We start from the raw sequence: 461,373 nt of genomic DNA, 5'->3' as shown, positions 1-461,373 counted from the left end.
CTGTGGGTCAGGTCAAACCAGAGGAAAGCTCCGCAGCGCAAGTATTCGTCGGCAACGGTCAACCAGTTCCCGACTTACAGGTAGTAATTGTTCATCCGGAGACCCTCACACCTTGCGAACCCAATCAAGTGGGTGAGATTTGGGTGTCTGGCTCAAGTGTTACCCAAGGCTATTGGCAACGACCTATAGAGACAGAAGAGACTTTTCATACTTATTTGGAAGATCGAGCCGCAGGACCTTTCCTTCGCACTGGTGATCTGGGTTTCTTGCATGACGGTGAGTTATTCTTTACCGGAAGATTTAAAGACTTAATCATCATTCGGGGACGTAACTACTATCCTCAGGATATTGAGTTAACAGTAGAAAATAGTCATCATGCGGTTCGCCCCAATTGTAGTGCAGCCTTTTCAATTGAAATCGATGAAACAGAGCAATTGGTGATTGTGGCAGAAGTGGATCGCCATAATAACAATCACTCAGAAGTTATTGCAGCCATTCGTACTGAGGTGACCAATCAGCATGAACTGTCTGTATATGCGGTCATTTTGCTGAAAACTGCTAGTATTCCCAAAACTTCTAGCGGCAAGATTCAGCGTCATGCTTGTCGCCATCAGTTTTTAGAGAAAAAATTGTTGGTCATTGCTGACTCTTACCTCAAGATGCCAGCAGTATCTCAGGAAACGTCACAATCTCTGGATAATCTCATTGCTGTGGGTGATGCCCATTCAATTCAGTACTGGATTGAGCGATGGTTAATCGTCGAGCTAAAGCTGCCTCCCACAATGATTGTTACAAATAAAACATTTGCAGAATACGGCTTGGACTCAGTTTCCGCAGCAGAGTTAGTAGTAGCCTTGGAAGCTAAGTTGAATTATCCTCTTAAACTAGAACCTCATGTATTTTGGGAATACCCAGAGGTTACTGACTTCAGCCAGCATCTGAGTAAATTGATTCGCCAAGAGCCATCTGATTTGGTGAGGTCAGATTTAGTTTTAAATAATTTTCCAGCCAATGTTCAAGCCCCCACTGAACTTTCTTCAGTCGCTTCTATTGAGGAGGAGTCTGAATCATTGTCTGGGCGGAATTTTCTGGCTCCTTCCTGCCTTCTGCCTTCTTCCTGCCTTCTGCCTTCTCAAGCCTTTGAGGAAATTCCCCAGATTCTGAAACGAGTTACAAAACAACAAAACCGTCGGGTTTTCATCGATGAACGCTGGATTTGCGACTTTGCTTCTTGTAACTATTTGGGATTAGATTTGCATCCGCAAGTACAGAAAGCTATTGCTCCGGCCATTAGTAAATGGGGAACTCATCCGAGTTGGACGAGAGCCGTAGCTTCTCCCGACCTCTATCGCATATTGGAGAAGGCATTATCCGATTTGATCAAAGCACCAGATGTTCTGGTATTTCCGGCCTTGACCCTACTGCATATGGGAGTGATTCCGATGTTGGCAGGAAAAGAGGGTGTAATTTTCATTGACAATGCAGCTCACCGCTCTGTTTCTGAAGCCTGTCGTCTGGCTCAACAAGATGGCGCAAAGGTCATCAATTACAAGCACAATGATTTAGATGATTTGGCTAACAAATTAAAGCGTTATGCCGATGCACCAGTCAAGCTAATTGCGATCGACGGCGTTTATTCAATGTCAGCTAATTATCCCGACTTACCATCCTACGTAAAGTTAGCCAAGCAATACGATGCGACAATTTATGTCGATGATGCTCATGGTTTTGGCCTGGTCGGTGAAAATCCCACCCCAGAAATGCCCTATGGTCAGTTTGGCAACGGTATTGTCAATCATTTTGGATTGCGATACGCGGAGGATCGCATTGTCTACTGTGCAGGACTCTCGAAAGCGTTTTCTTCCTTTGGTGCTTTTGTCACCTGTACTGATGCCGAAATGAAGAGAATATTGTCAACTGCTTGGACAGCGATATTTTCTGGTCCTTCGCCAGTGGCCAGCTTGGCCAGTGCGATCGCGGGACTGGAGGTCAATCTACAAGAAGGACAAATGTTACGACAACATATCTATCGCCTGACGCAAAAGCTAGTGATCTCAGCGAGAGAAATCGGGTTTGAAGTCGATAACCAAGGCTACTTCCCCATCGTTAGTGTCGTGGTGGGATCAGTTGAATCGGCCATCACTGCCTGTAAAATACTATGGAAGCATGGAATACTGATTACCCCGGGTATTTTTCCGGCTGTTCCCTACAATCGCAGCATCTTGCGGTTTTCGATTACTGCGGCCAATACCGATATTGAAATAGATCAAGTACTGGTTGCCTTAAGAGATATTCACACTGAACTCTCAACAGCCTCAATCTTGAATTAATCACCACAAAAAACTAGCTAATTTAATAGGAACCCTATCATGACACAATCAATCGATAAAACCACCATAACTTCTAGCACATGCGTCGTTAATTCTTACAACGAATGGGACACATTGGAAGAGGTGATTGTTGGCATTGTTGACGATGCCATGTTTCCATCTTGGAACACTATTAATCAATGGACTGTTCCCCCAGGTGCGTGGGAAACATTTGAAGAGATTGTTGGGGAAGGGGGTGTAGCCTACCCTGCAGAGTTTGTGACTGCTGCAAAAAAATGCCTAAAGGAATTCGTACATATCCTGGAGGCAGAGGGTGTGATAGTCCGAAGACCTGATCCTATGGACTTTGCCGCTCCCTATTCCACCCCAGCTTGGCAGATCGATAATGGGTTTTGTGCAGCAAACCCCCGCGACGTTTTTATCGTTGTTGGCAATCAAATCATCGAAGCACCAATGGCTGATCGAGGACGCTATTTTGAAACCTGGCCTTATAGATCGCTACTCAAAGAGTATTTTAAGCAGGGAGCGCAATGGGTGGCGGCTCCTAAGCCCCAGTTACTAGATGATCAGTTTGACCCAAATTACGAAGTGGCTAAAGATGGCGAACCCATGCGGTTTGTAACCACCGAATTTGAGCCAACCTTTGATGCAGCAGACTTTGTGCGGTGTGGTCGGGATTTGTTTGCTCAAAAGAGTCATGTCACAAATAGCTTGGGGATTGAATGGTTGCAACGTCATCTGGGAGAAGAATACCGCATTCATCTGTTGGAGTCTCGCTGTCCCCAAGCTATGCATATTGACACGACCTTTATGCCCCTAGCTCCAGGCAAAGTTCTGGTCAATCCAGAATTTTTGGACATCTCAGCCCTACCCAAGATTCTCAATAGTTGGGACATATTAGTAGCTCCGTACCCCATGTATACATCCACAAACAAATTAGGTGTCATTAGCGGCTGGGCAAATATGAATATGTTGATGCTAGATCACGAACGGGTGATTGTGGAAAAATCTCAGGAGCCGATGATTCAAGCACTCAAAGATTGGGGCTTTATACCAATTAAGTGCTCATTTGAGAACTACTATCCCTTTGCGGGGTCGTTTCACTGTGCCACCTTAGATATTCGTCGCAGTGGCGGTTTGCAATCCTACTTTTAACGTAAGTTGCTAGTTATATGAGGTAGGGTGCGTCAGAAACCGAAAATTAGTTATCTTCGTTGAAAATTAACCTGTCTGACGCACCCTACAGACTATAAAATTCACCAAAATTAATAACTAGCAACTTGGGTTTTTAGGATATAGATTTATGCATTTTCCAGCATCTGGAGTCAAGTCCGCCATTTTTATTACTGCTGCCTCCAGTGGTATCGGAGCCGCCTGTGCCAAAACATTTGCGAATCTTGGGTTTTGGGTATTTGCAGGAGTCAGGGATCTCGACAAAGGAGCAGCATTACAACAAGAAGCCGGAGACAATATTACTCCGGTGCTGCTCGATGTTACCGATTTAGCTACGATTGAAACAGCAGTAGCTCAGATCAGTGCGGCGCTATGTCAACGGGATGTATTACTGAGCGGTTTATTAAATAATTCCGCTCACGAATATATGGGGCCTTTTGAGCTTTTGCCATTGGAGTGGGTGCGTCACGAAATGGACGTTGGTTATTTTGGCTATCTATCCATGATTAAGGCTTGCTTGCCCCTCCTGAGGCGATCACAGGGACGAATTGTGAATATTAGTTCGATCAATGGTCGATGTGTATTTCCAATTGTGGGCAGTGGCTGTGCAACTAAATATGCGATTGAAGCATTGTCTGATGCCCTGCGATTGGAGCTGTCTCCTTGGAACATTAAAGTAGCACTGATTGAACCAGCAGTTGTGGTCACCCCCTTATGGGAGAAGTCCCAAGCAACCTTTGAGAAGTTGCCTAGTTTAGTCACAAAAGAACAGCTAGATCTTTACTACCCCTCTTGGTCAGAAGCAGTAGAGAAAACAGCTCTAGACACTCAACGATATTACGCGACGGGAACACCCGTTGAACAGGCTGTGAACATGGTTGCCCACGCCTTGTTTAGCAAAAAACCAAAAATTCGGTATTTACTTGGCTGGAATGCCAAATTAATTGCTGTAGCCCGTTGGCTTCTCCCCGATTGGCTGTTTGATCGCTTGGCAATTTCTGTGTTTCATTAGTTTTAAATTCACGAAAAAAGTATCAAATATGGAGCAGCGCACTGCCCAAAGCATGGGTGTTTTTATTGTCGTCTGGTTGGGGCAATTGCTCTCATTGCTCGGCTCAGGCCTAACCAGCTTTGTTCTCGGTATTTGGGTTTACCAACAGACTGGCTCTATCACTCAATTTGCGCTTATCTCTATGTTTGCCCAGCTGCCGAGTGTTCTACTTTTCCCCCTCGCTGGTGTCCTTGTGGATCGTTGGAACCGACGATGGGTGATGCTTGTTTGTGATACAGGATCGGGGTTAACCATGTTGGTGATTGCCTATCTTGTTCTTAACGAACATTTGGCAGTTTGGCATATATACGTAGCCGTTGCCATCAACTCTATCTTTAGCTCCTGTCATTGGCCAGCATATACGGCAGCAGCTACTTTACTGCTACCAAAAAAATACTTGAGTTGGGGGACTGGCATGATGCAGATGGGAGAGTCCAGTCGTCTAGTGGCTCCCCTGTTGGGAGGAGTATTACTAGATACTATCCATCTGCAGGGTGTCATTCTAGTTGACAGCATCACTTTTTTGTTCGCTTTTGTGACCTTGGTGTTGGTGCGATTCCCGCAGGTTAAAGCAGTATCTCCATTGACCAAAAGTTCAGTGCTGAAAGAAGCAGCCTATGGCTGGAATTATATTCGCAAGCGTGTGGGGTTATTGGCACTAGTCTTCTTTATGTCCGCTGCTAACTTTTTGCTAGGGGTGGTGGAAATTCTAGCTACTCCTATGGCCCTGTCATTTACTTCTCCAGCAACTTTGGGTAAGATTTTGTCCATTGGCAGCATGGGAATATTAGCTGGCAGTTTGTTGGTTAGTCATTGGAATATTCGGATAAGGCTGGTTTATGGTGTTTTGGGTTCTCAAGTGATCAATGGGCTATCAGTTCTTATGGTAGGGTTCCATCCTACCGTTGTGACTTTGACTATTGCTATATTTGTCTCGTTTTGTGGTTTGGCGACGACTAATGGCTGTAGTCAACTGATCCTTAGAAAAAAGGTGGCGATCGAGGTTCAAGGCCGGGTGTTTGCCTTTAGTCGCACACTTTCGGATGCTACTATCCCTGTAGCCTTTGGGGTTGCAGGTTTTTTAGCCGATCAGATTTTTGAACCATTGATGGCAGACAATGGTTTACTAGCCCCAACTGTCGGACAAGTAATCGGTGTTGGATCTGGACAGGGAATACGCCTTTTATTGATGATCATAGGATGCTTGATAGTGTTTATGAGCATTTACGCTTGGCAATGTCGGCACTTAACGTCTGTTGAAAAAGAATTACCCGACACCATAGATTTTGGCGTTTAGATCCTGGTTTTTTGATAGCGAAGATGAGGCACGGCTGATTGCTCTCGCCTGTGGAACGCTACCTTCCGGTGGTGTTCCCTGGACGTTGCATCTCTTGGCCGACCGCTTTGTTGAGATTAACATTGTGCCCCATTGGAGTGCTAACATGATCCACCCGCATTTATGCGTGGGGTATTCCTGTCGCTGGCGAAATATTTAGAGAACCGGTGACGCTACAATTTCCACTATTGTCGTGTTATATATATTAAAAATCGGGATTAACGTTTTCTGCAAATATACTGCGCTAGAAACAGACGCTGACGTAACTTCATGACGAACCCCCGTCAATTAGCTTTTCACGCCCTGGGAGATGTTCACAAGGGGGCTTATGCTGATTTTGCCCTAGACCGTGTGCTGCAACGGGCAAATTTGCCTAATCATGATCGCCGTTTGGTGACAGAATTAGTATATGGCAGTGTCCGCAGGCAGCGCACTCTGGATGCTCTGATTGACCAATTGGCTAAAAAGAAAGCCCATCAACAACCTCCAGACCTCCGCGCTATCCTCCATCTGGGCTTGTACCAACTGCGCTATCAAGAACGTATACCTGCTTCAGCGGCTGTCAATACTACTGTCCAATTGGCTAAAGAAAATGGCTTTTCGGGACTGACGGGTTTTGTTAATGGTCTATTACGTCAATATCTCCGCCTTGTGGTAGAGCGGGGGGAAGATGATCCTTTAGAATTGTCGGACAATCCGGTGGAACGTTTGGGGATTTTACACAGTTTTCCTGACTGGATTATACAAGTTTGGTTAGAACAATTGGGTGTGGTGGAAACGGAAAAATTATGTCTGTGGATGAACCAATCTCCCACCATTGACTTGCGAATTAATCCCCTTCGCACTTCCATTGAAGCTGTTGAAGCGGCGTTACAATCGGTTAATGTGCTAGTCAGGCGCGTTCCCCATTTACCCCAAGCTTTACGAATTATTGGTAACAGTGGTCCGATTCAAGAACTTCCAGGTTTTAGCGAGGGTTGGTGGATTGTACAAGATAGTAGCGCCCAGTTGGTGAGTCATTTGCTTGACCCCCAACCTGGTGAGGTGATTATTGATGCCTGTGCTGCACCGGGGGGGAAAACAACTCATATTGCGGAATTAATGAGGGATGAGGGGAAGATTTGGGCTAGCGATCGCACTGCTTCTCGTCTGCGTAAACTACAGGAAAATGCTCGTCGGTTGAATTTGCAATCAATTGAAATTTGCACTGGGGATACTCGCCATTTTTCCCAGTTTAAAAATACTGCAGACCGTGTATTACTTGATGCACCATGTTCCGGTTTGGGCACCTTGCACCGTCATGCAGATGCGCGTTGGCGACAGACACCAGAGACTGTCTTTGAACTTTCGCGGCTGCAAACAGAATTGTTATCACACACGTCAACTTTTGTTAAAGATGGGGGTGTATTGGTATACGCCACCTGTACCCTGCATCCTGTGGAAAATGAAGGCGTCATTACTGCCTTTTTAGCACAGAACCCTGATTGGAAAATCGCACCTTTGCAAGTTGATTCACCTTTTGCTGATTATACCACATCACAGGGCTGGCTGCAAGTCTGGCCTCATCAACAGGATATGGATGGCTTTTTTATGGTGCGCTTAAGAAAAACCGATAATTCCGAGTGAGTACTGTTTCGGGCTGTAGGATTTGATGGAGGTTTGAATCTCCCAGAGGATGCAGCATGGTTACTAACGCCAATGTGAAAAATTTAGTTAAAATCCTGATAGGAGCAGCTTGGATTGATGGTAGAATTCAGCCGGAAGAACGGCAGTATCTGCGCGAAATAGCGCAAGCAAAAGGTTTGGCTACCGATCCAGAGATTAAGCCTTGGTTGTACGAATTAGTTCCTGTGCAACCAAAACAGTGCTATAACTGGGTGGAGGAATATCTAGGCGATCGCCCCAGCGTTGAAGATTGCGAAAATCTGATTGAAGCCATCAGTGGTTTAATTTATAGCGATGGTGAAGTGGCGATGGAGGAAGCAAGACTCCTGACAAAATTACAGGAGTTAGCCAAGATAAACGAGTCAAACCAACCAGCCCATACTACGCTGCTCAAGCAAATTCAAAAACTTTACCGTCGTTGGGTTGAAGTTCAAAACTAATCATCGTGCTAAGTGATGACTGTTGAATGATGACGGTTGATAGTTCATGGTTGACTATCAACCGTCAAACCTCAACTTTTACCCGGACTTTCTTCTTTATCAACCTTGGGGACAAAATCAGGACGGTCTTTATTTTCCCAACCAGGTGGACGTTTAGAGTTGTACCAAGCAATTGAACCAATGGTTACAGCTGCAATAAAACCAACCACATACACCAAGGTGAAAGCTAAAGGAAAATGGGAACCAGCAACTTCTGGTGCTGCTGTTTGCATGAATAAATACATGAGTATATTGTCCTGTTGTTGGTAACACTTCTTAACAAAGTATAAACCGAGCGTATCACCTATACACCACTCATACATCTCCCGCTAGTTTGACCGACTGGAGACAGAGGGAGCGGGAGAGGAGGAGATTGGGGGATAACTTCAGTTAACAGTTAACAGTTAACTGTTAACTGTTAACTGGTTTAAGCCCCGCACCCGTACTTCGTCCCGCTACGCTAATGTGGTCGCGGTCAATCCAAAAGACGCTCCTAAGTCGCTTTACGCTACGCTATGCCGTAGGCTTTACACTGCGAAGCACGCAAATCTAAAATCCAAAATTGGCTGACCCTTGACCCCTAATACCATTTCACCAAAACTCTGATACATATAGATTTCCCGTAAGGGCACGGCAATGCCGTGCCCCTACCAACGTATTTGTATCATATTTAAAGTGAAACGGTATAACTCCTAACTCCTAACTCCTAACTCCTAACTCCTCACTCCTCACTCCTCACTCATTACTCATTACTCATTACTCATTACTCATTACTCATTACTCATTACTCATTACTCATTACTCATTACTCCTCACTCATTACTCCTTACTCATTACTCATTACTCATTACTCATTACTCATTACTCACTCCTCACTCCTCATTGTGAGGAAGATTCACTCGGTCTGAGTCTTTCGCGCCAAGAAGGCTGTGACGGTGAAGAATCGGAAGAACCGGAACCGGAGGAATTATTGCTTTCGGGGGAGGAAGACCGTTGAGACCTTGAAGGTGAAGGGGAATCGGATTCTACTCGTCGCGATCGCCGTCGTGGACGATATGAATTAGAGGAAGAGTCACTGGAACCAGATTCTTCGCTGCGATATCGGCGTCGCCTTGTAGGTGTTGGTGTGTCATCGTTTTGCTGCTGATAATAACGCCTTCTGCGTCTGGGAGTCTCATCTGATTGTTGCTGGTCTTGTTGAGAATAGCTTCTCCTACTTCTGCGTCTTCTCGATGGGCGTTCATCATTGTTAGAGTTATCTCTATTTGAGTTATCTCTATTTGAGTTATATCTATTTGAGTTGTCCCCATCTGATTGGTTATCATCAGAAGATATAGGCTTCTTGACGATTCGTTTCCCCTTGATGGGTTCGGCCTTGATGGTGCCTTTACGTCCTTTTAGCTTTGGTCGTTCGGGAAACTTTTCTACCGCCATTCCCTTGACTGCTTTTTCCATAAATTCGTGCCAGGTATAGGCGGCGCTACCACTGCTACCATTAGTGGGGCGATTGTCATCGTTACCGAGCCAAACCCCAGCGACGACTTGGGGAATATAGCCAATAAACCACAAGTCCCGGGCTTCATCGGATGTACCTGTCTTACCTGCTACGGGTCTGTTATCTAACTGAGCAGGAGTACCCGTACCCTCTTCCACAACATTGCGTAGCATCCAGGTCATAATTGCGGCACTTTGAGCGTCAAGGGCCCGTTTGGGCTGGAAATCTGCTGACCAGACTACCTCGCGCCGACGGTTGAGAACGCGGCGAATCCCGTGAACTTCGCTGTGCAATCCAATAGTAGCAAAGCTGCCATAAGCGCTGGTTAATTCCAGCAGATTCACTTCATTCGAGCCAAGGGCTAAGGAATAACTAGGCTTGAGTTGCGATTTAATCCCCATTTGATGGGCTAGTTTAATGGTAGGATTAAACCCGACATCGATCAACAACTTCACCGCAATAATATTTATAGAACGGGTGAGAGCATCTCGCAGAGTCATTGTGCCGTAAAACTTTTCACTGTAGTTTTTTGGTTCATAGCCACCCACCTCAAAAGGTTCATCCAGGTAACTGTCATTGGGACTCTTGCCGGTAGCGATCGCTGTAGCATAGACAAAGCCCTTAAATGTCGATCCTGGTTGACGCTGGGCTTGGGTAACACGATTAAACTGGTTCTTACCAAAGTCTTTACCACCAACCATTGCTTGTATTTCACCATTGCGGGGGTCAATGGCTACTAAAGCCCCTTGCTTAAAGTTTTCCCAGCTACCTTGATTTCGTAGCGTTTTTGCTACAGCCTCTTCTGCGGCTTTTTGCCAAGTCGGGTTGAGGGTGGTTTCCACCACTAAGCCTCCCCCTGCCAATATATCGGGGGAAACGTACTTGGGCAATTCTTTTTGGATATAGGTAGTAAAATAGGGAGATTCTACTTGCAGTCGCTTGGGGAAACGGCTTTTGATGGTTAATGGTTCCTGAATGGCTGCTTGCTTTTGGGCTACTGTAATTAATCCGTCTTCTTGCATCCTTTGCAGGACCATATTCCGGCGCTGTGTGGCTACTTGGGGATTTTTGTCTGGGGCGTAGACGCTGGGTGCTGGTGCCAAGCCGGCGATAGTTGCCATTTCTGGTAAGGTGAGTTGATCTACCGTTTTACTGAAGTATACCCAGGCAGCATCACCTACACCATAAGCCCCAGAACCCAAATATACCAAATTGAGATAGCGCTCAAGAATCTGGTCTTTGGTCAATTCTTGCTCCATTTTCTGAGCCAGACGGACTTCTTTGAGCTTACGCCAAAATGTCTTTTCTTGCTTGAGGAAAAGAATCCGGGCTAGCTGTTGGGTGATGGTACTACCACCTTCCACTACGTCCTGCGATCGCAAATTATTCCAAACCGCTCTGACAATCCCCTGGGGATCTACACCATTGTGTTGCTGAAATCTCCTATCTTCGGAGGCTACGAAAGCTTTCTTGAGTGTATCTGGTATTTGTTCTAGGTTTAGCTGTTCTCTGCCTATTTCTCCTTGCTGTTGTAATATAGTACCATCTGCAGCCTTGATCGTTAGCGTTTGCTCTCGGACAACGGCGTTTAACTCAGCTTTATTCGGTAAAGTGCGATCTATTTCCCCAATCCCGTAGTTGACAGCGATCATCCCACCACCTACACTCAAGCCAGCCCAAAACCAAAGGCGACGATAAAACGGTTTATCGCTGCTGGAAAATTTGGCAATTATCCCAGATGATATGTTTTGCATCTGGGCCAATAACTGCTTGCTTTTCACCAGCATTGTTGGTGGTGTGTTGTCATTTGCGGATTCCTCGCTTTCGTGATAATTACCAGAAGGCAATCGCGGTTTCTCCTTGTCAGGTTCACTTAAATCAGTTGATCGTAGCTTGAACCAGGAGGTCAGCTTCCCCACATTAGTTCCTCCCTCAAAGTAGTTGCCACCTAACCACCAATCAAAAATTTTGGGGTTAGCGCACCACATTCGTGCTAGTATAATATCCCATAAATAATTAACTAGATTCTGTGTAAAAGAATGATTTTTGAGAATTAGTTAATTTAGTTCTGTAACTGTTAATACATTTTCTTAAGTAATTGTTCAGAGAAAAAAAACTGTTAATAGCAGAGGGCAACAATACCGCCGAGCCTAGGTATAGACGCCCAGACAAAGGCTTATTTCCAGCTTGCGCCATTGCTCTCGGTAGTAATATGGGCGATTCCCAGGCAATTTTAGAAGCATCTATACAGAGTTTAGCTGATACACCGGGTATTTTTATCACTGCCAGATCCAGTTGGTATATCACCAAAGCCGTAGGACCACCACAGCCAGATTACTTAAACGGCTGCGTCATACTACAAACAGATATGCAACCCCAAATATTGTTAGAAAATTTATTAAAAATTGAACAAAAATTTGGGCGTGTTCGTCGACAACGTTGGGGACCACGCACCCTTGATCTGGATTTGTTGTTATATGATGACATAATTTTGCAGACACCAACCCTAGAAATTCCCCATCCCCGAATGCGGGAGCGAGCTTTTGTCTTGCTACCACTGACAGAAATCGCCTCAGATTGGGTAGAACCAGTTTCTGGGTCTGTTATTAAAGATTTGGTTAAAGAGGTAAACTGTTCTGATGTACAGTTATTTATGGGAAATTAAAATTACCAACCATAAACGCAGATAGCTGCTGATTTGTTAATCCTCATCAGTATTTTCTTGTGTATTTACAGACAAATAATTATTACTATGCCATTAGGTAGAGAATTACCACAGCTGCTGAAACAACGCTTATTCTATAAAGGTCGCAAGTTTAATTTTGAAGTTAATCGCTTGCGTTTACCTAATCAAGCGGAAGGAGAATGGGAATGTATTCGTCACCCAGGAGGCGCTCTAGCTGTGCCTGTAACAGCAGATGGTAAACTGATACTGGTGCGCCAGTATCGGTTTGCAGTTCAGGGAAGGATATTAGAATTTCCCGCCGGTACTTTGGAACCCAATGAAGAACCCCTCACAACAGTGCAGCGTGAAATTGAAGAGGAAACTGGCTATCGTGCCCATAAATGGGATAAACTAGGAGAGTTTTTCCTCGCTCCTGGCTATTCAGATGAGATTATCTATGCTTTTCTCGCTCGCGACTTGGAAAAGCTGGATACACCACCAAGCCAAGATCACGACGAGGATATTGAAACTGTATTTTACACTCCGCAAGAACTAGAAAAAGCGATTCTAGAGGGTGAAGCAATAGATGCGAAATCGATTTCTAGCTTTTTATTAGCTCGTTCGTTTTTAGTTTGAGCTGCTTGGCGTGGTCAATTGTCAGTGGTCAGTTGTTTTTGGATGTGGTTTAATACAGCAGATTGCAGGTAAATGAGGTACAGATATTACAATGATTTTCAGGTAAATAGACCACGCTTTTGGGGCGCAAGGCCTTGCGCCCCTACAAGGATCTGTGGTTAAAAGAAATGAAAGTTGCTGTATCTTGCTTGTAAGCTGTTATTACTTGTTTTACCACTGACTACTGACCACTGACCAAAAATTCCACTTTTGTAACAAGTCTAATGAACGCCTTCTCGTATTAATTCCTGGTATAAAACCGGGGTGTTAGCAATGTTTCCTGAACAGGCGCTTTAATCCCTGGTTTCAGTAACTCAGGTTCTGGCGTTTCCACAGATTTAACCATGAGAATTCTGGAATATTTTTTCCTTTTACAGTTATATAACCATAAATGGGTACCGCGATACAATATAGCGTTTCTCGCCCTAGTGAGGTACATCGGTAAGGGCACGGCAGTGCCGTGCCCCTACATCGCGTGATACAATTTTGTACCTCATCTGAATAGGAAGTGCTATAGCTCAATTTCAGAATTGAGAAAATATTGTATAGCTTGGGTTGATCAGGCTGGTAATCCTGATATAACAACAAGTTTTCTGGCCGTAGTGAGAACGACAACAATATAAAGAAATTTTAATATCTTTATAGTTATAAAAAGATTAATAGTTAAAGTGAGTGCTAAGTTGGGAGTCAAGAATCAAGAGTTATCCCCCCGCTCCCCCTTTTCCCATCTCGCGACAAAACCGACAGGATAGCGTGATTACCTCGGAGGATTTAATGGTTTTTCTATTACCTGGTGTGAAGTTTGATCTAGATATGATCAAAAAGTATGATAAATCCGCACCGAGATACACTAGTTACCCACCGGCGACTGAATTAAGCGAAGCATTTACTACCAGCGATTTTCACGCTGCGATCGCCGCCTCAAATCAAAGAAAAACCCCCCTTTCTTTGTATTTCCACATACCATTTTGTCAGAGTGCTTGCTATTTCTGCGGCTGTAATACGGTAATTTCTAATAACAAGAATATTGCCAAGCCTTACTTAGATAAATTGGTTCGAGAAATTCAGCACACTTCAACTTTAATCGATCCAAATCGCCAAGTGCTGCAGATTCACTGGGGTGGTGGTACTCCTAATTACTTGGAACTTGAGCAGGTAGAATTCTTGTGGAAAAATATCACCAAACACTTCACTATCGATCCACAAGCAGAAATTTCGATAGAGATTAATCCCCGCTATGTCGATAGAAACTACATTTTATTTCTCAGACAGATTGGGTTTAACCGGATTAGTTTTGGTATCCAGGATTTTAATCGCGAAGTACAAGTAGCGGTGAATCGTGTCCAGCCAGAAGAAATGCTGTTTGATGTCATGAGTTGGATTAAAGAAGCCCAGTTTGAAAGTGTGAATGTAGACTTAATTTATGGTCTACCGCATCAAACACTCCAGACATTTAGGGAAACAGTTAAAAAGACTGTTGCTTTAGATCCTAACAGAATTGTGGTCTTTAACTTTGCTTATATTCCGTGGATAAAACCCGCACAAAAAAATATTCCAGAAGATGCACTACCAAGTCCACAAGCAAAGCTAGAAATTCTGAAAATGACCATTGAAGAACTGACGAATAATCAGTATCTATTTATTGGGATGGATCATTTTGCTAAAGCAGATGATGAATTAGCGATCGCCCAACGCAATGGCACCCTCAAACGCAACTTCCAAGGCTACACCACCCACGCTGAAACGGAATTGTTTGGTTTTGGTGCGACATCCATTAGTATGTTAGAAGATGCCTATGCTCAAAACCACAAGCAATTAAAAGATTATTATCAGGCAATTGATACGGGTGTGTTACCAACTAGTAAAGGCATCAAACTGAATCAGGATGATATTATCAGACGTGATGTAATTATGTCTATTATGTCGCACTTTCAACTGCATAAGCCAGACATTGAAGACAAATATCACATCAAGTTTGATGAATATTTCGTCGAGGAACTAGAGGTATTGAAGCTTCTAGAAGCAGATGGACTGATAAATTTATCAACAAATCACATCCAAATCACAGATATTGGTAGATTGTTGGTGAGAAACATTGCTGTGATGTTTGACAACCATACAAAAACGCGAGAGAAACATTTCTCTCGTGCAATTTGAGGAACTAAAAACGCTGTAGCAATTTCCGCCTCCGGGGAAGTTACTACAGCGTTGAAGTTGTTAATATCTTAATAATTCTTTCATTACTCATTACTCATTACTCATTACTCATTACTCATTACTCATTACTCATTACTCATTACTCATTACTCATTACTCATTACTCATTACTCATTACTCATTACTCATTACTCATTACTCATTACTCATTACTCATTACTCATTACTCATTTGTCATTACTCATTACTCATTACTCATTTGTCATTACTCATTACTCATTACTCATTACTCATTACTCATTACTCATTACTCATTACTCATTACTCATTACTCATTACTCATTACTCATTACTCATTACTCATTACTCATTACTCATTACTCATTACTCATTACTCATTACTCATTACTCATTACTCATTACTCATTACTCATTACTCATTTGTCATTACTCATTACTCATTACTCATTACTCATTACTCATTACTCATTACTCATTACTCATTTGTCATTACTCATTTGTCATTACTCATTTGTCATTACTCATTACTCATTACTCATTACTCATTACTCATTACTCATTACTCATTACTCATTACTCATTACTCATTACTCATTACTCATTACTCATTACTCATTTGTCATTACTCATTACTCATTACTCATTACTCATTACTCATTACTCATTACTCATTACTCATTACTCATTACTCATTACTCATTACTCATTACTCATTACTCATTACTCATTACTCATTACTCATTACTCATTACTCATTACTCATTACTCATTTGTCATTACTCATTACTCATTACTCATTACTCATTACTCATTACTCATTACTCATTACTCATTACTCATTACTCATTACTCATTACTCATTACTCATTACTCATTACTCATTACTCATTACTCATTACTCATTACTCATTACTCATTACTCATTACTCATTACTCATTACTCATTACTCATTACTCATTACTCATTACTCATTACTCATTACTCATTGTGGGTGGAGTTTTTCATTGGCAGTTTCTAAAACTCTCGTTGTGAGAAAATCAGAATAGCGATCGCTAACAGTATGACACTGTATAGCAAGCCATAACCAGCATTAGTTATTAATGCAGTTGTATCAGGTAAGGCTTGGAGACCATAAACGGCATGATTTTTTAAATTTAATCGCGAGAAATCTGGCAAAATCAGATACAAACCTTGGGTGAGGCGTTCGATGTTAGAGTTGCGGGTGAGATGACCAAATTTTAATAAATCTTGAGTTATATTACCCATTAAATACACCGCAAATGTTAAAGCTATTGCTAATAGTGAATTCGTAAAAACACCGAAAGTAATAGCTACAGCAGTGATTAATGTCATCTGCAAGAATAAGAAAATTACCGCAATTAAAATGCTCACCGTGGGATGAGGAATAGCACCAAATTGCAAAAATCCGAGATAAATTGCTGTCATGATGCTGACGAGTACAGCTAGCACCGCTGATAATCCCAAGTATTTACCAGTGATAAATTCACTGCGACTAACAGGTTTAGCAATTAACACCAAAATAGTACGTTTTTCAATTTCTTTATTAACCAGTCCTGTACCTACAAAAATAGCAACAATTAAGCTAATTATATTCATCGCCACTATACCAAAGTCTAAAAACATTTTGTCTTCGGTATTGGCGGAAAATTCAGGAAGTAGCCGAAAAGCAGCCGCCAGTATCAGCGCATAAAAGCCGATAATATAAAGGATGCGATCGCGTATCACTTCCTGAAATACATTCCTTGCTAGGACAAAAATTCTGCCAAAATTCATTGCAATTTAGTCAGTTGTCAGTTGTCAGTTGTCAGTTGTCACTTCTTCAGCGTTGTGGTGGAGGTGGTCCGATCATAGGTTTACTGATGCGACCACACTCAATTTCTGCAATGATGGGTATCTCATCTGGCTTGTTGGTGCTGAAAGTTTTTGTCCTGTCTGCTATTGGTCGAATCTGACAAGACTTTTTGAGATAATACCCGCGTGGGTTAGAACTAGGCCCAGTCCAAATACTGAATATGTCTAGTGTGTACTCATCTTTTTTCTGAGGATTAGGAGTTGATATACGCCGTTCAATCCGCCATAATTCCTTTTCGTCATAGTTCTTCAGGCGGTTATCTAACATTACTATCTGGTTGAGATTATCAAGATTTTTCTTGGAATTTTGTAGCCATTTCTCCACCTGTGACCAAGGTTGTTTAGATACTCTTTGTTCTACTAGTTGTTCAATTCTGTCGAGAATCACAGCACCGTTACCCACGTTTTTGTTTGGCGGCTCAACTCTAATTACCAATGTGCTGCGTTGAAAATTATCTGACAGCGAAGTGGGATATTCTTTAGCCCAATTATTCGTCACGAAGTATAAGTTAATCCAGCAACTTAGCAGCATACAACTGCCCACTAAGACTAACAGTTTTTGGCGGGCTTCTGGTTTCGGAATCTGAGCTTTGGAATCAGTACCAGTCCCTTCAAAAAATTCGGGAATTGCGGTAATTAATGCTGAGAATGTCGGCCAAAGCACGATTGTTCCTGGTGTAACTCCAGTTTGCTCATTTCCTAAAGCAAAAACACTGAGTAAGAATCCTGTGATTACTGCTCCTACCGGCATAAAAGTACCAGGAACCCTTAACGGATCATCAGTGGTATACCAAGCTGTACCGGCAATTAAAAATAACCAACCGCAAAATGCAATCATATCATTTATAGGAGCAGTGGCAAAAAATGAGAGTGCCCAAGAAAAAACACTCAAATAAATAAGCATCTGCCACGAATATGCTTTTTTCGGCCATAATTTTTCTTGGATTCCCTTGAAAAAGTCTTGAACGAATTTGAATATACCTAATACATCTTTAAACAAGGCGTCCATACTTTAACCTCTCCTGTTACTATGTCCATCACAATGAATCATATCTAGCGACTAGCGCCAATCAACAAAATAATAGTGATAGCACTATAGCTCAGTGAATTGGCGATTAACGTAGCAGTCACTAAATTTGTATTCTGAATTTTAAACTTGATCAACCGACGGCGTTGTCTTCGTTGAGTTTCTGTAGTTTCTTCTTCGTTTTTCGCTTTTCCTGCTTCTGGGTCTAAGACGAGCAAGAGAACTTTTAAGATAAAGAATTTAACCAGGAAAGTTGCAAAGAAAATTATAAAGGCTGTGACAATAACTAAACTTTGGGTGCTTGGTTTAAAATTATTGAAAAATACATACTTAATTAACTCAGATTTTAACTGTACTGGCAAAATTGGCTCTAGGAGAAAGAATACAATCCAACCAATCACGCTGGAAAAGAGATTAGCCGATATAGCATAAAAAATGCTCGTCTTTTTGTCAAATAGCAGCCGGGTATTCAAAACATACGCTTCTACCGGGATGGCAATCAGCACAAATAAAAAGTCAAACAAAACTGCACCGAGGGGTACAATACTGGGAACTGTCCAATTTTCAAACATAAACCTTCAACGGTAAGGGTTAACTTTAGAGAGTATAACTGGGATAGTGGGGGTGATGGGGGCAATTATCTCATTGTTCTTGCCCTTTGCCATGTTGGTGTGCCACTATTCTGCTATTTAGATTATTAATACATTGCGCTCTCTAGTGTACCTAGGTGCTGGGTGAGCTTATCTGGCTGATAGTACAACAGGTTCGGTAAGATAAAAGACTGCCATATAAGAGCTTTTCGAGAGATGACAAGGAACGGTATCGGTATTCGCACGGCGCAAGTGCGTCCTGAACGCCTCACTGGTCAAATTCACGTCTACGATGGTGCGGGGAAAGGAAAGTCCCAAGCGGCTTTAGGGGTGGTTTTGCGCTCGATTGGCTTGGGGATAAATGCACCCAGCAATTCCAATCGCGTCTTATTATTGCGATTTCTCAAAGGACCAGAACGTGATTATGATGAAGATGGGGCAATTACTGCTTTACAGCGGGGGTTTCCACATTTAATTGACCAGGTTCGCACTGGGAGAGCAGAATTTTTTGGCGCAGAGGAAGTTACCCCCTTTGACTGTGCGGAAGCTTCGCGGGGTTGGGATGTAGCTAAAGGTGCGATCGCCTCTGGGTTATATTCAGTTGTGGTTATGGATGAAATTAACCCCGTCCTCGATTTGGGTTTACTCCCAGTCGATGAGGTCGTACAAACACTCAAATCTAAACCCCAGGAGTTGGAAATTATTGCTACTGGACGTGCGGCGCCGCAAAAGTTGCTGGATATTGCGGATTTGCATTCAGAAATGAAACCCCAGGACCACCCAACGGCTAAAGCATTGTTGATTGAGGGAATCGAAATTTACACTGGTGCTGGTAAAGGTAAATCTACCAGCGCTTTGGGTAAGGCGCTCAAAGCCATAGGTCGGGGAATTAATCACCCAGGATCTACCAGGGTATTGATTATGCAATGGCTCAAAGGTGGTAGTGGCTACACAGAAGATGCTGCGATCGCCGCTTTGCAACAATCATATCCCGAAGTCGTCGATCATCAACGCTGTGGTCGAGACGCTATTGTCTGGCGCAATTCCCGCCAAGAATTGGACTACGTAGAAGCTGAGAGGGGTTGGGAAATCGCCAAAACAGCGATCGCCTCTGGATTGTATAAAACTATCATCCTTGATGAACTCAATCCCACTGTTGACCTGGAATTACTCCCCGTTGAACCCATTGTTCAAGCTTTACTTCGCAAACCCCGCGATACAGAAGTTATTATCACTGGTCGCTGTCAACATCAACCCGCATATTTTGACTTAGCTAGTGTTCACTCCGAGGTTTACTGTCATAAACACTATGCTAATCACGGTGTAGAACTCAAACGTGGAGTTGATTTTTAAATTTATCAAGGGTCAGGGGTCAAGGGTCAAATGACAAATGATCAATGACCCTGAACTCTTAGTTATCATGAATCGCGGATTACTGAAACCAGAAAGCAATTAGGGATTCTGAGAAAGCATAGCGGTGTAAAAAATCCTTTATAATACGAAATCATGCCAGCCAGAGATATCTTTCACAACGCAGTCAAACGGGGTCTAGAAAAAGATGGGTGGAAAATCACCCATGATCCCTTACCCGTCAGTTTTGAATTAGGAGATATGTATATCGACTTGGGAGCAGAAAAAATCTTAGCAGCAGAAAGAGAGGGTGAAAAAATTGCTGTAGAAGTTAAGAGTTTTTTTAAAACATCTGCAATCTCTGAATTTCACACAGCTTTAGGACAGTTTATTAACTATCGACTAGCATTATCAGAACAAGAACCAGACCGTACTCTTTATTTAGCAGTTCCCATCGATACATACACTTCATTCTTCACCATCAGACTTGTACAGAATATTATTAAAACATATCAGCTTAAATTGATTACTTATCAGCCTGTAACGGAGAATATTGTCGAATGGATAAAATAACACAATACCAACAAATAATTGAGCAACTTCTTCAAGAGTATGCTGGAATTGCTAATTCAGACACCGAAATTGAGACACAATTAATTTTTGATACAGAACGTCACCATTACCAACTTGTAAATGTAGGTTGGAAAAATCAGCGCCGTGTTTATGGTTGTTTTTTGCATATAGACATCAAAGATGGCAAAGTTTGGTTACAACACAACGGTACAGAAAATGAAGTAGGAGAAGATTTGGCAAATTTAGGTATCCCCAAGCAGGATATAGTCATCGGCTTTCATTCACCGTTCAAGCGCCAATTTACAGATTATGCTGTAGGTTAAATATCAACTACTCAGGTAAAAAGTCTTCAAGCCAATTTCTAAAAGCTTGAATTGCTTGGCTGCTACCAACAACTTGACTTTGCTGGACATATTGATTTACTAACTCAATTATCGGCATATCTGGAAAAGTAGGACTAAAATTTGACTCTACATATTTTCCACCTTGCAAGACGTTAATTTGTAAGCCTTGTTTTCCATATCGCCAAAGTTCTGGTACTCCCAAAATTTGGTAATTATCCAATTGCGTGCGAGAAGTTAAATCAATTTCTATGGCTAAGTCTGGGGGTGGGTCTACACTTAAATTTATGCGATTTTTACCAATAACCGCCGCTTGATTTTGAATGTAAAAACAAGTATCCGGTTCTACTCCCTGACTCATTTTTTCACTTTTTAAGGTGGTTGAACCTAAAGCATCATAATTGATACTTAGTTCATTCAGTAAAATTTTGACTATATCGCCAATAATTTCTTTGGCTTTTTCATGTTCGGGTAAGGGAACCATAATTTCTAAAGAACCATGACTATAAGAAATTCTGGCGGCGCGATGTTGTCCCAATTCCGCTAAAATATTTTCAAATTGCTGCCAGCTAACGTCCTCAAGTAACAGTTGCTGTCCCGGTTGAATCCTCAATTGTCTTAACTCTAAAAGCATAAAGATTCATCCAACTCTTTTACTACAATATATCTCTTGTTCTTAAAGCAATTCAATCGACTTTAATTAATAATTAAACACGCTACACACGCCAGAGCCAACTTTAGAAGATCCAATTTATAGCTTGTAGCAGCGCTACCCTTTAGCGCTATAGCGTTTCCCGTCCTAGTGCGGTACACCCGTAGGGAACATTGCCGTGCCCCTACACCTAGCGATATAATCTTGTACCTCATCTGAATGAGAAGCGCTATACTACATACATTAACCATCAACCATCAACAGTTTTAACTGTTTCTTGCTTGCCTTTATTTTGCAATGAAGCATACAATCTATTCAGTGCATTTACGTAAGCTTGCGCCGATGCCACAATGATATCTGTGTTGGCGGCGTGACCAGAAAACACCCTAGATTCATGGCGCAGACGGATGGTTACTTCCCCAATGGCATCAATACCAGCTGTTACCGACTGTACGGAGAACTCAATTAACTGGTTGGGGACGTTTACCACGCGGTTAATTGCCTTATAAACCGCATCTACTGGACCAGTACCAATCGCCGCATCTGTTAATTCATCGCCCTCTGGAGTCCGCAGGGTGACGGTAGCCGTAGGTTTGGCGTTGCTACCACAGGAAACTTGCACCAACTCTACACGGAACAAATCCGGTGCTTGTTGGATTTCGTCATTCACAATGGCTTCCAAGTCCCAATCAGAAATTTCTTTCTTTTTGTCGGCTACTTCTTTAAATTTGACGAAGGCTTTATTTAATTCGGTGTCCGACAGTTCAAAGCCCAATTCTCGCAAGCGGGTACCGAAGGCGTTTCTTCCCGAATGTTTACCCAAAACGATTTGATTGTCTGCCAAACCAATCAATTGGGCATCCATAATTTCATAGGTGAGCTTATTTTTCAACACCCCATCTTGGTGTATACCAGATTCATGGGCAAAGGCATTCGCCCCGACAATTGCTTTATTTGGTTGCACTAGCATTCCCGTCAAATTGGAAACTAGGCGTGAAGTTTTGTAAATTTGCCTGGTGTCGATATTCGTCAGCGGTTGTTCCGATTCGGCTGGGCGTCCAAAGAAGGGATTAAAATATTGTCTGCGGACGTGCAATGCCATGACTAATTCTTCTAAAGCAGCATTTCCTGCCCGTTCGCCAATACCGTTGATGGTACATTCCAATTGTCTGGCACCATTTTTCACCGCTTCCAAGAAGTTAGCAACTGCCAAGCCTAAATCATTATGTCCATGTACAGAAATAATTGCTTTGTCGATGTTGGGGACATTTTCGACAATCCCCTTAATTATACCTCCAAATTCGCTGGGGGTTGTATATCCTACCGTATCAGGAATATTAACTGTTGTTGCACCGGCGGCGATTACTCGCTCTAACACTTGGTAAAGAAATTCCGGATCAGATCTGCCTGCATCTTCGGGAGAAAATTCTACATCATCTGTGAAAGTTTTCGCATAAGCCACCATTTCTTCAGCGATCGCCAATACTTCTGATTTCGTCTTTTTCAGCTTGTATTGCAGGTGAATATTAGATGTAGCCAGAAATGTATGAATTCTCCCACGAGCCGCTGGTTTTATGGCTTCGGCGGCCGCTTTGATATCATCATGTCTAGCTCTGGCCAAACTACAAATCACAGGTCCTTCTTGGGTGCCGACAATTTGCGCGATTTTGTTGACTGCTTCAAAATCTCCAGGACTGGCAAAGGCAAAACCTGCCTCAATTATATCCACACCCAGACGCGCCAGTTGCTTGGCAATCACTAGCTTTTCGTCTATATTCAGGGTCGCTCCTGGACATTGCTCTCCATCCCGCAGTGTCGTATCAAAAATGATGATCCGCTCTGGCTTGCTTGTCATTTTCTTCTGCTCCTTACCTTTTTGACATACTCCCCGCCCTAAAAGGGCGGAGATTCTGGAGTCAAACAGCAATTGCTGGCATGGCCAGTCTAACATCACCTAACCCAATGGTTGATGCCCCAACCATTTGAATATTTCTCGCGGCGTTTTCATCACGTCCATTAATTGATTGACAAGATGGACAACGCCACTGTCTTATGGATAAATCTAGATTCTCTAAAATATGCCCACAATGAGAACACGTTTTACTAGATGGATACCATTGATCTATATAAACAAGTTGTTTGTTTTTCTTTTTAGTTACCCATGACAATATTTGGATAAATTCTCCAAAAGCTACATCTGATATTTTTCTACCCCAAAGACGTTGCATACCTTTGAGGTTTAGGGTTTCAAAACATAAAACATCAAACTTGTCTGTCAATTCATGAGCTAATTTCCAGAACCAATCACGTCTGCGGTTACAAACATTTTCATGTTGACGAACTAAATTTTTTCTAGCTCTTTCACGATTATTTGACCGTTTTACCTTTTTGGAGTGGTTCTTACTAGCTTTCCTAATAGCATTCAGAGATTGCTTAAGAAATTGTGGAGAATCAATTAAAGTTCCATCAGAGCAAGTTAGAAATGTCTTCAATCCGAAATCAAACCCCGCTATTTTACCAGTCGTTGATTTAATTTCTGGTTTTAATTCATTATTAACTACAATCACCATAAATAACTCACCTAGTGCAGTGCGTTTAATGGTTAATGTTTTGATTTTGCCCTCTACCTCTCTTGATTTCCAAAATTGATAAACTCGATTGGCAATTTTAATTCTATTCCCATTTAAGAGTTTATAACCTGCTTGTTTAAGCGTGAATGATTTGTATTTCTTAACCTTTTTAAAATTCGGTGGTCTGACTCCTTTCTTATTATGTTTAAAAAATAATTGGTAGGCTTTCTCTATGCGTTGACAGATATCTTGCACTGTTTGAGAACCTATTGATTGCCAAAATTGATGACGTTTTCTTAATTTGGCAATATGAGACTGGAGTTTTGCACAGTTTAAGTGTTTGCTCCACATGCTTTCGTACCGTTTATGTAGAGCAATACAATGGTTATAGATCACCCCTGCGGCGTTGATCATCCGTTTCAGGTGTCTATTCCTTTTGTGTTCGTACAGCTTAAACTTTCGTGTAATCATGGCAATATTATATCAAAATCGCCCTAGAAGGGCGAGGCTTTAAACCCATTTCTTTGGTAAATAATTGTTAAGGGTACTAACCTTCTGTTTTTTCTATGGAGTCTCGTATATCATTTAAGTCAATATATCTATCCGTTGCATTACGTAATTCTCTGGCTATCATCCCCTCTGTTGATACTACGGTAATATGCGTATTCTTGGAACGTAATAATTCAATTGCTCTTTCAAAATCTCCATCGCCACTAAATAAAACTACTCTATCGTATTGATCTACTGTATTAAACATATCTACAACAATTTCAATATCTAAATTAGCTTTTTGGGAGTAGCGACCCGATGAGTCATCATAATATTCCTTGAGGATCTTAGTTCGGACTGTATATCCCAGACTGATTAAAGCATCCCTAAAACCTCGTTGATCTTGTGGGTCTTTTAAGCCAGTATACCAAAAGGCATTAATTAAGGTTGTTTCTGATTGCTCGTTTTTGAAGTATTCTAAGACTCGCCTTGGGTCAAAAAACCAGCCATTTTTTTGTTGAGCATAGAACATATTGTTTCCGTCTACAAAAATAGACAGACGATTCATTGGAGAACCCATAGAAAAATACACCTAAATAATAGAAAAAATTTAAGAGGGAACACTAGATTATAGCAATTCTCAAATGACAAATTTGCTAATATCTATAAAGTATATATTCATGTATAGCTTTTATCTTACCTCTTTCATTGGATAAAATTAGTTGAAAAAATGGAGTAAATATGCTGGGTGGTGAACATTTTTCATTTCAGACGCGCACAAATTGTACCCCATGATCAAAATCTACCAATAAAATTGACTAAATAACAGCATTCTTGGCTAGATAACAGTTAAGTTTACCCCTAAAGATGTATAGCATAAGTCCTAGACTAGGATGTAGGCTGATACCCATCTATAGGTTGGTTGTACCATCAACAACAGGACACGCTTTTTGATGGGCAACAATATTGCACCATAGGCAGAAGCTAACCAAAACACGGGTTCTGAAGACCTACTCTGTGGGCACATATATTTTCCGCTATGGTGGTCAAGGGTTAAGGGTCAAAGGTCAAGGGTTAAGGGTCAAGGGTCAAGGGTTAAGGGTCAAGGGTCAAGGGTTAAGGGTCAAGGGTCAAGGGTTAAGGGTCAAAGGTCAAGGGTCAAGGGTCAAGGGTCAAGGGTCAAGGGTCAAAGGTCAAGATTTTTTGGACTTTGGACTTTGGACTTTGGACTTTGGACTTTGGACTTTGGACTTTGGACTTTGGACTTTGGACTTTGGACTTTGGACTTTGGACTTTGGACTTTGGACTTTGGACTTTGGACTTTGGACTTTGGACTTTGGACTTTGGACTTTGGACTTTGGACTTTGGACTTTGGACTTTGGACTCTTGACCACCCTTGACAGAGCTTAGTTCAAGTGGAGAACCACAGGAGCGTACCTGTACCTGTGAAGTAAGGTAGAATCTGGCTATCAGCAAGTGCTAAGGTCGAGCATCTCAGGCTCAAATCCTGGGAACCATGAGTGCTTCTGACTCCCAGAACTAAATTAGGCTGTGTTTATATGAAAAATTTCGGTCAAAACCGGTTTGACAACGCAAGTTAGCTGAGAAATCAAGGACAATTTACAAATGTATAAGATTTTCATTTAAGTCTAATTGAAGTCTGATTCCACTAAAACGGGGTCTGAATAAATAAAAGCATTGTACTTAAATCAATCATTAAATCATGATATGGCAGAAGAACCTATATCTACATTAACCACAAATTATGTCTCTGCTGCCAATAGAAGGTCAATAAAACCAACAAAAGCAACTTCCACAGCATCGGCACACCATTCTCGGCTAATGACTGGCTTGGGTCATCTGCTGACTGGTGGGGTGGTAATCGGAGCAGCACTACTGACAGCTTCAGGGGTAGGCTTGGTTCACTTGCTAGAAAATCAGGCAATTTGCAGTTTTTTTCTACTGCGTGGACCAGTTGCGCCTCCCGAAGAAATCGTGATTTTGGCAATTGACAATCAGTCAATTTCACTCCCCGAACAGTACTATAAAGCAAATCCACAACAGTATGCTTACCTGGAATCACTGAAATCTTTCCCGTTTAAACGTGCTGCATACGCCCAGGTTATCGAAAAGTTGATGCAGGCTGGTGCCCGTTCTGTCGCCTTGGATGTGGTTTTTGATAGTGAAAGTAGTTACGGTACTGCCGACGATCGCCAATTACAACGCACATTACAACAGTATGGTAGCAAAGTTACCTTAGCGGCAGTTTATGAAGATTCCCTGACACACCAAGGCATTTTCACCCAACTCAAGCAACCACAACCAATGTTTCGCACCGAGTCGGTGTCCATAGGTACGGTGAATTTTCCTTTAGAGGTTGACGGGAAAATTCACCGATTAGCGAGCGAATATAACAAATTATTAGCCCAAAATGATACCTTCATCGATAAAATTCCCGCCTTTGAAGAAGCAGTGCTAAATGGCGCCCAAATAAAATATCCTCGACCCAAGGGCGATCGCATTTATTTTTTCGGACCAGCCCAAACATTTAAAATCATTCCCTTGTGGTACGTACTCGACCCACCAAACTGGAACAACTATTTACAACAGGGAAAGGTGTTCCAAGATAAAATCGTGCTGATAGGCGCCACAGCCAAGTTAGGCAATGATTATTATGCCGTAGCCACTGTCAACGACTGGTTGTATCCTGAACCCATGTCAGGCGTAGAAATTCACGCCAATGCGATCGCCACTTTGATGACAGGTAAAACACTTGGACAAGGAATTACCAGTTTACCCTGGCGCGGTTTGTTTGTACTTGTCCTCGTCGGCGGTAAAGTCCTAATCTTGACCAGAACCAAGTCCGGGATAAGTAGATTGATATCTAGCATCGCCCTTGCCAGTATTTGGGCAGGCATTAGCTATATCTTATTTTTATCAGCTGAGTTAATTTTCCCCACAACTGTGCCCATCGCAGCGATCATTCTCGGCGGATTTGCTTATTTGGGAACCGACTTCGCCAAGGAAAGCATCAAAAAACGCCAATTAGTCGATATTTTTCAGAAATATAAATCTTCCCCCATTGTCCAAGAGATTATCAGCCAACAACATGACCTCCACAACCTACTCCAGCAACGAGATTTAGCAGTCGCGGGAAACATCCTCAGCGGACGCTACAAAATTCTCCAGGTTCTCGGTTCCGGTGGATTCAGCGAAACCTACATTGCTGAAGATACCCAACGTCCAGGAAACCCCCTATGTGTGGTCAAACAGCTAAAACCAGCTAACACCAAATCTAGAGACCTCGAACTCGCCAGACGTTTATTTAACTCAGAAGCCCAAACCCTGGAAAAATTGGGCATATATCACCAAATACCTCAGCTTTTAGCTTATTTTGAAGAAGACACAGAGTTTTATTTAATTCAAGAATATATAGTTGGACATCCTCTGAGTCAGGAACTCCCATCAGGTAAAACCCTTGATGAAACTTCAGTGATCGAAATTTTGCGGGACTTATTGCAAACCTTAGCATTTGTCCATCAAAACGGCGTCATTCACCGAGATATTAAACCTAGCAATATCATCCGCCGTCAGTCAGACTCAAAGTTGGTACTTATTGACTTTGGCGCCGTCAAAGAAGTCACCACCCCGCAAATAGAAAATTCTGAAGACACCCCCTTTACCATCGGGATTGGAACTAAAGGTTATGCACCAAACGAGCAATGTTTTGGACGTCCCCAATACAATAGTGACATCTATGCACTCGGTATGATTGCAATTAAAGCCTTAACCGGTATATCTCCTCACGAGTTTAATCGAGATGCAAATGAAGAATTGAAATGGAGAAATCAAGCATTAGTCAGCCACCCCCTAGCAGAAATTATCAGTAAAATGGTGCGGGAAGACTATAAAAAGCGCTATCAGTCTGTATCAGAAGTCATAGACGCACTCGATGAGTTAGTCAGTTTTCAACACAGAAAAGCTCTGTTAAAAACCGACTCACCAATCAATACTTTATCTTTAAACGATTCAGACACCCCCACCACACCTTGGGAAAAAGCATCTTAGTTGAACAGGGACTGGGGACTGGGAACCGTCCAAGAGGTTTTCATGTTTTGTTGTGGGATTTTACCAAAGAAATGGGTTTAAAGCCTCGCCCTTCTAGGGCGACTTTGATATAATATTGCCATGATTACACGAAAGTTTAAGTTGTACGAACACAAAAGGAATAGACACCTGAAACGGATGATCAACGCCGCAGGGGTGATTTATAACCATTGTATTGCCCTACATAAACGGTACTATCGCATGTGGGGCAAACACTTAAACTGTGCAAAACTCCAGTCTCATATTGCCAAATTAAGAAAACGTCATCAATTTTGGCAATCAATAGGTTATAAAGCAGTGCAAGATATCTGTCAACGCATAGAGAAAGCCTACCAATTATTTTTTAAACATAATAAGAAAGGAGTCAGACCACCGAATTTTAAAAAGGTTAAGAAATACAAATCATTCACGCTTAAACAAGCAGGTTATAAACTCTTAAATGGGAATAGAATTAAAATTGCCAATCGAGTTTATCAATTTTGGAAATCAAGAGAGGTAGAGGGCAAAATCAAAACATTAACCATTAAACGCACTGCACTAGGTGAGTTATTTATGGTGATTGTAGTTAATAATGAATTAAAACCAGAAATTAAATCAACGACTGGTAAAATAGCGGGGTTTGATTTCGGATTGAAGACATTTCTAACTTGCTCTGATGGAACTTTAATTGATTCTCCACAATTTCTTAAGCAATCTCTGAATGCTATTAGGAAAGCTAGTAAGAACCACTCCAAAAAGGTAAAACGGTCAAATAATCGTGAAAGAGCTAGAAAAAATTTAGTTCGTCAACATGAAAATGTTTGTAACCGCAGACGTGATTGGTTCTGGAAATTAGCTCATGAATTGACAGACAAGTTTGATGTTTTATGTTTTGAAACCCTAAACCTCAAAGGTATGCAACGTCTTTGGGGTAGAAAAATATCAGATGTAGCTTTTGGAGAATTTATCCAAATATTGTCATGGGTAACTAAAAAGAAAAACAAACAACTTGTTTATATAGATCAATGGTATCCATCTAGTAAAACGTGTTCTCATTGTGGGCATATTTTAGAGAATCTAGATTTATCCATAAGACAGTGGCGTTGTCCATCTTGTCAATCAATTAATGGACGTGATGAAAACGCCGCGAGAAATATTCAAATGGTTGGGGCATCAACCATTGGGTTAGGTGATGTTAGACTGGCCATGCCAGCAATTGCTGTTTGACTCCAGAATCTCCGCCCTTTTAGGGCGGGGAGTATGTCAACATGATTAGCCGACCTGAAAATAATACTTCGACCAATATCGATGTAGAATACAGATGCCCCATGCCCATTTTCATCTGTCCTGGTGTACGCCGGGAATGAAGGCTACTTAGTAATTAATTAACTTGCCGCGATCCCTTCTGTACGGGCTGCTTGTTGTACAGCTGCAGCTACAGAGGTAGCCACGCGCTCATCAAACACAGAAGGAATAATATGTTCCCGATTCAGGTCTGAAGGCTTGACTAAACAGGCGATCGCATTTGCGGCTTCCAGACACATTGTGGTAGTAATCGTCTTTGCCCGACAATCTAAAGCACCACGAAATACCCCAGGAAAAGCCAAGACGTTATTGATTTGATTTGGGTAGTCGCTGCGACCTGTAGCAATCACAGCCACATCTTTGGTGATTAATTCTGGCTGAATTTCGGGAATTGGATTTGCCATTGCAAACACAATTGCGTCTTTCGCCATCGATTGTACCATTTCTGGTGTCAAAACTCCCGGTGCGCTCACACCGATAAATACATCTGCTCCTTGGGTCGCACCCGCCAGAGTACCCTGAGCTTTGACTGCAAATTCCCGCTTTTGTGCTGTCAAGTCGGTGCGACTGCTCGAGAGAATTCCTTTAGAGTCGCAAATCCAGATTTTTTCAGCCCCAGCTTTACGCAATAAGCGGGCGATCGCTATCCCTGCAGCCCCAGCACCGTTGATAACGATGCGGATGTCTGCTAGTGACTTATTTACTAGCTTCAGGGCGTTAAACAACGCTGCTAAGGTAACAATCGCTGTACCATGCTGGTCATCATGAAAAACGGGGATATCTAATTCTTCTCGCAGTCTCTGTTCAATTTCAAAGCAGCGCGGAGCTGCAATATCCTCTAAATTTACACCACCAAAAACCGGTGCGAGATTTTTCACTGTACGGACGATTTCATCGGTATCTTGAGTTGCCAAGCAGATAGGGAAGGCATCAATACCAGCAAATTCTTTAAATAACATTGCTTTACCTTCCATGACAGGAAGAGCGGCTGCTGCACCCAAATTTCCCAATCCTAAAACGGCACTACCATCAGTAACAATCGCCACAGTGTTTTTCTTGATAGTTAAGTTATAAACCTCTTCTGGATTTTGGGCGATCGCATGACAAATTCTGCCGACTCCGGGAGTATAAGCCATTGCCAAATCGGACACAGTTTTGAGGGTAATTCTGCTGACAATGCTGATTTTACCACCGCGATGCAAATTAAAGGTGCGGTCATAGACATTTATCACCTTAATATCTGGTAATGCTTTGACGGATTGCACAATGGTTTCAGCATGTTCGGTGCTAGCAGCATCAACACTAATATCGCGGGTGGACTCATTGCGAGTTTGCTCGATTAAATCGATTTGACCAAGATTACCACCATGAGCGGCGATCGCCTGCGTTACCGACGCCAACATCCCCACACGGTTGGGAATCTCCAAACGGAGTGTCACGCTAAAACTGGAATTAGGAGTTAGGTTTGCCATTTTGATTTGGGATTTTAAATTCTAGATTTTATATTGAATTGATTAGTGAACTACCCAACACCGACCCTACCGGGTACGGTGTGGGCTTCTGATTTCAATGACTGTTGCCCCTTACTCTTGCGAGCAGGTGGTCTTACACAGCCTCCATCAGCAAGAACGGGGTTCCCTCCGTCCATAGATAATATCCGAATTCCTTCATTTCTGATGTTCAGTGCTGCATTACCATCACGGTCATGATGAGTGCCGCAACTAGGACAATCCCATTCACGAATGTCTTGCGTCAACTCTTCTAGGACATGACCACAGCATGAACAGGTTTTGGAGCTAGGAAAAAACCTTCCAATCTCTACAAGTTGTCCTTCTTTATGTTTCAACTTGTAGTCACAGAAGTTAACAAACATTCCCCATCCCACGTCAGATATTGATTTTGATAACTTGCGATTCCGAACCATTCCCAAAACATTGAGATTTTCTACAATGATGACTTGGCTTTCGTCTATCAGCTTCCTGCTCAGTTTGTGCAAAAAGTCTTGACGGGAATTTGATACTCTCTCATGAACCTTGGCTACTAGTTTTTTATATTTGTTTCTGGAATTACTCCCTTTAACTTTACGAGCAAATTTTTTCTGCTTCCTAGCTAGATTCTTTTCATGGCGTTTCAGGTGTTTTGGATTTGAATACTTGGTGACTTCATTACCATCGTGAACAATAGCAAAGTCTTTCAACCCAAGGTCAATACCTAGTATTTTGTTACCACTTGATTGACTTACATCACCGTCAACTTCACACAATATTGAAGCCAAGTATTTATCTGTAGGAGTCTTGCTGATAGTGACAGTCTTAAGTTTCCCTTCAATTGGTCTATGAAAAACTGCTTTCACGACACCAATCTTGGGAATCTCCAAACTTTTCCCCACTACTTTAACGTTTTGAGGATATTGGACTGATTGTTTGTGATGCTTTGATTTAAAAGAGGGAAACTTAGCTCGACCCTCAAAGAAGTTCGTGTAAGCCTTGTTCAAATTGATTGCTACGCACTGTAAAACAGCAGAATAACAATCCTCTTTTAACCAAGGATGCTCTACCTTTAGCTGTGGAAGATAAGCCTTATAGACACTTAATTTTAATGATTTTCCTGTTTCTTCATAGTGTTGAATGCAAGCATTTAAGGCATAGTTCCAATACCATCTAGCACAACCAAACGATTTGGCTAGCGCTTCCTGTTGTTCGATTGTTGGGTAAAGTCTAACCTTAACCGCTTTCAACACTTTAATCACCTCCTTGTTACAACTATGTTAGCATATTTGTAGTGACAATGTTGTGACAGCCATGAAAAATAAATATTTGCAAATACGTATTAGTGAGCGCAGATTAAACAAATTTCGTTTATATTCGGCTTGGAAAGATAAAACTATGACTCAAATACTTGAAGACTTCATTGACTCGTTACCAATCCCAGAGACAGGCGATTCCGCACTTCGTGCCGCTTCTCTACGAGCGCCGAAGGCTACGCTAACATCGACTAACATTGCTCCTTGAGCGTTGCTCAAGTTTGCTCGTTGGTCAATTCGTCATCGCCCGGAATTCATCCCAACACTGAACGGAGTACCGTTACAGTGTGGGGCTTCTTCCGCTTTAAGCTAAAAATCTGCTTTCTATCTAAAAATTTGAAATTTTGTTTTTGTGAGGACTCCGTACTGGGGACTCAGTACCAGGGAAAGTTGATGTTTATGGGTGATTGTGGGATTTTACCGTGATTAGTTGACTACAAAAAGTTGTCAGTGTTTTTGGCGTAGCCCATGTTGCGCTTTAGTGCTAATGTAAAACCCTTAGCGCTATTTACCCCAACTACAAACCTCAACCCTAAGTAAGTTGGTCAGAATAAAGCCAACTATATTACAAAACGTAAATATGCCTGAAATCCTTACCAATGACGCCACTTGCTTTAAACCTCTTAACCCTAGTCGAGCAGGGTTGCACCAAGGACTCATTACAACCGAAGCCTGTATGGTTCAATAGCCGACCTACTTACCAATTTATGAAAATTTGTACTTAGCTACAAGTCTTGTATAAACAGAGTGTTTATCTGTGGGTCTAAGTCCTCAATCAGCATTTTTCTGTGTAGTCTATAAACCGTTTATATTTTTCAGGCTGTCTTAATATATTTTATTTGTATAATTTGTCAATTTAATTTGAATTTTGGTACAAAATCCAGCCAACTCTCTCCCTACTTCCATATCGCACTAGATATATAATTTGTCAGTTTAACAGCTTATTTATCAAGGCATTTCATGATTTCTCCAGGGGGTGTATTCTTTAAGTATACCTATTTGTAGGGTTCTTAGCTTCCTAGTAGAGCATTTATGTTTTTTATAAAAACAATCTTATTAGTCATAAAAAATACTTAGTTTTTGTCAGATTGTACTTCACTATAGTTTCACTAAACATTAGCATATATACCGTGGTCATACTGAAGCTGGTGAATAAGATTGCCGAATAAGATAATATTGATTTAATGTCGTCTTTTATGAGTATTATTGATGTTGATAGTAGCTCTGTTTAGGCAAATGATCGAACTAGGTTTAGAGAAACATGTTCTGGGAAATATTAAAATTTGGCAACATCGAACAGATGTGGAGACAATTTATATAAAGGCTTCAACAAATTATAGATAGTCAAAACGAGGCTAGCAGACATTTGACAGAATTAAAACCGAGAAGTCCCAGGAATAAACGTTACAAAATATTCCTGTTACCTCCTCCAAAAATTTGTTTTAAAAGCCATGTTTGCTACCTGTGATATCTTGAACTTCCGTAAATACACGTCATTTAGCCCACGATAAGACCAAAAACCGTAGTGGCGTCTATTCCAGTCCGGGAGACTTTCAAAAGTTATTTACCCCCCCTTTGACAAAGGGGGGGGGAAATCTACTTGACAACGATCCGCCGATAATTTCCAGTGCAAAATTTGCTTCAAGAGAAAAAATTATGCTACGTGATGATAAAGGTGTTTCTATTCATCAACTTGTGGAATTCCAAGTATCACAAACCCCTGATGCTATAGCAGTCATTTTTCAAGATCAACAACTGACTTACCGTGAACTTAACCAAAAAGCCAATCAACTGGCACACCATCTAAAAAGCCTAGGCGTGAAACCAGAGACCTTGGTAGGGGTTTGTGTAGAGCGATCGCTGGAAATGTTGATTGCGCTATTAGGTATATTGAAAGCGGGTGGAGCTTATATACCGCTTGATCCTGGCTATCCCCAAGAACGCTTGGAATTCATGCTTTTAGATTCCCATCTGCCAATTTTGCTGACTCAACAGCATCTCCTGGAGCGATTTCCCCGGCTGGAAAATGTACAGGTTGTGTGTGTAGATACAGACTGGCAAAACATTATTGCTCACAGCACAGAAAATATTGATAGTGGGGTATCTAGTGAAAATCTAGCTTATACAATCTATACCTCAGGTTCTACAGGTAAACCCAAGGGTGTGCAGATTAAACACCGCTCTGTTGTCAACCTACTACTTTCTATGCAGCGAGAACCAGGACTCACTGCGGAAGATACGCTGCTAGCAATCACGACAATATCCTTTGATATTGCGGTTTTAGAACTCTTCTTACCACTGATTGTCGGTGCCCGCATCATCTTAGCTAGCCATGAAGTAGTTGCCGATGGTAAAGAATTATCAAAAATTCTCACCGAATCTGGTACTACAGTCATCCAAGCTACTCCAGCAACCTGGCGACTCTTACTGGCTACAGGATGGCAAGGAAATAAGCACCTGAAAATGCTGTGTGGTGGAGAAGCGATGACTCAAACACTTGCCAATCAACTGTTGGATAAGGGTGGCTCTTTGTGGAACATGTACGGACCGACGGAAACCACTGTCTGGTCAATGGTTTATAAAGTAGAGCGTGATACTAACACCGTATTTCTTGGTAGTCCCATTGCAAACACACAAATTTACCTGCTAGAAGAGCCAATACAAAACCAGAATGACTCACCCAAACTTGCCCCTGTTGGTGTACCAGGAGAGGTATATATTGCTGGTGATGGAGTCGCACGGGGCTACCTCAACCGTGCGGAGTTAAACGGTGAAAGGTTCATTCACAACCCCTTTAGTCATGAACCCGGATCTCGCCTTTACAAGACTGGGGATTCCGCTCGTTATCTTCCGGATGGTAATCTAGAATTCATTGGTCGGATTGATCATCAAGTCAAAATCCGTGGCTTCCGGGTGGAATTAGGAGATATTGAGGCAGTCCTTAGCCAGCATCCATCCATAAGAGAAGTGGCTGTGATTGCTAAAGAAGATAGGTCTTTTAATCAGCGCTTACTGGCATATGTTGTACCTAAAACTCACACAGATGAGTTGGAATCAACAAAACTGATTGAGCAGTCCCATACTGAACAGCTTCAGGAGTGGAAGAGGGTGTGGAATGCCAACTACAATCAATCCTTTGAAGATTCTGATCCCACTTTCAATATTGGCGGCTGGAATGATAGTACGACCAATCTCCCTATTCCATCGGATGAGATGCATGAATGGTTAAAGTTTACTGTAGAGCGCATTCTCGCCTTACGTCCTCAACGTATATTAGATATTGGATGTGGGATGGGAATACTTCTGTTTCGCCTTGCCCCTCACTGTACCCACTACTTGGGTTTAGACATGTCCTCAGAAGCTATTGACCACATTCAGCAGCAATTGAAGGATTTTCAGCAGGATTGGTCACATGTCCAGGTATCCCAGAGATCTGCCCATGAGCTGGACGAATTAGAACCAGAAAGCTTTGACACGGTGATCATCAACTCGGTCATTCAATACTTCCCCAGCGTTAATTATTTAGTACAGGTTATAGAGAAGATTGTCAAGTTATTCAAACCAGGGGGGCAGATTTTCATCGGTGACGTTCGCAGCTTACCGTTACTAGAAGTTTTTCATACCGCCATCCAACTCAATCAGGCGGTTGCGTCTCTTTCGAGTCATCAACTCCAGCAGCGGATCTGCCAAAAAATTATCCATGAAAGAGAACTAGTCCTTCACCCAGACTTTTTCCAAGCTTTGAAGCGTTATATACCTAAAATTAACCATGTTCAAACCCTACTCAAGCGGGGTAACTCTCAAAACGAACTGATTCGGTTTCGTTTGGATGTCATTTTACATGTAGAAACAGAGGTTTGTCAAGATATTGATCTTTTATGCTGGGATTGGGAGCAAGAGAATCTATCGGTCCTAGGAATTTGCCAATTCCTGCAACAGCACCAGCCAAAAACTGTAAAAATTAGCAATGTGTTTGATGCCAGGGTGTTTCCAGAACTCAAGGCTACCGAATTGTTAGCAAGTCCCAACAAACCGGAAACTGTAGGAGAGTTAAAAGCAGCTCTATTGCAAATGACGGAAAAAACTGCGGTGCATCCTGAGCAGTTCTGGAGTATCACCCAATATTTACCCTACAAGGTTTACATTACTTCCTCTCAAATCAAGACGCCTGGTAAGTATGATGTAGTGCTGCGACGCCAATTGTTGATGTCAGACAAACCAGATCTTTTTGTTCTTCCTGAGAAAGAATTGGAATTTAAGCATTGGAATGCCTACGCCAATAATCCCTTAAAAGTTAACGAGAAAATTAACTTAGTGCCCCAGCTACGGTCATTCCTGAAAGAAAAGTTACCCGACTATATGCTGCCATCAACATTTGTGTTAATGGAAAAGCTACCCTTGACACCAAATGGGAAGATTGATCGGCGATCGCTTCCAGAACCCAAGAAAGAACGACCCATTTTAACAGAGGCATATGTTGCACCCTCAACGATACTAGAACAGCAATTGGCTGATATTTGGTCAGAGGTTTTAGGAGTCGAACAAATCGGAATTTACGACAACTTCTTTGAATTAGGAGGACATTCTCTATTGACCGCTCAACTGCTTGCTCAAATAGAACAGGCAATACAATTAGAGATTCCCCTGTTCTACCTTCTGAAGCAGCCAACAATAGCTGGATTAATCAAAGCCATTGATATTGTTCCCAGCTTGGATGCCACTGCTCCTATTGAGGAAACTACTCGCCTAGACTTGGAGTATGAAGCTATTTTAGACCCAACAATTTGCCCGCAAGTACCATTTCTGGAAGCTAAAAATCAGCCAGAGCAGATCTTTTTAACCGGAACCACTGGTTTCCTAGGTGCATTTCTCTTGCATCAACTTTTGCACAAAACTCCAGCAGATATTTATTGCCTAGTTCGAGCCTCTCATGCAGAAGATGCTAGGCAAAAAATTCAAGCCAATCTACAACGTTATCTGCTTTCGAGTGGAGCGTTAAGTTCTAGAGTGATTCCGATCATCGGGGATTTATCACAGCCTTTATTAGGATTAACTGACGAAAAGTTTAAAGAGTTGTCTGACAAACTGGACATGATTTATCACTCAGGGGCATTTGTTAACCTCATGTATCCCTACAACGCCTTACGATCTGCCAATGTGTTAGGAACCCAGGAGATTCTCAGATTAGCCAGTCAGGGGAAACTCACCCCTGTTCATTTCATTTCTACATTGGATGTATTTCAATCTCCCACTTATTTCGAGATGCAGGTGATCCGAGAAGATACGCTGCTTGACTATTCTCAATTCCTTGACAATGGCTATGCCCAAACTAAATGGGTTGCTGAAAAACTAGTGATGTCCGCCCAGTCGAGAGGAATTCCTGCTTCTATCTACAGACTAGGAATGATATCAGGTCATAGTCAAACAGGCGTTTCTCAAACCAACGACCTGATGTGCAGAATCATCAAAGGTATGATTCAAATCAAATCAGCACCAGATCTGGATCAATGGGTCAATTTGACTCCCATAGACTACGCCAGTCAAGCGATTTTCCATCTATCACAGCAGCCAGAATCCATAGGGAAAGTCTTCCATATTGTCAACCCTGACCCATTGCCCTGGAGCCAGCTTGTGAGCAATATCCGCAGTTTTGGCTACCCCATTCAACTACTGCCACATCAGGACTGGCAAACACAGTTACTGAAGCTGGATAATTCCTCAGGCAATGCTTTAAATCCAATTTTATCCCTGTTTACCGAAACGAATTCTCCAAGCCAGATGACCTATCTAGAAAAGTTTTTAGTTAGCGCCCAAGCGTTTGACTGTCAAAACACCCTCAATGGGCTGGCAAGTACTTCTATCGTCTGCCCCAGCCTCAACGCAAAGCTGATGAATGTTTATTTTTATTATTTGATGGAAAGTGGTTTTCTCAAACCTCCTGTGCTACCAAGGCAAATATTCAATGACAAGTTAGACCCAATACCGCTCGGTTAAGTCCTTTTTGATCAGGATAAACAACGACATTTCTAGGTTTGCAGCCATTCTGATTTGTAAAACCTTCGCAACGCAGTGCAGTATTGAAGTTAGAACTTGCTTATGCCGTTATTAAAGGCTTTTAATGGTATGTATCGTTTACAGTAGCCGACTGCCTTGGTTGAAGTAAGAATTATCTAACTATATCCGAAGATGTGTAATAAATAAAGAGCAGTTGAACTATGGTAATACCTTTGACGCCTGTGAACAATATTATACGTAAATCTATTGGCTCAAGATTATTTCTTTATGTATTAGGTGGCGCTCTCGTAGGCTTAGGTAGCATGTCCTACTTCTTCTATCAAGCGCTGGAACAGCGAGCTCAAAATGAAATGCGAAATAATCTCAGCACACAAGTCAAGTTGATTGAGGGAGAACTGGGCAAAGTACAGCAGTCTATGCTGGATTTGTCTTCTGTGGTCAAATCAATGCACAATCAGGGGATTCAAGATTCAGAAGCTTATAAGCAATTGGTGTTTGAACTCTTCCAGAAAAGATCATCCCTCACAATGGCACTTGGCTTTGGTCAGAATCCCTACCAAATTGTGTCAGACCGCGAATGGTATTGGCCTTATTACTTTGTAGATCAACACATCTCTGGTCAGACTGGGAAGCAATTACCACCCCCATACAACCATCTTCGCTATGCGGATTTGTATGTGGATGACAACTATCCTCAACGAGACTACTATAAATTACCTGTGACAGTCAAAGAAAACTTTTGGCTGGAACCATATCAGTGGTACGGATTGACTTTAACTACTTATAATGGTCCGATCTTGGATAATCATAACCAGATGATTGGCATTGCTGCATTAGATATTAACGTTACGGCTTTGGGGGAAAAAGTCAAAGCACCAGTCACTTGGGGAGGAGGTTACTTTACAATTATCAGTGCCAAAGGCAATCTGCTAGCATATCCCCCTGACCCAAAAAAAGCTAAGTCACTGGCAACCTACAAGGACATACCAGAGTTCAGGAATATCTGGTCCAAGATTGAAAACCATCAGGACGGATTTGTGCAAGCAAATGGCAAATACTGGGTATTTCAGCGCATTGAAGGAACTAGCTGGTTGTTGCTGGCAGTAGTACCACAGTCAGTTGTGTTAGTTCCAGCATTATCCATTACGGTCGGAGGTGCATTGGGTGCTGGCATGGTGCTAGCATTGGTAGTGATTTTGTTTGTGCGCCAACTCAATTCTCGGTTGAAACCAATTCTCGATGAATGCCATAAGCTAGCAGAAGCAGATGCCGAAAGGTCAATTCGTTTGAGCCAAAATGCCCAGGGAGTTACCAATAGAAATCAAAAGCAACAGTTGAAAACAAAAGATGCAGATGAACTGGATGTTCTGTCCGAGTCTTTTCACCAGATGACATTCCAATTAAAGCAGTCCTTTGAGCAGTTAGAACTGAGAGTTGAAGAACGCACAGCCGAGCTTCAGTTAGCCAAAGAAGCAGCTGATAGTGCCAACAACGCCAAAAGCGAATTCCTCGCCAATATGAGTCATGAACTCCGCACGCCCCTAAATGGGATTTTAGGTTATGCCCAAATCCTCCAAGGCTCAAAAAACTTGAACGATAAACAGCAAAAAGGTATCAACATTATTCACCAATGTGGCTCACACCTACTGACCTTAATTAACGATATTCTTGATCTTTCCAAAATCGAAGTTCGGAAAATGGAACTGTATCCGACAAATTTTCATTTTCCTTCCTTTCTCCAGGGCGTTGCGGAAATGTGTCGCATTAAGGCTGAACAAAAGGGCATCGACTTTGTTTATCAACCTGATGATCGACTCCCAGTTGGTATCCAAATGGATGAAAAAAGGTTACGGCAGGTTTTGATTAATTTGCTGGGTAATGCTATCAAGTTTACTGACAAGGGTGAAGTCACGTTTACAGTTAAAGCTCAGAATATCAAAAGCAGTTATCAGCACCAACCCTCAATTTACCAAATTTGCTTCCAAGTTAAAGATACTGGTGTAGGCATGACCAGTGAGGAGTTAGAGAAGATATTTGCACCGTTTGAGCAAGTTGGCAACATTCAAAAGCATTCAGAAGGAACTGGATTGGGCTTGGCCATCAGTCAGAAAATTGTTGCCATGATGGAGTCCCAGATAGAAGTGCAAAGCCAACTGGGAAATGGTAGTCTCTTTTCTTTTGATGTAGAGATTCCTGAATCAACAGAATGGGCAGAAAAATCCAAAGTTTTCCCAGAAGGAGTTATCATTGGTTTCCAGGGTGAAAAACGAAAAATCCTGGTGGTAGACGACCGTTGGGAAAATCGCTCCGTACTCATTAATCTACTCGAAACCATTGGCTTTGAGCTAGTAGAGGCAGAGGATGGTCAAGACGGTTTAGCAAAGGCTGCCAAATTTAGACCTGACCTCATTATTACTGATATTGCTATGCCGGTAATGAATGGATTGGAGATGATACGGCTTCTACGACAATCGTCAGATTTCAACGATCTGAAGATCATTGTCTCATCAGCAAGTGTGTTCGAGATTGACAAGCACAAGAGTCTAGATGCAGGGGGTGACGACTTCCTTGACAAGCCTGTACAAGCCCATGACCTATTAGAACAGTTACAGAAGCATCTAGATTTGAAATGGACTTATGACAAAAAGTCCTCAATATTGCTAATTGCAAAAGAAATTGTGCCTCCTCCGGTAGAGGAACTAGCTCAATTATACGAATTGGCTTTAAAAGGACGTATCAAAACCCTGCAAAAGCAAGCAGCGAAATTACAAGAAATGGATGAAAAATTTATTCCATTTGCTCAAGAGCTTGACATATTATCGCAAGGGTTTCAATTAGAAAAAATTCAAAGTTTTATTGAGAAGTATTTGAATTAGTATAAAGTTTAAATTTATAATTGTTAACTTCTAGCTATTTACCGCAATCAGTATCCAGAAATTATAATGTACACATCAGAAACTAATGTAATATTGATCGTGGATGATACTCCTACAAACTTAGATGTACTTTCAGAAGCCTTGACGGAGGCTAACTTTGAAGTTGCTGTGGCAACCAGTGGAGAAAATGCCATCAGACAGATCGAATACGATCCGCCAGATCTAATCTTGTTGGATGTGATGATGCCGGGAATTAATGGATTTGAAACCTGTCGCCGACTGAAAACAAATCCGACAACCAGAGATATACCGATAGTTTTTATGACTGCCCTGAATGATACGGTGGATAAGGTCAAAGGTCTGTCTCTTGGTGCTGTAGATTACATTACCAAGCCATTTCAGCAAGCGGAGGTTCTAGCCCGTATCCAGATTCATTTGCAGCTGCGAAACATGAGAGTAGCTTTGGAGAAGCAGAATTTACTTCTCAAACAAGAAATCGCCGAACGCATTGCGGCACAAGCAGCATTGCAAAAGCTGACACAGGAGTTAGAGGTAAGGGTCGCAGAACGAACTAAAGAACTCTCCCAAGCTCTCCATGCGGTGGAACAGGCTCAAGTTAAACTTGTGCATGGAGAAAAATTAGCAACACTGGGTCAGTTAGTAGCGGGTGTGGCTCATGAAATTAACAATCCAGTCAATTTTATATATGCCAATATTCCTCATGCCAGTAACTATATTCAGGAATTGCTAGAATTCATGCAACTCTATCAGACTCAGTTTCCCTATTCTACGCCAGCAATTGAAGAAAAATCAAGGGAAATTGACCTGGAGTTCCTGAGTGAAGATTTGCCCAGAGTTCTCTCGTCAATGGAAGTTGGATGTAAACGAATTAGCGAAATAGTTCAGTCCCTCCGCAACTTTTCTCGCTATGACGAAGCTGAACTTAAATTCGTAGACATTCACGAGGGTATTGAGAGTACGCTGACGATTCTCGGTCATCGCCTGAAAACAAAACTCAAGCATCCGCCCATTGAGATTATCAAGGAATATGGTAACTTGCCTCCAGTTGAGTGCTATGCAGGAAAAATAAACCAGGTGTTTATGAATATCCTCACTAATGCAATTGATGCTTTGGAAGAGGCAATGGAAGTTTATCATCTATCTCCGACAATTTTATATCCGAAAATTTGGATTTACACCGAACTGATGGGATCTGAACGGGTCGCTATTCGCATTGCGGACAATGGACTGGGAATATCAGAGGAAGTTCAAAAACGATTGTTTGATCCTTTCTTCACAACTAAACCTGCGGGAAAAGGGACAGGGTTGGGTATGTCTATTAGCTATCAAATTGTCACTGAACAACACGGTGGTTTATTATGGTGTATTTCTAGCCCAGGAAAGGGAGCAGAGTTTCTCATAGAGATTCCAATTAAACGTCCAGTTTTACCTGATAACAACTGGCAAAATTCTCCAGATTTAACTTCAACACATAGTCAACCACTTTCTGTTGAGGGCAATATATAATAATGAGGAGTAATCAAAATTTTCGCAAGACAAAAAAGCGCCTCCACAAAATGGGGACGCTTTTTTGTCTTCAAAAGACCCGGTTCGTCGTAGAACTGCCTCACCAACGCAGGGCGGCACCAATGACAAATGACGACCCTAACGAGTACGGTTTATTTACCACGCCTACCTGACTTAAAAATAAGACCCCTAACCCCTAAGCACAAGCGAGGAGCGAAATAAGAACTTTTTTCATATGTCCTAGTCTACGCAGTTCATGATGGCTACTTAATGGTTAATTCTTGTCAATTCATCTTACTATCGTCATCTACCTACAGTAAACATGAGCCAGACCTGTGAGAATAATTTAATCTTAATCGTTGATGATACCCCCACTAATTTAGAGGTACTCTCAGAAGCCCTTACGGATTCTGGATTTGAAGTTGCAGTGGCTACCAGTGGGGAAAATGCTATCAAGCAAATCGAATACGATCCACCAGATCTAATCTTGTTGGATGTGATGATGCCGGGAATTAACGGATTTGAAACCTGCCGCCGACTGCAGGTAAATCCCAAAACCAGAGATATCCCGGTGATTTTTATGACTGCTCTGAACGACACAGTAGATAAGATCAAGGGATTATCTCTTGGTGCTGTGGATTACATTACCAAGCCATTTCAGCAAGCAGAGGTTCTAGCCCGTATCCAAATCCACATGAAGTTGCGAACCATGAGTGTAGCTCTGGAGAAGCAGAATATACTTCTACAAAAGGAAATCGCTGAACGCACGGCTGCACAAGCAGCGTTGCACAAACTGACGGAGGAGTTGGAAATACGGGTAGCAGAACGAACAAAAGAACTTTCCCAAGCCCTGCATGAGGTGGAACAGACTCAACTTAAACTTGTGCAGGGAGAAAAATTAGCTACACTGGGTCAGTTGGTAGCAGGTGTGGCTCACGAAATTAACAATCCAGTCAATTTTATATACGCCAATATTCATCATGCTAGTAATTATATTCAAGAATTGCTAGAATTAATACAACTCTATCAGACTCAGGTTCCTGATTCTAAGCCAGAAATTCAACAAAAATCAAGGGAAATTGACCTGGAGTTTCTGCGTCAAGATCTGCCTAAAGTCCTATCTTCAATGGAAGTCGGGTGTGAACGGATTAGTGAAATCGTCAAGTCTCTCCGCAACTTTTCTCGCTATGACGAAGCTGAAGTTAAATTCGTAGACATCCATGAGGGTATTGACAGCACGCTCATGATTATCGATCATCGCCTGAAAAAAAAATACAATTATCCGCCTATTGAGATTATCAAGGAATATGGTAAATTGCCTCTAGTTGAGTGCTATGCAGGAAAGATGAACCAAGTGTTTATGAATATCCTCAGTAATGCTATCGACGCTTTGGAAGAGGCAATGGAAGCTTCTGTTCTATCCCCGACAATTCTGCATCCTAAAATTTGGATTTACACGGAGGTTCTAGGATCTGAGCGGGTTGCAATTCGCATTGCTGACAATGGACTGGGAATACCAGAAGAAGTTCAAAAACGGTTGTTTGATCCTTTCTTCACAACTAAACCTGCGGGTAAAGGGACAGGTTTGGGTATGTCGATTAGCTATCAGATTGTGATTGAAAAACACGGCGGTTTGTTATGGTGTGTCTCTAGCCCAGGTAAGGGAGCAGAATTTATCATTGAGATTCCAATTAAGCGTCCAGCTTTACCTGATAACAACTGGCAAAAATCTCCGTATTTAATCTCAACACATCTATTTAGCTGATATTTAGCTGTATCGACTCGCAATGCGATTGTATCGACTCGCAATGCGATTGTATCGACTCGCAATGCGATTGTATCGACTCACAATGCGATTGTATCGACTCGCAAAAATTAATAACGTAAGTTGCTAGTTAGATGAAGTGGATGAAGTAGCAATACTGCTCGGTTAAGGAAAATCGTAGGTTGGGTTGAGGCCTCTGCGTACTCCTTCGGAGAACCCGCAGGGTAACCCAACAAAGCCCCGTCCATGTTGGGTTAGCCTACGGCTAGCTTGCTACGTTCCTCAACCCAACCTACGAATTTTAAGTTTTTTGAGCTTAACCATTGAGAAGCGCGTTATTTCAACCTATCGTACCCTTGTGTTGAGCATTTACAGCCATTTTCAGGTAAATAGACCACGCTTTTGGGGCGCAAGGCCTAGATCCCCTACGAAGATCTGTGGTTATTGCGTGAAAATTGCTGTAAATTACTGTGAGTTGAGCTTTTTTAGCGAAAGATACAGAAAATAAATCTGATGTTTGGAATACTGTTGTTTGGTAGGATATTAAACTATTTAGCAAAAGCGCATGGCTATTCTACTAAATCGCAATTTCAATTGTAAATATTGCTTTTTTCCAGAGCCGTCCCAATGAAGACACTTCCTATTGGTAGATACAGATTTTTTCAGAAACTACATCCTCTATCGCTGTTAAAAAAAATCACTCATAAATCTGTCACTGGTTGTTTGCAGGTATTTAGCACTACAGGTTCTTGGTCAATATATGTAGTTGAGGGTAAATTAATTTACGCCTGTTACTCTGAGCAAATGTTTGAACCGCTATACAGACATTTACAACGGTTAAGTCAACAAGTTTCTACTATCCCTAGGGGAATTAATGAGCAGTTACGGGCGATATTTGAAACGGCGATTGAAAATGAGGCTATACCGAATCCCGATTATTTAGCTATTTGTTGGTTAGTCAAACAAAAATATATTAGTCGCTCGCAAGCTGCGATATTAATAGAGCAATTGGCGTTAGAAGTGCTAGACTCTTTTCTGAGTTTAGAAGTAGGGAGTTATGAATTTATTCCCGAAAGCTTTCTGGATGATATGCCGAAGTTTTGTTATCTTAATTTGCGCTTATTAGTAGAACGGTGTCAAAAGCGATCACAAAGAGACAGTGTTCAGTCACCAGGTGCGAGGGGGGAAGGGACAAAATTTACCCGCCAAACTCAGCCACCGTCGTCAAAATCTCACGGTAATCAGGCTCAGGAATCGCCTAAACATTCCCCTAACAATGCTGAACATGAACATCATAAGTTTGTGCGAATTTCTCCGCCATCATCCGAGAGAAAAATCTACACTATATTCTGTATTGACGACAGTCCCAGCGTCTTGAATGCTATTAGAAGTTTTTTAGATGAGCAAATATTTTCTGTTGTCGGAGTCACCGATCCATTGAAAGCTTTAATGGAAATTATTCGCACGAAGCCAGACATAATTTTACTTGATGTTTCCATGCCTAATTTAGATGGATATGAATTATGTTCCTTGTTGCGGAAACATTCACATTTTAAAAATATCCCCGTGATTATGGTGACAGGAAAAACGGGATTAATCGATAGAGCGAAAGCTAAGATGGTGAGAGCTTCAGGCTATTTAACCAAGCCTTTTAACCAAGGCGATTTACTTAAAACCATCTTTCAACATATTGTTTAATTGTCATTTGTCATTTGTCATTTGTCATTACTCATTACTCATTACTCATTACTCATTACTCATTACTCATTACTCATTACTCATTACTCATTACTCATTACTCTTTGTCATTTGTCATTTGTCATTCCCCCCAATCCCCAATCCCCAATCCCCAATCCCTAAACTGGACGACAACCAGATAAAATACTGTGCATATGTACCACAGAGCCAATAACTGCGATCGCGGGGGCGCCAAATTCGGTTTGCTCGACTTGCTCAACTATTGTCCCCAATTTACCGATCAATTCTTCTTGTTCGGGTCGTGTACCCCAACGCACTAAAGCAATTGGTGTTTCTAAATTCAAGCCTGCGGTGGTTAATTGTTCGACAATATAAGGTAAATTGTGAATTCCCATATAAATCACAACGGTTTCGGAACCGTGGGCGATCGCACTCCAATTTACTGTGGGTTTATACTTACCTGACGCTTCGTGTCCCGTCACAAAAGTAACTGAAGAGCTATACAAACGATGGGTTAAGGGTATGCCTGCATAGGCTGGGGCGGCAATTCCCGATGTAATACCCGGCACAACTTCCGCAGAAATTCCGGCTTGGACTAATTCTGCCATTTCCTCGCCACCGCGACCGAAAATAAACGGATCGCCGCCTTTGAGTCGTACTACTATAGCATGATCATGGGCTTTTTCAATCAGCAGTTGGGTGGTTTCGTCTTGTAACAAAGAATGTCGCCCCCGACGTTTACCGGCGTTGATTTGCTCGGCGTGGGGGTTAATCATCGCCAGAATAGCTGGACTCACCAAGGCATCATAGATCACAACATCGGCACACTCTAATAAACTCTTGCCTTTGAGGGTCATTAGTCCTGGATCTCCTGGTCCCGCACCGACTAAATAAACCTTACCCAAAATTTCCAATTGTTCCTGTTGTTCTGTGCGGTTCATTGATCTATTAAATCCCAAATTATGGCTGCTATTTCTGGAGTGGCTCCTAAAGGCTGGGCGAGATGGAAATTCACGACCGGAAGTTGTAATTTTAGCGCTTCGACGGATTGTGCGATCGCATCGGTTATACCACCGGCGAATAAAAAGTATGGTATAATTACAATTTCTCGCTTACCTCCAGCAATCAACTGTTTGACTCGTGATTCTAAACTAGGAGGTACAGCCCAATAAGCTGCGACTGCGCCCAAACTCGCCGCTATAGCTTCCACAGGCGCAAGAGAATCAGGACGACGGCTACCATGAGCTAACAGAATCCCAGCGGCGCTATGATGAGCAACCATGTGCTTGGCGAGCAGATACCCTAAATCAGGGTGAGTACCTAAATATGGTTGGAGATTAATGATTATATCTTGACCGAGAGCCTGTTGAGCCAGTGCTACTTCCGCCGGAATATCTTGCATCACATGCACACCCGACAGCAGAAATAGGGGTACAATTTTCAGGCGATCGCACCCAACAATCAAAGCCTGCTGGGCAAATTGTTTAATCTGCTCATGCAAAGGCTGAGGATTCAATTCCAAGTATGCTGTACCGACGAGCTGATTTTGGTAGCTTTGCAGTTTCTCGCGTACCAATTCTGCCAGTTGCTGCATAGCAATTTCTGGACGCGGATCACGACTTCCGTGGGATACCAGCAGATATGCAGATGACATGGGCAAGGATTTAACTCTCGGTGACTATATCCATTTTACTGAAAGTTTGGGTCTAAAACCCCGTTCTTCTAGGACGGCCAGAATCAAAAATCTCTTGAGCATCACCAATTTCTCAAAATCTGACGCGCCCTACACGATACCGTCAACCGTCAACCGTCATGGGCTTTACCCTATTGCTGCTCGGCAGAGTAGGTATAAAAGTTATTAAATGCCCCCACGGTTTCAAATCGATAAGAAGGTATCAAATCACTCAATTTTAAATCTGTACGGTAAATACTAAAAAACAGTAAATTTTGCTGCTGCGTAGTTTGAGAGATGATTGGCCGGATTTGTGGACTAGCGGAATCTACAGCCTTTTCGCAATTGAAATGTATTAAATTTTCTATAATATTTTGTGTCTTTTTACAAACATCAGTCTTCAAGTAGTCCGTCAGCCGTTGCACTGCATAATTTTCATATTCAGCTTGACTGGGATTAGTCTTCGCCATTGTTACCCCCAAAGCAGCTAGTCCGGCTGCTGCTACATACGTTATAATAGTTAAGGCTTTCATATTTACCCAAAGTGGTTCATTGTAGTCTTCAGACTTCAAAGACTCGAAATTAAGTGAGTCCGTTCCTTTAACAAAAATTCTTTGGACAAAATCACCAAAGACGTGTTATACTCAAGAAGTAAATGGCGAGCGTAGCCAAGTGGTTAAGGCAGTGGTTTGTGGTACCACCATCCGTGGGTTCAAGTCCCATCGTTCGCCCTGGTTTTAAATAAAATAAATCCTGAAAGCTGGGAGATAGATTAGATTGCGGTTCTGATATCTCATAGTTTTCGCTCATTAATCGACCGATAAGGCACAAATGTAACCCTATGATACTAGCGTAGGTGATATTGATTGTGATGTATATAATTGACATCCTCCCACCACTAATTCGGAGTACCGAATATAGTGGGGGATTCCAAAGATCGCTCTTTGGGTTTCCTCTTTCCACGAGTTGACTTGCTTAAAGGAGTTTCCTCACTCAAGTATTGGTCAGTCTCTCCAGAGGCGTTAGTTCCGACGTGACCCGCCGTACTCAATCCTTTTGCTAAAATGTTCCGCGCTGCGTTCCAATCCCTATCTTGCGTATGCCCACAATGAGGACAAACATGAGTTCTGGTGCTAAGAGTCTTTTTGACAACCTCTCCACAATTAGAGCAATTCTGTGAGGTGTAATGTGGTGGAACGGCAACCGTGACAACACCAAACACCTTACCAAAATACTCAACCCATTCACGAAACAGCGACCATGAAGCGTCACTAATCGACTTAGCCAATCGGTGATTTTTCACCATATTTCGCACCATCAAATCCTCATACGCCACGAGGTCGTTAGACCTCACCACGCACCTTGCTGTCTTAACAGCAAAGTCTTTACGCTGGCGACTTACTTTGAGGTGTTTACGAGCAAGTTTATTTCTCAACTTAATTCTATTTTGAGAACCTTTTCTAGTCTTAGACATCCGCCGTTGCAAACGTCTCAAGGACTTTTCACTTTTACGAAGATGTCTAGGGTTGGCGACTGTTTCTCCGTTACTATCTGTATAGAAGTGGTTTAACCCCAGGTCAATACCAATAGTTTTACCAGTTGGTTCTCGCTTTTCTACTCGTTCATGGTCAATGCAAAACTGGCAATAATAGCCATCTGCACGACGGACAACCCGCACCCTTTTAAACTGTTTCCTGTGGTAGAAATGCAGGTCACGAGTTCCCCAGAGTTTAAAGGTTCCTGCTTGAAACCCATCGGAGAAAGTGATATACCTGCGGTCTTCAGAAAGCTTCCATCCACAGGTTTTGTATTCAACAGAGCCATGCGTTTGTTCTTTCTTGAACTTTGGAAATCCTTTTTTTCCTGGCTTATTTTTCTTGCAGTTATCAAGGAACCGAGCAATTGCAGACCACGCTCTTTCGGCACTGGCTTGACGAGCCATCGAATTAAGCTTGGTAGCATAAGGAAAATCTGGATTAGCAGCAAGCACAGCGCAATATGCGCTCAACTCGTATTTACCAATGCCCTTATTATCCATCCAGTATCGAACACAACTGTTGCGAACAAAACGAGCAGTACGGATAGCTTCATCCAGCTTTCGGTACTGCTCGTTCGTTCCTTCCAGTTTGGCTTCAAATACCAGCATTTTTACACTCAACTTAATAGTGTAATCATAATATGGATTTGCGAAAAACTCAACTGTTCCCTCTCCCACGCTTGCTTGAAAGCAAGTAATGGTCGTAGAACGTTTCGTTTTTCGCCCTCGATTCATCTCGCCGCCAAATCACAGATTATGGCGGGAGCCTTCTCTCCGAATAAGGTAAAATTACCTCATAAGCCTAACACTACACTTTGTAGGGTGCTAGGGTCAACCAATTTTGGATTTTGGATTTGCGTGCTTCGTAGCGTAAAGCCTACGGCATAGCTGCGCTTAGAGCGACGTAGGAGCGTCTTTTAGATTTTTACAGACACATGGGGTCTGCAAGGTACCCCAAAAATCTAAAATCCAAAACTTGTACTGAGCGTTCGCGCAGCGTCCCGCAGGGAAGTCGAAGTATCCAAAATCTAAAATTCGGAGGGTCAAGCAGACCCTAGTGTCAAGACTCTACCAGCGTTTCAGGTGAAGCTCCATTAATTTCACCAGATGTCTAGTAGTCTGTCAATTTTGTTTTGAGGGATTTTTGGTAGTGTGAGCGTCTCGCTCACGCGGGCAAGATGCCCGCACTACAGTCCATCATTTTTATCTTGACACAGTAGTGTGAGCGTCTCGCTCACGCGGGCAAGATGCCCGCACTACAGTCCATCATTTTTATCTTGACACAGTAGTGTGAGCGTCTCGCTCACGCGGGCAAGATGCCCGCACTACAGTCCATCATTTTTATCTTGACACAGTAGTGTGAGCGTCTCGCTCACGCGGGCAAGATGCCCGCACTACAGTCCATCATTTTTATCTTGACACAGTAGTGTGAGCGTCTCGCTCACGCGGGCAAGATGCCCGCACTACAGTCCATCATTTTTATCTTGACACAGTAGTGTGAGCGTCTCGCTCACGCGGGCAAGATGCCCGCACTACAGTCCATCATTTTTATCTTGACACAGTACTAGTAGTCTTCGTAAGATTATTTGCAACAATGCTATATTACATTTTGAAGTGCGGGATGTGGGTTTCAAGCCTCCCAGAAGTTTCGGAGCTTTTCAGAGGATTGGTTCCGCGATGAATTGAAGAAAATACTGGGATGAGGTGCTTGACAACTCAAACTAAGAATGTATTATGATAAATATACTGAGATATATCAAGGATTAAAAATGTATTAAAAATGTAATACTAGTTATAACTGCAGCAGTAGTAAGCGTTAAATTTGTTACTGGAGTTTAGACTAAAGTTGATTTGTAACCCTACAACCATTGTCACATAAAGGTTCTAGATTTAGGATTTCAAACAATCCCCAAAAGCATCAAAGCCTTATTCAGAGAGGCTTTCGTATTTTAATAGGTTGAAGTAGTCTAAACTCCAGCTTGTTAACTTACAGCTTTTTGCTGCGCGTCAACATCAAAAAAATTCTCAAAACTTTGAGGATTGCTGTAGTCGTTTGGCGTAAAAGAGACGATATATTCTTACCCACTGGCTTAATTTAACTAACCAATTTTATCTTGTCAACGAAAAACTACAGGGAGCTTGAGATTATATGAAACCGAATTTAGATGTTCAGGAATTTGCCATTGCTATTGCAGCAAAACGGCACAATCCGACAATTTTGACGCCAGATTTTCTCAAATACAGCGGTATTGTTCCTAGTGATTGGGAACTGGCTCGACAACCGATTTTGACGAATACTGCGGCGCAGGTAGTTTTTCAAAATGGTGTCAATATAATTGCGGAAGTAAATCGGGTTGTTTTCACTGAGTCTATTAGCACTAAAGAACCGCAAGATGTGGAAATTGCCACAATAGCGAATAAGTATTTGGCAACATTAGCGCAGGTGGAGTATCAGGGAATTGGGATTAATTTTCGCGGTCATGTTTTGTTGGAGGGAGAACAAAATACAGCGCGGAACTATATTTTGAAAACGTTGTTGAATCCTGGACCTTGGCAAGAGTTTGGGGAAGCGACTGTGCAAGCTGCTACGCGGTTTGTGTACACTTTTGAAGGGGTGCAGCTTAATTTAGATATTAATGAAGCTGGGTTACAATTGCCAGACCAAACAGTATTGCCAATTGTGCTATTTACGGCTAATTTTGGTCATGCAATATCTGGTGATGAGCCGAGTCAAAGGTTGGCTGGTTTAAGTCAAGTGATTGGTAATTGGGAGGGTGATTTAGAGATTTATAAAGAAGTTGTGAATACCAAGTTTTTTAATTCAGTTAGTTATCAATTAAATCCTGCAGCCGATGAATTAGTTATCCCCATAGCGCCAAATAACTAAGGTGTCGATGAGAATGAATAGGTAAATAGAACTTAGAGGTTGTTTGAAAAGTCTAATTTACTACTCACATTGGCGATTATAAACCGTGTCTACACAGACAAAACCCAAGATGTTTGTGTTAGTCCCACTAACCGAGGACAATACTTGTGTAGTTGTCACCTTTATTCGCCGAAAACTTTTTAAACAATCTCTAAAAGTGAATTTGCGATTAGGTAAGCCCACAACCTAAATAAGCTGGAAATAGAACCTGCATTAATAATTTATTAAAAAAGAAAAAACATCTTATGGCTACTCGTACTTGGAAAGCTGCTATTGACGGTTTTTGGGATATTGCTAATAACTGGACAGAAAACCAACTGCCCCTGAGTGGAGACGATGTTGTTATCAATTTTATTAATAACAATATTACGACTACTTATCGCAACAGTAATACTATACTCAATCTTTTTTCTTCGGAAGAAGCTTTTGTAATTTCTGGTGGATTACTAACTGTCAATAATATTCAAGTTAATAATATAGTTACCCTTAGTGGCGGGACTCTAGGATTCAACGGTACAACCGCCAGCGAAGTCAATAATTTTACCCTCAGTGGTGGCACCCTCACAGGCACCGGTGATTTAACCATTGAAACAGGTGGCACCTTCAACTGGACTGGGGGATATCAAACAGGTGCAGGTAAAACCATCATCCAAGGAACAGCTACACTCAGCGGTAACAATAAATTCCTTGGTAGTCGCACCATTGAAAACCAAGGTACAACAACTTGGACTGGTGGAGATATTTATCTCTATGACAGTGCTGTTTGGAATAACACCGACACGGGAGTCTTTGACATTCAAAGCGATCGCTATTTTTATCATTGGCAAGGTAATCAACCAAAACTGAATAATGCCGGCACACTGAAGAAAACCAACAGCACTGGTACGACTTATATCTCGACCCAGTTTAATAATACGGGGACTGTGCAGGTATCTAGTGGTACACTCAATTTACAAAGTGGTGGTACTAGTAGTGGCATATTTAAGGCAGATACTGGAGGCACATTACTCTTTAGCGGTGGTAATTATAACTTCACAGGTGGTTCACTCACGGGAAGTGGTGTAATTTCAATCAGTGGGGGAACGGTTTCTGTCAATGAGGCAACCGCCAGCGAAGTCAATAATTTTACCCTCAGTGGTGGCACCCTCACAGGCACCGGTGATTTAACCATTGAAACAGGTGGCACCTTCAACTGGACTGGGGGATATCAAACAGGTGCAGGTAAAACCATCATCCAAGGAACAGCTACACTCAGCGGTAACAATAAATTCCTTGGTAGTCGCACCATTGAAAACCAAGGTACAACAACTTGGACTGGTGGAGATATTTATCTCTATGACAGTGCTGTTTGGAATAACACCGACACTGGAGTCTTTGACATTCAAAGCGATCGCTATTTTTATCATTGGTATGGTAATCAACCAAAACTGAATAATGCCGGTATCCTGAAGAAAACCAACAGCACTGGTACGACTTATATCTCGACTCAGTTCAATAATACGGGGACTGTGCAGGTATCTAGTGGTACACTCAATTTACAGGGCGGTGGTACTAGTAGTGGCATATTTAAGGCAGATACTGGAGGCACATTACTCTTTAGCGGTGGTAATTACAACTTCACAGGTGGTTCACTCACGGGACAGGGAACCATCTCTGTCACAGGTGGTAACATCTCTGTCAATGAGGCAATTGTCAGCGAAGTCAACAACCTTACCCTTAGTGGCGGGACTCTAGGACTCAACGGTACAACTGCCAGCGAAGTCAATAATTTTACCCTCAGTGGTGGAAACCTCACAGGCACCGGTGATTTAACCATTGAAACAGGTGGCACCTTCAACTGGACTGGGGGATATCAAACAGGTGCAGGTAAAACCATCATCCAAGGAACAGCTACACTCAGCGGTAGCACTAAATACCTTGGTAGTCGCACCATTGAAAACCAAGGTACAACAACTTGGACTGGTGGAGATATTTATCTGTATAACAGTGCTGTTTGGAATAACACCGACACGGGAGTCTTTGACATTCAAAGCGATCGCTATTTTTATCATTGGTATGGTAATCAACCAAAACTGAATAATGCCGGCACACTGAAGAAAACCGCAGGAACAGGTACGACTTATATCTCGACTCAGTTCAATAATACGGGGACTGTGCAGGTATCTAGTGGTACACTCAATTTACAGGGCGGTGGTACTAGTAGTGGCATATTTAAGGCAGATACTGGAGGCACATTACTCTTTAGCGGTGGTAATTACAACTTCACAGGTGGTTCACTTACGGGAAGTGGTGTAATTTCAATCAGTGGGGGAACGGTTTCTGTCAATGAGGCAACCGCCAGCGAAGTCAATAATTTTACCCTCAGTGGTGGCACCCTCACAGGCACCGGTGATTTAACCATTGAAACAGGTGGCACCTTCAACTGGACTGGGGGATATCAAACAGGTGCAGGTAAAACCATCATCCAAGGAACAGCTACACTCAGCGGTAACAATAAATTCCTTGGTAGTCGCACCATTGAAAACCAAGGTACAACAACTTGGACTGATGGACATATTTATTTGTATGACGGTGCTGTTTGGAATAACACCGACACTGGAGTCTTTGACATTCAAAGCGATCGCTCTTTTGTTTATTATTATGGCAATCAATCAAAACTGAATAATGCCGGTATCCTGAAGAAAACCGCAGGAACAGGTACGACTTATATCTCGACTCAGTTCAATAATACGGGGACTGTGCAGGTATCTAGTGGTACACTCAATTTACAAAGTGGTGGTACTAGTAGTGGCATATTTAAGGCAGATACTGGAGGCACATTACTCTTTAGCGGTGGTAATTACAACTTCACAGGTGGTTCACTCACGGGACAGGGAACCATCTCTGTCACAGGTGGTAATATCTCTGTCAATGAGGCAATTGTCAGCGAAGTCAATAACCTTACCCTTAGTGGCGGGACTCTAGGATTCAACGGTACAACCGCCAGCGAAGTCAATAATTTTACCCTCAGTGGTGGCACCCTCACAGGCACCGGTGATTTAACCATTGAAACAGGTGGCACCTTCAACTGGACTGGGGGATATCAAACAGGTGCAGGTAAAACCATCATCCAAGGAACAGCTACACTCAGCGGTAACAATAAATTCCTTGGTAGTCGCACCATTGAAAACCAAGGTACAACAACTTGGACTGATGGACATATTTATTTGTATGACGGTGCTGTTTGGAATAACACCGACACTGGAGTCTTTGACATTCAAAGCGATCGCTCTTTTGTTTATTATTATGGTAATCAACCAAAACTGAATAATGCCGGCACACTGAAGAAAACCGCAGGAACAGGTACGACTTATATCTCGACTCAGTTCAATAATACGGGGACTGTGCAGGTATCTAGTGGTACACTCAATTTACAGGGCGGTGGTACTAGTAGTGGCATATTTAAGGCAGATACTGGAGGCACATTACTCTTTAGCGGTGGTAATTACAACTTCACAGGTGGTTCACTTACGGGAAGTGGTGTAATTTCAATCAGTGGGGGAACGGTTTCTGTCAATGAGGCAACCGCCAGCGAAGTCAATAATTTTACCCTCAGTGGTGGCACCCTCACAGGCACCGGTGATTTAACCATTGAAACAGGTGGCACCTTCAACTGGACTGGGGGATATCAAACAGGTGCAGGTAAAACCATCATCCAAGGAACAGCTACACTCAGCGGTAACAATAAATTCCTTGGTAGTCGCACCATTGAAAACCAAGGTACAACAACTTGGACTGATGGACATATTTATTTGTATGACGGTGCTGTTTGGAATAACACCGACACTGGAGTCTTTGACATTCAAAGCGATCGCTCTTTTGTTTATTATTATGGCAATCAATCAAAACTGAATAATGCCGGTATCCTGAAGAAAACCGCAGGAACAGGTACGACTTATATCTCGACTCAGTTCAATAATACGGGGACTGTGCAGGTATCTAGTGGTACACTCAATTTACAAAGTGGTGGTACTAGTAGTGGGAATTGGGCAGTTAACAATGGAGCGATTCTGCAATTTTCAAGTAATTATACCTTACAGGGAGGAACATTAGCCGGAAGTGGCACAATTATTGGTAATGTATCTAACCTCACGCAAATTAACCCCGGTGACGGCATTGGCACACTGAAAATTACAGGCAATTATACTCAAAGCACCAGCAGCAATCTCAATATTGAATTAGGAGGAGCTACTAATTATGATCGCCTCAATATTACAGGTAATGCCAGCCTAAACGGGAATTTAAATATTAGCTTAGTAAATGGATTTACTCCTATTCTTGGAGATCGCTATACTATCCTCGACTTTGGTGGCAATTTTAGTGGTGGCTTTACCAATATTACTGGCTTCAACCTCGGCAATGGATTACTTCTGCAATCATTAGTTGTCAATAAATCTTTAGTTTTAGATGTTGTTCAAGATGTCAACTATAAACCAGGCATCTTTTCTTTCAATGCGAATAATTTCAGTGTCAATGAAAATGGTACGCCTGTCAGTGCTGTTACCATCAATCGTACAGGTGGAACTGATGGTATCGCCAGTGTTACTTTAAACCCCACCGATGGCACAGCAAATGCACCAGCAGATTATAATAATGCTCCCATCGTTGTCAATTTTGCTAATGGTGAAGCTAGTAAAACGGTTACAATTCCTATTGTTAATGACACCATTTATGAAGGTGATGAAACACTAAATCTCACCCTGAGTAATCCAACAGGAGGAGCAACTCTAGGGACTCAAAAAACTTCTGCGCTAACGATTGTTGATAATGATTTACCAACTATTTCTATTGCGGTTGCTCCCACCAGCGTAGTAGAAGACGGCACAAATAACCTGATTTACACCTTTAACCGCAGTGGTAACACTTCCAATCCTTTAACTGTTAACTTTAACGTCGGCGGAAGCGCAAGTTTTAACAGTGACTATACCCAAAATGGGGCAGCAAGTTTTAATGGTACAAGTGGAACAATTACTTTTCTTGCAGGTTCTGATACAGCTACCTTAACGATAGATCCTACAGCAGATAATACCTTTGAATCTGATGAAACAGTTAGTTTAACTCTTGGTTCTAGTTCCAACTATACAATAGGAACTTTTGGGGCAATTACTGCCACAATTACGAATGATGATATAAATCCCGCTATTCTTTCCTTTAGTGCTAGTCAATTTAGTGTTAAGGAAGATGGGACACCAATTAGTACAGTTACTATCAATCGTGCTGGTAATAGTGTGGGTTCAGTTGGTGCAACCCTACAACTAAGTAATGGCACAGCTACTGCACCCACTGACTACAGCAATACCCCAATTACGATTAATTTTGCAGATGGCGAAACCAGTAAAACTCTTAATATTCCGATTGTTAACGACACTCAATTTGAACCAGATGAAACCATTAATTTAACCCTAACTAATCCCACAGGCGGTGCAACATTAGGAACTCAAAACACTGCTGTTCTCCAAATTATGGATAATGATGCCTCTAAATATGCCATTAAATTTAATGGCATTAATCAGCAGGCAGATTTGGGGACATGGTTCAACTATCAAAATTTTACTTTAGAAATGTGGGTGAAGGCAGGAGAAACACAGGTTCGATATGCCGACATCATTGATAACAACCATAGATCTAATCGTAGTTGGGTGGTGCAACAAAATGACTATGCAACAAATAATTATTATTTTGCTGTTAGTAGTTCTACGGGCGTAGGTACAGGTGTTTCCTTTGCTCTAACTCCAAATACATGGCAGCATTTGGCTTTCGTAAAAGACGTAAACTCTGTTTCCGTTTATATAGATGGAGTCCTTGTTAATTCTGCTTCTTACAGTGGTTCAATCAATTATGACGGAAGTCAATTTTTGCGCCTCGCAAATTGGGGAGTTGGAGGACGGAATTGGAATGGAAGCATGGATGAAGTGCGTATATGGAATACTGCTCGCACGGCTTCTGAAATAGTTAATAATTTTAATCAGTCTGTTGCACCAAATTCTACGGGCTTGGTGGCTTATTACCAGTTTAACGAACGCACAGGTAGCATATCAGCAGATGCAACCATTAATGGACGCACCGCAAGTTTAATCAATAATCCAGTATGGGTAGCCGAAAATCCTGTTGGGATATTATACTTCAGTCAAGCTAATTTTAGTGTCAATGAAGATGGGACTCCTGTTACTACTGTGACTGTGAATCGTACAGGAATTAGTACAGGTTCAGTCAGTGCCACAGTTAACCTGACAAATGGCACCGCTACTGCACCATCTGACTACAATAATGCGCTAATTACGGTTAACTTCGCCAATGGGGAAACGAGTAAAACTGTCAATATTCCCATTGTTGATGACACTCTAATTGATGGAAACGAAACAGTTAGTTTGAGCCTCGCTAATCCCAGCAATGGCGCAACACTAGGAACACAAAATACAGCAACTCTAATGATCGTAGATAACGATCTACCGAATACGGGTAATTGGACAAAGGTGACAAATGGGGGATTTGAAACAGGAGACTTAAGTGGTTGGTCTCTTTTATCCACTTATGGGAGAAATAATTCATGGACGATAACAAACGAACGTTCTGTTTCTGGTAACTTCAGTGCAAAAGCAAACACGAATACGGGTTTCAATGGTGCTGGATATGCTCTAAAAAGAGCGGTTACAGGATTGACAGCAGGAGCGAGATATGTATTAAGTGGTTTTATTTACACAGGGGACTTAACAAGCGGAAGTACTTATCTCGATCTCGATGATATTGCTAACGATCCACAACCTGGCGTTGATGCAGATTCTCGCGCTTTAAATGGTATTAATCAATGGCAATTTGTCTGGAAAGAATTTGTTGCTCCCTCTAATCAGGTTACAGTCAGATTGGTACGAGATGGAGAAGTAAAAGCTGGAGAATCTGTCTACATCGATGAAGTAGCGATTACTCCTATCAGCCAATTTGTTTCTCCTGTTTCATCAGGAATTCTAGCCTTTAGTCAAGCTGGTTACAGTGTCAATGAAGATGGCACACCTATTGCTGCTGTCACGGTAACTCGCACAGGTGGTAGTTTTGGCACAGTCAGCGCCACAATTAACCTCACAAATGGCACTAGTACCGCAGAATCTGACTACAATAATGCGCCAATTACGGTTAACTTTGCAGATGGAGAAACCAGTAAAACTGTCACCATTCCCATCATTGATGACAGTCAATTTGAACCAGATGAAACCATTAACTTAACTTTGAATAACCCTACCAATGGCGCACAACTTGGTACACAGAACACTGCCACACTGACTATTATTAATAATGACGCACCTGTTGTTGTCCGTCCTATCAGTTATGATATGCTGAACGGGAATACAGGTTCTTATAATTACTGGGACGAAAGTTATACAGGAACAGGTAATAAATTTCAAAATCTGGCTTCTCTTAGTGGGGGACTAGGCGATTTAACTGATGGAATCATTCCCACGGAAAACTGGCAAGTTTTAGAAGCACCACAAGGAGCAGGTCCCTATGTCGGTTGGACAATCAATCCAAGTATTACCTTCAACTTTGCTAAGATAGTTAATATAGATACGGTTACAGTTTATGTCGATGACTCCAATGGTTATGGGGGAGTTAGTGTTCCTCAAAGCATAAATTTGAGCATGGGAGGAGCGTCCTATAACTCTGGCACACTTATTGACCCGCCGACCTCAAATCCAACCTTTTATACATTTTCTGGATTAGGATTTCAAGGATCTGCTTTAACATTAACCCTCAATCGCCGCAATTCTTGGGTATTTTTAAGTGAAGTCAGTTTTTTAGGATTTGAAGAGAATGCTTCTGCTGGCATCTTAGCATTTAGTCAACCTACTTTTAGCGTTAATGAAAATGGGACACCGATTCAGCAGATTACTATTAATCGTACAGGTCAAAGTAATGGGAATGTTAGCGCGACCCTAAACCTAACAAATGGCACCGCTACCGCACCATCTGACTACAACAACACCCCAATAACCGTCAACTTCGCCAACGGAGAAACCAGTAAAACCGTCACCATACCCATCGTCAACGACACGAAATTTGAACCAAACGAAACCATTAACTTAACCCTCACCAACCCCCTAGGCGGAGCAACATTAGGAACTCAAACGACAGCACAGCTAACCATCATTAATGATGATGCACCCCAACCAGGAACAGTTAGCTTCAACACAGCAAACTACACCGTCAACGAAAATGGCACAGCGAATATTAATCTAATTCGTAGCGGGGGAAGTGACGGCGAAATTAGTGTTACTGTAACACCCACAGATGGCACAGCTACAGCCGTCAGTGATTATAATAATTCACCAATTACAGTCACTTTCGCCGAGGGAGAAACCAGCAAGACGGTAACAATTCCCCTCACTGATGACAGCATTTACGAACCAAATGAAACCGTTAATTTAACCCTAAATAATCCCACAGGTGGCGCGAACCTAGGAACACAAAGCACAGCCATCCTCAACATCATTGATAACGATGCAGTACCAGGAGTAATTCAATTTAGCAACGCCACCTATTCCATCAATGAAAATGGCACACCTGTCACCGCAGTCACCCTAACTCGGAATAACGGAAGTGATGGAAATGTCAGCGCCAGAATTAACTTGAGTAATGGCACCGCCACCGCACCATCTGACTACAACAACACCCCAATAACCGTCAACTTCGCCAACGGAGAAACCAGCAAAACCGTCACCATTCCCATCGTCAACGACACACAATTTGAACCAAACGAAACCATCAACTTAACCCTCACCAACCCCCAAGGCGGAGCAACATTAGGAACTCAAACCACAGCACAGCTAACCATCATTAATGATGATGCACCCCAACCAGGAACAGTTAGCTTCAACACAGCAAACTACACCGTCAACGAAAATGGCACAGCAAATATTAATCTAATTCGTAGCGGGGGAAGTGATGGCGAAATTAGTGTTACTGTAACTCCTGTAGATGGCACAGCTACAGCAGTCAGTGATTATAATAATTCACCAATTACAGTCACTTTCGCCAACGGAGAAACCAGCAAAACAGTAACAATTCCCCTCACTGATGACACAATTTACGAACCCACAGAAACCGTCAATTTAACTTTAACTAATCCCACAGGTGGCGCCACCCTAGGAACACAAAATACAGCCATCCTCAACATCATTGATAATGATGCAGTACCAGGAGTAATTGAATTTAGTGCGGCTGAGTATACTGTCAATGAAGATGGTACACCAGTGACGGCTGTTACCCTGACTCGCACTAATGGTAGTGATGGTGCAGTTAGTGTCAGAGTTAATTTGAGTAATGGTACAGCAACTGCACCCAGCGATTATCTTAGTAACCCAATTACCGTTAACTTCACCAATGGGGAAACGAGTAAAATTGTCAATATCCCCATTGTTGATGATACGATTTTTGACCCTAATCAAACCTTTAATATCACCCTCTCGAATCCTACTAATGGTGCAACTATCGGGAGTCAAAATAATGCTACTGTCACAATCATTGATAATGACAGTCCAAGTCTCTCAGTTGTTTTCAACGTAGAAAATGTTAACGAAACAGAGACAGCTACAGGAACAATTACGCGCAATACAGAAGATACATCAACTGAGTTAATTGTCACCTTAGAATCCAGCGACACTACAGAAGCAACTGTTCCGCAAACTGTCACTATACCTGTAAATCAATCTTCAGTCACCTTTACAGTGACAGCAGTAGGCGATGAAATTTTTGATGCTAATCAAGCGATAACAATTACTGCTTCGGCGACTGGGTTCAATAGTGGAACAGATAATATTACTATCAACAATATTGATTTAGCAGATTTAGTTGTTAGTAATATTGTTGCTCCTATTGAAGCATTTTCAGGACAGTCCATTGAACTTGTCTGGACACTGACAAACCAAGGGAATGCGGAAGCTAGCGGAACTTGGACAGATAATTTGTTCCTCTCCCAAGATGCGGTAGTAGGTAACGATCAACTCTTGGGTAGCTTTAGCTTTACTGGTAGCATTGCTCCAGGAGCTTCTATTGAACGTCGTCAGCTAGTCACTTTACCTTTGACTATTAGTGGCGATCGCACTTTAATCTTACAAACTGATGCCAACAATCAACTCAAAGAGCGTCCAGGAACTGAAGGCAATAATACCACAATAGACGATCGCTCCATCCAAATTCGCCTCGCTCCCATTCCCAACCTCCAAGTCTCCAGCGTCACTGCTCCCCCCACAGCCTTCTCCAGTCAAGAAACCGTCGTACAATGGACAGTCACCAATAACGGCACCGGCGCCACCAGCGCCCCCTTCTGGTATGATAATGTCTGGCTCTCCCTCGATAACACCTTAGATAATACTGATACCTACTTAGGTCAAGCAAGCAATGTCAGTTACCTCAACGTCGGCGAAAGTTACACCAACAGCCTCACAGCTAAGTTACCCAGAGGTATCGATAGTAACTATTACTTCTTGGTGAAGACAGACGCCAATAATAACGTCTTTGAATTTGACAACGAAAATGACAATTTCGGTGTTGGTGGACCGACAGACGTTGATTTAACACCACCGCCAGATTTCCAAGTTACCGCAGTCAACGCCCCGGCTCAAGGTTTTTCAGGACAACCGCTGAATTTAACTTGGACAGTCACAAATCAGGGGACGGGTAAGAATTTAGAGACATCCTGGTATGATGAAGTTTTCATGTCAGCCGATGATGTCTTGGATGGGGTAGATCGCTCTTTGGGCAAATTCTACCGCAGTGGTACACTCAACGCAGGCACTGGTTACAACGTCAGCCAGACAGTTACTCTCCCAATTGGTGTTAGCGGCGATTTCTTCTTCTTTGTGCGGACTGATGCGGGAAATCAGGTTTACGAAAATGTCTTTGAAAGCAACAACACTGGTTACGATACCACAGCCACGAAAATCAATCTTACACCACCGCCAGATTTAGAAGTTGAATTTGTTGATGCACCCGCAACAGCATCAGCAAGTCGTCCCCTCACTATTAATTACCGCGTTACTAACTTTGGCGCAACGGCTACACCTAATTCTTCTTGGACTGACACATTTTATCTGTCAACAGATACCCAGTTAGACCCGAACACAGATTTAAAACTGGGTGAACGCAGTCGCTTTGGCACCTTGGATATTGGCGCTAGTTACGATAACTCTGCTACCTTCACCCTACCTAATGGTTTCAGCGGTACATACTACGCCTTTGTTGTTACCGATAGCACCAATACTGTCTTTGAATTGAATAACGACAATAATGTTGTCTTCGATACCACTGCAATTAATATTGCTTCCCTCCCCGGAGATTTAGTAGTCACTGATGTCACCACCCCAAGTACAGTAGAAGCAGGTAAAGCACTCACGGTTAATTGGACTGTCACTAACCAAGGAACTGGTGATACAGTTGTGAGCAGTTGGGTTGACCGAGTTTATGTTTCCACTGACGCGGTGATTGGTAATGGCGATGACGTTTTACTCAGTACATTTACTCGCAACGGCTTACTGAATGTCGGCGGGTCTTATTCTCGCAGTGAGTTGGTAGGAATTCCCTTTAATTTAGTGGGGAATTACCAGCTTTTTGTCGTCACAGATAGCAATAACAACGTTTATGAAGTTGCGGGTGAAACTAACAATAGTTCTACACCGAAACAGATTGCAATCACCCGACAAACCCCCGATTTGCAGGTTGTTGAAGTCAGCGGTAACTCACAAACTGGTTTAGCCGCTGAACCTGTGACTGTTAACTGGACAGTGAAAAATTTCGGCAGTGGTCAGACCAACGTTAGCTTCTGGTATGATGCCATATATTTGTCTAGTGACCAAAATTTAGGGGACAGCAACGATATTTATTTGGGAAGAGTCCGTCGTAGTAATAGTTTGGCGGTGGGTGACGAGTATGAAGCTTCAGCTACATTTACCGCACCCTTAAACGCCGTGGGTAACTTCTATACGATTGTGCGGACTGATAGCGACAACCAAGTTTTAGAAGACCCCCTAGAGAATAATAATAATGGTGTGTCTGTTGGTACAATTAGCATTGCTGCCAATACCAATCCTAACCCCAATCCTAATCCCACTCCTAACCAACCACCGACAAACTTACCGCCAGAATTTTCTCCTGATTTGGTGGTGACTGGGGTGAATGCGCCGGAAACGGGAATTAGCGGTCAGTCTTTTGCGGTTAGCTGGACTGTCCAGAATAATCGATACAGCACCGGAAATCGTTCTTGGTATGATGCGGTTTATCTCTCCCGTGACCAAGTATTTGACCGCAGTACGGATATTTATTTAGGGATTAAGTATCAAAGTAATTTAGCAACGGGAGAATCTTATACAGCCACTCAGTCATTTACCATTCCCAGAGGATTGTCGGGACCATTTTATGTATTTGCAGTGACTGACGGTGGTAATAATATCAACGAGAGCGATCGCGAGTTAAATAATATTGGCTACGATGGCAATTCTACAGAAATTAGTCTGTCACAACCTGCAGATTTGGTCGTCGGGACAATTACCATCCCTGCTAATGGCGTACCAGGGCAAAATGCTACCATCAGCTACACGGTAAATAATCAAGGACAAAATCCGGCTTTGGGTAGTTGGTCTGATTCAATTTACATCTCAGCGGATAATCAATGGGATGTAAATGATGCTTTGTTTGGTAAATTGCAACACTTTGGTGATGTGGCTAGCGGTGGTAGTTATAGTCAGACTTTGACTGCTCCGTTACCTGGATTATTGCCTGGGAATTATTATGCGATCGTTCGCAGTGATATTCGCAATCAAATTTCTGAGTCGAATGAAAGTAATAATATCACTGCTTCGTTGAACCAGTTTGCGGCTGATGCGGAACGATTGGATTTGGGAACTGCGGATACTGGTAGTTTAGGACAAGGACAAGCTGCTTACTACAAAGTTGATGTCGCTGCGGGTGAGACGTTGCGGGTGAAGTTTGATAGTGCTTCGACTACGGCGGCGAATGAGTTGTATATTCGTTATGGTGATGTACCGAGTCGCGCCCAGTTTGATTTTGGATTTACGCAAGCATTATCACCAGATCAAGAGGTGGTCATTCCCACAACAAAAGCAGGTACTTATTATGTCTTAGCGTATGGGCAAACAGTTCCTGAATTTCAACCTAGTTTCACGGTTGAAGCTAAACTTCTGGATTTTGAAATTCGCTCTTTATCAACGAATACTGGAGGGAATGCAGGTAAGGTAACAGTAGAAATTTCCGGGGCAAAATTTGATACGGGGACTACCTTTACTCTTACAGATGAAAGTTTAGGTGTTGAGATAACTGCTAGTCGTTTGGATTTGATTGATTCTACTAAGGTATTTGCTACTTTTGACTTAAAAGGAAGCAAGGCTGGTCTTTATGATTTAGTTGCGAAGAATAGCAAAAATCAAACTGCTAAGTTACAGGATAGTTTCACCGTTGTTGAAGGGGGTAAAGCCAATCTTGTTACTGATATTGTTGCGCCATCAGCTGTCAGACCCGGTGTTGTCGTTCCCATCACCATTCAATTTGCCAACAACGGAAATATTGATCTTGATAGTCCTTTAGTTCTATTGGCTAGCGAAACAAAAGCTCCTATTTCTCTCACAAGACAAGAACTGCGTAATCAAACAAATTTAGAGTTTGTTTTACAAGCAGAAAATAGTCCTTTTGGTGTTTTGGCTCCAGGAGCGACTGGTTCAATCACCTTTTATGCCAAAGCACTCGACTCCCTCGGTTCCCTTGATTTTTCTCTAAATGTTCTTGATAATCCTACTACATCTTTAAATTGGAATTCCTATATCAAGACAATAGAAAGCCAATCTCCTGAATTATTTAGCGATCCAACGTTTACTACGAATTTCTGGAATATTTTCCGAACCTCGGTTGGTCAAACGGTTGGTGAATTGCAAGCTAATTTGGCCGAAACTCAACAACTATTATTATCTAGCCAGCAAAATGAGTCACAAAGTCTAGGAACAACGCTTTCAAAAGAGGACTATCCCACTGTCTCTCTAGAAGATTTCTATAACATTGCTCTTTTAAACGCTAGTTACTTAGCAGATGAACCTATTGCCAATCAAGGGATTAGCAGTCTAATAGCAACATTTTCAGATAACGAAGCTACTCCAGTCTCTTTTGTCGGAGGTAATGCAGTACGTCAATCAAAACAACGCGGAGATTTAGATCCGATAAATATTTATTTCAATGTTTGGCGTAATAACAGTCGAGATGAGACTGGATATATTGATCTCAGTAAAAAAACATACGTTATCACCCACGGCTATCGGAGCACAGGAGGGAATCCCGATAATCAATTCCAACCAACAGATTGGAGCAGAGCCATGGCTAATGCTATTCAAACTAAGGATGCAGGGGCTAATGTGATCATCGTCGATTGGCAAGAAGGTGCTAAAATTCGCTGGTTCGATAGCATCTATGAGAAAGCTAGTCAATATGTGCAAGTGGTTGGCGATGAAATTGCCGAATATTTAATTAACACTGGTTACAATCCCAGTAATGTAACGCTAATTGGGCATAGTTTGGGAGCGCAAGCATCAGGTGATGCTGGCGAATGGTATCTATTAAAAACTAGGCAAAAACTAGGTGAAATTATCGCTCTAGATGCGGCTGGTCCTTTATTTGAACGCCGTGGACGACAATTTATTGTTGATTCCTCCGATGCAAACAATGTTATCGGCATTCATACATCTGATTGGTTGGGCTACGATGATCCTTTTGGTCATAAAGATCTGTACATCAATCCACTCAGGAATCGAGATTTATTTGCTGATGTATCATATCGTCATCCAGGAATAATCACTTTCGTAGGCGATCATAGCTATGCCTATGAAATACTGACTCGACTGTTGAATAAGGGAGAGGAAGGAATTACTGATCCTAATTCTAAGAAAAACCTCAATTTAACATTGCCCCAAGCTGGTAATGTTTTGGGTAGTATTAACAATCCCAATCAATATGATGATGGTCCAGGCATTGACAAAATCTGGGATTTTCATGAAACAGAGTTCGAAGTTCAGTTAGATGCTAATACAATTCAAGAAAATAGCCCCAATGGAAGTCTTATTGGGAAATTGAGTGCTAAAGGATTCCGTCTTCAAGATAATTTTACTTTTGAGCTTGTTGATAATGCCGATGGTAGATTCCGCATAAATAATAGAAATGAGCTAGTTGTTGCCGATGGCTCAAAATTGGATTACGAAAGCAAAACTAATCACAACATAGATGTTAAAACTTCTTATTTAATTGGCGGACGAATATACGATATTTTATCTGTTTTTAAGATACAACTTATTGATGTAGATGAAACCAAATTACCCGAAGAACCAAAGATAAAAATACCCATCGTCGCCCCCATTGACCCCAACGACATCCTCGGACCCGCCGGCTTTGGCGAAGAAAAATGGCTCACCGCCTCCTCAACCCTCCCCTACACCATCCGCTTTGAAAACCTAGCCAGCGCCACCGCACCCGCCCAACAAGTCGTCATCACCCAACAACTCGACCCCGACCTCGACTTCCGCACCTACCGCGTCGGCGACTTCGGCTGGGGCGACCTCTTCTTCGACGTACCCGACAACCGCGCCTTCTACAACCAACGCCTAGACCTCACCGCCACCAAGGGCTACTATGTAGATGTCAGCGCAGGTATCGATGTCACCACTGGCGAAGCCTTCTGGACAATTACCACTATCGACCCCAACACCGGCGAAATCCCAGAAGATGCTCTAGCAGGTTTCCTCCCCCCCAACAATGAAGATGGTGTGGGCGATGGCTTCGTCAACTACAGCATCCGCGCCAAACGAAACGTGCAAACAGGCGCAGTAATTGACGCCGAAGCGCGAATTGTCTTCGACACAGAAGAACCCATCGACACCCCGCCCATCTTCAACACTATCGACGCAGGCACCCCCAACAGTACAGTCAACGTCCTACCCGCCACATCCCAACCAGGAGAATTCCTCGTAACTTGGTCAGGTAGCGATGACAGCAACGGTTCAGCCTTAGCCAACTACACCATCTACGTTTCCGACAACGGTGCAGACTTCACCCCCTGGTTAGAAAACACCACCCTCACCGAAGCCAATTACATCGGTGAAGCCGGTCACACTTACGCCTTCTACAGTGTCGCCCGTGACAACGCCGGCAACACAGAAGCCGCACCCAGCACCGCCGACGCCCAAACTACTATACCAGGCTCCACCATCCTCGGATTCGGTGCCGCCACCTACAGTATTAATGAAGATGGCACACCAGTAACAGCCGTCACCATCAACCGAGATGGTAGCAATGGCACCCTCAGCGCCACCCTCACCTTGGCGAATGGGACTGCAACAGCACCCGCTGACTACGACAATACCCCAATTACCGTCAACTTTGCCGATGGCGAAACCAGCAAAACCGTCACCATCCCCATTGTTAATGATGCAGTAGCCGAAGGGAACGAAACCTTCACCCTCAACCTGGGAACTAGCAGCGACTATCAATTGGGTGATATCTCCACCACCACCGTCACCATCACCGACAACGACACCGCAGGCGTCACCATCACCCAATCTGGCGGTACCACCAACGTCACCGAAGGCGGCGCAACGGATACGTACACCGTCGCCCTCACCAGCCAACCGACAGCGGATGTCAACATTGCCCTGTCGAATACACAAACTGCGACCAATGTCAACACACTAACCTTCACCGCCGCTAACTGGAATATCGCCCAAACGGTGACGGTGACAGCAATTGATGATGCAGCAATTGAAGGTAATCACAGTGGTATTATTACTCATACTGCCACCAGCAGCGATACCAATTACAACGCCATTAACATTGGTGCAGTCAACGTCAACATTACTGACAACGACTTTAATGTTATCACCGGCAATATCAGCAATCCCCGCGACCCGTTAACAGGTACTGCAGCCAATGACCGCATCGTTGGCGGTGCTGGTGCGAAAACCATCACAGGCGGTATGGGGAATGATGAGTTTGTTTATACCAATCTCCGGGACGTGGGTCAGCGCATCGCTGATTTTACGGTGGGTGAAGATAAAATTGTGATTACACAGCTACTCAGTAGTATTGGTTATCAGGGTACGAATCCGATTAATGATGGGTATGTGCAGTTTATTCAAGGTAGTACAGCTAACAGCACGGTACTGCAAATTGACCGGGATGGTCCAACTGGTTCGGCGATTTTCCGCAATTTCCTGCAGTTGGATAATGTGACGCCAACTCAGATTAACAACACCAACAACTTCGTGTTTTAGCCTAGCGAGGTTTATGTAAAAAAAGAGAAGGATTCGGTGGTATGTTATGAATAATTTTTCACTACTCCCTCATCTCCGTCATTCCCCTTACAGCATCTTAGAGTAAATAGACCACATTTGTCGTAGGGGCACAGCACTGCTGTGCCCTGAGAGTGTGGTTATTGTGTGAAAACTGCTGTAACAAGCGTGCCGGCTTCTCTACGAACGCTCTGCGTGTCACAGACAGAGGCTACGCCAACAGCCCTCAAAAAGAGAAAAATTCACATCAAGCACAAGACGCATAAACTATGAATCAACAAAAAGCATGTGATGTATTTGACGTGATTGAGTCGAGTTTTCAGTCCTCTTATAGAGGACTTAAGCTATGAGACAGGGACTTGGAGTCCCTGGCGGCTCTGTTCACACAGCGAAACCCTAGAAATACTTAGTAATTAAACTTGTCCCTGAAGACTGCTGCAAGATATGAGAGGACTAAACTCCTCACTACAGATTTTTTCTCGAAAAACCACATTAATAGGTATAATTTCATGTTACTAGGAATCAAAAAATCATTGTTCACCGCCGGCGCTACCAGCTTATTAAGTCTTGGTACTCTCGCCATTGCTAACCCAAGTTACGCAGCTAGTATTGACCTGAGTAATTGGGGTACAATTGGTGATACCATCGTTAATAATAGCCAAGCTGCTATCAACTCAGGTACTGTGAACACCGCTTTGACTGGCGGTGGGACTGGTTCTATTGAAGATTTTTTGGGTATTACTGCTGGTAGTCTAGATCCAGTGGGTTCTACCTTTGGCGCTACACAAGGTTCGGCAATTAAGAAAACCTTTACGAGTATCAACGCTGGCGATGTTTTCCGCTTTAACTGGAATTTCGCTACCAGTGACACTGACAGCGCTTTTATCACAATTAATAATTCTGTTATCCCGTTGACAGGAAGTACACCTTTCAGCTACAGCTTTGCCACTGCGGGGAATTACAATATCGGTATTGGTGTTGTGGATGTTGAGGATAGTATTGGTAATTCGACTTTAACAGTGAGTGACGCCGATTTGCAAGCTGTTCCTGAACCGATGACTATCCTGGGTTCTGCGGTGGCGCTCTTGTTTGGTACACTTATGAGGCGGCGGTTGACGTGAAGTCGAGATACGTGTGAAAACCTGCAAGATAGTCTGAAAAGTCTTGCAGTAATAAAATATTCTGTAGAGACGTTACATGTAACGTCTCTACATTGCGGGTATTATGGGTAAGCTCCCGGACATGATATAACTCGCTCATCCGCATCAGTGCGTATATACATGTCATCTTTGTCAAGAGTGTTTATTGTTTTTCAGCAGTTCTGATTTCAGTTTGCAAGAATCAAACATGTCTCAATCTTTGTAGGGAAAGGCTTACAGGGAATTTATCTATCTAGAGTACCAAAAATTATCTACTTTTAGTCAGATTTTAAAATACTGAGTCATAGGTATTTTAAATCAATATGCAGACTTATTAAAATCTCGCTTCCGGGCGGTGTGTTGGTAATTGCTGCAACAAAAATACACAATTATTTTGTGGAATTACTATGTCTGAATTATTGCAAACACTTTTAGATAGCGAAGAAAAGATTGATTTGCGGTCATTTATTAGTGAGTTACGCCAGCAAGAGAAGAAGTACTTACTGCGAAATGATATAGTTAATGTATATAGTGAATATTGCTCTAAACAGAAGAAATCAGAAAAATTTTACACTAGTTCCTATTTAGGCAACTTGATTTACTATACACAAGAAATTATTCAAGATGAATCAAACCTATATTTCGTGATTCGTCCGAAGATTGCTAGTCAAGAAGTTTATCGAGTGACGCCAGATTTGAGTATTGAACCGATTCCAGTCCAGGAACTGTTAGATCTGCGCGATCGCTTGGTAAATCGATTTCATCCCCATGAAGGCGACTTGCTAGAAATTGATTTTGGCCCCTTTTATGACTACTCCCCGATCATGCGTGATCCAAAAAATATTGGTAAGGGAGTACAATTTCTCAACCGTTATCTATCCAGCAAGTTATTTCAAGATGCTAAACAATGGCTAGAAAGCTTATTTATTTTCCTGCGCCTGCACCAATATAATGGTATTCATCTGCTAATAAATGATCGCATTCAATCACAAAAGCAACTTTCTGAGCAAGTCAAAAAAGCTCTAGCTTTTGTCAGCGTACGTTCTAGGGATGAACCCTATGAACAATTCCGCTTCCAATTACAAGCAATGGGTTTTGAACCGGGTTGGGGTAACACGGCTTTCCGCGTCCAAGAAACCCTGAACATTCTGGATGAATTGATAGATTCTCCCGACCCCCAAACCCTAGAAGCCTTCATTTCTCGCATCCCGATGATTTTTAAAATCGTCCTGGTTTCACCCCACGGTTGGTTTGGTCAAGAGGGGGTTTTGGGGCGTCCTGATACCGGGGGTCAGGTGGTTTATGTGTTAGATCAGGCAAAAATTCTCGAAAAGCGACTGCAAGAAGATGTTATTTTAGCTGGGTTAGAAGGACTCAATGTCCAGCCAAAGGTAATTATTCTCACCCGCTTAATTCCTAATAGTGATGGCACCCTTTGTAACCAAAGACTAGAAAAAGTTCACGGTACAGAAAACGCCTGGATTTTGCGCGTACCTTTACGGGAATTCAATCCCAACATAACACAAAACTGGATTTCTCGGTTTGAGTTTTGGCCTTATCTAGAAACCTACGCCATTGATGCGGAAAAAGAACTGTTGGCAGAATTTCAAGGTAGACCTGATTTAATTGTTGGTAACTATTCTGATGGTAATTTGGTAGCATTTTTGTTGGCACGGCGGATGAAAGTTACTCAATGTAATGTTGCCCATGCTTTAGAAAAATCTAAATACTTGTTTAGTAATCTATATTGGCAAGATTTGGACGATAAATATCATTTTTCATTGCAATTTACTGCTGATTTACTGGCAATGAATGCTGCTAATTTCGTCATTAGTAGCACCTACCAAGAAATTGCCGGAACACCAGATAGTGTAGGACAATATGAGTCTTACAAATGCTTCACAATGCCGGATTTGTACCATGTGGTCAATGGGATAGAATTATTTAGTCCCAAGTTTAATGTTGTACCACCGGGAGTGAATGAGAATTACTATTTTCCCTACTTGCAAAATCAAGACCGAGTAGAGAGCGATCGCCAGCGGATTACAGAAATGCTCTTTACCCTAGACGACCCTACGCAAATCTTTGGTAAACTCGACGATCCTAGCAAACGCCCTATCTTCTCAATGGCGCGTCTCGACCGAATTAAAAACCTCACAGGTCTAGCAGAATGCTTTGGTAAAAGTCAAGAATTGCAAGCACATTGCAACTTAATTTTAGTAGCGGGTAAGTTGCATGTTGAAGAATCAGACGACAACGAAGAACGAGACGAAATTGTTAGACTCTATCACATCATTGACGAGTACAATCTCCACGGAAAAATTCGCTGGCTGGCTGTGCGTCTATCTAAAACTGATTCTGGCGAAATTTATCGAGTCATCGCCGACCACCAAGGAATATTTGTTCAACCAGCGTTATTTGAAGCGTTTGGTTTAACAATTTTGGAAGCGATGATTTCTGGATTACCCACTTTTGCAACACAATTTGGTGGTCCATTAGAAATTATTCAGGATCAAGTGAATGGCTTTTACATTAATCCCACAAATTTAGAAGAAATCGCCACCAAAATTCTACATTTTGTCACCACTTGCGAACATAATCCTCAATATTGGCAGGAAATTTCCCAAGAAGCTATTGACAGAGTTTACAGCACCTATACCTGGAAAATTCACACAACAAAATTGCTATCATTAGCACGAATTTATGGCTTCTGGAACTTTACATCTCAAGAAAATCGAGAAGACTTGTTGCGCTATATCGAGGCTTTGTTCTATTTAATTTACAAGCCCAGGGCACAACAATTGTTAGAACAGCATAAAAATCGATAATTAGCAAGAGTCAAGAGTCAAGGGTCAAGGGTCAAGGGTCAAGAGTCAAGAGTCAAGGGTCAAGGGTCAAAACTTTGGACTCTGGACTTTTGACAAATGACTAATTTGTCAACTCCTCCCAAGTTCTTTGATCAACTATTCCATCCGCTATTAATTTACGCCGATTTTGAAATGCTTTGATAGCAGTTTCTGTCAGCGGACCAAAAATTCCATCAACTTGCATCATATAGCCGTTAATAATTAATAGCTTTTGTAATAGTCTGACAGCAGTACCTGAACTACCAAAACGCAAAATTGGTAAAGGTTGGCTATGAGACTTTGGTAATTCTGACGCAACTGCAGCACTGTCGGCTACGAGTGCTGGGGAGTCATTGGAATTAGGTAAGCTAGAGGCGTCTAGAGACGGAAGCTTTTTTGTGATTTTGTGAAGGATATTTTCATTTTTCAGGGTGAGCGCTGACGCTGTAGTTTGGGAAATCCCATCTGTTTCGATGAATTCTGGTGGTGCAATTTGAGCAGTGGAAACTAACACAGATGACTCACCCTGTAGAGACTCCTGCACGCTATTTTCTAGCTGCATTGGTCGCTCCACCGCCCCATTGGGCGGAGATGGTTGTCCTGTTGTTAACATGCCCGTCATCGGCAGGCCAATTTCACTCATTATAGTTGATTTTACTAAAACCTATATTTCTCTTGAAAAATAAAATTCCTGCTATTCTGGAATATTTATTACTGACCAATGAAAAAATATGTAATAACTTTCCAGAGAGAAATTTTGACAATAAGATTTGCTTTCCTCCTTAGTATCTATAATCTACTTCCTATTATTTATCTTGGTGAAATTTTAATCTATAACCACACTATTTATTTGTAAAATATAGCACTTAATCCAAGGATTAATGCAGCAATGTATTGTATAAAATCCTGGATATAACATCTAGCAGATATACCTAGAGAGGTATTGTTTGAAATTCCATAAATAAAGCTGTTTAATTTAGCAGTTCAGTATTTTATCGTCATACTGAATATGCGGACAATAAACTTTTTTGGTAAAAAAATACCAGGTTAATTCAAAAATAAGATAATAATTCTATATGTAGGACAATACGCTTGGTGTTAAGGAGAATCCTAGGTTTAGTTGAGGAACGTAGAGCCAACCTAAGCGCTAATACCAAGCGTATTGATTGATAAGTAACACCAATTTTAAAAAAGAATGGGACAGATAGGGTAGGGGCGCAAGGCCTTGCGCCCCTACAGATTATCGATGTGTTGTAAAGATTTTTTGAATTGGTATAAGTCTATGACAATAAACCGAATGATATTATGATTTAAAAATCCCACAGCTATCAGCTGTGGGAGCGTCAACTAACCGATGCTATCGATCACTGGATGGAAATAGAAAGCAAAGCCCAAAACGGTATAAGCAGCTAATAGTAACGTGCCTTCTAGCCAATTGGACTTACCATCAGAACTAATGCTATTGGCAATCAACACTGAGACAGCTACGGCGACTAATTCAAAGGGTTTAAAATCCAAATCCATTGGCTGACCAATTACCCAGCCTACTATGACTAAAACGGGAGCGACAAATAGAGCAATCTGCATACTCGATCCCACAGCCACGGACAAAGAAAGATCCATTTTATCTTTCATGGCGACGGTGACAGCTGTGGCGTGTTCAGCGGCGTTACCAACAATCGGTACCAGAATTACCCCGGTAAACAACGAAGTTAAACCTAATTGAGATGTCGCTACTTCCAAAGAATCAACGAGAAATTCTGACTCTAATGCTACTAAAAGAGTACATACTAGCAGCACACCACTCCATAACCAAATATTTGGTTGATTATGAGGTATTTCCTCTACTTCTGTCTCTGCTATACCCACGTCATACAAATAGGAGTGGGTTTTCATCGAAAAAAGTAGGGTTAATGCATAAACCAAAATTAATACTACAGCAACGGCGATGGAAAGATTTTGCAGGATTTGTGGGCTAATTCCTTTAGCAGAAAAGTTCATCGCTGTGGGTAGCAAAATGGCTATCACCGCCAAATTCATCGAAGCAGCATTCACCCGCGCTACAATCGGTTGAAATTTCTGTTCTTTGTACCGCAGTCCACCCAAAAGCATCGAAAGACCCATCACCAGTAGTAAGTTACCGATAATTGATCCCGTAATACTGGCTTTGACTACATCTACTAACCCAGCGTTTAAAGCCACTAAAGCGATGATTAGTTCTGTAGCATTACCAAAGGTAGCATTTAATAACCCTCCCAAGGAAGGGCCAACGACTACAGCAATTTCTTCTGTGGCTGTACCCATCCAAGCGGCTAAGGGTAAAATCGCTAATGCGGCCGTGATGAAAACTATCAAGTCTCCCCATTCGAGAAAGTTGGCGGCTAAGGAAACTGGGATAAACAGCAACAGCACGAGAAAAACAAGATTTTTGACTGACATTTGTCACCTGGAGTTGAGGGGATCATTCACGAAAGCCTGTGATGAATCGAATATATTAACGTATCGGGATTGGGGATTGGGGAATGAAAGACTTCCAAATTCCCAATTCCCAAGACTTAAGCCGCCTAAGTAACAAATTCGGTTATTAGAATACTGCACTCAGACTCTAGGATACTTTCAACCTTCCAATAGAGCAGTGGAGAAATTATACGGTTTCGATTTTTGAGCCGGATATGTAAAGTAAGATTGCGATTTACGTAGGTTTAGCAATCTTTTGTTGCAAAAGTATGAATTGCGTCGAGGACTTTAACCCAAAAATGCGGTTTAATATATTAAAAGACAATTAAATTTATTGGACTGGTAAAGAAAAAACTTCCTATCTGGGGCGTTGTTCAACGGCTAATGATTTGATGCCTTCTGGTAAAAGGCTGTACGATAACGCAGATTTCCCGCTATACTGAAACCGCCTTCTCGCAACGCCTGCTTGTATACCATAGTTTTCGTCTATACCGGATTTTGTGTTGAAGCCGCTGTAGAAAGGTTTATGGGCAGTCATTTTGGCGCAACTGCAAGTTTTTTTAATTTTGGATAAAAATACATGACATCTGCTGCTGAACTGCCAGCTAGCTCTGGCTCTACATTTACGTCACACCATGAGGACAAACACACCATCGAGACCGATCCCCTGAGAACGGCGAAGGGTGTATACGTAACGGTACATGGTCATTTTTACCAGCCACCAAGGGAAAACCCTTATTTGGACGCGATAGAACGTCAAGCGAGTGCTGCACCTTTCCATGATTGGAATGAGCGGATTCATTGGGAATGCTATCGCCCAAATGCCTTTGCCAGGGTGTTGAATGACCGGGGCGAAGTGGTGGGGATCGTGAATAATTACGAGTATATGAGCTTTAACATCGGTCCGACGCTGATGTCGTGGCTAGAACGCCACGATGTGGAGGTTTATCAGCGGATTTTGGAGGCAGATGTCAAGAGTTCCCAACGTTTGCAAGGTCATGGAAATGCGATCGCCCAAGTATACAATCACATCATCATGCCCCTGGCGAACGAACGGGACAAATACACCCAAATTCGCTGGGGTGTAGAAGATTTCCGTTCCCGCTTTGGTCGTGATCCCGAAGGTATGTGGCTAGCAGAAACCGCTGTAGACTATGCCACTCTCGAAGCCCTGGTTGCAGAAGGGATTCGCTTTATTGTCCTGGCACCATCTCAAGCACAGCGTTGTCGTCCCCTACCCAGCAAGCATCATCCCCATCCCGAATGGCATGAAGTCGGCGGTAGTCAGATTGATCCCACCCGCCCCTATCGTTGTTATTTGAAGGATAGTCATTCGTCAAATGACCAACCCTACATTGATATCTTTTTCTACGATGGTCCGATCTCGCGGGATATGGGTTTTAGTGATGTTGTGTATAATTCCCATCACTTCGCAGGACGCATCGGTGCAGCAGTCCGTGGGGATCATCGTCCCGCGCAATTGATTTCTGTGGCGACCGATGGGGAAACCTTTGGACACCATAAGAAAGGTACTGAGAAAACTTTAGCCTACGCCTTTATCGGTGAGTTTCCGCATCACGGTTGGACAGTAACAAACTTTGCCCACTACCTCAGTTTAAATACCCCCACGTGGGAAGTTCAATTGAAGCCCATCACCGCCTGGAGTTGCGCCCACGGTGTAGACAGATGGCAAGATGACTGTGGTTGTGGTGGTGAAGGCGGTGTTTGGCATCAGAAATGGCGCCGCCCCCTGCGGAATGCCTTAAATTGGCTGCGAGATCAACTGATAGATGTATATGAGCAACATGGTAAGCAGTTGTTCCGCGATCCCTGGCTAGCACGGGATGAATATATTCAGGTAATTCGCGATCGCTCTTCTGCCAATGTTAGCCGTTTTCTCGGACGCCATCAAACCCACAAGCTGACAGCCGCTGAACAAGTAGACGCTTTGCGCCTGTTGGAAATGCAGCGTCATGCTTTGCTGATGTTCACCAGTTGCGGTTGGTTTTTTGAGGAACTATCCCGCCCTGAAGGAACGCAGATCATGCGTTACGCCGCCCGTGCATTGGAATTGGCGGGAGATGTGGCGGGTGTGCAGTTGGAAAAAGGTTTCCTCAAGCGCCTGGCTTTAGCCCCCAGTAATATCGATTACTTTAAGCATGGTGCTGAAGTTTACCGTCAACAGGTGCTGACTGCCCAAGTTGGTTTTAAACAAGTAGCCGCCCATTACGCCATTACTTCCCTCTTTAGCAATCACCACTCAGCACTCACAACTGGAGAAAAGCGTGTTTATTGCTATTCTACTAATGAGTTGGATTACCAGTTACAACGCTTGGGATCATTGACGCTGGCGGTAGGTAATGTGAAGCTAGTGTCAGAAATTACCTGGGAAAGCGAAAATTTGGTATTTGCTGTTCTCCATTTAGGCGGTTGGGATTTCCACTGCTGTATTCAACAATTTACTGGGCGACGTGACTACAGCCAATTGAAAGAAAAGCTGTTTGGCTCTCTTAAACAGGCTAGTGCGGCTCAAACTATTTTGGCGATGACCCAGTTATTTGGGGAAGAGGCTTTCAGCTTGCAGAATCTATTTGCTGAGGAACGCCACCGGATTATGCGGCTACTAAGTCAGGAAACATTGACACGTTTAGACCAGTTATATACCCAAGCATATCGGGAAAATTACGGCGTCCTTATGGCGTTCCATCGGGATGAACTCACTGTACCGCCAGAATTACAGGTAGCAGCGGAGATTGCTTTAGGCTATCGCTGTCAAACAACATTGCGATCGCTGGAGCAAGATATCACAGAACCCCAAATTACTCTTAATCACATAGTAGAATTGGAGGCGATCGCCACTGAAGCCCAGCATCTGCATTGTCAGCTGAATATTCCCGAAGGCAAACAGATTTTAGAACAGTTGATTGTGCGATTGCTCTGGCAATTGTTACATGATCCCAATGGCACCTTAGATGCAGATATCCAACGTTTAGAACGTTTAATCGATGTGGGATATCAGCTCAATCTTGGACTCTCCTTGTATCGATCCCAAGAACTGTACTTCAGCTGTTTGCACAATCAAATAGTACCTTTGTGTGTCGCCGCTGTTACTAACAATCAAGATCCTCATGAATATCGTCAATTGCTCAAGCTGGGGCAAAAATTAGCTGTTGATGTCAGCGGGATTTTGAAACTGTTCAGTTGACGGTAACATTAGACGCCAAAAAGCCTGATTGAGAAGGTGCAAGATTTGAGGTGGGTTTATCTAAACCTTATTGGAAGCAATCCCAGTAGAGTTGTTTTCCAGGTTCGTTAAAATAAAACCACCTCCTGTCACCAAAATGAATTTATGACTTATAGCCCACTCAAACTGCTCACTTTCGAGCAATTTTTAGTCGAGTATGGGGACAACTCACGTTACGAACTCATTGACGGAGAACTACGTGATATGGAACCAACAGGTCCACATGAAGAGGTTTCTGGAAATATTGCTGGGAGAATTTATGCTGAAATTCTTCGTTCTAATTTCAACTGGCTGATTCCAAAAACTTGTTTGATTAAACCACCTGCTGCTGAAGCAACAGCACTGCGTCCAGACGTAATTGTTCTAGACAAAATAAAACTCAGCAACGAACCACTTTGGCAAAAAGAACCTATTATCTGTAATGGCAATACTATTCAGTTAGTTGCTGAAGTTGTAAGTACCAATTGGCAGGATGATTATGCCAGAAAAGTTGAAGAATATGTTTTTATTAAAATACCAGAATATTGGATTGTAGATTTTCGCGCTTTGGGTGGCTTGCAATTTATCGGTAATCCTAAACAGTCTACCTTGACAATCTGTCACCTAGTTAATGGCGTATATCAGCAGCAACAATATCGCTTGGGAGATGCTATTTTTTCTTCTCTATTTCCCAACTTAAAACTCAAACTCGACGATATTATGCCATAGGCATTCCCAAAAAACTCATCCAAAACAAAAAAACCTCAGAGTCTAACTGAGGTTGATGGGAGAATTTTTAATTAGGACTTACCGCAAGTGTCATATTGTTTTCGTAGCGGTTATCAAAAGTCAAGAGTCCAAAAACCCAGACTTTTGACCCTTGACTCTTGACCGTGCCAAATTAGTAAGTCATTTAGGATTGGTATATACCTGCTCGCAAAGGAAAATTGCCAAGGAAAATTTTAGTTAATTGCACAAGCCAATAACACCAAAGCGCTGACGAATATAGCAGCAACTGCACCTTGGAAAGCATAGCGACGTTGCTGTTCATCTGAAGGGTACGCAGCATAGTAAATTTCGGGTTCACTTGCGTAGTTGTTGAGGATGCCGTTTTCGTTGATGGTGGTATACATGGTTTGCTTGCCCCGTTTGGTTAACTTATGTAAATTACTTTAACAACATTATTACAAATAGTCAACAGGCATTGACAAAAAAAAGCTTATGTGAGATATAAATGAGGCTTATCAGAGATAGGGAGAAGTACCTACTCTCCGGGCAGATGCGTACGGAGAGTAGGATTTGAGTGGTAATCCTACTCTCGGCTACAAGATATGTTGAGTGAGTAATAAGTAATGAGTAATGAGTAATGAGTAATGAAATAATTATAGGACTTACGCACTGTACAAATTTGGCATGGTATGCATTTACCAAAATACGTTGTTTCAGGCTTTGATTAATTATTACTTTGATGGTAAACAGACCCGCGTTGTAGGGGTTTAGCAATGCGCTTTACCCCTACTACTCTGTCAAGATAAAAATGATGGACTGTAGTGCGGGCATCTTGCCCGCGTGAGCGAGACGCTCACACTACCAAAAATCCCTCAAAACAAAATTGACAGACTATTACGACATCTCCGGTTTTTGCAGCCCATATTTTGTGTTTTTTGTCAATGCGTAAGTCCTAAATTATTAAGATATTAACAACTTCAATCAACAAGTTGAAAGAAAAATAAAAAATAATCCACTCATTACTCACTACTCATTACTCACTACTCATTACTCATTACTCATTACTCATTACTCACTACTCATTACTCATTACTCATTACTCATTACTCATTACTCATTACTCACTACTCATTACTCATTACTCACTACTCATTACTCACTACTCATTACTCATTACTCATTACTCATTACTCATTACTCATTACTCATTACTCATTACTCACTACTCATTACTCATTACTCATTACTCATTACTCATTACTCATTACTCACTACTCATTACTCATTACTCATTACTCATTACTCATTACTCATTACTCATTACTCATTACTCATTACTCATTACTCATTACTCATTACTCATTTAATTTTGTATGCAAACATTAATTATTGATAACTATGACTCTTATACCTTCAATCTTTACCAGATGATTGCCGAGGTAAATGGTGATCTACCTCTGGTAATTCGGAATGATCAACTAAACTGGAATGAATTGAGAGAAATAGCATTTGAAAATATTGTGATTTCTCCAGGGCCAGGTCGTCCAGAAAGGTCAACAGATTTTGGAGTCTCCCGACAGATAATTGAAAATGTGGATGTACCTTTGCTGGGAGTGTGTCTAGGACATCAAGGACTTGGCTATCTACATGGTGGAAAGGTGATTCATGCACCAGAAGTTCGACATGGTAGACTCAGTAAAATTTATCATAATGATTCAGAATTATTCCAAGGCATTCCCAGTCAGTTTTCTGTAGTGCGCTATCACTCTTTATTAGTTGCTGATGAACTACCTGAATGTCTAGAAAAAATTGCTTGGACAGAAGAAGGACTGGTGATGGGATTACGTCATAGACATCTACCTTTTTGGGGTGTGCAGTTTCACCCAGAGTCTATTTGTACAGAATATGGACGAAGATTATTAGAAAACTTTAGAGATATGACGCTGCAATTTACCGAGAAATCGTCAAGAAGTTCAGTAAAGCAGTATTGGACAGGATATGGATCTCTTAGTCCTTCCATAGATGAACCCAACCAAGAACAGTCCGAAAAGTTTGAACTTCACACACGCAAACTAAATATTTGCCCGGATACAGAACAAATATTTGTCAATTTGTTTGAGCAAGCAACAAATGGCTTTTGGTTAGACAGTAATCGTGTGGAACCTGGTCTGTCGCGCTTCTCTTTTATGGGTGATGGAAATGGAGCAAACAGCCTATTGGTACGTTACCATACCAAAACGCAAGAACTCATGATCACAGAGTCAGATAGCGTGACCCGTCGCAGCGAAAGTATTTTCGAGTTTCTCAAACGAGAAATTCACAGCCGAAGTTGTCAAGCTGATGAGTTACCATTTGATTTTAACTGTGGTTTTGTTGGCTATTTTGGCTATGAACTTAAAGCAGAGTGTGGAGCGCAATTAGTCCATTCCTCACCTTTACCCGATGCTATTTTCTTACTTGCAGATCGCATGATTATCATCGATCACCAAGAACAGTGTATTTATTTGCTACAATTAATCAAAAAAGGACAAACAGAACAGGTAGAAACTTGGTTTGATACTATCCAACAACAACTAGAAAATCTAGGTTCTGTTTCTTCCCTAGCACCCCAGGAAAATTCTCAACCAGTTAAGTTCCGGTTAAGTCGTACTTACCAAAATTACATCCAAGATATTCACCAGTGCTTGGACGAAATTCACGAAGGGGAAACCTATCAAGTTTGCTTGACGAATCAGCTTCACAGCGATGTTACCCCTGACCCATTGACGTTCTATCGCACATTACGTAAAATCAATCCCGCTCCTTACTCGGCATTTTTGCGCTTTGGTGATCTGGCGATCGCCTGCTCATCTCCAGAACGATTTCTACGGATTGATCGCCAAGGATGGGTAGAAACTAAGCCCATAAAAGGAACCCTACCGCGAGGAAAAACCCCCGAAGAAGATTTTGTCCTACGGGAAAAGCTACGCAACAGCGAAAAAGACCGGGCTGAAAATCTGATGATTGTCGATCTGTTACGCAATGATTTAGGACGAGTCTGTGAAGTTGGTAGTGTTCACGTACCACAATTAATGAATGTAGAAACCTATACAACAGTACATCAGCTGGTGACAACGGTACGGGGGCGATTGCGAAAAGACCTACAAGCCGTGGATTGCGTGCGGGCGTCATTTCCAGGGGGATCGATGACCGGTGCGCCCAAAATCCGCACCATGCAAATTATCGACCGACTAGAACAAGAGGCGCGGGGAGTGTATTCTGGGGCGATCGGCTTTTTAGGCTTGAATGGTTCAGCCGATTTGAATATTGTCATTCGGACTGCTGTTTTGACTGCTGATCAAACCTCGATTGGTATCGGTGGCGGAATTATCGCCCTTTCTGAGCCGGAAATGGAGTTTCAAGAAACCCTGCTTAAAGCCAAAGCCTTAATCGACGCTCTAGTTTTGACGATGCACGGAACATTTGAACCAGATCTCTATCACATTTTGGGATGTTGACACTCCCCCGACTGAACAAGTTTCGCATTGTCTAAGAGGATGTTTGAAAAGTTTTGGGCGAATGAAGGTGACAACTACACAAGCAAAGTCCACCTCCGTGGACTAACACAATATTTTCTCTACGAGCGCCGAAGGCTACGCGTAGCGTCTGTCTTCGACGCCGAAGGCTACGTAGAGAAGGTTTTTCCAACCTGCGGAGGTGGTCACTGAGCTTGTCGTTCGCGTAGCGTCTGTCTGCGACACGCTGCGCGAACGCAGAGAAGTGCAGGTTTTGTCTGTGTAGCCGCGATTTCTAATCGCCAGGACACATGAAACCGGACTTTTCAAACATCCTCTAACGACACACTGAGAACGCCAGTAACTCTGGGAACGCTGCGTAGTCTAAAAGCTGCATAGCGTAAGAATCCCCATCTATAATCTCCGATTTAGATGGGGTGCGTTCAAAACCTAAAACTAACAAAGCCGCGCATGTCCCAACCAAGGAAACCGGGATCGCCACGGTGGGAATAATTGTCGTGCGCCAGTCTTGCAAAAACACAAAAATGACTAAGACGACGAGAATTATCGCCTCAACCAAGGTGTGTAGTACCTCTTCTAAGGAAATTTCCACAAAGGGAGTGGTATCAAAAGCCAACTCGGCTTTGATTCCGGGTGGAAAAGCCTTCGCTAACTCTGTTACCCGTTCTTCGACAGCATGGGCTACATCCAGCGCATTACTACGTTGCTCATTTTAGGCATGATGTTATTGGCGGGCTTGGGTTTCTTTATTATTATGCATGTCGGTGCTACCAAGTCAGACAAACCTGGTAAAGATGGCGGTAGGGGGAAGCAAGCAACACCAGTAACGGTGGCGATCGCCACCCAAAAAACCGTGCCGGTGCAATTGCAGGCGATTGGTAATGTACAATCGGGGTCTACGGTAGCAATTACGCCTCAAGCCAGTGGACGAATCATAGGCGTTCATTTCCAAAAAGGTCAAGAGTTGACATACTCCCCGGCGTGAACGCACGGGGATTCTAATTCATGGTTCACAGAAATCCGCTTGCTATATTAAGTTTCCCATCAATAGTATTGGCGGTCTTCTCCCCATGCTTTTCATCTGGCGATGCAGATTCCCAATGCCCTTGGGTACTGTTGTTTTGCCACTCAACTCCTAATATCTTCATTCCTTTTTTGAGGATATTAATTGCCGCGTTCGTATCACGGCATATTTCAACCCCACAGTTATAACATGAATGAGTTCGGGTGCTGAGTGACTTTTTCACCCTATGTCCACAATTAGAGCAATCTTGGGAGGTGTAAGCGGGCGTTACTGCTACCACTACCTTATCCCAGATTTTTCCGTAGTAGTCTAGCCATTGAGTGAACTGATACCAACTAGCGTCAGAAATCGATTTAGCCAAATGATGATTTTTGACCATGTTCGCAATCTTCAAATCTAGCCTTCGGCAACGGCTTCGCCGAACATATACGACGACATCGTTAGATGTCACTACGCATCGAGCTTGCTTTATAGCCCAATCTTTACGCTGTCTTTGGATTTTTAGATGAACTTTACCTAATCGTTTCCGCGACTTGTGATAATTAATTGACTGAGGTTTTTTACCTTTAACAAACTTTTTGCTCAACCGTTTCTGAGCCTTGGCTAGTCTACGCTCAGACTTTCTCAAGAATTGGGGATAAATTACAACATTATCATTTTGGTCTTTAGTGAAATATTTTAACCCTAAATCTAACCCAACGACATTGCCAGTGAATTCCCCAACTTCTTTACGGTCAGCGTCAAAACAGAATTGGGCATAATACCCATCCGCCCTTCTGATTACCCGGACACGATTAATTTTAAGTCTATGAAGGTCTTCTCGCGTGGCTGAATTGCAGAATACAGATAAAGACCCAACTTTAAAGCCATCCGTGAAAGTAATAATCTTGCAATCATCAGATAGTTTCCAGCCTGATACTTTATATTCTACAGAGCGACAATGCTTTTTAAACTTGGGATAACCTTTCTTCTTCTCCTGCTTTTTACAACGTTTATAGAAACTTGAGATAGCAGCCCAAGCTCTTTCGGCACTGGCTTGACGCGCTGCGGAATTTAACTTTAAAGCAAAGTCAAATTCAAGTGCTAAGTCCTTGCACAGCTTATATAAGTCAGCCTTACCAACCCCTTGGTTATCCATCCAGTAGCGAACCGCTTTATTTCTAATGAATTGGGCAGCGCGAATGGCATCATCAAGAGCTTGGTATTGCTCCAGGGTTCCGTTTAGTAGCTTGGTTTCTCTTACTATCATCAGAGTATTTTATCACGGAATGTTGCAGATAAAACAATATTAGAAAATATAAAGCCGTCCTAGAAGGACGGGGCTTTTACCCATTTTTTCGGTAAAAAAAGGACAGCTTTTATTTACCCTGGATGATCGCACGCAAAATGCTGCGATCGCACAAGCTCAAGGGGTACTAGCAAAAGACCAAGCACAAATCGAACAAGCCAGGGCTACCTTAGCCAAAGACCAAGGACAGGTAGAACAAGCCAGAGCCACCTTAGCCAAAGACCAAGGACAGGTAGAACAAGCCAAAGCCACCTTAGCCAAAGACCAGGGATTAGTACGACAAGCTCAGGCAACTTTAGCCAAGGATACAGCCCAAGCAAAATACATCCAGGCACAAAGCAGGCGTTACAGTCAGTTATACAAGGATGGTGCTATCAGCCAGGATCAAGCTCAACAATACTCTACCAATGATCAAGCCTCTGCGGCAACACTACAGTCAGACCGAGAAGCGATCGCCAATGCTCAAGCTGTGGTACAAGGAGATAAAATCGCTATCCAAAATGCACTGCAGGTAGTTAAGGGCGATATAGTGGCGATCGCCAATGCTCAAGCTGTGGTTAAGGGCGATTTAGCAGCCATCCAGAATGCCGAAGCGGTGAAGCGTACCGACCAAGCAACCTTGGATAATGTGAAAGTGCAATCATCCTATACCAAAATTTACGCGCCTATCGATGGTCGCGCCGGCAATATTCTGGTGAATGTGGGCAATGTAGTCCAGGCCAATAGCTCAAATCCCCTGGTAACAATTACCAAAATTCACCCAATTCAAGTTTCCTTTTCCATCCCAGAAGGAAATCTGCCCCAGCTGCAACAGTATAGCTCAAACGGCAAGCTCAAGGTTGATGTCACCTTCGGCGGTAAAAATAATCCCATACCTGGTACTTTAACTTTTGTCAATAATACAGTTGATAATTCTACGGGGACGATTCAACTGATTGGTGATTTTGACAATACTCAGGGACGCTTATTTCCTGGTCAATTTGTCAACACAACACTAACCCTAACCCAGAAACCAAATGCTACCGTCGTTCCCGCCCAAGCGGTACAGAATGGACCTGATGGACAGTTTGTGTTTGTCGTCAAGCCAGATATGACGGTGGAAAATTCCCCAGTCACAGTCAGCAGCACTATTGATGGCCTAGATGTGATTGAGAAAGGAGTACAACCAGGGGATAAAGTTGTCACCGATGGTCAAGGGAATCTCGTTACTGGTAGCAAAATCCGCATCAAAACACCTGGTAATGTAGATAGCGGCAATGATACGGGAAATAACTCCCCACAACCAAAAAGACATCGCCGTCATCAGCCAGCAGGGGGTGACTCGTGAAGACTTCCCTCAGTCCAAGCATTTCCGAACTATTTGTCCGCCGTCCCATTATGACCACTTTGGTGATGGCAGGTATTTTGATTTTTGGTTTGATGAGTTATCGCTCATTGCCCATTAGCTATTTGCCCAGTGTTGATTATCCCACAATTCAGGTCAGCGCAGCTAGACCAGGGGCTAATCCCGAAACAATGGCTGCATCGGTAGCCCGTCCCTTAGAAAAACAATTTTCTAGCATTGCGGGACTCGATTCTCTCAACTCTACCAGCACTTTGGGCAGAACCCAAATTACCTTACAATTTGAATTGAGTCGGAGTATTGACGATGCTGCTCAAGATGTAGAAGCTGCAATCTCAGCAGTTTCCGGTCAAATTCCCAACGATTTACCCAATCCCCCCAGCTACAGCAAGGTTAATCCCGCCGATCAACCAATTCTCTACCTTTACCTCAAGTCTCCTACCTTACCCCTGTCCCAGGTAGATAACTATGCCCAAACTTATTTAGCACAAAAGCTATCTACAATTAATGGTGTAGCCCAGGTGCAGGTTTACGGTTCCCAAAAGTATGCAGCTCGCATTCAACTTGATCCCCAAGCCTTGGCGGTGCGACAAATTGGCTTAGAACAGGTACAAACAGCAATTCAACAGGGAAACGTCAACTTACCCACCGGTAGTCTTTCCGGAGAGCATAAAAACTTTACAATCCAGACTAACGGACAACTCCAGGATGCGGCTGCTTATCGCCAACTGATTGTGGCTTATAAAAATGGCGCACCCATCTATCTGGAGCAATTGGGGCGGGTAATTGACAGTGTAGAAGATGACAAAGTAGCCAGTTGGTATAATGATACCCGCGCCATTATTCTCAGCATTCAAAGGCAACCTGGAACCAATACAGTGCAGGTTGTCGATACGATTAAAAAATTGCTTCCTAGTTTACAGAGCCAAATTCCTGCTTCCGTGGAAGTTGGTATTTTATTCGATGCGGCTCAGTCTATTAGAGACTCAGTAGACGATGTGCAATTTACGCTGATTTTGACAATTTGTTTAGTGGTATTGGTGATTTTTCTCTTCTTGCGGAACCTTTGGGCAACGGTAATTCCTAGTTTAGCCTTACCGGTTTCGCTGATTGGCACCTTTGCTGTGATGCACCAGCTCAACTACTCCCTCGATAATCTATCACTGATGGCGTTAACCCTCTCTGTCGGGTTTGTGGTGGATGATGCGATCGTGATGCTGGAAAATATTGTCCGTCACCTCGAAATGGGTGAAAATCCCCTAGAAGCTGCCTTAAACGGCTCAAGAGAAATTGGCTTTACAATTCTCTCCATGACGCTTTCGTTAGTGGCAGTATTCATCCCCATGTTATTCATGGGCGATTTATTAGGACGATTATTCCATGAGTTTGCAGTTACTATTGCCGTTTCTATTTTGGTATCCGGCTTTGTTTCCTTGAGTCTGACACCAATGTTGTGCAGTCGTTTTCTGCGTCCTGTAGACCACAAACGTCAAAGCCGATTGTATCAGGCAAGTGAAGCTGTATTTGATCAAGTCCTCAGTTTGTACGATTGGAGTTTGAAAAAAGCTTTAAAATTTCACCGCACTACGATGATTTTATCAGCTGCCATGCTGATAGTCACCATTGGACTGTTTGCGGTAGTGCCTAAGGGTTTTATTCCCAGCGAAGATACTGGACGCCTTACGGGAATTACGCAAGCTGCCCAGGATGCTTCCTTTGAAAACTTGGTGAATCACCAGGAGCAGGTAGCTAATTTAATCAGTCAAAACCCGGATGTGCATGCAGTCAACTCGAATATCGGCGCTGGTTCTAGTGCTACTGGTAGCGGCTCGGCGGTAGCGAGTAATTCGGGAAGTTTGTTTATTCGCTTGAAACCACGAAATCAACGCTCCGCTAGCGCTACAGAAGTTTTGCAGAATCTGCGATCGCAACTTGCTAAAGTTCCTGGTATTCAAGTATTTTTACAAAATCCCCCAGCAATTCCCATTAGATATCTCCAAAATAGAAACATTCTGTGGTAGAAGGGTATACAATTAAGTTTTTTACCACAAGAACATGAGTGACGTATTAGGTTACATTAAAAATAACTCCCAGGAAACCCAGCGATTAGTTGGTCTAAAGTATGAGCAACTAGAACAACTAATAAACCAGGCGATAGCCTTACATACCCAAAAGCAACAGGACATCGAAGCGAAGAAAGTTAGAATCATAAATAAAGGGGGCGGTCGTAAGGTAAAGCTATCAACAGAAGAGCAAATTCTTTTAACTTTGATATATTTACGACATTTAACAACATTTCAATTGTTAGGTATCCAGTTTGGAGTGAGTGAATCAACCGCAAACGATACATTTAACTACTGGTTCCCAATCCTACAACAAATCCTGCCATCAAGTTTACTTCAACAGGTAAAAAAAAACATCAGTGATTACGAGGTAGTGCAAGAAATCCTAACCGACTATGAACTAATAGTAGATACTTCGGAACAGGCTAGAGAGCGACCAGGCGACTATAAAGAGCAGTCCAAGTATTACTCAGGCAAGAAAAAGCACCATACCTTTAAAAACCAAATTACTGTTTTACCAGATGGCAAAGATATTGTTGATGTAATCGCGGGAGAACCAGGACCAAAAAGTGATATAAATTTGTTTCGCTCAGGGCAGAATGCATTTAATCCTCATCAAAAGTTTAAAGGAGATAAAGGTTATGAAGGAGAAGCATCGATTAAAACTCCGACAAAAAAGCCAAAAAAAGGAGAATTAACTCGGTCAGAAAAAGAGAAAAATAAAGTAATTGCATCTGAACGAATATTTGTTGAACATTTGATTCGTGTAATTAAGATATTTAGAGTGGCATCTGAAAGATTCAGATTAAATACAAGTAAATACGAACAAATAATTATGACAATATGTGGGCTTGTAAGATTGCGAATAGGAGCCTTGGTTTTATAAATATAAAATGGGACGATTTTTCTTTCATGAAAATAGGCGTTTATAAATACTCAGTTATACCTGATTATCAACACAAACTGTCTCAAACCCTTATTTTGGCGTTGAGAGTTGCTGATATTTACCATTGGCGATGGCTACGCCCGCCGCAGGCATCGCCTGTTAAAAGCCAGTCATAGAAGGGTATTAGCATTTTTCGGAGATGTCTATTGGTACTCAGCAAAGCACCGGACTCTATCAACTGGCGCTCTCTAGTACCGATGTCCAACCTTTGCAGGAATATGTACCGCAACTCGTTGAGCAGCTAAAAGCGCTCCCAGAACTCCAGGATGTCAACAGCGATTTACAGATGACCTCCCAGGTGAAAATCAATATTAACCGCGACAAAGCTGCAATACATAATGTCACGGTGCAGCAAATTGAAAATACCTTGAGAAATGCCTACGGTGGTTATCAGGTGTCCACCATCTACGCTGCTAGTAATGAATATCAGGTAATTCTGGAATTAGCACCCCAATATCAAGAAGACATTAATGCCCTATTAAGTTTATATATTAATTCCAGTAATGGGCAGGCAGTTCCTTTAAAAACCTTAGCCACTATTAAACAAGGTGTGGCTCCCTTAATGGTCAATCATGCAGGGCGGATGAATGCTGCAACAATTTCCTATAACCTTGCTCCAGGTATGGCATTAGGTACAGCAAATGAGAAAATCACCAAACTAATTAAGACAGTAATTCCTGACAGCATCACCACGAGTTTTCAGGGTGCAAGTCAGGTGTTTCAAAGTTCATTACCCAATTTATTACTATTACTATTAATTGCTATTTTAGTAATATATCTAATTCTGGGTATTCTCTACGAAGATTTTATTCATCCCATCACAATTCTTTCTGGTTTACCTTCCGCCGGATTTGGGGCGTTACTGACGTTAATGCTATTTCATGTCGAACTCAATGTTTATTCCTTTATTGGGATTATGTTGTTGGTCGGGATTGTCAAGAAAAACGGCATTATGATGGTCGATTTTGCCATTGTTGCTCAACGGGAAAAACTTTTGGCTCTTCCGTACTTAGCGTGCTGAATTTGTGAAAAAATAAGTTTAAAACCCTTGACTGGCTCAGATAAAAGCCATTATTTTTTGTATTTGAGCTAGTGTTACTAAAAATTAAATTATAAACGCCCGTAAGCCTTATTGTTAAAGCAATTTAATCGACTTTAATTAATAATTAAGCACGCTACGCACGCAAGAGCCGCTTATTCTCGGCTTTTAGAATTGTAAATTTATTTCCTTTTAAACTTTCAAATACTTTTTTTCTTTCCGGGGCATTTAACTCAGATGCTATTTTATTTTCTGCTATCCTAGCTCGATTTAATTCTTCATGTACTAATTTAGTAACATGGAACCTATCTACCGTTACAAGGGCCTTTGGACAAATCTTCTCAATTAAAGATTTATAATTGCCTGTCATATCAATACTTACTTCTTCTATTTGTGACAAAACTTTTTCTCCCCACATTCTCATGGTTTTTTTGATTTCAATTTGTTTTCTTTCTTTTACTAAACCTATCAATTTACCTGAATCTATATCTACTAGCACGACAATAAATTTTCCTTGTCCTTTGACCAAACTAATTTCATCTATTCCTAATCTTCTTAAATCTTTGACATCTATTGGCATCACATTTTTAGCTACATCTTCAAGCATTGATATGACTTATTCATTAGTTAGTCCATTATTTCTTGCCACATTACTTACATTACTATTAATCACTTGTTTGATAATATATTCCGCATATCGGTATGTATACCTCTTTCTTGCTCCTAGAAAATCTAGCTTTTCATTAAATGTTTTTCGGCATTTTTTACACTTGAATCTTCGTCTATTGACATTCAGTATTACTTCAAAATCCCCCATCGGTAAATCTTTCACTAAACATTTTTGATTTTGATGTAAATGTCTTGAGTTTTGACCACAGTGTGGGCACGATGCACTTTTCGCTTTTTTACCTACTGATAGAATTAGGACTTGACCCTCTTGTAGGCTTGATTCTACTAATACTTCAGGCAAATTTAGGAGTTGAGTCATTATTCGTTTCATAATTTATTTTATTAAACATTATTAAAAAATATCTTAACATTTTAGCACGCTAAGTACCCAAGAACCGGAGATTCTTGTTGTATTGTCTGATGGGAATCAGTTACTGCAGAATGTTCTGCTTCTAAGGTAATGGGGGATTCAGGGAACTCAGAATGGGACATCTTCGTTTTCTCACCTTTAGACTTAGACTTAGACTTAGACTTTGGCAACCTATTTGTTTATTTGCTTGTTTGTTTTATAACTTTATAATGCCCCAAGCTACAGCCTTTTGCAGGTAAATAGACTACGCGTTCGTGGCACAGCATTGCTCCTACTCCCGAACCGCTGGAAGATTACCGAAATAATTTTTAGCTCACGCATTCGCGAAGCGTCCCGTAGGGAAGGCGCATTCGCGGAGCGTCTGTCTTCGACACGCTACGCGAACGCAGAGAAGGCGCATTCGCGGAGCGTCTGTCTTCGACACGCTACGCGAACGCAGAGAAGAAGGAAAATTATAGGTAATCTTAGACCGGGAAGGGAGTAGGTGTCAACTTAACGCGAAACCCCACCCCAGTTTTGTCTAAAGCCAAAAGATCCACAGACCGCTTGCGCTTAGGGTATCAAGGCGTGGGGTACAAAATATGTCGGGTAAGCGTTTGATCTTAAGTTTACACCAATAAGCAATGCTGTGCCCCTACAAATACCATGTGCAATCAACCGGATTTGATTGCATCGCCCTGCAATTGAATTGCATCGCCTGACAATTGAATTGCATCGCCTGACAATTGAATTGCATCGCCTGACAATTGAATTGCATCGCCTGACAATTGAATTGCATCGCCTTGCATTTTGAATTTTAGACAAGTAGGCTGAAAATAGCATATAAGGCACAGGGAATCAATGCCCAATGCCCAATGCCCAATCCCTGGTCACTGAGCGGAGCCGAAGTGCAATCCCCAATCATGCTAACCTTAACCCAAATTCAACCGCCTAACCCTGATGCTGTAGTCACGTTCACACTGGCGTTGACTGCAGAAGAACGCACCCGCAGTCGCCATCGGTTTGAAACAGAAGATGGCAAAGTTATATTTTTCCGTTTATCTAGAGGTACAGTGCTACGAGATGGTGATATTCTGCAAGATGAAACCCAGACTAGTTTAATTAGAATTATTGCTAAACCAGAACCAGTTTTGACCGTTTCAGCTGCTACACCAATCTTATTACTACGGGCGGCATACCATTTAGGTAATCGCCATGTACCCGTAGAAATGACAACTACCTATTTACGCCTGTCTCCTGATTCAGTTTTACGCACAATGTTAGAACAACTTGGGCTACAAATTCAAGAAGAAATTTTACCGTTTCAACCAGAAACGGGTGCTTATGGACACCATCACCCTCACTCATAGCCATTTTCTGTCTATTTTGCAGCTAGCTAGCCCAGCTTTACCTGTGGGAGCATATAGCTATTCCGAAGGCTTGGAAACTTTGGTAGAAAATGGGGCGATCGCAAATCAGGAAAACCTGAAACAATGGTTACAGGCGCAACTGCGTTATGGTGCCATTCGGGTAGAAGCGGCGGTAATGGTTAGAGCATATCAATCTGTGAACACAGGTGATTTACAAGCCCTCACTCGTTGGAATTTGTGGTTATCCGCTGCTAGGGAAACAGAAGAATTACGCGCTGCTAGCTGGCAAATGGGGCGATCGCTCATCCAATTATTTGGTAAACTCATACCACAAATATTGCCAATCGTCAATAGTGTAGGTAATCCTTGCAATTATGCGATCGCCTTTGCTATTGCTTGTGCCCATTGGCAAATTAATATCCAAGCTGCAATACTTGGATATCTGCATAGTTGGGCTAGTAATTTAATTACAGCCGGCGTCAAACTGATACCTTTAGGACAAACAGCAGGACAGGAATTATTACTAAATTTACAACCATTGCTAAATACTGCAGCAATGGAAATTCTAGCTTTAGAAGATGATGACCTCGCCTGTTGTAGCTGGGGTTTATCATTGGCAAGTATGCAGCATCAAACCCAGTATACAAGGTTGTTTCGCAGTTAGATGGATGATGGGGTGATGGGGTAAATAACTCTTAACTCTTAACTCTTAACTCTTAACTCTTGACTCTTAACTCTTGACTCTTGACTATGAATACTTTTCGCGTTGGGGTTGCTGGCCCTGTGGGTTCGGGAAAGACTGCTTTGGTAGATGCTTTGTGTAAAGCGTTACGTGAGCAGTATCATCTGGCGGTAGTGACGAATGATATTTATACTCAGGAGGATGCTCAGTTTTTGGTGCGTTCTCAGGCCTTAGCAAGCGATCGCATTTTGGGTGTAGAAACTGGGGGTTGTCCCCATACTGCTATCCGCGAAGATGCTTCGATGAATTTGGCTGCTATTGAACAGTTAGAACAACGATTTTCTAATTTAGATTTAGTATTTTTGGAAAGTGGTGGCGATAATTTAGCTGCTACCTTTAGTCCAGAATTGGTAGATTTAACAATTTACGTCATCGATGTAGCGGCTGGTGATAAAATTCCCCGCAAAGGTGGACCAGGTATCACTAAATCAGATTTATTGGTGATTAATAAAATTGACCTGGCGCCTTATGTGGGTGCTGATTTAGGTGTGATGGAACGGGATGCAAAAAAAATGCGGGGTGATAAACCTTTTATTTTTACGAATTTGAAAACCAAAGAAGGACTAGCTGACGTTATCAAGTTTGTGACCACACACATTTGCTAGTATGGTATACCAAGTTAACCGCGCCGGGATAGCCCCTAAATTTTATTTATGGGGGCTAGTCCCGCGATTTCAAAGTCTTATACAATACCACTAAAACGCTGACACATGTGGATTTCGCGTAGGGGCACGGCAATGCCGTGCCCCTACAGCTGGTATCATATCGTGTGGATTTAGGGGTATCTAAAAATTTATCCGGTTAAACAAATAGTTTGAAAACACGCCCTAGGCGCGGGCGAGGCCTTGTTCGAACCGAAACAATCTAAAATCTAAAATCTAAAATCTAAAATCTAAAATTGGCTTGGTCAAGGCCTTACGCCCCTATGAAGATATGTTCAACATTCATCAAGTTGAGTAGGGGCGCAAGGCTTTGCGCCCCCGCAAGGCTTTGCGCCCCCGCAAGGCTATTGCAACGTCGTCACCAGTTCCTTCAAGCGATCGCGCCCATCCCGAAAAATAGCACTAAGTTATGTGGAATTAAGGAAACAAATCCCGGTAATTATATCGGGATAGTAGGCTTATAAATTCCCCGTAAAAACCCTATTGACTGTTTACAAAGAAAGGACTAATGTAAGAAGTAGTCCGACAAAGGACACTTGCAAAACATCAACCAAAACATCAACAAATCAGGAGTACTTCCTATGATGATGATGATGAGAGAATCCATGACAACCGAAATGCAAACCTGCATGGATGCTTGCATGGAATGCCATAAAATGTGTATGGAAACCATGACTTACTGTATGTCTAAAGGCGGTAAGTACATGGATATGGGCATGATGAGCATGATGCGTGACTGCTCGGAAATGTGTATGATGTGCATGAACATGATGATGGGCGGTTCTGAGTTCATGGGACGCACTTGTATGCTCTGTGCAGAAATGTGCGAGCGCTGTGCAATGGCTTGTGAAAAAATGAGTGATGACCCCAAAATGATGGCATGTGCCGCTGCTTGCCGTAAATGTGCAGAATGTTGCAAATCTATGCAAATGATGCCTGCTTCAGTCTAATACCTCGCAGAAGTTTCTCTGCAACCTAATATTTAAGCGCCCAGGCTCAAAAAGTCTGGGCGCTTGAAGTTTTTATTGTTCGAGCGCCCAACCCCTTGATTTTTCTCACGAGTGCGTAAGTCCTAAAATTATCTAGAATTGCAATATCAAGCATCAATAGACAGATTTTTGCTACACTTTTGTAGAGATGTCATCTACAAAAGTACATAACTTGCACTGATAAAACCCAGGCTGATATGAAATACTGATCCTGCTGATATCTTATGGCTATGGGCAGATGAAACAGCTAAAATCGCGTTCTCAAGATTTGCGGAGTTTGTTTGAGAATAATATCACGATTGAATATGTGGCTGAACCGCTCAAAGCTGTCTCAGCGGAAGCGGAGGTGGTAGAGGTGCTGGGTTGGATGCTAGCACAGGATTTTGATGTTGTAGGTATTGAGTCGGGCGATATTATCAGCGGCTATGTAGAACGTGCTAGTTTGATCAAAGCTCAATCTGGCAAGTGTAGCGACTATCAGCGGGTATTTCATCCCAAAGAACTCATCGCCATTTCTACCCCACTGATGAAATTATTGCCCATTTTACAACAAACTCCGCGATTGTTTGTCTTAGACTGCAATCAGGTAACTGGAATTGTTACCTGTGGTGACTTGCAGAAAGCACCTGCGCGAATGCTATTGTTTGGCTTGGTGACACTGCTAGAAATGAATCTACTGCGACTGGTGCGGCTTTATTATCCCCACAATTCTTGGCAAAAAGTCCTCAAACCTGAACGCTTAGAAGTTGCTCAACGGCTATGGCGAGAAAGTCAAGAACGAAACGAAGCCACAGATTTGTTAGACTATTTACAATTTTGCGATAAGCGCGAGTTAGTTTTAAATCAACCAGAACTACTGGAGCAACTTGGACTGAAGTCAAAGCGTTTTGGTGAACGTTTCCTCAAGTCGGCTGAACAGTTGCGAAATCGCTTGGCTCATGCTCAAAATTTAGTCAGTGGTTCTTCTTGGACAGAGTTGATTTCTTTAGCAGAGGCGATGGAAACCCTGTTAATCCGCTGTGAGGAATTTCCAGTCATGGACGACGCTGAACTTACCGAGTCAAATAAAAATCCGCGTTACAAGACGCAACTAGAGAAATGATTCTTGCTTATCTTAAAAGGCAATAATTCAATACAGTTCAGTTAGGCTCGAATGATATACACTGTAGGGGCACGGCATCCAAAATTTTTTCTTCTAATGACAATTTTATTCGTGCCGTGCCCCTACGACAATTTTCCTTAACTGAACTGTATTGGGCAATAATTTACTACTAGTCTAAATGCTGGGATCAAATGTAATATCATGTTCGCCTCATGGGGAGATGAGGGACAACTCCTAACTCCCCCAACTTACTGTGGTGTTGATTCTTCTGTCAATAAATCTGGTAAATCTTCAGCCGCAGCAGTGTTAGAATCTGATAGATCAACAAAACCATCGATAGCATCTTTGATAAAACCAGCCACAGGGACTGCAATTAGTAAACCCAGCAACCCGCCGATATAGGTTCCTACCAGCAAAGCAATTATCACCCAGATTGGTCTAATTCCGGTAAATTTGCCCAACAGACGCGGTGCGATCGCCTGGTCAATTAATTGATCAATCACAATAGCCGCTGCTAATATTTTCACTGCTAGCCAAAAGTTGTGTAAGGCGATAATTAAAGTGATGACCATCAGACCAACAACATCACCAAAGGGAATTAAGCTCAACAACCCAATTCCTAAACCAAAGAGTAACCCAAATTGCACTTGGAAACACAAAAACATCACTGTTTGTGCAACTCCCATCAGCAAAGCCAAACTTACCTGACCAATCAAGTAATTTTGGAAATTAAGCTGAAGAGACTTACTTATCTGCTGACCAAAACTCCAGGGGATTATTTTAGATATCGTCTCCCAAAGTTTCTCACCGTCAAATAACAGGTAAAAAGTCAGGACTATTGTAATTAAAGCTTCCGAAATACTATCAATTGTGTCTATAATTATGCTAAATAGTCTATCTGATAAATGCTCTAATTCATCAGGTAAGCGGTTGATTATTTGCGTTAATATCTGACCGAAATTAATTGTTATTTTTTGGCTGAACACCACATCATTCAAGCTTTGAATTTTTTCTTCACTAGAATCAATCCATTGAGGAAGCAGTTTCACCATTTCATTAAACTGGTCTAAAACAATAGGTAGCAACGTGATACCTAAAGCCAGTAAAATTATAAAGGTTAATATAAAAACTAATCCCGCTGCATAGTTTCGCCTAATTCCCCTTTGCTGGAGAACCGAAACGGGATAGTTTAAAATAAATGCCAGTAAAATTGCCAAGACCAGAATAGTCACTAATGGTTGAAAATATTGAAAAAAGCGAAACACTAGCCAACCATTGAGAAAAACTAAAGGAAACAGCAATGTCCAAATTAGCCATTTAAGTAATCGAGTGAGTGAAATATTCATCAGCCATGCGATAATTAAGTTTAACTCCCAACTCCCAACTCCCAACTCCCAACTCCCAACTCCCAACTCCCAACTCCCAACTCATTACTCCTAACTCATTACTCATTACTCCTAACTCATTACTCCTAACTCATTACTCATTACTCCTAACTCATTACTCCTAACTCATTACTCATTACTCCTAACTCATTACTCATTACTCCTAACTCATTACTCCTAACTCATTACTCATTACTCATTACTCATTACTCATTACTCATTACTCATTACTCATTACTCATCACTCATTACTCCTAACTTTCTATAGTCCTGCAAACCATTCGTAACCCTGATCTTCCCAGTAACCCTTAAAAAGGGATAAGTTACTCAGCAGTGTAATTCGAGTTACCCATTTACTTTGCTTGTAACCAAGTTTAATTGGTGAAGCTAAACGCAAAGGCGCACCGTTATCAACTGGCAAAGGTTGACCATTTTTCTGATAAGCTAATAAAGTTTGAGGATGTAAAGCCGAAGCTATATCCCAACTTTCATAATAGCCATCAGCAGAATTAAAGAAAGCATACTGGACATTAGCTTTAGGTTGAGCCAGCGCAACAATTTCCCGTAGAGGTACACCACCCCATTGTACAATTGCAGCCCACCCTTCCACACAAACATGGCGAATAATCATAGAAGTTAAAGGTAAAGCTTGAATTTCTGCCATGCTGAGATTCAAAGGATTGTTTACCTCTCCATCAACAATTAAACGATACTTGTCTACGTCAATCAGTGGCGTATCTCTAAAGGTATTAACTATCAAAGCTTCTGGTTGAATTTCCCTCTGTGAAAATTCTGGTACAGGCTTTTGTGGGTTAAAGATTAACGCTTCAACCTTCTGATTCAATGGTTCGGAAAGTTTACCCACTAAATCTTCAAAAGTTGGTGTACCGCAGCCACTAAGCAAAAAACTTATACCAGAAAATCCAGATATTTGTAAAAAATGACGGCGTGTTAATTGACGAGGATTGTTATTTGTCATTTGTCATTTGTCATTTGTTATTTGTCATTTGTCATTTGTCATTTGTTATTTGTCATTTTTCATTACTCATTACTCATTACTCATTACTCATTACTCATTACTCATTGGTCATTACTCATTACTCATTACTCATTACTCATTACTCATTACTCATTACTCATTACTCATTACTCATTACTCATTACTCATTACTCATTACTCATTACTCATTACTCATTACTCATTGGTCATTACTCATTACTCATTACTCATTACTCATTACTCATTACTCATTACTCATTACTCATTACTCATTGGTCATTACTCATTACTCATTACTCATTACTCATTACTCATTACTCATTACTCATTACTCATTACTCATTACTCATTACTCATTACTCATTACTCATTACTCATTACTCATTACTCATTACTCATTACTCATTACTCATTACTCATTACTCATTACTCATTGGTCATTACTCATTACTCATTACTCATTACTCATTGGTCATTACTCATTACTCATTACTCATTACTCATTACTCATTTGTCATTTGTCATTTGTCATTTGTCATTTGTCATTTATCAAAATAATTTTCTTCAGATTTTATTTTACCAAAACATTGATTCTGTTAGCTCAATACCTCCGGCTTTACGCCCTAACAAAGAGTGAATTACCACAAATATAATCACCAGTGGCACCGAAGAGAAGTGGACTATTCTTAATGCTTGCCAACTACCAAATAAATCCACAATCCAGGGGAATTGAGCAGGTTTATACATGCCTATTCCTGTAAATAAAGCCAGGATTAAAATCGGAAATATTGCTGTATAAACAAGGCGATGCCAAGCATAAATTAGACGTTGGGGATTATGACTTTTTTGTAATGCATTAATATCATTAACACCCAAAAACCGATGTCGCCAGCGTCGGGTAATTAAAATATAAATCCCATACCACAACAGATTCAGCGAAAATAACCACATTGCCAAAAAATGCCAGTGTCTACCTCCTGCGAGCCAACCTCCTAGGGTAAATATCGGCGGAATGTGAAAACCTGCACGTCCACCAAAAACCGGGTTGGCGTTATAAATTTGTAGTCCGCTGGTGAGCATGATAAACAAGCTAATGATATTACCTGAGTGGAAAATCTTGGCTCCTATTGCTTGGGTTGGTAATTTTCGAGGTTTAGAGGAAATGGTTGAAGTCATAGTCGCCCTGATTATGCGATTTAATAGTACATTAGCTGATGTAATTCATAATTTCAAAGCCATTATGAATTAGTTAATTATTCTCTAAAAGCTAGCCATGTTTCTGCTATTTGCATAGCGTTTTACTCTTGTATTCATCTCAATAATAAACTCCGTTCCTTGACCTATTTTTGAGTTACACTTGAGTTTGCCTTTATGTTTTTCAACAATAATTTTATGACTAATTGATAGTCCTATTCCTTTGGCTTTATCTACTGTTTTGGTAGTAAAAAATGGCTCAAATATATGTCTTTTAACATGGGGAAGCATACCTTTTCCATTGTCGGAGATATGAATTATTATTTTGCAATTCTCGTTCAAGCCTTTACCAATATTTATGATTTCATCACTACTGACTAATGATAAATGATTACGGACAATTTTTGTAAAAATCCGAATTTTAGGAATGAAGGATTCATCATATTGCATTCTTTCTTCTAGGGCATCAATGGCATTATTTAAGATATTCATAAATACGTGATTTAGCTCACCAGGATAACACTCGACTAAGGGTAATTCCCCGAAGTCTTTAATTACTTCAATCCCAAATCTATTAGGCTGTGGTTTTAGACGATGTTGTAAAATTACCAGTACACTATTAATTCCTTGATGGAGGTTAGCTTTTTTCATTTTACCTTCATCCAAGCTCGAAAAATTCTGCAAGGCGAAAACGATTTCTTTGAGGCGATCAGATCCAGATCGCATCGACCACATTAATTTTAGCAAGTCTGTCTTGAGAAAACCGAGGTCGAGTTTTTGCAGATGTGAGGCTATGACGGCGGTCGGTGTGGGATAGTAGTATTGGTAAAGTTCAATTACCTTGATTAAGTCTTCAGCGTATTGACTAGCGGGCTGGAGATTGGCATATATAAAGTTGATGGGGTTGTTAATTTCTTTAGCCATATCTGCCACTATTTGACCGACATTAGCCATTTTCTCATTCTGCAATAATTGCTTTTGGGTAGATTGGAGCGCTTCTAAGGTAATATTTAATTGTTGTGATGTTTGCTGTGCTTGGATTTCGTCCAACTGGCGTTGCTCCCTTTGTTGTTGGACTTGTTGGGAGAGTTGGGATTGTTGAATGGCGATCGCAATTTCTAGACTTATTTGTTCTAGAGACTCTATTTCCCATCTCTCCCACTGACGCGAATGACGACAGTCATGGACAATCAACAGTCCCCACAATTGATTTTCTGTGTTCAACAGAATCGGAACTGCTAAATTGGCTGTGATCTGTAAGGGATTCGGGATTGGGGAAAAGAGATTTTTACTTGTCGTTATGAGGGTTTCTCGTGGACGTGTATTTTCAATATCCAAATCTGTCAAGGGTTTCAATGGTTTTCCCACTGAGTCAAAAGCTATCTGGCCACCGCTTGGGTGAAAGCGATAAATTATGATCCAGTCAGTTTGCAATAACTGCTGCACTTGTGGTAATACAAATTGCAGCAATGCTTCTAGTTGATCACAAGAGTGCATCCGTTTTCGCAGGAGGTTAAACAGATGCTCTCGTTTTTGATACCGCACTAAAACTTCTTGTAAGGTTACTGATGAGTCTTGGTAACTCTCTAAGTCTTCTGGGGCTTTAGGTAGCCACTCTTGATCTGGGGAAGTTTGGAAGCCTTGTACTGAAAGTTGAACTTCCATCTGGAGGGTAGCGGGTTCTTCGTTATACATAGCTGCTGGTACGATGAGGAAGATATCCTATAGCTCTCTCTCTACGCTGTCTTAGCACCATAAAGATCAAGGTATATAAAATGCTGATATGTTAACAAATTGTTAAATTGGTTAACAGAACTGTCATCAAACCAAACCTAATATCAGTTACTATTCTTGATCCTGAATTCAAGATAGAAAAGATAACCATAAAAATGTAACTTTTGTTGTACTATTCAATGTCATCTTCTAAAAAAACTAGCTACATTATGCTCATCTACCCTTTAAAAATATTTAAATTGCAGTATCTAATACTACTTATGCATTGCATTTATATCCGTAAATTTTTGGTTTAAAAAATAATACAATCAAGTTGTGTGGAATGTTTCATGCTTTTTGGTAATTGTCAAGATTCGTTTGTAGCTTTTTTGAAAAAAGACCTGCTGTTATCCCCAAAACAGAGGCTACATTGATATCTCTCGTCATTACTTAAACTCTGAGCAAGAAAAATTATTTGGGGAAATTTTACATATAAATATAAGTAGAGCCGATAACTAATGACTATAGATGAAGTGGTAATACTACTAAAAGCAAGCCAGTCCAACGGTTTAACGACGCTTCAAGAGACCGTGTTGCGCTCGTCTTGGGAAGGAAAAACTTATACCAGTATAGCTTTGTCAGCTCACTATGGTGAAGAGCGTGTCAGGAAAGTTGCTTCTCATTTATGGCAATTGTTAAGCGATTTTTGGGGAGAATCTATCAATAAATCCAACTTCCGCTCAAGTCTGGAATCTCGGTGTTTGACGAAAGTGCATCAACAATTAATTAAGGAATTTAACCGCACGGCTACTGCTGTATCCCTAGAATTTCCTACAGGACCGGTATCCCTTAACTCTAGATTTTACATTTCCCGCCCGCCCATTGAGGAACAAGCTTACAGAGAAATAGCTGAACCAGGAAGTGTGATCTGCATTAGAGCTAGCAAGAAGATGGGTAAAACCTCCTTGATTCTGAGGATTCTGGCACATGCTACCAATCAAGGCTTTCGCACTGTGAGTTTAGACTTTCAGCAAGCAGATAATGCGGTATTTGTCAATCTCGATAGATTTTTGCGTTGGTTCTGTGCTAACATCAGTCGGGAGTTAGAACTTGAGCCAAAACTCAATGATTATTGGGATGAGGAGATGGGTAGCAAAATCAGCTGCTCTATCTATTTTCAAAGACATTTGCTATCTCGCCTGCAAAGTCCTTTGGTTCTGGTGTTAAACGAAGTAGATTGGGTGTTTTCATATCCAGAAATTGCAGGGGACTTTCTCCCATTGCTACGATCTTGGTACGAACAAGCCAAACGGATAGAGGTTTGGCAAAAACTCCGCCTGGTCTTGGTTTACTCTACAGAAATTTTTGTCCCCTTAAAACTGACTCAATCCCCATTTAATATTGGCTTACCGATTAAGTTACCAAACTTTACAAAACAGCAAGTGCAGGAATTAGCACAAAAACACGGACTCGATTGGACAGATGATAAAAATGCTAATCGGTTGATGGCTATGGTGGGGGGACATCCTTATTTAGTCAGACTAGCTTTGTATAACCTTGTGGGTAAGGGGGGTTTAGAAGGGAATTTACAACAGCTGTTGCAACAAGCACCCACAGACGCGGGAATTTATCATGAGTATTTAAGACAGTATATATTAGCCTTGCAAGAACAGCCAGAACTAGGCGCCGCTTTCTATGAAGTGGTAAATGCTACAGGAGATGTGAAATTAGAGCGCGTAACAGGATATAAATTACAGAGTATGGGGCTGATTAACCTAGTAGGCGATCGCGCTACTCCAGCCTGTGAGTTATATCGTCTGTATTTTCGCCAGCAACTCAACAGCAGTGAGGATTTGAGCGATGATGATGATCTGGTTGAACAATTGGCAAAAGAAAATCAACAGCTGCGAGTCATTTCTAACTTAGATGAACTAACTCACTTAGCTAATCGCCGCTATTTTGACAACTACCTGGAAATTGAATGGCGAACAGCAGCCCAAGAACGTACCGCTTTATCATTGATTTTATGTGACATTGACTATTTCAAAATCTACAATAAAACCTATGGCAATAATTTAGGAGATAATTGTTTACAACAAATAGCTCAAGCTATTGATAATTGCGTCAAACATCCGCTGAATAATAGCAGTCTTTTATATCTCAGTAGTAGTCTTGATTACCCCACTTTTGGTACTTTAGAAAATTCCCGAACCATAAATACTCACCATGAACAGAGTTTAGTTTTAGTGGCTCGTTACGGTGGTGAAGAATTTGCCATTCTCACTCACACAGATGCTAATACTGCTGTATATATTGCCGAACAAATTCGACAACAAGTCAAAGCCTTAGCCATTAAATGTGAGTATCCGGGGATCGGCGGACTACCGGCGGCTGTTTTAACTGTGAGTTTAGGCGTTGTTAGTATGATTCCTGAAGGAGAAACCGAGCCTGCTACTCTAGTAAATGCTGCCGAGCGAGCGCTCAATCAAGCAAAAAGACAAGGGCGCGATCGCGTTGTCCTCGGCTAATATCAATCCACCCATCTGAGGGGGAGATGGGGGGGACAAATGACCAATGAAAACAGTCAACTGACAACTGTCAATTGTCGTTGTGCCGCTAAGGCGATCGCTTGTGGTAAAATCCGGTGTTCCTGAATTTGAATCCGCGCATGGAGTGTTTCTGCTGTGTCATCTGACAAAATAGGCACCGCTGCTTGAATTAATATCGGTCCACTGTCCACTTCTAAACAAGCTAGATGCGCTGTACAGCCAGTAATTTTCACTCCGGCGGCTAAAGCTTGTTCTATGGCGTGAATTCCCTTGAAACTGGGCAACAAACTAGGATGGATATTAATAATTTTGTCAGCAAAAGCATCAATTAATACTCCTGTTAACAGTCGCATCCAACCTGCCATAATCACCCATTCTACATCGTACTGCTGCAACTTCTGGACAATTTGCTCATCAAACTTTTCGCGGCTTTTGTAGTCACGGTGATTTAACAAAACATCTGCTACACCGCGATTAGCCGCCCTTACTGCCGCTTTAGCACCAGGGTTATTGTAAATCAAAACTTGAATTTGGGCGTTTAATTGCCCATTTTCAATAGCTTGGGCAACTGCTTCAAAATTACTCCCATTTCCCGAAGCCATAATTCCCAATTTCAAGGGAGTATTTTGTCTAAATTGGTTGCTAGAGATATTGGGAGAAATTAAACTAGTTGCAGCATTGATTGTGAAATCATTACTCATAATCAAGGTTTACTATTAGGGTCAACAAGTTTAACATTCTCAGGTAATTTGCGGGAGTCTGAATTTCTTTTGAATAGCGTCGCTGCTGCAGAAAACGTTTTAGGTCTGGATTTTCCTGGATCGGTATTTTCTATTTGCAGTCGTAGTTTACCATCAGGGGTAATTTCAAAAATTGTCAGCACTTTTTCTTTTACATTGGGGAGCGTTATATCTATCTGCATGGGTTGTTGTGTCGCGTCGATGCTGTAGTTCAATTCCACAGCCAGACGCTTTTCAGATTCAGATGGGGGCGAAAGGATAAATAATTTGCCTTCTGGTGCGAAAATGAAGGTGAGTGTGTCCTGGGATGAAGGGTTGGTAGTTTGCCATTCCCCTAACAATTGTTCGGCAATAGGCTTTTGGGTCTGCGCTGGAGGAGATGGATTTGGTATTGGTGCTGGTGTCGGTTCAGCCAGCACAGTTGTATTGACTGTCATCAATAATGCTATAAATACGCTAGTAGAGGTAATTATTTTGCTAGCGATTGGGAATTTACCACAGTACGGGAAGATTTTAGGCATTTGCTTGAGAGCCACTATATTTACAGGATCTTAGCAGTACCTATGCATATAATCACACGTTGCCGATATTAAATAGCCAAGATTGCCATGAAAACATCCCGCTTTTCTCGTATGCATGTGCTTGATAATGATACAGTAGCCGCCTGGATTTTCCTGGCACCAGCACTGATTTTGCTGAGTGTCTTTATGGTTTGGCCGATTGCTTATTTATTTTATCTCAGTTTCACATCTGGTAGTTTCACCTCAAAAGGAACTTATCTAGTCGGCTTAAAAAATTATTGGCGCTTGTTATTAAATCCAGATTTTTGGCAAGTTATTGTTAACACTATTTATTTTACCCTTGCTACCGTCGTTCCCAGCTTAGTTATCCCCTTGGGACTGGCAGTACTATTAAATCTCTCCCTTGCTTGGCGGGGAATTCTGCGAAGCGCCTATTTTCTCCCTTCGATTATTTCTCTGGTAGCAGCTGGTTTAGGATTTCGCTGGCTATTTCAAACCACTGGGCCTGTGAACGGACTTTTAAATTTTTTTGGTATTCCACCCATTTCCTGGCTAGGAGATACATTTTGGGCAATGCCAGTCATAATTTTATTGAGTATTTGGAAACAATTAGGTTTCAATATGGTGGTATTTTTAGCAGGGTTGCAAGCAATTCCCTCCAGTCGTTATGAAGCAGCAGAACTCGATGGAGCAAATGCTTGGCAACAATTTTGGCATATTACCCTACCTGGACTGCGACCTACTATCATATTTGTAATTGTTACCACTGCCATTTTTACATTGCGGGGTTTTGAGCCAGTTTATGTGATGACTGGTGGTGGTCCATTAAATTCTACCAATTTGCTGGTTTATTATATTTATCAAGAGGCTTTTGGTCAATTTGATTTTGGCTATGCAGCCGCAGCCGCGACCGTGTTGTTAGCAGTAACTCTAATACTAGTATATTTGCAGTTAAGAACCTGGGGGGAAGAACGTTAGTGTATCTTGTACCGGGAAGGGAAGCGGGTTTGTGGAGAGGAATGGAAGCGAAGTTTTCCAGATACCGTGAAAAGTCAGCACTTTCGGGAACCCTAGTAATAGGTGTACATGGATATCAATTAAATCAGTTATCAGTTATCAGTCCTGACGGCGTATGGTGGGGGATTTAGACCCGCCACCAACGCCTTCCACCTTCTTTGTGTGGTGTTTCGCCAGGGATTTAACTGATAACTGTTTACTGATAACTGTTCACTGTTAATGCTCGTTCTTCCCTGTGGAACCCTGATACAGTAGGCAATTCGGCGGGGGGTATTCAGGTGGTGGGAAGGGATATCCGCTTAGACCAATCGCAAATTGCCACAGCAGTATCAGCCAAGCAACAGGGTGGAAATATTAATATTACCGCAGGGCGATCGCTCTGGTTGGGTGGGTTAAATGCCAATGCTCAAGCTCCCAGCGCTTGGATTGTAAATATGGTAACACGGGGTACAACGGGAAACGGCGGTACAGTGACTGTGCAAGCACCCCAACTCACCTTACAAGATGGAGCCGCCATCCAAACCCTGAGTCTAGGGTCAGGAGCGGCGGGTGCCGTGCAAGTGACGGCGGATACCATTAAAGCTAGCGGTAATGTTGCTCTCAGTTCTCCCTTTGCGCCCACAGGTAGTAGCAGTAGCCGCATTATCAGTGAAAACTATGCATCGGGAGCGGGGGGAGATTTGGGCGTGGTGGCTCGACAAATCAACCTTGACGGGGGTGGTCAAATTGGTACATTTGTCTTCCCTGGAGCCACTGGACATGGGGGAAATATCACTTTAAATGTGGCAGATACACTGTCAGCAACGGGGATTAGTCCTACTACTCTCAACCCTAGCGGGATTGGCGCCTTCACTTTTGGTATTGGTAATGGGGGGAATATCAACATTTCCACAGGGACGTTGAACTTAATAGGCGGTGGGTTGGTCAACGCATTTGTCACGCGCCTAGCTGGGGTACCGAATACTGGTAAGGGCAATGCGGGAGATGTTACCATCACTGCAGATAAATCCATCAGCGTAGTAGGCACTAACCCTTACGCACCCACCCTCAGCAGTTTTCTGGGGAGCATCACAACTGGTTCAGGAAATGCAGGTAATGTTTCTATCACTACGCCGAATCTTTCAGTGCAAGCCGGCGGTGCCTTGAATTCTAGCACGGTACCGATATTAGGAACTGTTTTTGGCGATCGCCAACAGTCGAATAATTTGGGAAATGGCGGCAATCTGACGCTGAATGTTGCGGATAAAATCGAAGTTATGGGCGTGAATCAATTCACACGTCTTGCTAGTGGTTTGGGAACAGTCACATTTAGTAATGGCTATGCGGGGAATACGGTAATTAAAACGAATCAATTGGTCGTCAAAGATGGCGGGGCAATTATTGCTGTCACCGTAGCTACAGGCAATGCTGGAGAATTGGATATTCAGGCAAATGATATCCTGGTATCAGGTGAGAATGGTCGCCGTTCAATTATTGGTGCCAACGCAGCTAAGATGTCCTTTCTACAAGCAACCGAGCCAATCGGTTTTAAAGATAGTCCGAACTAGGGAAGTATTCGGAAGTTTGTACCAAGCTGAGTCTCAAAGGGCTATTCACTTCTTACGTTGGAATAATTGGCTATTCAAATCCCCGTTCTTTGAGGACGGGGTTAGTGAACCTTCTCAAAAGTCAACTGTCAAGTGTCAAAAGTCTGAGTTTTTTGGACTCTTGGCTTTCGACTCTTGACCAAGCCAATTTTATTTATTTTAGGGTACATTATTTAACAATACAATAGTAATTGTCCTCTGGAAAAAATTTAATTATGACTCAAAATGAAAATAATCCTTCGTCCAATAGCGAGCAATATTCTTCACATTCCGGTACACGATACTGGGGTAACGTGGAGGTTGTAGAAGAAGGGGAAAGCTATAGAATTAGTCGGATCGAAATCAAACCTAAGCACAGCATTAAACCACAAATCCATTATCACCGTAATGAACATTGGGTTGTGGTTGCTGGTGTAGCCAAGGTGACTTGTGGAGAACAGGAAATATTACTAAATCGCAACGAGTCTACCTATGTTCCCGCTGCTACTTTGCATAAAGTAGAAAATCCCGGATTGATTCCGCTGGTAATTTTAGAAATTCAAAATGGCGAGTATTTGGGTGAAGATGATACAGAGCGTCCTTATGACCTCAATGTGGTCAAGCCGATTTAAGTGCTGAGTGAATCAATTTTGGATTTTGGATACTTCGACTTCGCTCAGTACAAGTTTTGGATTTTAGATTGACCCCATGCACGCCACTTGCTTTAAGCCGGGAAACCCGTCCACCGCAGTGGCTTATGAATGCAGGGGCTTCCCTACGGGACGCTGCGCGAACAATTAAAATTTTTTGATACTTCTCTACGAGAGGCTACGCCAACGACTTCCCTGCGGGACGCTGCGCGAACGCTCAGTACAAGTTTTGGATTTTAGATTTATTAAGCGAATAAATTCGGGGGCTTGGGACCAGTTTAGATTTTAAATTTTGAATCTTCAATTCCAAAATTTAAAATCTAAAATCTAAAATTCGGTGAGGTATGAGGTATGCGGTGTGTCCGATCCAAAAAAGCTAACAAATGCTAACAGATGATTTGGCGTCGGAGCATAAGTGATTAATTGGTAGTAATTGTTAGCTTTTCTGTTACTGTTGATTAACCCCCATGCCCCATTCCCCATTCCCCATTCCCCTTACGTCTGATCAAAACCAGCCTTCTTGTTCTAGGGTTTCAATTAACTGTAGTCCACGGGGGTCGCCTACGCCTAATAGTGATGCCTTGGCATCTTCCCGCACTCCTAAATCTTGGTCTTCAGCAAAAGCTTGAATTAAAGCATCAATTGCTGTGGCATAAACCACGTTAGAAGGTAATTCCCGGCAAAGTTGTCCAATCGCCCAGGCGCAGTTACTCCGCACCGCTGCTACGGGGTCTTGGACTAAGGCTTCAATTAATGGTGGTATTGCCCCGATAACTGCTTCATAACCGACTTCTGCCATTTGCACTAAGGCACTAGCAGCCCACAAACGCACGGCGGAAATATCGGTTTTTAAGGCGTCGGCTAGGGGTGCTAAAGAACGGCGATCGCGACAGTTTCCTAAAGCCCAGACCACACCTTTACGCACGTAGCCATTCCAGTCCCGGTTGAGTTGGATAATTAACGGATCTACTGCAAGGGGGCTGGGATTGCGTCCTATACCATAGGCTGCACTCACCCGCACTAAAGGGCAACTATCAGTTAACAGGTGAATCAAATAGGGTATAGCGCGGGCATCTTCAATGTCACAAAAAGCACGCGCAGCTAGCATCCGTTGCTGGGGTTGCTGATTTTCTAACAGGGCTAGCATTACGTCTGGATCGGGTTTTGCCACTTCTGTTACAGCAGTTAGCGGCTCTATGTGATCTAGGGGGCTGTCTAGCTCTACCTCGATATCGAGTAGGCTAAGGTCATCTTCGTCATACATAATTTTATTTCAATCCCAATTGGGATTAACACATAACCGCTTTGCGGAATTCAAAATTTTGCATTTTTAAGTTTCTTTCTGGAGTGATTTTACCATCCATAGGGATTGGGTTTGATACCCAAGTTGGTGATAAAGATGCAAGGCGGTTTGGTTGGATTGAAATACTTGTAAGCCAATTTGGCGATCGCCTCTTTGTGTTGCCCAATTTTCTACATATCGCATCAAAGCTGTACCAATTCCCCGGCGTCGGTGTTCTGGGACAACATAAAGCAGAAAAATGTGAGGATGGCGAATCCCCCCTACTTGGTCGATAGCATTTCCCACCCAGAGACAGGCGATAGGGGGATAGCTTGTCCCCTCTTCTTCCTGGACCCACCACAAGGGCGTATCCTTGGAGAAGTATTGCTCAACTGTTCCCGCTAGGTGGGAAAAGTCCTGCTGTGGAAAACTATCTTGGTAGCTTCGCTGCATGTACTTAACTAGCAAAGCCCGATCCAAAGTGGAGCCTAGGTAGATATTATACCCCGGTAATAAGGAATTCAAAATTCAACAATAGTAGTGAGTAATGAGTAGTGAGTAGTGAGTAGTGAGTAATGAGTAATGAGTAATGAGTAATGAGTAATGAGTAATGAGTAGTGAGTAGTGAGTAGTGAGTAATGAGTAATGAGTAGTGAGTAATGAGTAGTGAGTAATGAGTAGTGAGTAATGAGTAATGAGTAATGAGTAGTGAGTAATGAGTAATGAGTAATGAGTAATGAGTAATGAGTAGTGAGTAATGAGTAGTGAGTAATGAGTAGTGAGTAATGAGTAGTGAGTAATGAGTAGTGAGTAATGAGTAGTGAGTAATGAGTTGGGATAATCCCCAATCCCCAATCCCCAATCCCCAATCCCCAATCCCCAATCCCCAATCCCCAATCCCCAATCCCCCTATCCCTTCATCTCAATGGGTGCAGGTGCGGCCATGTCCGAGGGTAAAAAGATGCGGGCGCTGACTGCTACTAGGGCAAAGATAAATACCAGCACTACAAGTAAAGGGGCAATGTATTGACGAAATATAGCCATATGTTTATTCCTAGGAGCTAGAAACTTGGTTGAGTAACTAGTTTGCTTGATTTATTTTAGCTTAAACCGCAAGAAGACTCTCACCTCCCTTCGGGTAGGTGATGAGATGAATGGCGGGGCGGCGACGAGTTGACCCCCGACCTTTATCAACCGTCAGGTTGATCAGGGAGTGGGGTCGGGGAGGAGTCGCCATTTTTAACTTTGAGCGAGTCTATAAAGTCTTCAACTACATGAGTCATAGTTTTATCGTTTTGACTTGCATATAACCGTAGCTTATTTAATCTACGTTCTGATATTCTTAAATTTAATGCTTTATTTTTCATAATTGCCTACACATTGTCTTGACGTTTATGTTATCCTATGTGTAGGTCGAAAACAAAGGAAAAAATGAAGACATCATACCAGTACAAAATCAAGCCAACTAAAGAGCAATCAGCGAAAATAGATAAAACATTAGAAATGCTGCGTTGTCAGTATAATTATTTGTTGGCTCAAAGGTTTGACTGGTATGAAATGAATCGCTGCCCTATTGATAGATGTCCATTAATTTGTCACATACCAGAATTAAAAGAACAACCATTATACTACAAGCAAAAAGCGTCTTTGGTTCAACTGAAAGTTGATAGACCTTGGTACAAAGAAATTCACTCTCAAGTGTTACAGGAAGTTCCTAAAAGAGTTGAATTAGCTTTTGACAGATGGTTAAAGGGTGACGTTAATGGCAAAAAGTCTGGTAGACCTAGATTCAAGGGTAAAGGTCAATATAAGACTTTTACTTACGCACAATTTAAGCAACGTAATTTTGTTAACAACAAAATTACGTTGTCAAAGATAGGGGACGTGAAAGTTATTGTTCATCGACCTATCCCAGATGGCTTGAAAATCAAAACCGCTTCTGTAACTAAAAAAGCTGATGGTTATTATGTGTCCCTCAGCTTGGAAGATAGTACAGTTCCTACAATTAAACCTGACTTTAACCCAGAATCTATAACTGGTATTGACATGGGATTAAAAGAGTTTTTGACGACTGCTGATGGTGAAACAGTAGCTATTCCTCAACACTATCGCAAAGCGCAAAAACGTTTGAGAGTTATCCAAAAGCGTGTTTCCCGACGTAAAAAAGGTAGTAATCGTAGACAAAAAGCTGTTAAAAAATTGGGTAGACAGCATAAAAAAGTTGCTGACAAGCGCAAAGACTTCCATTTTAAAACTGCTAACAACTTACTGAAAAAATATGACGTAATTGCACATGAAGATTTAAACATCAAAGGAATTTCAAGGTCTAGACTTTCTAAATCTGTACATGATGCTGGTTGGGGCAACTTTTTATCAATACTAACAAACAAAGCCATTCGCGTAGCGTGCCGAAGGCATAAATGCTGGTTTGTTGGTAATACCTGTTAATCCCAAGAACACATCCCAAGATTGCTCTAATTGTGGCGCAAAAGTACCTAAAAAGCTACACGAAAGATGGCACAACTGCCCACATTGCGGATGCAGTCTTGACCGTGACCATAATGCTGCAATCAATATAAAAAATAGGGCGGTAGGGCATTCCGTTCTTAAAGCCAAGAGCCTCCTAAGCGATAGCCGGATTGTCTTGGAAGCCTACACTGTATGCGTTGCATCAGTGTAGGAGATGTCACCGGCGATCGCGTTCTAAATCATCCAGCACTCTCTCAAAATACCAATTCTCTGTCATCCCCGGATAATTCTGCTTTGCTTGGTCAATTAGGCGTTCAGCTGTGGCTGTATCACCGTCTAACCTCACAATCAGTCGCTGTTTTATATCACTATCAGATATATGTTCTTCTGGTATATATTCTTCTAGCTGATTTTCTGGCTGGCTGAATCTTCGGTTATTGAATGACTGGGATTGTTCTCTTCGCAGTTGCCAAAATAAAACGTAATAAAGTGTACCAAAAATTAAAATTAGGCTGAGTGTCCCGAAAAAAGTTAGGAGGTTAAATCCCAAAGATCCCAGAACTAACTGTGAGAGAACATAGCCCAGTAACAGGCCAGTCAGCACCAGAATAAATGTACCAACAAAAATAACTACTTGGTTCCCCATACATCCTCTTCCTCGTCTTCAATTCCTGGTCGGGGTACATCCACTAGTTGAGGAGTCCACGGGGCGAAAAATGGCAATAGCAGTAGACCTGGCACAGCGGCGATAATACTAATGATGAAAAATAATGGCCAACCTGTACGTTTTGCTAAAAAGCCAGCTGGGACGACTAGAATTATGCTACTAACAGCCATGAAGCTGGAGAGCAAAGCATACTGGGTAGCAGAAAAACGCTGGTTACACATACTCATCAAAAAGGCGACAAAGGCGGCTGTTCCTAACCCAGCACAAAAGTTTTCCACGTTGATTGTCAGCACTAGCACCTGGTAGTTTTTACCAACTTGGGCAAGTAAGAAGTAAGCTAAGTTACTCAGAGCTTGCAGGGCACCGAACAACCAAAGTGATCGATTCAGACCAATTTTACTCAAAACTGCACCACCTGCAAGGGTGCCAACAATAGTCGCAATTAATCCCATACCCCCTTGTATGGCACCAATATCGGTTTGGGTGAACCCTGTTTGCAGCAAAAAGGGTGTGGACATATTGTTAACAAAAGCATCGCCCAATTTATAAAGGACGATGAACAGCAGCATTAACACAGCTTGGAGTATACCGTGGCGCCCTAAAAATTCCCCAAAGGGCAAAATTACTGCATCGGCTAAAGATTCTGGTGGAGTAATTTCCTTGGGTTCTGGTGCGAATAATGTACCAATAATCCCAATTGCCATACCAACTGCCATCAACAGGTAAACTGATGACCAAGGTATGGTATCAGCAAGTATTAATGCTAAAGAACCAGTAAACAACAGGGCGACGCGATAACCTAAGACGAAAACTGCTGCACCTGCGCCCCTTTCTAATTCTCCCAGAACATCGGTGCGGTAGGCATCAGCGACAATATCTTGGGTGGCGCTAAAAAAGGCGATCGCCACGGCGTTGATGGCTAAAAGCTGTAACCCTTGTTTGGGTTGTTGGAAACCCATAAAGGCGATCGCTACTAATAACCCAATTTGCAGTGTAATTAACCAACCCCGCCGTCGTCCTAAAAATGGCAGTGTAAACCAGTCTAATAAAGGCGACCACAGAAATTTTAACGAGTAGGGTAAACCTACAAGGCTCAACAACCCAATGGCGGTTAAATCCACCTCTTCTACGGTCATCCAAGCTTGTAAGGTCTTACTAGTTAAGAATAAGGGCAAACCGGACGAGAAACCAAGAAATAATAAAGCAGCCATTTTCCGGCTACCAAACACTCCCAGCAGCGATCGCAATGGATTCATACGTTGAACATTCCTACTCACCTGAGCGAATTGCAGTTGTTAGTGACCGCTGGCGCGAAATACTATATCATAGTCCTGATACTTGACTACTGTTCAGTATTAACTGATTTAATTTCATGTCCCCTGATTTCTACCCCGTAGGTGGCGAGGCATTTTTCCCAGCCTTCACGGGTGCCAATCTCACTTTTTTGTTTCAGCAACCCTAATTTCTCTTCTTGCTGAGTGAGTTTAGCAAATTCTTCGTAGAGTGGGTAGTTAGATGTGACAAAAGTTTCTTTACGGTGCAGAATCGGCGGATTTGCCCGTTTGTGGTAGTCTCGGTGAGTAATTTTCAAAGTATTAAAGTCAATTATGATACTGGCTTTTAACGCCGGATGGGCGTCTGTGTCGAAATCTGGATAAAATAGGTAGCAGATTTGCGGTTTGTCAGTGCAAAATTTAATCAAGGTAGCGCCATCTACACGGCCAATGGTGCGGCTAGCACAGCCTTCGTAAATTCGCAGTAAGGGGTCTAATTCTGTCAGTGCAGAAACATGAATGTAAAGGGCGCCACGGGTATGTTTACCAATTTTGCTTTTTTCGCAAGCAGTTTGTACTACCCTGGGATTACCTAAGCTAAATAGCTTTTGGTCGGCGACTTCACATGCTTCGGTGTAAGTACCAAAAAAGGCTTTGATATCGTGGCGGATGTCTGGGGCAAGTTTATACCATGCTGGACGTTGATCAAAGTGGGTGAGGGCGAGATAAACTTGGATGTCTAGGGAACGACGATAGGCGATCGCATCCCATTCGGCTTCGTCGGTAGCTTGTAATATTACCGCAAAGGCGCGGCGGAAGTTGCCAAATTCTCTCAGTAATTCTTGTTCATTGTCTAATTCACCTTTCACAGGCAGTCTGCCACGATTGGTAAAAAATTCCATCAGTGGTAGTAGCTGTTGTTGGTAGTCTTCAAACCGTTTGGTGGGGATGCAGACTCTCGGTGTCAAGGAGCGAGAAAAGAAGCGAATGGCTTTGTAACTTTCTTTTTCCCCATCATCTCGGAAGACAAAGTAGACGCCTAAAGCTACAGGGACTGCATCCACATTTAGGGCTTCATCAATGTATCTTTTGAGTTCCTCTTGTTCGTAATATTTCTGAAAAGTATTGCGCTGGGTAACAATACCATCACTGTAGGCTAATTGGGTTTTACTGGGTGCGTTAATTAGGACTTGGGCGGACACAATTAACACTTTGCGCGTCAGTTCCCAGGCTTTAATCAGGCTTTCGCGGCGTTCCTCTGGGTCTTCGATCACGTTGAGGACGTAACCCAAATTGACTACATCGGCGGCGATAATTGGGGACTGGGGGTGGTAGTAAGGGTCCCAACCCGCACTGGTGTAGCCTAAGTTGGCTACTCGATCCACGTCACCGCCATATCCACAACCGTAGTCGAAAAAGGTGGTATCCTGGTGGAGGATTTCCCATTCTATGGCTAATTTTACTGGGCGGGATAGGTCATGGCGAGCGATCGCAGCTCGATGGCGCTCGATTTCTAGGTAGCTCTCCGACATAATAGGCGTCATGGCTATATCAACCACATTTTTTTATCTCACGCAAAGGCGCATTCGCATAGCGTTCTCGAAGAGTAGGCGCAAAGGTGGAAAGAAAAAGAAAGGTATTTGTGCTGTTTGATATTTTGATTCAGAAACGCCTATATTCACGTCTTTTTCACTGCCAATTCGATTAAATCTTCAATTTTCTTGATATTTGGATCGCCGGCTAAGTAACCAATCCCCCGATGCAAATGTAGGCGAAATTGGGTAACGAGGGTTTCTTTGTCAAGGGAGTAACCGTCATTATGACAGCGTTGTTTGAGGGCGAGAAGCAGGATATCACACATTTCGCCGCCAAAGACACGCCATGTGATTTCTACGTTGCTATCTTGGGGTATTGGTACGGGTGAAGGTGGTGTTGGTTCTGCTAGGGAACGACAAAACGCCCAACGACAAAGAATGTTCCATTGGTCAATTCTTGTGCTGCGTCTGAGTTTTAGTAGTTGGTCTTTGGCTGTTTGCGACAGTTTAATTCTTTCAATTGGTGATTCCATCGGTTGGGGATTGGGTATTGGGGATTGGGGATTGGGTATTGGGGATTGGGTATTGGGGATTGGATAATCACCAATGACAAATGACAAAGAGTAATGAGTAATGAGTAATGAGTAATGAGTAATGAGTAATGAGTAATGAGTAATGAGTAATGAGTAATGAGTAATGAGTAATGAGTAATGAGTAATGAGTAATGAGTAATGAGTAATGAGTAATGAGTAATGAGTAATGAGTAATGAGTAATGACAAATGACCAATGACCAATGACAAATGACAAATGACAAATGACCAATGACAAATGACCAATGACAAATTACCAATGACAAATTACCAATGACAAATGACAAATGACCAATGACAAATGACCAATGACAAATTACCAATGACAAATTACCAGAAATATCCTGGTTGTATGGTTGTCTGGCGGGTGGTGGAGTTGTAATTTAGAAGGTATTCGTGGGCGATCGCTTCGTTTTGGCGTAGTGTTTCAATTTCTTTTTTGCCAATTTCGGTGTCGGTGGATAATAAAATTACTTGATGGCTGGCGGATGGAAAGTAACGTTCTACTAAGTTATGGCGATGGGAGGAGTCTAATCTGCCTAGTGGTGTGTCGATTGCTACTGGTAATCTGTGACCGGAGACTTTAGCTAGTCCCCAGAGAAAGGCGATCGCTAGTAGTTGTTTTTCGCCAGCAGAAAGGCGATGTTTGGGAACTGGTTTACCGTTAAAATCATAAAGAGATAGGCTGAAGCTATTCGTATCAATGGCGATGCGATGCACTAAATCTGATTTGTGTAAGAGATAAAGGAAGCTGTTTTTAACTTCTTCTTCTAATTTATTCAGTTTTCTCAAAGTTAAGCGTTCGCGGAAAAGTTTGAGTGTCTCTTGAACTTTGGCGGCGGAAGTCATAATATGTTCGTTGTTTTTATATTTGAAGTTTTGGGTGGTGTATTCATTTAATTCTTTTTTAGTTTTTTCTATTGATGCTTCTAATTCTCCTAAACGGTGACGGGTTATTTCATAATTAGCTTTGGCTGACGCAACTTGATTTTGTGCATCTTCCATAGCATCATGCAGTTTTTGATATTCTTCTGGTGCTGCGGCTGTTTGCACTTGTCTTTCGAGGGTGATAATTTCTTCTTCTTTATTTTGGAGGATTTCTAGTTGCTGTTGTGCTGTTTTTTTGGCACTGTGCAAGTAGTATATTAAATTATCTAGTTGACTTAATGCTTCATCATCTGCTAATAACCACAGTTCTTCTGACAGAGAATTTGCATATAGAGTTTCTATATCTTGGTTGAGAAATGATTTTATTGTCTCAACTTTGTCTTGTTTAAGATTTAACCCAGTCAGCCAAGTTAATAAGCGTTGATCTCGCTCAATTAACACATCTTTTGCTAATTGTACCTGTTGATGGCGAAATTCTTTCTCTCCCTGTGTTTGCACCTGGGTGAGTAAATTAGGAATCAACGCTAAGGGTAAAACCTCAGCCGCTAATTCACACATTGATTGACGCAGTTGTTCGGCTTCTGTAGATTTTTCTTTTTGTTGTCTTTCTAGTTGATTGCGTTCGGCTGCTATTTTACCACCTTCGGATATGAATTTATCAAAAGCTGTTTGCTGCTGTTTTTCTAATTCTTCTAGCTGATTTTTCAGAGATTCTAATTCCTGTGTGGTTGCTTGGTAATCTTCTTGTTGTTGCGTCAAGCGACTTTCAATTTCTTCTATATTTACCAAATCTTGAGCATCAGCACTCTCTTTGCGTTTCCGGTTGACTAATATTTCTAAATCAACTGCTAAACGTTCTGCGAGTTCTAAACCTAAAAGTCCGCGAATTGCATCTACTACAATTGGTGGTGGTGTTTCTTGTTCGGCGAGTTCCTTAACTTGTTCACCATCAAAGAGAAATAAATTAGAAATTCCTAAAGGTAGGAGATTTTCTATATACTCATCCCAGATATTAACTAAACCCGTATCCAGCCATTCATTAGCATCTAAAATTCCTAAATTGTCTTTACCCTCTTTCGGATTTTTTTCCCAAGTTCGCACGACACGGTATTTTACTGGCTGGTCGTTTTCAATATGTTCAAAAACCAATTCAATGCGGGTTTTATCCACTGGATTCGCATGACTGTTAACACATTGGTTGAGAAAATCGCTATAACTCAGATTACCACGGGTAGAACATTGGGCGCGATGTCCATAAAGCGCCAGACGAATCGCATCCATTAAAGTAGTTTTTCCCCCACCATTCATCCCACCTAATAGGATAATTGGGCGGGAGTTTTCAGCATCAATATTGGGGTCAAGATTGATTACTTGTTTTCCCGCATATGGTCCAAAGTTTTGTAATACTAGTTCAATAAATTTCATTGATTTTTGAGGTGATAAAATTCCAGTTCATAAATACGGGGCGAATCTAATTCGTGGCTACACTGGCGAAGTCCGCACTTCTCTGCGTTCGCGTTGGCGGAGACAGACGCTACGGGAACGACCGCCCTCAGTGACCACCTGCGCGGACTAAATGCACTATTTTTGGTTACTTGAGGGTCAGTTCCCAGGTGGGAATGATTGATTTTTGCGAATTCGATTCACCGGGTATTTTATTCGTCAACGCTTTCCGAATTTCCGCCTTTAAATTTCAAATTACCCCAAGTTAAAGTTTCATCACTTTTATTTTCATCGACAACATCTCCTAAAGTTAGTTGCTTCACCTTTTCCACATCGCCTTGATCGATTGCTGCTTTCAAATCGCGTCGCAAGTGAGCATTTTTTACAGCTTCTTCTTTAGATCGCGAACTTGTATTAAAGCATTTTTCTAGGGTTTCATATATACCGACGCGCCGCGCCATTTTGCGAAATTGGCGTTCTGTGTCTAACAGTTTCGCCATGAGTTCTAAATGCATTTCGTCGCCTTCACAAATCTCTTCTAATACCGCCCATTCATCGCTTCCTAGTAGACTATTACCAGCACCAGGACGGGGGTCTTTAAATTCTTCACCGGTCACTTCTTCATAAATGCGGGGTAAGCTATCATCAAATTCGTGTCTTTCTTCTAGCCAAATCCGGCGAATTTCACTCATTTCTTCTAGGGTGATTAGGGTGATGTCTCGCATATTTTCTGGCGCGGTTTGTCGAATTTGTTTTTCCACTGTTAGCAGTTTTCTGAGCCAATCTTCCCGCGCTGCTTTTACAAATGGTCCAGGAATCGGTTCAACGGATATCTCGCCTTCTAAGTTGCGCTCATACAGTTGAACATCTCCATTTCTACGCCGAAAATCTCGCCGATTTCGGTTTTCTTCAACATCTAATTCCTTACGTAAATCAAGTATAGGCTGCATCCATTCTTTTTCTTCATCATTCTGAATCATCGCTGCTAGGGATTTATCTTCACTAACCAATGTACAAACCCAGCAACCAAAACGAGAGCTACCACAACTAGGGGTAGATGTATCAACAACTAAAGGACATTCGTTATCAGCAGAAGCACCTCTATACATGGTGAATAAGTCTTTATTACTGTAATTCCAAGGGTTTTGCCATTGCATGAGATAAATCCAAACCTCATCATTTTGCCAGTCTTCTATCGGGCTGTAAACTAGAGAGTTTGGTAAATTCATGTTCGGACTGAGGCGATCGCGCACCCGCATAGCTTCTAATTTTTTCATTCTGTTAGCACGTTTTGTGCTTTCAGCTTTGCGAGTTCCTAAAACGACAATCGCTTCTCCACTGGATCGGATCACATCACGAATAAAGCGGTTAGACGGATTAATTTTTAGGCGTTCTGTACACCAGCGAAATTTTCCTCTGGGCGCTGGATAGCCTTTACCAATTAAACCCACCCAGAATGTTTCTTTAAATTCTGGCTGTAATAAATGCGGTTCAAATGGTAGTTGTTGTTCTTGCGCTTGGGATTTCATTTGTTTGATAGAATTGCGAACCCAAGCAGCAACTATAGGATTCTCTACCAGCGTATCAGTGGTGATCACATATATTTTTTTAGTTCGCTTGGAGGCTGGAAGTTCGCTAATCGCATTCCAGATCAGCTGTAAAGTTGCGGTGCTATCTTTTCCACCAGAGTAGCCGACAACCCAAGGTATTTCGTCTAAACAATACAATTCTTGAATTTCTGTGGTCAGAGCTTGGATATCTTCCACTAAATCTGCTACAGTACGCGATCGCTGTTGTTTATTTTCTTGTTGTCCTGCTGTAGCCATTTTTCCATCCCTGCTCAAATACTGGTTTTTTACAAAATCTCTCTCTCACAAACAAAGTCCGCACCGGCGGACTTTATTGAAGCGGATTTGATTTGTTAATAGCGTTTCCCGGTCTACTGAGGTATATCGTAGCCCCCTCCATCTCGTGGTGGAGGGGGTTGGGGGTGGGGTTCTTATACCTCACTCAACTGAGAACCGCTGTGTTGTCATTAAGATAACATCAAACGATACCATATTTTAAGAGTTTTTAAAAAGCTTAATAATATAAGCACATTTTTTAGCTTAAACCGCAAGAAGCCTCTCACCGAAGCGAAGGGAGGTGATGAGATGAATGGCGGGGCGGCGACGAGTTGACCCCCGACCTTTATCAACCGTCAGGTTGATCAGGGAGTGGGGTCGGGGAGGAGTCGCCATTTTTAACTTTGAGCGAGTCTATAAAGTCTTCAACTACATGAGTCATAGTTTTATCGTTTTGACTTGCATATAACCGTAGCTTATTCAATCTACGTTCTGATATTCTTAAATTTAATGCTTTGTTTTTCATACTTGCCTATACATTGTCTTTACGTTTATGTTATCCTATGTGTAGGTCGAAAACAAAGGAAAAAAATGAAGACATCATACCAGTACAAAATCAAGCCAACTAAAGAGCAATCAGCGAAAATAGATAAAACATTAGAAATGCTGCGTTGTCAGTACAATTATTTGTTGGCTCAAAGGTTTGACTGGTATGAAATGAATCGCTGCCCTATTGATAGATGTCCATTAATTTGTCACATACCAGAATTAAAAGAACAACCATTATACTACAATCAAAAAGCGTCTTTGGTTCAACTTAAAATAGATAGACATTGGTACAAAGAGATTCACTCTCAAGTATTACAGGAAGTACCTAAAAAAGTTGAATTAGCTTTTGATAGATGGTTAAAATGTGACGTTAGCGGGAAGAAGTCTGGTAGACCTAGATTCAAGGGAAAAGGGCAATATAAAACTTTTACTTATACTCAATTCAAACAGCATCACTTTGTTAAAAACAAAATCACTCTGTCAAAGATTGGGGATGTTAAAGTAATTGTTCATCGACCAATACCCGATGGATTTGATATTAAAACCGTATCTGTTACCAAAAAAGCAGATGGCTATTATGTAACCTTGAGCCTTGATGACAAGACGGTTCCCACAATTAAGTCCGATTTCAATCCTGATAATATTGTTGGAATTGATGTAGGTTTGATTGATTTTTATGTAGCTGATGACGGTTCTAGAATTGCTGCACCAAAACATCTACGCAAAGCTGAACGTAAATTAAAATCAGCACAGCGTAAGGTATCAAGACGTAAAAAAGGTTCATTACGTCGTAAAAAAGCTATTCAAAAATTGGGCAAACAACATAAAAAAGTTGCCGATACTCGCAGAGACTTTCACTTTAAAATAGCCAAGTCACTGCTTGACAAATATGATGTTGTTGCTGTTGAAAAGTTGAATATCAAAGGACTCGTTAAAACTAGACTGGCTAAAAGTATTAATGATGCTGGTTGGAGTCAGTTTGTAAGAATACTTTCTTTCAAAGCCGAAAATGCTGGTTTAAAAGTAATAGCTGTAAATCCAAATGGCACAAGCCAAGAATGTTCTAACTGTGGTAACAAAGTTAAAAAAGCGTTATCCCATTCGCGAAGCGTGTCGTAGACAAGAATGCACAATTGTCCTGTTTGTCATACAAGTTTGTGCAGGGATTTGAATGCGGCTATAAACATAAAGAGCCGTGGGGCACACGGTCTTAAAGCTCAATTAATGTCCTCGTAGAGGAGTCGTTGAGAAGCCTACACTTACTGCGAAGCAGAAGTGTAGGAGATGTCACAAAATGTAAGCTGTCCTATACCTGCCATTTTTCAAAAATAACATGAAAGACAACATATCTAACCCAAGTGACATCGCTAGAGAGTACCTGGAACGAGACAACAAGGACAAACAGGTACTAGCTTTACTTTTGGAGAAGTTCCTGGGGAGAAAAGATCAGATTCTCGTTCAGAAAACCGAGATGGGTGGAACTGAGGCTTATATTGGTTCTGTCACTCTAGAATGGTTTGCGGGTCGTGTTCACTTCGCCTCTGGCTTACCATTGTTTCAGAAAAAGTACAATCCTGACACTGATAATATCGAGATTGACGCCGATAGCATTGATGAAATTCAGCAGCGTCCCCTTGATTGGTCACGACAAGCACCCCTGGTACAATATTTAGCAGCTCGTAAAAATCACAAGTTTCCGCCAGTATTGGTAGTAATTAATCAACCTTGGGTGGATAATCCTCAAGCTGCTGAGTGGGATAGTCAGGGAATAGCGAGAAAATCTACCACCGATTTCACACCTCTAGATCAAGATGGTAAAGTAGGTTTACTCAATATTTCTGAGGATAATGTCACTATTTACGCCCTCGATGGTCAACACCGACTCATGGGGGTACAGGGACTAATGGAGTTAATTAAAACTAGCAAACTCCAGCGTTATAAAAAGGATAAGACGGCTGACGACAATTTTATTACTGTGTCTGATTTAATAGAACAATATCAAGTAGACCCAGCTTACCTGCAAAGCTTACCTAAAGAAAAAATTGGCATTGAATTTATCTGTGCGGTTGCGCCAGGAGAAACCCGCATCCAAGCCAGACGAAGAGTGAGATCTATTTTTGTCCATGTTAACTTAATGGCTGCACCTTTAACTAAAGGTCAATTAGCACAACTAAATGAGGATGATGGTTTTGCAATTGTGTCCAGAAAAATAGCCACTACTCATCCACTTTTAGCACAACAACAAAATCGCAACCCGCGTGTAAATTGGAATAGTGCAACCGTCGCAGCTAATTCTACAGTTTTGACCACATTGCAAGCTTTGCAAGATATGTCTGAGCGATATTTAGGGCAAAAATTCCCTCATTGGAAACCCTTGGAAAAAGGTCTAATTCCCATGCGTCCAGAAAATGAAGAATTGGAGGAGGGAATTAAAGATTTTAGTCAGTTATTCGATGCTTTAGCAAGTCTTTCTAGTTATAAATTATTGGAAGGAGAAGATACACCACCTTTGCGAAGATTCAGTTTTGAAAAGGATGGGGGTGAAGGAAATATGCTTTTCCGTCCTGTGGGTCAAGTAGCAGTAGTTCAAGCTTTAGGAATTTTGGTGTTTAAAAAAGGTTTTTCACTAGCAGAAATTTCCAAGAAACTGCGGAAGTTTGACCACCAAGGCGGCTTTAGCGGGATGGAATATCCACAATCTTTATGGTACGGCGTTTTGTATGACCCTAATAAAAAACGAGTCCAAGTTGTCGGAAGAGATTTAGCAGCGAAGTTACTAATTTATATCCTTGGTGGAGTTCAAGATCAGATGGAACGTGCTGAACTTCGCAAAGCTTTAGCTGATGCTAGAACTGTCGAAAATAAAACCATAGGCTTTGATGGTAAATTTGTTGAACCCAAGCAAGTAGGACTTCCACCAATTTTATAATCGCCAGAGTTAGCAAGGTGTTGTTAGTGTGGCTTTTACGGAGGTATAGGTATAATTTAAGCGCATATAATCTTAGCTACCCCTTTCTAACTTCTACTAGTATTTATATGACTCAAACAAACCAGGATAGCAACAATAGTGTTTCGTCAGCGGTCAAAGCTGAGTTTAGCGGCTTTATTGAGCCATTTTTCTCACAATATCACCGTGATCGCTGCTATCCGGGGCTGATTTTTCAGCAGGGAAAGCGGAAAATGCTGCAAATTAATATCCCTGCTGGAGATTTTCCCGCGCTTTTAGTAGTAAAACCTGCTAAAGAAAATGATCCTGATTCAGGTAAACAACGCCCAGAAGTCCCTGGTCATGCTGAGGACATCAAAAATTATATTATAGAGCAAGCAGACAAAGGAAAACCCTGGATTCTGGGGACGCTGACGGCAAATGTACCCTTAGAGAAAATAACAGTTATCGAATTAGGTAGGGGTATTTGTATAGTTGTCATTCCTCGTGGAGTCAAGTTAGATATTACAGATGGTCAACATCGTAAGACCGCTATTCAAAAATTGATTGAAGGTGATGAAAGTCACTTAATTAGTGAGGATGATTTTCCAATTACGCTCGTTTTAGAAGAAGACCTTGACCAGTGTAAAAAAGATTTTAGAGATATGGCTCAAACTAGAAAACTAGATAAAGCGTTACTATTATCATTTGGTGTATTTGAAGGTCGTGTTGGTATTACTAAAAAACTGGTAGAAAAAGTACACATATTCTATGAAAAGACTGACAAAATTCACGATTCTCCGCGTATTAAATATAGATACATTTACACAAATAACTTCATATCTAGGGCTGTAAGTTGTGCTTTTACAAATAGCCCAGATTCTCAACTTGAAGACTATGATGTAGAGATTTCATCTCAGGCTCTAACTAATTGTCTCAATAAGTTTTTCTCTGAGTGCAATAATACAAAATATATTTCTGAGACAAACGCGAAGGATTTGACTCTTGCTGAAGTGAGGAAATTTAAGGATGAATGTCTACTAGGTGTGAGTGTTGGTCTAGAAGTTCTAGGTCGATTGCTACACTTCACTTATAATAAAAACAGCAGTTATTTTGATGAAGAAAAAATTTCCCAACTTGCACAGATAGATTGGAGGAGAACTAATCCGATTTGGAAGAATAATTTAATTAGGATAGATCCTAATGCGAAGAATCCAGATAAGTCTTATAAACTATATACTGGTGCAACTGCAGTAAGTGATGCAGTCAAGACGCTCAAGAATGAACTAGGATGGAGCGAAAACCCTTCCTATTGAAGACACCCTCATTTAAGACAGGAATTTGCTGAGATCAAATTCCTCATCTTGTTCTGATTTATTCAGGCGTTCATAACTGAGAAATAATAAAATTCGCTCAGAATAATCAACTGCTCCACGCAACTCAATTTCGAGTATTTCTAACCCTCCATTAGCGTACTCTTCAAAAATATGATTACGTTCCCTTTCATATTCTTCTTCGTTCACAGATAACACTTTAATATCTTTACTTTCATTAATAGCTAATAATTTGATTAAAATATCATTTCCCATAGAAGCAAAATACTCTATCCTGATGGGCGAAGGTTCCCGTTTAGAAATCTCCCCCAAAGGTACCCGTTTCTTATGCTTCGCACCCAAAGCAGCAGCAAACACAATCACATCAGCAAAAGTTTGAAAAGGCCCAGTTCCACCATCAGCAGAAGTTAACGCCTTCACCAAATCAGCTTTATCCTTAGCAACCCTGATTCTGCCAGTTTCCGCCATGATATTGATAATTACTTTGTTACCATATTAACTGAAATATAGGCGCAAAAGTACCCTTTTATACTTAAACTTGAGAGCGATCGCCTTCTCTTCTCTCCGCGCCTTTGCGCCTTTGCGTGAAAAAATCACCCCTCAGTTCGCACCGTCAAAACTTGCGGCGGTGTAGAATCAGGAGGATACAAAAAATCCACCTGTACTTCCCGCTTCTCGTTTCCCAACATCTTCAACCTCACCAAAGGTTCACCCAATTCTCCCCGACGCTGTACCAAATGCACATAGCGCGTGATTTCTCCACCATTATCATCCCGGTAACGCACCCGCACCGTACCCCGAAAGAAAATTTGTTCCACCCGTGGCTTTAAAAACAGCAGTCTATCAGTTCCCCCTTCATCCTTCACCGGAGTCTGTATTGATACACTCACATGGCGAATTTCATTACTAGTATTCTCTAAAGGTAAAGTTAGATTATATTCCACACCATAATTACTGTGGGCAAAGTAAGCCGTATCAGCATAGCGTTTCAGCATGGGGGCACTCTGTATTTGTCCGGTGCTAAGAGTAATTAAATGCACAGTACCCAAAGGATAAGAAAACGCCTTTCCTGGCTGCGGTATCCTCAAGGCAGATGTATTGACATTATCTGTAATTTGTGCATTCCATTGCGTCCCTTGGGAGACACCAGCGACACGACTAAAAACCGTGGGTTCTCTGGGAGGGTCGAGGGGCGTGGGTATAGGGTCGCGAATTCCTGCTAAACTGCCTGTATTTAGGAGATTTTGCCACTCGGCTAAGGTAGGAGGGCGTTCGCTATTTTTGGCTAAATTGGCTAAATACACTGGGCGATCGCTTGACAGGCGCATCATCGTCGTGCGACCATTAGATGAGGAAATTGGTAAGCTCGCCAGTATCTGAGTTTCGCCTGGTTCAATCACCACCTTTTCGGGAAAAATCCCTTGCCTAACTCCGCGTAAGACATCATTCATTGTCCGACTACCAGGGCCAGAGTAAACTGTACCTTGGGGATTTTCCAGGATATTTGGCAAAGGAATAAACGGTGCTTCCTGGGAGAGATAACTCGCTGCGTGCAATATTTGCAAAGTCGCAGGTTCATTCCCCGAATTATAGACGATGATACCTTGGTAAAGCCTGGGACTTTGGGATGGTCTAGCGGCGCGAAAGATATGATGGGAAAATAAATCAAATCTCCCTTGAAACGGATAATTTAAATGTGCTTCCTGTACCAGTTTTCCATCTGGGGGGAAGGTTGAGAGTAAAATTCCTGGGGTTGTTACCAGTTCGGGACTATTGCTGTTAAAAGTGGGGATAGTATCGAGTTTTCCAGGTAAAGCGCGTACCTCTTGCGGAAAGACTTCCACACCGGCTATATATTGTGGGGGAACCGTGTAGATATTTAACGCTCGACATATCAAGGCTGCTACTTCTCCTCTCGTAGCTCTTTGCTGGGGTTTTAGCTGTTTGATTTGGGGATAGTTGACGACGATATTGTTGATCGTAGCTTGAGCGATCGCATTTTGCGCGTAATTCGGAATTTGTCCCGCATCGTCAAAATATTGTTGTAATGTCTGCTGTGGGTTGGATACAATACTATAATTTTTCGCCCCAGCTACCACACCAATAATTTGGGCGCGAGGAATTGGCTCTTTAGGTTGGAACAGTCCACCCGGATAACCAGAAAAAAACCCCTTTTGGGAAGCAGTGGAAATTGCTTTCGCTGCCCAATAATTAGCAGGTACATCCTTATATATAGTAGCATCCCGTTTGACTGGTGCATCAGGGAAAGCATTTAGCATCAGCACCGCAGCTTCAGCCCTTGTCACCGTTGCTTCTGGGCGAAAACTACCGTCTGGGTAGCCTGTAATTAGTTTACGTTCTCCTAGTTGCTGGACACAATTTTTTGCCCAGTAAGTTTGGGTGTCAGAAAAGGCTAAGGCGTTGGAGTTTGATAGAGTTAGGAGAAAGGCGAGTGCTACGGAACTTTTTTTGAGAAACATTAACCTAGGCGTGAAAAAATCACCCATCTCGTTCAACCTCCATAATTTCAGTATACTCAAACTCATTAGGACTTTGCCGAATCAATGGATATCTTTCCTTACCCAACTGAATATAATCCTGTTCGCAATCAGGTTTGGAAGAATAATAAGTAAGTACATATTCCCTACCAATTCTCTCAGCCATTTCTTCTGCTACTTCACCGCGCCATTGCGTTTTAGTAACTAACACAATCAACTGATTCGCTAATTTGGGAATGGTTCTCGCAATGCGTCGCCGAGAAATTTCATCCAAACTACCAAAGGGCGAATCCATGACTATTGGGAAGGTGCTACTATCAGGAATCATCAGCATTTTTCGGTTTTCACTCCATTCGCGCACTCTGTCAATAATGCTAGCAATAAATGATAAACTGAGAATTTGATTCTCACCTGTAGAAGCTGCAACCGACGCTTCGATACCCGCTGTATTTTCTACTAGTGTTAGTTCATATTTATCGCTGATTTTGGGAATGTAGGGTGTAAAAGAAATCTGGGAAAATATTTCCTGTACCCGCTTTTCGAGTTGCATACGAAATTGTTTTTCTTGGCGATTACGGACTTCGGTTAACCGTTCAATTGCATCTTGGGTGGCGTAAATGCGGCGCTGTGCTAATCCTTGTCTTTCTTCGTTTACCCGCTGTTTAGCAATTTGTTTACCTAAGACATCAATTTCCGCTTTCCATTGCGAAATTTTCTGCTGATTTGCACCCTGTTCTCTATTTAATTCATCGATTTTAGTTTCAATCTGGTCTAACCGTTTCTGTAAACTGCTAATTTCTTCATTAGCATCTTTGCGTAACCGTTCTTGAAGATTATCTAATTCACCTTCAATTTGCGATATGGTTTGGCGTAACTGATTAATTCTAGCTTGTTCTTTGTCAACTTCTTGCCAAAATGCTGTTGCTTGGTTGTCAATTTCATCTACTTGAGCGCTCATCCGAATCGCCGTTTCTTCCACCGCTGAAGAACCTGCTCTATTTAACCAGATTTTTACATGTTCATGGGTATGACTCCCCGCATGTAATTCTGCACCGCAAATACAGCGTTGAGACTTAAGTAAATCGTTGACAAATTCCCGCGAAATTCCAGAGGTTAACTCACCACGCTGCTTCAAATCATTGATGATTTCGCGAAACTGTGTTGTAGTTTGGGAGAGTAAGACTGTATAACCCCGTCCAGAAATTAGTTTTTTTAGCGCTTCTCTGGTTTGTCGCAGGCTTTCTTGGTTCGCTGCTTTCTGGTTATCTAAATCTTGTCTTCTTTCTTGCAGTTCCTTGGCTGCGCTGAGTTCGCGTAGGCGGATACTCGTCTCTTTTTTAAAGGTTTTTTGGTATTCTAATTCCTGTTTGATCTCAGTTTGGCGTTTGGTGATGCGTTCAATTTCCTTTTCTATTTTTTCTTGTTCGCGCAGCAGTTTTTTAATTTCGGAATCGCCAATCGCTTTTAACTCATTTTCTAGATTTTTTTTCGCTTCTCCCAAATGTCTGATGGAACGGTTGATGACTTCCACCCCTAAAAAAATCTTTGTGGCTTCTGCAATTTCCGCTTTTTTATCAGAACGGACTATTTCTTCAATCCGTTCGCCGTCAAAGAAGAAATATTGATGTAAACTAGCAGGTAAGATTTGTCCGATAATTTCCTCTGGTTGCTGGAGGGGAAAATACCACCTTCCATCATCCCCAGCTACCTGCATCAATAATTCTGTTTTACCAATATCAAAGTCCGTTTGATTTTTATAACCCCGACACTGGCGTTTGACATTATAGCGTTTACCTTCATGTTCCCAGTTAATCTCTACCCAACATTCTACAGCTTGTCCCACTTTAGCTTCGGCGATTGCTCGCTTATTCACTAGCTGTTCAACTGAGGCAAATGCTGCACTAAATTTCTCATATAATACCCACGTAAAGGCATTCAGTAAACTGGTTTTTCCCGAACCATTATTCCCATGAAGAATCGTGGTATTGTGAACATCTCCCCCAGCTAGGTTTATCTCTGGTGTTTTACCATAAAATGACCGAAAGTTGCACAGTTTAATTGAAGTCAGCTTCATTTCACCGCTTCCTTCACAATTGCCAAAATATCATCATTAATATGACTGTTGATTTTTTTATCCAGTCGGCTTTTTTCTAAATACCATACCCGCTCAATAATCTGCTTTACTTCCGCTGGTGCGCTGTTAATTGGTTCGGTGACATCATCTATATTCGCTTCTGCTGACATCTCGGTTCTTAAATCTGTTTTTTCTTTATTTTACCCGGATTTCATCTGTCTATCCCATCGTTCAAGTCACTATTGTCCTAATCTTTAAACTTTTGCGATATGTCGCTGTGAATTTTCAAAATTTTTTTGAAGAGAAGGGGTTGTTTTCGCCGCGATTTCCTGCTATTCTAATGGAAAGCTTGATAATGGGGATACGCTAAAATTTTTAACGCGAGCTACATCCCATTATGATCAACTTCAAATATTCTCCCACATAATCCGACCAAATAATCCATTTATCAAAAATTTTTTTGTGGAGAAAAAATAATCAGAGAAGGAAGCGGTTGTCTGGCGTCTTCCCAAAAATCGAGAACTATGGAAATTTTAACAGTTCTGATAAGAGCGATCGCATCCTTCAAGTCACATTCCTCTGATCTTGAAATTCCTGGGATATGTCGCTGTGAATTTTCAAAATTTTTTGAAGAGAAGGGGTTGTTTTCGCCGCGATTTCCTGATATTCTAATGGAAAGCTTAATAATGGGGATATGCTAAAATTTTTAACGCGAGGTACATCCCATTATGATCAATTTCAAATATTCTCCCACATAATGCGACCAAATCATCCATTTATCAAAAATTTTTTTGTAAAAAAATCAAAAAAATTTCAAAAAATTCAAAGCCTCTATCCTTGTGCTGGAAATGTAGGGTTAGCCGAGGGTATCTTACTACGTTCCTTAAACCAACCTAGGAATTTTAACTTTTTTGGGCAAAACCTACGCAGTATTGAAATCCGCAGTAGGTTAAAGCAGAGGTATTTCATTTACGCCAATTGCCTAAAAAAGTAACATCTTCATAAACATCGACTAGAGGACAAGAAAAATTCAAGCTGGTTAATTGTAATTCTTGATTGTCTCTATAACTATAAAGAACCCATCTTCCTTCATAATTGCGTCGGAAACAATCAACACGTTGACGATTTTGATTAACTAAAACGTATTCTTGTAACGTGTCTAATTCTTGATAGTCACTAAATTTATCACCTCGGTCTACAGCTTCTGTAGAGGGTGATAAAACTTCAATAATTAAGCTGGGATAGCGTTTGAAATATTCAAAATTTGTATCCCTTTGGTCACAACTAACCATAATATCAGGATAGTAAAAAATATCCAGAGATTGAATACTAATTTTCATGTCAGCGACGTAAAGACGACATCCTGAACCGCGAATGTGATTTCTCAGTAGGGTGACTAAATTAGCAGTAATTGTCACATGGCTATCACTAGCCCCTGCCATTGCATAAATTTGTCCTTGGATATATTCATGTTTAATGGGGCTGGTTTTTTCAGCTTCTAGGTATGCTTCTGGGGAAATATAGGGGTGAGATTGGCTAATAGTCATAAGTAGGTCGGCGCAAATAAACATTACTGGCTTTCGCGTAGCGTCTGGGACAGGAGAGGGTCGTCATTGGTCATTTCTCATGGGTAAGGATTTTAGGCATATTTATGTTTCGTAATAGGGATGTAGCGCCTATCGGGTTACTTCTATAAATTCAAATATCCAATAAACCATAACGCTTTTGTAAGTTGAGTAACTTCATCCTCGCTTCGCCTGAATTATCAGCTAAATCAGCAAACTCGACAAAACGGCGTAACTCCTTTTTTAACAAATTCCGCTCAACTTCTAAAGTTTCTCGATCTAACTCTGGCGGTAATACAATCATGTCAAAGATGGTAGCGCGTTCCTTACCAGGGTGAGGGCGTAAAACTCGCCCGCGACGCTGGATAAATTGGCGGGGGTTTCCCGAACTTGACAAAATTACCGCAGTTTGAATTGCGGGAATATCAACGCCTTCATCTAAACAGCGAATAGCGACTAAACCCTGCAATTCACCACTTTCAAATTGATGGCGTAAAATTTCTCTTTCTTGTAAAGAAGTTTGCGCGGTGTAGGTGCTGACTTTATAACCTAATTCACCACCGAGAATTTTCGCGACGGCTTTAAGTTGGCGCAGGGATGAACGTTGTCCTGTTTCTTGGGAACCATCGCTACAATAAAAAAGTGTATGCGTTGTTTCGCGTCGAGTAGTCATTAACTCTTGCAAAGCGGTTAATTTATTTTCAGCAGTACCGATTAACCGCGCTCGTTGCATTAACAATGGCTTTAAATCTTCATGGTCTTCAAAATCCCCCACTCCTACATTTTCGCGTTCGCGGTACAAGAGCGATCGCCCAATCCTTTTGGTAAGTTTTAAATAAGCAATGCTTTCTGCCTCAGTTAATTCCACCAAAATGGGATTATATTGATAATGCACCAAAGCACCACAAGCGATCGCATCTTGCAAGGTGAACTCAGGCTCCAGAACAGGACCGAAATAATCAAACAACGATTGAGTACCAAAATCATCAAAATACCTTTCCGGTGTGGCAGACAAAGCTAATCGTAACCCCACGCGCCGTGGTAGACTTTCCTCTAACTTGGGTGCGCCTAGATTATGTGCTTCATCGCCAATAATTAAAGTCTTATCGGGAAAATACTTGAGTTGCGACTGCAAACCATCTCCAATTAATGTGGAGTTGGTGGTAATGACCGTGACAAATCGAACCGAACCAGAACGCAGATTATAAAGTTGGGTGGAAAGTTGACTTTGCCAACTGCGTAAATTCTCGAAAGCTAAAATGGGCTGCAGGTTAAATTTGTCACATTCTCGCGCCCATTGGGTGACAAGATGACGATAGGGACACACCACCAACAAGACTTGTAAGCCTATCTGTTGGTACAATTCGCAAGCGATCGCCAGTGCTGTGATTGTCTTACCACTACCAGTAGCCATTTTTAGCGTACCCCTGCCATGATTCGCAAACCAGTTAGTAATAGCTTGTCGCTGATAAGGCCGCAACTGCACAGATAAAGGTATTTTAGGACATCCTGGTAATGGTTGCTGAGTCTGATAAGTGCCCTTATTTTCCGCTACCAATGGTAGTTTTAATCGAAAAGAGGGCAGTTGTTGCACTGAATTTCGCGTCAGGTACATAAAGTGTCACTCATATTACTGGTGATGAACCCTGGGAATTAGTCAAGAGTCAAGAGTCAAGAGTCCCTAATTGTAATCACGCCATACAGCAATCAAGGAACCTTGTACTTGGACTTGCATGGCGTGGACTTCGATGGGATGATAATTGCGATTTGCGGGTTTGAGGGTAACGCGATTGTCCTGGCGATAAAAGCGCTTTAATGTGGTACCATGTCCCTCAACTCTAGCGGCGACGATGGTACCATTTTTGAGATGTTCTGGTTCTGGTACTGGACGCAAAAAGACTAAATCGCCATCAGCAATTAAGTCTTCAATCATACTGTCACCAGCTACGCGCAAAGCGTAGGTTTGGGGAGGTAAGGACAAATGAGAAACATCTAGATGATCGACCGCATCGCTAAAGGGTTCAATTAAACCCCCAGCAGCGATAGTTCCCAAAATCGGTACACCTTGTGTTGTTGTTTGTAACACTCGAATTGTTCGCGCCTTACCTTCAGTCCATTCAATGTATCCCTTGGTGCGTAAATGTTCCAAGCGGCTTTGAATCGGTGCTGGTGACTTGAGATTCATTGCGTGCATCATTTGGCGAATTGAAGGAGAATGCTGGTGGGTGCGGATATATTCACCCAGCCATTCATAAAGTTCTTGTTGAGCTTCTGTTAAACGTTCCATAATTTAGTCGGGAAGTAAATACAAATGTCTCTAGAACATTAGTACTATAAAAAACTCCCGATCACAAGATCTAACTAAAAAGATTAAAGGCAAAATCAAGATAATTTTCTTTTTTTTGCCGACATATTTTGGAGATTTTACCTTTTACTCTGCCCCTAAAATACTTGCAAGTAAAGCTTTTTGGGCGTGTAAGCGATTTTCGGCCTGATCCCAAACTCGTGATTGGGAACCTTCAATTACTGCTTCGGTAATTTCTTCACCGCGATGGGCTGGTAAGCAGTGTAAAACAATTGCCTCTGGGTCTGCAAGACTCAATAGCTGCTCGGAGATTTGGTAAGGTTGGAAAATGGGGAAGCGATCGCCTGCTTGTGATTCTTGTCCCATACTTGCCCAAACATCTGTATAGAGTACAGAAGATCCTTTAGCTGCTATTTCCGGGTCGTTGGTTAGCAGGACTTCAGTTTGATTATTGGCGATCGCCCGTGCTTGTTCTACAATTGCCCCATCTGGTTCATAGCCAGGAGGGAAAGCAACTCTGACATTCATTCCGACTAAAGCACAGCCCAACATCAACGAATTAGCCACATTATTACCATCACCGACATAAGTCAATGTTAACCCAGCCAGGGTGCCAAAGCATTCTTGAATTGTTAATAAATCAGCTAATATCTGACAAGGATGCTCTAAATCAGTCAGTGCATTAATTACAGGAATTTTGGCATACTCAGCAAAAGTTTCTAACTCCAGCTGTGCAAAAGTGCGAATTGCCAAAATATCCAGATATCGATCTAACACCCGGGCTGTATCCTGCACAGGTTCTCCACGACTCACCTGAGTGACATTGGGATTGAGATCAATTACCTGTCCACCCAGTTGGTACATCGCTACGGTAAAACTTACTCGCGTACGAGTTGACGCTTTCGAGAACAACAACCCCAACACCTTATTACATCGCAATTTTAGCTGTTGTGATTTGAGTTGGGTTGCCAATTGCAGGATTTCTTGAAGTTCCGTGGGACTGAGGTCCGCCAGACTTAATAAATCTCTTCCGATCAACGCTGCCATGCTTGTGATCTGTAAAGAACAATTCTGTTTTTCCGTTCCTTGACCCAGCTTTGTCAAAAAAATATGGCATTAAAACTTTACCAGATATTTTTCTGTCCAGTCTAGGAGTACAGTTAGCTTTCGCTATAAATTTTAATTTACCAACTTTCGCAGTGAGCAAAATCACCAATTTTTTTGTGGTTCATCACACTCCCCATAATCACTAAACCATTTAGAGGCGCAAAAATCAACGATTTAGCAAAAATATCTGATATTTTCACCTGACGCTGAAAAATTATCCGCTCAGTGGTAGACAAATCACTTGCGTGTGTTATACTTGGAAATGGCGTGGTGGTTAAAAACAACAAACTAGCCCGCCAGCATAGCACAGTGGTAGTGCATCCGACTTGTAATCGGAAGGTCGTCGGTTCAAATCCGACTGCTGGCTTTTTCGCTTGAGGTTCAAAACAGATGGCAGCGTCTCAACCAATAACCTCGATCAATTCCAATCTTTACGATCAAGATTTTTATCTGTGGATAGAGACGACGGCTCAACAATTAAAAGCCGGTAATTTTGCTGAGGTTGATTTAGTTAATCTGATTGAAGAAATCGAATGCATGGGGAGAAGTGAAAAAAGAGCATTAAAAAGTAATTTAGTAGTTATTTTAATGCACTTACTAAAATATAAACCAGAGAAACGCACTAATAGTTGGCTATCTAGTATATTTGAGCATCAACGGAGACTCAAAGAAGGTTTGGCGGAGAGTCCAAGTTTAAAAAACTATTTTTTGTCAGCATTTAGGGAATGTTATCAAGATGCAAGAAAGCAAGCAGCTATAGAAACTGGTTTGTCCCTTGATACTTTTCCGGTTGAGTCGCCTTTTACTGCAGATGAATGTTTGAATGAAGACTTTTTACCTGAATCATTCTAGTTATTTGTCATAAATAATGGTGAATTTGTCGGAGTTTTACAAATTAAATGATGATACCTCAATCAACCGTGGTTACTAATTCCAATCTTTACGACCAAGATTTTTATTGGAAGTCGGCGGGAAACCGTGCGTAACACCAAAGTATTGACAAAAAAGCCAATTAACCAATTAGTTTCTGCTTGGTTGCGACCAGCGATCGCAGAACCGACAATAATATCTGATTGCTCAGAATAGCGAAACAGCAATGTCTCAAACGCGGCCAGCAATGTCATAAACAGGGTGACGCCTTCTTGTTGACTTAGAGCTTTGAGCGCTTGGGTGAGGTCTTTTGATCCCACATTCCGCAGGTGCGATCGCAAAATGTTGTATTTTTGAGGGATGAGTATTTCAACCCACATTCCGCACTTCATTTTGTAATACATGCACTGATATTAAATTAAAAATGTTCACTTGGTACGCCCTTAGGCCATTTCATAAACTTTTTGGCGGATGGGAATTTGAATGACGAACTCTGTTCCCTGGTTGGGGGTGGAGAAACACTCTAGCTTACCACCATGTTTTTCGGTGATGATTTGATAGCTGATGGACATACCCATACCTGTACCTTTACCTACGGGTTTGGTGGTAAAAAATGGATCGAAGATGCGCTGTTGAATAAGTTGGGGAATCCCAGTTCCATTGTCGGCGATCGCAATTTGTACCCAGTCGGAATCAATAACGGATGTGCGAATGGTAATTCGATGGGGATTGTGTTGAATCTCCTCATAGGATCGGTTGCTATTCACCTCTTCCAAAGCATCGATAGCGTTGGTGAGAATATTCATAAACACCTGATTCATATTGCCTGCAAAGCATTCCACCCGTGGTAGGTTAGCGTAATCTTTGATGACTGCGATCGCCGGACGATTAGGGGTGGCTTTCAATCGATGTTGCAAAATCAGTAAGGTGCTGTCAATACCTGCATGAATATCCACTCTCTTACATTCTGCTTCATCCATGCGTGAGAAATTGCGTAATGATAGCACAATTTGACGAATACGATCCGTACCCATTTTCATCGAATCAAGGATCTTAATCAAGTCTTCTTGCAAAAACCCCAGGTCGATCTCGTTCTCTTCGAGTTGAATTTCTGATATAGGCTTAGGGTAATACTTCTTATAAAGTCTGATTAAGGTGAGAAGATTCTGGGAATAATCCTGAATATGCGATAGGTTGGCATGAATAAAATTTACAGGATTATTGACTTCGTGAGCAACACCTGCTACTAGTTGCCCTAAACTTGACATTTTTTCACTTTGCACCAATTGTAATTGAGTTTTCTGGAGATTCTCCAGAGTCAGCTCTAACTGCTGTTTTTGCTGCTGTAACAGCACCTGTGCTAGCCTTAGCTCTACAATTGACTTCTTTTGAGACTCGACATCTGATTTCATCTTTGTGGCTAACTGATGCCCATAGAACGTTACACCACTGATCATGAGCAGAACCGCTGCCGTGATTGTAAACTCATATAGCCTAAACATATTAGCAGATGCTTTTTGCTCCTCCAAAAATTCTTGCTGAATTTGGTTAATACCTCGACGAAATTGAGCCAGTGCATTAGTAGCTTGATAATATCTTCGATCCATTTTTGCCATATGTCTTCCAGCTATTTCAGGCTGGTTCTGGCTAAAGTAGAAAAAAATCAGTTTGGCTTCAGCTACCATTTTTAACATTGTTGCTTCCACCTCATCCAAATCCTTGAGCAACTCTGTTGATTGTGCTGGCGCCACTTTATTTTTTAGCTCATCTTGAATGAGGTTAATAACCTGCTGACAAGCCTCTTGATCTGCTGCTAGTTTTTTTGACTCAGCAACGACATCACCAGAATCGAAAACATTATTCCCTGGAGTATTGAGTGTTGTTAGCATTTGACTGAGTTCAGAAGAAATTTGTAGGCGATTAGCCCACTGATGATTGACCTCAACGCCATGTGCATAGATGTTCATAATCTGATGGTTGAGGTATAAGCTGACCAAAACCGTTAGGATGTCAAACGCTGCGAGTGCGTAGTAAATATAGTGCGATTTAGCTACCGATAACCATGTAGTGAAACTTGTAAATGTTTTTTTAACAGATATGATTGATGGTTTAATGTTAATTCTTGGCATTTTATAATTTTTAGCAGGTTAGGCATCGACATATAGCAATCCTTGTAGGAGCTAGTAACTTCCATAGAGGCTGTTGACGGTTGACTGTCAACGGTTAACCATCAACATCCAACACTAATATTTTTCACAACCTATTTAGGATCGCTATACTGTATTATTCCCTCCTGCTAAAAAAAAACAACATTTCACCTTTTGGTTGACCAATGATCAATGTGAAATCAAGAAAATATCTACTCTTGTGTACGTAGTTGATAATCAGTAATTACTGAGAGATATGTACCCAAGAAATGTAAAAATATCATATAGCTGGTAAATATGAACCAGGGACTGCTAACTGGGAAATAATCCCAGGGATTTTACTGTAATTGATTGTCTGTGAAATCTTGATGTTTTAATTATCATATTGATAAAAATACTGAACCATTAGCTAGAAATAAGAAAGTAAATTAAAAATTAATTATTCCCATCTATTACAGGTCATGAATCACCAAACTACAATATCTTGTAACGAAATTCGTGCCGCATTGAAAAAGAACTGGGGTTACGAAAATTTCCGTCCACCACAGGGAGAAATTGTCAGCAGTCTATTAGCACGAAAAGACGCACTAATTATTATGCCTACAGGCGGGGGAAAATCGATTTGTTTTCAACTTCCGGCACTGCTACAAACGGGATTAACTTTAGTAGTTTCACCCTTAGTTGCGCTAATGGAAAATCAAGTACAGGAACTACGTCAACGCCACTTGAGTGCAGCGCTTTTACATAGTGAATTACCTACATCTCAACGTCGTGCAACACTCCAAGCATTAGCCAAACAACAGTTAAGATTGCTGTATTTATCGCCAGAAACTTTACTGAGTGCGCCTGTTTGGGAAAGATTGTGTCATCCTCAGTTAGAAATTAATGGCTTAATTTTGGATGAAGCACATTGTTTGGTACAATGGGGAGATACATTTCGCCCAGCTTATCGTAGATTAGGGGCGGTGCGACCTGGATTGTTAAAATCAAAACCACCAGGAACAAAAATCAGCATTGCAGCTTTTACCGCTACGGCTGATCCTTTAGCGCAAAACATCATTGCCACAGTTTTACAATTACAACAACCGGATATTTTCCGTCTCAATCCCTACCGTCCTAATTTACATCCCAGTGTCCGCATAGTTTGGACACCAAGAATTAGGAAGCAATTATTATTAAAATTTATTCAAGATAGACCAAAACAAGCAGGATTAGTGTATGTTCGTACTAGGAGAGATAGCGAAAATTTAGCTGCATGGTTAGCAGAGATGGGTTATGCCACAGCTAGTTATCATGCGGGACTAGGTGCAGAAGAACGCCGCGCTGTGGAAGCGAGCTGGTTATGTGGTAAAATTCCTTTTGTGGTTTGTACCTGTGCCTTTGGGATGGGGATAAATAAACCGGATGTGCGTTGGGTAGTTCATTTCCATGCACCCCACTTGCTTTCTGAATATGTACAGGAAATTGGCCGTGCTGGAAGGGATGGGAAACCAGCCGAGGCTTTGACATTGGTCAGTGAACCTACAGGGTGGTTAGATTCAGAGGATAAGCAAAGACAAAAGTTTTTTCAAGACAAAGTGCGATTGCAACAGCAAATAGCCCAACAACTAGTGAAAAAACTACCAAAACAGGGAGAAGTGAATGCAGTGGCGCGACAATTTCCCGATGGTGCAATGGCGCTGTCTTTACTGCACAGCAACGGTCAACTAAATTGGCTCGATCCTTTTCATTACACTATTGAAACAGGGATGGGTAAACAGTTAACAACACAATTACAAGCAGCTAAACAAATGAATCAATATCTGACTACTAAACAGTGCCGCTGGCAGTTTTTGTTAAGCGCTTTTGGTTTTGATGAAGAAGCGGCTAACTGGCGTTGCGGTCATTGTGATCATTGCGTCCACTAGTATTTTACCACATAAGTTTTGATCTGTTGTTTGTAGTTGCGCTACCCTAGGGGAAAGCTATGCTAATAGCGCTGTTGATGAAACTACAAACAACTCGGTCAAATTTCCCATTTAGGCTCAGACAAAGAATGGGGTTGCCAAAAAATACATTTTCTTTGTTGTTTGGTCAGAGTATTTGCTAGCAAGAATAAAGTATCTGGTGGTAGGGAAAATGAACCGTAAAATGGCTGTTGTACTCGTCTAGAAGTGTAATCAAAGAAAATACTGAACCTATCTGCTGCTATAGGTAACATTCCTCTATGGAAGGTGTTGGCGACGGCTGCAAAAATTACTGTGCCAGCAGGACCTGTGCATTTTCGCCAATTTGATGGAGATACAATTTTTTGTATCGTTGTATCTGCAATATAGCCATGATGATAGTTAAGAGATTGCCCTACTCTTGATGCAAAAGATTTGGGAATATATTGAAACGGTCCACCATCTTCATTAACATCATTTAAATAAAGGATAATTTTCACAACCTTGCGGTCGTCATTATCTAGATGCCAAAGCCTCGTTTTTTGCTGTATTTTATTCGCAAAATCTCTCCGAAAATATGCGCCATGATAGGCTACTGGCAACCCAATATAATTCTCGGCAATATTTAGTAACCGTTGTTCTATCCCCCACAATTGAATCTCTAGATTCTTCATCATTTGCTGAGAATCAGCATGAATTACAAATTCATTTTTATCACCATTAATCTGGTTGGGAAGTTTAGGTATTAGATTTTTTGCTGCTTGGAACATCGCAGGACTTGAGTCAATTCCCAAAGCATCTAGGGAAGTTATGGCAACACCTTCATACTTTAATTTTTCGACTATATTCATGTCATTAGTCGAAATTTTAGGTAAATTAGCAGCATGTTTTTTTAATGCTTCTTGATATGCAAGATTAGCTTGTTCTTGCAAAAAAGGTATTTTATAGATAACTCTTACAAATTTATTCTTTGTTCTCGTAAGAAGATTAACCATATTACCTATAACCAATGATTTAGTAGTTTTACAATCAGCACAGATAAACCACAGACCCTACCAGAGAGTGTTGTGGTTTCTAAGAGGATGTTTGAAAAGTGATTAGCTGTGATTTTAAGCACTGCTCGATCCCCCCCAGCCCCCCTTAAAAAGGGGGGAAAACTTCTCAAAGTCCCCCTTTTTAAGGGGGATTTAGGGGGATCTAAAACGTTTTGCTACCAACGACAGGACTTTTAAAACATCCTCTAAGCTGTGATTTATTCGTGTTGGCTATTATACGTATAAAGCCTACCGTATCATTCTCTCGTAATATTTTTGAGAAATCAAATACAAATATTATATAGGTTAATTATTGAATTTTTGCCAATTTTGCAAGGTTTAAGCCTTGTATAGCAAAGCCTAAAGGCTGATCAGACTTGCAAAAAAATCAATCAGATTATTATATACAAGCATATATAAGCAAGACTTAGTAAACCAGTTATCGGTGATCAAATTATCGGTGTTTGGTAACTGCTAATTCGGGCGATGACCGCAGCGGGCTACGCCTATGCCCATGAACAGGTAAAAATATAAATACTGCTTTTATCTGTGTCCCAAATAAAACATTTATTAAGTATTTTTTCTGAAAAAATTTTCCAATAAATTATGAAAATTTCAGCAATAACCCGTAATATACTTCTGTTTATTCCCACCGACTTACTTAAGGGAAGTCCAAGCAATAAACATGACGATTAAGAAGGATTGCCAAACATTGACAGTTGACGCACTCAGATGTGCGTAAAACATAAAACCACTTTTTCAACAAATAAATTTTCGGGGTTTAGTAGTTGGTTGATGACCCCAGGCGACATCAGGATAGTTTGTGATCAAGGCGAATACTCCGTGTTGACATGATTGATGAGAAAATTTAAGTGATAAACAGCTATACTAGCTCTCAAAACAGTATATAAAATACATGATTCGGTTGATTTCCACAGTAATTCTACTCTTACTATTAACAGCTTGTGGCACTATTGGACTACTACCAACGAGCGAGTTAGTGCAAAAAGCGATCGCAGTCCAGCTAGAACAAACCCAAAAGCAACTCAACCAAAAGCTGGATCTAGATTTTGGCAGTTTTGAAATCAAAAAACTGACAATTATTCAAGAAAAACCTTTGACGATTCAAAATTTACCAGCTTTCCGGGTTCAGGGAAACTATGACTTGATTGTCAAGCTACCAAAAAGACAGTTGACGCAACCGCAACAACCCTTTGATATTTATCTGCAAATTCAGCGAGAAGGTAAAACATGGCGATTGTTACTTCCTGACAGGGATAACAAAGATACTCAACCAACTTGGCGTAGCTATCTTATTCTTTGACTGTTATGTGCAACTAGAAAAACTATCACAACTGTTACCGTATAACTTACAGGCCTTAGCATGATCGAAGTAATAGTTACATTGGAGACAGAGTAAGATGTATTTTAATTTTTTCATCAGTTCCATTCTGGGAATTGTGATTACCGTACTACTGGCTTTTGGCTTACTGCAATGGTTCCACATACCTTCTGGTAACTTTCTTGACTGGGTAATTGGCGGAGCAAGTTTTTGGTGGCTATTAGTAATAGTTACCGTACCGTGGAATGTGCATTTTCAGGCTAAACAAGTCTTAGCAGAAGCAGCACAGTCAGCCCAGAGAGGGATTCCGGTAGATGAAAAACCACTGAAGTATGTCAGAATTTTAGCCAAGCGATCGCTCTGGGTTGCCATTGCTTTACATTTATTATCAGCCATTGGACTTTATACCCTCGCAGCCACAGGCATTAGTGCTGTAGGATACATCAGTTCCGGTGCTGCTTTGTTATTAACCGTCCTCCGTCCAGCTATCCGCGCCTACGAGTATTTATATGCACGGTTAGCGATGATTAGCCAAGAATTTACCTATCCCCGCGAAGATATTGTAGAACTTCGGAATCGCTTCTTAGAATTTGAACAAAAAGTGCAACGCTTAGAAGAACAACTTGATGTAGAACAGCCTTATTCAATTGCAGCAAATCAACAACGTTTTAGTGAAGAAACACGCCGAGACTTAGCAAGAATAGCCGCTAATTTAGAAGAATTACGCGCTACCAATCAAACAGAACATGAACGTTTAGCCAGAGAAGCCAGAAATGCGATCGCGCAACTTTCTACTGACGGACAATTCCTCGATCATGTGCGGGAAATTATTAGGTTTTTCAAAACAGCGTAAACATCATTTGTCATTTGTATTTAACTCCTAACTCCCAACTCCTAACTCACAATAATCCTGCAGATTCATACAAACGTTTAAGCATGGCTGTAATCTTGGTACCATAGTCCAAATCTGCAGACCAACGCCCTGATAACTGATCGATTAGTGGCGCAATACCACGGGTCACAAACCGAAATCTGGGATCGACAACTTCATTTACTAACGGTTCTAAACTGGCATAAGCCTTTAAATGTTGAATATGCGCCCTGACACCAATTCTAGCACTTTCAAAAGACGCTGCCTCTGAACTACCACCAATATTTCCTAAGCCGGCAAAGTTATTTTGTTCAGGTTTAATATCTCCACCAAAGCGTAGAAATCCAGTTTCTACACACATTTGGCAAAAAGCAATATCATAGTTTACGCCTTCTGTACTAGCTTCTTCTCGATATAATTTGGGTATGTCAGGAAACTGCACTAGGGAATTTTCATTATTATTTCTGAGGAATAGTTGTAACTGTACTTCTGATGTATTACCATTCGAGACAATTTTGTCAAATTGACCAGGGCAAATTATCGAAATTGACCGCAATTTTAGAGTGCGAGTTGCAGCTTCCCAGTTTACAGATATATGAAAAACTCGCAATTCTATTGCTTTAACATACACTACTTTTCGATAGGTAACGCGCCGAACTTCAGGTGATTTAGCTAAGTCAATTTGTAAGCGATCTACTAAATCAATTGGAATGTAAGCGTTACCATTAATTAATATCCCTTGTTCTCGATAATTTTGGCCATTAATATTAATATTAATGGCTGGATAATTTGGGTCTGCAGGAGTTCCAGGATTAGGGTCAATCACACGACTCCAAGAAACCAGTCCATCTGCTATTCCTAAAGCAAAATCACGGCGACGATTTTGTAGTAAAGCGCGATCCTCTGGACTGGTGAGAAAACCGACTTGTAATGACAAAGAAGGTGGTGCTGTCTGACGACAGAAAATTAAACTACCCAAGCCACTATCTGTATCTGGCTTGACTCCCCGATTAGGTAATTGAGGTACCCGGCGCAAAAGTCCCACTAGCATTAGTTCGCCATTGCTTTTGCGCTGATTATTGTTGGCTATATAAAAAACGCTAGCCCCCCGCACAGTAGGACTGTTAGCAGCATCACACTGAATTTCTAGGGCTATATCACCCTGACGATCGCGAGAATTGATCCAGTTAATAGTTTGGGCAGCACTTAGGTCATCGGGAACTGATAAAATTTCAAAATTACGCGCCCGCATTTCGGTTACAATCAAATCTCGCAGCAGAATCATTTCTTTCGCCTCGGTTGTACCACCCGCGATCGCACCTGGATCTATTCTTCCAGCTTCTTTGCCTCCGTGAGCGGCTGAAATAAAAATACGTCCCATTTTAAGTATTTCCTCTGATGAATTGAAGCTGAAGTAATTCTATATATCATTCTGATTTTGGCAACAAGAATATAATAGCCATCAGAAGTCCTTTACTGGGGATTGCACTTCTCTGCGAGACGCTACGCGAACGGCTCCGCTCAGTGACCAGGGATTGGGGATTGGGGAGCGGACAAATGACAAAGAGTAATGAGTAATGAGTAATGAGTAATGACTAATGACAACTGACAAATGACAAATGACAAATGACAAATGACAAATGACCAATGACCAATGACCAATGACCAATGACAACTGAAAAATCCCGCGCAAAGTGCTTTGATTAACATGCAAATTCCCCGCTTGCACCCTGATACAATTGAGGAAATTAAACAACGTGCTGATATCGTGGATGTCATATCAGAATACGTTGTTTTACGTAGACGAGGCAAGGATTTTGTGGGTTCTTGTCCTTTCCACGATGAAAAAACTCCTAGCTTTACCGTCAGTCAGACTAAGCAAATGTATTATTGCTTCGGGTGTCAGGCTGGGGGAAATGCGATAAAATTTTTGATGGACTTGGGGAAGCGCTCCTTTGCGGAAGTGGTGCTGGATTTAGCAAGACGTTACCAAGTACCTGTGCAAACCCTGGAACCTGAACAAAGGCAAGAATTACAGCGTCAACTGTCTTTACGTGAACAATTATATGAAGTTTTGGCAACAACGGCAAACTTTTATCAACATGCTTTGAGACAATCTCAAGGACAGAAGGCTTTACAGTATCTTGGTAGCGATCGCCTACTCAAAGAGGAAACAATACAGCAATTTGGCTTAGGTTATGCACCCGCAAGTTGGGAAACCCTTTCGCGCTATCTGGTAGAAACTAAACACTATCCAGCGCAATTGGTCGAAAAAGCGGGATTGATTAAACCACGCAAGGAAGGGGGCGGTTATTATGATGTGTTTCGCGATCGCCTGATGATTCCCATTCGTGATGTCCAAGGGCGTGTCATTGCTTTTGGTGGTAGAACTCTGACTGATGAGCAACCCAAGTATCTAAATTCACCGGAAACGGAACTATTTAGTAAGGGTAAAACATTATTTGCTCTGGATCAAGCCAAAGCCGGAATTTCCCAACTTGATCAAGCTGTGGTGGTCGAGGGATATTTTGATGCGATCGCCCTCCATGCTGCTGGTATCAATAATGCCGTTGCTTCCCTGGGTACTGCTTTAAGTTTGGAACAAGTCAAGCTAGTATTACGTTATAGTGAATCTAAACAATTAGTCCTCAACTTTGACGCTGATAAAGCTGGGACAAATGCTGCAGAACGGGCGATTGGAGAAATTGCCGAACTAGCATATAAGGGCGAAGTGCAGCTAAAAATTCTCAACATTCCCGATGGTAAAGATGCTGATGAGTACTTGCATACTCACACAACAGAAGACTATCGGCAACTTTTAGCAAATGCGCCACTGTGGCTAAATTGGCAGATTGAGCAAATTATTCAAGATCGTGATTTAAAACAGGCTACCGAATTTCAGCAAGTTATGCAACAGATGGTAAAATTGCTGAAGCGAATAGAAGCCAACGAAGCACGTAAATCATATGTCGCCTACTGTGCCCAAATCCTGAGCTTAGGCGATGCTGGACTTGTGCGTTTGCGAGAAGAGAATTTAGAAACTCAACTGGCTGGTGGTGTATCCGTTACCAGACAACAAAAAGCAATCACAGCTAATGTCAAGAATTATCTTGCTCGTCAATCTCCAGCACTTCCTCGCGATCGCAGTCTTTTAGAACAAGCAGAGGGGTTATTACTGCGGATTTATCTTCATTGTCCCGAACAGCGTCAAGCGATTATGGACGAACTAGAGGCGCGAAATTTAGAATTTAGTCTTTCCCATCATCGCTTTTTGTGGCAAAACATTTTAGAATCAACGGTTGAGCAATTAGATTTAATCTCAAATTTGCAAAATATATATCTAGAATTAGTTGAGGACTTGGAATTAATTTCCCATTTGTTTCATCTGAGTGAGAAACATCAGAAAGACATACTACGCACACCTCACGTTGTCCAAGCTGCGATTGCTTGTATGGAAAGAGTGTTTAGAGAAAAGCGCTATCGCCATTTTTTGGAACTGTGGGAGCAAACCGATCCATACACAGAACCAGAGCGATGGCAATCATATTATCAGGCATTCTATACAGAAAAACTCCGGCTGCAAGAATTAGATCGTCAACGGCTATTTTCCATCAATGATTTACTCTGATTTATTTTGTCATTTGTCATTTGTCATTTGTCATTTGTCATTGGTCATTGGTCATTTGTCATTTGTCATTTGTCATTGGTCATTGGTCATTTGTCATTTGTCATTTGTCATTGGTCATTGGTCATTTGTCATTTGTCATTTGTCATTTGTCATTTGTCATCTGTCATTGATTTAGTATTGCTATATATATTAATATGTTAAATTTTGTATTGATAATCAATTTGTTTGTGACAATCCCGCAAAAAATTAAATTGTCAGATGGAAATTAAGATAGGCGAAAGTTTAAATAAAAAGGGTTGAAAGTGTTTTCGTTCCCCCTTACCCCTTGCCATTTTCACCTTAATAAAGTACTATTTATGTTTATGACTTTAATGCAATCAATATTTTTTATCATCAGGGCGAAATTCAATTTGTTTGCAATTATCTGTAAACTACAATCACAAAACTTAACAAGGAATATACCATGAGCAAACTAGAAGGCGAAAATGTAGAAGCATATCAACGCATCGTCGAATCTGCTAATCGTCTAGGGGTTCAACTCAATGAGCAAGAATTAGAACGCTGGATGAAGACGATAGCCGAATCGACAGGCGATAGCGATATTGTTGTCGATCAAGAAACTGGTGTTTTTGGGCACAAAGTCACCATGTTGGATTTTGACCCGCAACAGTTAGCATACTTTCGAGCCATTGGGAGAATTGTCGAATTTGATGATATTCCTGGTGTCGTAGAAACTGCATTGGCGCTTTCTGGTTCAGCAGCCCAATCGAAGATACAAGCCTACCCTGGGGACTGTGACTACTTCGAGCGAGTAAATATCATTGCACCCACCCGCGCCGAAGCCTGCGAGATTCTTACCAAAGTGATGCGTGACAAGGCGCTCAACACCTTATCTGGCCCAAATTACCAGTTAATTGATGTCACGTTTGGTAGCTACCCCCAGAAGGTGATTCGGGAGGAACGTACCCGGAGGGCTGGTACACCAATTAGGTGGCTACCTCATGAAGTTATAGCCGGTCAGATCGAGGCGTTCGACCTTGACGGCAATCCTATTATCATAACCTGGGATTCAGTATCACACGACCCCGGTTGGTACAAGTTGGAGTGGATTATCGCCGACAAGATACGCGGTCAGTTGTCCAACGCCAGCAATGTATTGGATGTGACTTGGGAAGCTCCAGATGGTACGATCACTGCACTGGACGGCTATCTCGACGGCTACTTCCAGGAGGTTTACCTAGACGCTAGCTCTGCACCTTTATTTTCCAAGCTGGCGAAGCAGGTTTCTCCTGATGTCATGGATACTTATATGGAGCGATTGGAGGGTGAAGTTAAAAAATATGTCAAAGCTAATCACCTCAACTACGGCAAAGTAGCTAAACGCCTATACAACATCTTCCGACTGAATGGGCGTTATGAAGAAGCAGCCTTTTTGCGTGAATTGTTCGATGAACCCACCGCACTACTTTATCAAGTCCACGCCCTAGTGGGAACTGTCCAAGAAGCCAGCGAAAACAATAGTGTTTTTGATATCGACAGCATTCTCAATCAGATGGATGAACTGATCCTAGCGGTCGTCAAGGTCTTGGAAGGTGAAGAAGAGTTAGAGATTGTGCGTCAACTGCTGCGCCTACATCGCAGTCTGTCTCGACAAAAAGCTGGGACTCCCCTCGGTGCCGAAGTCGATGTAGCCCAAGCAGAACTGATGAAAATTGTCAACAATTTCTTCTATGAAAAGATGACAGGGATACCCACGATTAAATCTTATATCGAGAGTTTCCAACAATAGATATTCTTCTATTTGTAGGGGCGCAAGGCCTTGCGCCCCAAAAGCGCGTCCCCCCAACCCAGGATTATGTTAGCTTTCGCGCCTTAGCCTGGCACCATAACTGTACTCAGTTTGGTGTCGGGATATAAGGCGATTAATTACGAAACGCCCCAATTACCAATATTAGCCATAGGCTGATTCGGTAATTGGGGCAGTTGAGTAATTAATAATCTTTTGTTTTATTTTGGCTTGTCTTGGGATTCAACATAGTTGACTTTTCCTTCTCGATACTTTATAGTAATAAACGTCAACACTAAATGCAATCAAGTAGGTGATTTCCTTATACTGCTTAACTATCAGTACCGCGCTTATCCAGACACCAAGCAAAAAATCCAGCTAAACAATTGGTTAAGAATTTGTCGATACTGGTACAACAGGCAGTTAGGAGACAGGTTCGACTGGTATCAGTATAATCGGACTGCAATTAATTTTTGTCCGTTAATTTGTTCAATACCAAAATTACGAGACAACCCCGACTATTACTCACAAAAAAAACAACTTCCTGTTATTAAGTCCGACTTGATAAAGGTAAGTCATTCTGGTGAACTACTAGACTTTACAAGTGTTCCATCTCAGACATTACAGGATGTATCCAAGCGTGTAGACTTGGCTTTTTCTCGCTTTGTTGAAGGTGATTACAAAGGAAATCGTAGTGGCAAACCTCGTTTTAAAAATGCTGCGCGTTATCGCACAATAAAAATTGAAGGTCAAGCTATTACTGTCGAACGTGTTGAGCAAGAATGGCTATTTTTGTCATTTTCAAAATTAAAAGGCTGGGTAAAGGTGCGTTTACATCGCCCATTACCTAATGGATTTATTTTAAAAAATGCTCTTTTGACAAAAAAGGCGGATGGGTGGTACGTAACCATTTGTTTGTCAGACCCAAATATTCCTACCTTTACACCTGATGAAATTGCTCCAACTTGGGAAAACAGTCTTGGATTGGATGCAGTATTACATGAAGATGATTATTTGGCAACTTCAGAGAATACCAAGCTACCATCGCTAAAATCTTTCTCTAAGTCCGAAAAGAGACTAGCAGATATATCCAAACGTAAATCCACCAAGAAAAAGGGCAGTAAATCACGCCGTAAATTAGCTAAAAAAGAAGCAAAAGAACATCAACGTATTGCCAGAGCTAGAATTGACCATGCTTTTAAAACTGCCCATACCTTGCTCAAAACTGGGAAGAAAGTTTTTGTATATGAAGATTTAAATTTAAGAGCTTTATCAAAGAAAAATAAAGCCAAACAAGATGAAAATGGGAAATATTTACCCAACGGTCAATCAGCTAAATCAGGATTAAATAAATCCTGGAACGATGCTGCATTTGGACAATTTTTCACAATCCTAGAATACATAGCCCGAAAAGCTGGAACTAGGACAATAGCAGTCAAACCTGCATACACATCTCAATTGCTTGCGTATCGTGATGAATTTATCTTCACTGATTGCAACATTCGTAATTATTGGGACGAAAAAGAATCGCTTTTGGTTGATAGGGATATTAATGCCGCTATCAACGTAAAGCGCGTTGGGCTGGGACTGTTCCCAACGATAAAACGCCGTAAAGGGAATCCGGTAGTGGATGGTTCTACTACTAATAGTACCTCTAAGGAAGTTCTGGCAGCATTGCGAAATGTACCAGAAGCCTATACCGTATTTGGTACTCCAAATCGGTGTAGGTAGTTCACTTAATGCTGTAGATTCGCTTGCAACAGATTGCAGAATAACTTCCCTTGCTGGATAGCATCATCTAGGGCAATATGGGTTAATGGCAGATCCTCTAACCAAGCAGCAGGTAGATTGTCCTTACCCGAATCGCTGTAGTTTTGTTTCAGGTATGCCATTGCATATGAGCGGATATCCAATGCTGAATGCTTAAATGGGCTATCGCCCACAAACTTTATTAAGTACCAGTACACAAACATAAAGTCAAAAACGGCTGGATAACCAACGAAAATCGGTTTACCTGGTAAAGCCACAAGCCACGAGTGATAGGACTGCATGACCTCTGCAGGGGGCTTAGTATTGGCTCGACAGGCGACCCAGGCCTCTGGCTGTTCTGACCACCAGATCATGGTTTTGGGGTCTCCTTGTGCCCCTGGTAAGGTTTCCAAATTAGCCATAAAAGTGGCAATTAATTGCTTGTCTGCGGTATACGCCGCCGAGCCAATACTAAGCATAGAGTTTGGGCCTGGGATAGGGCCATCCGTTTCTATATCCGTGCTGACGTAAATTTCGATTCTCACCTTTTATCCTGCCTGTGTTTGATCACTATGACTGTAATATTGGAATGGATGGAATTTTCAAGGCTAAATTCTGATTTTCAAAGGGTTAAAGAGATTTTCTTTACCATTTGGGTTTTAGCATTAATCTAGTAGAATTGACTATAACTCAACCTTTTTCATTCTTACAGATAAAAACAATGGATGTGGATTTATGCTTAACTTTTTCGCTAGAGGGATATGAATATATTAATTATTTTAGCTGAAATCTGCTTGACGATCTTTGTTTTCTTTTTATTAAACTGGCTTTGGGAAAAATTCTCTAAGCTATTGGTTAAGCTATCTATATTTAAAAGTGAACAGAGAAATATCAAAACCCTACGCCGAAATGTTAGAAGATTGTTGATAATCAGTTGTTTAGCATTGTCCAGCCTGATAATCGGTGTCAATGGTTATCTAATCTATAGAGGTGAAAATTTACAACAATATACACTCTTATTGATTCGCAGTATCCCATCGGGATTCTGGATCAGCTTAGGAATTGGCATCACTCAGAGCATTGTTACTGTCATTTTAGCGGCGATCGCTCTGAAATTAGTGCGCTATTGGCTCAAAATAGCTTGCATTAGAGCAAAAAATATTGAACAAAACACTGCTGACGATCAAAATGTTGAAAGCTTCTTTGACAACCTCAACAAAGTCATCACCAGTGGGATTTGGCTATGGGTGCTAATTTGCTGTAGTAATTTTCTCAAAGTCCCAGTAGTCATAACTGAGTACTTGTACATCCTACTGCGGATTTATTTGATCATTGCAGTGGGGTTACTCATACCCAAAGCAGTCACCGCCATTATTGATAGCCTAGATGCTCTCAGTCTCAGATACTCCAGTCCTGACAACCTGCTGAGATTCCATGATCGTCTGCGACACCTCATCCCTTTTTTAAAGCGGTGTTGGGAATTTATAATTTATGTTTGTGTAGCGACGTTGGTGATCCAGCAAGTTAAGTTCATCGCCAATATTGCAATTTTCGGACCTCGAATTGTGAAGATAATCGGCATTATCTTCATCAGTCGTGTTTTGTTTGAGGTTATCTACATAATTATAGAAGAGATATTATTCCAAAACAAAAATTTGACTGAGGTTCAAACTAGCAGACGTCTGACTCTCGTTCCGCTGATCCGAAGTTTTTTGCAATATTTAGTTTACTTTACTGCTATTGTTTCCATCCTCTACATCCTCGACATCAATCCTACTCCCATACTCGCTGGTGCAGGTATTTTGGGTATAGCTGTGGGTTTTGGGGCGCAAGCACTAATTAACGATATAGTCTGCGGCTTTTTTATTCTGTTTGAAAACTATTACTTAGTAGGTGACTATATCCAGGCCGGGAAATCTGAAGATAAGCTTTTAGAGGGGACTGTAGAAGCAATTGAACTGAGAACCACTCGTATTAGACACCCCAATGGTCAATTACAGATTATTCGTAATGGCGAGATTGGGTCAATTACCAACTACTCTAAACAGTATATTTTTGCAGTGGTGGAAATTACCATACCTTATGATGCTAACTTAGCTCATGTCTACGAACTCATTGATGAACTAGGAAAACAGTTAAAAGTCAATGAACCAGATGTACTTGAACCTACACAGGTGGATGGAATAGAGAGTCTGGGAGAATCTAATTTGTTGCTCAGGACTTTGACAAAAGTTAAGCCAGGAAAGCATCTTCAGATCCAGCGCGTTCTGCGGAAGATTTTTATCCATGCTTTAGCGTCAGCAGAAATTACAACTCCCGTTCCGGTGGAAAATACCGAACCCTAACCCCGAATTTCTCACCACATCTCAATAATTAAATAAGTAATGAGTAATGAGTAATGAGTAATGAGTAATGAATCTTACTTATTACTTATTACTCATTACTCATTACTTCGCCCGTGAGGTTCGCGCTTTGGGAGAGTTCAATCTGCCAAGTTCAATCCCTTCTCTCCTTGTGAGAAATGCGGGTAACACTGTGCGTAGGGGCGCAAGGCCTTGCGCCCCAAAAGCGTGGTCTATTATTGATCTCAACTCACAGAAATCACCACACCCACACTCTCATTCGCCAACCGATCCACGGCGCATACAGCATAGGTTCCAGGTTCAACGGTAGCAAAGGTTGTCCCTGCAGACAAAACGCGCTGTAGTGTCCAAGCATCTCCCGTTTGGCGATAAAGCGTCCAAGAACGCACGGGGTTATTGTCACCGGGTAGCCAAGCTAATCTGCGGTTGTTGACCTGCAGTCCTTGGGGAGGAGATGGTGGCACTGCATTCTGCCATGATAAAGTAGGTACTAAAGCAGGTCTGAGATAAAGGGAATTTTGGAATTTATCGGCAATGCCCTGGCGATTTTCATTGATAGAACTCATACTAAAGAAAATATTACCCAATGACAACTCTTGGGCGAGATTGCGAGTTATCTTTACTTGCTTTTCAATCTCCTCATCTTTCCAGGCTTTACCGTCCAGTTGTCCAATATTATTACCTGCATAAATGTGGCGTTTCTTGGTGTTAGCTTCTGTCCACCATTTCAATAATACGGGATAACTTTGTTGTGGTTGGTCTGTGCGCCAGTAGAGTTGTGGGGCTAAATAATCAACCCAACCTTGCTCTAACCATTTTCTGGAGTCAGCATACAATACGTTATAGGCGTCCAAACCGGTAATACCAGCCGGTTGTCCGGGACGGTAAATACCGAAGGGACTAATGCCAAATTTGACATTTGGTTTTGTAGCTTTAATGCCCTCAGATAGACGCAGCACCATTTGATTGACATTTTCTCGCCGCCAGTCACCCAAGCTGAGTGTACCACCATTTTCCTTGTAAGCGGCGTAGGTTTTGCTATCGGGGAAAGACTCACCAGGGATAGGATAGGGATAAAAATAGTCATCTAGGTGAATCCCATCCAAGTCATAGCGCCGCACAACATCGATAATCACATTGTAAGCCCTGTCTTGGACGATTTTTGCCCCTGGGTCCATCCACAGCTGATTACCCCATTGGTAAACAACCTCACGATTAGTTACAGCTAGGTGGGGAAGAACATTCGGCGAACCCTTGAGGCTAGTTTTAGCTCGGTAGGGGTTGAACCAAGCATGAAGTTCAATATTGCGCTTGTGACATTCGGCGATCGCAAACTCTAATGGGTCATAAAATGGTTCTGGGGCTTTCCCCTGAGTTCCACTAATCCAACTACTCCAAGGCTCTAATTGCGAAGCATATAATGCATCCCCTTCTGGTCGCACCTGCAAAATCAGCGCGTTGAAGTTTAGCTCTTGTAATTGGGTGATAATATTAACCAGTTCTGCTTGCTGTTGGGCAACAGTTAATCCCGCTTTGGATGGCCAATCACTATTCCACACAGTTGCTACCCAAGCCCCCCTAAACTCCCGGCGATGATTTACCTTGACACTACCTGGCGGTGTTGCTGTGGGTGTTGGCGTCGGTATTGGCACCGGGATTGGTGTTGGTGTTGGCTTTGGTACTGGTATGGGTATCGGACTGGGTGTTGGAACAGGGATTGGTGTTGGTGTTGGCTTTGGTACTGGTGTTGGAACAGGGATTGGTGTTGGTGTTGGCTTTGGTACTGGTGTTGGAACAGGGATTGGTGTTGGTGTTGGTGTTGGTGTTACTGTTCCAATTTCTACAAGGTAAGTAGATGGAATTTTGGGAAGTTCACCCAGATAGACTAAAGCTTGATAGATAAAAACTATAACATCGGCACGGATGGCGGCGAGATTGGGATTGAGTATTTTTATATTGGGGAAATTTGCTACTATTCCGGCACTTGTAGCAATAGCCACCTGATTTCTAGCATATCCAGGAATCTGCGCTGCATCTTGATAAATTTGTGGGAGTGCTGTTAGCAGATCAGGTTTTACCTTCGTACCAATTTCCAAGCCTGTGATGAGGGAAAGTAAAATTTCTAACCTAGTAATTCTGTTGTCAGGACGGAAACGATTGTCAGGAAACCCGTTAATAAATCCTCTTTCATAAGCGGTTTTAATAGCCGTCACCGCCCAATAATTCGTCGGGACATCAGCAAAGGAGACATATTGGCGCTTCTGGGGAACTTTCCCAAAGGCCTTGGTGATAAGGACTGCAAACTCAGCACGGGTGAGGGAGTTATCAGGGCGAAAGGTTCCATTAGAAAACCCAGTCACAATGCTACGTTGGGCTAATGCTTGAATAAACAAACGTGCCCAATGGTTTTGAATATCCGAGAACGGAGTAGTATTAGATACCATTGTTGATTGCAGCTAGCTTGCCTTGATCTTAGTTTCCTTCGGTGAAGTACTCCGGCTTGCTTCGCTGAAGCCGGAGCTTCAAAAGAAACAACCATCATCGTTTCGCGTCTCGTTCGCCGTTGCTCTGTTGGGCGTACTCATTACTGAGTACCCGGAACCAAATCCGGTCTAAGTCTTACACAGCGTCTCTGGTATTTCTACCTTTATCTTCTCAAGAGAGAACCCGCGCAGCTATCCGCCTTCCGCAGACAGTTTGATTACTTTTCGTCTTACTCGCCTTGGATTTACGACAATGGTCAACCAGCTAGGTTTTCAGCTTAAGCGATCTCTGCCGAGTACATACTTTATACCCCAAGGGTGGCCTCTTAGTCATTCGGGTGGGTCAACGACCATCAATATTGTCTCACAAACATTGACGATTCCTCAACCATCCCGATCTCTAATCAACCAGGCGGTTGATGTCGGCTCAAGATGTTTTCGTCATCCTTGTAACCCAGTCCCCAGTCCCCAGTCCCCAGTCCCCTGCTATAGCACTTCCTATTCAGATGAGGTACAAAATTGTATCACGCGATGTAGGGGCACGGCACTGCCGTGCCCTTACCGATGTACCTCACTAGGGCGAGAAACGCTATATATGTGCCAGGTGAGTAAGTCCTGAACTTGTAGCGATCGCTCCTTTTTCTTCCTGAACAATAAGAAATACTAAGCTATAACAAAAAAGAGGTAGTGGAGAACCTAACAAGTGCAAAAATATCAAGTACTTTACATCTATATTCTATTAGCACTTATTATTGTATTTGGCAAGATAGGCTATTCTTACATCGCAGAACAATCGCCGATCACTCCTTGCAGATCATCAGCGTTTATTTCCTCTGGTCAAAGAGAAAAATATTACACATATCCAGAAAAACTAGTCATTCAGCCTTGGAATGGTCGCCATCATGTCTACGGTATATTTATGATTCCCAATGGATATGAAAATGACCATTCATTCACCCTCTCAATCCCTGGAAATCAAACTTACTGTGGATCTATTGTCAATTATGAAAATCTGCGTAATGTCGGTATTTATCCGCCCCCTGGATATTCCTTGATGAAGGGATATGTAAACACCAGGGTTGCTTTTTGGCTGATACTCCAAGGTAAGGGATATCAGTTAAAACAACCTAGTAGCTGGAGATTAGGTTATGTTGAAAAACAGTAAAAGTAGGTCGGCTATTGAACCGTACGGTCGAGGGTCGTCATTTGTCCTTTGTCATTGGTCATTGGTAAGAGTTTCAGGCTTGTTTACTTTTCTTAACATAGTTTGGTTTATTTCTGCCTACTTACTAAGATGAAAATGACGACTGTGGTCAACAATCAACCGTCAACCATTAAACCAATATACCCGCAATACAAGCAGTAATAAAACCCGCCAATAATCCGCCAATCATCGACTTTACACCCATACGAGCTAAGTCATGTTGGCGATTAGGTGCTATCCCGGCAATTCCACCAATGGTAATGCCAATTGAGCCGATATTTGCAAAGTTACACAGCGCATAGGTGGCAATAATTACTCCCCGTTGAGAAATTTGGTTCTTGCGTACTTAGCGTGCTGAATTTGTTAAAAAATAAGTTTGAAACCCTTGCCTGGCTCCGATAAAAGCCATTATTTTTTGTATTTGAGCTACTGTTACTAAAAATCAAATTATAAACGCCTATAAGCCTTGTTATTAAAGCAATTTAATCGACTTTCATTAATAATTAAGCACGCTATACACGCAAGAGCCGAAGTTTTCATCGTCTTCATCATCACCCACGCCAGCCCATTCACCACCCACTGCAAAATCCCGTAGTGGTACAATACAGTGATGAAGGCAGAGAAAAATATAATTGTCGGCAGCACTTGGAAGGCAAATAAATGATCTTTGAAATTCTTACCAAAGACAAATTCTGCACCAACATCAGAAAATCCTAAAAAAGTGCTGACGACATCTCCCAAAGACTTAAACGCATTCAATCCCCAGGGAGTTTTGAGAATCAGCAGCGCCAAGATAAACTCTAACCCCAATCCCCAAGCCACTGTTCGCCAACGCACTGCTTGACGATTCACCGACAGGGCGTAGGATATACCGATGAAAACTAAGATTCCCAGCGCGGAGATAGCACGTTCCATGTTGATTCCCCAGAATGTATTGCTCAGTCCCTTGGTCACAAAGCATACACAAAAATCTGTCTTGAGTTTGTATCTTGTCTAGATATTTCTGGGGTTTTCGTTGACAGGAACCGCTAGAAACCGTCCAAAGCAAAGACTCATTAAGGGAGTTCAAAGCCTGATTGATTAATTTGTAGGGGCGCAAGGCCTTGCGCCCCTACGCAATCTATATCCCAATACAGTTCAGTTAAGGAAAATTGTCGTAGGGGCACGGCACGAATAAAATTGTCATTAGAAGAAAAAATTTTGGATGCCGTGCCCCTACAGTGTATATCATTCGAGCCTAACTGAACTGTATTGATCTATATCCACGGAGCTTTGAGCTAGATGAATGGAGCTTTGAGCTAGATGAATGGAGCTTTGAGCTAGATGAATGGAGCTTTGAGCTAGATGAACGGAGCTTTGAGCTAGATGAACGGAGCTTTGAGCTAGATGAATGGAGCTTTGAGCTAGATGAACGGAGCTTTGAGCTAGATTGACGGAGTTCCGAGCTAGATGAACGGAGCTTTGAGCTAGATGAACGGAGCTTTGAGCTAGATTGACGGAGTTCCGAGCTAGATGAACGGAGCTTTGAGCTAGATGAACGGAGCTTTGAGCTAGATGAACGGAGCTTTGAGCTAGATGAACGGAGCTTTGAGCTTCATTCACGGAGATCAAAGCTCCATTTTTTAGCGGTGAGAGGTAAAAAGGTGAATAGCGATGATATTGTGGGGGTAGGGGCACGGCATTGCCGTGCCCCTACGAGTGTATTTCGGCGTTACTCTGGGTTTCACAAACCCATAACTGTGCGATAATGCAGCTCTAATTCGGCGACGGTGGGGGACTGACGCTGACTCTCCCACTGGCTACGGTTAAATAGTTCTTTTCGCAAATCGTCAACATTGATGGTGGTAATTTGACCATCAGCAACTATTTGTTTACCATTGACCCAAGCACTATGAACAACGTTGCTGGGACGCCCTAATACTAATAAACCAATAGGGTCTGTACGGGGTAGTAATGATAAATTAGTTAGGTCATAAAGGACTAAATCCGCTTGTTTTCCCACGGTGAGGGAACCCAGTTGCTCTGATAAATTTAGTCCTTTTGCACCGCCTAAAGATGCCATTTCTACGGCTTTTCGGGGTGTAATCCAGTGCTGATAATCTAAGTCTGTAATGTTGTGCAAAATGGAACCAATTTTGATGGCTTCTAATAAGTCTTGAGAGTCATTACTCGAAGCCCCATCACAACCAAATGTGACGTTGACCCCTGCTTGCAGATATTTTAAAATGGGGGCAATACCACTACCTAAACGTAGATTACTTAAGGGGTTGTGAACGACTGTAGATTGAGTTTCGGCAAGAATGGCAATATCAGCATCATTTAACCAGACACAATGGGCTAGTGTTGTGCGATCGCCTAAATACCCAATTCGTTTAAGATGTTCGACTGCAGTACAACCGTATTTTTGTTGAGCGAGTTTTTCTTGAGCTTTGGTTTCGAGTAGATGGGAGTGACGACACAGATTATAGCGATCGCTTAATTCAATGCATCCGGTAAATAAAGCATCTGTACACAATTGTATCCCTGTGGGTGCAACTAAAATACTCACACCCTCATCGGGACGATGAAATTGTCTCACCGCTTCTTCTATAATTTCTAATGTGGCCGCAGTTGAGCGAAAAAACGGTTGATGAGTTTGGGTAGATTCCCCTGATGGTATCCCCGCTGTGAGGGATTCATCTTGAATTAATGGGGCTACAAAGGCGCGAATCCCCACTTCTGTGTAAGCGCGAACGGTGGTAGCGATAGTTTCTAATTCTTGTCCCGGAATTAATACCAAATGATCTACGACACTCGTACCCCCAGAAAGTAAGGTTTCTGTTGCTGTTCCCAGGGCGCTCAGATATATTTGTTCTGGATCAAGAGGGGTAAAGTCATAGAGTTCCCCTAACCATAATTCTAAAGGTAAAGGTCGAATTACTCCCCGTTGCCACATCTCTGGGGAATGGGTGTGGGCGTTGAAAAATCCCGGCAGTAATAGTTTATTTGTACCATCAATGGCAATGCCGATAACATCTAAATTCGGTGCAATTGCGGCAATTTTACGGTCTACAACCTGGACATCGACGGTATTGTAACCCTCATGGGAAGCAATTAAAACATGCTGGATAGTGAAATTCACAATATTTAACCTTAATTAAGGAATTGAACATGTAACTTGAAATCAAGTTACAAAGTAAAAAATGGTGTTAGGTATTGTAGTTTATGAGTCAGTCTTTTCGGACATTGGGACTTCCACCAAATGCTTGGACTGTGAATCAAGCGTACGCAGACATAACTCGTCCCCCCCAGAACCCACAACCCGTTATTTTAACAACAGATAGTAAAACCCTGCGCCTAGACTTGGCAAAAACCGCTATCATTGTCATTGATATGCAAAATGACTTCTGTCATCCCGATGGTTGGTTAGCGCATATCGGTGTGGATGTGACTGGGGCCCGTCAGCCCATTGAACCTTTAAACAGCTTACTTCCAGAACTTCGCGCCCTCGGTGTACCTGTAATTTGGGTAAATTGGGGAAATCGTCCCGACTTACTGAATATTAGTGCCGGTTTACATCACGTCTACAACCCCACAGGTGATGATGTAGGTTTGGGCGATCCCCTTCCTAGCAACGGCGCTAAGGTACTGACTGCGGGTAGTTGGGGAGCTTCCGTGGTGGATGAACTTGAACACCTACCGACAGATATTCACGTCGATAAATACCGCATGAGCGGCTTCTGGGATACTCCCTTAGATAGTATCTTGCGGAACCTGGGAAGAACAACACTTTTTTTTGCTGGTGTCAACGCTGACCAATGTGTCTTGACCACATTATGTGACGCCAACTTTTTAGGATATGACTGTGTTTTAGTTAAAGATTGTACCGCTACAACTTCTCCTGATTATTGTTGGTTGGCGACTTTATATAATGTCCAACAATGCTTCGGTTTTGTGACTGATTCACAAGCGATTTTTACAGCATTGCAAACAAGTTAGGAGTTAGGAGTAATGAGTAATGAGTAATGAGTAATGAGTAATGAGTTAGGAGTTAGGAGTTAGGAGTTAGGAGTTAGGAGTTAGGAGTTAGGAGTAATGAGTAATGAGTAATGAGTAATGAGTAATGAGTAATGAGTAATGAGTAATGAGTAATGAGTAATGAGTAATGAGTAATGAGTAATGAGTAATGAGTAATGAGTAATGAGTAATGAGTAATGAGTAATGAGTTAGGAGTTCCCTACCAATGACAAATGACCAATGACCAATGACCAATGACAAATGACAAATGACAAATGACCAATGACCAATGACAAATGACAAATGACCAATGACCAATGACAAATGACAAATGACAAATGACAAATGACCAATGACCAATGACCAATGACAAATGACAAATGACAAATGAAAACTTAGGAGGTGATAAATGTATACTAATCATTGTGTAATTCCTGTTATCAAATCTCCCAAAGATTATCAAGTATATCGCATCAGCCCCTGTGATACAAATCGATTGGCGATTATCTTCGATACAGCAAATGCTAATACTTCTTTAACTTGTTGTGTAGAAATTTTTGATGTCGGTGGACAAACACCACCAAATCGCCATCAGTGGGCGGTGGAAATGTTTTTTATCCTCAAAGGCGAAGGTGTAGCTATGTGTGATGGTAAACAGGTATCTATCAAAGCTGGTGATAGTTTGTTGGTACCTCCCACAGGGACTCATTTAATCAAAAATACAGGCTCGTCTCGTTTGTATACGTTGACGATTATGGTGCCAAATGAAGATTTTTCGGAATTAATTCGCAGTGGTATTCCAGTTGCGTTAGATGCTGAAGATTTGGCAGTACTAGGTAGATTTGATGCTATGATGCCTTGTTGAACCACAATTAGTAATCCTTCAGGTCAACCAATTTTGGATTTTAGATTTGCGTGCTTCGTAGCGTAAAGCCTACGGCACAGCTGCGCTTAGGGTGACGTAGGAGCGTCTTTTAGATTTTTACAGACACATGGGGTCTTGCTTCCCAAAAATCTAAAATCTAAAATCTAAAATTGGCTAAGGGCTGAATGTAGAGACGTTACATGTAACGTCTCTACAAGGGTTTCACGCTTTGCGATTTTCAAAACCTACGCAGTATTGAGATGGAGTCTTTGTCAATTGTTATAAATATTCTCAGTAAGACAAACAACTTAAAATTTTTTAATTATTGTGAGTGGGAAATCTGGTGGCTACAAAATTAAAGAGCCAAAATAGAATACACAGGCTTCATATAGTCTGTGTGTTGAACAAGGAGTCTGCTACCCGTGGTATTACAAGTACAAGCCAGCACCTACGAAGCTAAAACCCAAGAAATCGGTAAACAGCTTCTAATAGCCACCCAGGAGAATCGTTCGTTTTTAGCTTCTTTGCGCGATCAGATGCGCTGGGATGATAAATTACTAGCATGGGCGATGAGTAATCCAGGATTGCGGGTGCAGCTATTTCGGTTTATTGATACTCTCCCGGCTTTACGCAGCAAATCGGAAATTGCTGCTCATTTACAAGAATATCTCGGTGATGAGTCTGTAGAGTTACCCGCAGCGCTCAAGGGGATGCTAAACTTTGCTAATCCCGATTCTATGCCTGGACAAGTTGCGGCGACAACTGTGGCGACAGCGGTTGAGACTCTTGCTCATAAATATATTTCTGGGGAAAATATTAAGCAAGTCATCAAAACAGTTGAACGCCTGCGGAAAGAAAAAATGGCTTTCACCATTGATTTACTTGGTGAAGCTGTAATTACAGAAGCCGAAGCGCAGTCTTATCTGGAACGTTACCTGGAATTGATGGTACAATTGGTGGAAGCTTCCCAAAGTTGGACAACTATTGCCGCTATTGACACAGCAGATGGTGAAAATCTGCCAAAAGTTCAGGTTTCTGTGAAGTTAACGGCGTTTTATTCCCAATTCGACCCCTTGGATGCTGAAGGTAGTGAAGCGAAAGTTAGCGATCGCATTCGCATTCTCTTACGTCGAGCCAAAGAAGTCGGCGCAGCTGTCCACTTTGATATGGAACAGTACGCCTATAAAGACATTACTCTGAATATTCTGAAAAAACTTTTACTGGAAGACGAATTTCGCCAACGTACAGATATTGGTATGACAATTCAAGCATACCTGCGCGACAGTGAGCAAGATGCTAAGGATCTAATTTCTTGGTTAAAACAGCGCGGTTATCCTTTAACAGTTCGTCTGGTTAAAGGCGCTTATTGGGATCAGGAAACTATCAAAGCTGCACAGAAGCATTGGTCACAACCAGTTTACAATGATAAAGCCGCTAGTGATGCTAATTTTGAAACCATCACCCAGTTATTGCTGGAAAATCATCAATATGTGTATGCTGCTATTGGTAGCCATAATGTGCGATCGCAAGCCAGAGCCATAGCCATAGCCCAAAGCTTGAATGTCCCCCGGCGTTGCTTTGAAATGCAAGTTTTGTACGGTATGGGTGATAAGCTGGCTAAGGCTTTGGTCGATCAGGGTTATCGTGTGCGTGTGTATTGTCCCTATGGTGAACTTCTACCGGGGATGGCTTATCTGATTCGTCGTTTGTTGGAAAATACGGCGAATAGTTCTTTTTTACGCCAAAATTTGGAAAATCGTCCCGCTGAGGAGTTGCTGAGTCCACCGGTTGTGGATTTATCTCACGCAGAGGCGCATACTTCGACTGCGCTCAGTAACCAGAGACGCAAAGAGGAGGGCGCGGGGTTTGTGGGTGTGGCGGATACGGATTATGCTGGGGAAGGAGCGAGAGTAAAATCGGCTGAGGCTTTTAAAGTTGTTCGTCAACAATTGGCGAAGAGTTATCTTCCTTTGATTAATGGTGAGTATGTTAATACTTCAACGGTGATTGATTCTCTCAATCCGTCGAATTTTAGCGAGGTAATTGGTAAGATTGGACTGATTAGTGTTGAACAAGCAGAGGAAGCAATGCAAGCTGCGAAGGCTGCTTTTCCTGCTTGGCGTAAGACTCCAGTGAAGCAACGGGCTGATATTTTACGGAAAGCTGCTGTGTTGATGGAACAACGCCGTGCTGAACTTTCTGTGTGGATTGTTTTGGAAGTGGGGAAGCCGGTTAAAGAAGCTGACGCAGAGGTATCTGAAGCTATCGACTTTTGTCTTTACTACGCTGAGGAAATGGAACGGTTAGATCAGGGTGTAAATTACGATGTTTCTGGTGAAACTAATCGTTATATTTACCAGCCCAGAGGAATCGTTGTGGTGATTTCTCCCTGGAATTTCCCGTTAGCCATTGCTTGTGGAATGACTGTTGCAGCTTTGGTTGCAGGAAATTCAACTCTCCTCAAACCTGCAGAAACATCTTCTATAATTACTGCCAAATTCACAGAAATTTTGGTGGAAGCTGGAATACCTAAAGGTGTATTTCAATACGTACCTGGTAAGGGTTCCCAAGTCGGGGCTTATTTGGTGAGTCATCCTGATACCCATGTAATTGCTTTTACTGGTTCTCAGGAGGTAGGTTGCAGAATTTACGCTGAAGCTGCTACCCTGAAACCCGGTCAAAGGCACATGAAACGGGTGATTGCCGAAATGGGTGGGAAGAATGCTATTATTGTGGATGAAAGTGCAGATTTAGACCAAGCTGTGATTGGGGTATTACAATCAGCTTTTGGTTATAGCGGACAAAAATGTTCTGCTTGTTCACGGGTGATTGTTCTGCAACCGGTTTATGATGCTTTTGTGCGCCGATTAGTAGAAGCCACAAAATCTTTGAATATTGGCGAAACAGAATTACCCGGTACTCAAGTCGGTCCGGTAATTGATGCCAATGCTCGCGATCGCATTCTCGAATATATTGAGAAAGGTAAAGCAGAAGCCCAATTAGCTTTAGAGTTACCCGCACCCACTCAAGGTTATTTTGTCGGTCCAGTTATCTTTACTGATGTGCCGCCAAATGGTATAATCGCCCAACAAGAAATTTTTGGTCCTGTGTTAGCAGTAATTAGGGTGCAGAATTTCCCAGAAGCCTTAACCGTCGCCAACGGTACAAACTACGCCTTAACTGGGGGACTTTACTCCCGCACACCTTCCCACATTCAGCAGGCGCAGACAGAGTTTGCCGTAGGGAATTTGTACATTAATCGTAACATTACCGGGGCGATTGTGGGAAGGCAACCTTTTGGTGGTTTCAATCTTTCTGGTGTTGGTTCTAAAGCAGGCGGTCCTGATTATCTGCTGCAATTTCTAGAACCACGCACTGTGACAGAAAATATTCAGCGTCAAGGTTTTGCACCAATTGAAGGCGTCGATTAGATTTGTCAGTTAGAGATTTTCGTAGGGGCGCAAGGCCTTGCGCCCGCGCCCCAAAAGCGTGGTTTATTTACCTGAAAATGGCTGTAAAATAGGAGATATACGCGGAAAAATATATACTTTTAATAAATATAAATGCCAGCTAAAATCACCCTGACAGTCACCGAAGGTAAACTTCCAGGACGGCAGTTTATTTTTGATTCCCGCACTACTTGTATAATTGGCAGAAGTGCAGATTGCAACCCACAGTTACCAGACGACGAACATCATCGAACCATCTCCCGTTATCACTGTTTACTAGATATCAACCCCCCAGATATTCGCATCCGGGATTTTGGTAGTAAAAATGGGACTTATGTTAACGATAAAAAAATTGGACAGCGCGAAAGTCACCAAACACCCGAAGAAGGCGCAAAGCTGAAATTTCCTGAGTATGATTTGCTCTCAGGCGATGAAATTAAATTGGGTGATACTGTCTTTGCAGTTAACATTGAAGTAGATCCAGCAGAAATCAAAATTCCCAACTTTTTTCCTCCTACTCTTCCTGTCAACCATAACCAACCACAAACACCAAATTTCTGGGAAATCATCCGACAATGGCTGGGTTTAGCTGAGGGTGGCGACAAAAATTTAAGCGCAATTCGCGGTTATAATATTGTTAAATTGCTGGGTAAAGGTGGATTTGGAGAAGTTTATTTAGCACAGCATCATAATTCTGGTGATTTTTTAGCCTTGAAAGTAATGTTACCTGCAGTGGCTGCTAATGAAAGTGCAGTTGAAAGATTTCTCAGAGAAACCGAAAACACCAAAGCTTTGCAACATCCCCATGTAGTCAAATTAATTGATTATGGTTACGCTGATGCTATTTTCTTTTTTACAATGGAGTATTGCAATAGCGGCAGCGTAGCAGATTTAATCGAACAACAAGGTGGGAAACTATCTATTGATATTGCTGTGCCAATCATTCTGCAAGTTTTAGATGGTTTGGAATACGCCCATCAAGCAGAACTTCCCTACATTAAACTAGCTAATGGTGGCTTTGGCAAGGGTAAAGGTTTAGTTCACCGCGACTTAAAACCGAGTAATATATTCTTGAGTAATATTGATGGCAAGATAATAGCTAAAGTTGGTGATTACGGTTTAGCTAAAGCCTTTGATTTAGCTGGGTTAAGCGGTCAAACTCTCACAGGTACTCAAGCTGGTACTCCCGCTTTTATGCCCAGACAACAGCTGCTAGATTTTAAATATGCTCGACCAGAAGTAGATGTTTGGGCTGCAGCCGCTTGTCTATATAATATGTTAACAGGCAGCTTCCCCCGTGACTTTACAGGCGACCCATTTTTAGCAATTTTGCAAAATAATCCCGTACCAATTCGTCAGCGAGATGTGAATATTCCCCAAGCGCTAGCGGAGGTAATTGATTTGGCGTTGGTGGAAAAACCGGAAATTTATTTTAAAACTGCAGCGGAATTTAAACAAGCTTTGTTAAACATTAAGTGGGTTGGGTTAATCGGCGTTGCTGAATGAGATATGAATTTATCTCACGCATTCGCGTAGCGTCTCGCAGAGAAGGCGCATTCGCGGAGCGTCTCGTTCGCGGAGCGTCCCGTAGGGAAGAGAAGGCGCAAAGTAATCGTAGGGTGCGTGACGCTGCGATAAATATTGTACGCAGCGACAAAATGAGTGGCGTCACGCACCATTCTTTAAATCTAACACTAGCGTAAGTCCTGTTATACAACAAAGCAAGCTGATCACAGTGTCGTTTTCAATTGCAGGTCGATGCAATTCAATTGCAGGTCGATGCAATATAATTGCAGGTCGATGCAATATAATTGCAGGGCGATGCAATATAATTGCAGGGCGATGCAACTCAATTGCAGGTCGATGCAACTCAATTGCAGGTCGATGCAACTCAATTGCAGCTAAAAAATAAAAATGCGTAGAAATACCCGTAGGGTCGGCATTACCTCGTTCCCAGTCTCAGACTGGGAATGCCTATTAGGAGGCTCCGCCTCCAAAAAAACGGCAGAGCCGTCTTTAATGCATTTCCAGGTAGAACCTGGAAACGAGATTTTACAAACGAGATTTTACAAATTAAACCACAGAGGCACCAAGATACAAATAATCTCAGGGATTTTGACTACAATATAATAGCGTCGGCAAACCTGTAAAATTCCCTGAGCAGATGAAACTCTGGACACCCAATCAACATATTAAAAACGGGCGCTTCATCATTCAAAAAGTATTGGGTGGTGGTGGCTTTGGTATTACCTATCGCGCTATCGAACAACGTACAGGTAAATTATTCGTCATCAAAACCCTCAACCACATCCAGCAAAATCAAGCCGACTTTGACGAACGACAAGAAAAATTTGTCAACGAAGCGCTGGTTTTAAAAGGTTGTAAACATCCTCATATTGTCCAAGTTTATGAACTCATCCAAGAAGATGGACTTTGGGGGATGGTGATGGAACATATTGATGGGGAAGATTTAGCAGTTTATATTGATCAGCATGGGCAATTGTCTGAGAAAGAAGCTCTAGAATATATTGAGCAAATTGGACAAGCTTTAGAATATGTCCATCAACAGGGATTTTTACATCGAGATATCAAACCGAATAATATTCTGTTGCGTCGGGGAACAAAAACAGCAGTATTGATTGACTTTGGTTTAGCGCGGGAATTTACCATTGGTAAAACCGCCAGCATGACTAATTCGATGACACAAGGTTATGCACCACTTGAACAGTATGATAGACAAGGTAAATTTGGTGCGTATACTGATGTTTATGCTTTAGCGGCGACGCTGTATAATTTGCTGACAGCGCGAGTTCCCATCCCCGCTAATTTTCGGGAATATGCACCTTTGAAACCGCCAAAAGAATTTAATCCGCAAATTAGCGACAGGGTGAATGATGCGATTCTCAAGGGGATGGCGTTGGTGTCAGAAGATAGACCGCAGACAGTGCGAGAATGGTTAGAATTGTTGCGTATTCCTAGCACTCCACCCCCAACTCCTCAGAGCCAGCAGGGAGCGGGGATATACCCCACGCGGAAGTTTGAATTTGAATACGCTCAGATAGACACAAACCTGAAAATTACCCGTTATCGCTCACAAGCAGAATTGTTTACCGAAGACCTGGGTAATGGTGTAGTTTTAGAAATGGTAGCAATTCCTGGCGGTAGTTTTATGATGGGTTCGCCAGAAAATGAGGGAGACGATAGTGAACGTCCACAGCACCAAGTTACCATTCAACCGTTTTATATGGGCAAGTTTCCCATCACTCAAGAACAGTATGCAGCAGTGATGGGTAAAAATCCTTCTGACTTCCCAGGAAAAAAAAGACCGGTGGAAACCGTAAATTGGAATCATGCAGTAGAATTTTGTGCTATACTATCTAATAAGACTGGAAAAAAATATCAACTGCCCAGCGAAGCACAATGGGAATACGCCTGTAGAGCAGGAACAACAACCCCATTCCACTTCGGTGAGACCATCACAACTGACTTAGCTAACTACAATGGTAGCTATGGTATCTATGATTCTGTGCCCAAAGGTAAGTACCGCAAAAAAACGACAGATGTAGGTAGCTTCCCTGCTAATGCATTTGGTTTACATGATATGCATGGGAATGTGTGGGAATGGTGTTATGACAATCGGCATGAAAATTATATAAATGCGCCTAGCGATGGTAGTTCTTGGCTAGTTGAGAATGATAAACAACGGATGCTGCGCGGTGGTTCTTGGTACATCGGTTCTTGGGTTTGCCGTTCTGCTTATCGCCTCAACGTCAACCTCAGTCCCACCTACCGCGACAACGTTATCGGTTTTCGCGTTGTATGTGCGGGTGCGGCCGCGTAGCTTGCTTCCCGCAGGGTGGATTCTTCGCCCTTAGCGCTCTCGCCCTTTTGCCCTTTGCACTTCTTCTCTTTACCCTTCTTACCCTTATCCGCCACAGGCGGATCAATTTTTTTTCGTTTTTTTAGTTCATCGCCTTGTCAGGGCGGGTAAATTTGATGAACAGACTGGATTAACTGCGTGATTTGATTATAGCACAATACAATCAATTATTATTTCGGCAAAATTTGCGAAAATTAAACAGCAGCGAGATATCTGGTGGTGCGTTAGGCGCGAAACCGAAATATTTGGCGTGATGATATAGAAGATATGCGCCTAACACACCCTACAATCTACGGCAGACTATTACTAATCACTGATATATTACAATAGGGCAATATCTGATAAATCGCGTCTTTTATAAGTTACAATGAATGATCTCAGGGATGCTGACGGTGAACTAAACCAACGCGCCGATTTTGATAGTCCGTGGAAAGAAGTATTAGAAGCTTACTTTCCCCAAGCAATGCAGTTCTTTTTTCCGCAAACTGCTGCATTAATTAACTGGGAACGTCCCTACGAATTTCTCGATAAAGAATTTCAACAAATCGCCCGTGAAGCAGAACAAGGTAAGCGATATGCTGATAAACTAGTCAAAGTATGGCACATCCAAGGACATGAACTTTGGTTATTAGTGCATGTAGAAATACAAGCCACCAAAGAAGATGAATTTCCCAAGCGGATGTTCACCTACAACTTTCGCATATTTGACCGCTTTGACAAACCAGCCACCAGTTTAGCGATTTTGTGTGATGCAAATCGGGAATGGCGTCCCAATAATTACAGTTATGATTATCCAGATACCCGGTTAAACTTTGAATTTGGCACCGTCAAGCTGTTAGATTACGAAAACCGTTGGACAGAATTAGAAGCCAGCAATAACCCCTTTGCGACGGTGGTAATGGCGCATCTCAAAACCCAACAAACACGAAAACAACCAGAACAACGCAAAGTTTGGAAATTGGCGTTAATTCGCAGGCTTTATGATTTAGGTTGGGAAGCACAAGATATTCGTAACCTGTATCGATTTATCGATTGGGTTATGATATTACCAAAGGCATTGGAAGTAGAATTTTGGCAAGAGTTCCGACAATTTGAACAGGAGCGTACCATGAGATATGTTACCACAGGCGAGCGCATTGAATACGAGCAAGGCATACAAAAAGGCGAACAGGCGCTGATTTTACGCCAACTACAAAGACGGGTAGGAGAATTATCATCGGAGGTGCGATGTCTACGACGGGCTACGCCTACGCAAATTGAGTCTCTTGCTCTAACTCAGTTAGAATCGCTAGGGGAAGCCTTGTTAGATTTTACCTCAATTGAAGATTTATTTAACTGGTTGCAAGCGAATCCACCACAGTAGGGGCACAGCACTGCTGTGCCCTAGGGACATAGCACTGCTGCTTGATTCGGTGGTGCGTTAGGCGCGAAACCGAAATATTTGGGGTGATGATATAGAAGATATGCGCCTAACACACCCTACAGGAAATTGCTATGATTAAGAATAATGATTTTGAGCGGCATTGTAACCCAATGCTGGGGATAATTTCACTATGCCAGCAAAAGATATCTTTCATGACGCTGTGAAGCGTGCCATAGAAAAAGATGGATGGATAATTACAGATGATCCAATATATCTAGATTATGGTGGCTTAGAAATTTATATTGATTTAGGCGCAGAAAGATTAATTGCGGCGCAAAAAGCAGGAGAAAAGATAGCGGTTGAAGTCAAAAGCTTTGTTGGAGGTTCAACCATTTCACAATTCCATACAGCACTAGGACAATTTATTAACTATCGAACAGCTTTGAGTCAAAAGCAACCAGAAAGAGAGTTATATTTAGGCGTTCCCAGCATTACTTATGAAACATTTTTTAAACTTGAATTAATTCAAATAGTTATCCAATCTCAAAACCTAAAATTGCTAATTTACAACCCAGAGCAGGAGGTAATTGAACAATGGATAAAATAGTTAAGTATCGGGAAATTATCAAAAAGCTGATGACAGATTATGCGAGTTACGGTTCCAGGCGAGATGATGTAGATAGAGAAACAATTTTTGACACCGAACATGACCATTATCAGCTAGTGAATGTGGGCTGGGAAAATGGTCATCGGGTTTATGGTTGTGTGCTGCATTTAGATATTAAGAATGCCAAAATTTGGCTGCAGTATAACGGTACAGAAATTGATTTTGCAGAGGAATTGGTAAAGGAGGGTGTACCAAATCAGGATATTGTGATTGGGTTTCATTCACCGTTCATGCGACAGTTTACAGAATACGCTGTTAATTAAATCAAAAAGCGCGAAACCTACACAAAATTGGAAGAATTAGACTCAACCGGAAAAGCTTGTCAGTTTCACGCTTTGTAGATGTAGCTAACTTTGGTGAAGATAACTCACCGATTGCTGTGTAAACCTGATATATTACAACAGGGCAATATCTGATAAATCGCGTCTTTTATAAGTTACAATGAATGATCTCAGGGATGCTGACGGTGAACTAAACCAACGCGCCGATTTTGATAGTCCGTGGAAAGAAGTATTAGAAGCTTACTTTCCCCAAGCAATGCAGTTCTTTTTTCCCAAAACTGCTGCATTAATTAACTGGGAACGTCCCTACGAATTTCTCGATAAAGAATTTCAACAAATCGCCCGTGAAGCAGAACTTGGTAAGCGATATGCTGATAAACTAGTCAAAGTATGGCACATCCAAGGACATGAACTTTGGTTATTAGTGCATGTAGAAATACAAGCCACCAAAGAAGATGAATTTCCCAAGCGGATGTTCACCTACAACTTTCGCATATTTGACCGCTTTGATAAACCAGCCACCAGTTTAGCGATTTTGTGTGATGCAAATCGGGAATGGCGTCCCAATAATTACAGTTATGATTATCCAGATACGCGGTTAAACTTTGAATTTGGCACCGTCAAGCTGTTAGATTACGAAAACCGTTGGACAGAATTAGAAGCCAGCAATAACCCGTTTGCGACGGTGGTAATGGCGCATCTCAAAACCCAACAAACGCGAAAACAACCAGAACAACGCAAAGTTTGGAAATTGGCGTTAATTCGCAGGCTTTATGATTTAGGTTGGGAAGCACAAGATATTCGTAACCTGTATCGATTTATCGATTGGGTTATGATATTACCAAAGGCATTGGAAGTAGAATTTTGGCAAGAGTTCCGACAATTTGAACAGGAGCGTACCATGAGATATGTTACCACAGGCGAGCGCATTGAATACGAGCAAGGCATACAACAAGGTAGACAAGAAGGGAGACAGGAAGGTAGACAAGAAGGTGAACAAGCGCTGATTTTACGCCAACTACAAAGACGGGTGGGAGAATTATCATCGGAGGTGCGATCGCAAATTGAGTCTCTTTCTCTAACTCAGCTAGAATCTTTAGGGGAAGCCTTGTTAGATTTTACCTCAATTGAAGATTTATTTAACTGGTTGCAAGCGAATCCACCACAGTAGGGGCACAGCAGTGCTGTGCCCTAGGGACATAGCACTGCTGCTTGATTCGGTGGTGCGTTAGGCGCGAAACCCCTGCTCTATTCCTACCAATCCCCAATCCCCAATCCCCAATCCCTAGTCCCCATCAGATAGATCTGGCAGAAACAGAGTAAACCTACTACCTTCACCCAAGGTAGATTCTACCGTCACATCTCCACCATGCAAACGGGCTAACTTCCTGGTCAAAGCTAAACCCAAACCAGTACCTTCGTACTGACGATTTAATCGACTATCAAGCTGTTTAAATGGTTCAAACAAGAATTGAATGTGATTGGAATCAATACCAATACCAGTATCTGCGACTGTAAAAGTAATACCTGAACCTATTTTTTTAACTTCCAAACAAACCTGTCCCGCTGGGGTGAATTTAATCCCATTGGTGAGGAGATTTAGTAGCATTTGCTTAATTCGCCGCTCATCTGCAATGAAAATGTCAGCCAGAGGATCAATTTCGCTTGTCAGACGCAATCCTTTATCTGCAGCTTGATCGCTCACGGTCGATATTACAGAATTACATAATTCTGACACTGATATAGGCAACAGCGACAGTTCTTCCTTGCCTGCTTCTACCTTAGATAAATCAAGTATATCATTGATTAGCGCTAGTAGATGTTCACCACTGCTATATACACAACTTAAATATTCTTTTTGTTTGTCATTGAGAGAGCCTACCATTTCTTGTTGTAGCAATTGAGACAAACCCATAATCGCATTGAGAGGGGTTCGCAGTTCGTGGCTCATCGTGGCTAAAAATTCACTTTTTGCTCGACTACCAGCTTCAGCATCCGCTTGGGAGGCTCGCAGTTTCAATTCTGTTTCCTTGCGATCGCTAATGTCCTCGATCATCGCCAGAAAAAACTCAGGCGTCCCATTACTGTCGGGGATAATCGACACCGAAAGCTGAGTCCAAACTAATCCACCGTCTTTTTGCAGAAATAGTCTTTCCATCTCAATGCGATGTCTTTCTACCAAGCGCTCAGAGTCTGAGAGACTTGTGGAAATCATTTGTCTGTAAAGTTCTAAATCCCCTCTTTTTTGGGAAATATAATCTGTGAAGCGCTGACCATATAATTCTTGGCGAGTGTATCCCAGCATCTGACACAGCACGGGATTAGCATCTACTATCTGTGCTTTCATATCTATAAGTCCGATGCCGATAGATGAACGTTCAAAAATCGCCCGAAATTGTGCCTCGCTTTGCCGCAGTGCTTCTTGTGCGGCGTTACGCTCACTTGCTTCCATAGCCAATGTCACGAAATCTGCTATTGATCCCGCAAAATTTTCTTCCTCCAATGTCCACTGACGAATTTCGCCAAAATGCTCATGGGAGACTACCCCCACCAACCGACCCCCTAGCCAAATCGGTGCATCCAATAAGGATGTGATGCCCAACATCGAAAGATAAGATTGAGATAATTCTTGAGTTCTTTTGTCCTGAATGGCATCATGGGCGGCAATACTACGTTCCTCTTCCAAGGCTTGGAAATAAGCCGGATAATTCGCCTTTAACAGTGATATACCACAGGTATGTTCTTTTGTCTGCTCGTTATACAAATCGATACACTCAATCTTGGTGTGATCTTCGTTGTATAACCAAATACCAACTCGTTGCACTAAAAGTGTGCGAGCTGCTGCTTCTGTGATTTCCCTGAATGCCGCGTTGAGATTACCATGTTGGAATGTCTTACTTCTAGCTAGTTGTACCAGAGTTTGGCTTTGTTTTCGCCGAGCGTTTTCTCGCATTTGCAAAGCATCTTGGGCTTGCTTGCGCTCTGTAATGTCTCTAACCGCCACAACCTGCATTTTTTGCCCTTGGTAAGAAATAACTTTACCTTGTAGTTCTACGGGAAAAGTAGAACCGTCTTTTCTAATTACAATTACTTCATGTGATCTTTGTGAACCGGACAGTATATTTTTTTTAATCAGATCTTGTGATTGTACCGTAACAAGTTCAAAGCTATTTTTGCCAATTAGTTCAGAAACTTCATAACCAGTCATTGTCGCCAGGATATGATTTACATCTACAATCACGCCCTGATCATGTAGGATGATGCCTTCAAAAGTTGCCTCAGACAGCCAACGCCATCGACTTTTGTGAGATAAAGACGGATAATACTGTGTGGAAGTTCCTTGGTATTTGCTAACCAAGACTTCTGGTTCGGTATGTTGTCCCCGCTGTTGGTCAATTGCATATAGCAATCTTTGGCGTAAAAGTTGCGGGGTGGTCTGGCTTTTGACTAAATAGTCTTGTGCGCCCATATTTAGGGCTTCCCAGCCCTGAACTTCATTGTCCACGTTATTAATTACCACAATTGGCACATTAGAAGCAAGGGATCTCTGACAACAAGCTGCTACACATTGACTCACACCTAAGACGATTTTTGCATCCTCAGCGTCATTGAGCGATAAATTTAAAATAACTACATCAATAGATTGGGTTTGTAAAGTATAAATAACATCTAGAAATTTTTGAACCTGAAGCACCTGAAACTGGGGTGAGGATGTAGAGTTGCTCATGTCAAAATTCCAGAGCATGGAAGATACCCAATCAGGATTAGTCCCGAAGTTGGGAGTTGCGAGCGTCGCGCCAACTTCTGTGTGATTGTCACAAAACAGCAAAATTTTGATTTGTTCAGATCTCATGCTAATCACCAAAAGAGCTTGACTAAATAGTGAAAATGTTCTTTAAACTTTCCTAAACTTTATTAATCAGGATAAGTTTTGTGGGACAATAAGAACATAAAAAATGATTGTGGATGAACTTCTATCTCTTGGTGTAACTCACGTCTCAATCGGGAAAAACGAACAATGGAAAACACGTCTTAATTTAGGTAAACGTACAAACCAAAATTTTACTCAGATACCACATGCTAAATTTATCGAAATGCTGACTTATAAATTAGTTAGAGTCGGTATTACCGTTAAGGTAGCAGAAGAATCTTACACAAGTAAGGCTTCAGCGATTGATTGGGACATCATCCCAATTTATCAACCTAACAACAAGATCAAGCATGTATTCTCAGGAAAACGTGTCAAACGTGCGTGGTATATCAGTAAAAATGGTTTGAAGATTCATGCCGACGTGAACGCAGGGTACAACATCGGCAGAAAAAGTAATCCTGAAGGATTTGACTGTCTCCAGTCTATTCTAAGGGATAGGGGGTGTCTGGTAGTACATCCAAGGCGGATAACTCCACTATTTAAGCGTGTCCATGCTGAAAGTAGAGTCGCTTAAAGCTAAATTGCATAAGTCTGACTATATTTGACTATGTGATTTGGAACTATTATATGCAGACTGATTTATGAACTATAGCAACCGCCAAAGTGCTTAGGACATTAACTGATGATAAAACCTAGACACAATCAGACTTGTAACCCAGCGATGCACTGAGCTTGCCGAAGTGTCCCCAGCGATGCACTGAGCGGTCGTTGTGTCTCCTGCTATATAAACCTCGTCCATGTTGAAACCTGGAGTTTTGAATTATGTGTTCTGTCATGGCGACGTAGGTTGCATTTGTCCTGGGGAAACGCTGGGCGAACGCAAAAATTTGGTAAAAAACTACAGATCTTACAGCCATTTTCAGGTAAATAGACCACGCTTTTGGGGCGCAAGGCCTTGCGCCCCTACGAAGATCTGTGGTTCAAATGAATGAAAATTGCTGTAAGTTAGACGAGGTTGAAAAACTAGTTGGTAATAGCAGTTGAGGGTTGACGGTTGACTCTTACCCAAGAATATATCTTTGATTCACTCTCAAAAGAGAGATACACCACCTATCCAATTTTGTCACAATTAAGGTAAGAGCAGGGTTACGGAGATGGAGCGATGACAGACAACAGCATGAGAATTGTATCTTTGATTCCTAGTGCAACAGAGATTTTAGCAAAACTGGGGTTAGTTAATGCAATTGTCGGGCGATCGCACGAATGTGACTATCCCCCAGAAATCCTCAATCTTCCCATTTGCACCGCAGCACGCTTAAACAACAATGCTCGCAGTAGTGAAATTCATGACGAAATTAACAAAATATTACAAACTGGACTAAGTATTTATGACATCAAAATTGATGTTTTAGAGCAATTGCAGCCTACCCATATCCTGACTCAAGACCAGTGTGATGTTTGTGCAGTCAGCTTACCAGAAGTTGAAAAGGCAGTTGCTAGGCTGATTCACAGTTCACCCAAAATTATTTCGTTACAACCAAATCTTCTCCATGATGTTTGGAATGATATTGAACGAGTAGGTAATATCTTTGGGGTAGACTCGGTAAAGGTTATCGAAAATTTAGAAGCTCGTGTCAAAATTTGTCACCACAAAATCCAAGGACTCTCGATAACAGAATTGCCTACAGTTGTGTGTATTGAGTGGACTGACCCTTTAATGGTAGCTGCCAATTGGATACCGGAATTAGTCAACTTGGCAGGGGGACAATCACTGTTTACCCTCACAGGTCAACCTTCACCGCACTTGGAGTGGGAAACACTGATAGCCAGCAACCCAGATGTGATTATTTTTATGCCCTGCGGCTTCGATTTACATCGCACTCGTCAAGAGGCAAAATCCTTAACGCAACGTCCAGAGTGGCAAAAACTCCATGCTACCCAAACTGGTAGAGTCTTCATTACTGATGGCAATTCTTACTTCAACCGTCCAGGTCCGCGACTAGTAGATTCCTTAGAAGTTTTGGCAGAAGTTTTACATCCAGAAATCTTTGAATACGGCTATAAAGGTATTGCTTGGGAACCTTTTGACTGAGGAGTTTTCCCCAATCCCCAATCCCCAATCCCTAATCCCCAATCCCTCAAGAAGGACGACGTGCTACCTGATTAAGCCACTCAATCAGGGGTCTTAAGGTGCCTGGTAATGCGGCTTCACTTACGGTGACTGTATGCTGCTTACCTTGGTCTTCTACTGTCAACTTATACTGAAAGCGATCGCTTTGGGGGTTAGGCGAAGGAATTTGTTCAGGTAATCTAAATAAATCAGCCACCTCCACTAGTCGCCGTAGTGTTTCGGCTTCGTATGATGAGAGAGTGGCTGTGTCAACGGTTGTGGTTTTGGTGATTCCCGCAAAGCCGCCTGTACGTTGAAATGATATCTGCATTTTTGCTCTCCGTTAAGAGGTTGTTTGAAAAGTTTTTGGCGGTATCTTCGCACTTATTGATCCCCCCTAACCCCCCTTTTTAAGGGGGGAACTGGAATCAAAGTCCCCCTTCACTGGGCGCCTCCTAGATTACTCCTACTTTTTTCCAGGCGTTCTCTACTGCTTTCTGTTCAAGGCTTGCAATACCATAGAGTTCTCCAGCAATTTGCATAGTTACCTGGGCGGCGCGTTTAAAATCGGCTGTGGCACGTAGGCGATCGCGTAAGGCTATGTACCAAATTTTTCCAGCTTTTTGCCAAGCATAACCGCCAATTTCAACTGCAGCTAAATAAAATGCATGGTTGGGAATACCTGAATTAATATGCACACCACCGTTATCTTCATTACCAGTATACTTGTCTCTCATGTGTCCTGGTTGGGGGTCTTTACCCAGCAGTTTGTCATTATAAGCTGTCCCCGGTGCTTTCATGGAGCGGATGCCAACACCGTTAACAGTCGGTGCTAAAAGACCCTCACCAATAATCCAGTCTGCAGCCTGGGCTGTGTGATTATTTACTCTTTGTTTGACCAGACAACCGAAAACGTCAGAAAACGACTCATTCAACGCTCCCGGTTCGCCGTAATACTGTAAACCAGCTTCATACTGAGTTATCCCATGAGTTAGTTCATGGGCAATAACATCAATTGATTTGGTAAAGCGTTGAAACATTTCTCCGTCACCATCACCATAGACCATCTGGTCGCCATTCCAAAAGGCGTTGTCGTATTCGACACCATAATGAACTGTGGAGTCTAAGCGCAGTCCTTTATCATCAATAGACTTGCGGTCAAAAATATCATGAAATAGGTCATAAGTAGCACCAGCAGCATCATAGGCTTCATTCACTGCTGGATCACTGCTGGGAGGATCGCCCTCTGCACGCACCAGTGTACCAGGGAGGTTTTCGCTAGTTTTAGCATCGTAGATGGTGCGGCGCTTCTCACCGGGAGATGGCGCAAAGAAAATATTCCCGATTGCGTGTCGCCTTCCACGCAACTGTGCGGAAAGATTCAAGGTCTGAAAAGCCCAACTACGCTGATGAGCTTCGCCATTGACGGCGACATTTTGTAGTATGTGCGGCGGAAGGATACAACAGATAGGACATCTGGAGTCCTGATGAGACTCACGGTTAAACCCTGATGATTTTTTCTGATTTCGAGCCATCCAAGATATTCTCCTTTTGAAACTAAGTGATGGCAAATAGTGGTGTTAAATCCACTTTTTAAAAGCGCAAAACAACTAATAAAGTAGGCTTCTCCCTAACAGTTGGTAGTCAGCATCTCCGTGCTTAAAAGAGCGATAAAGCACTTACTACTTACCCATCAGAATTGATGATATAGACCATGAGTTACTGGTCTGATTCAGGCAACTTTCCTTTCTACTCTGTATTTTCTGACAGATCTGTTGTTAATAGACAGTACCCTCAGAGAGTAATTTTATCTGGGGACATGACATAGAAACACCAGACAAATTGTCATTCCGCAAATTTGCGCTGAAATCATGAGAGTTCTCCAGCAATTTGCATAGTTACCTGGGCGGCGCGTTTAAAATCGGCTGTGGCACGTAGGCGATCGCGTAAGGCTATGTACTAAATCTTGCCAGTTTTTTCCCAAGCATAACCGCCAATTTCAACTGCAGCTAAATAAAATGCATGGTTGGGAATACCTGAATTACAGCCATTTTCAGGTAAATAGACCACGCTTTTGGGGCGCAAGGCCTTGCGCCCCTATGAAGATCTGTGGTTATTGCGTGAAAATTGCTGTAATATGCACGCCACCGTTATCTTCTGCTGTTTAAGCAAGTAAGTGGGGTATCGATAAGAATTGCTTATAAACAATTAGCAACTGAGCTTCTGTGAATTAGCCCAATGGAAGATAAATACCTTCAACAACTTGATATACAGTTGCGTAATGACCAAAGTAGCCGCGCCGGGAAAGCCCCTAAATTCTATGTTCAAGGCTCTGGTAAACGAGATTTTAGCTTGAAGTATCTGATTGGGATGCCCTGATTCCGTGTTTTCACAATCCGCTCACAAAGCGGTATTTAATAGAAGGAGTGACATCATGGTTAGTAATTCTCCAGAAGTTGGGATTCGCAATTTATACGCTTTGCTTGTGGGTATCGATAATTATCCCCAGCCAATTAGCTCCCTCCAAGGCTGTGTCAACGATATTACAGCAATCGAAGAGTATCTTAACGAACGATTTGACAAACAAGAATACCAACTGCACTTACAAACACTTAAAGATAAGCAAGCAACCCGTGAGGCTGTTATTGATGGCTTCCGCAAGCATCTTCGTCAAGCTGGAAAAGATGATATAGTTTTGTTTTACTACAGTGGTCATGGTTCCCAGGAATCAGCACCAAAGGAATTTTGGCACTTAGAACCAGACCATCTTGATGAAACTTTAGTATGTTATGACAGCCGTACCGAGAACGGTTGGGATTTGGCAGATAAAGAACTGGCAAAACTCATTACCGAAGTGGGAGAAAAAGACCCACATATTACCCTTATTCTCGATTGTTGCCACTCTGGTTCCGGCACCAAAGACCCAATGCAAGAAGCTAAAGAACGACGCTTAGAAACAGACAAGCGATCGCGTCCACTCAATAGCTTTATTTTTAAGCTGGAAGATTTAGAAAAATTATCAGATTCCCATGACCGTGACCCCGAAAAACACCCCACTGGTTGGAAAATACCTACAGGTCGTAATGTGCTTTTAGCAGCATGTAGAGACTACGAAACAGCAAAGGAATATCCCGGTAAATATCGGGGTTATTTCTCTTATTTTTTGATGGATACACTTTCCAAGACCAACGGAAAGCTGACTTATCGGGATTTATTTGGACGTACCAATGCGATAGTCCGCAGTGAAAGACCAGATCAGTCTCCGCAATTGGAAGTAAATCACATCGAGGATGGTAACAAATTTTTCCTTGATGGTGCGATCGCCGAAATTGAACCCTACTTTATTGTTAAGCAAGATCAAACCTCTGGCTGGGTGATTGAAGGTGGTGCTGTCCACGGAGTACAACCACCCAAAAATGGCGAAACTACTTTGTTAGCACTATTTAAATTTGATGCTAATAACGACGATTTGCGCGACCCCTCAAAGTCTGTGGGTACAGCAAAAGTGACTAAGGTATTGTCAACTAAGAGCAAGATAGATATAGAAGGAGTGCAAAACCTAACTAAAGATAGGACTTTTAAAGCAGTTGTTACCAGTTTACCACTACCGCCTTTAGGGGTGTACTTTGAGGGAGATAAAGCAGGTGTAAATCTGGCGCTTGAAAAGCTCAAAACAGCCGGAATTAATGGTAAGCAACCCTCAGCCTATGTCCGCGAGGAACAAGAAGTTGGCAAAGCCGATTTTCGCCTGTTGTGTCGCAATAACCAGTATATAGTAACCAAACCGACAGATGACAGACCCCTAGTAGCTCAAATTGATGATTACACCCCAGACAACGCGGACAAGGCAATTAAACGCTTAGAACATATTGCCCGTTGGACAATGATTGCTCAACTTGCAAATACTGCGGCGACTCAAATTAAACCTGGTGATGTGAAGATGGAATTTATCTTTGCTGATGAGGATTTATCACAAACAAAGCAAATGCGTTTGCAGTACAAGTATAAGGACGGTGAGTGGCAAAATCCCGAATTTAAACTTAAACTTACCAATACAACTAGAAACACACTTTACTGTGGTTTGGTCGATCTTGCAGATGATTTCTCCATTAGTACTCCGTTTTTTGAAGCAGGTAGCATCAGGCTGAAAGCAGGAGAAGAAGCTTATGCGACACTACCAAACAGTGAATCGGAGCAGATAGAAATGATAGTCCCAGATGATTACCCGGAAAAGGGAATTACTGAGTACAAAGACATTCTTAAATTGATTGTGACTAAGGATGAATTAGATGTCCGATTGCTAATACAGAATAAACTTGATCTTCCTCCAAATCAAGATAGAGATATAGAATCCCCAAATCAAAGTAGTTTTGAGCGTTTAATGGCTCGCACTCAAAATCGCCAATTTGGAGCAGCAGCAGGAGGTAGGATTGATGATTGGTACGCTGAGGAAATTACAATCACTACAGTCCGTCCTTTAGATTCTACCCCAGTATCTACGAAACAAGAACAACAATTAGGAGTAGGGGTAACATTACAACCCCATCCTAGCTTAGTCGCTAATGTTAGCCTTACAACCACACCCCAAGTCAGCCGAGATTTGGGTAATAAAATTGTGCCTCCCATCCTGCGGGAAAATCCAGAAATTATTCAACCCTTCCAATTTACTACTAGTCGCGGTACAGACCCAGGATTAAGTGTATTGCAACTAAGGGACGTTACAAACTATGAAGTTGTCACCGCAGATGCACCTTTGAAATTATTAGTTGATGGACAATTAGCAAACAATGAATACCTGCTTCCTGTGGGTTATGATGGTGAATTTTTCTTACCATTAGGTTCTGGAAAAGCAACTACAAATGGCAAAATAGAAATTGAGTTAGAAAGATTGCCAGCCCCCGTTCGCGAGGGAGAACGTAGTTTAGAAGGTTCTATTCGCATCTTTTTTCAAAAAGTCATTAGCCAGGGTTTGGGACGACAATTTAAGTATCCGATTTTAGCAGTAGCTGAAGTGGGAGAGGACAAGAAAGTAACCTATAACCGGGATGAGAATTATGTCAAGCAGCAGGTAGCGCAAGCAAAACGAATTGTCCTCTATATCCACGGAATTACCGGTGATACTGAAAGTTTAGTATCTACAATCAAACAACCCGTATTGCAACCAGATGGGCAAAAGTCTTCCATCAGGGAACTTTATGATGTAGTTCTCACTTTTGATTACGAAAATCTGAATACTAAGATTGAGCAAAATGCCCAACATTTAAAACGACGACTAAAAGATGTGGGTTTATCAGAAAATCACGGAAAACAACTACACATTATTGCTCATTCAATGGGTGGTTTGGTATCTCGCTGGTTTATCGAACGAGAAGGCGGGAATAAAGTTGTCAAGCACCTGATTATGTTGGGTACACCAAATGCAGGTTCTCCTTGGGCTGTGGTAGAAGATTGGGTAAAATTGACTCTGGGTATTGCACTCAACGGTCTTTCTACAGTTGCTTGGCCTGCAAAAGTGATAGCTATGTTGATGGGTACATTAGAACAAAATATTCGGGTAGCCTTAGCCCAAATGAACCCAAGTTCCGATTTTATCAAATTGCTCGCAGAGAGTAACGATCCCGGCATTCCCTACTCAATTATCGCTGGTAATACCTCTATTATTCCCGCAGCATTAGAGGAACAACCACAGAAAAAGTCCAGTACCTTGAAACGGCTACAACAAGGTTTATTTAATAAAGTGGTAGAATTACCCTTCTTTGGCACACCCAATGATATAGCCGTCAAAGTGGATAGTATCAAGAGCATTCCTAAAGGGCGATCGCATCCTCCCCACATTCAAGAAATACCTTGCGATCACCTAACTTATTTCATCAATGAACCTACTGATGTTGGGTTAAAAGCTTTGATTACAGCGATTAAATTTTCGGAATAACTGGATAACAGTCTGTAGCTAGACTTATCTAGGGATAAATTCGGATCTAAGCCCCGAATTTATCTCTGCCTTTACCGCTAACAGTGCATAAGTAAGTAGGACTTACACCTAAAAATTTTTATTGACTTTTAATCACTTGTTTGTACGGAGATTATATGAAAGTTATGTCCACATATAATGAGTTTAGCCGTAATTTCGCTGTTATTATCGGCATTAATAATTATCAAAATAGTATTAAAGAGTTAAAAACAGCAGTTCCAGATGCTCTCAAGTTAGCTGAAATTATTAAAAACCAACATCTGACTCTCAAAGCGCAATATCAGGCACAAAATAAGTATGAAGTCAAATTAGTTCTAAATCAAGATGCTAGCCTCAGCCAACTAAACCAATTAATTGCCGACTTCAAAACAGGACAAATATCTTTTGATCACGAAAAAGTTACAGTTACCAAAGATGATCGCCTCCTATTCTACTTTGCAGGACATGGAATTGCAAAAGATGCTTTGGAAAATCAAGACGGACCAGTGGGTTACTTCATTCCTCAAGATGCTTCCAATGATAGCAGTACCTGGATTCCGATGCAGGAACTGCATGATGCTTTGAAGGAACTTGATTGTAGACATATGTTAGCAATTCTCGATTGCTGCTTTGCTGGAGCTTTCCGTTGGGCAAGTCTCAAGCGGGAAATTGTACCCAAGTTCAAAGTATATAAAGAACGCTACGACCGCTTTATTAGCGATCGCGCTTGGCAAGTAATTACTTCAGCAGCTGATGATCAGAAAGCCTTGGATTCTTTGGGTTCACGAGGAATAGTAAAAGACGGGAACGAAGATCATTCTCCTTTTGCCAAAGCTCTGTTTGATGCTTTACTTGGGAAAGCTGCAGACTGGAATCAAGATGGTATCATCACCGCAACTGAGCTTTACTCATATTTGCGCGATCAGGTGGAAATTCTTACAGAAACCCAGTACCAGCGTCAAACCCCTAGTTTGTGTCCACTGAAGAAACATCGCAAAGGGGAATTCATTTTTCTCTCCCATGAGTTTGACCGAGATAAATTGGAAGATGCACCACCACGTAACCCAGAAAATAATCCATACAAAGGATTGCAATCCTATGATGAAAAAGACGGTGATTTGTTCTTTGGTAGAGAAGAACAAATTCAAAAGCTTTACGAGAAAGTAGTTGATAACAAGCAACAAGTAACATTAGTTTTAGGTGCTTCGGGAACGGGTAAATCTAGTTTGGTGAAAGCTGGACTTATTCCTAAACTCAGGGAGGATAATAAAACTTGGCGTATCCGGTTCTTGCGTACTTAACGTGCTAAATTTTTAATTACAGTCGATAACTTTGTTTTAAAATCAAGGCTTACAGGCGCTTATAGCCAAAATTTTAATCATCAGACCTAAAAGGCAGTAAATAATGGCTGTCATCTTATCCCAGCAAGGAGTTCAAGCTTATTTTTCAACATATTTAGCACGCTAAGTACGCAAGAACCGAATCTAGACGGTACGTTTAAGAAAACTTTACACGGACATAACGATCAGGTTAATGCGCTAGATTTTAGCCCCGATGGTCAGATACTCGCCTCAGCAAGCAATGACAAGACAGCCATTCTGTGGAATTTGAAGCCAGACTTAGGGCTAGATCAACTAATCGACTATGGATGCGAATGGATTTCGGGCTACTTGACGAATAATCCGAATGTTAGTGAGAGCGATCGCAAAGTTCTCTCTCCAGAGGAATTTCCCACTCTGAAATACGATTCTCAGAAGTGGATTTAGTGCCAATACAGGGATGTTAAGGAAAATTGTCGTAGGGGCACGGCACGAATAAAATTGTCATTAGAAGAAAAGATTTTGGATGTTCCCTACACTGTATACTCGTTGCAAGTTAAAGTAGGGGATCTAGGGCGTGTTTTCAAAGTCTTATACAATACCACTAAAACGCTGACACATGTAGGAGCGAGTGGGGGCACGGCAATGCCGTGCCCCTACAGCTGGTATCATATCGTGTGGATTTAGGGGTATCTAAAAATTTATCCGGCTAAACAAAGAGTTTGAAATCGCGGGACTAGGCCTTGTGCCCAATCCCCAATCCCCCATCCCCTATCATGGCTTGTAGAAACGCGATCGCCCCTAGAAAAACCAATGCGATTAATTTTATACACTAAGCCTGGATGTCATCTGTGTGAGGGTTTGCTGGAAAAGCTGGAAAAAATCGAAAATCTCCAGTTTGAGTTGGAACTTCGGGATATTACGACTCGTGATGATTGGTACAATGCCTATCAGTATGAAGTCCCGGTTTTGTATTTATCGAACCGTCAAGAAGCACAGGACAGCCAAAAAGAGTCAGATGTATTTGAGAAACCTTTGCCACGTCCTTCGCCTCGTGCTACTGTGCAGCAGTTGGAACAAATGCTACGCAAGTGTTTAGCCAACTAGCAAAAAATAATGCAGAATAAGCGCAAGTGAATTGTGTCACGAGGTTCAGCAAATGAAATTGCGGGAATTACTAGCTGCGGTAGATGGTTGGGAAAATGTGCCTCATAATTCTGCTGGGGACGATGCAGAAGTTACAGGCTTGAAAACGAATTCCCATGCTTGCGGTGTGGGAGATTTATTTATAGGGATGCCGGGAACGCGGGTGGATGGTGGAGAATTTTGGCCAAGTGCGATCGCCTCGGGTGCGGTGGCTGCTATTATTTCTCCTGAAGCTGCAAAAAAACAGCCGCCTACCTCTGAGGCTATGGTGGTCACTGGGTCTAATATGACTCAAGTCTGTGCCCAATTAGCTAGTGTTTTTTATGGTTATCCTGGGCAAAAACTGAAGTTGGTGGGTGTGACTGGTACCAATGGTAAGACTACGACCACTCATTTGATTGAATATCTCCTAGACAAAGCCAATCGACCCACGGCTTTGATGGGAACTCTCTACACTCGTTGGCCTGGTTTTGAGCAAACTGCTGTCCATACGACGCCGTTTGCTGTAGAATTGCAACAGCAGTTGGGCGAAGCTGTCAATGCTGGTTGTGAGTTGGGTGTGATGGAAGTTAGTTCCCACGCTTTGGCTCAAGGTCGTGTTTTGGGTTGTAAGTTTGAGGTGGCTGTATTCAGCAATCTGACTCAAGACCATCTGGATTATCACCGCGATATGGAAGATTATTTCGCGGCTAAGTCTTTGTTGTTCAGTGCTGATTATCTTCAAGGACGGGCGATAATTAATGCTGATGATGCTTACGGTGGGCGATTAATTGCGTCCTTGAGTCCAGAACGGGTGTGGAGTTATAGTGTTAACAATCCCACCGCTGATTTGTGGTTGAGTGATTTGAGTTATCAGCCGAATGGTGTTAGCGGTACTTTGCATACACCTAGGGGGACTGTTGCTTTCCGTTCGCCGCTAGTTGGTCAATATAATTTAGAAAATCTGTTGGCGGCGGTCGGTGCGGTGTTACATTTGGGTGTAGATTTGCAGTTAGTGGCTGCAGCTATCGGTGAGTTTCCCGGTGTTCCTGGACGGATGGAACGGGTACAAATTCAGCCTGACCAAGATATTAGCGTGATTGTGGATTATGCCCATACACCAGATAGTTTGGAGAATTTGCTCAAAGCAGCTCGGCCGTTTATTCCTGGTAAGGTAATTTGTGTGTTTGGCTGTGGTGGAGATCGCGATCGCACTAAGCGCCCGAAAATGGGTAAAATCGCCGCTGAATTAGCTGATCTGGCGGTGGTGACTTCCGATAATCCCCGCACTGAAGACCCAGAACGGATTTTGCAAGATGTTTTGGCGGGTATTCCTGATACCATTCAACCAATAGTCAATGGCGATCGCGCTTCTGCAATTCGTACCGCTATTTTACAAGCTCAACCCGGTGATGGGGTCTTACTCGCTGGTAAAGGTCACGAAGATTACCAAATTCTCGGCACAGAGAAAATTCACTTTGATGACAGAGAACACGCACGCGATGCTTTACAAACCAGACTGAATATACAAGGTTAATACGGAGATGTTTGATTTAGTAGAGATACGACCCCTCGTGTCTCTACTATAGAATTAATCAAGCCTTCAGGACTTAAGCCGAGAAATAAAACCGCAAATAAATCATCAATTATCAATTGATTAAACTCAAAATCGTTGTTAATATATACGCTAAATGATACATATGACTTGATTTATCATTTATCAATGATAATTAATAATTCATGTTTGTTTACGTATTTAATTCCTTAAAAATGTAAATATAAAGGATGAAAATCCAAAATCAAGTTATTTCTGCCTTCATCAAGCCTAGTTTTTCCTCCTTGACTCATGAATAATTTTCTGGCTCAGGATCTGTCTGTTTATCGCCTGGCTTTAGGTGTGCCAGCCCCTCCCCAAGCATTGCGTCTGAGACCTGCTACACTACTATCACTAGTAAGGTCACAAATTGACTTACTCATTGAACAGCAAATAGCAGCCACTTTATGGGTGAAGCTACCACCAGGAAAAATTTGGCACTCCGAATTAGTGCGTTATCAATCGTCTATGGGTTCATCTGGTGTCATCTATACTTGTCAAATTGCACAGAGTGGAAGCAAGGGTGAGAATGGGGGAGGTGAGGAAGCAAGGGGACAGAAAATACTTCCCCTATCTCCCTCATTTTCCTCATTTCCCTCATTTCCCTCAGTTCCCGTATCTCCCGCATCTTTCCATCTCATCAACTTGCAATTACTACCCAATAGCCAACTGTGGCGAGAATACTTTTTTATCGTATTGTCGCCCCAGTTTTGTAGTTTAATTTTGGCTCATCGACCGTTGAAACGACGACGCAAAACCCAGAATTTCCAGAGGGTAAACCCCAAAAATACCCCGCCTTTGTTGGCGATAACTACGGTTGAAGGCAGAATAATAGAACGAGTATTAGATGGTATTAAACAAGCTAGAACACCAGAATCATTTCCAATGGTATCGGTGGCTGATTTTATTTACCCTACAGCGCCACAACCAGCATTAATGAATCAGCTATTGGCAAAACAAATGCAGCAACAGGAGGAAATTAATCATCAAATTATGACACGGCGTCTCGCCAAGTTCCAGCAGCGAAATCAAAAATTGCATAACCAAGAAGTACTCAAAGATGAATACTTGAGAAATGTCTGTCAAGAGTTACGTACACCTCTAACGCACATGAAAACAGCACTTTCGCTGTTGAATTCACCTGCTCTCAAACCTCCCCAGCGTCAACGTTATTTACAGATGCTCAAACGAGAGTGCGATCGCCAAAGTTCCCTGATTACTGGTTTATTGGATTTGGTATATCTAGAGCAAAATTTGGCGGAGACTCCCCTAGAGTTAGTACGTCTCTCGGATATTGTGCCTGGAGTAGTCAGCACCTACCAGCCTGTAGCCCAGGAAAAAGGTATAATGTTAGGCTACACTGTACCCTCTGAACTCCCATTTGTGAGATGTGTCAGTGGAGGACTCAAGCTGATTGTGATTAATCTACTGCACAACAGCATTAAATTTACCCCCAATGGCGGTCAAGTGTCGGTAAAAGCGCGAATTCAGGGCGTTAATGTCCAATTGGAATTTCGCGACACAGGTATAGGTATTGCGGAAAGCGAAATCCCGAAAATCTTTGACAGCTTTTATCGAGTGCGTTCAGGGATAACAGAAGACTCTAGTGGACCTGGATTGGGCTTGACAATTGTCCAGCAGTTACTTTGGCGTAGTGGTGGTTCTATTTCTGTCAAAAGTAAGTTGTCTGAAGGTTCAACTTTTACAGTTCAGTTGACGACGGTCAGCAATTGACACTGTCCTTAGCGCTCTTGATTATCGGAGCGCTATTCGCCCAGCTTTCCCCCAGGGTAGCGCAACTACGAACAACCCCTCAAAATTTATGATTGGATTGTACCACAATACAGTTCAGTTAGGCTCGAATGGTATACAGTGTAGGGGCACGGCATCCAAAATCTTTTCTTCTAATGACAATTTTATTCGTGCCGTGCCCCTACGACAATTTTCCTTAACTGAACTATATTGGATTATACCAATTCAAAAAATCTTTGCAACACATTGATAATCTGTAGGGGCGCAAGGCCTTGCGCCCTTACCCTATCTGTCCCATTGTTTTTTCAAATTGCTATTATTAGTTTGTCGGGGAGGTTGGGAATTTTTTGGTAAAAACCAAACAATAGCACCCAAACAAAGTCCTCAAAAATGCCAATTTTTCGTCAATCACGCCCTGAATATCAAGCGGAAAATTTAAGAATGAAATAGCCCTGGGGTGAAAATAATTCGCAAAATGCAATTGGGAATTGCGTTTTGTGAAACAGCTATTTTTCTCTTGCCAGAGAATATGTAAAATCAGTTACACTAAAATTGTCAAAGCTTCCTGTCTTTTAGTTATGGAAATCACAAACATAGCAGCTCGGGAGAAAACCCGCTGTGGATGAAAAACTTCAAAACCTCATTAATGAGGTATGTAGACACCCTGACCCCAGTCCAGAAAGACAGAAAGCATTAAATAGATTGCTGATCAATATTCAACAAATCCCTGGGATCTACAAGTCTTCCCACCAAGACTATTTAGACGCCTTAAATCGAACCTGGGAATGGTTCTGCAAAAACATTTGTAAATTTGAAGCGCGATCGCCTTCTTTGCAACAAAGTGTAGTCACTTGGATTAATGGCTACCTGAAATGGCGAATTAAAGATTTGCATCTCCCAGACAGTAATTATACCATCAGTTTAGACACACCCATCGGGGGCGATGAAGGTAAAGAAACAACTCGGTTGGATTTATTACCCAGTCTGACCTTAGACTTGCTAGAGCAAAAAATTGCCAAAATCCAAGAAAAGCAAAATCAGACTCTGAGTAACCGAATTAGAAAATACATCGAACAAGATGAAAACGGCAATTTAACAGCTATTTCTCCCAAAAAATGCCCAGAATGCCATTGTCAGATATTGGCAATACGCTTAATTTTAGAACAACCGCCTCATAAAATCGCTGATATTGCCAGAGAGTTTAATATAAGTAACCAAACTCTCTACTCCCATTGGAAGAACAAGTGTCTTCCGATGTTACGAGAAATTGGCATTAATTTGGGATATGAACTTTGACATCCTCACCGCCCTAAAAGTGCGGTGATTCCTAAGACTCACGACTTAGGTTTCTGTTTCCTTCCATTACTGGTTTTTCGCAACTGCCCTTTAGACTTATGCCCATCAGGTCTTATGTTCGCTCCACAGACTGTAACTGCAAGTCCTGCAGCCAAAATGTTTTTAGCTGCATTGATATCCCGGTCGTGGTGCGTCCCACAGTTGGGGCAATCCCACTCTCGGATACTCAACGGCAATTTTTCCACAACGTGACCGCAATTAAGACAGCGTTTAGAACTGGGGAACCATCGGTCAATTTTTACCAAGGTTCGTCCGTACCACTTGGCTTTGTACTCCAGTTGTCTCACCAATTCACCCCATGCAGCATCACTGATAGCACGGGCGAGCTGGGGATTTTTGACCATATTCTTAACTGCCAGATCCTCAACCACTATCGTTTGGTTTTCACGAATCAGCCGAGTTGTCAGTTTGTGCAAATGGTCTTTTCGAGAATCAGAGATTTTAGCTTGAATGCGAGCTACCTTGAGTCTTGCTTTGTCTCGGTTGCGAGAAGATTTTTGTTTCCGGCTCAAAGACTTTTGCGCTTTCCGCAACTTTTGATAGTGTTTGTTAAACGCTTTGGGGTTAGCAATTTTTTCACCCGTACTCAGGGTTACAAGACTACTCACCCCGACATCCATCCCTACAGCACTATCAATTGGCTGCATGGTTTCATCAGTCGGATCGTTAATCCGCAAACTGACAAACCAGCGTCCAGAAGGCTCAAGTTTAACTGTGATGGTACTAGGTTCGCACCCATTTGGCAGTTGCCTAGACCATTTAATTGGCAGTGGCTCAGAACACTTTGCCAAATATACTTGTCCGTCCTTCCATCTAAAAGCCGACTTGGTAAACTCTGCACTGCCACCACTGCGTTTCTTCTTGAAGTTGGGGTATTTTGCCCTACCAGCAAAGAAGTTCGTAAACGCTGTTTGCAGATGTCTCAAGCCTTGTTGCAGTGGTACACAACTAACCTCATTGAGAAATTGCAGGTCTTCGAGTTTCTTCCACTGCGTCAACATGGTGGAGGTTTGAACGTAGTCTACTCGTTCTTGCCTTTCATACCAAGCCTCGGTTCGGGAAGCCAAAGCTTTGTTAAAAACCAACCGCACACAACCAATTGTCCGGCGCAATATTTGTTCTTGCTCGGCAGTTGGGTAAAAACGGTAGCGGTAGGCTTTTTCCATGCCTCACATTCTACCACATTCCATGTAAAGCCGTCCTAAAAGGACGGGGTTTCTACCCATTTTTCTGATGAAAACCACAGAAGCACAACATTTAAGCGTCCCCATCACCAAAAAAGCCCACCTTTGGGCTACAGAATTTGCTGCCCAACAAGATAACCCCCAAAAGGGAAAACAAGTTTATCTCAATACTTTAGCAGTATATGCCGTTCACAGTTACCTCAAATGGCTGAAAATTGACACAGCGCTGAATCAAAGCGACAGCTGGCGTCGTGGTTTAAGAGAAATTTTTAATGTTGCTGACCTGATTTTACCTGGTGTAGGTAAGCTGGAATGTCGTCCCGTGTTACCCGGTGAAACGGAGATAATTTTGCCGGCAGAGACAACATCTGACAGAATTGGTTATATAGGCGTTCAATTTAGTCAGCATTTAGACTTTGTAGAATTGTTGGGATTTACCCCAGCAATGGTGATGAGTGAAACACCACAAACACTGCAAATAGCACAACTGCAATCTTTCGATGCCCTGATTAATATTATACATAAACAAAAGCTACTGGTAAATCTGCGTCAATGGGTTGGAGGCATATTTGCTGCCGATTGGCAATCCCCAGAGTTGGTACTAGCTAGTAATTTTATCACCAGATATACCACAACCCGCTCCAAAGCCATTAGTCGAGCCAAAGTGATTGATATAGGAAGACAAATACTATTGTTAGTGCAATTAACCCCCACAGCCAGTGAAGTTTTTGATATTCGCCTGCGAGTGTATCCTGGTGAAGATTCTATCCATTTGCCAGCAAATTTACAACTGATAATTATCGATGAAGCGGGAAATCCTTGTATGGAAGCACAAGCCAGAAATGCAGATGACTGGATACAACTAGAATTTAGCTGTCAGCACGAAGAAAAGTTCAGTGTCAAAATGGTATTAGACGGGACTTGTTTAACCGAAGAATTTGTTGTTTAAAAAGATTAAATAAAAGGAAACAACAATGGCTATAGTTAAGTTGAAAATCAGACCAGCTCCCGATGAGGGATTCCTGGTGATTCTGACGGCGAAGAATCTGGAAACTGAAGGATTTCTGCCTAGTTTACCACCAGAGTTGACATCATCTTACGAAGGCTGGCAGTCAGCCTATCGTCAAATCAACGATGTGCGATCGTGCATGACAGAATTACGCCTGACACCGAAAAAGGTGATAAATTATTCCCCAGGGGAATACATTGTAGGGGTAAAAGAGCATTTAAATCAATGGCTTAACGTTGGGGATAGCAGATGGCGACCAATTCGGGATGGATTAATTGCGATCGCCAAAGAATTGCATGGTTTAAATGAAGAAATTAACTTCATTATTGATGTTAAAGATATCAACTTACGCCGCCTTCCTTGGCAAGAGTGGAGTTTATTTGAAAAATACTATCCCCAAGCCGAAATTGCTCTGAGTGCGCCCAAAAACTCAAATACACAGTCTGGCAAGCTAGATACAAAACGTACAAATGATAGAATTTTAGTTATTGTTGGTAGAAGTGACGGTATTAATACTCAAAAAGACTTAAATATCATTCAAGAACTAGAAAAATATGGAGTTGAAATAGTCTATCTCTTACAGCCTAGCCGTGAAGAATTACAGGAGACACTTAGGGATGAAAAAGGCTATAATATTTTCGTCTTTACCGGACATAGTGGTAGTCAAGAAGACGGGCAAATAGGTTGGATTGAACTCAACGCTCAAGATAGTTTAAGTATTGAAGATTTTAAAAAAGCTTTGAAGAAAGCTATTAAGCGAGGATTACAATTAGCAATTTTTAATTCCTGTGATGGTTTGGGGTTAGCGAACCAACTAGCAGAACTGCAGTTACCTCAGATTATTGTCATGCGCGAACCCGTACCAGACCGAGTAGCGGTAGAATTTTTGAGGTACTTTTTCCAAGAATTGACCCAGAATAATTCCCTGTTTACTTCCGTCCACGAAGCACGCAACCGCCTAGAACATTTTGAGTCTCAATACCCTGGTGCAATGTGGCTACCCACAATTTGTATTGAACCCAATACCAAACCTTTCACTTTCCCGCCACCAGCGCCACCACCAAAGCCTGAAATTCCTCCAGAACGGGTGATTGATCAAGAATCGAAAAATCCACCCATTCAGAAACAAAAAAACATCAAACCGTGGCTATTAATTGGCTTAGTAAGTTTGTGTGTTGGCGGTGTTGTGGTTTGGTTATGTATTCTCCCATCGCCTCCTTCCGGTAAATTTCGCTATGGTGGTAGCACATCTTGGGCACCAATTAGAAGCAAAGTAGATGAGAAGATCAAAGAGAAATGGCCTGAATTTCAACTGAGCTATTATCAACGACCTGGTACATCAGGAGGTTCAGTACCAGGAATCCAGATGTTATTGGATGGTGACATATCTTTTGCTCAATCTTCAAGAATTGTCGATGATGATGAATTCAAAAATGCTAAGGATAAAGACTTCAAACTTAAGCCAGTTCGGATAGCAATTGATGCTATTGCTATCGTGATTCACCCCAGCTTAAATATTTCTAGCTTGAGTGTAGAGCAACTCAAAGGTATTTACACAGGTCAAATCACCAATTGGCAACAAGTGGGTGGTCCCGATCTTATCATTACACCATACACTCGTTCCCAAGACGGTGGTACAACTAAAGTTTTCCAAAAATATGTTTTACAAGATGATAATTTTGGAGCCAATATTAAGGAGATTTCTGATACAACTTCAACATTACAGCAAGTAGGAAAAAACCCTAATAATGGGGGAATTTATTATGCGTCTGCGGCTGAAGTAATTAACCAATGCAGCGTTAAAACTATACGAATTAAGGTTGCTGGGGGGAAAGAAATTGCTGTAGATACACCTGGAGTTAAACCAGGAGAAAAATGTCCTTGGCAACATAATAAACTGAATTTTACAGCGGTCAAAAATAATGAATATCCGATGACTCGTTACCTGTATGTGATTATTAAAGAAGATGGTCAGGTGGATGAAAAAGTCGGAGAATTTTACGCCAATTATCTGTTGAGTAATGAAGGACAAAATTTAATTGAGCAAGCTGGGTTTGTGCGAGTCCGTTAGACATCTGGCGTCACAACTATTTTAACGTAAATAACCACCGCGTAGGGGCACGGCATTGCCGTGCCCTGACAATATATGTGGTTCAATTAGGGTATAAACAACGCTTTACTTGGCATTCCCTAACTGGTTTTTTCTTGCTCAGTTAGGTACACCCGTAGGGGCACGGCACTGCCGTGCCCCTACACCTAGCTGCTCCTACGTTTCTCAACCCAGCCTAGATGTGTAACTCTTTTTGCCTCGCCTCCCAATAAAATAAGAACATGAATATACTGAAGAATGATCGAAGTAATTCCACAATATAACTATAGGGCACAGAAACAAAAATATTATCTGATAACTCTGATAGTCCCAGCATGGCGCTAAGAGTTCCGAACATAAAAAAGACTATAGCAAAGATAATTACCACCCAGAATATTTGCCATCTTTTTCCTACTGTTAGTTTAGCGCTTCTGCCAAAGCAGTCTATTATACTAGAACTTTCTAGGACAATAATATGGGGTATCAACGCATAAATAACCAGAAAAATTATTCCCGGAATCACAAAACAAATAAGTCCCAAAAAAATCAATATCGTAGCGATTAGTCCAGCAAAGAACAAATTAATCCACTTACGACTTCCTGCAGACATTGCTTCTAAATATTTAGCTGTTTGTCCTTGTTTAAATTGAAATGAGGCATAAATGATTGCACATTCTCCAATTAGAGATAATATCAACCATATTACCCACATCCACGGTAGGGAGAAGATGTACGCAATGAACGCTAAAAACGATGCTATGCCAAAAACACCTTCAGTAGGTAAATATGATAAGCCATGCGTTAATATCTGTATTGGTAAATAAAATGTCAGAATTATTGCATTAAATAAAACTGCATTTGACTTGAAAATAAATAGTGCTTCTTTGAATTTATTTAGCATTTTACACCTCAAAATTAAGTGGTTATTGAGCTTTCATGAAAAAAATTGTAGGGTGGGCAATGCCCACCACATTTAGGTTTTGGTGGGCATTGCCCACCCTAATGAACTTTTGGTAAACAAAACAGAACAAGCATCTAGAAACTATCAACATAATCTACGGCTGTAAGCAATTGCAAATTAAACAAGAGGTAAATTATCCCTACTGCTGATTTGTTTAATTATGTCAAGTGCGTTTTTGGCGTTCAGTGAATTTCCTTGTTTTTGAAATAGTTTAGCTGCTGTCTCCAAATCCGCGATGGCTTTTTCTCTTTCTTCCAAAGCAGCGTTAGCAATACCCCGGTAAAAGTAGGCTTCAGCATAGTTAGGATTAATTCGCAGGGCTTGATTCAAATCTTGAATTGCTGCTTGATAATCTTGTAATTGTAAACGCGCAGCACCCCGGACGAAGTAGGCTTCAGCTAGGTTAGGTTTAATTTGCAGGGCTTGATTCAAATCTTGAATTGCTGCCTGATAATCTTCTAATTGTAAACGCGCAGTACCCCGGACGAAGTAGGCTTCAGCTAGGTTAGGATTAATTCGCAGGGCTTGATTCAAATCCTGAATTGCTGCCTGATAATCTTGTAATTGTAAACGAACACCACCCCGGACGAAGTAGGCTTCAGCTAGGTCAGGATTAATTTGTAATGCTTGGTTGAGATACTTAATTGCCCCCTTATAGTCTTCTTTTTGATAGCTATCAAGTCCTTTAGCAAATAATATGTCAGCAGCAATTTTGGGATTGAGTCGCATGGCTTGCTGAAAATCTTCTATTCCTCCTTGTTCGTCTCCCAATTTAATACGAGCCGCAGCCCTAGCTGCATAAGCATATGCATAATTGGGATTAATCCGCAAAGCTCTGTTGAAATCCTCAATTGCGCCCTGATAATCTTCTTTTTGATAGCGCTCATTTCCGCGATTGAAATAGAATTCGGCATCCTTTTCATTCACTTGTGTTAACACTGCTGTAGGTACAGCGCTAGCAGGTTTAGCTGCTACAAAAACCGGAGCGCTAGCAATTAGAGTTAAAGCACAAACTGTAGCTACAGATTTAAGAAGTTGTCGCATATTACCCTCTTGATAAATACTGATTGTTGAGTTCTCTATTTACTTATCAGTAGGGTGAAGGCGGTTTTATGAAAAAATCAGGGATGAAATTATAATTTTTGGATATTGAGCGTCCTATATTTAACTCTGGAAATGACTTGAGCTTCATTCACAAGTAGCTGAACTCCGTTCACGAGTAGTTGAACTCCGCTCGCAAGTAGTTTAACTTCATTCGCGAGTAGTCGAACTCCGCTCGCGAGTAGTTGAACTCCGTTCGCGAGTGATTGAGCTTCATTCACGAGTAGCTGAACTCCGTTCGCGAGTATTTGAACTCCGTTCACGAGCGATTGAGCTTCATTCACGAGTATTTGAACTCCGTTCACGAGTGATTGAGCTTCATTCATGAGTATTTGAACTTCATTCACGAGTGATTGAGCTTCATTCACGAGTATCTGAGCTTCATTCACGAGCATTTGAGCTTCATTCACGACTAATTGAGCTTCATTCACAAGATTTTACTCAGGGTACAGTTACATATACTACTAAATTTTACGCATTGACAAATTAGATAAATAATGCAGTGAGAGAAATTAGGAAAAAACAGGCGGTGGGTGGACGCAGCCATCGCTACGAACTTGTGTTGGTAACGAAACAACTTGTGTTGGTAACGAAACTACTTGTGTTGGTAACGAAACTACTTGTGTTGGTAACGAAACTACTTGTGTTGGTAACGAAACTACTTGTGTTGGTAACGAAACTACTTGTCTTGGTAACGAAAGCACTTGTCTTGGTAACGAAAGCACTTGTCTTGGTAACGAAAGCACTTGTCTTGGTAACGAAAGCACTTGTCTTGGTAACGAAACTACTTGTCTTGGTAACGAAACCAAGTTGTTTTCGTAAAGAAACAACTTGTTTTCTTGACAAATCGTTATGCATGTAATAGCTAATTTGTACAGTGCGTAAGTCCGAATGGTACTAAGATAAGCCCAAAGGCTTATGTCGTCTCGTTCCTAGCCTGAATGTATTCTCATAGGCTCTACCTCTTGTCAAGTAGGGGTTTAGCATTGCTAAACCCTGGAGGCGGAGCCTCCCAGAATGGGTTCCCAGCCTAGAGGCTGTGAACCAGTCAACCAGTCAAACCAGTTAACCAGTCAACCATAGGACTTACGCACTGTACAAATTTGGCATGGTATGCTTTTACCAAAATACGTCGTTTCAGGCTTTGATTAATTATTACTTTGATGGTAAACAGACCCGCGTTTTCGGGGTTTAGCATTGCTGTAAGGGTTTAGCAATGCTAAACCCCTACGACATCTCCGGTTTTTTGCAGTCCATATTTTGTGTTTTTTGTCAATGCGTAAGTCCTAAACCAGTCAATAGGTTGCAAAATCTCCGACTTCTTGAAGGAGTCGGGGAGCTGATCAGACATCTGGAAAAAAGAGGGAAGGGCGCAAGGCGTTGCGCCCCTACCAGGAAATTAGGCAATATTCACTTTGACGATGATGTCATTGAAATCCTTATCGCCACCACCAGGTAAATCCTCAAACCCGAAGATGTTGTCACCCAGCATCCGCACATGGTCTACATTGTCCGAATTCGCACCAAGGTACGGGAAGTAAATTGCCGGGTTGTTGTTGGGGTTATTGTCCAAAAATGCGTCCGCTGTAGCATTGACGATGAGGAATGGTGCAAATATTGACCCCCCCTCAAATGTACCCGTAAAACTGGCTGTACCCTGATTCCCCACACTCAAATTGATACCGCCGACGCGGTTTTTCACCGCCGCCTCTGCATAGCCAGCTTGTCCGGGTAACAAATCTCCTACACCATCATTGTTAGTATCAATACCACCGTTGATATCCGCCACACGGTAGAAGCCGACCAAATTGTTATAACCTGCTTCACGGTAGACAGTAAAGGTTGCTGTCTGTGTACCTGTCAACTTAGTTAAATCCAACACTTCCCCTTGCTGCTTGTCTTGCAAACCACTGCCTTTAAGATCTTCCGTGCCCAGTGAAATTTGCACCACCGTACCCGGACTATTTTGGAAGCTGAGGTCAAATTTGCCATCAGCAACTTCCGAGGAAGTAGGAGAAGAGAGCAGCATTTGTGACAGCGGTACTGTGCCGTTCCGCAAACCATCGATAGTGCCATTTTGTACCAACAGCAGACGGAACTTAACACCAGCCCCTAGGTCGAGATTGCTGCTGAGGTTGTCATTAAAGCCATTAGGGCGATTTGGCAAGGTAGAGAAGATACTGCGGGAATTGTCCAGGGCTGTTTGCGCGTATTTGGGGTCATCGGGAGCAACACCGCCGATAGTACCCTTATCGTCGTCTACTTGAAATAGTCCGATTTCATTGACTGCACCACTACTGGCACTCTTGAGCAGGAAATTTACTGGCTGTGCCGCACCTTCAAGGTTGAAAATGCTGCCAGTATTGGGTGCAGAGGAGACAGTAACTTGGCTGTCATCATTAGTAATATTACCCGTCACTACCTCAGATGTACCGATGTTATAACCTGTTCCCCCTGCCAGTGTTAACCCCAGGATTTCATCAGGCTCCACTTTAGTGTCTGTAGTCGGGTCAATGGTAACAGTGGCGGTGGTAGCACCTGCTGCAAAGGTGACAGTGCCATTGGTGGCGGTAAAGGTATCAGTGCCGACTGCGGTGTAGTCGTCGTTGAAGGTGACATCACCGCCAACATTAAAGTTGACTGTTAGGGGGTCAGTGGTCTGACCTTCACGGGTGAAGGTGTAGGTGAGGTTGTCGGTGCCATCTTCAGTAACGCTGTTGGCTGCGAGGGCGAGGGTGATTTGAGTGTCATCATTAGTAATATTACCCGTCACCGCTTCAGATGTAGCGATCGCATACCCTGTTCCCGCAGCCAAAGTTAACCCAACAGTTTCATCAGATTCGACCGTAGTATCTGCAGTGGGGTCAATGGTAACAGTGGCGGTGGTAGCACCTGCTGCAAAGGTGACGGTGTTGTTGGTGGCGCCGGTTTGAGTGTAGTCGTTGTCAACAGTGGCTGTGCCGCCAACGTTGAAGTTGACTGTTAGCGCGTTGGTGGTCTGACCTTGGCGGGTGAAGGTATAAATGAGATTGTCGGTGCCATCTTCAGTGACGCTGTTGGCTGCGAGGGCGAGGGTAACTTGAGTGTCATCATTAGTAATATTACCCGTCACCGCTTCAGATGTAGCGATCGCATACCCTGTTCCTGCTGCTAAGGTTAACTCGACAGTTTCATCAGATTCCACCGTGGTATCTGCAGTGGGGTCAATGGTAACAGTGGCGGTGGTAGCACCTGCTGCAAAGGTGACGGTGTTGTTGGTGGCGCCGGTTTGAGTGTAGTCGGTGTCAACAGTCGCTGTGCCGGCAACGTTAAAGTTGACTGTTAGCGCGTTGGTGGTCTGACCTTGGCGGGTGAAGGTGTAGGTGAGGTTGTCGGTGCCATCTTCAGCGACGTTACTGGCTGCGAGGGCGAGGGTGATTTGCGGTCCCTCAAACTTGCTGATCGAGGGATTACTAAAGCCTGTACTGGTGAGGCTGGTATTGCTAAAGCTGGCAGTATCTGAGACAACGCCCGTAGAGTAAATGCTACCCACTCCATCAATGGCAATTCCAACACCCAGGTCTAATGAAGTATTGCCCGAACTACTCACCGATAAGATATTACCGTTACTGTCGAGAGTAACATTGAAAGCATCAGCATCGCCGACGCTGGTGAGGGTGATGCCGTCAAAGCTAGCAGTGCCACTGAAGACTCCTGTAAAATTGATGTTACCCGAACCGTCAGCGACGATTCCTGTGCCCTCATCAATTCCAGAACCTCCGAACTTCTTTGCCCACACAACGTTGCCGTTAGCGTCAAGCTTGGCAACGAAGGCATCAGAATTACCCGCACTGGTAAGGCTGGTGCTGCCAAAGCTGGCTATGTCTCTAAATACTCCTGAGACATAAGTGTTGCCTGCTCCATCGACGGTGATGCCAAAGCCAGAGTCAGCAAACGTGCCACCCAATTTCTGCGCCCACAGGAAATTGCCACTGCTGTCAAGCTTGGTAATAAAGGCATCAGAATCACCTGCGCTGGTGAGGGTAGTGCTACCAAAGCTAGCCGTACCTGAGAAAGTTCCCGTGGCGTAGGTATTGCCAGCACCGTCAGAGGTGATACCGACACTCTTGTCAGCGGACGTGCCACCGAAATTTTGTGCCCAGAGAACATTGCCATTGGTATCAAGTTTAGTAATGAAGGCATCAGAATCACCCGCACTGGTAAGGCTGGTGCTGCCAAAGCTAGCCGTACCTGAGAAAGTTCCCGTGCCGTAAATGTTTCCTGTACTATCGACAGTCACGCCCCAACCCTGGTCAGACAACGTGCCACCGAAATTCTGCGCCCAGAGAACATTGCCATTGGTATCAAGTTTAGTGACGAAAGCATCAGAATCGCCCGCACTGGTAAGGCTGGTGCTGCCAAAGCTAGCCGTACCTGAGAAAAATCCTGTGACGTAGTTGTTACCCGCCGCGTCAGCAGCGATACTAACACCAACATCAGTCAACGTCCCACCCAATTTCTGCGCCCACAAGCTCTGGAAGTTGCTGTCAAATTTGAAGATCAAAGCATCACTAGAAGTCAAATCTGTACTGCTGAAGGATGTATTACCAAAGTTGAACTGACCAGTGAAGGCTCCCGTGACATAGGCATTGCCCGCTGCATCGCCGGCGATCCCCCAGAAGACGGTCGGAGGGATGTCGTCATTAAAAATATTACCCGTCACCACCTCAGATGTACCGATGTTATAACCTGTTCCCGCTGCCAAAGTTAACCCGACAGTTTCATCAGATTCCACCGTGGTATCTGCAGTGGGGTCAATGGTAACAGTGGCGGTGGTAGCACCTGCTGCAAAGGTAACGGTACCGTTGGTGGCGCCGGTTTGAGTGTAGTCGTTGTCAAGAGTGGCTGTGCCGCCAACGTTAAAGTTGACTGTTAGGGGGTCAGTGGTCTGACCTTCACGGGTGAAGGTATAAATGAGGTTATCGGTGCCATCTTCAGTAACGCTGTTGGCTGCGAGGGCGAGGGTAACTTGGGTATCATCATTAGTAATATTACCCGTCACCGCCGCAGATGTAACAATGCTGTAACCTCCTCCTGCTGCCAGTGTTAACCCGACAGTTTCGTCAGGCTCAAAGGTAGTGTCTGCAGTTGGGTCAATGGTAACAGTGGCGGTGGTAGCACCTGCGGCAAAGGTGACGGTGCCATTAGTGGCGGTAAAGGTGTCGGCGCCGACTGCGGTGTAGTCGGTGTTGAAGGTGGCATTACCGCCAACGTTGAAGTTGACTGTCACGGGGTTGGTGGTATTGCCTTCACGGGTGAAGGTATAAATGAGATTGTTGCTGCCATCTTCAACAACGCTGCTGGGTGTGAGGGCGAGAGTGATGTCCTGTTGCCCAAGCTTGACGATAAAGCCATCACTATTTAAACCTAAACTTGAATTGGTGAGGGTGGTGCTGCCAAAGGTAGCTGTACTGTTGAAAGTTCCCGTGACGTAAGTGTTACCTGTTCCGTCGATAGCGATGCCATTGCCAGCGTCAGACGAGGTGCCACCTAATTTCTTTGCTGATAGGACGTTACCGTTGCTGTCGAGCTTGGCGACGAACACATCAGTATTGCCCGCACTAGTCAGGGTAGTGTTACCAAAAGTGACGGTGCTGGAAAAACGTCCCGTGACGTAGATGTTGCCCGAACTATCGACTGTAATGTCATTCCCAGAGTCATCCGAAGCGCCACCCAATTTCTGCGCCCACAAAAACTTGCCACTGCTGTCAAGCTTGGTGATGAAAGCATCCTGATTACCCCCACTGTTAAGGGTGGTGTTGCCAAAGGTAGCGGTGTCAAAGAAACTTCCCGTGATGTAGGTGTTGCCTAAACTATCGACGGTAATTGCACCACCTGGGCTATACGAGTTAGTGACGAATTTCTGTGCCCACAAAAACTTACCACTGCTGTCGAGCTTGGTGATGAAGGGATTACCGAAAGCACTTCCATTACTGGTAAGGGTGATGTCGCCAAAGGTGGCAGTACTGGTGAAACCTCCTGTGACGTAGGTGTTACCTGCTCCGTCGGCGGCGATGTCATAGCCATTGTCCAACGAGGTGCCACCAAATTTCTTCGCCCACAGCACGTTACCGCTATTGTCAAGTTTGGTGATGAAGCCATCACTATTGCCTGCACTGGTTAGGGTGGTGCTGCCAAAGGTGGCGGTGTCGGAGAAAGTTCCGGTGACGTAAGTGTTACCCGAAGCATCGACGGTAATGCCTTTAGCTGCGTCATTCGAGGTGCCACCCAATTTCTGCGCCCACAAAAAATTGCCACTGCTGTCAAGCTTGGTAATGAAGGCATCAGCAGTGTTGAAGAAAAACTGATTGACCCCACTAGTTAGGGTGATGTTGCCAAAGGTGGCGGTGCCGGAGAAATTTCCTGTGATATAGGTGTTCCCGGAAGCATCAATGGTAATGTCAGTACTTGGGTCGAAGGGTCCGCCGAGTCCGCTGCTGTTGCTAAATTTTTGCGCCCACAGGAATTTGCCACTGCTGTCGAGCTTGGTGACGAAAGGATTACTGTAAAGATTTACATCACTGGTTAGGGTAGTGCTGCCAAAGGTAGCGGTATTGTAGAAATAGCCTGTGACATAGGTGTTGCCTGAACTATCGACGACAATACCTGTAGGTGCGTCATTCTGTGTACCGCCAAATTTTTGTGCCCACAAAACGTTGTTGATCGTATTCATTTGAATTCCTCTAAATTATTTTGTAAAATGCATGACAACCGAGCCAATTTGTAGGAAAGCCTACTTTGTTGGTTCAGGGTTTGACTTGTGAATTTTCTGCTTGATGAACAGGAAATTTTTCTAACTGCGATCGCAATTCTCTGCCAGTCTGTCGCCCCACAATTACCTTTAAAGAGTTCACACTTTGTCCCTGACTGGTGTCTTGGGGAGTAGTTGATGTGTAATTAATCTCAATTTCTGACACCTTTTGATCTGGAGTAAACAACCCGCCAATTCCGAAGAGAATTGTGTTGACAATCCTTCCCTCAGTGTTATCTCTGGTGTCTTCACGATACTGAATTGCAGTCACGCTGGCTGGGGTAATCTGTACGGTACGAGTAGACTTTTTATCATCGATAACTTTCAGTGTTGTGCCTGTTTCTTGGTAGATGGTAATACCTGCATCATTCACAACAATCTTGCAATTTCCTCGGCTTTCTACCTCATTATTCTTAAAGATACAGTCACCTGTTTTTCCTGCGCGATTATCCAGAGCTATAGGGACTTGGTAATCCTTACATTGGGAATTGAGGGGAAAGCGAGAACATAGCTGGTATAACTTTTCGCTGTCCAAAGCATGGGCTGATGGTGCTAAGACTCCCTCTACTAACAGCAGGGGAATACATAAGCTCATAGCCACTTTACCTTTTGGCATAGTTTTTAGATAGTTAGCGGCTCCATCGGCAAAAATTGTCACCCCAGACTTGAGTAACTGTCGCATAGTCACCTCAGTTCTAAATGATTAATTTTGGTTATTTCTATGGGTTTGGAATCCACAACCTGATGTGATTCACCAGGATCTAGTAGTCTGTCAATTTTGTTTTGAGGGATTTTTGGTAGTGTGAGCGTCTCGCTCACGCGGGCAAGATGCCCGCACTACAGTCCATCATTTTTATCTTGACAGAGTACTAGGGGACTTGCAATTAGGGACTTCTAGTCCACCAATCAGGGCTGGCGAGACGCCGACGCCACAACAAAGTCGGAATTATTTTTTGGTTTTCCTGAGATGATCCCCAATACTGCTCGGTTAAGGAATTTCTTGGTTGAGGCAAGCTCTTGGAGCAGGGGGAGAAATGGAGGCTGGCGTTGAGTTTTGCCTCCCCTGCTTCCCCTACCTCCCCTGCCTCCCCTGCTTATCCGAGCAGTATTGAGATGATCCCCACCTATTACACGCTTCATCCTGATTTCTCCTCCGTATACTCAACATAGTACCTGGTTTATTCTCGGTTAGCAAGTATTTCGCAGTACATTCTCCTCTTTAATCCTTATTTAACCTCTGATATTTTCCCCCAAATGCGACTACACTAGAAGGTAAATCACAAAAATCATTGAGTAATTAATGTTCCCCAGAAATTTTCTGAGCCAAATGGCTCACGAGCATGATCTGTCACAAGAGCAAGAGCAAGTGTTTTTGATGCGCTTCGCTGATGGTGACAACTATGAACAGATAGCCGAACATCTGGATACCTCTCCAGATGCGTGCTTGAAGCGCATGGGTCAGGTTTATAGGAAGTTCAATGTTAGTGGTAATAGCCGAGGAAAGGAAAATCGCCTGAGAATTTTCCTGATCAACCAGTTAGAAAAATTGCAGCAATTAGAGGAAAATCTCGCCCAGTTAGCCGGAAATACCGAGCCTACTAATTTTGAACTCCCAGAAACTGAGGTTAATTCTGTCACACCGTGGCAGCAACGCTCAGTTGCTCAAAACTTACCTGCACGAGAATATACAGCTTTTTTTGGTCGCAACCAAGAAATTGCACGGCTGATGGAACTTCTCGATTATCATCATTCTGCCCATTTAATTAGTGTGGATGGTATTGGTGGTGTAGGTAAAACTACTCTAGTGGTGGAAGTGGCTTACCGTTGTTTGGAAGCCAGTAAACATCCAAATTTGATGCTTTCTAATATTCCCATCTTTGACGCCATCATTTTTACTTCTGCCAAACAAAATCATCTCACCTCCATTGGTCTGTTACCGCGATTGACTTTACAGCGGACTTTGCGGGATATCTGTAGAGAAATTATTTACACCCTGGATTTTTCTCAAATTACCCATTTACCCTTTGCAGAACAATTCGAGCTAATTCGCCAGAAACTATCTCAAACCAGAACTTTACTGATTGTTGACAATCTAGAAACCATTGAAGATCAGCAGGAAGTTCTCTCCTTTCTCTACGATTTACCACCGACGGTAAAAGTCGTAATTACTACTCGCGAACAATCTCTGTTTGTACCCCTTCGTCTAAGTTTTCTTCCTAGAGAGCATGGTTTGCGGTTAATTCAACACCAAGCCAAAGAGAAAGGTTTAAGTCTAATTACCGAGCAATCCCAGCAACTTCTTGACGGAGTGAGCGGTGTCCCTGCTGCTATTATTTATGCTATTGGTCAAATGGCAGCAGGTTATTTGCTAGAAGATGTGTTAGCACAAATCAAACAACCCGATGGCGATGTTGCTCGTTTTTGCTTTGCAGGTTGTGTCAGTCCTTTGAGAGGTACACCTCCTCACTATCTGCTGATGACCTTGGCTTTGTTTGTGCAACCTGTTACCAGAGAGACAGCTGCTAATGTAGCTTTTGACCAAGCTGACCCGATTACCACATCCCAGGGATTGGCTAAATTACAGCAACTTTCTCTGGTTTATCAGCACCAAGGGCGCTATGGTTTACTGGAGCTAACCCGCGAGTATGTTTTAGCAGAGTTAGCGGCTCATGGTGAGTTTGCTCAAGCTTTACGCCAGCGATGGGTGAATTGGTATCTCCAGTTTTCAGAGTCATACGGAGGCACTAATTGGAAGGAATGGCATTTGAGCTATGGATATTTGGAAGCAGAATGGGAAAACCTCAGAACTGTACTAGAATGGTGTATTAGTCAAGGTCGGTACTTGGATGTGCGAGCAATTTGGCGACACATCAAAGGCTATACTCATGTGCGCGGATATTGGGATGAGCGCTTAGACTGGACAGATTGGTTAATTGTCACCGCCAAACAAGCAGGTGATTGGTCTTTTGCTGTCGAGGTCATGAGCGATCGCGCTAGTACACTGGTGAATATGCGTCAACCAAGTCAACTACAACAAGCAGCGGCGCTGTTGCAAGAAGCTTGGGATTTACGCGACCACCAAACGCTAAAATTTCACTTAGAGCTAGCGACTAATTTTGTAATTCTGCATATTCATCAGCAACAATTAGCGCCGGCTCAACATTGGTTAGCAGAGGAAGAAACCCTGTTAGAACAATCTTCTTTGTCACAGTTAGAACGTCAGGAACAACAAGTTCACATTCTCTATTATCAAGGACAAATATCTTTGAAACAAGAAAATTATGAACAGGCTCAGACCATTTTTGAGCAAGCATTAGCACAAGCTCAAGCTGTAGGATGGCTTCGAGCTACAGCAGCTATCCAAAACTGGTTAGCAGACATTGCTCTGCAACTAGGAGACTTAGACGAAACTAGACGAATATTAACATTGAGCTTTCCTATGGCCCAAAGACATAAAGATAAGCGTTCCATTGCTTTCCATCAAGCAACATTTGCTAAACTCGAAAAATTATCGGGTAATTTGGCTCAAGCTCAACGCTGGGCTAAAGAAGCATCTGAGGGTTTTCATAGTCTGATGATGACCGCAGAAGCTCAAGAAATGCGCTCTCTTTTCAGTTAACAGTTAACAGTCAACTGTTTTGGAAGAGTAAGACAGGCACTCTGTTCTAGTGACGGATTCACACAAACAGGTAAAATCATACAGGGTGCAGCCTCATATTCAGCATCTCGCAAAACACCAACTCCAAATATTTCCCTAAACAAAGTTAGAGTGAAAGCAAAAGCTGTGTCTTGATTTTGGGATTGAGTTTTATCTGTAACGCCAACGGTCGAGCGGTGATGCAAAATATAGCCATATAGATGCTGACAATCTTGAATGTACTGATAGGTATTGAGGAGAATGTGGGTGTGCCAAACTTCGTCAATTTCTTGGGTAGGAACCAGTTCTATGTTGGGAAAAAGATATTGGAGACATAAGAACATTTTGTAACGTGCGATCGCCACTTCTGTTTTTTTGTCCGTCCATCCGTGTCCATGTTCACACAACGTCAGCTTGTGAGCCAGGGATTTCCAGTCCAAATTATTCACTTTATTGAAAAAAGTGACAATCTCCATTTTGAAACTCCTCCAAGATAAATAACTAGAGTGCATCTCGTTTATTTGGATACACACTCAACTAGATCTTTTACTGAAATTTTGACCAAGAAACTGAAATCTTCCCAACATCTATTTGATTGTCGGATTATAAAAACCAATCTCTATTTACTTATCAGTATACTGATGACCTTTTTATGAAAAAAATCATTAGACATTTGGAAAAAATATTTTTAGCTCGCAAATTTACACCCAGACCTAACCCTTCCCTTGTGCCGATCTTTTTTCTCTCGGTTCTCTGTGCCTCTGCGGTTTAAAGGTAATTGTTGTAACTACATACGCGCAGAGGACACAGAGACAAGAGGTTACAGAGGGATTCATTCCACCTTGAAAGGGCTAGTCCCGCGATTTCAAAGTCTTATACAATACCACTAAAACTCTGACACATGTAGGAGCGAGTAGGGAACATTGCCGTGCCCCGGAAGCTGGTATCATATCGTGTGGATTTAGGGGTATCTAAAAATTTATCCGGCTAAACAAATAGTTTGAAATCGCGGGACTACTCCTAACTCCCAAGTCCCAATTTGTGCTTATCGCTGACTTCCAAAGGTAAGAAAATAGTCAACACTTCCCCATAATTGGGACGCTGACGCACAATCAGTTTGCCACCAATCGCCTGAAATAGATGCTTGGTTGCGGCAATATTCAAACTAATCGTACCTGTTTCTGGTTGGAACATCAGCAATTGACCAAGAGCTTTGCGAATTGGTGGCGCGTTGGGTTTGGTTGCATCTTGGCACTGACTTTGGGGCGATAATTGTAGCTTCAGTTGATCGCCAGCAGGAATCACATGTACTTGAATATGGCTACCTGGGGGTAAGCTGCGGGTGAAATTCTCCATTAAACCAGTGAGTACCCGATCCAGCATACTGGGATTGCTGACTACTGTTGGCAGTTGCTGCGGTAAAACTACATCCAATGTCAAATTCCGGCGTTGCGCTGCTTGTTGCCAACGGGGAATACTTTGCTGTAACACTTGATCTAGAGACATTGGCGTCAGGTAAGTATGTGAAGATTTTACCGAGGCCGAGGTTTCTAATTCAGCCGCCTTAAACAGCAATTCCATGCGATCAATTTGCTCAGTACACTCGTGATCAATAATTTCTAAGCGATTAATGACATTCGCCGGTAAATCCCGCCGCTTCAGCAATAGGCGAGTCATGGTGCGAATGGTAGTCAGCGGTGTGCGGACTTCGTGAGCAAAAGCTTGTAGCAGTTCCACATCGGGACGGGAAGTGGAAGACGGGGATATGGGGGGACGGGGGGAGGGGGGGAAATTTTCTTTGTCTGCTTCTTTTTCGGTTAATTCTTGCAGCAACAGCTGGCTAAATTTAACCACAATGCGGTAATCTGGATCTACTGACGAATAGTTGTTTACTAATTCATTCAGTTTGGCGAAAAACTCTGGATTGGTCAGGATCACCCTTGCCCCTAAAGCTTGCCATACCTTCTGGACTACTTCCGGCTCGAAGGAAAAGGAAAAACTTTTTTGACCGCTCTTGTGTTCTGCCAACACTAGGACTAAACTAAATTTATCTGTGAATACCAAGCAAAACTGTTCTGTTGCTAGGGGGTCTGCCGGTAGTAAGGGCAGTACTGACTCATGGGGCGAAATTTCCTCTACCTTGGCGATCATAACAGGCATCTGAAATGGCATCAGCGCCAAGGGATTAAATGGCCTTGCTGTAAAAGTCACGCTCTGTAAGCTTTGAGTCAGTTTTGGCTGACTAAACAGGGGCGCCGGTGCAGCTAAAACTAAACCAAGGCTTGCATCATCAGCAGCAGTTGCTAAACAGTTGATGAGCAAATGTTCTGTTGCTGCTAAACTAACACGCCACTGTCGTTCCGCTTTAGCACATGAACATTCAGTCACGGTTGATTGATGTTCGGCTAAAACTTCGCTCAGACTTGGCAAGATCCATTCGTACACAGGTTTTCACCCCTTGGTTGAATAGCAGATAACAGCTTCTAGGTGATGCATTTCACTATTAATTATGAGGTTATAGTCATTTGTTTACTGGCGACAGTCGTATAACCGAACAATATAGCCGCAATTTCCGCTGTTAAGCTGTTCCACATCCAATTTTCCGTAACGGGTTAACCCTGTTAAAGGTTTCAGGCGACAAATTATGCTTTTTAAAAGTGGAACAGCTTATTAGTTATTACCAGTAAAGCAAAAAGTTTTTCCCCAAAGAGCGATGGCTGCGCCCGCCGAAGGCATCGCTAAATATTTTGTAGTCTACGATACTTTTCATCTCGAACTTTTAACTAGCATAGGACTTACGCACTATACAAATTAACCATAATGTGTATTACGGTATTTGGTTGTTTCAGGCGCTTCGCTTCACCCTGATTTATTCCCTGATTTGCGATACCTGCGGCGGGCTTCGCCATCGCATGGTGCTAAACATGGTTAAAATGCCCAAGTTGCGTATAGTACTGATGTACGATGCGTAAGTCCTATAGCAGATACAGTATTGATAATGATTACTTATGATTAGCTGATTGATGATTTCTTGGCATTAATACCAATTTTTTATGAAGCTGCATAGAATTCGATCCCCCCTAGCCCCCAGGGCTGTTTCATTCCACAAGAGCAAGAAGTTTGTCAATATCATGAGAGAGAAATCTTTGGGCTATTGTTATGGAAGTATAACCGTTTCGGCGAAGAAGATTGAGTGCGCTCGCTCGCATAATCGAGAGATTTGCGGGAGCATTACCCATACGTGTAGCCGAATTATCTTCATTCAAAACTACATCTTTTACCCAATGAAGGCAATTTTCAATACCCCAATGACCGTGAATACCACAGGCAAATTCTTTCGCTGTGCCAACTAGGGTGTTGATGTAACAGACAACCTCATGATATGCTTTGCCTGCACGAGTTCCAACTCTTTCAACAGTGGATGCCTTCGACCATCTGAAGTTCTAAAATCTTCCACTAGCCGCAATTGCTCAATCAGATTCGCACCCATAATTTTTTATCCCCTCAACACTTGCTATTTTACCAGTTTTAGGGAATGAAACATCCCTGCCCTATAAGTAGCCATCTAATAACCACATAGTATTGTCAATAAGAACCGTTTTTTTTTAGAGGGTCTGTTACTTGAATCCCTCTGTGAGTAATACTTTGACGATTCTTGTCGCTCCCTCAAATTCTTAGGTTTCTGATATAGTTCACCCTCTCCTGAGCGATAGAAAGAACCATTTTTTTGACACCTAGTTCTTATTCCGGACTTGTCTTATGAAGAACCTTTTCGATAAACCTTCCAACCATGAAAAAACAAACTCAAGCCCCAACCTAGTAGTGGAAAGATTGCCCAAAAATATGAAGGACTTATTACCAAGTTTAACAAGACTAAAAAAACATTAACTGCAATAAAATTAGTCAGGTGAGATTTAAATTTTTTACGTTCGTGGGTATTCAGCATATGTTGCCTTTGCCCTTTTGTTAGCTGTATGGACCATTCTTGTTCAGCCGATTGGAGTTCTTCTGTTGAGATACCCAATTCTGATGCTATCTCTATAAGCTGTTCTCGTGAAAATTCTTTCTCCTTTTTTTGAGTCAATGCTATCTGCAAAATCTGTTGCACTTCTTCTGAATGGTAGGTCATATAAATACCCAGACGGGGCGACAAAATAGGCTAAAAGGACTTGACATTAAGGCTTTTGCATGGTTATGAGGTGATACTAAAGGTTTTAACCTCAATTTATTTAATTTTTTTCCTCAATTCAACCAAATATAGACAGAATTTGGACATTTATTATACCATATCTCACAATTTTTTATCTGTAATTTTAAAGTACGAAATTAGATGGACTTAACCTGGTAAATTTACTTTACCTCAAGACAGTAAAAAATGTCAACCTGGTTCCAGTACTGCTAGATTAAGGAAATCAAGTAGGCTAAAAACCTTGAAATCTCGTTGTCTATGATGCCCAAAAAAAGCTTAACCGAGCAGTATTGAAACTGGTTCTATAGAATTATTCTCTGTATTTTAAAGTACAAAATTATAGGCTCTTCATTACATATTATGCTAAATCTCGTTCATAAAAGCCGTGAAACCATTGCCAGGCAAAGATAATAGAATTTAAAACTAACATTTTATGCGTTTGGCATAGTTTTTGGTTTTTAACGTTTATTTTTATGGGAAGTTTTGATGTTTAACTAATAGTTTCGCATAACAGGTACTGAAGAACCAAATTATATCCGCTTACCCTGTAATTCATCCCGCATTTATGCAATGCCAGTTTTGCTAATAAGTTGCAGAAGAAAGTACTGTGCAGTATTAATAAAAAAGTGATCACCAGGAAGCAGATGCAATGAAAAGGAACTCAGTGTATGTTCTCTCCAAGCTTCCATATCATCACGATTAACCAATGGATCTTGTAAACCTCCGAAAGCAGTAATTGGACAATCTAGCGGAGGTTCTACGGTGTAAGTGTAGGATTCATTGATCATCAAATCTGCTCGTAGGGTGGGGAGCAGCAACTGCATCAATTCAGCAGATTCTAATACTTTTTTCGGAGTCCCATTGAATCTATGCAGTGCTTCTAAAAATTCAGCATCAGACAAATGATGTATTTTATAGTGTTCTATTATTTGAGGTGCGCCACGACCGGAGACAAAAAGGTGAACTGGATTTAGGGCATAGGTCTTACGAACGAAACGAGCTAGTTCAAAGCTGATTAAGGCACCTAGACTATGACCAAAGAAAGCAAAAGGGATATCTAAGTAAGAATGTATAGCATAAGAAATTTCCGCAACAAGTGGTGAGATTTGATTAAAAGGAGGCTCATTCAAACGAACTCCTCGTCCTGGCATCTCAATAGGAAAAACCTCAATAAAGTGTGGTAATTTATCTGCCCAAGTACTAAAGCTTAGGGCGCTACCACCTGCGTAAGGAAAACAGAAAAGACGCATACGCGCTTGTAAGTTAATTTTCCGATGTCCAATCCATCTATTCGTTTCTTGTGAATTTGCCATAATACTTAAAAAATTAGATCACTTGCATACACTTGTTAAAATATTTTTTATTCATTTAAAGCATTAATATTATCATTAAAACTAACATTCGTATTAATTAAATTACCATCTTCCATATAAATAATTCGTTCAGCCACATCTAGAATTCGACTATCGTGAGTTATTAGCAAAATTGTACAATTTATTTGTTTAGTTAAAGTCAGCATTAACTCAATTACATCACGACCAGTTTTTTTATCTAATGCAGCAGTTGGTTCATCTGCCAAAATCAATTTAGGACTAGGGGCTAAAGCTCTGGCAATTGCAACCCGCTGTTGTTGTCCTCCTGATAGATTACGAGGGTAAGAGTTTAAATACTTGCCTAGACCAACAGATTCTAACATATCAACCGCCCTATCATAAGCTTCAGCCTTAGAAATTTCTTTGTGCAGAAAAATAGATGTTAATACATTTTGAACAGCAGTTAAAAATGGTAAGAGGTTGTTACTCTGAAAAATGTAGCCTATTTTTCGTCGCACTTGAACTAACTGATAGTTGCTAGTTTGATATAATTCATGTTCAAAAACCTTAATGCTACCACTTTGAATAGTACGTAAAGCACCAATTAGCGTTAGTAATGTTGTCTTTCCTGAACCTGAAGGACCAGTTAGAATTATAAATTCTCCCCGCTGTATCTCGAAATTTATATCCGATAATACTCGTTTTCTTAGTGCACCTTTTCCTAGATAATGTTGAAGGTTTTTGATCGATACTACTGGTTCTTGCAAAAGCATATTTATTTAATCTTTAATAAATGGGATTAGAAAATATCGGCAGGATCGGCATCTCTCAATTTACGTACAGCAATAAGACCTGAAATCAGACACATTAATATAGTCACCATTAATAATGTGAGACCTCGATCAACAGTCATACCGATTGGTAACAATGTAGCAGATTGGGTTTGTTGATAACTAATCATTGCAATTAAAAAACCTGGAATATAACCCAGAATTGATAAAATCAAAGACTCCTGAATAATAATCCATAGCAAGCTTATATCCGTATAACCCATTGCTTTTAGAATTGCATATCCAGGTAAATGTTCTGATACATCTGTGTAAAGAACTTGATAAACAATTACTGCACCAACAATAAATGCCATCATAGTACTGAGCGAAAATATAAAACCTACAGCAGTATTACGTTTCCAATAATTTTTTTCAAAATTTATGAACTCGTCTTTGGTTAAAGCTAAAACATCTCTTGGTAGTCTTGCTCTGATGTTGCTTATTGATTGTTTGAGATTTGCATTAAGATTTAGCTGAATAGTTCCAATTTCAATTGATTTTGAACCCTTATTAGTTAAAATGTTGACAAAATTACTGTTACTAGTTAATAAATGACCATTGGCAGCAAACGATGCTCCTAGCCTAAATAAACCCACAACCTTCACAACTTTTTCAACTTTCAGAAGAGCACCTTGCAGTTCGGAAATAATTTTTTCCCCAGCATTAAAACTAGTTACAACTGGTCCAAATTCTGGTCTTGAAGAGGTATCGAATAGAACGCCATCTGGATAAGTAATAGTAGTCAAATTTTCTTGAATACCTGGTAAATCCAGTACATTATTACTAGGGTCGATACCAATTATAAAGATAGCACGATTGTCATTGTTCCAGGGATTTTTCCAGTTGGCATATCCCAAGTGTATGGGGCTGACTGATTTAACTTCTGGGAATTCTAAAAGTTGATATAGATAGTATTTAGAAAAACTCTTAAGAGCAACCAAAGCACTAGATTTACTATGCAGAAGAAAAATATCTGCTTTCATACTTTTGTGTAAAAGTACAGAACTGTCAAATAAGGCATCACTAAAGCCCATCTGCATAAACATCATGATCACTGCAAATATAATGCCAGAAAGTGCTACAAGAAACCTGACTTTTTCATATTTTAATTGTGATAAGGCTATAGAAAAATTTTTTCCCTTCATTTTCATAATTATCTAGTGATGGATATCAGAGATTGTTGTTGATTTTTTTGTACTTAAAAGTAAGTTTTCTCTACTATATCCTTTTTATGCAGGATGAATCAAACAAAAAAATAATAACTAATTTGGATGAATTAAAGCGTTAACTTCTAAGTTGGATAACTTGACAACTTTCTTGCTATTCTCTGGTTCTAAACGAATTTTTACTTCAATCACCTTGGCATCTACATCCAACCCTGGATCTGTGCCCAGAAATTTACGTTTGCCAATTTGCCAGCCAATCTCTTCAACCTTACCAAATAACTTACCGTCTATAGCTGGACTAGTAATTTCTGCACTTTGTCCAACCTTTACCCGTCTAATATCAGTTTCGTAAACTTCAGCTACTACATACATTTCATTAGTGTTACCAATATCAGCAATGCCTGTGTCACTAACAAGTTCGCCTGGTTGTGTATTAACTTTTAAAATCTGTCCAGCAACGGGGGTGTGTACATAAGCTAACTCTAATTGAGATTTTGCTAGTTTGACAGCACTAATGGCTGCATCTACTTCCATTTGTGCCACTTGTACATCTACTGGACGGACTTCAGCAACACTATTGAGCGTTGCTTTTGCTCCCCTAAGTTGCTTATTACCAGTAGTATTAATTCTATTCAATACAGCTTGGGCTTCTCTTAGCTGTTTATTGCCAGTAGTATTAATTCTATTCAATACAGCTTGGGCTTCTCTTAGCTGCTGTTTTGTGGTTTCCAAGCTCAAGCTCTTGCTGTCAAACAAAGAATGGGAAATAGCACCCTCCTTAAATAGCTGCTCATTGCGTTTATACTCAGATTCAGCGTTTTCAAAATCCGCTTTGAGTCTCCTAATTGTGGCTTCTTGAGCCTCTTTGTCTCCTTGTAATTGCGCTGTAATTCGCTCAACTGTTTCAGTTTGAGCTGCCTTGTCTCCTTGAGATTGTGCTTGCAACCGTTCAATATCTGCCTGCCTCGACTGAATTTCTCCCGTTTTTGCTCCAGCTTTGATTTGTGCGAGACGAGCAGTCGTAACTTTCACCTGGTTTTCAGCTTGATTTAATTCTGCTTGACGAACTTTATAGTTATCTAGGACTGCAACAACCTGTCCAAGTTCTACGATATCTCCCTCCGTAATCATCAATTTTTCCACCCGTGGAAATTGATTTGCAGTAGGAGCGAATAGCCGAATGATTCTTTTTTTAGGTTCTATACGTCCCAAAGTACTAACGGGGTTAGGCTTTGGGAAATTTTGGACTGAGATTTTGGCCGCACTAACTTCTTGTTTTGGCTTGGTTTGCCAAAACATTACAATTGGAATAGAACTGACAGTAATACCAATCAAAATCAGTATGCTGAGTTTAACAATAGGAGGTATAGACTTTAACAAGTATTGAAATTTCATCTTGGCATTTGTACTATTTAATCTACAGTTATATGACATTACCCAAATTCCTTATTCAATACTGCTCGGTTAAGCTCTTTTTGGGCATCATAGACAACGAGATTTCAAGGGTTTCAGCCTACTTTATTTCCTTAACCGAGAAGTATTGATTCCTTACTCACTCCCTCCCCCTAAAATTCTCAAAACCCTTGATTTATCGTTGAAGATAGGGGGAGTGTGAACAGTTACCACATCCAGTATATCATCTGTATTAAAAGCCTTCGATGTAACGTGATAAATTAGCGATGTTTGGTGTTTCAAAAAGTTTGTTTAATGGTAACTCAAATTGAAATACCTCACGTATATGTGAAACCAACCTGATCGCAAGCATAGAGTTACCTCCCAACTCAAAGAAATTATCTTCAATACATACTGAGTCTACCTGGAGCATTTCTGACCAAATTGTAGCCAGTTTTTTTTCAATAGAAGTCTGAGGAGGGACAAAATGTTTTTCTATCTGGAAATTGATAGAAGTCGAACTAGCTAGAGCTTTACGATCCACTTTTCCGTTGGATGTGAGTGGAAATTCTGCCAGAACCGTAAATAGTGAAGGTATCATATACTCTGGAAGTTTCTGCCGGAGAAAATTACGTAATTCCCGCTCGTCGAACGCATCTTCATCCTGAAGAAGAATATAGGCGACTAGCTTTTTATTGCCCTTGGTCTCTCCCACCGTGGTAACAATCCCATCTTGTATTTTTGAATGTTGTACTAGTGCTTTCTCAATTTCTCCTAACTCGATTCGATAGCCTTGGATTTTTACTTGAAAGTCTTGTCGGCCTAAAAACTCAATATTTCCATCTGGTAGATAGCGACCCAAGTCACCTGTTCGATATAATCGTAATCCAGTTTTGGGGTGGACAATGAAGCTTGCGTGGGTTTTCTCCTCATCTCGCCAGTAGCCCATAGCCAATCCAACGCCACCAATATAAAGCTGTCCTGATACCCATACAGGACATGGTTCTAAGATATCATTCAATACGTAAAATTTCTGATTAGCCATAGGTTTTCCGTAGGGAATGCTTGCCCAATTCGTATCAACTATTTCAATAGGATAGAGGATTGACCAAATTGACGCTTCAGTTGCACCTCCCAAACTAATTACCTTCACATTGGTTGATAGTGCTTTGATTTCATTTGGTAAAGAAAGAGGAATCCAATCACCACTCATCATCACCAGACGCAGAGATTCAGGTAGATATTTGCCTTGAGATCGAGTGTATTCTGTCAACATTCCCATTAAAGCTGGAACTGAGTTCCATAAACTTACTTTCTCCTGTGTCATAAGTGGGAACCAATGACTGGGATCTCGTCTACTAGAAGCATCAGGGATGACAACTGTTCCACCCGCTGCCAGTATGCCAAAAATATCATAGACTGACAGGTCAAAATTCAACGCAGATAGTGCAAATATACTGTCTTTATTGGTTACTTGAAAACGCTTGTTAATATCTAGAATAGTGTTAACTGCACCACGATGGTCAATCATCACACCTTTCGGTAACCCAGTAGAGCCTGATGTGAAAATAACATAAGCTAAGTCGTTTGCTCCTTGTACTGTGTTTAGTGGTTGGTCACTAATATTTATAAAGTCATTGTTGTCCACGCACAATCTCTGAACGTTTTGAGGCCATTCTAGGAAATTATCAAGCCAAGACTGTGTGAGAACTAGTTGTACTTGTCCCTGTTCTATAAGATACCAAATACGTTCTTGAGGTTGTTCAGGATCTATTGGCAAATAGGCAGCACCTGATTGCAAAATACCTAACACTGCCACTACTTGTTCCCAACCTTTCTGCATGACTACAGCAACTAGTGTGTTTGGACGCGCTCCTAACTGTCGTAAACGACGACCAATTCTATTTGCCTGACGGTAAACTTCTTCGTAAGTCAGTCTGGTTTTGCTTGTAACTATTGCTATTTCGTTCGGTTGCTGAGATGCCTGAGAAGTAAACAAAGTATGCAGTAAATTTGCACACATTTTTTCTTCAGTAGCGTTAACCTGTAATTGTTGCTCAAACTGAGCAGGTGGTAGTAGATGTGGTGTTGGTTCTTGCCAAATAGCATCTTCATTGGCAAGTCGATGTAACAATTCACAGTAAGCGGTGAACATATCCTGTAGTAATCCTTCTGGGAATATTTCCTCTACCACATCCCAGTTAAAAATTAATGTTCCCGATTCTTCCCAAACCTGGTGATCTAACCATACTTGAGACGTTTGGGTAATACCGTATACCGGACGTAGGGCAATGGGAGAAGATTCTATATCGGGAATTGGAAGTGTTAGAGCGCTGGTGAATACAATTGGCATCTTTGCCCTTGTCACCCCTCCCTGAAGACGATTCAGTTCCCGTAATACTTGAATGCCACTAACATGCCGATGCTCTAGGTCATTCCACAGTTTTTGCTGAGTACGCCGTGCCCTAGCTAGAAATGAATCCCGCACTGAATAATCTAAAGCTAATAGCGTCAAGGAAGTAAACTCACCGACAATATCGTTCACCTCTGGATGCAATGGGAGACGATTAAAGAAGGTGAGATTCAATGTAAATTGGGGATTCTTGCTCCAAAGAGCAAGCACCTCAGAAAAAGCGGTAAGTAATAATCCTGTCGGTGTTAATCCAGATCTTGTTGCTTTGGTTCTAAGTTTAGTCCAGGTTTCTTTTTCTAAAGTTGAATGCAGTCGGCTAAAGTGGGGTTCGTTCAAGGAACTGGGATTTTTTGCCTGAGGTAATTCTGGTGCCGGTGGTAAAGTCGCTATTTGAGTTCGCCAATAAGCTAGAGAACGTTGATGGTCTTCTGTAAATTTAATAGATTGTTCTGCTAGAACATAATCTCGGAAGGATAGATTTATAGAAGGTAAGAAAGCATTAGGATCATCAAGAAGTTGAGATAACTCTTTGAGAATGACTATAAAACTCCATGCATCAAAGGTGAGTGCGTCTGTACTTAAATGCAGTCGGGCAACTTGCTGATCTAAAAGAGTCGCGCGAAGCTCAAATAGTGGCCATTCATGAGTTTTGAATATTTGATGTGACATCCGCTGGCGAATAGCTTTAATTTGCAATTCTACTTCGTCAGGAGCTTTGGCACTTAGATCCAAAACCTCAATTTTATAGTCGGGAACATCTCGCAAAATTTTTTGTTGGCCATCTGGTAGCACAATTGCCCTTAGCATTCCATGACGTTCAATCAATCGCTGCCAAGCTAGGTGCAATTTTTCCACATCTAAATTTTGAAATTCCAGTTCGTCGTAACTATGAGTTGAAACATTACCCATGTCAAACAATTCGTTACGACCAACCCAATAAGCCTCCTGAATATCTGTAAGTGGAAACGGCTCATACCATTCCTCTGGAATGGGGACTGCATCTGGATAGTTACTAAATTCTTGCTGTTTGCCTTGATGTTCTGCAATTACACTGGCAAAGTTAGCTACAGTGGATGCTTGAAATAATTTTTGCAAAGGAATTTGTACTTCAAATGATTCGCGCACATTAGAAATGATCTGTATTGCTAGCAGGGAGTGACCTCCCAAGTTAAAGAAATCATCTTGGATGCCGATGCGATTAATACCAAGTGCCTGTTGCCAAATTTCTACTAGTACTTCCTCAATTGCTGTGCGAGGAGCTACATAAGTTTCTTTGAAATCGTTACTGCTCCAATCAGGTGCAGGTAAAGCGCGACGATTTATCTTACCTGATGGTGACAGAGGTAGAGTTTCCAAAATTATGAAGGCAGCCGGAATCATATAGTCCGGTAATTTACCTTTAAGGAAATTTCTCAAATCTAGACCAGAAACCGTGGTGTTTGCTGTAGGAACTACGTAGGCAACTAAGCGCTTATCACCAGACAAATCTTGCTGAACAATTACTACACTCTGATGTATTCCTTCCTGTTCACACAGTACTGTTTCTATTTCGCCTAATTCAATACGGAAACCACGAATTTTGACCTGGTTGTCTATGCGCCCCATCATCTCGATATTGCCATCTGTGCGATAGCGTGCCAAATCACCAGTTCTATAGAGGCATAAACTCGACTTCTGGTTGAAGAAATTAGTGATAAATCTAGCTGTTGTCAATTTTGGTTGGTTTAAGTAACCTCTGGCAATACCTGCTCCACCAATGTATATCTCACCAGGAACACCAATTGGTACAGGCTGCTGATTCCGATCCAGTAGATAAATATTTGTATTGGGAAATGGACGACCAATTGGAACCATTTCTTCCAGGGATAAATCATCAACAGAATCTTCAAAATAGGAACTGTCAATTGTAGCTTCAGTAAGTCCGTAGGAGTTAATCAAACGAGTTTGGGAACCACAAAATTGCAGAAAGTGTTTGTATTCCCTGACATACCAACTATCAGAACCAATAGCTAAAACTTTCATGAAGTCTAGCGATTGCTGAGTTTTTTCCAAGTACTTAATCAAATTCCTGAATACAGCAGGCACAAACTCAGCGCAGTCAACTTTTTCCTGAACAATCAGGTTATATAGCCCTTCAGGGTTTAATAACAGATCAGATGGACAAAGTAAGAGTTTTGCCCCAGAACATAATGCTCTAGTCCAATCTCCTGTAAATACATCAAACGAGAAGCTGGCCATCTGGAGATGGCAGGTTGTAGCAGAGCGCAGAGCATATGTTTCTTCCCAGCCTCGGTAAGCATTGACTAAACTTCCATGCTGAACCATTGTTCCCTTAGGATTGCCCGTAGAACCTGATGTATAGATGACATAAGCTAGATTCGCTGATGTCGTCCCTTCAATATGGAGATTTTCCGCGTTCTCTTGAGCGATCACTGACCACTCTGTATCTAAATAGATAGTATTGATGTTATTTTGAGGTAGCTTATCTGACAGATACTTATAGGTCAGCAGAACAGGAATCTGTGTATCCTGTATCATATAAGCGAGTCTATCTTGGGGGTAGTTAACATCTAATGGAACATAAGCTCCACCTGCTTTGAGGACACCCAATGTTGCAACGACCAGATCAACAGATCTCTCTAAGCAAATACCTACCAGTACATCGGGGCCAATCTTTAACTTCCGTAAGTAATGGGCTAGTTGGTTTGATCTTTGATTTAACTCTTGGTAAGTTAAATATTGCCCTTGATAAGTGATCGCTTCATTATTTGGTGTCTGTTCTACCTGACTCTCAAACAACTGATGAATGCATTCTTGGGGATATGTAATTTCTGTGAAATTCCAGTTTGTAAAAATCTGTTTATATTCTGCATTGGTCAGCAGAGGCAATTCAGAAACCTTTTGTTCAGGATTGGCAACAACGCCTTCAAGAAGTTTTTGAAAGTGTCCGGCCAATCGAGTAATGCGGTCTACATTATAAAGATCGGTATTGTACTCAAATACGCAAACAAAACCCTCTACATTTTCAAATACATCCAGCGACAAATCAAATTTAGCGGTATCACCAGCATTCTGTTCTAAAGTAACAGTCATTCCCGAAAAATCCAGATCTGGCATAGGGGTATTCTGGTAGGTAAACATTACCTGGAATAGCGGAGAATGACTGCTAGAACGTTCTGGTTGTAAGGCTTCAACAACCTTGCCGATAGGTAAATCTTGATGAGAGAAAGCACTTAAAGCAACCTCACGCACTTGTGCTAATAACTCACTAAACGTTTGTTGTTTAGAAAAATTTGTTCTTAGTGCCAATGTATTGACGAAGAAACCAATTAAATCATGAGTTTGAGGATTATTGCGTCCAGAGGTAGGAGAGCCGACAATAATATCTTCTTGTCCTGTATAACGATGAAGTAAAACTTTAAAAGCAGCTAGAAACGTCATAAATAACGTTACTTCTTGCTCACGACTAATCTCTACAATTAATTCAGATAAAGACTTTGGTAAAGTCAGGGAATAGATGGCACCGTGAAATGTTTGCACAGATGGACGAGACCGATCAGCGGGCAGTTCCAAAATAGGAAGATCACCTGCCAGCTTTTTTTTCCAGTAAGAGATCTGTTTCTCCATCAAACTGCCTTGGAGTTGTTGCTGCTGCCACTGAGCAAAATCTGTATACTGAATTGGCAGTTTTGGCAGCGGGGATGGCTGTCCATTATTGAAAGCGTTGTAAAGTGCGGTAAACTCACGAACTAGTACACCTGCAGACCAAGCATCGAAGACAATGTGATGGAAGTTTAAAAGTAAAATATAATCTTCATTACCTAACCGCAATAGAGAAGCTCGATATAATGGTCCTGTAGATAAATTAAAAGAGCGACGGGAATCTTCACTGGCTAGTTGCTTAAACTGATACTCGCGGTCTTCTTCATTCAGGTGGCTGAGATCCAAAATCGGCAAGGTTAACGATTGTGGTGGAGAAAACATCTGAACAGGTTGTCCGTCCACCAAAGTAAAAGTTGCTCGAAGAACTTCATGGCGATTAACAATCTCCGTGAAACTTTTTTCTAAGGCATCAATATTCAAATGCCCTTTCATCCTCACAATATTTGGAAGATTATATAAGGGGCTATTAGGATTAAACTGTTCAATAAACCATTGCCGTTCTTGAGAAAATGATATCGGAAAAATATTTGATTCCCTACTCACTAGAGATATAGGTTGGTTGGTTTTATCCTCGACTTTCTTTTTCAGATATTTGAGAATGAAGTCGCGGTTTTCTGGAGAAAATTGTAGTAGACGTTCTGTAATCTTATCCATTATATTTTTTTTGTTTAGGGAATTATGTTGCAAAGTTAATGCCTGGTCTGCTCTATCTGCTGTTGGAGTAATAATTGAATGAATTATTTCAACAGCAGATTTTGCATATGTTGTGATATTATTGCTGTTCCATTTGGGCAAGTAATCTCTCAGTCTCTTCGGGCGATAGCTGTTGTAGTTCCGTCAGCATTTCACTTATTTCCTCTTGACTGACCAGTCTTTGATTTTCTTGTATTTGGGGCATAAGAATTGTGACAATCTCCCTAATATTAGAACCCTTGAGCAAATCAACTACGGCGATACTTGCTCCTACACTGATTTCAATGCGCTGCTTCAACTCAATCGCCATCATGGAATCCAATCCCAGAGCATTCAATGATTGTTCTAAGTTGAGACGAGATAAATCGATTCGCAGAACTTGAGATATTAATTCTTGGATGTGAGTTTCCAACAATGATGTTTGCTGTGATGCTTCAGCCGCAAAAATTTGTTGAATAAAGTGTCCTTCGCTAATGACCGTAGTATCACCTTGAATAGTGCTTTTTTCTTGAGCTTCTGCCAATAAATCAGAAATTATTCTTACGGTTGTCCCCGTCGGGTACAGGTTAGCAACCAAAGCCCAGTTCGCCGGCACAACCGTAACTTGCGGTAAGTCATAATTGAGTAGCCGTGACAAAATTTCTATCCCATCATTGGGTCTAATAATGCCAATGCCTCGTTGGGCATAGTAGTCAGTTAAATCTAGACGACTTGCCATTCCCACTTCGCCCCAAGGACCCCAATTAATACTTAGGGCTGGCAATCCTTTGCTTCTACGATAGTGGACTAGGGAATCCATGAAGGAGTTACCAGCAGCATAATTTCCTTGACCCATTGTTCCCACTACGGAAGCCACAGAAGAGAAGAGGACGAAGAAGTCTAAGGAAACATTTTCAAATAAGCGGTGTAGCACCCAAGCACCCAAAGCTTTAGGTCTAAGCACGCTATTGAAGTTCTTTAATTCCATATTCAACAAAAGTTCATCTCTGACTAGTCCTGCCGAGTGAATCACACCTCTAATCGGAGGCCAGTTCTCCTGTTGATAGGTGTCTAGAAATTCTGCTACTTCAGCTTCATTTGCCACATCAACAGCAGCCAAATGTACACTGGCTCCCATTGCCTCTAATTCTCGTACGACAGAGATTCGCACAGCAAAACGGCTATCGGCTTCTAGTTGATTCCACATCTGGCGAGATGGGAATTTGTCACGTCCGACAAGGATTAAATGTCTAGCTCCACGTTCAACTAGCCAATGAGCAACCAAGATGCCTAAATCTCCAAGTCCTCCGGTAATCAGATAACTACTATCGGGACGAAACTGACTAGGAAAAACTGAAGTTGGCTTCTGAGTACTTACTAATCGGACACAATATCGCTGTTGATTTCGGAAGGCAATTTGGTCTTCATTATCTGGATTCCAAACTTCTTCCAATAACATTGAAATTTCATCATCAGAGTGTACTGGGTCAAGATCAATAATTCCTCCCCATATATTGGTATGTTCTTGATAACTAGCAACTCTTGATAAACCCCAAAGTGAGGCAGGAGCTAATGAGACTATTTCACTATCTGCTACAGACTGAGTTCCCCGTGTTACCACCCATAATTTGTGGTGATTGCGCCAGCCACTCTGAACTAATGCTTGAATCAAGTGCAGTATTGTACCGCAACCTAATAATTGTTCTGATTCCAGTGCATCTACTGTCATCGTTTCTGATGCAACTGTATCTAGACTCCATAGATGTATCAAACCCCGACAGGGTAGATTGGAGTTGTCTATAGCATCTTGTAACAGGTTTTGGAACTCGTCTGGATGGGATGGATTGATAGAGTAGTGACCTGGCTCTAAGGCTTGGTAAGATTCTCCTGGAACAACAATGATACAGTTTTCGCCCCGCTCCCTCAATTGTGTAACGAGCCTCTGTGCTACTCCACCTTGATCTGCAAAGATAAACCAACTTCCTGGTTGTTCTTTAGAGGAGTTCTGTGGGGTATTTTCGTCATTAACTCTGGGTTTGGGCTGCCATTCCAATTCATAAAGCCAACTATCCAAATTTTGAGAAAGTCCTTTACCTGCACTTTCAATGGATTGGGCTTGAAAACCTAGAACTTCTGCTAAGAGATTACCTTCTTCATCAAACAGTTGTAGTTCTCCCGTCAGCATCTTGTCACCCTGCTCAATCACCCGGGCATGAGCCCACATATTGGGACGAGGACGATTATAAACTCGCACACTTTGGATACTAATAGGCAGGTATACACTTGAATTATGTTGATTTATATCTCCTAAAGAGGCGATCGCAATTAGGACATGAAAACACGAATCAAGAATTATTGGGTGCAGTTCGTAATCTTGGCTGTTAATTTCCATGAGGTCAGGCATATGAATTTGTCCCAAGGCCTCTGTTGCACCTAGCCAAATCTGTTCTATTCTCTGAAACTGAGGACCATATTGAAAGCCAACCTCGCCTAACTTGTGATACAAATCTGGCTTGGAAACCTCTTTTGAACAACGATTACGAATCTCATGGATATTAATACACTTGGTAACAAATTGCCGTAGATGCAGTTTAGCCTGAGCATGAAGTGTCCAATCATTTTGACTGTGCGTCTGACGTGTGTAAACACTAAACGATGCATCTTTTGGATCTAGCGTTAACTGAACAGTTAATAAGTCCTTCTCAGGTAAAAACAGTGCTTTTTTGAATTCAATGTTGTCAACTGAGTAAATACCTTCACCAAAAAACCTCTTAGCCACAGCAAGACCCATTTCCACGTATGCTGCGCCAGGATATACTACAGCATTTTGAATACGGTGGTCATCAAGGTAAGCCAAATACCGTTTGTTCAGATCTAGTTTCCACGAAGGATAGGGTAATTCCAAAGCTTGACCAAGAAGTGGGTGAACTTGTTTCCCTAAACGTAACTGTTCAGAAGCTGGCGATTCATGCCAGTAACGCTCACGTTGCCAAGTATACAATGGCAAATATACGTGTTGTCCATAAGGATAAAAACTCTGCCAAGAGACTTTACAACCTTGGGTATACAGCACTTTCCAGCAATGTGAAGTACAATATGTAAGATAGATAAATTATTATTATGAAACCATATTCCGTCGATCTGAGAGAAAAAATAGTCAATGCTTATCAGTTAGGAAATATTTCAGTTAGAAAGTTAGCTGTAAACTTTGGTGTTGGTAAAGCTTTTGTACAAAAAATGTTGAGACAGTATAAAGAGAAAGGACATGTTAATCCTGGTAAGCAAGGGACAAGAAAAAAAGCGGTATTAGCAGATTCTGCGGCTCAACTTGTTGCATTGGTAAAAAAGTATCCAGATGCAACTCTCTCTGAATATTGTGAATATTGGCTCTTAACTGAGGGGCAACTAGTGAGTTCCAGCATGATGTGTAGAGAATTGCAAAAATTAAATCTAACTCGTAAAAAAAAACGGTTCGCAGCAGTCAGGCAGCTACCGATAGAGTTCAATTGCTCAGGTGTGAATACAGAGAGAAAGTCAGAGATATAGAGCCGAAAAATCTGGTTTTTTTGGATGAAGCAGGCTTACTGCTTGGGTTAATGCGTCCAAAAGCTCGTAGTGAAAAAGGAAGTAGAGTATATGATGTAAAACCATTTTATCGAGGTAAAAAAGTCACTATTATCGGCGCAATCAGTATGGATAAAGTATTGGCTGTGATGACACTAGATGGTTCAATGGATAGTAATGCTTTTCGCGTGTTTATAGAAAAGTTGTTAGTGCCTCAATTATGGAAAGGTGCAGTTGTCATAATGGATAACCTATTTGCCCATAAGATCGATGAAATTACGCCCATAATTGAATCTGTTGGTGCCAGTGTCATCAATCTATCTTCTTATTCACCAGATTTTAATCCCATTGAACATTGGTGGTCACAGCTTAAAGCTTTTATCAAAACATTTTCTCCAAAAACTACTCAAATGGTAGATGTATTGATTGCAATTGCTTTAAATCTAATCAATCCTATGCATCTGCGAAATTGGTTTGCTAACTGCTGCTACTGTACTTCATGATTCAGGAAAGTGCTGTATAGCGCAGCCAAGGAGGTAAGCATAATTTGGCGTTCTGCTTCCTTGCGTCGTATAGAAGTAAGTACAGTAGCTTGCCGATTTTGACTGATGAAACATTCAGAAATAGAACCTGCTAGTACTGGGTGGGGACTAATTTCTAGGAAGAGGTCATAACCTGCCTCCGCCAACTTATTCATAGAGGCAGCGAAAAATACAGGCTGCCGCATATTTTGCCACCAATACATCTCATTTAGTTCTGGTCTATCCACTTTTTCCCCTGTAACTGTAGACCAGAGAGGAATAATTGGTGTTTGTGGCTCAATGTCTTGTAGAACTTCCAGTAATTCTTCTTTCAATGGGTTCATTGTGGGACTGTGATATGCCACATTCACACGCAATAAACGGAAGAATACTTTTCTGTCCTCTAAAACCTTACTAATTGTTTCTAAATCTGCTTCATTACCTGAAAGAGTCACAGAAGTAGGACTGTTGATAGCTGCAATTGACAACCTATCTTCATAGCCTACTAATAATTGTTGAGCTTCTTCGTAGGAAAGTCCAATCGCCGCCATTTTTCCTTGACCAGCCGTTTGTTGTTGTAACCGGCTACGATGAAAAACAACCTTTAACGCATCTTTTAAACTTAGTGCCCCTGCAACGTAAGCAGCCGCAGGTTCACCAGCGCTGTGACCCACAATTGCAGATGGTTCAATTCCCCAAGAACGCCATAATGCTGCCAGAGCAACTTGAATAGCAAAGTTAGTTGGTTGAGCAATCTGGGTTTCTTCAATGCGAGAATGTTCCTCGTCACGAGTTAATTCTGTCAACAGTGACCAATCTGCGTAGTATTGTAAAATCGTGTCACATTCCTCAATGGTTTGCCTAAATATAGGTTCTGCCATTAGGAGTTGACGACCCATTGCCCACCACTGGGGACCCATACCAGAAAACACAAAAACGACTTGTTGATTCTTCGGTATGGCTTTATTTCCAATAGCAATCTCTGCACGTGATTCACCATTTAGGAACGCTGCAAGTAAATCTGCCATATCTGTGTACGAGTTACCTACTACCGCCAAACGGTACTGATGATGAGTCCGTCGTAGGCTGGCAGTATAACAGAAGTTATGCAAAGATGTGTTATTAGTAAAAACCCCGTCTGTTAGAAGCTTATGGTAAGCTCTGGCTAAATCTTGGAGTGCTTGAGGACTCCGAGCAGATAGAGGCAGTAGATATCCCCAATTGGGGTCAAGGTTTTCTTCACCAGGAATACTTATCTGAGTAATTGGTGCTTCTTGCAATACAGCATGTGCATTAGTACCACCAAAACCAAATGAGTTCACACCTGCAATGGCAAATCCATCAGTTTCTGGAAAAGGAACCAGGCTCGTAGGTATCTTTAACTTTAGTGATGGAAAATCAATATCGGGATTGGCTTTTTGGAAATGTAAATGTGCTGGAATCTTACGATGCTTAAGAACCAACGATGCTTTAATTAATCCAGCGACACCTGCTGCTGCTTCGGTGTGTCCAATGTTGGTCTTAACTGAAGCAATATAACATTCCTGTCCATCTGGACGTTCAGTAGATAGCACAGTTCCTAGTGCATTTGCTTCTAAAGGATCACCAACAGGTGTTCCAGTCCCATGTGCTTCCACATATTGCACTTGAGCAGGTAACACACCCGCTCGACGATAGGCTTCTCGTAGTAGCGCTTCCTGGGATTCACGCCGGGGAACCGTAATTCCAGAACTGTGTCCGTCTTGATTCACAGCAGTTCCCCGAATTACGGCATAAATAGGATCGTTATCTTCCAGAGCTTTTGATAGGGGCTTCAATACAACAATCCCTGCTCCTTCACCTCGAACATAGCCATTGGCAAGAGAATCATAGGCTTTAGAGCGACCATCAGGAGATAGCATTCCCGCCTTTGACTCTGCAATAGTATAATTTGGTTTGATCATCACGTTGACTCCACCCGCCAAAGCTAGATCGCATTCACCATTAAGGATGCTCTGACAGGCAAGGTGTACCGCAACTAGTGAGGAAGAACAAGCAGTATCCAGCGATATACTCGGTCCCCTCAAGTCAAACATATAAGACAGTCGATTAGCTAACAAAGTCATCATTGACCCAGTTGCTGTATGAGAGTCCATTAAATGGTAGTTACTCTCGGAAAACTGCAAGATTTTGTAGTCAAGGGTAAACCCCCCCATGAAGACACCAGTATTACTTCCAGCTAAGTATTCTGGTAAAATGCCTGCATCTTCAAAGGCTTCCCAGCAAACTTCTAACAGCAAACGTTGTTGAGGATCTAACAATGCAGCTTCACGCGGAGAAATGCCAAAAAATTGAGCATCGAAATTGTATATATTTTCAATAAATCCACCACGACATGTTGATGTTTTACCTGGTTTTGTAGGATCTGGATCATAAAAAGTGCGAATATCCCAGCGATCAGTCGGCACGTCGGTAATTGCATCTGTTTGGTCACACACAACCCGCCAAAAGTCTTCAGGACTGTTAGCTCCACCAGGAAAACGACACCCGATACCCACAATTGCAATCTGGTAACTTGTAGCAGAATTGCCGTTGCTGCTGTCATTATTGGAATCCCTTAGGTTTACTTCATTGCGATTTGAACTTAATACCATATTTTTAATTTAGTAAGTGTGAACAACTAAGTAATAAATTCCCTCACAGTGATAATAAGTATGAGTTTATTTACCTCATACCCTAATATAAATTTCCATAAATTAGGTATTGACCCTTATTGGACAAGGCTTTCATCTTATTTTTCGGAGATATCTAAGAGGATGTTTGAAAACTAAAGGGGAGTTAGGTGGGATCAATAAGTGCCTAAAGTCACCGCAAACAACTTTTCAAACAGCCTCTAAAGATTTAAAACCGAAATTCTATGTTAAGAGTCTGATTTTGATGTCTGTTCTAACCGCTGACGATACCATGATAAAGTCTGGGCAATTGCCTCACTGTGTGATGTTGGCTTTGCTCCAAAAGCCTTTTCGTACTTGCTGTGTTCGACAACAAAAGGCTCATCAAATTCATACATCACTTCTTGCAACTCGCGGATCATCGGGTCAAAAGTCGCTAAGATTTTGAAAAACCATTTGGGAGCTACACGAAATTTTGGAGTTTTCCCAACTTCCTTAAAAATCAAGTTGATAAACTGGCGCGTAGTTAGCGTTTCTGCGTTGGGAATGTGCCAAACTTCCCCCAAGGCTTTTTCGTTCTCACCTAACGTTACCAAACTTTTAGCAAAATCATTGATAAAGGTATACGTGTGAGGTACATCAATATTACCTAGAACTTCAGCTGGTTTGTCAAGTAGTGCAGATGCGAAAACTCTTTCTCCCATTGAGGAACTCAGTACACCAGGTCCAAAAAAGTCAGAAGCACGACCGATTGTGGCACGTACTTTGCCCTTTTTATGAGATTCCATCAAATTCATCGACATTTGAGCACGTGTACACCCCTTATGACCAGTAGCTCTATATGGCAGATTCTCCACAATCTTGCCAGACACTGGACCATACATATAAAGGTTATCAGCAAAAACAATTTTTGTCTCAGTTCCAGCAATACCATCAATAATACCGTTCATGATAGGTGGAAACTTCAGGGACCATTCAGTATAAGGTGGATTAGCGCAATTGTAGACTGCAGTCGCACCCTGGCAAATCAAACGAACATTGTTTGCATCAGTAGCATCACCCTTCACCACCTCAACTCCGTTGGGAACATCTGCAAATCCTTTACGGTTCACAGATATTACTCGTTTACCTTGACTGTGTAATTCTTTCAGCACTGCTGTGCCTAGTGGTCCAGTACCAAAAACTATATGTAGTTCTTTACCTAACAAATCCTTTTCTCCTTGTAATAAGTCTTTTTTTAGTGTTCTTCATCGTCGTCGTCCGGCTATCCATCTCCACCCTGCTTCGGTGAGAGTCGGGCATTCCGCCGAATCTGGTAAAAACAAAAATTTTTATATCCTTCACGGTAACACATATGCTGGAAAAATCGATGGCTTGTACTGAAAAAACTATAGTAAGACTAACAGGACTTTTCCTCAGTAAATTTATTTAGATTTGTTTAATTGTGGCGACCTACTCGCTTACCAAGTAGTTTAGCTGATCAAATTCAAAAAAAAACGTTCTTTCTTATACATCTTTGAAAGTAAAAATAAGGTTTCTAGCATCGTGTTATTAAGAATAGAGGCGATAAGAACCAAATTTGATTTGTATCTTTTTATGTCAGATAGCTTATATCCAGGACTTACGCCAGGAAAACCCAAATATGGGGTATGGGTTTCAGGCATTCAACCTTGATTTTTCCACACTTTTTAGGCGATGCCTGCGGCGGTTGCTACGCAACCAACAAAAGGTGGTTGATAAAAGCCTGAAACGACCTATTTACCTTGATACACAAGATGACTCGTTTGTACAGTGCGTAAGTCCTAATATTAGCCCTTTCAAGGTGACATTAAAGCAGCCTTCAAAACATCAAAAAAGGCGTATCGATTTAGGTAACGGTCAATTAGACATTTAGGCGTAGGCGTAGCCCGTCGTAGACATCGCTTTTTTGTCCACCAATTATCAATAAAATAAGGTTATTGATAATAAAATTGGTGCAACGAAAAAGGTTGGATGTGAATATCGTTTCTAATTGAAAGGAAAATCAAGGTTTTTGGGATACTTGCACCCACCTTGATAGGGCTAGTGTTTGGCAGCAACGCGATTTGCTGAGATTTTAGGTATAGTTTGCAATCAGTATCTAACTCTAGATCATCACAAAATGTAAAAACCCCTCTCATTTTTGAGTAGGGGTTTTGTCAAGTTTTTTATCTAAAATTTGCAGGCGTTACCTTAAAATATGCTCATTATGGTGATGATGCTAGCGCTAGTCAACATAATCAGAGCGCCCATAACTATAGATTGACCAAATGTTTTGGAATCGTTCATTTTTTTAGCATCCGTGAATTATGAGGATTCTTTTAATTTATCAGGATCAGTATATATATCCATACAATCACTGTAAAACTTAAAATTCCGTAATCTTTCTTAGTAAAGTCTGCGGCATTTACCTAAGACACTAGGGCGTGTTTTCAAAGTCTTATACAATACCATCAAAACGCTGATACATGTAGATTTCGCGTAGGGGCACGGCATTGCCGTGCCCCTACAGCTGGTATCATATTGTGTGGATTTAGGGGTATCTAAAAATTTATGCAGCTAAAGAAATAGTTTGAAAACACGCCCTAGTCCCCAATCCCCAATCCCCAATCTCCAATCCCCAATCTCCAATCCCCAGAGCAAAAAATTATCAATCCCGAATTTCCGAGCGAGTTGTGTGTCTATATAGGGTAAAATAAATTCCATCGTATGTAATATAAATTTATCTCCAAAAGAATCATGACAGTTTCCACGGTATCTAGAAGCGAAACCAGCAATTTTGACTTAGAGCATTTAAATCAAAAATTTGAAACGGCGACTCCAAAAGACATCTTGGCATGGTCTATCGAAAATATCCCCACGGGACTGGTGCAAACCAGCGCCTTTAACGTGGATGACATGATAATCACCCATATTCTATATAGTGAACTCCAGCATCCAGTCCCAGTTATATTTCTCGATACCTTATTCCACTTCCCCCAAACCCTAGAACTAGTTGCAAAAACCAAAGAAATTTACAATCTGGATCTGCAAACCTACAAAACCCCAGACCTAGATAGCCGCGAAGCATTTATCGCCAAATACGGCGAAGCACTGTGGGACAAAGATATTACCCAATTCCACAACGTTACCAAAATTGAACCTTTGCAACGGGGTTTAGACGAACTCAACACCATCGCGTGGATTACCGGACGTCGCCGAGACCAAGCCGTCACCCGTGCTAATATGCCCGTATTTGAATTGGATGGCAAAGGACGGTTGAAAGTTAATCCTTTAGCAGCCTGGACACGCAAAGACAGCTGGGTTTATGTAGCTGAACATGGAGTAATCTATAACCCCCTCCACGACCAAGGTTATCCCAGCATTGGCGATGAACCCATCACCACCAAAGTGGGCGACGGCGAAGATGAACGCGCCGGACGCTGGCGTGGAAGTGCGAAAACTGAATGTGGTATTCATATTTAGTCAGTGGTCATTTGTCATTGGTCATTTGTCATTTGTCCTTTGTCAGTTGTCCTTTGTCAGTTGTCATTGGTCATTTGTGATTTGTGATTTGTTATTAGTATTTAAACAAAGGACAACTGACAACTGACAAAGGACAACTGACAAATGACCAATATGATTAAAATCCTCCATCTCTCAGATATCCACATGGGAAGCGGCTTTTCCCACGGACGTATTAACCCAATCACAGGACTGAATACACGATTGGAGGATTTTGTCAATACATTATCTCGATGTATTGACCGAGCGCTGACAGAAACTGTGGATATGGTGATATTTGGTGGCGATGCTTTCCCGGATGCTACCCCACCGCCTTTTGTGCAAGAAGCTTTTGCTAGCCAGTTTCGCCGTCTTGTGGATGCAGAGATTCCGACGGTGCTGTTGGTGGGAAACCATGACCAACATTCTCAAGGACAGGGAGGAGCGAGTTTAAATATTTACCGCACCTTGGGAGTGCGGGGTTTTGTTGTGGGAGATACCTTAACTACTCACCGCATCGCCACCCGCAATGGTAAAGTCCAAGTCATCACCCTACCTTGGCTGACTCGTTCGACGTTAATGACTCGCCAAGAAACCGAAGGTTTGTCCATTGCGGAAGTCAATCAACTGTTAACTCAACGGTTACAAGTTGTCTTGGAAGGGGAAATTCGCCGTCTTGACCCTGATGTGCCCACAATACTCTTAGCACATTTGATGGCTGACAATGCAACTTTGGGCGCCGAACGTTTTTTAGCTGTGGGGAAAGGCTTTACTCTGCCTTTATCTTTGCTGACACGACCCTGTTTTGATTATGTCGCCTTGGGGCATGTCCACAAGCATCAAAACCTGAATAAATCCAACGATCCGCCGGTGATTTATCCAGGAAGTATTGAGCGTGTGGATTTTAGCGAAGAAAAGGAAGATAAAGGTTATATAATGATTGAATTAGAGCGGGGTAGGGTGAATTGGGAATTTTGTCCCTTAAGTGTTCGCACATTCAGGACAATTGACGTGGATTTATCCAAAGCAGATGATCCGCAAGCGGTATTAATGAAGGCGATCGCTAAACATGATCTTCAAGATGCTGTAGTCCGGCTAATTTACAAACTTCGTTCCGACCAGTTAGATCTAATAGATAGTTCATCTGTGCATGATGCTTTAACTTCAGCTCACACCTACACCATACAACCAGAGTTAGTCAGCCAATTGGCTAGACCGCGCATTCCCGAATTGAGTGCGAGTAATAGCATCGACCCCATAGAAGCGTTGAAAACTTACTTAAATAATCGTGAAGACCTCAAAGAGATAGCCGCATCCATGCTGGAAGCAGCACAGAATTTGCTAGGAGATGATGGGGAAGCTGTGCTGGAAGACATTTTTTAGTTGTTTGGCGATTGTATAGCATAGATCTACACATATATTTTCTGTTAGGGACTTCCAAATAAAAAAATATACAATCTGTAGGGTGCGTCAGAGCGAGAAACTTTTGACATAGCTAGAAATTATTTGTACTGACGCACCCTACTGTGGATAATTTAATTTCTGGTAATTTCTGGAAGTCCCTTAGATGAGATACTTGCGACTAGCCCGTTGTCGGAAAGAATTTTGTCATATCGCCACGTCCGTTTGTGGCTAGAACGTATTAATGGCGTTGCATATTTAGGGAGGAGATTACTCAATTTGGAGACGCTAACTAGCGGACAAATGATCATCCTAGCATCTCCTCCAACTCCTTCATTACAACTACTTTTAGTGATGGTAAAGAATGCTGAACCGTTGCCCATACTACCGCAACATCAACCTGCCAATATTCATGTACCAGCATATCCTTCATACCTGCTATTGATTTCCAAGGTATATCTGGATAGTGAACACGGCGCTCATGAGGAATCTTTTTAACAGCTTCACCAATAATTTCTAAAAGCTTCACCACCGCCAAAGTTTTCTCTCTGTTTGACTCAAAAGTCTCATAACTAACGCCATTTACAAACAAACCAATTTCTGTAATAGCATCGAGAATATCCTGTAAAAATTCGGGATAACTACGCTTCATATATAAATTGCCTCAGCCAAAACACGATCACGAATCCGAGGTTTAAGCCCGTTCTTAGTTACAATATCTACTTTCAACCCAAAAAGCTGACTTAAATAATCCCTAAGTTCGACCAACATAATGAAAGTAGGTGCTGTTTCATAATCAACCAGAATATCAATATCACTCAATTCTGTCTGCTCTCCCCTTGCATAAGAGCCAAAGATACCGATTTCTGTAATTTGATAATTTTCACAGAGAGATTGCTTTTGTAGTGATAAGACTTGTCGAAGTTCATCAAAGGTTTTCATGACATCTGAATAATTATTAAAACATCATCATAAATTGAGCCATATTTTTATTTTAAACCTATTTTTCGACAATTCTAGGACTTATGCAACTGTCATATTTTTTCGCCGAGTTTGTCAAGAGGAGCCAGCGCCGTGGGTGGGTTTACCGACTTAAGGCGACTGGCGTTGTATATCACTGAATTATCTGGAATCCTTGAACTCCCGCAATATCTAGAATCAAATCTGCGCCATATACCGATGCTGGAGTCTGGAATCCTGGTTTAACTTCGCCGTTAATTACCCGTTTGATAATTGCGACAGCGGCTAACGCAGTAAAATCGTAGGCTTCAGGTCCAGTAAGCTTTGCTGTGACTGTTTGACCAAGCCAATTTTAGATTTTAGATTTTAGATTTTAGATTGTTTCGGTACCTTGCAGGCTCCTTGTGTGCCTAACAAATCCAAAATCCGGGCATCCAAAATCGGTTGACCTACCATGAAAAGTCAGATTTATTTATGAACTAAAGGGTCTAAAGAACTGGCTAAGTCTGGGGTAGAAGGTTCCGGGTTATTGAGCATAGTTAATATCAACAAAGGCAGTTGGAACAGCACCCACACTAAATCTATAATCCCGAAAGTGGGATACACATTTGGGTAAATAAAGAAAAAGAAAATAACTCCATGTAGCCTAGCAATGATAGCCAATACGGCGTTGGCGGTGTAGCGGTACGGGTCATTTGCCCCAGGAATGTAAAATAGCGACAGCAAAAACACTAACAAGCCAGCAAATGAACTCCATACAGGGCCTTGGGTAGGTCTTTGGTGTAGTAACTCCAGTAGCCAAGTCGGTGCAAAAATCGCCGGTACAGCGATTAGCCAATTTTGTAAAATCCCTAGCCAGACGATGCGGCGAAACCAAACAGCATATTTGTTCATAACTTAACTTATTTACGAAAAACTGATTGCCATTTTGAATTGATTTGATTACCCAAAAGCTGGTTTATTTCAACACTCGGTTGATTTCTTGAACCACTTTTTCATTTTGCCAGTAGCTACCATGAGCATCACCACCTTGCAGTATAGGTAAAAGCGTCTGCGCAGTGACACAATCTAACAATCCTGCTTCCTGGGTGAGGATATCTTGAATATCTAAGTATTGTTTGTCACCATCCACTAAGTCAGTCATCAGTTCATTGAGTGGGTAAGCGATGGGATCACCTGGATGAATGTAATTTCTCCAGGGTAGCTTTTTACCATTGCGTACCTTTTGCAGGGACTCCAGTAGCTTTTGTAGGTTGGGAGTAATGTCGAAGCCACTGGGTGAATTACCGCTATCCTTACCGATCTGTACATTAGTCAGATTGAAGATGGCAACAGGTGAACCCATAGTATGAATACTGGCAATTTTGACACCATGATTCGGATTGCTCCCTATGCCAAAGATGACTTCACGAATAGCCTTCACATCTTCGTAACCAGGTAAATCTTTTTTCTTGTCTTCTGTATAGTCTTCATAGTCCCAACGACCGGCAAACAAGATGTCAAATAGAATCACGGTTCCCCAACTGTGTGTCACTAAATGTAGACGTTCATGGGAATTAGCATTTTTTAAATGATCAACAGCCTGCGTTCTGAGTGTATTAGCAACCTGAGAACCTACATGACGGCTAATATAAAGTGCAGCATCTCCAGTAAATTCGAGAATTTGTTGTTCACGAAATGTTCTGAACCACATATCATTCCAAAGGGGTGAAGCTTGGAATTGTTTACGAAGCTTGTCCTCTGCCTTTTCATTAACATCACCCCAGTAGAGAGGTACTTTTTTGAGGACTAGTTGGCGACTATCGGGACTTTCTTGCAGGCGTTTAAACAGTGGATCAGCATAAACTGGTTGTTCTGGATGGTCCTCACGAATGGTAACGCCATGTATAAACAAAATATAGTCAGTAGCCATACCAACACCTTCTTGACTGCTAGTTTTTTGAGTTGGTAAGTAGCTCGGCACAATTAAATATAAAACCTCGCTTCCATTCCTCTGCTCTACAAGGGGAGAGGCTTTGACTCCCCCCTTGTAGGGAAGGGGGCTGGAGGGTTTGGGTTATCTTATATTTTTTCAGGCCTAACTACTTAAGGAATCTGTTTATCCTAGGAAAAAGCCTGCAATTCAAATTTACAAGCTTTTGAGATACTCAATCAATGCTGTTTTATCCTCACCAGATAAATCAGTTCCATAAAGATGTCCTTGATTTGAGTTCCCACTCACAGACGTATCGTATTTAAACCCTACACGTTCAGCTTCAGCGCCCTCGGAAACAAAGCCAACTTTTTTCTGGTCGTAGACATCAAATCCCCGATAGAAAGATTTGGGACGGTTCTCTGGTTTTTCCAACAGGTCTTGTAAAGATGGCACAGAACCATTATGTAGATATGGCGCTCTTAACCAAAGACCATCAAGGGATACAGAGACATAACCATTTGTTTTCCGCAACTCCTTAAAGTCCCAAGGATAACCGTCTCCAAAATGATTGTAAGTATCTGCTGCTTGCTGCGTCCACATATCTAGACGGTGACGGTCAGTTCCCACTTCTGTTTGGGGAATCACCTTACCTGTTCTTTCACCGCCAAAAGCGTGACAAGATGCACAGGAATTACTAAAAATTTCTTTTCCTTGTGTAGCCAAGGTTTCATCAATTGCAAATGGATATTTGGGAGGCGGTAGTTCAGAAATAAACTCCTCTACCCGCTGAAGATCCTCTACAGGTAAAGACTCTTTAGTTGCACCATCCCCAATGGCTCCAGTTTGCACTGTTTCGCGCAGTGAAGTTTCCAACCCATCCCAATGGTACGCAAAGTTTTTGTGTTGCTTTTCGTTCCAAAGAGGCATCATATCAGAGTTGCCAATGGTGTCATCTTGAGGCAACTTTAAGGTGTTGAACTTGACCGGATTAAAGGGATCAATTCTTCCAGGTCCCCAGTTAGGACGGGAATCCATCCAAGCAAAGTCAGCTTTTTGTTGCAGTAACGCTTTCTTGGTTTGCGGAATGATGATAAAGCGATAAAGCAGGTTTTCTAACCAGGAAAAACCATAATTATATTTGATTTCATCAAGAATATAGTCGGCTGAAAATCTCGGGTCGCTAGCAGCATTACCAAGAAAGCGAATATAGCCTTGTAAATCAAATTTAGTTGAAGGACCTGCAGCAATAATTGTCGGCTTATCTTTGACGGTTTCTCGATAGGTGGCATTATGACAAATAGCACAAGTTACACCCACTCTAGGAAAGCCAATTGTCTTTTTAGAAAAACCAACTGGTAGTTCTTTTCCTTCTTCCCATGTCACACCCAAGGACGCATAGCCACCAGGTCTTGGTAGTTTGTCAGGAAATATGCGCGGTAACACTAACCAAATCCAATACGGAACACCTTGCGCCTGTTCTGTACCAATGGAACCATATTTAAAATGATCCTCTGCTGACTCATAATGGGTGGGAACTTCGCGAAACAAGTTGTACCAACCCACGTAACCCACAACACCAAAAACTAGGACAATAACGACAGCAATTGAGGTAATTATTTTCCCTAATTTTGACTTGAGTAATGCCATAAACTTAGGTTTCTCCCTGCTAAATTGTCCTTTAAAGTTTCTTCATGTACTCAACAATTGCATCTTTCTCTTCTGAAGAAAGATCAATTCCGTACAAGTGACCGCTGTTACTGTTGCCGGGTTTTGTGGTATCGAATTTAAAGTATTTCTTACCATTTTCCTCCGCTACATCAGACACAAAGCCAACTTTTTCTCTGTCGATCACGTCGTAGCCACGATAAAATTCTTTTGGTCTGTTCTCTGGCTTTTCTAGTAAATCGCGCAGGGTGGGGACTGAACCATTGTGCAGATAAGGTCCGCGTAACCAAGCACCATCAAGGGGCGCGTTTGCATAGCCATTTGTCTTGCGGAAATGATTAAATCGCCAGTCATAGCCTGCATACAAAGTATTTTGGTTAGACATCGTTTCATAGGTGTATGAATCGAGGCGATGTGGGTCTGTAGCAATCTCTTGAATTGGCACAACTTTACCTATGTAAGCACCACCAAAAGCATGGCAGCTAGCACAAGTATTTTGAAACAATTTTTCTCCCTTCGCCGCTACAGTTTCGTTAATTTCGTAGGGATATTTTGGTGCTGGTAGTTCTAATAGCCAATCGGCAATGCGCTTAATTCGAGGTAAATCAATTGTGACTGGTGTGACGCCAGCACCTAGGGCTGCACTCTTATTGCGTTCATCAACTGAATCGTTATTACCATCCCAGTGTAACTGTAATCCTTCGCGGGGTTTTTGATTCCAAATTGAGGGAAAATCAGAAGTACCAATCAGTTCATCCTCGCGCAATTTATCCATAGGAAAATGGAATTGAATTGCTTTATAAGGATTAAAAGTATCTACTCTTCCTGGACCCCAATCTGGTTGATTGTTGAGGAAAGAAAGTCGGTTTCCTTGATTAATTAGTGCGTCTCTAGTTTGGGGAATGGCGATGAAGCGATAAATTAATTTTTGGATGGGATTGAGACCGCCACTAATTTTTTCAATTTCTGGGAGCATCCGGTTAGCGGTAAAGCGTCCATCGACAGCAACTGTGGATAAGAACTTGATATATCCCTGCAGGTTGAGAACATTTGCAGGCATTGTTGTAATTACTTGATGTGCGCTACTCGATGTATCTCGCACCGTACCTGTATGACAGACAGCGCAATTCAAACCAACACGGTTTAAAAATACTCTACGTTCAGAAAAACCTACTGGTAAATCTTTACCTTCTTCCTTAATAAACCCTAGAGATGTATAACCTTTACCAGGTAATTTATCTGCAAATACTTCTGGCAAAACTTTCCAGATCCAGTAGGGAACTCCATTTACAGGTTCGCTACCAATTGAACCATATTTAAAGTGGTCTTCAATGTCAGCATAATCAACAGGGGAATTGGATAAAACCGGCCACAATAAAAAGATGGCTACTGCTACAATTCCCACAATTACAACCCAAATACGCTGAAAAAATCCCTTGATTCCTGGCTCTGAATTGGGGGTTAGCGTAGGGTTTGTTTGTTCAGTCATGAAACACTCCCTATGTTGGCGAAATTATCTACAATCGATGCATTATAGACTATTTGACGAACTGACTTGGATGAAATATTGACATAACTTCTGCCATCATTTCTTCGTAGTTATTAAACCTTTCTTCTTCATAGCAACCCAAGGGGTTTTCAATGACATTCAACAGGCATTTGTTGCAATAGGTACAGGGTTTATCTGCCAAGTCTTTACCTGCTTGAAAAGATTTAACCAAGTCGTTGTTAGCTATCAGGGTACGAGCCATTGTTACCCCATCGCAATACTGTTCATTAATTGCCTGACGAATATAAGAAGCTTGCTGAAAACCACCAGTGCATAAAACGGGAATATTGACGTTCTTTTTAATGTCACGAGCGTCTAATAAGTTTCTGCCTTGATTCGCTGCTAATAGCTCCTTAATTTTTGGATCTTTGACATCATCACCGCTAAAGGCCTGAGGACGCAATTGTTTTTTCACTCGGTTCCATAAACAATTGAAAAGTGGATGCAAAAATCCCTTGCGGAATAAAATGTAGTTACGGGTGGTTTCTGTGCCACTGGATAGCATGGCGTCATAAGTTTTAGTAATCACATCGAAATTAAAATCGCCAATGGGATTAAGTGGATGGGGAAACAAGCTACCAGTTGAAACATGTACTCCATCTGCGCCAGCCGCTTCTGCCCATTTACACACTTGGATAGACTCTTCAAGGGTATTACCTGGTTTTTCCCAAAAGGTAACGGCGTTGTTATAGTCAACGGCGCTGATTTTGAATTGCAGGTGAAAGTCGTTGCCTACTTCCTTACGGATTGCCTTAATTACATCTAGCAGAAATCGCGCTCGATTCTCTAAAGAACCACCATATTCGTCTGTGCGATCGTTAATTCCGGAACTGAGAAATTGGTTAAAAAGATATCCGTTAGCACTATGCAATTCCACTCCATCTAAACCTGCTTCCCTGGCACGTCTAGCACCATCAGCAAAGTATTGTATGGTTTCTTTAATCTCTTTGAGTGTCATTGCTTGACACAAAAACCCGTGAAATGGCTCGGTTTGGCTGGTGGAACTTAATGCTTTTTTCCCCAAGTTTTCTACACCACCGATGTCTTGCTGTCGCCCAGAATGACTCAATTGTAAAATAAATTTACAATCATATTCATGGACTTTCTCTCCAACTTTGTGCCAGAAAGGAATACGTTCATCACAGTCGATAGTGGCATAATTGGGCATAATTCTGCCCCGAATAGCAACCGGTACAAAAGAAGTAATAATTGCCCCTACTCCACCGCGAGCAAATTTATCTTCCCAGTTGACACGGGCTTGAGTACCTGAACCATCATAGTTATCCCACCTTCCGGAAATACTAGAGCGAAAAATCCGATTTTTCACGGTTAGATTACGAAATTTGAGCGGTTCAAAGATAATATCGTTTTCCATTTTCTCCTCCATTTCCTCCTTTGTGTTGGCAATAGCAGTTTGATCACCAATAACTTGTAATAAAAGTGCTTTTGGTAGCTGATTTAGGAGAACTCCAAACAATCAAAACAACCACTAGAAGTTGTTGAGGGCTGACGGTTGACCGCTGAGTGTTGACTATAAATTTGAGATTTTATTTAGATAATGGCATGTTTTTTGGTTCATGCCCTCTGCCTTGTGGTGGGGGTTAATCGGTCTAGTAAAGTTCTCTTAGTAGCAAGTCTTGGCTCTGACTTTGGACAAAATTGTAAATCCAAAATCCTGCTATTGATTGACTGCTAACTGTTAACCGTCAACAGTTGCAATTGCATATTTTTTACTTGAAAGTCCCTAGGAGGGATATCTTTCTTACCTACAAGCTCACTTTAGAGAATTCCGGACGCGACCTCTAAAATTATGGCTCAATGAATGATATGTAAGTACTTTTGAATTGGATACACATACAAAACATACAAAATTTTAGCTTGAATTATTACCCCTCCAGCCCAAAGTTTTGATGCACTTGGAATAGGACTATCCAAGTAATTTTATCTACAAAGCATACCCAGTATAAAATATATACATAAAAAGCGAATCTCTAGAAATAAATTTACAATTGTTTAAATTTGCTCATTATCATCTTTTCTTAATATACTTTAGTAAGTTGTGTAGTAATTTTGTATGTCAGCAACCCAGTCCTAAAGGACTGAGCTTGTAAGAGAAATCAAGCAAGCTGTGCTGACCAGACCACTCGGTAAAACGGGTAGCCGTTATTTGAGTCACGACACCTCGGAATGCGAAGCTAGTTCCCCGCCCTGTCGTTAGTGGTTAAACAAAACCAAGGTCACTGGTTTAGTGCCGCTAGCCTAACAAGCTCTTATAACCGGTCGAAGCTAACTTTACCCCGAAAGGGAGGCTCCTAGGAGCAAAACCGTTATGCGTACAGGATTGGGAAATTTGAAATGGTAATTGTCCCATTGAAAGTGCAATACAAAAGCACACCAAATTAAACAATCCCAAGGCGGTAATGGATCAACAAGATTGACTGCGACTAAAGTCGCCGAGTCGCTTCCCTCTCAGCACTAAAGTGACTGAGTTTCCCGCATCCCACGAGGTTCTATGAAGGTACATTGAACAGGCGGGGAGCATCGTAATTTTGCAAAAAGCCTTGAAGGACTCAGTTCACGAGCAGTAGGATAGAGGCAGAAAGCCGACAGGTTAAAAATTTAGTTCCATCATCTTCAGATGTAAACACGTTATATATCTAACGTTTCTGCAACTGAAAATTGATTTGCAGATTTGCAATGCTCTTGATCAGGCAGATTTTAATCGCCAGAAATTTCTTCAGTAAAAATCTGGAGTAAAAATCTGGAAAATGGTGAATTAATGTTGAATAAGTAGTGGAACTCACTTTAGGTGAGATCCACCTGAAAAGGTTTAGGTGTTGACACTAGAGAGTTTTATGAAAAAGACGAGTCTAATCTTGAAAGGCTGTCTAATGTTCCTCTCCGTGATGATTTTCATAATTAGCGGCCTTAATGGAACACCGGCAGCTCTGGCAAGCGAGTATAGTGAAACGCCTGTACTTGTCGCCAACGAGTATACTGATACACCTGTATACGATTATGTTGATAATTGCGATGGTATCGGATATCTCCCTCCTTACACAAAGGAGAATTTGACAGATGCTGAAAAGCGGGGTCGTTGCACTTGGTACTTATGGACTGGTGGTAACGCCAAATACTATCGAGATCTAGCCAAGCGTACCAAAGGCGGTGTTGACTTACTCAGACTGGTTGATTCCCATGAGCATGATCAGCGGTTCCAACACTATGGCGCAATTAACGATCCTGGATGTGAAAAGGCGACAGCACCAGATGAATACGGATTGTGGCTAGATAAGTGCAAAGATCCCCTCTCAAGTGGGGTCATTGGATTGCGTAAATTCAAAAATCCCAACTTCGACAAAGCAAAATGGGATGCGAAAAAGTACGCGACCAACGTTAACATCGAGCCTCCCTATGTGATTGGACAAACCTGTGCTATCTGTCACGTAGCCTTCGATCCGCTCAACCCACCCAAAGACAAAGAACACCCACAATGGGAAAACTTAGTACCAGCTTTGGGTAACCAATACATCAAGGAAAGCAAATTATTTGCCAGTAATATTCCGGAAACTAGTTTTATCGGACAAGTGCTGAAATCCCAGAGACCGGGTACTTCCGATACCTCTCGGATTGGTAACGATCACATTAACAACCCAAATGCGATCAATGCCATTTTTAATTTAGGCGATCGCCCCAAATACCCAGAGGTAATGAACGATGGTTCAACTAAGGAAGTAAATCATATCCTCAAAGATGGTGCAGATTCTACAGGTGTGGCTAATGCTTCACTACGGGTCTACGTCAATATTGGGATGTGCGGCGATTACTGGACAACTCTCCATGAGCCTTTGTTAGGGAGAACTCCCCAAAAACCCTTTGATATCGAAAAAGCGCGGAAGGAGTGCGAAGACTGGAGACAGACAGAAGCACGCATGGCTGATGCAGAAGCCTTCCTCAAAACCATCAAACCCATGCACCTAGCAGAAGCACCTGGTGGTCAGGCCTTTTTAACTAAGGATGAAGCAGTTCTCAACCGGGGTAAGAAAGTCTTTGCTAGCACTTGTGCTACCTGTCATTCCAGCAAACAGCCATCGGCAGAAATTGCTGCTGACCCTGAACAGGCTCAGAAATGGTACGAAGAATCTGTACTCAGTAGTGATTTTCTCGATCACAACTTCTTGTCAGATGACAAGCGTTACCCAGTCACACTCATTGGTACCAATATCGCCCGTTCTTTAGGTACAAATGCTACTAAAGGACATATCTGGGATCAGTTCTCTTCCAAAACCTATAAAGAACTGCCTTCACCAGGTACATTGGAATTGCCTAGTCCTGTAAAAGGCGAAACAGTCAACTTTAAAATTCCCGACGGCGGTTTGGGATATTACCGCACGCCTTCCCTAGTGAGTATTTGGGCAACAGCACCATTATTACACAACAACACATTAGGACTTTACAATGAAGATCCTTCTGTGGCAGGACGGATAGCAGCCTATACAGATGCTATAGAAAAGCTGCTGTGGCCCGAAAAGCGTGAAGGTATTATCAGTAAGACAGATCGCAAGACCAAATTAGATCTGCCACAAGGAGTTCCCAATCCTCGCGTGAGACTTCCAATTCCTCAAGGTACGCCTGTTAACTTAATTGCCAATATCAACCCCAGAGACGCAATCACAGATTTCAATATCGGAAACCTGTTCAAAGATTTGAAACCTGGTGGTGGTCTCAAGACTAAGTTGGTGCGTGTGCTTTTAAGATTCAACAAATCTCCTGACTTTGTTGAAGACAAGGGTCATACTTTTGGCTCTGAACTATCAGATGAAGACAAAAAAGCGCTAATTGAGTTTGTCAAGACGTTCTAAGTTGACTTGTCTGGATACTTAGCAGAGCTTTTGATAATCTCGTAACTTTATAGTTCATAGTAGGGCTAAAGCATTACTATGAACTATAAAATTCATCGATACATAGGCGTAGAGTATTTCCTAATTTGCAACTGTAACAGAGAAAAATTACTTCATGACCTACTCTCTGGGCACATATATTTTCCGCTATCGTGGTCAAGAGTCAACAGTCAAGGGTCAAAAGTCCAGGTTTTTTGGACTCTTGACTTTTGACCCTTGTCTGCGACACGCTGCGCGATGACAAGCTCTCGCGTTAAAACTATGACAGATGCGTAAGTCTTATACTTATTTATATCAGGGTGACGGCGTGATTAACAAAAACAATAGGAGGGATATATATGGCACAACAAAAGTATTTGCCGATAATCTTTGTTCGGGGATATGCTGGTACACAAAACGACGTTGAGACAGGGGTTGACGATCCATTTTATGGGTTTAACAGTGGTTCAAGCCATGTGCGGGTGGGAGAGAAAGGAGATCCGCAAAAGTTTTTTTTCGAGAGTCCATTGCTGCGGCTGATGACTGATCACGGTTATCAAGCAATTTTGGAGAATAACCAGTTGAACAGTAATCCCAAAAGTATTTATATTTACCGATTTTATGATATAACCACCCAAAGTTTTGGTTCCTCGACTCCGATTCGGCTGGAGATGGAGGAAATAGCCAAGGGTTTAAGGGACCTAATCAAGACTGTCAAACAGCAAACTGGTGCTAACAAAATTTATCTGATAGCACACTCTATGGGAGGTCTTGTCTGTCGCAGTTTAATTCAGAAAATTTATCCCGAAAATAAGGAGAAAGCTGTCGATCATATTGATAAGTTCTTTACTTATGGCACACCTCATGGTGGTATTTATTTTCAGGTTGGTGGCGGCTTAATCGAAACACTCAGGGACACATTCCGATTAAATAATTCGGATGACTTTGGTCCACAGCGGATGTACGAATATTTGACTTTGCAAGTCAAACCAGGCGCTCGATTAGACCCGAAATTTGATCCGCAAAATCTAGCAGGCGCATTTCCTGAAGACCGAGTTTTTTGTATCATCGGCACCAATTCACAAGATTATGGTAGTATGATCGGTAGGGTTGTAAGTCCACAAAGTGATGGTCTAGTTCAGATTGCTAAAGCCTACGTTAAAGGAACTCATCGCGCCTATATTCATCGGAGTCACACTGGGCGTTATGGGATGCTAAATTCTGAAGAAGGCTATCAAAATCTACAACGATTTCTATTTGGTGATATCAAGGTTAAGCTATCTCTTTGCAATATATCACTCAGTAATAGCGATAGTACTTTTTATCAAATGGAAGTCCGAGTTGCTCTGCGTGGTCTTCCCATTGCTATACATGAACAAGCGATCGCCCACTATTGCCCAATCACACTGGAGTTAACCAGAAGTCAACCTATCCCGCTGTTTACAGCCTTCTTAATTCCCCGCTACTCTGCCTCTGCTAATAATACCTGTAGATATGCCATTCGATTAGCGATATTTTCTTTCAAAAGAAAAGATCAAAACTCGTTATATGGCGATAACATAGATCAGCTACCCCTGTGGTCTGACTATATAATTGTTGATGTTACCGCCACAAATAATAGCTACCAGGCTAAATATAGCTGGAATTCCGAGATATCAGAGCCAAATGTGCAATTAAATTCCAATGCAGCGATTCCCTTACCTCAAAGGGGAAAACAGGTGTTGGGAGCAAAAGCACTGCTGCAATTAGAAATTGCCAACTGGTAAACTGGTAATCATATCGTCAGAGTTTTATTGCAAGTCGGCCTCTGCTGTGTTAACCAGAAGTACTGTAGATTTGTATTCTGGTTTGATTAAATGTTGCCAATTTTTGTCTAGTTAGTTATTACCAATGGGTAACTGAATTATCAATCAGTAATAACTAGTTATTCATCTATCTGTTTTCAACCTTTAAGGAAGGAGAAAATTATGCAGGGTAATCGCAAACCAACCGCGCTGATCACTGGTGCTTCTGGTGGGATTGGCTACGAACTCGCTAAGTTATTTGCTCAGGATAGTTACAATCTGGTCTTAGTAGCCAGAACTGAGCAAAAGTTGACTCAGATCGCCAATGACTTTAAACAAAAATTTGGCACCCAGAGCAAGGTGATTGCTAAGGATTTATCTCTAAGCACAGCTCCAGAAGAAATCTTCACGGAGCTGCAAGAAGCATCCATCAAGGTGGATGTACTGGTGAATAATGCTGGATTTGCTACCTACGGACTATTTCACGAAACTGACATAACGGCTGAACTGCAAATGCTACAAGTAAATGTGGTGTGTCTAACCCATTTAACTAAGTTATTCGTCAAAGATATGGTTCAGCAAGGTTCTGGAAAAATATTAAATCTGGCCTCGACGGCTGCTTTTCAACCAGGACCGCTCATGGCAGTTTATTATGCTAGCAAAGCCTATGTCTTATCCTTCTCCGAAGCGATCGCTAATGAGTTAGAAGGTACTGGTGTTTCTGTTACCGTACTCTGTCCTGGACCTACAGAGTCTGGTTTTCAACAAAGAGCTGCGATGGAAGACTCCAAGCTAGTCAGTGGTCAAAAGATTATGGATGCGGAAACCGTTGCGAAAATTGGTTATCGCAGTTTGCTGGAAAACAAAACCGTTGTGATTCCTGGGGTGAAAAATAAGATACTCGCTGAATCCGTAAGATTTACACCTAGAAAGCTAGTAACCAAACTAGTCAGAAGTATGCAAGACAACAAATAATTAGGTATTTTTTTTGCAAGGCTTTCAAACCCCCCTTCCCTTGTAGGGAAAGGGGGTAGGTTTGTCAATATTGAGTTGGGTGAAAATATTTCAAGTTGCATCATCCGCTTTCTGTGCAACTATAAAATGATTTTAGCTAAAACCGCAAGAAGCCTCTCACTCAGTCCGAAGGACGAGTGATGAGATGAATTACGGGGTGATGACGAATTGACCCGCAACCGATTCAATCCTACGGATTGAATCGGTTGCGGGTCGATGTTAGCGTAGCCTTCGGCGCTCGTAGAGAAGCGGCACGAAGTGCGGAATCACCATTTTCAAGTTTTAAGGAGTCGATAAAATCCTCAAGAATTCTTGTCATGGTCATATCTTTTTGAACTGAATATAAGCGCAGTTTATTTAATCGACGCTCAGATATCCTAAGATTTAAGGCTCTTGCGTGTATAGCGTGCTTAATTATTAATGAAAGTCGATTAAATTGCTTTAATAACAAGGCTTATAGGCGTTTATAATTTGATTTTTAGTAACAGTAGCTCAAATACAAAAAATAATGGCTTTTATCGGAGCCAGGCAAGGGTTTCAAACTTATTTTTTAACAAATTCAGCACGCTAAGTACGGAAGAGCCATGATTCTCAGTTATCGTAATGAAATTATTTTTACTGATTGCGGTATCAGAGAATATTGGGATGAGCAAAATACTTTGATGGTTGACCGCGATATTAACGCCGCAATCAACCTAAAAAGACTAGGGTTGGGCATTTTCCCTAGTATAAAACGCCGTAGTGGGAAACTGAACATAGTTGGATCTATGGACGATAGTACCACAAAGGAAATCCTTCATACCCTTCATTGGGCTGTTGGAAGCCTACACTGTAACCGCTTCGGTTCAGTGTAGGAGATGTCACGTTGAAAATTACGCAATCTCAGGGCATTAGTCACCACAGATAGTGACGAAAAAGCCATCGCTGCACCGGCGATAATGGGATTGAGTAACCAGCCAAAGATGGGGAAGAGAATTCCAGCCGCAATGGGAATCCCAATGATATTGTAAATAAAGGCGAAGAAAAGATTTTGGCGAATATTGGCAATGGTAGCGCGGCTGAGTTGAATAGCCGTCACGATTCCTTGCAAGTCTCCAGAAATGAGGGTAATATCGCTAGCGGCGATCGCCACATCTGTTCCCGTACCAATTGCAATTCCCACATCAGCCTGCGCCAGGGCTGGTGCATCATTTATACCATCGCCGACCATAGCGACGATGGAGTTAGGAGTGAGGAGTGAGGAATTAGGAGAATTTTTCCCAGTCCCCAGTCCCCCTTCTTGCAAGGATTTAATAATCGCCGCTTTCTGATCTGGTCGCACTTCGGCAAAGACTTGATTAATACCTACTTCTTGGGCGATCGCCTCTGCGGTTGGTTGATTGTCTCCGGTAAGCATTACTACTTCTAAGCCCATGTTTATTAGTGCTTTCACGGCGGCAAATGATGAAAATTTAAGGGCATCGGCAATCCCCATTATCCCTTGTATTTCCCCATCTACCGCCATCCAAATCACCGTTTTAGCGACGGCTTCCCAAGTTTGTTGATAATACTGTAAATCCTCAGTGTTAATCCCCAGTTCTGCTAACCAGCGTTGTGTCCCAATTTGTACAAGCTTTTCATCTACGATACCTTGTACACCGCTACCAGCCTGAGCCGCAAAATCTGTTACCGCAGATATTTCTTCCCAGTTGTTGGCTTCTATTTGAGACTGGGCATATTTTACCACCGCTGCTGCCAAGGGATGCTCAGAATTTCGTTCAACTGCTGCTGCTAATTCTAAAAGCCTTAACTCATTGTGATTGGCTGTGCCGTTGACTGTTACGAAGTCTGTCACCGTGGGTTTTCCTACAGTCAAAGTACCTGTTTTATCTAGGACGATAGTTTGAATTTTGTGTGCTAATTCTAAGCTTTGGGCGTCCTTAATTAAGATGCCATATTCTGCAGCTTTGCCTGTGCCCACCATGATAGAAGTGGGGGTAGCTAATCCTAAAGCGCAGGGACAGGCGATAATAAGTACACTCACCATTGTGATGATTGCCAAAGTCAGGTTGCCGCTGAAGTAAAACCAAATCACAAAAGTGGCGATCGCAATGGTAATGACAGCTGGTACAAACCAACCCGTAACTTGGTCAGCCAATCGCTGAATCGGTGCTTTGGAACCTTGAGCCTGTTGCACAAGTTTGACGATTTGAGACAAAAACGTATCTTTCCCTACCCGTGTTGCCCGAAACTTAAATGCACCAGTACCATTAATTGTCGCACCAATTACCTCATCCCCTAGTTGCTTTGTGACTGGCAAACTTTCACCAGTCACCATCGCCTCATCTACCGTTGAAATACCTTCTATTACTTCCCCATCTACGGGAATCTTTTCCCCTGGACGAACCAAAATCACATCATTGATTTTGACTTTGGCGACGGGAATATCAATTTCCACACCATCGCGGATGACTCTAGCATCTCTAGCTTGCAGTTCCATCAGTTGGCGGATGGCTTGAGAAGTTTCTCTTTTAGCGCGATTTTCCCAAAATCGCCCTAGCAGAATTAAAGTAATGACTATCGTTGCCACTTCATAATACACATGAGGCATTAAGCCCTGAGCAATCAAAAACCCTGGGAAAAAGGTAACAAATAAAGAATATAGATAGGCTGCACCCGTACCCAAGGCAATCAGGGTATCCATAGTTGCCCTATGGCGTTTCAGGGCTTTCCAGCCATTGCGGTAAAAAGAAGCACCACACCAGAACTGAACAGGTGTAGTTAAAACTAACTGCACCCAAGGATCATGCAGAAATCCGGGAATCACAGGTATATTTAGCCCAGTCATCATCGGCAGCGATCCCAATAGCAGTAGAATACTGATGACACCCGCCATAGCCACCTTCAAGGTGAGTTCCCTTTGCGCCGCTAACCGGCTTGTCGCTTCGGACTCATCTTCACTTGTGACCTTTTCTGGATCTTCAAGTGAAAAAGACGAATATCCCGCAGCATCAATAGCCGCTTGGATATGCGCTAAATCGGTTTGTTTGCGGTCATAATTAATTGCAGCTTGCTCCGCTGCAAAATTGACGTTGCAATCAATCACCCCTGGAACCGAACGAATCGCCTTTTCAACATTATTGGCGCAAGAGGCACAACTCATGCCTTGTAGTTTGAGTGTGAGATTATCCATATGGGGAGTTAGGAGTAGATAGACCACGCGGTAGGGGATCTAGGCCTTGCGCCTTTAACTGGCTGGATAACCTGCAGCAGCTAAGGCTTCCTTAATCACTGTTTCTGAGGCTTGAGTATCTACATTAACAAGCTTGGTTGTAGGATCAGCTTCAATGTTAGCGTTGACATCAACTGCTTTGAGTGCATTGGTAATATTCTTTGCACAAACAGAACAAGACATGTTGGGAACTGTGAGTGTGAGTGTCATAGGTTTCCAGGATTGTAAGGAAAAACGTTATCAAGACCAAGCTTGATCCCATTGCTGCATCTGCTGAATTTCTGCAGTTTGCGATTTGATCATAGCTTGAGCTAGGTTATGAATTTGTGGGTGGTTAGCACTATTGAGAACCATCTGCGCCATCATCACCGCCGATTGATGGTGGGGAATCATTTGGCGGATAAATTCCTTGTCAAAATCAGAGGCATTTTTCAAAGACTCCAGACTCATATCCATCCCCATCATTCCTGAGTGCATAGGCATAGTTGGCATCCCTTGACCGCTACCGTGATGCATTCCCATGCCAGTCATACCATGAGCAGGTACTTCAGCGCCATACCACTGTTGATACCAAGCTTTCATTTGCTCAATTTCTTTGGTCTGGTCTGTTTTAATTGCTGCTGCTAATTTTTTAATTTCTGGATGTTTAGCTTTTTGCAAAGCTAAGTCCGCCATCTCGACTGCTAGCTGATGGTGCGGTATCATCATTTCGATAAAATGTTTATCTACTTGCTGTCGGTTTGACGCACCACAAGAGGGAGATGTTAACGGACGCTGTTGTTGAGCGGTGGCACTGTAGATTATTGATCCACCAGTAATAATAGCACTACCCGCAAGTAAACCTACGAGCATATAAATTCCTGATTTGCTAATCATAACTTTTGCCCTTATTCCAAAGGAACGATTGCTGGGCGACTGGGGCTGATTCCACAAAAATCAGCAATTAGAGTTCTGCTGTTACTGATTTCTGGTGGGAAATCATCTTGAATTCATTGTAAACCTTTTACTCGATTCTCAACCCTCTACTCGCCTGGAGAGTCTAGAGGGTGTGACAAATTTTTGCAAATTTTTGTATTATACCTCTTTACAGAGGGATTTAGGGACTTCCAATTGAAACAATATCCCCTGGACGGGGCGCAAGGCCTTGCGCCCCTACATGCGCCCTTAAAATCGATTAATGGGGGATTGTGTCTGTAGATGCTGGAAAAATTCGCTAAAATATGTCATAGATAGAGAGTAAATTCCATAATTTTGCGATTTGCAAGCCAATGTCCAATATTCTTCACTGGAATTAACATTCTCAACTTAAATAATTTGCTATAACTTTACTTAATTAATACTAAATATTCCTGTTAGTTGGTGAAATGCAACTGCTATTTTGTATCTAGTGCATCTAGCTAATTAATTCTTAAACTTGTATTAACTTTTGAGAGATTTAATTAATGATGAAATCCTCTGCCGTTGCTTTAGTTATTGTGATTAGTCCCCTCGCCATGACCGAGAGTGTCTATGCCAATCAAGAGAATGTGCCAAGTACAATAGGTGAACGCAATCAGGCGGAGGTTTTGGTAACGGAACCTGCCACACTTAGTGATAAGTGGAACTATGTTGCCGACCAAACTGATAATTCAACACAAAATCCTAATTCTATTGTGATATTACGGGAACAGGGATGCCCAAAATTTAATCCACTGGATTTGATTAAAAATCCGAGTGGTATCTTTAAACCATGTCCGTTATCAACAAATATCCGCACTTCTCAAAGTACTGAGCCAATTGAATATTTAAAGGTTCCGCGACTAGATTCTGGTCTTAGTATAACAGTTACTAAATTTTGATGGTTGGCGTAGGGGCGCAAGGCCTTGCGCCCCTACCAATTAAATCAGTGAACAGTCAACAGTTATCAAAACTTTTAGCTGATAACTGATAACTGTTAATTGCTTGCGCCCCTAAGTAAGTCGGCGCGAACAAACAAAACTATATTACTACATGTAAATATGTCTCAAATGCTTACCAATGACAAATGACAAATGACCAATGACCAATGACCAATGACCAATGACCAATGACAAATGACAAATGACAAATGACAAATGACCAATGACCAATGACCAATGACCAATGACCAATGACCAATGACAAATGACGACCAAAGCCAGTACAGTTCAATAGCCGACCTACTTACCAATTAATTGAAAGTCTGCGGGAAACTTGGAAATTTGTTGCAAAATAGGTAGTCAAAGACCGATAAAATCAGGTATATTCCCTTAAGCATGGTACTGGAATAAGTTCATGGGACGCAGCTGGAGAAGTCTAACGACTATTGCAAGTTTGTTTTGTGCAATCGCCCTCACACAGTTTGGTCTGAAAAATACCTCTGCACAGGCGGCTGATACGGTTGTTGTGCGTTTAGGTCCGTTTACCGAATCGATATCTGTTACTGATCTGCAAACTGCAGCCACAACGGGAAAATTTCCTGAAGGTTTGGACTCTTACACCAAAAATTTATCACAATCACAACGTGGCTTCCTCTTGGGCGCACTGAGGATCAGTCTACCTATGAATGTGGTGACAATTAGTCGGTTACTGAATACGCAAATTGGTATAGCGATTCTTAACGACTTGTCTACAGCCATAGTGCGAAAAGACAAGGCTGGAGTCCAAGCAATCAGAGCAGCATTTGTTTTAGGATCTAGGGCGCCAGAGGGCATTTCTATACTTAATTTTATTGCGGCTTATCCGAGTAAACGCTTAGAGATTAATTTACCGCAAGCATTTAAAGTTGCCAGAAATTTGAACGCAGGTTTTTGGTTGACGCAACAGTTTATGGTGGCGATCGCCCCCCTATTCAACCCCACACAATCCCAAATATCTTTCTCCTTTGATCCGAGCCTACCAGGAAGCGCTCAAGTCCAGGTACTGAAGTTAACGTGGAATGACCAAAAGCGCGAACGTCAAATTCCAGTTGATATTTATTGGTCAACTGCTGTAACTGCTGACAAACCCGTAATTGTTTATACTCACGGCTATAGTTCAGTCCGCACAGACATGCGTTACTTAGCAGAACATTTAGCATCCCACGGTTATGTATTCGTGGCTTTAGAACATCCTGGTAGTAATGGGGCTTATGTGGATTTAGCAATCAAAAACAACACTAAGCTTTTACAACCCCAAGAGTTTTTAGACCGTCCCAGAGATATTAGTTTTGTCCTCGATGAACTAGCGAAACTCAACCAGACAGCTAATAACCCCCTACAAGGGAAACTCAACACCAATAACGCGATGGTTATTGGTCATTCTTTCGGGGGTGGTACAGCTTTAACAATTGCAGGTGGAGAGTTACAAATAGAAAATCTCAAAAAACTTTGCCCACAAAAAGCAGCTGAGTTGAGTGTGGGACAAACTCTCCAATGCGTTGCCCAAGATCTCCCAGAAAAGAGCTATCAGCTTGGCGATCCCAGAATCAAACGAGCGATGTCTCTCAATCCTACCACTTCGCTGATGTTTGGTGCAACTGGTTTAACCAAGGTGCAAATACCTACCCTAATTTTCGCAAGTTCCGCAGATAAAAGTGTTCCAGCTTTAACTGAACAGATTTTACCCTTTGTCCAAATCCCATCGCCTAAATGGCTGGTTGGTGTACTTGGGGGTACTCATCTAAGTGTGAAAGACCCCAGTACCACATTAGATCAGGCCACAGCACTGAATACTCCTTTTTTTGGTGGTGAAGTTGTGGGTGAGCAAGCGGCTGATATTCGCAAATACCTCAAAGCTATAACTTTGGCTTTTGCGGCACAAATGTCTCCAGAAGCTAGCAAATACAGTACTTTTCTGACCCAAGATTATGCTCAGTTTGCTTCCACTCAGGCCTTTCCCATTCGCATAGTTACTGAAATTCCCCCAGAGGCTCTGCAAATGGTGAAACAATTTCTGGGAAATTGACAGGTAATTATAACACCTTAGTGTTAATTGAACCACAGATATTTGTAGGGGCGCAAGGCCTTGCGCCCCCCACGCTCATCAACAACGCCAAAAACGCTGATTTTCCCGATGATGTCAAATCTGTTTGTATCGGAATTATTCCTCTAATTACAACACCTTAGTGTTAATTGAACCACAGATATTTGTAGGGGCGCAAGGCCTTGCGCCCCCCACGCTCATCAACAACGCCAAAAACGCTGATTTTCCCGATGATGATGTCAAATCTGTTTGTATCGGAATTATTCGTCTTTCTAACTCTGCGCCCTCAGCGCCTGTGAGGTTTTTTAATCATTCAGATACTACCGAATTTGATATGAAAAATCAAGAAAGCATTTGAACAGAACACTACAAATCTGGCGGTAAAATCACCTGATTAATTGCATGGATTACACCATTACTACCTTTAATATCTGGTTGAATTACCTGAGCATCATTGACTGATACACCAGTTTTATCATCAACTTTGACGTTGATATCGCCACCTTCAATACTTTTGACTTGTCCAGATTTCAAATCGCTCGACAGTACCGTACCAGATACCACATGATAAGTTAACAACTTCACCAATACTTCTTTATTCTCAGGCTTTAACAAATCTCGCAAAGCATCCGCTGGTAATTTCTTAAACGCTGCATCAGTAGGTGCGAAAATTGTGAAATTATCTTTTCCTTGCAAAGTTTCTGTCAATCCGGCTGCTTTCAAAGCCTCCTTTAGTATGCTAAAAGATCCCTTTGCTTCTGCTATTATTGCTACTAAGTTCTTACCTTGAGTATTGGTAGTCCCAGATGTAGCTGGCTTGTTGGTGGGTTCAGTTGTCGAAGGTGTCCCTGTTGATGGGTTGCTGGGTGTGGGTTCAGTTGTCGAAGGTGTCTCTGTTGATGGTGTGGTGGGTGTGGCTTCAGGGGGATTACTGGGAGTGGGCGCAGTGCGATTACCACGGTTATACCTAGGCTCATTGAAAATACTGGGGCGAGGATTGAGTGGAGAGTTCCCACTCTTGGGCGCTGTCCCTGGTTTTTGGCGTTTATTACCCTTTGATGTTTCTAGTCCAGGTTGAGCATCATTGTATTGAGAGTTTACCTCTATAGGTTGACTTCGGTTATAGGGTGTCTCGCTAAAAATGCTGGGATGAGGATTGAGAGCCTCTTTTGCTCCTGATGGTAAAGTAATCAGCAGACTGACGCCGGTTAATCCCACTATACCTGCTAAATTGCGAATAAATTGGTTGTAATTAAGGTTCATAAATTTTGTTTGTGCTAATTTTCTACAGCTGACATAAAGACTTATAGCATTTTATTACGCAGAAAACTAACCGGAGAATTAAGAAATTTTTACCAAAAATTAATGTGCTGGAAATATTGATTTAATTCGCCGAAAATTATCACCGTTATGATTAAGTGGCTGGACTTAAAGACCTCTCTCCAAATCTCTCCCATCCCAGGGGAGAAGCTTTCAATCTCCCCGGTAAGGGTTTGGGGGTTAGGTCTATTTACGCTATTCTATAGGAATCATATTTGATTTCTCAAAAAATATCGGTATCTGTAGTATCTGTAGGTAGGGCAATACCCACCATATCTCAATACAGTTCAGTTAAGGAAAATTGTCGTAGGGGCACGGCACGAATAAAATTGTCATTAGAAGAAAAGATTTTGGATGTTCCCTACACTGTATACCTCAGCATTCAAATTATACAATTTAAACAATTTCATCGGCAGCATCAAGCACTCAGAACTAATTTATAGCTAGCTTGTCAAAGATAAAAATTTTATTCAGTGGTGAAGCCTAAAACCTGAGAGGTGAGGATTATTTATGGCTAGATAGTCATATGATTTAATTATTTGATATTAAACACAATTAGCCAATAAGATTTTTGCTAAAATAGTAACCCTGGCAAAAATTCGCCAATAACTCAACCCTATTGGCAATTAAGTTGGTGATAAATCAATTGAATGCAAAAAAATTACTTAAACTAAAGATACAATTGTAAAGTTGCTCAATTAACCAGTAACAGGGAATGTGTCATGCTCGAATTATACCAATGGGAACTATCTCAATATTCGGAAAAAGTGCGGCTAATCTTGGATTATAAAGGGCTAGAGTACCGTAAAATAGAGGTGACACCTGGGATTGGACAGATAGAATTGTTCCGTCTAACTGGTCAGGGACAAGTTCCAGTGTTAAAGGATCGGAACAAGTATATTGCAGATTCTACGGCAATTGCTAAGTATTTAGACTTGGAGTATCCTGAACGCCCACTCATACCCCAAGATCCAAAAAAACGGGGTTTAGCCTTATTAATAGAAGAATGGGCTGATGAATCAATCGGGATTAAAGGAAGCAAAGCGCTGTTTTCTGCGATTAGTCAAGATCAAGATTTCCGCAAATCCTTATTACCCACTGCTACGCCAGATATATTCAAAAATCTAGTCCAAGGAGTACCCAGTGACTTCCTAACTGTTCTGGGTTTTGGCGTGGGTTATAGTCCAGATGTGATCTCTGCAGCGATCGCCGATTTGAAACAAGACTTAGAAGCCTTGACCCTACTATTGGCTGATAGTCCTTATTTACTGGGAGATGAACCCAGTTTAGCTGACTTGGCAGTTGCAGGTTTATCAATCTTGCTGAAATTCCCCGATGGTCCTTATTTAGATTTACCAGAAACGATTCGAGGTAAAGGAGTACCGATTTTAGCAGATAATCCTGATTATGCACCATTCTTTACCTGGCGCGATCGCCTCTATGCCCAATTTCGTAAACCATTAATTAGTACACCTTCATCAGGAAGTGCGCCAACTTCGATTCAAATCGATTAAATAAGTCATTGGTCATTGGTCATTGGTCATTGGTCATTGGTCATTGGTCATTGGTCATTGGTCATTGGTCATTGGTCATTGGTCATTGGTCATTGGTCATTGGTAAAGTACAACTGACCAATGACAAAGGACAACTGACCAATGACAAAGGACAAGTGACAAAGGACAATTGACAAATGATGAATTCGGGACAGCCTTTAGGTTCAGTCATCCAAGGTTCTCTGACTGGGGGTTTAGAAGTCAGATTACACCCTGATATTTCTGTTGAAGATATGCGGGTGGGAAAATTTCTGGTTGTGCAAGGGATGCGATCGCGTTTTTTCTGTATGCTGACAGATGTGGCGCTGGGAACTGCAAATGCACGCATTATCGCTAATCCCCCCAATTGGGATGACACTTTTTTACGAGACGTTTTGGCGGGAAGTGGTACTTATGGTACGATCAACCTGACGCCGATGTTGATGTTTACCCCCGAAGAAGAAGAATCTTTTTCACCCACAAATGGTAAATCAGCAAATCCTTTTGTACCATCATTAACCGGTTTGGCATCATTTCAGCCACAAACCAGCACCACAATGGAATTGCTACCGGTGAAAACTATTCCCAGTCACTTTAGTCAAGTTTATGAAGCAAGTGAAGAGGATTTTCGTCGCGTATTTGGTTGGGAAGATGATACCCAAAGGAAGAATTTTTCCATTGGGAAACCTTTAGATATGGATGTGCCGGTTTGTATTGATTTGGACAGGTTTGTCGAACGCAGTAACGGGGTATTTGGTAAATCTGGAACCGGTAAATCCTTTCTGACGCGGTTACTCTTAGCGGGGATAGTCCGCAAAAATGCAGCGGTAAACTTGATTTTTGATATGCACTCAGAATATGGTTGGCAAGCTGTCTGCGAAGGTAAACAATATAGCACTGTTAAAGGTTTAAAACAATTATTTCCTGGTAAAGTTGAAGTTTACACCCTAGATCCCGAATCGACAAAGCGTCGCGGTGTGCGGGATGCACAAGAACTGTATTTAAGTTATGAACAAATTGAAGTAGAAGATATCAAATTATGCTCTCGTGATTTAGGACTGTCGGAAGCAGCCTTAGATAACGCGAATATCCTCAACGCCGAGTTTGGTAAAGCCTGGATTTTGCAGTTATTGAATATGAATAACGAAGAAATCAAGCTGTTTTGCGATGAAAAGCGGGGACATCAAGGTTCCATCATGTCATTACAGCGCAAACTGCTGCGGCTGGATAATTTAAAGTATATGCAAACCGCTTGTCCCCAGAATTATATCAATCAAATTTTGCGATCGCTCGAAGCGGGAAAAAATGTTGTAGTTGAGTTCGGCTCCCAGTCTGATATGCTATCATATATGTTAGTCACTAATATGATCACCAGACGTATTCATGGGCATTACGTCAAAAAAGCCGAAAGGTTCCTCCACAGTGGCAACGTGAGCGATCGCCCCACCCAACTAGTAATTACCATTGAAGAAGCGCACCGTTTCCTAGATCCAGCAATTGTCCAAAGTACGATCTTTGGGACAATAGCACGAGAGATGCGGAAATATTTCGTCACACTTTTGGTAGTTGATCAACGCCCATCAGGGATAGATAATGAAGTCATGTCCCAGATTGGTACTCGCATCACAGCATTGCTCAATGACGAAAAAGACATTGACGCAATTTTCACAGGGGTCTCTGGTGCTGGTAGTTTGCGCTCGGTGTTGGCAAAATTAGACTCAAAACAACAAGCCATGATTCTAGGTCACGCCGTCCCCATGCCAGTCGTGGTCCGTACCCGTCCCTATGATTCAGCATTTTACACCGAAATAGGCGATCCTGCTTGGGAGGAAAAGCCAGATGCAGAATTATTCGCTGCTGCTGAACTAGCCAAAGCCGATTTGGGTTTTTAGTTGTCCTTTGTCCTTTACCAATGACCAATGACCAATAACCAATGACCATTTCGTAACTTCCGTCCACCAAGACAGCTAATGAGTTCGGTTATCTCGCTACTTACAAGCAACTGAAGAGGGAGCTTTGGCGTCACTATAGATGTAGTAAGCACTCTAAAGGAACTTTACAAAAGTTAAATAAAAAAACATACAAATCAGACAGATTTATCGTATAATTACAAGATTTATCAGGATACTTTACTAACCACCCGTTTTGTCGTACTATAAAATTAAGTGGAACTCATACTGACTTCGTATTTTTACAGTTACTACTAGTGACTGAGAAAAAGAAGAATTATCGACAAAAATCCAGCGTGCTTTTTTGGCGATGCCAAAATTCAGGGAGGGTAGGGGAACCTATCTCAGGGACTCAGCGTCTTAACAACGACTGTATAAATTGATTACTTATGGTTGCTCCCTATGTTGAGTGATATATGTACTACCTTTCCCAATCCACCGTAGTTATTAAAGATTCATTGTGTTTACGGAGTAGAGGACAACGCACCAATGCCTACTGTTAACACCCAAAACGAAAACCTGAGCACCAAATTCACGGCTGATATGGTGAGAACCTATCTGCGGGAGATTGGTCGTGTGCCACTGCTAACCCGTGAGCAAGAGATTGTTTTTGGGAAGCAGGTGCAACAAATGATGACGCTATTAGACGCTAAAGACGCTTTAGCGAAGGAACTAGACCGCGAACCGAGTTTAGAAGAGTGGGCTAGCGTTGTTGATCAACCTGAAACCGAGGTGAAACAGACAGTCGCCCAAGGTAAGCGGGCCAAGCAAAAGATGATCGAAGCGAATTTGCGCTTGGTAGTTGCTATAGCCAAAAAGTATCAGAAGCGAAACATGGAGTTTCTGGATTTAATCCAGGAAGGGACATTAGGGTTAGAGCGGGGAGTGGAGAAATTTGATCCCATGCGGGGATATAAATTCTCGACCTATGCTTACTGGTGGATTCGCCAAGCGATTACAAGAGCGATCGCCCAGCAAGGTCGTACAATTCGGTTACCGATCCACATTACCGAGAAGCTGAACAAAATTAAAAAAGTGCAGCGAGAACTAGCGCAAAAGTTTGGGCGATCGCCCTCTCCTGCGGAAATCGGCAAAGAACTAGACCTAGAACCCGCCCAAATCCGTGAATATTTGAATATGGCGCGTCAACCAGTGTCCTTAGACGTGCGGGTTGGCGATAACCAAGATACTGAGTTGCAAGAAATGCTGGAAGATGACGGACCATCACCGGAGTATTACACAACCCAAGAATTCTTGCGCCAAGACTTGAACACTCTGTTAGCAGAACTAACCCCCCAACAGCGAGAAGTTTTAGCCCTGCGCTTTGGATTAGAAGATGGTAACGAAATGTCTTTAGCCAAAGTCGGCGAACGGTTGAACCTCAGCCGTGAACGTGTCCGTCAGTTAGAGCATCAAGCACTAGCTCATCTACGTCGCCGTCGTGCCAATGTTAAAGAATACGTTGCTAGCTAAAAGCCGATAGCTTTTGAAAATGTGCCTCCTCAATTCAGGGGGCTATTTTTTTGATCAACATGTAGGGGCGCCATTCCTACAGGTAGGGGCGCCATTCCTACAGGTAGGGGCGCAAGGCCTTGCGCCCCTACGGGATATGTCAATTTTCAATCCATATTCTCTCAGGTCGGAAAACATGGGCATTTCCACAAAGTCCAATTTTGTCCCGAAGTGTTAACCTGTTAAAATATGTGAATAGAGTATTTGTCTGAAATCCGAAATGGAAAGAGTTGGGGTTGTAGTTTTGTTTGTTGCTCCTTAACGAAAGTTCCAGAGGTGAGGTTCCCAGAGAAAATGTCAGCAATTCTTAAACTTGAAGCGCAAATTATACATTTGTTTATGGTATTCCACATCACCCAATCGGGTGAGTCTGCTGGGTGAAGCAGAAAAAAACTCAGGAAGGCTAGTAGTAAGATTAACTTACCAAATTAAAGAAAAACTTCATTTTTTGGTAGTTTTTTTCCCGGAGAATATAGATCAAACCTTCGACGGAACCTTAATTCCTACAGATATCGTTACGCTTAAGTAAGTTGCTGAGAAAGTAGTTATTTTTTAAACAGGAGATATCAGGTGCTTCAGAACATTTCTAAGTTATATTCCGCTGGTCAGTGGAGAATTCCAGTTGTGGGCTTAGTTGTTAGCTTGGGAGTAGTCGGTCTTGGTGTAATTGGTCAGCAGACTAAACTGGTGCTGAATAATGTGCAAAATAGCGTTGATACTCCTCTTTTACAGCGGCTAAGAGAAGTTCGAGATCGCAGAAATCAACTTCCGTTGGCTTTCCAATCGAAGGACTTAAAAACCGCGCCCACAACCACAGCGCTGGGTATCAGAACTCAAGAATCTGCGACAGGAACAACAACTGCGCTACCAAAAGTGAATTTTCCCCAAAAAGATGGGGTTTATCTCTATGGTCAGTCGCCAAAAGCAAACGAGATTGGGCAAGGATATATTATTTTTGAGAAGCGCCAAGGTATGCTAAAGGGTGCCTTGTATATGCCCAGTTCTGAGTTTAGTTGTTTTCAGGGCACCCTCGACAAGTCTGGAGAGTTGGCGATGACGGTTACTGGTTCACCGGATCAAGGTAGCACGAGTGAGGTAGCTAGCAGCAATGGAGTGACTAAGGTCACTGATGATCAGCCGATCACCTATGCTTATTCTGTGGCACTGCAAGACTATCATCGGCTAAATTCTATCAGTGCTGGCGATCGCAGCATTTTGCAAGTGTGTAATCAACCTTCTGGTGGTGGATACCGCAAGCTAGTTAAGTAATTATAGCCGTTTTCAGGCAATAAGGGACCGACAATTCCAAAAATATCCAAGTTTTAACGCGAGAGCTTGTCATCGCGCAGCGTGTCGCAGACAAGGGTCAAAAGTCAAGAGTCCAAAAAACCTGGACTCTTGACCCTTGACTTTTGACTTTTGACTCTTGACCCTTGACTCTTGACATTTTTTGAGTTCTCTTAATACTCAATTCCTGCTTGCGCTTTTACACCTTGGTCTTTGAAAGGATGCTTAACTAGGGTCATTTCAGTTACTAGGTCAGCGCGTTCAATTAAAGCCGGGGGTGCGCCTCGACCGGTGAGAATTACGTGCTTTTGGGGGGGTTTTTGTGCTAAACCGGCTAAAACTTGTTCAACTTGTAAATAACCCATTTTCAGAGCAATATTAATTTCATCTAATAACACCAGCTTGAACTCTGGGTGACGGATGTATTCTAAAGATTTCTCCCAAGCTGCTTGTGCTTTGTCGAGATCGCGATCGCGGTCTTGGGTTTCCCAGGTAAAGCCTTCGCCCATAGCATGAAATTCTAACTGGTCTTGCCAATTACTGAACACTCTTTTTTCTGACGGTTCCCAAGCACCTTTGATGAACTGGACAATCGCTACTTTATACCCATGACCAAGCGATCGCAATACCATCCCCAAAGCCGCCGTAGTTTTACCTTTACCATTCCCCGTATTGACAATAATTAACCCTTTCTCTGGCACCGCTTTTGCTATCCGCTTATCTTGTACTTCTTTACGGCGCTGCATCTTTTTGCGGTACTGTTCATCACTTAAAGATGAAGACATTACCTGGTCAATTACGCGCTCAATCTCTTTGTCTGAATTGAATTCTTGCGGGGTGTCGTTTTTCATAAATTTTAATTTTGTCTGGTAACACTGGAAATAACGTACAAGGGATTGGGGATTGGGGATTTAAATCAGTGAACAGTGAACAGTGAACAGTGAACAGTGAACAGTGAACAGTGAACAGTGAACAGTGAACAGTGAACAGTGAACAGTTATCAATGCGTAACGATAAACACATCACTCTTGACTGATAACTGATAACTGATAACTGTTAAATAGGCGGTTGTTAACCACCAAGATTTCAGTGTAAATGGTATTTTGGATATATGTATTTAAATTAACTTAAAAAACATTGCATTTGTATTAGTTTTTTCAACTTTATTTGTCGATAAAGAAAGAAAGTTACAGAACATACAAACTGAACCATTTACTTGAGAACGCTATTGCTATTCTAAATAATTTATTCAAGTCATTACCTCTAGTTATTATAAAGAAAATTTTGTGATTTTCTTTAGCTGTTCAGCTTGGTAGAATGAAGCGCATCGTTTGGTGACAAATCCCGACTTATTAACTTTTATGACCCACTCTGGGGGAACAATAATAATCGTAGGGTGCGTGACGCAGCGATAAATATTCTACGCACTCACTTGACTTGTGGCGTCACGCACCATTCTTTAAATGTGACACTAGCGTAAGTCCTGACTTTATCTGACATTTCAACATGGCAAAAATTGGTAACCTGGTCTGATTGAACAGAAAACCAGGTTACAGCCATTTTCAGGTAAATAGACCACGCTTTTGGGGCGCAAGGCCTTGCGCCCCTACGAAGATCTGTGGTTCAAATGAATGAAAATTGCTGTAAGCTGAAAACTCTTAAACCAATACAGTTCAGTTAAGGAAAATTGTCGTAGGGGCACGGCACGAATAAAATTGTCATTAGAAGAAAAGATTTTGGATGCCGTGCCCCTACACTGTATACCATTTGAGTTTAACTGAACTGTATTGACTCTTAAACCACATCTGTCTTTGGGGCGCAAGGCCTTGCGCCCCGGACGCGTGGTATATTAGGCATCTAGGGAAATTAATTATGCTTTGCCCGAAAGTCTTGGTAAGGGGTGCAAGGCCTTGCGCCCTTACCTGTAAAAACGGTGCAAAAATTTCCTCAAACCTAGTTACCATTAGATTCGGCGTGTTTAGTTTTCCAGAGTGCAAAAATGTCAAAACAACTGGGTCAAAAAATCGCACCAGTACCGCTGTCAACCGATATCAGCGTCGTTGATTTGATTGATAATTACTTCACCGCTTACAACTCAGCGCGGTTGCGGGAAATCTGTCAACTGCTGAGTCGCGAAGTGTTAACCGAAGGCGTAACCGTAGGTGTTAGCCTTTCCGGTGCGATGACACCAGCGGGATTCGGGGTTTCTGCGCTTGCGCCTTTGATTCGCAACGGCTTTATCGATTGGATGATTAGTACAGGTGCAAATCTTTACCATGATATGCACTACGGTTTAGGTTATGAACTGTTTGCAGGTAGTCCGTTTTTGGATGATGTGAAACTGCGCCAGGAAGGAACCATCCGCATTTATGACATTATCTTTGGCTACGACGTGCTGCTGGAAACCGATGCATTTATCCGCAAGATTCTCCAAGCCCAAGCGTTTCAGAAACGGATGGGTACAGCGGAGTTTCATTATCTGTTGGGTAAGTATGTCTGGGAAGTAGAAAAGCAATTGGGTGTCAAACATTCTTGCTTACTAGCGACAGCTTACGAATGTGGCGTACCCATATATACATCATCGCCTGGAGATAGTTCCATTGGGATGAACGTAGCAGCTTTAGCCTTAGAAGGTTCCCAATTGGTGTTAGATCCAGCAATTGACGTGAACGAGACAGCGGCGATCGCCTACAATGCAAGAGTTGCAGAAGGCAAAAGTGCGGCTGTAATTATCGGTGGCGGTAGTCCAAAAAACTTTTTGCTACAAACTCAACCGCAAATACACGAAGTCCTAGGACTAGAAGAACGCGGACACGATTACTTTGTCCAGTTTACCGATGCGCGTCCTGATACCGGCGGTTTGTCTGGGGCGACACCTTCAGAAGCTGTCAGTTGGGGTAAAATTGACCCCGAAGAGTTACCCAGCACAATTGTTTGTTATACCGATAGTACAATCGCGCTGCCGTTAGTGACTGCTTATGTTCTCAATCAGTGTCAACCTCGTCCCTTGAAGCGGCTGTATGACCAACGAGAAGCGATATTGAATAAACTGCAGCAAGATTATTTGGCGGCGATTGCACAGCCATCTGTAGCTGAGAGTGGTTCCCAGGAAGTAGCGACTTATCCCTGTGGTAAGCCCATTCACAAATAGTCGTAGGGTGTGTTATGCCGAAGGCTAACGCACCCATTTGTCCAATTATCCCGCAATACTTGTAATCCCAATTTGAAAAAAGAATGGGACACATAGGGTAGGGGCGCAAGGCCTTGGGGTAGGGGCGCAAGGCCTTGCGCCCCTACAGATTATCGATGTGCAAATATTTTTTGAATTGGTATAAGTCGGCGTGAAAAAACAAAACCATATTACTACATGTAAATATGTCTCAAATGCTTACCCATGACGACCAAAGCCAGTACGGTTCAATAGCCAATCTACTTACTCCAGTTCCACCGGTAGCAGCATCAAATCATCACGCCTTTTTGTTGCTGATAAAGCATTTTAAACCGCTGCTGCTGTAGTTTATGATCCACAATTGGCTGAGGATAATCAACAGCCTGAAGTTCTAAAGGGGGAATTTTACCGGTCACTAAATATTCTGTATCTATAGACCGCAATTCTGGTACCCATTGCCGAATATATTCGCCTTCAGGATCGAATTTTTGCGCTTGACTGGCGGGGTTGAAAATCCGCAAAGGTTTGGGGTCCATCCCACTCGAAGCACTCCATTGCCAACCGCCATTATTAGCAGATAAATCGCCGTCAATTAGCCGTTGCATAAAATATTTTTCTCCCCATTGGGGATTAATAATCAAATCTTTGGTCAAAAAACTAGCGACAATCATCCGACAACGGTTGTGCATCCAGCCGATTTCCTTCATTTGACGCATGGCTGCATCGACGATGGGATAACCAGTTTTCCCCTCACACCAAGCTTGAAAATATTCTTCGTTGTTTTGCCAAGGGAAATTTTGGAAATTGTCACGAAAAGCACCTTCTGCTAACTCTGGGAAATGATACATTGCATGTTGGTAAAACTCCCGCCAAGCCAGTTCTTGTTGCCATGTGCGGATACTGGCTTCTACTTCTTCACTGCGGGTATTTTCTAGCAGTTCTAAGGTGGTTTGCCAAAGGGTGCGAATCCCCAGGACGCCAAATTTCAAAGCCGCACTCAGTTGCGATGTCCCCTCAACTGCAGGAAAATTCCGCTGTTCTTGATATTCATTGATGGCGTAATTCGTAAATTCTGCCAACCGTGCTTGCGCCGCTGCCTCTGTTGGTGGCAAAATCAATTCTCCATCCCAAACAAATCCTAAATCTTTGGCTGTTGGTAAGGCAATTGAGCCTGCTTCCTTGACAATTTCCTGCTCATCTGCTGTCAACCCTTCAGTATTTTCCAGAGTTTCTACTGGTTTACCTTTGTGTTTGCTACTCCAATTTTTCCAAAATGGCGTGTAAACTGTGTAAGGATTTTTAGTACCTGTGTGAATCTCCTCTGGTGAGTGGAGGATCTGATCCCAATTGTGATCTAGAAACTCAATGCCTTTTGCTTTCAAGGCAGAAATAACGGCGCGATCGCGTTCTTGAGAATATGGTTCCACATCCCAATTCCAAAAAACAGCCTTGGCGTTCAAATCCGCCGCTAAAGCTGGGATACCTTGCACAGGATTGGTGTGTAGGATTAACAATTGGCTACCAGCTTCAGCATAGCGCTCTTGTAGACCCTGCAAACAGCCAATCATGTAAGTTACTCTCACCGGCGCGACATCATCCCGTTCCAGAAGATTGGGATCTAGGCAAAACACGCCCACCACTTTCGGACTTTGCCTGCGGGCTGCAGCCAGTCCTGTATTATCACAAATACGTAAATCTCGACGATGCCAAAACAGAATTAACTCAGACATTCCATGCTTCTAACAGTCCGCTTGTACTAGCTTAGATTCTAGCGGTAATTTCAGCATCACTGCTATATAAAACCTAGACAAAGCTAGACTTTACTTTCTACTTCAACGGGAGCATGGGAGCGGTTATCCCTCAGTAGACTTACACGCTGTAGCCCAACGCGATCTTTCTAATGCTTAAGATTTTCCAAAAGACTATCACTATCAAAGCTTGGTTTTCGCGTCGGCAATAGTCTTATCCAATACTTAATATCTTGATATTATATATCAAGTATTTGATTTTTTCAACTAAATTCTCTTGATTTTTCTCAATATTTGTCAACGTAAGTATAACTTTGTCTATAAAATTGTCAGCTTAGGACTAGCTCTAGGGAAAAATTTCTTTCCTTGTCCTGAGTGATGCGTGGTGAATGGTTGATGCTTCACCTGCATCAACAATACTTAGGTTTAAGTAGCTTTAATGACAAATAAATGTCGTCAGTGGAGTGTTAATTAAGTATTTCAATATACCTCTGGCTAAAAGTTTTGTGGTATTATCCCAATAAGTATATAAAAATTGTGTTTGCTTAACAACGCGGCTAGGTGAAAACAAAAGTTTAAAGTCCAGAAAAAATATGCTGAGTTTGAGACCTAATCCTAAAAATCGCCTTTATACAAGTTTGAACAGTTACCTGATGTATTTAGGTTATGTTCTGGGGGGGCGATTACAGAAAGATAGAAAAGATATTGAACGGTTTGAACAGGCGCTTTGTGAACGTTTTGATATTCAGCACGCAGTTTGCGTTTATCAGTGTCGAGTGGGGATATACCTTGCACTCAAAGCTTTAATCAAGCCTGGACAAGAAGTGATTTTGTCGCCTTACACCATTACCGATGTGGTCAATATGGTGATTTTTGCGGGAGGACAACCAGTATTTGCGGATGTGGAGCGCGAAAGTTGCAATATCTCTCCTGCTGAAGTCGAGCGTCTGATTACCCCAAATACGGGTGCTGTTTTGATTACTCATTTGCATGGAATAGCAGCCGAGGCGCACCGCATCAAGCAAATTTGCGATCGCTTCCACATCCCCATGATTGAAGATTCTGCTCAGTCCTTTGGCGTCTACGAGCAAGGAAAAGCCGTGGGGACAATTGGGGATGTTGGTGTCTTCAGCTTTGAAATGCATAAAAATTTAACTACCTGGCTGGGAGGAGCGGTAATTTCTCATCGAGCAGATGTGGTAGAAAAAATCCGTGCTGAGATAAAAACTTTCTCCTCTCCCCCGCTTCCCGGTATTACGCGAAAAGTCAAATCAGGATTGATACACGATATCGCTGGCTTACCTATCCTCTTTCAGCTATTAACCTACCGAATTCTACGATATAGTTACCTGAAAAATGTTGAATTTGTCAACGAAAAAGTCCGCAGAAACCCCCAGGTAAGCAAGCCAGCAAAAGAGCTACCTGATGTATACAAATCGTCGTATACACCATTCCAAGCTCGCCTGGCTTTATCACAGCTTAACCGCATTGATCGTGATATCAAGACGAGAATTGACAACGCCCAGCTTTATTACCAGGGGCTGAAAGATATTGCAGAATTAATCTTACCGCCTGTGCGAACCGATGGCTCTCATACATATCTTTGGTTTCCAATCCAATATGAGCAGCGGGAAGATTTGCTGCGATTTATGTTCAAACATAATCGAGATATAGCAGCCGGTCATTTTACCAGCACAGCTGATTCACCCCGCTTTGCAGAATTTTATCGCGATTGTCCCAATTCCCGCAAAGTTGAGCAAGAGCTAATCTATTTACCAACCTATCCTAGCTATTCTCGCAGTGAAGTTGAGAAAAACATTCAGGTAATTAGAAAATATTTTGCTTCTCGTGTGCAACAAGTTACTAAGCAAAAAGTTAGCATCAGCAACTAATGTCATTTGTCATTTGTCATTGGTCATTTGTCATTTGTCATTGGTCATTGGTCATTTGTCATTGATTTCTGAAAAAAATCAATGACAAATGACGACCAACACTAGTTAACTTTATTTATCAAAAATTAAAAACCGGAAAATAATATGATTATAGATGGTCGTAGTATAGCCGAGGGCGAAACCCTTGATTGTGATATCTGTATTGTTGGTGGTGGTGCGGCTGGTATTACATTGGCGCATGAATTCTCTAACCAGGATATGAAAGTTATTCTACTGGAGAGTGGAGGACTAAAGTATGAACAAAGTCTGGAGTCTTTAAATCAGGGAGAAGTAGACCGGAAAACTCATACCACTTTAGAAGAGTATAGGCGTAGACATTTGGGTGGAGCAACTACAGCCTGGGGCGGTAGATGTATACCATTTGATGAATCTGACTTTGAATATCAATCCCATATACCTTATAGTGGTTGGCCGATTACTAAAAAAGATTTAGCTCCTTATTATGAACGGGCAAATACTTACTGCGAAATTGGCGCTTATAATTATTCAGTGAAAAATATCTTTCCTGACATTGAAGACTCGAAATCGATGATTCCGGGTTTAAAATCAGAAGATATCTCCCTTGAGCAATTATATCTATTTAGTCCACCGACAAATTTTGGCAAGCGATACTTAGATATCTTAAAAAAGTCTGGAAATATCAATGTTGTTTTATATGCTAATTGTTTAAATATTGCTACTGATGAAAATGGCAGTAAGGTTGAGTATTTAAATGTTTCTTCCTTGAGAAAAAATAAGTTTATAGTTCGCGCCCAGCGCTATATTTTAGCAACTGGAGGTTTGGAAGTAACAAGATTATTACTACTATCTCGTGATGTTCATAAACAAGGAATTGGTAATCGATTTAATCTCCTAGGTCGATATTATATGGGGCATTTAAATGCCTTCATAAATGTGCAATTTTCTGACAAAGAACCTATTATATGGGACTATCAACAATTGCCAAATGGTACTTTCTATCAACACTCAATTGCAATTCGTGAAGATAAACGTAGGGAATATGGACTGTTGAATCAACGGTTTTTTATGTATCGTCCCAACTTCACCGATCCCAGTCATCAAAATAGTATTCTTTCGGCTGCTTATTTGGCTAAATCTTTGATAAAAAAAACCAAGGTAGTTGATTTTGGTGAGCATATCAAAAATATTGTTGTTGATACTCCAGGGATGTTGGATTTTTCATATAAATGGATTACCAAAAGAATCTTGAGTAAACATAAATTACCTTCTGTACTTGTAGAAAATAAATCTCACCTTCATACACTCCGCATTGATAGTGAGCAGGTACCAAATCCCAATAGTCAAGTAAGCTTAAGCGATAAAAAGGATATTTTTGGACTCAATCAACTTAAGGTAGACTGGCGCTCTAGCGAATTGGATATTGTCAGTATTGAGAAATCGATTGAAGTTTTCCAGCAAGCACTGGAAAAATCTGGTGTCGGAAAGGTTGTATCTGTACCCAGAATATCTTCAGCACCACAAGGAGGACATCACTTGGGAACAACGAGAATGTCAAGCGTACCACAACATGGTGTTGTGGATGAAAATTGTAAAGTTCATGATGTCAGCAATTTGTATATTGCAAGTAGTTCTGTATTTACAACCGCTAGCTATGCTAACCCAACGCTCACAGTTTTGGCGCTAGCAATCAGACTTGCTGATCATATTACAGCAGTTTTCACGTAGTTGAACCACACTCTCAGGGCACAGCAGTGCTGTGCCCCTACGGCAAATGTGGTCTATTTACCTGAAAATAGCTGTAAAATAATTCGTAATTCGTAATTCGTAATTCGTAAGCTACCGTATTGATTTTGTGGGGGCGCAAGGCCTTGCGCCCCTACGGGGATCTGTGGTTATTGCGTGAAAATTGCTGTAATTACTTAAATTTTACCCTGGAAAACCCTCTGGGCTGGACCTGTCATGTAAACCCGTTGGTCAATTTCGGACCATTCAATTTCCAAGGGTCCACCTGGTAGTTCTACAGTGGCCAGGCGATCGCATTTTCCTGTTAATACACCAGCCACCAAGGAAGCACAAGCACCAGTACCACAAGCTAAGGTGATACCCGCGCCACGCTCCCATACGCGCATTTTTACGTAGTCGCGGCTAACCACTTGAATAAATTCTGTATTGATTCTTTGGGGAAAAACAGGGTGATTTTCAAACTGTGGTCCAATTGATTCTAGGGGAATGGCGGCTACATCCTCCACAAAAGTAATACAGTGGGGATTACCCATACTCACACAGGTGACATCCCAAGATTGACCCGCTACTTCTAGAGGCTGATTAATCACTTTAGCGTCAGATGCAGCCAGGGTGGTAGGAATTTCGCCAGCGAGTAACCGAGGTAAACCCATATCCACCTTGACTTGACCATCGGGCATGAGTTGAGGTGTAATGACACCAGCCAGAGTATGAATGCGATAGCTATCTTTATTCCGAGATATTCCTTCTAAGTCAGCCAAAAATCCGGCTAAACAGCGAATACCGTTACCACACATTTCTGGTTCTGAACCATCAGAATTAAAAATCCGCATGGTGTAATCAGTACCATTTTCTCCAGGTAAAGCAAAAATTACACCATCAGCGCCGATACCAAAATGGCGATCGCACAACTGCACTGCTTGCTCTGGAGTGATTACTGGTAATGATGACGAGCGATTATCAATGAGAATAAAGTCATTCCCCAGACCGTGATACTTAGTAAAATCGATTGCCATTTTTCTCAGGATGAATTATGAATGATTAAGGATTGAGAGTTAGGAGTTTGGAGTTTGGAGTTTGGAGTTTGGAGTTATTTCTCCCCAATCCCCAGTCCCCAGCGATGCACTGAGCTTGTCGAAGTGTCCCCAGTCCCCAATCCCCATTACCTTAATTAAACCTTCTTGCTGGTGCATACATCATTACCAAAAATGCTGACAACAGAATTTGATACCTCACTGCCTAGCATACGGCAAGTGCAAAACCTAATCAAAAAAACAGCGGTAGTAGAGTTCAAATTGCTGACTGGCGATCTACTGACGGGTAGGGTGATTTGGCAAGACCCTACCTGTATATCTATTATGGATGAAAACAGTCAGCAGATAACTGTTTGGAAACAAGCGATCGCCTACATCAAGCCCAAGAATTAGCTTACAGCAGTTTTCAGGTATTTTAGACCACAGGCTGATATCTGTATTTCTTTGTTCCTTTGCGCCTTTGCGCCTTTGCGTGAGATATAAAAATGTAGTTCATTTACCTGAAAATCGCTGTAAAGTCAAGAGTCCAAATATTAACCAACCCTTGACTACTCTTTGAGGGCTTGATCAACTTTGACTACTGGGATAGATCGATGTAAAGTGCTGGTGTGGACAAATAACGGTTGTATTTGATTCAGACTCGGTAGGTTACCGCATAATAATACTTGGTCGCCGGTTCGTAAGTCAATTTTGCCATTTGGTGAGCGGATAAATTTGCCATCTCGCCGGATCGCCTGCACTTCTACATCATATTGGGCGCGGGTATCCAAATCGGTCAGGGTTTTACCCAGAACTGGAGAATCAGCGCTGATGGTTAACCACTGACAAGCACTCTGTTCTCCAGGAATTACTGCTTTACCTAGGGCGAATTCCGCTAAGGCTGCGAGTTCTTCATCAGCGCCCACTAGTAACAGGCGATCGCCTGCTGCTAATTTGGTTTGATTGTTGGGATAGTCGATTTCTTCGCCATTAGCGCGGCGAATCGCCATTAAGCTGGCTCCTGTTAAGTAGCGCATATCCGCCGCTTCTAAGGTCATTCCAATTAGGGGGGAAGCAGATGTTGACATACTCCCCGCCCTAAAAGGGCCCAGATTCTGGAGTCAAACAGCAATTGCTGGCATGGCCAGTCTAACATCACCTAACCCAATGGTTGATGCCCCAACCATTTGAATATTTCTCGCGGCGTTTTCATCACGTCCATTAATTGATTGACAAGACGGACAACGCCACTGTCTTATGGATAAATCTAGATTTTCTAAAATATGCCCACAATGAGAACACGTTTTACTAGATGGATACCATTGATCTATATAAACAAGTTGTTTGTTTTTCTTTTTAGTTACCCATGACAATATTTGGAGAAATTCTCCAAAAGCTACATCTGATATTTTTCTACCCCAAAGACGTTGCATACCTTTGAGGTTTAGGGTTTCAAAACATAAAACATCAAACTTGTCTGTCAATTCATGAGCTAATTTCCAGAACCAATCACGTCTGCGGTTACAAACATTTTCATGTTGACGAACTAAATTCTTTCTAGCTCTTTCACGATTATTTGACCGTTTTACCTTTTGGGAATGGTTTTTACTAGCTTTCCTAATAGCATTCAGAGATTGCTTGAGAAATTGTGGAGAATCAATTAAAGTTCCATCAGAGCAAGTTAGAAATGTCTTCAATCCGAAATCAAACCCCGCTATTTTACCAGTCGTTGATTTAATTTCTGGTTCTAACTCATTATCAACTACAATCACCATAAATAACTCACCTAGTGCAGTGCGTTTGATGGTTAATGTTTTGATTTTGCCCTCTACCTCTCTAGATTTCCAAAATTGATAAACTCGATTGGCAATTTTAATTCTATTCCCACTTAAAAGTTTATAACCTGCTTGTTTAAGCGTGAATGATTTGTATTTTTTAACCTTTTTAAAATTCGGTGGTCTGACTCCTTTCTTATTATATTTAAAAAATAATTGGTAGGCTTTCTCTATGCGTTGACAGATATCTTGCACTGCTTGAGAACCTATTGATTGCCAAAATTGATGACGGTTTCTTAATTTGGCAATATGAGACTGGAGTTTTGCACAGTTTAAGTGTTTGCCCCACATGCGATAGTACCGTTTATGTAGAGCAATACAATGGTTATAGATCACACCTGCGGCGTTGATCATCCGTTTCAGGTGTCTATTCCTTTTGTGTTCGTACAGCTTAAACTTTAGTGTAATCATGGCAATATTATATCAAATTCGCCCTAGAAGGGCGAGGCTTTAAACCCATTTCTTTGGTAAGGGATACCAGCGGCGATTTAAATCGAGTGTTGCTGCTTCCAAATCGCGGGAAACTTCCGAGGGAGAACATTCTGGACGCAATTCTAAATAATGATCATTGCGGATTTGCTGCATATCCCATTGTACTTCGGCTGGGGACAAGCCTAAACCAGTTAATAAATAGGTAGCCATTTCTAAACTAGCTTCAAATTCTGGTTGTACGACTTCCCTAGCTCCCAATTGATAAAGTACCTCAATTTCCTTATCTTGTTGGGCGCGGACGACCAAATCTAATTCTGGGCACAATTCCAAGGCGCGTTTGAGACAAAGACGGGTACTCATGGGGTCAGGGAGTGCGATCGCCATTCCTTTGGCATTATTCACCCCAGCGGTTTCTAAAACATGTAAACTGACGCAATTACCATATACATAAGATACCCCAGCTTCCCGCAGTTGCTGTACTCTTCTTTCTGATTGGTCAATGACCACTACTGGTAAATTGTGCTGCTGTAACAACTTTACCAAATTCTTCCCCACTCGCCCGTAGCCACAGACGACTACATGGTCTTGTAGTGGTAGCTCTTCTGATACATCCAATGGTTGACCTTCACCGTCTAAATACGGTTTCAGCCAAGGCATGGATTCGCCAACACTAAATAAAAATGGCACTAATCGCAGGACAAAGGGAGTCAGGATAAGTGTTACTGCTGTAGTTCCCAATATCAGTAAATATACTTGGCGCGATACCAACCCTAAAACCTGCCCTTCACTGGCGAGAACAAAGGAAAATTCCCCAATTTGAGCCAGTCCCAACCCAGCGATTAAAGCTGTTTTCAAGGGGTAGCGAAACAGCTTGACCAAGGGGGTGATAATCAAAAATTTACCAACAAATACTAAAGCTACTAACCCCAAAATTAATTCCAGGTTGTTCCACAAAAACACTGGATCGATTAACATGCCAATGGCAGCAAAAAACAAACTGGCGAAAATATCCCGCACCGGCTCTACATAAGTCAGAGTTTGGTCAGCGTATTCCACCTCCGAAATCATTAAGCCGGCGACAAACGCCCCCATCTCAATCGATAACCCTAAATATTCTGTCAGCAGGGCTATACCTAAACACAGTGTCACCACCCCTAATAAAAATAACTCTCGGCTTTCGGTGCGGGCGAGGAGTCGCAACAAACTTGGTATCAACCAAATCCCCGCTGCTACAGCACCAGCCGCAAATAAAGCAATCCGCACCAGGGCGGTTAACACTGCTACCCCCAGGACTTCTGGCGGTGAGTGGAGAGCAGGTAATACTGCTAACATTAACCCTAGGGCTAAATCCTGAACTACCAAAATCCCCAGCATTACTTGTCCGTGGGGCGTTTCGGTTTCGTTGCGTTCCATCAAGCACTTGAGGACAACTGCTGTGGAAGATAAAGAGAGAATTGACCCCAAAAACACGCCCTTAGCGGGTAATACAGACCAGGCTCCTGTGACGCCACATAGCAACACAGTGACTGCAATAGTCAGAACAATTTGTAACCCTCCACCACCAAGGGCGATCGCCTTGACCTTCTTCAATTCGCTAAAGGAAAATTCTACACCCAAAGCAAATAACAGAAAAGCCACCCCAAACTGAGCCAGGGTTTCGACTTGAATAACTTCTTTAATCAATCCCAGTCCCGCAGGTCCGACGATCATACCACCAATCAGGTACCCTAGCAAAACCGGTTGCCGTAACAGCGCCGCCAGCAGTCCACCACAAGCGGCGACCGCGAGAACTGAAACTAAATCAACAATCAGCCTAAAATCTTCTTGCACCAGCTTTTTAAGGAACTATTAAGAGCCATTAACTTTAGTTTAGTAAGTTAACGGCAATTTTTCAAAGTTCCCCGTTATCGGGAACAACGCTAGTAGTCTGTCAATTTTGTTTTGAGGGATTTTTGGTAGTGTGAGCGTCTCGCTCACGCGGGCAAGATGCCCGCACCACAGTCCATCATTTTTATCTTGACAGAGTACTAGTAGTCTGTCAATTTTGTTTTGAGGGATTTTTGGTAGTGTGAGCGTCTCGCTCACGCGGGCAAGATGCCCGCACTACAGTCCATCATTTTTATCTTGACAGAGTACTAGAAAGCAAAAACTTCAGTGTCGGCATTTTCGTATACCTGCTTACGAATAATTTACGTAAATTATAGATATAATATCAATTATGTGTGATAAATTTACACTATTGTTTTTATTTTACAGTAAAAGCTACATTGCTATCTTGATAAAAGTCTAATTTTTCTACTTTCATTTGTCATATAAAATACTAAAATACACATGTAACACATACAGTTACGCCATCATAGCTTGAGTCTTTGACAAAAACAAAACCTAATCCCCAGTGAGATAGTCCCAATGTCAAGCAATCCTTTATCAACCAATCCCTTTGTTGTGGGAGAACCAGTTCCACCAGAAAGTTTTTTGGGACGGACAAATGAAATTACCACTGCATTTGACCAAATCAATAACAGCGGTAATTTAGCAATTTGGGGTGGTCCGGGAATGGGTAAATCTTCTTTGTTAGATAAACTCGCAGCGCCGGAAGTATGGAAAAAATATTTACCCAAAAAATCAGAGAGTGTGATAGCAGTTCGTTTGAATTGCGAAGTAATTGATCCTTTCACTCCTGCTGGTTTTTGGCGGGAAATCTTAACGCTGCTGCGAGAACAATTGGCTAGTGAACCAGCATTGCAAACGGAAATCGACAAATTATTAATATCAGAGCCGACAAAAAGAGACAGCCTACAAAATGCTTTAAAAAAGCTAGGAGAACAAAATAAATTCTTGTTGCTATTAGCAGATAACTATGAGCAAGCCCTCCGCGCCAACGAGGAATATACTGAAGCACAAATGGACGCTTTTTTAAAAGATTGTCGTTATTTGGCGAATGCGGCGACGGAGAGAAAATATCTCTCAATGGTTGTAGGTTCACTCAAACGCCTCAGCGACAGTGAATATGGACCCAAACAAGACCCCAATGCTTCGCCTTGGTTCAACCACTATCTTTTTCAGCCTGTCAAGCTATTTCCTCAGCGCGAAGTCGAGCAGATACTTAAACAAAATATCCCGCAAATTACGCCACAATTACAGGAAGCAATCAGAGAAATTACAGGTGGACATCCATACTTATTACAGATTGCGGGTTTTTTGATTTATCGACAACTGAGAAATCCAAATCCATTAAATGTGAAAGAATTTGTTGATGACTTTGAAAACAGAACCAGACAAATTTTTCAAAGTATGTGGATTCGCTGTTCGGAAATTGAAAAGAGTTTATTAATGTTGATGGCTATCTCTGCTGTTAACGGTCGTCTACATCAAAGGTTGCGCTTTGATTTAAGTGGAATTGACTTCATCTTTACCCAAAGAGAGCGAGAATTGACCAGCCTCAGAGAACAAGGCGTAATTATTCCCAAAGAAACTAAGAGCAAATATGCTTTCAGTTCATCAATTATGGAACGGTGGGTGATGCAAGAAATTTGGAATAGTGATGACCCAACTCTCAAAGGGAGAGAGAAGATATTTCTCAATTTGATGAGTCATCAGCAATTTAAGAACATCACCACAGTGATGGAATGGCTATGGAAGAATAAAAATCAGGTGCCCTCTACATTAGAGTGGTTTACCAAGGTAGTGGGTGCTATTCAAGGAATCGGAATTTAAGGTCAAGAGTCAACCCAGCAAACTGTGGAGATAGGAAATATGACTGAAGCAAACTATCCAGACAATCCCTACATTATCGGTTCAGCAATAGATGATCCAAATAAGTTTTTTGGACGCCAAGAGCTATTTCGATTTATTGAATCTAATTTGCTTCAGGGTTCAAAAGTTATCTTATTACATGGTCAAAGACGTATCGGTAAATCTTCTGTTCTCTACCAAATTCCTAAATCTGTTTTTAAGGACTATGAAGATGAGAGAAATCAGTTTAGCTTTATATTCTTCGACTTACAAAATAAAAGTAGTAAGCCTTTGGCTGATATTATTCGCGATTTGGCTATAAAAATTAGCACCGATTTGCAGCTAAATCAAGCGATTGTACCAACCCTGGAACAGTTAGAAGATAACACAGATATTTATATTTTTGTTCGTCGGTTTTTGCCACAAGTTTACCAAGAATTGGGTAATAAAAACTTAGTATTGTTACTGGATGAGTTTGATGTTCTTGATGAAAACCACCCCAACCGAAATAACAATAGCGAGATAGAAAATAAGGGAGGGGGATTCTTTCGCTATTTACAATTGCTCGTGAATCGAGAGCAAAAATTATTTATCATTCCGGTGGTCGGACGACATGTGGGTGAACTACCAAATCTGGTGAAGTTGTTTAAGGGACCACCTAATCAAAATATTGAGTTGCTAGATCAATCTGATGCTAGACAGCTGATTAGCAAACCAGTGGAAGGAATGCTAGAATATCGTGAAGATGCAATTCAAGCAATTCTAGAACTGTCAGCAGGACATCCCTATTTTACTCAAGTTATTTGCTTTAATCTTTTCATTCAAGCTAAAAATCATAATCATACACAAATTACTGGTGAAGATGTAAAGGGTATTGTAGAACAAGCAATTGAAACTGCTGAAGGTGGGTTAGATTGGTTTTGGCATGGATTATCTATGACAGAACAGGTGGTTTTTTCGGCTGTAGCAAAGGCTGAGTTTCCTGAAGATCCCTTCACAGTGTTGAGAAAGAATGGAGTTATCGAAACAGAACTTCTGATTCCATCTGCAGAGAAATTAGTTGATCAGCGTTTTGTTGATGAAGGCCAACCTGATTATACACAATCTAAGGTAAAAGTTGAATTTGTCCGTCGCTGGTTGCGGCAACGTCACTCTCTAGATATAGAGATATGGAAATTAGAAAAAATTGAGGAACAAAGAGTTGAAATCCTGCGTAATGCAGCGCATAGATACCATGAAGACGGTAATAATCAGAAGGCTTTACAGCTTTATGAAGATATTTTGAAAATCAATCCCAATCACTTCAGTACTGTCTTAGATTTAGCTGAGGGATACTCCAATTTAGGGAATTTTGAAAAAGCCATAGAATATTACACACGAGCTTACCAATTTGACCCATTACGCAACACAGACACCCTTGTGCAGGAGTTGGAAAATTATGCTTCTCATTTGTTCACTAACAGACATATCAAATTAGCAAAACAGCAGTACCAAAGAGTTTTAGATATTCAACCTGAAAGGAAACAAGCAGAAATGAGGTTGAAAGAAATTGAAGCGGTAGAATCTAAATTTCTGTGGAGATGTGAAGGTTATAAAGATGAGCCTCACCAACCTCAGACTATCAATATGGGTGAGAACTGTCCTGTATGCAATAGAACCCGCGATAGCAGTGAATACAGTAGCAATTATCAGGTTGCACCAAATCCACCAAAACGGCGAATTATATCGCCAGTCATCTTAGGTAAATTGACATCTTTAGGAGGGATGATTGCTTTAGCTGTTTTTGGTACTACCCTTTTTAGTATTTATCGCTTTTCAACACCTTGTCCAGCAGGTGAGAAGAAAGAATTTGGTGTGTTATGCCATTCCGATATGAGTAAAATTAGCAGAGGAGAACGTACCTTATTTCCTAGCATTAATAACACGAATAGAGATCAAGGTATTGAAGCTTATAAACGACGCAATTATGCAGAGGCGGCTAAATTTTTTAAAGGTGCTGTGGAAGATGCTAAGAATGATCCAGAAGTGTTGATTTACTACAACAATGCCTTGGCTCATAGCAAAGGTTCTTTCATCACTTTAGCAGTAGTTGTCCCAGTAGATAAAGAATCCATAAAAAAAGCTCAAGAAATATTGCGAGGAGTCGCACAGGCGCAAAATCAGTTTAATCAGAAAAATGGGTTAAATGGTCGCTTATTAGAAATTGCGATCGCTAACGATGGTACTAAAGAAAAAGATCCAAAATTCGCAACGTCTCAACAAGTAGCTCAGGAACTCGTTAAAGACGAAAATATACTTGGAGTGATTGGACACAATTCTAGCGATGCTACAAAAGCAGCGCTATCGGCATACGAAAATGCTAAAATACCTGTGATATCTTCGACCAGTACCAGCACTTCTCTGTCTAGTAATTTCTTCTTTAGAACGGTGCCGTCTGACGCAGCATCAGGCAAGAAACTAGCTGAATATGCGATAAAATCTGGCTTGAGAAAAGCTGTGATTTTTGCTAATAATGATAGTGCATACAGCGACAGTTTGCGTGAAAAGTTTCAAAGCAACTTTGAAAGATTAGGAGGTGAGGTTGTTAAACCTGACAGACCCGTTGAGTTGAATGATGATCCACAACTGGATGATGGTAAAGCAATACCAGTAAGTATATTTAGATATCAAGCACAGGTAGCTGTGTTGTTTCCAGACGTTTATCACACTCGTCAAGCGGTGAACATTGCGCGAGCCAACGCCAATATCAGCGCCGAACTAATGAAGAACCCAAACAACCAATTTCGGGGACTAAAGTTGTTAGGTGGGGATGCTTTGTATGGTCAAGAAATCTTAGATCAAGGTGGGAAAGATGTGGAAGGTTTAGTTTTAGCTGTTCCCTGGTTTAGGGACACAGCACCAGGGAGAAATTTTGCTTTATCAGCACAACAGCAATGGGGAGCGCCGGTGAGTTGGCGCACCGCTACCAGCTATGATGCAACTCAGGCTTTTATTAAAGCTATTCAAAGTGCGTCTACAAATCTTTCTAGGGAAACAGTTCTACAAGCACTGCGAAAGGTAAACCTTTCCCCCAATGAAACTTCCGGGGTGAATTTACAGTTTACTTCCGACGGAGAGCGCCAGAGTGAACCTGTATTGGTTCAGGTAAAGGATGGTAAATTCATCATAGTTCCATGAGATACCAATGATGTTAAGTTTAGTCTACAGGGTGGGTCAGTACCAGTAATCTCTTGGCAATTAGGCTTTTCTCTGACTGACGCACCCTACAAATTGGAGATTTTTTATCGGTTCAATTAGATCGAGATTACAGTTAAGTGCTAGACGAAGATTAATAAGATTATTTTCTGAAGTAGAACATTCTGTATGCTGTGGCTCTACAATTACTTTAGCTGACATCGCAGTCATCATTGACAATAACTATACTGCATTTTTAGGCATCAAGCTACTAATTGGCTGCTTCTCAAGACAGTCATATCTTGAAAACACGAGTATCTGGCTAAAATCAGAAGAAATATGGCAAGTTCAACTATTTTTCAGATAAATCCTTATATTATCGGTCGTCCCATTCACGTTCACGAACCGGAATTGTTTATCGGGAGAAAAGGGGTTTTCCAATTTATAGAGGAAAATCTGAAGCAAGGTAATCAAGTTATCTTGTTACCTGGTGAACGGCGGATTGGTAAGTCGTCATTACTCAAACAAATTCCTAATTTTGTGACGCTGACTGATTTTGTTTTTGTTCCTTTTGATTTAGAATACCATAACCCAGAACCCCTGAGTACGGTATTACAATATCTCGCAACAGAAATTACAGATTACTGTAACCAGAATTTAAATCAAGTCACACCGCCAACAACTCAAGAGTTAGAAAATAATCTAGATATCTTTACTGACAAATTTTTACCCCAAATTTATCAAGCATTGGGGGGAAAAAAACTAGTTTTATTATTGGATGAATTTGATAGCTTTACTACAGGTAATTCTCAATCAGCAGTAAAAAAATTTTTTCCATATTTAAAATCTATTATTGGTTCACAGCTTGGACTGTTTATTATTATTGGCTTGGGTCGGAATGCGTCAGATTTGACCAAATTACAGAAATTATTTAAAGAACCGCCTTACTACAAAATTGGTTTACTCGATGATGCGGATGGGAAGACACTCATTACTCAACCGGCTCAGGGAAGACTAAAATACAGCGAAGATGCGCTCCAAGCAATTCTAGAACTGTCAGGAGGACATCCCTATTTTATTCAAATAATCTGCTTTACTATTTTTGGACACGCCAGAAATCAAGAGGAATGGAATGTTACTCGTAAAGATGTTGAAAGTATTATAAATAAAGCCATTGAAAGTGCCGAAGGTGGTTTTTCATGGTTATGGGATGGATTATCTATCCCAGAACGGGTAATGTTTTCAGCTATAGCAGAAACGCAAAAGGAACAGACTCCAGAAGAACCTTTTCAATTGCTGAAAAATCACGGAATTGAACGCACAAAATCTTTAAATAAGGCAAAAAAACAACTAGCAAATAGAGGTTTTTTCAATGAAAAAACCAGTCAAGTCAAAATTGAATTGCTTCGTTTATGGGTACTGCAACAACATCCTGTCCACAAACAAATCGGTGATTTAGAGAAAGTTGAACAAAAGAAAGTTAAATCTATTCATGCAGAAGCTACAAGACTATATCAAGAAGACAACAAACAAGCAGCATTAACACTATACACGCAAATTTTAGATTTTAATCCCAATGACTTCGGTAGTCTGTTGGCTTTGGCTGACGGAGACTTGGAAGATGAAAACTTTGATAAAGCTCTCGAACGTTACACGCGAGCTTACCAAGTTGACCCCTTACGCAATAAGGAGAAGCTATTACAGGCTAGAGAAATATATGCAAAAAAGTTGGTAGACGCAGGAGATTTAGAAGGTGCAAAACAGCAGTATGAAGAAGTATTAAATATTGAACCGGAAAGGCTGTCAACAAGACAAAAATTGAAGGTAGTTGAGGCGCTGCTAATTGATAATGTACATAATACTGTACCCACAGTAAGTCCTAGTTTTTCTCTACCAGAACCTATTCCACCATCACCACCACCACCTATTCAATTTATTTCATCACCACTTCGATTACTAATACAATCACCACCACTTGCAAGAAGTATTTTTTATAAACCAAATAAAATCCTGCTTTCAGATAAACGGTTATTTATATTTATCATAATATCAGCTATCTTGGGAATTTCCACAATTTCGTTAGCCATTAGTCGCGTGTCAACACGTTGTCCAGCAGGTGAAAAGAAAGAATTGGGTCTGATATGCGTAGCAAATTTGACTAAAATTACTAGGGGAGAAATTACTTTATTTCCGACTATTAGTAATACCAACAGAGATAAAGGTATTGAAGCTTATAAACAAGGAAATTATGCAGACGCGGTTAACTTGTTTCGAGATGCTGTAAAAGATGCTAAGAATGATCCAGAAGTGTTGATTTACTACAACAATGCTTTGGCTCGTAGCAAAGGTTCTCCCATCACTTTAGCAGTAGTTGTCCCAGTAGATAATAATTCTACAGGCAAAGCTCAAGAAATTTTGCGGGGTGTCGCACAGGCGCAAAATCAGTTTAATCAGAAAAATGGGTTAAATGGTCGCTTATTAGAAATTGCGATCGCTAAGGATGGTACTAAAGAAAAAGATCCACAATTCGCAACGTCTCAACAAGTAGTTCAGGAACTGCTGAAACACGAAGATATACTGGGAGTGATAGGAAACAACTCTAGCGATACTACCCAAGATGCACTATCGGCATACGAAAATACTAAAATGCCTGTCATATCTTCTACCAGTACAAGTATTTCTCAGTCTAGTAAATTCTTCTTTAGAACAGTTCCATCTGACGCAGCATCGGGGAGGAAACTAGCTGAATATGCGATAAAATCTGGCTTGAGAAAAACTGTGATTTTTTCTAAAAAAGATAGCACATACAGTAGTAGCTTGAGCAAGGAGTTTACAGACAACTTTGAAAGATTACGCGGTGAGGTTGTTGGAAACCAGACACTAGATTCTGAGGAAGTGATACCAGTAAGTAAATATCAAGCACAAGCAGTTGTGTTGTTCCCAGACGCTGCTCAGATTTCTCAAGCAGTCGGAATTGCTCGTTTAACAATTAATCCCCAAAACCAACAGCAGTCAGGAATAAAATTGTTAGGTGGGGATACTTTATATAGTCAAGAAATCTTAAATAAAGAAGAAGATAGAAAAGCTGTTGAAGGTTTAGTTTTAGTTGTCCCCTGGTTTAGGGACGAAGCACCAGCGAAAAATTTTGCTAAATCAGCACAACAGCAATGGGGAGCGCCAGTAAGTTGGCGCACCGCTACTAGCTATGATGCGACTCAAGCTTTTATTAAAGCTATTCAAAATACGTCTACAAATCTGTCACGAGAAACAGTTCTACAAGCACTGCGACAGGTCAATCTTTCCCCCAATGAAACTTCCGGGGGAAATTTACAGTTTACTCCCGACGGAGAACGCCAAAGCGAACCCGTCCTTGTTCAGGTGAAGGATGGTAAATTTACCACAGTTCCATGAGTTATATCATGTTCGGGTAAACAGTTATTATAAAAGCTCACGCAAAGGCGCATTCGCGGAGCGTCTCGCAGAGAAGGCGCAAAGAAGTCTCCCAAGTTTTTATCGTAACTAATTAGACGAACCTGATATTACAGCAAATTTCATTGATTTTAACCACAGACCTTCGTAGGGGGCGCAAGGCCTTGCGCCCTTACCATGTGGTATATTTACTCAGCACTATTGACAATCAGGTTGGTCAAAGCATCGATCACGCGATCGCTCTCGATTGGTATAATTTCCTTACCATGCATCACATCCTGAACAATATGAAAATGTACCAATGACCCAAACATAATCGCCCCTACTGCTTCTGGGTCTTTTATATTTAGTTCAGGATGACTAGCCAAATATTGGCTCAGAGTTTCTATCACCGGTTTCATCATCGCCCGCACACAGATCTGTGCTAACTCCGGAAACCGGCCAGACTCCCCAATTAACACGCGCATAAATGCACTATGTTCTTGGTCTGTAGCCATCTGCTGTAATGCTTTGGTTCCTAACTGACGCAGTACGGTTGCTGGTTCTCCCTTCGGCGCTTCTGTCCCAAAAAGTATTTTAAACTTTTTCCGTGCCAGTTGCTCAATGAGTTCTTTAAAAAGTCCTTCTTTATCTTGAAATTTACTGTACACTGTCGCCTTAGAAACACCCGCAGCTACAGCTACTTTGTCCATACTGGTACCAGAGTAGCCATGTTTGAGAAACTCCTGCATCGCCCCTTGCAGAATTTTCTCTACTTTATCAGCGGAACTATCCCGATCTACTGCGTCAACTTTTAGGTGTGCCATTTATCAATCAACCCTTCTTATAAATCATCTTATATATAGATGAGCGAGTAAGGAGTAAGGAGTAATGAGTAAGGAGTAAGGAGTAAGGAGTAATGAGTAAGGAGTAATGAGTAATGAGTAATGAGTAATGAGTAATGAGTAATGAGTAATGAGTAATGAGTAATGAGTAATGAGTAATGAGTAATGAGTCGCGAATGGCTATGTGAGAACGATTGTGGGTAGGGGCGCAAGGCTTGCGCCCCGGAAGATTATGCAACGACGCCAAAAACTCTGATTTTTCGGGCTAATTAGGGGTTATACCTACCATTCCCGACTTGGTATCCTAGTGGATAAGGGGGCTGGGGAGTTAGGTTTTCCCTTGATTTTTCCACATGACCCGAAAAGTCAGGTCAACTCCTAATTCCTCACTACCCATACCCCTTGACTAAACTACTCCGTTTAGTTTAGCATAAATTAGACTAGACAGTTTAGTTCAATTTGTTTGTCGCCGAAAAGAGGGGAATCATATGGCGCAGAACTGGAATTTAGAAGGTTTACGGTCTTATCAGACGTTTTTCAAATCGCCTGCCAACATAGCAATAATTACAGCTTTCGCGGCGATTGGAATCAGTATTTATACAGTCAAGAATTTCCAGAATACTTCTAATAAAAAGCAATTACCAGTAGTACCAATTCAGGCTGTGGTAAAAACCGTTACTGCCTTGGGGCGACTAGAACCCAACGGGGAAGTAATTAAACTGTCTGCGCCCACGACTGGAGAAGGGAATCGGGTTGAGCAACTGTTGGTGAAAGAAGGCGATCGCGTCAAGGTTGGAGAGGTAATTGCGATCATGGATAGTCGCGATCGCCTCCAAGCCAGTTTGGGTGAAGCTCAAGAACAAGTCCAAGTAGCAAAATCTCGTTTGGCGCAGGTAAAAGCAGGCGCCAAACAAGGAGAACTGGGGGCGCGAAGTGCTACGGTGAACCGTCTACAAGCGGAACTACAAGGAAATATCAAAACTCTGCAAGCGACAATTAACCGCCTAGAAGCAGAACTCCAAGGACAAAAACAGCAGCTACAAGCCACAGTGGCGCGTGTCGCAGCCGAGAAACGTAACGCCCAAGCTGATGTGCAACGCTACGAGACTTTATACAAACAAGGGGCGATTTCCAGTCAAGAAGTTGACCGCAGGCGTTTAAATGCAGAAACTTCCACACAAGAGGTAATCGAAAGCCAAGCCACCCAGAAAAGAACTATCGCCACCCTAGAACAGCAAATTAACGAAGCCAAAGCCAACCGCGATAAAACCATCGCCACCCTAGAACAGCAAGTTAACGAAGCCAAAGCCACCCTCAACCAAACCGCTGAAGTTCGTCCTACAGATGTCGCCAACGCCGAAGCAGAGGTAAACAGCGCCCAAGCCACCGTCAAACGCATTCAAGCACAACTAAATCAAGCATATATCCGCGCACCCAAAGCCGGACAAATTCTCAAAATTAATACACGTCCTGGAGAAACCGTTGGTAATGACGGGATTGTGAATCTCGGTCAAACCGACCAAATGTATGCAGTCGCCGAAGTCTACCAAAGTGATATTAACAAAGTGCGGCCAGGGCAAAAAGTCAAGGTGAGCAGCGATTCCCTTGCTGGTGAATTACAGGGAACCGTTGATTGGATTGGATTGGAAGTCCAGCGCCAGAATATCATCAACAGCGACCCCTCCAGCAATTTGGATACCAGAATCGTAGAAGTCCATGTGCGGCTGGATAAACCATCTAGTCAAAAAGCTAGCCAGTTTACTAATTTGCAAATCAAGGCGGTAATTGAACTATGATTGGATTTATCCAACAACTGGGGCGACGAACCCCTTTAGGATGGCTACAACTGAGTCATGAAAGAAGTAGGCTATTAGTAGCATTATCAGGTATTGCCTTTGCTGATTTGCTGATGTTCATGCAGCTAGGGTTTCAGTCAGCTTTGTTTGACAGTAACACCAGATTGCATAACAGTATGAATGCTGACATCTTTTTAATCAGTCCCCAAGCACGTAACTTGGCAAATATGTCCACCTTTACCCGGCGGCGATTATATCAAGCAATGGATGTCCAGGGGGTCAAATCTGCAACAGGATTGTATGTCAACTTTACTGATTGGAAGAATCCCCAGACGGGTAAAAAGACAGCAATACTAGCTATCGGCTTCGATCCTGACAAGCAAGTTTTTGACTTAGCAGAAGTCAATAGCCAAAGAGACGTTCTCAAACTACCAAATACAGTCCTTTTTGATCGGGCTTCTAGAGGAGATTATGAACAAGCCTTCGCCCAAATTGACCAAGGAAAACCCGTAACCACAGAAATCGACCGCCAGACAATTACCATCAGCGGCTTATTTAAAGTCGGCGCTTCTTTCGCCGCAGATGGTACTTTAATGACCAGTGACCAAAGCTTTCTGCGGCTATTTCCGAGACGAGAAGCCAGCAGCATCAGTGTAGGTTTACTGAAGTTACAACCAGGCTACGACCCCAAGCAGGTAACAGCAGCTTTACAATCTCAGCTAGGTCAAGATGTCAAAGTATTGACCAAAGAAGAATTTATTGAAGTTGAAAAATATTACTGGCAAACAAATACCGCCATCGGCTTTATCTTCAGTTTAGGTGTGTCGATGGGCTTCATGGTAGGCGTAATTATAGTTTACCAAGTTCTGTCTACAGATGTCAATGCCCACATCAAAGAATACGCCACCTTCAAAGCAATGGGGTATAACAATTTCTACCTCTTAGGCGTGGTATTTGAAGAAGCAATCATTCTCGCCATATTAGGCTTTTTACCTGGATTGGGCGTATCATTTGGACTTTATAACTTGACAAGAAATGCCACAAACTTACCACTATTGATGACCTTAGCACGGGCAAGTCAAGTGCTGGTAATGACTATAATTATGTGTATGATTTCCGGTGCGATCGCCACTCGTAAAGTTCAATCAGCCGACCCCGCTGATATGTTTTAAAATTGGTCATTTGTCATTTGTCATTTGTCATTGGTCATTTGTCATTGGTCATTGGTCATTTGTCATTGGTCATTGGTCATTTGTCTCTGAATCCCCAATCCCCAATCCCCAATCCCCAATCCCTATGTCTTCCGTAATCTCTATCAAAAATCTCGACCACTACTTTGGTAACGGTCAACTGCGTAAGCAAGTTCTGTTTGATATCAACTTAGAAATTAACGCCGGCGAAATTATCATTATGACTGGGCCATCTGGTTCGGGTAAGACAACACTTTTAACCTTAGTAGGTGGATTGCGTTCTGCTCAATCTGGTAGTTTGCAAGTATTGGGACAAGAACTTTGTGGCGCAACTGGAGGGAAATTAACCGAGGCGCGGCGCAGTCACGGTTATATATTCCAAGCGCATAACTTACATGGTAGTTTAACCGCAATCCAGAACGTGAGAATGGGTTTGGAATTGCACAAGAATATTTCCCCACAAGAAATGAAAACCCGGTCAGCCCAGATGCTGGAAGAGGTAGGATTAGGAAATCGTCTCAATTACTATCCTGATGACTTATCAGGAGGACAAAAACAAAGAGTTGCGATCGCTCGTGCTTTAGTCAGTCGTCCGAAAATTGTCTTAGCGGATGAACCAACAGCAGCGCTTGATAGTAAATCGGGGCGAGATGTGGTCAATTTAATGCAAAAACTCGCAAAAGAACAAGGTTGTACGATTCTACTCGTTACCCATGACAACCGCATTCTCGACATAGCCGATCGCATTGTTCACATGGAAGATGGTAAATTAGCAAATGACATGGCTATTGCCTCTGCAGTATAAAAAAACAGATACCGTGCCCTGTCGTAGGGGCACGGCGTCCAAAATCTTTTCAAATAGTAGATAATCTTATTGATGCCGTGCCCCTAAAGGATTGGTGGTTTCAAAAATATAAACCCAAATCTAATTGTTCATGTTGATCATGCGAAGGATTTTCTTCGTCCTCTGCCCACTGATATGGATTATTGATAATATATTCGCGAACATTATGCAATCCCTCCCGGCGGATAATGCTTTCATAATAATCGCGTTGCCAAATGGGCGGATATGATGTTTTCCGCATCAGGTTAATTCGTTTGGTTACAGCTGATTTAAAAGAACGAATGACTGTAGGGATAGAACCAGCAACAGGTTGACTAAATTGTTCTGTTGTTGGGGAATTCGTATTCTGTAGGGGCACGAAGTCTGGAATTTCTGGGTTGAGTGAACAACGTTGTTCATGCCGTGCCCCTAAATCTGTGATGATGAGAATACCGTGCAGATGATTTGGCATGATAACAAAAGCATCTAATTGGATTTGGGAAAAACGACGCGGAAGAGCTTGCCAAAAGGTTTGAGCAATGAACCCCAATTGATTATATCGCATTTCCCTATTTACCACATCGCCAAACCAACATTGCTTTTTATAAGTACAAATGGTTATGAAATATGCACCAATTTGGGTATAGTCATATCCTCGTAAACGAATAGAACGGCGATGATGTATTTTAGGGTTATATGCCATCCCAATTACATTCTGTAAAAATCAACAACAAATATATACCAATATATATTGTATTCCCCAGACCCAGTAGGGGCACGGCATCAGTGATATTATCCACCAAACTAAAATATTACTGTCGCCGTGCCCCGACCATTGATGATACTGCAACAATTCTTATCCACCAAACTAAAATATTACTGTCGCCGTGCCCCGACCATTGATGATACTGCAACAATTCTTATCCACCAAACTAAAATATTACTGTCGCCGTGCCCCGACCATTGATGATACTGCAACAATTCTTATCCACCAAACTAAAATATTACTGTCGCCGTGCCCCGACCATTGATGATACTGCAACAATTCTTATCCACCAAACTAAAATATTACTGTCGCCGTGCCCCGACCATTGATGATACTGCAACAATTCTTATCCACCAAACTAAAATATTACTGTCGCCGTGCCCCGACCATTGATGATACTGCAACAATTCTTATCCACCAAACTAAAATATTACTGTCGCCGTGCCCCGACCATTGATGATACTGCAACAATTCTTATCCACCAAACCAAAATATTACTGTCGCCGTGCCCCGACCATTGATGATACTGCAACAATTCTTATCCACCAAACCAAAATATTACTGTCGCCGTGCCCCGACCATTGATGATACTGCAACAATTCTTATCCACCAAACCAAAATATTACTGTCGCCGTGCCCCGACCATTGATGATACTGCAACAATTCTTATCCACCAAACCAAAATATTACTGTCGCCGTGCCCCGACCATTGATGATACTGCAACAATTCTTATCCACCAAACCAAAATATTACTGTCGCCGTGCCCCGACCATTGATCTTGGTGGAACTACTCCCTTCCCGGTCTAAGATTACCTATAATTTTCCTTCTTCTCTGCGTTCGCGTAGCGTGTCGAAGACAGACGCTCCGCGAATGCGCCTTCTCTGCGTTCGCGTAGCGTGTCGAAGACAGACGCTCCGCGAATGCGCCTTCCCTACGGGACGCTTCGCGAATGCGTGAGATCAAAATTATTTCCCTACGGGACGCTCCGCGAACGGTAATCTTCCAGCGGTTCGGGAGTAATCGCTATTTGGTCACATATTTATCGACGTGTATCGGCGGTTAATTCATGATTGTGTTGATTTAAACTAATCATTAAATTTTGAGAATTATTTCTAAAAGTGTAGTAGTTTATCAACTTCAATAAATAACATAATTTAACTCTGATTGTTGGCGCTGTTACAAACCGTCTTTGTTAAAGAGTTTAATATACCTACATCCTTACACCTTAACAAAACAAAAGTAATTGACTTAAGGTATAAGTTTTTCATTTTGTGAGAAAGACTTTTTTCTCATGTCCAGCTAAATTATGTGATGTCATGGAATCGTTAAAAAATCAATTCATTTTTTCAAGGTAATAGTCCGCGATAAAACCACAGAAAATTAACATGAAGTAAGTCAGTTTTTCTGCGCCACTAGTAAGAGGTAATCTATGGTGCAAAATTCCAAGATAGGGTACACATTGTCCCCTAAATCTATTCTGCGTCCATCCATTATTATAGGTATAGTTTCATCTTTACTGGTTTGTGGAATCAGCTTTTATACAGTCAAACGCTGGCAATATTTCGGCAATTCAGAAACACAATCAACCGCAACAAAATTGCCAGAAATTACAACTGTGACAGCCCTGGGAAGCCTAGAACCAAAAGGAGAAGTAATTAAACTTTCTGCTACCGTATCTGCGGAAGGGAGTAGAGTAGAGCAGTTATTAGTCAAGGAAGGAGATACAGTCAAAAAAGGGCAGGTAATTGCTATTTTAGACAGTCGCGATCGCCTGCAAGCAGCCTTAAAAGAAGCACAGGCACAAGTGAAAGTATCACAGGCGAATCTCGCTAAAACGCAAGCAGGCCCTAAACGCGGTGAAATCACAGCCCAAAAAGCAACCATCAGCCGCCTAGAAGCTGAACGCCTTGGCGATATCGAGGCGCAAATAGCCACAGTTGCACGCTTACAAGCCACTGCGAAAAACGCCGCAGCCGAAGACAAACGCTATCAGCAACTCTATCAAGAAGGAGCAATTTCCGCCTCCCAACAGGAAAGCAAACGCTTAACCCTGGAAACTACCCACAAAAGCCTGGAACAAGAACAAGCACAGTTGAAACGTATCCAGTCAGCCAGCCAGCAAAAACTCCAAGAAGCCAAAGCCAACCTAGATCGGATTACAGAAGTCCCAGCAGTAGATATAGAACTTGCCCAAGCAGAAGTCAATCGTGCCGTAGCAGCCATGAATCGTGCCAAAACAAATTTACAACAAGCCTACGTGCGATCGCCCCAAGATGGACAAGTATTTGAGATCCACACCCGTCCTGGAGAATTGGTATCAGATGATGGTATTGCTAATATTGGACAAACCAACCAAATGTACGTCGTCGCCGAAGTTTACGAAAGCGACATCAGCAAAGTTCATCCAGGACAGCGGGTACGAGTAATCAATGATTTCTTACCAAGCGAATTGCGCGGAACAGTTGATAGTCTTGGCTTACAAGTACGTCGCCAGAACGTGATCAACTCCGACCCCTCCAGCAATATTGACGGTAGAGTCATTACAGTTCATATCCGACTTGATGAAACCTCTAGTCAGAAAGCTGCCAAGTTTACCAATATGCAAGTCAAGGTGGTAATTCAATTTTGACAGGGATTGGGGATTGGGGATTGGGGATTGGAGTTTTAGGTTACATATAGATTTCCCGTAAGGGCACGGCATTGCCGTGCCCCTACCAACGTATTTGTATCATACTTAAAGTGAAACGGTATTAGAACTCGAAACTTCAAGCTGGAAACTCGAAACTTCAAGCGGGGAACTCGAAACTTAAAAATAATCCACTCATCACTCATTCCCCATTCCTCATTCCCCATTCCCCATTCCCCATTCCCCATTCCTCATTACTCATTACTCATTACTCATTACTCATTCCTCATTTGATGGGACTCATCCAAAAACTGCAGCGACGAACACCTCTAGGATGGCTGCAACTAAGTCATGAAAAAAGTCGGCTTTTGGTAGCATTATCAGGTATTGCCTTTGCTGATGTTCTCATGTTCATGCAGTTTGGCTTTCAGAGTGCCCTGTATGACAGTAACACCAGATTACACCGCAGTTTGCACTCAGACATCGTTTTAATCGGTTCCCAAACCCGTAACCTGCAAAGAATCTCTACCTTTTCTCGTCGGCGATTGTACCAAGCAATGGATGTACCAGGGGTGAAGTCCGCAGAGGCGATGTATGTCAGCAATATGATCTGGAAGAATCCCCAAACACGACGAGATACGGAGATTTTAGTGATTGGGGTCAATCCAGACAAGCCAGTTTTGGATTTACCAGGAGTTAATCAACAATTGCAGGCAATCAAGCAGCCTGATACTGTTATATTTGACCGTGGTTCTAGAGGAGATTACAAACAGACCATCGCCCAAATAGAACAGGGTAAAATTGTCACTACCGAAATCGAACGCCGCACAATTCAGATTATTGGTTTATTCCAAATCGGGGCTTCCTTTGGCGCTGATGGTACATTGATGACCAGCGATGAAAACTTTTTGCGGCTATTTCCCCGGCAATTAGCCTCCAGTATTAGTGTAGGTTTGATTGAGGTGCAACCAGGTGCTGACCGAAACTTGGTGGTAGCGGGATTAAAAGCACACTTGAAAGATGATGTCAAAGTCTTGACCCGCGAAGAATTTATTGAATTTGAGAATGACTTTTGGCGGCGAAACTCCCCTATTGGATTTATTTTTAACCTGGGTGTATCAATGGGATTTTCCGTCGGGGTGATTCTCGTTTATCAAATCCTCTCCACAGATGTCAATACCCATGTCAGAGAATATGCCACCTTCAAAGCAATGGGATATCGTAATTTATACCTGCTAGGTGTCGTCTTTGAAGAAGCAGTCATTTTAGCAATGCTGGGCTTCATTCCCGGAACAGTAGTTTCTTTAGGCCTTTATTATCTAACTCGCAACGCGACAAATTTACCAATGTACATGACCGCTCTGCGAGCATTACAGGTGTTGATTTTAACTGTTATTATGTGTGCCATTTCCGGTGCGATCGCCACCCGTAAATTACGATCTGCTGACCCCGCTGATATGTTTTAGACGATGGGGAATGGAGCATACCAGGTTGTCAACGGCGGGCTAGCCCCTAAATTCTATTTATTGCGGCTAGCCGTTGGCACCTGATCGCAGTCAAGTTTCCTGCCGATAATTAATTAATTATCATGTTTCGTTATCACCATAATTACAGGAGAGACTCGATACAAAATTATACTTTTTATACAGTGCTGTGTTAGCTAAGTCTAAATGTACATTCCAAAATCAACTTTTGATTCACCAGAGAATAGGGCTGAATTGATAAAGCACGTTTAAAAGCTTTAATCGCCGCACCATACTCTCCCAAAGCGGCGTAGCACAAGCCCATACCATGTAGTGCGCCAAAATGTACAGGATTGATATGGAGAACCATCTGACAATCCGCCAAAGACTTTTTATAATCGCCAGTGCTGTAGTATAAAAAAGCTCGACGATTCCAAGCTTCGCCAAAATCGGGTTGTTCTTTGATGAGATTTGTCAGTGCGGCTTCGGCTTGAGTAGTTTCCCCAGCATCCAGTAACTTTTGACTATGCTCAATTCTTTCCAAGCCATAAATTCCCTTCTGCTGAAACCAGATCCGCCAGATTTTCTTCGTCGCCTGCTCCCTAACTGTGGCATCGGAATTTTTCAAATCTTCAAGTAAGGAATTGATAGATAAAGAATCCATGAATTTGGTCTAGGTAATTGTATCTTTATATCAACTTTCGCACAAAATTTCCTTCTCAGTCATTTTTAAAGGTATCTTTAAATTCTCTTATTGCAATTGCTAATTAGACAATTAGTATGTTATTTGTTGTCTGTATTCAAAAATACTATTTAAAATCGTTAATCCTGATGATGACAGTAAAGTTTCATACTCCATAGTCACTGTTGCAAATTTACCAATCTTGAATGACTAATCGTTCATAAAAACATTACAAAAAACAAACGACTATGCCAAAGCCAAAAAGCGTTTCGAGGCATATTGTTCTGACTTCCCATCCCAGTAGCTGCGGTCCAAAGCCGATCCCCATTCAATGGGGGGTATCAGACCCGATGCAACGCGGACCGATTATTGCTACACTGACTAAGCAGGGACATCGTAATGTCATTGGCACTCATTCTGGTAGTTATGCGGTGTATCGGGCTTTAGCAGTGGCTAGTGGTGCTTTACAGTCAGATCATCGTGCCGATTTGACCAATACATCCCCAGTCGCCCAGATTGGACCTTTCCCTAGTTGGGCTGACCCTGAAAAAATAGTTTCCCTTGACCCGTTTGGGGCGATCGCCAGTGAGGTATTCACATCTTATTACGCCAAGGGGTATGATATCCGACCAACAATCGCCATTACCCAAGCTCACATCAATATGCCGGAACTGCAAGAAGCTGTGACCAAAGGGCGCTTACAAGTTGATGGTAAAATTATGAAACCAGGCGGTGATTTAGTCGTCACCAAAGCCGCAATTGAGCCGGTGTGGTATTTACCGGGACTGGCCAAGCGCTTTGGTATTTCCGAAGCTGAGTTACGCCGCGCTTTATTTGAACAAACTGGGGGGATGTTCCCAGAATTAGTAACGCGATCCGATTTGGAAGTCTTTTTACCACCTATTGGCGGCGTAACGGTGTATATTGTCGGTGATCTAGCGGCGATCGCTGATCCCGATAAACCTGTAGCAGTCCGCGTTCATGATGAATGCAACGGTTCTGATGTCTTTGGTTCCGACATCTGCACCTGTCGCCCCTATTTGGTACATGGGATTGAGGTATGTGTAGAAACAGCCCAGATGGGGGGTGTGGGTGTAATTGTCTATTGTCGCAAAGAAGGACGCGCCCTGGGTGAAGTGACTAAATTCCTAGTTTACAATGCCCGCAAGCGTCAAGAAGGAGGCGATCGCGCTGATGCATATTTTGCCCGTACAGAATGTGTCGCGGGTGTGCAAGATATGCGGATGCAAGAATTGATGCCCGATGTGTTGCACTGGTTGGGTATTACCCGCATTGACCGGATGGTATCGATGAGTAATATGAAGTACAACGCTATTACTCAGGCGGGGATTGAGATTGTCGAACGGGTGCCAATTCCCGAAGAGTTGATTCCCCAAGATGCACGGGTAGAAATTGAAGCGAAAAAAGCCGCTGGTTATTATACCACAGGAGATGTTTTAGATACAGATGGTTTGTCCCAAGTCAAGGGGCGAAACTTGGTAGATTAATCTCCTAGTCAACCAATTTTGGATTTTAGATTTGCGTTAGCGACGTAGGAGCGTCTTTTGGATTTTTACAGACACATGGAGTCTTGCTCGTACCCCAAAAATCTAAAATCCAAAATCCAAAATCTAAAATTCGGAGGGTCAAGTCCGTAGGGTGCGTCAGAAATGAGAAAACTTGGGTTGGGTACTGATACCGTTTCACTTTAAGTATGATACAAATACGTTGGTAGGGGCACGGCATTGCCGTGCCCTTACGGGAAATCTATATGTATCAGAGTTTTGGTGAAATGGTATGACGCACCCTACAAATTGGAGATTTTTTTAATTTGTCAGAAGGTGAAGTATGAAGAAACGAACCGCAGAGGCGCAGAGGGCGCAGAGGGCGCAGAGTGAGGAGGGGGAGGTGATTGCATATCTTCGTTCGCCGGTGGCTATTAGGGAACGGTGTGGAGAGTTGTTTGGTTTGGTATGTGGTGGGAAGTCGGAGTATTTTGTTTGTGATTTGTCTCGGTTGGGACTGGTGGCGGATTATGTGATTGGGGTGATGGGTTTAGAATACCCGGATCTGCAAATTCCGTTTCACAGTCGGTGGCGACATTTTGAGGGACAAGGTGTGGGACGCTTGGCTAAGTTGGATACTCTGTTGGCGGGATTAACGCCTGGGGAAAGGGCTGCGGCTAAGTTTGATTTGGCAATTGTGAGTGTGTTGTTGGATGCGGGGGCGGGGAATCGTTGGTGTTATCATGAGCAGGAAACTGGTTTGCGGTTGGGGCGTTCGGAAGGATTGGCTGTAGCGAGTTTCCAGATGTTTTGTGCTGGGGCTTTTGGAAGTGATGGTTTGCCGAAAGTCGATGCTCAAAAGTTGCAAGCATTAACTGAGTCAGAATTAGCTACTGGGTTTGGTGTAAGTGCTGAAAATCCTTTGGTGGGAATGGTTGGGCGTTGGCAATTATTGCAAAAATTAGGTGAGGTTTTACTGGCTTGTCCTCAAATATTTGGGGATGAGAATCCGCGACCAGGAAATCTGGTAAATTATCTTGTGGGTAAGTCTGAAAATGGGCAGTTAGCTGCTGCAACTGTGTTAAGTGCGGTGCTGGAAGGACTGAGTGATATTTGGCCTTCAAGATTACAAGTGGCTGGGGTGAATTTGGGGGATGTCTGGTTTCACCCAGATGTGAGCGATGATGGTTTAGTGCCTTTTCACAAATTATCCCAGTGGTTGACTTACTCGCTATTGGAACCCTTACAGGAACTCGGTTTAGTTATCACTGGTTTAGATGTCCTCACGGGTTTACCAGAATATCGCAATGGCGGGTTATGTCTTGATTTGGGGTTAATTAGTGTGAAAAATCCAGAGATTTTGCGATCGCCCCATTCGGTGTCATCAGCATTTATAGTTGAATGGCGTGCTTTGACTGTGATTCTCTTGGATCAGATTGCTGCTTCGGTACGGCAGAAGTTGGGCATGAGTACGGAGGAATTACCATTGGTAAAAATTCTGCAAGGGGGAACCTGGACAGCTGGGCGCAAAATAGCCGCTGAACTCAGAACAGGTGGTATACCCCCCATACAAATAGAAAGTGATGGTACTGTATTCTAACTATGACTACTCGTTTGTCCTGACGCTTCTGAACTACCCCACGGATGAATCCGGGGGCTAAAGAGCCGTTGCAATATCGGTGTATTTTGACAATGACAAATGACTAATGACAAATGACTAATGACTAATGACAAATGACTAATGACAAATGACTAATGACTAATGACTAATGACTAATAACTAATATGCAAAATCAAGTAACACTAATTGAGCATCCATTAATTCAGCACAAACTGACACTGATGCGTAGGGCTGAAACCAGTACAACTAAATTTCGTAATCTTGTCAAAGAAGTAAGTTTGTTGTTGGCTTATGAAGTTACGCGAGATTTACCGCTAAAATATGAACAGATTAAAACACCACTCGCGCCGATGAATGCACCAGTGCTAGCCCCCGATAAAAAGCTGGTGTTAGTTTCAGTGATGCGGGCCGGACAGGGAATTTTGGATGGGATGCTAGAATTAATGCCATCTGCACGGGTGGGACATGTGGGTTTATACCGTGACCCGAAAACCTTGATTCCCGTTGAGTATTATTTTAAAGTTCCCGATGACGTGGAGCAGCGAGATATGATTGTTGTTGACCCTATGGTAGCAACTGGTAATTCTGCTGTTGCTGCTGTGGAAAGGCTGAAATCTACTAATCCGCTGTCAATTAAATTTGTCTGTTTACTCGCAGCACCAGAAGGACTCAACCATTTCTGTGAAGTCCATCCTGATGTGCCGGTGTATACGGCTGCTATTGATGACTATCTGGATGAACATGGCTATATTATCCCCGGTTTGGGAGATGCAGGCGATCGCTTATTTGGTACAAAATAAGGATGAAATCACGACAAAAAGATTGTTAGCGCACCGCACGGATATCCAAACCCAAATCGAGATTGAGCCATGCGCGGTCGCTTGTAAAAACAGTAACTCCCAACCGCAACCCCAAACTCAAACAGGCGCGGTCTCCTAAAGACAACCCATACTGGCGGGTTTGTTCCCAGAGCCGTCCCGCTACCTCGCCATCCTCTGGTGTAAACGGCTCTAGCACCAGCCCCAGCGACTGCAAATCATCCTGCATTCCGTCAACAACTACCCCCAGGGCGATCGCCTTCTGAATCACCTCGGACCAATTCACGCTCGAAATCACAGACTCAGCTAGTACTTCTTCCACAATATCACACCCCGGCTCATCCTTCAGGTAAACCAGCAGCGCCGAAGCATCGAGAACAACCGTCATTCAGCCTCTTCCCTTTTTGCTTCTTCGCGGCGTTCGGTGATTAATTCATCTGCTAAACTTCTGTCCTTCGGTACCTGCGAGAACCGAGCCTTCAGCCGCAATTTGATCGTTTCTGGTTTCTCCAGCACCAATCGCCCCTCTTCCTGGCGAGCTATCAGAGCATCCCCTGTTTCAAAACCTAGCGATCGCCGTAATCTAGCGGGAATCACCAACCGCCCCTGGCGACCGAGATGGACTTCTACAGATTTGGATGGTTCATTCATAAAACCTCACGGGATGCGGGAAACTCAGCGTCTTCAGACCTGAGAGGGAAGCGGCACGTAGCGTGCTTCCCGAAGGGTACGATTTTAATCGCAGTCCCCTTGCGGGGGCGGTAAATAGAGGAACAGTATTTACCACTTTCCCTGTATGCCGGGAATCGCCTTGCTGTTCCAGTAATGTTAGCTTAGACCTGTTATAAGAGCTTGTTAGGCTGAAAGCACTGTTCCAGTGACCTTAGAACTGTTTAACTTACAGCGACAGAGCGGGGAACTAGCTACGCATTCCGAGGTGTCATGACTCAAATAACGGCTACCCTAGCCTTCTCTCCGAGACGCTACGCGAACGGCTTCCCCCAACGGGGTACAACTACGCTCAGGGTGGTCTGGTCAGTACGGCTTGCTTGATTTCTCTTACAAGCCCAGTCCCTTTAGGGCTGGGTTACTGACATTATTCCTGATCGGGCAACTTTTTTCATTCATGCCACATATTACTAATATATGGCATGAATCTACCCTCATCCACGATTTCCCAGGAAACCTCAGCTACCAGAGCGATCGCTGTGGGCTGTCTAAACTTGAATATTTTTTCGTTAAAAATCCCTTATCTGACGTTTCTTACCAAAAAGTTTGACTGACCACAGCTTTTTTGAGAACTACTCAAAATTTCGGCAGTACAAGCACCAGGTTTACCGTCTTTAGAATAGCAAAAGAAGACTTCTTTCAAAAATCTGCCTGAACCTGAACAATAAGGTGCTATTCCATTAGCTGTGAATGTACTATTAGAACTCAAAAATGTACTTTGTAGGTCTTTGACTGTGGTGCGGAAGGGTTGATTAGGAAGATTGTAAGCTTGAGGAATCGCGATAGAATCTTTTAACTGTTTAGATAATGCGAGGTATTTTGTAGGATTTCTTCCCGAACAAGTGCCATGTTTTTCCCATTCATGATTGTAGAGGCTATCACTGGGATACAAACCTGGAAATTGCTGCTTGATTGCTTGTGATAATTTTTGAGTAGAACAATTAGCCGGATAACCTTTTTGGTACTGAGGCCACAACCCATGTAGTACAAATCCAAGTTTCTTCCCTGAACTACACTGCTTTTGGTCAGGGTTCCCATTTGTCGCACAATAATCTGGAGACCAAGATAACGCCAGGACGTACAAGTCAAATTTACCTGGTGTACCCCGATATTGAGCGTTGGCGGTATTGGCTATAGCAATACCAGTTAGCAAGAGTGAAGATGCTACCAGCAATTTCTTTAACAGCATATTTACGAGACGAGCTTGTCATGTAAAAGTGATAAAGTATACTTTAACAAGTATAAATTGGAAATTGCAAAATTTTTAACTTACAGCAACCGCCAAAGTGCTTAGGACATTAACTGATGATAAAACCTAGACACAATCAGACTTGTAACCCAGTCCCCAGCGATGCACTGAGCGGTCGTTGTGTCCCCAGCGATGCACTGAGCGGTCGTTGTGTCCCCAGTCCCCTGCTATACTGAATTTTTTACGAGTCAGCGGGTGAGGCGAATTTATTTGGATGAATTAGGCGAGGCTGCATCACTCCCCATAGGTATTGCTACAATCAAATTAGTAATTGAAGAGGAAGATACAGCAATTATCACTGCGAGGGAATTAATCAACCGCACCCAGCAAGCAGTAAATTTGCAACTTCCACAAAAACAATTACTAGAATTAATAGAGACAATCTTGGTTTATAAATTTCCGAAAATGAGTCGTCAGGAGATAGAAGCAATGTTTAGTCTCAGCGAATTAAAGCAAACGCGGGTTTATCAAGAAGGTAAGCAAGAAGGTAAGCAAGAAGGTAAGCAAGAAGGTCGTTTTGAGGCAAAATTAGCAGCTGTACCTAAACTGTTAGCACTGGGTTTAACTATGGAACAGATAGCACAGGCGTTAGATTTAGATGTTGCACAAGTCCAGCAAATAGCACAACAAACGCCGCCAAATCAATAATTTGTAAATCATCTGCGGTTCTTTATTTTATCAACCGTCTTTCCACGGCGAGACTCACTTTAGTGTGATTCCTTGTGGTCATGATGCGATTATTTCCAACCTAACCTCTAAATATTTTTAACTAGAATTAGGAGTCGGCTAAATGAGTTACATATCAGAGCAAAATCAAAATATTCATATTCAGAATAGTATTCGTAAAGCTGAAGATGAATTATTTAATGCTATTCAGAACATTATAGACAACAAAGTTTTATCTAGTGAATTAGAAGAATCAAAATTTCGTGAATTGTTGCGAGTTTCCCAAATAACAGAAAGTCCAGAAGTAATTAAAAATTTTTTACGCTATCAACTTGGTCGTGACTCAAAATGGGGTAGAGGGAAAGACTCTTTAGCAGCTAGAATTATACAAGATATTGATACCACAATTCAAGAGCTAGCTAAAAAAATAGCTCTTGAAAATAAAACTGACAATTTAAACTCAATATGGTTAGATTTGATGCGGCGTTATTTTGGCTTTGGTGTTAATTATTTGAGTTTTATTAATTCCTCAGATTTGCATCAAATTGAAGAATCTATTAGTCGTCTATCTCACCAAGAACAGTTGTGGTTGGTTGAGCGAATTATCCACAACATGAAAGTAATTTCGTTGAGAGATATTTCAAATATTCTGCCAGAAAGCATTGAACAACAGCTGATAAATATGGCAAATGACCCAGCAATTCAAGCAGAAATAATAGCCATAAACCAAGAATTTGTCAATTACGAAATGTAAATATGTCTCAAATCCTTACCAATGACCAATGACCAATGACGACCAAAGCCAGTACGGTTCAATAGCCGACCTACTTATTTTCACTTAAAATTATGAAATAGGTCTAATATCCGCTGTCGCAATCGCTGGATAACTGCTCCATCCTCAAGGGATAGTCCATCAAATAATATCTCATATATCAATGGGACACCCAACTCTAAATTTGATAAAAGTTGACGCTGGCTAAATACATCTTGTGGTTTACCTTCTAACACCAGTCGCCCTTGATCCATGACGAAAATCCAATCTGCCCATTTATATACTAAATCTAAATCGTGGGTTGCCATCAACAAAGTAGTGCCATCTTCATGGATTTTTTTCATGGTTGCTATCAAGTTTCGGGTATGTTTGACATCTAAATAGGCTGTAGGCTCGTCTAATACTAATAGTTCGGGTTGTAGTACCATCACATCAGCTATGGAAACTCGCTTTTTTTGCCCTAAACTGAGATGATGTACTGGTCGTTGCGCTAAATCAGTCAAGCCAAATTCAACTAATGCTTGCTCTACTCGCTCTTTAATTTCTACTTCTGGTAAGCCTAAATTACACAAACCATAGGATATATCTTCTTCAACGGTAGCAGCTACTAATTGTTGTTCTGGGTCTTGAAATATTAAGCCGACTTTTTGCCGTAATTTTGCGAGAAAATTCCGATTATAAGCTAAGGGTTCACCACGCCAGCGGATAATCCCAGAAGCGGGTTTATATAAACCGTTGGCTAATAAAAATAATGTTGTTTTACCACAACCATTTTGACCAATTAAGGCACACCTTTTACCAGAGGGAATCCTCATGGTTAGACCATTCAAAGCTGATTGCTGTGCGCCGGGATAAGTGTAATATACCTGTTCAAATTCGAGTAAATATTCTTGCATTCAGCCAAATTTCTAATACTATTAATAGCAAACAACCGAAAATTGCTTCGATGATATATCGCATTTGGGGACGATAGCGACGGGGATGCAAAACTCGAAATTCTCCTTGCATACCCCGTGCTTGCAGTCCCAGGGAGAATTGACTATATTGTTGTAAGCTGCGTTGCAGTAGTTGTCCGATAAGTATTGCTAAACTTTTCATTCCATTGTGCCAGGTGGAGTAACCACCACGGGAATTTTGGGCTGTCCACAATTCGGCGGCTGTTTTCAGCAGGATGAAAATAAACCGATACATGAGTAATAACAAATCGGTCAACAAAACTGGAAATCTGACGCGCCGCAGAGTTTGTAAAATCTCAGCAAAAGGGACAGTTAACATCAGAAAATATAGACAAGACACTGCAGCAAATGCACGGCTGAAAATTGACCAAGCTTGGATACTGCCACTATGACTGATATAAATATAATAATAACCGAAGTTTAGCCCATACCATGCATCGGCTTGCACTTTTGATAAGTCAGAAATAGATACACCATTCAGCATCAGTGCGGGTAAGCTGGTCAACCAAAAAAAGCTGGCAAATGTTAACAATTTCAAATAGATTCCTACAGGGATTTTGGCATAAATAACTGTCCAAATTCCCATCCATAACGCCGTCAACACTTGAACTAGAGGATGAGTACAAAGGGAAATAATCAGAGTTGTAAATGCAAAAATTACTTTATGTTCTGGTGGTAATCCTCGCAGTCGGTTAGTGTAAGCTAAGGTATCGAGTTGCAGGTTCATTCTTCAGGTCTTTTTTGTTGGGAACGTCCTTTATATAATCCAATTACGTAACCAACTACGCCAGCACCCACTGCGGCTTGAGAAGCAAATAATAAACTGGCTATTTCACTGCTGGGAGGTTCTAATGGTGATTTAAACCAAGGTTTATATTCTGGTTGTAGTTCGCTAATAGCGGCTTTAGCTTTGTCATCAGCACCGCCAAATTTTCCATCACGCACAAATATTAACGGTGCAATTGCTAAAGCTAACACAGCTACCACCAATAGCCAGTTACTCAAGCCTTTTTTAGACTGATTCATTACTTTGGGTTTCTCGCTTGATTAATTTTAACAGTTCTAATTCTTGAGGATTATAGGATTGTAACGAGTTCCACACCAGTACAGTTAGTAATCCTTCACTAATTGCTAAGGGAACTTGAGTAAACGCAAAAATGCCGGCAAATTTGATCAATGAAGCGATAAAGCCACCAACCGGTGCGGGAAAAGCTAAGGCGAGTTGGATGGAAGTAATAATGTAGGTGAGTAAATCTGCTAATGCTGCTGCTAAAAATATGGCGATTTTTTGTTTCCCCAAGAGCCGCATTGTGAGATGATATATCCAATAAGCTGCAAATGGTCCGGCGATCGCCATCGAAAAAGCATTTGCGCCCAATGTCGTCAAACCACCATGTGCTAATAATAGGGCTTGAAACAACAGCACCAAGCTACCCAAAACCGACATGGTAAGAGGCCCAAACAGGACTGCGCCTAAACCCGTTCCTGTTGGGTGCGAACAGCTACCTGTTACCGAAGGGATTTTCAACGCTGACAGGACGAAAGTAAAAGCACCAGCCAAGCCCAGGAGTAGTTTCAGTTCTGGGTTAGCTTGGGTAATGCGAGTCAGACTCCGTAATCCTAAAATGAAAAAGGGTAATGCCACAACCCACCAAAAAATTGCCCACTGCACTGGTAAAAAACCTTCCATAATGTGCATGGCGTACGCGGGTTTGGGTAAACCAACGACTAGATAAAAACTGATAATTCCCATCAGGGTAAGACTGGCTAAACCCTGCTGCTTTCTGGACATAATCTGTACCTCGCAGATTGATGTAAAGGGATTGGTTGCAAACGGCGGGCATCCTGACTTACCATATTTTGGCTCACAGTTGCGGGACAGCGCCAGATTTTCACCGGTCTTTCCCCCTTGCGTCCGATGGCTTGTCCCCATCAGAACCGATTTCAGTAAATATATCACCATTCCCAAATTTTCAACAACATTTCTTATGAATACATCACAGACGATAAAACAATTGCAAACTAAATTAGTAACACCAGAAAATTTCCGACCCTATGGACAGGTAATTTTTCCCAGTCAAGATGGTAAAGTGTTCGATGCAGAAGATGCTCAATTAAATCTTCAAAATGGGACGCCGCGATTTTATATTATGCACCTGCAAAAAAGAGGGCGGAAGTTTAGTAAAATTACTCGCCATAGTAAATGCACTCAGGCTTTAGGTTCTTTAGAGGGAAAAGACTGGTTAATTGCAGTTTGTCCTGCTTATAATGAACTAAATGAACCTGTATTAGATGAGATAGCAGCTTTCCGCATTCCGGGGAATTGTTTTATTAACTTAAACCTAGGAACTTGGCACGCGGGACCATATTTTGACCATGAATTTGTGGATTTTTATAATTTGGAGTTGAGTGATACGAATGTAGTCGATCATTTAACTCATGATTTTCTCAAAAGTCATCAATTAGAGTTGGAAATGCTTTAGAGGATGTTTTAAAAGTCCGCTATGTTTGTGTAGTAGCGATTTCTAATCGCCGGGAACTTTTCAAATATCCTCTAATGAACTAATTTTTAGTCGATTGTAAATCATTATATTTGCTGCCAAAAACAAAAACCTGATTTCGTGCTGGATGGGTTAACAGGGCAACTTTTGTTCACTGTAGTAATTTTTACTTACTAAGTTTTCTTGCTTAAGTATATCTATCTTTAGATAGAGAGATTTTTTAGTCAAGACTACGTATACTACAGATATAGGGCTTCTAATTTAGATGAGATACAGATTTATCTACTTCCATCAGGGTCTATTTACGATTAATTCTTGATTCCTGTAACTCATGTGAATCAGCCACTATTAAATGACTAGTACAGCACCGCGTAAATAAACCACCCATTAGCAAGGTCACAAACCCTCACGAATTCCGAATTACGCACAGCGGTACTAGCCCCTATGTTCTGGAAATATCTCAGTTGGTAAAGTTATTCACAACAATTTAAGTGCTGTTCTTGTGTAATTTAGACTGCTAATATTACAGCTTTTTTCGTCATTAACAAGGAGTCAGACAGATGGAAGTATTTGCCTTGTTGATTTTTTTGATGGCAGTGACTATTCATTACCCAAAACCAATAGAAGAGAAAAAGCCAGATGAGGAATACACAGTAAAAATATACCACAAAAAGAAATAAAGATAGTAGGGTGGGTAAGGCGCAATGCTGTAACCCCACCCTCAAACATGCTTCATTTACAGCCAATTTCATTAATTTTGAATTTTACCGACAGGGGTAGAATCTTCAATCCCTTCAACATACCAATCCATAAGCAGTTGTCCCTGATCATCTAATACTTTACCCTTTGGTACTCGCACCACTGCTTTTTGGTCTTTCACCGGACCATCAAAAGGATGGGCTACACCTTGAATAAATTCATCACGTTTGCTGTTTACCAATTGCTGAATATCGTTAGGAATTAGCTGATTCATTGGAGAAATATCTACCATTCCTTCACCAATACCATCCCAAACATTTTTAGCCTTCCAGGTGTTATTCATCACAGTCAAAGCTGTATCAGTATAAAACTTTCCCCATTTATTAATGGCTGATGTCAGGTGCGCTGTTGGAGCAAATTTGCTCATATCAGTATTGTTACCAAAAGCATAAATTCCTTTTTCTTCTGCTAATTGTACAATCGCCACTGAGTCTGTATTTTGTATTAGCACATCCGCACCTAAATTTACCAAAGTTTGTGCAGCTTCTCGTTCTTTAGCTGGTTCGTACCAACTTTGTACCCATAAAACTTTAACTTTGGCGCGAGGATTTGTTACCCGCAATCCTTGAGTAAATGCATTTATCCCCCGAATTACTTCAGGTATTGGGTATGCCCCGATAAAACCAATAATATTAGATTTTGTCATTTTACCAGCAATCATACCGGTTAAGTAGCGAGTCTGTTCAAAGCGTCCCAAATAAGTACCAACATTAGCAGCGCGTTTATCTCCGGCACAATTTTCAAACACAACATGAGGAAAATCCTTGGCAATTTTAATTGTCGGTTTCATGTAACCAAAGAAAGTTGTGAAAATCAGCTTGTTACCATCTAATGCTAGTTGGCGAATTACCCTCTCGGCTTCAGCATCTCCGTTGACATTTTCGACAAAAGTAGTTTTCACCTTATCCTGAAGATTCGCTTCCATTTCTCTGCGACCTAAATCATGGGAATAAGTCCACCCGAAATCCCCTACAGTTCCCATGTAAACAAATCCTACTTTTAAAGGTTCATTCGTCGCCACAGGTGATACTGGGGGCGAAACCTCCGCCGGTGAATTCGAGTTTTTATTGGGGATACAGGCGGCTAAGGTAAAGCCAGCACCAGCTAACGTTGTATACTTGAGAAACTGACGACGATCCATATTTATCAATTGTGTGTAAGTAGGTAGGCGCAAATAAACCTTACTTGCTTTGGTCGTCATTTGTCATTTGTCATTTGTCGTTTGTCATTTGTCATTTGTCATTTGTCATTTGTCATTTGTCATTTGTCATTGGTCATTGGTCATTGGTCATTGGTCATTGGTCATTGGTCATTGGTCATTGGTCATTGGTCATTTGTCATTTGTCATTTGTCATTTGTCATTTGTCATTTGTCATTTGTCATCGGTAAGGGTTTGGGGAATATTTACGTTTTGTAATATAGTTCGGTGCAATTACCGACTTACTTAGTTGATGGTCAATACAGTTCAGTTAAGGAAAATTGTCGTAGGGGCACGGCACGAATAAAATTGTCATTAGAAGAAAAAATTTTGGATGTTCCCGTAAGTGTATATCATTATGTTTTGGTTTTTGGGAATTCCCTTATCTGAAAAACAAATATCGTACACCAATGAGTAACAAAAAGATGCCATACAGCTTCTTCATAGTCTCACTGCTAATAAATGGCTGATTAGCAAATAACGCTCCGAAGAAGTTTCCCACTAATAGACCAATAGCAATGAAGACAGCATATTTGAGATTAATGTTGCCACTGCGATGGTAAACTGCTGCTCCTAAAATGCCAATGGGTAAAATTTGTGCTGCTAGAGAAGTCCCAGTTGCTAACTTTTGATCTAGACCAATTATTAGCACCATTGCAGGTAGCATAATTGCACCGCCACCAATGCCAAACAGACCGCCAGCCACGCCAGCTACAAGACCGATGAGCAACAGTTGGATGAGTAGAGTAGACATAAAAAATCATTAATTAATAGATTGTTTATTATAAATTAATTCCCTGAGAAAAAATAGATTTTGATATCATGCCGTGAACCCCTTTAAATGGACTATTAACAACTTGGGTAATGCGAAAATTCACCGCCAAACTACACAAAACATAAGCTTCTTCTGAGGACAAATTTGTGAAACATTCCAGGAAATTAATCATGTTTTTTAAAGCCTGTTCTAAAGCTGCATCTAAAGTTTCACCAAACCCCATTGTGATCAAATCAGTAGGAGTTTCAGCAATCGGGGTTTTGAGTTGCAAATCTTGACGCAGTTTGAGCATAATTCTACCCTTCATCGAAGTTTCAATGGCAGTGACATTAACTTCACCATCTCCTTGGGCTGAATGACCATCACCAATGGAAAACAATGCTCCAGGAACGAAAATAGGTAAAAATATTTTTGCACCCGCTTGCAATTCGCGGTTATCAATATTACCACCATATGCACCAGGCGGAATAGAATTTCGAGAAATTTCTGGGGTAGCGACACCAAGAATACCAAAAAAGGGTTTGAGGGGAATTTTGATGCCAGTATCGGCGGGAAATTCCGCGATATGATTTTCTAAATCTAGGGGAATAAATCTCAGGGCTGGTTGTTGAAACTGGCTGGGTAAGGCACCCCAACCTGTACGTATTGCATTGAAGCCAACTGGTACACTTGGTGCGATCGCCTTTAATTCTACCTCCAAAACATCCCCTGCTTGGGCACCCCGGACATAAATCGGCCCCGTCAGTAAATGCGGACCACCAGCAATTTTGCGCTCTGGCGGCAGATTTTGGCAAATATCGACAAATTCAGGCGTCAGAAACTCGGCTGGTGCTTTGTCGTAAATGTGATACCCCGTGTAAGTTTCCACGTCAACTGTGTCACCAGAATCAATAGTTAGTGCTGGTGCTAACATATGGGAAAAACCACCAAGATGCACGGTTTCTCTGGTAGCTTTTAAAATGTGGTGAGTCATAGTCTTATCATGCTTCCTAAATATTAATACTTAGGATAGCGGTTTTGGAGTAAGGAGTAAGGAGTAAGCAGTAAGGAGTAAGGAGTAATGAGTAATGAGTAAGGAGTAAGGAGTAATGAGTAAGGAGTAAGGAGTAAGGAGTAAGGAGTAAGGAGTAAGGAGTAAGGAGTAAGGAGTAAGGAGTAATGAGTAAGGAGTAATGAGTAATGAGTAAGGAGTAATGAGTAATGAGTAATGAGTAAGGAGTAATGAGTAATGAGTAAGGAGTAATGAGTAATGAGTAAGGAGTAATGAGGAACACAAGCCAGTAAAACTTTAAAGCGTCCAGGTGGCAATTCGTTCATATTCCAGTCATGATGGCGGATTATACAGCACAAGAGACATTTTTTTACCGTATAAAAATTTTAACTACTCAGTCTTATACCGTTTCACTTTAAGTATGATACAAATACGTTGGTAGGGGCACGGCATTGCCGTGCCCCTACTGGCTTCTATATGTATCAGAGTTTTGGTGAAATGGTATTACGTGCGAATAGTAAAATTTACAGGCAAGAGTCTAAGCCCACAGTGTGGAAGCTGTGCAAGATGAATTTAACACTGCGGAGGATTGAAGGGAATATCGGCGATCGCTGCTTCCTTCTTGAACTTCCGTGTGCATGAAGTGTGCAGTATAAACATAATTAGGTATAGCGTTTCCCGGCCTAGTGCGGTACACCCGTAGGGGCACGGCATTGCCGTGCCCCTACACCTAGCGATATAATCTTGTACCTCATCTGAATGAGAAGCGCTATATAAAGGTGAATTAATCAAGGTCAAGAAAGTCTCTCGAAGTAATAATCTGGTTTTGATATTCGGCTAAAGTCTTGAGTGATAAAAGGTCTTGATCTCCTGTAATTAAGAATTGTGCGTTAGCATCTTTAGCAAGTTCTAAAAATTTGTTGTCATCTGGATCTCTACAGGTGTTTATTTGAGATTTTATTTCTATAAATTGACTGTATTTTTGAACTACTTTCAAAAAATATTGTCGGTCTTCATCTGAGATATATTTATCGAACTTACGTTTGTAAATTCGTGTGTTTAATTCTTGATAAGTTTCCTCGCTTTGAGCAATTTTGAATTCTTTATAGGCTTTATCTAGGGCTTTACGGGCTGTTCCATCAGGACTCAGGGCAGCACTAAGTAAAACATTTGTGTCAATGACAATTAGTTTATGATTCATCGGCGAGTAATTCTTCTAGAGTTTCTTCGGTTAGTCCTTTAGCTTGAGCTTTTCTGCCGATTCTGTCAAAAACACTAAGTAAATCTTCATCTTGATTTTTTGGAGAGCTTTTCTTGATTTCTTGAATGAGTTGTTCTTGTTCTTGTGCTGGAAGTTGTAGGACAAGATTAAGAATTTGCTCGAAGGTTAGAGGGAGTTGATAGTTTTTTTGAGTCATGGTGCTTTCTGGAGTTAGGTGATGGGGACTTGACGTACATCTATTTTACCTGTGACGGCGTTGGTGATAAGGGCGGTGTCTTCTTTTAATGGCTTCTTGAATTTTGGCTTTGTGCTGGCCAATAATGTGATTCACCTAATCATTTTTGGTAGAATCGGGCATAATTACCCCCTGTAGATTCGCACCGCTCAGATTCGCACCGCTCAGATTCGCACCTCTGAGATTCGCGCCTCTGAGATTCGCCAGAGCCAAATTTGCGCCACTGAGGTTAGTCCAACTCAAGTTAGCACTTCTCAAGTCTGCCTGACTCAAGTTAGCCCGTAACATGTATGCACTACTCAGGTGAACTTTGTTGAGATTAGCTTTAGACAAATTAGCTTTGTAAAGGTAAGCACCCATCACTTCCGCTTCGTAGAGATTAGCCTCGCTCAGGTCAGCCGCAATCAAGTTAGCGCTGATTAAATTAGCAAAACTGAGGTTAGCGCGAATCAGCTTGGTTGTTCCTAAATCCGCTTCTCGCAAATTAGCGTGTCTCAAGTCAGTTCCAATCAGGTTGGCATCAGCAATAATAGCGCCTCTGAGATTCGCCTCACTCAAATCTGAGCCAATCAAATTGGCATTACTTAAATCTGCCTGTGCCAGTGTAGCACCGCTTAAGTTAGCCACACTGAAGTTAGCCCCGTTCAGATTTGCTTCAATGAGCAATGCTTTGCAAAGATAAGCGCTACTGAGGTTAGCACCACTGAGGTTGGCTCGCACGAGTAAAGCCAGACTTAGATCTACATTGCTTAAATTTACCCCCTGAAGATTTGCGCCTCGGAGGTTATCCCCTTGCAAATTTGCCCCACTCAGGTCTGGTACAATCTGGGGATTTTGCTTTCTCCACTCAATCCATGTAACTGCACCTGCTTGCAATAATCTCAGATGCTCACGATTTGCCATTTTCTCTCCTTTATTCCTGGCGTCCACCTTGAGGATTTACCCGACCAGCGACATTTTCAATCGCTGTCTTCGCCCCTGCTGCACCTGCAAGAATATCTCGTTCTTGTCCACCCAAGTACAGCCTTCCAAAGCTTCCTACAGCTTGCACCTCCAGGATGTTAATCAAAGCTGCTTTTTCCGCTTCATTTGCAGCCAGTGCGGCGTAAGCTGCAGGTTCAACTTCTAAGACATACAGCGTTTGTCCTGACAGTAATAGCTGTCCCCGGCGTGTGCGATTGATCAATTGTGCTTGGTAGGCGTCAATATTGCGGATAATTTGACTAGAAACCACACGCGGTTTGAGACATTCTTCTTTTTTCACTCCCAACATCGCCAAAATTGCTTGACCAGCTGCTCGCGTTTCGCCTTGAGAGCCAGAATGTACTTCCAGTAGACCATACAATCGCTCAACTACCTGTACACCAGGACGCACAGAAGCGGCTTTGAGCGCTACATCTGTAATTCGATTGATTTCAATCCCCGGAGAAATTTCAATCCACAACGATGTATCCCCTGGTAATGGCAAGAAACCTTGGGCTACTGTTCCTATATATGCTGCATGTTGCGGTTGCAAGCTGTCGAGAAATACGAAACTGCGTAGTTCTATTCCCAAAGTTATGCTCTCCAGTCATCAGGGTAATTTCTATTGCAATATTTGAGTTTACCAAAAAAACTGGGTCTAAAGCCCCGTCCTTCTAGGACGGCTTTTTGGTAAAATAGTGGCAACAGGCAGGGCATTGTCTGTCGGGCTAGGTGATGTAAGACGGGCTATGCCTGCTATTGCTGTTTGAATCCAGAATCCCTGAACTTTCAGATCAGGGAGTATGTCAACCTGAAACTACCACATAACGACTAGGTATTGGGGATTGGGGATTGGGGATTGGGGATTGGGGATTGGGGATTGGGGATTGGGGATTGGGCACAAGGAAATCTTTTTGATGCCCCATGCCCCATGCCCCATGCCCCATACTTCGGCTTCGCTCAGTACAAGTGCCCCATGCTAATTAGGCGGCAATAAACTTCATGGCTACACCATTCATGCAGTAGCGTTTGCCAGTGGGTGCTGGGCCATCGTCAAACACATGACCTAGATGACCACCACAGCGACTACAATGCACTTCCGTTCTGGTCATAAACAACGACCTGTCTACAGTGGTAGCGATCGCCCCCTCAATTGGTTGAAAAAAGCTAGGCCAGCCAGTACCGCTGTTAAATTTAGTTTCTGATGTAAACAACGGTAGTTCACACCCAGCACACACAAAAGTGCCTTCAGTATATTCTTTATCCAGTGGACTAGTGAAAGCGCGTTCCGTTCCATGTTTCCGCAATACCCGAAACTGTTCTGGTGTTAAAATTGTCTGCCACTCAGCATCTGATTTGCTAATTTCAAAATTAGTATTGGAAGTTGCCATCGTTTTTGTTCTCCGATTAAAGATCTGGGGTAATAATAATGTTCCGCCGACTATTACTGCACTAGCTTTTGACATACTCCCCACCCTTGAAGGGTGGGGATTCTGGGCTGCTAACGGCAATTGCAGGCGTAGCCAGTCTAACATCACCTAACCCAATGGTTGATGCCCCAACCATTTGAATATTTCTCGCGGCGTTTTCATCACGTCCATTAATTGATTGACAAGACGGACAACGCCACTGTCTTATGGATAAATCTAGATTTTCTAAAATATGCCCACAATGAGAACAAGTTTTACTAGATGGATACCATTGATCTATATAAACAAGTTGTTTGTTTTTCTTTTTAGTTACCCATGACAATATTTGGAGAAATTCTCCAAAAGCTACATCTGATATTTTTCTACCCCAAAGACGTTGCATACCTTTGAGGTTTAGGGTTTCAAAACATAAAACATCAAACTTGTCTGTCAATTCATGAGCTAATTTCCAGAACCAATCCCGTCTGCGGTTACAAACATTTTCATGTTGACGAACTAAATTCTTTCTAGCTCTTTCACGATTATTTGACCGTTTTACCTTTTTGGAGTGGTTTTTACTAGCTTTCTTAATAGCATTCAGAGATTGCTTGAGAAATTGTGGAGAATCAATTAAAGTTCCATCAGAGCAAGTTAGAAATGTCTTCAATCCGAAATCAAACCCCGCTATTTTACCAGTCGTTGATTTAATTTCTGGTTCTAACTCATTATCAACTACAATCACCATAAATAACTCACCTAGTGCAGTGCGTTTAATGGTTAATGTTTTGATTTTTCCCTCTACTTCTCTAGATTTCCAAAATTGATAAACTCGATTGGCAATTTTAATTCTATTCCCATTTAAGAGTTTATAACCTGCTTGTTTAAGCGTGAATGATTTGTATTTTTTAACCTTTTTAAAACCCGGTGGTCTGACTCCTTTTTTATTATGTTTAAAAAATAATTGGTAGGCTTTCTCTATGCGTTGACAGATATCTTGCACTGCTTGAGAACCGATTGATTGCCAAAATTGATGACGTTTTCTTAATTTGGCAATATGAGACTGGAGTTTTGCACAGTTTAAGTGTTTGCCCCACATGCGATAGTACCGTTTATGTAGAGCAATACAATGATTATAGATCACCCCTGCGGCGTTGATCATCCGTTTCAGGTGTCTATTCCTTTTGTGTTCGTACAGCTTAAACTTTAGTGTTTTCATGACAATATTATATCAAAGTCGCCCTAGAAGGGCGAGGCTTTAAACCCATTTCTTTGGTAAAAAATACCGCTTGTTCATATATCTATTATTGGACTTATTGACTATGATGTGCGATCGCCCTGAGCTACCCCTGAGAAATTCCTGAAAATTCGCTAAATAGGGGCGGGGGGGCAAACAATTTTAGATTTTGGATACTTCGACTTCGCTCAGTACAAGTTTTGGATTTTGGATTTAATCTAAAATCTAAAATCTAAAATTCTGCGGGGATCTTATTGCTCCCCCTGCTCCTCCGCCTCTTCTGTCAGTCCCTAAAGCAGCAATTCTTCAGCCAGCAGCTTTGCTTGCTGACGGATGTTAGGTACTGCTGTGGTTTCCCAGAGATAACCTATTTGCGGCGGACCTAGGGTATAAAGTTGCTGGGAAATGTTACCGTTGGCGTCCACAAGTGCGCCGTTGGGAGCAACTTCTAAGCCTAAATTGAGGGCGTGAAGGTTAATTAGTCCTGATGTCAGCAGTTCCTGAATTAGAGGATGCTGGTATTTGCGATAGTTGTACTGAGAACCAGTACAGTTAATCACCAGCCCAGCCCGTAAAATATCAGTCTTTGTGCTACCACGGTGGCGGATGACTACGTTTACACCGTCGGCGTCTTCTTCATAGGCTAGAATGCGTCCAGCATGTACAACTACTTGCTGCGCGTCGATTAGCTCAGTGATAGTTTGGGCAACTTCTGGTGCTGCTCGATGACGATGGATATCCCAATAGGTTCGGACATGGCGCAGAAACCGTCGCTGTTCAGATAAGGGGAGAGCCAGCCAAATGGCTTGGTTTTCTGGGCGCAGTGTATCAATAACTGCACGCCAGTCATATCCTAAAGCCAAGGCTTTCTTGATTTCTTGTCTAACTAAGCGCACCAAGGCCCGGATGTTCTTAGGAGCCTGTTCTGCTTTGAGGAAGCTGTGGTAAGCATCTGTAGATTTGTGACTTTGGGATAATAAACCCCGGCGTGAGACGATATCAATCGTCCCTTTATATCCTTGTCGATGCAGGGCTACAACTACATCGAAGGCTGTCAAACCTGCACCAATCAAGACTAGTGGGTCATTAGCAGATAGGTTTGTCAACCACTTTTTAGACCATACGCAGCTAAGATAACGTTTACTCTCGTAGAAACTTGGGTCTTGAACAGGTGGATTAGCTGCTGGTAAATTACCTAGGGCGAGTACGACGCGATCAACTTTGAGGATTTCTCCTGATCTTAAGCCAATCGTCACGCTTTCTGGTGTAGTCTTGAGAGAAACCGCTTCATCATGCAACCGATCTAAGCGTACCCCGGTAGCAGCACCTGCTTCGGCTTGATTTAAAATAGCTTGAATATACTGACTGTAAAGCTTACGAGGTACGAAGGTATCGGCGTTAACAGCGGGAATGTTTTGATTTTGCAACCAACGGAGGAAATGGTCAGGGTCATCAGCAAAGGAGCTGATTTTACCAGCTGGTACATTTAACAAGTGGGAATCTAATTCAGTGCTGTAGGCAATTCCTTCTCCAATCACCGGACGGCGCTCAATCAGTTTGATGGTAAGTGGAGAAGTTGCACTTAAAAGCAGGTGAACAGCAACCATTACGCCACTGTAACCGCCACCAATAATGGCGATCGCTTGGGATCTATTTTGAGACATAACTCCAAAAAGTTAGGCGAATTATTCTTGATGGGGATACCGGACAGAAACTCGCTCAACTTTAGATGAGCTTGGAGAATGCACCGAGATGTCTGTTACAGCCATTTTCAGGTAAATAGACCACAGGGTAGGGGCGCAAGGCCTTGCGCCCCTACGAAGATCTGTGGTTCAAATGAATGAAAATTGCTGTAATGGTCGTGCATAGATATGCAGCTTAACGCAGATTTACTCATTCGACTGGGAAAATCTAAGTGCCAATACTGTGGTCGATTCATGCCCCATGCCCCATGCCCTTGTGGGTGGAGTTTTTTAGTTAGTGCGTTCCAGATTCTATTTCAATTTTATGATCAATATATGATATTTTAAGTTCTTTTTAATACGTTTTTAATCTCTGTATATTTTGATTTCCCATCTTTTAGCTGATTAATATACATTTATCTGATAGGAATACCGTAGTTATGTAAAAAACCCCTTGTTTGAATTAGTGGAATATGCAATAATCTGTAAATTAACTAAAACTACGGTAGTTCTATCGACTTAGCGTAGATTACAAAGGACAGGACTCATGCAGTTACTATGGTTCATCCCCACCCACGGCGACGGACGCTACCTTGGAACTGCTACAGGTGGAAGGGCTGTCAGCTTTCCCTATCTGCGGCAGATAGCACAGGCGGTAGATGATCTGGGCTTTACGGGGGCATTGCTACCTACTGGTCGTTCTTGTGAAGACGCTTGGATTGTGGCGTCAACCTTAGTACCCCTAACCCGACAGATGCGTTTTTTAGTGGCGATTCGTCCGGGTTTGGTGTCGGCTGGGGTAGCAGCGCGGATGGCGGCGACGTTTGATCGCCTATCTGGTGGACGATTATTAATTAACGTAGTCACAGGCGGCGATCCAGTAGAGTTAGCGGGAGATGGCTTGCACCTCGGACACGATGAACGCTATGAGTTAACAGATGAATTCTTGACAGCATGGCGGGCGATCGCCAGTGGAGAACAAGCCAACCTCAAGGGTAAATATCTCGACATTGAGAACGGTAAGCTGTTATTTCCTACAGTCCAAAAGCCACATCCGCCCTTATGGTTCGGCGGTTCCTCACCTATCGCCCAACAAATAGCCGCCAAGCATGTAGATGTCTATCTTACTTGGGGCGAACCACCAGCCCAAGTCGCCGAGAAAATTGCCTCAGTTCGCCAGCTAGCAGAGGCTGAGGGCAGAACTTTACGATTTGGCATTCGCTTGCATGTAATTGTGCGCCAAACTGAAAGTGAAGCTTGGGATGCAGCCAATCAATTGATTCAATATGTGGATGAAGAGGCGATCGCTACGGCACAAAAAGCATACGCCCGGATGGACTCAGAAGGACAACGGCGGATGACCCAATTACATCAGGGTAGTCGCGACGCGCTAGAGATTAGCCCAAACCTGTGGGCGGGAGTTGGTTTAGTGCGCGGTGGTGCCGGTACAGCCTTAGTAGGTGATCCCCAAACCGTAGCCGCCAGGATGTTAGAATATGCAGATTTAGGTATTGAAACCTTCATCTTCTCCGGCTATCCCCACCTAGAAGAAGCCTATCGAGTAGCCGAACTTCTCTTTCCCCATTTGCCATTAGAGAATCTACCAATTGTAGAGCAACAACATGTATTAAGCCCATTTGGAGAGATTGTTGCCAATGAAAATTTTCCCAAGCAGCAGCCCAAAGAAAAAGCCACCACCGTATCCTAGAAACGCCTGGGAGATAGCAAGCAATGTTGCAACAAAAAAACAGAATCAGTTGTAGAAATTGGGAGTTTAATTAAATGACTCATATTCTCGCGATCGCAGGTAGTCCATCCCACCCATCCAGAACTTACAGTATTGTCGAATATGCCGGCAACCTGTTAAAGCAAGAAGGCTTGGATATAGACATAATTTCCGTCCGCGATTTACCCGCTGAAGATTTAATTTTTGGACGATATGACAGCCCAGCTTTAGAACAGCCAAAAGCCTTATTGGCAAAAGCAGATGGTGTGATTATTTCCACCCCCATCTATAAAGCTGCTTACACAGGGGTACTGAAAACATTTTTAGATTTATTGCCCCAAAAGTCATTGACGGGAAAAGTCGTATTACCCATCGCCACTGGTGGAACAATTGCTCATTTGTTAGCAATTGAATATGCTTTAAAACCCATTTTAGGCGAATTAGGAGCCAGACATATCCTGGCTACTGTTTACGCCATAGACAAACAAATTCAACGGCAAGACGATGGCAGTTTGCTGCTGGATCAAGAACTTGAACTAAGACTCAAAGATGTCCTGCAAGAATTTGTCAAAGCTATCAAACATTCTCCAATAGACTCTCCAGACTTGGTTCGCGCTAGTTAACTGATTACGTTTATACCTCCGTTTATCTATAGTAGATGGATATTTTTTATCCATCTACTACATTCCTCAAAAATTCAGTTATGATATGAGTACTTTAATACCAATTAAAAAAAAGAATGGGACAGATAGGGTAGGGGCTGAAGGGCTTGCGCCCCTACAGATTATCGATGTGTTGCCAAGATTTTTTTAATTGATATAATTTGATAAATCTTCTAGATTTCTCCTAACCTCTGCCTGTAGGAGATGGGTATTTTTCACCCATCTCCTACTTTTCTCAAAAATCCTATAATTGCTATCGTGAAATTAGGGAGTATCTATAGTTTATAAGTCAGAATTTTTACTATTCAATAACACTTGGCAATTGCCATGAAACAGGAATCTGATTTTCTCTCCGAACTATGTGATTTTCTCTATCCTCGTCATCCATATTACGGACATGATTGCTATCATGAAATTAGGGAGTATCTATAGTTTATAATTCAGAAATTTTACTATTCAATAACACTTGGTAATTGCCATGAAACAGGAATCTGATTTTCTCTCCGAACTATGTGATTTTCTCTATCCTCGTCATCCATATTACGGACATTTCAAGCCAGAGTATTTGGTTTTTAATGCTAATCTGCAAGAATTTTCTCAACGGGTAAGCTATATTTGCAATTTACAAACCGGTGGTAAACTTTCCCCAGAAGAAGCTTACACCCAAATTCGTGTCCTCTGGAAACAGTTGAAACGTACCACAAAAGAACTGGAAATTGAATAAAAAGGAAACAGGAAAGGACGATGATTGTGCTTCGTAGCTGACTTTCGGGATGCAAGTCCTGCAAAACAATCCCTCAATATTCAACTCAATTGCTGGATTGTGGGATATCATCCCGAATTGCATCGTCTCTTAGCACAAGATAGCCTGATTGACGGTATATTAAAATACCAGAATGCTCAATCCCCTACAAACGAAATTTTAAGATTGCAGCGATCGCACCAGAACTGTTGCAGTATTATGAACTATGTTAATCGAGAGGCATTAATTAAAAATTTAGAGCTGCAATATTCATGTGCCAACTGCTGGGAATGAATTGTAACACCCCAACAGACATCTGTTTTTCTTTTGAAGGGTTTTCTGCGCGGGGTGGAAAGACTGACGATCATAGCGATGGTTGGGGGATTGCTTTTTTTGAAGGGAAAGGATGTCGGATTTTTTTAGACGCTAAAGCTTCTGTTACTTCCCCGGTAGCAGATTTGGTGCGATGCTACCCCATCCACTCTACCCATGTGATTGCCCATATTCGCAAAGCTACCCAAGGTGAAATCGCCCTAGAAAACTGTCATCCTTTTCGCCGGGAACTTTGGGGAAGGTATTGGGTATTCGCCCACAACGGAAATTTACCAGATTTTCAACCTCAAAATCAGGGGTTTTTTCAACCCGTGGGTGACACTGATAGTGAAAAAGCCTTCTGTGTAATACTAGAAACCTTGAGACAAAGCTTTCCTCAAGGTAAGCCACCTTTAGAAGAACTGTACCCGGTATTACGTAAAGTCACAGAAAATCTGGCGGCAAAGGGTGTGTTTAACTACTTACTATCGGATGGCGAACACTTTTTTGCCCACTGCTCAACCAAACTCAGCTACATTGTGCGTCAAGCACCCTTTGCAGCAGCCCATTTAATTGACCAAGATATGACCGTAGATTTTCGCCAATTGACCTCACCAAGCGATCGCGTGGCGCTTATTGCTACCATTCCCCTAACTGACAACGAAGTTTGGACACCAATTCAACCGGGGGAACTCCTGGTATTTCAGGATGGCTGTCTCTTGATAGTGAATTGAAAACTTAATATTTTTATCCCAATTTTAGATTTATTAGGGTTTTCATTCAGAGACGGTAAAACATTATATCGTGGGGGTAGGGGCACGGCACTGCCGTGCCCTTACGAGTGTACTTCTCGATTAGTATTGATGTGTCAGCAAAAATCGCTAGAGATTAGCGTTTCCCACTTTGGATTTTGTCAAAGATTCCGCCATCATCGAAGAACTTCTTCTGAATAGTATCCCAACCTCCCAGATTATCGACTGTGTAGAGTCGGGAAATCTTGGGGAACTTATTCTGTACTTCTTTAGCGACGGTGGAGTTAACTGGTCTAAAACCAACTTTAGCAAACTCGCGTTGAGCTTCTGGGGTGAATAAGAACTTAACGAAAGCTTCCGAAACTTCACGTGTACTGCGCTTATCTACATTCTTATCGACAACTGCTACGGGAGCATCGATAGAAATGTTGGTTGCGGGAACTTCGTAAGAAGTGTCTGTCTTTCCTTGTTGTGCGGCTAAGAGGACTTCGTTTTCGTAGTTCAGTAGCACATCCCCTTGACCTTTTTTATAGAAAGCATCGCTAGATTCCCGTGCATCTTTGGGAAGCACAACGACGTTCTTAAAGACTTGACTAACAAAGTTAAAGGCCTGAGTCTCATTCCCGCCATTCTTGGCGACAGCACCCCACAAAGCTAGGAAGTTCCATCTAGCACCACCGGAGGTTTTGGGGTTGGCTGTGACAATTTTGACTCCAGGTTTAGCCAAATCGGACCAAGTTTTAATCTTTTTCGGATTACCTGCACGGGTTTCTAAAGCAACTACTGAGCGAGTTACAATCGAATTATTAGGCGCTTCTTTCTCCCAACCTGGTTTAATTAAACCTGCTTGTTCGATTTTTTTAGTATCCAAAGCCAGTGCTAGAGCTACCACATCTGCGGGTAAGCCATCAATTACTGCACGTGTTTGGGAGCCAGAACCACCATAGCTGGTCCGAATTACCACATCCTGACCTTTTTCCTTCTTCCATTTCGCCACAAACTGGGGAATGATTTTATCGTAGGCGGCTTTGGTGACTGCGTAGGTAACTAGAGTAATTTCTTTCTTGTTATTTTGGCTAATCAGTTGATTCTTTTGGTTAGCAGACGCAGTTTGAGAACCTGTACTAGCAGCGTAAACAGGTAGCAAAGCACTTAAACCTAAGCCTGCTGCTAGCACTAGAGCAGAGGTTTGAGTTGCAGGCTGTTTGAAGGCTGGAAATAGTTGGTTTACCACTTGGATGAATTTCGGTTTGTTGGTTTCTTGGTGTGTCATGGGATAAGGTAGGTTGGTAATGGGTTTAATCCACGAAAATTCAATCGGAATACAGTGGTAGATGATTCTGGATATATACAGTATCAGATGAGACAAGGGAAAACAAGGGACTTTATACTTAAAAACAACTGTTTTCCCAGAGATAAATGAGTGTATAAGTTAATTAGATTTTTATATCTATAAAATAAGATGCACAAATTCAGCGATAATATGCAAAATCAGTAGTTAAGTGCTGAATATATGCTCAAAACGATAATTTTTAAAATTTAAAAAAAACTTATAAAAAACTACACCCACCCTTCTGGTGCGGTTGTCCCTCTACAGACACCTAGGGATGATATGATCACCCTATTCTCTATCGAGAATGTGCAGTTTTACTCTTGCGTTGAGCAAAGGATACCTGCCATCATCTATTAGCATAAATCTATATACGGTATTTGCATCTAATAACCGTAGATATTTAGAGGAGGATATGGAATGACTGTGTGGCAACGCCCCCTGAAACGATTGCAACTGAGTACAGGGCAGATCATCAATCGGTTCAGGCTCAATTCGCTCAAAGGTTTTGTATCGCTCTTTTTAGCAGGAGCGCTCTTGAGTGTGGCGCTAGCCGCCTGCTCTGGTGGTAATGGGAATAATTCTGCCACAGAAAACCCTGGGGCTAGTCCTGTATCTGCCAAAAAGGATAATGTGGAAATAACCCTGGTTTCTTTTGCCGTCACCAAAGCAGCTCACGAAGCCATTATCCCCAAGTTTGTAGACAAGTGGCAGCAAGAACATAACCAAACCGTCAAAGTCAAGCAAAGCTATGGGGGTTCTGGTTCCCAAACTCGCGCTGTCATTGATGGTTTAGAAGCTGATGTTGTCCATTTAGCACTGGCTGGAGACACCCAAAAGATTGAGAAGGCTGGACTAATTCAGCCTGGATGGGAAAAGGAAGTCCCTAACAATGCCATTGTCTCTAAATCTGTGGCAGCACTAGTAACTCGCCCAGGAAACCCTAAAGGCATTAAAACTTGGGCAGATTTGGGCAAAGACGGTATCAAACTGATTACTGCTGACCCTAAAACATCCGGCGTTGCGCGTTGGAATTTCCTAGCACTGTGGAATTCTGTAATTAAAACTGGTGGAGACGAGGCGAAAGCTACTGAGTTTGTGACCAAAGTCTATCATAATGTGCCAATCTTGGCAAAAGATGCGCGTGAAGCTACGGATGCATTTTTCAAGCAAGGTCAGGGTGATGCCCTAATTAACTATGAAAACGAAATTGTCCTAGCCGAACAAAAGGGCGAGAAGGTGACTTATATCATCCCTGATGTCAACATCTCCATCGATAATCCCATCGCCGTGGTAGACAAAAACGTCGATAAACATGGTAATCGTGAGGTAGCAGAAGCTTTCGTCAAATTCCTGTATACCCCAGAAGCACAGCAAGAATTTGCCAAAGTCGGATTCCGTCCTGTAAATGAGACAGTCGCCCAAACTAAAGCAGTTGCAGATAAATACCCCAAAGTGAAAAATCTGGGTACCGTTCAAGACTTCGGCGGTTGGGATGCAGTTCAGAATAAGTTTTTTGCCGAGGGTGCGATTTTTGACCAAATTCACAGCAAAAACAAACGGTAAATCAGGAGTTAGGAGTTAGGAGTAATGAGTAATGAGTAATGAGTAATGAGTTAGGAGTTAGGAGTGATGAGTTAGGAGTAATGAGTTAGGAGTAATGAGTAATGAGTAATGAGTAATGAGTAATGAGTAATGAGTAATGAGTTAGGAGTTAGGAGTTAGGAGTTAGGAGTTAGGAGTTAGGAGTTAGGAGTTAGGAGTTAGGCGTTAGGAGTTAGGAGTTAAATACAAATGACAACTGACAACTGACCAATGACAAATGACAAATGACAAATGACAAAATGGTGACAGGATGCCTACCAAGCTTGGATTTTACAATTTTGCAATTTAACTTTTGAATTGTTGATTATGACTTTATCTCCTTCTTTTCAAGCTGACGGTAAAACTCCAGTGTGGAAGGCGTTCCTACTTCGGTTGCGTCAGATTCCTTGGACATGGCGGATTACTGTGGGATACCTGATAGTTATGTTATTGATCCCCATAACTGCTATGTTTCTCAAAGCAAGTACGGAACCGCCGACTAAGTTTTGGGAAATCGCTACTAGTGATCTGGCTCTGGCAACATACAATGTCACTTTCGTTACTTCATTATTTGCTGCGGGAATCAATGGGGTCTTTGGGACTCTGATTGCTTGGGTTCTTGTTCGCTATGACTTTCCGTTAAAACGGATAATTGATGCCACCGTAGATTTACCGTTTGCGCTGCCGACATCGGTAGCAGGTTTAACCTTGGCAACGGTTTACAGCGATAATGGCTGGATTGGTTCGCTGTTGGCACCACTGGGAATTAAAGTATCTTTCACTCGTCTGGGTGTTGGGGTAGCAATGATATTTATCTCACTCCCATTTATAGTACGGACGGTGCAACCTGTATTGCAGGAAATGGAGCATGAAATTGAAGAAGCGGCGTGGTGTTTGGGTGCTTCTCAATGGCAAACTTTTTGGAAGGTAATTTTACCGCCTTTATTTCCGACGATTTTGACTGGGGTAGCTTTGGGTTTCTCCCGTGCGGTTGGGGAGTATGGCTCGACTGTGATTATTTCTTCTAATACGCCTTACGAAGATTTAATCGCACCTGTGCTGATTTTCCAGCGATTAGAACAGTATGACTATTCTGGTGCAACTGTGATTGGTGTGGTTCTACTAGCAATTTCGTTGGTGCTGCTACTAGCAATTAATTTCTTACAAGCGTGGGCTAGAAGATATGACAACAAATAAACCCAAACAGGACAAGAGTTGGACACCAACAATTTTGATTGCGATCGCCGTTGGCTATTTAGCTCTAGTTCAATATATCCCGGCAATCAACGTTTTTGTCGAAGCTTTCAAAAAGGGAGTGGGGCCATTTCTGGAAAATCTCAGCGCACCAGCGTTTCTGTTCGCAGCCGGGCTAACGGTAACATTGGCTGTAATTGCTGTGCCTTTGAATGCAGTATTTGGTTTGTGTGCAGCTTGGGCGATCGCTCGCAATAATTTCCCCGGTAAGGCTATAGTCTTAAGTATTATTGACCTGCCTTTTTCCATCTCCCCCGTAGTCGCGGGCTTGATGATTGTGCTACTTTACGGTCGCCAGGGCTGGTTTGGCCCTTGGCTACAGGCACATGATATCCAGATTATCTTTGCCTTTCCAGGTATGGTACTGGCTACCGCTTTCGTCAGTATGCCCTTTGTCGCCCGCGAAGTCATTCCTGTGTTAGAAGAATTTGGTAGTGAGCAAGAAGAAGCAGCTAGAACCCTGGGCGCAAACGATTGGCAAATATTTTGGCGCGTCACCTTACCCAGTATTCGCTGGGGCTTACTTTATGGTTTAATTTTGACCAATGCTAGAGCAATGGGTGAATTCGGCGCTGTTTCAGTAGTATCTGGTAATATTGCTGAAAAAACCCAGAGTCTACCACTGTTTGTAGAAGACGCTTACAAACAGTATGAAACTGAAGCGGCTTTCTCAGCGGCTGTATTGTTGGCATTGTTAGCAGTCGTAACTTTAGTGCTAAAGGAGATTTTAGAACGAAAAACCCGCATTAAAGATGTTGAGTAATTCCTAGTTAAGGGACCTCCAGATAAAAAAATATCCAAAATGTAGGGTGCGTCAATGCGAGAAAACCCAATACAGTTCAGTTAGACTCCAGTGGTATACAGTGTAGGGAACATCCAAAATCTTTTCTTCTAATGACAATTTTATTCGTGCCGTGCCCCTACGACAATTTTCTTAACTGAACTGTATTGCGAGAAAACCTAGCTACACCAAGAAATTATTGCTATAGCGTTTCTCGCCCTAGTGAGGTACATCGGTAAGGGCACGGCAGTGCCGTGCCCCTACATCGCGTGATACAATTTTGTACCTCATCTGAATAGGAAGTGCTATACTGACGCACCCTACTAACCGTCAATTTGGGATAATTTATTTTTTGGTGTTCCCCAATGTGAACCAAACCACTTTTAACAGTAATTTGGGAATACTCAACTCAGCAGGTCTGAGGATAGACAAGTGGTAGAAGAACGTGCATATTGGCTAGCTTGGTCGCAAATTTCGGGAATTGGACCAGTATTGCTGCGACGCTTGCAACAGCATTTTGGCACATTGGCAACGGCTTGGAAAGCGACTGCGGCTGAGTTGGGAAGGGTGGAGGGTTTTGGTTTTCAGACATTAGAAAAGGTAATACAACAGCGATCGCGTCTGCATCCAGAACAAATACTCACCAAACACCAAGCCGAAAACCCCCATTTCTGGACGCCAGCGGATGGAGATTACCCCCGCTTGCTCCTAGAAACTCCCAGTCCACCACCTATTATCTACTATCGCGGTGAAGTGGAACTGCAAGAGAATCTCGGACATAAACCCCTAGTTGGCATTGTTGGTACTCGGAAACCCTCGGAATATGGTATCCGTTGGACTCGGCAAATTAGCACCGCTTTAGCCAAAAACGGGTTTACAGTTGTTTCGGGGATGGCTGAGGGAATTGACACCGAAAGCCACTGGTCCGCCATGAAAGCAGGTGGACGAACAATCGCCGTTTTAGGAACGGGTGTAGATGTCATCTATCCCCACCAAAATCGGGATTTGTATCAGCAAATTTTGACTGCTGGCTTAGTCGTGAGTGAGTATCCTACCAAAACCCCACCCGACCGCACCCACTTTCCCCGTCGTAACCGGATTATTGCTGGCTTGAGTCGTGCCATCTTGGTAATGGAAGCACCCTTAAAATCTGGTGCTTTAATTACAGCTACCTATGCGAATGATTTCGGACGTGATGTCTATGCACTCCCCGGAAGAATTGATGACCATCCATCCCAAGGGTGTTTAAAATTACTCAGCCAAGGCGCTTCGTTAATTCTCAGGGAATTAGACGAACTGTTAAAAATGCTGGGAGCAATCCCACAAATTGATGCAATTGAGGCGACTGCACAACCACAACAGTTAAGTTTGCCAGATTTGTCACCAGAACTACAACAGGTATTAAATGTAATTGCTGTTGATGTCTTACCCTTCGATTTTATTGTCCAACAAACAGGTATGGGTGCTGGTTCAGTTTCCAGTGCTTTGTTACAGTTGGAACTTATGGGTTTAGTTTCACAATTACCGGGAATGCGATATCAAAAGTGTTAAAATAATTCCTAATATAGCGTTTCCCGGCCTAGTGCGGTACACCCGTAGGGGCACGGCAATGCCGTGCCCCTACACCTAGCGATATAATCTTGTACCTCATCTGAATGAGAAGCGCTATATCATCTTCGGATATAGGACTAATATTTGATTTTTGAAATACACGTAGTTAGGGCATTGCCCTAACTACAGATACTATCTAAACGCTTGCTTATGCAGGAATCAACACTGTATCAATGATGTGAATAACACCGTTATCAGCAGCAACATCTGGTGTTGCAACAGTAGCATTATTGATCTTGACACCATGAGAAGCGTCAATTTTTACATCTGAACCCTCTACCGTAGTAGCTGACTTCAGCTTAACCACATCGGCTGCTAGCACTTTACCTGAAACAACATGATAAGTCAGGATTTTCTTGAGCTTGGGAATATCCTTGAGTAAAGCATCTACGGTACCGGCTGGAAGTTTAGAAAATGCTTCATCCGTAGGTGCAAAAAGGGTAAATGGTCCACTACCTTTGAGAGTATCAACTAGCCCAGCAGCCTTAACTGCAGCAACTAAGGTATTGAAAGAACCAGCGTTTACAGCAGTATCAACAATGTCAGCCATGTGTTTTCATTAATTCCTTTACATTTCATGATAAATGTAAACTTTTTCATAATGCATTGTATCTATCTTGAGATATGCACTTAATTTCAACTTGTGTATCATAATGTTTAGTTAATAAAATTTGACTAAATTGAGCTAAAAAATTAAAAAATAGTCTGTATTGGCTGGAAAAAACACTTGAAACTATAGCCAATAGCAAATTAAAAATCAAGGTTCATGTTAATATTTAATACTAAATACTTAGTAAAACCATGAAGGATATGACCCTTGCGACTATCTTAGGTAAGAATTTGGAACCAAGAGAGAATAGATATAATTTTTAGCTATGGTTGATTCGTTATGTCATAAAATCTATATGAGCAGCGACAAGCATCTGTGCTTGTCTTAAAACGTTGCCAAATAAATAACTAGGAATCTGCCAAGCTGCTACTGTCCTTTCTTGAGTAATATCCTGTACACTAATTGCTATTAATTCATGTTCTTGTGGTTCTCCTTCAACTGCACCAGACCAAGTAAAAGCTAATAAGAAATCATCGTATCCAGGTAAGCATGTAACCAAGCACTCATCTGGAGTTACCTGACAATTAATCCCGTGTTCGTTTGCAAGTCCTACTAATTTGTGCAAATTGTTTGAGTTCATCATTGATCTTTCGTGTTGTATCAAAAACAGGTACTATATATAACATTTCCCTGTGGGATGTGTGAGAAAAATTAGCCTGCAAATAACCTTATCTGGGAGGATAATACTGGGGATTGATAACTGGAGGCGGATAACCCATGTTGTTGGGTAGAACAGGCGCCATCACAGGTGACCGATAACCAATAGGATTTCCCATACTGTTGGGTACACCAGGTGGCATCATAGATGGCTGATAACTGGTTGTTGGTATGGTGTTTGTCGTGCTGTTGGGGACGACAGCATTTTGACTAAACTGTTGATAAGCCGCACGAGAAATTGAGCTAATGAGTTTTTCGGCGCGGGGGTCATTATTGGGGCGTTGTACCATGACAGCGGCGATGTAGCGCTTCCCAGTTGGGATATCTACTAAACCTGCATCTCCTAACATTGTGCCAATATCGCCGGTTTTGTGGGCAATGCTAGCGCCTGCGCCTAAACCAGAGGGGAGTAGATTATTTCTCTCGGTTTGACGCATAATATTTAGTATCAGATCACGCGATCGCATATTCACCAAATTTCCCTGATGCACCATCGCCATCAAAGTTCCCAATTCCCTAGGACTGGTGGTGTTTGTCCCTTGCAAATCTGGAAGTTGATTGCGAAGGGCTGTGGTTGTCAACCCCCAACTGCGAAAACGCTGGTTTAAAGCATCGATACCGCCGAGTTTGGCAATCAGCATATTTGTCGCTGTATTGTCGCTGATTGTAATCATTTTCGTGGCGACATCCAAGGCTGTATACTGGGTTCCCGCTGGCTTTAATTGCATATTTCCTGAACCGCCTGCAATCATCTCTTGTTGCATGGTCAGCATTTCATCGAGGCGGATTTTACCAGCATCCACATCTTGGAAAAAGGCCACCAGAATCGGTATCTTAATTGTACTCGCCGATGGGAAACTAGCAGCGCTATTCACATCAACGTAAGCTCCCGTATCTAAGTCTACTATTATAACCCCTGCTGTAAGATTTTGGTTGGCTGATGCCAAATTTTGCACGGCATTTTTTAAGGGGATAATTTCCTGAGTTAGATATAAGCCGGAAGTCGCTGGGGTTGTTGGTGTAGGCTGTGACTGCGATTGTTCAGTATTTGTATTCGATACTGGAGAAGCAGTTGGGGTGACACGACTAGCGGGGTCTAATACCGATAACGCTGTACCGACAATCGCCCCAATCCCAACACCGACAATTAATAATCGCAGAGTATACAAGAGGGTTCTAGCCATTGGCTTTAACCGCGTTTTCCGCGATTGTCTACTTTTGGGCACCGCCGACTTCTCCATTCGCACTGTCTTAATTTTGACAGCCCCTGGTTGGAAGGGGGGAATCTTCCCTTTGGGGATGGGTTTGACTGCTGCTGGCATTACTAGCCCTGGTCTTGACCTAGACACACCAGTATTAACCGTGATTTGATTAGTACCATTTCTTACTACACGTGTCGCCGTAGCTCCTTCTTGAGGTGTACGCTGCTGCTGTTTGGGAACTTTGACTTTCTTTGGTTCCGCCTTTTGGACTTTGCGCGAACGCTGGGGGCGATTTAGGGGTTGACGCCTGGAGAAAGTGTTGAGTTTATCACTTGATTCTGACATCGCTGCTAGGGATTGGGGATTGGGGGTTGGGGGTTGCACTTCGGCTCCGCTCAGTGACCAGGGATTGGGGGTTGGGGATTGGGAGTAAGGAGTAATGAGTAATGAGTAATGAGTAATGAGTAATGAGTCAAGAGTAAATTAATCCAGTCTCCAGTCTCCAGTCTCCAGTCTCCAGTCCCCAGTCTCCAGTCCCCAGTCCCCAGTTAAGTCAGTATTTTTGTGTTTAGTTTAAGCCATATTTATTATTTTGGGGGAATCAATGCGTACATATTAAACGATGAATTACAACTTTCCATCATTTTTATAGGTTTTAATTGCCCATTTTACTTGTTGTATAATTCCTCGGAGCATCGCGACTTCCCCGGTTTGCAGGTGAGCGCGATTATACAGTTGGCGAAATTTTTCCATACGGCTAGTTGCTGTGTGGGGATAAAGATAACCAATGTTTAGCAGCAGGGATTCTAATTGCTGGTAGTATCCTTCTAGGATCTCAAAAGGTGCAAGTTCAGTTGGGGATGGGGTGGGTGTCAATGGTTGGTCTGTAGATTGTGCCAGTTCATAACAGCAGATGGCTACAGCCGTAGCCAGATTCAGGGACAGATAATTTTGACTTGTGGGAATGTGAATAAACCTCTGAGCATAGTTTAATTCTTCATTGCTTAATCCTCGGTCTTCCCTGCCAAAAATTAACGCTGTGGGTTGTTCTGGTTCCTCTAGCAACCAAGGTAGGGCGGTGCGGGGGTTTTCTAAAGGTGTTTCCCAACTGCGAACTCGACCGGTGGTAGCGATGACTCTGACACATCCCTGCAACGCTTCTGGTAATGTCGCTACTAAAACCGCAGATGTTAAAATTTCTTTGGCATGAACCGCCATTTTCAGCGCTTCCATGTCCAGGGGGTCGCATTGGGGATTGACTAATACTAGTTGATCTAAGCCAAAATTTTTCATCACTCTGGCGATCGCTCCCAGGTTTAATGGACCATGTGGTTCTACCAAGACAATTTTTAATCCAGCTAATCCCATTTTCCCATCCCACCCCTGATTTTCGCCTTTGTCCATGACATTATTGTAACTGTCGAGGCGATCGCCTCCATGCCTATGTCAAGGTAGGTATAGATTAGACTGAAACTTCTCATCATTCAAGCTTTTTACTCGGAACGCCGAGCTTTTTACTCCGAACGCCGAGTTTTTTACTCCGAACGCCGAGCTTTTTACTCCGAACGCCGAGCTTTTTGCTCCGAACGCCGAGCTTTTTACTCCGAACGCCGAGCTTTTTACTCCGAACGCCGAGCTTTTTACTCCGAACGCCGAGCTTTTTACTCCGAACGCCGAGCTTTTTACTGGAAACGCCGAGCTTTTTACTCCGAACGCCGAGCTTTTTACTGGAAACGCCGAGCTTAAAGCAGTTTTTGTAATTTCATAGGGTATATTAGCGCAGTGTCATGCACCTTGGAACTTAGATTTATCAAAAAGCTACAATCTCTGCCTTTCAGCTAATCGTTCGTCGGTATTCATGTGCAGTAATCTGACTGTTGTACGTCCCACAGGCGTTAATCCAAGCACAGTCTGTTCGGAAATAGTGAAGTGTTCCTCCCATTTCTGGGTACGCGGATTGAATAGAAAGGTGACATCTCCTACACTTCTGCTTCGCAGTAAGTGTAGGCTTCCAAGACAATCCGGCTATCGCTTAGGAGACTCTTGGCTTTAAGAACGGGATGCCCCACCGCTCTGTTTTTTATATTTATCGCTGCATTATGGTCTCGGTCAAGACTGCATCCACAATTAGGACAGTCGTGCCATCGTTGATGCAGTTTTTTAGGAACTTTTACGCCACAATTAGAACAATCTTGACTTGTACCAGACGCTTTAACTGGGATAACCAACAAACCAGCATTTTCGGCTTTGTTTGTCAGTATCGACAGAAAGCTTGACCATCCAGCATCAAGTACAGATTTTGCCAATCGGGTACGTGCAAGTCCTTTAACATTCAAATCTTCAACTGCAACAACATCATATTTTTTCAATAAGTTGTTAGCAGTTTTGAAATGAAAATCTTTACGTTTATCAGCAACTTTTTTATGTTGCTTACCTAGTTGTTTAACCGCTTTTTGTCTACGGTTACTACTTTTCTTACGACGCGAAACACGTTTTTGGATAACCCGCAAACGTTTCTGTGCTTTGCGGTAATGCTGAGGTATAGCAACAGTTTCACCCTCAGAAGTTGTTAAAAACTCCTTCAAACCGACATCGATGCCAGTTATGGATTCTGGGTTAAACTCAGGTTTAATTATTGGAACTGTAGCATCTTCCAAGCTGAGAGTTACATAATAGCCATCAGCTTTTTTAGTTATAGAAAAGGTTTTGATTTTAAACCCAACGGGTATCGGGCGATGAACAATTACCTTAACATCTCCTATCTTTGAGAGCGTAATTTTGTTATTGACAAAATGATGCTGCTTAAATTGGGTGTAAGTAAAAGTCTTGTATTGTCCTTTCCCTTTGAATCTAGGTCTACCTGATTTCTTCCCGTTGATATCGCCTTTTAACCATCTGTCAAAAGCTAGCTCAACTCTTTTAGGTACTTCCTGTAGCACTTGAGAGTGAATATTTTTGTACCAAGGTCTATCTACTTTTAATTGCACCAAAGATGCTTTTTGATTGTAGTAGTTGGGTTGTTCTTTTAAATCTGGTAGATGACAAATCAAAGGGCATCTATCAATAGGACATCGATTCATTTCATACCAATCAAACCTTTGAGCAAGCAAGTAATTGTATTGATAACGCAGCATTTCCAACGTTTGATCAATTTTTTCTGCTTGCTGTTTAGTTGGCTTGATTTTGTATTGGTATGAAGTTCTCATTTTATTCTTTGTTTTTCGACCTGAAAATAGTATAACATACCGTATATCCATTGTGTAACCACTATGAAAAATAAACAATTACGATTAAGAATGTCAGAACGCAGATTCAATAAGCTCAAGCAACATGCAGAGTGCGTAGACAAAACCATGACTCAAGTGATAGATGAACTTATCGACACATTGCCAAACATAAAAAATGGCGATTCCTCACCGACCAACTGTCCTGTCAATCCTACGGATTGAATTAGTTGTTGGTCAATTCGTCATCGCCCAAAAATTCATCCCACACTGCCCTTCTCTGCGAGACGCTACGCGAACGGGTCAGATGTGGGGCTTCTTTTTCTTTTAGCTAAAAGTTCCTGTTTGCGGATCGAACGATCCTAAGTCAGTGCCTTTGTGGCGGTTACAGCGCCAGCAGGTAAATGCTAGATTATTAGCATCCGTTGTACCACCGTGCTTTTGGGCGACTACGTGGTCAATTTCATGGGGAAAGAACGCCAATCCTGCCGGTAGCAGGCAATACTCACATTTGTAGTTGGCTCGTTGTTCAACTAGGCGACGAAGAGCAGTGGGAATATAGGAGAGGCTCACAGTCTACTGCTCAAATAAGGTAAGTTACCGGCTTTAATCATCACCACCAGATGCTCGATCCGTTCATACTCCAGAAGTTCTTTTAACTCAGTGGGTGTGAGTGTACCTGCTTGGCTACGTGTTAACAATGTACGTAACCTCTCCTGCATTTCAGGTGTTGGTTGAAATTCGGCAATTTGTTGAGGAGTGGGGTTACTGGCGAGAAAGTCGAGGATATATCGGTAAACTTGTGCTGGTACGGCTGGCTGTTGGAGACTAAGGGCAAGCAGTTCAGGTAGACGATCGCCTACTTGTGCGAGTTGTTGAGATAATTCCTCTGATACGAACAGGGTAATTGTCGGCATACTGCGTTTTTCCCAAGTGTGTCGTTGTCTCTATTGTACTTGTGCCAAGACTGACTCAAAACAGGCGATCGCCCCCTTTTGTTTTGGCTCTTGTGCAGCGGTATAATTAGCCCTGATTCAATTAACGATGCCACAACACGCGCAAAATGAGAAGAACCAGGAAAAATTGGTTGCGGAAGAGACTTAAAAACACCGTGATTGTGGTGCTGTTGCTGGGTCTATTTTTAGTCGGTTTTGCCTTCCACACTGTCCGTCAATCCTTTCCGCAAGAAAGTGGTACAATTCAATTATCCACACTCAAGGCTGAGGTGAGTGTCCAGCGGGATAATTTGGGTATTCCCCACATTTATGCAGCCAATTCCCATGATTTATTCATGGCACAGGGTTATATCCATGCTCAAGACCGATTTTGGCAAATGGATTTTTGGCGCCACATCGGTTCTGGAAGATTGGCAGAAATGTTTGGCCCTTCCCAGTTAGAGACTGATAAGTATCTGCGGACAATGGGTTGGGCGAGGGTCGCCAAGCAAGAACTCGCCGCAATGGATGCAGAGATGAATGCATACTTAGAAGCATACGCCGCCGGCGTCAATGCTTATTTGGCAGAGCATCAAGGTGCTAACCTGAGTTTAGAATATGCGGTGTTGAAATTGATGAATCCTGGGTATAAACCTGAACCTTGGAAACCACTACATTCCCTGACCTGGGGTAAGGTAATGGCTTATGATTTGGGGAGAAATTTTCAAAGCGAAATTGAACGGACTGTGTTGCTGAAGACCCTCAATCTAGCTCAAGTGGAAGAACTTTTTCCCCCCTATCCCCAAGACTCCCCGGCGATTTTACCTGATTTGCAAAAAAGGAAAACGGGGGAACAGGATAGTTTTGATGAGACGCAATTAATCGCCTCTGGAACTGAGGTGATAGAGTCAATTACGCAGCCAATGTTGGCGCTGGAAAAACTGTTGGGGGGGACGGGAATCGGGATTGGTTCCAATAGTTGGGTGATTTCTGGCGATCGCACCACTACAGGTAAACCGATTTTAGCTAATGACCCCCACTTGGCTGTGCAAATTCCCTCTATTTGGTACGAGGTTGGTCTGCATTGCACTTCCAAAAGTGCAGAATGTCCCTATAACGTCACAGGCTTTTCCTTTGCGGGGATGCTGGGGGTAATTATCGGTCATAACGATCGCATTGCTTGGGGTGTCACCAATGTACAATCGGATGTAATGGATTTATATATCGAAAAAATCAACCCAAACAACCCCAACCAGTATGAGGTTAATGGTAAATGGGTGGATATGCAAATGGTTAACGAGACAATTCAAATCGCTGGGGGACAGCCAATTGTCCAAAAAGTGCGCTATACCCGTCACGGTCCGATTCTCTCGGATGTTTCCCCCAACCTGAAGCAGTTCCCGTCAAATCAGGGTGTAGAAATCCCTTCAAATTATGCCGTAGCCCTGCGCTGGACAGCCTTAGAACCTTCAAAACTAGTGTACGCCATCCCCCTACTTAATCGCGCCGAAAGCTGGACAGATTTCCGCGCTGCTGCTCGTAATTATGAAGTTCCCGCGCAAAACCTCATTTATGCTGACATTGATGGGAATATTGGCTATCAGTTACCAGGGAAATATCCCATCCGGGCGAAGGGAAATGGGCGCTATCCGGTTCCTGGGTGGACGAATGAATATGAATGGCGCGGTTATATTAACTTTGAGCAGTTACCCCAAAGTTTCAATCCAACCCAAGGTTATATCGCTACCGCCAATAATTTGGTGCAACGTAAATATCCTGGTATGATTACCACAGACTGGGTTTATGGCTATCGCGCCAAGCGGATTACCGACATGATTTCCCAGTCAAATCAGCCAATTTCTCTGCTTGATGTCGAGTCAATCCAGGCTGACAATTACAACTTGAATGCACAGACTCTCATACCCCTACTGCAAAGTATTTCTTTAGATAGTCCGTCTTTGAAAGTAGCTGAGAAATTGCTGCGAAATTGGAATTTTCAGCTAGAAATGTCATCACCCGCAGCAGCTTTATTTGAGGTATTTTGGAAACACTTGCTAGCGGATACCTTCCACGACCAGTTACCTGAAGAATATTATCCCGATGGGGGCGATCGCTGGTACACTGTGGTGAGTAATTTGGTAAAAAAACCAGATAGCTTCTGGTGGGATAACCGCAAGACGCCAAAAGTCGAGAACCGTGACCAAATTCTCCTCCAGGCTTTGACAGAAGCGGTGGATGAATTAGAACGTCATCAAAGCAAAGACCCGAAGTTTTGGAACTGGGGTAAACTGCATACAATTACTTTTCGTAACGCCACTTTGGGTAAATCGGGAATCGCACCCATTGAGGCTTTATTTAATCGTGGTGCTTTTGCAACTGCGGGGAATGGGGAGACTGTCAACGCTAACCGCTGGCGTGCAAGTGAATCTTACCAGGTGACGGAGATTCCTTCAATGCGGATGGTTGTCGATTTGGCAAATCTCGCTAATTCGGTGGCTATTCATACCCCTGGTCAGTCTGGTCACGCTTTCCATGCACATTATACAGATATGGTTGACCCTTGGCGCAAGGTTGAATATCATCCGATGTTGTGGGAGGAAAAGACGGTGTTGGGTAATGCTCAGGGACGGTTGCGGTTGGTTCCTTAAAGGTGTTATTCTTCTTACCTTTGCGTCTTCTCTACGAGACGCTTCGCGAATGCGCCTTTGCGTGAGCTTAAAAATTCTTTTCTCTCACGCAAAGGCGCGAAGGCGCAAGGAAGGGAAGGGAGTAGTTACAGTAAATAGACCACGCGGTAGGGGCGCAAGGCCTTGCGCCCCTACGAGGATCTGTGGTTCAAATCAATGAAAATTGCTGTAATAGGTTCCCAATAGGGGTAATACTTTTCGCTTTAATAATTCGATTAAAGCTGGTTCCATGTATTCATATTCGTCGGGAATATCTAAACAGATAATTTTTTTATCTTTGAGAAAGGGTTGGAAATTTTGCGACAGCTTGCGTTTATGTGACTGTTCCATGACGAAAATTATATCAGCCCATTTTATAGCTTCTGATGAAACTGGTACTACTAGTCTGTCAATTTTGTTTTGAGGGATTTTTGGTAGTGTGAGCGTCTCGCTCACGCGGGCAAGATGCCCGCACTACAGTCTATCATTTTTATCTTGACAGAGTACTAGCAGCTGCAAGATATGAGGTACGGCACCATCTTTAATATTATTGGTGGTGCGTTCCCTCCGGGAACACACCCTACGTCTAAATTCAGATTAGCGACGCCATTTATTAAGAAATTTGGATTATTTATCCCCTAAATTGTTGAACTAGGGTAGGATACCCGTGAGTTTAACCTCGTATTTGATGCGAAGAATATGGAGCCTCTAACACTGACTGCGGCTAGTATCGCTACTTTAGTATTTACTAAGGCTTTTGAAACCACTATCGAAAAAGCCACGGAAAGCGTTCTGCAAAAGTTAGCACGGCTTCGAGAAAAAATTATCCAAAAATTTAGGTTCTTGCGTACTTAGCGTGCTTAATTATTAGTTAAAGTCTATAAATTTGCTTTAAAAGTAAGACTTACAGGCGTTCATAATTTAATTTTCAGCAATATGACCAAAAATACAGGAAATAATGGCTATTACCGTATCTCAGTAAGGGTTTCAAGCTGATTATTTAATAAATTTAGCACGCTAAGTACGGAAGAGCCGAAGGGCTACGCCTAAGCCACAAATCGGTTACGATAAATTCTAGAATTATATCGATATAGCACTTCCTATTCAGTGATGGTACTCAATTGTATCACGCGATGTAGGGGCACGGCACTGCCGTGCCCTTACCGATGTACCTCACTAGGGCGAGAAACGCTATAAACATTAGATGTTAATTACATACACTGCAAAGTAAAATAATGATATCTTTTATACTAAAAAAAATTGACTTGGCTGTATACTCATATAAGAAAGTAATGATAATTTATAGCAATAAATAAAAATATGAGCTTGTCGAGTACCGCGCTGGAGCAGCGAGAAAAAGAAGCGCAGACCCTTAAGTCTTTTCTGCTCTACAGTCTAATTGGTTCAACAGCGTTACATATCGGGGTATTCGCCTTAGCCCTAAGCAATTTCTTGAAGAGAATTCCTCAACTCCAAGAAGAACCGATTGACGTGGTAATTATCGAAACTCCGACTCCCCAAGAAGTAAAACCATCAGAAATTACCAAATCTCAACCAAAGGTAAATGCAGGGGGTGGTGGTGGTGGTGGCGGTAGCAAGCCTATTCAAACCCAAACTACCACAAGTGGGACAGCAGCTTCTTTGTTACCTCTAACAAAACAATCAACTGTGCAAACTGGCTCGATACAGAAGTTGGTTGATAGGTTAAAAACGCCCCCATCACAGCCGACAATAACAACAGTACCACCAAAGCCAATTGAAAATACACCATCAGCAGTCACTGAACCTTCAATAGTGCAAACTGGCTCGATACAGAAGTTAGTCGATAGGTTAAAAACGCAGCCACCACAGCCGACAATAACAACAGTACCACCAAAGCCAATTGAAAATACAGCACCACCAGTGACTGAACCTTCAATAGTGCAAACTGGCTCGATACAGAAGTTGGTTGATAGGTTAAAAACTCAGCCACCACAGCCGACAATAGCAACTACACCCTCAGCGGTGACTGGTCTGAATGTTTCCCCAGGTGCTGGGGCTAATTCTTCTACTCCACAATCATCAGCATCCGCACAAGCTAGTGGTAGCGCTACAAATAATAGCTCTAGTAATGGCGTCGGGAATGGTTCGGGGAATGGCGTCGGGAATGGTTCAGGGAATGGCGTCGGGAATGGTTCAGGGAATGGTTCCGGGAATGGCGTTGGGAATGGTTCGGGGAATGGTTCAGGGAATGGCGTCGGGAATGGTTCAGGGAATGGCGTCGGGAATGGTTCGGGGAATGGCGTCGGGAATGGTTCAGGGAATGGCGTCGGGAATGGTTCAGGGAATGGCGTCGGGAATGGTTCAGGGAATGGCGTCGGGAATGAACCAAAAAAAGAAGATACAACAGTAGCTACAGCGCCAAAACCTCCAACAGATAATGGTTCACGATTAGATCGTGCAGACTGCCTCAAGTGTGATATTAAATATCCAGACAGGGCGAGACGACGAGGCGTAGAAGGCAATCCAGAGGTAGCTGTTGATACAGATGATAATGGCAATGTCACGCGAGTGCGGTTAATTCGTTCTAGTGGTGATAAAGAACTAGATGAAGCAGCACAAAGAGCAGCACAAGAGTGGAAATTAAAACCCACATCTGGCGGTAGACAAGGGGTGAAAGCATCAGTTAATTTTGCTATTCAAGGTTCACGGCGTCACCGCGAACTTCAAGAAACACAAAGAAAACGAGAAAGAGAAAGAGAAAGAGAAAGAGAAGCTAGAGAGAAAAAGCCAGATACAGCCGTTTCTAACCCAAATGTGACAGAATCTCCTCAACGTAGCCAGCGGTCAACAACAGGAGTGGTTACAGATGTTCCCCAGGAAAATACTACCAGGCGAAATCGAGAAACCACACCCCGCCGTCAGCGCGTAGAATCTGACACACCAACTCCATCAGAGGAAACCACACCCCGCCGCCGTCAGCGCGTAGAATCAGACACACCAACTCCATCGGAGGAAACCACACCCCGCCGCCGTCAGCGCGTAGAATCAGACACACCAACTCCATCGGAAGAAACGACACCCCGCCGTCAGCGTGTAGAATCTGACACACCAACTCAGTCAGAGGAAGGTAGAGAGGAGAGAGTGCAAAAAAGGCGCAAGCGGTTAGAAGAAATCCTGCGTCGTCGTGAAAAACCATCACAGTCACCACCGTCAGATTCACCAGCGCCTGCTTCTACACCGCCTGCTGAATCTACCCCATAAATAGAATTTATACGATTTCACCAAAACTCTGATACATATAGAAGCCAGTAGGGGCACGGCAATGCCGTGCCCCTACCAACGTATTTGTATCATACTTAAAGTGAAACGGTATAACCACAGATCTTCGTAGGGGCGCAAGGCCTTGCGCCCCTACCTTGTGGTCTATTTACCTGAAAATGGCTGTAAATATCTAGGACTGACGCACCCTACCAAATATGACACCTTGTCTTTTGAGATATATTCGCAGTAACTGTAGACTAACACTTGGTAATTGTTTTTACTTGGTGTGAGAGAAAAACGTGAACAAGTGTTATTTTTTGCTCCCTGTTGTCGTCCAGACTTTACTGATAGCTGTTCCTACCTATGCTGCTGATGCTGATGTCAACCAAAAAACAACCGAAAAATTGCCACAGGTAACTTCAGATATTCAAAATTTGAGTGAAATTGAGCTTCCCACCACTAATGCTAAGTTATTAACTCAGTCATCTGCATTAGTTGAAATTAGCCAGGGAACTCAGTCAGCAGAAGAGCAAAAAACAGACCAAAATCCCAGAGAAGATGCGGATATTTCTATAGAAGCGATTGGGGAAAAAGACACGCTACCGCAGTCTACTCCAGTTTATGTAATTGAGCAAGAAGAAATCAAAAAGCAGGGTTCTACAAGTGTAGCTGATGTTTTGAAAAGATTGCCTGGTTTCGCCATTAATGATGTAGGTCATGGTGCAGATATTCACACAGGTACATACTACCGAGGCGCTTCAATTAATCAGTCTGTATTTCTCATCAACGGCAGACCAATTAATAATAATATTAACACCTATCATGGTGCAACTGACTTAAATAGCATTCCTGTAGAGGCTATTGATCGAGTAGAATTATATAGCGGTGCTGCTTCTACTTTGTATGGTTCATCAGCCTTTGGTGGAGTTGTGAATATCATCACCAAAGAAGGTTATGGCAAGCCTAAATTAACAGGTAGTGTAGAATTTGGCTCATTGAGTACAAATAATCAACAACTTAGTTATGCTGGTTCTACTGGACCTGTAAAGTATAACTTTAGTTTTGAAAGGTTCTTTACAGATAACCGTTACAAAGTCCCCCTAGGTGCTGCTAATCGTGATAGTCAGGGGTATTTATCGAATGCAGATACAGCTACTAGCACGTATTTTGGTAGCATTGCTGTAGATTTAGATAATAAAAATTCTCTGAATTTAGATGTTACTACATTAAGCAGTCGTCGGGGCTTAATTTATTTTGGTTTTCCTCTGCAAAAAGACCGACTAGACCACGATGGTTTAAACGCGGGCTTATCTTGGAAAACTCGCTTAGGTAATGGGGAAGATTCTAATCTGACAACTACCATTGGTTATAACCAAGATTACTTCAACACTTATGGTCCTAGTGGTAACAATTACCGTACAGGTACTTTAGACACACAACAACTGACAGCTAGGGTTGATCATGAGTGGAAATTTAACCCCAATAATAAATTACGCTGGGGGTTAGATTTGAAAAATAGTGACTTAAACGGTACTGTTTTGAGTTCAGTTCCTGCGAGAATTGCTAATAATGAAATAGAAAATCGCAGTGTCTTTACTACAGCTTTATTTGCTGTGAATACTCTCAATATTACTGATAAGTTTCAGGTAGATTTAGGGCTGAGACAAAACTTTGATAGTCAGTTTAGTAGTTATCTTAACCCTAGTGTAGGGTTACGTTATGCAGCTGCACCAAATATTGCTGTGCGTGGTAGTTGGGCTGGGGCGCAACGTAATCCAGGTTTAGATCAATTATATGTTTATGATACGGTGCATAATTGGTCGCCAAACCCCGATTTAAAACCGGAAACTGGCTCATCTTGGACTGCGGGTGTTGATGTCAATTTTTCGCAAAATTTGACTGGACAGTTTACTTATTTCGGCAATAGTTTAGATAATCGTCTCGGAATTGTAGCGAATAAATGGCAAAATATTGGGTTAGTAGATACCAATGGTTTTGAAGCAGCTTTGCAATTAAAAATTGCTAATGGTTGGTCTACTTTTCTCAACTATACCTATACAGATGCCCAAATTAAAACAGGCACAGACAAAGGTTTACAGTTAGGTTTGATTCCCTATTCTGTACTCCAAACCGGTATTGGTTATCAAAAGGCGGGATGGCAGGCTAATTTGTATGCTACTTATAATAGTGGCGCTCGTCGAGCAGCTTTTGCAAACGCCAACGCTGGTCAAAAAGCTACAGATTTTGCGCCGTCTTTCTTTAATTTAGATTTCAGCGGTCGTATTCCTTTAACTACTAATTTGGGATTGACGGTTTATCTAGAAAATTTACTCGGTGAACAATATGAGCGAGTTAATCGTATCTATAGTCCTGGGTTTACTTTTCGCGTGGGTTTAACTGCAGATTTATAGTTCTAACGTAAAACCCCATCCCTCTCAATACTGCTCGGTTAAGCTCAAAAACCTTAACCTACCATTTTCCTTAACTCTTCCTTTGTATCCTTCTCTGCGCTAAGTGCGGATAGATATTCTTCCAGTGGTTCGGTCCGATGAAACAAAAAAAGTGGTTCTGTAGACTACAGAACCACTAAAGCTTTCGCAAAACTGTTATAACTTAGCGAGCAGTACCTTGAGCAGAAACAGCATCAATTGGTTTGATGAAGTACAATCGCAATAAGTGCCAACCCATTGAGGTAAACAATGGCAGTTTTTGGAAGAATTGGAGGAATTTGGGAGTTTTGGAATTGGCGATCGCCGCTAATTTTGCCATTTTCTTGACACAAATATCCAATCGCTGATAAAATTCTGGGTTATCTACATCCAGCATCAACGGGAATACTCTTCCTGCGGTTTCATTGGTCTTTTTAATCACGTAAATATCATATTCCCGTGCATCCAGACCAATAGCAGCATAAAAATCTTTACGCTGTATATCATTAAGATACATGGTGGCAAACACCGACAACAGGAAGAAGCGACTCCACAGCTTTGCCTTCCAATCATCCAACATTTGCGGTTGGGCTTTCATCACCGCATCAAAGAAATCGCCGTGACGGTTTTCATCCTGACACCAATTTTCAAAGAACCGGAAAATCGGATAAATCCGGTCTTCAGGATGAGCTTCTAAGTGACGATAAATGGTGATATAGCGCCAATAGCCAATTTTTTCGGAAAGATAAGTGGCGTAGAAGATGAATTTTGGCTTAAAGAAGGTATAATCGCGACTCTTAGTCAAAAACCCTAAATCTAAAGACAGATTAAAGTCTGACATTGCTTTGTTCAAAAAGCCGGCGTGACGCGCTTCATCGCGTGACATTAGGTTAAAGCACTCTGCCAAAACAGGGCTTTTATCCTTCAAACGGCGTCCAAGTTCTTTGTACAGTAAGAACCCAGAAAACTCAGCGGTACAGGAACGTTCGAGAAATTCCAGGAACAAACGACGGGTTTCGCCGTCAATATGATCCCAGGATTGTTCAAACTCCGCATCGCGCACAAAATGATGGCGGTTGTAGTCAGCACGAAACTCTTCGAGAATGGCTCTTAACTCGTCTTCGTTGACGGAGATGTCCATCCGCGCCATTTCATCGAAATCGGTGGTATAAAACCGGGGTGTTAATAGGGTTTCTTTTGCGGGGACTTTAATTCCTGGACGCAATTCTTCAAAGCTAGGTTTTTTTAAGGAATCTACCATGTCTTAATCGCTCTTTTGTCTTTCTGATCTTGAGGTACACTAGAAAGCCAAGGTTAATGCTCTCACAAGGCGCAACTAGACGACAATATCCATTTGTATAAAGTTCAGTCTACCAAGGTATGGGATAAAAACTGTGACCTGTTACAAAAATTAGAGCAGCTGAAGATTTGTCACAGATAGCAATGTTGCTACGCTGGGAAGTCACAGAAAATTCCGATATCAGTATCAATTAACTATTCAGAAACTACGCAAAAGCTGATAGCGTCAAACAAAGTAAAATATCATTGTGGACGTGACAGCTTGAAAACGCGCTCTAATTACTCGCAACTGTTGCCCTATATCCGACCTCAGTGGCAAAATATCACTAGGGGATTTATTGGCATTATCGGATATGTGCTAGCTACTTTAACCCTGATCAATATCGCGGGTAGGTTGGCAACGCCTTTTGGTGAAGGTAATGTAGTCGCGATCGCTCAATTAGCTGGGATTTGCGGTGTCGTATTTCTTGTGCGTGGCTTTTTTCAGTCTGTGCAAGATATTTATATGGCGAAGGCGGCTTTGAGAGTAGCTTTTAATCTGCGTAAACAGGTCTATGCTCACCTGCAAAGGCTGAATCTCAGCTATTTTGAAACTGCAAAGGCTGGTGATTTATCTTACCGCCTAACTGAAGATGTTGATCGGATTGGGGAAGTGATCAATAAACTGTTTCACGATTTTATCCCCTGCGTTTTGCAGTTGCTGGCAATTCCGATTTACATGATTTACCTGAATTGGCAACTGACATTGGCTACGGTCATTGTAGCACCAATCATGGGTGTGTTAATTGGCTGGTTTGGTGAACGGTTGCAAAAATATTCCCGTCGCAGTCAAAATCGGGTTTCGGATTTATCAGCGATTCTCACGGAAGTTTTTAGCGGGATTCGTTTGGTACAGGCTTTTGCGGCTGAAAATTATGAAATTGCTAAGTTTAGCCATGAAGCGGAACGCAGTTTACAGGCGAAATATTCCGCCGAAAGACTAAAAGCGATTCAAATTCCCATCGTCGGATTTTTGGAAGCTTTGAGTGCGTTATCTTTATTGATGGTGGGTGCGTGGCAAATCTCCCAAAGCAACTTGACGGTGGGAGCGTTTTTCAGTTATCTGGCCGCAGCGGCGTTATTAATTGACCCTATCGGTCACACTACAAATAATTATAACGAATTTAAGCAGGGTGAGGCATCAGTTGACCGTGTTTTTGAATTGATGGCTATTCAACCGACGGTGGTGGAAAAGCGAAATGCCGTCACTCTGCCCCCAGTTGCAGGTAAAGTGGAATATCGTCGTGTGTCCTTTGCCTATAAACCCGGTGAACCTGTAATTAAAGATATCAGTTTATTGGCATTACCAGGAGAAGCGATCGCCCTGGTGGGTGCTTCTGGTGCCGGTAAAACCACTTTTGTCAATCTCCTTCCCCGGTTTTATGACCCCGAATCTGGGCAAATATTCATTGATGACGTTGATATTCGCGATGTGACGCTCCATAGCTTGCGCCGACAAATTGGGATTGTTCCCCAAGAAACCATCATGTTTTCTGGAACAATTTCCCAAAATATCGCTTTTGGACAAGATGATTTTGAAATGTCAGCAGTAGAGCAAGCTGCAAAAATTGCTAACGCCCATCAATTTATTACCCAGTTACCAGAAGGTTATCAGACATGGGTGGGTGAACGTGGGGTAAATTTATCTGGTGGACAACGCCAAAGAATTGCGATCGCTCGTGCTGTGCTGCTCAACCCGCAAATTTTGATCCTTGATGAAGCCACTTCCGCCTTAGATTCTGAATCAGAAGCCTTGGTACAGGAAGCTTTAGAAAGATTGATGCAAGGACGTACAGTCTTTATTATTGCTCATCGGTTAAGTACAGTGAGGAGGTGCGATCGCATTTTAGTATTGGAACGGGGTCAAATTGTCGAATCAGGCACCCATGAAGAATTGTTAGCGTTTGAGCGTCGCTATGCAAGGTTTTATGCTCAACAGTTTAGTTAATTAGGGACAGACAATTAAAGAAATCTCCAATTTGTAGGGTGCGTCAGCAGTGAGAAAACTTGGAAATAGCCAGAGATTACTGGTACTGACGCACCCTACGCACTCAAATATTGGGGAATTTATTTTTTGAGATTTATTTTATAATTTTTCCAGAGCAGAAAAGATAGTTATGTTACTTGAACTCAAACAACTAATTGTACCTGTAGGTCATCAGTTATTGATTAAAGATATCTCCTGGTCAGGATACGAACATATTTTGGCAGAGTTTGGCGACCATCGCCATTCTAGGATATCTTATAGTCAAGGGGTACTGGAAATAATGGCACCATTACCAGAGCATGAAGTAGCTAAAGTTATTATTGGTGATTTAGTAAAAGCTCTTTTAGAAGAACTGGATATTGAATTTTGGAGTTTAGGTTCTACAACTTTCGCGCAAAAAAACATGGATGCAGGAGTAGAACCAGATGATTGTTTTTACATCCAAAATGAAGCCGCTGTTCGCGGTAAGGATAGAATCGATTTAACAGTTGATCCACCCCCTGATTTAGCTATCGAAATTGATATTACCTCCCGCACTCGGTTTAATAATTATGCAGTGTTAGGAGTTCCTGAATTATGGCGCTGGAATGGAAATCAGTTAGAAATAAATGTGCTTGTAGATGGTCAGTATCTACAATCAAATACTAGTTCTATCTTTCCTAATCTACAGATAGCTCAAATGATTCGTGAATATTTGATGCGGAGTAAAACTGATGGGAGAAATACCACCATGAAAGCATTTCGAGCGTGGGTGAGACATTCAATATAAACCAATACGCTTGGTGTTACAGCGATTTTCAGGTAAATGAACCACATTTTTATATCTCACGCATTCGCGCAGCGTCCCGCAGGGAAGGCGCATTCGCGGAGCGTCTCGAAGAGAAGGCGCAAAGGAAGAAAGAAATACAGATATCGAGGTGTGGTCTAAATACCTGAAAACTGCTGTAAGAAAAATCGTAGGTTGGGTTAAGGTTTTTGGCTCTAACACCAAGCGTATTGGACTATAAACCTTATTTTCAGTTTCACAGATGTATAACCAGGAGCGATATTTTTCGAGCTACTAATACTAAAATCCTTGATAAGTAAACTTTACAACCTGTTTGTCAACCCATCAGGTAGTATACAAATACCAACCATTTCCACCCTATAGGGGAGCAGAACATCATGGTTAGTCAACAAGAGAAAGAATTAGAAAGTAAAAAATCTCGCTTCCATTTTTCTGTTTTGTGTTTGGGAGCCTCATTTTTTGCTATTTCTACTATGGGATTTTTAAGTAGCCCCGCACCAGTTCAAGCAGCAGCCCAAAGACCAAGTATAGCGACAGTTAAAAGCATGACTAATGGTGACATCAGTTGCTATGTCGATTTAGTAGATCAAAAAGGAAAAAAATACGAACAAGTACCCGCGACTTTTGAGATTTGTGCAGAGGAAAAAACTTACTTAAATAAGAAAGTTAAATTAACCTATAGTAAGCAGAAAGTAAGCGATTGTCAAAGTGCTGAACCTTGCGGTAAAACCAAGATAGTGACTTTGATTAGTGGAATGAAAATCGTGCGTTAGGGGCTAGTCTGGCGATTTCAAAGTCTTATATCCCCTTTTTTAAGGGGGGTAAAAAGCCTGAGCGGGGTACGTCAGATTTGAGTTTTTAATGAGATATGCACCCTACAATATATGTCAATACAGTTCAGTTAGACTCAAATGGTATACAGTGTAGTAGGGGCACGGCATCCAAAATCTTTTCTTCTAATGACAATTTTATTCGTGCCGTGCCCCTACGACAATTTTCCTTAACTTAACTGTATGGCAATATATGTAGATTGTGACACGCAGCTTTAGTCTTGTGAATCAATAGTCAACTATCAACTCTCACCCTCAACTGTGGTGATTTTTTTATGCTCTTCTTGTAACCAGTTTTCAAACAGTTCATTGAGCAGACGCGCTTTCATTGGTTCATCTAGTTGGGCTGTAATTAATTTCTCCAACCGTAAAATCACAAACCATTCAGCGATGCGGGTTGGGGGTAATAATTGACCAGGTTGACTGTTAGAAAACATTTGCACCATGACCGGATGGAGTGCATTCAGTTCCACAGGGCCGACTAAACCGCCAGTTTGGGCTTCAGGACCGAGTGAGTATTCCCGCGCTACATCTGCAAAAGACTGTTCTTGCGCTTGAATGCGAAAGTAGAGTTCTTGGACAATTCCCGCATCCTGAGTTCGCAGCAGAGAATAAATCACTTTGTCCAGTTTGGCTTTGGACTGAAAAAAATAGGATTCGAGTTTGTTACCCCAGGTAGCTTGCTTGAATTTTTCAATTTTCAGCTTCCGGGTAGTGACCGCTTCTAGTTGATTGAGACTCAGACCATGATACAATACCCAGGATTGTAGGTCGGCTTCTGTTTTAAACTGTTTTTCGGCGTTAAACTGCTGTTGAGCTTGAATGACTTCCTCTGGACTACACTCGATGGTGGCGATCGCCTGATCGATAATCAATTCCCGCATTATCTGGGGTAGCATTTGGTAGCTCGCCAGTAAGGGAATCAGTTCACTAGGCGTGATTGTACGGTTGCCGATTTGAAGCAATTCAGTCATTAGTTATTAATTTTAAGTTCAACTATATATAGCAATCCTATATGATTTGTGAAAGTTCTTTGTGTCGAAGATGATCAGAATTTAGCCCAGATGCTACAGCTAGCGTTGGTCAAACAGCGCTATCATGTTGATCTGGCTGCTGATGGGGAAATAGGTTGGGATTTAGCACAAGCCTATGTCTATGACCTGATTCTGCTGGATTTGATGTTGCCTAAGCTGGATGGAATGAGTTTTTGTCAACAACTGCGGGCTGGGAAATCTTTTACTCTGACGCCGAACCGGGACACCCCAGTTATACTGATCACGGCGCTGGATGCGGTGACAAATAAAGTTATCGGACTGGATGCGGGAGCTGATGATTACTTAGTCAAACCTTTTAACCTAGAAGAATTATTAGCACGGATTCGGGCATTGCTAAGACGAAACCAGGGGAGGCGATCGCCCCTGTTGTCATGGGGAGAGTTGTACCTGAATCCTCAAAGTTGTGAAGTGAGTTATCGGGGACAACCGATTCTGCTGGCTGCTAAAGAATATGAAATACTAGAGTTGTTTCTGCGGAACCCTGACCAAATTTTTAGCCCCAGTCGGTTACTTGAACGTGTGTGGGCTGTGGATGAATTCCCCAGTGAGGGAGCGGTACGGGCACATATGAAGGGTTTGCGTCAGAAACTCAGACAAGCTGGAGCGGATAATATATTTGAGACGATTTACAAATTGGGGTATCGGCTGAAACAGGAGCAACTAACAGGTGAGAACATCGGGGAGGGAAAAGAAAAGGAAAGGACTATTCCCCCTGCTCCTCAGTCCACCGCTTCCCCCCCTGAAACTAGTTTTGTATCAGACCTGAAAGCTGTTTGGCTGGAGTGTCAACAGTCCTATGGCGATCGCCTGGCGATTATTCAACAAGCTGTTATGGCTTTACAGAAGGGTATGCTGTCACCAGCACTACAGCATCAGGCTGAACAAGAAGCACACACCCTCAGTGGATCATTGGGCTGTTTTGGCTTAGATGAAGCATCCGATCTCTTACGTCAAATACAGCAGATTCTCAAGCAGGATCAACCATTAGGGGAGCCAGACGCGGAACAATTGACGCAACTGCTGATGGGGCTACAAGAGCTGGTAAACTAATCATCAGGTTAACTCACGGTTCTATGAAAGCATACCCAGGATGGAAGATTGCGAAAAAACCAAACAGGAACTGATTGCTGAGTTGGAAGCATTGCGAGAGCAAGTGCGTGACCTGAAGTCCAATCAGGGGACAACAGGACAAGGGAAAGAGGGTAGCATCTTCTATTTCACAATACCGATAGAGGATGCGTAGCAATGGCAACTAAGCGAATTTTAATCATTGATGATGAGCAAGGTATCCGAAAGATTGTGCAAATTTCGCTCAAAGCGATTGCTGGCTGGGAAGCGCTAGTAGCAGTATCCGGTGAAGAAGGAATGGCGATCGCCCAAACAGAACAGCCTGATGCTATCCTCCTTGATGTCATGATGCCTGGTATGGATGGTATCACGACGTTGGAAAAGATCCAAGCAAATCCTGCTATCGAGTCTATTCCCATCATTCTACTCACTGCCAAAGCCCAGGTCAGTGAACAAAGCCAATTTGCTCAACTGGCGATCGCCGGAGTGATTCTCAAACCATTTCACCCACTTGATTTAGTCCAAGAGATGCGATCGCTTCTCCACTGGAATGATTAACTGTTAACATTTGACTATTTTTCTTAACATTTCTTCATATTCACAGATAATGAAGTACACAAACGCAAGAGCGAGGCTTGTAGCTCCCCTCCTGTCATTCGCTACTCATTTACTACTCATTTTCGTGAAAAACAACCTTGTTGGGCAATTTTTCTAGGCAACTCTGACTACTAGTTGACCACTCATTCAATGCTGTAGTCGTGTAAAATAGCACCAAGGACTAGGGGACACAAAATATGATCGAACCAACTCTACAGCAAGTATTTGGCGCAAATGCATCCATTCAATCAATTAGTGGGATTAAATATTTTTGCGTTTCGCTGCCTGATTTGGAATCAATTACAGAAGATATTCTGGGCGAGTCTCCCAACGCAGAGGAACTGTTCGCTGCAATCTTTGTAGCAGCCAGTAAAACTTTGACTACCACCGCCAGAGACGGTGATGTTTTCGCGGGAGTTAGCCCAACCGCCCCAAACCAAAATATCGCGTTAGCAATCAGTGCCATTCCTACCCACGTAGAACGAAACAGTATTATCGTCAAAAGGATTAGCGCAGAAGTAACGTTTGACACGCCTGACGAAGGTGCATCAAAAATAATCCCCAGTAAATTTTGATAAAGCTTTTAGTTATGGAGGTTGCGAGAGAAAATTTTTGTCAAGACGGCGGCACTCTTAGCATTGAGGTTGCATTTGATAATGCAGATCCACAATATTTTGATTTAACCGCACCAGTTACAGTTATTTTGTATTTAGATCGTCTCGACGGTGATATTTATCGGAGAAATATGTATGCAGCGGATAGAACGTATAAGCTCGTAGGAAGCGCCCCTTACGGGTCTATAATTTTTCGACGTTTTGAAAACATGGATAATAGTGAAGCGCTAATAGAGCGAGTCGGTTATCTTTTCAACGAACAAGAAGTTACTCTTGAGATATTCAAAGCGTACGACGGGGAGGGGATAATCTACGAAATAAGAGAAAATCACAAGTCAACTTTGTCAATTCAGTCACAAGACAATATCCCAGATATTTTTACTTACAATCAAAATATTTACTATAATGTTTCAAATATAAATTGTTTTACAAATAAATGTCCCGATGGGTATACAAAAATAACGTCTCTCGTCGATCCAAAAGGGTACTGGTGTTTTCCTTCAGAAATAATCAAAAGAAATTTAAAGCAGATAGAGGAGTATTTGAATGGCAAACGATAATGATGTTATCGAGATTAAGGAATCAATAGTTTCTATAAATAGAAATATCGAGAAAGTCTTGGAGATGGAGGCTAGACTAACCAGAGTCGAAAAATATATTAATATTCTTGATGAAGATATTAAAATCATCTCCAAGTTTGTTAACGAAATTCATCAAAACTTGGATTCCGTTTTTGGCTATATAGGCGATCTATCTATCTCAATCGTTAAAGGGTTTAATAAAATATTTGACATGTTCCAATGAAAGTACCTGATAGTCCTTCTACCAAAGCATTAAAAACCGGTCTGACCAATATTAACCGTGTCGTCAAAACATCAAAGTTCAAATTCAGTAACTGGAATTTGAAACCATTTACTCAACTAATGACGCGGTTTAGCGCTAAAGACTACAAGAATTTTGCAGACTTAGCTAAATCGCTAAGGGAGCAAAAAGGGCTGCTATCCGAATTGAAAAAAATCAAAGAAACCGCAAAAACTGTAAAAGATTCCAAGGCGGTTTTAGATAAAATTTTGAATAAAGTTCCGGGAGGGAATTCTTTAGATAAAGCAGGTAAGGGGGGAATTGCGCTTGGGCAGGCAATTATATTAGCCGCAAGTATTGGACTGACGCTTACTGCTATTTGGGCACAGGCGGAAGTCCAGAATGCAGATATTAAAGCTAGCGTCTGGACGGAATCAGAGATACAAAAAGCTTTTGATAGATATCAGCGGAATTTACTAAAAATTAGGGAGTTAAATAAACAATCGGATAAATACGGACAGGATATTCAAAAGACGAAAGATAGGGTTTATGCTTTAGAAAAGCAACAAGTTCCTATTCGAGATAAAGCTAATAATGCACTTTATGAAGTCAGGGAGGGGCGAAAAATATTAGAGGCTAAGATCGCAAATGCTAAAAAACAGGCGAACGATGCCCTTTATGAAGTCAGGGAGGGGCGAAAAATATTAGAACAGAGAATCATAGAACAGGCTCAAAAAATAGCTGACGTTAGCAAACGTTTAATTACATTTAATCCAAAACAGTTTGACGCACTTAAAACACAATTTAATTCTAATATTGAAATAATTAAAAAGAATTTTAGCAATATTCAAGAAAGTTTAATAGCTCAACGTAATGCAATTGATTCACAAAAAAAGGCTCTAGGCGAACAACAGAAGGAATTGGCATCTACTAAGCCTTTGGTGGCTCAAGCGTTAGATTTAGCAAAGCAGCTAAATCCAGCTAGCCTCACACAGAATATTGTAAAAATTGTTGATGGGAAAATAGAAATCATCCAAAATCAATTAAAACAATTACAACCACAGTTGACTGGGCTTATTAAGACAAGCCAGGCAACTGAAGCCGAAACAAAGAAACTAGGAGTAACCGTCACAAGCATTGATGGCGTCATTGGAGGGCTAAGAGAAACATATAAGAAAAGTTATGAGTCCTTGGCTGCTAAATGGAATGAGGAACAATCCATAATATCAGCGAAATTCCTAGATTCCTTAAAAAAAGGAACAGCGACTACAACAATTATTAAGGAGGGAATCGATTACGTAGATGAACGGGTAAATGAAGCTTACAAGCAAGGTCAAAATACACAAAAGCAAGTTAAAGACATAGGCATAGATTTGGGCAAGCAAGCCCAAGATATTCAAAAAATTAAAGATGATTTGAAATCTCTGGAAGTGTTTGATTCGCGGGTGCCCGCTTTGCAATCTCAAATTAACGGGCTTAATAATCAGATTAAGGAGCAAGATCGCTTGAACAAACTCGGACTGGAGCGGTTAAATGAGCTTGCTTTAATGGTTGGTGGGCTTGCTCCATTCATGAATAAATTGCCCAAGCAGACCGCCGATTTAATAAACCCCAACATTCCCAAGCCTAAAGATATTGAGCGGTCGGTAGGAACTGGTATTTGCAATAGTACAAATGGCGGTTGTTTGGATACTGCATTAAATAAAAATGCAGACACTATTAACAAAAATTCAAACAATAACAATAATCAGATATTAGATAGACTTAACACAGGACTGCAGATACCTGAACTCGCTTTATTAGATACTATTGACAAAAAATTGGGTGAGCAGCTTCCGGGCGGGATAGCAGGTAAACTTACACGTTTTACAAACTGGCTAAAACTAGACAGAGCATTAAATGTATTGACGTTTGGAGCTACTGTTCACAACGCTTTAATGTTGTCTAACGATATTGGTCAGACTTGTATTGGGATTCTTAACAATGTATTGCAGTTAATTGGTTTAAAAGATGACGACAACAAGGCTTTTGACATAGGAGAAATTGTTAGCAGCAGTGTAGAGAACTTAATCAAAAACATGATTGGACAAGAAAATTATGCTGCACTAACAACTGCCTGGGCAAAGGCTAACAGAATATATCAAGCAACTGCTAATGTGCTAAACAATTTTCAAAACCTAGCAAGTACAACTTTAAACGCATTGGAGATGGGATTCGGACACGTTGCAAAAATTGGCAATGCGCTTCGCAGTGCTGGAGAAGTCGTGGACAATGCCTATAATTGGATGAATCCCACACCGAAATTTAATCGAGTCACCCAATTTTTAGAAAACTTGCAAAATGGTGCTAGCACTGTTCAGATGGTAACTCAAGCCCCATTGGATGTTATTCAAGCAACTACCGAATTGACGAACTCAGCAACAGAACTAACTAACGCTATCAAGGATGACACAAAGGACGAAAATAAAGGAAAGGAAGCGCCTGAGCCTGCTGCTTTAAAAGAACAAAAAGAATCTTCAAAAAGGTCTAGTGCCGGACAAGAGATGACCGAAGCGGATTTACAGGAGGATGACTGATGCCTTTACCAGAAGCTTTTTCAGAATGGGAACACCTGCAGGATCATATAAGGCTTTGGCACAACAAAGCTGTTCAACGGTGGTTTAAAAATCAAAAAGAAAATGATATAACTAGCCCTAAAGCAGCGCTTCGCCATGCTTGTACAATTAAGGATAGTGATACTGCCACAATGTTATTAATACGCTTGTGGCTATTTGAAGTAACTGCCGGACATGCACAATCTTTGCAAGCTCCTGTCTATGGAGTCCCTGTTATAGAATGGCAGAGAGATTTTAGATTCAAACCACAGATAAAGCTGTGTTTTAAAGAGCCTTATGCTTTTGAAAAGCATGGAAATGGAACAAATCAGGTCACAGGGGAGACCACTTTTAGGTTGATGAGTAAAACATCTGAAACAATCACACGAGCGGATGCAGTTAATTATGCCCGTGCAATAAAATCAGAATTCACCTCTCCACTTTTTATCTGGCGCAAAGGAAAATATAAGTGTACATATCTTGACATAGAAAAAGGATACGATCTGCGTTTGCTAGTGCAAGATAGGCAAGACGGAATAGCCTTGACTAAAGCGATTTTAAATATACTAAATGTCCCATTTGAGGATGATAATTTTCAGTTTATACAAAACTCAAAAACCTTTCCTGCTAACCCTGGAACAAATAGGGTTTATGGGCGGCAAGTCAAAAAACCGCAACGCAGGCCAACTGCTAACTGTGTTTTTACTCACGCGCAATTACTTGTTTATGGAATGCCAAAAGCAATAAACCTAGTTTCGGTCAATGGAAAACTAAAGTCAAGTATTGAGAACATATATACTTAATTTCCCTAGCGATAAAAATCCGCAATAAATATACACGGATCAGCGCAATTGTCAGTATTTTACATATTTTCTCAAGTGAAGGCGGAAAGCTATAAATCATTGTTTTGAATACTGCTTTGGAGACGGTATCCAACTATAGGGCGAATTTTATAGCCTACTCTCAGTAAGTCCTTTAGATAAACGATTAGACCATTCTGAGTTTGATGTATAGAAATTCCAGATAAATTTATAATGTTTGACCTTGTTACATCATTTAAAGATTGCCTCTGGTGGGATAACGCTCGTCGTTCCTCCTCACGTTACCTTTATAACTTGAACGAAGAATATCTAAGTGTGATTGCTGTAGCCCTGAATTACTATTTTTTGTAAAAGTATACTTTTCCCCCAGCCAAAACTTGATGATTCTATTGAAAAAATAAGGCATTATGGAACCATAACCATTTATACAAAAATGTATGGGCAGATATGGTGATATTCGGCGAGGCAAGGAGCTAAACGAAGCTCTTGCAAAGCTGCGTGCGTATGAGGATAAACCTAAAGATCAAAAGCAAGCTGCGTATAAACAACAAAGAGGAAACTCTATTAAAGTTTCCGCGATAAAAGAAGCTGGGTACGTCGAATCTTTTGGGTTAGCAGGCAGGATTTTTTTGCCTGTCCGGATTCTTGCGGATAACCAGTCTGGCAGCACTGGCAACGCACAAGATCTAATTACTCTTTGTAGAAACAGTGCTGCATCCGACAGCCGCACCCGAAAAAAGTCCGAAGCTCTCCCAAGCGGATCTACACCGCTTGACGGATTAAAAGGCTATCGTCCCGCAAGACTTATTTTAGTTGAAAAGGGTAGTCTTAACCCAGACAACAAAAGCCGGATAACAGGGATACAGTACACAAGATATTTCACAAAATCGGTCTCTTCTCCGTTTGGGGCAAAATCTGAAACAGAAAAGTATCAAGAAGCTGTGTCAGATATCAGAGAATTATCCGGAATTAAAAGTTTTCTCACTGGATCTGATTCTCAGGGTAACAGGATTTCATTCATCCCCGAAATTTTATGAGCGACATTTTTGATTATCGTGATTTTTTGATGGTAACTGTGGAATCTATGGAAGATATTCCTGCGATGCTCGTGATTAACGAAGCTTCGTCAAAATGGCTAATGGGTCAGCTAGACACAGGAACTTATTTTGATATTTTGGAGTCCTTCGACATCAACCCATTGAGTCATGTGCGTCCTCTTGAGACTTTAGTTGGGGTTTAATTTTTTTTGACAGCGATGACTAGGAGGGTAGAACTCAATTCTAAGAACTGGGAACTCACTTACGATCAATCCACTTCTGCCGGGAAACTTCCCAAGGAAGGAGGAGGGTACAAACTTGTTCCCATCCCAGAAATTGCTATACCTTTTCTCTTTAATGAATTTATCTTGGCGATTTTGATTGATACCACAATCCCCGATGGGCGTAAATGGATTTATGCGGGGCTTGCGACTCAATCTATCGCCTCTGGAATTACACTGGGAGGCAAAATTGACTCTAATGTAAACAGTCGTCGGAAGATTTATTTGGGACCAAGGATTAACCTAATTTTTTTTCCAAAAATAACCGCCAACTATTCAGTCAATGTTAAGCTGCCTGATTGGTTCCAGGATGCAAGAATCATGGTTTGGCGCTACACCGGGATTGACGAAGATTTCGTTCAATCCCAGTTAGGCGAACTCAAAACCGAGATTGGCAGCATTAAGTCTGAAATCACGGACATTCAGGATGTGCTGTGGGGGTGAACAGTAGTGCCGATAAAGGTGGATGACACTAAAAACCCAGCAGACGGCGACAATTCCCTAAACTTAATTCAAGCGGTTAATCTTTTGGCGTTTCAAGTACGTCGTTTGACGGGGAATTCAGATTGGAAGGAAACCGCAAAAACATCGGTACAACAACTAGCAGACAAACTGGCGGAAGTGGAAAAAAAATCCGCGATCGCCAAAGACGTAAAAATATACATGAACGCAGGAGTAGACAAAGATATGTCTGGCGGAACGCCATCTAATATTTATATTTACGCTGGCGGATGTGCGGACGATGCTGCTGATGGGGGCGGTACTCCTGGGACACCAGGACCCGCCGGACCACCGGGACCTACAGGAAGCACAGGTCTTACAGGACCCGCCGGACCACCGGGACCTACAGGAAGCACAGGTCTTACAGGACCCGCCGGACCACCGGGACCTACAGGAAGCACAGGTCTTACAGGACCCGCCGGACCACCGGGACCTACAGGAAGCACAGGTCTTACAGGACCCGCCGGACCAAAAGGGGACAAAGGGGACACAGGATCAGGTGTTATCCCAAACGACTCCTACACTACTATTGACGTAGGGGGAAGCATCAACTTTGTTGATGCAAATAATAAAATAATTTGGTCTGATGCTTCATTAACGTCAGACGCAAACGAAGCGTTAAAAACGTTGCAAGAATCAGTTGCAACAAAAGAGTTTTGGACGATTGATACAGAACTTGCTCCCGCAGGAAGTTCTGTGATGACAGACCTGCTAGGGAATGTTCTTCATAGGCTCTCGCCAGACTCTCTTGCTGTTGACTTGCTATCTTCCCGTGGATCTGGCGAAAGCTTGAGTCTGAGGTTACAGAGAGGCTTGACCCCGTATGGAGATCCCTTACTCCCAATCTACGGGGAATGGAATCTGAGACAAACTCGGATGAAGTTGCAACAACGATCACTCGGAGAGCCTGCTGTCTTGAGCGTAGCGGTAATCGGTGATTCATATACCCAAAGTGAGGTGCGTTTCACGAGATCGCTAGCACAGCAACTTCAAACTCTTACTGGTAATGCTGGAGTCGGTTATATTTCGTTCTCGTGGTTTGGTACTGAAGTCAGTACCTGGACAGCACTTGCACAGCCAGTAGGCTTAGATAGAACCGCGAGAAGCGATCTGCTTAGTGTGTTTGAGATCATAGGAGCGTGGACGCGGGAATACAATGTATCCTCTACCAACGCCATAAGCTTGTCTTTGGCGACATCAAGCACTATTGGCGACTACATTAGGCTATCCGTCCCTGCCGGCACTAATGCGGCAAACCTCTTTTACAAAGGGACTGGCGGCTCTATTGCTATTTCATGGGATGATGGCGCAACTTTTTCTAGCCCCATATCTCTTTCCGGCACTAATACAACTACTATTCCGTTAACTGTGCCTTCCACTCCTACGATCCTGCGAATCAGAGTTCAGAGTGGAACGGTTTCCCTAGCAGGTGTAGATTTTAACACTAGTTCGGCGGGGACTCGCCTGCACAAATTAGGAGGCAGTGGCAGTCGGACATCTCAATGGGCTGCGGTTGATGCGTCTCAGTGGAGTGCCCAACTACAAACCCTAGATCCTCACCTAATCATCATTTTTCATGGGACCAATGATCAGGGGGCAGGTGTGACGCCGGTGCAATACCGCCAGAGCCTTGCAACCATCGTAGCAAATATTAAAAGCGTTTTGCCTAGGAGAGATATATTGATCGCGACACCCCCAGAGAATACGCGTCCCACAAACCTGTATAAAATGACTGCTTATGCTCAGTCGGCTAGGGAGTTTTGCGTTGATAGCAATCTCTGCTTTATAGACTTGCAATATTATTTTGGGTCTGCGGCTACGCCTTCTGAGTATTCATCCTCGTCTCCCGATGTAAATAACCGATTTTTTAATGCAGACGGAATACATCCCGAACCCTTAACTGGCGGACGCATTCTTTCTCGTAGTTTTTATGATCTGCTAGTGAGCTAAAAAAATGCCAAAAATAACAGTGTTTCAAGTACCGTTTACATCGACGAGAACGGATCTCCCCCTGTTATCGAAAGACGCTCTCATCAGGGAAGCAAATGGCTCCGGCTCGGTACGGGCAGTGATTGACTTGGGGGACGAGACCGGCTATTCCAGTCTTGTAGCCTCTCCCCCGAATGGAACTGCGCTAAACAATTTAACTGGCGAATCCTCTGTTAACGCCAATGTTGTAGTTACTGCAACAGGGCAACTAACCTACGCAGGCGGTGGGCTGGATTTATCTTCGACAACTGGTGCAGGGCAATTTGTGCAAATCAGCAATGCTCTAGCTGGTATATTCAGTAACCAGAATTTTTTAATCACAGCCTATTACAAATTACCAACACTCGCCAACTGGAATACGAGTGCCACGATTTCAACGCTGGCAGACGCCGGAACATTCAACGTTGGCGCCGACTTATTGAATATCAACATGACCAACGGTCCGGCTGTGACCTTTCGGAGGCAAAACGGGGCGGGTCCCAGCGTTCAAACGTTTACCGTAAATCTGGACGCAAGCGACTATGGGAAGCTTGCCCAGTTAGCCTTTTACCGTACCAGCGCAGGACAGGCTGCGCTGGTACGCACTTCTTTGGAGAATATTCGCTGGTCCACTAGTAATGTTGGAGGTGTGTTGGCCGCAAGAGGCATTGACAATCCTCAAGATTTTTCCGCCAATGCAACAAGAGTGGGCAGAGCAAGTTTCTCCACTGGTGCTGCTCCTAACGGTTATTCGGGGTTGAAGTTGTATCGGTTCTTCCTGGTGAATATGAACCTAGACAATCGAGATCCGCTTACACTGTTAAATCGAGATTGGGCAAGGGTTGTAAGTAGAGGGCAGTTCGTTTAATCCTATTTTTTGAATAAGTCATTAAAGAAAACCCTTCTCACGAAAAGAGGAGGGTTTTAGTTTTTGAAAGAAAAATTACAATAGATATTAAGAGATTATTAATAGCATTTTAAACTACAGAGTACACTGGACTTGTGTTACATCATGAAAGAAAATCTAGAGATTTTGGTTGGTAGTATTGCTGTGATTGGCACGCTTTGGCAAATAGCCAGAGGCTATCAATCAATATACGATGCTATCGATAAACAAAATAACCTTGTGGTGCAAAGGATAGTGGAACTAGAAAAAAGTTTTTTAGTAGCAGAGGCACAGAACTATGAAAAGCTCAAAAGAATTGAAAATATGATTGAGCTTTTGGATATGTATAGAGTTTCATAAAAGTCTGTCCTCTGTCTGTTTTCTGTCTGCCAGACAGAGGACACGTCTGTCCTTTACTGCGTAAGGTGTCTGTCTATTTATTGCTTACTTGTCTGTCCTGTCTGTCTGTCTGATTTTTATGGTGTTTTCGTCCAGCCAAACAGCCAATCCAGTATTGATAATTTCATAAAACCATTGTTTAATTTGCTCAGACTTAAACCTTTCACCCCCGACTTTAAACGATGGTTGAACATCTTTGATCAATGCCTCTGTGCGCCCAGTTCTTACTAGATAATCTAGCAATTTCTGAGCCATTTCTGATAGCTTTGGCGGTCGCGAATCTTGATTGAAACTTTGTTCAAGATGCTTCATGCCGTCGCGGTCATAGCCACTGGGGTTAGGCAATTTAGGCATTGGCAGCCAATCGTTAAATTGCCCATAAAAATAACAGCGCTTAACTGGCGAACTGTTACATAATTGGATTATTTCTTCTGGCGATGATTTAATGGGTAGCCACTTCGTCGAACGCATTGCCTCGTAAGAAGTAATGCCGGATTCGTGTACCAAAGCCAAAGCTGTAAACTGAGATCGCAGTCCTCCGCTCACCCCAAAATCTTCACAGTTCGAGTTCTGAGCTAAGATCCACACCCAAGCCTGCCCTGAGTCGCCTAAGCTGGTCAACTTGGCGATCGCACCCTTCAACCATCCAGTTTCTCCCCCGTTTTTGATCAAAATTGAGATAGTAGTTGCCTCATCAAAGACGAGCAACTTTGGCGAGGGCAATTGCATGAACTCCTGAAACTTGGCTTTAAACCACTCGATAGTCTTAGAGTCTTTCCATTGCAGGGCATTACCTCGCTCCAGTACATCAACGTTGCCAAAATATCCAGTTTCTTTGTCATCCCCTTTGGGGTCAATGTAATAGACAATCAACTTGGGGGCTATTCGTTTGATAGCGCTCAAGGCATTACTCACAATCAGTCCCTTGCCGCACCCCTGCTGTCCAACAATTAGATGGTTTCGAGGGCGGACTGCCATCGCCGATATTAAGTCTTGGACATTTGGTGTTGGGGATTGAGTATTGCCCAATGCCTCGGCACGAGAGCTACCAGCAAACACCGCCTGTAGCATCCCCATAGATGCCGTAGCGCTAGCCACAATGCTTGTTTGAAGTTGTGCTGCTACTTGCTTTGGTACAAGTTTTTTGGCATCACTGGATACCTCATAGCCGCGTTCTTGCGCCCAAGTTACCTGCTTCATTACTTCGTCCTGACCGATTTGGCTGATATAGTCTTCGAGATTGTTGCCAGACAAGAACGGTGCCACACATTTATATTCGCGGATTGCTTCTTCAGCATTGTTTACCGATTTGGTTTTCCGAAAACTGGCGTATAAAATTAATCCTGCGCCCAAAACTCCGGTTAGGGGATTGGCGATCGTGCCCAGCACCAAGCCGGCAACAATCGCCCCGCCCACACCAAAATTGTTGTCACTTTTTTCGATACTTTCAACCGCTAGTTCTTCCCAGTCCTGAGCGGTTCTTCGTTTTATTGGGTTAAAATTACTCATGTTGGTGAGAGGTAAATGGGAGGGAGCAAGCCCTCCCGTTTGCGTTTCTTGGTCAAACTATTTCATGTAACGGGCAGTCTCAGTCCACCAAAGGTAGCCTTCTAGCAACACTTCCATGCAAAGCATTGTGATCAACGTAAGGAGAACTGCTACCCAGTCAATGCGGCTCCACTGCCCCATTGCCAGCGCAAAAAGTAGTTGCAAAACATTGCCACCCGCGATTGGAGGGTAAGCAATCAAGCAGAGACAAGCATCAACGCCATAGGCTGTTTTGGAAGCTATTCGAGCCTTTCTGATACCTTGTAAAGGCAGTAGATTGTAGGCTTTTTTCAATGCTTTCAATGCAGCATTATCATTATCTTTAATCTGGAATGCGTCACCACTGTTAGCGTCATTGATTACGTTCCGCATGTACTTCCGAGAGTGCTTTATCAGGATGGGGGCAACTTGTGCGAGTTGAATTATGAACCAAATTAGCAAGCCTAAAAGCCAGTGAGAAATTAATCCAAAAGCCTGGAATATCTTGCCGAAAAACCATAGTTGATAAAAGCCTTGAATGAGCGCCTGGTCAATCACTCGTGTTCCTATCTTCTGGACAGCGAAGGCATACGGACCAATATTTAAATAAGCAATCCACAATGCCAAAGCTGCTGCTGAGAAGTTCAAGATCTGAAGACCGGATCTTGATAGGCTAAATTTCCACTTCTTGGGGTTAAACACTGTCATTTATAAACTACCTTCCTATTAGTTTTGATTGCTTTACCAATCACTTCAGAATCGCCTGTAAATGCCTCTTGGGCAATCACTGGCTCATATTTACCATCGCCATCAAAATCACGCGGCTCTAGAATTGCCGTAAGTCCATAGCCGTCACATACGACAGTCCCCTTTGGCAACGGTTTTCCGGTCACGGTGTCATAAACTGGACTTCCTTGCGAAAGTGCTGTCATTTGTCCTTTGTAGAGCAGAATTAAGCACCCATTTGAATAGCGCTGTTCAGCGATTTTGGCTTGATTTTCAGAGCTAATAATTGTTGCTTGAAGTTCACCATTCCTAGCAGTTTCAGTGGCTAGCATTTCCCGCGCATTGCCAAATTGTGATTGAATGTTTCCGAAGTTGTTACCGCCGAATACAGCGCTACTAATCACCAGACTGCTAAATACAATTGTTCGAATGTTTACATCAAGCATCATCACTACCTTGCAAGTATTTCAGCGTAGATTTAACTAGTTCTTGTTCGGCTTCGGATCTACCGCCTTGCATATCAATTGAGTAATCGTCTGTAGCTACGATGTCAGCCGCTGCTGCTGCTTGGTATTCCGGGCATCCGCCCTCAGTTAATGCAACAAATGTTGTAAACCAAAGTCCAGTATTTTCATCAAGGATTTGTTTGTCCATCGTTGTTTTCTTCATCTGATAATGGGTTATTTGCGCTAACGAAATATTTTTCTGGCATTGGGGAATCATCAATCTCTGATTGCAACTCAACTAGCGCTTGCAAGGCATCACCAATAGTCGCGTCAGGACTATACTCCAGATGCTTGACCTGGGGATGGGATTGGATTTCAGAAAGCAATTCCCATGCTTGCTGTATCAACGATTCGACAGGTTGGGACATAATCACTATCTTTGCGTTCGTGGCTTCCATGAATCAACTAAAAACTGCTCATAGGACTAAACTGCCTCTGCTGCGGACGTTCCTGTGGGTTGAGTGTTGGTGGCTGAGTATTCGCGGTTGGACGGGGGGTTTTGCGTGTTCGCTGTGATAGGGATAATCGTATCCGTATACTGAAGCAGTGCCTGTGGCTTTCATGGCTTTAAAAATGGTTTAATCTTTGTGCTGCAAGCGTTCCGTCGTTTTACCGCAAATCTTGTTGTGTCCGTAGTGCGGCGCTTTAGGAATATGAACGGACTTGAGTGTTTTGGGCATCTGTCGGTTGTTCTGCTGGTGGCGGCAGTTTTTTTTCCATCCAGTGGAGCAATTCTTCGGGAGACAGGCATTCAATTAACTTGAAAGTTTGTTCCATGATCATAATTTGCAGTTTCTTCCAGTCTTCTCCTAACGCAGTAGCGCTGAAGTCACAAGCAATTGCGAAGGCTATCGCAAAAACTATGGAGTCTGAGTCGTGTGAATCTTCTGTGTTTTGCATATTTTTCAGGTTTTTTCAGAAACATCATTTTCAACAATACGCAAGGGGAGAGTTAGCCAATAGTTTCTTCCAAAAAAAACGAACCGTGAAAATTGGACGGAATATCTATAACAGTAGGTGACTGTTTTTGACTGATAAGTGTATCGTTTCCCTTGGACGAGAAGATCTGGCTTCATCATGCGCCTCCTTGGCTGTTACCGAGACTCTCTTCGAGTTTCTCCAGCATTGGGATGATCATAGATTTCAAAAAATCTATTTGTTCAGGGGCTGATAAGTTGCCCATCCAAAAATCCATCTCTTTAATTAAGCTGCTAGGAATCGTCGAAGATCTCCCATCTATTTGACAAGGAACGGAATCTAGTTGATAAGAAATAGTGGTTTCGTCTCTTTGAGCAACACAAAGAGCAGCCACAAGCTCTATCATCTGTGCGTCTTCAAGATCCGTGCAAGCTTTAACCAAATATTGAGTCATTTACCCCCCTTAAGTCCAAACAATATTGAGCAATGTAATTCCAGAAAATGCTGGCATCTTCAGTTAGATGCAAGGGGTTGGCGTCACCTTTGTAAAAAACGTAAACCTCACCGATGTTATCCCTCGTTATTTGACTCACAGACTCTAGGTTGATGATCATCGATTCATCAGCCTCTTTGAGAAGAATAAATTTCTTTGGATTAGTAGTCATTAGTTAGTACATAGTTACTAGTGTTGTTCTTTCGTTTTCGTTTGGTCGATCAGTCTAATCATTCGCTAGAAACTTAAGCTCAAGCGGATCAATTTTCTTGGTACACAGACTGACAACCACTTGCAACTGCTCAAGAGGCTGTAATTTATCGATTTCTGCAGCTAATTCACGGAAAGTTATGCATTCGTCCTTCATCTCATCCCGGATGGTCTTTACTGTTGTGCCATCCCTGAAGGAAAAGCAGATCAATCCGCAGATCTCAAAAGCTTCCTCAAAATTCAGTTCGTTCAGTCTCTCTTGTATCTCCATAGGTGTTTTCTGTTGGTGGTTTGGTTAGGTTGTTTCCGCACGGGGGCACGCGCTGCCAAGTGTGCGGGTGCTTTCTCCGGGTGCCACGCAAGGTCTAGGCGTGGGGGAGAATTATCTTGCGTCTTGTACAAGAATAAAAGTATGATAGCATCTTGTACAAGAAATGCAACATGTTTTGTACAAGAAAAATGATACCATCTACCAAAGAAACTTGTGTTGCATCTTGTATAAGAGACAGTGTTACTATTTTGTGTAAGAATCATGAACCCCTTAAACAATGGTCAAAAAGAAGCACGGCAAATACGACGAACCAAAGATGAGGGTCAGTATAGCGCTGACTGCATCGTCTGTAGAGGCTCTGGACAAGATGGCCACGGAAATGAACATCAGTCGATCCGAAATAGTAGAGATATTTGCAAGGAGCTCCCAGCAAGTACAACAACCTCCAGCAAACGAGAAAGCGATCTTGGGGGAATCTATCGCCAGCTGATCAATGACTGTCGCCATCAGTTGGCGGTTAAGAAAGAAGAGGTTGCTTACCTTGAGTCAAGGATCGAATTTTTAGAAAAAGCTCAGTCTGGACTAGAAATAGATTATCAACCCTAGGCTCGTGCCGGAGTAGTCCGATACGAGTTTTTTTTATGCTTGCTTAACTGGTGACTGCGGTGTCTAATCATTCGTTTAATTCGGTCTTCATACATATCTTCCTCTTGGGGGAGTGAACTGGGCTAGGGTGTTTCCTCACGGAGGCACGCGCCCTCCGTGGTGCGGGGCTTTCTCCGGGGCACGCAAGGTCTAGGCGTGGGGGGAGATGTTTTTTATTCTGTCTTTGCGTAACTAATGGTAGTATAATGCAAAGACGAAACATGCCAATAGTTTCGTGTATACAAAAAAAATTTGCAAAGCTAAAATGAGGCTGTAGTTAGTGAATGAATTAAATGGCACGACCCAAAACATTAGCGGACGACGCAAAAACGGTGAATGTAAGGATGAGCGAGAAAGACTGGGAGAATATGGAGAGGATAGCCCAGTCGATGGGATTAACTCGCTCGGAATTGTTGAGATTGATAGCGCAAGAGAGGATAGTACTAGGCACGGCAGTTGCGAGGGATGCGCTAGTAATGGGAAAATCCTTGAGCGTCTCGAACTAATAGAAAAAAGGTTTTTGACTCATTTGCAGGAAAATCGGCAACAGTTTGAGGCGCGACTGCAAGAAAGCGAAACGATAGAAGCCGTTTTTGTACAAGAGGTACAGGCTCTTAAGCAACAGATTTATTTTTTGACTATCAAACCACAGGAGTAGCCGCACTGCATATAGCAGAGCGACTTTTTTTTGTGCGATCGCTGTCGATAACCCAATAGACTTATATCTGCTTGCTATATTCCATCCATGAAAATTGTTTTACTCAACGGCAACGGTACGCCCGTCCTTCAAACTAATATCCCTGAGCTTCCAGTCCAGCCAGAAATTATCTATTTGGGCGCAATAGCATACGTCCGCATTTCTGGAGGCAGGACGTACAAAGAGGCGGCATACCTTTACCTAAACCCAACCCCACCATATGTATGACAGAAGACAGACACGGGAGATGCAATTGTCACAATCTCAAAAAACAGTAATGCCTAAATTGCGTTCCTTAGCCGACCAAAAACATCACTCAGTAGAAAAAATACCAACTCAATCAATACAAAATAGAGGACACATGAATAAGTACAAAAATAAAATTGGGCGAATGTTCGCGCATCCCCCCAATCCATCAAAAATCAATAATTGTGGTCTAATTCTAACACTAATTGGAGGCGAAAACTAGTCATGGTAAACGCTCCAACTAGAAATTCACAAATTACAAGCCTCTCAGATATTGATATTAAACAATCGCTATTACATCTTGAACTACTTGGATATACCAAGCAAGCCGATTTTTTTGACCAAACCATTTATTTACGAGGCTTCCTGCCATCCACGCACCCCAATAAATCAAGTGATAAAGGCAGAAAAGCAACAATCAAAAATATCAATCAACTAACAGTAACCGTGTCAGATTGGCAATCGCAAGGACGTGGCTGCTACGTCGTTGTTAACGGTGGGCATAGCGATAAAGAAGTACAGAACTGTCGGGCTATATTTTATGAACACGATAACCTCAGTAAGGACATCCAGCGTGATTTGTGGCAGTCCCTGAATTTGCCTGAGCCAACTTTTCAGATTGATACTGGCGGCAAGTCTATCCACAGTTATTGGGTTTTTCATTGTCCAATTACTGTAGAGGAATGGCGATCGCTCCAGTCCGACCTGCTTGAATACGCCGACGCCGACCGCTCATTAAAAAACCCCTCACGAGTAATGAGACTAGCCGGCTGTGTCCATGCAGGAACTGGTAAGCAAGTAACAATAATCTCTCAGTCAGGGCAGACCTACGCCCTCTCCCATCTACGCGAACTCATCCCTTCACATAAAAAATCCACGACTGCGCCGACAATACCTTTACCCACTGGGGATGTGCCACTTTACGAGTGCTTATCCAAGAGCGATCGCGCACTCATTGACGGAGGGCAAATTTCGCCCGGTCGCAACGTGGCTGGTACAAAGCTGTCCCGGAATTTAATCGGTACAGCAACAAGGTTGAATCACCTAGGGCATAGGTATGATGGACATCCCCGGACGCTATTTGATAATTTTTGTGCCCATTGTTCTCCCCCATTGGACGACTGGGAGTCCGATGCAATCTGGAAGTCAGCAGAGAAAGACAACCCAACCGCCACTTTGACTGATGATGCATTAGAGAATTGCGTTAAAGCATGGCAGCGCCAGGGACAGTCCAACAACCAACCTCCAAAAACTAACATCCATTCTGCCAATACCAGCCCCTTGCCAAAACACCTGGAACCAGTTGATGTTTCACAGGCAGTGATTAACGCACTCAACAAGCTTATCGACCAGGATTTACCAAAATCTCACGTAGAAATTAAGCTCCCAGAAATTGCAGATAATTTTGGCAGAAGTACCGCAGACGTTCGACGCACATACTTTGCCCTAGTACGTGAACGGCAGGGGATAGAAGAGCGGTTGGAGATGGGACAACAAATCCCCCAGCTATTAAAGGCACAACAGTCTAGGCTTAAGCCACGGGATTTATTCTGGGGTGACGGCGGTAGATTCGCGGATCTGCTTACAAAAGTCGCGGATGCAATGCCTACCAGCGTTGAAAACTTGATCACAACCCTCATCCCGGTTGCTGGGTCACGAATGGGGAGCGCGGCCAGAATTGTTGTGAAGCCGGGTGCGAAGTTCACTCAACCCGCAATTTTTTGGAGCTGCATCGTTGCCCCAACTGGGCGGCTCAAAACTCCGTCCCAAGAAGTGATCATTTCGCCCCTGACCAAACTAGAGGCTGAAGAATATAAGTGGTGGAAATTAGCTCAAGACGACTTCGAGCAAGCGCTCAAAAGCTACAAAAAGAATTCTGATTCAGAGCCGCCTACACCACCGCCACCGCGTCAACGCTTTATTGTTCAAGGGACGACTACAGAAACTCGAATCAAAATTCACGCAGAGAACCCTAGAGGATTGCTGAACTATCGGGACGAATGGTCATCATTTATCAATGGAAGAAACAAGTACCGCAACGGAAAGGGGGATGACTTGGAGATAGATTTAAGCGAATTTAATGGCGGCAGTATCCTGAAAGATACTTCTAGCGAATCATTGTTTTTGAAGCAATCCGCTATCAGCCGCACCGGGAATACTCAGCCGGAGACGCTCTCTAAATTCCTTGGACAGCAAAGCTTTAGCGACTACACAGGAGAGTTTGCGCGCTGGCTGTTCTGTCTTGTTCCGGGCGAGGTTGCTTACATCAATTTATTCAAGGATGACGATGACGCCGGGCAGATGCTAGAAGAATCTCTAACAACTTTATATCGGCAGATAGGCAAATTACCAGAGAGGGATTATTTCTTGACCGATGGAGCAAAGGGAGTTCTTCAGACTTATCATCGCTGGCTGACTGATAAGCAGATAGCGGAGACCCATCCGGGGATGAGGGCTGTTTACCCCAAAATTCAAAGTTATTTTGCTCGATTGGGGCTATGGCTGCACATCGTCAACGCTGTACTGGCGGGACACGAGCCGGAACAGATGATTAGCGGCATGACCATGTACAGCGCTTGCGCGTTAACCGATTTCTATTTAAATCAAGCGAAATTACTCTATAATGCCAACTGCCAAGAGTTGACAGGTGATTTGCTTAAAATAAAGGAATTCATTGACAAACGAGACGGGGTGGCGGTCAGAGAAATCAGATCCGGCATATATTCTCTACGAAAAAAACCAACAACAGAAGTTGAGAGCCTTTGTAGTGCCATACAAGAACTGGGATTAATTACTCTGAGGGAAGGCAAATATTATTCATCTCCAAAAACATCATCAAACATCATCACATCGCCCAGGATTTCGAGTGGGCAAGGCTTTGAGGGCGATGATCAAACATCATCAAACATCATCACCGCGCTGGAATCCGAGGCTAAACCCCTTGTCCAGCAAGGCGATGAGGGTGATGATCAAACATCATCACCCATCATCACCCGTGAAGCGATCGCACAGACTGAGCTTGATACCGCCCCGGAGATAGAAGACAAAAGTGATGATGGTGATGATGGCTTGATGATGATTGATCATCACCCTCAACAGCAGTCACCGCAAGGCGATCAGGGCTTTGATGATGGTGATGATGAAATTTCAGAGAAATCAGAAATCAAAAACTCAGAAAACAACGCTAACTCTGAACTCGAAAACCAAGCGCAGCAACGACTACAGGCGATTGAGCAGCAATTCCCAAGAGGAAACTGGGTGAGACATGGAGAAAATCTCGCGCAAGTTACTGGACACTCTGACGGAATTTTAATCCTTGACGGGGGAGACAAAAGCCAATTATTCGGCAGCTACCCTGCCTCCAAATGTCAGGCGCTAACCCATGCCGAGATGCTTTCGCTAGGACTGGATAGGAAGTTGACGGGAATAGACATCACCAGGACTCCATTCTTTGCGGAAGGACAATATTACTACTCAGGAGAATTTCGCGGAAGAGTCAAAATTATCCAAATTGTGGAAGAAGGAGAGTTTTTTAAAAAACCTGAAGCGCTGGTAAAGCCCAGCGAAGGGACGCCCCAGCGAGTTAGGCTGCAGGATCTCCGCGCCTGCTATGACTCGCCATCCGCCAATTATCCACTAGGCGATGTGGTCATTGTTTGCGATGGCTACAAAAACAAGCAGCCAGTAGCGAGGAAAGGAGTTGTTGAAAAACAGGATCATTTGTGGATATGGGTAAAATTCCCCACAAAAAATGGCAGGTTCACAGAACCTCAGCGGTTTTTTGCTCACCGAGTGGTCGAGGATTGACACTCCCACTCAAGGAGTACCTTGAGTGTGGGGGTTCTACATTCCTCCCAGCTACTTGCTCTGCCAGGTTCAACTAACGACTCTCTTGCTTATTGAGTGATGGATGAAGAAAACAAATGGATCGCTGTAGACAAGCGATCCAATAACCTTTGGCTTCGGTTTCGGGTAAGGGGATACCCGAAACAGTTCCAGTTACCTACCCGACTGAAGGATACCAAGAAAAACAGAGAATTGGTAAGAGTTCGGCGAGACATTATCGCCAATGACATTGCTCTTGGGCAATTCGACCCCACGCTAGAAAGGTACCGTTATGAACTACCCACAGTTGGCTCCGCCTGAACTGTGGGTTTCTACGTCCCTCAGTTCGTTTCTAGCAAAGCTTTCTGTAGATTTTTGACGCTTCTTTGCCCCTAGTTGCTTCATGCTTCCCGCTTTTTTGCGAGTACATGAAGTAGAGCTAGATGGCTCTGCGCCTACGAAGCCAGTTCCTGACTCCGGTAGAGTGCCTTTAGCCCAGTAAAGCATTACCTCGGCAGCAGCAATATCTCTGTCCTGACGGTATCCACAAACACCACACTCGTGAACTCTAATATCAAGTGTTTTCTTATGTTGATGACCGCACTTTGGACAGGTTTGGCTAGGCCTTACCTTCAGGGTTGGAACTTCTACAAATACACCACCAATTTGTTCTACTTTGTATTTGACAGTATCGCGTAGCATCCCAAAACCTACGTCAAGTATTGACTTATTCAAACCCGATTTTTGCTTCTTGCGCTTACCTTTTTTAGCCTTGCTGGTCATCTTCTTTACTTCTAGTTTTTCAGTTGCAACGAAGCTATTACCGCTGACTATTTCTGCTGCAACTTGATGCACCCAATTCTGTCTTTGATTAGCAACCTTGCGAGTTATCTTGCTAACCTTAGCTTGGGATTTTTTCCATCTTCTAGAAGCTTTAATTTTTTTCTTTCTATTTGGTGCGCGTTTGCGTCTCTTCTCTTTAGACGCTTTTTTTATTTTCTGTTCAGCATTCCTCAAAAACTTTGGCGCTTCAATCTGTTGATGATTTTCGCCATCAGTAATTGACAATGCTGCTTTACATCCTAAATCTATACCAATAGCACCCGTTGGTAAAATTTCTGGCTTGAGAACTTGGTCTAAAGCATCAATTGTGATTGATGCGTACCATTTACCATTTCTGTAAACAATTGTGCAAGTAGTTGGTTTACCCCAATACTTAGCTTTACCCCTCATTTGAATTCGTCCAATTTTAGACAGATTCAAATACCCATTTTCGCCATTAGATTCTACAGAATAACCAGTTTTAGCTGGATATGTCCAACCAGAATAATGGCGAATTGACTTGTATTTAGGGCGTTTACCCAATCCTACAAACCAGCGTTGGAAAGCAAAATCAACACGTTTTAAAGTTGCTTGTAGAGCTTGTGAATTGATTTCTTTATACTCTATCCAAACTTCTTTGAACTCTGGCAAACAATTCTGTTGTTCAAAATAATCAACCTTGTGGTTGAACTTTTGATATTGAGTGAATCTGTTATAAATAGCAGCATTATACAAGTCTTTATGGAGCTTTCGGTGATACCGCAAAGACTTCTCTATCTGCTTATTTGGGTATAACCTGAAAGTCATCCGTCTTGTAGCCACTGATTTATTTGCCTCCTTTTTACATTTATTCTATGATATTACAGTTGACCTATAGGCTTGTCAAAAGAGGCAGGGGAGCAGGGGGCAGGGAGCAAGGGGGAAAACTGAGACGGAGCTTGTACTCCGCCCCAGTAAGAGCGCCCTAGAAGGGCGGGGCTTCTCTTCGAGACGCTCCGCGAAGATACCCATGTTCCGCTCCGCTTCACGGCTTCTCTGCGAGACGCTCCGCGAACGGGACAGGGATTGCTCCCCCTGCTCCCTGCTCCCTGCCCCTCCGCCTCTTTGGTCAAGTTCTTCCCAGAAAAGGCTCTCATTCTGTTTTCTCTATTCGCCAACATTTTGTGTTTGTAACCAAGTACAGACGCAAAACAATAACCGCTTCAATGTTGGAACGGTTGCCAGAAATATTTGCAAATGTCTGTAGAAAAACCAAGTGCAGACTAATCGAGTTTTCAGGCGAAGTGGATCATGTTCATTTGCTAGTTGATTTCCACCCAGATAACAACTTATCCGTTCTTGTAGGTAGTCTAAAATCAGCATCAAGCAGAATTATTCAGAAAGAATTCTCAGAACATCTATCTAATTTTTATCGTCAACCTGTTTTTTGGTCTAGTTCATATTATGTCTCTTCTACTGGCGGCGCACCAATTGAAAAAATCAAGCAATATATACAATCTCAAGAATCCCCAAATGAATGAATGGCTACTCCTCATACATCCATTCCCTTATCAACCTTGCGGTCGATTTTGGTCATAGATGCAATCGTCGCAGCCCGCTATTCATCCCCACCTTGCGAGTACGCTGAAGGTGGGGACTTTCGCGCTACGTTAAACCGGTTATGTCCGCATTCACCGCGCCCATCATTTCCCAGCCCCAGCAATATGACATGGGGCATCTGTGGAAACTCTTTGTCGAATTTCAATCTCTCCAATTGGAGCCAACAACAATTTATGCTAACTACAATGTAGTCGGCAATATTATTAGACGCCTGCCGACAAAATCTTTAGCTCATGCAGCCAAAATCAGAAGCTGGCTTGTACAGAATACGAGCCAGTTGATGGCATGGCGCTATCTGTTGCGATTCGACCAATGTTGTAGGTGGGCAGTCGATGAAGGATTGATCGAGTCCAACCCGTTCGCCAATCTCAAGATCAAGAAGCCAAAAGGTAGCAGTGGCGCTTGCAAGGCATTCAGCATCGATCAGCGTGATTTGATTATTCAATCGTTTGAAGACCACGAGCAACACAAACACTACGCAAGCCTGATCAAATTCCTCTTCTGGACAGGTTGTAGACACGGGGAAGCGTTCGCATTGCTCTGGAAGGATATCAGTCCATGCTGTCAATTTATCACTTTTTCAAAATCAAGAAATCTCTTGGGATTAGAGAAAAGCACCAAAAATCGCAAAACCAGGATTTTTCAATGCAGCAGTGATTCCAGGCTCCATTCGCTGCTCGTATCCCTCAGCGCATCCCGAACCGAGGAATCTTATGTTTTTACAACGATTCGGGGACGCCCTGTGTGTAGCACTCTACTGGGTTACGCCTGGAATAGAAGCAAGGACGGACTACCAGGCGTCATCCGAGACTTAGAGTGCAAGGGGGTTCCCTATTTAAAGCCGTACTCCACTAGGCACACATTCGCCACTTGGGCGATCGCACTTGGAGCGACACCAGATAAGGTAGCCTATTGGATTGGAGACGACACTGAAACAGTGCTACGGTACTACGTCCACCCGGAAGTAAGTAAGTCCGCGTGTCCGGATTTTTAATTTTTTTTTGGCAATTCACAGATAATTCACAAATTTTTTTTAAAGTATAAACAAAATAGTTCAAAATCCCCACCCAACGGATGGCAATACTGCGTAGGTTAAGAGCCGGCGAGAGTAAACCTCATCAGTTTTGATTACAATATGTATAAGATTCTCGTAATTGAGCATGATTTTTTATTATTAGAACTTCTAGAAGAGTGGCTAATATTGCATGGATTCTGTGCGCTAATTGCCATGACATCTCAGGAGGGATATGAGCTTACTAGATTGGAAGAACCAGATATAATTCTGTGTAATTATAGGCTTCCAGATGCCAATGGATTAGAATTAAGGCAAAGAATCCAGCAAAATTTAGAAATAGAAATACCTTTTATTTTGATGACTGAAGCTGAAGTAGAAAATATTCCAAATTGGCATAATTACCTCCATGACAAAGAGATTTTATTAAAACCGTTTTCTCCGAAACTTTTGCTGCAAGTACTTTATTCTAAGTTGCCATCAGTACCAAGTGGCATCCGACATTGCCAATCGGTTATTAAAGTATAATATGTGCTGATTAAAATGCCTATTTCTTCAGAACGTACTCAGCAATTAATCAATATTGCTCTTCTTTTACTCAAGAGCCATAATCCTCAAGCTATCCATACCTTCAAAGATTTCCTGACCTTCGTTCCCAGTCCTCATCATATTCGCAAAATTCTGATAATTGCGGTCAGTCAACTTGTGGAAACTGAGCCAGAAACAATCTATTGGTTATTACAACATCCAGAATGTCTACAACCAGAACTGAATATTAAAAATATTGTTGCTGAGAAACTCTGCGAAAAACTCTTATCTTGGGGATATAAAGAAGAAATTTGCTACTTCAATGCGGATGGTAATTTGGAAGTTAACGAAGCAACTAAACAAAGATTATTAGCAGATTACGCATCAGATGACTATCCAACAGTCGCCTTAATTCGACAACTAACCTCTAGTTGATTGTTGACAAGAAATTAGGGAATAGTAGGGGCGCAAGGCCTTGCGCCCCCCAGCCCCTCATCCAGGCCTTGCGCCCTCCAGCCCCCCATCCAGGCCTTGCGCCCCATCCAACGGTTTTTACCCCCCTTTTAAGGGGGGTTGGGGATAAATAAAACAATAAAAACCCCACCCCGCGCTAAAGCAAATTCTCCCCTAAGCGCAAGCGCTTAGGGGCTGGGGGTGGGGTGTTAGGGGACTTTTGCAAGAGGTCTGTTCACTACAGGTGCTTTTGGGGCGCAATGTCTTGCGCGCCCTCAAGTATGGTGATTAACCACCGCCGCCACCGCCACCACCGCCGCCACCGCCACCACCGCCACCACCGCCACCATCGCCACCACCGCCACCGCTAGAAGAACCGCCAGAAATCGAACTAAGTAGCAGTGTCCCTATGAAAAGGAATGTCCCAATAATCCAAAACCAAAGAGAACCATTTAACGAGCCTGAGCTTTGCCATTGGGGAGTTTTTACATCAATACTTGCACGAGTAAATGTTACCTGAACTTCTAACTCTTGCTGTGGTTCAATAGCTTCTTTAGCAACGAACTCTATGGTTTTGGCATCGACTTGGCGGACATTTGCGGGTATTCCGAAACTCTGGAAATCTTTGATATTGTTAGCTACTTGTTCAGGGAATTTAACTTTTACTTTTGCTTGTTTGACAGCAGCTTTCCGGTCAGCAAAGATGGCTTTCCAGTATACCTGCGCGGTTTCATTATCGACGTGCAACCCACCAACTACACGATATTGCAAAACAAAAGTATGGCTTTCAGGCGGTTTAAGTTCGTGTTCCCAACGAATCCACAATTGATTATTTTCACTACCTGTGGTCGATGGCAATATTTGACCATTTTCGGACACCGATACATTAGTAATTTCGTCTACTTTGTCGAGAGGAATATAGCGAAAACGTTGATTTTTATAATCTCCGGTAAATGTATATTTCTGAGTTTCAGTGACTAACATATCACCGTTGGTTTGAACAGCAATATCAACGTTAATAAAATCCCAATAGAAAGGTGGTACTTGAGCATTAGCATGATTAATAGCAAGCCCAATGGTGAGAAAGAGAGCGACGCAAAATAGAAAAATCCTGCGGATAATTTTCTTCAGCATTTAATTTACTCCAGAAGTTAAATTGAGGATTGGGGATTGGGGATTAGGGATTCAAATGCTGGTTTTTAGGTTGTGGACAGTACACACCCTAAGATTATTGAGAACGGTGGAATATCTCAGGTGATGTCTTTACTATCACTGATTTGAATTGCGTATTCTAGTTAACTTTCGGTTCAGTGCCGAACTGATCTAAAATTGAGCTTGACAAATTTGATGCACACTCTAACTAATGTCCAATGCCTAGCCTCAAACTCTCGTTAACTGGACTGCAAATTGTCAAACAAGCTCGTAAAGAAAAAGGTTGGACGATTGATGATCCGCGTTGGTTAGAAGCTGCAAGTCAAATTCTTGTCCCAGATCGTGACTGGGAAAATGCGGATGTATTTGCGGCTGGTGTATCTTTACCGACATGGAAACGCTTCCTGAAAGGTGATGGGATTGATGCGTCTGTATTTAAAGTGTTTTGTCAAGTTTTGCAGCTAAATTGGCAAGATTTGCTGGAACGTTCTCTGAATTATTCTGTATCTAGTACAACCCAAATCCCTAACATTACTTTGTTCTTTGGGCGGGGTTACGAATTGGCGTCCCTCACGCAGAAAATTGAGCAAGGAACGCGCCTGATTGCAATTACGGGGATGGGAGGTATAGGTAAAACTGCTGTAGCGGCTAAACTGGCTGTAGCTTTGCAATCTAAGTTTCAACAAACGCAGTGGTTTTCGTTTCATCTGACAGCACCAAACCCGGATTCAGTTCCATCTTTACCCCCGCAAACTCTGGTAATTTTTGATGGTTGGGACGGTATTTTAGGGGGCGATCGCGCCGGACAATATCGTTTAGGATATGAAGCATATGCTGAGTTTCTGCGTTCAGTAGTGCAAATTGCTCATACTAGTTGTGTGATTTTAACCAGTCGCGAACAACCGGCAGGATTAAATACTTTAACAGCGAATGGTGCAGTAATTTTCCCTCTCGGTGGACTGATGGAAGGTGCAATTGAACTGTTACAGCATCATGGACTAATTTTTGATGCCCAACAGTGGATGACTTTGGTTAATCAATATGGTGGTAATCCGCTATTTTTAAACATGGTAGCCAATTTAATTCACGAATTATTTGCTGGAAATGTGGGAGATTTTTTAGCTTCAGGAACTATAGTAGCTGGTGAATTTGAGCCACTGGTAACGCAATGGTTAAAGCATATTTCGTCCTGGGAACAAACCCTACTTAAATGTTTAGCAACCCAGCCCCAAGGATTGACTCGCGAGGAGATAAAATTACAACTTGGCAACCATGAATCAACCGGAAATATTTTGGCTGCGCTTCTATCTTTGAAACGCCGCGCATTAGTAGAAACGATAAAAGAAGATGATAAGGAGCGCTTTTTTTTACAGCCAGTGATTCTCAAATGTGTGCAGCGTTTGTTTGGTTAACTGTAGGACTTAGAGGTTGTTTTAAAAGTTGTTGGCGGTATCTTTGCGCTCATTTATCCCCCCTAACCCCCCTTAAATCAGTGAACAGTCAACAGTTAACAGTTATCAAAACTTTTAACTGATAACTGTTGACTGATGAGGGTGGGTTTCTGCGGGTTTAACAAGTAGTTATCTGCTAGAATTGCAACTCAAAAATTGAGCTTTGGGGTAAGTTTGTTGTAACTGAGATTGCAGTTTTAAGTTCGGACGCCCGTAGGTGGCTAATTTGTGAATCAATGATGGAACTGGTGGGGGTGACAATTTTTCTTGGCTCAAATCGTTAAATAGAATGACTGTGCGAAGTTGAGAAGTTTGATAGATTTGTTCGTAAGCTTGTGCAACTATTTCCCATTGTTCAGATGAACAGTAGCTTTTATCAATTAGTAGAACTGAACTAGGCGAAATTTGGTTAATTGCAACTCCAGCAATGAGAAATAATGTCCAACCCCATCCCAGAATTTTGGTTCTTGCGTACTTAGCGTGCTTAATTATTAATTAAAGTTTATAAATTTGCTTTAAAAGTAAGGCTTACAGGCGTTCATAATTTAATTTTTAGCAATATGATATAAAATACAGAAAATAATGGCTATTATCTTAGCTCTGCAAGGGTTTCAAGCTGATTTTTTAATAAATTCAGCACGCTAAGTACGGAAGAGCCGCTGTGGCATAGTTAGGATTAATTTGGATGGCTTGATTTAAATACTCAATTGCACCTTTAAAATCTCCCAACTGGAAACGTAAAAAGGCTTGCTTCATGTAGGTTTCGGCATTTTGAGCAGGAATTGGTAATAACAATAATTTTGATTCTTTGTTTAAAGCTGTCATGGGAGAAGCTTTAATTGAGTCGCGGGTGTGTCCCGGCGCAGACATTGCTTGGGTTGATAACGAAAGCACCAATGTCACCGTAGCAGCAGCAGTTGAGATGAAACGTTTCATAAATTCCTTCCTCTGTAATGCTTGGGTATATTAGTAATTTCGCTGAATTATTTGGTATATTCTAGTTAAGTTTTAGTTCACTGCGTAACTGAGCTAAAACTGAGCTTGACAAATAGGACTTGGGAACTCAATTACAGAGTATTAGTACAAATTTTGAAAGAAAGTAACGAGAACCACTTGTTTTTACAGCTTGTGGTTTTAAAATACGTATATATACGTTTCCTCATCCTGAATGTATGGCATACTGCATTAATCCAGATTGTTCGCAGCGAGAAAATCCTGATAATTGTGCAGTATGTCAATCTTGTGGAACGCCACTTTTATTGCAAAATCGCTACCGACTTACATATCCCCTGCAACTTGAGGCTTTTAGATATACAGAAGTATTTGAAATCGAAGATTTACTAGAACGGGATAAACCCAAGATTCTCAAATCGCTAAAAGAAGTTACGCCTGATTTATTGCGACTATTTGAGCAAGAAGTATCGATACTCACAAGCTTACAACATCCTGGTTTACCTGTTGGTGAAATTGTCTTTCCCCTGGTTTTAAATAGCGGTCGTCCATTACGCTGTTTTGTCATGGAGAAAGTTGAAGGTGAAAATTTACAAACTTGGCTATCTAACAATGAATGTATCACATCCTATAAAATAGCTTTAGATTGGCTGAAGCAACTAGCGCAAATTCTCCGATTTGTGCATGATAATGGTTTTTTTCATCGGGATATTAAGCCAGCAAATATTATGCTTCGCTCTGATGGCAAATTGGTTTTAATTGACTTTGGAACTGCGCGTAAAGTCACACAAACGATAGTTAACAATCAGCCTGTGACTGTAATTGTTTCCAGTGGATATACTGCACCAGAACAGATAAATGGACATGCTGTTTTATCATCAGATTTTTATGCTTTGGGTCGGACTTTTATTTATTTACTAACAGGTATTGACCCTGCACATGATCACCGTGTTCATTCGGCAAATTGGGTTAAATATATTAAAGATAAAAAAACTCCTCAAAGCTTAATTTCTCTGATGCAAACGATGACGGATATTTATCCACAACATCGTCCAGCAACAACTCAAGCGATTTTAGATAAGATTGAGAATATTCAGCAGCATCCACAGTTGCTATGGCGAAAATATTTGCTAATTACTGCTTGTAGTTTATTGCTCACCCTGGGTGCAAAATATATTTATGAGGCAACACGTCCGCGAACTTGTGATAATATTGCAGCTGATCATCTCAGTTGTGGTGAAGAAAGCCTGATTCCTGGAAGCTTTTGGGGTAATGGTCAGCCTCCACGCGAAAAGCAATTAGCCATTGAGCAGTATGGTAACGGAAATTTTGCGGCTGCTGCGGGTTTATTTGAGACTGCTTTTCAGCAGGAACCAGATCCAGAAACTTTAATTTACCTCAACAACGCCAAAATTCAAACGCAATTTCGCCCAGACCAGATTTACACCATAGCAGTTGCGGTTCCTCTTGAACGGGGTACTTTCAAAGGTCTGGAAATACTACGGGGTGCAGCTCAAGCTCAGACCCAGGCGCTGAAAAACAGTATGCCCCTGCGGATTATTATCGCCGATGATAGTAATCGTGACAATAGCAAAGTGGGAAATAGTGCCCGCAACATTGCCCAAGCTTTGTTAAAGTATCAAGATTTACTTGCTGTTGTGGGTCATTATAGCAGTGAAGCAAGCAAACAGACCCTGCCAATTTATACCCAAGCCGGGGTAGTTTTAATTTCTCCAACTAGCACTTCTCATAACCTCAAAAGTCCTTTTTTCTTCCGCACTGTGCCGAGCGCTCGCGTCTCTGCTAAAAAAATTGCTGCCTATATTTTCTCACAGTTAAAACAGCCCCAAGCAGCGATTTTTTACAGCGAGGGTAGCGAATATGCCCAATCTTTATCAAATGCGGTTCGCACAGCCGCAAAATCACTGAAGGGAAATGTAATTGACCATCAGCCAAGTTTCAATCTTGCCAGTAATAATTTTGATGCCAAAACGGCTTTAAATCAAGCCAAAACCCAAGGCGCCACGGCGATTGTCGTCATTCCTGATGCGGGGGTGGGATTGTATAATGCAATTCCCAATGCTTTAACAGTGCTGCGATCTAATATCAACGAAGCTTGGATAGTTGCGGGTGAGAGTCTTTACACTTCTGACTTGCTCAACCCAGACAAAATTTCCTCACCACAGCGAATTGAACGCATAGCCTTAGCGATCGCCTGGCACCCCCTGAATGATACTCGCTCTGCCTTTATACAGCAAGCGCAAACCCTGTGGAAAATCGATCACCAATCACTCCCCACCAACACAGACATCACCTGGCGCACCGCCACCAGCTATGATGCAGTATTCACATTAAGCAAAGCCATCAGTCAAAAGCCTACCCGTCGCAGCATTCAGCAAACACTGGGCCAAGCGCAATTCTCAGTTACAGGCGCAACTGGAGTCATTCGCTTTGAGGGGAGCGATCGCCAAAATGGTACAATGACGATAGTGACCGTGCGTCGTCGTTGTAATTCCACTGGGTTTGTGTTTACCCCAGGCGATATTGTCCGCTGCGTTAAATAACTTCAATTTTTCCTTATAAAAGCACAGGCTGAAAACCCTTGAGTATGTGTATCGCAGCGTGGACATAGGCATTGCTAAGATCAGCATAGAGCAACCTCATCTTAGTTAACCTATGCCTTCACCGTTTCCGGGGATGAACCCTTATTTAGAGCATCCACAACTGTGGACAGAAGTTCACACTCGATTAATTATTGCGATCGCTGATGCAATTTTCCCTTATTTACGACCAAAATACAGAGTAGCTGTGGAAAAACGAGTTTATCAAATGACAGATGGGAATTCTGTTTTAGTTGGTATACCAGATGTAACTATAGCAAAACATATAAAAACCACAGAAAAAGAACCATCTAATATTGCAGTAGCTTCACCACCAGCTAAACCTATAACGGTTAATATCCCCATTCCCGAGGAAGTGCGGGAAAGTTATCTTGAGGTGCGCGAAGTGAGTACAGGGGAAGTGGTGACAGTTATTGAACTTCTCTCACCCAAAAATAAGCGCCCTGGAGAAGGTAGAAAAGCTTACGATACTAAGCGTCAACAAATATTTGGTAGTGGGACTCATTTAGTAGAAATAGACTTGTTGCGTGGGGGCGAACCTATGCCAATTTTGGATCATCAAATTCCGTCAGATTATCGCATTCTGGTGAGTCGCAGTCAATCACGTCCGCAAGCTGAATTATATGCTTTTAATTTACCAGAAAAAATCCCCGCTTTTGTTTTACCGCTTCGTCAGGGTGACACAGAACCATTAGTAGATTTACAAGTTGTCATACAAGATTTATTTGACCGCGCTGGTTTTGATATGGTTATAGATTATAACCTTGAGCCAGTTCCGCCTATTGGGGAAGCTGATGTTATTTGGGTGAATGAGTTGTTAAAAGCGCAAGGTTTGCGTTAAAAGTTCATAGTTAAAAGCTATGAGTTACCAGTTATAGCAGGGGACTGGGGACTGGGAACTGGGGACTGGGTTACAAGTCTGATTGTGTCTAGGTTTTATCATCAGTTATAGGACTTACGCATTGACAAAAAACACAAAATATGTGACTCCAAAAAACCGGAGATGTCGTAGGGGTTTAGCATTGCTAAACCCTTACAACGCGGGTCTGTTTACCATCAAAGTAATAATTAATCAAAGCCTGAAACAACGTATTTTGGTAAAAGCAGACCATACCAAATTTGTACACTGCGTAAGTCCTAAGTAAGTATAGCACTTCCTATTCAGATGAGGTACAAAATTGTATCACGCGATGTAGGGGCACGGCAGTGCCGTGCCCTTACCGATGTACCTCACTAGGGCGAGAAACGCTATAGGCAGAAATGAACCAAACTATGTTAATAAAAGTAAACAAGCCTGAAACTCTTACCAATGACCAATGACAAAGGACAAATGACGACCCTCGACCGTACGGTTCAATAGCCGACCTACTTAAGCACTTTGGCGGTTGCTATAAATAAACCACATGTTTATATCTCACGCATTCGCGTGAGACAAAAATCATCCCATTAATCAGCAACGCCGATTAAATAAACATTTTTTCCTGCTTTTGTCCTAGGGGCGCCCGAACCCCACCCCTACTTCACAACTTTTGTCCGGTGTAAATGGATCGCACTTCGCCATTGCGACGAATGACAACTTCGCCGTTAACGACATTTACAAGTGTCCAACCACTCGAACCAATGCTTTCTCCCACATTAATGCGGTGAGTGACGCCCTCAAAGCTAAACAAAGCAGCAGATTTAGATTTGTCTGCTGACTCTAGCAATCCTTCTAGGATATGGGTAGGAGCAGGAGCAGCAGGTGCGCTTGCGGTGGGTAAAGATGCTGGTTGCTGGGTAGTGGGTGCTGTAGGTAGTTTTGGCGGCGCGGCGCTGAATTGGACTACAGGTATTGCTGGTAGAATATTGGGTGCTTGTCTGACAGCTATGGGCGCGGTTCGGACTTGAACAGGTTTGAGTTCTGTTCGCACAGCAGCAGCCAACATATTAACACCTACGGGCTGGGCTGCTTTTCGTACAGTATTTAGGGCGTTTTTGACTACATCAGGTCGAGATACTTGTGGTGCTGGTGGTTTGGGAGTTACAGGACCAACTGGTGGTGTGTAGCGCATTGGCGCCGGCGCTTGATAAACGGGTATATAGATCCGCTCAACAATGCTGCTAGAACGATTAGGCTGTGGTGGTGTGTTGTTAGCAGTCTGGGGTGGTGGTAGAATACCTGTAGTGGCATCGTTAGCCAGGGCTAAATTCGTTTGGTGAGAATTTGCCCCAATGGCGATTCCTGGCTGGGCAGATTTTTGATTGTTTTTGATCTCTTGTTGATCAATGACTGCTAGCGCACCTAGCATATAATCAACCAATTCGCCTTGAATATCTACTTTTTTCGGCTGGAGGGTGTGGGGTATTTGCAGACTGCCTTGGGCTAATGTCAACGTTAGACGATAGAATAGTCGGGAGTTTAGCAGGTAAATCATGGCGGCGATCGCCACGCCTAAGGTTGTGCCCAAAATTAGCCATCTGCGCCAAGCCAGTCTGGTTTTCTGACGCTTTTTATTAACTGATTTGACCGGCCTAGTTTTTACCTCCCCCCGATTCAAGGGTTTGTTTGTGTATTGAGGAACTCCAGGGACGCTACTTGGCAAGACAATTTGTGGTATTGTCAATGTTTCTGCTACCTGTTCTGCTTTGACAGTGTAGGCTGGCAGATTAAAAGTACCATTGAGAATCTGGTCGATATCCGTAAAGAGTTCATCCATCAAACCATCAGCATAGGTGTCTATTGACCAAGATTCGTTGGTGATCAAGTCGTCTGATGATTCGGAAACAGTTAGATCAGTGCTGGCTTGTTGTAACATAGGCTTTTGGGTTGTGGCTGTGAGGACGGCGCAACACCGCCCCTAGCACCTGGGAATCAGGATTTTTAATTAAATATCGAATCCCCCGTCTAAACTAGACGAGTTGATGGTTCGTTTGTATTAAATTGAACTTTGACTCCAGAGACTGCGGATGATGTCATTTTTTGGTTTATGTCATCTATCATACCAATCTCCTCCCTACTACTATACTCAAGCTTCGTGAAGTTTTGTTGAAGCTAATGCCGGAAACTCTGACTGGGCATTGTTTCTACGTAATTCTAGAAAAATTAATAAAGCATTTATATCCGCAGGATTCACCCCGCCAATCCGTGCGGCTTGACCGATGGTCAGCGGTTTTACCTTGTTCAGCTTCTCCCGTGCTTCCTTAGAAAGGGTATCGATTGTGGTGTAATCTAAATCTGCAGGTAACTGGCGGTGCGCTTGTTTTGCAGTTTGCTCAATCTGATTTTGCTGTCTAGCCAGATACCCAGAATATTTGATGTCAATTTCTGCGCCTTCTTTCTCGTAAGAGTTGAGGTTGGGGTTTCCCAGTCCGTACCCGTCGAGGTTCTGGTAATGGAATCCTGGACGCCGCAGTAAGTCAGCGAGGGTGATTGAGCCTTTGATTGTTTGTTGGGTATCAGCGGCGATCGCCATCCCAATTTCATCATGTTCTTTCACCCGCGTACCATACAACCGTTCTTTTTCGGCGGTAATATTCTCTTGTTTGCGCGAAAATAACTCCCACCTGCGGTCATCAATCAAGCCAATTTCCCGTCCCAGTGGTGTTAAACGCTGGTCGGCGTTATCAGAACGCAGTATTAAGCGGTACTCAGACCTACTAGTAAGCATCCGGTAAGGCTCCCGCAAATCCTTGGTACACAGGTCATCAATCAGCGTACCGATGTAACTTTGCTCACGGGCAAATACCATCATTTCTTGACCGCGTACAAAGCGGGCGGCGTTAATTCCGGCTACCAATCCTTGGGCGGCTGCTTCTTCATAACCTGTGGTACCGTTGATTTGTCCCGCACAAAATAGCCCTGCTACTTTTTTGGTCATCAGTGTCGGGTAACACTGCGTTGCGGGTAAATAGTCATATTCCACAGCATAGGCTGGACGCAGCATAGCGCATTGTTCCAACCCAGGGAGACTACGTAACATTAGCAGTTGCAAATTTTCCGGCAACCCTGTGGAAAACCCTTGAATGTAAAGTTCGGGGATATCTCGTCCTTCGGGTTCAATAAAGATTTGGTGGCTTTCTTTATCAGTAAAGCGGACAATTTTATCTTCAATACTGGGACAATAACGCGGTCCTTTAGCTTCCACCCAACCGCCATAAACTGGGGATAGGTGCAAATTTTCTTGAATTAAGCGATGGGTTTCGGCGGTGGTGCGGGTAATATAGCAAGGCATTTGTTCCCGTTCTACCCACACTTGGGGGTCAAAGCTAAACCAGCTAACTGGTTCATCCCCTGGCTGCAGCAACATTTTACTATAGTCCACCGAGCGCTTATCGACTCGCGCCGGCGTGCCGGTTTTCAGTCGTCCGGTTTCAAAACCGAGGCGATTGAGGGTTTCTGTCAAACCCACAGCCGCAAATTCCCCAGCCCGTCCGGCCGCCATTGATTTGTTCCCCACCCAAATCTTACCACCCAAGAAGGTGCCTGTGGTTAAGATCACCGCTTTGCACTGGAATGTCACACCAAAGTAAGTCTCAACGCCGATAACTTCATCATTCGCGCCCAGTATCAAATCTGTCGCCATTCCTTCGCGAATGGTCAAGTTATCTTGATTCTCGACAATAGCTTTCATGAGTGCTGCATATTCGCGCTTGTCTGTTTGCGCCCTTAAAGCCCAAACTGCTGGACCTCGTGACGAGTTGAGAATCCGCTTTTGCAGGTAGGTACGGTCTGCCATTTTACCAATTTCGCCACCCAAAGCATCGACTTCATGGGTTAGCTGAGATTTGGCTGGACCACCCACAGCAGGGTTACAGGGTTGCCAAGCGATTTTATCTAAGTTGAGTGTCAATAGCAAGGTACGACAGCCGAGGCGTGCAGTGGCTAGGGCTGCTTCGCAACCGGAGTGACCTGCACCGACGACTATGACATCAAAGGCGTCTTGCTCACAAGTTGTTTTGGCAAGGGAATTGTGCATGGTCATAGTTACAGGATCACCAAGGTTAGAGTTATGTTCAATTTTAACTTATAGCGCTTCTCATTCAGATGAGGTACAAAATTGTATCACGCGATGTAGGGGCACGGCACTGCCGTGCCCTTACCGATGTACTACTAGGCTTATAGCACTTCCTATTCAGATGAGGTACAAAATTGTATCACGCGATGTAGGGGCACGGCACTGCCGTGCCCTTACCGATGTACCTCACTAGGGCGAGAAACGCTATACCACAGATACTGGCACATTCGTAGGGTGCGTCAGATGCCAAAAATATGTTGAGAATCACGAAAAACTCAAATCCTACTCTCCGGACAAGATATGTTGAGTGTGACACCTGCGTAAGTCCTATTTAACTTATAGCGCTTCTCATTCAGATGAGGTACAAGATTATATCGCTAGGTGTAGGGGCACGGCAATGCCGTGCCCCTACGGGTGTACCATACTAGGCCGGGAAACGCTATAAATTCGCTCGAAGCAAATTCGCGGTTTGAATCTGCTAAAATCTCCAAAGCTTTCTCTGAATCTTCTCCCACACCACGCGCCGCAGTTACTAGCACTCCAGAATCAATAAAAGTTATCTTCATGCGTCAGTTTCCTGTAATCCACCACGACGACTAGCAATTTCTTTTTCTATTTCATCTCTACTTAATAAAGGTTCACCAGAAGCAATAATTCTAGAGCGAATTTGGCGTAAACTTTCTCCCAAATTAGTTTTATTTGCAGAGGTTTTTAAGCGAAGAAATTCAACAAAATCTAAAACTTCTTCCTGTTTGTCTGGTGGAAGGGAACGCCACTTGGTTAATAATTCTTGTTCTGCACTCATCTTTACTACCTACCTCTGATAATTTGGTAAATTTAAACGTCATTTGACTATGACATTTGCAACTATTACTTGGAATTGTCTAACACTTTCGCCCCCTCCGCCAACCGCGCTGGTGTTTGACATGATTGCAACTCTTTCAACACCTCTGGATGGAATATGAGGTAATTATTGAGCAAGTCGCAACCACTGCGTAATAAATTATCAAAATCCAAATCCCATAAAATTATTGTTTTGTCATCACCTGCAGAAGCTAACTGTTTACCATCGGGGCTATAGGCGACGCTATAGACCCCACCGTTATGACCAGAGAGAGTTTTCACAGCTTTAAGAGTGCTGATATCCCAGATTTTGATGGTGTTGTCACGACTTGCGGAAGCTAACTGTTTACCATCGGGGCTATAGGCGACGCTAATAACCTCCTTGCTATGACCAGTGAGAGTTTTCACAGCTTTAAGAGTGCTGATATCCCAGATTTTGATGGTGTTGTCAAAACTAGCCGAAGCTAACTGTTTACTATCGGGGCTATAGGCGACGCTATTGACCCAAAAGCTATGACCCTTGAGAGTTTTCACAGCTTTAAGAGTGCTGATATCCCAGATTTTGATGGTGCTGTCACCACTTGCGGAAGCTAACTGTTTACCATCGGGGCTATAGGCGACGCTTCTGACCTCACTGCTATGACCAGTGAGAGTTGTCACAGCTTTAAGAGTGCTGATATCCCAGATTTTGATGATGATGTCATAACTAGCCGAAGCTAACTGTTTACCATCGGGGCTATAGGCGACGCTATAGACCTGACTGCTATGACCCTTGAGAGTTTTCACAGCTTGACCTGTGCTGATATCCCAGATTTTGATGGTGTTGTCATAACTAGCCGAAGCTAACTGTTTACCATCGGGGCTATAGGCGACGCTTCTGACCTCACTGCTATGACCAGTGAGAGTTGTCACAGCTTTAAGAGTGCTGATATCCCAGATTTTGATGGTGTTGTCATCACTAGCCGAAGCTAACTGTTTACCATCGGGGCTATAGGCGACGCTATTGACCGGACGGTTATGACCAGTGAGAGTTTTCACAGCTTTACCTGTGCCGATATTCCAGATTTTGATGGTGTTGTCACCACCTGTGGAAGCTAACTGTTTACCATCGGGGCTGTAGGCGACGCTAATGATCACACTGCTATGACCAGTGAGAGTTTTCACAGCTTTAAGAGTGCTGATATCCCAGATTTTGATGGTGTTGTCATCACTAGCCGAAGCTAACTGTTTACCATCGGGGCTATAGGCGACGCTATAGACCGGACCGTTATGACCCTCGAGAGTTTTCACAGCTTGACCTGTGCTGATATCCCAGATGTTGATGGTGTTGTCACCACTAGCCGAAGCTAACTGTTTACCATCGGGGCTATAGGCGACGCTCCTGACCTCCTTGCTATGACCAGTGAGAGTTTTCACAGCTTTAAGAGTGCTGATATCCCAGATTTTGATGGTGTTGTCAAAACTAGCGGAAGCTAACTGTTTACCATCGGGGCTATAGGCGACGCTATTGACCGCACTGCTATGACCAGTGAGAGTTTTCACAGCTTTAAGAGTGCTGATATCCCAGATTTTGATGGTGTTGTCAAAACTAGCGGAAGCTAACTGTTTACCATCGGGGCTATAGGCGACCATAGTGACCCAAAAGCTATGACCAGTGAGAGTTTTCACAGCTTTGCCTGTGCTGAGATCCCAGATTTTGATGGTGTTGTCATAACTTGCGGAAGCTAACTGTTTACCATCGGGGCTATAGGCGACGCTATTGATCCCATCGCTATGACCAGTGAGAGTTTTCACAGCTTGACCTGTGCTGATATCCCAGATTTTGATGGTGTTGTCATCACTAGCGGAAGCTAACTGTTTACCATCGGGGCTATAGGCGACGCTATTGACCCCACGGCTATGACCTTCTAAAGTATTTACCTCAATGGCGCGATTTTCTTTGTTTTCATTTGACTTTAAATCAACCGGTTGCTGTACAGTTAACACAGTTTGCATTTCGATATCGCTTCTGTGCTTTGCCCAAATTGTCTGCTTGGGTTTGTTACCTGCTCTTAAGGCTGTTATTAAAGCATCTCCATGTTGTCCAGATGCAAAATCTGCTTCAGAAGCATTATTGATAGCGCTAATTTGATTAACATTTGCCGCTACTGCCCAATTAGATGTTACCACTGCTAGTCCAGCAAATCCTAAACCTGCATTTATGGTACCAAACAGGGCGCGTTTGAGAACAGGATTGAGTTTGGCTTGACTTTGTTTTCTTTGTTTTCTCTCTTCTTCTAGTTGCGCCAATACCTGTTGTAATTGCGGTGATTTTTGCTCGCGGATAAAGGTTGCCATATAATCATGTACTAGTTGATAAGGGTCGGCGGGGTTTTCTGGTAGCAAAACCACTAAGCCAAATTGGACGAATATCTCTAATACTAAGTGTAAGTGGGATTGGGGACGTGGGGATTTTGAGTATTTGAGGGAGATGAACGGAGTTCTGAGGTGGATGAACGGAGTTCTGAGGGAGATGAACGAAGCTCTGAGGGAGATGAACGGAGTTCTGAGGGAGATGAACGGAGTTCTGAGGGAGATGAACGGAGTTCTGAGGTGGATGAACGGAGTTCTGAGGGAGATGAACGGAGTTCTGAGGGAGATGAACGGAGTTCTGAGGGAGATGAACGAAGCTCTGAGGTGGATGAACGAAGCTCTGAGGTGGATGAACGGAGTTCTGAGGGAGATGAACGAAGCTCTGAGGGAGATGAACGGAGTTCTGAGGGAGATGAACGGAGTTCTGAGGGAGATGAACGGAGTTCTGAGGTGGCACCACTTAATTTACACAGACGTTCCAGGCTGGTAACACTATCAAAAATCTCTGTAATATTATTGATGCGCTCATGTGGTGATAAATCGGGGAAAGCTCTAGCTAATATCATTTGTTGCATCAAAGCCATTCCCTGCTCATGGACACTACCATCAGGCCATTGTACAGGTACCATAGGCAAAACCTTGGGGTCTTCCGGGAAACGCTGAGTCAGCATTCCATAATCATTAGAAAACTTTAAAGACAACGGCATAGTGTAGACTACATGACAATTGAGTTTGGTTAAAAACTCGCCTTGGTCTACAAATAAATATTCCTGTTGTGTACGACCCCAAGGCTTGGTACGATTATCTATCCGGTCGAGGTTATCGACAATCACCACCAGTCCAGTTTTACCCTGTTGTTTCAGTTTAGCGATGCCTGCGGCGGGCTTCGCCTACGCAGGTTCCAACAACTCATGATTAATCGCTGACAACAGCTGGGTTTTTTGCGGCGCCAGATACTGGTTAACTTTTTCCCGTAGAGTTGGGTCACTTTTTATCTTCGTTGTGATTTCACCAATTCCAAAAGACAGAGAAAACTTTTCCTTTTCCGCACTCACACCCACATCACCCACACCGGGAACCTTAGCCTTGACCCCCGTCACCTCAGCGTTTAAGATTTTTTTCGCACCTTCGAGCAACTCATTTAACTTGCTGGGTTGCTCCAGAGTAATTTTATCCAGACTTTGACTAACACGACGAGCGATGCCGAAGGCGGGCGTAGCCATCGCCAACAACACATCAGCGATATCCACATCAGTCATTTCCAGATCATCACTCGACTCAAAATAGACCACATGAAAGCCCAAACGTTCCAACTCCAGCTGTAACCGGACTAGTTCCGTCGATTTACCACAGCCAATATGTCCGGTAAACAAAGTGCAAGTAGCCTCATTTGGCTTAAAAAAAGAAATCTTTTGTTTGATTTTGTTGATAATATCACCACCCCGCACCGGCGAAAAGTCAATATAATACTTCCCATATAAGGCATTATTGACAAACAGAGTCCGGCTGGGGTCAGTTGCTTGAAAGAATCCCCGTAAATCTATAGCCATAAATTTATGAATCTAGTTTTCTGAGCAAACCTGCGTGTCCTTGATTACAAGGATAAAATTATCTACAGTACTTTCAGTCTATTTTCTCGTTTTTATTCAGCAAATCACAAAAATAGCAGAAATGCTCAGGGGGAGATGGGGAAGTTTCAGCCTCAGAACACGGAACTTCGACCTCAGAACACGGAACTTCGACCTCATACCATTTCACCAAAACTCTGATACATATAGAAGCCAGTAGGGGCACGGCATTGCCGTGCCCCTACCAACGTATTTGTATCATACTTAAAGTGAAACTGTATCAGAACACGAAACTTCGACCAATGACCAATGACCAATGACCAATGACAAATGACTAATGACCAATGACCAATGACAAATGACCAATGACTAATGACTAATGACAAATGACCAATGACAAATGACCCAACATACTTACATATATGCAACGAATTCTGCGAAAAACAGCTTTTTTCACTATTATTTTCTTTATTGTTTTTGCGTTAGTAGCTAGTAACGGGATTACCCACCCAAAACCCGTAATTAACACAGTACAACTCAACAGTTGCTTAACTTCTGCTTCCTTACCTTGTACAAACACCCAACCCACTCCCGCTACACCATTTACACCCGACCCACAATTAAATGAGCAACAGCGTTTTTTGTCTGCAATCGCCAATAAGTTATCAACAGTTCCCCAATCTGGTACTTTTGAATATACTTTACTGCGTGCATACGGGGCAGTATTTGTCAATCAAGAACCAGAAATTAAATTACCACAAAAAGTCATCTTAGATAACGAGCAAGAAACCCAGCAATTTCAATCTACTTTGACAATGGGTCTATTTGATGGGACTGGCGATTGTTATTTACAAAAAGTAGCCGCCGATGCTTTAAATAAAGCCCGAACCCTGCAAAATATTCCCCTCAAATCTGGTTATGGTAGTGGTGATTGCACGCGCACTTATGCGACAAATTTAAGATTTTGGCAAAAATACGCTAACAATGAAATTTTAGAAAGAGTGCGTCAGGGTAAAGAAACAAAAATTCTCGGTTTAGTTGCACCACCAGGAACATCACAACATCTCTGGGGATTAGCAATTGATTTACGCATATCAACTCCCCAGCAGAGAAATGCACTCAATCAAAATGGCTGGTTTCAAACTGTAGAAAATGATGTTCCACATTGGACTTATGTAGGGTTGTCTACAGAGAAGTTACCGCTATTTGGGTTTAGAAATCAAATTGTCAGGGGGATTACTTATTGGGTGACGCCACTGTAATTATAGATTTGACAGGCGCACGGTATCTCAACCGTGCCATAACTCCCCGTGCTGTTCGGGGCACCTTATCATATTCCACATATTCTAACACAATTTGCTAGTATCTGTAGGTAGGGAAATGCCCACCAAATCCATGTTTTGGTAGGCAATACCCACGTATAATTCAAAAATCAAATAGCAGCCCTATATATTACGAAAATATGTCCCCAACCCTGACCAATGACCAAGGACGAATGACAAATGACGATCTTACCCAGTACGGTTTATTTGCGCCGACGGACTTATCTGACTTCTACATAACGTAACTCGGCGTTTTTATTCACATCATCAATAGTTGTCAGATAGTTTTTAATAGCTTCTTTGATATTTTCTAACGCCTCTTCCTCAGTTTCTCCCAAAGTCCAACAACCTGGTAAAGCCGGACACCAAATAGCATAGCCGATGTTAGTTTTATTTAACTTGACTTTGTATCGCATATCGAATCAATCGCTTTTGTCAGAATTTTATCGGTTTAAATTAAACAAAAAGTGATCACATGATACTGCAAAAAAAAGAAATCGTAATTAGAGGACTATAATTGAGAATTTGCTGGCACCACAGCTTTCAGTTCTGGTTAATAGCTGTTAATTTCCTGCGTGTCAAGGTTAGTAGTACCGGTTTAGCGCCTTCTGTAGGGACAGCGCATCAGTAAAATTATTTATTTTATGCAGCAAAACATTAGACATTTCTGGAAATGGGGTAGGGGCGCAAGGCCTTGCGCCCCTACCAAGGCCTTGCGCCCCCAGCAAGACTTTCGGACAAAGCATAATTAATTTCCCCAGAGGTTTATAGGGATGCCTTGCCCCTACAAGCATGAACGCATTTTATCTTTAATTACGTTACCTTGCTGACAATTTACTTTCCGTCCACGCTAATAATTATTACAATAAATTCATACCCTAACTCTGGAGTTCTAGCAGTGGGCTTATTTGATGATTTGAGTCGGTTTCTGGAAAACCGTTTAGAAGAATTCTTGCGTAATAATCCACATTTGGAATTAGAAGCGCTGTTAGAACAGCTGCGAGAGCAAGAAGAAGACACCTTAAAGCTGATTGCAGATTTACAATTACAAGAGAAGCGATCGCAAGAGGAAATCCTCTCCACCGCTCAAGAAATCCAGCGTTGGCACATCCGCGTCCAAAAGGCCAAAGCCGCTGGTAGAGAAGATTTGGCAACTCCGGCGCAAGCCAGAGAAGCAGCCCTATTGCGCGAAGGAAACCAGCGCTGGGGACATATGCAAGGGTTGAAAGAACGCATAGAGCAATCTAAAGCACTACTGCAAAAAATTCAGATCCGCCGACAGGAGGTGCAAACTAAAGCTAGAGAAGCACAGGCAGCACGTGCTAAAGTTCAAACTCAGCAGCGCTTAGAAACAAATGGCTGGTCAAATCCCAGTAGTAGTTATTCTAGTGGTTTTGACGACTTAGACGACAAGTTTCGCCGTTGGGAAACCGAAGATGAATTAGAACGAATGAAACGTAATTTAGGTAAATAAGTAGCTATCATTGCCGGCGTACACCAGGACATATGAAAATGGTCATGGGGCATAGGGCATGGGGCATCTGTATTTTACATCGATATTGGTCGAAATATTATTTTCAAGTCAGATCAATGGTATACAGTGTAGTACTGTGTCAAGATAAAAATGATGGACTGTAGTGCGGGCATCTTGCCCGCGTGAGCGAGACGCTCACACTACCAAAAATCCCTCAAAACAAAATTGACAGACTAGTAGGGGCAAGACATCCAAAATCTTTTCTTCTAATGACAATTTTATTCGTGCCGTGCCCCTACGACAATTTTCCTTACAGCAATTTTCACTCATTTGAACCGCAGATCTTCGTAGGGGCGCAAGGCCTTGCGCCCCAAAAGCGTGGTCTATTTACCTGAAAATGGCTGTAAGTGAACTGTATTGCCTTATCAATTACAATGGCTGATATGAAAGCCAGAATCGAAAATCAAGTACTGATTATTCACCACGAAGACCTACCAGAGTTTAAAAAGGGTGGTTCTGTGGTGAGAAATTCTTATTTTTGGGCGCTACGTTCAATTGCGGGTAAAGCTGGGCGTTATGGTGATTGGGAATATGAGCCGGAGGTTTGGCTGGCGCTGTCGCGGATGTTGTCGTCGTTTGCTGAGTCTGGATATTTAGGTTACCGAGAAACTTTGTTGGAGTTTCCCTTGTCTCAAGGGGAAATTCCAGAGGTGTTGCGATATGTGTCTACTTGGGAGTGATTATCACAAGATATACATATCCCCGTAGGGGCGCAAGGCCTTGCGCCCCTACCGCGTGGACTTGCGCCTCATCAATCCTCAATCACTTTTAGCTGAAACAGAAACCTATGACCAGAGTCAATCTAGACTTATACCGTTTCACTTTAAGTATGATACAAATACGTTGGTAGGGGCACGGCATTGCCGTGCCCCTACTGGCTTCTATATGTATCAGAGTTTTGGTGAAATGGTATTACCCGAAGAAGTATTCTCAGCCCGTCGTCTAGCCCCAGATGATTTTGTGCGTAATATGCGCCTAGCTGCGGCTATCTACTGGTATCAAAAGGGTGAAATATCCCAGGAAAAAGCTGCCCAAATTGCAGGTTTAAACCGCCGCGACTTTCTTGCAGCCCTTGCCCGTGAGCAAGTAGATGTTTTTGCTGTAGACTTTGATGACTTGCAACAAGAATTAAACCGTGGTTGAACTGATCGCTAAATGATCAATGCTGATGAATTATTGAGGCGCTAAAGCGCTACTACGAGCAAAGAAAAATCCTCAAGAAATTGGTTCAAAGACCATTTGCGGAATCAATACACCTTCTTGTGATTGTCCAATACCTAAAAAGCGAGTCTGTGCGTCATAAACTCGCACTATCTCAGACGCATCATTGGTGAGAGGAATTCGCTGACCTTGGCACCATTTCTGGGCAGTGATTGTTGGTAAGCTAATAGATGGGAGATGCTGCAAGACGACATCTGGACCAATCGGTTGAAATGTCCCCGCTTGCAGTTGTGTTTCTAAGTCGGTTAAGGTGAGGCTGTCTGTCAACTGAAACCCGCTGCTTTGGGTACGTGTCAAAGCGGCCAGGGTACCGCCAGTTTCTAAGATAGCGCCTAAATCACGAGCGATCGCCCTAATATATGTACCACTACCACAGGCGATCGCAATATCCAATTCGGGAAAATCCCCTTCTCGCCAGTCTAAAATTTCTATCTGAAAAACCTCAACTGTTCTCACTGGAACTTCGACCGCTTCGCCTCGCCGTGCTAAGTCGTATAAGCGTTTCCCATCAACTTGAATTGCGCTGTAACTTGGTGGAATCTGCTCGATTTTACCCTCAAATTGTGGCAATGCTGTTTTTACTTCAGCCAAACTCAATCCGGGACTTGGAAGAGCCGCGATAATTTCCCCTTGTAAATCATCCGTTGTCGTGCGTACACCTAACCGAATCGTCGCTTTATAAGCTTTATTTCCTGATAAATATTGTAATAATCTGGTGGCTTTACCAAGTGCGATGGGTAATACCCCAATAGCGGCTGGATCTAAAGTTCCCCCATGTCCTACACGTTTAAGGCGCAGGAGTTTCCGCACCCGCGCCACACAGTCATGAGAAGTCCAGTCAAATGGTTTATTTAAATTCAGAAAACCTTCCACAGTCAAATTTTTACTGGACAACTAAACTCCTATTTTACCAAAACCGGTCGTAGAACGATGGGGTTTTAGACGCAATTTTTCGATAAAAAACTCCAATCCCCAATAGTAAGGAGTAATGAGTAATGAGTAAGGAGTAATGAGTAATGAGTAAATTAATCCAATCCCCAATCCCCAATCCCCAATCCCCAATCCCCAATCCCCAGCGATGCACTGAGCTTGCCGAAGTGTCCCCAATCCCCAGTCCCTATTTTCAAGCAAGGAAGATCATCACATGCAGTAGGGTAACACCAACATCTAACATCCAAAATCCAAAATTAACTATGGAGTTGGAAGAGTCATTTTGAAAGGGTTTGGCTTCTTTGCGATTACCCTCAACCCCTTGGGCTAATTCAGTGGAGTTAAAAGACTCAACTAAACTCAAACTCAGAGATTTGGTAGAAATGGTTTTAGCGTAGGCGGCGTTAAGATAGGGAAGGTATTTTGAAGTTCCGTTAACATAAGTTTGGAAAAAAGGCAAACTCAAAGCGTTGACGTAACGTCGCGCTTGCGCTGGATTATCGCCAATTACTTGCGAAGGTAATCCCACGGCTTCACTCTCACCGTTTCCGTTACCAATGGTGGAAAAGTGGGTTCCACCTACAAGCATGACGAGGTACTTTTGTGAATTGGCAAACCAGGAGAATGGTAAAATTTGTTCGTATAAAGCTGGTGCAACAGTGTCATCACTACTGCCAATGAGCATCACGGGAATGCGAATTTGGCTTAAACCGGTTTTCCCAAAAATTGAGCTAGTAATGGGGTTCGCGGCGATTACTGCTTTAACTCTGTCGTCCTGTAAGTTATAACTTTTGTTCTTTAATTTTACAGCGCCACACTGCAGCAATAATGACATATTCCATGTCTGTTGCAGTGCCTCTGGTTGACAGTCTTTTTCCAGTTGTTCAAAGTTAATTTTAGCGCCAGCAAGAGCCAAAGCTGTATAGCCACCCAAGGATTGACCAAAGACGCCAACTTGTTGCAGATTTAACCGACCTTTGAACCGTGGATCAGACTGGTTACTTGTTTCCAGTTGATTTAATATATATTTTACATCTAACGGTCGGTCTTGAAATTCATCGGGTTCGGCGACTTCATTGGCCTTTCCATTGAGAAGCGATCGCAATTGTTTGCTGTCGCTACCCGGATGATTGGGAACAACGATAGCAAATCCGTGAGATGCTAGGTGGGTGGCTAAATATTGGAAGTTGCTGCTGTCTGAACCCAAACCGTGAGAAATCACAATTACCGGTGCGGGTTGATTGCCATTAGGAATGTAAATATCAGTCAACAATAGCCTGTTGCGGGTCAAGTCGAAAAACTTTAGTGTAGTTTTTTGCGACTTAAAGCTTCCCGGACGCCGTAAATCTGCCAATTGCGCGAAATTCGTGGGCGCTGGGGTGGTTTGTGCTTCTATATGAGATTTTTTGCTAACAGCGGCGATCGCCTGGCTGGTTTGACTAACGAGTTTCTCCAGTTCCGCAGCGATTCCCAAAGTATTTGCTAAATCGATGTGGATGCTGCTGGTGGGATATTTCTTTAACAGATTTAATAACGTTAATCCCTCTGGTTCCCCAGAAGCTGAAATTAGCGCTGACCGTAAAGCATCAAATCCGGGTTGCGCTTCCCCAGATTGGGTTTTAATCGCTTGGGCTAACCGTCGCAGCAGGAATTCGCCTTGCGGTGTGTTCAGGAATTGGGAAACTACCACTGGACTAACTTTCACAGGTGTGATTAAAATCTGCCGCAATTCCTGTAGCTGTTGTGCCGGGACATATTTTTGATAAACTGCTAATTCATCATCAATTACATCATTGTTAACGTACTTTTCCAAAGAATTGACCGGAATGGACAGTTCTAAGGGTGAATAAGATCCATATATTCGTTCTGCTGCCATCGCAGAATTACTGATTGCACATGTTGGCAGCAGCATTGACAGAACCAGCGATAGAGAACTATTTCTCAGGACGCTAGCCCAATTACCAAGCAAACTATTCATCGCTCAACTTGTTCGGTGATGTTGTGTCACGAGGCGTTGGCTTTGGTAGTTATTTGGACACCCCAGATTACTTAAATATTAATCGCCTCAGTCTTATGTAATTTTTTGAGTTTTTTTGCTTTGTTACAATGCACAAAATGAAATGTAACAGAGCTACACAGGTATGGAAATTATCCGCCTGGGAAGTCTTGACTCAATTAGCTTTCGCTTACTTTGAAATCATAACAAACAAAAATTTTGCCTGCCTCAGTATTTATAATGTAACTTTGAATATGCGATTATTAGTATTAATTAAAGTTCCAGTAATAACTCTGGAAAAAATGCCAAGTCTTGGCATTTTCTCATGACATCCTTACAGCACCAACTACCACTAAAACAGCGCCAACTATTGCGATTAATGTAATTTGTTCCGCTGGTATGAAATCAGGTGCAATTACTGATATAACCTCTACAGCGATTAAAGTTACAATGGGTGCTATGGCTAATACCGCGCTTACCCGTGATGCTTCCCAATGTGCTAATGATTCGGCAAAAGCTCCATAAGCAATAAGCGTATTTAGGGCACAAAAAATTAATGTTGCTAAATGGACATAACCTAAGGGAAGAATTGTTGTTTGTTTAGCAAATGGTGTGAATAAATAAGCACAGCCCCCGTAAATTATTAACATAATGTGACTTGAAGATAAAGACTGTAATAACTGCTTTTGTGCCAAGGCATAAATAGCCCATGCTAATGCTCCAAGCGCAATTAAACCACTTCCCAGAAGATATTCCTTCTCGGCTGTTATTAAATTTGTTAATTGTTCAAGGAAAAACAAAATGTAACCAAATATCATGACGCCAACACCAATCCATTGGTGTAGCTGATACTTTTCACCAAAAACAATAAGTCCTCCCAAACCTAATAACAAATTAGATAACTGAATAATAACTTCAGCGTTAGCAGCTGATGTGAGTGATAAACCTTGCAAAAACAGAAAATAATTTATCGCTAAACCGATTGTAGCGATCGCTAACAAATGCCAAGAGGTGTCACGCAGTTGTGCTAACGTTGGTAATTGACCCCGTAAGCCTAAATAAATAGCTAGCAAGCCAAAAGACACCAAAAAGCGAAACCAAATTACGGTGTAGACATCCAGTGCTTGCAGCGTTACCTTTAAAGCAATAGGTAAAATTCCCCATAAAAAAACCGTCAATAGTGATAAAGCCAGCCCTAAGCGCCAGCGTCCTGAAGTTTCATGCATCATAATGTTTAGTAAGTCGGAGTAAATCAAATAGGGGCGCAAGGCCTAAGGCCAATAGGGGCGCAAGGCCTTGCGCCCCTACATGGTTTGACCAAGCGAATTTTAGATTTTAGATTTTAGATTTAATCCAAAATTCAAGATCTAAAATCTAAAATTCTGCGAGGTCTTGCTCGTACCCCAAAAAATCTAAAATCCAAAACTTGTACTGAGCGAAGTCGTTGGCGTAGCCTCTCGTAGAGAAGTATCCAAAATCCAAAATCTAAAATTCGGAGGGTCATGCCTCAGATAGGTGATCGCATTGTAGCAAAGACTATGGCTCGCTGGCATTTCCACCCATAAAGGGATCGGGTTTTACGCTCGAAGAATAAAAAACCACGTCTCTTGAATCTTAGGTAACTATTCTAGGTGAATTATACCTATCAAGGTTCACGGTTCAACAAATGAGGCAAAAATCGCAATTTTTCCGCCTTGACTTTAAATTGATAACATATATCTTTATAAAGATTTGCTGTGCTAAATTTTGTGCCTGGACTTCAGTTTCCGGGGCGCAAGGCCTTGCGCCCCTAATGATTACAATGAATTTTGTTTCGCGTATATTGCTTTCCCTTCGGACTGTTTGCGTAGCTTGTTTAATATAAGAGCAAGACGAAAACAACACCTCTTACCCAATCGCGAATCCCCAATCCCCTATACACGGAAGTTTGCCTAATGACACCGGATATACTGATGAACCCGGAGACAATTTTATGGGAAGGAAAAACTTTTATTCCCGCAGAACAATTACCTATTCCCGAATGGCCATGTGTTGTCAGTCAAAGACCACAACTGACGCTGACACTTAAAGATGATGATTTATTCTTGGTTACAGATACTATCGGGAATATTTCTGGTTGTTCCCTCAATGGTGGGAACCCCAGCATGGGACTATTTTGCTGTGATACACGATTTCTGAATCGCCTAGAGTTGCAGATTGAAGGGCGATCGCCTGTGCTACTGAGCAGTACTGCCGAAAAAGGCTTCTCCCTCTCAGTTTTGTGTACTAACCCCAAAATTGAGGAATGTCTCAGAGCCGATACTGTAGGGATTCGTCGAGAAATTGTGCTAAATGGCGCACTCTTTGAAGAGATAGAGCTTTCCAATTATAGCACAACTCCGGTGAGATTTGACCTTAGTGTCAGTTTCGATGCCGATTTTGTCGATTTATTTGAAGTTCGGGGCTATGATAGAGAACAACGGGGTAGACTTTTACGCCTGTTAGACACGACACATGAGGATGGTGTTTCCTCCCCACAAACTCAACCAAATGTGTTTAAGGAAGAATCCTTGACACTGGCCTATCAAGGTGTGGATGGCTCGGTGATGGAATCGCGGATTCACTTCCAGCATCGGCAACCAGACCATATTAAGGGTTATACTGCGGTTTGGCAGTTAGAATTAGCTTCTCATGAAACCCAAAAGTTGGGTTATCGCTTAAATTTGTTGCGAAATAACCAATCTACTTCAACTGTCAACGCAGCTGTTACCTTAGGACAGGCGAAAGCCGCTGAGTTGATGGAAGAACAACAGTGGGTGCAAGAAATTACTCGCATTAGCTCAGATAAGAGCATTTTCAATCGAGTGATTGAACGGGCTGAACAAGATATGTATTTGTTGCGCCAGTCTTTTGGTAAGTATAAAACTCTTTCGGCGGGAGTTCCTTGGTTTTCGGCGCTGTTTGGGCGAGATTCACTAATTACAGCTTTCCAGACACTGATGTTGAATCCGCAAATTGCCAAAGAAACCTTGATGCTTTTAGCGTTATATCAAGGTAAAGTTGAGAATGAGTGGCGTGAAGAAGAACCAGGCAAAATTTTACACGAGTTGCGGATGGGGGAAATGGCTCGTTGTCAGGAAATTCCCCATACACCCTACTACGGTACGGTCGATGCGACTCCGCTTTGGCTGATGCTGTATTCTGAATACTATGCTTGGACTCACGATCAAGAAACTCTAGATCAACTTTGGCCTAATGCTCTAGCAGCAATGGAATGGATTGATCGCAATACCAAACACAGCAGTTACCTCAGTTACTTCCGTAAATCCAAACGCGGTCTGGCTAACCAAGGCTGGAAAGACTCAGGGGACTGTATTGTAGACAATAAAGGAGAGCTAGCCAACGGACCTATCGCCCTTTGTGAGGTTCAAGCTTATGTTTATGCAGCAAAAATCCGCCTAGGAGAAATTGCGCGGATGAAAAAGCGGCTTGACCTAGCAGACCGTTGGGTTGAAGAAGCCAGAAATCTCAAGGTTCGTTTCAATAAAGACTTTTGGATAGAAGAGCAGGATTTCTGCGCCCTGGCTTTGGATGGTGAAGGCCAGCATGTCAACAGTATTACCTCAAATCCTGGTCATTGTCTACAAGTGGGTATCTTTACACCCGAAAAAGCCTATAGTGTAGCCGAGCGGTTGCGGGCACCTGATATGTTTAATGGTTGGGGCATTCGCACCTTGAGTAGTTTGTCACCAGCGTACAATCCGATGGGCTATCATGTGGGTTCGGTTTGGCCTCATGACAACGCCATAATTGCAATGGGGTTGCGATCGCTTGGTCTGGTCGATCAAGCCCTGGAAGTCTTCCAAGGTTTGTTTGATATGACTAGTCAACAACCATATCAACGTCCACCAGAACTCTTGTGCGGTTACGAACGTAAAGGTGATCAAGCCCCCGTACAGTATCCGGTTGCTTGTAGTCCTCAAGCTTGGGCGACTGGTAGTATTTTTCAATTATTGCAAATGGTGGTCAACTTAGTACCTGACGCTCAAAATAACTGCTTAAGAATCATTGACCCCAGTTTGCCTGAGTCGATTAATCGTTTATCATTGCACAATTTGCGCGTAGGTCCTACCATCCTCGATTTGGAATTTGAGCGTTCTGGTAGCACTACTGCTTGTCGTGTAGCCAAAAAACGCGGTAATTTGCGGGTAGTGATCGAAGCTTAAATAAAGTGAGGAGTCAACCGATTTTGGGTTTTGGATTAACCCTCCGAATTTTAGATTTTGGATTTTAGATTTTTTGGGGTACGAGCAAGACCTCGCAGAATTTTAGATTTTGGATTTTGAATTTTGGATTCAATCTAAAATCTAAAATTGGCTTGGTCAAGGGTCAAAAGTCCAGGTTTTTTGGACTCTTGACTTTTGACCCTTGTCTGCGACACGCTGCGCGATGACAAACATCACGAAAAAACTATCACAGTTACGTAAGTCCTAATACTGATTAACCTATTAATTTCTGCCAAGAATTAGGACCGATAATCCCATCGCTGGCTAAAGCATTTTGCTTTTGAAAGTTCTTCACCCGCACTTCTAACTGTGGATCATAAACACCATCAATCTCAGCACTGAGACGATATTCCAAGTATCTAACAACTGGACCGCCAGCATGGTTTGGTCTAAGGATTCGTTTGGCTAAAATTAGATTAATTGCATCCCATGTATTTTTATCTGCAATTCCAGTTTGTTGCACTCCGATAATATTTTGCAATTTGGCTACTGCTGAGTTAGTTGCGTCACCAATTACGTTATCTTCTGCTAAAGGCTTACCGTTTTTATCGGTTATTTTCAATCGATTTAAAGCTTTTTGCAGTCTGAGGACTGTAGTATCTTTATTTTGATCCTCATCGGGTACAGGATTCACCTGTTCAGTGGGCAATTTACCTGTTAAACCTTTGACAATTGCATTGGCGAGTGATTCTGGATTATAAAGCTCCATATCTTTTTTGGAATCAATGAAGCAACCTTCGATCAAAATCGCCGGCATATTTGTGTTTCTGAGAACAAATAAGTGAGAACCACTCTTAACCCCACGATTAAAAAATCCTAATTTTACGATTTCATCTAATACGGGTTTAGCAATTTTATTGCTGGTTTTACCTATGGCAAATACTTCCGTGCCATTGGCTTGTCCGTTAAAGCCATTAAAATGAATTGAGACATAAATATCTACTTTGCTTGCATTAGCTTTATCACATCTTTTAGAAAGTGAGTCACGTACTGAACTAGCACTGTTGGGTCTACATGTGATCACTTCATGCCCTAAAGCTTGTAATTTAGATATAACTCTATTTCCTACATCTAAGATTAAATTATCCTCAAATCTGATGCCACTAGCTCCGGTATCTGGAGGGCAATTATGCCCAAGATCAATTCCAAATTTCATGGTTTCATCCTCAATTTACTTCATAATATTATCAAATTCTCTTAATCACTTTGTATCAATGTAATACCCTCGGCGGAAATAAAATTAAAAGTATCAGGGTTGTCATTGGTCATTGGTCATTGGTCATTTGTCATTGGTCATTTGTCATTGGTCATTTGTCATTGGTCGTCCCAGTCCCCAATCCCCAGCGATGCACTGAGCTTGTCGAAGTGTCCCCAGCGATGCACTGAGCTTGTCGAAGTGTCCCCAATCCCCAGCGATGCACTGAGCTTGTCGAAGTGTCCCCAGCGATGCACTGAGCTTGTCGAAGTGTCCCCAATCCCCAGCGATGCACTGAGCTTGTCGAAGTGTCCCCAATCCCCAGCGATGCACTGAGCTTGTCGAAGTGTCCCCAATCCCCAATCCCCAATCCCCAATCCCCAATCCCCAATCCCCATTCCCCATAACCTGAAAGGGCGTTTAAGATCAAGGTAAAGAAATATTTCGTAGCTTAAACGCATGAAACGTATCGTTTTGATTGCTGGGTTTGAATCATTCAACGCTGACTTATACAGAAAAGCAGCTATTTTGGCTAACTCTCGGTGTCTGGAGTTGGATATTCGGGTGTTTAGCGATCGCGATATTAGCACTAAACGCCAGGAGGTAGAAGCAGCGCTCAAGGGTGCGGATGTATTTTTCGGGAGTTTACTATTTGATTATGACCAGGTTTTGTGGTTGCGCGATCGCCTTACCCAAATCCCCATCCGTCTGGTGTTTGAGTCAGCCTTGGAATTGATGAGTTTAACTAAGTTGGGGGCTTTTGCGATTGGCGACAAGCCCAAAGGTATGCCTAAACCTGTTAAATTTATCCTGGACAAATTCAGCAACGGACGAGAAGAAGACAAACTCGCCGGTTACATCAGTTTCCTAAAAATTGGTCCCAAACTGCTGAAATTCGTCCCAGTGCAAAAAGTCCAAGACTTACGCAACTGGCTAATTATCTATGGTTATTGGAATGCTGGGGGTTCGGAAAATGTCTCCGCATTATTCTGGACACTGGCGGAAAAATATTTAGATTTAAGAGTTGGGGATATTCCCCCACCAGTCGAAACGCCGAATATGGGGCTATTACATCCTGATTATCCAGGCTTTTTTGCATCACCCCGTGATTATCTGGAGTGGTATCAAAATAAGGGAATGGAAAAAATTCATTCCTCCCCAGTTGTCGGGATATTACTTTATCGCAAACATGTAATTACCAAACAACCTTATATTCCCCAATTAATTCGCCGGTTTGAGGAGGGGGGTTTAATTCCGTTACCGATTTTTATTAATGGTGTGGAAGGCCATGTGGCTGTAAGGGATTGGATGACAACCGACTATGAAATTCAACAACGCCAACAAGGTAATATTGAAACTCCCTCGCTTTCTCAAACATCTGTGAAAGTGGATGCAATTGTTTCTACCATTGGTTTTCCTTTGGTGGGTGGTCCAGCAGGTTCAATGGAAGCTGGGCGACAGGTAGAAGTAGCAAAACGTATTTTAACAGCTAAAAATGTACCATATTTTGTAGCTGCACCATTGCTAATTCAAGATATTTACTCTTGGACGCGCCAAGGTATTGGTGGTTTACAAAGTGTGGTTTTATATGCTTTACCAGAACTGGATGGGGCGATTGATACTGTTCCCCTTGGTGGTTTGGTGGGCGAAGATATTTATTTAATTCCCGAACGAGTACAGCGATTAATTGGTAGGGTACAAAGTTGGATTTATTTGCGAAAACAACCAGCATACTCACGCAAAATTGCCATTATTTTGTATGGCTTTCCTCCTGGTTATGGCGCTGTGGGTACTGCAGCATTATTGAATGTACCTCGTAGTTTATTGAAGTTTCTCCATGCGTTGAAAGATCAAGGTTATCACGTGGGGGATTTACCTGAAGACGGGGAAGAATTGATTCGCTGGGTCAAGGAAGCAGATGAGAACCCCACTCTCCCTATAAACGAGGAGGGAGTCATATCAAGCGCCGTTCACGGGGGAGTTAGGGGTGGTTCTACTGTTAATGCTAGAACTTTAGAAAAATGGTTGGGATATCTCCGCACTTCGCGGATCGAAAAACAATGGAAATCATTGACGGGAACTGGAATTAAAACTTATGGTGATGAGTTTAATATTGGTGGTGTACAGTTAGGAAATATTTGGATAGGTGTCCAGCCTCCTTTGGGAATTCAAGGCGACCCGATGCGGTTAATGTTTGAACGGGATTTAACACCACATCCCCAATATGCTGCTTTTTATAAGTGGCTCCAAAATGACTTTCAAGCTGATGCTGTGGTTCATTTTGGGATGCATGGTACTGTGGAATGGTTGCCTGGTTCTCCTTTGGGTAATACTGGTTATTCTTGGTCTGATATTTTGTTAGGAAATTTGCCTAATCTCTATATATATGCGGCGAATAATCCTTCGGAATCGATTTTGGCGAAGCGTCGCGGTTATGGGGTGTTAATTTCTCACAATGTCCCTCCTTATGGTCGTGCAGGATTATATAAGGAATTGGTATCTTTACGAGATTTAATTTCGGAGTATCGCGAAGACCCGCAAAAGAATTATGTGCTGAAGGAAGGGATTTGTAAGAAGATTTTGGATACTGGTTTGGAGGCTGATTGTCCATTTGAAGATGCGAAAAGGTTGGGGATTGCTTTTAGTCCAGAAAATCTGCGGCTATTTAGTCATCATGCTTTTGATGATTATTTGGTGAAGTTGTATGAGTATTTGCAGGTGTTAGAAAATCGGCTATTTTCTTCGGGGTTGCATGTTTTGGGAGAAAAGCCTAATGAGGAAGAGTTGACGGCGTACTTAGATGCTTATTTTGGTAAGGAATCACCAACACAAGAAGAACAGCAAATTAGGGATTTGTTGATGCAATCTACTGATGAATTAACCAATTTATTGCGGGGTTTAAATGGTGAATATATTCCGCCTGCGCCTGGTGGTGATTTGTTGCGGGATGGTCCTGGTGTTTTGCCTACAGGAAGGAATATTCATGCTTTAGATCCCTATAGAATGCCTTCATCTGCTGCTTATGAAAGAGGACGAGAAATAGCTCAAAAAATTATCGCCCAGCATTTAGAAGAACATGGTAATTATCCAGAAACTGTGGCGGTGATGTTATGGGGTTTGGATGCGATTAAAACTAAGGGTGAATCTTTAGGAATTTTGTTGGAATTGGTGGGGGCTGAACCTGTGAAGGAGGGGACTGGGCGCATTGTGCGTTATGAGTTGAAACCTTTGGCTGAGGTGGGACATCCGCGAATTGATGTGTTAGGAAATCTGTCGGGAATTTTTCGGGATAGTTTTGTAAATATCATCGAATTGTTGGATGATTTGTTTCAACGGGCGGCTGATATTAATGAATCTGAAAATCAGAATTTTATTAGAAAACATGCTTTGGCTTTAAAGGCGCAAGGTGTAGAAAATTCTTCGGCGAGATTGTTTTCTAATCCTGCGGGTGATTTTGGTTCTTTGGTGAATGATAGAGTTGTTGATGGTAACTGGGAATCTGGGGAGGAGTTGGGGAATACTTGGCAAAGTCGCAATGTGTTTAGCTATGGTAGACAAGATAAGGGACAAGCTAGACCGGAAGTTTTGAATACGTTGTTAAAAACAAGCGATCGCATTGTGCAAGAAATTGATTCTGTAGAATATGGTTTAACCGATATTCAGGAATATTATGCTAATACTGGTGGCTTGAAAAAGGCTGCAGAAAAGCAACGCGGTAAGAAGGTAACTACTAGTTTTGTAGAGAGTTTCTCGAAGGATACTACACCCCGCAATTTAGATGATTTACTGCGGATGGAATACCGCACGAAGTTGATAAATCCTAAATGGGCGCAAGCAATGGCTAGTCAAGGTTCTGGTGGCGCTTTTGAAATTTCTCAACGGATGACGGCGTTAATTGGTTGGGGTGGTACGGCTGATTTTAAAGATGATTGGGTATATGACCAAGCAGCGGATACTTATGCTTTAGATCCCCAAATGGCGGAGAAATTACGCCAGGCTAATCCTGAAGCATTCCGCAATATTTTAGGCAGAATGTTAGAGGCGCATGGACGCGGTTTTTGGCAAGCTGATGCAGATAAATTAGATAAATTGCGTCAGTTATATCAGTTAAGTGATGAGCAACTTGAGGGTGTGACAATTAATTAATTGTATTCTATATCTTCTCATGTCTTAATATACTCATATACTGGTATCTACCCTTGGTTTATTCGCAAACTATAACTTTATTAAAGTTATAGTTTGTTGTTATAGATACAACAATTTTATCTGCTATTGAACTATAGTCGAGCTACACTGGCTTAACTACTGGCGTTGCTGATTGGAAGTGTAGAATCGTAACATAGATTCACCCATTTTGTTATAGTTTATCCTGCTATTTGGCAACACCCAATTCGTACACTACATCAATCTAAAATTTATGTTTGCTCCGCTACATGTATCAAAAAAAGGCTTCAAGCTATCAGCAATGGAGTGAATCTAAATTCTCAAACCAAAATTGTCTGACTCTATAAATTCAGAACAGCTTCATCAATTTGAATTGAGTAATTTTGACACATGAATACAAAACACCAAAGTCTGAGCAAACAAACTGCTCTTATTACTGGGGCTGCAAGTGGTATTGGCTACCAATTAGCTTGCATTTTTGCCCAGAATGATTATCATCTTGTCTTAGTAGACAGAATGGGAGAAAAACTTACGGAAATTGCAGATAAATTTCAACATCAGTTTGGCATTTTTGTCAAAACCATTGTTAAAGATTTATCTATACCCACATCTCCAGAAGAAATTTTCATCGAGTTACAAAAAGAAAATATCAAAATTGATGTGCTTGTAAATAATGCTGGATTTGGAATTCATGGATTATTTCATGAAACTAATCTGAATACTGAACTAGACATGGTGCAGGTAAATTTGGTATGTCTCACCCATTTAACTAAGTTATTTCTCAAGGATATGGTTAAGCAAGGGGAGGGCAAAATATTAAATGTTTCCTCCGCTGCTGCTTTTCAACCTGGCCCTTTTATGGCAGTTTATTTTGCAACTAAAGCCTATATTGTTTCGTTTTCACAAGCACTTGCTAGTGAATTAGAAGGTACGGGTGTCACCGTCACAGTTCTTTGTCCAGGACCTACAGAATCTGCTTTTCATCAAAGAACAGGCGCCGCAGGTACTAAGCAGGTCGCAGGTAATAAGATGATGGATGCACAAACAGTAGCTAAAATTGGCTATCGCGCTTTAATGGAAGGCAAAACTGTGATTATTCCTGGGCTAAAAAATAGATTCTTGGCAGAAATTGTGAGATTTACGCCTAGAGATTTGGTGACAAAAATTGTGAAAAATATGCAGGAAGTTAAATAGGCTCTTAACGGGGGATTGGGTAAATTAATCGTTGTTTAACAAGTCCGTTTCATAGGACTCCAAAACCCCACTGCGAATCATCAGTTGCGGCCAAATTAACAAGAAAAAACCCATCCAGGTTAATACAGGTAGAGAGACGAGAACTGTTAGCCAGATAGTTTTAAATAGTAACCAGCTACCAGTAATTAGCGTTAAACCTGTCAGCAGTATAGACCAGGGTTGACACCACCAGGGTTTGTAGTTCCAAGGATTGAGAGGTTTTTGTTCAGACATGAGTGATTAGGGATTAGGGATTAGGGATTAGGGATTAGGGATTAGGGGACAAATGACAAATGACAAATGACAAATGACAAATGACAAATGACAAATGACACGCGCAGCGTAGTAAAATTCCGCAAGTTAGTTATAAAATCTTGGTGTCCTAATCATGCGAGATATTATGCGGGATTTTACACACAGTCGCCGTTGGATAATTTTGAGCATTTGTGCGATCGCAGTTGTGATAGCATATCAGGCTTTTGGTGTCCAACGCACTGGGCAAACATTACAACATAATGCAGTCATTTTTGTTGCGGATGGCTTGCGTCCCAGTGCGATTAATGCTAAAGATACGCCGACGTTGTACGAGATTCGCCAACAAGGAGTCACCTTTACCAATAGTCACTCTCTGTTTCCGACATTCACAACAGCTAATGCTTCGGCGATCGCTACTGGTCATTATCTGGGTGATACGGGTGACTTTAGCAATACTATCAAAGTTCAGGCTCCGGTTAAAAGTGCCAAAAATAGTTTAGTGCCTTTCCTGGAAAATAATGCTGTTCTTAAGGAAGTTAACCAGCAGTTTAATAGCAATTTTCTCAACGAAGAAAGCCTACTATCAATTGCTAAAAAAGCCGGTTTTAGCACGGCGGCGATAGGAAAAGTTGGCCCTGTTTTCATCCAAGATGTAACTCAACAAAACGGCGCACCCACGATTATTTTTGATGATGATACTGGTACGCCTACGGGAATTCCTCTAAGTCCAGAAATTACGGATTTACTCACCAAAAATTCCCTGGCTTTAGCTACTCCAGCGCGGGGAGATAATGGCAAATCTGGTGATAGTAAGACTCCAGGTACAAAAAGTGCGAATATAACCCAGCAGCAATATTTTGCTGATGTCACAACTAAGGCAATTTTACCTTTATTCCAGCAACGTCAAAAACCCTTTGTGTTAGTTTATTGGTCTCGTGACCCTGATGGTACACAGCACAATCATGGTGATAGCCTCAACCGACTCACTCCCGGAATCAATGGTCCGACTGTCCAAGCAGCGCTACAAAATGTTGATAAAAATCTCAGCCAAATTCGCACCGCACTCAAAGATTTGGGTTTAGCAGCCACTACAAATATATTTGTCACTGCTGACCACGGCTTTTCGACAATTAGCAAGGAAAGTAAAACTAGTTATGCAGCATCTCTTGCTTATTCAGAAGTTCCCACAGGTTTTTTACCCCCTGGTTTTGTGGCGATAGATTTAGCACATGATTTGCAATTATCTTTATTTGACCCTGATAATCAAAATGCCCCTATCAATCCCACTCAGGGGCAGTTTTCTAAGAGTAGTATCCTAGCTAAAGACTCCAAAAATCTTGAGTTAATTATTGCAGGTAATGGCGGTTCTGATTTGCTTTATTTATTGAATGACGCTAACAATAAAGCTAATGCCAAAAAAATTGTTGATTCGCTCTTGAAACAAGATTATGTCAGTGGTATATTTGTAGATGATGGCTTTGGCAAAATTCCCGGTACATTGCCTTTGAGTGCCATCAAACTCAGAGGAACAGCCACGACTCCCATACCCTCAATTGTGGTAAACTTTCGCTCATTTGATACAGGTTGTGGCAATCCTACCGCCTGTGGGGTAGATATAGCCGATACTACCTTACAGCAAGGTCAGGGAATGCATGGCAGCTTCAGTCGTGCTGATACTTACAATACTATGGCAGCCCTTGGGCTTGACTTTAAACAAAAGTATCAAGATCAAGCACCGGCGGGTAATGCAGATGTTGCACCTACTCTAGCAAAGGTGCTGAATTTAAAACTACCCGCTCAAGGTAAGCTGGTGGGAAGGGTGTTGAATGAAGCCTTGCGTAACGGCCCTAACAAGGTGAAATCTCAGTCTCAAACCCTAGAATCTCAAGCAGCAACCAATGGTTTGAAGACGATCCTCAAGTATCAAACGGTAGGAAAAACTCGCTACTTTGACACAGCAGGGTTTCCTGGTCGCACCCTAGGATTGTAAAATAGACAATACAAGACAATAAATAATTGTCGCTATGGCTCGTAGTGGCGCTTTAGCGCTACTACAAACCCAGTGATGAACAACACCTAAGACCATCTTTACAACCGCTGCAGCAGGCTTAAACCGTGGGTATCAGTACCACAGGTATTGAACAGATTAAATTCATTAGCTAACTGCTGTACCTGTTGTGATTCCACATTGCTTGGCTTCCAAGGATTGGGGTTATTGTAAGCGTAGAAACTTTCAACACCATCAATCCCATGATCCGCAGCTGCGGGAATTAGGTCAAAAAGCGATCGCTTATAACGCGCTGGATGGGCTAGTACAGCCAATCCCCCGGCTTCATGAATAGCAGCAATGACGTTATTTGCTTGATATTCTTTACCTATAGCAATTTTTCGTTGCAAATAGGATTTGATGCTGGGGTGTTCGACATCGAAAGCGTAAGCCAAAATGTGAACTTCGACATTTAACAAATTGGCATTAATTTCGACACCAGTCCACAGATGGGGCGCATTTATACCAGGATGACTCCACTTCCAGTCTTCTAACCAAGCCTGCGCCAATTGATAGCCAGCAATACTATGATGGTCAGTAATAGCTAGCCCTTGTAACCCAATTGCGATCGCCTGTTCCATCAGCAAATTTGGCTGCAATTTTCCATCTGAGTAAACAGTGTGCATATGAAAGTTGAATAATCTGGGACAACTTTCTGCATGAATACTCTGGAATACTTGCTTCAAATTTTCCATAGAAGGCGAAGTGCGAACAAAATTTACAACCATAACCCCCTCTACTCAAAAAGATATTATTCTAAACACACAACAGCAAGCTACATTTCCAGATGAAAAATTACCAGCACTGTCCAGTAGTGTTGGTAGCTATCAGACCCCTTGCAAAAGTTCTCTATCCCTAGAGGGTAGACCCAGACCCCCATCCCACCTTGGATGTAAGTCAAAGGTGGGATGGGGTTCTTTAGTTTTGATTTATGCAATTCGTCTATTGTCTGGATTTCATCAGCAAATTTTTCAATATGTTAAGACTACGTTAGCAAATCTCAACGCTTACGGACATGAGTATTTTCAATTGACCCTATAAAAATAAGTAAAAAATATTGCTGAAATCTTCATGTAACACAGTGATAAGGTTTGTGGCAAATAACTGGTAAAAACCAGCTTTAATAGCGAGATATTTCTCTTGACAATTTCAGATAATAGTAGAAAAAGACACGTTTACTTAAGTAATCCTACTAAGGAGCCATCGCCAGTAACTACCTCACCAATCGCAAAAGCAGAAATATCTTGGGACTGAAAGTAAGTAATTGTCTCTAGTACCTGATAAGGTGGTACCAGCAGTACAAATCCGATCCCCATATTAAAGGTGTTATACATAGCTTCCCAACTCACTGCACCTGCTGCAGCTAGCCACTGAAATATTGGGGGGAGAGTCCAACTACTGGGGTCAATTTTAATTCCTTGACCCTGACCAAGACATCTGGGTAAATTTTCTGGTAATCCACCACCGGTGATATGCGCCATACCGTGAATATCCAAACCTGCAAGACGCGCAGCCAGAACAGGTTTGACGTATATTTGAGTAGGCTTCAAGAAAGCATCGCCCAGAGTTTCACCACCTAACAATTGTGGGGTATCACTCCAAGCAAATCCGCCATCGCTAACAATCTTGCGGACTAAACTCAAGCCATTACTGTGTACACCAGTGCTAGGGAGTGCGATCGCTATATCCCCCACTTGTACTTGTTTACCATCCAGCATCTGGCTTTTTTCCACAATTCCCACACAAAACCCAGCCAAGTCATACTCACCCACTTGGTAGAAACCAGGCATTTCTGCGGTTTCTCCACCTAATAAGGCACAACCCGCCAGTTTACACCCATCAGCTATACCTACAACCACCTGAGTCAATTGCTCTTTGTCTAGCTTACCTGTAGCCACATAATCTAAAAAAAACAGTGGTTCGGCGCCAGATGTCAACACATCATTAACGCACATCGCCACCAAATCGATCCCAACGGTGTCATGACGATTAAGAATGTGGGCGATTTTCAGCTTTGTCCCCACACCATCTGTCCCGGAAACCAAAACTGGCTCTTTAAAACCCCCTGGTAGTTGAAAACAACCACCAAAGCCACCCAGTCCACCAATTACTTCCGGTCTAAAGGTGCTGTGAACAGCATTGCGAATTTGATCCACAAAAGCTCTACCAGCCTCAACATCAACCCCTGCATCCCGATAATCCATGTCTTGACTACACCGCTAACAATATCTCACTCAGAGTTAGGGCTGAAATTTGAGGACAACTCATAACTCCTTACTCTTGACTCCTAACTTTAAAATGCCTCATCTTCGATACCACGCCACCATTCCCCTAAATTCATCAAGTCTTGGAAAAGATCTTCCAATTCCTCAACATATACATCTTCGGAAATCGTGGCGCGACGCTCTTGTAGTTTTTTCAGGCGCAATTGCACCAATAGCCAAGGTTTGGCGATGCTATTGGTTGCTTCGAGGTATTGAGCTAATTCTTTGCTATCCATAATCACATATTATATATGGTGCCAAATCAGATAGTCAAATATATTTAGACATTTGCAATTTAACCGCTCATAGCACGGGAAAATCAGGGTTTTTGGCGTCTAACGATGATCTTCCGGGGCGCAAGGCCTTGCGCCCCTACTCCCTGTCGTCCTCACATAGTCGATACAATGGGTGTTACTTGGTAGCTATATTCTTTTATTGTATCAAAATTGGACTCTTCCTGATTTTCAAAACCATTGGGAAGTAAAAATCGATAATTTCCGGGTGGAACTGAGGAAATTAACCAAATCTAAAAACCTGTATAACTATTTTCTCACGGTGTTTGAGTCCGTCTACATTGATGCGGTACGACAAGCAAAAAACAAAAGTGGGTTAAATTGTTTTCCCCCAAATTGTCCCTACACCATTGAGCAAATTTTAGATGTGGATTATTTACCACCATTCAGCTATTTATAAGGTGGGCAATGCCCACCCTACAACTAAACGGACGCAGGCTAGGCCAACGCAGTGGTAAAATTATTTATCCCAAGGGTTCCGCTTAATCCTGTGACTTCAATGATGGCATCGGTATTGGGATTAAACCCTGCTATATCATCATTAATAGCGACAAAGGTACGGGTACCAAAGGTGAATCGAGCAGCAAAGTTGGTGCGAAAAGTAGTAGAGGTTAATTTAGCTGCAATTCCAGTCGTATTAAATGTTGCAACAGATCCTGCACTGAATAAAGATCCGGCTCGTGCGGTGGAAACGACGAATCTATCCTCAGCAGCATTGAAGTCGGTAATCACATCAAAGTTACTGAAGAGGGAATCAGCTAAGTTGCGGTAGTCAAAACGATCCACTCCTACCCCTCCGGTCAGACTATCTTTTCCTATTCCCCCGGTTAGTATGTCATTACCAGCACCACCATTGAGGGTATCATTGCCAGCACCACCATTGAGGGTATTATTACTGGCGTTACCTGTGATGAAGTTATCATCTGCATTACCTGTACCGTTAATCGCTGCTGTTCCTGTCAGGGTGAGGTTTTCGACGTTAGATAGGGTATCTAGGCTGAAGGTGACACTCGATTCAATGGTATCTGTACCCCGATTAGCAAATTCGGTAATCATATCAGCGGTGCTATCGATAATGTAGATATCATTATCAGCACCACCAATCAGGATATCATTACCAGCACCACCAATCAGGATATCATTGCCAGCACCACCAATCAGGATATTATGATTGGCGTTACCTGTGATCACGTTATTGCCTGCGTTACCTGTACCGTTAATCGCGGCTGTTCCTGTCAGGGTGAGGTTTTCGACGTTGGCAATACCAGATAGGCTAAAGGTGACACTCGATTGAATGGTATCTGTACCCTGATTATCAAATTCGGTAATCACATCAGTGGTGCTATCGACAATGTAGATATCATCGCCATTTCCGCCGATGAGGGTATCAATACCATCACCACCATTTAGGGTATTATTACTGGCGTTACCTGTGATGAAGTTATCAGCTGCATTACCTGTACCGTTAATCGCGGCTGTTCCTGTCAGGGTGAGGTTTTCGACGTTGGCAATACCAGATAGGCTAAAGGTGACACTCGATTCAATGGTATCTGTACCCTGATTAGCAAATTCGGTAATCACATCAGCGGTGCTATCGATAATGTAGATATCATCGCCATTTCCGCCGATGAGGGTATCAATCCCGGCGCCACCATTAAGAGAGTCATTCCCACCCTGGCCAAATAATAGGTTGTTTTGTCCATCGCCAATAATGGTGTCATCTCCATTCGTACCTATAACATTGTCAAAGTTCACGACTGTAAACGGACCGACAGGAACAGGAGTACCATTCACCGTCAAACTTTGAGTCAAGAGGTTGGCGTTAATTGATACGTCTGCATTGACACTAGAAGCATCTATGGTGTTATTAGTGACAGCCGCATTGGCAACGATTTTTGCGATCTTGATCAGTTGGTCTGTGCCTGTACCGCCAGCTTTATTGACAATTCCAGTTGGTAATAGGGTAATACTTTGCGCCAGAGTGCTGTAATCAGCCGTATCAATCCCTACGTCTCCATTTAAGGTATCGTTACCAATACTTCCGGTGAGGGTATCATCACCACCACCACCATTAAGATTGTTGTTAGCAGTGTTACCTGTGATAACGTTATTGTCTGCATTACCTGTAGCGTTAATCGCATCTGTTCCTGACAGGGTGAGGTTTTCGACGTTGGCGATCGCCTCTAGGCTGAAGGTGACACTAGATTCAATGGTATCTGTCCCTTGATTGGCATTTTCCGTAATGATGTTTGTGGTGCTATCGACAATGTAGGTATCATCGCCATTTCCGCCGACGAGGGTATCATTTCCGTTGAGTTCAATAATGCCAATGTTAGTCAGGAGATATTTACTACCGTTGAGGGTATCATTCCCATCACCACCATTAAGAGAGTCATTACCGGCGCCACCATTAAGAGTGTCATTCCCACCTTGACCAAATAATAGGTTGTCTTGTCCATCGCCAATAATGGTGTCATCTCCATTTGTACCTATAACATTGTCAAAGTTCACGACTGTAAACGGATCGACAGGAACAGGAGTACCATTCACCGTCAAACTTTGAGTCAAGAGGTTGGCGTTAATTGATACGTCTGCATTGACACCAGAAGCATCTATAGTGTTATTAGTGACAGCCGCATTGGCAACGATTTTTTCAATCTTGATCAGTTGGTCTGTGCCTGTACCGCCAGCTTTATTGACAATTCCAGTTGGTAATAGGGTAATACTTTGCGCCAGAGTGCTGTAATCAGCCGTATCAATCCCTACGTCTCCATTTAAGGTATCGTTACCATTACTTCCGGTGAGGGTATCATCACCACCACCACCATTAAGATTGTTGTTAGCAGTGTTACCTGTGATAACGTTATTGCCTGCATTACCTGTAGCGTTAATCGCAGCTGTTCCTGACAGGGTGAGGTTTTCGACGTTGGCGATCGCCTCTAGGCTGAAGGTGACACTCGATTGAATGGTATCTGTCCCTTCCCCTAGAAGTTCGATAATTACATCAGTCGTGCTATCGACAATGTAGGTATCATTATCTGTGCCACCAATCAGGATATCAATACCATCACCACCATTGAGGGTATCATTACCACCAAGACCAATGAGGATATTATTACTAGAAGTACCAGAAAGATTGTTATTATTATTATTACCGTTAACAATCGCCATATTTCTCCTTTGCAAAAATTAAAAGCCGAATGGATTTAGGCTTTGACAATAAACAGTTACTAGCAATTTCAGTAAATAAAATTGCTTTGCCATGAAACCAGACTACTCAACTGCTGACTGAGTGAACACCTGAGAATTACCGACTTATTCTGACTTGTGTCCGAGTTTTATTCATACATATATATTGACTTTATCTAAGTAATAACTATTTAAAAGTTACTTTGTGTAATAACTATTTAAAAGTTAGTCTGTGTAATAACTATTTCAAAATTGCTCTGTGTATAGTTACAGATAAAATTTGTATTAAATATTAATTTAATCTAAATACCAAGGTCACTAAGGGTACGTCATGACTGCATTCACAAAGTCAAACTTGCAGTTACAGCCGACTTTCCGCACTTCATCGTGTAATATGCGTATATTTCCAAAATCTCACTAACTTTGGTTAAAGAACAACACAAATTTCCAATGGATTTAAATATTAATACTTAAGGGTTTAACCTTATTAGAAATAATTCTTGAAAAGAGAGATAATTCATATTGAGCAAATTTTAGATGTGGATTATTTACCACCATTAAGCTATTTATAAGGTGGGAAATGCCCACCCTACAACTAAACTTCAACAGGTTTTTACACCAGCTGAACATCCAAAGAGACTGCAAAGCCAGCAGGTTTGTTCTCAATGATGGCGAATTGATAATCGACGAAGCTCAACGCACCGTTGGAACTGTTGTAGCTGAACTGATTGAGCGAGGTAGCACCAAATGAAACGGAAATTTGGATTTTGTCGCCCTCAGTCCGCTGAAAGTCCTTAATGATATCTATGCCTTCAAATTTGTTATTGAAGACAAATTTATCAGCACCAGCACCACCAGTCAGGATATCAGTACCAGCACCACCAGTCAGGATATCATCGCCATTTCCGCCGATGAGGGTATCATTATCAGTCAGGGTATTATTTAAGAACACCTGAGCCATGAAAATATTGTCGTTAGCCCAATCTCCTTTTTCTTGCCGTAGAAAGTCATCTTTTCCTTCACCATTGAAATCTCCAACCATTAGATTCGTCAAATTCCCGTTAAAAAAGCCAGGATTGGACAAATCTGCTTTTTGGGTAAAACTTCCATCCCCATTGGACAAGAACACCTGAGCCATCAAAAAATTGTCGTTAGCCCAAGCTCCTTTTTCTTGCCGTAGGAAGTCATCTTTTCCGTCACCATTGAAATCTCCAACCATTAGATTCGTCAAATCCCCGTTAAAAATCCCAGGATTGGACAAATCTGCTTTTTGGGTAAAACTTCCATCCCCATTGGACAAGAACACCTGAGCCATGAAAATATTGTCGTTAGCCCAAGCTCCTTTTTCTTGCCGTAGAAAGTCATCTTTTCCGTCACCATTGAAATCTCCAACCATTAGATTCGTCAAATTCCCGTTAAAAATCCCAGGATTGGACAAATCTGCTTTTTGGGTAAAACTTCCATCCCCATTGGACAAGAACACCTGAGCCATCAAAAAATTGTCGTTAGCCCAAGCTCCTTTTTCTTGCCGTAGGAAGTCATCTTTTCCGTCACCATTGAAATCTCCAACCATTAGATTCGTCAAATCCCCGTTAAAAATCCCAGGATTGGACAAATCTGCTTTTTGGGTAAAACTTCCATCCCCATTGGACAAGAACACCTGAGCCATCAAAAAATTGTCGTTAGCCCAAGCTCCTTTTTCTTGCCGTAGAAAGTCATCTTTTCCGTCACCATTGAAATCTCCAACCATTAGATTCGTCAAATCCCCGTTAAAAATCCCAGGATTGGACAAATCTGCTTTTTGGGTAAAACTTCCATCCCCATTGGACAAGAACACCTGAGCCATCAAAAAATTGTCGTTAGCCCAAGCTCCTTTTTCTTGCCGTAGAAAGTCATCTTTTCCGTCACCATTGAAATCTCCAACCATTAGATTCGTCAAATTCCCGTTAAAAATCCCAGGATTGGACAAATCTGCTTTTTGGGTGAAAAGAATATCGTTATTTAAGCTATTGTTACCAATTCCTCCCGTGAGGGTATCATTCCCATCACCACCATTAAGAGAGTCATTCCCATCCTGGCCAAATAATAGGTTGTTTTGTCCATCGCCAATAATGGTGTCATCTCCATTTGTACCTGTAACATTGTCGAAGTTCACGACTGTAAACAGACCGACAGCTTGAGGAGGACCATTCACCGCATTCACCGTCAAACTTTGAGTACCGAGGTTGGCGTTAATTGATACGCCTGCATTGGCACCAGAAGCATCTATAGTGTTATTAGTGACAGCCGCATTGGCAACGATTTTTTCGATCTTGATCAGTTGGTCTGTGCCTGTACCGCCAGCTTTATTGACAATTCCAGTTGGTAATAGGGTAATACTTTGCGCCAGAGTGCTGTAATCAGCCGTATCAATCCCCACGTCTCCATTTAAGGTATCGTTACCAATACTTCCGGCGAGGGTATCATCACCACCACCACCATTAAGATTGTTGTTAGCAGCGTTACCTGTGATAACGTTATTGCCTGCGTTACCTGTACCGTTAATCGCAGATGTTCCTGTCAGGGTGAGATTTTCGACGTTGGCGATCGCCTCTAGGCTGAAGGTGACACTCGATTGAATGGTATCTGTACCCTCATTAGCAAGTTCGGTAATCACATCAGTCGTGCTATCGACAATGTAGGTATCATTATCTGTGCCACCAATCAGGATATCAGTACCATCACCACTATTGAGGGTATCATTACCACCAAGACCAATGAGGATATCATTACCAGGAGTACCAGAAATATTGTTGTTATTATCGTCACCTGTGAAAATTGCCATATTTCTCCTTTGCAAAAATTAAAAGCCCAATGGATTTAGGCTTTGACATTAAACAGTTGCTAGCAATTTCAGTAAGTTAAATTCCTGTGCCATAAAACCAGACTACTCAACTGCTGACTGAGTTAACGCCTGACAATTACTGACTTATTCTGACTTGTGACTGAATTTTACTTATGTAGCTAGCAACTTGGGTGGTTACAAACTTATCACCTATTATTTAAGATATTATGCATGGGGAGCAATAGAAATTTCCAGAATCTCAAATCCTTATGCTCTATAGATTAAAGTCTAAATTAGACTAAAGTCCAGTAACAATACTGGGTGAATAGATTTTAGGACTTACGCATCGTACGTAAGTCCTATACGCAATTTGGTTATTTTACGTATGTTTAGCACCCAGCGTTCGCTCTTCGCGTGCCGGAGGCAATTGCAAGTGTCGGAATAAATCAGGGTTATGCGAAGCGCCTGAAAAGACGAAATACCATAATACATGTTATGGTTAATTTGTATAGTGCATAAGTCATAGATTTGTTCGTAGTTGCGCTACCCTAGGGGAAAGCTGGGCTAATAGCGCTCCCTTGATCAAGAGCGCTAAAGCGCAACTACGAACAACCCATCAAACTTGCTGTGACAGAGTACTAATAATTAGACTTTCGCCAAATTTTCTGCAGCAAAGTCCCAGTTAGCCAGCTGCTCCAAGAAATTCTTGATAAACGCAGGACGAGCATTTCTGTAGTCGATGTAGTAGGCGTGTTCCCAAACATCTAGGGTGAGGAGTGCCTTTTGTCCATAAGCTAGAGGGTTTTCTGCATTGGGTGTCTTAATCACCTTCAGCGTACCACCATCATCAATTAACCAAGCCCAACCACTGCCAAACTGAGTTGTAGCAGCGTTAGTGAACTCTTCTTTGAATTTGTCAAAGCTACCAAAATCCTTGTCAATTTTTGTAGCCAATTCACCGCTGGGTGCGCCACCACCAGCTGGCTTCAGGGAGTTCCAGAAAAAGGTGTGGTTCCATACTTGAGCAGAGTTGTTAAAGATTCCTACTTTAGAGGGATCTCTAAACGAAATTTGGATCACTTCTTCTAGCGACTTATCAGCAAGTTCTGTACCATCAGTGAGCTTGTTAAGGTTGTCTACATAAGCCTTGTGATGCTTACCATAGTGGTACTCAAAGGTTTCACCTTTCATGCCGTAAGGCTCTAGAGCATTAAAGTCGTAGGGTAGGGGTGCTTGTACAAATGACATTTTGCTAAATCCTCTCTTTACCGGTTTCCAGTTGAAAGCTATTACAGCAGCTTAGGAAATTACAGGTTTTGTCTTGACTAGTTTTATATCCTTAATATGGAACATAAAACTTAACATGGTCATTTTACTACCAAAGTGAAGATTCAGACAAAGTAGTTTAGTTAGGGGATTGGGGATTGCACTTCTGGTGCGGACGCTACGCGAACGGCTCCGCTCTGTTACCAGGGATTGGGGATTGCACTTCTGGTGCGGACGCTACGCGAACGGCTCCGCTCAGTTACCAGGGATTGGGGATTGGGGATTGGGGATTGCACTTCTGGTGCGGACGCTACGCGAACGGCTCCGCTCAGTTACCAGGGATTGGGGATTGGGGATTGGGGATTGCACTTCTGGTGCGGACGCTACGCGAACGGCTCCGCTCTGTTACCAGGGATTGGGGATTGGGGATTGGGGATTGCACTTCTGGTGCGGACGCTACGCGAACGGCTCCGCTCTGTTACCAGGGATTGGGGATTGGGGATTGGGAATTGGGGATTGGGGATTGAGTATTGGAACTGACAAATGACAAATGACAAATGACAAATGACAAATGACAAATGACAAATGAACTGGAGGTAGATTAAAAATCAGTCTTAAGTTAGATGATTTAATATTGAAAATACTTAAATCTAAGATAGAAATTTGAATTTTCCTTCAATATAATTTTCTGTGGAACTTGAATATATAGGGTGGTGAGTAAGTACTAACTCACTCACTCACCATCCTCATATATTCAATGCCCAAAATCATAGCAAATCCCAATGCTTACCATTGAGATAAACATTGCTGGCAATAGTTAACAATTTCAGCCGTAACCTCAGACACCCCTAGACCATCAGTTTGAATTTCAATTGCATCTGCAGCTTTTTGCAAGGGAGAAACTTTGCGAGTGCTATCTTTCCAGTCACGTTCGGCAATGTCCCGTTCCAGTTGTTCTAAACTGACTTCGGGTAGACCTTGTTTTTTAAAGTCTTCCTGGCGACGACGTGCGCGTTCACTTACAGACGCGGTTAAGAAGATTTTCACTTCCGCATCGGGGAATACATGAGTACCAATGTCTCTGCCTTCAGCGACTAAACCACCTCTTTTACCCCAACTTTGCTGTTGTTTCACCAGTGCTTTACGTACAGCACCCTGTGCGGCAATAGCCGATACTTGAGATGTCACCTCAATTGTGCGAATCTTTTGAGTAACATCACTACCATTAATCCAAACCCGCACTGGAGACTGCAGATCCTGGCAAGGAGTGAGTTGAATTTCAGACTGACTGGCTAATTCGGCGATCGCGCATTCATCGTCAATGGGAATTCCCTTTTGTAGCACCAGCCAAGTAACAGCACGATACATCGAACCAGTATCTAAATACACCAAACCTAGCTGGTTTGCTACTTGACGAGCCACCGTAGATTTTCCCGCGCCCGCTGGACCATCAATAGCGATGATGGGTTGGCGATCGCATAAGATGGTATTGTCGATCAAACGTGTAGAACCAAGACGTGCTGCGATTGCAAGCATTCCTTCCTCCTCAACTTTATCTAAAGACATCAAAGTAATCGCATCAACCAATTCAATATATTCCACGAAGATATTACTGACCATTGCCACTTCTTGCTGCACTATTGCTATCAGCTTGCTGCTATTGCGAACGCCAGCGCGAAACGCAGCTTCAGCTTGCTGTAAGCCGCGATATAACACCGCCGCCTCCTGTTTTTCTGTTGCAGTCAAATATTGATTGCGAGAACTTAAGGCCAGACCTGAGGGTTCCCGCACTGTTGGACAAGCAACAATTTCTGTGGGAAAATTTAAATCAGCCGCCAGCTGTCTAATAATTGCTAGTTGCTGACCATCTTTTTGCCCAAAGTAAGCCCGGTCAGGCTGTACCAAATTGAAAAGTTTGGTCACAATCGTCGTTACACCCTGAAAGTGACCTAGCCGAGAACCACCACACAAGCCTGTTATCATAGCAGATGGAGGGATTACTTGCGTAACATTCGATTCTTGTATACTCTTCTGGGGAATTTCTAGTTCTTCCGGAGTAGGCGCAAAAATCATGTCTACCCCAGCTTCTCTACACATTTGCATGTCTAGCTCTAAAGTCCGGGGGTAGCGCTGATAATCCTCATTGGGACCAAATTGCAAGGGATTGACGAAAATAGTGACAATCACCGTGGAATTTTCTTGCCGCGCTCGTTGTATTAAGCTTAAATGACCTTGATGCAACCCTCCCATCGTCGGCACCAAACCGATAGCCGTCTGGAACCAACTGGTCATCTCATCTAGTACCAAGTCCTCATGAACCGCACACCTGTTTTGGGCACGGCGTTTAGTTAAATAGCAGCGTAAAGCCGCAACTGTTGTCAACAGGCGCACAAAATACCCCTAGTTTTTCTCTATCCCTCCCCCGTTAGTGTATATCTGAAATCGCGGGAAGGAACATTTGAAATAGGGGAATTAGTTGATAGTTAGGAGTCAACGGTCAACGGTCAACGGTCAGTTGAAAAATTGCCGTTGAGTATCCGAGAGTGGGATTGTCCTAACTGTGGGACGCACCACGACCGAGATATCAATGCAGCAAAAAATATTTTGGCGGTGGGACACACCGTTACAGTCTGTGGAGCGAACATAAGACCGGCTAGGCATGAGTCTAAAGGGCAGTTGCAAAAAACCCGTTCGGCTGACGCCGTGAGCGTCAGCCGAACGGGAAGGAAACAGAAACCTAAGTCGTGAGTCTTAGGAATCACCGCACTTTCAGGGCGGTGAGGATGTCAATGTGATCCTTTATCTTCCTAAAACGTCAATCTGTACTGGTGCTATGCCACTGCCCATCATGCCTAAAATCCGCGCTGCACCAACAGAAAGGTCAATAATACGACCCCGAATGTAAGGGCCTCGGTCAGTAATTGAGACTACTACAGAACGACCATTGCGGGTGTTGGTAACACGGACTCGCGTACCAAAGGGTAAGCTGCGATGAGCTGCTGTCATGCCTTCTGGATTAAACTTCTTGCCGCTGGCAGTATGGCTGCCAGAACCATCATAGCCATAATAAGACGCTACCCCGTTAAAGGTGAGTCGCACTGGTCCAATAGCAATCTGTTGTGGCAACTTTGGTATTGAAACTGGTAAGCGCACTGGTAAATCAGCAATCTCGCTGATCGGAGATGCATTGCTAATGAGTCTCCGCAGGCGATTGGTTGCTTGTAATGCATCTTGTGCCAGATTATTGGTGGAATCGGCTAGGCGTGTATTTTCATTGATTTCCACCAATTCTTCGCCATTGAGCTTGATAGTATAGCGATCGCCTGGTTTGGGCTGGACAGAGGAGCTTTTGTTCTGGGCTAAATTGGCAACTTTAACATCGCTTCCTTGTTTCCAACTGACACCAATTTGGCTTGCGTCCACATTTTCCCGGATTAACTGGTTGATTCTAGCTGCTATTACACCAGCTTTTTGAACCGGGTCATTTTGAACATCGCTAATTTGGTTACCCTCAACCGCAAAATTCCCAACAGTGCTTACCTTGCCTGAGTTTCTACCAATAGGGGCGTACAGTTGCACGCCCCTAGCATCTCCAATTACACCAACTTTACTCTGAACACTCTCAACTGGTATAGAACTCAGAAACGTAAGAACGGGGATATTTCGGATAAAGAGGGTTGCCGCCTGACGACCCCCAATGCTGTGAGGATGAATTTGTGTAATCACGGCATCGGAGGTAAGTTTCCCTGTTGGGGATTTGTACTCTCCTACCTTGACGACATCACCAACAGGTAATGTTTGGGCAACTCGAGTAGCTCCCTTGGTAGTTTGAGTCCGACCAACTGAGGGTATCCCTAAAACAGTCAGAAACAGGGCGACAGTAGTCCACAAATGTCTTTGATTCATGCGTCCGATTTTAAAGCGACTGTAGAACAGAAGTTTCATGATTCGTGGGATGTTGGGCCACCTAGTAGTGACATCCCCCCCTACAACTCGAACTCGTTCCGCTTTCACTTTTTGTTTGATAACTGCAACAGACTAACACGAAGACGGGAACTTGGGGATCAGGGTTTTATCGTAAGACTTGGTAAATTTAGCAAATTCAAATTGTGATTTCAAGCCTAAAACCTAGATAAAATGCGGATTCTGACTGTGTAACGTTTTTTTTGATAAGTAAAACTTTTCTTATGAAAACTTAACATTTTTGGATAACTTAATTCACGACTCGCCCGCGAAATTTGTCCCAAAAGCTTATCACTGCCTGTATTTTTTAGTTTGCAGTTTGTGTACGTATAAATATTTATAAACTAAAATCAAGCTATTATTGAATTTAGCGAACATATACTTAAAAATATTTACTGATTTTAAATCTGTGAATTTTAGAGTAAGTCTTTTAAGTCAAGAATTTTAGATTACATTATGTTGAAAATAAGCCAGAATAACATTAATAATATTAATGTAAAAAATCAAACAAAGTATATTATTGAATCTAATAAAGATTGGTTATATGTAAAACTTTGATTATAAGTAATTTTCCGCATAAAGAGTCAATACATTTTTAGGGATTTTTTTTGCCAACAGAGAAAAATCAAAGCCTAAAAAATTAGGCAAAATTCACGCTTGAGTGTAGATTAATTTGCCAACGCCGCAAATTGAATACCGTTTTTACCTACAGTAGTTGATGAGTATGATTTTTTAGCTTCAGTTATCAACCTGATGGCGTTGAGATTTATTTGTTTGTAGTTGCGGTTCAGCGCCATCATACTCGATGATCGAGGCACTGGGGAGTGGTATTTTTACTCATACCAATGTCAGTCCCTCAGCACTCAGCAATCAAATCGTCGTCGCAGAACTTGTAACAGAGTTGTGAAGGTTTGGGGAGGGGTAGCTGTCACCTCAATTTCAGTTCCTGAGAGGGGATGCTGTAATTTGAGGCGCCAAGCATGGAGTGCTTGACCTGGTAAATTGACACCTACTGAATGACCAGAACTATAAACCGGGTCGCCGACTATAGGATGACCCATTTTGGCGCTGTGGACGCGAATTTGGTGGGTGCGACCGGTTTCGAGTTGAAAATGAATTAAAGTGAAGTTACCGAGGCGTTCTTTGACGAACCAATGAGTAATCGCCGACCGTCCGCCTTGCTCTATGGGAACAATTGCCATTTTTTTGCGGTCTTGGGGATGGCGTCCAATAGGTAAATCTACGGAGCCACTTTCAGATTTGGTAGCACCGTAAACCACGCCTAAATATTCTCGTCGTGCAGTTTTGGCTTGGAGTTGTGCTTGTAGATGTTGATAGGCTAGGTCAGTTTTGGCGATCGCGATCGCGCCGGTGGTATCCTTATCTAAGCGATGGACAATTCCTGGACGTTGGACGCCGCCAATTCCTGGTAAATTGGGGCAGTGTGCTAACAAAGCATTAACTAACGTCCCATTGCGATGGCCGGGTGCTGGATGGACGACTAAACCAGCGGGTTTGTTGAGGATGAGTAGCTGGTCATCTTCATAGAGGATGTCTAGGGGGATATTTTCGGCTTGCAGTTCCAGAGGTTCGACTTCTGGTATGTTGAGAGAAAGGCGATCGCCTGCTTTGACATTTATCTTTTTAGATGTGCAAACTTTCTCATTGACTTGAACTTCACCCTGTTCGATTAACTGTTGAATGCGCGAACGGGATAAATCTGGTAATTCTTCAGCTAGGTAACGGTCGAGGCGTTCCCCTGTTTCTTCGACTTGTAAATAAAATTCGGTCACAATTACTGCTACATAAAAGCTGAACAAATCCAGACATTACTTGACGTTTCAACGGGAGCATGGGAGCGGCTATCCCTTAACGTCCAGACACGCTTTAGCCTGACGTGCATATTTTTCGAGATTTTTAGATGCATTTAAATCTCTGTCTTCAGTATGCTGACATTTTTTACACTCGTAAACCCGCTGTGATAGACTAATTTCTTGAATTTCTCCACAATTTGCACAAGTTTTACTAGATGGGTAAAATCTATCTACAAATACGACAGTTCCACCATATCTAATTACTTTATATTCTATTTGTCTACGGAATTCATAAAAATTGGCATCGCTGACAGCACCGGCTAACTTATGATTTTTCAACATCCCCGAAGTATTCAAATCCTCCAAAGCAACAACTGCGTGGTTTTTGCAGATAAATGTAGTTGCTTTATGAGTGGCATCAATACGTATATTAGTAATACGTCGATGCAGTTTAGATATTCTCAACTTTTGTTTTTTGTAACGATTACTCCCTTTGATTTTCCTTGTAAGTTGACGTTGTAATCTTGTTAACTTTCTCCTGGCACTTTTTAAAGCTTTCGGATTGACAAAAATCACTCCTGTTGATAAGGTAGCTAAGGTTTTTATGCCTAAATCAACCCCGACATAATCATGTTCTTTAGGAGTAATTTCTGGTTCTATTTCATAAGCACAAGAAATGTACCAATCTCCCGCAGATTGAGATATAGTAACCTTTGTGGTTGTGGTGTGAGGTAAAGATTCATAAGTTGAAACCCAGCCAATCGTTGGTAATTTAATGCGTTTACCACCGATATTTATTGGTTTACCACCGGCATTAATTGTAAAACTCTCATTTCTGCCTTTTCTTTTAAACTTGGGATACTCTGCACGTTTAGAAAAGAAGTTCTTAAAAGCTTTCCCTAAATTATCAAAAGCAAATTCCGTGACTTTTTGACAAATACCTGGTTCTTTAATCCAAGTCAAAACTGGTAGCAGTTGATTATTAAAGAACTTTTTCAAAATCAAGTGATTGGGTTGATATCCAGATTGATACAATGCTTGCCATGTGGCGAGTCCCCAATTGTATGTAAATCGGGATATGCCGGCATGTTTTGACATCAGAATTTTCTGGTCGGCAGTCAATTTTAACTTGGTTTTGATAGAAGTCAGTAACACAAATTTACTTGTAAGGCAAGCTTTTCAAATCATCACATAAACAGTACAGGTGGGTCTAGAAGGTTTATGTAAATTTTCTTGAAACATGTGGTGACAGAAGCCCCCAGAGCGCGTAGGGTCTGCACCATACGCGTGCAAGGTTTTTGGTGCGGTTTGTTAATAAATGTCCGTGGAAGTCCGGCAAATACTTAACTAGGATATTACTCTATCCTGCAGTCAAAAGTTTCTGACGCACCCTACAGAGTCCCTAAAAAAAACACCCCCCGTTTCCGGAGGGCGTTTTTTTATTCAGTTAACAGTCAAATATTAACCGTTGATTGCAGGAGCGCTCAAAGCAACAGGAGAAACTTCACCAGCAGCTAAGTCTAAGGGGAAGTTGTGAGCGTTACGCTCGTGCATTACTTCCATACCCAGGTTAGCGCGGTTGATTACGTCTGCCCAAGTAGGAATGACGCGACCTTGAGAGTCAATTACTGATTGGTTGAAGTTGAAACCGTTCAAGTTGAAAGCCATTGTGCTGACACCCAAAGCGGTAAACCAGATACCGATTACAGGCCAAGCAGCTAACAAGAAGTGCAGAGAACGGCTGTTGTTGAAAGAAGCGTATTGGAAGATCAAGCGACCAAAGTAACCGTGAGCAGCTACGATGTTGTAGGTTTCTTCTTCTTGACCGAACTTGTAACCGTAGTTCAAAGATTCGGTTTCGGTGGTTTCACGCACCAAGGAGGAAGTTACCAAGGAACCGTGCATTGCGGAGAACAAAGAACCGCCGAATACACCAGCCACACCTAACATGTGGAAGGGGTGCAACAGGATGTTGTGTTCAGCTTGGAACACAATCATGAAGTTGAAGGTTCCGGAGATACCCAAAGGCATACCATCGGAGAAGGAACCTTGACCAATTGGGTATACCAAGAATACTGCGGTAGCTGCTGCTACAGGTGCGCTGAATGCTACGCAGATCCAAGGACGCATACCCAAGCGGTAAGACAATTCCCACTCACGACCTAGGTAGCAAGCTACACCGATCAAGAAGTGGAAAATTACCAATTGGTAAGGACCACCGTTGTACAACCACTCATCTAAGGAAGCTGCTTCCCAAATGGGGTAGAAGTGCAAACCGATAGCGTTGGAGGAAGGAACAACTGCACCAGAGATGATGTTGTTTCCGTAAATCAAGGAACCTGCAACTGGTTCGCGGATACCATCGATGTCTACAGGAGGAGCAGCGATGAAGGCGATAATGAAGCAGGTGGTAGCGGCTAGCAAGGTGGGGATCATCAATACGCCGAACCAACCGATATAAATCCGGTTTTCGGTGCTGGTGATCCACTGGCAAAACCGATCCCATACGTTGGCGCTGGAGCGCTGTTGTAAGGTTGTGGTCATTGTTTTATGAGTGCTATTGTTTTGAATGAATCAGGCTGAGTTAATTTTCCGCCTGTAATCATACACATTACATGAGTTTACGTTGATTGTATTATTTATTTTCTTATGTATTTTGGTTAAATTATTAATTTAACTTATATTAAAAGTCGAAGTAAATATAGGGTAAACTACCTTCAGGCGCTAATAACCACACGGCGTAAAAGCATAGGGGCACGAAGACAAGCTTAACAGGCCAGTTGAATTGTAATTTCAGAAACCGGTTGAAGCTATAGACGATAAACATGAGGGTAGCGAGGGTGAGCAGTATCCAGGCTAGTTGGGATTGGCTTAAATCTAGGGCTTCTACATAAACTTTTTGAGCAAATTGTACATCTGCACGATGACCCCAGAGGTGTCCAACTACTAAGGAAGAATCTTGGAGGTTGGGTAGTCGGAACCAGATCCAGGAGGTAAAAACCATCAATTGGGTTATCAGCCAAGCTAAAACTATGCCCAAGGGATGTTGCCAAAAATGTTCGAGATGATCAAAGCGATCGCTGATATTATCTGTAAGTCGATGCACTACTAAGGCTAAACCGTGGTAAAGTCCCCAAACGATAAAACCCCAGGCTGATCCATGCCAGATGCCAGCAATTAACATGACGATTAATAAATTCCAGCAGGTGCGGGTTAAACCTTGACGGGAACCACCCAAAGGAAAGTAGACGTAGTTTCGCAGCCAATCGCCTAAAGTCATGTGCCAGCGTCGCCAAAAGTCTGCAATGCTGGTGCTGAAATAGGGAAAGTCAAAATTTTCTGGTAAAACTAAGCCAAAGAGCAACGCAGTCCCACGGGCAATGTCTACGTAACCATTGAAATCTAAATATAATTGTAAGCCATAGGCAAATGTAGCTAACCATAGATCAATACTACCTGCCCGTTGGAGGTTGCCAAAACATAAATCAACGAAAATTCCTAAATGGTCTGCCAAAATACCTTTTTTAACTGCACCCCTAGCAATTAACCACAGTCCTTCTGCAAATGTATCAGGTGTGGGTAAAGTCAGTGTGTTGAATTGATTAGCTAGGTTGTGGTAGCGAGTAATCGGACCTGAAATTAATTTTGCAAAAAATAATTTGTAGGTGGCAAATTTAATTAATTTATCAGTGGCTGGGGCGCCGCGATAAACATCTATTAAATAAGAAATACATTCAAATGTAAAAAATGAAATTCCTAGGGGAGCGATTAATTTAAAAGAATTATCTGGAGAATTATCTACCCAATTAAAACCATGATTTAATAATGCTGGTAGATATTTGAAACCTACTAGTAATAAAACATTTAAAATTATCCCAAACCATAAAATTTTGAGCCGACGAAGATTCCAATCAGCTTGGGAAAAATGCCAATCTTCATTAGAAATTTGCGAGTCATGGGTATGTTTTCCACGGGAGGTGTTTGTACCAATCTCCAGACCCAAACGAAAGTTAATAAAGGTCAGCACTAATAGTAGTGGGATGTATTGAATATTCAATGATGCATAAAACACCAAACTAGCAATTAGTAGCACCAACAACCGTAATTGTTTTTGTGCCAAAGACCAGTAAATTCCCAATACACTCAGCAAAAAAAGTCCGTAAAAAATAGATATAAATTTCATTTGTCACTGGTCAGTTGTCATTGGTCATTTGTTATTTGTCACCCACTCCCCCACTCCCGATCAAGCTACTTCGCTGTCCAGGGAATCATGGGGTCATGGGCGAGTTTTTTTGAGACTTCGTAGGCACCAAAGCGGTTGAGGTGACTGGGGTCGGAAAAGTAGTCGTTCATTTTTGTCCATAGTTGGCTAAAATCTCGATAAACAAAGTTGGGATTGGCTATCATCTGCAACATATATTGTTCAAATTCCTGCTCATATTTTTGACGTACTGGGTCTAGATATTCTGCAGTGAGTGGCATGTTGACAAAGACTAGAGTAATTTTCTTTTCTTGGGTAAACTGTAATATGGCTTGGAATGAGTCATTTTGCTCTCCTTGTACTTGGAAAGATTTATAATCGTTGTCGTAATTTCCTGTTACTTTGGGGTGTTTTTGATAGTATCTACCTGGATGAAAGCGGGTAGACAAGGGTAGGAAGCCGTCAAAGTCTACGGCTTGCTGGTAAGTCTCTTCTTCGAGATTTTCGGTGGTGGTTTGTGTTGGTGATGCTGTCCCAAAGCGATCACCAAATAAAGCCCAAGAATTTAGTTGTTGGTGCAATAAAGCTTTTATTTGGTCACGGTTTGGGTAACTAGCAGAAATCGCTGCTACTGTCTGATTTAACCAATTATTTACAGCTTCATAGCTGTTAGTCTCTGGCTTGACGATTTTTGTCTTTTTATCTTGAATCGGATTTACCGATATCTGCTCGCTACCTTGTGTTACTGTTGCTTTTTGTAAGACTTGCTTGTACCCTGCTGATGTGGCGATCGCGTTAAATGTGATATCTTCACGACCGCTGTTGAAAGCACGGGAACCATCTGCCCAAATAATTAATTTCGGTAGTTCTGATGGTTCTAGCACCCGACGAATGATCAGGTCTACAACTTTTGCTGTGGCACCATTAATACCCAGGTTAAAGACATCAATATTTGGATACCCCTGAGTTGCTAACCCCTGTGAAAGTGCTGCCGGATCGACGCCTCTGAGGGCGCGGGAGGAGCCAATAATTAAGACATGGGGGGGAGTACCAGTTTTAGCCAGACGCTGTTTATACAAGGCTATTTGCTCATCTAGCTGCCGAGCATTGAAACTTGGCATTGGCGATCGCGCTGCTAACAGAATAGCAGTTGGGGTGGCTTTTCCTTTGAGTGGTGCTGCTACTAAATTCTCGGCTGGAGTATCATCTTGAGTGAACCCAGAAGCATTGAATACAGAACCTTGAGATCGAGAGGATTTGGTCTTGGAAGTGTTAGCAAATAATACCGTTTTCTGGTTTTCTTCAGATTTTAAATGTGGCTTTTGCTCAGGGGATGATGGGGACAAGACATTGGCAATTTCTGGAGAATTCTGTGTGGTAAGAGTAATGATTTGACCGCAAATCCAATCAGTTTGAATGGTGAGCAATAATCCCAATGTACTCCAGACTAGAGCTACCTTAATTCCTTGAGCATCGTGGTACTGTTCTGCTGGCTGGTCGGTTTCGGTAAATAATTGGGTTCTTAATAGCCACTTTTTGGCTATTGCGGTGACGTTGGCTAGCCAATCCTGGGCGACTTGTGTGACAAAAGCTTGAATTTCTTCTGTTGTCACGTCTGCACGTATAATTGGCTCGTTAGCCTCATTAGTTAAAAGCTCATTAATAGAGGCAGAACTAGCAGCAAATTCTGGGGTAGCTTCTGGGACTAAAGGTTGACGTTGCTCAAAATCCTTGCCGTAGTGCCAAAAAGGTTCCTTATTACCAGCACGGCGACCGTAGACACGCACGCCGGTAATTTGGGGGATTTTCAATTGGCGGATAAATTGAGTGACTTTCTTTGCTACTTGTTTACGTGTTGGGCAGATGGGTGCATCGCACATAATGTGCAATATATCACCTTTGCGAAGGAGAATTACGCGAATACCCCCTGTTTTCAGTCGCCAATCTAAGTCAGGATTGAGTAAGCGCTCTAGGAGAAAATTGATGGCTGGTTCATCGCCAGAAGTTGCTAATTCTAAGGCGGATGCAGCAAAGGCGGGATGCTGGGCTGCAGGTAAAGACAGCCAATCGATCCAATCCGGTTGGCTGTCGGGGATTTTTTGTCCGTATACAGTAGCAGCTAGCATCCCTTGGGGAGCGATCGCTTCTAACTGGGATGAAATCGCCTCCATGCACAGTGTTTTATTGGGCACTGGGGTGGTTTCTAAGGGGTTAGTCAGCGGGGTGCAAAAAATGTGTAAGGTAGATTCTTTGAGAGAAGTTTGCACAGCTACTTGTGACGCTGATAACACCTCAGTTAACAATCGGGCGATCGCTTGGACATCTCCCCAACGCGCCCATTGCTTCAGCATCACCTCTGGTGGTGTCAAATCGATTCGCAGTAGCCAATCCGGCTTGGTTTCGCCATTCACTTGCGAAACAATCACTGCATCTTCATAGCCGGAAAGCTTCAATTCCCGCAACTTTTGGGCTACTGGTTCCGCGAGTAAGGAGGGGTCAGGACTATAGCCAGACTGACACAAGATCCACAGACGATTTGAAGATGGCTCAATGTTCTCGGTCGCTGGAGGCTGTTTTACCTTTACTAGTACCCCCACACCCAAGTTACTCAGAGTTTCGCTAAGATATCGAGCAATGGCTTCTGGATGACCTTGGCGTGCCAAACTTTCATTAGAGACAATCAGCGCCCCACCAGCTAGTCTAGATGGTTCTGAATCTGCTAACAAGGCTTGCTGCACTTGTTCGAGATGGCGTTCGAGTTGATTTAAGTGAACCCGATGACACCATTCTGGTTGCGGCGCTCCTTTTTTTCGGCCGTAGACAAATACTTGGTATATTGAGGGTTGTTCGCTGTTTGTGAGGAAATGCAAATCAGTTTGCTGTAGTGCCTGGAGCAAATCTGAGAGCGTTCGCCAACGTGGGGGACACTCTGTACCTTCACAAAGGATATGTAGGTCATTTCCCCGCAAACGGACTTTCACTCCAAAAGTGTTAATCCCTGTTGCTTGGCTGACCCATTGGACCAAGGATTGCTGACGATCTAGTAATACTGTTTTCATGGGCAGTTAATTTCACAGGAAGCGAATATTGGGGGATAGTGCCTGCGCTTGTAAACTAGAACCATAGGTTTAGCACATCCTGAAGTTTTTTTTAACACTTTTGTTACCTTATTAGCTTGCAAAATCGGCCAAGATAGTCTTATAGATCTGCAAGTTATGCCAATGTTGAGTTTTCTGTCTATTTTACTCATCAGCCTCAAACCTAGAATTAGCCATGCTTACTACCACTCACTCGCCCGCTGTTAACCCCGAATTAAATCTGTTGCTGTTTAGGATTCCCCAATCTTTGCTCTTGCAAACAGGTACAGCGTCTATAGTAATGCTCCTCATTGGCACACAAATCACCACTAAAGCTCTGGAAGCTATAGGGGAAGCAAGTGGAGAATTATTTCGGGGCGATCGCCTACCCATTCTCCAGTTCCCAGAAGATAACGGATCAAAATCAAACTACAGTTAAACATTTAAGTTTAAATAACTCTGACTACGTGTAAATACTAATGCTTGGATGTCGAGAGTTAGAATTATCACAACAATCAGCCTTGGAAGATACAGAAAAAATATGAGTTCAGTTTTATACTCCCTCTCACAGGCGGCGAACATCTATCCCGCATCGGAATTGTTTTTGCGTCATCGACTGCAAATAGTTGAGGAATTATGGGAGTCTGTTTTGAGGCAAGAATGTGGTCAAAAAATGGTGGATCTATTAAGGGAACTACGTGACCTATGTTCGCCAGAAGGACAAGCTACGAATGACCAAGCCGAGTCTGCTGTGAAATTGATTGAGCAACTGAACATCAACGAAGCAATCCGAGCAGCTCGGGCTTTTGCGCTGTATTTTCAGTTGATTAATATCATAGAGCAAGAATATGAACAACGGCAGCAATTGACTCGCTATTCTGAGGGAGAAAAAGAGCCAAAAGACCCGGAAACTCCCACCAATATCAACTATTCATCCAACCAAAGGGAAAATGATGTTCCTGTGGACAGGGGATTAGGTGGTGAGTGGCTAGCTAATAATTGGGTCGCCAAACAAAATGAAAAAGAAAAAGGTACCTTTGCAGCCTTATTTCCCTATTTATTCAAACTGAATGTCCCACCCCAGCAAATTCAACGCCTCATCGCCCAACTAGATGTCCGCTTAGTATTTACAGCCCACCCCACAGAAATTGTCCGTCATACCATTCGCGATAAACAACGTCAGGTGGTAAAATTGCTGCAACAGCTAGATGGGGTGGAAAATCAATCTGGTAGTATGATAGGGGGATATCCTTGGGAAGCAGCCGATATTCGGGAACAATTGCTCGAAGAAATTCGTCTGTGGTGGCGCACGGATGAACTGCACCAGTTTAAGCCGACGGTGCTAGATGAGGTAGACTATGCCCTACACTACTTCCAAGAAGTACTATTTGATGGCATTCCCCAACTATATAAACGTTTCAAATATGCTCTGGGTAACACCTTTCCTTGGTTAGAACCACCTCAGAAAAACTTCTGCTCATTTGGGTCTTGGGTAGGTTCGGATCGCGATGGTAATCCATCAGTCACACCAGAAACCACTTGGCAGACAGCTTGTTATCAGCGGAAAATGGTATTGGAGAGATATATCAAATCAGTGAAGCAGCTGATTGAATTATTAAGTGTGTCGATGCACTGGAGTGATGTTTTACCAGACTTGCTGGAATCATTAGAATTAGACCAGTCCCAGTTAAGTGCAGTATACGACTCATTAGCCCTGCGTTATCGGCAAGAACCCTATCGCCTCAAGTTGGCTTATGTGCTAAAAAGATTAGAAAATACCCGCGATCGCAATCTTGCTTTGTACAACCGAGAAACGCCAAAAAATGAAGATAGCCCCATGTATCGTTCGGGAGAGGATTTTTTAGCAGAACTGCGATTAATTCAGCACAACTTGACCGAAACAGGTTTAAGCTGTCGGGAACTAGAAAATCTCATTTGTCAGGTAGAAATTTTTGGCTTTGACCTGACACAGTTGGATATCCGTCAAGAATCATCTCGTCACGCTGATGCTTTAAACGAGATTCTCGAATATCTCCAAATATTACCCCAACCTTACAACCAACTATCAGAAGCACAGCGAGTCGCTTGGTTAACAGGAGAACTGCAAACTCGTCGTCCCCTAATTCCAGCAGAATTGCCATTTTCGGAAAAAACCAACGATGTCATTCAAACCTTCCGCATCGTGCGATCGCTCCAACAAGAGTTTGGTATTCACATCTGCCAAACCTATATTATCAGCATGTGCCGCGAAGTCAGCGACGTACTAGAAGTATTACTGTTAGCCAAAGAAGCCAGACTATTTGACCCCGCGATTGCTGTGGGTACAATTCAGGTAGTCCCCCTATTTGAAACAGTAGAAGACTTACAACGCTCAAACAGCGTCATGCGTCAACTATTTGAACTCCCCTTATATCGCGCCTTATTGGCTGGTGGCTATAAAACTGCTGAGTTAAAACTATCGAGTCCAGAGTCCCATCAAAACTCAGTACTCACCCCTGACTTGCAAGAAGTCATGCTGGGGTATTCTGACAGCAACAAAGACTCTGGTTTTTTAAGCAGCAACTGGGAAATTCATAAAGCCCAAAAATTCCTGCAAAAAATAGCCGAAGAATATGGCGTCAATCTGCGGATTTTTCACGGTCGTGGTGGTTCAGTGGGACGCGGTGGCGGCCCTGCCTATGAGGCTATTTTAGCACAACCAGGTCACAGTATTAATGGGAGAATTAAAATTACCGAACAAGGGGAAGTATTGGCTTCTAAATACTCCTTGCTTGACTTGGCATTGTATCATTTAGAAACCATGACCACTGCAGTCATTCAAGCCAGTCTATTGCGGACAGGGTTTGATGATATCGAACCGTGGAATGAGATCATGGAAGAAATAGCAGCGCGATCGCGGAGTCATTATCGCGCCCTAATTTATGAGCAGCCTGATTTTATCGACTTTTTCCACCAAGTCACCCCCATCGAAGAAATTAGCCAGCTACAAATTAGCTCCCGTCCAGCGCGTCGTCCCTCCGGGAAAAAAGATTTAAGCAGTCTGCGAGCCATCCCTTGGGTATTTAGCTGGACACAAACCCGATTTTTGCTGCCTTCGTGGTACGGCTTCGGTACAGCCCTGCAAGAATTCCTAAACGAAGAAACAGAAGAACATTTGCAGTTACTGCGCTACTTTTATGTTAAATGGCCATTCTTCAAAATGGTGATTTCTAAAGCAGAAATGACCTTAGCCAAAGTAGACATGCAAATGGCACAGCACTATGTAGACGAATTGTCAAGCCCTGAAGACAAATCGCGGTTTGAGAAAGTTTTTGAGCAAATTGCCAGTGAATTCTATCTTACCAGAGATTTAGTCTTAAAAATCACCAATCACCATCGACTTTTAGACGGTGATCCTGTATTGCAGCGTTCTGTACAGTTACGCAATGGCACAATTGTACCCCTAGGATTTATCCAAGTTTCCCTACTCAAGCGCCTCAGACAGTCGCGAAATACCATTACTACTGGCGTCATCCACTCCCGTTACAGCAAAGGCGAGTTACTGCGAGGCGCATTGTTAACCATTAATGGTATTGCTGCAGGAATGAGGAATACAGGTTGATGGGGATTGGGGATTGGGGATTGGGTAAAATTGACAAATGACAAATGACAAAGAGTAATGAGTAATGAGTAATGAGTAATGAGTAATGAGTAATGAGTAATGAGTAATGAGTAATGAGTAATGACAAATGAGTAATGAGTAATGAGTAATGAGTAATGAGTAATGAGTAATGAGTAATGAGTAATGAGTAATGAGTAATGAGTAATGAGTAATGAGTAATGAGTAATGAGTAATGAGTAATGAGTAATGAGTAATGAGTAATGAGTAATGAGTAATGAGTAATGAGTAATGAGTAATGAGTAATGAGTAATGAGTAATGAGTAATGAGTAATGAGTAATGACAAATGAGTAATGAGTAATGAGTAATGAGTAATGAGTAATGAGTAATGAGTAATGAGTAATGAGTAATGAGTAATGAGTAATGAGTAATGAGTAATGAGTAATGAGTAATGAGTAATGAGTAATGAGTAATGAGTAATGACAAATGAGTAATGAGTAATGAGTAATGAGTAATGAGTAATGAGTAATGAGTAATGAGTAATGAGTAATGAGTAATGAGTAATGAGTAATGAGTAATGAGTAATGACAAATGAGTAATGACAAATGAGTAATGACAAATGAGTAATGAGTAATGAGTAATGAGTAATGAGTAATGAGTAATGAGTAATGAGTAATGAGTAATGAGTAATGAGTAATGAGTAATGAGTAATGACAAATGAGTAATGAGTAATGAGTAATGAGTAATGAGTAATGACAAATGAGTAATGAGTAATGACAAATGAGTAATGAGTAATGAGTAATGAGTAATGAGTAATGAGTAATGAGTAATGACAAATGAGTAATGAGTAATGAGTAATGAGTAATGAGTAATGAGTAATGAGTAATGAGTAATGAGTAATGAGTAATGAGTAATGAGTAATGACAAATGAGTAATGAGTAATGAGTAATGAGTAATGAGTAATGAGTAATGAGTAATGAGTAATGAGTAATGAGTAATGAGTAATGAGTAATGAGTAATGAGTAATGAGTAATGAGTAATGAGTAATGAGTAATGAGTAATGACAAATGAGTAATGAGTAATGAGTAATGACAAATGACAAATGACAAATGACAAATGACAAATGACAAATGACCAAAAAACCAGTTCTAATTTGTACCTTTATTGCACTATCTACGGGATTTTTTAGTAGCTACATTGGTGGACAAATCACCTTAATGCAGCATAGCCAAAAGTGTCAAAATCAGCCTTGGGGCTTAAAGCAGATGTGCAACACTTGGGTAGCACCAGGCGCAATGTGGCAAGGTAGTACCACAGGACTGTGGACAGGTACAGTCTTGGGCGCTTTTGTCGGCGGTTTGGTGACCAAAAAAATGGGATTCAAGCCCCGTCCTTCTAGGACGGCTTTATGATAGAATTCAGGTATAGTCGCCATAGGGCATTGGGAGACTTTAAACGGACATGGAGGGATGGTAAGACCACTTGTGGCGCAACGAGCGCGAAGTGTCAAGGAATCCTCGCTCTTTTAGGACGAGGAGGTATGTCAAACGCCAAACTCGCTATTAGGTACTTCCATAGGACTTACGCACTGTACAAATTTGGCATGGTATGATTTTACCAAAATACGTTGTTTCAGTAAACAGACCCGCGTTTTCGGGGTTTAGCAATGCTAAACCCCTACGAAATCTCCGGTTTTTTGCGGACCATATTTTGTGTTTTTTGTCAATGCGTAAGTCCTATTCCAATTAAAAAAATCGCCAATTTGTAGGGTGCGTCAGTACCAATAATCTCTTGCTTAACCCCAGTTTTCTCGCTGTTGACGCACCCTATATGACAGTTGCGTAAGTCCTAATCAGATGTTGTTACCAATGCTTTGGGAGCAAGTTGGCTGCAAATTTCTAGCAGTCTAGTAGCAGCACCAGCCGCTGAAAACTTTTCCGCAACGTATTGGCTGGACTGGAAACCTCGTTTAATTACTTCATCGGGATTATCTAAACAGTATCCCATACATTTGGCTAATCCTTCTACGTCTTCGTTGTCAAAAAATAGGCTGTGTGAGCCAGCTACTTCGGGTAATCCTCCCATTTTTGAGACAATAGAGCAGGTTTGAACGCTAGAAGCTTCTAAGACTACGTAACCTGCAGGTTCTTGCCAACGAGAAGGTGCAATTAAAGCCAAAGCATCCTGAACTTTTAGCTGCACTTCTGTTTGAGACATTTTACCTAAAAAATTAACTTTGTGGGTAATTTGTAAGTTAGAAGCTAGCTGTTTTAATTCGCTAGCTTGTTCGCCATCGCCAATAATGGTAATTTGAAATTCTTTTTTTTCGTCTTGTAAAATCCGCGCCGCTTTTAATAAAATATCTACGCCTTTATCTTTAGATAATCTACCGACAAAAATAAAGTGATATGGATGAGATAAATTTTCTAAACTTTTTATTGGGGTTTTCGATTTGATTGCTATCGGATTGTATAAAGTTTCAACTGTCCAAGGAAAGCTAGAAGATTGTGCCAAGAAGTCGCTACAAGCTGTATGATAATCAGCTAATAGTGCAGTAGAAAGGCGAGTGAATAGGCGTGCCCATTTCACAAAAGTGTGTAATTTCCACTTCAATGGATAATTAGCTTTCGGTAATGTCTGTTTCCATTCGATTTTCAGCCGTTGTGTCAACGTCATTGGCTCGTAAATAGTATGGGTAGATTGATAAATACAATAATGGTATTTAATAACTATCTTTTTCTGCAAAGCCTTACATAGCATGATAAAAAATAAATTATTTGAATTCATATGCACTATATCTGCCCAAGCAATATCATTCAACCAATTGGCAAGATTATCTTGTTTTGTCGAAATAATTTTGACTTCAATACCTCTGGCTTGAACTTCAGCAATAATTGCATGAATATAAGTTAAAACTCCACTAATTTCATTGTTGAAATGACGGTGTTGAATTAAAATTTTCATAATCAGCATAATCATAGTTATAGAATTCCCAAAAATGCTGCTAAAGTAACATTCTACCTAAAAAATTTTGGACTACACAAAAAACCGGTTTCTAGCAAAAATAGTGCCTTTATTCGTGGAAGCACTACAAAAGAAACCGGGTTTATAGTAGTCTGTCAATTTTGTTTTGAGGGATTTTTGGTAGTGTGAGCGTCTCGCTCACGCGGGCAAGATGCCCGCACTACAGTCCATCATTTTTATCTTGACAGAGTAATAGTATGATTCGTGAGTGATTTCTGATAGTTACTCCCATCAGAAGTAACCGTTACAGAATATTTACAGGTCTTTCCTAAGGACTGTAGTCATTAATCAACTATCTGTTGAACGTGTAGGCATTTGCAAATTAGTCAGAGTCCTCCATGAGTTAGTGCTGGTATCAAAACAGCGCCAGGTTCCCCCTTTAGTTTCTTGATAGCAAAACAGACTGCGATCGTTACCATTAAAATTGTCAATTAAATAATATACAATTCCTCGAAAAGGATAAGTCTTGCGACTTAGGCGTTTAGCGACTGCTTGATTCGGACATTCAACAACGAAAACTGGTTCGCCATCCAGATGTGCCAAGGAGAAGATACACATCCGCAAAATGGCTCTGAGCCAACTTTCCGAGTTGTCAAAATAATCGTCTATGATTTTGTTGGTCAGCGCTTTTTCGAGGGTACGGTCTTTATTTTGGGGAGTTTGGGCGTCAGACATAGCATCACCTATTGCTATACCGTTGGTTTGAGATTAAACCAAAATCGGGAAAACTGACAAGTGTATAGACACATTTAACGCATTAGGAGGAAAATACAGCTTGGAATGATGGTTGACGCTTGACGGTTGACCACGAAAAAACATGTCAGTCTGGCTGGTAAAATCTACCTATAGCCTTAAGAGCAAATTGCCATGCCTACTGAAACCAATCCAGGGAATGAAACTACCACAGGTGCTGATGCTATTGATGAAGCGATCGCACGGGGAATTGATTTTGACGGTTCTGCCATTCCGCCTGCCAAGCTAGAACTGTATACTAAAGTTATGGCATTAGAGGCCAATAGACAGCGTAGTGGTGTCTCAAATACTATGCGATCGCGTATTGTCCGCATCGGCGCCAAACACATCGCCCAAGCCGAACTCGACACATTGCTTGCAGAGGCTGGTTTTGCACCGTTGAAAGAGAAAGAAATTGCCTTTTTTTACGGCGGAAAATGATCTTCCAGGGCGCAAGGCCTTGCGCCCCTACGCCATACGGTAGGGGAAAATTAGGGTTTTTGGCGTCGTTCGATGATCTTCCAGGGCGCAAGGCCTTGCGCCCCTACCCTGTGGTTATTGCATGAAAATTGCTGTAATTCACAAATAATCGAAAAATACATCTGGTACTAAGCGTAATTCTCCAGATTTGAAGCGGGCTATATCTATCCAAAGTGCCAGATGTTTACGACTTTCTGACTCAGAAAAAGTTAAGCTTTCAATTTGATAAAATTTGGGATCTGCAAAATCACATTGGTAAAGTTGAATGATTTCATGTCCCTGTTTACCGTTGAATATAAACAGGTTTTCTATACATCCCAAATAGCGAATATTGGTTAATTCTGCCTGAATTTCTTCTTGAAATTCCCTCTCTAAAGCTACGCGGCTTGTTTCGCCAAATTCCACACCACCACCCAAAGCCCGATAAAATGTATCTTGCTTGAGGGGGTCGATTCCTTCGGATACAAATATGCGATCGCCATCTCGAATTAGCGCCAAAACTATTACCCGAATTTCGCCTGGTTTGTTCATTGTGGTAACTTAATTAATTGTCTCAGGGACTTCCAGTTTAAAAAATACCCAATCTGTAGGGTGCGTCAGAAAATAATATATAGCAGATTGCAGGTAAATGAGGTACAGATATTACAATGATTTTCAGGTAAATAGACCACGCTTTTGTGGCGCAAGGCCTTGCGCCCCTACAAGGATCTGTGGTTCAAAGAAATGAAAATTGCTGTATAACTGCTGCAGTTTGAATATCTAGGACTGACGCACCCTAGGAGATCAAATCAAATATTATTGGGTAATTTATTTTTTGGTACTCCCTAATTGTCATAAATTGAGTAGGAACGACTCTCGCTATCCTCGACTGGCCAATCTGCATTTTCGCCGCCAATGTACAATTCTTCAATTGTGACATATTCTTCACTTAGCTGGGTGAGAGCGTTAATTAAAATATCCAGGGAAATCGCATCACTGGTTCCTAAGTCAAACCAGCAACGTCCCCATTCACCCTCATATTCAAATTCACCCATATTGTGCATTAAAGCCAGCAAGCTTTTATCATACCCTTGTTGGTCATAATTCATATGGCTGATTTCCAGACCTGTGTCCTGTACCTGAAGATTTTCGGCATTAAATGCACCTAATTTGCCTAAATAAAACCAGGAATTAAAAACCTCTTCTATATACTGTTTTTCCCGCGCAGAGGGAATGGTGCTGAACTTTAACCAAATCCAGACATCAAAAGGATTAACTTCACGAAACTCGATTTGCATTTGCGTTTAATATCTCAATTATTTTCCTCTCAACACCAGCATATCAATATTGGGGGTTGGGGATTGCACTTCGGCTCCGCTCTGTTACCAGGGATTGCACTTCTCTGCGAGACGCTACGCGAACGGCTCCGCTCAGTGACCGGGGATTGGGGATTGGGAGGCTGAAGTTTGAGGTTCTGAGGTCGGAGTTTGAGGTTCTGAGGTCGGAGTTTGAGGTTCTGAGGTCGGAGTTTGAGGTTCTGAGGTCGGAGTTTGAGGTTCTGAGCTTGGAGTTTGAGGTTCTGAGGTCGGAGTTTGAGGTTCTGAGCTTGGAGTTTGAGGTTCTGAGGTCGGAGTTTGAGGTTCTGAGGTCGGAGTTTGAGGTTCTGAGCTTGGAGTTTGAGGTTCTGAGCTTGGAGTTTGAGGTTCTGAGGCTGAAACTTCTCCCCATCCCCCCGAATCCCCAATCCCCAATCCCCATTCCCTAATCAACCACCGAGATTCTTCAGACGGTTAGCAGCGTTATCGCGTTCTGACTGAATTTGTGTGACTAAATTAGGCTGTAGTTGGGATTTTTTGCTTAAAGCTGTGTCAAAATTAGCGATCGCATCTCGAATCAGTGGCTGGCTGTTTTCTTTTTTCCCTTGCTCATGCAGGATTTGGGCTTTGAGATAATACAATTCTGGGTTATCGGATGTAGTTTTGAGAGCGCGGTTGGCATATTCTAGGGCTTGAGAGTATGATTTTAAATCGCGATAGGCAAGAGCAATACCACGATCCACTAAATACTGAGGTCCAGCATTTTGTTCTAACCTTTGAATAGCCTGATTTGGGTTCGCAAAAGGTAAATTCACCGCTAGCAACAAATCCATATAACCCTTGATTAAATTCAGTTCTGGATCGTTGGGAGAAATCGCTTCTGCTTTGTCTAAATACTCATAGACCTGTCGTAGGCGACTTAAGGCGGTTGCTGCGCCGTTTGCACCCTCACGGGTAATAACTACGGCTCCTTCTAAAAAATTACCGACAGCAGTATATAAATTCCCGCGTAAAGGGTCGGTAGCAATTAATTTTTGTCCGGTTTCTAAAGTTTTTTTGCTGTAGCTGTCTAATGTAGCCATATCCTTATTACCGTATGCCAATGATGCTCTCATGGCATAGGCTAGGGGTTCATTTGGTTCACGGGATAGTGCTTGTTTTAGGTACTTCTCTGCTGCTGGATAGTTCCCTTGTTGGAAAATGGCTTTAAAAGCTGCTTCTGTTTGGTCGCCAATTTTGCGCGGTTCGCTAGTACGAAAGGGATCGCCAGCAAAGGAGGGATTCATCCACAGATTCAGTGCGATCGCCGCTACAAAAGTCCCCTGAAGGAGGCTAGTGAGTCTAGCCAACACAATTGCTTGAGGAGCAGAAAACCGTTTACCCATTGTAACCCTCAGAATAATTGCGGTTGAAATTGTGATTTGTGTTACTTAAAATAAAATGCAGAAAAAATGGTTAACCTTAACTTGTGTCTGTTTAAGCCAAAATTTTCTAAACAGGTTGACTACGGTAATTTTCCCAGGTTCCCATACTGTTGTAGCCATTCTTCAGGGGGAAATCTGCCACAATGGAATCACATCGCTATAAGCCCAGTCTGTTCTCCCAGGGTGGGTTGGTTTTTGTCGTCAGGGTCAAGTTCCTCGCCAAGAGACACTTATAACTTCTAACAACAGAGAATGATTTTGGCTGTTAGATTAAGGTTTTAACGCAGGTTATGCGCTATGAATGTTTCGGAAATTTTCCAGTTTCTCTCGGTGTAATTAATCGTAGTTAATTAGTTATTCGCCAACTTTTGGTCATCTTAACAAATGCTCTATCTCAGAAATTTAATTTATCATCCGACAGCTTGCCCCACAGCGATTCTGAAATCAACTAACCTAGAATTAGCACCCCAACAGCTAGGGCTAATTATTGGTCCTAGTGGTTCTGGTAAAAGTACCTTACTAGAAATTTTGTCTGGACTAGCCGAACCTACATCTGGCGCAGTCTTCTGGCGCGAACAAGAACTGATCGCCGAACAACTACAACAACTGGCTGGGTTAGTGTTTCAGTTTCCAGAGCGCCACTTTTGCGGTGGTACAATTTTAGAGGAATTGCGTTTAGGGCATCCTGAGTTAGGGTCAGAGCGAGTAAAACTTGCATTGAGTGAAGTTGGGTTAGAGCATTTATCACTCTCCGCATCTCCCCACGCGCTGAGTGGTGGTCAGCAAAGGCGTTTAGCTTTAGCTGTACAATTAATTCGCCAACCCAATTTACTCTTATTGGATGAACCTACCGCCGGCTTAGATTGGTCGATGCGGCGACAGTTGGTAAATTTGTTAGCGAAACTGAAACAAGATTGGACGTTATTGATAGTAACACACGATGCAGGCGATTTATTGGCGATCGCAGACCGTTGCTGGACACTCAACCACGGCGAACTAAAAGCCGTTGACCCCGCAACCCTAAGAGCAAAAGTTAAAGAACCTGAACCGTTAGCCGTTGACAAATAACAAATGACCAATGACAAATGACAAATAACAAATGACAAATGACCAATGACAAATTGCCTAAAATGGCAGAAATCTGGGAGCAAACTCTCAATTGGCAACCAACTCACCAACAACAGTTACAATTCCAGCAGTTATATGAATTAATTTTAGCAGGGAACAGTCAATTAAATTTAACTCGCATTACCGAACCTCAAGAGTTTTGGGAAAAACATCTGTGGGATTCTTTGCGGGGAATTGCGCCAAAAATGCAATTTATCCCGGTTCTCGAAGCAGGTGGATCTGTAATTGATATTGGTACGGGTGCAGGTTTTCCTGGTGTACCGATAGCAATTACTTTACCTAATTGCACAATTACTTTGCTGGATTCCACGCGAAAAAAAGTTAATTTTATTGACAAAATATTGACTACATTAGCTCTTACTAATGCAAAAACTTTGATTGGTAGATCTGAAGAAATCGGTCAGGAACGCCAGCACCGACAAAATTATGATATGGCGTTAATTCGAGCTGTCGGGACAGCTTCAGTCTGTGCAGAATATGCGCTACCTTTACTCAAAAAGGGTGGTTTAGCAGTAATTTACCGTGGTAATTGGACAGATGAAGAAACCACGGCTTTGGAAAATGCTGTTCCTCAGTTGGGTGGTGTGATTGAATTGATTGAACAATTTACTACACCGCTCAGTGATAGTATTCGCCATTGTTTGTATGTGCGTAAAATAGCCAATACACCAGCTAATTTTCCCCGTGCTGTTGGTGTACCGACTCAAAAGCCACTGTGATGGCGATTCATGCACAATCCTTTCCAATCCTTGCTGAGTAAAATTTGCAGTGGGAAAAGTTATTTTTCGCGTTCTTTAAGTAATGAGTAATGAGTAATGAGTAATTAGTAATGAGTAATTAGTAATTAGTAATTAGTAATTAGTAATTACTAATTAGCGTTGTTATCTTCAGTTGCTGCTAGCCCAAATGGGAAGATAAATAATAAATTCTGTGCCTTGTTCTGGAGTTGAATTAACTTCAATCTCTCGCACTGCTCGATAAACCAGGGTTCTGGAACCGTTGTAGAGTTGCTCGCTGACTTGATATCCGGGAATATTGACTTGGGTGCTAACCATGCTACTAAATCCTTGAGAGTGTTGGACTTGGTATTCCCAGATACGTGAATAAATTTCAAAACACTGAAATTTTGGCGTTGCTGATTTTGAATATGAAATATGAAATGCAAATTTCAAAAAAGAATGGCACAGATAGGGTAGGGGCGCAAGGCCTTGCGCCCCTACAGATTATCGATGTGTTGCAAAGATTTTTTGCATTGGTATTAGTTTTTGCGCCTCTTGCGTAGCCTTGTCATATTTTCATTCAGCAACGCCAAAAATCTGTTGTCAGTCTCTTAAGCAGATTTACTGGTTGCTGCAAATCGCTTGTTAATCTCGTCCCAATTAACTACATTCCACCAAGCTTCTAGATAATCAGGTCGGCGGTTTTGATAATTGAGATAATATGCGTGTTCCCACACGTCATTGCCCAAAATGGGATATTTTTCTTCACTTAAAGGACTATCTTGGTTAGTTGTAGTTGTTACTTCTAACTTGCCTTTTTGATTGCGGACAAGCCAAACCCAACCACTACCAAAATGAGCAGCACCAGCTGCGTTAAATTGTTTTTTGAACTCTGCAAAACTACCAAAAGTCTTATTAATTGCTGTAGCAATTTCTCCTGTAGGTTCTCCACCGCCGTTTGGCTTCATAATTTGCCAAAACATCGAATGGTTCACATGTCCACCGCCATGATTGCGTATTGTTTGGCGGATATCTTCTGGTACTCTGTTAAGTTTACCTAGCAGATCTTCAACACTTTTGGTTTTGAGTTTTGGGTACTTGTCTAACGCCGCATTTAGATTTTTTACATAAGCTGCATGGTGTTTATCATGATGAAACTGCATCGTTTTAGCATCGATGTGTGGTTCTAGCGCTTCGTAAGCATAGGGTAAAGGTGGTAGCTGGATAGCCTCGGTTTTCTCTGGCGTATTACCTGGACTAGCTTGGTTAGCACTACTAGAATATTTTTCTGTTGAAGCACAAGCCTCTAATACAAATGTACCTGCACCTGCTGTTACCAAAAACAAGAAATGGCGTCGATTTATAGTCATAAAAGTTTTGGCGCCGAAGCAATTAAAATCTGTTCGTAGTTTTTATTTTCTTCGATTTTGGCGACAAAAAATTAGCGAATTGGGGATTGGGGATTGGGGATTAGGGATTGGGGATTAGGGATTGGGGATTGGGGATTGGGGATGAGTAGAAGTTCAAGTTTTGGCTTCGGAACTCGAAACTTCAACCTCGGAACTCGAAACTTCAGCTTCGGAACTCGAAACTTCAACCTCCGAACTCGAAACTTCAACCTCGGAACTCGAAACTTCAGCTTCCGAACTCCAAACTTCACCTTCTGTTGATTAACCTTCAGTCCCCAATCCCCAGCGATGCACTGAGCTTGCCGAAGTGTCCCCAATCCCCAGCGATGCACTGAGCTTGCCGAAGTGTCCCCAATCCCCAGCGATGCACTGAGCTTGCCGAAGTGTCCCCAATCCCCAATCCCCAGTCCTAATTAACCAAAATGCTGAATAATCGCTTCGGCGAATTCAGAACATTTTAGGGGTTCTACGGGTGGTTCTAGCAAACGTGCTAAATCGTAGGTGACTTGACCGTTGGCGATCGCATCTCCTAAACCTTTCTTAATTAAGTCTGCAGCTTCTTGCCAACCCAGATACTCCAACATCATCACACCGGATAAAATCACCGAACCGGGATTAATCCGATCTAAACCGGCGTGTTTGGGTGCTGTACCGTGGGTGGCTTCAAAGATGGCGCAGGCGTCGCCAATATTCGCGCCAGGACCCATTCCCAGTCCGCCAACAATGGCCGCAGCAGCATCAGATAAGTAATCGCCGTTCAAGTTCATGGTCGCCAGAATCGAATATTCATCGGGTCTGGTTTGGATTTGTTGAAAAATACTGTCAGCAATCCGGTCATTGACCAAAATTTTATCTTTCCATTGACCGTTACCGTGGGTTTCCCAAATTTCGTGAAGAACTGTTTCAACTTCCTTGACAATTTGCGCTTTTTTCTCTTCTGTTAGACCATCAAACCCAGGGTCAATCTGACGGGCGTTGTCTTCTAGGGAGAGATTGGGGTTTTTTTCCTTGTTACTCAAAATCCAAGATTCCCGTTCGGTGACGGTTTCCTGGCGAAATTCGCTGGTCGCCAGTTCATAACCCCAATCGCGGAAAGCGCCTTCGGTGTACTTCATAATATTACCCTTATGCACCAAAGTCACCTGTTGCTTGTGTTTGGGGAGTAACAGGGCGTGCTTAATAGCGCGTCTTACAAGGCGCTGGGAACCCTTTTTGCTGATGGGTTTGATACCAATACCAGCATCGAGGGGAATTTGTTTTTTGCCATGTTCTGGGGTAGCGGGGATAAGTTCTTCATTAAGGAGTTTAATCAGGCGATCGCCTATTTCGCTCCCTTGTCGCCACTCAATTCCCAAATAGATATCTTCCGTATTTTCCCGATAAACAATCACATCGAGTTTTTCGGGATTTTTGTGGGGTGAGGGTGTCCCTGCATAGTAACGGCAAGGACGCACGCAGGTGTACAAGTCAAAAATTTGCCGCAGTGCCACATTTAAAGAACGAATCCCGCCCCCGATGGGAGTGGTTAACGGGCCTTTAATCGCTACACCATATTCTTGAATTGCGGTCAGTGTATCCTGGGGCAAATACTGGTATGTACCGTATAATTCGCAGGCTTCATCCCCAGCATAAACCTTGAACCAACTAATTCGACGCTGGTTATTATAAGCCTTAGCTACTGCCGCATCAAGCACTTTTTGGGCAGCAGGCCAGATATCTATCCCTGTGCCGTCGCCTCGAATAAAAGGGATAATTGGATTGTCCGGTACAACTGGCTCACTATTTTTGAAGGTGATTTTTGCTCCAGTTGTGGGGGGGGTAATTTTGTCGTACATATATCACATACTCCTGATTGATATGGCACTGGGATGGGAAATTGGGGATTGGGGATTGGGGATTGGGGATTGGGAATTGGGAATTGGGGGGATGAACAATTGAAAATTTCCCCTTCCTTGTCTCCAGTCCCTTCCAGTCCCTTGAGGCGCAGATTTTCCCCTGATTCCCCTTGTAGAACTGGGGAGTGGGCGATTCAGTGAAACTATCGCTATTTTGTACGATCAAAACCATCGACATATCTCCGCACTTTTCGGGCGGAGATTCTTGGGCTAATCACAGCCCGTTCAGGATTGCTGCTATATAAAACCTAGACAAAGCTAGACTTTACTTTCTACTTCAACGGGAGCATGGGAGCGGTTATCCCTCAGTAGACTTACACGCTGTAGCCCAACGCGATCTTTCTAATGCTTAAGATTTTCCAAAAGACTATCACTATCAAAGCTTGGTTTTCGCGTCGGCAATAGTCTTATCCAATACTTAATATCTTGATATTATATATCAAGTATTTGATTTTTTCAACTAAATTATCTTGATTTTTCTCAATATTTGTCAACATAAGTATAACTTTGTCTATAAAATTGTCAGCTTAGGACTAGCTCCTTTTGCCGAGCCAAATTTGTCGGGCACGTCCTAGGGGTTTTTCAACCTGAAACCAATTACATTTTACCAAAAGTCGCCCTAGAAGGGCGAAGCTTTCAACCCAAATTTCCGGTACACTACTTTTCGCTATCACTGCTTCACCCTGTAGAACAACAGATAGCCGATCGCACTTTCACGCTCCCGCTAAAACGAGTAATGGCATGACAGACCCAATGATTGTATCAAGCCCTGCTAATGACATCGACTCCCTTCGACAACCTTTAATCGCTGGGTCAGTTCAACTCCAATTACAAATAATCCCACAGTTAGCTGACTTGGGTAATGAGGGGTTAGATGTATTAATGGAGTTTTTACTGAAACGTCGTGACACCCCAGCAAATTGGGTAGATGGCAAAGCCTATCAAGTCCTCTACAACTCTGATGCACCTAAAGTCAAAGAATTTCTGCTTTCCTATTTTCCTGAGGGAATTGTACCTCTAAAATCAGAGTCTGGGATTAATTATAATCCTTTGCAACAAGTACTTGCTACCCAAGACTTTCAAGCGGCTGATCGCTTGACAATTCAAAAGATGTGTGAAGTCGCAGGTCCTACTGCAATACAAAGAAAATGGTTGTATTTTACTGATATTGACAATTTTCCTGCTATAGACTTGCAAACAATTAATACCCTCTGGCTAGTCCACTCTGAGGGTAAATTTGGTTTTTCGGTACAGCGAGAAATCTGGTTAGGTTTAAGTAAAAACTGGGATAATTTTTGGCCGAAAATTGGCTGGAAAAATGGCAATAATTGGACGAGATATCCCCACGAGTTTACTTGGGATTTGAGCGCCCCTAGAGGTCACTTACCCTTGTCTAATCAACTCCGGGGAGTGCGCGTTATTGCTTCTTTACTAGCACATCCTACTTGGACTAAGAGTGCCACAAATTAAACTAACCACCCCATCTTTCACTTTGAGGATGGGGTTCTTAACCCTTACCAATGGGGATTGGGGATTGGGGATTGGGGAGCGGACAAATGACAAAGAGTAATGAGTAATGAGTAATGAGTAATGAGTAATGACAAATGAGTAATGACAAAGAGTAATGAGTAATGACAAAGAGTAATGAGTAATGAGTAATGACAAATGAGTAATGAGTAATGAGTAATGAGTAATGAGTAATGAGTAATGAGTAATGAGTAATGAGTAATGAGTAATGAGTAATGAGTAATGAGTAATGAGTAATGAGTAATGAGTAATGAGTAATGAGTAATGAGTAATGAGTAATGAGTAATGAGTAATGAGTAATGAGTAATGAGTAATGAGTAATGAGTAATGAGTAATGAGTAATGAGTAATGAGTAATGAGTAATGAGTAATGAGTAATGAGTAATGAGTAATGACAAATGAGTAATGAGTAATGAGTAATGAGTAATGAGTAATGACAAATGAGTAATGAGTAATGAGTAATGAGTAATGACAAATGAGTAATGAGTAATGAGTAATGAGTAATGACAAATGAGTAATGAGTAATGAGTAATGAGTAATGAGTAATGACAAATGACAAATGAGTAATGAGTAATGAGTAATGAGTAATGACAAATGAGTAATGACAAATGAGTAATGAGTAATGAGTAATGAGTAATGACAAATGAGTAATGACAAATGAGTAATGAGTAATGAGTAATGAGTAATGACAAATGACAAATGAGTAATGAGTAATGACAAATGAGTAATGAGTAATGAGTAATGAGTAATGAGTAATGACAAATGAGTAATGAGTAATGACAAATGAGTAATGAGTAATGAGTAATGAGTAATGAGTAATGACAAATGAGTAATGACAAATGAGTAATGACAAATGAGTAATGAGTAATGAGTAATGAGTAATGAGTAATGAGTAATGAGTAATGAGTAATGAGTAATGAGTAATGACAAATGACAAATGACAAATGACAAATGACAAATGACAAATGACAAATAACAAAATAGCTCAATTTACCCACAAATCACTCAATCAGAAATGGAGGAGCTTGAGTTTTCGCACCAAGTTATCTATATTACTTGTCAGTGGTGCCGTCTTACCAACTATTTTAGCAACCCAGGGGATTTTAATAGTTGCCGAACGTAGTCTGTTGAGGAGTCAACAAGATTCACTGCAAAAAGACTTAGTTAACTTGCAGCACCATGTTGAAGAAGTTGAAAAACACTATCAGGAAATGGCGCAAGCACTACAAAAAAGTGTGGAATTGGTAGGAATTGATTTTAGTGAACCTACAGCAGTTACTAGTAAACAGGACTTACTGCAAAAAATAATTGCTGAACCGATAGATACAGAATTAAAGCCTAGTTTTTATGTAATTACAGATACACAAGGTCGCACGATAGCCCAGAACATACAGATAATTTCTGAATTAAGCGATCGCTTACCTATTAAAAATGCAGTTCCTGCTGTTCCGAACTATCAAAAAGTTTCCGTACCGATAGGGATTGATTTCAGTGAACTAACTATTGTGAAAAATGCCCTGAATCACCAGCGCAGTTTATCGGGAACAGAGTTAATCAGTAGTAATTTAATACAAAATTTAGGGATAGCTGCACAAGCTGATATTGGGCAAATACCACAAAAGACGGAAAATTTACCAGAGTCAAAAATTCCCTTTCCTGCAGGTACTTACAAGATTGATGACGGTCGCATCGGCTTAGGGATCATAGCAGTACAACCAATTAAGAAAAATGATCAAATTGTGGCTTTGGCGATAGTTGGGAACTTATTAAATCGCAACTATCAACTGGTAGATAGTGTTACCCATACCTCACGAGTTTCAACTGCAACCCTATTTGCCTATGATTGGCGTGTGACTACAAATGTACCTACTTATGATGGTCAAAAACGGGCAATTGGCACCAGGGTAGCGCGAGAAGTTGCAACATGTGTTCTCGATCAGGGAAGAATGTTTGTTGGTAGTACCAATATTGTTGGGCAAACTTATAGAACTACCTATGCTCCAATATATGACCATCGGCGTGATTTAAATCTGGCTGAGGCGCAACCTATCGGGATTTACTATGTAGGTGATCCAGAAACTAAAATCCAGCAAACTCTGACTACACTGGCAATGACAGGATATAGCATTGGTGGTGGTATTTTATGTTTAGCTGTGATTATAGTTTTGCCCATCGCTAGCACTTTTTCTGACTCGATCCGAAGGTTAACGAATTTTGCACAACTTATTGGTAGAGGAGAACAGGGAATAAGACTAGAAGAAAATCAAAGTCAAGACGAAATTGGCATTTTAGGACGTGAACTCAATAAGATGGCTATTCGGATTGAAAGCAACTTAGATCAGGTAATCGCCAAAGAGTTACAAATTCGTCAACAAGCACAACAGCTAGAAGAGGCTTTAAAGCAGCTACAACAAACCCAAATGCAGCTTGTAGAAAATGCAAAAATGTCCAGTCTAGAAATGCTTGTAGCAGGCTTGGCTCATGAAATTAATAATCCGGTAACTTTTATTTATAGCAATGTTAAATATGCTCAACAATATATCGATGATCTAATCAAATTAATGCAAGTTTATCAAAATAATGATCATGATTATGTGTCGCAAATTGAGAACATAAAAGAAGAGATAGATTGGGAATTTTTGGAGACGGATTTGCCCCATTTACTCCAGTCAATGAAAACAGGAGCCGAAAGAATTCAACGAATTGTGCAAATGTTGCGTATTTTCTCCCGAATGGATGAAGCTGAATACAAAAGCGTAAATCTTCATGACGGACTAGATAGTATACTGGAGTTACTACAATACCGTCTGCAATCCACAGAAAATCATCCGGCAATTGAGGTAATTAAAGAATATGGTCAAATCCCCTTGATTGAGTGCTATGCTGGGCAAATTAACCAAGTATTTCTCAATATTATCAGCAATGCAATTGATGCTTTAAAAGCAACTTGCGAATTCTCGGATTTAGCTGTTGATTCCCCTAACATTCGCATTCGCACAAAACAAATAGATTCAACCCAGGTGAGAATTCACATTGTTGATAATGGTCTGGGAATGTCAGAAAATGTAAAAGAGCGGATATTTGAACCTTTTTTTACGACAAAACCTGTAGGTCAAGGTACGGGTATGGGTCTAGCAATTAGTTACCAAATTGTTACTCAAAGACATGGTGGAATGTTGGAATGTATTTCTACCCCTGGAAAAGGGACAGAATTTGTGATTACTATTCCCTTGCAAGCTGGTTGACACTATACTTATTTCGGTGAGCATAAATGAGAGTTCTTTTTACCCGAAATTTCCCACCCCAAATTGTACAATGGCAAACGTTCGTCTAGAAGATATTAAGCGTAGATTCAACAACGTCACCGCGATCGAGGAAATTAGTTTTGAAATTCCCGATGGTGAATTTTGGGTTTTAGTCGGACCTTCTGGTTGCGGTAAGTCTACTATTTTGCGAACAATCGCCGGTTTGGAAATTGCCACATCAGGTAAACTGTTTATAGGCGATCGCCTGGTAAACAATATCCCCGCTAGACAGCGCGATGTGGCGATGGTGTTCCAAAACTACGCCCTCTATCCTCACATGACTGTAGCCCAAAATATTGCCTTTGGGTTACAAATGCGGAAGTTTGACCCAAGGATGATTCAAGAAAGGGTATTGACAGTTGCGCGATCGCTTTCTCTCGAAAACCTCCTAGATCGCAAACCCAAACAACTTTCCGGTGGACAGCAACAACGGGTAGCATTAGGAAGAGCGATCGCCCGTGAACCACAAGTATTTTTACTTGATGAACCTTTATCTAATTTAGATGCTCAATTGCGAGATGATACACGAGCAGAATTAAAACAGCTACATCAATCTTTGGGAATTACGACTATTTACGTTACCCATGATCAAGTCGAAGCCATGACTTTGGCTGATAAAATTGTCGTGCTAAATCGCGGACGCATTCAACAAATTGGCGACCCGCAAACGATTTATCAAAATCCTGCTAATGCAATGGTGGCAACTTTTTTAGGTAGTCCACCAATGAATCTTATCCCCGCTATCTATAAGGGTAATAGTTTTGATGTCAGTGGGCAACCACTACCTATTCTAGCAAATGCACTCAGAAATTTACAATTAGCTCAAGGACAAAGTGTTGATTTAGGAATTCGTCCAGAACATATAATAATTAACTCAGAACTCAGCACTCAAAACTCAGCACTATTATTAGTTGAAGTTAAGCTGGTCGAACCCTTGGGAAGGGAAACTTTAATTCGTACAAATTTACCCAATTCATCGGCGGTTTTGAATGTTCAGGTGGGTGGGGATGTGCGTCCACGTCCAGGCGATCGCCTTTCGCTACAATTAGATTTAAATCAGTTATTTGTGTTTGATCCAAATAGTGGCGAGAGAATATTTCCTTAGATGTCAATTCCCTTCCAATACGGCGTATGTTTTGGAAATCAAGTAGGCTGAAACCCCTGAAATATTGTTGTCTATGATGCCCAAAAAGAGCAAAACCTACGCAGTATTGAAATCCCTTCTATTGCAAAACTTGCTGCTGACAATAAATATCTGTTGGTGTGACAGAAGCAACTTCTACTTCTACAGGACTTCCTGCTATGGGGTTAATAATAAACTCACTTGCACCCTTGTGGGGTTTTTGTGAATTTCCCCAATCATAAGTATAACCTAAACCCGTCCAAGGATAATATTCTTTCTTAGCATTGGTGTAAGAAGACGTGTAGATACTTTTCACCACAGGACTACTATCAGGTACGGGTACAGGTAAAAGATTACAACTAGAATCTTCAATTTCTGAATCAATACATGGTCTAGTTAAATCTTCAGCTTTTACCCAGAGTTCCACAAAATGAGTTTTCGTGGAATATTTATTTAAAATTAAGCCCAAATACTGTTGTATTCTCAACGAAAGCTCAATATTATCAGGAATATTCCCATCAACACCTTGATATTGTTGACAAAATTCTTTCACTTGTGGAACTGCTGTCAACCAAGTTTGATAATATAATTGTTTTTTCGTACCTACTGGCCAATCTACAGTTGGATTGCTGACATATTTCCAAGTTGACATCAAATATTCAATTTTGCCATTGTTTTCTCTCCATTTTATCTTGGGATTACTAGGAGATAACGCCCAAAGATCCTCTGCTACCTCATCAGCAGCAGGTTGTTTTGCATCTTCAATAGCTGTGGTTAATGTATTAGTCAGAACTTGATAAGTTTCTGGTTGATATTGTTGTAGGTATTCATAGACATTTTGAGTCACCGTTGCTTGAGCTAATTCTGTCTTCGATATCGGTGTAGTGTTACTGGTGATTTCTGCTGCTAACACTTTGTCAGTCCATCCGCAAACCAAACAAGCACAACATAGTAAGGTGAACCAAAATTGATACTGGCATTTTTTCATGGTAAACACGGTCGTGAGGTTTATTCTCTGGTTCAATAGCTAACACCTGGGATGCTCCAATTTTGGTGTAGCTGTTTCCGATCCAAAAAAGCTAACAAATGCTAACAAATGTCCGCTTTTTCTTCCTGCTTCGACCTGGAAGTGTCGGCACTATCCAGTCCACAGGCTATTGTATTTTACAGCCAAATGCCAAAGTAGTTACTCATAGCAGATGATTTGGCGTCGGAGCATAAAAGCTGGGTTGTAAAACTCTACACCTGAAGGCGTAAGCATAGTTTCGCCTACTTGATAAATTTCCGCTGGGTTCCGTTCTTCAAAGGATCGAAAGAACTCTAGGTCTGTTTGCGGTTAAAATTCCCCAAAAATAAAACCCCGGTTGCACTGACCGAGGTAAGAAAGGAAAATCTGAAATTACCCAAATATCAGACTTTCCCCTGAGTTGTCGTTGTTCAAAAATTTAATTTTTTCAGCTTTTGTAAGCTTATATGAATAAAGTTAACGTATTCTTCACATTATGTCAACTATTTGAAGATTTTATAAACCGAGGCCTCCAGTCCAGGTACTGGAGGCTGTATTGATAGACATATTATCGGGGTAAAGAGTTGCTGGCATAGGCATCCATCGCATAAGCAGGAGTGCGATCGCTGTAGTTGATATCCTTGCCGGTGATTGACTTAGCCAATTGTTCAAAGGAGTCAGAACGCCAGTTACGCTCATGGATGGGCTTGGTCTGCTCTCCCAAGAAATAAGCCTGAGTGCCAATAACCGCAGCCGCTACCCAACCTACAACCAACAATGCAATTAAGATAGTCATCGCAATACTTTTTTTAACTTTTGTAACTTTATGTAAATAAATATAACTTTAAGTCCATAAAACTTGCAATATGACCCAAAGGTGTGCTATCCGATAAACAAGGTAGGGAATTCCACACCAAAAATTCAGGGTCAAGAGTCAAGAGTCAAAAGTCAAGAGTCAAGGAATAAAGGTTTTGACTCTGGACAGTTGACCCTGGACTCTGGATCTTTGACTCTTGACGAACCTCAAAACTAACTAAGCAATTTCAAAAAAGACTCTTAGCTGATATCCCTAACCACCCAGCTAAGTTTTCTTGCTGCGCTGATTCAGCATTTTGAATGGGAACCACTTGATACCGTGTGGGACGTGGATTTGCTAAAGTCACGCTGAGGGTGCGGAGTATGTCGTGGTGGAAAAGTGTAACGTCGATAGTATCGTTGGGTTGGTAATCCTTCAGGCGATCGCTTAACCCACTGGCTGTGATTTTAATCCCATCAATTGCTAGCAACTCATCGCCAAAATCAATTCCTGCTGCTTGCGCTGGTGAACCTGTCTCAACAAACTTAAATATTTCCCGCCCATTTTCGGTATTTACTTTCACACCGAAGTAAGGTTCTTGTTCCTGTTCACCTACCAATTGCAAGCCAAAAGGTTTCAAATAGTCATTAAAAGGTAATTCTTCAGTCCCATCAATGTAGCGTTTAAAGAAATTGCTCAAATCTATTCCGGCTACTGATTCAATTACTGCTTGCAACTGTTCTGGCGTATAACCAATTTCAGACTTCCCAAATTGTTGCCACATTTGGCGCATCACATCATTGAAGGAGCTTTGATTTCCATACTTTTCGCGAATTAATAAATCTAGTAATAAGGATACCATTGCCCCCTTCAAATAGTAGGAAATTTGCGAATTTCCGCTATTAGCATCTGGACGATAGAGTTTAATCCAAGCATCAAAACTAGACTCCGAAAGGGGTTGTACCTTGCGTCCTGATGTGGTGAGGAAGCGAGTAATTTCCTTGGATAAATGATTCAAATATGACTTAGCATCATAAAGACCTGCCCATAAAGGAATCAACAGGTCATAGTAACTCGTAGTCCCCTCACAGAACCATAGGGAGGGTGTATAGTTTTCTTGGTCGTAATCAAAAATCTCTAGGGCTTTGGGGCGAATTCGCTTCACGTTCCATAAATGAAAGAACTCATGTGCTACTAATTGTATAAAGCGCTCGTACTTATCTTGAGTGCGAAAACCAAAACGCTGATAAATTAATGAGCAGCAGTTTTTATGCTCCAAACCACCATAACCTTGGTTCAATAAATGTAGCAGAAACACATATCGTTCATAGGGTAAACCACCAAACATCTGTGCTTCCACATGGATAATTTTCTGAATATCAGAAATCACTTCCTCAACTTGCAAATTCCCCTGTCCCCAGATTGCTAGTTCATGGGGTTTTCCCAATACCTCAAAGTCGTACAACTTGTGGGCACCAATTTCAAAGGGACTATCGACAAGAGTGTCAAAATCAGTAGCCGAAAAAGTATTGACTTTATTACCGTATTGTGTAATTGCCGTAGTAACTTGCCATTCTGGATATGGTGGAACGATAGTAACGCGAATGGGTTGTCCTTCCAAACCAGGTATTCTAAAAAACAGGGCGGCACCGTTAAAATACCCGTGAGTGGTATCTAGGTGATTTGTCCTAACCGTTAGTTCATTAGCAAAAATGCGGTAACGTATAGTTAATTCAGAAACGCCGTTTTTATTTACTTGCCAGTGATTTTTACTGATTTTCTGCCAAGGTAAAGCTTCATCGCCCGCAAAAGCAGCAAAATCTTGTAAATTCTTCGCATATTCTCGAACCAAGTATGAACCTGGAGACCATACTGGCATTTTTAAATCAAGAACTGGTGATATATAGTTTACAAGGTGCAAAGTCACCTCAAACAGATGGGTTTCTGGTTGAGGCATTGCTACTAGGTAATGAATAGTCGGCAAGTTTTCTTGAGTGCGGATGTCAGGACGAATTGCTGTTGCTTCTGTCATGTTCAGTGATGAGTGCTGTTAGGGTAGGGGGGCGTAGCCTGTGCTGAGTTATTAGACAATAGTCCAGAGTGCAGAGTCAAGGGGCAATAGGCAATACCTAACTCTTAACTCTTAACTCCTAACTCCTAACTCGTCACTCATCACTGATTAAACTTTACCCGCTAAATTAATCAATTGTTTGAAGTTGACCAGATAAATCACGTTATTGGCGCTATCAATTTTGATCCAACCTTTTTCGTCGAGTTTTTCCATTATTTTGGTTGTTTCGTCTACGCTGATTTCTGTTACCTCAGCTAAATCTTTGAAAGGAATATTAAAAATTTCCTTTCCTTGGTCTGATTCCTCACCATAGCTTTCGGTCAAATTGACTAGGGTATGAGCTAGTTTGACTGCTGGTGGTGCAGATCGCATTTGCAAACGGACGTTTATTTGCCGTAATCGCCGCACCATTAGTTGTAACATTCGGTGATGTAACTGCGGGTCTTTAAACAATATTTGGATAAAACGCTCTCTGGAGATACTAAGTAACTTGACTGGCGAAAGGGCTATAACATCGGTTGAACGTGGCGATTCATCCAAAACGGCCATTTCGCCAAAAAAATCGCCACGGCCTAAAATTGCCAGAGCTACAGAATCATCTTTGGAGGTGCGCCGGACTTTGATCCAACCAGAAACTACAAAGTAAACCGCGTTACCCCACGCATCTTCCATCAAAACGGCTCGCCCTTCTGGGTATTCGTGGTCAATTGCAACGTTGAGTAGCCATTCTAAAGTTTGGGGATTGGCTGTACTCAATAAGGGAAAAAGTTGACTAAAAACCTCAGTCTGCATGACATATCTGTAACAAATGGATTTAGAAAGAGAAAGTTAACAGGACTGACATAATCGGCACATATATCTTCTGTGATCGGCGTCAACCAATGTCCAGATTTGAGATTTGCGATCGCGTAGTCCAACGCGAGTCTTGTCTGCGACATCCACTCGCGAATTTAGTCCTAATTAAGTAGGCTGCTATAGGTTTTCAAACCGTCTTCAACGGTATAAAATATGCTGTATAAACAATAACCTGTCAGACTATAAAGTCTGTGGTTCCATTACAACATAACAATTATGGCGAGGATCGAAATCAGCGGTTTTACTGACAGTTATGTTATTTTTTGTTCTTTGGTAACTGTCTACTCCCGGACAGGGTTTTTATCTGTTGGTCTAAATTTTTCATTAATCCACTCAGAGCAAGCAAATTCTCTATTTGCTCAGATTGCAGATTGGGATTGTGGACAAGCCTTTGTTGTAGGTCATTTAATTTTAAACTGAGTTGTTGAGCAATTCCCAAGGCGTCGCGGCTGACATGACCTAATTGTTGTTGTTGATAGAACTTTAATGCTGCTCCCCGTAGCACTTGTAGTGTAGCCTCTTCGCCATACATTCCTGGCATAACTCGCAAGCGTAATAACAAATGGTTTTGCTTATAGAGGCATTCTTTTTCTATCTGTTTTGCTTCTGTAACTGTCGTTACAGGTAAACCACCAAATCGCTTCAATTCATTAAGTACCCCTTGCAAAAGGGAGAGGGGCAAATCTTCAATTACAGACTGTAAGACGCCATTATCACTCCAGAGTATTCTACCTTCATAAGGCTGTCTTTCCAAATACAGGC

Annotated in this window: 362 protein-coding genes, 2 tRNA genes, 11 pseudogenes and 1 riboswitch (2 of these 376 running past the window's edge); of the genes and pseudogenes, 182 read left to right on the top strand and 193 right to left on the bottom strand. The window is 42.2% G+C overall.

Annotated features, from left to right (window positions below; genetic code table 11):
- The 6 genes from HEQ19_15370 to HEQ19_15345 form a co-directional block, all read left to right on the top strand.
- Window positions 1-2,330, top strand: the 3' portion of a protein-coding gene (locus tag HEQ19_15370; protein ID WYM00689.1) for an aminotransferase class I/II-fold pyridoxal phosphate-dependent enzyme. Its footprint begins 1,072 nt before the window's first position; the window shows 2,330 of its 3,402 coding nt (coding positions 1,073-3,402); the start codon falls outside the window, past its left edge; the stop codon is at window positions 2,328-2,330.
- A gap of 39 nt (window positions 2,331-2,369) precedes the next feature.
- Window positions 2,370-3,485, top strand: coding sequence for an amidinotransferase (locus HEQ19_15365; protein ID WYM00688.1), 1,116 nt, complete (start codon window positions 2,370-2,372; stop codon window positions 3,483-3,485).
- Window positions 3,486-3,633: 148 nt separating this feature from the next.
- Window positions 3,634-4,515, top strand: a complete 882-nt coding sequence (locus HEQ19_15360) for an SDR family NAD(P)-dependent oxidoreductase (GenBank protein WYM00687.1) — start codon at window positions 3,634-3,636, stop codon at window positions 4,513-4,515.
- Window positions 4,516-4,543: 28 nt separating this feature from the next.
- Window positions 4,544-5,851 carry an MFS transporter gene (locus tag HEQ19_15355; protein WYM00686.1) on the top strand — a complete coding sequence of 436 codons (1,308 nt, stop codon included), beginning with the start codon at window positions 4,544-4,546 and terminating at the stop codon, window positions 5,849-5,851.
- A gap of 309 nt (window positions 5,852-6,160) precedes the next feature.
- Window positions 6,161-7,516, top strand: a complete 1,356-nt coding sequence (locus HEQ19_15350; protein ID WYM00685.1) for a 16S rRNA (cytosine(967)-C(5))-methyltransferase — start codon at window positions 6,161-6,163, stop codon at window positions 7,514-7,516.
- A 56-nt stretch (window positions 7,517-7,572) separates the two neighbouring features.
- Complete coding sequence (locus tag HEQ19_15345) at window positions 7,573-7,995, top strand: TerB family tellurite resistance protein (GenBank protein WYM00684.1); 423 nt, start codon at window positions 7,573-7,575, stop codon at window positions 7,993-7,995.
- Window positions 7,996-8,066: 71 nt separating this feature from the next.
- Here the strand turns inward: HEQ19_15345 and HEQ19_15340 are convergent, their stop codons facing one another.
- Both HEQ19_15340 and HEQ19_15335 read right to left on the bottom strand, forming a co-directional pair.
- The gene (locus HEQ19_15340; protein ID WYM00683.1) at window positions 8,067-8,279 is read right to left on the bottom strand and encodes a hypothetical protein; all 213 of its coding nucleotides are present in this window, start codon (window positions 8,277-8,279) and stop codon (window positions 8,067-8,069) included.
- A gap of 634 nt (window positions 8,280-8,913) precedes the next feature.
- Window positions 8,914-11,448, bottom strand: a complete 2,535-nt coding sequence (locus HEQ19_15335; GenBank protein ID WYM00682.1) for a penicillin-binding protein 1A — start codon at window positions 11,446-11,448, stop codon at window positions 8,914-8,916.
- A 293-nt stretch (window positions 11,449-11,741) separates the two neighbouring features.
- On the opposite strand from HEQ19_15335, the gene folK reads away from it, so the two are divergent.
- From folK to HEQ19_31055, 4 genes are all read left to right on the top strand, one after another.
- Window positions 11,742-12,194: a 2-amino-4-hydroxy-6-hydroxymethyldihydropteridine diphosphokinase gene (gene folK, locus HEQ19_15330; protein ID WYM03428.1), complete on the top strand. Its 453-nt coding sequence runs from the start codon at window positions 11,742-11,744 to the stop codon at window positions 12,192-12,194.
- 87 nt (window positions 12,195-12,281) lie between these two features.
- Complete coding sequence (locus HEQ19_15325) at window positions 12,282-12,830, top strand: NUDIX hydrolase (protein ID WYM00681.1); 549 nt, start codon at window positions 12,282-12,284, stop codon at window positions 12,828-12,830.
- Between the two features lie 813 nt (window positions 12,831-13,643).
- The gene (gene hemN, locus HEQ19_15320) at window positions 13,644-15,026 is read left to right on the top strand and encodes an oxygen-independent coproporphyrinogen III oxidase (GenBank protein WYM00680.1); all 1,383 of its coding nucleotides are present in this window, start codon (window positions 13,644-13,646) and stop codon (window positions 15,024-15,026) included.
- A gap of 231 nt (window positions 15,027-15,257) precedes the next feature.
- Window positions 15,258-16,094: a hypothetical protein gene (locus tag HEQ19_31055; GenBank protein WZI66922.1), complete on the top strand. Its 837-nt coding sequence runs from the start codon at window positions 15,258-15,260 to the stop codon at window positions 16,092-16,094.
- On the opposite strand, the gene HEQ19_15310 is transcribed toward HEQ19_31055, so the two are convergent.
- Genes HEQ19_15310 through fraC form a run of 3 tightly spaced genes read right to left on the bottom strand, consistent with a single transcriptional unit; the run spans window position 16,063 to window position 18,519 of the window.
- The gene (locus tag HEQ19_15310) at window positions 16,063-16,842 is read right to left on the bottom strand and encodes an ABC transporter permease subunit (GenBank protein WYM00679.1); all 780 of its coding nucleotides are present in this window, start codon (window positions 16,840-16,842) and stop codon (window positions 16,063-16,065) included. The two genes, HEQ19_31055 and HEQ19_15310, sit on opposite strands and share 32 nt — an antisense overlap.
- A 46-nt stretch (window positions 16,843-16,888) precedes the next feature.
- Complete coding sequence (gene fraD / locus HEQ19_15305) at window positions 16,889-17,929, bottom strand: septal junction protein FraD (protein WYM00678.1); 1,041 nt, start codon at window positions 17,927-17,929, stop codon at window positions 16,889-16,891.
- A gap of 44 nt (window positions 17,930-17,973) precedes the next feature.
- On the bottom strand, window positions 17,974-18,519 hold the full coding sequence (gene fraC, locus HEQ19_15300) for a filament integrity protein FraC (protein ID WYM00677.1): 546 nt from the start codon (window positions 18,517-18,519) through the stop codon (window positions 17,974-17,976).
- 234 nt (window positions 18,520-18,753) lie between these two features.
- Here fraC and HEQ19_15295 point away from each other — a divergent pair, with 234 nt between their 5' ends.
- The 3 genes from HEQ19_15295 to HEQ19_15285 all read left to right on the top strand — a co-directional run bounded on the left by HEQ19_15295 (window position 18,754) and on the right by HEQ19_15285 (window position 20,783).
- A complete protein-coding gene (locus HEQ19_15295; protein ID WYM00676.1) occupies window positions 18,754-19,890 on the top strand; it encodes a cob(I)yrinic acid a,c-diamide adenosyltransferase in 1,137 nt (378 codons plus the stop codon).
- A 153-nt stretch (window positions 19,891-20,043) separates the two neighbouring features.
- Complete coding sequence (locus HEQ19_15290; protein WYM00675.1) at window positions 20,044-20,460, top strand: XisH family protein; 417 nt, start codon at window positions 20,044-20,046, stop codon at window positions 20,458-20,460.
- Window positions 20,448-20,783 (top strand): XisI protein, encoded by a 336-nt coding sequence (locus HEQ19_15285; protein WYM00674.1) that lies wholly within the window; start codon window positions 20,448-20,450, stop codon window positions 20,781-20,783. Before HEQ19_15290 ends, HEQ19_15285 begins: the two co-directional genes overlap by 13 nt.
- A gap of 7 nt (window positions 20,784-20,790) precedes the next feature.
- On the opposite strand, the gene HEQ19_15280 is transcribed toward HEQ19_15285, so the two are convergent.
- From HEQ19_15280 to HEQ19_15265, 4 genes are all read right to left on the bottom strand, one after another.
- On the bottom strand, window positions 20,791-21,435 hold the full coding sequence (locus tag HEQ19_15280) for a Uma2 family endonuclease (protein WYM00673.1): 645 nt from the start codon (window positions 21,433-21,435) through the stop codon (window positions 20,791-20,793).
- Window positions 21,436-21,703: 268 nt separating this feature from the next.
- Complete coding sequence (locus HEQ19_15275) at window positions 21,704-23,308, bottom strand: 2-isopropylmalate synthase (protein WYM00672.1); 1,605 nt, start codon at window positions 23,306-23,308, stop codon at window positions 21,704-21,706.
- Window positions 23,309-23,369: 61 nt separating this feature from the next.
- The gene (locus HEQ19_15270; protein WYM00671.1) at window positions 23,370-24,494 is read right to left on the bottom strand and encodes a transposase; all 1,125 of its coding nucleotides are present in this window, start codon (window positions 24,492-24,494) and stop codon (window positions 23,370-23,372) included.
- Window positions 24,495-24,570: 76 nt separating this feature from the next.
- On the bottom strand, window positions 24,571-25,092 hold the full coding sequence (locus HEQ19_15265; GenBank protein ID WYM00670.1) for an NYN domain-containing protein: 522 nt from the start codon (window positions 25,090-25,092) through the stop codon (window positions 24,571-24,573).
- A gap of 437 nt (window positions 25,093-25,529) precedes the next feature.
- Here HEQ19_15265 and HEQ19_15260 point away from each other — a divergent pair, with 437 nt between their 5' ends.
- From HEQ19_15260 to HEQ19_15250, 3 genes are all read left to right on the top strand, one after another.
- Window positions 25,530-25,922 (top strand): hypothetical protein, encoded by a 393-nt coding sequence (locus tag HEQ19_15260; GenBank protein ID WYM00669.1) that lies wholly within the window; start codon window positions 25,530-25,532, stop codon window positions 25,920-25,922.
- A 318-nt stretch (window positions 25,923-26,240) separates the two neighbouring features.
- On the top strand, window positions 26,241-28,580 hold the full coding sequence (locus tag HEQ19_15255) for a CHASE2 domain-containing serine/threonine-protein kinase (protein ID WYM00668.1): 2,340 nt from the start codon (window positions 26,241-26,243) through the stop codon (window positions 28,578-28,580).
- Between the two features lie 120 nt (window positions 28,581-28,700).
- The gene (locus HEQ19_15250; GenBank protein ID WYM00667.1) at window positions 28,701-29,825 is read left to right on the top strand and encodes a transposase; all 1,125 of its coding nucleotides are present in this window, start codon (window positions 28,701-28,703) and stop codon (window positions 29,823-29,825) included.
- Between the two features lie 158 nt (window positions 29,826-29,983).
- On the opposite strand, the gene HEQ19_15245 is transcribed toward HEQ19_15250, so the two are convergent.
- A complete protein-coding gene (locus HEQ19_15245) occupies window positions 29,984-31,375 on the bottom strand; it encodes a malic enzyme-like NAD(P)-binding protein (protein ID WYM00666.1) in 1,392 nt (463 codons plus the stop codon).
- Window positions 31,376-31,425: 50 nt separating this feature from the next.
- Window positions 31,426-32,643, bottom strand: a complete 1,218-nt coding sequence (locus HEQ19_15240) for an RNA-guided endonuclease TnpB family protein (GenBank protein WYM00665.1) — start codon at window positions 32,641-32,643, stop codon at window positions 31,426-31,428.
- Window positions 32,644-34,362: 1,719 nt separating this feature from the next.
- Between HEQ19_15240 and HEQ19_15235 the strand changes: the two genes are divergently transcribed.
- From HEQ19_15235 to HEQ19_15210, 6 genes are all read left to right on the top strand, one after another.
- Window positions 34,363-38,700, top strand: coding sequence for an amino acid adenylation domain-containing protein (locus HEQ19_15235; GenBank protein ID WYM00664.1), 4,338 nt, complete (start codon window positions 34,363-34,365; stop codon window positions 38,698-38,700).
- A gap of 221 nt (window positions 38,701-38,921) precedes the next feature.
- Entirely contained in the window at window positions 38,922-41,597 is a 2,676-nt protein-coding gene (locus HEQ19_15230; protein WYM00663.1) for an ATP-binding protein, read from the top strand.
- Between the two features lie 66 nt (window positions 41,598-41,663).
- The gene (locus HEQ19_15225; GenBank protein ID WYM00662.1) at window positions 41,664-43,124 is read left to right on the top strand and encodes a response regulator; all 1,461 of its coding nucleotides are present in this window, start codon (window positions 41,664-41,666) and stop codon (window positions 43,122-43,124) included.
- A gap of 322 nt (window positions 43,125-43,446) precedes the next feature.
- Window positions 43,447-44,889 (top strand): response regulator, encoded by a 1,443-nt coding sequence (locus HEQ19_15220; protein ID WYM00661.1) that lies wholly within the window; start codon window positions 43,447-43,449, stop codon window positions 44,887-44,889.
- Between the two features lie 627 nt (window positions 44,890-45,516).
- Complete coding sequence (locus tag HEQ19_15215; protein ID WYM00660.1) at window positions 45,517-46,587, top strand: response regulator; 1,071 nt, start codon at window positions 45,517-45,519, stop codon at window positions 46,585-46,587.
- Window positions 46,588-46,749, top strand: a complete 162-nt coding sequence (locus HEQ19_15210) for a hypothetical protein (GenBank protein ID WYM00659.1) — start codon at window positions 46,588-46,590, stop codon at window positions 46,747-46,749. It begins immediately after the preceding gene.
- Here the strand turns inward: HEQ19_15210 and cobA are convergent.
- From cobA to HEQ19_15195, 3 genes are all read right to left on the bottom strand, one after another.
- On the bottom strand, window positions 46,746-47,528 hold the full coding sequence (gene cobA / locus HEQ19_15205) for a uroporphyrinogen-III C-methyltransferase (GenBank protein ID WYM00658.1): 783 nt from the start codon (window positions 47,526-47,528) through the stop codon (window positions 46,746-46,748). The two genes, HEQ19_15210 and cobA, sit on opposite strands and share 4 nt — an antisense overlap.
- Entirely contained in the window at window positions 47,525-48,241 is a 717-nt protein-coding gene (locus HEQ19_15200; protein ID WYM00657.1) for a sirohydrochlorin chelatase, read from the bottom strand. Before HEQ19_15200 ends, cobA begins: the two co-directional genes overlap by 4 nt.
- A 170-nt stretch (window positions 48,242-48,411) precedes the next feature.
- Window positions 48,412-48,792, bottom strand: coding sequence for a DUF4359 domain-containing protein (locus tag HEQ19_15195; protein ID WYM00656.1), 381 nt, complete (start codon window positions 48,790-48,792; stop codon window positions 48,412-48,414).
- A 125-nt stretch (window positions 48,793-48,917) separates the two neighbouring features.
- On the opposite strand from HEQ19_15195, the gene HEQ19_15190 reads away from it, so the two are divergent.
- Window positions 48,918-48,990, top strand: a tRNA-His gene (locus tag HEQ19_15190).
- A 167-nt stretch (window positions 48,991-49,157) separates the two neighbouring features.
- On the opposite strand, the gene HEQ19_15185 is transcribed toward HEQ19_15190, so the two are convergent.
- Window positions 49,158-50,405, bottom strand: coding sequence for a transposase (locus tag HEQ19_15185; GenBank protein WYM00655.1), 1,248 nt, complete (start codon window positions 50,403-50,405; stop codon window positions 49,158-49,160).
- Between the two features lie 1,540 nt (window positions 50,406-51,945).
- On the opposite strand from HEQ19_15185, the gene HEQ19_15180 reads away from it, so the two are divergent.
- The 4 genes from HEQ19_15180 to HEQ19_15165 all read left to right on the top strand — a co-directional run bounded on the left by HEQ19_15180 (window position 51,946) and on the right by HEQ19_15165 (window position 74,052).
- Window positions 51,946-52,683, top strand: a complete 738-nt coding sequence (locus HEQ19_15180) for a hypothetical protein (protein ID WYM00654.1) — start codon at window positions 51,946-51,948, stop codon at window positions 52,681-52,683.
- 284 nt (window positions 52,684-52,967) lie between these two features.
- A complete protein-coding gene (locus HEQ19_15175; protein WYM00653.1) occupies window positions 52,968-70,067 on the top strand; it encodes a Calx-beta domain-containing protein in 17,100 nt (5,699 codons plus the stop codon).
- A 527-nt stretch (window positions 70,068-70,594) separates the two neighbouring features.
- Window positions 70,595-71,206 carry a PEP-CTERM sorting domain-containing protein gene (locus HEQ19_15170; GenBank protein ID WYM00652.1) on the top strand — a complete coding sequence of 204 codons (612 nt, stop codon included), beginning with the start codon at window positions 70,595-70,597 and terminating at the stop codon, window positions 71,204-71,206.
- 425 nt (window positions 71,207-71,631) lie between these two features.
- Window positions 71,632-74,052 carry a sucrose synthase gene (locus HEQ19_15165; protein WYM00651.1) on the top strand — a complete coding sequence of 807 codons (2,421 nt, stop codon included), beginning with the start codon at window positions 71,632-71,634 and terminating at the stop codon, window positions 74,050-74,052.
- Window positions 74,053-74,152: 100 nt separating this feature from the next.
- Here HEQ19_15165 and HEQ19_15160 read toward each other — a convergent pair whose 3' ends face one another.
- On the bottom strand, window positions 74,153-74,713 hold the full coding sequence (locus HEQ19_15160; protein WYM00650.1) for a peptidoglycan-binding domain-containing protein: 561 nt from the start codon (window positions 74,711-74,713) through the stop codon (window positions 74,153-74,155).
- A 704-nt stretch (window positions 74,714-75,417) separates the two neighbouring features.
- On the bottom strand, window positions 75,418-76,509 hold the full coding sequence (gene cax / locus HEQ19_15155) for a calcium/proton exchanger (GenBank protein ID WYM00649.1): 1,092 nt from the start codon (window positions 76,507-76,509) through the stop codon (window positions 75,418-75,420).
- 598 nt (window positions 76,510-77,107) lie between these two features.
- Here cax and HEQ19_15150 point away from each other — a divergent pair.
- Together HEQ19_15150 and HEQ19_15145 are read left to right on the top strand one after the other, a co-directional pair.
- The gene (locus tag HEQ19_15150; GenBank protein WYM00648.1) at window positions 77,108-79,732 is read left to right on the top strand and encodes a DUF3536 domain-containing protein; all 2,625 of its coding nucleotides are present in this window, start codon (window positions 77,108-77,110) and stop codon (window positions 79,730-79,732) included.
- 144 nt (window positions 79,733-79,876) lie between these two features.
- A complete protein-coding gene (locus HEQ19_15145) occupies window positions 79,877-80,479 on the top strand; it encodes a Uma2 family endonuclease (protein WYM00647.1) in 603 nt (200 codons plus the stop codon).
- A 233-nt stretch (window positions 80,480-80,712) separates the two neighbouring features.
- Here the strand turns inward: HEQ19_15145 and HEQ19_15140 are convergent, their stop codons facing one another.
- Window positions 80,713-80,883, bottom strand: coding sequence for a ssl1498 family light-harvesting-like protein (locus HEQ19_15140; GenBank protein ID WYM00646.1), 171 nt, complete (start codon window positions 80,881-80,883; stop codon window positions 80,713-80,715).
- A 969-nt stretch (window positions 80,884-81,852) separates the two neighbouring features.
- On the opposite strand from HEQ19_15140, the gene pabB reads away from it, so the two are divergent.
- Window positions 81,853-83,976, top strand: a complete 2,124-nt coding sequence (pabB, locus tag HEQ19_15135; GenBank protein WYM00645.1) for an aminodeoxychorismate synthase — start codon at window positions 81,853-81,855, stop codon at window positions 83,974-83,976.
- Between the two features lie 442 nt (window positions 83,977-84,418).
- Here the strand turns inward: pabB and HEQ19_15130 are convergent.
- Window positions 84,419-84,694: pseudogene (locus tag HEQ19_15130) on the bottom strand (efflux RND transporter permease subunit).
- Here HEQ19_15130 and HEQ19_15125 point away from each other — a divergent pair.
- Window positions 84,671-84,979, top strand: coding sequence for a hypothetical protein (locus HEQ19_15125; protein WZI67227.1), 309 nt, complete (start codon window positions 84,671-84,673; stop codon window positions 84,977-84,979). The pseudogene HEQ19_15130 and the gene HEQ19_15125 sit on opposite strands and share 24 nt — an antisense overlap.
- A 25-nt stretch (window positions 84,980-85,004) precedes the next feature.
- Here the strand turns inward: HEQ19_15125 and HEQ19_15120 are convergent, their stop codons facing one another.
- Window positions 85,005-86,267 (bottom strand): transposase, encoded by a 1,263-nt coding sequence (locus HEQ19_15120; protein ID WYM00644.1) that lies wholly within the window; start codon window positions 86,265-86,267, stop codon window positions 85,005-85,007.
- Between the two features lie 156 nt (window positions 86,268-86,423).
- Window positions 86,424-86,552: a hypothetical protein gene (locus HEQ19_31050; GenBank protein ID WZI67226.1), complete on the bottom strand. Its 129-nt coding sequence runs from the start codon at window positions 86,550-86,552 to the stop codon at window positions 86,424-86,426.
- Between the two features lie 79 nt (window positions 86,553-86,631).
- On the opposite strand from HEQ19_31050, the gene HEQ19_15115 reads away from it, so the two are divergent.
- The 4 genes from HEQ19_15115 (at window position 86,632) to HEQ19_15100 (ending at window position 91,678) form a co-directional block, all read left to right on the top strand.
- Window positions 86,632-87,633 carry an efflux RND transporter periplasmic adaptor subunit gene (locus HEQ19_15115; GenBank protein WYM03427.2) on the top strand — a complete coding sequence of 334 codons (1,002 nt, stop codon included), beginning with the start codon at window positions 86,632-86,634 and terminating at the stop codon, window positions 87,631-87,633.
- Window positions 87,630-89,669 (top strand): efflux RND transporter permease subunit, encoded by a 2,040-nt coding sequence (locus HEQ19_15110; GenBank protein WZI67225.1) that lies wholly within the window; start codon window positions 87,630-87,632, stop codon window positions 89,667-89,669. The genes HEQ19_15115 and HEQ19_15110 overlap by 4 nt, the downstream gene beginning before the upstream one ends.
- Window positions 89,670-89,703: 34 nt before the next feature.
- On the top strand, window positions 89,704-90,597 hold the full coding sequence (locus HEQ19_15105; protein ID WYM00643.1) for a transposase family protein: 894 nt from the start codon (window positions 89,704-89,706) through the stop codon (window positions 90,595-90,597).
- A 199-nt stretch (window positions 90,598-90,796) separates the two neighbouring features.
- Window positions 90,797-91,678 carry an efflux RND transporter permease subunit gene (locus HEQ19_15100; protein ID WZI67224.1) on the top strand — a complete coding sequence of 294 codons (882 nt, stop codon included), beginning with the start codon at window positions 90,797-90,799 and terminating at the stop codon, window positions 91,676-91,678.
- 154 nt (window positions 91,679-91,832) lie between these two features.
- Here HEQ19_15100 and HEQ19_31045 read toward each other — a convergent pair whose 3' ends face one another.
- Window positions 91,833-92,303, bottom strand: a complete 471-nt coding sequence (locus tag HEQ19_31045; GenBank protein ID WZI67223.1) for a transposase — start codon at window positions 92,301-92,303, stop codon at window positions 91,833-91,835.
- A gap of 9 nt (window positions 92,304-92,312) precedes the next feature.
- Window positions 92,313-92,684, bottom strand: a complete 372-nt coding sequence (locus tag HEQ19_31040) for a transposase family protein (GenBank protein WZI67222.1) — start codon at window positions 92,682-92,684, stop codon at window positions 92,313-92,315.
- Window positions 92,685-93,402: 718 nt separating this feature from the next.
- Here HEQ19_31040 and HEQ19_31035 point away from each other — a divergent pair.
- The 6 genes from HEQ19_31035 to HEQ19_15070 all read left to right on the top strand — a co-directional run bounded on the left by HEQ19_31035 (window position 93,403) and on the right by HEQ19_15070 (window position 97,579).
- Window positions 93,403-93,528: a hypothetical protein gene (locus HEQ19_31035; protein ID WZI67221.1), complete on the top strand. Its 126-nt coding sequence runs from the start codon at window positions 93,403-93,405 to the stop codon at window positions 93,526-93,528.
- Window positions 93,529-93,637: 109 nt separating this feature from the next.
- Window positions 93,638-94,084: an urease accessory protein UreE gene (ureE, locus tag HEQ19_15090; GenBank protein WYM03426.1), complete on the top strand. Its 447-nt coding sequence runs from the start codon at window positions 93,638-93,640 to the stop codon at window positions 94,082-94,084.
- Complete coding sequence (locus tag HEQ19_15085; GenBank protein WYM00642.1) at window positions 94,059-94,748, top strand: urease accessory protein UreF; 690 nt, start codon at window positions 94,059-94,061, stop codon at window positions 94,746-94,748. Before ureE ends, HEQ19_15085 begins: the two co-directional genes overlap by 26 nt.
- An 86-nt stretch (window positions 94,749-94,834) precedes the next feature.
- Window positions 94,835-95,431, top strand: a complete 597-nt coding sequence (gene ureG / locus HEQ19_15080; GenBank protein ID WYM00641.1) for an urease accessory protein UreG — start codon at window positions 94,835-94,837, stop codon at window positions 95,429-95,431.
- A 638-nt stretch (window positions 95,432-96,069) separates the two neighbouring features.
- Complete coding sequence (locus tag HEQ19_15075; GenBank protein ID WYM03425.1) at window positions 96,070-96,438, top strand: four-helix bundle copper-binding protein; 369 nt, start codon at window positions 96,070-96,072, stop codon at window positions 96,436-96,438.
- Between the two features lie 277 nt (window positions 96,439-96,715).
- Window positions 96,716-97,579 (top strand): hypothetical protein, encoded by an 864-nt coding sequence (locus tag HEQ19_15070; protein WZI67220.1) that lies wholly within the window; start codon window positions 96,716-96,718, stop codon window positions 97,577-97,579.
- A gap of 248 nt (window positions 97,580-97,827) precedes the next feature.
- Here HEQ19_15070 and HEQ19_15065 read toward each other — a convergent pair whose 3' ends face one another.
- Together HEQ19_15065 and HEQ19_15060 are read right to left on the bottom strand one after the other, a co-directional pair.
- Entirely contained in the window at window positions 97,828-98,925 is a 1,098-nt protein-coding gene (locus HEQ19_15065; protein WYM00640.1) for an AI-2E family transporter, read from the bottom strand.
- A 301-nt stretch (window positions 98,926-99,226) separates the two neighbouring features.
- Complete coding sequence (locus tag HEQ19_15060; protein WYM00639.1) at window positions 99,227-99,943, bottom strand: molybdopterin-dependent oxidoreductase; 717 nt, start codon at window positions 99,941-99,943, stop codon at window positions 99,227-99,229.
- On the opposite strand from HEQ19_15060, the gene HEQ19_15055 reads away from it, so the two are divergent.
- Window positions 99,920-100,522 (top strand): hypothetical protein, encoded by a 603-nt coding sequence (locus HEQ19_15055; GenBank protein ID WYM00638.1) that lies wholly within the window; start codon window positions 99,920-99,922, stop codon window positions 100,520-100,522. The two genes, HEQ19_15060 and HEQ19_15055, sit on opposite strands and share 24 nt — an antisense overlap.
- An 18-nt stretch (window positions 100,523-100,540) precedes the next feature.
- Here the strand turns inward: HEQ19_15055 and HEQ19_15050 are convergent, their stop codons facing one another.
- Together HEQ19_15050 and HEQ19_15045 are read right to left on the bottom strand one after the other, a co-directional pair.
- The gene (locus tag HEQ19_15050) at window positions 100,541-101,140 is read right to left on the bottom strand and encodes a cytochrome b/b6 domain-containing protein (GenBank protein WYM00637.1); all 600 of its coding nucleotides are present in this window, start codon (window positions 101,138-101,140) and stop codon (window positions 100,541-100,543) included.
- A gap of 84 nt (window positions 101,141-101,224) precedes the next feature.
- The gene (locus HEQ19_15045; protein WYM00636.1) at window positions 101,225-102,853 is read right to left on the bottom strand and encodes an ATP-binding protein; all 1,629 of its coding nucleotides are present in this window, start codon (window positions 102,851-102,853) and stop codon (window positions 101,225-101,227) included.
- Between the two features lie 536 nt (window positions 102,854-103,389).
- Between HEQ19_15045 and HEQ19_15040 the strand changes: the two genes are divergently transcribed.
- On the top strand, window positions 103,390-105,399 hold the full coding sequence (locus HEQ19_15040; protein ID WYM00635.1) for an AAA-like domain-containing protein: 2,010 nt from the start codon (window positions 103,390-103,392) through the stop codon (window positions 105,397-105,399).
- 56 nt (window positions 105,400-105,455) lie between these two features.
- Here HEQ19_15040 and purN read toward each other — a convergent pair whose 3' ends face one another.
- Together purN and HEQ19_15030 are read right to left on the bottom strand one after the other, a co-directional pair.
- Window positions 105,456-106,121, bottom strand: a complete 666-nt coding sequence (gene purN / locus HEQ19_15035; protein ID WYM00634.1) for a phosphoribosylglycinamide formyltransferase — start codon at window positions 106,119-106,121, stop codon at window positions 105,456-105,458.
- A gap of 2 nt (window positions 106,122-106,123) precedes the next feature.
- The gene (locus tag HEQ19_15030) at window positions 106,124-106,597 is read right to left on the bottom strand and encodes a hypothetical protein (protein WYM00633.2); all 474 of its coding nucleotides are present in this window, start codon (window positions 106,595-106,597) and stop codon (window positions 106,124-106,126) included.
- Window positions 106,598-106,768: 171 nt separating this feature from the next.
- Between HEQ19_15030 and HEQ19_15025 the strand changes: the two genes are divergently transcribed.
- The 3 genes from HEQ19_15025 (at window position 106,769) to HEQ19_15015 (ending at window position 109,895) form a co-directional block, all read left to right on the top strand.
- Window positions 106,769-107,659, top strand: a complete 891-nt coding sequence (locus HEQ19_15025; GenBank protein ID WYM03424.2) for a sugar ABC transporter permease — start codon at window positions 106,769-106,771, stop codon at window positions 107,657-107,659.
- A 317-nt stretch (window positions 107,660-107,976) separates the two neighbouring features.
- Complete coding sequence (locus tag HEQ19_15020) at window positions 107,977-109,245, top strand: hypothetical protein (GenBank protein ID WYM00632.1); 1,269 nt, start codon at window positions 107,977-107,979, stop codon at window positions 109,243-109,245.
- A 254-nt stretch (window positions 109,246-109,499) separates the two neighbouring features.
- Window positions 109,500-109,895 carry a phosphomannose isomerase type II C-terminal cupin domain gene (locus HEQ19_15015; GenBank protein WYM00631.1) on the top strand — a complete coding sequence of 132 codons (396 nt, stop codon included), beginning with the start codon at window positions 109,500-109,502 and terminating at the stop codon, window positions 109,893-109,895.
- 523 nt (window positions 109,896-110,418) lie between these two features.
- Here HEQ19_15015 and HEQ19_15010 read toward each other — a convergent pair.
- The 4 genes from HEQ19_15010 to HEQ19_31030 form a co-directional block, all read right to left on the bottom strand.
- The gene (locus tag HEQ19_15010) at window positions 110,419-111,177 is read right to left on the bottom strand and encodes a HEAT repeat domain-containing protein (GenBank protein WYM00630.1); all 759 of its coding nucleotides are present in this window, start codon (window positions 111,175-111,177) and stop codon (window positions 110,419-110,421) included.
- Between the two features lie 66 nt (window positions 111,178-111,243).
- Complete coding sequence (locus HEQ19_15005) at window positions 111,244-111,723, bottom strand: GNAT family N-acetyltransferase (GenBank protein ID WYM03423.1); 480 nt, start codon at window positions 111,721-111,723, stop codon at window positions 111,244-111,246.
- The gene (locus tag HEQ19_15000) at window positions 111,717-112,085 is read right to left on the bottom strand and encodes a hypothetical protein (protein WYM00629.1); all 369 of its coding nucleotides are present in this window, start codon (window positions 112,083-112,085) and stop codon (window positions 111,717-111,719) included. Before HEQ19_15000 ends, HEQ19_15005 begins: the two co-directional genes overlap by 7 nt.
- Before the next feature lie 19 nt (window positions 112,086-112,104).
- Window positions 112,105-112,239: a hypothetical protein gene (locus HEQ19_31030; protein WZI67219.1), complete on the bottom strand. Its 135-nt coding sequence runs from the start codon at window positions 112,237-112,239 to the stop codon at window positions 112,105-112,107.
- Window positions 112,240-112,626: 387 nt separating this feature from the next.
- On the opposite strand from HEQ19_31030, the pseudogene HEQ19_14995 reads away from it, so the two are divergent.
- Window positions 112,627-113,875, top strand: a pseudogene (locus tag HEQ19_14995) (transposase).
- 6 nt (window positions 113,876-113,881) lie between these two features.
- Here the strand turns inward: HEQ19_14995 and HEQ19_14990 are convergent.
- The 6 genes from HEQ19_14990 to dndC form a co-directional block, all read right to left on the bottom strand.
- A complete protein-coding gene (locus HEQ19_14990) occupies window positions 113,882-114,310 on the bottom strand; it encodes an ABC transporter permease (protein WYM00628.1) in 429 nt (142 codons plus the stop codon).
- The gene (locus HEQ19_14985) at window positions 114,295-115,587 is read right to left on the bottom strand and encodes an AmpG family muropeptide MFS transporter (GenBank protein ID WYM03422.1); all 1,293 of its coding nucleotides are present in this window, start codon (window positions 115,585-115,587) and stop codon (window positions 114,295-114,297) included. Before HEQ19_14985 ends, HEQ19_14990 begins: the two co-directional genes overlap by 16 nt.
- Before the next feature lie 86 nt (window positions 115,588-115,673).
- Window positions 115,674-117,137: a DNA phosphorothioation-associated putative methyltransferase gene (locus HEQ19_14980; protein WYM00627.1), complete on the bottom strand. Its 1,464-nt coding sequence runs from the start codon at window positions 117,135-117,137 to the stop codon at window positions 115,674-115,676.
- Window positions 117,138-117,283: 146 nt separating this feature from the next.
- Window positions 117,284-117,673: a DNA sulfur modification protein DndE gene (dndE, locus tag HEQ19_14975; GenBank protein WYM03421.1), complete on the bottom strand. Its 390-nt coding sequence runs from the start codon at window positions 117,671-117,673 to the stop codon at window positions 117,284-117,286.
- 388 nt (window positions 117,674-118,061) lie between these two features.
- Window positions 118,062-120,044, bottom strand: coding sequence for a DNA sulfur modification protein DndD (gene dndD, locus HEQ19_14965; protein WYM00626.1), 1,983 nt, complete (start codon window positions 120,042-120,044; stop codon window positions 118,062-118,064).
- Window positions 120,045-120,274: 230 nt separating this feature from the next.
- Window positions 120,275-121,888, bottom strand: a complete 1,614-nt coding sequence (dndC, locus tag HEQ19_14960) for a DNA phosphorothioation system sulfurtransferase DndC (GenBank protein WYM00625.1) — start codon at window positions 121,886-121,888, stop codon at window positions 120,275-120,277.
- 609 nt (window positions 121,889-122,497) lie between these two features.
- Here dndC and HEQ19_14955 point away from each other — a divergent pair.
- The 3 genes from HEQ19_14955 (at window position 122,498) to HEQ19_14945 (ending at window position 126,697) form a co-directional block, all read left to right on the top strand.
- Window positions 122,498-123,574, top strand: a complete 1,077-nt coding sequence (locus HEQ19_14955; protein WZI67218.1) for a transposase — start codon at window positions 122,498-122,500, stop codon at window positions 123,572-123,574.
- A 214-nt stretch (window positions 123,575-123,788) separates the two neighbouring features.
- Entirely contained in the window at window positions 123,789-125,384 is a 1,596-nt protein-coding gene (locus HEQ19_14950; protein WYM00624.1) for a DGQHR domain-containing protein, read from the top strand.
- 107 nt (window positions 125,385-125,491) lie between these two features.
- The gene (locus HEQ19_14945) at window positions 125,492-126,697 is read left to right on the top strand and encodes a DNA sulfur modification protein DndB (protein WYM00623.1); all 1,206 of its coding nucleotides are present in this window, start codon (window positions 125,492-125,494) and stop codon (window positions 126,695-126,697) included.
- 12 nt (window positions 126,698-126,709) lie between these two features.
- On the opposite strand, the gene HEQ19_14940 is transcribed toward HEQ19_14945, so the two are convergent.
- The 9 genes from HEQ19_14940 to HEQ19_14900 form a co-directional block, all read right to left on the bottom strand.
- Complete coding sequence (locus HEQ19_14940; protein WYM00622.1) at window positions 126,710-127,183, bottom strand: DNA phosphorothioation-associated protein 4; 474 nt, start codon at window positions 127,181-127,183, stop codon at window positions 126,710-126,712.
- 125 nt (window positions 127,184-127,308) lie between these two features.
- Window positions 127,309-129,195 (bottom strand): DUF3370 family protein, encoded by a 1,887-nt coding sequence (locus HEQ19_14935; protein ID WYM03420.1) that lies wholly within the window; start codon window positions 129,193-129,195, stop codon window positions 127,309-127,311.
- A gap of 19 nt (window positions 129,196-129,214) precedes the next feature.
- Entirely contained in the window at window positions 129,215-131,287 is a 2,073-nt protein-coding gene (locus HEQ19_14930; protein ID WYM00621.1) for an AAA family ATPase, read from the bottom strand.
- Complete coding sequence (locus HEQ19_14925) at window positions 131,284-131,457, bottom strand: hypothetical protein (protein ID WYM00620.1); 174 nt, start codon at window positions 131,455-131,457, stop codon at window positions 131,284-131,286. The genes HEQ19_14930 and HEQ19_14925 overlap by 4 nt, the downstream gene beginning before the upstream one ends.
- Window positions 131,458-132,252: 795 nt before the next feature.
- The gene (locus HEQ19_14920; GenBank protein ID WYM00619.1) at window positions 132,253-132,834 is read right to left on the bottom strand and encodes a Uma2 family endonuclease; all 582 of its coding nucleotides are present in this window, start codon (window positions 132,832-132,834) and stop codon (window positions 132,253-132,255) included.
- 151 nt (window positions 132,835-132,985) lie between these two features.
- A complete protein-coding gene (locus HEQ19_14915) occupies window positions 132,986-134,467 on the bottom strand; it encodes a DNA phosphorothioation system restriction enzyme (protein WYM00618.1) in 1,482 nt (493 codons plus the stop codon).
- A 66-nt stretch (window positions 134,468-134,533) separates the two neighbouring features.
- The gene (lexA, locus tag HEQ19_14910; GenBank protein ID WYM00617.1) at window positions 134,534-135,139 is read right to left on the bottom strand and encodes a transcriptional repressor LexA; all 606 of its coding nucleotides are present in this window, start codon (window positions 135,137-135,139) and stop codon (window positions 134,534-134,536) included.
- Window positions 135,140-135,283: 144 nt separating this feature from the next.
- On the bottom strand, window positions 135,284-136,204 hold the full coding sequence (argF, locus tag HEQ19_14905) for an ornithine carbamoyltransferase (protein ID WYM00616.1): 921 nt from the start codon (window positions 136,202-136,204) through the stop codon (window positions 135,284-135,286).
- A 137-nt stretch (window positions 136,205-136,341) separates the two neighbouring features.
- The gene (locus tag HEQ19_14900; protein ID WYM00615.1) at window positions 136,342-136,500 is read right to left on the bottom strand and encodes a hypothetical protein; all 159 of its coding nucleotides are present in this window, start codon (window positions 136,498-136,500) and stop codon (window positions 136,342-136,344) included.
- Between the two features lie 59 nt (window positions 136,501-136,559).
- Here HEQ19_14900 and HEQ19_14895 point away from each other — a divergent pair.
- Together HEQ19_14895 and HEQ19_14890 are read left to right on the top strand one after the other, a co-directional pair.
- Window positions 136,560-136,631 (top strand) — tRNA-Thr (locus HEQ19_14895).
- Between the two features lie 23 nt (window positions 136,632-136,654).
- Window positions 136,655-137,116, top strand: a complete 462-nt coding sequence (locus tag HEQ19_14890; protein WYM00614.1) for a DUF29 domain-containing protein — start codon at window positions 136,655-136,657, stop codon at window positions 137,114-137,116.
- Between the two features lie 62 nt (window positions 137,117-137,178).
- On the opposite strand, the gene HEQ19_14885 is transcribed toward HEQ19_14890, so the two are convergent.
- Together HEQ19_14885 and HEQ19_14880 are read right to left on the bottom strand one after the other, a co-directional pair.
- Window positions 137,179-137,514: a condensation domain-containing protein gene (locus HEQ19_14885; GenBank protein WYM00613.2), complete on the bottom strand. Its 336-nt coding sequence runs from the start codon at window positions 137,512-137,514 to the stop codon at window positions 137,179-137,181.
- Window positions 137,515-137,577: 63 nt separating this feature from the next.
- Entirely contained in the window at window positions 137,578-139,263 is a 1,686-nt protein-coding gene (locus tag HEQ19_14880) for an ATP-binding protein (protein WYM00612.1), read from the bottom strand.
- A 479-nt stretch (window positions 139,264-139,742) separates the two neighbouring features.
- On the opposite strand from HEQ19_14880, the gene HEQ19_14875 reads away from it, so the two are divergent.
- On the top strand, window positions 139,743-141,188 hold the full coding sequence (locus HEQ19_14875) for an ATP-dependent DNA helicase RecQ (GenBank protein ID WYM00611.1): 1,446 nt from the start codon (window positions 139,743-139,745) through the stop codon (window positions 141,186-141,188).
- 98 nt (window positions 141,189-141,286) lie between these two features.
- Here HEQ19_14875 and HEQ19_14870 read toward each other — a convergent pair whose 3' ends face one another.
- On the bottom strand, window positions 141,287-142,138 hold the full coding sequence (locus HEQ19_14870) for a 2OG-Fe(II) oxygenase (GenBank protein WYM00610.2): 852 nt from the start codon (window positions 142,136-142,138) through the stop codon (window positions 141,287-141,289).
- A 1,018-nt stretch (window positions 142,139-143,156) separates the two neighbouring features.
- On the opposite strand from HEQ19_14870, the gene HEQ19_14865 reads away from it, so the two are divergent.
- Window positions 143,157-143,564, top strand: a complete 408-nt coding sequence (locus HEQ19_14865) for a hypothetical protein (GenBank protein ID WYM00609.1) — start codon at window positions 143,157-143,159, stop codon at window positions 143,562-143,564.
- 97 nt (window positions 143,565-143,661) lie between these two features.
- Window positions 143,662-144,435 carry a hypothetical protein gene (locus tag HEQ19_14860; GenBank protein ID WYM00608.1) on the top strand — a complete coding sequence of 258 codons (774 nt, stop codon included), beginning with the start codon at window positions 143,662-143,664 and terminating at the stop codon, window positions 144,433-144,435.
- A 46-nt stretch (window positions 144,436-144,481) separates the two neighbouring features.
- Here HEQ19_14860 and HEQ19_14855 read toward each other — a convergent pair whose 3' ends face one another.
- Together HEQ19_14855 and HEQ19_14850 are read right to left on the bottom strand one after the other, a co-directional pair.
- Window positions 144,482-145,834, bottom strand: a complete 1,353-nt coding sequence (locus tag HEQ19_14855) for an N-acetylmuramoyl-L-alanine amidase (protein WYM00607.1) — start codon at window positions 145,832-145,834, stop codon at window positions 144,482-144,484.
- A gap of 140 nt (window positions 145,835-145,974) precedes the next feature.
- The gene (locus tag HEQ19_14850) at window positions 145,975-146,163 is read right to left on the bottom strand and encodes a hypothetical protein (protein WYL98117.1); all 189 of its coding nucleotides are present in this window, start codon (window positions 146,161-146,163) and stop codon (window positions 145,975-145,977) included.
- Here HEQ19_14850 and dnaG point away from each other — a divergent pair.
- From dnaG to HEQ19_14830, 4 genes are all read left to right on the top strand, one after another.
- On the top strand, window positions 146,162-148,081 hold the full coding sequence (gene dnaG, locus HEQ19_14845; GenBank protein ID WYM03419.1) for a DNA primase: 1,920 nt from the start codon (window positions 146,162-146,164) through the stop codon (window positions 148,079-148,081). The two genes, HEQ19_14850 and dnaG, sit on opposite strands and share 2 nt — an antisense overlap.
- Window positions 148,068-148,256, top strand: coding sequence for a hypothetical protein (locus tag HEQ19_14840; GenBank protein ID WYM00606.1), 189 nt, complete (start codon window positions 148,068-148,070; stop codon window positions 148,254-148,256). Before dnaG ends, HEQ19_14840 begins: the two co-directional genes overlap by 14 nt.
- Before the next feature lie 288 nt (window positions 148,257-148,544).
- Window positions 148,545-149,870 carry a hypothetical protein gene (locus HEQ19_14835; protein ID WYM00605.1) on the top strand — a complete coding sequence of 442 codons (1,326 nt, stop codon included), beginning with the start codon at window positions 148,545-148,547 and terminating at the stop codon, window positions 149,868-149,870.
- Between the two features lie 249 nt (window positions 149,871-150,119).
- The gene (locus HEQ19_14830) at window positions 150,120-151,598 is read left to right on the top strand and encodes a transposase (GenBank protein ID WYM03418.2); all 1,479 of its coding nucleotides are present in this window, start codon (window positions 150,120-150,122) and stop codon (window positions 151,596-151,598) included.
- Window positions 151,599-151,603: 5 nt separating this feature from the next.
- Here the strand turns inward: HEQ19_14830 and HEQ19_14825 are convergent, their stop codons facing one another.
- On the bottom strand, window positions 151,604-152,095 hold the full coding sequence (locus HEQ19_14825; GenBank protein ID WYM00604.2) for an exonuclease: 492 nt from the start codon (window positions 152,093-152,095) through the stop codon (window positions 151,604-151,606).
- Between the two features lie 282 nt (window positions 152,096-152,377).
- Between HEQ19_14825 and HEQ19_14820 the strand changes: the two genes are divergently transcribed.
- Window positions 152,378-153,961, top strand: a complete 1,584-nt coding sequence (locus HEQ19_14820) for a mechanosensitive ion channel domain-containing protein (GenBank protein ID WYM00603.1) — start codon at window positions 152,378-152,380, stop codon at window positions 153,959-153,961.
- A 242-nt stretch (window positions 153,962-154,203) separates the two neighbouring features.
- Here the strand turns inward: HEQ19_14820 and HEQ19_14815 are convergent, their stop codons facing one another.
- Window positions 154,204-156,423 (bottom strand): family 10 glycosylhydrolase, encoded by a 2,220-nt coding sequence (locus HEQ19_14815; protein ID WYM00602.1) that lies wholly within the window; start codon window positions 156,421-156,423, stop codon window positions 154,204-154,206.
- A gap of 742 nt (window positions 156,424-157,165) precedes the next feature.
- Between HEQ19_14815 and HEQ19_14810 the strand changes: the two genes are divergently transcribed.
- Window positions 157,166-157,627: a hypothetical protein gene (locus HEQ19_14810; GenBank protein WYM00601.1), complete on the top strand. Its 462-nt coding sequence runs from the start codon at window positions 157,166-157,168 to the stop codon at window positions 157,625-157,627.
- A 169-nt stretch (window positions 157,628-157,796) separates the two neighbouring features.
- On the opposite strand, the pseudogene HEQ19_14805 reads toward HEQ19_14810, so the two are convergent.
- The 3 genes and pseudogenes from HEQ19_14805 to HEQ19_14795 form a co-directional block, all read right to left on the bottom strand.
- Window positions 157,797-158,000, bottom strand: a pseudogene (locus tag HEQ19_14805) (nucleoside transporter C-terminal domain-containing protein).
- Window positions 158,001-158,182: 182 nt separating this feature from the next.
- A pseudogene (locus HEQ19_14800) lies at window positions 158,183-158,581 on the bottom strand (Na+ dependent nucleoside transporter N-terminal domain-containing protein).
- 808 nt (window positions 158,582-159,389) lie between these two features.
- On the bottom strand, window positions 159,390-160,787 hold the full coding sequence (locus tag HEQ19_14795; GenBank protein ID WYM00600.1) for an amidohydrolase: 1,398 nt from the start codon (window positions 160,785-160,787) through the stop codon (window positions 159,390-159,392).
- 83 nt (window positions 160,788-160,870) lie between these two features.
- Here HEQ19_14795 and HEQ19_14790 point away from each other — a divergent pair, with 83 nt between their 5' ends.
- Window positions 160,871-161,644 (top strand): isochorismatase family cysteine hydrolase, encoded by a 774-nt coding sequence (locus tag HEQ19_14790; protein WYM00599.1) that lies wholly within the window; start codon window positions 160,871-160,873, stop codon window positions 161,642-161,644.
- An 87-nt stretch (window positions 161,645-161,731) separates the two neighbouring features.
- Here the strand turns inward: HEQ19_14790 and HEQ19_14785 are convergent, their stop codons facing one another.
- Window positions 161,732-161,965, bottom strand: a complete 234-nt coding sequence (locus tag HEQ19_14785; GenBank protein WYM00598.1) for a hypothetical protein — start codon at window positions 161,963-161,965, stop codon at window positions 161,732-161,734.
- Window positions 161,883-162,086 carry a hypothetical protein gene (locus HEQ19_14780; protein ID WYM00597.1) on the bottom strand — a complete coding sequence of 68 codons (204 nt, stop codon included), beginning with the start codon at window positions 162,084-162,086 and terminating at the stop codon, window positions 161,883-161,885. Before HEQ19_14780 ends, HEQ19_14785 begins: the two co-directional genes overlap by 83 nt.
- Here HEQ19_14780 and HEQ19_14775 point away from each other — a divergent pair.
- The 8 genes from HEQ19_14775 to HEQ19_14740 all read left to right on the top strand — a co-directional run bounded on the left by HEQ19_14775 (window position 162,072) and on the right by HEQ19_14740 (window position 173,338).
- The gene (locus HEQ19_14775; GenBank protein ID WYM00596.1) at window positions 162,072-162,527 is read left to right on the top strand and encodes a cupin domain-containing protein; all 456 of its coding nucleotides are present in this window, start codon (window positions 162,072-162,074) and stop codon (window positions 162,525-162,527) included. The two genes, HEQ19_14780 and HEQ19_14775, sit on opposite strands and share 15 nt — an antisense overlap.
- A gap of 422 nt (window positions 162,528-162,949) precedes the next feature.
- A complete protein-coding gene (pruA, locus tag HEQ19_14770) occupies window positions 162,950-165,958 on the top strand; it encodes an L-glutamate gamma-semialdehyde dehydrogenase (protein ID WYM00595.1) in 3,009 nt (1,002 codons plus the stop codon).
- Window positions 165,959-166,090: 132 nt separating this feature from the next.
- Window positions 166,091-167,482 (top strand): protein kinase, encoded by a 1,392-nt coding sequence (locus tag HEQ19_14765; protein ID WYM00594.1) that lies wholly within the window; start codon window positions 166,091-166,093, stop codon window positions 167,480-167,482.
- A 658-nt stretch (window positions 167,483-168,140) separates the two neighbouring features.
- Window positions 168,141-169,817 carry a bifunctional serine/threonine-protein kinase/formylglycine-generating enzyme family protein gene (locus HEQ19_14760; protein ID WYM00593.1) on the top strand — a complete coding sequence of 559 codons (1,677 nt, stop codon included), beginning with the start codon at window positions 168,141-168,143 and terminating at the stop codon, window positions 169,815-169,817.
- A gap of 406 nt (window positions 169,818-170,223) precedes the next feature.
- Window positions 170,224-171,219, top strand: a complete 996-nt coding sequence (locus HEQ19_14755) for a DUF4351 domain-containing protein (protein ID WYM00592.1) — start codon at window positions 170,224-170,226, stop codon at window positions 171,217-171,219.
- A gap of 190 nt (window positions 171,220-171,409) precedes the next feature.
- Window positions 171,410-171,826 (top strand): XisH family protein, encoded by a 417-nt coding sequence (locus tag HEQ19_14750; GenBank protein ID WYM00591.1) that lies wholly within the window; start codon window positions 171,410-171,412, stop codon window positions 171,824-171,826.
- Window positions 171,814-172,149: a XisI protein gene (locus HEQ19_14745; GenBank protein WYM00590.1), complete on the top strand. Its 336-nt coding sequence runs from the start codon at window positions 171,814-171,816 to the stop codon at window positions 172,147-172,149. Before HEQ19_14750 ends, HEQ19_14745 begins: the two co-directional genes overlap by 13 nt.
- Before the next feature lie 178 nt (window positions 172,150-172,327).
- Window positions 172,328-173,338, top strand: a complete 1,011-nt coding sequence (locus tag HEQ19_14740; protein WYM00589.1) for a DUF4351 domain-containing protein — start codon at window positions 172,328-172,330, stop codon at window positions 173,336-173,338.
- 114 nt (window positions 173,339-173,452) lie between these two features.
- On the opposite strand, the gene HEQ19_14735 is transcribed toward HEQ19_14740, so the two are convergent.
- Window positions 173,453-176,020 (bottom strand): PAS domain S-box protein, encoded by a 2,568-nt coding sequence (locus HEQ19_14735; protein WYM03417.2) that lies wholly within the window; start codon window positions 176,018-176,020, stop codon window positions 173,453-173,455.
- 109 nt (window positions 176,021-176,129) lie between these two features.
- Between HEQ19_14735 and HEQ19_14730 the strand changes: the two genes are divergently transcribed.
- Together HEQ19_14730 and HEQ19_14725 are read left to right on the top strand one after the other, a co-directional pair.
- On the top strand, window positions 176,130-176,612 hold the full coding sequence (locus tag HEQ19_14730; protein ID WZI67217.1) for an IS200/IS605 family accessory protein TnpB-related protein: 483 nt from the start codon (window positions 176,130-176,132) through the stop codon (window positions 176,610-176,612).
- 588 nt (window positions 176,613-177,200) lie between these two features.
- The gene (locus tag HEQ19_14725) at window positions 177,201-178,130 is read left to right on the top strand and encodes a cobalamin-binding protein (protein ID WYM00588.1); all 930 of its coding nucleotides are present in this window, start codon (window positions 177,201-177,203) and stop codon (window positions 178,128-178,130) included.
- Between the two features lie 46 nt (window positions 178,131-178,176).
- On the opposite strand, the gene HEQ19_14720 is transcribed toward HEQ19_14725, so the two are convergent.
- The 3 genes and pseudogenes from HEQ19_14720 to HEQ19_14710 form a co-directional block, all read right to left on the bottom strand.
- On the bottom strand, window positions 178,177-178,479 hold the full coding sequence (locus HEQ19_14720; protein WYM00587.1) for a protealysin inhibitor emfourin: 303 nt from the start codon (window positions 178,477-178,479) through the stop codon (window positions 178,177-178,179).
- A gap of 124 nt (window positions 178,480-178,603) precedes the next feature.
- Window positions 178,604-179,683, bottom strand: coding sequence for a M4 family metallopeptidase (locus HEQ19_14715; GenBank protein ID WYM00586.1), 1,080 nt, complete (start codon window positions 179,681-179,683; stop codon window positions 178,604-178,606).
- A gap of 340 nt (window positions 179,684-180,023) precedes the next feature.
- A pseudogene (locus tag HEQ19_14710) lies at window positions 180,024-180,191 on the bottom strand (M4 family metallopeptidase).
- 195 nt (window positions 180,192-180,386) lie between these two features.
- Here HEQ19_14710 and HEQ19_14705 point away from each other — a divergent pair.
- The 8 genes from HEQ19_14705 (at window position 180,387) to HEQ19_14670 (ending at window position 191,184) form a co-directional block, all read left to right on the top strand.
- Entirely contained in the window at window positions 180,387-180,527 is a 141-nt protein-coding gene (locus tag HEQ19_14705) for a hypothetical protein (GenBank protein WYM00585.1), read from the top strand.
- A 55-nt stretch (window positions 180,528-180,582) separates the two neighbouring features.
- The gene (locus HEQ19_14700) at window positions 180,583-184,080 is read left to right on the top strand and encodes a caspase family protein (protein WYM00584.1); all 3,498 of its coding nucleotides are present in this window, start codon (window positions 180,583-180,585) and stop codon (window positions 184,078-184,080) included.
- A 164-nt stretch (window positions 184,081-184,244) separates the two neighbouring features.
- Entirely contained in the window at window positions 184,245-185,399 is a 1,155-nt protein-coding gene (locus HEQ19_14695; protein ID WYM00583.1) for a caspase family protein, read from the top strand.
- 306 nt (window positions 185,400-185,705) lie between these two features.
- Window positions 185,706-185,864 carry a hypothetical protein gene (locus tag HEQ19_31025; protein WZI67216.1) on the top strand — a complete coding sequence of 53 codons (159 nt, stop codon included), beginning with the start codon at window positions 185,706-185,708 and terminating at the stop codon, window positions 185,862-185,864.
- A 366-nt stretch (window positions 185,865-186,230) separates the two neighbouring features.
- Window positions 186,231-186,524 (top strand): glutaredoxin family protein, encoded by a 294-nt coding sequence (locus HEQ19_14685; GenBank protein WYM00582.1) that lies wholly within the window; start codon window positions 186,231-186,233, stop codon window positions 186,522-186,524.
- Between the two features lie 52 nt (window positions 186,525-186,576).
- Window positions 186,577-188,079: a UDP-N-acetylmuramoyl-L-alanyl-D-glutamate--2,6-diaminopimelate ligase gene (locus HEQ19_14680; GenBank protein ID WYM00581.1), complete on the top strand. Its 1,503-nt coding sequence runs from the start codon at window positions 186,577-186,579 to the stop codon at window positions 188,077-188,079.
- A 309-nt stretch (window positions 188,080-188,388) separates the two neighbouring features.
- Window positions 188,389-189,870 (top strand): DICT sensory domain-containing protein, encoded by a 1,482-nt coding sequence (locus HEQ19_14675; protein ID WYM00580.1) that lies wholly within the window; start codon window positions 188,389-188,391, stop codon window positions 189,868-189,870.
- 636 nt (window positions 189,871-190,506) lie between these two features.
- Window positions 190,507-191,184, top strand: a complete 678-nt coding sequence (locus HEQ19_14670; protein ID WYM00579.1) for a TetR/AcrR family transcriptional regulator — start codon at window positions 190,507-190,509, stop codon at window positions 191,182-191,184.
- Window positions 191,185-191,222: 38 nt separating this feature from the next.
- Here the strand turns inward: HEQ19_14670 and HEQ19_14665 are convergent, their stop codons facing one another.
- Window positions 191,223-192,410, bottom strand: coding sequence for an RNA-guided endonuclease TnpB family protein (locus tag HEQ19_14665; GenBank protein ID WYM00578.1), 1,188 nt, complete (start codon window positions 192,408-192,410; stop codon window positions 191,223-191,225).
- Window positions 192,411-192,477: 67 nt separating this feature from the next.
- Here HEQ19_14665 and HEQ19_14660 point away from each other — a divergent pair, with 67 nt between their 5' ends.
- Together HEQ19_14660 and HEQ19_14655 are read left to right on the top strand one after the other, a co-directional pair.
- Window positions 192,478-193,377 (top strand): DUF1822 family protein, encoded by a 900-nt coding sequence (locus tag HEQ19_14660; protein ID WYM00577.1) that lies wholly within the window; start codon window positions 192,478-192,480, stop codon window positions 193,375-193,377.
- Between the two features lie 25 nt (window positions 193,378-193,402).
- Window positions 193,403-195,508: a substrate-binding domain-containing protein gene (locus HEQ19_14655; GenBank protein WYM00576.1), complete on the top strand. Its 2,106-nt coding sequence runs from the start codon at window positions 193,403-193,405 to the stop codon at window positions 195,506-195,508.
- A 214-nt stretch (window positions 195,509-195,722) separates the two neighbouring features.
- Here the strand turns inward: HEQ19_14655 and HEQ19_14650 are convergent, their stop codons facing one another.
- Entirely contained in the window at window positions 195,723-196,427 is a 705-nt protein-coding gene (locus tag HEQ19_14650) for a hypothetical protein (GenBank protein WYM00575.1), read from the bottom strand.
- A gap of 177 nt (window positions 196,428-196,604) precedes the next feature.
- Complete coding sequence (locus tag HEQ19_14645; protein ID WYM00574.1) at window positions 196,605-197,531, bottom strand: tetratricopeptide repeat protein; 927 nt, start codon at window positions 197,529-197,531, stop codon at window positions 196,605-196,607.
- 559 nt (window positions 197,532-198,090) lie between these two features.
- On the opposite strand from HEQ19_14645, the gene HEQ19_14640 reads away from it, so the two are divergent.
- Window positions 198,091-198,450 (top strand): hypothetical protein, encoded by a 360-nt coding sequence (locus tag HEQ19_14640; protein WYM00573.1) that lies wholly within the window; start codon window positions 198,091-198,093, stop codon window positions 198,448-198,450.
- A 537-nt stretch (window positions 198,451-198,987) separates the two neighbouring features.
- Here HEQ19_14640 and HEQ19_31020 read toward each other — a convergent pair.
- On the bottom strand, window positions 198,988-204,300 hold the full coding sequence (locus HEQ19_31020) for an SBBP repeat-containing protein (GenBank protein WZI67215.1): 5,313 nt from the start codon (window positions 204,298-204,300) through the stop codon (window positions 198,988-198,990).
- 73 nt (window positions 204,301-204,373) lie between these two features.
- Complete coding sequence (locus tag HEQ19_14615; GenBank protein WYM00572.1) at window positions 204,374-205,060, bottom strand: hypothetical protein; 687 nt, start codon at window positions 205,058-205,060, stop codon at window positions 204,374-204,376.
- A gap of 645 nt (window positions 205,061-205,705) precedes the next feature.
- On the opposite strand from HEQ19_14615, the gene HEQ19_14610 reads away from it, so the two are divergent.
- A complete protein-coding gene (locus tag HEQ19_14610) occupies window positions 205,706-207,997 on the top strand; it encodes a tetratricopeptide repeat protein (GenBank protein ID WYM00571.2) in 2,292 nt (763 codons plus the stop codon).
- On the opposite strand, the gene HEQ19_14605 is transcribed toward HEQ19_14610, so the two are convergent.
- From HEQ19_14605 to HEQ19_14555, 11 genes and pseudogenes are all read right to left on the bottom strand, one after another.
- Entirely contained in the window at window positions 207,994-208,491 is a 498-nt protein-coding gene (locus HEQ19_14605; GenBank protein WYM00570.2) for a glycine-rich domain-containing protein-like, read from the bottom strand. The genes HEQ19_14610 and HEQ19_14605 overlap by 4 nt on opposite strands.
- A gap of 544 nt (window positions 208,492-209,035) precedes the next feature.
- Window positions 209,036-210,460 (bottom strand): HAMP domain-containing sensor histidine kinase, encoded by a 1,425-nt coding sequence (locus HEQ19_14600; protein ID WYM00569.1) that lies wholly within the window; start codon window positions 210,458-210,460, stop codon window positions 209,036-209,038.
- 734 nt (window positions 210,461-211,194) lie between these two features.
- A pseudogene (locus HEQ19_31015) lies at window positions 211,195-211,377 on the bottom strand (ISAs1 family transposase).
- Window positions 211,365-211,505 (bottom strand): hypothetical protein, encoded by a 141-nt coding sequence (locus HEQ19_14590; GenBank protein ID WYM00568.1) that lies wholly within the window; start codon window positions 211,503-211,505, stop codon window positions 211,365-211,367. The pseudogene HEQ19_31015 and the gene HEQ19_14590 overlap by 13 nt, the downstream one beginning before the upstream one ends.
- Before the next feature lie 267 nt (window positions 211,506-211,772).
- Window positions 211,773-212,144: a 2TM domain-containing protein gene (locus HEQ19_14585; GenBank protein WYM00567.1), complete on the bottom strand. Its 372-nt coding sequence runs from the start codon at window positions 212,142-212,144 to the stop codon at window positions 211,773-211,775.
- 623 nt (window positions 212,145-212,767) lie between these two features.
- Window positions 212,768-213,517: a thioesterase II family protein gene (locus tag HEQ19_14580; protein WYM00566.1), complete on the bottom strand. Its 750-nt coding sequence runs from the start codon at window positions 213,515-213,517 to the stop codon at window positions 212,768-212,770.
- Window positions 213,518-213,564: 47 nt separating this feature from the next.
- On the bottom strand, window positions 213,565-214,290 hold the full coding sequence (locus HEQ19_14575) for an ATP-binding cassette domain-containing protein (GenBank protein ID WYM00565.1): 726 nt from the start codon (window positions 214,288-214,290) through the stop codon (window positions 213,565-213,567).
- A 26-nt stretch (window positions 214,291-214,316) separates the two neighbouring features.
- Entirely contained in the window at window positions 214,317-215,492 is a 1,176-nt protein-coding gene (gene devC / locus HEQ19_14570) for an ABC transporter permease DevC (GenBank protein WYM00564.1), read from the bottom strand.
- Between the two features lie 117 nt (window positions 215,493-215,609).
- Window positions 215,610-216,908 carry an ABC exporter membrane fusion protein gene (locus HEQ19_14565; protein ID WYM00563.1) on the bottom strand — a complete coding sequence of 433 codons (1,299 nt, stop codon included), beginning with the start codon at window positions 216,906-216,908 and terminating at the stop codon, window positions 215,610-215,612.
- Window positions 216,909-217,158: 250 nt separating this feature from the next.
- Window positions 217,159-223,635, bottom strand: a complete 6,477-nt coding sequence (locus HEQ19_14560) for an amino acid adenylation domain-containing protein (protein ID WYM00562.1) — start codon at window positions 223,633-223,635, stop codon at window positions 217,159-217,161.
- 118 nt (window positions 223,636-223,753) lie between these two features.
- Window positions 223,754-226,660 (bottom strand): KR domain-containing protein, encoded by a 2,907-nt coding sequence (locus HEQ19_14555; protein WYM00561.1) that lies wholly within the window; start codon window positions 226,658-226,660, stop codon window positions 223,754-223,756.
- A gap of 113 nt (window positions 226,661-226,773) precedes the next feature.
- Between HEQ19_14555 and HEQ19_14550 the strand changes: the two genes are divergently transcribed.
- Together HEQ19_14550 and HEQ19_14545 are read left to right on the top strand one after the other, a co-directional pair.
- A complete protein-coding gene (locus HEQ19_14550) occupies window positions 226,774-227,199 on the top strand; it encodes a transposase (protein ID WYM00560.1) in 426 nt (141 codons plus the stop codon).
- Window positions 227,160-227,720, top strand: a complete 561-nt coding sequence (locus HEQ19_14545; protein WYM00559.1) for an IS630 family transposase — start codon at window positions 227,160-227,162, stop codon at window positions 227,718-227,720. Before HEQ19_14550 ends, HEQ19_14545 begins: the two co-directional genes overlap by 40 nt.
- On the opposite strand, the gene HEQ19_14540 is transcribed toward HEQ19_14545, so the two are convergent.
- Window positions 227,705-230,371: a type I polyketide synthase gene (locus HEQ19_14540; protein ID WYM00558.1), complete on the bottom strand. Its 2,667-nt coding sequence runs from the start codon at window positions 230,369-230,371 to the stop codon at window positions 227,705-227,707. The two genes, HEQ19_14545 and HEQ19_14540, sit on opposite strands and share 16 nt — an antisense overlap.
- A 266-nt stretch (window positions 230,372-230,637) precedes the next feature.
- Complete coding sequence (locus HEQ19_14535) at window positions 230,638-231,597, bottom strand: SDR family oxidoreductase (GenBank protein WYM00557.1); 960 nt, start codon at window positions 231,595-231,597, stop codon at window positions 230,638-230,640.
- Window positions 231,598-233,146: 1,549 nt separating this feature from the next.
- Between HEQ19_14535 and cysH the strand changes: the two genes are divergently transcribed.
- Both cysH and HEQ19_14525 read left to right on the top strand, forming a co-directional pair.
- Entirely contained in the window at window positions 233,147-233,872 is a 726-nt protein-coding gene (gene cysH, locus HEQ19_14530; GenBank protein ID WYM00556.1) for a phosphoadenosine phosphosulfate reductase, read from the top strand.
- Window positions 233,873-234,025: 153 nt separating this feature from the next.
- A complete protein-coding gene (locus HEQ19_14525) occupies window positions 234,026-235,273 on the top strand; it encodes an exonuclease SbcCD subunit D (protein ID WYM03414.1) in 1,248 nt (415 codons plus the stop codon).
- A 325-nt stretch (window positions 235,274-235,598) separates the two neighbouring features.
- On the opposite strand, the gene HEQ19_14520 is transcribed toward HEQ19_14525, so the two are convergent.
- The 7 genes from HEQ19_14520 to HEQ19_14490 all read right to left on the bottom strand — a co-directional run bounded on the left by HEQ19_14520 (window position 235,599) and on the right by HEQ19_14490 (window position 242,857).
- Entirely contained in the window at window positions 235,599-235,943 is a 345-nt protein-coding gene (locus tag HEQ19_14520; GenBank protein WYM00555.1) for a DUF86 domain-containing protein, read from the bottom strand.
- Window positions 235,940-236,233, bottom strand: coding sequence for a nucleotidyltransferase family protein (locus tag HEQ19_14515; protein WYM00554.1), 294 nt, complete (start codon window positions 236,231-236,233; stop codon window positions 235,940-235,942). Before HEQ19_14515 ends, HEQ19_14520 begins: the two co-directional genes overlap by 4 nt.
- A gap of 486 nt (window positions 236,234-236,719) precedes the next feature.
- A complete protein-coding gene (locus tag HEQ19_14510) occupies window positions 236,720-237,145 on the bottom strand; it encodes a hypothetical protein (GenBank protein ID WYM00553.1) in 426 nt (141 codons plus the stop codon).
- A 64-nt stretch (window positions 237,146-237,209) separates the two neighbouring features.
- Window positions 237,210-238,214, bottom strand: a complete 1,005-nt coding sequence (locus tag HEQ19_14505) for a hypothetical protein (GenBank protein WYM00552.2) — start codon at window positions 238,212-238,214, stop codon at window positions 237,210-237,212.
- 165 nt (window positions 238,215-238,379) lie between these two features.
- Complete coding sequence (locus HEQ19_14500) at window positions 238,380-239,813, bottom strand: cytochrome c (GenBank protein ID WYM00551.1); 1,434 nt, start codon at window positions 239,811-239,813, stop codon at window positions 238,380-238,382.
- 31 nt (window positions 239,814-239,844) lie between these two features.
- The gene (locus HEQ19_14495) at window positions 239,845-241,320 is read right to left on the bottom strand and encodes a c-type cytochrome (protein ID WYM00550.1); all 1,476 of its coding nucleotides are present in this window, start codon (window positions 241,318-241,320) and stop codon (window positions 239,845-239,847) included.
- A gap of 49 nt (window positions 241,321-241,369) precedes the next feature.
- Window positions 241,370-242,857 carry an NADH:flavin oxidoreductase gene (locus HEQ19_14490; protein WYM03413.2) on the bottom strand — a complete coding sequence of 496 codons (1,488 nt, stop codon included), beginning with the start codon at window positions 242,855-242,857 and terminating at the stop codon, window positions 241,370-241,372.
- A gap of 1,378 nt (window positions 242,858-244,235) precedes the next feature.
- On the opposite strand from HEQ19_14490, the gene HEQ19_14485 reads away from it, so the two are divergent.
- The 3 genes from HEQ19_14485 (at window position 244,236) to HEQ19_14475 (ending at window position 249,019) form a co-directional block, all read left to right on the top strand.
- On the top strand, window positions 244,236-246,242 hold the full coding sequence (locus HEQ19_14485) for a hypothetical protein (protein ID WYM00549.1): 2,007 nt from the start codon (window positions 244,236-244,238) through the stop codon (window positions 246,240-246,242).
- A gap of 377 nt (window positions 246,243-246,619) precedes the next feature.
- The gene (locus HEQ19_14480) at window positions 246,620-248,026 is read left to right on the top strand and encodes an alpha/beta hydrolase (GenBank protein WYM00548.1); all 1,407 of its coding nucleotides are present in this window, start codon (window positions 246,620-246,622) and stop codon (window positions 248,024-248,026) included.
- Window positions 248,027-248,227: 201 nt separating this feature from the next.
- A complete protein-coding gene (locus tag HEQ19_14475) occupies window positions 248,228-249,019 on the top strand; it encodes an SDR family oxidoreductase (GenBank protein ID WYM00547.1) in 792 nt (263 codons plus the stop codon).
- Window positions 249,020-249,863: 844 nt separating this feature from the next.
- On the opposite strand, the gene HEQ19_14470 is transcribed toward HEQ19_14475, so the two are convergent.
- Genes HEQ19_14470 through HEQ19_14460 form a run of 3 tightly spaced genes read right to left on the bottom strand, consistent with a single transcriptional unit; the run spans window position 249,864 to window position 253,145 of the window.
- Window positions 249,864-252,230: a heavy metal translocating P-type ATPase gene (locus HEQ19_14470; GenBank protein ID WYM00546.1), complete on the bottom strand. Its 2,367-nt coding sequence runs from the start codon at window positions 252,228-252,230 to the stop codon at window positions 249,864-249,866.
- A gap of 54 nt (window positions 252,231-252,284) precedes the next feature.
- Entirely contained in the window at window positions 252,285-252,479 is a 195-nt protein-coding gene (locus tag HEQ19_14465) for a heavy-metal-associated domain-containing protein (GenBank protein ID WYM00545.1), read from the bottom strand.
- Window positions 252,480-252,509: 30 nt separating this feature from the next.
- Window positions 252,510-253,145 carry a DUF305 domain-containing protein gene (locus tag HEQ19_14460; GenBank protein ID WYM00544.1) on the bottom strand — a complete coding sequence of 212 codons (636 nt, stop codon included), beginning with the start codon at window positions 253,143-253,145 and terminating at the stop codon, window positions 252,510-252,512.
- 566 nt (window positions 253,146-253,711) lie between these two features.
- Here HEQ19_14460 and HEQ19_14455 point away from each other — a divergent pair.
- Window positions 253,712-254,107, top strand: a complete 396-nt coding sequence (locus tag HEQ19_14455; protein WYM03412.2) for a hypothetical protein — start codon at window positions 253,712-253,714, stop codon at window positions 254,105-254,107.
- 172 nt (window positions 254,108-254,279) lie between these two features.
- Here the strand turns inward: HEQ19_14455 and HEQ19_14450 are convergent, their stop codons facing one another.
- On the bottom strand, window positions 254,280-254,438 hold the full coding sequence (locus HEQ19_14450) for a hypothetical protein (protein ID WYL98116.1): 159 nt from the start codon (window positions 254,436-254,438) through the stop codon (window positions 254,280-254,282).
- Between the two features lie 123 nt (window positions 254,439-254,561).
- Here HEQ19_14450 and HEQ19_14445 point away from each other — a divergent pair, with 123 nt between their 5' ends.
- Complete coding sequence (locus HEQ19_14445; protein ID WYM00543.1) at window positions 254,562-256,211, top strand: alpha/beta hydrolase; 1,650 nt, start codon at window positions 254,562-254,564, stop codon at window positions 256,209-256,211.
- 160 nt (window positions 256,212-256,371) lie between these two features.
- Window positions 256,372-256,587: a hypothetical protein gene (locus tag HEQ19_14440; GenBank protein ID WYM00542.1), complete on the top strand. Its 216-nt coding sequence runs from the start codon at window positions 256,372-256,374 to the stop codon at window positions 256,585-256,587.
- Window positions 256,588-256,595: 8 nt separating this feature from the next.
- Here HEQ19_14440 and HEQ19_14435 read toward each other — a convergent pair whose 3' ends face one another.
- Window positions 256,596-257,492 (bottom strand): fasciclin domain-containing protein, encoded by an 897-nt coding sequence (locus tag HEQ19_14435; protein ID WYM00541.1) that lies wholly within the window; start codon window positions 257,490-257,492, stop codon window positions 256,596-256,598.
- Window positions 257,493-258,271: 779 nt separating this feature from the next.
- Here HEQ19_14435 and HEQ19_14430 point away from each other — a divergent pair.
- From HEQ19_14430 to HEQ19_14410, 5 genes are all read left to right on the top strand, one after another.
- Entirely contained in the window at window positions 258,272-259,063 is a 792-nt protein-coding gene (locus HEQ19_14430) for a glutathione S-transferase family protein (GenBank protein WYM00540.1), read from the top strand.
- A gap of 8 nt (window positions 259,064-259,071) precedes the next feature.
- Window positions 259,072-259,236 (top strand): hypothetical protein, encoded by a 165-nt coding sequence (locus HEQ19_14425; protein ID WYM00539.1) that lies wholly within the window; start codon window positions 259,072-259,074, stop codon window positions 259,234-259,236.
- A 6-nt stretch (window positions 259,237-259,242) separates the two neighbouring features.
- The gene (locus HEQ19_14420) at window positions 259,243-260,973 is read left to right on the top strand and encodes an ATP-binding protein (GenBank protein WYM03411.1); all 1,731 of its coding nucleotides are present in this window, start codon (window positions 259,243-259,245) and stop codon (window positions 260,971-260,973) included.
- A gap of 546 nt (window positions 260,974-261,519) precedes the next feature.
- The gene (locus tag HEQ19_14415; GenBank protein ID WYM00538.1) at window positions 261,520-262,503 is read left to right on the top strand and encodes an RNA polymerase sigma factor, RpoD/SigA family; all 984 of its coding nucleotides are present in this window, start codon (window positions 261,520-261,522) and stop codon (window positions 262,501-262,503) included.
- Window positions 262,504-263,112: 609 nt separating this feature from the next.
- On the top strand, window positions 263,113-263,811 hold the full coding sequence (locus HEQ19_14410; protein WYM00537.1) for a hypothetical protein: 699 nt from the start codon (window positions 263,113-263,115) through the stop codon (window positions 263,809-263,811).
- 191 nt (window positions 263,812-264,002) lie between these two features.
- On the opposite strand, the gene cobO is transcribed toward HEQ19_14410, so the two are convergent.
- Window positions 264,003-264,680: a cob(I)yrinic acid a,c-diamide adenosyltransferase gene (gene cobO / locus HEQ19_14405; GenBank protein ID WYM00536.1), complete on the bottom strand. Its 678-nt coding sequence runs from the start codon at window positions 264,678-264,680 to the stop codon at window positions 264,003-264,005.
- A 1,148-nt stretch (window positions 264,681-265,828) separates the two neighbouring features.
- On the opposite strand from cobO, the gene speY reads away from it, so the two are divergent.
- Window positions 265,829-266,980: a deoxyhypusine synthase gene (gene speY / locus HEQ19_14400; GenBank protein ID WYM00535.1), complete on the top strand. Its 1,152-nt coding sequence runs from the start codon at window positions 265,829-265,831 to the stop codon at window positions 266,978-266,980.
- 308 nt (window positions 266,981-267,288) lie between these two features.
- Here speY and HEQ19_14395 read toward each other — a convergent pair whose 3' ends face one another.
- The gene (locus HEQ19_14395) at window positions 267,289-268,728 is read right to left on the bottom strand and encodes an FAD-binding domain-containing protein (GenBank protein WYM00534.1); all 1,440 of its coding nucleotides are present in this window, start codon (window positions 268,726-268,728) and stop codon (window positions 267,289-267,291) included.
- A gap of 611 nt (window positions 268,729-269,339) precedes the next feature.
- Here HEQ19_14395 and HEQ19_14390 point away from each other — a divergent pair.
- Window positions 269,340-270,638, top strand: a complete 1,299-nt coding sequence (locus tag HEQ19_14390) for a DegT/DnrJ/EryC1/StrS aminotransferase family protein (GenBank protein ID WYM00533.1) — start codon at window positions 269,340-269,342, stop codon at window positions 270,636-270,638.
- A 144-nt stretch (window positions 270,639-270,782) separates the two neighbouring features.
- A complete protein-coding gene (locus HEQ19_14385) occupies window positions 270,783-272,384 on the top strand; it encodes a GMC family oxidoreductase (protein ID WYM00532.1) in 1,602 nt (533 codons plus the stop codon).
- A 194-nt stretch (window positions 272,385-272,578) separates the two neighbouring features.
- Here the strand turns inward: HEQ19_14385 and dapF are convergent, their stop codons facing one another.
- Window positions 272,579-273,418 carry a diaminopimelate epimerase gene (dapF, locus tag HEQ19_14380; protein ID WYM00531.1) on the bottom strand — a complete coding sequence of 280 codons (840 nt, stop codon included), beginning with the start codon at window positions 273,416-273,418 and terminating at the stop codon, window positions 272,579-272,581.
- Window positions 273,419-273,457: 39 nt separating this feature from the next.
- Window positions 273,458-273,595 (bottom strand): hypothetical protein, encoded by a 138-nt coding sequence (locus tag HEQ19_14375; protein ID WYM00530.1) that lies wholly within the window; start codon window positions 273,593-273,595, stop codon window positions 273,458-273,460.
- Between the two features lie 15 nt (window positions 273,596-273,610).
- On the opposite strand from HEQ19_14375, the gene HEQ19_14370 reads away from it, so the two are divergent.
- On the top strand, window positions 273,611-273,829 hold the full coding sequence (locus tag HEQ19_14370; protein ID WYM00529.1) for an RNA-binding protein hfq: 219 nt from the start codon (window positions 273,611-273,613) through the stop codon (window positions 273,827-273,829).
- A 155-nt stretch (window positions 273,830-273,984) separates the two neighbouring features.
- Here the strand turns inward: HEQ19_14370 and HEQ19_14365 are convergent.
- The 3 genes and pseudogenes from HEQ19_14365 to HEQ19_14355 all read right to left on the bottom strand — a co-directional run bounded on the left by HEQ19_14365 (window position 273,985) and on the right by HEQ19_14355 (window position 277,512).
- Window positions 273,985-274,488 (bottom strand): annotated as a pseudogene (locus HEQ19_14365) (TrkA C-terminal domain-containing protein).
- Window positions 274,489-274,536: 48 nt separating this feature from the next.
- The gene (locus tag HEQ19_14360; GenBank protein ID WYM00528.1) at window positions 274,537-275,661 is read right to left on the bottom strand and encodes a transposase; all 1,125 of its coding nucleotides are present in this window, start codon (window positions 275,659-275,661) and stop codon (window positions 274,537-274,539) included.
- 54 nt (window positions 275,662-275,715) lie between these two features.
- Window positions 275,716-277,512 (bottom strand): annotated as a pseudogene (locus HEQ19_14355) (cation:proton antiporter).
- A 579-nt stretch (window positions 277,513-278,091) separates the two neighbouring features.
- Here HEQ19_14355 and HEQ19_14350 point away from each other — a divergent pair.
- From HEQ19_14350 to HEQ19_14340, 3 genes are all read left to right on the top strand, one after another.
- Complete coding sequence (locus HEQ19_14350) at window positions 278,092-279,399, top strand: ATP-binding protein (GenBank protein ID WYM00527.1); 1,308 nt, start codon at window positions 278,092-278,094, stop codon at window positions 279,397-279,399.
- 39 nt (window positions 279,400-279,438) lie between these two features.
- A complete protein-coding gene (locus tag HEQ19_14345; protein ID WYM00526.1) occupies window positions 279,439-282,594 on the top strand; it encodes an ABC transporter substrate-binding protein in 3,156 nt (1,051 codons plus the stop codon).
- 336 nt (window positions 282,595-282,930) lie between these two features.
- A complete protein-coding gene (locus HEQ19_14340) occupies window positions 282,931-286,002 on the top strand; it encodes an ABC transporter substrate-binding protein (GenBank protein ID WYM00525.1) in 3,072 nt (1,023 codons plus the stop codon).
- A gap of 206 nt (window positions 286,003-286,208) precedes the next feature.
- Here the strand turns inward: HEQ19_14340 and HEQ19_14335 are convergent, their stop codons facing one another.
- Both HEQ19_14335 and HEQ19_14330 read right to left on the bottom strand, forming a co-directional pair.
- Window positions 286,209-286,826 carry a TetR/AcrR family transcriptional regulator gene (locus HEQ19_14335; protein WYM00524.1) on the bottom strand — a complete coding sequence of 206 codons (618 nt, stop codon included), beginning with the start codon at window positions 286,824-286,826 and terminating at the stop codon, window positions 286,209-286,211.
- Between the two features lie 7 nt (window positions 286,827-286,833).
- On the bottom strand, window positions 286,834-287,091 hold the full coding sequence (locus HEQ19_14330; protein WYM03410.2) for a hypothetical protein: 258 nt from the start codon (window positions 287,089-287,091) through the stop codon (window positions 286,834-286,836).
- A gap of 241 nt (window positions 287,092-287,332) precedes the next feature.
- On the opposite strand from HEQ19_14330, the gene HEQ19_14325 reads away from it, so the two are divergent.
- From HEQ19_14325 to HEQ19_14315, 3 genes are all read left to right on the top strand, one after another.
- Complete coding sequence (locus HEQ19_14325) at window positions 287,333-288,640, top strand: ABC exporter membrane fusion protein (protein WYM00523.1); 1,308 nt, start codon at window positions 287,333-287,335, stop codon at window positions 288,638-288,640.
- Window positions 288,637-289,812, top strand: coding sequence for an ABC transporter permease DevC (gene devC, locus HEQ19_14320; GenBank protein WYM00522.1), 1,176 nt, complete (start codon window positions 288,637-288,639; stop codon window positions 289,810-289,812). The genes HEQ19_14325 and devC (HEQ19_14320) overlap by 4 nt, the downstream gene beginning before the upstream one ends.
- Window positions 289,813-289,936: 124 nt before the next feature.
- On the top strand, window positions 289,937-290,635 hold the full coding sequence (locus HEQ19_14315) for a DevA family ABC transporter ATP-binding protein (protein ID WYM03409.1): 699 nt from the start codon (window positions 289,937-289,939) through the stop codon (window positions 290,633-290,635).
- Window positions 290,636-290,735: 100 nt separating this feature from the next.
- On the opposite strand, the gene HEQ19_14310 is transcribed toward HEQ19_14315, so the two are convergent.
- Entirely contained in the window at window positions 290,736-291,356 is a 621-nt protein-coding gene (locus HEQ19_14310) for a transposase (GenBank protein WYM00521.1), read from the bottom strand.
- Window positions 291,357-292,850: 1,494 nt separating this feature from the next.
- Between HEQ19_14310 and HEQ19_14305 the strand changes: the two genes are divergently transcribed.
- Window positions 292,851-294,050, top strand: coding sequence for an ABC exporter membrane fusion protein (locus HEQ19_14305; GenBank protein ID WYM03408.2), 1,200 nt, complete (start codon window positions 292,851-292,853; stop codon window positions 294,048-294,050).
- Between the two features lie 35 nt (window positions 294,051-294,085).
- Here HEQ19_14305 and HEQ19_14300 read toward each other — a convergent pair whose 3' ends face one another.
- On the bottom strand, window positions 294,086-294,295 hold the full coding sequence (locus HEQ19_14300; GenBank protein ID WYM00520.1) for a hypothetical protein: 210 nt from the start codon (window positions 294,293-294,295) through the stop codon (window positions 294,086-294,088).
- A gap of 45 nt (window positions 294,296-294,340) precedes the next feature.
- On the opposite strand from HEQ19_14300, the gene devC (HEQ19_14295) reads away from it, so the two are divergent.
- Window positions 294,341-295,513, top strand: a complete 1,173-nt coding sequence (devC, locus tag HEQ19_14295) for an ABC transporter permease DevC (GenBank protein WYM03407.1) — start codon at window positions 294,341-294,343, stop codon at window positions 295,511-295,513.
- Between the two features lie 190 nt (window positions 295,514-295,703).
- Here the strand turns inward: devC (HEQ19_14295) and HEQ19_14290 are convergent, their stop codons facing one another.
- Window positions 295,704-296,174: a tetratricopeptide repeat protein gene (locus HEQ19_14290; GenBank protein ID WYM00519.1), complete on the bottom strand. Its 471-nt coding sequence runs from the start codon at window positions 296,172-296,174 to the stop codon at window positions 295,704-295,706.
- 266 nt (window positions 296,175-296,440) lie between these two features.
- Here HEQ19_14290 and HEQ19_14285 point away from each other — a divergent pair, with 266 nt between their 5' ends.
- The 3 genes from HEQ19_14285 (at window position 296,441) to upp (ending at window position 300,118) form a co-directional block, all read left to right on the top strand.
- Window positions 296,441-297,700 carry a GTP cyclohydrolase II gene (locus HEQ19_14285; GenBank protein ID WYM00518.1) on the top strand — a complete coding sequence of 420 codons (1,260 nt, stop codon included), beginning with the start codon at window positions 296,441-296,443 and terminating at the stop codon, window positions 297,698-297,700.
- Between the two features lie 340 nt (window positions 297,701-298,040).
- On the top strand, window positions 298,041-299,297 hold the full coding sequence (locus HEQ19_14280; GenBank protein WYM00517.1) for a URC4/urg3 family protein: 1,257 nt from the start codon (window positions 298,041-298,043) through the stop codon (window positions 299,295-299,297).
- Between the two features lie 185 nt (window positions 299,298-299,482).
- Window positions 299,483-300,118, top strand: a complete 636-nt coding sequence (upp, locus tag HEQ19_14275; GenBank protein ID WYM00516.1) for a uracil phosphoribosyltransferase — start codon at window positions 299,483-299,485, stop codon at window positions 300,116-300,118.
- Between the two features lie 25 nt (window positions 300,119-300,143).
- Here upp and HEQ19_14270 read toward each other — a convergent pair whose 3' ends face one another.
- From HEQ19_14270 to HEQ19_14260, 3 genes are all read right to left on the bottom strand, one after another.
- Entirely contained in the window at window positions 300,144-300,524 is a 381-nt protein-coding gene (locus HEQ19_14270; GenBank protein ID WYM00515.1) for a type II toxin-antitoxin system VapC family toxin, read from the bottom strand.
- A complete protein-coding gene (locus HEQ19_14265) occupies window positions 300,521-300,787 on the bottom strand; it encodes an AbrB/MazE/SpoVT family DNA-binding domain-containing protein (protein ID WYM00514.1) in 267 nt (88 codons plus the stop codon). The genes HEQ19_14270 and HEQ19_14265 overlap by 4 nt, the downstream gene beginning before the upstream one ends.
- 598 nt (window positions 300,788-301,385) lie before the next feature.
- Window positions 301,386-302,054, bottom strand: coding sequence for a ribonuclease (locus HEQ19_14260; GenBank protein WYM00513.1), 669 nt, complete (start codon window positions 302,052-302,054; stop codon window positions 301,386-301,388).
- A 234-nt stretch (window positions 302,055-302,288) separates the two neighbouring features.
- On the opposite strand from HEQ19_14260, the pseudogene HEQ19_14255 reads away from it, so the two are divergent.
- Both HEQ19_14255 and HEQ19_31010 read left to right on the top strand, forming a co-directional pair.
- Window positions 302,289-302,762, top strand: a pseudogene (locus HEQ19_14255) (Rpn family recombination-promoting nuclease/putative transposase).
- A gap of 142 nt (window positions 302,763-302,904) precedes the next feature.
- The gene (locus tag HEQ19_31010) at window positions 302,905-303,534 is read left to right on the top strand and encodes a hypothetical protein (protein WZI67214.1); all 630 of its coding nucleotides are present in this window, start codon (window positions 302,905-302,907) and stop codon (window positions 303,532-303,534) included.
- 80 nt (window positions 303,535-303,614) lie between these two features.
- Here the strand turns inward: HEQ19_31010 and HEQ19_14245 are convergent, their stop codons facing one another.
- The 4 genes from HEQ19_14245 to HEQ19_14230 are packed head-to-tail and all read right to left on the bottom strand — an operon-like array spanning window position 303,615 to window position 306,300.
- Window positions 303,615-304,448, bottom strand: a complete 834-nt coding sequence (locus tag HEQ19_14245; GenBank protein WYM00512.1) for an ABC transporter ATP-binding protein — start codon at window positions 304,446-304,448, stop codon at window positions 303,615-303,617.
- Window positions 304,423-305,235, bottom strand: a complete 813-nt coding sequence (gene cbiQ / locus HEQ19_14240) for a cobalt ECF transporter T component CbiQ (protein WYM00511.1) — start codon at window positions 305,233-305,235, stop codon at window positions 304,423-304,425. The genes HEQ19_14245 and cbiQ overlap by 26 nt, the downstream gene beginning before the upstream one ends.
- A complete protein-coding gene (locus HEQ19_14235) occupies window positions 305,232-305,534 on the bottom strand; it encodes an energy-coupling factor ABC transporter substrate-binding protein (GenBank protein WYM00510.1) in 303 nt (100 codons plus the stop codon). Before HEQ19_14235 ends, cbiQ begins: the two co-directional genes overlap by 4 nt.
- Window positions 305,521-306,300: an energy-coupling factor ABC transporter permease gene (locus tag HEQ19_14230; GenBank protein WYM00509.1), complete on the bottom strand. Its 780-nt coding sequence runs from the start codon at window positions 306,298-306,300 to the stop codon at window positions 305,521-305,523. The genes HEQ19_14235 and HEQ19_14230 overlap by 14 nt, the downstream gene beginning before the upstream one ends.
- 25 nt (window positions 306,301-306,325) lie before the next feature.
- Window positions 306,326-306,466: riboswitch (cobalamin riboswitch) on the bottom strand.
- Between the two features lie 30 nt (window positions 306,467-306,496).
- Here HEQ19_14230 and HEQ19_14225 point away from each other — a divergent pair.
- Complete coding sequence (locus tag HEQ19_14225) at window positions 306,497-306,991, top strand: ureidoglycolate lyase (protein WYM00508.1); 495 nt, start codon at window positions 306,497-306,499, stop codon at window positions 306,989-306,991.
- 769 nt (window positions 306,992-307,760) lie between these two features.
- Here the strand turns inward: HEQ19_14225 and HEQ19_14220 are convergent.
- Window positions 307,761-308,909, bottom strand: a complete 1,149-nt coding sequence (locus tag HEQ19_14220; protein WYM03406.1) for a BMP family ABC transporter substrate-binding protein — start codon at window positions 308,907-308,909, stop codon at window positions 307,761-307,763.
- Between the two features lie 60 nt (window positions 308,910-308,969).
- Between HEQ19_14220 and HEQ19_14215 the strand changes: the two genes are divergently transcribed.
- Window positions 308,970-309,185, top strand: a complete 216-nt coding sequence (locus HEQ19_14215) for a hypothetical protein (protein ID WYM00507.1) — start codon at window positions 308,970-308,972, stop codon at window positions 309,183-309,185.
- Between the two features lie 163 nt (window positions 309,186-309,348).
- On the opposite strand, the gene HEQ19_14210 is transcribed toward HEQ19_14215, so the two are convergent.
- From HEQ19_14210 to HEQ19_14165, 11 genes are all read right to left on the bottom strand, one after another.
- Window positions 309,349-309,720, bottom strand: coding sequence for a TSUP family transporter (locus HEQ19_14210; protein WYM00506.1), 372 nt, complete (start codon window positions 309,718-309,720; stop codon window positions 309,349-309,351).
- Window positions 309,721-309,748: 28 nt separating this feature from the next.
- The gene (locus HEQ19_14205; protein WYM00505.1) at window positions 309,749-310,714 is read right to left on the bottom strand and encodes an acetamidase/formamidase family protein; all 966 of its coding nucleotides are present in this window, start codon (window positions 310,712-310,714) and stop codon (window positions 309,749-309,751) included.
- A 23-nt stretch (window positions 310,715-310,737) separates the two neighbouring features.
- Window positions 310,738-311,058 (bottom strand): hypothetical protein, encoded by a 321-nt coding sequence (locus HEQ19_14200; protein WYM03405.2) that lies wholly within the window; start codon window positions 311,056-311,058, stop codon window positions 310,738-310,740.
- A gap of 458 nt (window positions 311,059-311,516) precedes the next feature.
- Window positions 311,517-311,933, bottom strand: coding sequence for a putative toxin-antitoxin system toxin component, PIN family (locus HEQ19_14195; GenBank protein ID WYM00504.1), 417 nt, complete (start codon window positions 311,931-311,933; stop codon window positions 311,517-311,519).
- Window positions 311,923-312,150, bottom strand: a complete 228-nt coding sequence (locus tag HEQ19_14190; protein WYM00503.1) for a hypothetical protein — start codon at window positions 312,148-312,150, stop codon at window positions 311,923-311,925. Before HEQ19_14190 ends, HEQ19_14195 begins: the two co-directional genes overlap by 11 nt.
- A gap of 135 nt (window positions 312,151-312,285) precedes the next feature.
- Window positions 312,286-313,092, bottom strand: a complete 807-nt coding sequence (locus tag HEQ19_14185; protein ID WYM00502.1) for a pentapeptide repeat-containing protein — start codon at window positions 313,090-313,092, stop codon at window positions 312,286-312,288.
- A gap of 10 nt (window positions 313,093-313,102) precedes the next feature.
- Window positions 313,103-313,744 carry a hypothetical protein gene (locus tag HEQ19_14180; GenBank protein WYM00501.1) on the bottom strand — a complete coding sequence of 214 codons (642 nt, stop codon included), beginning with the start codon at window positions 313,742-313,744 and terminating at the stop codon, window positions 313,103-313,105.
- Window positions 313,745-313,958: 214 nt separating this feature from the next.
- Window positions 313,959-314,099 (bottom strand): hypothetical protein, encoded by a 141-nt coding sequence (locus tag HEQ19_31005; GenBank protein ID WZI67213.1) that lies wholly within the window; start codon window positions 314,097-314,099, stop codon window positions 313,959-313,961.
- 36 nt (window positions 314,100-314,135) lie between these two features.
- Window positions 314,136-314,618 carry a peptide-methionine (R)-S-oxide reductase MsrB gene (gene msrB / locus HEQ19_14175; protein ID WYM00500.1) on the bottom strand — a complete coding sequence of 161 codons (483 nt, stop codon included), beginning with the start codon at window positions 314,616-314,618 and terminating at the stop codon, window positions 314,136-314,138.
- Complete coding sequence (locus HEQ19_14170) at window positions 314,605-315,777, bottom strand: transposase (protein ID WYM00499.1); 1,173 nt, start codon at window positions 315,775-315,777, stop codon at window positions 314,605-314,607. Before HEQ19_14170 ends, msrB begins: the two co-directional genes overlap by 14 nt.
- Before the next feature lie 308 nt (window positions 315,778-316,085).
- Window positions 316,086-317,459 carry an FAD/NAD(P)-binding protein gene (locus tag HEQ19_14165; protein ID WYM00498.1) on the bottom strand — a complete coding sequence of 458 codons (1,374 nt, stop codon included), beginning with the start codon at window positions 317,457-317,459 and terminating at the stop codon, window positions 316,086-316,088.
- Between the two features lie 565 nt (window positions 317,460-318,024).
- Between HEQ19_14165 and ssuD the strand changes: the two genes are divergently transcribed.
- The 5 genes from ssuD (at window position 318,025) to HEQ19_14140 (ending at window position 321,653) form a co-directional block, all read left to right on the top strand.
- Window positions 318,025-319,185: an FMNH2-dependent alkanesulfonate monooxygenase gene (gene ssuD, locus HEQ19_14160; GenBank protein WYM00497.1), complete on the top strand. Its 1,161-nt coding sequence runs from the start codon at window positions 318,025-318,027 to the stop codon at window positions 319,183-319,185.
- A 74-nt stretch (window positions 319,186-319,259) separates the two neighbouring features.
- A complete protein-coding gene (ssuE, locus tag HEQ19_14155) occupies window positions 319,260-319,826 on the top strand; it encodes an NADPH-dependent FMN reductase (protein WYM00496.1) in 567 nt (188 codons plus the stop codon).
- A 517-nt stretch (window positions 319,827-320,343) separates the two neighbouring features.
- Complete coding sequence (locus HEQ19_14150) at window positions 320,344-320,589, top strand: hypothetical protein (protein ID WYM00495.1); 246 nt, start codon at window positions 320,344-320,346, stop codon at window positions 320,587-320,589.
- A gap of 24 nt (window positions 320,590-320,613) precedes the next feature.
- Window positions 320,614-320,901, top strand: coding sequence for a hypothetical protein (locus HEQ19_31000; GenBank protein ID WZI67212.1), 288 nt, complete (start codon window positions 320,614-320,616; stop codon window positions 320,899-320,901).
- Complete coding sequence (locus HEQ19_14140) at window positions 320,880-321,653, top strand: class II glutamine amidotransferase (protein WYM00494.1); 774 nt, start codon at window positions 320,880-320,882, stop codon at window positions 321,651-321,653. The genes HEQ19_31000 and HEQ19_14140 overlap by 22 nt, the downstream gene beginning before the upstream one ends.
- A 154-nt stretch (window positions 321,654-321,807) precedes the next feature.
- On the opposite strand, the gene HEQ19_14135 is transcribed toward HEQ19_14140, so the two are convergent.
- Window positions 321,808-322,944: a sulfate ABC transporter substrate-binding protein gene (locus tag HEQ19_14135; protein ID WYM00493.1), complete on the bottom strand. Its 1,137-nt coding sequence runs from the start codon at window positions 322,942-322,944 to the stop codon at window positions 321,808-321,810.
- 477 nt (window positions 322,945-323,421) lie between these two features.
- Here HEQ19_14135 and HEQ19_14130 point away from each other — a divergent pair, with 477 nt between their 5' ends.
- From HEQ19_14130 to dprA, 4 genes are all read left to right on the top strand, one after another.
- A complete protein-coding gene (locus HEQ19_14130; GenBank protein WYM00492.1) occupies window positions 323,422-324,567 on the top strand; it encodes a sulfate ABC transporter substrate-binding protein in 1,146 nt (381 codons plus the stop codon).
- A gap of 345 nt (window positions 324,568-324,912) precedes the next feature.
- Complete coding sequence (gene cysT, locus HEQ19_14125; protein WYM00491.1) at window positions 324,913-325,782, top strand: sulfate ABC transporter permease subunit CysT; 870 nt, start codon at window positions 324,913-324,915, stop codon at window positions 325,780-325,782.
- On the top strand, window positions 325,769-326,602 hold the full coding sequence (gene cysW, locus HEQ19_14120) for a sulfate ABC transporter permease subunit CysW (protein ID WYM00490.1): 834 nt from the start codon (window positions 325,769-325,771) through the stop codon (window positions 326,600-326,602). Before cysT ends, cysW begins: the two co-directional genes overlap by 14 nt.
- Window positions 326,603-327,052: 450 nt before the next feature.
- Window positions 327,053-328,171: a DNA-processing protein DprA gene (dprA, locus tag HEQ19_14115; protein WYM00489.1), complete on the top strand. Its 1,119-nt coding sequence runs from the start codon at window positions 327,053-327,055 to the stop codon at window positions 328,169-328,171.
- Between the two features lie 208 nt (window positions 328,172-328,379).
- Here dprA and HEQ19_14110 read toward each other — a convergent pair whose 3' ends face one another.
- From HEQ19_14110 to HEQ19_14080, 7 genes are all read right to left on the bottom strand, one after another.
- Window positions 328,380-328,781 (bottom strand): fasciclin domain-containing protein, encoded by a 402-nt coding sequence (locus tag HEQ19_14110; GenBank protein ID WYM00488.1) that lies wholly within the window; start codon window positions 328,779-328,781, stop codon window positions 328,380-328,382.
- A 337-nt stretch (window positions 328,782-329,118) separates the two neighbouring features.
- A complete protein-coding gene (locus HEQ19_14105) occupies window positions 329,119-329,424 on the bottom strand; it encodes a hypothetical protein (GenBank protein ID WYM00487.1) in 306 nt (101 codons plus the stop codon).
- Between the two features lie 85 nt (window positions 329,425-329,509).
- Window positions 329,510-331,045, bottom strand: coding sequence for a serine hydrolase (locus HEQ19_14100; protein WYM03404.1), 1,536 nt, complete (start codon window positions 331,043-331,045; stop codon window positions 329,510-329,512).
- 282 nt (window positions 331,046-331,327) lie between these two features.
- Entirely contained in the window at window positions 331,328-332,068 is a 741-nt protein-coding gene (locus HEQ19_14095; protein ID WYM03403.1) for an RNA methyltransferase, read from the bottom strand.
- A 611-nt stretch (window positions 332,069-332,679) separates the two neighbouring features.
- Complete coding sequence (locus HEQ19_14090; protein WYM00486.1) at window positions 332,680-333,906, bottom strand: transposase; 1,227 nt, start codon at window positions 333,904-333,906, stop codon at window positions 332,680-332,682.
- Window positions 333,907-334,251: 345 nt separating this feature from the next.
- Window positions 334,252-334,497 carry an HNH endonuclease signature motif containing protein gene (locus HEQ19_14085; protein WYM00485.1) on the bottom strand — a complete coding sequence of 82 codons (246 nt, stop codon included), beginning with the start codon at window positions 334,495-334,497 and terminating at the stop codon, window positions 334,252-334,254.
- Window positions 334,494-334,841, bottom strand: coding sequence for a hypothetical protein (locus HEQ19_14080; protein ID WYM00484.1), 348 nt, complete (start codon window positions 334,839-334,841; stop codon window positions 334,494-334,496). The genes HEQ19_14085 and HEQ19_14080 overlap by 4 nt, the downstream gene beginning before the upstream one ends.
- A 146-nt stretch (window positions 334,842-334,987) precedes the next feature.
- On the opposite strand from HEQ19_14080, the gene HEQ19_14075 reads away from it, so the two are divergent.
- On the top strand, window positions 334,988-337,507 hold the full coding sequence (locus HEQ19_14075; protein ID WYM00483.1) for a penicillin acylase family protein: 2,520 nt from the start codon (window positions 334,988-334,990) through the stop codon (window positions 337,505-337,507).
- A 192-nt stretch (window positions 337,508-337,699) separates the two neighbouring features.
- Here HEQ19_14075 and HEQ19_14070 read toward each other — a convergent pair whose 3' ends face one another.
- Window positions 337,700-337,981 (bottom strand): hypothetical protein, encoded by a 282-nt coding sequence (locus HEQ19_14070; GenBank protein WZI67211.1) that lies wholly within the window; start codon window positions 337,979-337,981, stop codon window positions 337,700-337,702.
- A gap of 243 nt (window positions 337,982-338,224) precedes the next feature.
- Between HEQ19_14070 and HEQ19_14065 the strand changes: the two genes are divergently transcribed.
- The 3 genes from HEQ19_14065 (at window position 338,225) to HEQ19_14055 (ending at window position 343,179) form a co-directional block, all read left to right on the top strand.
- The gene (locus HEQ19_14065; GenBank protein ID WYM00482.1) at window positions 338,225-338,380 is read left to right on the top strand and encodes a hypothetical protein; all 156 of its coding nucleotides are present in this window, start codon (window positions 338,225-338,227) and stop codon (window positions 338,378-338,380) included.
- 465 nt (window positions 338,381-338,845) lie between these two features.
- Window positions 338,846-340,768 (top strand): TonB family protein, encoded by a 1,923-nt coding sequence (locus HEQ19_14060; GenBank protein WYM00481.1) that lies wholly within the window; start codon window positions 338,846-338,848, stop codon window positions 340,766-340,768.
- A gap of 299 nt (window positions 340,769-341,067) precedes the next feature.
- On the top strand, window positions 341,068-343,179 hold the full coding sequence (locus tag HEQ19_14055) for a TonB-dependent receptor (GenBank protein WYM00480.1): 2,112 nt from the start codon (window positions 341,068-341,070) through the stop codon (window positions 343,177-343,179).
- A gap of 202 nt (window positions 343,180-343,381) precedes the next feature.
- Here HEQ19_14055 and acsF read toward each other — a convergent pair whose 3' ends face one another.
- On the bottom strand, window positions 343,382-344,458 hold the full coding sequence (gene acsF, locus HEQ19_14050) for a magnesium-protoporphyrin IX monomethyl ester (oxidative) cyclase (GenBank protein ID WYM00479.1): 1,077 nt from the start codon (window positions 344,456-344,458) through the stop codon (window positions 343,382-343,384).
- 300 nt (window positions 344,459-344,758) lie between these two features.
- Here acsF and HEQ19_14045 point away from each other — a divergent pair, with 300 nt between their 5' ends.
- From HEQ19_14045 to HEQ19_14035, 3 genes are all read left to right on the top strand, one after another.
- Complete coding sequence (locus HEQ19_14045) at window positions 344,759-346,483, top strand: ABC transporter ATP-binding protein (protein WYM00478.1); 1,725 nt, start codon at window positions 344,759-344,761, stop codon at window positions 346,481-346,483.
- A gap of 169 nt (window positions 346,484-346,652) precedes the next feature.
- A complete protein-coding gene (locus HEQ19_14040; GenBank protein ID WYM00477.1) occupies window positions 346,653-347,291 on the top strand; it encodes a Uma2 family endonuclease in 639 nt (212 codons plus the stop codon).
- Between the two features lie 395 nt (window positions 347,292-347,686).
- Window positions 347,687-348,082: a hypothetical protein gene (locus HEQ19_14035; protein WYM00476.1), complete on the top strand. Its 396-nt coding sequence runs from the start codon at window positions 347,687-347,689 to the stop codon at window positions 348,080-348,082.
- A gap of 299 nt (window positions 348,083-348,381) precedes the next feature.
- On the opposite strand, the gene HEQ19_14030 is transcribed toward HEQ19_14035, so the two are convergent.
- Window positions 348,382-349,113: a peptidylprolyl isomerase gene (locus HEQ19_14030; GenBank protein ID WYM00475.1), complete on the bottom strand. Its 732-nt coding sequence runs from the start codon at window positions 349,111-349,113 to the stop codon at window positions 348,382-348,384.
- 48 nt (window positions 349,114-349,161) lie between these two features.
- Here HEQ19_14030 and HEQ19_14025 point away from each other — a divergent pair, with 48 nt between their 5' ends.
- The 14 genes from HEQ19_14025 (at window position 349,162) to HEQ19_13960 (ending at window position 360,722) form a co-directional block, all read left to right on the top strand.
- Window positions 349,162-350,244 carry a response regulator gene (locus HEQ19_14025; protein ID WYM00474.1) on the top strand — a complete coding sequence of 361 codons (1,083 nt, stop codon included), beginning with the start codon at window positions 349,162-349,164 and terminating at the stop codon, window positions 350,242-350,244.
- Between the two features lie 40 nt (window positions 350,245-350,284).
- Window positions 350,285-350,437 carry a hypothetical protein gene (locus tag HEQ19_14020; protein ID WYM00473.1) on the top strand — a complete coding sequence of 51 codons (153 nt, stop codon included), beginning with the start codon at window positions 350,285-350,287 and terminating at the stop codon, window positions 350,435-350,437.
- A gap of 2 nt (window positions 350,438-350,439) precedes the next feature.
- Complete coding sequence (locus HEQ19_14015; GenBank protein ID WYM00472.1) at window positions 350,440-350,820, top strand: response regulator; 381 nt, start codon at window positions 350,440-350,442, stop codon at window positions 350,818-350,820.
- A 236-nt stretch (window positions 350,821-351,056) separates the two neighbouring features.
- Window positions 351,057-351,434 carry a hypothetical protein gene (locus HEQ19_14010; protein WYM00471.1) on the top strand — a complete coding sequence of 126 codons (378 nt, stop codon included), beginning with the start codon at window positions 351,057-351,059 and terminating at the stop codon, window positions 351,432-351,434.
- Window positions 351,435-351,448: 14 nt separating this feature from the next.
- The gene (locus HEQ19_14005) at window positions 351,449-352,033 is read left to right on the top strand and encodes a hypothetical protein (protein ID WYM00470.1); all 585 of its coding nucleotides are present in this window, start codon (window positions 351,449-351,451) and stop codon (window positions 352,031-352,033) included.
- The gene (locus tag HEQ19_14000) at window positions 352,020-352,277 is read left to right on the top strand and encodes a hypothetical protein (GenBank protein ID WYM00469.1); all 258 of its coding nucleotides are present in this window, start codon (window positions 352,020-352,022) and stop codon (window positions 352,275-352,277) included. Before HEQ19_14005 ends, HEQ19_14000 begins: the two co-directional genes overlap by 14 nt.
- Entirely contained in the window at window positions 352,274-354,850 is a 2,577-nt protein-coding gene (locus HEQ19_13995) for a hypothetical protein (GenBank protein WYM00468.1), read from the top strand. The genes HEQ19_14000 and HEQ19_13995 overlap by 4 nt, the downstream gene beginning before the upstream one ends.
- Window positions 354,850-355,671: a hypothetical protein gene (locus tag HEQ19_13990; protein ID WYM00467.1), complete on the top strand. Its 822-nt coding sequence runs from the start codon at window positions 354,850-354,852 to the stop codon at window positions 355,669-355,671. Before HEQ19_13995 ends, HEQ19_13990 begins: the two co-directional genes overlap by 1 nt.
- A gap of 455 nt (window positions 355,672-356,126) precedes the next feature.
- Window positions 356,127-356,726: a hypothetical protein gene (locus HEQ19_13985; GenBank protein WYM00466.1), complete on the top strand. Its 600-nt coding sequence runs from the start codon at window positions 356,127-356,129 to the stop codon at window positions 356,724-356,726.
- The gene (locus HEQ19_13980) at window positions 356,723-356,929 is read left to right on the top strand and encodes a hypothetical protein (GenBank protein ID WYM00465.1); all 207 of its coding nucleotides are present in this window, start codon (window positions 356,723-356,725) and stop codon (window positions 356,927-356,929) included. The genes HEQ19_13985 and HEQ19_13980 overlap by 4 nt, the downstream gene beginning before the upstream one ends.
- A gap of 15 nt (window positions 356,930-356,944) precedes the next feature.
- A complete protein-coding gene (locus HEQ19_13975; GenBank protein ID WYM00464.1) occupies window positions 356,945-357,451 on the top strand; it encodes a hypothetical protein in 507 nt (168 codons plus the stop codon).
- A 6-nt stretch (window positions 357,452-357,457) separates the two neighbouring features.
- Window positions 357,458-359,458 carry an SGNH/GDSL hydrolase family protein gene (locus HEQ19_13970; protein ID WYM00463.1) on the top strand — a complete coding sequence of 667 codons (2,001 nt, stop codon included), beginning with the start codon at window positions 357,458-357,460 and terminating at the stop codon, window positions 359,456-359,458.
- Between the two features lie 4 nt (window positions 359,459-359,462).
- Complete coding sequence (locus tag HEQ19_13965; protein WYM00462.1) at window positions 359,463-360,344, top strand: hypothetical protein; 882 nt, start codon at window positions 359,463-359,465, stop codon at window positions 360,342-360,344.
- A gap of 144 nt (window positions 360,345-360,488) precedes the next feature.
- A complete protein-coding gene (locus HEQ19_13960; protein ID WYM00461.1) occupies window positions 360,489-360,722 on the top strand; it encodes a hypothetical protein in 234 nt (77 codons plus the stop codon).
- An 84-nt stretch (window positions 360,723-360,806) separates the two neighbouring features.
- On the opposite strand, the gene HEQ19_13955 is transcribed toward HEQ19_13960, so the two are convergent.
- The 9 genes from HEQ19_13955 to HEQ19_13915 form a co-directional block, all read right to left on the bottom strand.
- Window positions 360,807-362,270, bottom strand: coding sequence for a hypothetical protein (locus HEQ19_13955; protein WYM00460.1), 1,464 nt, complete (start codon window positions 362,268-362,270; stop codon window positions 360,807-360,809).
- Between the two features lie 57 nt (window positions 362,271-362,327).
- Entirely contained in the window at window positions 362,328-362,996 is a 669-nt protein-coding gene (locus HEQ19_13950) for a hypothetical protein (protein ID WYM00459.1), read from the bottom strand.
- Window positions 362,993-363,463: a hypothetical protein gene (locus HEQ19_13945; GenBank protein ID WYM00458.2), complete on the bottom strand. Its 471-nt coding sequence runs from the start codon at window positions 363,461-363,463 to the stop codon at window positions 362,993-362,995. Before HEQ19_13945 ends, HEQ19_13950 begins: the two co-directional genes overlap by 4 nt.
- On the bottom strand, window positions 363,453-363,668 hold the full coding sequence (locus HEQ19_13940; protein ID WYM00457.1) for a hypothetical protein: 216 nt from the start codon (window positions 363,666-363,668) through the stop codon (window positions 363,453-363,455). Before HEQ19_13940 ends, HEQ19_13945 begins: the two co-directional genes overlap by 11 nt.
- Entirely contained in the window at window positions 363,649-363,888 is a 240-nt protein-coding gene (locus tag HEQ19_13935) for a hypothetical protein (protein WYL98115.1), read from the bottom strand. The genes HEQ19_13940 and HEQ19_13935 overlap by 20 nt, the downstream gene beginning before the upstream one ends.
- 277 nt (window positions 363,889-364,165) lie before the next feature.
- Window positions 364,166-364,420: a hypothetical protein gene (locus HEQ19_13930; protein WYM00456.1), complete on the bottom strand. Its 255-nt coding sequence runs from the start codon at window positions 364,418-364,420 to the stop codon at window positions 364,166-364,168.
- 175 nt (window positions 364,421-364,595) lie between these two features.
- Window positions 364,596-364,844 carry a hypothetical protein gene (locus HEQ19_13925; GenBank protein WYM00455.1) on the bottom strand — a complete coding sequence of 83 codons (249 nt, stop codon included), beginning with the start codon at window positions 364,842-364,844 and terminating at the stop codon, window positions 364,596-364,598.
- 28 nt (window positions 364,845-364,872) lie between these two features.
- The gene (locus tag HEQ19_13920; protein ID WYM00454.1) at window positions 364,873-365,103 is read right to left on the bottom strand and encodes a hypothetical protein; all 231 of its coding nucleotides are present in this window, start codon (window positions 365,101-365,103) and stop codon (window positions 364,873-364,875) included.
- Window positions 365,104-365,157: 54 nt separating this feature from the next.
- Complete coding sequence (locus HEQ19_13915; GenBank protein WYM00453.1) at window positions 365,158-365,412, bottom strand: hypothetical protein; 255 nt, start codon at window positions 365,410-365,412, stop codon at window positions 365,158-365,160.
- Window positions 365,413-365,673: 261 nt separating this feature from the next.
- On the opposite strand from HEQ19_13915, the gene HEQ19_30995 reads away from it, so the two are divergent.
- From HEQ19_30995 to HEQ19_13895, 4 genes are all read left to right on the top strand, one after another.
- A complete protein-coding gene (locus tag HEQ19_30995; protein ID WZI67210.1) occupies window positions 365,674-366,018 on the top strand; it encodes a hypothetical protein in 345 nt (114 codons plus the stop codon).
- Window positions 366,019-366,337: 319 nt separating this feature from the next.
- Window positions 366,338-366,715: a hypothetical protein gene (locus HEQ19_13905; protein ID WYM00451.1), complete on the top strand. Its 378-nt coding sequence runs from the start codon at window positions 366,338-366,340 to the stop codon at window positions 366,713-366,715.
- A gap of 510 nt (window positions 366,716-367,225) precedes the next feature.
- Entirely contained in the window at window positions 367,226-370,807 is a 3,582-nt protein-coding gene (locus tag HEQ19_13900; protein ID WYM00450.1) for a DUF3987 domain-containing protein, read from the top strand.
- Window positions 370,808-370,906: 99 nt separating this feature from the next.
- The gene (locus HEQ19_13895; protein ID WYM00449.1) at window positions 370,907-371,146 is read left to right on the top strand and encodes a DUF3596 domain-containing protein; all 240 of its coding nucleotides are present in this window, start codon (window positions 370,907-370,909) and stop codon (window positions 371,144-371,146) included.
- Here the strand turns inward: HEQ19_13895 and HEQ19_13890 are convergent.
- A complete protein-coding gene (locus tag HEQ19_13890; GenBank protein ID WYM00448.1) occupies window positions 371,123-372,454 on the bottom strand; it encodes a transposase in 1,332 nt (443 codons plus the stop codon). The genes HEQ19_13895 and HEQ19_13890 overlap by 24 nt on opposite strands.
- 281 nt (window positions 372,455-372,735) lie before the next feature.
- On the opposite strand from HEQ19_13890, the gene tnpA reads away from it, so the two are divergent.
- Window positions 372,736-373,167, top strand: coding sequence for an IS200/IS605 family transposase (gene tnpA / locus HEQ19_13885; GenBank protein ID WYM03402.1), 432 nt, complete (start codon window positions 372,736-372,738; stop codon window positions 373,165-373,167).
- Between the two features lie 305 nt (window positions 373,168-373,472).
- Here the strand turns inward: tnpA and HEQ19_30990 are convergent, their stop codons facing one another.
- A complete protein-coding gene (locus HEQ19_30990; GenBank protein ID WZI67209.1) occupies window positions 373,473-373,814 on the bottom strand; it encodes a hypothetical protein in 342 nt (113 codons plus the stop codon).
- 567 nt (window positions 373,815-374,381) lie between these two features.
- Here HEQ19_30990 and HEQ19_13875 point away from each other — a divergent pair.
- Entirely contained in the window at window positions 374,382-374,786 is a 405-nt protein-coding gene (locus HEQ19_13875; protein WYM00446.1) for a response regulator, read from the top strand.
- Window positions 374,787-374,801: 15 nt separating this feature from the next.
- Window positions 374,802-375,221, top strand: coding sequence for a hypothetical protein (locus tag HEQ19_13870; GenBank protein ID WYM00445.1), 420 nt, complete (start codon window positions 374,802-374,804; stop codon window positions 375,219-375,221).
- Between the two features lie 306 nt (window positions 375,222-375,527).
- Here the strand turns inward: HEQ19_13870 and HEQ19_13865 are convergent, their stop codons facing one another.
- Window positions 375,528-376,373: a DUF2207 domain-containing protein gene (locus tag HEQ19_13865; GenBank protein ID WYM00444.1), complete on the bottom strand. Its 846-nt coding sequence runs from the start codon at window positions 376,371-376,373 to the stop codon at window positions 375,528-375,530.
- A gap of 236 nt (window positions 376,374-376,609) precedes the next feature.
- On the opposite strand from HEQ19_13865, the gene HEQ19_13860 reads away from it, so the two are divergent.
- A complete protein-coding gene (locus HEQ19_13860) occupies window positions 376,610-377,803 on the top strand; it encodes an ATP-binding protein (GenBank protein ID WYM00443.1) in 1,194 nt (397 codons plus the stop codon).
- A 672-nt stretch (window positions 377,804-378,475) separates the two neighbouring features.
- On the opposite strand, the gene HEQ19_13855 is transcribed toward HEQ19_13860, so the two are convergent.
- Window positions 378,476-378,778, bottom strand: a complete 303-nt coding sequence (locus HEQ19_13855; protein ID WYM00442.1) for a tetratricopeptide repeat protein — start codon at window positions 378,776-378,778, stop codon at window positions 378,476-378,478.
- Window positions 378,779-379,014: 236 nt separating this feature from the next.
- On the opposite strand from HEQ19_13855, the gene HEQ19_13850 reads away from it, so the two are divergent.
- A complete protein-coding gene (locus HEQ19_13850) occupies window positions 379,015-381,357 on the top strand; it encodes a bifunctional serine/threonine-protein kinase/ABC transporter substrate-binding protein (GenBank protein ID WYM00441.1) in 2,343 nt (780 codons plus the stop codon).
- Between the two features lie 112 nt (window positions 381,358-381,469).
- Entirely contained in the window at window positions 381,470-382,255 is a 786-nt protein-coding gene (locus HEQ19_13845) for a DUF4058 family protein (protein ID WYM00440.1), read from the top strand.
- A 679-nt stretch (window positions 382,256-382,934) separates the two neighbouring features.
- On the opposite strand, the gene HEQ19_13840 is transcribed toward HEQ19_13845, so the two are convergent.
- The 5 genes from HEQ19_13840 to HEQ19_13820 all read right to left on the bottom strand — a co-directional run bounded on the left by HEQ19_13840 (window position 382,935) and on the right by HEQ19_13820 (window position 389,636).
- A complete protein-coding gene (locus HEQ19_13840) occupies window positions 382,935-384,209 on the bottom strand; it encodes a hypothetical protein (protein ID WYM00439.1) in 1,275 nt (424 codons plus the stop codon).
- 210 nt (window positions 384,210-384,419) lie between these two features.
- Complete coding sequence (mnmG, locus tag HEQ19_13835) at window positions 384,420-386,375, bottom strand: tRNA uridine-5-carboxymethylaminomethyl(34) synthesis enzyme MnmG (protein ID WYM00438.1); 1,956 nt, start codon at window positions 386,373-386,375, stop codon at window positions 384,420-384,422.
- 410 nt (window positions 386,376-386,785) lie between these two features.
- Window positions 386,786-386,974 (bottom strand): hypothetical protein, encoded by a 189-nt coding sequence (locus HEQ19_13830; GenBank protein WZI67208.1) that lies wholly within the window; start codon window positions 386,972-386,974, stop codon window positions 386,786-386,788.
- The gene (locus HEQ19_13825) at window positions 386,971-387,213 is read right to left on the bottom strand and encodes a DUF2281 domain-containing protein (GenBank protein WYM00437.1); all 243 of its coding nucleotides are present in this window, start codon (window positions 387,211-387,213) and stop codon (window positions 386,971-386,973) included. Before HEQ19_13825 ends, HEQ19_13830 begins: the two co-directional genes overlap by 4 nt.
- Window positions 387,214-387,278: 65 nt before the next feature.
- A complete protein-coding gene (locus HEQ19_13820; protein ID WYM03401.2) occupies window positions 387,279-389,636 on the bottom strand; it encodes a WD40 repeat domain-containing protein in 2,358 nt (785 codons plus the stop codon).
- 85 nt (window positions 389,637-389,721) lie between these two features.
- Between HEQ19_13820 and HEQ19_30985 the strand changes: the two genes are divergently transcribed.
- On the top strand, window positions 389,722-390,093 hold the full coding sequence (locus HEQ19_30985; GenBank protein WZI67248.1) for a hypothetical protein: 372 nt from the start codon (window positions 389,722-389,724) through the stop codon (window positions 390,091-390,093).
- Here the strand turns inward: HEQ19_30985 and HEQ19_13815 are convergent.
- Together HEQ19_13815 and HEQ19_13810 are read right to left on the bottom strand one after the other, a co-directional pair.
- A pseudogene (locus tag HEQ19_13815) lies at window positions 390,059-391,153 on the bottom strand (ATP-binding protein). The gene HEQ19_30985 and the pseudogene HEQ19_13815 sit on opposite strands and share 35 nt — an antisense overlap.
- Window positions 391,154-391,347: 194 nt before the next feature.
- Window positions 391,348-391,599 carry a hypothetical protein gene (locus HEQ19_13810; GenBank protein WYL98114.1) on the bottom strand — a complete coding sequence of 84 codons (252 nt, stop codon included), beginning with the start codon at window positions 391,597-391,599 and terminating at the stop codon, window positions 391,348-391,350.
- Here HEQ19_13810 and HEQ19_13805 point away from each other — a divergent pair.
- Entirely contained in the window at window positions 391,594-392,433 is an 840-nt protein-coding gene (locus tag HEQ19_13805; protein ID WYM00436.1) for a D-alanyl-D-alanine carboxypeptidase family protein, read from the top strand. The two genes, HEQ19_13810 and HEQ19_13805, sit on opposite strands and share 6 nt — an antisense overlap.
- Window positions 392,434-392,714: 281 nt before the next feature.
- Here HEQ19_13805 and HEQ19_13800 read toward each other — a convergent pair whose 3' ends face one another.
- Window positions 392,715-392,909: a type II toxin-antitoxin system HicB family antitoxin gene (locus HEQ19_13800; protein ID WYM00435.1), complete on the bottom strand. Its 195-nt coding sequence runs from the start codon at window positions 392,907-392,909 to the stop codon at window positions 392,715-392,717.
- A 482-nt stretch (window positions 392,910-393,391) separates the two neighbouring features.
- On the opposite strand from HEQ19_13800, the gene HEQ19_13795 reads away from it, so the two are divergent.
- The 3 genes from HEQ19_13795 (at window position 393,392) to HEQ19_13785 (ending at window position 395,170) form a co-directional block, all read left to right on the top strand.
- The gene (locus HEQ19_13795; GenBank protein ID WYM00434.1) at window positions 393,392-393,967 is read left to right on the top strand and encodes a TIGR04376 family protein; all 576 of its coding nucleotides are present in this window, start codon (window positions 393,392-393,394) and stop codon (window positions 393,965-393,967) included.
- 443 nt (window positions 393,968-394,410) lie between these two features.
- Window positions 394,411-394,707 carry a hypothetical protein gene (locus HEQ19_13790; protein ID WYM00433.1) on the top strand — a complete coding sequence of 99 codons (297 nt, stop codon included), beginning with the start codon at window positions 394,411-394,413 and terminating at the stop codon, window positions 394,705-394,707.
- A gap of 205 nt (window positions 394,708-394,912) precedes the next feature.
- Complete coding sequence (locus tag HEQ19_13785) at window positions 394,913-395,170, top strand: UPF0175 family protein (GenBank protein WYM03400.2); 258 nt, start codon at window positions 394,913-394,915, stop codon at window positions 395,168-395,170.
- Window positions 395,171-395,242: 72 nt separating this feature from the next.
- Here the strand turns inward: HEQ19_13785 and truB are convergent, their stop codons facing one another.
- The 4 genes from truB to HEQ19_13765 form a co-directional block, all read right to left on the bottom strand.
- Window positions 395,243-396,121 carry a tRNA pseudouridine(55) synthase TruB gene (gene truB, locus HEQ19_13780; protein ID WYM03399.1) on the bottom strand — a complete coding sequence of 293 codons (879 nt, stop codon included), beginning with the start codon at window positions 396,119-396,121 and terminating at the stop codon, window positions 395,243-395,245.
- Between the two features lie 21 nt (window positions 396,122-396,142).
- Window positions 396,143-396,379, bottom strand: coding sequence for a hypothetical protein (locus tag HEQ19_13775; GenBank protein ID WYM00432.1), 237 nt, complete (start codon window positions 396,377-396,379; stop codon window positions 396,143-396,145).
- Window positions 396,372-398,156, bottom strand: a complete 1,785-nt coding sequence (locus tag HEQ19_13770; GenBank protein WYM00431.1) for an alpha/beta hydrolase — start codon at window positions 398,154-398,156, stop codon at window positions 396,372-396,374. Before HEQ19_13770 ends, HEQ19_13775 begins: the two co-directional genes overlap by 8 nt.
- Before the next feature lie 341 nt (window positions 398,157-398,497).
- Window positions 398,498-399,400 carry a DMT family transporter gene (locus HEQ19_13765; protein WYM03398.1) on the bottom strand — a complete coding sequence of 301 codons (903 nt, stop codon included), beginning with the start codon at window positions 399,398-399,400 and terminating at the stop codon, window positions 398,498-398,500.
- Window positions 399,401-400,108: 708 nt separating this feature from the next.
- Here HEQ19_13765 and HEQ19_13760 point away from each other — a divergent pair.
- Complete coding sequence (locus tag HEQ19_13760) at window positions 400,109-402,379, top strand: amylo-alpha-1,6-glucosidase (GenBank protein WYM00430.1); 2,271 nt, start codon at window positions 400,109-400,111, stop codon at window positions 402,377-402,379.
- A gap of 274 nt (window positions 402,380-402,653) precedes the next feature.
- On the opposite strand, the gene HEQ19_13755 is transcribed toward HEQ19_13760, so the two are convergent.
- Both HEQ19_13755 and HEQ19_13750 read right to left on the bottom strand, forming a co-directional pair.
- Window positions 402,654-403,595 carry an N-acetylmuramoyl-L-alanine amidase gene (locus HEQ19_13755; GenBank protein WYM00429.1) on the bottom strand — a complete coding sequence of 314 codons (942 nt, stop codon included), beginning with the start codon at window positions 403,593-403,595 and terminating at the stop codon, window positions 402,654-402,656.
- 144 nt (window positions 403,596-403,739) lie between these two features.
- The gene (locus tag HEQ19_13750) at window positions 403,740-404,039 is read right to left on the bottom strand and encodes a hypothetical protein (protein WYL98113.1); all 300 of its coding nucleotides are present in this window, start codon (window positions 404,037-404,039) and stop codon (window positions 403,740-403,742) included.
- Between the two features lie 54 nt (window positions 404,040-404,093).
- On the opposite strand from HEQ19_13750, the gene bchH reads away from it, so the two are divergent.
- Both bchH and HEQ19_13740 read left to right on the top strand, forming a co-directional pair.
- Entirely contained in the window at window positions 404,094-407,780 is a 3,687-nt protein-coding gene (gene bchH, locus HEQ19_13745) for a magnesium chelatase subunit H (GenBank protein ID WYM00428.1), read from the top strand.
- A 408-nt stretch (window positions 407,781-408,188) separates the two neighbouring features.
- Window positions 408,189-408,992 carry an SDR family oxidoreductase gene (locus tag HEQ19_13740; protein ID WYM00427.1) on the top strand — a complete coding sequence of 268 codons (804 nt, stop codon included), beginning with the start codon at window positions 408,189-408,191 and terminating at the stop codon, window positions 408,990-408,992.
- A 24-nt stretch (window positions 408,993-409,016) separates the two neighbouring features.
- Here the strand turns inward: HEQ19_13740 and HEQ19_13735 are convergent, their stop codons facing one another.
- Window positions 409,017-409,265 (bottom strand): DUF6737 family protein, encoded by a 249-nt coding sequence (locus HEQ19_13735; GenBank protein WYM00426.1) that lies wholly within the window; start codon window positions 409,263-409,265, stop codon window positions 409,017-409,019.
- Window positions 409,266-409,431: 166 nt separating this feature from the next.
- On the opposite strand from HEQ19_13735, the gene HEQ19_13730 reads away from it, so the two are divergent.
- Window positions 409,432-411,276 carry a nucleotide pyrophosphatase/phosphodiesterase family protein gene (locus HEQ19_13730; GenBank protein ID WYM00425.1) on the top strand — a complete coding sequence of 615 codons (1,845 nt, stop codon included), beginning with the start codon at window positions 409,432-409,434 and terminating at the stop codon, window positions 411,274-411,276.
- Window positions 411,277-411,374: 98 nt separating this feature from the next.
- Here the strand turns inward: HEQ19_13730 and HEQ19_13725 are convergent, their stop codons facing one another.
- The 3 genes from HEQ19_13725 to HEQ19_13715 all read right to left on the bottom strand — a co-directional run bounded on the left by HEQ19_13725 (window position 411,375) and on the right by HEQ19_13715 (window position 413,833).
- The gene (locus HEQ19_13725) at window positions 411,375-412,061 is read right to left on the bottom strand and encodes a PHP domain-containing protein (protein WYM00424.1); all 687 of its coding nucleotides are present in this window, start codon (window positions 412,059-412,061) and stop codon (window positions 411,375-411,377) included.
- 447 nt (window positions 412,062-412,508) lie between these two features.
- Window positions 412,509-413,537: a phosphoribosylformylglycinamidine cyclo-ligase gene (purM, locus tag HEQ19_13720; GenBank protein WYM00423.1), complete on the bottom strand. Its 1,029-nt coding sequence runs from the start codon at window positions 413,535-413,537 to the stop codon at window positions 412,509-412,511.
- A gap of 89 nt (window positions 413,538-413,626) precedes the next feature.
- Window positions 413,627-413,833: a hypothetical protein gene (locus tag HEQ19_13715; GenBank protein ID WYM00422.1), complete on the bottom strand. Its 207-nt coding sequence runs from the start codon at window positions 413,831-413,833 to the stop codon at window positions 413,627-413,629.
- 172 nt (window positions 413,834-414,005) lie between these two features.
- Here HEQ19_13715 and HEQ19_13710 point away from each other — a divergent pair, with 172 nt between their 5' ends.
- Window positions 414,006-414,290 carry a DUF29 domain-containing protein gene (locus HEQ19_13710; GenBank protein ID WYM03397.2) on the top strand — a complete coding sequence of 95 codons (285 nt, stop codon included), beginning with the start codon at window positions 414,006-414,008 and terminating at the stop codon, window positions 414,288-414,290.
- A 38-nt stretch (window positions 414,291-414,328) separates the two neighbouring features.
- Here the strand turns inward: HEQ19_13710 and HEQ19_13705 are convergent, their stop codons facing one another.
- The 3 genes from HEQ19_13705 to HEQ19_13695 all read right to left on the bottom strand — a co-directional run bounded on the left by HEQ19_13705 (window position 414,329) and on the right by HEQ19_13695 (window position 421,151).
- On the bottom strand, window positions 414,329-417,061 hold the full coding sequence (locus HEQ19_13705) for a bluetail domain-containing putative surface protein (GenBank protein ID WYM00421.1): 2,733 nt from the start codon (window positions 417,059-417,061) through the stop codon (window positions 414,329-414,331).
- Window positions 417,062-417,692: 631 nt separating this feature from the next.
- Window positions 417,693-419,903: a hypothetical protein gene (locus tag HEQ19_13700; GenBank protein WYM00420.1), complete on the bottom strand. Its 2,211-nt coding sequence runs from the start codon at window positions 419,901-419,903 to the stop codon at window positions 417,693-417,695.
- Between the two features lie 645 nt (window positions 419,904-420,548).
- Window positions 420,549-421,151, bottom strand: a complete 603-nt coding sequence (locus tag HEQ19_13695; protein ID WYM00419.1) for a superoxide dismutase — start codon at window positions 421,149-421,151, stop codon at window positions 420,549-420,551.
- A gap of 169 nt (window positions 421,152-421,320) precedes the next feature.
- On the opposite strand from HEQ19_13695, the gene HEQ19_13690 reads away from it, so the two are divergent.
- Window positions 421,321-421,716 carry a hypothetical protein gene (locus HEQ19_13690; GenBank protein WYM00418.1) on the top strand — a complete coding sequence of 132 codons (396 nt, stop codon included), beginning with the start codon at window positions 421,321-421,323 and terminating at the stop codon, window positions 421,714-421,716.
- Window positions 421,717-421,955: 239 nt separating this feature from the next.
- Here HEQ19_13690 and HEQ19_13685 read toward each other — a convergent pair whose 3' ends face one another.
- Entirely contained in the window at window positions 421,956-423,560 is a 1,605-nt protein-coding gene (locus HEQ19_13685) for a bifunctional pantoate--beta-alanine ligase/(d)CMP kinase (GenBank protein WYM00417.1), read from the bottom strand.
- Between the two features lie 129 nt (window positions 423,561-423,689).
- Between HEQ19_13685 and HEQ19_13680 the strand changes: the two are divergent.
- Window positions 423,690-423,917: pseudogene (locus tag HEQ19_13680) on the top strand (zinc ribbon domain-containing protein).
- Window positions 423,918-423,968: 51 nt separating this feature from the next.
- On the opposite strand, the gene HEQ19_13675 reads toward HEQ19_13680, so the two are convergent.
- The 6 genes from HEQ19_13675 to HEQ19_13650 all read right to left on the bottom strand — a co-directional run bounded on the left by HEQ19_13675 (window position 423,969) and on the right by HEQ19_13650 (window position 434,206).
- Entirely contained in the window at window positions 423,969-425,075 is a 1,107-nt protein-coding gene (locus HEQ19_13675) for a septal ring lytic transglycosylase RlpA family protein (protein WYM00416.2), read from the bottom strand.
- Between the two features lie 920 nt (window positions 425,076-425,995).
- Entirely contained in the window at window positions 425,996-426,928 is a 933-nt protein-coding gene (locus HEQ19_13670) for an RluA family pseudouridine synthase (GenBank protein WYM00415.2), read from the bottom strand.
- Between the two features lie 66 nt (window positions 426,929-426,994).
- Complete coding sequence (locus tag HEQ19_13665; protein WYM00414.1) at window positions 426,995-428,101, bottom strand: RNA-guided endonuclease TnpB family protein; 1,107 nt, start codon at window positions 428,099-428,101, stop codon at window positions 426,995-426,997.
- A 306-nt stretch (window positions 428,102-428,407) separates the two neighbouring features.
- Window positions 428,408-429,490 (bottom strand): photosystem II q(b) protein, encoded by a 1,083-nt coding sequence (gene psbA, locus HEQ19_13660; GenBank protein WYM00413.1) that lies wholly within the window; start codon window positions 429,488-429,490, stop codon window positions 428,408-428,410.
- A gap of 139 nt (window positions 429,491-429,629) precedes the next feature.
- Window positions 429,630-431,129: an MBOAT family protein gene (locus HEQ19_13655; protein ID WYM00412.1), complete on the bottom strand. Its 1,500-nt coding sequence runs from the start codon at window positions 431,127-431,129 to the stop codon at window positions 429,630-429,632.
- A 65-nt stretch (window positions 431,130-431,194) separates the two neighbouring features.
- Window positions 431,195-434,206: a DUF1574 family protein gene (locus tag HEQ19_13650; protein ID WYM00411.1), complete on the bottom strand. Its 3,012-nt coding sequence runs from the start codon at window positions 434,204-434,206 to the stop codon at window positions 431,195-431,197.
- A gap of 214 nt (window positions 434,207-434,420) precedes the next feature.
- Between HEQ19_13650 and HEQ19_13645 the strand changes: the two genes are divergently transcribed.
- Together HEQ19_13645 and ppc are read left to right on the top strand one after the other, a co-directional pair.
- On the top strand, window positions 434,421-434,663 hold the full coding sequence (locus HEQ19_13645; protein ID WYM00410.1) for a hypothetical protein: 243 nt from the start codon (window positions 434,421-434,423) through the stop codon (window positions 434,661-434,663).
- A 102-nt stretch (window positions 434,664-434,765) separates the two neighbouring features.
- Window positions 434,766-437,825, top strand: a complete 3,060-nt coding sequence (gene ppc, locus HEQ19_13640; GenBank protein WYM00409.1) for a phosphoenolpyruvate carboxylase — start codon at window positions 434,766-434,768, stop codon at window positions 437,823-437,825.
- Here ppc and HEQ19_30980 read toward each other — a convergent pair.
- Window positions 437,781-438,953, bottom strand: a complete 1,173-nt coding sequence (locus HEQ19_30980) for a hypothetical protein (GenBank protein WZI67207.1) — start codon at window positions 438,951-438,953, stop codon at window positions 437,781-437,783. The genes ppc and HEQ19_30980 overlap by 45 nt on opposite strands.
- On the opposite strand from HEQ19_30980, the gene HEQ19_13625 reads away from it, so the two are divergent.
- The gene (locus tag HEQ19_13625) at window positions 438,954-439,235 is read left to right on the top strand and encodes a hypothetical protein (protein ID WYM00408.1); all 282 of its coding nucleotides are present in this window, start codon (window positions 438,954-438,956) and stop codon (window positions 439,233-439,235) included.
- A 436-nt stretch (window positions 439,236-439,671) separates the two neighbouring features.
- On the opposite strand, the gene HEQ19_13620 is transcribed toward HEQ19_13625, so the two are convergent.
- Together HEQ19_13620 and HEQ19_13615 are read right to left on the bottom strand one after the other, a co-directional pair.
- Complete coding sequence (locus HEQ19_13620; GenBank protein WYM00407.1) at window positions 439,672-440,787, bottom strand: glycosyltransferase family 4 protein; 1,116 nt, start codon at window positions 440,785-440,787, stop codon at window positions 439,672-439,674.
- Between the two features lie 348 nt (window positions 440,788-441,135).
- Window positions 441,136-441,522, bottom strand: a complete 387-nt coding sequence (locus HEQ19_13615) for a hypothetical protein (GenBank protein ID WYM00406.1) — start codon at window positions 441,520-441,522, stop codon at window positions 441,136-441,138.
- Between the two features lie 192 nt (window positions 441,523-441,714).
- Between HEQ19_13615 and HEQ19_13610 the strand changes: the two genes are divergently transcribed.
- Complete coding sequence (locus HEQ19_13610) at window positions 441,715-442,020, top strand: DUF4090 family protein (protein ID WYM00405.1); 306 nt, start codon at window positions 441,715-441,717, stop codon at window positions 442,018-442,020.
- Between the two features lie 138 nt (window positions 442,021-442,158).
- On the opposite strand, the gene HEQ19_13605 is transcribed toward HEQ19_13610, so the two are convergent.
- On the bottom strand, window positions 442,159-442,590 hold the full coding sequence (locus HEQ19_13605; GenBank protein ID WYM00404.1) for an NUDIX hydrolase: 432 nt from the start codon (window positions 442,588-442,590) through the stop codon (window positions 442,159-442,161).
- Window positions 442,591-442,883: 293 nt separating this feature from the next.
- Window positions 442,884-443,336 (bottom strand): DUF3531 family protein, encoded by a 453-nt coding sequence (locus HEQ19_13600; protein ID WYM00403.1) that lies wholly within the window; start codon window positions 443,334-443,336, stop codon window positions 442,884-442,886.
- A gap of 146 nt (window positions 443,337-443,482) precedes the next feature.
- Between HEQ19_13600 and HEQ19_13595 the strand changes: the two genes are divergently transcribed.
- Window positions 443,483-443,803 carry a hypothetical protein gene (locus HEQ19_13595; GenBank protein WYM03396.2) on the top strand — a complete coding sequence of 107 codons (321 nt, stop codon included), beginning with the start codon at window positions 443,483-443,485 and terminating at the stop codon, window positions 443,801-443,803.
- Here HEQ19_13595 and HEQ19_13590 read toward each other — a convergent pair whose 3' ends face one another.
- On the bottom strand, window positions 443,804-444,739 hold the full coding sequence (locus HEQ19_13590; GenBank protein WYM00402.1) for a Sll0314/Alr1548 family TPR repeat-containing protein: 936 nt from the start codon (window positions 444,737-444,739) through the stop codon (window positions 443,804-443,806).
- A 423-nt stretch (window positions 444,740-445,162) separates the two neighbouring features.
- Here HEQ19_13590 and HEQ19_13585 point away from each other — a divergent pair, with 423 nt between their 5' ends.
- Together HEQ19_13585 and rsmG are read left to right on the top strand one after the other, a co-directional pair.
- Window positions 445,163-445,846: an energy-coupling factor ABC transporter ATP-binding protein gene (locus HEQ19_13585; GenBank protein ID WYM00401.1), complete on the top strand. Its 684-nt coding sequence runs from the start codon at window positions 445,163-445,165 to the stop codon at window positions 445,844-445,846.
- A gap of 38 nt (window positions 445,847-445,884) precedes the next feature.
- The gene (rsmG, locus tag HEQ19_13580; protein ID WYM00400.1) at window positions 445,885-446,625 is read left to right on the top strand and encodes a 16S rRNA (guanine(527)-N(7))-methyltransferase RsmG; all 741 of its coding nucleotides are present in this window, start codon (window positions 445,885-445,887) and stop codon (window positions 446,623-446,625) included.
- Window positions 446,626-446,793: 168 nt separating this feature from the next.
- Here rsmG and HEQ19_13575 read toward each other — a convergent pair whose 3' ends face one another.
- A complete protein-coding gene (locus HEQ19_13575) occupies window positions 446,794-446,961 on the bottom strand; it encodes an ATP-binding protein (GenBank protein ID WYM00399.1) in 168 nt (55 codons plus the stop codon).
- Window positions 446,962-447,005: 44 nt separating this feature from the next.
- Here HEQ19_13575 and HEQ19_13570 point away from each other — a divergent pair, with 44 nt between their 5' ends.
- Window positions 447,006-447,188: a hypothetical protein gene (locus HEQ19_13570; protein ID WYM00398.1), complete on the top strand. Its 183-nt coding sequence runs from the start codon at window positions 447,006-447,008 to the stop codon at window positions 447,186-447,188.
- Window positions 447,189-447,236: 48 nt separating this feature from the next.
- On the opposite strand, the gene HEQ19_13565 is transcribed toward HEQ19_13570, so the two are convergent.
- The gene (locus tag HEQ19_13565; GenBank protein ID WYM00397.1) at window positions 447,237-447,995 is read right to left on the bottom strand and encodes a superoxide dismutase; all 759 of its coding nucleotides are present in this window, start codon (window positions 447,993-447,995) and stop codon (window positions 447,237-447,239) included.
- Window positions 447,996-448,155: 160 nt separating this feature from the next.
- Here HEQ19_13565 and HEQ19_13560 point away from each other — a divergent pair, with 160 nt between their 5' ends.
- A complete protein-coding gene (locus HEQ19_13560) occupies window positions 448,156-448,299 on the top strand; it encodes a hypothetical protein (GenBank protein WYM00396.1) in 144 nt (47 codons plus the stop codon).
- Here HEQ19_13560 and HEQ19_30975 read toward each other — a convergent pair.
- Together HEQ19_30975 and HEQ19_13555 are read right to left on the bottom strand one after the other, a co-directional pair.
- Window positions 448,296-448,427, bottom strand: coding sequence for a hypothetical protein (locus HEQ19_30975; protein WZI67206.1), 132 nt, complete (start codon window positions 448,425-448,427; stop codon window positions 448,296-448,298). The two genes, HEQ19_13560 and HEQ19_30975, sit on opposite strands and share 4 nt — an antisense overlap.
- 20 nt (window positions 448,428-448,447) lie before the next feature.
- A complete protein-coding gene (locus tag HEQ19_13555; protein ID WYM00395.1) occupies window positions 448,448-449,869 on the bottom strand; it encodes an NADP-dependent isocitrate dehydrogenase in 1,422 nt (473 codons plus the stop codon).
- An 801-nt stretch (window positions 449,870-450,670) separates the two neighbouring features.
- Between HEQ19_13555 and HEQ19_13550 the strand changes: the two genes are divergently transcribed.
- Entirely contained in the window at window positions 450,671-451,399 is a 729-nt protein-coding gene (locus HEQ19_13550) for a GUN4 domain-containing protein (GenBank protein ID WYM00394.1), read from the top strand.
- Window positions 451,400-451,436: 37 nt separating this feature from the next.
- Here the strand turns inward: HEQ19_13550 and HEQ19_30970 are convergent, their stop codons facing one another.
- Window positions 451,437-452,444: a hypothetical protein gene (locus HEQ19_30970; GenBank protein WZI67205.1), complete on the bottom strand. Its 1,008-nt coding sequence runs from the start codon at window positions 452,442-452,444 to the stop codon at window positions 451,437-451,439.
- Here HEQ19_30970 and HEQ19_13540 point away from each other — a divergent pair.
- Window positions 452,421-454,700, top strand: coding sequence for a cache domain-containing protein (locus HEQ19_13540; protein WYM00393.1), 2,280 nt, complete (start codon window positions 452,421-452,423; stop codon window positions 454,698-454,700). The two genes, HEQ19_30970 and HEQ19_13540, sit on opposite strands and share 24 nt — an antisense overlap.
- A gap of 70 nt (window positions 454,701-454,770) precedes the next feature.
- Window positions 454,771-455,865 carry an ABC transporter ATP-binding protein gene (locus HEQ19_13535; protein ID WYM00392.1) on the top strand — a complete coding sequence of 365 codons (1,095 nt, stop codon included), beginning with the start codon at window positions 454,771-454,773 and terminating at the stop codon, window positions 455,863-455,865.
- Between the two features lie 118 nt (window positions 455,866-455,983).
- Here the strand turns inward: HEQ19_13535 and HEQ19_13530 are convergent, their stop codons facing one another.
- From HEQ19_13530 to HEQ19_13510, 5 genes are all read right to left on the bottom strand, one after another.
- Entirely contained in the window at window positions 455,984-456,871 is an 888-nt protein-coding gene (locus HEQ19_13530; GenBank protein WYM03395.1) for a hypothetical protein, read from the bottom strand.
- 586 nt (window positions 456,872-457,457) lie between these two features.
- A complete protein-coding gene (locus HEQ19_13525) occupies window positions 457,458-457,685 on the bottom strand; it encodes a hypothetical protein (GenBank protein ID WYM00391.1) in 228 nt (75 codons plus the stop codon).
- Between the two features lie 247 nt (window positions 457,686-457,932).
- On the bottom strand, window positions 457,933-459,717 hold the full coding sequence (locus HEQ19_13520) for a M61 family metallopeptidase (GenBank protein WYM00390.1): 1,785 nt from the start codon (window positions 459,715-459,717) through the stop codon (window positions 457,933-457,935).
- Between the two features lie 147 nt (window positions 459,718-459,864).
- Window positions 459,865-460,548, bottom strand: coding sequence for a Crp/Fnr family transcriptional regulator (locus HEQ19_13515; GenBank protein ID WYM00389.1), 684 nt, complete (start codon window positions 460,546-460,548; stop codon window positions 459,865-459,867).
- 319 nt (window positions 460,549-460,867) lie between these two features.
- A protein-coding gene (locus HEQ19_13510) for a pilus assembly protein PilB (protein WYM00388.1) crosses the window boundary here: on the bottom strand, window positions 460,868-461,373 show its 3' portion. It continues 718 nt past the right edge of the window; the window shows 506 of its 1,224 coding nt (coding positions 719-1,224); its start codon lies off the right edge, out of view; the stop codon is at window positions 460,868-460,870.

The sequence above is a fragment of the Gloeotrichia echinulata CP02 genome (assembly GCA_038087035.1).
Lineage (GTDB): Bacteria > Cyanobacteriota > Cyanobacteriia > Cyanobacteriales > Nostocaceae > Gloeotrichia > Gloeotrichia echinulata.
Note: the sequence above shows the minus strand (reverse complement) of the source record. Positions and strands in the feature narration are given on the sequence as shown.

Coding starts and splice junctions, on each gene's coding strand:
- HEQ19_15365 (WYM00688.1), top strand. CDS start 2,370: ATGACACAATCAATCGATAAAACCACCATAACTTCTAGCACATGCGTC.
- HEQ19_15360 (WYM00687.1), top strand. CDS start 3,634: ATGCATTTTCCAGCATCTGGAGTCAAGTCCGCCATTTTTATTACTGCT.
- HEQ19_15355 (WYM00686.1), top strand. CDS start 4,544: ATGGAGCAGCGCACTGCCCAAAGCATGGGTGTTTTTATTGTCGTCTGG.
- HEQ19_15350 (WYM00685.1), top strand. CDS start 6,161: ATGACGAACCCCCGTCAATTAGCTTTTCACGCCCTGGGAGATGTTCAC.
- HEQ19_15345 (WYM00684.1), top strand. CDS start 7,573: ATGGTTACTAACGCCAATGTGAAAAATTTAGTTAAAATCCTGATAGGA.
- HEQ19_15340 (WYM00683.1), bottom strand. CDS start 8,279: ATGTATTTATTCATGCAAACAGCAGCACCAGAAGTTGCTGGTTCCCAT.
- folK (WYM03428.1), top strand. CDS start 11,742: ATGGGCGATTCCCAGGCAATTTTAGAAGCATCTATACAGAGTTTAGCT.
- HEQ19_15325 (WYM00681.1), top strand. CDS start 12,282: ATGCCATTAGGTAGAGAATTACCACAGCTGCTGAAACAACGCTTATTC.
- hemN (WYM00680.1), top strand. CDS start 13,644: ATGGTTTTTCTATTACCTGGTGTGAAGTTTGATCTAGATATGATCAAA.
- HEQ19_15310 (WYM00679.1), bottom strand. CDS start 16,842: ATGAATTTTGGCAGAATTTTTGTCCTAGCAAGGAATGTATTTCAGGAA.
- fraD (WYM00678.1), bottom strand. CDS start 17,929: ATGGACGCCTTGTTTAAAGATGTATTAGGTATATTCAAATTCGTTCAA.
- fraC (WYM00677.1), bottom strand. CDS start 18,519: ATGTTTGAAAATTGGACAGTTCCCAGTATTGTACCCCTCGGTGCAGTT.
- HEQ19_15295 (WYM00676.1), top strand. CDS start 18,754: ATGACAAGGAACGGTATCGGTATTCGCACGGCGCAAGTGCGTCCTGAA.
- HEQ19_15290 (WYM00675.1), top strand. CDS start 20,044: ATGCCAGCCAGAGATATCTTTCACAACGCAGTCAAACGGGGTCTAGAA.
- HEQ19_15285 (WYM00674.1), top strand. CDS start 20,448: ATGGATAAAATAACACAATACCAACAAATAATTGAGCAACTTCTTCAA.
- HEQ19_15280 (WYM00673.1), bottom strand. CDS start 21,435: ATGCTTTTAGAGTTAAGACAATTGAGGATTCAACCGGGACAGCAACTG.
- HEQ19_15275 (WYM00672.1), bottom strand. CDS start 23,308: ATGACAAGCAAGCCAGAGCGGATCATCATTTTTGATACGACACTGCGG.
- HEQ19_15270 (WYM00671.1), bottom strand. CDS start 24,494: ATGATTACACGAAAGTTTAAGCTGTACGAACACAAAAGGAATAGACAC.
- HEQ19_15265 (WYM00670.1), bottom strand. CDS start 25,092: ATGGGTTCTCCAATGAATCGTCTGTCTATTTTTGTAGACGGAAACAAT.
- HEQ19_15255 (WYM00668.1), top strand. CDS start 26,241: ATGGCAGAAGAACCTATATCTACATTAACCACAAATTATGTCTCTGCT.
- HEQ19_15250 (WYM00667.1), top strand. CDS start 28,701: ATGATTACACGAAAGTTTAAGTTGTACGAACACAAAAGGAATAGACAC.
- HEQ19_15245 (WYM00666.1), bottom strand. CDS start 31,375: ATGGCAAACCTAACTCCTAATTCCAGTTTTAGCGTGACACTCCGTTTG.
- HEQ19_15235 (WYM00664.1), top strand. CDS start 34,363: ATGCTACGTGATGATAAAGGTGTTTCTATTCATCAACTTGTGGAATTC.
- HEQ19_15230 (WYM00663.1), top strand. CDS start 38,922: ATGGTAATACCTTTGACGCCTGTGAACAATATTATACGTAAATCTATT.
- HEQ19_15225 (WYM00662.1), top strand. CDS start 41,664: ATGTACACATCAGAAACTAATGTAATATTGATCGTGGATGATACTCCT.
- HEQ19_15220 (WYM00661.1), top strand. CDS start 43,447: ATGAGCCAGACCTGTGAGAATAATTTAATCTTAATCGTTGATGATACC.
- HEQ19_15215 (WYM00660.1), top strand. CDS start 45,517: ATGAAGACACTTCCTATTGGTAGATACAGATTTTTTCAGAAACTACAT.
- cobA (WYM00658.1), bottom strand. CDS start 47,528: ATGAACCGCACAGAACAACAGGAACAATTGGAAATTTTGGGTAAGGTT.
- HEQ19_15200 (WYM00657.1), bottom strand. CDS start 48,241: ATGTCATCTGCATATCTGCTGGTATCCCACGGAAGTCGTGATCCGCGT.
- HEQ19_15195 (WYM00656.1), bottom strand. CDS start 48,792: ATGAAAGCCTTAACTATTATAACGTATGTAGCAGCAGCCGGACTAGCT.
- HEQ19_15185 (WYM00655.1), bottom strand. CDS start 50,405: ATGCTGGTATTTGAAGCCAAACTGGAAGGAACGAACGAGCAGTACCGA.
- HEQ19_15180 (WYM00654.1), top strand. CDS start 51,946: ATGAAACCGAATTTAGATGTTCAGGAATTTGCCATTGCTATTGCAGCA.
- HEQ19_15175 (WYM00653.1), top strand. CDS start 52,968: ATGGCTACTCGTACTTGGAAAGCTGCTATTGACGGTTTTTGGGATATT.
- HEQ19_15170 (WYM00652.1), top strand. CDS start 70,595: ATGTTACTAGGAATCAAAAAATCATTGTTCACCGCCGGCGCTACCAGC.
- HEQ19_15165 (WYM00651.1), top strand. CDS start 71,632: ATGTCTGAATTATTGCAAACACTTTTAGATAGCGAAGAAAAGATTGAT.
- HEQ19_15160 (WYM00650.1), bottom strand. CDS start 74,713: ATGAGTGAAATTGGCCTGCCGATGACGGGCATGTTAACAACAGGACAA.
- cax (WYM00649.1), bottom strand. CDS start 76,509: ATGTCAGTCAAAAATCTTGTTTTTCTCGTGCTGTTGCTGTTTATCCCA.
- HEQ19_15150 (WYM00648.1), top strand. CDS start 77,108: ATGACATCTGCTGCTGAACTGCCAGCTAGCTCTGGCTCTACATTTACG.
- HEQ19_15145 (WYM00647.1), top strand. CDS start 79,877: ATGACTTATAGCCCACTCAAACTGCTCACTTTCGAGCAATTTTTAGTC.
- HEQ19_15140 (WYM00646.1), bottom strand. CDS start 80,883: ATGTATACCACCATCAACGAAAACGGCATCCTCAACAACTACGCAAGT.
- pabB (WYM00645.1), top strand. CDS start 81,853: ATGCAAACATTAATTATTGATAACTATGACTCTTATACCTTCAATCTT.
- HEQ19_15125 (WZI67227.1), top strand. CDS start 84,671: ATGGGCTACATCCAGCGCATTACTACGTTGCTCATTTTAGGCATGATG.
- HEQ19_15120 (WYM00644.1), bottom strand. CDS start 86,267: ATGATAGTAAGAGAAACCAAGCTACTAAACGGAACCCTGGAGCAATAC.
- HEQ19_15105 (WYM00643.1), top strand. CDS start 89,704: ATGAGTGACGTATTAGGTTACATTAAAAATAACTCCCAGGAAACCCAG.
- HEQ19_15100 (WZI67224.1), top strand. CDS start 90,797: ATGTCTATTGGTACTCAGCAAAGCACCGGACTCTATCAACTGGCGCTC.
- HEQ19_31045 (WZI67223.1), bottom strand. CDS start 92,303: ATGCTTGAAGATGTAGCTAAAAATGTGATGCCAATAGATGTCAAAGAT.
- HEQ19_31040 (WZI67222.1), bottom strand. CDS start 92,684: ATGACTCAACTCCTAAATTTGCCTGAAGTATTAGTAGAATCAAGCCTA.
- ureE (WYM03426.1), top strand. CDS start 93,638: ATGCTAACCTTAACCCAAATTCAACCGCCTAACCCTGATGCTGTAGTC.
- HEQ19_15085 (WYM00642.1), top strand. CDS start 94,059: ATGGACACCATCACCCTCACTCATAGCCATTTTCTGTCTATTTTGCAG.
- ureG (WYM00641.1), top strand. CDS start 94,835: ATGAATACTTTTCGCGTTGGGGTTGCTGGCCCTGTGGGTTCGGGAAAG.
- HEQ19_15075 (WYM03425.1), top strand. CDS start 96,070: ATGATGATGATGATGAGAGAATCCATGACAACCGAAATGCAAACCTGC.
- HEQ19_15070 (WZI67220.1), top strand. CDS start 96,716: ATGAAACAGCTAAAATCGCGTTCTCAAGATTTGCGGAGTTTGTTTGAG.
- HEQ19_15065 (WYM00640.1), bottom strand. CDS start 98,925: ATGAATATTTCACTCACTCGATTACTTAAATGGCTAATTTGGACATTG.
- HEQ19_15060 (WYM00639.1), bottom strand. CDS start 99,943: ATGACAAATAACAATCCTCGTCAATTAACACGCCGTCATTTTTTACAA.
- HEQ19_15050 (WYM00637.1), bottom strand. CDS start 101,140: ATGACTTCAACCATTTCCTCTAAACCTCGAAAATTACCAACCCAAGCA.
- HEQ19_15045 (WYM00636.1), bottom strand. CDS start 102,853: ATGTATAACGAAGAACCCGCTACCCTCCAGATGGAAGTTCAACTTTCA.
- HEQ19_15040 (WYM00635.1), top strand. CDS start 103,390: ATGACTATAGATGAAGTGGTAATACTACTAAAAGCAAGCCAGTCCAAC.
- purN (WYM00634.1), bottom strand. CDS start 106,121: ATGAGTAATGATTTCACAATCAATGCTGCAACTAGTTTAATTTCTCCC.
- HEQ19_15030 (WYM00633.2), bottom strand. CDS start 106,597: ATGACAGTCAATACAACTGTGCTGGCTGAACCGACACCAGCACCAATA.
- HEQ19_15025 (WYM03424.2), top strand. CDS start 106,769: ATGAAAACATCCCGCTTTTCTCGTATGCATGTGCTTGATAATGATACA.
- HEQ19_15015 (WYM00631.1), top strand. CDS start 109,500: ATGACTCAAAATGAAAATAATCCTTCGTCCAATAGCGAGCAATATTCT.
- HEQ19_15010 (WYM00630.1), bottom strand. CDS start 111,177: ATGTATGACGAAGATGACCTTAGCCTACTCGATATCGAGGTAGAGCTA.
- HEQ19_31030 (WZI67219.1), bottom strand. CDS start 112,239: ATGGCTATATTTCGTCAATACATTGCCCCTTTACTTGTAGTGCTGGTA.
- HEQ19_14990 (WYM00628.1), bottom strand. CDS start 114,310: ATGGGGAACCAAGTAGTTATTTTTGTTGGTACATTTATTCTGGTGCTG.
- HEQ19_14985 (WYM03422.1), bottom strand. CDS start 115,587: ATGAATCCATTGCGATCGCTGCTGGGAGTGTTTGGTAGCCGGAAAATG.
- HEQ19_14980 (WYM00627.1), bottom strand. CDS start 117,137: ATGTCGGAGAGCTACCTAGAAATCGAGCGCCATCGAGCTGCGATCGCT.
- dndE (WYM03421.1), bottom strand. CDS start 117,673: ATGGAATCACCAATTGAAAGAATTAAACTGTCGCAAACAGCCAAAGAC.
- dndD (WYM00626.1), bottom strand. CDS start 120,044: ATGAAATTTATTGAACTAGTATTACAAAACTTTGGACCATATGCGGGA.
- dndC (WYM00625.1), bottom strand. CDS start 121,888: ATGGCTACAGCAGGACAACAAGAAAATAAACAACAGCGATCGCGTACT.
- HEQ19_14955 (WZI67218.1), top strand. CDS start 122,498: ATGAAGACATCATACCAGTACAAAATCAAGCCAACTAAAGAGCAATCA.
- HEQ19_14950 (WYM00624.1), top strand. CDS start 123,789: ATGAAAGACAACATATCTAACCCAAGTGACATCGCTAGAGAGTACCTG.
- HEQ19_14945 (WYM00623.1), top strand. CDS start 125,492: ATGACTCAAACAAACCAGGATAGCAACAATAGTGTTTCGTCAGCGGTC.
- HEQ19_14940 (WYM00622.1), bottom strand. CDS start 127,183: ATGGCGGAAACTGGCAGAATCAGGGTTGCTAAGGATAAAGCTGATTTG.
- HEQ19_14935 (WYM03420.1), bottom strand. CDS start 129,195: ATGTTTCTCAAAAAAAGTTCCGTAGCACTCGCCTTTCTCCTAACTCTA.
- HEQ19_14930 (WYM00621.1), bottom strand. CDS start 131,287: ATGAAGCTGACTTCAATTAAACTGTGCAACTTTCGGTCATTTTATGGT.
- HEQ19_14925 (WYM00620.1), bottom strand. CDS start 131,457: ATGTCAGCAGAAGCGAATATAGATGATGTCACCGAACCAATTAACAGC.
- HEQ19_14920 (WYM00619.1), bottom strand. CDS start 132,834: ATGACTATTAGCCAATCTCACCCCTATATTTCCCCAGAAGCATACCTA.
- HEQ19_14915 (WYM00618.1), bottom strand. CDS start 134,467: ATGTACCTGACGCGAAATTCAGTGCAACAACTGCCCTCTTTTCGATTA.
- lexA (WYM00617.1), bottom strand. CDS start 135,139: ATGGAACGTTTAACAGAAGCTCAACAAGAACTTTATGAATGGCTGGGT.
- argF (WYM00616.1), bottom strand. CDS start 136,204: ATGGCAGCGTTGATCGGAAGAGATTTATTAAGTCTGGCGGACCTCAGT.
- HEQ19_14890 (WYM00614.1), top strand. CDS start 136,655: ATGGCAGCGTCTCAACCAATAACCTCGATCAATTCCAATCTTTACGAT.
- HEQ19_14885 (WYM00613.2), bottom strand. CDS start 137,514: ATGTGGGTTGAAATACTCATCCCTCAAAAATACAACATTTTGCGATCG.
- HEQ19_14880 (WYM00612.1), bottom strand. CDS start 139,263: ATGCCAAGAATTAACATTAAACCATCAATCATATCTGTTAAAAAAACA.
- HEQ19_14875 (WYM00611.1), top strand. CDS start 139,743: ATGAATCACCAAACTACAATATCTTGTAACGAAATTCGTGCCGCATTG.
- HEQ19_14865 (WYM00609.1), top strand. CDS start 143,157: ATGATTCGGTTGATTTCCACAGTAATTCTACTCTTACTATTAACAGCT.
- HEQ19_14860 (WYM00608.1), top strand. CDS start 143,662: ATGTATTTTAATTTTTTCATCAGTTCCATTCTGGGAATTGTGATTACC.
- HEQ19_14855 (WYM00607.1), bottom strand. CDS start 145,834: ATGGGACGTATTTTTATTTCAGCCGCTCACGGAGGCAAAGAAGCTGGA.
- dnaG (WYM03419.1), top strand. CDS start 146,162: ATGCAAATTCCCCGCTTGCACCCTGATACAATTGAGGAAATTAAACAA.
- HEQ19_14850 (WYL98117.1), bottom strand. CDS start 146,163: ATGTTAATCAAAGCACTTTGCGCGGGATTTTTCAGTTGTCATTGGTCA.
- HEQ19_14840 (WYM00606.1), top strand. CDS start 148,068: ATGATTTACTCTGATTTATTTTGTCATTTGTCATTTGTCATTTGTCAT.
- HEQ19_14835 (WYM00605.1), top strand. CDS start 148,545: ATGAGCAAACTAGAAGGCGAAAATGTAGAAGCATATCAACGCATCGTC.
- HEQ19_14825 (WYM00604.2), bottom strand. CDS start 152,095: ATGCTTAGTATTGGCTCGGCGGCGTATACCGCAGACAAGCAATTAATT.
- HEQ19_14820 (WYM00603.1), top strand. CDS start 152,378: ATGAATATATTAATTATTTTAGCTGAAATCTGCTTGACGATCTTTGTT.
- HEQ19_14815 (WYM00602.1), bottom strand. CDS start 156,423: ATGGTATCTAATACTACTCCGTTCTCGGATATTCAAAACCATTGGGCA.
- HEQ19_14790 (WYM00599.1), top strand. CDS start 160,871: ATGAGTCAGTCTTTTCGGACATTGGGACTTCCACCAAATGCTTGGACT.
- HEQ19_14775 (WYM00596.1), top strand. CDS start 162,072: ATGTATACTAATCATTGTGTAATTCCTGTTATCAAATCTCCCAAAGAT.
- HEQ19_14780 (WYM00597.1), bottom strand. CDS start 162,086: ATGATTAGTATACATTTATCACCTCCTAAGTTTTCATTTGTCATTTGT.
- HEQ19_14765 (WYM00594.1), top strand. CDS start 166,091: ATGCCAGCTAAAATCACCCTGACAGTCACCGAAGGTAAACTTCCAGGA.
- HEQ19_14760 (WYM00593.1), top strand. CDS start 168,141: ATGAAACTCTGGACACCCAATCAACATATTAAAAACGGGCGCTTCATC.
- HEQ19_14755 (WYM00592.1), top strand. CDS start 170,224: ATGAATGATCTCAGGGATGCTGACGGTGAACTAAACCAACGCGCCGAT.
- HEQ19_14750 (WYM00591.1), top strand. CDS start 171,410: ATGCCAGCAAAAGATATCTTTCATGACGCTGTGAAGCGTGCCATAGAA.
- HEQ19_14745 (WYM00590.1), top strand. CDS start 171,814: ATGGATAAAATAGTTAAGTATCGGGAAATTATCAAAAAGCTGATGACA.
- HEQ19_14740 (WYM00589.1), top strand. CDS start 172,328: ATGAATGATCTCAGGGATGCTGACGGTGAACTAAACCAACGCGCCGAT.
- HEQ19_14735 (WYM03417.2), bottom strand. CDS start 176,020: ATGAGATCTGAACAAATCAAAATTTTGCTGTTTTGTGACAATCACACA.
- HEQ19_14725 (WYM00588.1), top strand. CDS start 177,201: ATGACAGACAACAGCATGAGAATTGTATCTTTGATTCCTAGTGCAACA.
- HEQ19_14720 (WYM00587.1), bottom strand. CDS start 178,479: ATGCAGATATCATTTCAACGTACAGGCGGCTTTGCGGGAATCACCAAA.
- HEQ19_14715 (WYM00586.1), bottom strand. CDS start 179,683: ATGGCTCGAAATCAGAAAAAATCATCAGGGTTTAACCGTGAGTCTCAT.
- HEQ19_14705 (WYM00585.1), top strand. CDS start 180,387: ATGGAAGATAAATACCTTCAACAACTTGATATACAGTTGCGTAATGAC.
- HEQ19_14700 (WYM00584.1), top strand. CDS start 180,583: ATGGTTAGTAATTCTCCAGAAGTTGGGATTCGCAATTTATACGCTTTG.
- HEQ19_14695 (WYM00583.1), top strand. CDS start 184,245: ATGTCCACATATAATGAGTTTAGCCGTAATTTCGCTGTTATTATCGGC.
- HEQ19_14685 (WYM00582.1), top strand. CDS start 186,231: ATGCGATTAATTTTATACACTAAGCCTGGATGTCATCTGTGTGAGGGT.
- HEQ19_14680 (WYM00581.1), top strand. CDS start 186,577: ATGAAATTGCGGGAATTACTAGCTGCGGTAGATGGTTGGGAAAATGTG.
- HEQ19_14675 (WYM00580.1), top strand. CDS start 188,389: ATGAATAATTTTCTGGCTCAGGATCTGTCTGTTTATCGCCTGGCTTTA.
- HEQ19_14665 (WYM00578.1), bottom strand. CDS start 192,410: ATGGAAAAAGCCTACCGCTACCGTTTTTACCCAACTGCCGAGCAAGAA.
- HEQ19_14660 (WYM00577.1), top strand. CDS start 192,478: ATGAAAACCACAGAAGCACAACATTTAAGCGTCCCCATCACCAAAAAA.
- HEQ19_14655 (WYM00576.1), top strand. CDS start 193,403: ATGGCTATAGTTAAGTTGAAAATCAGACCAGCTCCCGATGAGGGATTC.
- HEQ19_14650 (WYM00575.1), bottom strand. CDS start 196,427: ATGCTAAATAAATTCAAAGAAGCACTATTTATTTTCAAGTCAAATGCA.
- HEQ19_14645 (WYM00574.1), bottom strand. CDS start 197,531: ATGCGACAACTTCTTAAATCTGTAGCTACAGTTTGTGCTTTAACTCTA.
- HEQ19_31020 (WZI67215.1), bottom strand. CDS start 204,300: ATGAATACGATCAACAACGTTTTGTGGGCACAAAAATTTGGCGGTACA.
- HEQ19_14615 (WYM00572.1), bottom strand. CDS start 205,060: ATGCGACAGTTACTCAAGTCTGGGGTGACAATTTTTGCCGATGGAGCC.
- HEQ19_14610 (WYM00571.2), top strand. CDS start 205,706: ATGGCTCACGAGCATGATCTGTCACAAGAGCAAGAGCAAGTGTTTTTG.
- HEQ19_14605 (WYM00570.2), bottom strand. CDS start 208,491: ATGGAGATTGTCACTTTTTTCAATAAAGTGAATAATTTGGACTGGAAA.
- HEQ19_14590 (WYM00568.1), bottom strand. CDS start 211,505: ATGGGTGCGAATCTGATTGAGCAATTGCGGCTAGTGGAAGATTTTAGA.
- HEQ19_14585 (WYM00567.1), bottom strand. CDS start 212,144: ATGACCTACCATTCAGAAGAAGTGCAACAGATTTTGCAGATAGCATTG.
- HEQ19_14580 (WYM00566.1), bottom strand. CDS start 213,517: ATGGCAAATTCACAAGAAACGAATAGATGGATTGGACATCGGAAAATT.
- HEQ19_14575 (WYM00565.1), bottom strand. CDS start 214,290: ATGCTTTTGCAAGAACCAGTAGTATCGATCAAAAACCTTCAACATTAT.
- devC (WYM00564.1), bottom strand. CDS start 215,492: ATGAAGGGAAAAAATTTTTCTATAGCCTTATCACAATTAAAATATGAA.
- HEQ19_14565 (WYM00563.1), bottom strand. CDS start 216,908: ATGAAATTTCAATACTTGTTAAAGTCTATACCTCCTATTGTTAAACTC.
- HEQ19_14560 (WYM00562.1), bottom strand. CDS start 223,635: ATGGATAAGATTACAGAACGTCTACTACAATTTTCTCCAGAAAACCGC.
- HEQ19_14550 (WYM00560.1), top strand. CDS start 226,774: ATGAAACCATATTCCGTCGATCTGAGAGAAAAAATAGTCAATGCTTAT.
- HEQ19_14540 (WYM00558.1), bottom strand. CDS start 230,371: ATGGTATTAAGTTCAAATCGCAATGAAGTAAACCTAAGGGATTCCAAT.
- cysH (WYM00556.1), top strand. CDS start 233,147: ATGACAGTTTCCACGGTATCTAGAAGCGAAACCAGCAATTTTGACTTA.
- HEQ19_14525 (WYM03414.1), top strand. CDS start 234,026: ATGATTAAAATCCTCCATCTCTCAGATATCCACATGGGAAGCGGCTTT.
- HEQ19_14520 (WYM00555.1), bottom strand. CDS start 235,943: ATGAAGCGTAGTTATCCCGAATTTTTACAGGATATTCTCGATGCTATT.
- HEQ19_14515 (WYM00554.1), bottom strand. CDS start 236,233: ATGAAAACCTTTGATGAACTTCGACAAGTCTTATCACTACAAAAGCAA.
- HEQ19_14510 (WYM00553.1), bottom strand. CDS start 237,145: ATGAACAAATATGCTGTTTGGTTTCGCCGCATCGTCTGGCTAGGGATT.
- HEQ19_14500 (WYM00551.1), bottom strand. CDS start 239,813: ATGGCATTACTCAAGTCAAAATTAGGGAAAATAATTACCTCAATTGCT.
- HEQ19_14495 (WYM00550.1), bottom strand. CDS start 241,320: ATGACTGAACAAACAAACCCTACGCTAACCCCCAATTCAGAGCCAGGA.
- HEQ19_14485 (WYM00549.1), top strand. CDS start 244,236: ATGAAAAAGACGAGTCTAATCTTGAAAGGCTGTCTAATGTTCCTCTCC.
- HEQ19_14480 (WYM00548.1), top strand. CDS start 246,620: ATGGCACAACAAAAGTATTTGCCGATAATCTTTGTTCGGGGATATGCT.
- HEQ19_14475 (WYM00547.1), top strand. CDS start 248,228: ATGCAGGGTAATCGCAAACCAACCGCGCTGATCACTGGTGCTTCTGGT.
- HEQ19_14470 (WYM00546.1), bottom strand. CDS start 252,230: ATGGATAATCTCACACTCAAACTACAAGGCATGAGTTGTGCCTCTTGC.
- HEQ19_14465 (WYM00545.1), bottom strand. CDS start 252,479: ATGACACTCACACTCACAGTTCCCAACATGTCTTGTTCTGTTTGTGCA.
- HEQ19_14460 (WYM00544.1), bottom strand. CDS start 253,145: ATGATTAGCAAATCAGGAATTTATATGCTCGTAGGTTTACTTGCGGGT.
- HEQ19_14455 (WYM03412.2), top strand. CDS start 253,712: ATGATGAAATCCTCTGCCGTTGCTTTAGTTATTGTGATTAGTCCCCTC.
- HEQ19_14445 (WYM00543.1), top strand. CDS start 254,562: ATGGGACGCAGCTGGAGAAGTCTAACGACTATTGCAAGTTTGTTTTGT.
- HEQ19_14435 (WYM00541.1), bottom strand. CDS start 257,492: ATGAACCTTAATTACAACCAATTTATTCGCAATTTAGCAGGTATAGTG.
- HEQ19_14430 (WYM00540.1), top strand. CDS start 258,272: ATGCTCGAATTATACCAATGGGAACTATCTCAATATTCGGAAAAAGTG.
- HEQ19_14420 (WYM03411.1), top strand. CDS start 259,243: ATGAATTCGGGACAGCCTTTAGGTTCAGTCATCCAAGGTTCTCTGACT.
- HEQ19_14415 (WYM00538.1), top strand. CDS start 261,520: ATGCCTACTGTTAACACCCAAAACGAAAACCTGAGCACCAAATTCACG.
- cobO (WYM00536.1), bottom strand. CDS start 264,680: ATGAAAAACGACACCCCGCAAGAATTCAATTCAGACAAAGAGATTGAG.
- speY (WYM00535.1), top strand. CDS start 265,829: ATGTCAAAACAACTGGGTCAAAAAATCGCACCAGTACCGCTGTCAACC.
- HEQ19_14395 (WYM00534.1), bottom strand. CDS start 268,728: ATGTCTGAGTTAATTCTGTTTTGGCATCGTCGAGATTTACGTATTTGT.
- HEQ19_14390 (WYM00533.1), top strand. CDS start 269,340: ATGCTGAGTTTGAGACCTAATCCTAAAAATCGCCTTTATACAAGTTTG.
- HEQ19_14385 (WYM00532.1), top strand. CDS start 270,783: ATGATTATAGATGGTCGTAGTATAGCCGAGGGCGAAACCCTTGATTGT.
- dapF (WYM00531.1), bottom strand. CDS start 273,418: ATGGCAATCGATTTTACTAAGTATCACGGTCTGGGGAATGACTTTATT.
- HEQ19_14375 (WYM00530.1), bottom strand. CDS start 273,595: ATGCACCAGCAAGAAGGTTTAATTAAGGTAATGGGGATTGGGGACTGG.
- HEQ19_14370 (WYM00529.1), top strand. CDS start 273,611: ATGCTGACAACAGAATTTGATACCTCACTGCCTAGCATACGGCAAGTG.
- HEQ19_14360 (WYM00528.1), bottom strand. CDS start 275,661: ATGATTACACTAAAGTTTAAGCTGTACGAACACAAAAGGAATAGACAC.
- HEQ19_14350 (WYM00527.1), top strand. CDS start 278,092: ATGTCAAGCAATCCTTTATCAACCAATCCCTTTGTTGTGGGAGAACCA.
- HEQ19_14345 (WYM00526.1), top strand. CDS start 279,439: ATGACTGAAGCAAACTATCCAGACAATCCCTACATTATCGGTTCAGCA.
- HEQ19_14340 (WYM00525.1), top strand. CDS start 282,931: ATGGCAAGTTCAACTATTTTTCAGATAAATCCTTATATTATCGGTCGT.
- HEQ19_14335 (WYM00524.1), bottom strand. CDS start 286,826: ATGGCACACCTAAAAGTTGACGCAGTAGATCGGGATAGTTCCGCTGAT.
- HEQ19_14325 (WYM00523.1), top strand. CDS start 287,333: ATGGCGCAGAACTGGAATTTAGAAGGTTTACGGTCTTATCAGACGTTT.
- devC (WYM00522.1), top strand. CDS start 288,637: ATGATTGGATTTATCCAACAACTGGGGCGACGAACCCCTTTAGGATGG.
- HEQ19_14315 (WYM03409.1), top strand. CDS start 289,937: ATGTCTTCCGTAATCTCTATCAAAAATCTCGACCACTACTTTGGTAAC.
- HEQ19_14310 (WYM00521.1), bottom strand. CDS start 291,356: ATGGCATATAACCCTAAAATACATCATCGCCGTTCTATTCGTTTACGA.
- HEQ19_14305 (WYM03408.2), top strand. CDS start 292,851: ATGGTGCAAAATTCCAAGATAGGGTACACATTGTCCCCTAAATCTATT.
- HEQ19_14300 (WYM00520.1), bottom strand. CDS start 294,295: ATGGGGAATGGGGAATGGGGAATGGGGAATGAGGAATGGGGAATGAGT.
- devC (WYM03407.1), top strand. CDS start 294,341: ATGGGACTCATCCAAAAACTGCAGCGACGAACACCTCTAGGATGGCTG.
- HEQ19_14290 (WYM00519.1), bottom strand. CDS start 296,174: ATGGATTCTTTATCTATCAATTCCTTACTTGAAGATTTGAAAAATTCC.
- HEQ19_14285 (WYM00518.1), top strand. CDS start 296,441: ATGCCAAAGCCAAAAAGCGTTTCGAGGCATATTGTTCTGACTTCCCAT.
- HEQ19_14280 (WYM00517.1), top strand. CDS start 298,041: ATGAAGAAACGAACCGCAGAGGCGCAGAGGGCGCAGAGGGCGCAGAGT.
- upp (WYM00516.1), top strand. CDS start 299,483: ATGCAAAATCAAGTAACACTAATTGAGCATCCATTAATTCAGCACAAA.
- HEQ19_14270 (WYM00515.1), bottom strand. CDS start 300,524: ATGACGGTTGTTCTCGATGCTTCGGCGCTGCTGGTTTACCTGAAGGAT.
- HEQ19_14265 (WYM00514.1), bottom strand. CDS start 300,787: ATGAATGAACCATCCAAATCTGTAGAAGTCCATCTCGGTCGCCAGGGG.
- HEQ19_14260 (WYM00513.1), bottom strand. CDS start 302,054: ATGCTGTTAAAGAAATTGCTGGTAGCATCTTCACTCTTGCTAACTGGT.
- HEQ19_31010 (WZI67214.1), top strand. CDS start 302,905: ATGAGTTACATATCAGAGCAAAATCAAAATATTCATATTCAGAATAGT.
- HEQ19_14245 (WYM00512.1), bottom strand. CDS start 304,448: ATGCAAGAATATTTACTCGAATTTGAACAGGTATATTACACTTATCCC.
- cbiQ (WYM00511.1), bottom strand. CDS start 305,235: ATGAACCTGCAACTCGATACCTTAGCTTACACTAACCGACTGCGAGGA.
- HEQ19_14235 (WYM00510.1), bottom strand. CDS start 305,534: ATGAATCAGTCTAAAAAAGGCTTGAGTAACTGGCTATTGGTGGTAGCT.
- HEQ19_14230 (WYM00509.1), bottom strand. CDS start 306,300: ATGTCCAGAAAGCAGCAGGGTTTAGCCAGTCTTACCCTGATGGGAATT.
- HEQ19_14225 (WYM00508.1), top strand. CDS start 306,497: ATGAATACATCACAGACGATAAAACAATTGCAAACTAAATTAGTAACA.
- HEQ19_14220 (WYM03406.1), bottom strand. CDS start 308,909: ATGGATCGTCGTCAGTTTCTCAAGTATACAACGTTAGCTGGTGCTGGC.
- HEQ19_14210 (WYM00506.1), bottom strand. CDS start 309,720: ATGTCTACTCTACTCATCCAACTGTTGCTCATCGGTCTTGTAGCTGGC.
- HEQ19_14205 (WYM00505.1), bottom strand. CDS start 310,714: ATGACTCACCACATTTTAAAAGCTACCAGAGAAACCGTGCATCTTGGT.
- HEQ19_14200 (WYM03405.2), bottom strand. CDS start 311,058: ATGAACGAATTGCCACCTGGACGCTTTAAAGTTTTACTGGCTTGTGTT.
- HEQ19_14195 (WYM00504.1), bottom strand. CDS start 311,933: ATGAATCATAAACTAATTGTCATTGACACAAATGTTTTACTTAGTGCT.
- HEQ19_14190 (WYM00503.1), bottom strand. CDS start 312,150: ATGACTCAAAAAAACTATCAACTCCCTCTAACCTTCGAGCAAATTCTT.
- HEQ19_14185 (WYM00502.1), bottom strand. CDS start 313,092: ATGGCAAATCGTGAGCATCTGAGATTATTGCAAGCAGGTGCAGTTACA.
- HEQ19_31005 (WZI67213.1), bottom strand. CDS start 314,099: ATGGGGCATGGGGCATGGGGCATGGGGCATCAAAAAGATTTCCTTGTG.
- msrB (WYM00500.1), bottom strand. CDS start 314,618: ATGTCAAAAGCTAGTGCAGTAATAGTCGGCGGAACATTATTATTACCC.
- HEQ19_14170 (WYM00499.1), bottom strand. CDS start 315,777: ATGAAAACACTAAAGTTTAAGCTGTACGAACACAAAAGGAATAGACAC.
- HEQ19_14165 (WYM00498.1), bottom strand. CDS start 317,459: ATGTCTCAAAATAGATCCCAAGCGATCGCCATTATTGGTGGCGGTTAC.
- ssuD (WYM00497.1), top strand. CDS start 318,025: ATGCAGTTACTATGGTTCATCCCCACCCACGGCGACGGACGCTACCTT.
- ssuE (WYM00496.1), top strand. CDS start 319,260: ATGACTCATATTCTCGCGATCGCAGGTAGTCCATCCCACCCATCCAGA.
- HEQ19_14150 (WYM00495.1), top strand. CDS start 320,344: ATGAAACAGGAATCTGATTTTCTCTCCGAACTATGTGATTTTCTCTAT.
- HEQ19_14140 (WYM00494.1), top strand. CDS start 320,880: ATGTGCCAACTGCTGGGAATGAATTGTAACACCCCAACAGACATCTGT.
- HEQ19_14135 (WYM00493.1), bottom strand. CDS start 322,944: ATGACACACCAAGAAACCAACAAACCGAAATTCATCCAAGTGGTAAAC.
- HEQ19_14130 (WYM00492.1), top strand. CDS start 323,422: ATGACTGTGTGGCAACGCCCCCTGAAACGATTGCAACTGAGTACAGGG.
- cysT (WYM00491.1), top strand. CDS start 324,913: ATGACTTTATCTCCTTCTTTTCAAGCTGACGGTAAAACTCCAGTGTGG.
- cysW (WYM00490.1), top strand. CDS start 325,769: ATGACAACAAATAAACCCAAACAGGACAAGAGTTGGACACCAACAATT.
- HEQ19_14110 (WYM00488.1), bottom strand. CDS start 328,781: ATGGCTGACATTGTTGATACTGCTGTAAACGCTGGTTCTTTCAATACC.
- HEQ19_14105 (WYM00487.1), bottom strand. CDS start 329,424: ATGATGAACTCAAACAATTTGCACAAATTAGTAGGACTTGCAAACGAA.
- HEQ19_14100 (WYM03404.1), bottom strand. CDS start 331,045: ATGTCAGAATCAAGTGATAAACTCAACACTTTCTCCAGGCGTCAACCC.
- HEQ19_14095 (WYM03403.1), bottom strand. CDS start 332,068: ATGGGATTAGCTGGATTAAAAATTGTCTTGGTAGAACCACATGGTCCA.
- HEQ19_14090 (WYM00486.1), bottom strand. CDS start 333,906: ATGAGAACTTCATACCAATACAAAATCAAGCCAACTAAACAGCAAGCA.
- HEQ19_14080 (WYM00484.1), bottom strand. CDS start 334,841: ATGCCGACAATTACCCTGTTCGTATCAGAGGAATTATCTCAACAACTC.
- HEQ19_14075 (WYM00483.1), top strand. CDS start 334,988: ATGAGAAGAACCAGGAAAAATTGGTTGCGGAAGAGACTTAAAAACACC.
- HEQ19_14065 (WYM00482.1), top strand. CDS start 338,225: ATGGAGCCTCTAACACTGACTGCGGCTAGTATCGCTACTTTAGTATTT.
- HEQ19_14060 (WYM00481.1), top strand. CDS start 338,846: ATGAGCTTGTCGAGTACCGCGCTGGAGCAGCGAGAAAAAGAAGCGCAG.
- acsF (WYM00479.1), bottom strand. CDS start 344,458: ATGGTAGATTCCTTAAAAAAACCTAGCTTTGAAGAATTGCGTCCAGGA.
- HEQ19_14040 (WYM00477.1), top strand. CDS start 346,653: ATGTTACTTGAACTCAAACAACTAATTGTACCTGTAGGTCATCAGTTA.
- HEQ19_14035 (WYM00476.1), top strand. CDS start 347,687: ATGGTTAGTCAACAAGAGAAAGAATTAGAAAGTAAAAAATCTCGCTTC.
- HEQ19_14030 (WYM00475.1), bottom strand. CDS start 349,113: ATGACTGAATTGCTTCAAATCGGCAACCGTACAATCACGCCTAGTGAA.
- HEQ19_14020 (WYM00473.1), top strand. CDS start 350,285: ATGGAAGATTGCGAAAAAACCAAACAGGAACTGATTGCTGAGTTGGAA.
- HEQ19_14015 (WYM00472.1), top strand. CDS start 350,440: ATGGCAACTAAGCGAATTTTAATCATTGATGATGAGCAAGGTATCCGA.
- HEQ19_14010 (WYM00471.1), top strand. CDS start 351,057: ATGATCGAACCAACTCTACAGCAAGTATTTGGCGCAAATGCATCCATT.
- HEQ19_14005 (WYM00470.1), top strand. CDS start 351,449: ATGGAGGTTGCGAGAGAAAATTTTTGTCAAGACGGCGGCACTCTTAGC.
- HEQ19_14000 (WYM00469.1), top strand. CDS start 352,020: ATGGCAAACGATAATGATGTTATCGAGATTAAGGAATCAATAGTTTCT.
- HEQ19_13995 (WYM00468.1), top strand. CDS start 352,274: ATGAAAGTACCTGATAGTCCTTCTACCAAAGCATTAAAAACCGGTCTG.
- HEQ19_13990 (WYM00467.1), top strand. CDS start 354,850: ATGCCTTTACCAGAAGCTTTTTCAGAATGGGAACACCTGCAGGATCAT.
- HEQ19_13985 (WYM00466.1), top strand. CDS start 356,127: ATGGGCAGATATGGTGATATTCGGCGAGGCAAGGAGCTAAACGAAGCT.
- HEQ19_13980 (WYM00465.1), top strand. CDS start 356,723: ATGAGCGACATTTTTGATTATCGTGATTTTTTGATGGTAACTGTGGAA.
- HEQ19_13975 (WYM00464.1), top strand. CDS start 356,945: ATGACTAGGAGGGTAGAACTCAATTCTAAGAACTGGGAACTCACTTAC.
- HEQ19_13965 (WYM00462.1), top strand. CDS start 359,463: ATGCCAAAAATAACAGTGTTTCAAGTACCGTTTACATCGACGAGAACG.
- HEQ19_13960 (WYM00461.1), top strand. CDS start 360,489: ATGAAAGAAAATCTAGAGATTTTGGTTGGTAGTATTGCTGTGATTGGC.
- HEQ19_13955 (WYM00460.1), bottom strand. CDS start 362,270: ATGAGTAATTTTAACCCAATAAAACGAAGAACCGCTCAGGACTGGGAA.
- HEQ19_13950 (WYM00459.1), bottom strand. CDS start 362,996: ATGACAGTGTTTAACCCCAAGAAGTGGAAATTTAGCCTATCAAGATCC.
- HEQ19_13945 (WYM00458.2), bottom strand. CDS start 363,463: ATGATGCTTGATGTAAACATTCGAACAATTGTATTTAGCAGTCTGGTG.
- HEQ19_13940 (WYM00457.1), bottom strand. CDS start 363,668: ATGGACAAACAAATCCTTGATGAAAATACTGGACTTTGGTTTACAACA.
- HEQ19_13935 (WYL98115.1), bottom strand. CDS start 363,888: ATGTCCCAACCTGTCGAATCGTTGATACAGCAAGCATGGGAATTGCTT.
- HEQ19_13930 (WYM00456.1), bottom strand. CDS start 364,420: ATGCAAAACACAGAAGATTCACACGACTCAGACTCCATAGTTTTTGCG.
- HEQ19_13925 (WYM00455.1), bottom strand. CDS start 364,844: ATGATAGAGCTTGTGGCTGCTCTTTGTGTTGCTCAAAGAGACGAAACC.
- HEQ19_13920 (WYM00454.1), bottom strand. CDS start 365,103: ATGACTACTAATCCAAAGAAATTTATTCTTCTCAAAGAGGCTGATGAA.
- HEQ19_13915 (WYM00453.1), bottom strand. CDS start 365,412: ATGGAGATACAAGAGAGACTGAACGAACTGAATTTTGAGGAAGCTTTT.
- HEQ19_30995 (WZI67210.1), top strand. CDS start 365,674: ATGAACCCCTTAAACAATGGTCAAAAAGAAGCACGGCAAATACGACGA.
- HEQ19_13900 (WYM00450.1), top strand. CDS start 367,226: ATGGTAAACGCTCCAACTAGAAATTCACAAATTACAAGCCTCTCAGAT.
- HEQ19_13895 (WYM00449.1), top strand. CDS start 370,907: ATGGATGAAGAAAACAAATGGATCGCTGTAGACAAGCGATCCAATAAC.
- HEQ19_13890 (WYM00448.1), bottom strand. CDS start 372,454: ATGACTTTCAGGTTATACCCAAATAAGCAGATAGAGAAGTCTTTGCGG.
- HEQ19_13875 (WYM00446.1), top strand. CDS start 374,382: ATGTATAAGATTCTCGTAATTGAGCATGATTTTTTATTATTAGAACTT.
- HEQ19_13870 (WYM00445.1), top strand. CDS start 374,802: ATGCCTATTTCTTCAGAACGTACTCAGCAATTAATCAATATTGCTCTT.
- HEQ19_13865 (WYM00444.1), bottom strand. CDS start 376,373: ATGCTGAAGAAAATTATCCGCAGGATTTTTCTATTTTGCGTCGCTCTC.
- HEQ19_13860 (WYM00443.1), top strand. CDS start 376,610: ATGCCTAGCCTCAAACTCTCGTTAACTGGACTGCAAATTGTCAAACAA.
- HEQ19_13855 (WYM00442.1), bottom strand. CDS start 378,778: ATGAAACGTTTCATCTCAACTGCTGCTGCTACGGTGACATTGGTGCTT.
- HEQ19_13850 (WYM00441.1), top strand. CDS start 379,015: ATGGCATACTGCATTAATCCAGATTGTTCGCAGCGAGAAAATCCTGAT.
- HEQ19_13845 (WYM00440.1), top strand. CDS start 381,470: ATGCCTTCACCGTTTCCGGGGATGAACCCTTATTTAGAGCATCCACAA.
- HEQ19_13840 (WYM00439.1), bottom strand. CDS start 384,209: ATGTTACAACAAGCCAGCACTGATCTAACTGTTTCCGAATCATCAGAC.
- mnmG (WYM00438.1), bottom strand. CDS start 386,375: ATGACCATGCACAATTCCCTTGCCAAAACAACTTGTGAGCAAGACGCC.
- HEQ19_13830 (WZI67208.1), bottom strand. CDS start 386,974: ATGAAGATAACTTTTATTGATTCTGGAGTGCTAGTAACTGCGGCGCGT.
- HEQ19_13825 (WYM00437.1), bottom strand. CDS start 387,213: ATGAGTGCAGAACAAGAATTATTAACCAAGTGGCGTTCCCTTCCACCA.
- HEQ19_30985 (WZI67248.1), top strand. CDS start 389,722: ATGAACGGAGTTCTGAGGTGGATGAACGGAGTTCTGAGGGAGATGAAC.
- HEQ19_13805 (WYM00436.1), top strand. CDS start 391,594: ATGCAACGAATTCTGCGAAAAACAGCTTTTTTCACTATTATTTTCTTT.
- HEQ19_13800 (WYM00435.1), bottom strand. CDS start 392,909: ATGCGATACAAAGTCAAGTTAAATAAAACTAACATCGGCTATGCTATT.
- HEQ19_13790 (WYM00433.1), top strand. CDS start 394,411: ATGAAAGCCAGAATCGAAAATCAAGTACTGATTATTCACCACGAAGAC.
- HEQ19_13785 (WYM03400.2), top strand. CDS start 394,913: ATGTATCAGAGTTTTGGTGAAATGGTATTACCCGAAGAAGTATTCTCA.
- HEQ19_13770 (WYM00431.1), bottom strand. CDS start 398,156: ATGAATAGTTTGCTTGGTAATTGGGCTAGCGTCCTGAGAAATAGTTCT.
- HEQ19_13765 (WYM03398.1), bottom strand. CDS start 399,400: ATGCATGAAACTTCAGGACGCTGGCGCTTAGGGCTGGCTTTATCACTA.
- HEQ19_13760 (WYM00430.1), top strand. CDS start 400,109: ATGACACCGGATATACTGATGAACCCGGAGACAATTTTATGGGAAGGA.
- HEQ19_13755 (WYM00429.1), bottom strand. CDS start 403,595: ATGAAATTTGGAATTGATCTTGGGCATAATTGCCCTCCAGATACCGGA.
- HEQ19_13750 (WYL98113.1), bottom strand. CDS start 404,039: ATGGGGAATGGGGATTGGGGATTGGGGATTGGGGATTGGGGATTGGGG.
- bchH (WYM00428.1), top strand. CDS start 404,094: ATGAAACGTATCGTTTTGATTGCTGGGTTTGAATCATTCAACGCTGAC.
- HEQ19_13740 (WYM00427.1), top strand. CDS start 408,189: ATGAATACAAAACACCAAAGTCTGAGCAAACAAACTGCTCTTATTACT.
- HEQ19_13735 (WYM00426.1), bottom strand. CDS start 409,265: ATGTCTGAACAAAAACCTCTCAATCCTTGGAACTACAAACCCTGGTGG.
- HEQ19_13730 (WYM00425.1), top strand. CDS start 409,432: ATGCGGGATTTTACACACAGTCGCCGTTGGATAATTTTGAGCATTTGT.
- HEQ19_13725 (WYM00424.1), bottom strand. CDS start 412,061: ATGGTTGTAAATTTTGTTCGCACTTCGCCTTCTATGGAAAATTTGAAG.
- purM (WYM00423.1), bottom strand. CDS start 413,537: ATGGATTATCGGGATGCAGGGGTTGATGTTGAGGCTGGTAGAGCTTTT.
- HEQ19_13715 (WYM00422.1), bottom strand. CDS start 413,833: ATGGATAGCAAAGAATTAGCTCAATACCTCGAAGCAACCAATAGCATC.
- HEQ19_13705 (WYM00421.1), bottom strand. CDS start 417,061: ATGGCGATTGTTAACGGTAATAATAATAATAACAATCTTTCTGGTACT.
- HEQ19_13700 (WYM00420.1), bottom strand. CDS start 419,903: ATGGCAATTTTCACAGGTGACGATAATAACAACAATATTTCTGGTACT.
- HEQ19_13695 (WYM00419.1), bottom strand. CDS start 421,151: ATGTCATTTGTACAAGCACCCCTACCCTACGACTTTAATGCTCTAGAG.
- HEQ19_13675 (WYM00416.2), bottom strand. CDS start 425,075: ATGAATCAAAGACATTTGTGGACTACTGTCGCCCTGTTTCTGACTGTT.
- psbA (WYM00413.1), bottom strand. CDS start 429,490: ATGACCACAACCTTACAACAGCGCTCCAGCGCCAACGTATGGGATCGG.
- HEQ19_13655 (WYM00412.1), bottom strand. CDS start 431,129: ATGAAATTTATATCTATTTTTTACGGACTTTTTTTGCTGAGTGTATTG.
- HEQ19_13650 (WYM00411.1), bottom strand. CDS start 434,206: ATGAAAACAGTATTACTAGATCGTCAGCAATCCTTGGTCCAATGGGTC.
- HEQ19_13645 (WYM00410.1), top strand. CDS start 434,421: ATGCTTACTACCACTCACTCGCCCGCTGTTAACCCCGAATTAAATCTG.
- ppc (WYM00409.1), top strand. CDS start 434,766: ATGAGTTCAGTTTTATACTCCCTCTCACAGGCGGCGAACATCTATCCC.
- HEQ19_13625 (WYM00408.1), top strand. CDS start 438,954: ATGACCAAAAAACCAGTTCTAATTTGTACCTTTATTGCACTATCTACG.
- HEQ19_13620 (WYM00407.1), bottom strand. CDS start 440,787: ATGAAAATTTTAATTCAACACCGTCATTTCAACAATGAAATTAGTGGA.
- HEQ19_13615 (WYM00406.1), bottom strand. CDS start 441,522: ATGTCTGACGCCCAAACTCCCCAAAATAAAGACCGTACCCTCGAAAAA.
- HEQ19_13610 (WYM00405.1), top strand. CDS start 441,715: ATGCCTACTGAAACCAATCCAGGGAATGAAACTACCACAGGTGCTGAT.
- HEQ19_13605 (WYM00404.1), bottom strand. CDS start 442,590: ATGAACAAACCAGGCGAAATTCGGGTAATAGTTTTGGCGCTAATTCGA.
- HEQ19_13600 (WYM00403.1), bottom strand. CDS start 443,336: ATGCAAATCGAGTTTCGTGAAGTTAATCCTTTTGATGTCTGGATTTGG.
- HEQ19_13590 (WYM00402.1), bottom strand. CDS start 444,739: ATGGGTAAACGGTTTTCTGCTCCTCAAGCAATTGTGTTGGCTAGACTC.
- HEQ19_13585 (WYM00401.1), top strand. CDS start 445,163: ATGCTCTATCTCAGAAATTTAATTTATCATCCGACAGCTTGCCCCACA.
- rsmG (WYM00400.1), top strand. CDS start 445,885: ATGACCAATGACAAATTGCCTAAAATGGCAGAAATCTGGGAGCAAACT.
- HEQ19_13575 (WYM00399.1), bottom strand. CDS start 446,961: ATGGTTAGCACCCAAGTCAATATTCCCGGATATCAAGTCAGCGAGCAA.
- HEQ19_13565 (WYM00397.1), bottom strand. CDS start 447,995: ATGACTATAAATCGACGCCATTTCTTGTTTTTGGTAACAGCAGGTGCA.
- HEQ19_13555 (WYM00395.1), bottom strand. CDS start 449,869: ATGTACGACAAAATTACCCCCCCCACAACTGGAGCAAAAATCACCTTC.
- HEQ19_13550 (WYM00394.1), top strand. CDS start 450,671: ATGACAGACCCAATGATTGTATCAAGCCCTGCTAATGACATCGACTCC.
- HEQ19_13540 (WYM00393.1), top strand. CDS start 452,421: ATGACAAATAACAAAATAGCTCAATTTACCCACAAATCACTCAATCAG.
- HEQ19_13535 (WYM00392.1), top strand. CDS start 454,771: ATGGCAAACGTTCGTCTAGAAGATATTAAGCGTAGATTCAACAACGTC.
- HEQ19_13530 (WYM03395.1), bottom strand. CDS start 456,871: ATGAAAAAATGCCAGTATCAATTTTGGTTCACCTTACTATGTTGTGCT.
- HEQ19_13525 (WYM00391.1), bottom strand. CDS start 457,685: ATGACTATCTTAATTGCATTGTTGGTTGTAGGTTGGGTAGCGGCTGCG.
- HEQ19_13520 (WYM00390.1), bottom strand. CDS start 459,717: ATGACAGAAGCAACAGCAATTCGTCCTGACATCCGCACTCAAGAAAAC.
- HEQ19_13515 (WYM00389.1), bottom strand. CDS start 460,548: ATGCAGACTGAGGTTTTTAGTCAACTTTTTCCCTTATTGAGTACAGCC.